Origin of the sequence: Microbulbifer sp. YPW16, assembly GCF_021290385.1 — a bacterium.
Taxonomy (GTDB): Bacteria; Pseudomonadota; Gammaproteobacteria; order Pseudomonadales; family Cellvibrionaceae; genus Microbulbifer; species Microbulbifer zhoushanensis.
The window spans coordinates 2,350,244-2,807,306 of sequence record NZ_CP089928.1; the positions used below are offsets into that span (position 1 = coordinate 2,350,244).

422 protein-coding genes, 2 tRNA genes and 1 riboswitch (2 of these 425 cut by a window edge) are annotated in these 457,063 nt (G+C 61.5%); of the genes, 233 read left to right on the forward strand and 191 right to left on the reverse strand.

Annotation, left to right across the window (positions count from 1 at the left end):
* The 3 genes from LVE68_RS10000 to LVE68_RS10010 all read left to right on the forward strand — a co-directional run.
* Positions 1-199, forward strand: the 3' portion of a protein-coding gene (locus tag LVE68_RS10000; RefSeq protein ID WP_232940129.1) for a hypothetical protein. It extends 26 nt beyond the left edge of the window; only the last 199 of its 225 coding nucleotides appear in the window; its start codon lies off the left edge, out of view; its stop codon occupies positions 197-199.
* 53 nt (positions 200-252) lie between these two features.
* Entirely contained in the window at positions 253-615 is a 363-nt protein-coding gene (locus LVE68_RS10005) for an Imm41 family immunity protein (protein ID WP_232940131.1), read from the forward strand.
* Positions 616-732: 117 nt separating this feature from the next.
* A complete protein-coding gene (locus LVE68_RS10010; protein WP_232940133.1) occupies positions 733-1,254 on the forward strand; it encodes a YcxB family protein in 522 nt (173 codons plus the stop codon).
* A 142-nt stretch (positions 1,255-1,396) separates the two neighbouring features.
* Here the strand turns inward: LVE68_RS10010 and LVE68_RS10015 are convergent, their stop codons facing one another.
* Positions 1,397-2,293 carry a LysR family transcriptional regulator gene (locus tag LVE68_RS10015; RefSeq protein ID WP_232940135.1) on the reverse strand — a complete coding sequence of 299 codons (897 nt, stop codon included), beginning with the start codon at positions 2,291-2,293 and terminating at the stop codon, positions 1,397-1,399.
* A gap of 164 nt (positions 2,294-2,457) precedes the next feature.
* Here LVE68_RS10015 and LVE68_RS10020 point away from each other — a divergent pair, with 164 nt between their 5' ends.
* A complete protein-coding gene (locus LVE68_RS10020; protein ID WP_232940137.1) occupies positions 2,458-2,949 on the forward strand; it encodes a DoxX family protein in 492 nt (163 codons plus the stop codon).
* Positions 2,950-3,042: 93 nt separating this feature from the next.
* Positions 3,043-3,885 carry a DODA-type extradiol aromatic ring-opening family dioxygenase gene (locus tag LVE68_RS10025; RefSeq protein ID WP_232940139.1) on the forward strand — a complete coding sequence of 281 codons (843 nt, stop codon included), beginning with the start codon at positions 3,043-3,045 and terminating at the stop codon, positions 3,883-3,885.
* Between the two features lie 227 nt (positions 3,886-4,112).
* Here LVE68_RS10025 and LVE68_RS10030 read toward each other — a convergent pair whose 3' ends face one another.
* Together LVE68_RS10030 and LVE68_RS10035 are read right to left on the reverse strand one after the other, a co-directional pair.
* A complete protein-coding gene (locus tag LVE68_RS10030) occupies positions 4,113-4,280 on the reverse strand; it encodes a hypothetical protein (protein ID WP_232940141.1) in 168 nt (55 codons plus the stop codon).
* Positions 4,281-4,613: 333 nt separating this feature from the next.
* Positions 4,614-5,108, reverse strand: coding sequence for a SixA phosphatase family protein (locus LVE68_RS10035; protein ID WP_232940143.1), 495 nt, complete (start codon positions 5,106-5,108; stop codon positions 4,614-4,616).
* A gap of 169 nt (positions 5,109-5,277) precedes the next feature.
* Between LVE68_RS10035 and dbpA the strand changes: the two genes are divergently transcribed.
* Complete coding sequence (gene dbpA / locus LVE68_RS10040; protein ID WP_232940145.1) at positions 5,278-6,681, forward strand: ATP-dependent RNA helicase DbpA; 1,404 nt, start codon at positions 5,278-5,280, stop codon at positions 6,679-6,681.
* Positions 6,682-6,736: 55 nt separating this feature from the next.
* Here dbpA and LVE68_RS10045 read toward each other — a convergent pair whose 3' ends face one another.
* Entirely contained in the window at positions 6,737-7,918 is a 1,182-nt protein-coding gene (locus tag LVE68_RS10045; RefSeq protein WP_255701179.1) for an acyltransferase family protein, read from the reverse strand.
* A gap of 376 nt (positions 7,919-8,294) precedes the next feature.
* Between LVE68_RS10045 and LVE68_RS10050 the strand changes: the two genes are divergently transcribed.
* A complete protein-coding gene (locus tag LVE68_RS10050) occupies positions 8,295-8,732 on the forward strand; it encodes a hypothetical protein (protein ID WP_232940149.1) in 438 nt (145 codons plus the stop codon).
* A 17-nt stretch (positions 8,733-8,749) separates the two neighbouring features.
* Here the strand turns inward: LVE68_RS10050 and LVE68_RS10055 are convergent, their stop codons facing one another.
* The 4 genes from LVE68_RS10055 to LVE68_RS10070 all read right to left on the reverse strand — a co-directional run bounded on the left by LVE68_RS10055 (position 8,750) and on the right by LVE68_RS10070 (position 12,855).
* On the reverse strand, positions 8,750-9,661 hold the full coding sequence (locus tag LVE68_RS10055) for a choline kinase family protein (RefSeq protein ID WP_232940151.1): 912 nt from the start codon (positions 9,659-9,661) through the stop codon (positions 8,750-8,752).
* A gap of 9 nt (positions 9,662-9,670) precedes the next feature.
* Positions 9,671-10,354 (reverse strand): nicotinamide riboside transporter PnuC, encoded by a 684-nt coding sequence (pnuC, locus tag LVE68_RS10060; RefSeq protein ID WP_232940152.1) that lies wholly within the window; start codon positions 10,352-10,354, stop codon positions 9,671-9,673.
* Complete coding sequence (locus LVE68_RS10065) at positions 10,347-10,622, reverse strand: hypothetical protein (protein ID WP_232940153.1); 276 nt, start codon at positions 10,620-10,622, stop codon at positions 10,347-10,349. The genes pnuC and LVE68_RS10065 overlap by 8 nt, the downstream gene beginning before the upstream one ends.
* Positions 10,623-10,698: 76 nt before the next feature.
* Complete coding sequence (locus LVE68_RS10070) at positions 10,699-12,855, reverse strand: TonB-dependent receptor (RefSeq protein WP_232940154.1); 2,157 nt, start codon at positions 12,853-12,855, stop codon at positions 10,699-10,701.
* A gap of 58 nt (positions 12,856-12,913) precedes the next feature.
* Positions 12,914-13,029: riboswitch (TPP riboswitch) on the reverse strand.
* Positions 13,030-13,156: 127 nt separating this feature from the next.
* On the opposite strand from LVE68_RS10070, the gene LVE68_RS10075 reads away from it, so the two are divergent.
* On the forward strand, positions 13,157-13,483 hold the full coding sequence (locus LVE68_RS10075) for a cupin domain-containing protein (protein WP_232940155.1): 327 nt from the start codon (positions 13,157-13,159) through the stop codon (positions 13,481-13,483).
* A 434-nt stretch (positions 13,484-13,917) separates the two neighbouring features.
* Here the strand turns inward: LVE68_RS10075 and LVE68_RS10080 are convergent, their stop codons facing one another.
* The 5 genes from LVE68_RS10080 to hslV form a co-directional block, all read right to left on the reverse strand.
* Positions 13,918-14,106, reverse strand: coding sequence for a hypothetical protein (locus LVE68_RS10080; protein WP_232940156.1), 189 nt, complete (start codon positions 14,104-14,106; stop codon positions 13,918-13,920).
* Between the two features lie 411 nt (positions 14,107-14,517).
* Positions 14,518-16,092 (reverse strand): alkaline phosphatase, encoded by a 1,575-nt coding sequence (locus tag LVE68_RS10085; RefSeq protein ID WP_232940157.1) that lies wholly within the window; start codon positions 16,090-16,092, stop codon positions 14,518-14,520.
* A 224-nt stretch (positions 16,093-16,316) separates the two neighbouring features.
* Positions 16,317-16,691, reverse strand: a complete 375-nt coding sequence (locus LVE68_RS10090) for a gamma-butyrobetaine hydroxylase-like domain-containing protein (protein WP_232940158.1) — start codon at positions 16,689-16,691, stop codon at positions 16,317-16,319.
* A gap of 1 nt (position 16,692) precedes the next feature.
* Positions 16,693-18,018, reverse strand: coding sequence for an ATP-dependent protease ATPase subunit HslU (gene hslU, locus LVE68_RS10095; RefSeq protein ID WP_232940161.1), 1,326 nt, complete (start codon positions 18,016-18,018; stop codon positions 16,693-16,695).
* A gap of 164 nt (positions 18,019-18,182) precedes the next feature.
* Positions 18,183-18,722, reverse strand: a complete 540-nt coding sequence (gene hslV, locus LVE68_RS10100) for an ATP-dependent protease subunit HslV (protein WP_232940163.1) — start codon at positions 18,720-18,722, stop codon at positions 18,183-18,185.
* Positions 18,723-19,079: 357 nt separating this feature from the next.
* On the opposite strand from hslV, the gene LVE68_RS10105 reads away from it, so the two are divergent.
* Complete coding sequence (locus LVE68_RS10105; protein ID WP_232940164.1) at positions 19,080-19,319, forward strand: DUF2798 domain-containing protein; 240 nt, start codon at positions 19,080-19,082, stop codon at positions 19,317-19,319.
* A gap of 72 nt (positions 19,320-19,391) precedes the next feature.
* On the opposite strand, the gene LVE68_RS10110 is transcribed toward LVE68_RS10105, so the two are convergent.
* A complete protein-coding gene (locus LVE68_RS10110; RefSeq protein WP_232940165.1) occupies positions 19,392-20,000 on the reverse strand; it encodes an SPOR domain-containing protein in 609 nt (202 codons plus the stop codon).
* 89 nt (positions 20,001-20,089) lie between these two features.
* Positions 20,090-22,303, reverse strand: coding sequence for a primosomal protein N' (locus tag LVE68_RS10115; protein WP_232940166.1), 2,214 nt, complete (start codon positions 22,301-22,303; stop codon positions 20,090-20,092).
* 283 nt (positions 22,304-22,586) lie between these two features.
* On the opposite strand from LVE68_RS10115, the gene rpmE reads away from it, so the two are divergent.
* The 10 genes from rpmE to rsd all read left to right on the forward strand — a co-directional run bounded on the left by rpmE (position 22,587) and on the right by rsd (position 30,191).
* Positions 22,587-22,799, forward strand: coding sequence for a 50S ribosomal protein L31 (gene rpmE / locus LVE68_RS10120; protein ID WP_232940167.1), 213 nt, complete (start codon positions 22,587-22,589; stop codon positions 22,797-22,799).
* A 23-nt stretch (positions 22,800-22,822) separates the two neighbouring features.
* Positions 22,823-23,638: a thermonuclease family protein gene (locus LVE68_RS10125; RefSeq protein ID WP_232940168.1), complete on the forward strand. Its 816-nt coding sequence runs from the start codon at positions 22,823-22,825 to the stop codon at positions 23,636-23,638.
* Positions 23,639-23,760: 122 nt separating this feature from the next.
* Positions 23,761-25,023, forward strand: coding sequence for a malic enzyme-like NAD(P)-binding protein (locus LVE68_RS10130; protein ID WP_232940169.1), 1,263 nt, complete (start codon positions 23,761-23,763; stop codon positions 25,021-25,023).
* 141 nt (positions 25,024-25,164) lie between these two features.
* The gene (locus LVE68_RS10135; RefSeq protein ID WP_232940170.1) at positions 25,165-25,575 is read left to right on the forward strand and encodes a hypothetical protein; all 411 of its coding nucleotides are present in this window, start codon (positions 25,165-25,167) and stop codon (positions 25,573-25,575) included.
* Positions 25,576-25,713: 138 nt separating this feature from the next.
* Complete coding sequence (gene gshA, locus LVE68_RS10140) at positions 25,714-27,294, forward strand: glutamate--cysteine ligase (protein ID WP_232940171.1); 1,581 nt, start codon at positions 25,714-25,716, stop codon at positions 27,292-27,294.
* A 94-nt stretch (positions 27,295-27,388) separates the two neighbouring features.
* Positions 27,389-27,991: an acyl carrier protein phosphodiesterase gene (locus LVE68_RS10145; RefSeq protein WP_232940173.1), complete on the forward strand. Its 603-nt coding sequence runs from the start codon at positions 27,389-27,391 to the stop codon at positions 27,989-27,991.
* The gene (locus LVE68_RS10150) at positions 27,988-28,479 is read left to right on the forward strand and encodes a disulfide bond formation protein B (protein WP_232940175.1); all 492 of its coding nucleotides are present in this window, start codon (positions 27,988-27,990) and stop codon (positions 28,477-28,479) included. The genes LVE68_RS10145 and LVE68_RS10150 overlap by 4 nt, the downstream gene beginning before the upstream one ends.
* A gap of 38 nt (positions 28,480-28,517) precedes the next feature.
* Complete coding sequence (locus LVE68_RS10155) at positions 28,518-28,907, forward strand: CidA/LrgA family protein (protein ID WP_232940177.1); 390 nt, start codon at positions 28,518-28,520, stop codon at positions 28,905-28,907.
* The gene (locus tag LVE68_RS10160; protein ID WP_232940179.1) at positions 28,900-29,598 is read left to right on the forward strand and encodes an LrgB family protein; all 699 of its coding nucleotides are present in this window, start codon (positions 28,900-28,902) and stop codon (positions 29,596-29,598) included. The genes LVE68_RS10155 and LVE68_RS10160 overlap by 8 nt, the downstream gene beginning before the upstream one ends.
* A 125-nt stretch (positions 29,599-29,723) precedes the next feature.
* The gene (gene rsd / locus LVE68_RS10165) at positions 29,724-30,191 is read left to right on the forward strand and encodes a sigma D regulator (protein WP_232940181.1); all 468 of its coding nucleotides are present in this window, start codon (positions 29,724-29,726) and stop codon (positions 30,189-30,191) included.
* 146 nt (positions 30,192-30,337) lie between these two features.
* On the opposite strand, the gene LVE68_RS10170 is transcribed toward rsd, so the two are convergent.
* Positions 30,338-31,174 carry an FKBP-type peptidyl-prolyl cis-trans isomerase gene (locus LVE68_RS10170; RefSeq protein WP_232940183.1) on the reverse strand — a complete coding sequence of 279 codons (837 nt, stop codon included), beginning with the start codon at positions 31,172-31,174 and terminating at the stop codon, positions 30,338-30,340.
* A 484-nt stretch (positions 31,175-31,658) separates the two neighbouring features.
* Between LVE68_RS10170 and LVE68_RS10175 the strand changes: the two genes are divergently transcribed.
* Positions 31,659-32,642 carry a histidine kinase gene (locus LVE68_RS10175; protein WP_232940185.1) on the forward strand — a complete coding sequence of 328 codons (984 nt, stop codon included), beginning with the start codon at positions 31,659-31,661 and terminating at the stop codon, positions 32,640-32,642.
* A 3-nt stretch (positions 32,643-32,645) separates the two neighbouring features.
* Here the strand turns inward: LVE68_RS10175 and LVE68_RS10180 are convergent, their stop codons facing one another.
* The gene (locus LVE68_RS10180) at positions 32,646-33,134 is read right to left on the reverse strand and encodes a TIGR02444 family protein (RefSeq protein WP_232940187.1); all 489 of its coding nucleotides are present in this window, start codon (positions 33,132-33,134) and stop codon (positions 32,646-32,648) included.
* A 97-nt stretch (positions 33,135-33,231) separates the two neighbouring features.
* On the opposite strand from LVE68_RS10180, the gene LVE68_RS10185 reads away from it, so the two are divergent.
* Positions 33,232-35,148 (forward strand): ATP-binding cassette domain-containing protein, encoded by a 1,917-nt coding sequence (locus LVE68_RS10185; protein ID WP_232940188.1) that lies wholly within the window; start codon positions 33,232-33,234, stop codon positions 35,146-35,148.
* Here the strand turns inward: LVE68_RS10185 and LVE68_RS10190 are convergent, their stop codons facing one another.
* From LVE68_RS10190 to ftsY, 7 genes are all read right to left on the reverse strand, one after another.
* A complete protein-coding gene (locus tag LVE68_RS10190; protein WP_232940189.1) occupies positions 35,149-36,021 on the reverse strand; it encodes a porin family protein in 873 nt (290 codons plus the stop codon).
* A gap of 98 nt (positions 36,022-36,119) precedes the next feature.
* On the reverse strand, positions 36,120-36,836 hold the full coding sequence (gene trmB / locus LVE68_RS10195; RefSeq protein WP_232940190.1) for a tRNA (guanosine(46)-N7)-methyltransferase TrmB: 717 nt from the start codon (positions 36,834-36,836) through the stop codon (positions 36,120-36,122).
* A 75-nt stretch (positions 36,837-36,911) separates the two neighbouring features.
* Complete coding sequence (locus tag LVE68_RS10200) at positions 36,912-37,289, reverse strand: DUF423 domain-containing protein (protein WP_232940191.1); 378 nt, start codon at positions 37,287-37,289, stop codon at positions 36,912-36,914.
* A 153-nt stretch (positions 37,290-37,442) separates the two neighbouring features.
* Positions 37,443-38,297 carry an RNA polymerase sigma factor RpoH gene (rpoH, locus tag LVE68_RS10205; protein ID WP_232940192.1) on the reverse strand — a complete coding sequence of 285 codons (855 nt, stop codon included), beginning with the start codon at positions 38,295-38,297 and terminating at the stop codon, positions 37,443-37,445.
* Between the two features lie 219 nt (positions 38,298-38,516).
* Positions 38,517-39,542 carry a permease-like cell division protein FtsX gene (gene ftsX, locus LVE68_RS10210; protein WP_232940193.1) on the reverse strand — a complete coding sequence of 342 codons (1,026 nt, stop codon included), beginning with the start codon at positions 39,540-39,542 and terminating at the stop codon, positions 38,517-38,519.
* Positions 39,523-40,209 carry a cell division ATP-binding protein FtsE gene (ftsE, locus tag LVE68_RS10215; RefSeq protein ID WP_232940194.1) on the reverse strand — a complete coding sequence of 229 codons (687 nt, stop codon included), beginning with the start codon at positions 40,207-40,209 and terminating at the stop codon, positions 39,523-39,525. The genes ftsX and ftsE overlap by 20 nt, the downstream gene beginning before the upstream one ends.
* A 114-nt stretch (positions 40,210-40,323) precedes the next feature.
* Complete coding sequence (ftsY, locus tag LVE68_RS10220; protein ID WP_232940195.1) at positions 40,324-41,538, reverse strand: signal recognition particle-docking protein FtsY; 1,215 nt, start codon at positions 41,536-41,538, stop codon at positions 40,324-40,326.
* 81 nt (positions 41,539-41,619) lie between these two features.
* Here ftsY and rsmD point away from each other — a divergent pair, with 81 nt between their 5' ends.
* From rsmD to sugE, 5 genes are all read left to right on the forward strand, one after another.
* Positions 41,620-42,198, forward strand: a complete 579-nt coding sequence (rsmD, locus tag LVE68_RS10225; protein ID WP_232940196.1) for a 16S rRNA (guanine(966)-N(2))-methyltransferase RsmD — start codon at positions 41,620-41,622, stop codon at positions 42,196-42,198.
* Positions 42,199-42,351: 153 nt separating this feature from the next.
* Positions 42,352-42,831 (forward strand): pantetheine-phosphate adenylyltransferase, encoded by a 480-nt coding sequence (gene coaD / locus LVE68_RS10230; RefSeq protein WP_255701105.1) that lies wholly within the window; start codon positions 42,352-42,354, stop codon positions 42,829-42,831.
* 160 nt (positions 42,832-42,991) lie between these two features.
* Positions 42,992-44,764: a gamma-glutamyltransferase gene (ggt, locus tag LVE68_RS10235; protein ID WP_232940197.1), complete on the forward strand. Its 1,773-nt coding sequence runs from the start codon at positions 42,992-42,994 to the stop codon at positions 44,762-44,764.
* Positions 44,765-44,816: 52 nt separating this feature from the next.
* Positions 44,817-45,218: a DoxX family membrane protein gene (locus LVE68_RS10240; RefSeq protein WP_232940199.1), complete on the forward strand. Its 402-nt coding sequence runs from the start codon at positions 44,817-44,819 to the stop codon at positions 45,216-45,218.
* Positions 45,219-45,240: 22 nt separating this feature from the next.
* On the forward strand, positions 45,241-45,567 hold the full coding sequence (gene sugE, locus LVE68_RS10245; RefSeq protein WP_232940201.1) for a quaternary ammonium compound efflux SMR transporter SugE: 327 nt from the start codon (positions 45,241-45,243) through the stop codon (positions 45,565-45,567).
* 21 nt (positions 45,568-45,588) lie between these two features.
* Here the strand turns inward: sugE and LVE68_RS10250 are convergent, their stop codons facing one another.
* From LVE68_RS10250 to radC, 7 genes are all read right to left on the reverse strand, one after another.
* Positions 45,589-47,367 (reverse strand): amidohydrolase, encoded by a 1,779-nt coding sequence (locus tag LVE68_RS10250; RefSeq protein WP_232940203.1) that lies wholly within the window; start codon positions 47,365-47,367, stop codon positions 45,589-45,591.
* A gap of 120 nt (positions 47,368-47,487) precedes the next feature.
* Positions 47,488-48,048 (reverse strand): disulfide bond formation protein B, encoded by a 561-nt coding sequence (locus tag LVE68_RS10255; protein WP_232940204.1) that lies wholly within the window; start codon positions 48,046-48,048, stop codon positions 47,488-47,490.
* Between the two features lie 7 nt (positions 48,049-48,055).
* Positions 48,056-48,214: a DUF5993 family protein gene (locus LVE68_RS10260; RefSeq protein WP_232940205.1), complete on the reverse strand. Its 159-nt coding sequence runs from the start codon at positions 48,212-48,214 to the stop codon at positions 48,056-48,058.
* A 70-nt stretch (positions 48,215-48,284) separates the two neighbouring features.
* Positions 48,285-49,100, reverse strand: a complete 816-nt coding sequence (mutM, locus tag LVE68_RS10265) for a bifunctional DNA-formamidopyrimidine glycosylase/DNA-(apurinic or apyrimidinic site) lyase (RefSeq protein ID WP_232940206.1) — start codon at positions 49,098-49,100, stop codon at positions 48,285-48,287.
* A gap of 154 nt (positions 49,101-49,254) precedes the next feature.
* Complete coding sequence (rpmG, locus tag LVE68_RS10270) at positions 49,255-49,410, reverse strand: 50S ribosomal protein L33 (RefSeq protein ID WP_020413983.1); 156 nt, start codon at positions 49,408-49,410, stop codon at positions 49,255-49,257.
* A gap of 34 nt (positions 49,411-49,444) precedes the next feature.
* A complete protein-coding gene (gene rpmB, locus LVE68_RS10275; protein ID WP_091513718.1) occupies positions 49,445-49,681 on the reverse strand; it encodes a 50S ribosomal protein L28 in 237 nt (78 codons plus the stop codon).
* 276 nt (positions 49,682-49,957) lie between these two features.
* Positions 49,958-50,632 (reverse strand): RadC family protein, encoded by a 675-nt coding sequence (gene radC, locus LVE68_RS10280; protein WP_232940207.1) that lies wholly within the window; start codon positions 50,630-50,632, stop codon positions 49,958-49,960.
* A gap of 120 nt (positions 50,633-50,752) precedes the next feature.
* Here radC and coaBC point away from each other — a divergent pair, with 120 nt between their 5' ends.
* The 4 genes from coaBC to slmA all read left to right on the forward strand — a co-directional run bounded on the left by coaBC (position 50,753) and on the right by slmA (position 56,010).
* The gene (gene coaBC, locus LVE68_RS10285) at positions 50,753-51,964 is read left to right on the forward strand and encodes a bifunctional phosphopantothenoylcysteine decarboxylase/phosphopantothenate--cysteine ligase CoaBC (protein WP_232940208.1); all 1,212 of its coding nucleotides are present in this window, start codon (positions 50,753-50,755) and stop codon (positions 51,962-51,964) included.
* Positions 51,965-52,004: 40 nt separating this feature from the next.
* Complete coding sequence (locus LVE68_RS10290) at positions 52,005-54,302, forward strand: phosphomannomutase/phosphoglucomutase (protein ID WP_232940209.1); 2,298 nt, start codon at positions 52,005-52,007, stop codon at positions 54,300-54,302.
* A gap of 45 nt (positions 54,303-54,347) precedes the next feature.
* Positions 54,348-55,256, forward strand: a complete 909-nt coding sequence (argB, locus tag LVE68_RS10295) for an acetylglutamate kinase (protein WP_232940210.1) — start codon at positions 54,348-54,350, stop codon at positions 55,254-55,256.
* 142 nt (positions 55,257-55,398) lie between these two features.
* Positions 55,399-56,010, forward strand: coding sequence for a nucleoid occlusion factor SlmA (gene slmA, locus LVE68_RS10300; RefSeq protein WP_232940211.1), 612 nt, complete (start codon positions 55,399-55,401; stop codon positions 56,008-56,010).
* A gap of 115 nt (positions 56,011-56,125) precedes the next feature.
* Here the strand turns inward: slmA and LVE68_RS10305 are convergent, their stop codons facing one another.
* Together LVE68_RS10305 and pyrE are read right to left on the reverse strand one after the other, a co-directional pair.
* Positions 56,126-56,716, reverse strand: a complete 591-nt coding sequence (locus LVE68_RS10305) for a hypothetical protein (RefSeq protein WP_232940213.1) — start codon at positions 56,714-56,716, stop codon at positions 56,126-56,128.
* A gap of 41 nt (positions 56,717-56,757) precedes the next feature.
* The gene (gene pyrE / locus LVE68_RS10310; RefSeq protein ID WP_232940215.1) at positions 56,758-57,408 is read right to left on the reverse strand and encodes an orotate phosphoribosyltransferase; all 651 of its coding nucleotides are present in this window, start codon (positions 57,406-57,408) and stop codon (positions 56,758-56,760) included.
* Between the two features lie 215 nt (positions 57,409-57,623).
* On the opposite strand from pyrE, the gene LVE68_RS10315 reads away from it, so the two are divergent.
* Positions 57,624-58,397, forward strand: coding sequence for an exodeoxyribonuclease III (locus tag LVE68_RS10315; protein WP_232940217.1), 774 nt, complete (start codon positions 57,624-57,626; stop codon positions 58,395-58,397).
* Between the two features lie 36 nt (positions 58,398-58,433).
* Here LVE68_RS10315 and rph read toward each other — a convergent pair whose 3' ends face one another.
* Complete coding sequence (gene rph, locus LVE68_RS10320) at positions 58,434-59,153, reverse strand: ribonuclease PH (protein ID WP_232940219.1); 720 nt, start codon at positions 59,151-59,153, stop codon at positions 58,434-58,436.
* Positions 59,154-59,280: 127 nt separating this feature from the next.
* Between rph and LVE68_RS10325 the strand changes: the two genes are divergently transcribed.
* The 4 genes from LVE68_RS10325 (at position 59,281) to LVE68_RS10340 (ending at position 67,227) form a co-directional block, all read left to right on the forward strand.
* Positions 59,281-60,156: a YicC/YloC family endoribonuclease gene (locus LVE68_RS10325; RefSeq protein ID WP_232940221.1), complete on the forward strand. Its 876-nt coding sequence runs from the start codon at positions 59,281-59,283 to the stop codon at positions 60,154-60,156.
* A 253-nt stretch (positions 60,157-60,409) separates the two neighbouring features.
* A complete protein-coding gene (locus LVE68_RS10330; RefSeq protein ID WP_232940223.1) occupies positions 60,410-61,909 on the forward strand; it encodes a PKD domain-containing protein in 1,500 nt (499 codons plus the stop codon).
* 455 nt (positions 61,910-62,364) lie between these two features.
* Positions 62,365-64,437, forward strand: a complete 2,073-nt coding sequence (locus LVE68_RS10335) for a S8 family peptidase (protein WP_305080374.1) — start codon at positions 62,365-62,367, stop codon at positions 64,435-64,437.
* A 615-nt stretch (positions 64,438-65,052) separates the two neighbouring features.
* Positions 65,053-67,227: a S8 family peptidase gene (locus LVE68_RS10340; protein ID WP_305080375.1), complete on the forward strand. Its 2,175-nt coding sequence runs from the start codon at positions 65,053-65,055 to the stop codon at positions 67,225-67,227.
* Between the two features lie 72 nt (positions 67,228-67,299).
* On the opposite strand, the gene ahr is transcribed toward LVE68_RS10340, so the two are convergent.
* Both ahr and LVE68_RS10350 read right to left on the reverse strand, forming a co-directional pair.
* The gene (gene ahr / locus LVE68_RS10345; protein WP_232940225.1) at positions 67,300-68,307 is read right to left on the reverse strand and encodes an NADPH-dependent aldehyde reductase Ahr; all 1,008 of its coding nucleotides are present in this window, start codon (positions 68,305-68,307) and stop codon (positions 67,300-67,302) included.
* A 120-nt stretch (positions 68,308-68,427) separates the two neighbouring features.
* Complete coding sequence (locus LVE68_RS10350) at positions 68,428-68,970, reverse strand: carboxymuconolactone decarboxylase family protein (protein WP_232940227.1); 543 nt, start codon at positions 68,968-68,970, stop codon at positions 68,428-68,430.
* Positions 68,971-69,126: 156 nt separating this feature from the next.
* Between LVE68_RS10350 and LVE68_RS10355 the strand changes: the two genes are divergently transcribed.
* The 6 genes from LVE68_RS10355 (at position 69,127) to LVE68_RS10380 (ending at position 75,117) form a co-directional block, all read left to right on the forward strand.
* Positions 69,127-69,717: a TetR/AcrR family transcriptional regulator gene (locus LVE68_RS10355; RefSeq protein WP_232940228.1), complete on the forward strand. Its 591-nt coding sequence runs from the start codon at positions 69,127-69,129 to the stop codon at positions 69,715-69,717.
* Positions 69,718-69,829: 112 nt separating this feature from the next.
* On the forward strand, positions 69,830-71,074 hold the full coding sequence (locus tag LVE68_RS10360) for a sterol desaturase family protein (RefSeq protein ID WP_232940230.1): 1,245 nt from the start codon (positions 69,830-69,832) through the stop codon (positions 71,072-71,074).
* 301 nt (positions 71,075-71,375) lie between these two features.
* The gene (gmk, locus tag LVE68_RS10365; RefSeq protein ID WP_232940232.1) at positions 71,376-71,996 is read left to right on the forward strand and encodes a guanylate kinase; all 621 of its coding nucleotides are present in this window, start codon (positions 71,376-71,378) and stop codon (positions 71,994-71,996) included.
* Between the two features lie 167 nt (positions 71,997-72,163).
* On the forward strand, positions 72,164-72,430 hold the full coding sequence (gene rpoZ, locus LVE68_RS10370; RefSeq protein ID WP_232940233.1) for a DNA-directed RNA polymerase subunit omega: 267 nt from the start codon (positions 72,164-72,166) through the stop codon (positions 72,428-72,430).
* Between the two features lie 40 nt (positions 72,431-72,470).
* A complete protein-coding gene (gene spoT, locus LVE68_RS10375) occupies positions 72,471-74,591 on the forward strand; it encodes a bifunctional GTP diphosphokinase/guanosine-3',5'-bis pyrophosphate 3'-pyrophosphohydrolase (RefSeq protein ID WP_232940234.1) in 2,121 nt (706 codons plus the stop codon).
* A 142-nt stretch (positions 74,592-74,733) separates the two neighbouring features.
* A complete protein-coding gene (locus LVE68_RS10380; protein WP_232940235.1) occupies positions 74,734-75,117 on the forward strand; it encodes a RidA family protein in 384 nt (127 codons plus the stop codon).
* Positions 75,118-75,171: 54 nt separating this feature from the next.
* On the opposite strand, the gene LVE68_RS10385 is transcribed toward LVE68_RS10380, so the two are convergent.
* Together LVE68_RS10385 and LVE68_RS10390 are read right to left on the reverse strand one after the other, a co-directional pair.
* Positions 75,172-76,050, reverse strand: coding sequence for an NAD-dependent epimerase/dehydratase family protein (locus LVE68_RS10385; RefSeq protein ID WP_232940236.1), 879 nt, complete (start codon positions 76,048-76,050; stop codon positions 75,172-75,174).
* Between the two features lie 226 nt (positions 76,051-76,276).
* Positions 76,277-76,537: a GlsB/YeaQ/YmgE family stress response membrane protein gene (locus LVE68_RS10390; protein WP_232940237.1), complete on the reverse strand. Its 261-nt coding sequence runs from the start codon at positions 76,535-76,537 to the stop codon at positions 76,277-76,279.
* Positions 76,538-76,725: 188 nt separating this feature from the next.
* On the opposite strand from LVE68_RS10390, the gene LVE68_RS10395 reads away from it, so the two are divergent.
* The 4 genes from LVE68_RS10395 (at position 76,726) to LVE68_RS10410 (ending at position 81,726) form a co-directional block, all read left to right on the forward strand.
* A complete protein-coding gene (locus tag LVE68_RS10395; protein WP_232940238.1) occupies positions 76,726-77,652 on the forward strand; it encodes a hydrogen peroxide-inducible genes activator in 927 nt (308 codons plus the stop codon).
* The gene (recG, locus tag LVE68_RS10400) at positions 77,645-79,729 is read left to right on the forward strand and encodes an ATP-dependent DNA helicase RecG (RefSeq protein WP_232940239.1); all 2,085 of its coding nucleotides are present in this window, start codon (positions 77,645-77,647) and stop codon (positions 79,727-79,729) included. Before LVE68_RS10395 ends, recG begins: the two co-directional genes overlap by 8 nt.
* Positions 79,730-79,952: 223 nt before the next feature.
* Positions 79,953-80,687, forward strand: coding sequence for a hypothetical protein (locus LVE68_RS10405; protein WP_232940240.1), 735 nt, complete (start codon positions 79,953-79,955; stop codon positions 80,685-80,687).
* Between the two features lie 352 nt (positions 80,688-81,039).
* Positions 81,040-81,726, forward strand: a complete 687-nt coding sequence (locus LVE68_RS10410; protein ID WP_232940241.1) for a hypothetical protein — start codon at positions 81,040-81,042, stop codon at positions 81,724-81,726.
* Positions 81,727-81,813: 87 nt separating this feature from the next.
* Here LVE68_RS10410 and LVE68_RS10415 read toward each other — a convergent pair whose 3' ends face one another.
* Positions 81,814-83,118, reverse strand: a complete 1,305-nt coding sequence (locus tag LVE68_RS10415; protein ID WP_232940242.1) for a dicarboxylate/amino acid:cation symporter — start codon at positions 83,116-83,118, stop codon at positions 81,814-81,816.
* Between the two features lie 231 nt (positions 83,119-83,349).
* Between LVE68_RS10415 and LVE68_RS10420 the strand changes: the two genes are divergently transcribed.
* The 4 genes from LVE68_RS10420 (at position 83,350) to phoR (ending at position 87,064) form a co-directional block, all read left to right on the forward strand.
* Positions 83,350-83,949 (forward strand): chorismate--pyruvate lyase family protein, encoded by a 600-nt coding sequence (locus tag LVE68_RS10420; protein WP_232940243.1) that lies wholly within the window; start codon positions 83,350-83,352, stop codon positions 83,947-83,949.
* The gene (gene ubiA, locus LVE68_RS10425; protein ID WP_232940244.1) at positions 83,946-84,827 is read left to right on the forward strand and encodes a 4-hydroxybenzoate octaprenyltransferase; all 882 of its coding nucleotides are present in this window, start codon (positions 83,946-83,948) and stop codon (positions 84,825-84,827) included. The genes LVE68_RS10420 and ubiA overlap by 4 nt, the downstream gene beginning before the upstream one ends.
* Before the next feature lie 90 nt (positions 84,828-84,917).
* Positions 84,918-85,622, forward strand: a complete 705-nt coding sequence (phoB, locus tag LVE68_RS10430; protein WP_232940245.1) for a phosphate regulon transcriptional regulator PhoB — start codon at positions 84,918-84,920, stop codon at positions 85,620-85,622.
* A 140-nt stretch (positions 85,623-85,762) separates the two neighbouring features.
* Positions 85,763-87,064, forward strand: a complete 1,302-nt coding sequence (gene phoR / locus LVE68_RS10435; protein ID WP_232940246.1) for a phosphate regulon sensor histidine kinase PhoR — start codon at positions 85,763-85,765, stop codon at positions 87,062-87,064.
* Positions 87,065-87,085: 21 nt separating this feature from the next.
* On the opposite strand, the gene LVE68_RS10440 is transcribed toward phoR, so the two are convergent.
* The 4 genes from LVE68_RS10440 to LVE68_RS10455 all read right to left on the reverse strand — a co-directional run bounded on the left by LVE68_RS10440 (position 87,086) and on the right by LVE68_RS10455 (position 89,423).
* Positions 87,086-87,448, reverse strand: coding sequence for a hypothetical protein (locus LVE68_RS10440; RefSeq protein WP_232940248.1), 363 nt, complete (start codon positions 87,446-87,448; stop codon positions 87,086-87,088).
* Positions 87,449-87,462: 14 nt separating this feature from the next.
* Positions 87,463-88,107, reverse strand: coding sequence for a DUF938 domain-containing protein (locus LVE68_RS10445; protein WP_232940250.1), 645 nt, complete (start codon positions 88,105-88,107; stop codon positions 87,463-87,465).
* On the reverse strand, positions 88,104-88,880 hold the full coding sequence (gene yaaA, locus LVE68_RS10450) for a peroxide stress protein YaaA (protein WP_232940252.1): 777 nt from the start codon (positions 88,878-88,880) through the stop codon (positions 88,104-88,106). Before yaaA ends, LVE68_RS10445 begins: the two co-directional genes overlap by 4 nt.
* Positions 88,881-88,943: 63 nt before the next feature.
* Positions 88,944-89,423 (reverse strand): DUF4265 domain-containing protein, encoded by a 480-nt coding sequence (locus LVE68_RS10455; RefSeq protein WP_232940253.1) that lies wholly within the window; start codon positions 89,421-89,423, stop codon positions 88,944-88,946.
* Between the two features lie 66 nt (positions 89,424-89,489).
* Between LVE68_RS10455 and LVE68_RS10460 the strand changes: the two genes are divergently transcribed.
* Positions 89,490-90,764 (forward strand): M48 family metalloprotease, encoded by a 1,275-nt coding sequence (locus LVE68_RS10460; RefSeq protein ID WP_232940254.1) that lies wholly within the window; start codon positions 89,490-89,492, stop codon positions 90,762-90,764.
* Positions 90,765-90,866: 102 nt separating this feature from the next.
* On the opposite strand, the gene LVE68_RS10465 is transcribed toward LVE68_RS10460, so the two are convergent.
* The 6 genes from LVE68_RS10465 to LVE68_RS10490 all read right to left on the reverse strand — a co-directional run bounded on the left by LVE68_RS10465 (position 90,867) and on the right by LVE68_RS10490 (position 96,867).
* Positions 90,867-91,181: an antibiotic biosynthesis monooxygenase family protein gene (locus LVE68_RS10465; RefSeq protein WP_232940255.1), complete on the reverse strand. Its 315-nt coding sequence runs from the start codon at positions 91,179-91,181 to the stop codon at positions 90,867-90,869.
* Between the two features lie 143 nt (positions 91,182-91,324).
* Positions 91,325-92,026, reverse strand: coding sequence for a phosphate signaling complex protein PhoU (phoU, locus tag LVE68_RS10470; RefSeq protein ID WP_232940256.1), 702 nt, complete (start codon positions 92,024-92,026; stop codon positions 91,325-91,327).
* Between the two features lie 41 nt (positions 92,027-92,067).
* Positions 92,068-92,808, reverse strand: a complete 741-nt coding sequence (pstB, locus tag LVE68_RS10475; RefSeq protein WP_255701180.1) for a phosphate ABC transporter ATP-binding protein PstB — start codon at positions 92,806-92,808, stop codon at positions 92,068-92,070.
* 161 nt (positions 92,809-92,969) lie between these two features.
* A complete protein-coding gene (gene pstA / locus LVE68_RS10480) occupies positions 92,970-94,256 on the reverse strand; it encodes a phosphate ABC transporter permease PstA (RefSeq protein ID WP_232940258.1) in 1,287 nt (428 codons plus the stop codon).
* The gene (gene pstC / locus LVE68_RS10485; protein ID WP_232940259.1) at positions 94,249-95,628 is read right to left on the reverse strand and encodes a phosphate ABC transporter permease subunit PstC; all 1,380 of its coding nucleotides are present in this window, start codon (positions 95,626-95,628) and stop codon (positions 94,249-94,251) included. The genes pstA and pstC overlap by 8 nt, the downstream gene beginning before the upstream one ends.
* 171 nt (positions 95,629-95,799) lie before the next feature.
* The gene (locus LVE68_RS10490; protein ID WP_232940260.1) at positions 95,800-96,867 is read right to left on the reverse strand and encodes a PstS family phosphate ABC transporter substrate-binding protein; all 1,068 of its coding nucleotides are present in this window, start codon (positions 96,865-96,867) and stop codon (positions 95,800-95,802) included.
* Positions 96,868-97,101: 234 nt separating this feature from the next.
* On the opposite strand from LVE68_RS10490, the gene LVE68_RS10495 reads away from it, so the two are divergent.
* Together LVE68_RS10495 and LVE68_RS10500 are read left to right on the forward strand one after the other, a co-directional pair.
* Positions 97,102-97,677 carry a TRAP transporter small permease subunit gene (locus LVE68_RS10495; RefSeq protein WP_232940261.1) on the forward strand — a complete coding sequence of 192 codons (576 nt, stop codon included), beginning with the start codon at positions 97,102-97,104 and terminating at the stop codon, positions 97,675-97,677.
* Positions 97,674-99,041 (forward strand): TRAP transporter large permease, encoded by a 1,368-nt coding sequence (locus LVE68_RS10500; RefSeq protein WP_232940263.1) that lies wholly within the window; start codon positions 97,674-97,676, stop codon positions 99,039-99,041. The genes LVE68_RS10495 and LVE68_RS10500 overlap by 4 nt, the downstream gene beginning before the upstream one ends.
* Positions 99,042-99,068: 27 nt before the next feature.
* Here the strand turns inward: LVE68_RS10500 and LVE68_RS10505 are convergent, their stop codons facing one another.
* The 4 genes from LVE68_RS10505 to LVE68_RS10520 form a co-directional block, all read right to left on the reverse strand.
* Positions 99,069-102,209, reverse strand: a complete 3,141-nt coding sequence (locus LVE68_RS10505) for an efflux RND transporter permease subunit (protein ID WP_232940265.1) — start codon at positions 102,207-102,209, stop codon at positions 99,069-99,071.
* A complete protein-coding gene (locus LVE68_RS10510) occupies positions 102,206-103,753 on the reverse strand; it encodes an efflux RND transporter periplasmic adaptor subunit (protein WP_232940267.1) in 1,548 nt (515 codons plus the stop codon). The genes LVE68_RS10505 and LVE68_RS10510 overlap by 4 nt, the downstream gene beginning before the upstream one ends.
* Positions 103,754-103,827: 74 nt before the next feature.
* The gene (locus tag LVE68_RS10515) at positions 103,828-105,135 is read right to left on the reverse strand and encodes a TolC family protein (RefSeq protein WP_232940269.1); all 1,308 of its coding nucleotides are present in this window, start codon (positions 105,133-105,135) and stop codon (positions 103,828-103,830) included.
* 57 nt (positions 105,136-105,192) lie between these two features.
* Positions 105,193-105,552, reverse strand: a complete 360-nt coding sequence (locus LVE68_RS10520) for a hypothetical protein (RefSeq protein ID WP_232940270.1) — start codon at positions 105,550-105,552, stop codon at positions 105,193-105,195.
* 187 nt (positions 105,553-105,739) lie between these two features.
* On the opposite strand from LVE68_RS10520, the gene LVE68_RS10525 reads away from it, so the two are divergent.
* On the forward strand, positions 105,740-106,132 hold the full coding sequence (locus LVE68_RS10525; protein ID WP_091513887.1) for an acyl-CoA thioesterase: 393 nt from the start codon (positions 105,740-105,742) through the stop codon (positions 106,130-106,132).
* Between the two features lie 22 nt (positions 106,133-106,154).
* On the opposite strand, the gene LVE68_RS10530 is transcribed toward LVE68_RS10525, so the two are convergent.
* Positions 106,155-106,751 (reverse strand): hypothetical protein, encoded by a 597-nt coding sequence (locus LVE68_RS10530; RefSeq protein ID WP_232940271.1) that lies wholly within the window; start codon positions 106,749-106,751, stop codon positions 106,155-106,157.
* A 233-nt stretch (positions 106,752-106,984) separates the two neighbouring features.
* Between LVE68_RS10530 and groES the strand changes: the two genes are divergently transcribed.
* Together groES and groL are read left to right on the forward strand one after the other, a co-directional pair.
* Positions 106,985-107,299 carry a co-chaperone GroES gene (groES, locus tag LVE68_RS10535; RefSeq protein ID WP_232940272.1) on the forward strand — a complete coding sequence of 105 codons (315 nt, stop codon included), beginning with the start codon at positions 106,985-106,987 and terminating at the stop codon, positions 107,297-107,299.
* Positions 107,296-108,924: a chaperonin GroEL gene (gene groL / locus LVE68_RS10540; protein ID WP_232940273.1), complete on the forward strand. Its 1,629-nt coding sequence runs from the start codon at positions 107,296-107,298 to the stop codon at positions 108,922-108,924. The genes groES and groL overlap by 4 nt, the downstream gene beginning before the upstream one ends.
* Before the next feature lie 44 nt (positions 108,925-108,968).
* On the opposite strand, the gene LVE68_RS10545 is transcribed toward groL, so the two are convergent.
* Positions 108,969-110,102 carry a TRAP transporter substrate-binding protein gene (locus tag LVE68_RS10545; RefSeq protein ID WP_232940274.1) on the reverse strand — a complete coding sequence of 378 codons (1,134 nt, stop codon included), beginning with the start codon at positions 110,100-110,102 and terminating at the stop codon, positions 108,969-108,971.
* Between the two features lie 122 nt (positions 110,103-110,224).
* Entirely contained in the window at positions 110,225-112,438 is a 2,214-nt protein-coding gene (uvrD, locus tag LVE68_RS10550; protein WP_232940275.1) for a DNA helicase II, read from the reverse strand.
* A 177-nt stretch (positions 112,439-112,615) separates the two neighbouring features.
* Here uvrD and hexR point away from each other — a divergent pair, with 177 nt between their 5' ends.
* Together hexR and LVE68_RS10560 are read left to right on the forward strand one after the other, a co-directional pair.
* On the forward strand, positions 112,616-113,470 hold the full coding sequence (gene hexR, locus LVE68_RS10555) for a transcriptional regulator HexR (RefSeq protein ID WP_232940276.1): 855 nt from the start codon (positions 112,616-112,618) through the stop codon (positions 113,468-113,470).
* A gap of 138 nt (positions 113,471-113,608) precedes the next feature.
* Complete coding sequence (locus LVE68_RS10560) at positions 113,609-114,868, forward strand: multidrug effflux MFS transporter (protein ID WP_232940277.1); 1,260 nt, start codon at positions 113,609-113,611, stop codon at positions 114,866-114,868.
* 14 nt (positions 114,869-114,882) lie between these two features.
* Here LVE68_RS10560 and gstA read toward each other — a convergent pair whose 3' ends face one another.
* Both gstA and LVE68_RS10570 read right to left on the reverse strand, forming a co-directional pair.
* Positions 114,883-115,488 (reverse strand): glutathione transferase GstA, encoded by a 606-nt coding sequence (gene gstA, locus LVE68_RS10565; RefSeq protein ID WP_232940278.1) that lies wholly within the window; start codon positions 115,486-115,488, stop codon positions 114,883-114,885.
* 62 nt (positions 115,489-115,550) lie between these two features.
* Positions 115,551-115,970, reverse strand: coding sequence for a secondary thiamine-phosphate synthase enzyme YjbQ (locus LVE68_RS10570; RefSeq protein ID WP_232940280.1), 420 nt, complete (start codon positions 115,968-115,970; stop codon positions 115,551-115,553).
* A gap of 87 nt (positions 115,971-116,057) precedes the next feature.
* On the opposite strand from LVE68_RS10570, the gene LVE68_RS10575 reads away from it, so the two are divergent.
* Positions 116,058-116,612 (forward strand): hypothetical protein, encoded by a 555-nt coding sequence (locus LVE68_RS10575; protein WP_232940282.1) that lies wholly within the window; start codon positions 116,058-116,060, stop codon positions 116,610-116,612.
* Between the two features lie 26 nt (positions 116,613-116,638).
* Here LVE68_RS10575 and LVE68_RS10580 read toward each other — a convergent pair whose 3' ends face one another.
* The 3 genes from LVE68_RS10580 to LVE68_RS10590 form a co-directional block, all read right to left on the reverse strand.
* The gene (locus tag LVE68_RS10580; protein ID WP_232940284.1) at positions 116,639-117,610 is read right to left on the reverse strand and encodes a glutathione S-transferase family protein; all 972 of its coding nucleotides are present in this window, start codon (positions 117,608-117,610) and stop codon (positions 116,639-116,641) included.
* A 114-nt stretch (positions 117,611-117,724) separates the two neighbouring features.
* Positions 117,725-118,126: a DoxX family protein gene (locus LVE68_RS10585; RefSeq protein WP_232940286.1), complete on the reverse strand. Its 402-nt coding sequence runs from the start codon at positions 118,124-118,126 to the stop codon at positions 117,725-117,727.
* 129 nt (positions 118,127-118,255) lie between these two features.
* A complete protein-coding gene (locus tag LVE68_RS10590) occupies positions 118,256-119,143 on the reverse strand; it encodes a LysR family transcriptional regulator (protein ID WP_232940288.1) in 888 nt (295 codons plus the stop codon).
* 218 nt (positions 119,144-119,361) lie between these two features.
* Here LVE68_RS10590 and LVE68_RS10595 point away from each other — a divergent pair, with 218 nt between their 5' ends.
* Genes LVE68_RS10595 through LVE68_RS10605 form a run of 3 tightly spaced genes read left to right on the forward strand, consistent with a single transcriptional unit; the run spans position 119,362 to position 123,533 of the window.
* On the forward strand, positions 119,362-120,240 hold the full coding sequence (locus LVE68_RS10595; RefSeq protein WP_232940289.1) for a pirin family protein: 879 nt from the start codon (positions 119,362-119,364) through the stop codon (positions 120,238-120,240).
* A gap of 47 nt (positions 120,241-120,287) precedes the next feature.
* Positions 120,288-121,631, forward strand: coding sequence for a cation:proton antiporter (locus LVE68_RS10600; RefSeq protein ID WP_232940290.1), 1,344 nt, complete (start codon positions 120,288-120,290; stop codon positions 121,629-121,631).
* Positions 121,632-121,667: 36 nt separating this feature from the next.
* Positions 121,668-123,533 (forward strand): monovalent cation:proton antiporter-2 (CPA2) family protein, encoded by a 1,866-nt coding sequence (locus tag LVE68_RS10605; protein ID WP_232940291.1) that lies wholly within the window; start codon positions 121,668-121,670, stop codon positions 123,531-123,533.
* A gap of 99 nt (positions 123,534-123,632) precedes the next feature.
* On the opposite strand, the gene LVE68_RS10610 is transcribed toward LVE68_RS10605, so the two are convergent.
* The 8 genes from LVE68_RS10610 to glmU form a co-directional block, all read right to left on the reverse strand.
* Entirely contained in the window at positions 123,633-123,860 is a 228-nt protein-coding gene (locus LVE68_RS10610; protein ID WP_232940292.1) for a hypothetical protein, read from the reverse strand.
* Positions 123,861-123,918: 58 nt separating this feature from the next.
* Positions 123,919-125,541: a Na+/H+ antiporter gene (locus LVE68_RS10615; RefSeq protein ID WP_232940293.1), complete on the reverse strand. Its 1,623-nt coding sequence runs from the start codon at positions 125,539-125,541 to the stop codon at positions 123,919-123,921.
* A 235-nt stretch (positions 125,542-125,776) separates the two neighbouring features.
* Positions 125,777-127,606 (reverse strand): glutamine--fructose-6-phosphate transaminase (isomerizing), encoded by a 1,830-nt coding sequence (gene glmS / locus LVE68_RS10620; RefSeq protein WP_232940294.1) that lies wholly within the window; start codon positions 127,604-127,606, stop codon positions 125,777-125,779.
* A gap of 72 nt (positions 127,607-127,678) precedes the next feature.
* Positions 127,679-128,449, reverse strand: a complete 771-nt coding sequence (locus LVE68_RS10625) for a DeoR/GlpR family DNA-binding transcription regulator (RefSeq protein ID WP_232940295.1) — start codon at positions 128,447-128,449, stop codon at positions 127,679-127,681.
* Between the two features lie 108 nt (positions 128,450-128,557).
* Positions 128,558-129,739, reverse strand: a complete 1,182-nt coding sequence (locus LVE68_RS10630; RefSeq protein ID WP_232940296.1) for a dihydrolipoamide acetyltransferase family protein — start codon at positions 129,737-129,739, stop codon at positions 128,558-128,560.
* Complete coding sequence (locus LVE68_RS10635) at positions 129,736-130,719, reverse strand: alpha-ketoacid dehydrogenase subunit beta (protein ID WP_232940298.1); 984 nt, start codon at positions 130,717-130,719, stop codon at positions 129,736-129,738. Before LVE68_RS10635 ends, LVE68_RS10630 begins: the two co-directional genes overlap by 4 nt.
* Entirely contained in the window at positions 130,719-131,828 is a 1,110-nt protein-coding gene (gene pdhA / locus LVE68_RS10640; RefSeq protein ID WP_232940300.1) for a pyruvate dehydrogenase (acetyl-transferring) E1 component subunit alpha, read from the reverse strand. The genes LVE68_RS10635 and pdhA overlap by 1 nt, the downstream gene beginning before the upstream one ends.
* 119 nt (positions 131,829-131,947) lie before the next feature.
* Positions 131,948-133,309 carry a bifunctional UDP-N-acetylglucosamine diphosphorylase/glucosamine-1-phosphate N-acetyltransferase GlmU gene (gene glmU / locus LVE68_RS10645; RefSeq protein WP_232940302.1) on the reverse strand — a complete coding sequence of 454 codons (1,362 nt, stop codon included), beginning with the start codon at positions 133,307-133,309 and terminating at the stop codon, positions 131,948-131,950.
* 136 nt (positions 133,310-133,445) lie between these two features.
* Between glmU and LVE68_RS10650 the strand changes: the two genes are divergently transcribed.
* A complete protein-coding gene (locus LVE68_RS10650) occupies positions 133,446-134,336 on the forward strand; it encodes a cation diffusion facilitator family transporter (RefSeq protein WP_232940304.1) in 891 nt (296 codons plus the stop codon).
* On the opposite strand, the gene LVE68_RS10655 is transcribed toward LVE68_RS10650, so the two are convergent.
* A complete protein-coding gene (locus LVE68_RS10655; protein ID WP_232940306.1) occupies positions 134,327-135,175 on the reverse strand; it encodes a formate/nitrite transporter family protein in 849 nt (282 codons plus the stop codon). The two genes, LVE68_RS10650 and LVE68_RS10655, sit on opposite strands and share 10 nt — an antisense overlap.
* 472 nt (positions 135,176-135,647) lie before the next feature.
* Between LVE68_RS10655 and LVE68_RS10660 the strand changes: the two genes are divergently transcribed.
* Complete coding sequence (locus tag LVE68_RS10660) at positions 135,648-136,952, forward strand: glycosyltransferase family 4 protein (RefSeq protein ID WP_232940308.1); 1,305 nt, start codon at positions 135,648-135,650, stop codon at positions 136,950-136,952.
* A gap of 10 nt (positions 136,953-136,962) precedes the next feature.
* On the opposite strand, the gene LVE68_RS10665 is transcribed toward LVE68_RS10660, so the two are convergent.
* Together LVE68_RS10665 and LVE68_RS10670 are read right to left on the reverse strand one after the other, a co-directional pair.
* Positions 136,963-137,592 (reverse strand): glutathione S-transferase family protein, encoded by a 630-nt coding sequence (locus LVE68_RS10665; protein ID WP_232940310.1) that lies wholly within the window; start codon positions 137,590-137,592, stop codon positions 136,963-136,965.
* A gap of 149 nt (positions 137,593-137,741) precedes the next feature.
* A complete protein-coding gene (locus LVE68_RS10670; RefSeq protein WP_232940312.1) occupies positions 137,742-138,794 on the reverse strand; it encodes a hypothetical protein in 1,053 nt (350 codons plus the stop codon).
* A gap of 281 nt (positions 138,795-139,075) precedes the next feature.
* On the opposite strand from LVE68_RS10670, the gene LVE68_RS10675 reads away from it, so the two are divergent.
* Positions 139,076-139,213, forward strand: a complete 138-nt coding sequence (locus LVE68_RS10675; protein WP_232940314.1) for a hypothetical protein — start codon at positions 139,076-139,078, stop codon at positions 139,211-139,213.
* A gap of 87 nt (positions 139,214-139,300) precedes the next feature.
* Here the strand turns inward: LVE68_RS10675 and rssA are convergent, their stop codons facing one another.
* From rssA to rpmH, 19 genes are all read right to left on the reverse strand, one after another.
* On the reverse strand, positions 139,301-140,296 hold the full coding sequence (gene rssA / locus LVE68_RS10680) for a patatin-like phospholipase RssA (RefSeq protein ID WP_232940316.1): 996 nt from the start codon (positions 140,294-140,296) through the stop codon (positions 139,301-139,303).
* A 186-nt stretch (positions 140,297-140,482) separates the two neighbouring features.
* Positions 140,483-140,902: a F0F1 ATP synthase subunit epsilon gene (locus LVE68_RS10685; RefSeq protein WP_232940318.1), complete on the reverse strand. Its 420-nt coding sequence runs from the start codon at positions 140,900-140,902 to the stop codon at positions 140,483-140,485.
* Between the two features lie 82 nt (positions 140,903-140,984).
* Complete coding sequence (gene atpD / locus LVE68_RS10690; RefSeq protein WP_232940320.1) at positions 140,985-142,397, reverse strand: F0F1 ATP synthase subunit beta; 1,413 nt, start codon at positions 142,395-142,397, stop codon at positions 140,985-140,987.
* A gap of 34 nt (positions 142,398-142,431) precedes the next feature.
* Positions 142,432-143,292: a F0F1 ATP synthase subunit gamma gene (atpG, locus tag LVE68_RS10695; RefSeq protein WP_232940322.1), complete on the reverse strand. Its 861-nt coding sequence runs from the start codon at positions 143,290-143,292 to the stop codon at positions 142,432-142,434.
* 84 nt (positions 143,293-143,376) lie between these two features.
* Positions 143,377-144,921 (reverse strand): F0F1 ATP synthase subunit alpha, encoded by a 1,545-nt coding sequence (gene atpA / locus LVE68_RS10700; RefSeq protein WP_232940324.1) that lies wholly within the window; start codon positions 144,919-144,921, stop codon positions 143,377-143,379.
* A gap of 52 nt (positions 144,922-144,973) precedes the next feature.
* Positions 144,974-145,510: a F0F1 ATP synthase subunit delta gene (locus LVE68_RS10705; RefSeq protein WP_232940326.1), complete on the reverse strand. Its 537-nt coding sequence runs from the start codon at positions 145,508-145,510 to the stop codon at positions 144,974-144,976.
* A 12-nt stretch (positions 145,511-145,522) separates the two neighbouring features.
* A complete protein-coding gene (locus LVE68_RS10710) occupies positions 145,523-145,993 on the reverse strand; it encodes a F0F1 ATP synthase subunit B (RefSeq protein WP_232940328.1) in 471 nt (156 codons plus the stop codon).
* Between the two features lie 69 nt (positions 145,994-146,062).
* Positions 146,063-146,311, reverse strand: coding sequence for a F0F1 ATP synthase subunit C (atpE, locus tag LVE68_RS10715; RefSeq protein ID WP_067084854.1), 249 nt, complete (start codon positions 146,309-146,311; stop codon positions 146,063-146,065).
* 71 nt (positions 146,312-146,382) lie between these two features.
* Positions 146,383-147,309: a F0F1 ATP synthase subunit A gene (atpB, locus tag LVE68_RS10720; RefSeq protein ID WP_232940330.1), complete on the reverse strand. Its 927-nt coding sequence runs from the start codon at positions 147,307-147,309 to the stop codon at positions 146,383-146,385.
* Positions 147,310-147,352: 43 nt separating this feature from the next.
* On the reverse strand, positions 147,353-147,715 hold the full coding sequence (locus tag LVE68_RS10725) for an ATP synthase subunit I (protein WP_232940332.1): 363 nt from the start codon (positions 147,713-147,715) through the stop codon (positions 147,353-147,355).
* A 214-nt stretch (positions 147,716-147,929) separates the two neighbouring features.
* On the reverse strand, positions 147,930-148,829 hold the full coding sequence (locus LVE68_RS10730; protein WP_232940334.1) for a ParB/RepB/Spo0J family partition protein: 900 nt from the start codon (positions 148,827-148,829) through the stop codon (positions 147,930-147,932).
* 18 nt (positions 148,830-148,847) lie between these two features.
* The gene (locus tag LVE68_RS10735; RefSeq protein ID WP_232940336.1) at positions 148,848-149,648 is read right to left on the reverse strand and encodes a ParA family protein; all 801 of its coding nucleotides are present in this window, start codon (positions 149,646-149,648) and stop codon (positions 148,848-148,850) included.
* A gap of 170 nt (positions 149,649-149,818) precedes the next feature.
* Positions 149,819-150,451: a 16S rRNA (guanine(527)-N(7))-methyltransferase RsmG gene (gene rsmG, locus LVE68_RS10740; RefSeq protein WP_232940338.1), complete on the reverse strand. Its 633-nt coding sequence runs from the start codon at positions 150,449-150,451 to the stop codon at positions 149,819-149,821.
* A gap of 86 nt (positions 150,452-150,537) precedes the next feature.
* A complete protein-coding gene (mnmG, locus tag LVE68_RS10745; protein WP_232940340.1) occupies positions 150,538-152,427 on the reverse strand; it encodes a tRNA uridine-5-carboxymethylaminomethyl(34) synthesis enzyme MnmG in 1,890 nt (629 codons plus the stop codon).
* 757 nt (positions 152,428-153,184) lie between these two features.
* Positions 153,185-154,567: a tRNA uridine-5-carboxymethylaminomethyl(34) synthesis GTPase MnmE gene (gene mnmE, locus LVE68_RS10750; RefSeq protein WP_232940341.1), complete on the reverse strand. Its 1,383-nt coding sequence runs from the start codon at positions 154,565-154,567 to the stop codon at positions 153,185-153,187.
* 97 nt (positions 154,568-154,664) lie between these two features.
* The gene (yidC, locus tag LVE68_RS10755) at positions 154,665-156,317 is read right to left on the reverse strand and encodes a membrane protein insertase YidC (RefSeq protein ID WP_232940342.1); all 1,653 of its coding nucleotides are present in this window, start codon (positions 156,315-156,317) and stop codon (positions 154,665-154,667) included.
* 31 nt (positions 156,318-156,348) lie between these two features.
* Positions 156,349-156,582, reverse strand: a complete 234-nt coding sequence (gene yidD / locus LVE68_RS10760; protein ID WP_232940343.1) for a membrane protein insertion efficiency factor YidD — start codon at positions 156,580-156,582, stop codon at positions 156,349-156,351.
* Positions 156,579-156,968, reverse strand: coding sequence for a ribonuclease P protein component (rnpA, locus tag LVE68_RS10765; protein ID WP_232940344.1), 390 nt, complete (start codon positions 156,966-156,968; stop codon positions 156,579-156,581). The genes yidD and rnpA overlap by 4 nt, the downstream gene beginning before the upstream one ends.
* Before the next feature lie 35 nt (positions 156,969-157,003).
* Positions 157,004-157,138: a 50S ribosomal protein L34 gene (gene rpmH / locus LVE68_RS10770; RefSeq protein ID WP_091514029.1), complete on the reverse strand. Its 135-nt coding sequence runs from the start codon at positions 157,136-157,138 to the stop codon at positions 157,004-157,006.
* Between the two features lie 505 nt (positions 157,139-157,643).
* Between rpmH and dnaA the strand changes: the two genes are divergently transcribed.
* The 4 genes from dnaA (at position 157,644) to gyrB (ending at position 164,027) form a co-directional block, all read left to right on the forward strand.
* Positions 157,644-159,206 carry a chromosomal replication initiator protein DnaA gene (gene dnaA / locus LVE68_RS10775; RefSeq protein ID WP_232940345.1) on the forward strand — a complete coding sequence of 521 codons (1,563 nt, stop codon included), beginning with the start codon at positions 157,644-157,646 and terminating at the stop codon, positions 159,204-159,206.
* A 33-nt stretch (positions 159,207-159,239) separates the two neighbouring features.
* Complete coding sequence (dnaN, locus tag LVE68_RS10780; RefSeq protein ID WP_232940346.1) at positions 159,240-160,346, forward strand: DNA polymerase III subunit beta; 1,107 nt, start codon at positions 159,240-159,242, stop codon at positions 160,344-160,346.
* Positions 160,347-160,480: 134 nt separating this feature from the next.
* A complete protein-coding gene (recF, locus tag LVE68_RS10785; protein ID WP_232940347.1) occupies positions 160,481-161,593 on the forward strand; it encodes a DNA replication/repair protein RecF in 1,113 nt (370 codons plus the stop codon).
* 13 nt (positions 161,594-161,606) lie between these two features.
* Positions 161,607-164,027, forward strand: a complete 2,421-nt coding sequence (gene gyrB / locus LVE68_RS10790; protein ID WP_232940348.1) for a DNA topoisomerase (ATP-hydrolyzing) subunit B — start codon at positions 161,607-161,609, stop codon at positions 164,025-164,027.
* Positions 164,028-164,157: 130 nt separating this feature from the next.
* Here gyrB and LVE68_RS10795 read toward each other — a convergent pair whose 3' ends face one another.
* The 4 genes from LVE68_RS10795 to LVE68_RS10810 all read right to left on the reverse strand — a co-directional run bounded on the left by LVE68_RS10795 (position 164,158) and on the right by LVE68_RS10810 (position 166,689).
* Positions 164,158-164,835, reverse strand: coding sequence for a hypothetical protein (locus tag LVE68_RS10795; protein WP_232940349.1), 678 nt, complete (start codon positions 164,833-164,835; stop codon positions 164,158-164,160).
* On the reverse strand, positions 164,832-165,104 hold the full coding sequence (locus tag LVE68_RS10800; RefSeq protein WP_232940351.1) for a hypothetical protein: 273 nt from the start codon (positions 165,102-165,104) through the stop codon (positions 164,832-164,834). The genes LVE68_RS10795 and LVE68_RS10800 overlap by 4 nt, the downstream gene beginning before the upstream one ends.
* Positions 165,105-165,416: 312 nt before the next feature.
* Positions 165,417-166,100 (reverse strand): phosphoadenosine phosphosulfate reductase domain-containing protein, encoded by a 684-nt coding sequence (locus LVE68_RS10805; RefSeq protein ID WP_232940352.1) that lies wholly within the window; start codon positions 166,098-166,100, stop codon positions 165,417-165,419.
* A gap of 139 nt (positions 166,101-166,239) precedes the next feature.
* Entirely contained in the window at positions 166,240-166,689 is a 450-nt protein-coding gene (locus tag LVE68_RS10810) for a GNAT family N-acetyltransferase (RefSeq protein ID WP_232940353.1), read from the reverse strand.
* Positions 166,690-166,886: 197 nt separating this feature from the next.
* Between LVE68_RS10810 and LVE68_RS10815 the strand changes: the two genes are divergently transcribed.
* Together LVE68_RS10815 and LVE68_RS10820 are read left to right on the forward strand one after the other, a co-directional pair.
* Positions 166,887-169,055, forward strand: a complete 2,169-nt coding sequence (locus tag LVE68_RS10815) for a TonB-dependent receptor family protein (protein ID WP_232940354.1) — start codon at positions 166,887-166,889, stop codon at positions 169,053-169,055.
* Between the two features lie 171 nt (positions 169,056-169,226).
* Positions 169,227-169,571: a hypothetical protein gene (locus tag LVE68_RS10820; RefSeq protein WP_232940355.1), complete on the forward strand. Its 345-nt coding sequence runs from the start codon at positions 169,227-169,229 to the stop codon at positions 169,569-169,571.
* Between the two features lie 168 nt (positions 169,572-169,739).
* On the opposite strand, the gene gmhB is transcribed toward LVE68_RS10820, so the two are convergent.
* The 3 genes from gmhB to glyQ form a co-directional block, all read right to left on the reverse strand.
* Positions 169,740-170,288, reverse strand: coding sequence for a D-glycero-beta-D-manno-heptose 1,7-bisphosphate 7-phosphatase (gene gmhB / locus LVE68_RS10825; protein ID WP_232940356.1), 549 nt, complete (start codon positions 170,286-170,288; stop codon positions 169,740-169,742).
* Between the two features lie 83 nt (positions 170,289-170,371).
* Positions 170,372-172,453, reverse strand: coding sequence for a glycine--tRNA ligase subunit beta (glyS, locus tag LVE68_RS10830; RefSeq protein WP_232940357.1), 2,082 nt, complete (start codon positions 172,451-172,453; stop codon positions 170,372-170,374).
* Positions 172,453-173,421, reverse strand: coding sequence for a glycine--tRNA ligase subunit alpha (gene glyQ / locus LVE68_RS10835; protein WP_232940358.1), 969 nt, complete (start codon positions 173,419-173,421; stop codon positions 172,453-172,455). Before glyQ ends, glyS begins: the two co-directional genes overlap by 1 nt.
* 225 nt (positions 173,422-173,646) lie before the next feature.
* On the opposite strand from glyQ, the gene LVE68_RS10840 reads away from it, so the two are divergent.
* Together LVE68_RS10840 and LVE68_RS10845 are read left to right on the forward strand one after the other, a co-directional pair.
* Positions 173,647-174,531 (forward strand): lysophospholipid acyltransferase family protein, encoded by an 885-nt coding sequence (locus tag LVE68_RS10840; RefSeq protein WP_232940359.1) that lies wholly within the window; start codon positions 173,647-173,649, stop codon positions 174,529-174,531.
* A gap of 71 nt (positions 174,532-174,602) precedes the next feature.
* The gene (locus LVE68_RS10845; protein ID WP_232940360.1) at positions 174,603-175,064 is read left to right on the forward strand and encodes a hypothetical protein; all 462 of its coding nucleotides are present in this window, start codon (positions 174,603-174,605) and stop codon (positions 175,062-175,064) included.
* On the opposite strand, the gene LVE68_RS10850 is transcribed toward LVE68_RS10845, so the two are convergent.
* Positions 175,050-176,285 carry a NupC/NupG family nucleoside CNT transporter gene (locus tag LVE68_RS10850; protein WP_232940361.1) on the reverse strand — a complete coding sequence of 412 codons (1,236 nt, stop codon included), beginning with the start codon at positions 176,283-176,285 and terminating at the stop codon, positions 175,050-175,052. The genes LVE68_RS10845 and LVE68_RS10850 overlap by 15 nt on opposite strands.
* A gap of 43 nt (positions 176,286-176,328) precedes the next feature.
* On the opposite strand from LVE68_RS10850, the gene LVE68_RS10855 reads away from it, so the two are divergent.
* On the forward strand, positions 176,329-176,940 hold the full coding sequence (locus tag LVE68_RS10855) for a CDP-alcohol phosphatidyltransferase family protein (RefSeq protein ID WP_232940362.1): 612 nt from the start codon (positions 176,329-176,331) through the stop codon (positions 176,938-176,940).
* A gap of 84 nt (positions 176,941-177,024) precedes the next feature.
* Here the strand turns inward: LVE68_RS10855 and LVE68_RS10860 are convergent, their stop codons facing one another.
* The 5 genes from LVE68_RS10860 to def all read right to left on the reverse strand — a co-directional run bounded on the left by LVE68_RS10860 (position 177,025) and on the right by def (position 182,962).
* Entirely contained in the window at positions 177,025-178,476 is a 1,452-nt protein-coding gene (locus tag LVE68_RS10860; protein WP_232940363.1) for a TrkH family potassium uptake protein, read from the reverse strand.
* A gap of 117 nt (positions 178,477-178,593) precedes the next feature.
* On the reverse strand, positions 178,594-179,979 hold the full coding sequence (gene trkA, locus LVE68_RS10865; RefSeq protein ID WP_232940364.1) for a Trk system potassium transporter TrkA: 1,386 nt from the start codon (positions 179,977-179,979) through the stop codon (positions 178,594-178,596).
* 75 nt (positions 179,980-180,054) lie between these two features.
* Complete coding sequence (gene rsmB, locus LVE68_RS10870; RefSeq protein ID WP_232940365.1) at positions 180,055-181,365, reverse strand: 16S rRNA (cytosine(967)-C(5))-methyltransferase RsmB; 1,311 nt, start codon at positions 181,363-181,365, stop codon at positions 180,055-180,057.
* Positions 181,355-182,329 (reverse strand): methionyl-tRNA formyltransferase, encoded by a 975-nt coding sequence (gene fmt / locus LVE68_RS10875; RefSeq protein WP_232940366.1) that lies wholly within the window; start codon positions 182,327-182,329, stop codon positions 181,355-181,357. Before fmt ends, rsmB begins: the two co-directional genes overlap by 11 nt.
* A gap of 126 nt (positions 182,330-182,455) precedes the next feature.
* Complete coding sequence (gene def / locus LVE68_RS10880; RefSeq protein ID WP_232940367.1) at positions 182,456-182,962, reverse strand: peptide deformylase; 507 nt, start codon at positions 182,960-182,962, stop codon at positions 182,456-182,458.
* Positions 182,963-183,146: 184 nt separating this feature from the next.
* On the opposite strand from def, the gene LVE68_RS10885 reads away from it, so the two are divergent.
* From LVE68_RS10885 to LVE68_RS10920, 8 genes are all read left to right on the forward strand, one after another.
* Positions 183,147-184,208: a LysM peptidoglycan-binding domain-containing protein gene (locus tag LVE68_RS10885; RefSeq protein WP_232940368.1), complete on the forward strand. Its 1,062-nt coding sequence runs from the start codon at positions 183,147-183,149 to the stop codon at positions 184,206-184,208.
* Between the two features lie 83 nt (positions 184,209-184,291).
* Positions 184,292-185,434, forward strand: coding sequence for a DNA-processing protein DprA (dprA, locus tag LVE68_RS10890; protein ID WP_232940369.1), 1,143 nt, complete (start codon positions 184,292-184,294; stop codon positions 185,432-185,434).
* A gap of 235 nt (positions 185,435-185,669) precedes the next feature.
* Positions 185,670-186,185 carry a 5-(carboxyamino)imidazole ribonucleotide mutase gene (gene purE / locus LVE68_RS10895; protein WP_232940370.1) on the forward strand — a complete coding sequence of 172 codons (516 nt, stop codon included), beginning with the start codon at positions 185,670-185,672 and terminating at the stop codon, positions 186,183-186,185.
* A gap of 12 nt (positions 186,186-186,197) precedes the next feature.
* Positions 186,198-186,764 (forward strand): L-threonylcarbamoyladenylate synthase, encoded by a 567-nt coding sequence (locus LVE68_RS10900; protein WP_232940371.1) that lies wholly within the window; start codon positions 186,198-186,200, stop codon positions 186,762-186,764.
* 29 nt (positions 186,765-186,793) lie between these two features.
* A complete protein-coding gene (gene hemF, locus LVE68_RS10905) occupies positions 186,794-187,714 on the forward strand; it encodes an oxygen-dependent coproporphyrinogen oxidase (protein WP_232940372.1) in 921 nt (306 codons plus the stop codon).
* Between the two features lie 34 nt (positions 187,715-187,748).
* Positions 187,749-188,180, forward strand: a complete 432-nt coding sequence (locus tag LVE68_RS10910; RefSeq protein ID WP_232940373.1) for a hypothetical protein — start codon at positions 187,749-187,751, stop codon at positions 188,178-188,180.
* 35 nt (positions 188,181-188,215) lie between these two features.
* Positions 188,216-189,028, forward strand: coding sequence for a shikimate dehydrogenase (gene aroE, locus LVE68_RS10915; protein WP_232940374.1), 813 nt, complete (start codon positions 188,216-188,218; stop codon positions 189,026-189,028).
* Between the two features lie 50 nt (positions 189,029-189,078).
* Positions 189,079-189,480 (forward strand): hypothetical protein, encoded by a 402-nt coding sequence (locus tag LVE68_RS10920; protein ID WP_232940375.1) that lies wholly within the window; start codon positions 189,079-189,081, stop codon positions 189,478-189,480.
* A gap of 69 nt (positions 189,481-189,549) precedes the next feature.
* On the opposite strand, the gene LVE68_RS10925 is transcribed toward LVE68_RS10920, so the two are convergent.
* Both LVE68_RS10925 and LVE68_RS10930 read right to left on the reverse strand, forming a co-directional pair.
* Positions 189,550-190,461, reverse strand: coding sequence for a dimethylarginine dimethylaminohydrolase family protein (locus tag LVE68_RS10925; protein WP_232940376.1), 912 nt, complete (start codon positions 190,459-190,461; stop codon positions 189,550-189,552).
* A 121-nt stretch (positions 190,462-190,582) separates the two neighbouring features.
* Entirely contained in the window at positions 190,583-191,824 is a 1,242-nt protein-coding gene (locus tag LVE68_RS10930; protein WP_232940377.1) for a Zn-dependent hydrolase, read from the reverse strand.
* A 175-nt stretch (positions 191,825-191,999) separates the two neighbouring features.
* On the opposite strand from LVE68_RS10930, the gene LVE68_RS10935 reads away from it, so the two are divergent.
* The 5 genes from LVE68_RS10935 (at position 192,000) to LVE68_RS10955 (ending at position 200,113) form a co-directional block, all read left to right on the forward strand.
* Positions 192,000-192,977 (forward strand): LysR substrate-binding domain-containing protein, encoded by a 978-nt coding sequence (locus tag LVE68_RS10935; RefSeq protein ID WP_232940378.1) that lies wholly within the window; start codon positions 192,000-192,002, stop codon positions 192,975-192,977.
* Positions 192,978-193,214: 237 nt separating this feature from the next.
* Positions 193,215-194,642 (forward strand): aldehyde dehydrogenase family protein, encoded by a 1,428-nt coding sequence (locus tag LVE68_RS10940; RefSeq protein WP_232940379.1) that lies wholly within the window; start codon positions 193,215-193,217, stop codon positions 194,640-194,642.
* Positions 194,643-194,698: 56 nt separating this feature from the next.
* Complete coding sequence (locus tag LVE68_RS10945; RefSeq protein WP_232940381.1) at positions 194,699-196,105, forward strand: APC family permease; 1,407 nt, start codon at positions 194,699-194,701, stop codon at positions 196,103-196,105.
* Between the two features lie 223 nt (positions 196,106-196,328).
* On the forward strand, positions 196,329-198,659 hold the full coding sequence (locus tag LVE68_RS10950) for a TonB-dependent receptor (protein WP_232940383.1): 2,331 nt from the start codon (positions 196,329-196,331) through the stop codon (positions 198,657-198,659).
* A gap of 38 nt (positions 198,660-198,697) precedes the next feature.
* The gene (locus tag LVE68_RS10955) at positions 198,698-200,113 is read left to right on the forward strand and encodes an NAD(P)/FAD-dependent oxidoreductase (RefSeq protein ID WP_232940385.1); all 1,416 of its coding nucleotides are present in this window, start codon (positions 198,698-198,700) and stop codon (positions 200,111-200,113) included.
* A gap of 126 nt (positions 200,114-200,239) precedes the next feature.
* Here LVE68_RS10955 and LVE68_RS10960 read toward each other — a convergent pair whose 3' ends face one another.
* Together LVE68_RS10960 and LVE68_RS10965 are read right to left on the reverse strand one after the other, a co-directional pair.
* Entirely contained in the window at positions 200,240-201,079 is an 840-nt protein-coding gene (locus LVE68_RS10960; RefSeq protein ID WP_232940386.1) for a helix-turn-helix transcriptional regulator, read from the reverse strand.
* A gap of 142 nt (positions 201,080-201,221) precedes the next feature.
* Positions 201,222-201,779, reverse strand: coding sequence for a gamma carbonic anhydrase family protein (locus LVE68_RS10965; protein ID WP_232940387.1), 558 nt, complete (start codon positions 201,777-201,779; stop codon positions 201,222-201,224).
* A gap of 124 nt (positions 201,780-201,903) precedes the next feature.
* Between LVE68_RS10965 and LVE68_RS10970 the strand changes: the two genes are divergently transcribed.
* From LVE68_RS10970 to LVE68_RS10980, 3 genes are read left to right on the forward strand one after another with little or no spacing between them, the layout of a single operon-like run.
* Positions 201,904-203,943, forward strand: a complete 2,040-nt coding sequence (locus tag LVE68_RS10970) for a M3 family metallopeptidase (RefSeq protein ID WP_232940388.1) — start codon at positions 201,904-201,906, stop codon at positions 203,941-203,943.
* A gap of 54 nt (positions 203,944-203,997) precedes the next feature.
* The gene (locus tag LVE68_RS10975) at positions 203,998-204,267 is read left to right on the forward strand and encodes a YheV family putative zinc ribbon protein (protein ID WP_232940389.1); all 270 of its coding nucleotides are present in this window, start codon (positions 203,998-204,000) and stop codon (positions 204,265-204,267) included.
* Positions 204,268-204,276: 9 nt separating this feature from the next.
* Positions 204,277-205,086 (forward strand): hypothetical protein, encoded by an 810-nt coding sequence (locus LVE68_RS10980; protein WP_232940390.1) that lies wholly within the window; start codon positions 204,277-204,279, stop codon positions 205,084-205,086.
* Positions 205,087-205,319: 233 nt separating this feature from the next.
* On the opposite strand, the gene LVE68_RS10985 is transcribed toward LVE68_RS10980, so the two are convergent.
* Positions 205,320-205,979 (reverse strand): hypothetical protein, encoded by a 660-nt coding sequence (locus tag LVE68_RS10985; protein ID WP_232940391.1) that lies wholly within the window; start codon positions 205,977-205,979, stop codon positions 205,320-205,322.
* An 85-nt stretch (positions 205,980-206,064) separates the two neighbouring features.
* Complete coding sequence (locus LVE68_RS10990; protein ID WP_232940392.1) at positions 206,065-207,423, reverse strand: MATE family efflux transporter; 1,359 nt, start codon at positions 207,421-207,423, stop codon at positions 206,065-206,067.
* A 456-nt stretch (positions 207,424-207,879) separates the two neighbouring features.
* On the opposite strand from LVE68_RS10990, the gene coxB reads away from it, so the two are divergent.
* From coxB to LVE68_RS11010, 4 genes are read left to right on the forward strand one after another with little or no spacing between them, the layout of a single operon-like run.
* Positions 207,880-209,025, forward strand: coding sequence for a cytochrome c oxidase subunit II (coxB, locus tag LVE68_RS10995; protein ID WP_232940393.1), 1,146 nt, complete (start codon positions 207,880-207,882; stop codon positions 209,023-209,025).
* A 24-nt stretch (positions 209,026-209,049) separates the two neighbouring features.
* Positions 209,050-210,600 carry a cytochrome c oxidase subunit I gene (ctaD, locus tag LVE68_RS11000; RefSeq protein ID WP_232940395.1) on the forward strand — a complete coding sequence of 517 codons (1,551 nt, stop codon included), beginning with the start codon at positions 209,050-209,052 and terminating at the stop codon, positions 210,598-210,600.
* Between the two features lie 19 nt (positions 210,601-210,619).
* Entirely contained in the window at positions 210,620-211,192 is a 573-nt protein-coding gene (locus LVE68_RS11005) for a cytochrome c oxidase assembly protein (protein ID WP_232940396.1), read from the forward strand.
* 5 nt (positions 211,193-211,197) lie between these two features.
* Positions 211,198-212,088, forward strand: a complete 891-nt coding sequence (locus tag LVE68_RS11010) for a cytochrome c oxidase subunit 3 (protein WP_232940398.1) — start codon at positions 211,198-211,200, stop codon at positions 212,086-212,088.
* Between the two features lie 42 nt (positions 212,089-212,130).
* Here LVE68_RS11010 and LVE68_RS11015 read toward each other — a convergent pair whose 3' ends face one another.
* Positions 212,131-212,355, reverse strand: coding sequence for a DUF2909 domain-containing protein (locus LVE68_RS11015; protein ID WP_232940400.1), 225 nt, complete (start codon positions 212,353-212,355; stop codon positions 212,131-212,133).
* Between the two features lie 126 nt (positions 212,356-212,481).
* Between LVE68_RS11015 and LVE68_RS11020 the strand changes: the two genes are divergently transcribed.
* The 8 genes from LVE68_RS11020 to LVE68_RS11055 all read left to right on the forward strand — a co-directional run bounded on the left by LVE68_RS11020 (position 212,482) and on the right by LVE68_RS11055 (position 219,168).
* Complete coding sequence (locus LVE68_RS11020; RefSeq protein ID WP_232940402.1) at positions 212,482-213,171, forward strand: SURF1 family protein; 690 nt, start codon at positions 212,482-212,484, stop codon at positions 213,169-213,171.
* A gap of 42 nt (positions 213,172-213,213) precedes the next feature.
* On the forward strand, positions 213,214-213,846 hold the full coding sequence (locus tag LVE68_RS11025; protein WP_232940404.1) for an SCO family protein: 633 nt from the start codon (positions 213,214-213,216) through the stop codon (positions 213,844-213,846).
* 13 nt (positions 213,847-213,859) lie between these two features.
* The gene (locus LVE68_RS11030) at positions 213,860-214,900 is read left to right on the forward strand and encodes a COX15/CtaA family protein (RefSeq protein ID WP_232940405.1); all 1,041 of its coding nucleotides are present in this window, start codon (positions 213,860-213,862) and stop codon (positions 214,898-214,900) included.
* Positions 214,901-214,925: 25 nt separating this feature from the next.
* Positions 214,926-215,819, forward strand: a complete 894-nt coding sequence (gene cyoE / locus LVE68_RS11035; RefSeq protein WP_232940406.1) for a heme o synthase — start codon at positions 214,926-214,928, stop codon at positions 215,817-215,819.
* A gap of 17 nt (positions 215,820-215,836) precedes the next feature.
* A complete protein-coding gene (locus LVE68_RS11040) occupies positions 215,837-216,532 on the forward strand; it encodes an SCO family protein (RefSeq protein WP_232940407.1) in 696 nt (231 codons plus the stop codon).
* A gap of 88 nt (positions 216,533-216,620) precedes the next feature.
* A complete protein-coding gene (locus LVE68_RS11045; RefSeq protein ID WP_232940408.1) occupies positions 216,621-217,397 on the forward strand; it encodes a CPBP family intramembrane glutamic endopeptidase in 777 nt (258 codons plus the stop codon).
* A 94-nt stretch (positions 217,398-217,491) separates the two neighbouring features.
* Positions 217,492-217,821, forward strand: coding sequence for a hypothetical protein (locus tag LVE68_RS11050; protein WP_232940409.1), 330 nt, complete (start codon positions 217,492-217,494; stop codon positions 217,819-217,821).
* 258 nt (positions 217,822-218,079) lie between these two features.
* Positions 218,080-219,168: a hypothetical protein gene (locus LVE68_RS11055; protein ID WP_232940410.1), complete on the forward strand. Its 1,089-nt coding sequence runs from the start codon at positions 218,080-218,082 to the stop codon at positions 219,166-219,168.
* 48 nt (positions 219,169-219,216) lie between these two features.
* Here LVE68_RS11055 and LVE68_RS11060 read toward each other — a convergent pair whose 3' ends face one another.
* Positions 219,217-220,494, reverse strand: coding sequence for a hypothetical protein (locus tag LVE68_RS11060; RefSeq protein WP_232940411.1), 1,278 nt, complete (start codon positions 220,492-220,494; stop codon positions 219,217-219,219).
* A gap of 402 nt (positions 220,495-220,896) precedes the next feature.
* Here LVE68_RS11060 and LVE68_RS11065 point away from each other — a divergent pair, with 402 nt between their 5' ends.
* The 5 genes from LVE68_RS11065 (at position 220,897) to LVE68_RS11085 (ending at position 223,439) form a co-directional block, all read left to right on the forward strand.
* Entirely contained in the window at positions 220,897-222,345 is a 1,449-nt protein-coding gene (locus LVE68_RS11065; RefSeq protein ID WP_232940412.1) for a UbiA family prenyltransferase, read from the forward strand.
* 9 nt (positions 222,346-222,354) lie between these two features.
* Entirely contained in the window at positions 222,355-222,714 is a 360-nt protein-coding gene (locus LVE68_RS11070) for an EamA family transporter (RefSeq protein ID WP_232940413.1), read from the forward strand.
* A 132-nt stretch (positions 222,715-222,846) separates the two neighbouring features.
* On the forward strand, positions 222,847-223,074 hold the full coding sequence (locus LVE68_RS11075; protein WP_232940415.1) for a hypothetical protein: 228 nt from the start codon (positions 222,847-222,849) through the stop codon (positions 223,072-223,074).
* 36 nt (positions 223,075-223,110) lie between these two features.
* Positions 223,111-223,290, forward strand: coding sequence for a hypothetical protein (locus tag LVE68_RS11080; protein ID WP_232940417.1), 180 nt, complete (start codon positions 223,111-223,113; stop codon positions 223,288-223,290).
* Between the two features lie 2 nt (positions 223,291-223,292).
* Positions 223,293-223,439 (forward strand): hypothetical protein, encoded by a 147-nt coding sequence (locus LVE68_RS11085; protein WP_232940418.1) that lies wholly within the window; start codon positions 223,293-223,295, stop codon positions 223,437-223,439.
* 20 nt (positions 223,440-223,459) lie between these two features.
* Here the strand turns inward: LVE68_RS11085 and LVE68_RS11090 are convergent, their stop codons facing one another.
* Both LVE68_RS11090 and LVE68_RS11095 read right to left on the reverse strand, forming a co-directional pair.
* Entirely contained in the window at positions 223,460-224,266 is an 807-nt protein-coding gene (locus LVE68_RS11090) for an iron chelate uptake ABC transporter family permease subunit (protein ID WP_232940419.1), read from the reverse strand.
* The gene (locus LVE68_RS11095) at positions 224,266-224,985 is read right to left on the reverse strand and encodes an ATP-binding cassette domain-containing protein (protein ID WP_232940420.1); all 720 of its coding nucleotides are present in this window, start codon (positions 224,983-224,985) and stop codon (positions 224,266-224,268) included. The genes LVE68_RS11090 and LVE68_RS11095 overlap by 1 nt, the downstream gene beginning before the upstream one ends.
* A 179-nt stretch (positions 224,986-225,164) precedes the next feature.
* Here LVE68_RS11095 and LVE68_RS11100 point away from each other — a divergent pair, with 179 nt between their 5' ends.
* Positions 225,165-226,127, forward strand: coding sequence for a metal ABC transporter solute-binding protein, Zn/Mn family (locus LVE68_RS11100; protein WP_232940421.1), 963 nt, complete (start codon positions 225,165-225,167; stop codon positions 226,125-226,127).
* Positions 226,128-226,137: 10 nt separating this feature from the next.
* Here LVE68_RS11100 and LVE68_RS11105 read toward each other — a convergent pair whose 3' ends face one another.
* Positions 226,138-226,545 (reverse strand): hypothetical protein, encoded by a 408-nt coding sequence (locus tag LVE68_RS11105; RefSeq protein WP_232940422.1) that lies wholly within the window; start codon positions 226,543-226,545, stop codon positions 226,138-226,140.
* 214 nt (positions 226,546-226,759) lie between these two features.
* On the opposite strand from LVE68_RS11105, the gene polA reads away from it, so the two are divergent.
* A complete protein-coding gene (gene polA, locus LVE68_RS11110) occupies positions 226,760-229,501 on the forward strand; it encodes a DNA polymerase I (protein ID WP_232940423.1) in 2,742 nt (913 codons plus the stop codon).
* A 63-nt stretch (positions 229,502-229,564) separates the two neighbouring features.
* On the forward strand, positions 229,565-229,795 hold the full coding sequence (locus LVE68_RS11115; RefSeq protein WP_232940424.1) for a hypothetical protein: 231 nt from the start codon (positions 229,565-229,567) through the stop codon (positions 229,793-229,795).
* Between the two features lie 176 nt (positions 229,796-229,971).
* Here LVE68_RS11115 and LVE68_RS11120 read toward each other — a convergent pair whose 3' ends face one another.
* On the reverse strand, positions 229,972-231,021 hold the full coding sequence (locus LVE68_RS11120; RefSeq protein ID WP_232940425.1) for a hypothetical protein: 1,050 nt from the start codon (positions 231,019-231,021) through the stop codon (positions 229,972-229,974).
* Between the two features lie 65 nt (positions 231,022-231,086).
* On the opposite strand from LVE68_RS11120, the gene LVE68_RS11125 reads away from it, so the two are divergent.
* The 6 genes from LVE68_RS11125 to LVE68_RS11150 all read left to right on the forward strand — a co-directional run bounded on the left by LVE68_RS11125 (position 231,087) and on the right by LVE68_RS11150 (position 236,409).
* Entirely contained in the window at positions 231,087-231,764 is a 678-nt protein-coding gene (locus LVE68_RS11125; protein WP_232940426.1) for a phosphoribosyltransferase, read from the forward strand.
* Complete coding sequence (locus tag LVE68_RS11130; protein ID WP_232940427.1) at positions 231,761-232,429, forward strand: dienelactone hydrolase family protein; 669 nt, start codon at positions 231,761-231,763, stop codon at positions 232,427-232,429. The genes LVE68_RS11125 and LVE68_RS11130 overlap by 4 nt, the downstream gene beginning before the upstream one ends.
* Positions 232,416-233,393: a ribose-phosphate diphosphokinase gene (locus LVE68_RS11135; RefSeq protein ID WP_232940429.1), complete on the forward strand. Its 978-nt coding sequence runs from the start codon at positions 232,416-232,418 to the stop codon at positions 233,391-233,393. The genes LVE68_RS11130 and LVE68_RS11135 overlap by 14 nt, the downstream gene beginning before the upstream one ends.
* Position 233,394: 1 nt before the next feature.
* Positions 233,395-235,248, forward strand: a complete 1,854-nt coding sequence (locus LVE68_RS11140) for an adenosylcobalamin-dependent ribonucleoside-diphosphate reductase (protein ID WP_232940430.1) — start codon at positions 233,395-233,397, stop codon at positions 235,246-235,248.
* Positions 235,249-235,820: 572 nt separating this feature from the next.
* Positions 235,821-236,231 carry a hypothetical protein gene (locus LVE68_RS11145; protein ID WP_232940432.1) on the forward strand — a complete coding sequence of 137 codons (411 nt, stop codon included), beginning with the start codon at positions 235,821-235,823 and terminating at the stop codon, positions 236,229-236,231.
* Positions 236,215-236,409: a hypothetical protein gene (locus tag LVE68_RS11150; RefSeq protein WP_232940433.1), complete on the forward strand. Its 195-nt coding sequence runs from the start codon at positions 236,215-236,217 to the stop codon at positions 236,407-236,409. The genes LVE68_RS11145 and LVE68_RS11150 overlap by 17 nt, the downstream gene beginning before the upstream one ends.
* Here the strand turns inward: LVE68_RS11150 and yihA are convergent.
* Entirely contained in the window at positions 236,406-237,053 is a 648-nt protein-coding gene (yihA, locus tag LVE68_RS11155; protein ID WP_232940434.1) for a ribosome biogenesis GTP-binding protein YihA/YsxC, read from the reverse strand. The genes LVE68_RS11150 and yihA overlap by 4 nt on opposite strands.
* 145 nt (positions 237,054-237,198) lie before the next feature.
* Between yihA and LVE68_RS11160 the strand changes: the two genes are divergently transcribed.
* From LVE68_RS11160 to LVE68_RS11190, 7 genes are all read left to right on the forward strand, one after another.
* Positions 237,199-237,855, forward strand: coding sequence for a c-type cytochrome (locus tag LVE68_RS11160; RefSeq protein ID WP_232940435.1), 657 nt, complete (start codon positions 237,199-237,201; stop codon positions 237,853-237,855).
* Between the two features lie 155 nt (positions 237,856-238,010).
* Complete coding sequence (locus LVE68_RS11165) at positions 238,011-238,697, forward strand: thiol:disulfide interchange protein DsbA/DsbL (protein ID WP_232940436.1); 687 nt, start codon at positions 238,011-238,013, stop codon at positions 238,695-238,697.
* 416 nt (positions 238,698-239,113) lie between these two features.
* Positions 239,114-239,536 carry a hypothetical protein gene (locus LVE68_RS11170; RefSeq protein ID WP_232940437.1) on the forward strand — a complete coding sequence of 141 codons (423 nt, stop codon included), beginning with the start codon at positions 239,114-239,116 and terminating at the stop codon, positions 239,534-239,536.
* An 84-nt stretch (positions 239,537-239,620) separates the two neighbouring features.
* Positions 239,621-240,322 carry a hypothetical protein gene (locus LVE68_RS11175; protein ID WP_232940438.1) on the forward strand — a complete coding sequence of 234 codons (702 nt, stop codon included), beginning with the start codon at positions 239,621-239,623 and terminating at the stop codon, positions 240,320-240,322.
* Positions 240,323-240,378: 56 nt separating this feature from the next.
* Positions 240,379-240,789, forward strand: a complete 411-nt coding sequence (locus LVE68_RS11180; protein ID WP_232940439.1) for an ACT domain-containing protein — start codon at positions 240,379-240,381, stop codon at positions 240,787-240,789.
* Between the two features lie 25 nt (positions 240,790-240,814).
* Positions 240,815-241,549 (forward strand): hypothetical protein, encoded by a 735-nt coding sequence (locus LVE68_RS11185; RefSeq protein ID WP_232940440.1) that lies wholly within the window; start codon positions 240,815-240,817, stop codon positions 241,547-241,549.
* 193 nt (positions 241,550-241,742) lie between these two features.
* Complete coding sequence (locus LVE68_RS11190) at positions 241,743-243,365, forward strand: M28 family metallopeptidase (protein ID WP_232940442.1); 1,623 nt, start codon at positions 241,743-241,745, stop codon at positions 243,363-243,365.
* 13 nt (positions 243,366-243,378) lie between these two features.
* Here LVE68_RS11190 and LVE68_RS11195 read toward each other — a convergent pair whose 3' ends face one another.
* Positions 243,379-244,491, reverse strand: coding sequence for a GNAT family N-acetyltransferase/peptidase C39 family protein (locus LVE68_RS11195; RefSeq protein ID WP_232940443.1), 1,113 nt, complete (start codon positions 244,489-244,491; stop codon positions 243,379-243,381).
* Positions 244,492-244,686: 195 nt separating this feature from the next.
* Between LVE68_RS11195 and LVE68_RS11200 the strand changes: the two genes are divergently transcribed.
* Together LVE68_RS11200 and LVE68_RS11205 are read left to right on the forward strand one after the other, a co-directional pair.
* The gene (locus LVE68_RS11200; protein WP_232940444.1) at positions 244,687-246,186 is read left to right on the forward strand and encodes a RimK family protein; all 1,500 of its coding nucleotides are present in this window, start codon (positions 244,687-244,689) and stop codon (positions 246,184-246,186) included.
* Between the two features lie 102 nt (positions 246,187-246,288).
* The gene (locus LVE68_RS11205) at positions 246,289-246,783 is read left to right on the forward strand and encodes a hypothetical protein (protein ID WP_232940445.1); all 495 of its coding nucleotides are present in this window, start codon (positions 246,289-246,291) and stop codon (positions 246,781-246,783) included.
* 70 nt (positions 246,784-246,853) lie between these two features.
* Here LVE68_RS11205 and LVE68_RS11210 read toward each other — a convergent pair whose 3' ends face one another.
* On the reverse strand, positions 246,854-247,735 hold the full coding sequence (locus tag LVE68_RS11210) for a LysR family transcriptional regulator (protein WP_232940446.1): 882 nt from the start codon (positions 247,733-247,735) through the stop codon (positions 246,854-246,856).
* A gap of 135 nt (positions 247,736-247,870) precedes the next feature.
* Here LVE68_RS11210 and LVE68_RS11215 point away from each other — a divergent pair, with 135 nt between their 5' ends.
* Positions 247,871-248,647: a ferredoxin--NADP reductase gene (locus LVE68_RS11215; protein WP_232940447.1), complete on the forward strand. Its 777-nt coding sequence runs from the start codon at positions 247,871-247,873 to the stop codon at positions 248,645-248,647.
* A 168-nt stretch (positions 248,648-248,815) separates the two neighbouring features.
* On the forward strand, positions 248,816-249,343 hold the full coding sequence (locus tag LVE68_RS11220; protein ID WP_232940448.1) for a lipocalin family protein: 528 nt from the start codon (positions 248,816-248,818) through the stop codon (positions 249,341-249,343).
* Positions 249,344-249,389: 46 nt separating this feature from the next.
* On the opposite strand, the gene LVE68_RS11225 is transcribed toward LVE68_RS11220, so the two are convergent.
* The 11 genes from LVE68_RS11225 to LVE68_RS11275 form a co-directional block, all read right to left on the reverse strand.
* A complete protein-coding gene (locus LVE68_RS11225) occupies positions 249,390-251,141 on the reverse strand; it encodes a hypothetical protein (protein WP_232940449.1) in 1,752 nt (583 codons plus the stop codon).
* Entirely contained in the window at positions 251,138-253,417 is a 2,280-nt protein-coding gene (locus LVE68_RS11230; RefSeq protein ID WP_232940450.1) for a DUF4175 domain-containing protein, read from the reverse strand. The genes LVE68_RS11225 and LVE68_RS11230 overlap by 4 nt, the downstream gene beginning before the upstream one ends.
* Complete coding sequence (locus LVE68_RS11235; RefSeq protein WP_232940451.1) at positions 253,410-254,567, reverse strand: BatA domain-containing protein; 1,158 nt, start codon at positions 254,565-254,567, stop codon at positions 253,410-253,412. The genes LVE68_RS11230 and LVE68_RS11235 overlap by 8 nt, the downstream gene beginning before the upstream one ends.
* Positions 254,568-254,585: 18 nt before the next feature.
* Entirely contained in the window at positions 254,586-255,488 is a 903-nt protein-coding gene (locus LVE68_RS11240; RefSeq protein WP_232940452.1) for a DUF58 domain-containing protein, read from the reverse strand.
* Positions 255,489-255,492: 4 nt separating this feature from the next.
* Positions 255,493-256,515: an AAA family ATPase gene (locus LVE68_RS11245; RefSeq protein ID WP_232940453.1), complete on the reverse strand. Its 1,023-nt coding sequence runs from the start codon at positions 256,513-256,515 to the stop codon at positions 255,493-255,495.
* A gap of 6 nt (positions 256,516-256,521) precedes the next feature.
* Positions 256,522-257,229 (reverse strand): DUF4159 domain-containing protein, encoded by a 708-nt coding sequence (locus tag LVE68_RS11250; RefSeq protein WP_232940455.1) that lies wholly within the window; start codon positions 257,227-257,229, stop codon positions 256,522-256,524.
* Between the two features lie 205 nt (positions 257,230-257,434).
* Complete coding sequence (locus LVE68_RS11255; protein WP_232940457.1) at positions 257,435-259,066, reverse strand: TldD/PmbA family protein; 1,632 nt, start codon at positions 259,064-259,066, stop codon at positions 257,435-257,437.
* A gap of 27 nt (positions 259,067-259,093) precedes the next feature.
* Positions 259,094-260,425: a TldD/PmbA family protein gene (locus LVE68_RS11260; RefSeq protein ID WP_232940459.1), complete on the reverse strand. Its 1,332-nt coding sequence runs from the start codon at positions 260,423-260,425 to the stop codon at positions 259,094-259,096.
* Positions 260,426-260,515: 90 nt separating this feature from the next.
* Complete coding sequence (locus LVE68_RS11265; RefSeq protein WP_232940461.1) at positions 260,516-262,147, reverse strand: TldD/PmbA family protein; 1,632 nt, start codon at positions 262,145-262,147, stop codon at positions 260,516-260,518.
* 324 nt (positions 262,148-262,471) lie between these two features.
* Complete coding sequence (locus tag LVE68_RS11270) at positions 262,472-263,854, reverse strand: nicotinate phosphoribosyltransferase (protein ID WP_232940462.1); 1,383 nt, start codon at positions 263,852-263,854, stop codon at positions 262,472-262,474.
* Between the two features lie 128 nt (positions 263,855-263,982).
* Positions 263,983-264,249, reverse strand: a complete 267-nt coding sequence (locus LVE68_RS11275; protein WP_232940464.1) for a hypothetical protein — start codon at positions 264,247-264,249, stop codon at positions 263,983-263,985.
* A gap of 313 nt (positions 264,250-264,562) precedes the next feature.
* Between LVE68_RS11275 and LVE68_RS11280 the strand changes: the two genes are divergently transcribed.
* The gene (locus LVE68_RS11280) at positions 264,563-265,516 is read left to right on the forward strand and encodes a DnaJ C-terminal domain-containing protein (RefSeq protein WP_232940465.1); all 954 of its coding nucleotides are present in this window, start codon (positions 264,563-264,565) and stop codon (positions 265,514-265,516) included.
* A gap of 13 nt (positions 265,517-265,529) precedes the next feature.
* Positions 265,530-265,856 (forward strand): chaperone modulator CbpM, encoded by a 327-nt coding sequence (locus tag LVE68_RS11285; protein WP_232940466.1) that lies wholly within the window; start codon positions 265,530-265,532, stop codon positions 265,854-265,856.
* 10 nt (positions 265,857-265,866) lie between these two features.
* Here the strand turns inward: LVE68_RS11285 and LVE68_RS11290 are convergent, their stop codons facing one another.
* Positions 265,867-266,853, reverse strand: coding sequence for a calcium/sodium antiporter (locus LVE68_RS11290; RefSeq protein ID WP_232940467.1), 987 nt, complete (start codon positions 266,851-266,853; stop codon positions 265,867-265,869).
* Positions 266,854-267,140: 287 nt separating this feature from the next.
* Between LVE68_RS11290 and LVE68_RS11295 the strand changes: the two genes are divergently transcribed.
* From LVE68_RS11295 to LVE68_RS11330, 8 genes are all read left to right on the forward strand, one after another.
* Positions 267,141-268,022 (forward strand): DUF533 domain-containing protein, encoded by an 882-nt coding sequence (locus LVE68_RS11295; protein ID WP_232940468.1) that lies wholly within the window; start codon positions 267,141-267,143, stop codon positions 268,020-268,022.
* A 93-nt stretch (positions 268,023-268,115) separates the two neighbouring features.
* The gene (locus LVE68_RS11300; protein ID WP_232940469.1) at positions 268,116-268,376 is read left to right on the forward strand and encodes a hypothetical protein; all 261 of its coding nucleotides are present in this window, start codon (positions 268,116-268,118) and stop codon (positions 268,374-268,376) included.
* An 888-nt stretch (positions 268,377-269,264) separates the two neighbouring features.
* Positions 269,265-270,092: a 2OG-Fe(II) oxygenase gene (locus LVE68_RS11305; protein WP_232940470.1), complete on the forward strand. Its 828-nt coding sequence runs from the start codon at positions 269,265-269,267 to the stop codon at positions 270,090-270,092.
* Positions 270,082-271,092 (forward strand): glycosyltransferase, encoded by a 1,011-nt coding sequence (locus LVE68_RS11310; RefSeq protein ID WP_232940471.1) that lies wholly within the window; start codon positions 270,082-270,084, stop codon positions 271,090-271,092. Before LVE68_RS11305 ends, LVE68_RS11310 begins: the two co-directional genes overlap by 11 nt.
* A 26-nt stretch (positions 271,093-271,118) precedes the next feature.
* Positions 271,119-271,895 (forward strand): WecB/TagA/CpsF family glycosyltransferase, encoded by a 777-nt coding sequence (locus LVE68_RS11315; RefSeq protein ID WP_232940473.1) that lies wholly within the window; start codon positions 271,119-271,121, stop codon positions 271,893-271,895.
* A gap of 11 nt (positions 271,896-271,906) precedes the next feature.
* The gene (locus tag LVE68_RS11320; protein WP_232940474.1) at positions 271,907-272,884 is read left to right on the forward strand and encodes a glycosyltransferase; all 978 of its coding nucleotides are present in this window, start codon (positions 271,907-271,909) and stop codon (positions 272,882-272,884) included.
* The gene (locus tag LVE68_RS11325) at positions 272,877-274,151 is read left to right on the forward strand and encodes a glycosyltransferase family 4 protein (RefSeq protein WP_232940475.1); all 1,275 of its coding nucleotides are present in this window, start codon (positions 272,877-272,879) and stop codon (positions 274,149-274,151) included. Before LVE68_RS11320 ends, LVE68_RS11325 begins: the two co-directional genes overlap by 8 nt.
* A complete protein-coding gene (locus LVE68_RS11330) occupies positions 274,151-275,548 on the forward strand; it encodes a hypothetical protein (protein ID WP_232940476.1) in 1,398 nt (465 codons plus the stop codon). The genes LVE68_RS11325 and LVE68_RS11330 overlap by 1 nt, the downstream gene beginning before the upstream one ends.
* A 62-nt stretch (positions 275,549-275,610) precedes the next feature.
* On the opposite strand, the gene LVE68_RS11335 is transcribed toward LVE68_RS11330, so the two are convergent.
* Entirely contained in the window at positions 275,611-277,848 is a 2,238-nt protein-coding gene (locus tag LVE68_RS11335) for a DUF5011 domain-containing protein (RefSeq protein ID WP_370636638.1), read from the reverse strand.
* A 1,173-nt stretch (positions 277,849-279,021) separates the two neighbouring features.
* On the opposite strand from LVE68_RS11335, the gene LVE68_RS11340 reads away from it, so the two are divergent.
* On the forward strand, positions 279,022-280,044 hold the full coding sequence (locus tag LVE68_RS11340) for a sulfotransferase family protein (RefSeq protein ID WP_232940478.1): 1,023 nt from the start codon (positions 279,022-279,024) through the stop codon (positions 280,042-280,044).
* 38 nt (positions 280,045-280,082) lie between these two features.
* Here LVE68_RS11340 and LVE68_RS11345 read toward each other — a convergent pair whose 3' ends face one another.
* The 4 genes from LVE68_RS11345 to LVE68_RS11360 all read right to left on the reverse strand — a co-directional run bounded on the left by LVE68_RS11345 (position 280,083) and on the right by LVE68_RS11360 (position 286,869).
* Positions 280,083-281,450 (reverse strand): oligosaccharide flippase family protein, encoded by a 1,368-nt coding sequence (locus tag LVE68_RS11345; protein WP_232940479.1) that lies wholly within the window; start codon positions 281,448-281,450, stop codon positions 280,083-280,085.
* Between the two features lie 17 nt (positions 281,451-281,467).
* Positions 281,468-282,661 carry an acyltransferase family protein gene (locus tag LVE68_RS11350; RefSeq protein WP_232940480.1) on the reverse strand — a complete coding sequence of 398 codons (1,194 nt, stop codon included), beginning with the start codon at positions 282,659-282,661 and terminating at the stop codon, positions 281,468-281,470.
* On the reverse strand, positions 282,658-285,840 hold the full coding sequence (locus tag LVE68_RS11355) for an AMP-binding protein (RefSeq protein WP_232940481.1): 3,183 nt from the start codon (positions 285,838-285,840) through the stop codon (positions 282,658-282,660). The genes LVE68_RS11350 and LVE68_RS11355 overlap by 4 nt, the downstream gene beginning before the upstream one ends.
* A gap of 339 nt (positions 285,841-286,179) precedes the next feature.
* On the reverse strand, positions 286,180-286,869 hold the full coding sequence (locus LVE68_RS11360; protein ID WP_232940482.1) for a hypothetical protein: 690 nt from the start codon (positions 286,867-286,869) through the stop codon (positions 286,180-286,182).
* 562 nt (positions 286,870-287,431) lie between these two features.
* On the opposite strand from LVE68_RS11360, the gene LVE68_RS11365 reads away from it, so the two are divergent.
* The 5 genes from LVE68_RS11365 (at position 287,432) to LVE68_RS11385 (ending at position 293,727) form a co-directional block, all read left to right on the forward strand.
* The gene (locus tag LVE68_RS11365) at positions 287,432-288,865 is read left to right on the forward strand and encodes an undecaprenyl-phosphate glucose phosphotransferase (protein ID WP_232940484.1); all 1,434 of its coding nucleotides are present in this window, start codon (positions 287,432-287,434) and stop codon (positions 288,863-288,865) included.
* A gap of 66 nt (positions 288,866-288,931) precedes the next feature.
* The gene (locus tag LVE68_RS11370; protein ID WP_232940486.1) at positions 288,932-290,131 is read left to right on the forward strand and encodes an outer membrane beta-barrel protein; all 1,200 of its coding nucleotides are present in this window, start codon (positions 288,932-288,934) and stop codon (positions 290,129-290,131) included.
* A 55-nt stretch (positions 290,132-290,186) separates the two neighbouring features.
* Positions 290,187-290,747 carry a polysaccharide biosynthesis/export family protein gene (locus LVE68_RS11375; protein WP_232940488.1) on the forward strand — a complete coding sequence of 187 codons (561 nt, stop codon included), beginning with the start codon at positions 290,187-290,189 and terminating at the stop codon, positions 290,745-290,747.
* A 2-nt stretch (positions 290,748-290,749) separates the two neighbouring features.
* Positions 290,750-292,936 carry a GumC family protein gene (locus tag LVE68_RS11380; RefSeq protein ID WP_232940490.1) on the forward strand — a complete coding sequence of 729 codons (2,187 nt, stop codon included), beginning with the start codon at positions 290,750-290,752 and terminating at the stop codon, positions 292,934-292,936.
* Positions 292,933-293,727, forward strand: a complete 795-nt coding sequence (locus LVE68_RS11385) for a tyrosine-protein phosphatase (protein ID WP_232940492.1) — start codon at positions 292,933-292,935, stop codon at positions 293,725-293,727. Before LVE68_RS11380 ends, LVE68_RS11385 begins: the two co-directional genes overlap by 4 nt.
* A 17-nt stretch (positions 293,728-293,744) precedes the next feature.
* Here the strand turns inward: LVE68_RS11385 and LVE68_RS11390 are convergent, their stop codons facing one another.
* Complete coding sequence (locus LVE68_RS11390; protein ID WP_232940494.1) at positions 293,745-295,103, reverse strand: serine hydrolase domain-containing protein; 1,359 nt, start codon at positions 295,101-295,103, stop codon at positions 293,745-293,747.
* 459 nt (positions 295,104-295,562) lie between these two features.
* On the opposite strand from LVE68_RS11390, the gene hppD reads away from it, so the two are divergent.
* The 3 genes from hppD to LVE68_RS11405 are packed head-to-tail and all read left to right on the forward strand — an operon-like array spanning position 295,563 to position 298,225.
* On the forward strand, positions 295,563-296,660 hold the full coding sequence (gene hppD, locus LVE68_RS11395; RefSeq protein WP_232940496.1) for a 4-hydroxyphenylpyruvate dioxygenase: 1,098 nt from the start codon (positions 295,563-295,565) through the stop codon (positions 296,658-296,660).
* Positions 296,661-297,221, forward strand: coding sequence for a VOC family protein (locus LVE68_RS11400; protein WP_232940498.1), 561 nt, complete (start codon positions 296,661-296,663; stop codon positions 297,219-297,221).
* Entirely contained in the window at positions 297,218-298,225 is a 1,008-nt protein-coding gene (locus tag LVE68_RS11405) for a fumarylacetoacetate hydrolase family protein (RefSeq protein ID WP_232940499.1), read from the forward strand. The genes LVE68_RS11400 and LVE68_RS11405 overlap by 4 nt, the downstream gene beginning before the upstream one ends.
* An 83-nt stretch (positions 298,226-298,308) precedes the next feature.
* Here the strand turns inward: LVE68_RS11405 and LVE68_RS11410 are convergent, their stop codons facing one another.
* On the reverse strand, positions 298,309-299,769 hold the full coding sequence (locus LVE68_RS11410) for a coniferyl aldehyde dehydrogenase (RefSeq protein ID WP_232940500.1): 1,461 nt from the start codon (positions 299,767-299,769) through the stop codon (positions 298,309-298,311).
* A 543-nt stretch (positions 299,770-300,312) separates the two neighbouring features.
* Here LVE68_RS11410 and LVE68_RS11415 point away from each other — a divergent pair.
* From LVE68_RS11415 to LVE68_RS11425, 3 genes are all read left to right on the forward strand, one after another.
* On the forward strand, positions 300,313-302,541 hold the full coding sequence (locus tag LVE68_RS11415; RefSeq protein ID WP_232940501.1) for a TonB-dependent receptor: 2,229 nt from the start codon (positions 300,313-300,315) through the stop codon (positions 302,539-302,541).
* Between the two features lie 118 nt (positions 302,542-302,659).
* Positions 302,660-304,138 (forward strand): adenosine deaminase family protein, encoded by a 1,479-nt coding sequence (locus tag LVE68_RS11420; protein WP_232940502.1) that lies wholly within the window; start codon positions 302,660-302,662, stop codon positions 304,136-304,138.
* Positions 304,139-304,202: 64 nt separating this feature from the next.
* Positions 304,203-305,375: a purine nucleoside permease gene (locus LVE68_RS11425; protein WP_232940503.1), complete on the forward strand. Its 1,173-nt coding sequence runs from the start codon at positions 304,203-304,205 to the stop codon at positions 305,373-305,375.
* A gap of 65 nt (positions 305,376-305,440) precedes the next feature.
* Here LVE68_RS11425 and LVE68_RS11430 read toward each other — a convergent pair whose 3' ends face one another.
* The 7 genes from LVE68_RS11430 to LVE68_RS11460 all read right to left on the reverse strand — a co-directional run bounded on the left by LVE68_RS11430 (position 305,441) and on the right by LVE68_RS11460 (position 315,620).
* Positions 305,441-306,325 (reverse strand): hypothetical protein, encoded by an 885-nt coding sequence (locus tag LVE68_RS11430; protein WP_232940504.1) that lies wholly within the window; start codon positions 306,323-306,325, stop codon positions 305,441-305,443.
* A 386-nt stretch (positions 306,326-306,711) separates the two neighbouring features.
* Positions 306,712-307,296 (reverse strand): hypothetical protein, encoded by a 585-nt coding sequence (locus LVE68_RS11435; RefSeq protein ID WP_232940505.1) that lies wholly within the window; start codon positions 307,294-307,296, stop codon positions 306,712-306,714.
* Positions 307,297-308,332: 1,036 nt separating this feature from the next.
* Positions 308,333-309,757, reverse strand: coding sequence for a class-II fumarase/aspartase family protein (locus LVE68_RS11440; RefSeq protein WP_232940506.1), 1,425 nt, complete (start codon positions 309,755-309,757; stop codon positions 308,333-308,335).
* An 83-nt stretch (positions 309,758-309,840) separates the two neighbouring features.
* Complete coding sequence (locus tag LVE68_RS11445) at positions 309,841-311,346, reverse strand: SLC13 family permease (protein WP_232940507.1); 1,506 nt, start codon at positions 311,344-311,346, stop codon at positions 309,841-309,843.
* A gap of 87 nt (positions 311,347-311,433) precedes the next feature.
* Positions 311,434-314,349 (reverse strand): TonB-dependent receptor domain-containing protein, encoded by a 2,916-nt coding sequence (locus LVE68_RS11450; protein WP_232940508.1) that lies wholly within the window; start codon positions 314,347-314,349, stop codon positions 311,434-311,436.
* 154 nt (positions 314,350-314,503) lie between these two features.
* Positions 314,504-314,992 (reverse strand): FecR/PupR family sigma factor regulator, encoded by a 489-nt coding sequence (locus LVE68_RS11455; RefSeq protein WP_232940509.1) that lies wholly within the window; start codon positions 314,990-314,992, stop codon positions 314,504-314,506.
* Positions 314,979-315,620 (reverse strand): RNA polymerase sigma factor, encoded by a 642-nt coding sequence (locus LVE68_RS11460; protein WP_232940511.1) that lies wholly within the window; start codon positions 315,618-315,620, stop codon positions 314,979-314,981. Before LVE68_RS11460 ends, LVE68_RS11455 begins: the two co-directional genes overlap by 14 nt.
* Before the next feature lie 144 nt (positions 315,621-315,764).
* Between LVE68_RS11460 and LVE68_RS11465 the strand changes: the two genes are divergently transcribed.
* Positions 315,765-316,571 (forward strand): hypothetical protein, encoded by an 807-nt coding sequence (locus LVE68_RS11465; RefSeq protein ID WP_232940513.1) that lies wholly within the window; start codon positions 315,765-315,767, stop codon positions 316,569-316,571.
* A gap of 24 nt (positions 316,572-316,595) precedes the next feature.
* On the opposite strand, the gene LVE68_RS11470 is transcribed toward LVE68_RS11465, so the two are convergent.
* Both LVE68_RS11470 and LVE68_RS11475 read right to left on the reverse strand, forming a co-directional pair.
* Positions 316,596-317,177 carry a TIGR00730 family Rossman fold protein gene (locus tag LVE68_RS11470; protein WP_232940515.1) on the reverse strand — a complete coding sequence of 194 codons (582 nt, stop codon included), beginning with the start codon at positions 317,175-317,177 and terminating at the stop codon, positions 316,596-316,598.
* A 56-nt stretch (positions 317,178-317,233) separates the two neighbouring features.
* Positions 317,234-318,190 carry a SphA family protein gene (locus LVE68_RS11475; RefSeq protein WP_232940517.1) on the reverse strand — a complete coding sequence of 319 codons (957 nt, stop codon included), beginning with the start codon at positions 318,188-318,190 and terminating at the stop codon, positions 317,234-317,236.
* 443 nt (positions 318,191-318,633) lie between these two features.
* Here LVE68_RS11475 and LVE68_RS11480 point away from each other — a divergent pair, with 443 nt between their 5' ends.
* From LVE68_RS11480 to LVE68_RS11510, 7 genes are all read left to right on the forward strand, one after another.
* The gene (locus tag LVE68_RS11480) at positions 318,634-320,424 is read left to right on the forward strand and encodes a DUF885 domain-containing protein (RefSeq protein WP_232940518.1); all 1,791 of its coding nucleotides are present in this window, start codon (positions 318,634-318,636) and stop codon (positions 320,422-320,424) included.
* Between the two features lie 101 nt (positions 320,425-320,525).
* Positions 320,526-322,187 (forward strand): dsDNA nuclease domain-containing protein, encoded by a 1,662-nt coding sequence (locus LVE68_RS11485; RefSeq protein WP_232940519.1) that lies wholly within the window; start codon positions 320,526-320,528, stop codon positions 322,185-322,187.
* The gene (locus LVE68_RS11490; RefSeq protein ID WP_232940520.1) at positions 322,184-324,343 is read left to right on the forward strand and encodes a DEAD/DEAH box helicase; all 2,160 of its coding nucleotides are present in this window, start codon (positions 322,184-322,186) and stop codon (positions 324,341-324,343) included. The genes LVE68_RS11485 and LVE68_RS11490 overlap by 4 nt, the downstream gene beginning before the upstream one ends.
* Before the next feature lie 147 nt (positions 324,344-324,490).
* Entirely contained in the window at positions 324,491-325,645 is a 1,155-nt protein-coding gene (locus LVE68_RS11495; RefSeq protein ID WP_232940521.1) for a hypothetical protein, read from the forward strand.
* A 355-nt stretch (positions 325,646-326,000) separates the two neighbouring features.
* Entirely contained in the window at positions 326,001-327,227 is a 1,227-nt protein-coding gene (locus tag LVE68_RS11500; protein ID WP_232940522.1) for a S41 family peptidase, read from the forward strand.
* A gap of 45 nt (positions 327,228-327,272) precedes the next feature.
* A complete protein-coding gene (locus LVE68_RS11505) occupies positions 327,273-327,848 on the forward strand; it encodes a DUF4124 domain-containing protein (protein WP_232940523.1) in 576 nt (191 codons plus the stop codon).
* Between the two features lie 279 nt (positions 327,849-328,127).
* Positions 328,128-328,679 carry a hypothetical protein gene (locus LVE68_RS11510; protein ID WP_232940524.1) on the forward strand — a complete coding sequence of 184 codons (552 nt, stop codon included), beginning with the start codon at positions 328,128-328,130 and terminating at the stop codon, positions 328,677-328,679.
* Positions 328,680-329,030: 351 nt separating this feature from the next.
* Here LVE68_RS11510 and LVE68_RS11515 read toward each other — a convergent pair whose 3' ends face one another.
* Positions 329,031-330,002 carry a hypothetical protein gene (locus tag LVE68_RS11515; protein WP_232940525.1) on the reverse strand — a complete coding sequence of 324 codons (972 nt, stop codon included), beginning with the start codon at positions 330,000-330,002 and terminating at the stop codon, positions 329,031-329,033.
* A gap of 649 nt (positions 330,003-330,651) precedes the next feature.
* Between LVE68_RS11515 and LVE68_RS11520 the strand changes: the two genes are divergently transcribed.
* Positions 330,652-331,068: a hypothetical protein gene (locus LVE68_RS11520; protein ID WP_232940526.1), complete on the forward strand. Its 417-nt coding sequence runs from the start codon at positions 330,652-330,654 to the stop codon at positions 331,066-331,068.
* Between the two features lie 397 nt (positions 331,069-331,465).
* The gene (locus LVE68_RS11525; RefSeq protein ID WP_232940527.1) at positions 331,466-331,966 is read left to right on the forward strand and encodes a hypothetical protein; all 501 of its coding nucleotides are present in this window, start codon (positions 331,466-331,468) and stop codon (positions 331,964-331,966) included.
* A gap of 288 nt (positions 331,967-332,254) precedes the next feature.
* Here the strand turns inward: LVE68_RS11525 and LVE68_RS11530 are convergent, their stop codons facing one another.
* Positions 332,255-332,764, reverse strand: a complete 510-nt coding sequence (locus LVE68_RS11530) for a hypothetical protein (protein ID WP_232940529.1) — start codon at positions 332,762-332,764, stop codon at positions 332,255-332,257.
* Between the two features lie 640 nt (positions 332,765-333,404).
* On the opposite strand from LVE68_RS11530, the gene LVE68_RS11535 reads away from it, so the two are divergent.
* Entirely contained in the window at positions 333,405-333,755 is a 351-nt protein-coding gene (locus tag LVE68_RS11535) for a hypothetical protein (RefSeq protein ID WP_232940531.1), read from the forward strand.
* 20 nt (positions 333,756-333,775) lie between these two features.
* The gene (locus LVE68_RS11540) at positions 333,776-335,485 is read left to right on the forward strand and encodes a hypothetical protein (protein ID WP_232940533.1); all 1,710 of its coding nucleotides are present in this window, start codon (positions 333,776-333,778) and stop codon (positions 335,483-335,485) included.
* Positions 335,486-335,749: 264 nt separating this feature from the next.
* On the opposite strand, the gene rtcR is transcribed toward LVE68_RS11540, so the two are convergent.
* The gene (gene rtcR, locus LVE68_RS11545; RefSeq protein WP_233006709.1) at positions 335,750-337,345 is read right to left on the reverse strand and encodes an RNA repair transcriptional activator RtcR; all 1,596 of its coding nucleotides are present in this window, start codon (positions 337,343-337,345) and stop codon (positions 335,750-335,752) included.
* 242 nt (positions 337,346-337,587) lie between these two features.
* Between rtcR and LVE68_RS11550 the strand changes: the two genes are divergently transcribed.
* The 7 genes from LVE68_RS11550 to LVE68_RS11580 all read left to right on the forward strand — a co-directional run bounded on the left by LVE68_RS11550 (position 337,588) and on the right by LVE68_RS11580 (position 344,746).
* Positions 337,588-338,814 (forward strand): RtcB family protein, encoded by a 1,227-nt coding sequence (locus tag LVE68_RS11550; RefSeq protein ID WP_232940534.1) that lies wholly within the window; start codon positions 337,588-337,590, stop codon positions 338,812-338,814.
* Positions 338,815-338,818: 4 nt separating this feature from the next.
* A complete protein-coding gene (gene rtcA / locus LVE68_RS11555) occupies positions 338,819-339,880 on the forward strand; it encodes an RNA 3'-terminal phosphate cyclase (RefSeq protein WP_232940535.1) in 1,062 nt (353 codons plus the stop codon).
* A gap of 170 nt (positions 339,881-340,050) precedes the next feature.
* Positions 340,051-340,120: transfer RNA gene (locus LVE68_RS11560), tRNA-Thr, on the forward strand.
* Positions 340,121-340,498: 378 nt separating this feature from the next.
* Complete coding sequence (locus LVE68_RS11565; protein WP_232940536.1) at positions 340,499-341,656, forward strand: slipin family protein; 1,158 nt, start codon at positions 340,499-340,501, stop codon at positions 341,654-341,656.
* 431 nt (positions 341,657-342,087) lie between these two features.
* Positions 342,088-342,747 (forward strand): hypothetical protein, encoded by a 660-nt coding sequence (locus LVE68_RS11570; protein ID WP_232940537.1) that lies wholly within the window; start codon positions 342,088-342,090, stop codon positions 342,745-342,747.
* Between the two features lie 390 nt (positions 342,748-343,137).
* Entirely contained in the window at positions 343,138-343,878 is a 741-nt protein-coding gene (locus LVE68_RS11575) for a hypothetical protein (protein WP_232940538.1), read from the forward strand.
* 211 nt (positions 343,879-344,089) lie between these two features.
* Positions 344,090-344,746 (forward strand): peroxiredoxin, encoded by a 657-nt coding sequence (locus LVE68_RS11580; RefSeq protein WP_232940539.1) that lies wholly within the window; start codon positions 344,090-344,092, stop codon positions 344,744-344,746.
* 9 nt (positions 344,747-344,755) lie between these two features.
* Here LVE68_RS11580 and LVE68_RS11585 read toward each other — a convergent pair whose 3' ends face one another.
* Positions 344,756-345,202, reverse strand: a complete 447-nt coding sequence (locus LVE68_RS11585) for a GNAT family N-acetyltransferase (protein ID WP_232940540.1) — start codon at positions 345,200-345,202, stop codon at positions 344,756-344,758.
* Between the two features lie 2 nt (positions 345,203-345,204).
* On the opposite strand from LVE68_RS11585, the gene LVE68_RS11590 reads away from it, so the two are divergent.
* The 5 genes from LVE68_RS11590 to LVE68_RS11610 all read left to right on the forward strand — a co-directional run bounded on the left by LVE68_RS11590 (position 345,205) and on the right by LVE68_RS11610 (position 349,741).
* Positions 345,205-345,807 (forward strand): tRNA-uridine aminocarboxypropyltransferase, encoded by a 603-nt coding sequence (locus LVE68_RS11590; RefSeq protein WP_232940541.1) that lies wholly within the window; start codon positions 345,205-345,207, stop codon positions 345,805-345,807.
* Entirely contained in the window at positions 345,804-346,163 is a 360-nt protein-coding gene (locus tag LVE68_RS11595) for a VOC family protein (RefSeq protein WP_232940542.1), read from the forward strand. The genes LVE68_RS11590 and LVE68_RS11595 overlap by 4 nt, the downstream gene beginning before the upstream one ends.
* 36 nt (positions 346,164-346,199) lie before the next feature.
* Positions 346,200-346,577 carry a hypothetical protein gene (locus LVE68_RS11600; RefSeq protein WP_232940544.1) on the forward strand — a complete coding sequence of 126 codons (378 nt, stop codon included), beginning with the start codon at positions 346,200-346,202 and terminating at the stop codon, positions 346,575-346,577.
* A 192-nt stretch (positions 346,578-346,769) separates the two neighbouring features.
* Positions 346,770-347,396 carry a hypothetical protein gene (locus tag LVE68_RS11605; protein ID WP_232940546.1) on the forward strand — a complete coding sequence of 209 codons (627 nt, stop codon included), beginning with the start codon at positions 346,770-346,772 and terminating at the stop codon, positions 347,394-347,396.
* Positions 347,397-347,533: 137 nt separating this feature from the next.
* Complete coding sequence (locus LVE68_RS11610; protein ID WP_232940548.1) at positions 347,534-349,741, forward strand: OsmC domain/YcaO domain-containing protein; 2,208 nt, start codon at positions 347,534-347,536, stop codon at positions 349,739-349,741.
* A gap of 70 nt (positions 349,742-349,811) precedes the next feature.
* Here the strand turns inward: LVE68_RS11610 and LVE68_RS11615 are convergent, their stop codons facing one another.
* From LVE68_RS11615 to LVE68_RS11635, 6 genes are all read right to left on the reverse strand, one after another.
* Positions 349,812-350,849 (reverse strand): DUF2235 domain-containing protein, encoded by a 1,038-nt coding sequence (locus tag LVE68_RS11615; protein ID WP_232940549.1) that lies wholly within the window; start codon positions 350,847-350,849, stop codon positions 349,812-349,814.
* A gap of 262 nt (positions 350,850-351,111) precedes the next feature.
* On the reverse strand, positions 351,112-351,318 hold the full coding sequence (locus LVE68_RS18215) for a DUF6445 family protein (RefSeq protein WP_369413290.1): 207 nt from the start codon (positions 351,316-351,318) through the stop codon (positions 351,112-351,114).
* Positions 351,296-351,478, reverse strand: a complete 183-nt coding sequence (locus LVE68_RS18220) for a DUF6445 family protein (protein WP_370636641.1) — start codon at positions 351,476-351,478, stop codon at positions 351,296-351,298. The genes LVE68_RS18215 and LVE68_RS18220 overlap by 23 nt, the downstream gene beginning before the upstream one ends.
* Before the next feature lie 258 nt (positions 351,479-351,736).
* The gene (locus tag LVE68_RS11625; RefSeq protein WP_232940553.1) at positions 351,737-352,558 is read right to left on the reverse strand and encodes an OmpW/AlkL family protein; all 822 of its coding nucleotides are present in this window, start codon (positions 352,556-352,558) and stop codon (positions 351,737-351,739) included.
* A gap of 496 nt (positions 352,559-353,054) precedes the next feature.
* A complete protein-coding gene (locus LVE68_RS11630) occupies positions 353,055-355,997 on the reverse strand; it encodes a M16 family metallopeptidase (protein WP_232940555.1) in 2,943 nt (980 codons plus the stop codon).
* A gap of 19 nt (positions 355,998-356,016) precedes the next feature.
* Positions 356,017-356,304 (reverse strand): hypothetical protein, encoded by a 288-nt coding sequence (locus tag LVE68_RS11635; protein WP_232940557.1) that lies wholly within the window; start codon positions 356,302-356,304, stop codon positions 356,017-356,019.
* Positions 356,305-356,347: 43 nt separating this feature from the next.
* Between LVE68_RS11635 and LVE68_RS11640 the strand changes: the two genes are divergently transcribed.
* From LVE68_RS11640 to LVE68_RS11655, 4 genes are all read left to right on the forward strand, one after another.
* Positions 356,348-356,818: a DUF3291 domain-containing protein gene (locus tag LVE68_RS11640; RefSeq protein ID WP_232940559.1), complete on the forward strand. Its 471-nt coding sequence runs from the start codon at positions 356,348-356,350 to the stop codon at positions 356,816-356,818.
* A 152-nt stretch (positions 356,819-356,970) separates the two neighbouring features.
* On the forward strand, positions 356,971-357,390 hold the full coding sequence (locus LVE68_RS11645; protein ID WP_232940561.1) for an archease: 420 nt from the start codon (positions 356,971-356,973) through the stop codon (positions 357,388-357,390).
* Positions 357,391-357,431: 41 nt separating this feature from the next.
* Positions 357,432-358,865 (forward strand): RtcB family protein, encoded by a 1,434-nt coding sequence (locus tag LVE68_RS11650; RefSeq protein WP_232940563.1) that lies wholly within the window; start codon positions 357,432-357,434, stop codon positions 358,863-358,865.
* A 77-nt stretch (positions 358,866-358,942) separates the two neighbouring features.
* A complete protein-coding gene (locus LVE68_RS11655; protein WP_232940564.1) occupies positions 358,943-359,422 on the forward strand; it encodes a hypothetical protein in 480 nt (159 codons plus the stop codon).
* Between the two features lie 77 nt (positions 359,423-359,499).
* On the opposite strand, the gene LVE68_RS11660 is transcribed toward LVE68_RS11655, so the two are convergent.
* The 3 genes from LVE68_RS11660 to LVE68_RS11670 are packed head-to-tail and all read right to left on the reverse strand — an operon-like array spanning position 359,500 to position 364,534.
* Positions 359,500-360,297, reverse strand: coding sequence for a CLCA_X family protein (locus LVE68_RS11660; RefSeq protein ID WP_232940565.1), 798 nt, complete (start codon positions 360,295-360,297; stop codon positions 359,500-359,502).
* Positions 360,298-360,317: 20 nt separating this feature from the next.
* Positions 360,318-362,876, reverse strand: a complete 2,559-nt coding sequence (locus LVE68_RS11665) for an ATP-dependent DNA helicase (protein WP_232940566.1) — start codon at positions 362,874-362,876, stop codon at positions 360,318-360,320.
* Positions 362,864-364,534 (reverse strand): VRR-NUC domain-containing protein, encoded by a 1,671-nt coding sequence (locus LVE68_RS11670; RefSeq protein WP_232940567.1) that lies wholly within the window; start codon positions 364,532-364,534, stop codon positions 362,864-362,866. Before LVE68_RS11670 ends, LVE68_RS11665 begins: the two co-directional genes overlap by 13 nt.
* Positions 364,535-364,911: 377 nt before the next feature.
* On the opposite strand from LVE68_RS11670, the gene LVE68_RS11675 reads away from it, so the two are divergent.
* From LVE68_RS11675 to LVE68_RS11685, 3 genes are all read left to right on the forward strand, one after another.
* A complete protein-coding gene (locus LVE68_RS11675; protein WP_232940568.1) occupies positions 364,912-365,697 on the forward strand; it encodes a hypothetical protein in 786 nt (261 codons plus the stop codon).
* Positions 365,698-365,894: 197 nt separating this feature from the next.
* Positions 365,895-366,926: a zinc-binding dehydrogenase gene (locus LVE68_RS11680; RefSeq protein WP_232940569.1), complete on the forward strand. Its 1,032-nt coding sequence runs from the start codon at positions 365,895-365,897 to the stop codon at positions 366,924-366,926.
* A gap of 67 nt (positions 366,927-366,993) precedes the next feature.
* Positions 366,994-367,275 carry a hypothetical protein gene (locus tag LVE68_RS11685; protein WP_232940570.1) on the forward strand — a complete coding sequence of 94 codons (282 nt, stop codon included), beginning with the start codon at positions 366,994-366,996 and terminating at the stop codon, positions 367,273-367,275.
* 100 nt (positions 367,276-367,375) lie between these two features.
* Here LVE68_RS11685 and mtgA read toward each other — a convergent pair whose 3' ends face one another.
* Positions 367,376-368,056 carry a monofunctional biosynthetic peptidoglycan transglycosylase gene (mtgA, locus tag LVE68_RS11690; RefSeq protein WP_232940571.1) on the reverse strand — a complete coding sequence of 227 codons (681 nt, stop codon included), beginning with the start codon at positions 368,054-368,056 and terminating at the stop codon, positions 367,376-367,378.
* A gap of 157 nt (positions 368,057-368,213) precedes the next feature.
* On the opposite strand from mtgA, the gene LVE68_RS11695 reads away from it, so the two are divergent.
* The gene (locus LVE68_RS11695) at positions 368,214-368,768 is read left to right on the forward strand and encodes a DUF4166 domain-containing protein (protein WP_232940572.1); all 555 of its coding nucleotides are present in this window, start codon (positions 368,214-368,216) and stop codon (positions 368,766-368,768) included.
* Positions 368,769-368,787: 19 nt separating this feature from the next.
* Here LVE68_RS11695 and LVE68_RS11700 read toward each other — a convergent pair whose 3' ends face one another.
* Positions 368,788-370,281 carry a C13 family peptidase gene (locus LVE68_RS11700; RefSeq protein WP_232940574.1) on the reverse strand — a complete coding sequence of 498 codons (1,494 nt, stop codon included), beginning with the start codon at positions 370,279-370,281 and terminating at the stop codon, positions 368,788-368,790.
* Positions 370,282-370,416: 135 nt separating this feature from the next.
* On the opposite strand from LVE68_RS11700, the gene LVE68_RS11705 reads away from it, so the two are divergent.
* The gene (locus LVE68_RS11705; protein ID WP_232940576.1) at positions 370,417-372,111 is read left to right on the forward strand and encodes an alkaline phosphatase D family protein; all 1,695 of its coding nucleotides are present in this window, start codon (positions 370,417-370,419) and stop codon (positions 372,109-372,111) included.
* A 209-nt stretch (positions 372,112-372,320) separates the two neighbouring features.
* Here the strand turns inward: LVE68_RS11705 and LVE68_RS11710 are convergent, their stop codons facing one another.
* Together LVE68_RS11710 and LVE68_RS11715 are read right to left on the reverse strand one after the other, a co-directional pair.
* A complete protein-coding gene (locus LVE68_RS11710) occupies positions 372,321-372,659 on the reverse strand; it encodes a GntR family transcriptional regulator (RefSeq protein ID WP_370636642.1) in 339 nt (112 codons plus the stop codon).
* Between the two features lie 387 nt (positions 372,660-373,046).
* Positions 373,047-373,123, reverse strand: a tRNA-Arg gene (locus LVE68_RS11715).
* 397 nt (positions 373,124-373,520) lie between these two features.
* Here LVE68_RS11715 and LVE68_RS11720 point away from each other — a divergent pair.
* On the forward strand, positions 373,521-373,940 hold the full coding sequence (locus LVE68_RS11720; protein WP_232940580.1) for a c-type cytochrome: 420 nt from the start codon (positions 373,521-373,523) through the stop codon (positions 373,938-373,940).
* 338 nt (positions 373,941-374,278) lie between these two features.
* Here LVE68_RS11720 and rep read toward each other — a convergent pair whose 3' ends face one another.
* Positions 374,279-376,312, reverse strand: coding sequence for a DNA helicase Rep (gene rep, locus LVE68_RS11725; RefSeq protein WP_232940582.1), 2,034 nt, complete (start codon positions 376,310-376,312; stop codon positions 374,279-374,281).
* 224 nt (positions 376,313-376,536) lie between these two features.
* Between rep and LVE68_RS11730 the strand changes: the two genes are divergently transcribed.
* The 4 genes from LVE68_RS11730 to LVE68_RS11745 are packed head-to-tail and all read left to right on the forward strand — an operon-like array spanning position 376,537 to position 378,356.
* Entirely contained in the window at positions 376,537-376,806 is a 270-nt protein-coding gene (locus tag LVE68_RS11730) for a DUF3565 domain-containing protein (RefSeq protein WP_232940584.1), read from the forward strand.
* Positions 376,806-377,273: a YaiI/YqxD family protein gene (locus LVE68_RS11735; protein ID WP_232940586.1), complete on the forward strand. Its 468-nt coding sequence runs from the start codon at positions 376,806-376,808 to the stop codon at positions 377,271-377,273. The genes LVE68_RS11730 and LVE68_RS11735 overlap by 1 nt, the downstream gene beginning before the upstream one ends.
* Complete coding sequence (locus LVE68_RS11740) at positions 377,273-377,794, forward strand: GNAT family N-acetyltransferase (RefSeq protein ID WP_232940587.1); 522 nt, start codon at positions 377,273-377,275, stop codon at positions 377,792-377,794. Before LVE68_RS11735 ends, LVE68_RS11740 begins: the two co-directional genes overlap by 1 nt.
* Entirely contained in the window at positions 377,787-378,356 is a 570-nt protein-coding gene (locus tag LVE68_RS11745) for a GNAT family N-acetyltransferase (protein WP_232940588.1), read from the forward strand. The genes LVE68_RS11740 and LVE68_RS11745 overlap by 8 nt, the downstream gene beginning before the upstream one ends.
* 18 nt (positions 378,357-378,374) lie before the next feature.
* Here LVE68_RS11745 and LVE68_RS11750 read toward each other — a convergent pair whose 3' ends face one another.
* From LVE68_RS11750 to LVE68_RS11760, 3 genes are read right to left on the reverse strand one after another with little or no spacing between them, the layout of a single operon-like run.
* Positions 378,375-378,857 carry a methyltransferase family protein gene (locus LVE68_RS11750; RefSeq protein ID WP_232940589.1) on the reverse strand — a complete coding sequence of 161 codons (483 nt, stop codon included), beginning with the start codon at positions 378,855-378,857 and terminating at the stop codon, positions 378,375-378,377.
* A gap of 51 nt (positions 378,858-378,908) precedes the next feature.
* Positions 378,909-380,405 carry a YifB family Mg chelatase-like AAA ATPase gene (locus LVE68_RS11755; RefSeq protein ID WP_232940590.1) on the reverse strand — a complete coding sequence of 499 codons (1,497 nt, stop codon included), beginning with the start codon at positions 380,403-380,405 and terminating at the stop codon, positions 378,909-378,911.
* Positions 380,406-380,459: 54 nt separating this feature from the next.
* On the reverse strand, positions 380,460-380,702 hold the full coding sequence (locus LVE68_RS11760; RefSeq protein WP_232940591.1) for an accessory factor UbiK family protein: 243 nt from the start codon (positions 380,700-380,702) through the stop codon (positions 380,460-380,462).
* 467 nt (positions 380,703-381,169) lie between these two features.
* Between LVE68_RS11760 and LVE68_RS11765 the strand changes: the two genes are divergently transcribed.
* The 6 genes from LVE68_RS11765 (at position 381,170) to LVE68_RS11790 (ending at position 386,720) form a co-directional block, all read left to right on the forward strand.
* Positions 381,170-381,883: a TorF family putative porin gene (locus LVE68_RS11765; protein WP_232940592.1), complete on the forward strand. Its 714-nt coding sequence runs from the start codon at positions 381,170-381,172 to the stop codon at positions 381,881-381,883.
* Between the two features lie 53 nt (positions 381,884-381,936).
* Entirely contained in the window at positions 381,937-382,275 is a 339-nt protein-coding gene (locus LVE68_RS11770) for a P-II family nitrogen regulator (protein ID WP_232940593.1), read from the forward strand.
* 80 nt (positions 382,276-382,355) lie between these two features.
* Positions 382,356-383,615 carry an ammonium transporter gene (locus tag LVE68_RS11775; protein WP_232940594.1) on the forward strand — a complete coding sequence of 420 codons (1,260 nt, stop codon included), beginning with the start codon at positions 382,356-382,358 and terminating at the stop codon, positions 383,613-383,615.
* A gap of 119 nt (positions 383,616-383,734) precedes the next feature.
* Positions 383,735-384,073, forward strand: coding sequence for a P-II family nitrogen regulator (locus LVE68_RS11780; RefSeq protein WP_067084464.1), 339 nt, complete (start codon positions 383,735-383,737; stop codon positions 384,071-384,073).
* 361 nt (positions 384,074-384,434) lie between these two features.
* Positions 384,435-384,662: a hypothetical protein gene (locus LVE68_RS11785; RefSeq protein ID WP_232940595.1), complete on the forward strand. Its 228-nt coding sequence runs from the start codon at positions 384,435-384,437 to the stop codon at positions 384,660-384,662.
* Between the two features lie 165 nt (positions 384,663-384,827).
* A complete protein-coding gene (locus LVE68_RS11790; protein ID WP_232940596.1) occupies positions 384,828-386,720 on the forward strand; it encodes a DUF3604 domain-containing protein in 1,893 nt (630 codons plus the stop codon).
* A 5-nt stretch (positions 386,721-386,725) separates the two neighbouring features.
* Here the strand turns inward: LVE68_RS11790 and xerC are convergent, their stop codons facing one another.
* The 5 genes from xerC to lptM are packed head-to-tail and all read right to left on the reverse strand — an operon-like array spanning position 386,726 to position 390,842.
* Positions 386,726-387,628 carry a tyrosine recombinase XerC gene (gene xerC, locus LVE68_RS11795; protein WP_232940598.1) on the reverse strand — a complete coding sequence of 301 codons (903 nt, stop codon included), beginning with the start codon at positions 387,626-387,628 and terminating at the stop codon, positions 386,726-386,728.
* A gap of 6 nt (positions 387,629-387,634) precedes the next feature.
* Positions 387,635-388,375, reverse strand: coding sequence for a DUF484 family protein (locus tag LVE68_RS11800; RefSeq protein ID WP_232940600.1), 741 nt, complete (start codon positions 388,373-388,375; stop codon positions 387,635-387,637).
* 46 nt (positions 388,376-388,421) lie between these two features.
* Complete coding sequence (dapF, locus tag LVE68_RS11805) at positions 388,422-389,252, reverse strand: diaminopimelate epimerase (RefSeq protein ID WP_232940602.1); 831 nt, start codon at positions 389,250-389,252, stop codon at positions 388,422-388,424.
* Positions 389,253-389,259: 7 nt separating this feature from the next.
* Positions 389,260-390,525, reverse strand: coding sequence for a diaminopimelate decarboxylase (lysA, locus tag LVE68_RS11810; RefSeq protein WP_232940604.1), 1,266 nt, complete (start codon positions 390,523-390,525; stop codon positions 389,260-389,262).
* Positions 390,522-390,842, reverse strand: a complete 321-nt coding sequence (gene lptM / locus LVE68_RS11815; RefSeq protein ID WP_232940606.1) for an LPS translocon maturation chaperone LptM — start codon at positions 390,840-390,842, stop codon at positions 390,522-390,524. The genes lysA and lptM overlap by 4 nt, the downstream gene beginning before the upstream one ends.
* 99 nt (positions 390,843-390,941) lie before the next feature.
* Between lptM and cyaY the strand changes: the two genes are divergently transcribed.
* Positions 390,942-391,280, forward strand: coding sequence for an iron donor protein CyaY (cyaY, locus tag LVE68_RS11820; RefSeq protein WP_232940607.1), 339 nt, complete (start codon positions 390,942-390,944; stop codon positions 391,278-391,280).
* A 316-nt stretch (positions 391,281-391,596) separates the two neighbouring features.
* On the opposite strand, the gene argH is transcribed toward cyaY, so the two are convergent.
* Entirely contained in the window at positions 391,597-393,009 is a 1,413-nt protein-coding gene (gene argH / locus LVE68_RS11825; protein ID WP_232940608.1) for an argininosuccinate lyase, read from the reverse strand.
* Between the two features lie 171 nt (positions 393,010-393,180).
* Here argH and LVE68_RS11830 point away from each other — a divergent pair, with 171 nt between their 5' ends.
* Positions 393,181-394,314 (forward strand): sensor histidine kinase, encoded by a 1,134-nt coding sequence (locus LVE68_RS11830; protein WP_232940609.1) that lies wholly within the window; start codon positions 393,181-393,183, stop codon positions 394,312-394,314.
* A complete protein-coding gene (locus tag LVE68_RS11835) occupies positions 394,311-395,060 on the forward strand; it encodes a LytR/AlgR family response regulator transcription factor (RefSeq protein WP_232940610.1) in 750 nt (249 codons plus the stop codon). The genes LVE68_RS11830 and LVE68_RS11835 overlap by 4 nt, the downstream gene beginning before the upstream one ends.
* 160 nt (positions 395,061-395,220) lie before the next feature.
* Here LVE68_RS11835 and LVE68_RS11840 read toward each other — a convergent pair whose 3' ends face one another.
* The 3 genes from LVE68_RS11840 to LVE68_RS11850 form a co-directional block, all read right to left on the reverse strand.
* Complete coding sequence (locus LVE68_RS11840; RefSeq protein ID WP_232940611.1) at positions 395,221-397,911, reverse strand: Kelch repeat-containing protein; 2,691 nt, start codon at positions 397,909-397,911, stop codon at positions 395,221-395,223.
* 232 nt (positions 397,912-398,143) lie between these two features.
* Positions 398,144-399,292, reverse strand: coding sequence for a PilT/PilU family type 4a pilus ATPase (locus tag LVE68_RS11845; protein ID WP_232940612.1), 1,149 nt, complete (start codon positions 399,290-399,292; stop codon positions 398,144-398,146).
* A gap of 92 nt (positions 399,293-399,384) precedes the next feature.
* Positions 399,385-400,419, reverse strand: coding sequence for a type IV pilus twitching motility protein PilT (locus tag LVE68_RS11850; RefSeq protein ID WP_232940613.1), 1,035 nt, complete (start codon positions 400,417-400,419; stop codon positions 399,385-399,387).
* Positions 400,420-400,544: 125 nt separating this feature from the next.
* On the opposite strand from LVE68_RS11850, the gene LVE68_RS11855 reads away from it, so the two are divergent.
* The 23 genes from LVE68_RS11855 (at position 400,545) to LVE68_RS11965 (ending at position 424,296) form a co-directional block, all read left to right on the forward strand.
* Positions 400,545-401,243, forward strand: a complete 699-nt coding sequence (locus LVE68_RS11855; protein ID WP_232940614.1) for a YggS family pyridoxal phosphate-dependent enzyme — start codon at positions 400,545-400,547, stop codon at positions 401,241-401,243.
* A 118-nt stretch (positions 401,244-401,361) separates the two neighbouring features.
* Complete coding sequence (proC, locus tag LVE68_RS11860; RefSeq protein ID WP_233006710.1) at positions 401,362-402,174, forward strand: pyrroline-5-carboxylate reductase; 813 nt, start codon at positions 401,362-401,364, stop codon at positions 402,172-402,174.
* 51 nt (positions 402,175-402,225) lie between these two features.
* Complete coding sequence (locus LVE68_RS11865) at positions 402,226-402,831, forward strand: YggT family protein (RefSeq protein ID WP_232940615.1); 606 nt, start codon at positions 402,226-402,228, stop codon at positions 402,829-402,831.
* A 230-nt stretch (positions 402,832-403,061) separates the two neighbouring features.
* Positions 403,062-405,029 carry a dynamin family protein gene (locus LVE68_RS11870; protein WP_232940616.1) on the forward strand — a complete coding sequence of 656 codons (1,968 nt, stop codon included), beginning with the start codon at positions 403,062-403,064 and terminating at the stop codon, positions 405,027-405,029.
* A gap of 224 nt (positions 405,030-405,253) precedes the next feature.
* Complete coding sequence (gene metX / locus LVE68_RS11875) at positions 405,254-406,387, forward strand: homoserine O-succinyltransferase MetX (RefSeq protein ID WP_233006711.1); 1,134 nt, start codon at positions 405,254-405,256, stop codon at positions 406,385-406,387.
* On the forward strand, positions 406,387-406,977 hold the full coding sequence (metW, locus tag LVE68_RS11880; RefSeq protein ID WP_232940618.1) for a methionine biosynthesis protein MetW: 591 nt from the start codon (positions 406,387-406,389) through the stop codon (positions 406,975-406,977). The genes metX and metW overlap by 1 nt, the downstream gene beginning before the upstream one ends.
* A 91-nt stretch (positions 406,978-407,068) precedes the next feature.
* Positions 407,069-407,521, forward strand: coding sequence for a DUF4426 domain-containing protein (locus tag LVE68_RS11885; protein ID WP_232940619.1), 453 nt, complete (start codon positions 407,069-407,071; stop codon positions 407,519-407,521).
* 137 nt (positions 407,522-407,658) lie between these two features.
* Positions 407,659-408,285: an RdgB/HAM1 family non-canonical purine NTP pyrophosphatase gene (gene rdgB / locus LVE68_RS11890; protein ID WP_232940621.1), complete on the forward strand. Its 627-nt coding sequence runs from the start codon at positions 407,659-407,661 to the stop codon at positions 408,283-408,285.
* Between the two features lie 2 nt (positions 408,286-408,287).
* Complete coding sequence (gene hemW, locus LVE68_RS11895) at positions 408,288-409,502, forward strand: radical SAM family heme chaperone HemW (protein WP_232940623.1); 1,215 nt, start codon at positions 408,288-408,290, stop codon at positions 409,500-409,502.
* A 240-nt stretch (positions 409,503-409,742) separates the two neighbouring features.
* Positions 409,743-410,072 carry a thioredoxin TrxA gene (gene trxA, locus LVE68_RS11900; RefSeq protein ID WP_232940624.1) on the forward strand — a complete coding sequence of 110 codons (330 nt, stop codon included), beginning with the start codon at positions 409,743-409,745 and terminating at the stop codon, positions 410,070-410,072.
* A gap of 406 nt (positions 410,073-410,478) precedes the next feature.
* Positions 410,479-411,738, forward strand: a complete 1,260-nt coding sequence (gene rho / locus LVE68_RS11905) for a transcription termination factor Rho (protein WP_232940625.1) — start codon at positions 410,479-410,481, stop codon at positions 411,736-411,738.
* 282 nt (positions 411,739-412,020) lie between these two features.
* Positions 412,021-412,290: an RNA recognition motif domain-containing protein gene (locus tag LVE68_RS11910; protein WP_232940626.1), complete on the forward strand. Its 270-nt coding sequence runs from the start codon at positions 412,021-412,023 to the stop codon at positions 412,288-412,290.
* 149 nt (positions 412,291-412,439) lie between these two features.
* The gene (gene ubiD, locus LVE68_RS11915) at positions 412,440-413,903 is read left to right on the forward strand and encodes a 4-hydroxy-3-polyprenylbenzoate decarboxylase (RefSeq protein ID WP_232940627.1); all 1,464 of its coding nucleotides are present in this window, start codon (positions 412,440-412,442) and stop codon (positions 413,901-413,903) included.
* Positions 413,904-413,942: 39 nt separating this feature from the next.
* Positions 413,943-414,344 (forward strand): hypothetical protein, encoded by a 402-nt coding sequence (locus LVE68_RS11920; RefSeq protein ID WP_232940628.1) that lies wholly within the window; start codon positions 413,943-413,945, stop codon positions 414,342-414,344.
* 514 nt (positions 414,345-414,858) lie between these two features.
* Entirely contained in the window at positions 414,859-415,152 is a 294-nt protein-coding gene (locus LVE68_RS11925) for a hypothetical protein (protein ID WP_232940629.1), read from the forward strand.
* Between the two features lie 97 nt (positions 415,153-415,249).
* Positions 415,250-415,714 (forward strand): hypothetical protein, encoded by a 465-nt coding sequence (locus LVE68_RS11930; protein ID WP_232940630.1) that lies wholly within the window; start codon positions 415,250-415,252, stop codon positions 415,712-415,714.
* Positions 415,715-416,195: 481 nt separating this feature from the next.
* A complete protein-coding gene (locus LVE68_RS11935) occupies positions 416,196-417,752 on the forward strand; it encodes a transposase (protein WP_232940126.1) in 1,557 nt (518 codons plus the stop codon).
* A 181-nt stretch (positions 417,753-417,933) separates the two neighbouring features.
* Complete coding sequence (locus LVE68_RS11940; RefSeq protein ID WP_232940631.1) at positions 417,934-418,272, forward strand: ribonuclease E inhibitor RraB; 339 nt, start codon at positions 417,934-417,936, stop codon at positions 418,270-418,272.
* Positions 418,273-418,371: 99 nt separating this feature from the next.
* Positions 418,372-418,848, forward strand: a complete 477-nt coding sequence (locus tag LVE68_RS11945) for a cupin domain-containing protein (RefSeq protein WP_232940632.1) — start codon at positions 418,372-418,374, stop codon at positions 418,846-418,848.
* A 72-nt stretch (positions 418,849-418,920) separates the two neighbouring features.
* Complete coding sequence (locus LVE68_RS11950; protein ID WP_232940633.1) at positions 418,921-419,193, forward strand: hypothetical protein; 273 nt, start codon at positions 418,921-418,923, stop codon at positions 419,191-419,193.
* 1,093 nt (positions 419,194-420,286) lie between these two features.
* A complete protein-coding gene (ycaC, locus tag LVE68_RS11955) occupies positions 420,287-420,913 on the forward strand; it encodes an isochorismate family cysteine hydrolase YcaC (RefSeq protein WP_232940634.1) in 627 nt (208 codons plus the stop codon).
* Positions 420,914-421,058: 145 nt separating this feature from the next.
* Complete coding sequence (locus LVE68_RS11960; protein WP_232940635.1) at positions 421,059-422,822, forward strand: amidohydrolase; 1,764 nt, start codon at positions 421,059-421,061, stop codon at positions 422,820-422,822.
* A gap of 61 nt (positions 422,823-422,883) precedes the next feature.
* Positions 422,884-424,296: an alginate export family protein gene (locus LVE68_RS11965; protein WP_232940636.1), complete on the forward strand. Its 1,413-nt coding sequence runs from the start codon at positions 422,884-422,886 to the stop codon at positions 424,294-424,296.
* A gap of 288 nt (positions 424,297-424,584) precedes the next feature.
* On the opposite strand, the gene LVE68_RS11970 is transcribed toward LVE68_RS11965, so the two are convergent.
* Positions 424,585-425,691, reverse strand: coding sequence for a MipA/OmpV family protein (locus LVE68_RS11970; protein WP_232940637.1), 1,107 nt, complete (start codon positions 425,689-425,691; stop codon positions 424,585-424,587).
* Between the two features lie 409 nt (positions 425,692-426,100).
* On the opposite strand from LVE68_RS11970, the gene LVE68_RS11975 reads away from it, so the two are divergent.
* From LVE68_RS11975 to LVE68_RS11995, 5 genes are all read left to right on the forward strand, one after another.
* Positions 426,101-427,174 (forward strand): efflux RND transporter periplasmic adaptor subunit, encoded by a 1,074-nt coding sequence (locus LVE68_RS11975; protein ID WP_232940638.1) that lies wholly within the window; start codon positions 426,101-426,103, stop codon positions 427,172-427,174.
* Positions 427,175-427,178: 4 nt separating this feature from the next.
* A complete protein-coding gene (locus LVE68_RS11980; RefSeq protein ID WP_232940639.1) occupies positions 427,179-430,325 on the forward strand; it encodes an efflux RND transporter permease subunit in 3,147 nt (1,048 codons plus the stop codon).
* Between the two features lie 115 nt (positions 430,326-430,440).
* Positions 430,441-430,878: a hypothetical protein gene (locus tag LVE68_RS11985; RefSeq protein WP_232940640.1), complete on the forward strand. Its 438-nt coding sequence runs from the start codon at positions 430,441-430,443 to the stop codon at positions 430,876-430,878.
* A gap of 52 nt (positions 430,879-430,930) precedes the next feature.
* Positions 430,931-431,872, forward strand: coding sequence for an aldo/keto reductase (locus LVE68_RS11990; RefSeq protein WP_232940641.1), 942 nt, complete (start codon positions 430,931-430,933; stop codon positions 431,870-431,872).
* A complete protein-coding gene (locus LVE68_RS11995; protein WP_232940642.1) occupies positions 431,869-432,567 on the forward strand; it encodes a DUF6064 family protein in 699 nt (232 codons plus the stop codon). Before LVE68_RS11990 ends, LVE68_RS11995 begins: the two co-directional genes overlap by 4 nt.
* A gap of 10 nt (positions 432,568-432,577) precedes the next feature.
* Here LVE68_RS11995 and LVE68_RS12000 read toward each other — a convergent pair whose 3' ends face one another.
* Positions 432,578-433,453: an alpha/beta hydrolase gene (locus LVE68_RS12000; protein ID WP_232940643.1), complete on the reverse strand. Its 876-nt coding sequence runs from the start codon at positions 433,451-433,453 to the stop codon at positions 432,578-432,580.
* Positions 433,454-433,612: 159 nt separating this feature from the next.
* Between LVE68_RS12000 and LVE68_RS12005 the strand changes: the two genes are divergently transcribed.
* The 4 genes from LVE68_RS12005 (at position 433,613) to LVE68_RS12020 (ending at position 435,172) form a co-directional block, all read left to right on the forward strand.
* On the forward strand, positions 433,613-433,897 hold the full coding sequence (locus LVE68_RS12005; protein ID WP_232940644.1) for a hypothetical protein: 285 nt from the start codon (positions 433,613-433,615) through the stop codon (positions 433,895-433,897).
* 139 nt (positions 433,898-434,036) lie between these two features.
* A complete protein-coding gene (locus tag LVE68_RS12010) occupies positions 434,037-434,210 on the forward strand; it encodes a hypothetical protein (protein ID WP_232940645.1) in 174 nt (57 codons plus the stop codon).
* Between the two features lie 90 nt (positions 434,211-434,300).
* Positions 434,301-434,471: a type II secretion system protein M gene (locus tag LVE68_RS12015; RefSeq protein WP_232940646.1), complete on the forward strand. Its 171-nt coding sequence runs from the start codon at positions 434,301-434,303 to the stop codon at positions 434,469-434,471.
* Between the two features lie 374 nt (positions 434,472-434,845).
* Positions 434,846-435,172 carry a hypothetical protein gene (locus LVE68_RS12020; protein WP_232940647.1) on the forward strand — a complete coding sequence of 109 codons (327 nt, stop codon included), beginning with the start codon at positions 434,846-434,848 and terminating at the stop codon, positions 435,170-435,172.
* Positions 435,173-435,183: 11 nt separating this feature from the next.
* Here the strand turns inward: LVE68_RS12020 and LVE68_RS12025 are convergent, their stop codons facing one another.
* Positions 435,184-437,253, reverse strand: a complete 2,070-nt coding sequence (locus LVE68_RS12025; protein ID WP_232940648.1) for a winged helix-turn-helix domain-containing protein — start codon at positions 437,251-437,253, stop codon at positions 435,184-435,186.
* A gap of 165 nt (positions 437,254-437,418) precedes the next feature.
* Here LVE68_RS12025 and LVE68_RS12030 point away from each other — a divergent pair, with 165 nt between their 5' ends.
* Complete coding sequence (locus LVE68_RS12030) at positions 437,419-439,290, forward strand: serine hydrolase domain-containing protein (RefSeq protein WP_232940649.1); 1,872 nt, start codon at positions 437,419-437,421, stop codon at positions 439,288-439,290.
* Between the two features lie 32 nt (positions 439,291-439,322).
* Here LVE68_RS12030 and LVE68_RS12035 read toward each other — a convergent pair whose 3' ends face one another.
* The 11 genes from LVE68_RS12035 to gshB form a co-directional block, all read right to left on the reverse strand.
* Positions 439,323-439,886, reverse strand: coding sequence for a DUF3833 domain-containing protein (locus LVE68_RS12035; protein WP_232940650.1), 564 nt, complete (start codon positions 439,884-439,886; stop codon positions 439,323-439,325).
* Positions 439,887-439,962: 76 nt separating this feature from the next.
* Positions 439,963-441,546 carry a tetratricopeptide repeat-containing sulfotransferase family protein gene (locus LVE68_RS12040; protein WP_232940651.1) on the reverse strand — a complete coding sequence of 528 codons (1,584 nt, stop codon included), beginning with the start codon at positions 441,544-441,546 and terminating at the stop codon, positions 439,963-439,965.
* A gap of 131 nt (positions 441,547-441,677) precedes the next feature.
* On the reverse strand, positions 441,678-443,951 hold the full coding sequence (locus LVE68_RS12045) for a TonB-dependent receptor (RefSeq protein ID WP_232940652.1): 2,274 nt from the start codon (positions 443,949-443,951) through the stop codon (positions 441,678-441,680).
* A gap of 565 nt (positions 443,952-444,516) precedes the next feature.
* Complete coding sequence (locus LVE68_RS12050) at positions 444,517-445,758, reverse strand: heme biosynthesis HemY N-terminal domain-containing protein (RefSeq protein ID WP_232940653.1); 1,242 nt, start codon at positions 445,756-445,758, stop codon at positions 444,517-444,519.
* Positions 445,755-447,122, reverse strand: a complete 1,368-nt coding sequence (locus LVE68_RS12055) for a uroporphyrinogen-III C-methyltransferase (RefSeq protein ID WP_232940654.1) — start codon at positions 447,120-447,122, stop codon at positions 445,755-445,757. The genes LVE68_RS12050 and LVE68_RS12055 overlap by 4 nt, the downstream gene beginning before the upstream one ends.
* Before the next feature lie 118 nt (positions 447,123-447,240).
* Positions 447,241-448,014 (reverse strand): uroporphyrinogen-III synthase, encoded by a 774-nt coding sequence (locus LVE68_RS12060; RefSeq protein WP_232940655.1) that lies wholly within the window; start codon positions 448,012-448,014, stop codon positions 447,241-447,243.
* Between the two features lie 4 nt (positions 448,015-448,018).
* Complete coding sequence (gene hemC, locus LVE68_RS12065) at positions 448,019-448,936, reverse strand: hydroxymethylbilane synthase (protein WP_232940656.1); 918 nt, start codon at positions 448,934-448,936, stop codon at positions 448,019-448,021.
* Positions 448,937-449,006: 70 nt separating this feature from the next.
* Positions 449,007-449,438: a Holliday junction resolvase RuvX gene (gene ruvX, locus LVE68_RS12070; protein WP_232940657.1), complete on the reverse strand. Its 432-nt coding sequence runs from the start codon at positions 449,436-449,438 to the stop codon at positions 449,007-449,009.
* A complete protein-coding gene (locus tag LVE68_RS12075; protein WP_232940658.1) occupies positions 449,438-450,022 on the reverse strand; it encodes a YqgE/AlgH family protein in 585 nt (194 codons plus the stop codon). Before LVE68_RS12075 ends, ruvX begins: the two co-directional genes overlap by 1 nt.
* A gap of 65 nt (positions 450,023-450,087) precedes the next feature.
* Positions 450,088-450,996 carry an energy transducer TonB gene (locus tag LVE68_RS12080; RefSeq protein WP_232940659.1) on the reverse strand — a complete coding sequence of 303 codons (909 nt, stop codon included), beginning with the start codon at positions 450,994-450,996 and terminating at the stop codon, positions 450,088-450,090.
* 167 nt (positions 450,997-451,163) lie between these two features.
* A complete protein-coding gene (gene gshB / locus LVE68_RS12085) occupies positions 451,164-452,120 on the reverse strand; it encodes a glutathione synthase (protein ID WP_232940660.1) in 957 nt (318 codons plus the stop codon).
* Between the two features lie 330 nt (positions 452,121-452,450).
* On the opposite strand from gshB, the gene pilG reads away from it, so the two are divergent.
* From pilG to LVE68_RS12110, 5 genes are all read left to right on the forward strand, one after another.
* Positions 452,451-452,846, forward strand: coding sequence for a twitching motility response regulator PilG (pilG, locus tag LVE68_RS12090; protein WP_091515145.1), 396 nt, complete (start codon positions 452,451-452,453; stop codon positions 452,844-452,846).
* Between the two features lie 244 nt (positions 452,847-453,090).
* A complete protein-coding gene (gene pilH / locus LVE68_RS12095) occupies positions 453,091-453,453 on the forward strand; it encodes a twitching motility response regulator PilH (protein ID WP_232940661.1) in 363 nt (120 codons plus the stop codon).
* Between the two features lie 15 nt (positions 453,454-453,468).
* Positions 453,469-454,011, forward strand: a complete 543-nt coding sequence (locus LVE68_RS12100; protein WP_232940662.1) for a chemotaxis protein CheW — start codon at positions 453,469-453,471, stop codon at positions 454,009-454,011.
* 159 nt (positions 454,012-454,170) lie between these two features.
* Positions 454,171-456,315, forward strand: a complete 2,145-nt coding sequence (locus LVE68_RS12105) for a methyl-accepting chemotaxis protein (RefSeq protein WP_232940663.1) — start codon at positions 454,171-454,173, stop codon at positions 456,313-456,315.
* Between the two features lie 69 nt (positions 456,316-456,384).
* Positions 456,385-457,063, forward strand: the 5' end (the start) of a protein-coding gene (locus LVE68_RS12110; protein WP_232940664.1) for a hybrid sensor histidine kinase/response regulator. 5,459 nt of this gene lie beyond the right edge of the window; only the first 679 of its 6,138 coding nucleotides appear in the window; its start codon is at positions 456,385-456,387; its stop codon lies off the right edge, out of view.

A 457,063-nucleotide genomic window follows, 5' to 3' on the forward strand; every position in this document is an offset into this window, starting at 1 on the left:
CGATAAATGGGAATTAAAAGAAAACGGATGTTTAGCTCAGTGGCACTATGTTGAACCTATGCCAGAGTTTGGTATTAACCATCCAGGCTACCAAGAAGAGTGGCTGCACGCTCTGTTCATCTCCGATGATGAATTTGTGACCTTCAACGGTGATGCGAGCCTGGTTATGAAATATAAGCGAAAAAATAAGAAAACCTGACAATGCCATGTATGCGGAGATTGCATGATGACGGACGTCTGCACTAGGAAAGTATGAACGAAATCAATAGAAACTTTTCCTGGAATAATGATTACTCTGAAGACTCCTTCGTAGCCATCTTTCACGAGAACCAGACGTGGGATGATGACGAGTACTATAAACTGGAAAATTACCTCTACAAGGAGTGTGAACTTCACTCAGGCCAAAGTGTTATTCCACGAGAGGTGGTCTGGCCTGCAATGCGGATTTATAGTTATTTGTCGCAGTCCATTGGCTGTCACTTTGATAAGGATGATGGATTTGAAATAAAGAACATTAACCGGGATCAGTTATATCAACGGCGCGAGCGCTTACAATTAATATTCGAGGGCTTTTTTAAGGGTCAAATGCCAAATAAAGAGCACCTTGGTTACTAGCTGTCCAGGCCACTACTAAAAAGTCAAAGCACTCCGACATGACAAAGTTGGCATTTTCCCCAAAAAGCCGCCAACTTCAACAACCCGGCATTCAAGCCGTTACATTTTAGAGGAAATATGGAGCAAGTTTTTAGGTATCAGAGAGAGGATTGGGAAAAGTTCCAATCGTTCCTGGAGAAAGACCTCTGCAGGTCGACAAAGATGTGGCACGAGAGGCCTTGGTTTAATGTCACCTTGTGGTTCATCATTGCGCTGGTTTTCTTGACATTTTTTCAGGATGGTAGTGAATTTAGCTGGCCTACCGCTGGAATCGTTGGCTTTTTCTTCATATTGATATTTACACAGGTCATTCTTGCGGGACTTAAGCTTAAAAAGCTATGTGCTCCCTCAGAGGAAGGTATGTTTATCGGTGAGCATCGATTTAAATTTGATGAGGAGGGAATTCATAGCCAGGGTAAAGGCTATAGTGCCACTCACAACTGGAGCGTGGTAAAACGAGCCGTAAAAACAGATGGGGCAATCTATTTATTCCTGGATAATGCCTATGCGTATATATTTCCACTTTCTCAACTTGAAGACCCTGGGAAATTCTATGACTACGTTGACTCCAAAATAAATGCAACAAGTTTATCCAGCTAACGTCCAAACCCACGTGCCTTTTGTGTATCAATATTGACCCCAAGTAAAGTTCTGGCACTTAACCCATTCGCAGAATAGAACCTCCAATAGCCGCACAGCTCCCGCTGGCAGTGCGGGTGCTGCCCAGGTCGCAGAGACCCGGTCATTCAAACCTATCCCAGTAAGGCGGATCGCCGAAATAGCCGTCCATGAACTCCACGAAGCTGCGGACCTTGCTTGCCAGCAGTTGCCGGTGGGCGTACACGGCATAGAGTGCCATTGGCTCCGGCTCGTGCTGCGGCAGGATGATGCGCAGCTTCCCCTCCTGAATCGCCGAGCCGGCAATGAACGTGGGCTGCAGGACGATGCCGGCACCGGCAATGGCGGCTTGCATCAGTACATCGCCGTTGTTGCTGACCAGGTGGCTTCCGGCACTGCGCAGCCCGCGATACACGGCCTCGTCGGCATCCGCCTCCATGTAGCTGTAGCGCAGGTAACGGTGGTCCCGGAGTGCCTCCGGTCGCGCAGGTGTGCCGTGCTGTTCCAGGTAGTCCGGAGAGGCGCACATGACCAGTCGAACCGGCGCAATCTGCCTGGCGATCAGGGAGGAGCTTTTCAGGTGGCCAATGCGTAGCGCGATATCAAAGCCTTCCTCGACGATATCCACCTTGCGGTCGTTCAGCTGCAGGTCGATGTCCACGGCGGGGTGGGCTGCCTGGAAATCGGTCAGCAGTGGCGCCAGGTGGCGGATGGCGAAGGAAACCGGGGCGCTGATACGCAGCAGGCCGCGCGCCTGGGTCTGCAGGTCACCCAGCTGGTTTTCCATCTCCTCGATGTCGTTGAGTATCTGCTGGGCACGCTGGTGGTAGCTGGCGCCCGCTTCGGTCAGGTGGATCCTGCGGGTGGTGCGGTTCAGCAGGCGCACGCCGAGGTGCTGCTCCAGCTGGGACACGTACTTGCTCACCAGCTGCGGGGACATCTCCAGCCGGTCGGCGGCGCGGGTGAAGGTGCCCTCGTTCACCACGGTGACGAAGGCCCGCATGGCATCGATACGGTCCATGGGTTTATCCCCTCTTGTGCGTTTTCATGATTATCAATATTGCATTGATAATAAAGCAACACTGGCCATCTTAGTCTGCTGTTATGGCGATAGTAGAGTGCACACATCAACCGGGGCAGGGGCTCCGGGACCAAGCAACCAGAGCAAGACTTGAGGTGACCATCATGAGCAATCAATTCGCACAGACCCTGTTTCAATCCAATGCCGGTTTCGCTGCCCTGGTGCTACGGGTGCCAGTGGGGCTGGTGCTGGCTGTTCACGGCGCACAGAAGCTGTTCGGCTGGTTTGGGGGCTACGGCCTTGAAGGCACCGGCCAGTGGATGGCGAGCATCGGCCTGGAGCCGGGCTACCTGATGGCGCTGATGGCCGGCGGTGCCGAATTCTTCGGCGGCCTGGCCCTGGCCCTGGGCCTGCTGACCCGGCCGGCCGCGCTGCTGAGCGCCATTACCATGCTGGTGGCAATCTTCGCGGTGCATATCGGCAATGGCCTGTTTATGTCCAACAATGGCTACGAGTACGCCCTTACCCTACTGGTGGTGAGTGTGGCACTGGCCATTCAGGGCGGCGGGCGCCTCTCCCTCGATAACCTGCTGCTGGACCGCCTCAGTGGCGCCGGGCACAACCAGCCGGCTACCGCACAGGCGACCGCGGCCTGATCACAGCATCACTCACAAGTTTGAGAGAGTGAGTTCGATAGGGCACTTCCCGGCTGTGGGGAGTGCCCCGCTCGATGAACATAGGTGCCCCGCATGCAGACGATTAACGGAGAGGCGACCATGACCACAGATAGTAATGTGCTGTTTATCTCCCATGGCGGTGGGCCGCTGCCGTTACTGGGAGACCCGGCGCACCGGGAGCTGGTGGAGCGGCTCACCGAAATTAGCGGCAGGCTGAGAAGGCCATCGGCAATCCTGGTGATCAGCGCCCATTGGGAGCAGTCGGTGCCGACAATCACCGCCGGGGCCAGGCCGCCACTGATCTACGACTACCATGGCTTTCCTGAGGAAGCCTACGATATCCAGTATCCCTGCCCGGGTGAGCCCGCGCTGGCCGGGCAGGTACACCAGGCGCTGAAACAGGCGGGCATCCCGACGCGGCTCGACCAGCAGCGCGGCTTCGACCACGGCCTGTTCGTGCCGCTGAAGCTGATGTACCCGGAAGCGGATATCCCGTGCGTGCAGTTGTCCCTGGTCAACAGCCTGGATGCTGGTGAGCACCTGGCCATCGGCCGCGCCCTGCGGGCGCTGGACTACGATAACCTGCTGGTGGTCGGCTCCGGTTTCTCGTTCCACAACATGCAGGCGTTCTTCGCGCCCGACAATCCGGAGATCCAGGTCCGCAACCTGGCTTTCGAGGACTGGCTGCATGAGACCTGCACCGATCCCACCATACCGGAATCCCGGCGTACCGAGCGCCTGCTCCACTGGGAGCGCGCGCCCCATGCCCGCTTCTGCCATCCCCGGGAAGAGCACCTGCTGCCGCTGCATGTGTGTTACGGACTTACGGGCAGGGCCAGTGACAGCTATCTCCCGGCAACAATCCTCGGCAAGAAGTCAGGCATGTTCCACTGGGGAAGCAGATTGTCCATTTAGTGAGTGGCGGTATCGGGTGACGATCTCACGCTGGGAGATGGGGGAGGTTCCAGGCGGCGAAATTCAGTTCGCAGTCCTGCCGGCCTCTGGGGCTGGAAGTGGTGATATCGGGTGGGGAAAGATCGTGGCGTTCGGGCTGGGCGTGCCGCACAAGCCGAGGTGGACCAATTCCGGGGTGAGCGGGGCAGGCGCTGGTCCCGCGCCTTACCCCGACCTGGCGAGCCGGCTTAGCAATTGCCTTTCTTGGCCTGGCCCGGCGGGCAGTGCTTCTGGTGTCCACCGACGACGCCGGGGATCCTTACCTTGGCGGGTTCCAGTTTCACGCCCGGGCCAATGATTTCACATCCATTGAGAAAGACTGCTGCGCAAAGAATAGCGGCGATTTTGAGTTTCATTGAAATACCCTGGTCAATAAGTTTGGCGGTTATTTTACTGGCCGGCGTCGCTGGCGGTCTAATCATCCCTCCTGTTTTTTATTAGATTTGAGGGCTGTTTCGCACTGCAGGTTTTTCGAACCTGGGGCTGATCACAGGAATGAACGCAGCTGCCATAAGCGGGTCAGAACAGGGTTTCGGGAAATATGGCCAGAATGGGTGCTCCGCAGTTTCTTCATGCTGCAAACCGGGTATTAAAAGCCCGGCGTCATCCTACTTTTTGGGAAAGAGCGGGGCGGATTTTTTGTGAACCTGCACAGGCTTTTATCAGTTCCCGGTGAAAACTTTAAGCATCTATCGATGCAGCTTCGGGTAGTCGAACAGCTCGACGCTGCCACAGGATCCAGTCAGTTCGCACCAGCGCGTAATGCCCAGGCGCATATGCAGCACAGCGGCAGTGGGAAACTTGGCCAGCCGTTCGCCGGTAAGATAGCACCCCAGGCTTTCGAGCCCCGGGTTGTGCGCGACTACCATCAGGTGATGCCAGCGGTCGCCCTGCCGCTGCAGCTGATGCAGCAGTGTCTGGTAGCTGCATGCGTATAGTGCCGGCCGCACCACAATCTGATCCGGGTCCAGCTCCAGCGCATCGGCGACAGCCCGGGCCGTGGTAAGTGCCCGGGCCGCGCCACTGGTTAGCAACAGGTCCGGCACCAGGCCGAAATCCCGCACTCGCTGTGCCATGGCCGGGAGGTCACGTTCACCGCGTGCGTTGAGGGGGCGGTCGAAATCGTCCAGGCGGGTATCGTCCCAGCTGGATTTGGCGTGCCGTATCAACGTCAGCTTTTTCATGGGCGGGCCCGGGTCGCGTACTGTCATCGCAGTATTGGCCGAACATCCGGGAAAGACCACTGCGTGAGAAACCACTGATGGCAGCGAGGGTGACTTTGTTTTGCTGCCGATAGGAACTTGGCCCCCGTTTACCTACAATGCCCGGCTATTCACCCATTGAGTGCCCGTCGTGACCACCCCAGATTCTGACCACCCCCGCGATTTCCAGTCCCTGTCGCTGCAGCCCGCCCTGCTAAAGAACCTCCAGGACCTGGGTTTTGCCCAGATGACCGAGATCCAGGCCGCCGCGCTGCCGGCGATCCTGGACGGCAAGGACGTCATCGGGCAGGCCAAGACCGGCTCCGGCAAGACCGTGGCGTTTGGCCTGGGCGTGCTACACAAGCTCCAGGCAGAGCGGTTCCGGGTGCAGGCGCTGGTCCTATGCCCCACCCGCGAGCTGGCCGACCAGGTGGCCCAGGAGCTGCGCAAGCTGGCGCGGGCCATTCACAACATCAAGATCCTGACGCTGTGCGGCGGCATGCCGTTCGGGCCGCAGATCGGCTCCCTCAAGCACGGGGCCCACATTGTGGTGGGCACGCCCGGTCGCATCGAGGACCACCTGCGCAAGGGCAACCTGGACCTGGGCGAGGTACAGACATTGGTGCTGGACGAGGCCGACCGGATGCTCGACATGGGCTTCCAGGCGGTGCTGGACCAGATAGTCGCGGAGCTGCCGGAGCAGCGGCAGACCCTGCTGTTTTCCGCCACCTACCCCCGGTCCATCGACCAGCTGGCCACCCGGGTCCTGCGCGACCCGGTGAAGGTGGAAGTGGCCACGGCCCACACCCAGGGGTCCATCGAGCAGAAGTACTACCGGGTGGAGAACAACGAGCAGCGGCCGGCGGCGCTGTACCAGCTACTGGCCAGCTTCGATGCTTCCTCCGCTGTGGTTTTCTGCAACACCAAGAAGGAAACCGACGAGGCCGCGCAGACCCTGAAGCGCGCCGGCTTCGCAGCGCTGGCGCTGCACGGGGATATGGAGCAGAAAGACCGCGACCGCACCCTGGCCCTGTTTGCCAACGGCAGTGCGTCGATCCTGGTGGCCACCGATGTGGCCGCCCGGGGACTGGATATCGAGGAGCTGCCGCTGGTGGTGAACTACCACCTCTCCCGCGACCCGGAGGTGCATGTGCACCGCATCGGCCGCACCGGCCGCGCGGGACAAAAGGGCGTGGCGCTGACACTGGTCAGCAAGAAGGAAATCTATAAGGTGGAGCGGCTGGAGGAGCTCATGGGGCAGCCGATCACCCTGCAGGAAGTCCCGGACCTGCCCCGGGGGTTCGCTCCTAACAGACCCGTCATGTCCACGCTGCAGATCGACGGCGGCAAGAAACAGAAGGTGCGCCCCGGTGACGTTGTCGGTGCCCTGACCGGCGACGGCGGCATCGATGGCTCACAGATCGGCAAAATCCGCGTTTTTGACTTCTCCACCTTTGTTGCCGTGGAGCGCAAAGTGGCCAAGAAAGCACTGGCCAAGCTTGCCGACGGCAAAATAAAAGGGCGCAAGTTCCGCGCCCGAATTGTGGGCGTCTGATTTTACTTCCTGCTATACGCTGGCGGCCGGCCGGGCCGCCTCCCATCGCGCAGGCTTATAGCCTGAGGAAAATTCCCTGCCGGTTTAGCGGCCATACCAACAGCGTGACTATGGCGAGTATGCCGAAGGCACAGAGTAATGACGCCGCCCACGGACTGCCGACCACAGACGATGCCACCTGGAATCCAAAGCTCTGCGGGCTGGTGCCGCCAATCGGGGTGCCCGAATAGGCCAGGAAAACCTGGGAGAGGATAAAAGCGAGAATAGCGTTGCTGCCGAGGACCAGCACAGGCTGCAGTATTTTCCGGCCCGCCGCGGCCTGCAGTGCGGGGAACAAAAAACAGTAAGCCATCGCCGCCCAGCCACTGGATACGATCGCGAAGCTGGAGGTCCAGATCCGCTTGTTGATGACAAAGAGCGGGTCCAGCAAGTGGCCGATGCAAACCAGCGCAAAACCTGCCGCTATGCCCAGTTTCAGCTGCCTGCCTGAGGGTGCCCGACCAAGCCAGTGCGCGAATGTCGCTCCGATCAGGACATTCGCGGTGGCGGGGAGACTCGACAGCAGCCCTTCCGGGTCATACACCACCTCACCGGCTGCGTTGGTGCCGTAGGGCCACAGGTGCGCCACCGTGAAGACCTGGCGATCCACCCATGCGGCCAATGTTCCTGCCGGGGTGACCGATCCCGCCGGGTAACCCGGTGCCGAGGTAAAGGACAGCACAAGGACCCAGCCAATCAGTAAGGCAAGGGTTGCCAGCACCAGGCCTTTGACATTCAGGATTCGAACGCTGTTCACCCGTTTCGCTGTCGACAGCATGATTATCGCTGCAATCGCGTAGCACAGGCCTATCCGCTGCAACACGCCGGGAATGCGCAGGCTGGCGAAATCGAAACTGGGCAACAGGTTCAGCAGAAGACCCAGCCCGATCAGCGACAGGGTGCGGCGGCCTACCCTTCCTGCGTGCTGGCCGATCGGCCGGTCACTGGGAAATCCCAGAGCCATAGCGGCACCCACGGCGAAGAGAAACGCCGGGAACACCAGGTCGGCCAGGGTGTAACCGTGCCAGGGCGCATGATCGAGCATGGGCAGGCGATGGCCCCAGGAGCCGGGGCTCACTACCAGGATCATCCCCATAACGGCAAGGCCGCGCAGAGCGTCTAGTGCGATAATCCTTTTCCCTTCACTTACCGGTGTGTCACCGAGCGTCGATATGGGAGTTGTCGTTGTTGTTTCCATACTGGGTCCGCAGTAACTTTCTGCTACAGAGCACTGGAGCAGGCCCGGCTGCTGGAGGCCGGCATTGTTGGCTATTAACTTCTTGTCGAATTTTCCATGCTCGGATATCTGCGCACTGGCGCGGATAAACTTCACTGAAGGTATCCTGTCGGTCAGGAGCGGGTCTATGTTATCGCGGCAGGAGGGGACTCAATCACGACCAGAGGGCGTGCATATCCGTTTACGCACTAAACCCTCGCTGGCCCCATAGGAGCTGGTGGTAATCCGGGCTTGCCCGGCAAGGAATCGCCAGCAAACCGAAGGGCAGTTACAATCATTGCATTATCTAGCTCGCCCTGCTCCAGTTATCTGCCAACAAAACTGATCGTAACTATCCATGAAGATTCATTTTCGTAATTTCACTCGCGGTGGAGATAATTACCCATGGGCCGGAATGCTGCCCATGCACCTTATTCGCAAGCCGAAATTACTGGCTGCCTGGGAATTCCTGCAGTTCCTGTTGGCAATCTTTGGCGGAGTACTGGCAGCTGCAAATACGGATTCATGGCTCGCTGCATCGCTTCTGGCAATTCCGGTGGGATTTATTATCGCCGCACTCTTACTCGCTTTCGATCACTACCTTTTCAGGGCAACTTCAAGCTTTACGGTTTTGGCAGCTGTCATATGGCTGATTTATTTTGGGAGCAGCAATGACATTCCGGGAGTAGCCGTGGCTGCAAGCTCCCTGTTGATCATTTTTGTGGGCAGCATGTATATCGGTACGGAATCCCGCGCTTACTATGCGTGGTGCAAGAACAGATCCCGGGAAGAATAGATAAACTGTGCCGGGCGTTATTGGTCACCTGGAATAGAGTTATTACTCCAGACAATATTGCTAAGGGCAGACAGTTTTCGGGCTCTACCGGCTACAGCCGAATTGGTGCCTGAATCAATCCCGCCTTCAGCACAGGCCTGGACCGCGTACCAGAGCACGGCAAGATAGCCGTAAATCACCCGCCAGTGCGCCAGTTTTTTCAAGTCCAGTGATTTCAGCGGCCGCTCAAGATAGGCTTCAATTAGTCGATGTTGCTGCGCATCGTCGAGGGAATGCTCATCGACAATCACAGCAAGATCGTAAAAGGGGTCACCCATTGCCGCGTATTCCCAGTCGATGGCATAGAGCCTGCCGCCGGGTTCGGTAATGAGATTCGCAGTGGACAGGTCGTTGTGGCAAAGGCGAAGGTCATCAGCCAATGGGCGCACCGCTTCAATGTGCCTGTGCATTTCAGCATCCAGCGTGCGCAAGTCTGGGTGGAAACCTGCCTGCTGGTCGATTGATTGCCAGTAGCTCGCTACTTTTTCTTCGATATCCAGGGTGGCGTCGATAGTGGGCAGCTGGTGAATGCCGCGCAGCAGGTCGGCCAGCTGTTGCAATGCGCCATTGCTGTCTCTCCGCCAGGGCTGCCCCTCGACAAAGCGGGTGACCATGTACCGGTGCCCCGGGTCGCAGTGGACCAGCGGGGCGCAGAGGCCGGCACGATCGGCATTGCCCATGGCCGCGGCCTCGGCCTGGCGATCCAGGTCGAGGGCGTCGCTGATGGGGGAGTTTTTCCGCAACACCAGCCTGTCATTGCCGGCCGCCAGCAGGTAACTGCGGTTTGTCAGGCCGCCCGCCAGCGGCCTGATCACCCTGGGCGGGACGCTGCTCCAGCGTGCCCAGTCAGCGGGGATAACGTCTGCCAATGGCCCGGTGCTTTCGGTCACGGAGGCGCCTTACCGTTCGGGCATTACAGGATTGAAGCCAGGCTGCGCGGCCTGCACCTGCTCTTTGCCGTGCCGGCCGGTAGTTTGTTCCCGCCGGTAAATCGCCAGCCACTGGAAGAAGCCGATCACCACCAGGATTACATACACCAGGAACAGCAACGCCGTGAGGTACAGCTCCCGGTCCAGGTACAGGTAGATGGAGGCCCCATCCACCACGATCCAGTAGAGCCAGTTTTCCAGCACCTTGCGGGTCACCATAAAGGTGGTGAGCACCGCACCCCAGGTGGTAAAGGAATCCAGGTAGGGCAGTGCGGCACTGGTGTTGGCCTGCAGGGTATAACCGAACACCAGAGTCAGGGCGCCCACTGCCGCGATGGCCAGCAGGTGGCGCCGCAGCGACCAGCGGTGGATGTGCAGGTCCTGCTGGCGATCGCGGTGGTGCTGCCACTGCCACCAGCCGTAGACAGCCATCACCAGGTAGAAGACCTGTAGCGCGGATTCCATCAACAGGCTGACATCCCAGAACAGGAACAGGTAAATCGCTGTGCTGGCAAAGGCGGCATACCAGCAGCTGATTTTTTCCCGCATGGCCAGCAGCAGGTAGGCCAGCGCCAGTATCACCGCGGCGATTTCCCACAGGGACATTGCCGCCAGTGAGGCAGCAATGGCGCTGCTGATATCGTGGTCAGGCATCCCGTTCACCCATTTTCTCAGTGGGAGCCAGGTCGCCGTCGATAAACTTGCATACAAAAATAGCGCGCCCGAATTTTTCGTAGGACGCGCGCATTTCCTGCTTCAGGGTATCCATCACCAGATCGTAGTCACCGAACACCTGGGTACTCATGGTGTTGGTGATAACCCGCAGGTCCGGGTGCTGGTTGAGCCGGTCGATAAAGTCCTGGATGGCGGGAATGTACTCGTCCTTCAACGGATACTTGCTGATCTCGACGGAAATGTTCATAGGTTGCCTCCGGGACCCCTGGTCCGGAATCATGGGCGGCAGAAGCCGCCCGTAAAGTTTTTTGGGTTTCGAAACTCTAAAAGGTATAGGTACCGGAAATGCCCGCAACCCGTGGCTCGCCATACTGGTAGTAGGCTTCCGGCGCATAGCCATTGGCCGGGTTGTTGCCGAACTGGTTGCTGAAGTAGAAGCCCCGGGTGTAATAGTCCTCGTCCGCCAGGTTGCGGCCCCACAGTGAGGCCTCCCAGCTATCGCCGCGATAGGTCAGGCGCGCGTTTACGAGTTCGTAGGCGATGGACTTCTCGTTGTGGCTGTTGGAGAAATAGAAGGCGTCTTTGCCCTCCAGCTCCAGCCGCAGCAGCAGGTTTTCGGTCAATGACAGTTCGGTTCCGGTGAAGAACTGGTAATTGGGCGCATGGGCCACATCCCGCCCGTCCAGGTTTACCGGCGCCAGTGCCAGGCCATTGTAGTCATCCCGGGCATCCACATGGGACGTGCTCTCGAAACCCTCGAACTCGGCGTTCAGCCAGCCCGCCGAGGCAAAGAAGCGCAGGGCTTCTGTAGCGCGGTAATCCAGTTCCACTTCGAGGCCGGTGGTTGCCCCGCCAGCAGCGTTGGTAAGAAAATCGTCGAAGGAGAAATCCGCGGGGTCGAACACCGACTGCTTGGCCTGTACGTCACTGCGATCCTGGTAGAAGGCGGCCAGTTGCGCCTGCAGGCGGTTGTCCAGCCAGGCGCCCCTGATCCCCAGTTCGTAGTTGAGTAGTTGCTCGGTGTCGAACTCGAAGGCATCGCGGCCGATATCCGGGTTGGTGGCGGAGGCCGAAATGATCCGGCCGTTGACGCCGCCGGCCTTATAGCCACGGGAGACAGTGCCGTAGACCAGGGTATCGGCAATACCGCGGTATTCCAGGGTGATATCCCCACCCCAGAGGTTTTCGTTATTGCCGGCATCAACCGCCAGTGAATCGGTGTAATCCGCCTCCCGCTGCTCGAGGCGCAGGCCGGTCACCAGGGCGAAGCTCTCGCCCAGGCTGGTGCGCAACTGCCCGTACAGGGCCTGGTTGGCGGTTTCAAACTGGCTGGTAAAGGCCTGGTTGCGCTGCAGGTCCTCGCTTTCATCGCGCAGGTAGATCCCGGCCACCCAGCTGCTGCGGCCATTGAACAGTGCTGTCTGTTCAGTGGACAGCAGGCGCAGGTCTGCACTCAGGTTGTTGCGGTCGCGCAGGTAATTGTCGGTGGAGCTGTATTCCCACGGGTGAAAGCCCACATAGGTCCAGTCTTCATCGTAGCCGTACTCGGTATCCGAGCTGGCCACGCTGACGGTGGACTCCAGGGTAAACAGGTCACTGCCGGACCAGCGGGCAACCAGTGAACCGGCCAGGGTCTCCTGGCGGTCCCAGCCGGGCTGGTCCGACAGGGTCTCGCGGGTGTTGTACAGCGAGAAGGCGTCGTAGCCGTTGTCCACGTCGATATAGAGCGCGGTGATATCCAGCTGCAGGTCGTCGCTGGCCTGGTAGCGGAGCTTGCTGCGCAGGATCGACTCATCGATATTGTTGGTGTCTTCCCGGCCCAGGTAGCCGTTATCGATGTAACCGTCCGACTGCTGGTTGCGGGCGGCCAGGCGATAGCTCAGCCTGTCGGTCAGTGCACCGCTGCCCACCGCAGACAGGGTGCGGCCATTGTATTCGGCCACCTCTGCGGAGACCTCTGCCATGGGCGTGTCTGTGGGCGCATTGCTGGTCATGGTGACCAGGCCGGCCAGGGCGTTGGCGCCGTAGACCGTGCCCTGCGGCCCGCGCAGGATCTCCACCTGGCCCATATCCAGGGTGCTGGCGGCCAGCCCCAGGCCGGTAAAATCGATGCCGTCGATGATCAGGCCCACGGACGGGTTCACCGGGTCGATAAACTGGCTGCGCTCGCCGATACCGCGAATCTGGATAAAGCGGCCCCGGGACGCACCGGCGGCAAAGTTGACGTTGGGAGCCAGGTTGAGCAGCTGGTCCAGGTTACCCGCGCCGCGGGCGCCGATGGTGGCACTGTCCAGCACACTGGCACTGGCCGCCAGGTCGAGCTGGCTGGTGTCGCGCAGCTGGCTGGTGACGATGACCTCTTCCAGGTCCCGGGTGCCGGATTCGGTCGCGGCCGCTGGCAGGGCGGACAGGCTGCCGGCCAGCGCGACTGGCATTGCGACTGAGAGGGCGATGGGTCTTATTCTGGATGGGCGATTCATGGTTCTCTCTCGGCAAAAGCTGAAGTGAAAGAGACCCGGGCTGCGACGTGAGGAGGCTATTCTTGGACTTACCTATTCCTACGCCGGTATTAACCGGATCAGGTTCAAGGGTTCGCGCTGTGGTGTCTTTCGATCACCGCGCATCTCAGGCCGAAGCCACCCCTAAGGTGTTGCGGGCGCGATCATAACAGAAGTCATGCTGGTTAGTAATTGGGCAGGGCGCCTGTAGCTTCCCTGCTGACCATTGCAGCCAGGCAGCTGGCACACGACGGAAAACCACATTGAAACCCTGGAGCCCCCCATGAAACCCGGCAATTTTTTCACGCAGCTACCGGATGCGCTCGACGCGGAGGTGTTTGAGGAGGTGCTGGCAAGCGGCCCGGTGCGAATCGAGCGGATTGTCTCCCGGGGCCAGGTTACCCCACCCGGGGAGTGGTACGACCAGGAAGAGGGCGAATGGGTAATGGTGCTGCGGGGCAGTGGCCGCATCGCCTTTGCCGACGGCCGCGAGGTGGTGCTGGGCGAGGGGGATTACCTGGATATCCCCGCCCGCGTGCGCCACCGGGTCAGCTGGACGAACCCGGATTGCCAGACGGTGTGGCTGGCGGTTTTTTACCCTGTGACTTAGGCCTTTAAATGCAGAACGGGTTCCCGGAATGGCTTTCGACTTCACAAACCAGATAGCCATATCCTGTCGATACTAAATTTTACTGATTGGCATAATCCGCGCATCGATTTTGTCCAGGAAAAAAACTCTGATAGCCAGGGCCAACAAGACTAAGAGTCCTGCAGCAACCTGGCCCTGGTTCATGCATATGGAGATAAGAAGGGCCATGCTGATACTCAGGGCAGATGAGTAGAATACGCTTGTTACAACAGCACAACCACAAGCTTCGCAGTAGGTACCATCCTCCAAGAGTCCAACATCAATACTGCATGTTTTACATTGAGGGCACTTTCGATATTTTTTCATTGTCAAACACAATAGGATTTTAAAGCCGGCCTGGATGGCTAAAGTTTTTTCTACCAAGCCGGCTCCAGCTCCTGTTAGTTTACTTTGGTTTAGCGAACCCTGGAATCCAAGCCCACTGCTGCCTGATAGGTTCCGTAGGACAGTGAAAAATTACCAATGAAATGCTTCGCTAACTTACTCGTCACAAACCTGGTTGCGAAACCAACAGCCACCGGTAGTAGAGCCTGATAAAAACCACCATTTACATTTTTCATTTCCTGAAGATTTAGCTCACGCATTATTTTCTCCCTGGGATGTCAACCATATGTGAGCCCGTAATGCGCTACTTCATTTGGTGCTCGCCCTTGATTAGTAGTTACAATTGAACTCAGCGCTAATTCATCAAGCGCCTGAAAACACTATCCTGCGTGCCGATGTAGAACAATAAAAAAATACGCCAGATTAAAATCAAATCAAAGATGACATTTACTATCGAGTGAATAATGCTTGGATGTGGTAAATATTTAAAATAAGATCTATTTCAGCCGGCTAATAATCAACTAATTTTATTTTTATAAATCTTCCCCGCAGAGATAGTTTCAATCCAGTCTACAGGCGGCGCTTACAACTTATTCTTACACCTGGAGCATTCATAGTAAGCCTCGCTAACAAAGTTATTAGCGAGGCCTCTACCTCTATAAGTTGCCGGATCAATCGGCCAGTAAACCACCCGACCGGGCCATTACATGGAAGATATAGCTCTGCTCACGGGTACCGGACAGCAGGTGCGCGCCGGGGCCGCGGGCCCAGATACCCACGTCCTCGCCACCGTGGGTCTCGGCTTCGGTGGGTACCAGTGCTTCCTGGTGGAAGCCCGGTGCGGTGGTGTCCACTTCGGCCAGGTCCTTGCGCCCGTTGCTGGCGGGCAGGCCGTAACGGACATCCGCATCGGTCTCATCCCCCAGCGCGGCAAAGCCGCGTCCATTGGCATAGCCCAGGGTGGTGTAGGGCTTGCCATCATCGGCCAGTTTCGGTTCCGACTCCGGTTCACCGCGGCTGTCATTGCCGACCACCTTGCCCAGGATGGGATTGCCGCGGGTAGGGTAGCCGGCCATGGTGAATACATGGCTGTGGTCGGCGGTTACGATTATCAGGGTGTCTTCCGGATCGGTATTGTCCATGGCCACCCGCACCGCCCGGGCGAATTCCACCGCATCGGTGAGTGCGTTGTGGGCGCTGCCGGCGTGGTGGCCGTGGTCGATTCGACCGCCCTCCACCATCAGGAAGTAACCGTCTTTGCCCCTCTCCAGCATCGCCAGCGCCTTGCCTGTCATCTCTGACAGGGAGGGTTCGCTCGCAGTGTCTTGCGGGCGGTTCGCCTCGTAGCGCATATGCGAGGGCTCAAACAGGCCCAGCAGTTTGCCGGTGGCCGCCGGGTCCACATCCACAAACGCCTTGCGGTCCTCCACGTACACGGCGGCGCTGGCTTTGCTATCCCGGTTACTTTTTCCCGCGTAGCGCTGCTGCCATTCCTGCACCAGGTTGCGGCCATCCTCGCGCCGGCCCGGCTCACTTTCCAGGTCGGTAACCTCTTTCGGCAGGAACGCGCGCCGCCCGCCGCCCAGCACCACATCGATACCGTCACCGTAGGGGAATTCCACCAGCTGCGCGGCGATATCGCGACAGCCTTCCGGTGCACTGTATTCCCAGCCGCGCTCGGCGGCCTTGGCGTAGGTGGCCGCCGGGGTGGCGTGGGTGATGCGCGCCGTGCTTACCACGCCAGTGCGCTTGCCCAGTCCCTCGGCCAGTTCCAGGGCGGTAACCAGCTCGCGACCGCGGCTGGCGGCGCAGTCGCCCCGGGGCACGTCGCCGGTCACACCGAACATGCCGGCACGGGTTTTCACGCCGGTCATGATGGCGCTCATGGTGCCGGCCGAATCCGGGGTCTGCTGGTTGGTGTTGTAGGTCTTGATCAGGCCGGAGAAGGGCATTTCCTCGAAACTGAGCCGGTATTCCTCACCGCTCATACCCTGCTGCTGGCCGGCCAGGATCCGTGCGGCGGTGACCGTGGAGATACCCATGCCGTCGCCCACGAAGAGGATGATATTTTTCGCTGCCCCGGGTTTGTTATTGATCGGCTGCGCGGCGGATTTCTCCAGGTTCGCCTGGCCCTCGGTAAACCAGCTGCTGTCGCGCTGCGCCTCGGGCAGGACGGGTTTGGCAAATGCGCTGCCAGACAGTATCAGGGTGCCGGCCAGTGCCAGGGGGGCCATTGGGTTTCGCATAGGTTGGACTGCTCTCTTTCCTTCGGGCTGTTTGTTATTCGCGGGGTGCTCTGTGCTATCGGAGTGTACTCCCCGGCCTGGTAGCAAATTGTGCCACAGGCGGGCCGGCACCGGGATGACAGTTCATTGAAAGGCAGTCCGGAACACCGGGGGCTGGCGGAAGAGGCGTGAGGGGCAGGATCAGCCTGGGAGAGCGCGGCGAGCAAAGCCCGCACAGGGCTGGCTCAGGGCATAAATTTTACCGCGCTTTCGTCCGGGTCGCGGCCCTTGCCCGCCGCCTGGAGGCGCTCGAGATAATCGCGCCAGTAGGTGTCGTGCTGTTCGCACAGCTCGCGCAGGTAATCCCAGGTGTAGATGCCACTGTCATGGCCATCGCTGAATACCAGCTTGAGGGCATAGCGTCCTGCGGCTTCCACGGTATCGATGCCCACATGGATTTTGCCGTGCACCAGCACGCCCTCACCGGGACCATGGCCACGCACTTCGGCACTGGGGGAGTAAACCCGCAGGTACTCGGCCGGCAGGGTGTACTCCCGGTCGGGGTACACCAGCTGCAGGCTGTTTTCGCCGCGGTTGAGGCGGATACGGGTGGGCTTCATGTCAGAGGATAAACCGCGACAGGTCTTCGTCCTGGCTCAGCTCACCCAGCTGGCTGTCGACGTAAGCGGCATCGATGGTGACCGTCTTGCCGGCATCGCCGGCGTCGAAGGAGATTTCCTCCAGCAGTCGCTCGAGCACCGTGTGCAGACGCCGCGCACCGATATTTTCCGTGGTCTCGTTGACCTGGAAGGCCACCTCGGCGATTCGCTGGATACCGTCTTCGGTAAATTCCAGGTCCAGGCCCTCGGTGGCCAGCAGTGCCTTCTGCTGCTCGGTGAGCGAAGCGGACGGCTCGGTGAGGATGCGCTGGAAATCGGCAGAGGTCAGCGAATCCAGTTCCACGCGAATCGGCAGGCGGCCCTGCAATTCCGGGATCAGGTCGGACGGCTTCGACAGGTGGAAGGCGCCCGAGGCGATAAACAGGATATGATCGGTGCGGATCATGCCGTGCTTGGTGGTGATGGTGCTGCCCTCGATCAGCGGCAGCAGGTCGCGCTGCACACCCTCGCGGGAAACATCCGCACCACCGCTCTCCTGGCGCTTGGCCACCTTGTCGATCTCGTCCAGGAACACGATGCCGTTCTGTTCCGCCGCCTCGATGGCGCGGTTCTTGATGTCCTCGTCGTTGACCAGGCGGGCGGCTTCCTCGTCGGTCAGCTGCTTCATCGCCTGCTTGACGGTCAGCTTGCGCTTCTTGGTCTTGCCCTGGGACATATTCGAGAACATGCCCTGCAGCTGGTTGGTCATTTCCTCCATGCCCGGGGGGGCCATGATCTCCACCCCCATGGGCGCAGCGGAAACCTCCACCTCGATCTCTTTCTCGTCCAGCTGGCCCTCGCGCAGTTTCTTGCGAAACATCTGGCGGGTACTGTTATCACCGCGCTCGGCGGGATCAGTACTGCGCGCCGGGGGCAGCAGGGCATCGAGGACACGGTCCTCGGCGGCATCCATGGCGCGCTGCTGTACAGCCTCCATGGCTTTCTCCCGCTCGAGCTTTACCGCCATTTCCACCAGGTCGCGGACAATGGATTCCACATCGCGGCCCACATAACCCACCTCGGTAAACTTGGTGGCCTCCACCTTGATAAACGGCGCGCCGGCCAGCCTGGCCAGGCGGCGGGCGATCTCGGTTTTGCCGACACCGGTGGGGCCGATCATGAGGATATTCTTCGGGGTGATCTCCGGCCGCAGCTCCTCACTCACCTGCATCCGGCGCCAGCGATTGCGCAGCGCGATGGCCACGGCGCGCTTGGCCTCTTTCTGGCCGACGATATGGCGGTCCAGTTCATGGACGATTTCACGGGGGGTCATCTGGGATTGGGACATTGGGGTTCCTGCAAATTCTGTAATGGTTCCGCTACTTGCCTTGCGGGCCATGGCCGGCCCGCATGCCGGCCTATAACACCCGTTATCGGCCTGGCGGGGGGCCCGGTGCGGACATGGGCCGCAGCAGGCGTTATCCGTGCCATCCGGGCGGAATGGCGCAGCGCTTAATAATCCAGCTCTTCGATGGTGTGATTCTGGTTGGTGTAGACACAGATATCACCGGCGATCTTCAGCCCCTGCTCGACGATGGTGCGGGCGTCCAGGTCGGTGTTGTCCAGCAGCGCGCGGGCGGCGGACTGGGCAAAGGGGCCGCCGGAACCGATGGCGATCAGGTCGTCTTCCGGCTGGATCACGTCGCCGTTGCCGGTCACGATCAGGCTGGCGGTCTCGTCTGCCACCGCCAGCAGGGCCTCGAGCCGGCGCAGGGCGCGATCGGTGCGCCAGTCCTTGGCCAGCTCCACCGCGGCGCGGGTCAGCTGGCCGCCGTGGGCTTCCAGCTTGGCCTCGAAGCGCTCGAACAGGGTGAAGGCGTCGGCGGTGCCGCCGGCAAAGCCCGCGATCACCTTGTCCTTGTACAGGCGGCGCACCTTGCGCGCATTGCCTTTCATGACGGTGTTGCCCATGGACACCTGGCCGTCGCCGCCGATAACGACCTTGCCATTGCGGCGAACGGAGAGAATGGTGGTTCCGCGATATTGTTCCAAGGGGGACCTCTTGAATCCGGGGTTCTGGTCGCAGGAGCGGCCGGCGGCCGCGACTACCGGGATTTCCCGGACCTGGTCGCGGCCATGGGCCGCTCCTACGGGGGATATTCATTGCTCAGTGGTAAGTGTGGTCATTGGTGGGATTTTTCAATACGGGGCGGTTAAAATGCGGCCACGCTGCCAGCGGCGCCCGGGAAGCGCTGGATGACCCCGCACCGGGTTTGCAGGGCTTTCAGGGCGTTCCACCAGCCGCGCTACAGCCGATTGAAAGATCTCGACATGGCCGCGAGATCCCGTCCTGGTTGCAATCCGCCCTGAAAGCCAGATTGGCCACGAAGTTATCCAGAGGTTCCCGCTGTGCCCAACCTGCCGCCACGTCTCTATACCCCGGTCTTTGCGCTCTTCATGTCGTGCATGATGTCGCTGCTGATGTCGGGGATCATCACTTTTATCAATACCGGGATGGATACTGGCTTCGTATTGCGCTGGCTGCGCGCCTTCCTGGTGGCGTGGGCGGTGGCTTTTCCGCTGGTGTCGTTTATCGCACCGCTGGCCCACTGGCTGACCCGCAAGCTGGTCAGGCACCGGGACCTGTAACAGGCCCCGGGCCGGGAAAGGCGTCAGAAGATAAAAGAAACAGCAGATGTCGCGGGACAGGGCCCGCCGCGATCAGCCTGACTTGGGCGCGCGTTTCAGGACCAGAGGCATCAGCTCGTGCTCGGCGAGAATCTCGCGCGCCTTGGCGACCCGCGAACGGCTCTGGTAGGGGCCGATGAGGACGCGGTGCCAGGTCCCGCGGCTGTCGGTGGCGGTTTCCACCTTCACATCCAGGTTGGAGAGGGCCAGCTGCGCGCGCAGCCTGTCAGCCTCGCTGGCATCGCGGAACGACGCGGCCTGCAGGATATACATCAGCTCCGGCTCCGCGGCAGGGCGCTCGTCCCGTACGGCGATCTCCCGCGGGGGCTCACTCTCGCTGTCATCGGCGCTGGGTGCACGGTCCGGGCGGATCAGCTTCTTGGTTTTCGGCGGCGGGACCGCCACCTCGTTTTCCTTCAGCAGCGTATAGAAATCGAACTTCGGTGAGCGGCCGTCATCTTCCGCCTGTTCCGATTGCGGCGCCTGCTGGCGCGCGGCACCGCTGCCGGCGCGGTCGTTATCGAGCCCGTTGAGGAAAATCAGGAACACCGCGAACCCGCCGACAAAGTTGCCCAGGACAAACCAGACCCAGGCGGGCTTGCTGGCGGGGCTGTTGCGACGGCTGGCGTTGCGGCGGCTCATCTCGGTTCAGTTCCTTTTTATCGGTGTGGCTTGCGTCAAATTGTAACGCCTAATGCATGGCGGGGGGACCGGGCGACGGCAGTATTCGGTCAGGACAATTCCTGCGCGTCCATATCGACCGCCCAGCGCAGGCGGCGGTTCCGGTTGCCCTCGGCCCACTGGCACAGCCGCGCCAGCAAGGGCTGCAGCCGGCCGCGCTGTTCCGCCGTCACCTGCAGGTAGAAGCGATAGCGCCCGGACTTGCGCTCCAGCAGTGCCGGCACCGGGCCCAGGTACTGGATTTCCGGTGACGACGGGGCCATCGCCTCCAGGTGGCCGCGCGCCTCCTCCAGGAAAGCCTCGGCCCAGCGCGGTTCCTCGCACTCTGCCCGCACCAGCGCCATGGCCCGCAATGGCGGCAGCTGCGCCGCGGTGCGCTCGCGCAGCAACTGCCGGGCGAAGGCGCTGTAGCCTTTCTCCAGCAGCAACTGCAGCAGCGGGTGCTCGGGGAAGCGGCTCTGTACCAGCACCCGGCCGGCCAGGTCGCCGCGCCCGGCGCGGCCCGCCACCTGCTCCAGCAACTGACCGGTGCGCTCCGGTGCCCGGAAGTCGGCACTGAACAGGCCGCCGTCAGCATCCTGGATGACCACCAGGGTGACCCGGGGTAGATGATGGCCCTTGGCCAGCATCTGTGTGCCCAGCAGCAGGCAGGGCTCGCCATCCCGCGCCGGCGCCAGCAGGCGATCGAGGGCCTGCTTGCTGGCGGTGGTGTCGCGGTCGACACGGATCACCGGGAAATCGGCAAAGCGCCCCGCCAGCAGTTCCTCGCTGCGCTCGGTGCCGCCGCCCAGGGCGCTGAGCGAGCGGCTGTGGCACTGCGGGCAGGCGTCCACCAGCGGCCGCCGGTAGTCACAGTGGTGGCAACGCAGCTGGCGCTGGCGCCGGTGCAGGGTGAGCTTGCTGGAACAGTGCGGGCAGTCCGCCAGCCAGCCACAGTCGTCGCAGGTCAGGGCGGGGGCAAACCCGCGCCGGTTGATAAATACCAGCGCCTGCTCACCGCGGGCCAGGGTATCCCCGATATGCCGCAGCACCTGCGGCGCGAAGCCCTCCTCCAGCTGCTGCCCCAGGGTCGGCACCACATGGATCTGCGGCGGTTTCGCATCGCCGGCGCGGCGGCGCAGGCGCAGGTGCTGGTAGCGCCCACTGAGGGCATTGTGCAGGCTCTCCAGCGAGGGGGTCGCCGAACCCAGCAGCACCGGCACGCCGGCGTTGCGGGCCAGCACCACCGACAGGTCGCGGGCGGAGTAGCGCACCCCGTCCTGCTGCTTGAAGGAACCGTCGTGCTCCTCATCCACCAGCACCACACCGGGGCGCGGCAGGGGCGTGAGGATCGCGGAGCGGGTGCCGATGACGATATCCGCCTGCCCGGAGGCGGCCGCCAGCCAGGCGCGGGCCCGTTCGCCGTCGGCGAGGCCGGAGTGCAGTGCAGCGATGCTGTGCCCGGGGAAGCGCGCGGCGATGCGGCGCAGGGTCTGGGGAGTGAGGCCGATCTCCGGCACCAGCAACAGGGCCTGCCGGCCCCGGTCCAGCGCGCGCTGCATCAGGCGCAGGTATACCTCGGTCTTGCCGCTGCCGGTGGTGCCCTCGAGCAGGGAGGCGGAAAAGCCCTCCGCAGCCACCGATTGCAGCACCTGTTGTTGTTCCTCATTGAGTTCTGGCGGCGCGGCCGGTTCGGCGTCGGGGATGGGCGGCGGTACTGTGGGCCCGGATTGCCACTCGGCCAGTCCCCGCTCCACCAGCGCCCGTGTGGCGGTCGCCGGGTGGCCCAGTTCCTTAAGGTGGGTACGGCTGTGGCGGCCGCGCTCCAACAGCAGTTGCAGCAGGGCCTGCTGCTTGGGCGCCCGTGCCAGCGCAGATTCCGGCAGGCCCTTGCCCTCGGTGGTGAGTTGCAGCCACTGCTCGGCCCAGTGGTCAGCTGGCTTGCCCTTGCGCAATGCCACCGGCAGGGCCGCCGCATAGAGCTCACCCACCGGCGCCTGGTAATAGTCCGCCGCCCATTGCAGGAAAGCGCGGCTGCGCTCATCGAACAGCGGCCGCTGGTCAATCAGCTCCAGCGCCGGCTTGAGCTCCGCCAGCGGCGACTCCCCCACGATATCCACCAGCACGGCCACCAGCTTGCGGCCACCGAAGGGGACCCAGATACGCTGGCCGGGCACCAGTTGTGCCGGGTCGGTGCCGGACGGCGGCAGGTAGTCGAACAGGCGCCGCAGGGGGACCGGGACTGCCAGCCGCAGGATGACCGCTTGTCCGCCGATTGTCGCCAAATTGCCCCCCGCTCACGTTACTGCCTGTGCAAGCGCGGCATGATAACGCACCTGGAGCGCCAGCTGCCTGCCCCTGTCACCGCCTGTCCCGCCGGTCACCCGGGGTATCCGACGGCATCGCCACCAGTGGCGGGGCCTGCGGCGCGATTGTGCTTGATCCGGCCGGCTAATCTGATTAGTATGCGCCGACTTTTTAAGCAGCCCGGAACTCTACCAGTTCCTACATCAACGACGACTCCGTGCTCGGCAACAGACCGGGTGGCGGATTCGAGCAGAGGCAATCATGAAAGCAGATATCCATCCGAACTACACCGATGTGACCGCAACCTGTTCCTGCGGCAACAGCATCAAGACCCGCTCCACCCTGGGCAAAGACATCCAGCTGGACGTGTGCTCCCAGTGCCACCCGTTCTACACCGGCAAGCAGCGCGAAGCGAGCACCGGTGGCCGCGTGGACCGCTTCAAGAAGCGTTTCGGCAGCCGCATCAGCAAGTAAGCGAGTCTCGCAGGGCCGTTGCCATGAACAACGGCGAACACTGCAGGAAAAAGGCACCCCGGTTTACCCGCGGTGCCTTTTTTTGTGCCCTCACACTGCTGTTCCCGCCTGCCTGGGCGGATTGCGTGCTGGGACAGGCCGACGAACTGGTGGCAGTCGAGCGGGTTCAGGATGGTGACACCCTGCTACTGGAGGACGGCCGGCGAGTGCGCTTGATCGGCGTCAATACGCCGGAGATGCCCCGCAAGGGGGAGCCGGGGGAGCCGCTGGCCCAGGCGGCAACCGACTTTACCGAGCGTTTTCTCGATGGAGGCGGGGTGGAGCTGGTGTACGACCGCGCCCGGCGCGATCGCTACGGCCGCGTGCTGGCCCACGTCTATAACCACCGGGGCGAGAGCCTGGAGGCCGCACTGCTGTCGGCGGGACTCGCATTCCATATCGCCATCGCCCCCAACCTGGCCCTGGCCGAGTGCCTGCATACCCGCGAGGAATGGGCGCGGCGTGCCGGTCGCGGGATCTGGGCAGCCGGTACCTGGCCGCGGCTGCGGGCAGGGGACGTCCGTCCCGGCGACGGTGGCTTTGTACTGCTGCGGGGCCGGGTGGAGAAGGTCGACCGCAACCACTTCCTGTGGCTGGAGCTGGACGGGCCGGTGGCGATCCGGCTGGATCCCACCCGCGATTATGGACAGGTGACGGGGCGCGATTGGCAAGATCGCGAAATAGAAGTGAAAGGCTGGCTGGTGGACCGGGGCACGAAATACCTGTCCCTTTATCCGCAAAATAAACGCTGGTTTATTGCGGCAGATTCCGAATTTACCATCGAAATTAGTAGGGATTAGCGTTCACGAACCCTCCTCGCCCTTGTAGCGGCAGACCTGCCTCGGTTATTCTCTGCGCCCCCGCAGTAAACCGGTCGCCACTTAGCGGGTTAGCGACCACTGACTCGAGAGAATTACCCAAGATGAAGGATGCGAAGGAAGCATTGCGCCAGGCAGCGCTGGATTACCATGCGCTGCCGACCCCGGGCAAGCTGTCGGTAGAGCTCACCACACCGGCGCAGACCCAGGAAGACCTGTCCCTGGCCTACAGTCCCGGCGTCGCCGAACCGGTGCGCGAGATCGCCCGCGACCCGGATGCCGCCTACCAGTACACCGGCAAGGGCAACCTGGTGGCAGTCATCTCCAATGGCAGTGCCATCCTCGGCCTCGGCAACCTGGGCCCGCTGGCATCCAAGCCGGTGATGGAAGGGAAGTCCCTGCTGTTCAAGCGTTTCGCCGGGATCAACTCGGTGGATATCGAGGTGGAGGCCAAGAGCCCGGAGCGCTTTATCGAGACGGTCAGCGCCATCGCCAACACCTTCGGCGGCATCAACCTGGAAGATATCAAGGCGCCGGAGTGTTTCCATATCGAGGAAGCGCTGATCGAGCGCTGCCCGGTACCGGTGTTCCACGACGACCAGCACGGCACCGCCATCGTGACCGTGGCGGGCATGCTCAACGCCCTGGAGATCCAGGGCAAGAAAATCGAGGACGTGCGCATGGTGTGCCTGGGTGCCGGCGCAGCCGCCACCGCCTGCTGCAAGCTGATGCTGGCCGCCGGGGCCAAGAAAGAACAGATCACCATGCTCGACAGCCGCGGCGTGATCCACTCGGGGCGCACCGACATCAACGCCTACAAGGGCGAGTGGGCACGGGATACCGAGATGCGCACCCTGGACGATGCCATCGAGGGCGCCGACGTATTCCTGGGCGTATCCGGCCCGGACCTGCTGTCCGCCGAGCAGCTCAAGCGCATGGCCCCGCGCCCGGTGGTTTTTGCCTGCTCCAACCCCAACCCGGAGATCTCGCCGGAACTGGCCCACAGCGTGCGCGACGACCTGATCATGGCCACCGGTCGTTCGGACTACCCGAACCAGGTCAACAATGTGCTCTGCTTCCCGTTCATCTTCCGCGGCGCCCTCGATGTACGCGCCGTGCGTGTCAACGAGGAGATGAAGCTGGCGGCCATCGAGGCCATCCGCAAGATCGCCCACCTGCCGGTGCCGGACGCGGTGCGCGAGGGCTACGGCGGTATCGAGCTGGGCCTGGGCCCGGCCTATATCCTGCCCAAGCCCACCGATCCCCGCCTGCTGCCGGAAGTGGCGGCGGCGGTGGCACGCGCAGCGGTGGACAGCGGCGCGGCCCGGCTGCCGTACCCGGAGCACTACCCCCTGGAGGCGATCTGAACCATCGCCACCGTTGGCGCCCCGCATCCATTTCCGCGCCGGCCCAGCCCGGCCGGGACGGGTGCGGGCCGCCGGGTTCTTGACCCCGTTCCCTCCATCGCTACACTGCCCGTCTGTACATAAGCAAAGTTGTCCTTCCGCATGAGCCATGTGTACGTGCTGACGAACCAGCACCAGCGATTCCTGAGCAAGAGTAACGAGTGGATCGACGGCCGCGACGCCGGCAAGCTGTTCCGCAGCGAGCACAAGGACGTCGCCATCAACCAGATGTTTGAGGCCAACACCCGCGATGTCAGCCTGCGCATCGAACTGCTGCAGTGCGACCTGAACCCCAAGGGACAGCCGCAGGTGCCCGAGGAGGCGCTGGGCGACCCGGAAATCGAGCCGGGCTCACCGCCGGAAACCCCGCCGGAGCAGAACCCGGAAATCATTCCCGAGCCCACCCCGGAGATTGAACCGGGCGAGCCGCCGGAGATCACGCCGGAAGAGCCACCCGAGATCGAACCGGACCAGCCCGGCGAAGACGCGCAGCGATCCGGTTCGGCCGTCTGATTCCGCGGCCGCCAATCCTATCCTTGAGAAAACCGGCGCCGGTCCCCATATCGGCCGGAGTGCCGGCGGCCGCCGTACCGGTCGGCGGTTTCCCAACGGCAGTCCAGAGGCACAGCCAGCCTCAGTAAGGAGATACGAGTGCCCCATTACCTGGCCGCCCTGGCCCAGCCGCAAACGCTGCAACTGCTGAAGGGCATTCGCCGCGGTGTCGAGAAAGAGAGCCTGCGGGTCAATCCCGATGGCACCCTGGCCCGCACCCCGCACCCGGCAGCACTGGGCTCGGCGCTGACCCACGACCTGATCACCACGGATTTCTCCGAGGCCCTGCTGGAGTTCATCACCCCGCCGGTGGCGACACCGGAAGAGGTCCTGGAGACCCTCGACCAGATCCATCGCTACACCTACGGCGAGATCGGTGACGAGCGGCTGTGGGTCAACAGCATGCCGTGCGTGCTGGGCGAGGACGAGGATATCCCGGTGGCGCTCTATGGCAGCTCCCACAGCGGTTCCATGAAAACCGTCTATCGCCTGGGGCTGGGCCTGCGCTACGGCCGCGCCATGCAGACCATCGCCGGTATCCACTACAACTTCTCCCTGCCGGAGTCTTTCTGGCAATGGCTGCACGAGCGTGAGGGCAGCAGCGAGGAGCTGGGCGAATTCAAGACCCGCCGCTACTTCGACCTGATCCGCAATTTCCGCCGCCATTACTGGCTGTTGATCCACCTGTTCGGTGCCGCACCGGCTGTGTGCGCCTCTTTTGTCGAGGGGCGCGATCACTCCCTGGAGCCATTCGACGGCAACCCCAGGAGCCTGCACACACCCTACGCTACCTCCCTGCGCATGGGCGACCTGGGTTACAACAGCGACGCCCAGCAGTCACTGATCGTCTGCTACAACGACCTGCCCAGCTACCTGTCCACCCTGTGTGCGGCAATCAGCAAACCCTATCCGCCGTATCACGAGCTGGGTGTGAAGGACGCCGGGGGCAATTACCAGCAGCTGTCCACCGGCCTGCTGCAGATCGAGAACGAATTTTACTCGCCGATCCGGCCGAAGAACCCGGCCCGCATGGGTGAGACCGCGCTGTCCGCACTGGACAACCGCGGGGTGGAATACATCGAGGTGCGCTGCCTGGACCTGAACCCGTTCGAGCCACTGGGCATGGACGCGCAGCAGATGCGCTTCCTCGACTGTTTCCTGCTGCACTGCCTGCTGGAAGACAGCCCCAAGACCGACGACGCGGATTACCGGGCCACGCAGGAAAACCAGAACCGCATTGTCTACCGCGGCCGCGACCCGCAACTGAAGCTGGTCCACAACGGCGGCGAGCGCCCGCTGGTGGACTGGGCGGAGGAGCTGCTGGGCCAGATGCAACCGCTGGCGGAACTGCTCGACCGCGCCTGGGAAGGTGACGACTTCGCCCGCGCGCTGGCAGCACAGCAGCAAAAAGTCCGTGGTGAAGTCGCCACTCCCGCGGCGAGAATGCTGGCGGAGATGCGTGAACGCGGCCAGAGCTTCTTCGAGTGGGCCCAGGACAAGGCCGAACAGCACCACCGGTACTTCCGCGAACGCCCCCTGGACGACAGCACCCGCGAGGAATTTGCCCGTGGCGCAAGGGAATCCCTGGAGCGCCAGCGCGAAGTGGAAGCCGCCGATACGGGCACTTTCGAGGATTTCCTCGGTCAGTACTATGCGCAGTATACGTTCTGCCAGCGATAGCGCTGGCCCAGCCCGAACCGGCTCCCGGCCCGCCTGAGCTCGCACCGGCGGGCCCGGGTTGTCCCCCACCAGTAATCGCCAGGCCCAAAGCCCCATGAACTATCTCGCCCACCTGCTGTTATCCGGCCCCGACCCGGACTGGCGCCTGGGCGGCCTGCTGGGGGATTTCGTCAAGGGCCCCCTGCGGGGTGAGTTCCCCCCCGCCATCGAGGCCGGCATCCGCCTGCACCGCCGCATCGACGCGCGCTCCGATGCCCACCCCGCCTATGTGGATGCCCTGCAACGGCTGGGCCCGGAGTGGCGACGCTACGGGGGTATCGTGCTGGATATCTGGTTCGACCACCTGCTCAGCCGTCAGTGGGACGACTGGCACCCGTATTCCCTCGACAATTTCTGTGACCAATGCTGGCGAGACTTCCACGCCCGCAGGCGGTATATTCCGCCCGGCGCCCGGCGCTTTATGCAGCGGGCCGAGCAATTTAGACTGCTGCAGAGCTATCCCGACCGCGATGTCATTGCCCGCACCCTGGAGCGCGTCGGCCAGCGCCTGCGACGCCCGGTGGCACTGCAGGCTGCACTGCCCGCAGTGACCGCCGCCGGGGAAGCCCTGGAGCGCGACTTCGATCTGTTGTTCAGTGACTTGATGCTCGATGCCCGGCGGTTTCGAGAGGATTTTTCAGGATTCGATAACAAATGAGCCTTCCCAACCCGCGTATTACGTTTTTGCTGGTTTTTCTCGCCGTCATTTTTCTGCTCGGCAGTGCCTTTTACCTCGAGTATGTCCGGGGACTGGAGCCCTGCCCGCTGTGCATTACCCAGCGCGTAATGCTGCTGGGCGTGGGGCTGGTGTCCCTGCTCGCATTTGTGCACAACCCGGGCGTTATCGGTCGACGTTTATACGGCATGCTGGTGTCACTGTGGGCACTGGGCGGCCTGTACTTCTCTGCCCGCCAGCTGTGGCTGCAGAGCCTGCCCGAGGACCAGGTCCCGGCCTGCGGTCCCGGCATCTCCTACATGATCGATGCCTTTCCTTTCCTGGATGTGGTCAAGGTACTGCTCACCGGTGACGGCAACTGCGCCGAGGTGCAGTGGACCATGCTGGGCCTGAGTATTCCCGCCTGGGCCGCCGTGGGCTTTGTGGGCCTGGTGGTATTCGGCCTCTGGCAGGCCTTCCGGCGCCAGTAAACACCCCCTGCCTGATGCCCGGCCACCCGAAAAGCAGCGTGCGGATCAGCGGCCGCGCTGGCGGCTGGCTGGCCGGTGCGGCCCTGCTGGTAGCGGCTAACCTGGCCGGTAACTGGTTACAGGCCAGCCTGGCGCTGCCGGTACCCGGTTCGGTTCTCGGCATGCTGCTGTTGCTGCTGGGCCTGCTGGTTTACGGCAGCGTACCGCAGGGCCTGGCGGAAGTGAGCGGAGCGTTGCTGCGCCTGCTGGCGCTGCTGTTCCTGCCCGCCGCCACTGGCCTGTTCTTTCTCCGCGACCTCTCCCCCGCAGACTGGCTGGGCCTGTTGGCAGCCACGGTGCTGGGCACCCTGGCCAGTATCGCGCTCTGTGCCCTGCTGCTGAAAAAACTGCTGCGACGTTACGGCAGCGGGGCCGGCCCCCATGCCTGATTCACTGCCGGCACTGCTGGGCCACCCGCTGTTTATCCTGCCACTCAATGTCGCCGGTTTCCTGGGCGGCCTGTGGCTGTACCGGCGCAGCGGCACCACGCTGCTGCACCCGATCGTCGGCGCCAGCCTGCTGGTGGCGGGCAGTCTCTATGCGCTGGGAATCGAGTACCGGGACTACCAAAGCGCCAGCGGCGCCCTGTATGCGCTGCTGGGGCCGGCAGTGGTGGCGCTGGCAGTGCCGCTGAGACAGAACCTGGCGATCATCCGCCGCGCCGCCATGCCGCTGACAGTGACCCTGTGTGTGGGCGCGGTACTGGCACCGCTGATTGGCGTCGGTCTGGCACTCTTGCTGGGCGCCTCCGGCCCGGTGCTGGCCGCACTTTCCGGCAAGGCGGTAACCACACCGATTGCGCTGGCCATTGCCGGCAAGGTAGGTGCCGCCGAGAGCCTGACCGTGGGGATCGTCGTGTTCAGCGGCGTTGTGGGCGCCGTCCTGGGGCCGTCGCTGATGCGGCGACTGGGTGCCGGCGACCCGCGCATTGTCGGCTTTGTGCTGGGCATCAACGCCCATGCCATCGGTACCGCGCGGGCCCTGGAAATCAGTGCCCTGTGCGGGGCCTTCGCGGCGCTGGCGATGGGGCTGTGCGGCGCCCTGACCGCGGTATTCCTGCCACTGCTGGCAGGTGCCTGACAGCGCCGGCTTCTGGCGCCGATTGCCGCCTTCGCCTTGCCCGCGATACCCGAATCTCCTATCTTGCATAAAAGCCCGCTGAGCATGATTGTGGTGGGGCAGAGCGAGATAAAAGGAAGCCTGAAATGCTGGAAAACTGTAAGTCGGCGCGTGAACGTTGGGGCGGGGTCAGCGACATAATCGATCGCTGGCTGCATGCCCGCCAGGCGCTCCTGGTGCGCTTCTGCAGCCTGTCGGAAAACCGGGAAGTGCGCGACGGCGATGCCCGCACTGAAGAAGCAGTGCGCGAGCTCTGCCAGCTGCTGATGGACTATGTGTCGGCGGGCCACTTCGAGGTGTACGAGCAGCTGATACTGGAAGGCAAGGCATTCAATGACGAAGCCGGGCTGGAAAAATCCCGCGAGCTCTACACCAAAATTGATGCCACCACGGATATCGCCGTGGACTTCAACGACAAGTACCTGGAAACCGACGATTTGGACAGCCTGCCGAAGGACCTGTCACTGCTGGGCGAGGCGCTGGAATCCCGCTTCCGTTCCGAGGACGAGATGATTTCGGTCCTGCACACGGCGCACAAGAACCAGCTTGCCTGACTCCCCGCCGCTGTTTCCCGTCGCCGGCCTGCAGGGCCACGAGCGGTTGCTGCAGGCAATGAGCGCCAGGGGGACAGGGACTTAAAAGGAGACAAAAAAAGGGCCGCTGGATAGCGGCCCTTTTTCTTGTCGGTGCAGGAAGTAGCTTACTCCTGCTCCTCCTGCGGCGCCTCTTCACTACCGCTCTCATCGGTCGCCTCGCCTTCACCGGCGGCAGGTTCTGCATCGCTACCCGCGCCTGCCTCTCCTTCAGCAACGTTCGCCTTGTGCAGTTCCACTTCGAAAATCAGGGTGGCATTGGGGCCGATCAGGCCGCCCGCACCGCCGGGACCGTAGGCCAGGTCGGAGGGGATATACAGTTCCCATTTAGCCCCTTCCTTCATCAGCTGCAGCGCCTCGGTCCAGCCCTTGATCACCCCGCCGACCGGGAACTGTACCGGCTCACCGCGGGCATAGGAGCTGTCGAACTCGGTACCATCAATCAGGGTACCCTTGTAATCCACCTCGACGGTGCTGTCGGCAGACGGGGTATCACCACTGCCTGCGCGAATCACTTTGTATTGCAGGCCGGAGTCAGTGGTAACCACGCCTTCCTTCTGGGCGTTTTCTTCCAGGAACGCCTTGCCTTCGGCCATGTTTGATTCTGCCTTGGCCTTGAATTCCTGCTCCTGCTTGGCCAGCATCTCCTGCTGCTTGGCCTGCATGTTTTCCTGGAAGACGGCGATTACCTGCTGCTTGTCCTCATCGCTGAGGCGCGACTCACGGCCGGCAGCGACATCTTCGAGAGCCATGACAACAACCTTGGAATCCAGTGCGACACCCTGCGAGTCGAGCCGGCGGGCCATGTCCTCGGCAATGATGTAGCTTACTTTCTGCTCCTGGGTTTCCAGTGCGATTTCTTCGGCCTGGCCGGAATCTTGCTTGTTACAGCCTGCCAGCATGACGCCCAGGGCAACCGCCGCAGCCAGTGGATATTTGTTCATATGGGTTGTCTCTTAAGTCTCTGGATGTATTTATTCGTAGGGTTCCTTCAGACCCGGCCGGGCTGGCCGGGTCCGGGATGCGGCCCAGTAGCCGTGACAACTCCGCCATCGGGTTGGCGATCCAGTTCACGACCGCCGCATGACGGCGTGTCAGCCGATGCCCAGCAAGTCTAACGCAAGGTGACTACCGGTGCACACCGATGCCGTTCACATGTTCGAACACTGCCACATTTGCGCAGTTCCCTCCGCCTGTGGAATTTTACCGGCACTTTCGGGCGCTTTTCCGTGGTTGCGGCATACAATTTTGAAAAAAACAGCGCTATTATCGTGGGCACCTGCGGTTGCTTTGGATTGCTAAAAGGTTTTGCTCCCTGGGCAACGCGCCAGTGCAAGTAACTGTGAATGCGGCACCATCCGCAAAAGTGCCGGGCACCCACACTGCCCGGATGCGTTGAATCGATAATAAACCTCAGGATATTGACTCATGGCTGCCAAAAAGAAAGCTGTCAATCCAGTCGCAGAGCTGGAAGCGCAAATTGCCAAGCTCACCACCAAACTCGACAAGGCACGTACCAAGCAGGTAACCGATGCCAGCAAGGCGGTGCAGAAATCCAACAAGGCCCTGGCCGCTGCCAAGGACAAGCTGGCCAAGGCCAAGTCCAAGCTGGCAGATGCCCGTACTGCCGCCAGCAAGCGCAAGACCGCTGCCACCAAGAAGCGGGTGGACACGGCGAAGGCCAACGTGGAAAAGCTGACCGCCGCAATGGCCGATGCCCGCGAAGCTGCCGCCGAGGCAAAACAGGCCGAAGCCGCAGCCAAATCCGAACTGAAGCTGGCGGAACAGGTAAGTAAGGTTGCCGCCAAGGCAGAGAAGGAAGTTGCCAAGGCAAAGAAAAAGAAAGGGGCCGCCAAGGCCAAGACGGCGCGCAAGGCTGCCAGCGGCAAATCCACAGCCAGGAAAGCGGCCACAGCCAAGAAGCCGGCGGCCAAGAAGGCTACCTCCACCAAGAAGCCCGCCGCCAAGAAGTCTGCAGCCAAAAAGGCAACAGCCGGCAAAACTGCGGCGAAAAAAGCCGCACCCAAGAAGGCTGCAGCCAAGAAAGTCCCGACCAAGAAAGCGACAACCAAGAAAGCCCCCGCCAAGAAGGCAGCTACAACTGCAGCTGCAGGGGCTAAATCAGCGGCGAAGAAACCCGCAGTGAAGAAAGCGCCGGTCAAGAAGGCACCCGCCAAGAAGGTTGAGGCCAGTGAGCCGGCCCCGCAGAAATCACCCGCCCCCAGTGCGGTAAAACCGACTCCGGCGGAGACCGCCAGGCCGGCAGAACCCAAGCCGGCGGAAGCGAAACCGGCTGAAAGCACACCGGCCCCCGCCAGCAAGCCGGCCGAGGCCCCCAAGCCGACACCGAGCATCACTCCGGTGACGCCCTTTAACAGCCTGTTTTCCAGCGAGCGCTCGGACGACCAGTAACGTTCAGGTGCCACCGCTACAGTAGCTGTCGATCAGGCCCGCCCAGCGGGCCTGTTCTTTTTGCGGCAGGCCATATTGCTGGCCCGCCAGTGCCAGCGCGCAGCGATCCTCCGGCCAGGTCTCCTGCTGCAGTTTCCACAGTACCGCCAGCTGTAGCTGTTCCAGTTTCAACTCATAGTTTTTGCAGCGCTTATACAGTGACTGGGTCCGCGGGCGCATACGCCCGAGCCAGCGTCGCAGGTTGCGCACGCTGGCGATCATACGCCGGCGCGGGGCAAGCCCGCGATCCGCCACCCGCCAGCTCTCCTCGCTCAGCTGCCGCCCGGAGGCCGACACATAGGACGCCCACAGCATCAGGCAGACATCCGCACCCCGGTCGTCCTGGCAGGCCAGCAGGAATGCCTGCACTTCTTCATGGCGATAGAAGTCGAGGCTGAACTCCCACAGGGGATTGTCCAGGGCGGAAGAGGATGGAGGGGAGCGTTTCGTCACGTTAGAATCCCGGCTTTCTTATCGGGTGTGCCGCGCGGCTGTAATGTCGTTAGCCTAGCACCATGGCGCGCCGGGGTAACTCCGGAAGAGGTTTTTCTTGATCAATCTGCAAGGCGTCTCGCTGCAACTGGGCGGGCGCGAACTGCTGCACAATGCTGACTGCCGCATTTTTCCCGGCCACAAGGTGGGGATTATCGGTGCCAATGGCTGCGGCAAATCCACCCTGTTCAAGCTGCTGCTGCGGAAGCTGGATACCGATAGCGGTAGTGTCGAGCTGCCTGCCGGCTGGCGCATCGCACACATGGCACAGGAGGTGGCAGCGGGCGACCAGACGGCCCTGGACTACGTGCTGGATGGCGACGCCGAGCTGCGCCGACTGCAGCGGGAGCTGGAAACACTCGAGGCCGCGGCCTCACCGGACGGGCGGCGACTGGGGGAACTCCATGAGCGCATGGCGGCGATCGACGGCTACAGCGGCCCGGCCCGCGCTGCCCAGCTGCTCGACGGCCTGGGGTTTTCCCACGCCCACCAGCAGCGGCCGGTAAAGAGTTTTTCCGGCGGCTGGCGTATCCGCCTGAACCTGGCACGCACGCTCATGTGCCCCGCCGACCTGATGCTGCTGGACGAACCCACCAACCACCTGGACCTGGATGCCACCCTGTGGCTGGAACAATGGCTGCAGAAGTTCCCCGGCACACTGCTGATCATCTCCCACGACCGGGATTTCCTCGACGCGGTGGTGGACAGTGTGGTCAGTTTCGAGCACCGCCAGCTAGTCCAGTACAGCGGCAACTACAGCGCCTTCGAACGCACCCGCGCCGAGCGCCTGGCCCAACAGCAGGCGCAATTTGAGAAGCAGCAGGCCCAGCGCGCGCATATGGAGGACTTTGTCCGCCGTTTTCGCGCCAAGGCCACCAAGGCCCGCCAGGCCCAGAGTCGCCTCAAGGCGCTCGACCGCATGGCGCAAATTGCGCCCGCGCACGTGGATTCCCCCTTTCGCTTTTCCCTGCCATCGGCGGACAAGGTCTCCAACCCGCTGATCGACCTGCGCGACGCGGAACTGGGCTATGGCGACAAGGCGGTGGTTCACAAGGTACAGCTGGGCATCCACCCGGGCCGGCGCATTGGCCTGCTGGGCCCCAATGGCGCGGGCAAGTCCACCCTGATCAAGACCCTGGCCGGCGAGCTGGCGCCTATCCATGGCGAGCGCCAGTGCGGTGAGCACCTGGCCATCGGCTACTTTGCCCAGCACCAGCTGGAGGCGCTCGACAGCGCCGCCTCGCCGATGCTGCACCTGCAGCGCCTGTCACCGGAAGCCAGCGAGCAGTCACTCAGGGATTTTCTCGGTGGATACGGCTTCACCGGCGACCGTGTGTTCGAACAGGTGGGCGGTTTTTCCGGCGGCGAGAAGGCGCGCCTGGCACTGGCGATCCTGGCCTGGCAGAAACCCAACCTGCTGCTTCTGGACGAGCCCACCAACCACCTGGACCTGGAGATGCGCCACGCGCTGGCGCTGGCGCTGGCGGAGTTTCCCGGCGCCGTGGTGCTGGTTTCTCACGATCGCTACCTGCTGGCCAATACCGCCGATGAATTCCTGCTGGTGGCCGACGGCAGGGTGCGGGCGTTCGACGGCGACCTGGAGGATTACCGCCAGTGGCTGCTGGAGTTCCGCCGCAACGAGCGCGCCGGGGAGAAGGCCGCCGTGCGCCAGGACGACCAGCCCACGGAAGGTAAAGAAGACAGGAAATCCCAGCGCAGGGCTGCCGCGGCATTGCGCGAGCAACTGAAACCCCTGACCAACCGGCTCAAGCGCGTGGAGCGGGACATGGCGCAGGTCGAGGAGCAACTGGCCGGGCTCGACGCCCGGCTCGCCGACGAGAGTCTCTACAGCGGCGGCCAGCAGGAGGAGATAGCCAGGCTCAACCGCGCCCAGGCCGAGGAGCGGGAAAAGCTCGAGTCGCTGGAGATGGAGTGGCTGGAAATCAGCGAGCAGCTCGACGCGGCGCGAGGCTGATCACTTGACCGGGAATTCGCCCTGCGGCGGGGTCTCCGGGCAACCCTCTTCGTCCACGGCCGTCGCGTAGGGCGTGCCGGGGCACAGGTCGAGGTAATCCGGCACACCGTCGGAGTCCGAGTCGATCGGGCAGCCGGTGTTATCCACCGCCACTCCGGGCGGGGTCTGCGGGCACATATCCACGTCGTCAATAAAGCCGTCGCCATCGGTATCCCGCACCACCGGCGGAAACTCCATCCACTGGTAGCCGATGGTAAAGCTCAGTGCCGTATCCATACCCCCGCGCTCGACTCCGTAAAAGGCACGCGCATCGGCGCGGGCCTGCCAGCGCGGTCCCAGCCGGTATTTCACCCCGACCCCGAAATTGGCCATGGTCTGGCGATCGTGGTCCTCCCTGCTGCGATCGAAGAACACCGGGCCGTCGTAGTCCGCCGGGATTACCGGCAATGGCTCGAGCAGGCGGTCATACTCGATCCGGACCTCGCCGACACCGAAGGCCAGGTAGGGTTGCCAGCAGAAGTCGCCACAGAACTGCCCGGCAAATTGCCAGAACAGGTCCATGTGGTAGTTGTACACGTCGACTTTTTCGTCCAGCCCATCGATGTCCGCCGAGAAAGCGTCCACCACACCCTCGAGTGCCCAGCGGTCGGTGATATTGAAGCCAAGGCCGACACCGCCGCCAGTACTGTCATCCAGCTCAAACTCCTCGAACGGGGTGCCGTCCAGCCGCTCGCTGTTAAACCACTGGCGGGTTCCCTTGAGGTAGAGGTTGAGGGTGCCCTCTTCGTCGGCGAGGGCGGGCATGCAGGGCAGGGCGAGAAACAGCAGCGCAACGGCGACGGTGCGCGCGGGCCGAAGACTCTTATCAGTCATTGTGGGCTCCGGAGTGTCCTTTTACCGGCGGGTCGTCTGACTTATGAAGATAGCAGACCCGCCGGCAGCCCGTAGGTACGTCTTTTACCCCGCTGCAATCAGGTGCGGCGGTAGAGCAGGTCCCAGACTCCGTGGCCCAGTCGCTGGCCGCGCTGCTCGAACTTGGTCTGCGGACGGAACTCCGGGCGCGGGGCATACTGTCCGGCGCCGGCGGTGTTCTCCAGTGCCGGCTCCGCCTCCAGGACCTCGAGCATATGGCCGGCGTAATTCTCCCAGTCGGTGGCCATGTGCATCAGCCCGCCGGGCCTGAGCTTGGTGCACAGCAGCCGCACGAATTCCGGCTGCACGATGCGCCGCTTGTGATGTTTTTTCTTGTGCCACGGATCCGGGAAATACAGCTGGAACCGGTCCAGCGAGGCGTCGGCGATGCAGTCATTGAGCACATCCACCGCGTCGGCCATATACACCCGCAGGTTTTTCACCCCGGCCTTGCCGGCGTTGTTGATCAGGCGGCCGACACCGGGCGGGTGCACCTCGATGCCAATAAAATCCTTGTCCGGCTCGGCCTCCGCCATCGCCAGCAGCGAGTCGCCCATGCCAAAGCCGATCTCCAGTACCAGCGGCGCCTGGCGACCGAACTCCTGTGCCGGGTCCAGCGGGCCGGCGAACAGCGACAGGCCGTACTGCCCCCAGTAGTTATCGAAAGCCCGGCGCTGCCCCTCGGTCATGCGACCGGCGCGGATGACATAACTGCGGATGGACTTTTTCTTGTACTCGGTGCGGTAGGGAAAATCTTCCGCGGACTCTTCTTGCATGCTTTGCGACCTCGGATGCAAATTCGTAATCAAGTCAATGTAGGAGCGGCCGCTCCCAGGGGAAACGACGGGCGCTCAGCGCGGCAGGTTCAGCGCCGCCACAAACAGGGCTATCCAGCCGGCAATCATCAGGCTGCCGCCCAGGGGGGTGACGGGCCCCAGCCAGCGTGGCCCGCCAAGGGCCAGCCCATAGAGACTGCCGCTGAACAGCAGCACGCCGACTGCGAACAGGGCGCCGCAGGTCACCAGTGCGGTGCGCGAGCCCCACTGCTGGATCATCAGCGCCACCAGTAACAACACCAGGGCATGCACCAGCTGGTAGTGCACACCGGTCTTGAAGGCTTCCAGCAGGTTTTCGGCCACTCGGCCGCGCAGGCCGTGGGCACCGAAGGCGCCAAGCATGACGCCGGTGGCGCCGAGAAAAGCGGCGATCAGCAGGTAGAGTTTGGTCATGGTGATTCCGGTCCAGGCCCCCGGGGCCGTGTTTCCCTTCGTTGTCCGTTTATGTTGGCAGGCAAGGCCCCTGGCCGCGGTTCGCCGCAGGTTTGTCACAGTGCAAAAAAAACCGCGCGGTTGCGCGGTTTTCTTCAGGGCCCGGTGGCGCGATCAGGCTTCCATCGCCACGCGTACCTTTTTCATCGCGTTCTTTTCCAGCTGGCGGATACGCTCGGCAGAGACGCCGTATTTATCAGCCAGCTCGTGCAGGGTCGCCTTGTTCTCGCTCAGCCAGCGTGCCCGGATGATATCGCGGCTGCGATCATCGAGCTGCTCCATGGCCGCGGCGAGACTGGTGAGGTTGGTCTCTTCCCAGTTATCGCGCTCCAGCTGGGCCGCCGGGTCGAAACTGCGGTCTTCCAGGTAGTGCGCCGGCGCCTGCCAGGCACTGTCGTCATCGTCATCCACGCCCGCATCGAATGCGGCGTCATGGGCAGAGAGGCGACCCTCCATCTCGTGCACGTGCGTCACGTCCACATTCAGGTCCTTCGCCACCGCCTTGGCCTCGTCATTGGTGAGCCAGGCGAGCTTCTTCTTCTGTCCGCGCAGGTTAAAGAACAGCTTGCGCTGCGCCTTGGTAGTGGCGATCTTCACGATGCGCCAGTTGCGCAGGATAAATTCGTGAATCTCGGCCTTGATCCAGTGCACCGCAAAGGAAACCAGGCGCACCCCCTTCTCGGGGTTGAAGCGCTTCACGGCTTTCATCAGGCCGACGTTGCCTTCCTGGATCAGGTCTCCCTGGTTCAGGCCATAGCCGGAGTAGGATTTGGCGATGTGCACCACAAAACGCAGGTGCGACATAACCAGCTGCCGTGCAGCATTCAGGTCCTCGCGATAATAGAGGTCCTCCGCCAGCCGCTTTTCTTCCTCAGCGGACAGCACATCGAAGCCGCTGACCGTCTGGATATAGGCCCCGAGGTTGGCTCCCGGGGACAGCGTTTGCACTGGCTGCAGGCTAGTTCCCATGCAGATCTCTCCTGTCAAAACTCTGGTGCCGGTTGAACTTGCGATCAAACGACCGCCGGGAGTTACCCGGCGAATTGGGCCAGTTTAGCACTAGCGCGGGCGAATAAGAAAGCCCGCCCACAGTGCCGGAGCCGTTGAAATCCGTGGCATTAGAGGGTTTATCCACAGGCGCGGTTCCCGTGTGCGCCACGGGTTCCGGAAATAATTGTGACCACCGGGTCAGGAGGGCTCTATGGCGCGGACATGTCGTGCCACAGCCACCCAGGCACCCGCCAGGCCCAGCAGGGCGGCGCCGCCAGCCAGAGCCAGCAGGTAGGCCAGCCCGGGCCCGTCGAGGCGGTAACCACTGCCGTAGGAAGAGGCCAGCCCCGCTACCGGGCCCGACAACAATGCCACCCCCAGGGTCACCAGCAGCCATGCCAGCAGGCCACCGAACAGGCCGTAGCATAGACCGCTGTACAGGAACGGGCGGCGCACAAAGGCATTGGTCCCCCCCACCAGCTTGACCACCAGGATCTCCTCCCGGCGACTCTCGATATGCAGGCGTATGGTGTTCACCACCACCAGAATCACACCCAGTGCCAGCAGCAGGCCCAGCCCCAGGGAGAGGCGCTGGCCCAGCTCGGTCAGCCGCGACAGCCGTTCCACCCAGGCCATATCCAGCACCACCGCATCGCTCAGAGCGCTTTCCCGCAGGGACTCGGCCAGAGCCTCCAGCTCCCCGGTCGCGCCGGCGGGACGCACCAGCAAGACCGCGGGCAGGGGATTACTGCCCAGCCCGGCCAGCGCATCGCCGAGCCCGGACGACTGCTGGAATTCCTCCAGCGCCTGTTCCGGTGAGATATACGTCACCGCGGCCACCCGCGGATCTTGCCGCAGGTCTTCCACGTAGGAGGTAATGGCAGACTCGCGGGCACTCTTGTTCAGGAACACGGAAATCTGCGGCTGGCCGTCCCAGCCCGCCACGGCGCGCTGGAAGTTCACCATGCCCAGCTGCAGGGAGGCCGGCAGCGCCAGGGCAATGGCGATTACCAGGGCGGTCATGAAGCTGGCCATGGGCGCCGCAAAGAAACGCCGCAAGGCCTCGGCGGCCATCTCGCGGTGGTGCCCGGCCCAGCCGCGCAGGCGATCGCCGAGGCGGGTACGGGCGGTTACGGCGCCGGTGGCGCGGGCGCGCTCTACCGCGGCCTGCTGGCGGGGAGCGGTGCGGACCGGGTTGCCGGGGTTACGGGTAGGCTGCTTCACGGCTCGGGATTCCATCGTAGATCAGCTGGCCCGCCTGCAGGGTCAGTACCCGGCGTTTCTGGCGGGCTATCAATTCCAGGTCGTGGCTGGCAATCATCACCGTCACCCCCACCGCATTGAAGTCGGCAAACAGCTGCATGATTTCCGCGGACAACTGCGGGTCCAGGTTACCGGTGGGCTCGTCCGCTACCAGGATCGCCGGCTTGTTGACCACTGCCCGGGCGATACCCACGCGCTGCTGCTCACCACCGGAAAGCACAATGGGGTTCTGCCGCTCCTTGTGCAGCAGGCCCACCTTGTCCAGTGCCGCCCGCACGCGCCGGCCCACCTCGCGCCGGTTACAGCCGGCCACGGACAGGGGCAGCGCCACATTGTCGAAGACACTGCGGTCGAACAGCAGCTGGTGGTTCTGGAACACAATGCCCACATTGCGGCGGTAGTAGGGAACCTGGCTGTTGCGCAGGCGGTTGAGGTTCTGGCCCGCCACCAGGATGCTGCCGCGGGTGGGGCGCTCAATCGCGGTAAGGAGTTTGAGCAGGGTACTTTTGCCGGCGCCGCTGTGCCCGGTGAGGAATACCAGTTCGCCCCGGTCCAGCTCCAGGCTGACCCGCACCAGCGCATCCTGCCCGGATTCGTAGCGCTTGTTGACGTTGTCGAAGGTGATCATGCAGGCGGCGTATTCTTGTTATTAATAGTAGGAGCGGCCCGTGGCCGCGAATGACCTGCCCAGGCACCTCGGGATCCAATCGCGGCCACGGGCCGCTCCTACAAAAACGGGAAATCAGGTTTCGTCGCGGCGAAACAGCGCGGCGACAAAGTCTTTCGCGCGGAATGGCTGCAGGTCTTCGGCCTGCTCGCCGACACCGATGAAGCGTACCGGAATACCGAAGCGCTGCGCCAGTGCAAAGATCACACCGCCTTTGGCGGTGCCGTCCAGTTTTGTCAGCACCATGCCGGTGACCCCGGCAGAATTGCGAAACTGCTCAGCCTGGCTGAGGGCGTTCTGGCCGGTACCGGCATCCAGTACCAGCAGCACCTCGTGGGGCGCGCTCTGGTCCAGCTTGCCCATCACCCGGCGGACCTTGCTCAGCTCTTCCATCAGGTTGGACTTGGTATGCAGGCGTCCGGCGGTATCGGCAATCACCACGTCCACGCCGCGGGACTGGGCCGACTGCACGGCGTCATAGATGACCGAGGCACTGTCGGCGCCGGTGTGCTGGGCCACCACGGGCACGCCGTGGCGCTCACCCCAGACCTGCAGCTGTTCAACCGCAGCGGCACGGAAGGTATCGCCGGCAGCCAGCATCACCGATTTGCCCTCGCCCAGGTATCGATGCGCCAGCTTGCCGATGGTGGTGGTCTTGCCCACACCGTTGACGCCCACCACCAGGATCACGAATGGCTGTTTGGCGGTGTCGATGGCCAGCGGCGCCTCGACGCTGTCCAGCAGCCCGGCCAGCTCTTCCTGCAGCGCCCGGTAGAGCGCCTCGCCGTCATTCAGCTCGCGCCGGGATACCCGGGCAGTGAGGCGGTCGACAATTTCGGTGGTCGCGTCCATCCCCACGTCGGCCATCAGCAGCTGGGTTTCCAGCTCTTCCAGCAGCTCGTCGTCGATTTCCTTGGCGCCCAGGAACAGGTTGCCCATGCCCTCGGCAAACTGGTTGCTGGTGCGACTGAGCCCGCGGCGGATACGGGCAAAAAAGCCCACTTTTTCCTCTTTTGGGCCGGACGGGGCCTGTGCCTCGTCGGGCGCGGGAGCCACTTCAGGAGCGGGGGTCGGCTCGGGGGAGGGCGGTTCTGTCACCTCCGGAGCCGGGGCTGCCTCAGCAGCCGGCTCCTCGCGAACCGGCTCAGCGGGGGAATCCGGTGCTGCGGGCGGAGTCTCCCCCTCGCGTGCCTCGTCTTCCCCGGAGGTTTCGCCGGGCTGCTCGGCGGGCTTCTCCTCCGGCTGTTCCTCGGGCTTCGGCTTTTTCTTGCGCAGGAAGTCAAAGATCATGCTCGTATCCGGCTGTACCACGGTGTTGGAAAGGCGCTAATCTTAGCACCGCTCGATGCCCCACACAGCCAGGAAACCACCTTGCCCAGAAATCGCCCGCGCAAAGCCTCCCCGCAACCCCTGTCGCAGCTCCGTATCATTGGCGGTGAGTGGCGCGGTCGCCGGCTGCAGTTCGCCCCGGTGGAGGGCCTGCGCCCCACCGGGGACCGCCTGCGCGAAACGCTGTTCAACTGGCTGCAGTTCCGGCTGCCGGGCGCCCGTTGCCTGGACCTGTTTGCGGGCTCCGGGGCGCTCGGGCTCGAGGCACTTTCCCGCGGTGCGGCGAGTGTGGAGTTTGTGGAGCTGAACCGACGGGCGGCGGACACCCTGCGCGCCCAGCTGCAGCTGCTCGGCACCGACCGGGGCCGGGTGCACCACCAGAGTGCGCTGGATTTCCTTGCCGGCGATGCCAGTGCCTACGATATCGTCTTCCTCGACCCGCCCTTCGCCGCCGACCTGTGGCAGCCCGCCCTGGCCGCGCTGCACGACCGGCTGGCGCCGCGCGCCCTGGTTTATGTGGAGACACCCCGGGACACACCGCTGCCGTTGACGGAGCAGTGGCAGGTGGAGAAGGAAAAGCGCGCGGGCCAGGTTTGCATGCGCCTGCTCAGCACCGCCTGAACCGTGTTTTTTGAGGGTCGAGCACAAATTGTTTAACATGCGCCTCCCCGCCGGGCCGCATCGCGCCCCCACCAGTCCCCTCCGGGACCGGGAGGGCAGGCATGACAGCGGCTACGGTATCGGCGTCCAGCGATAACCTGCGAAACCCTGCTCATGAAAAAAGTCGTCTACCCCGGAACGTTCGACCCCATCACCAATGGTCATATGGACCTGGTGGAACGCGCCTGCCGCCTGTTCGACCACGTGATCGTGGCCGTGGCTTCCAGCTCCCGCAAGAACCCACTGTTCACCCTGGATGAGCGGGTAGAGCTGGCCCAGCAGGTCCTGCGCCACCTGCCGAACGTGGAAGTCATCGGTTTCGATATCCTGCTCGCCGACCTCGTGCGGCAGGTGGACGCCTACGGCGTGCTGCGCGGACTGCGCGCGGTATCCGACTTCGAGTATGAATTCCAGCTGGCCAACATGAACCGGCAACTGGCGCCGAATATGGAAAGCCTGTTCCTGACGCCGGCGGAGCACCTCTCCTACATTTCCTCGTCACTGGTGCGGGAAATCGCCTCCCTGGGCGGCGACGTCACCAAGTTCGTGCCGCCGGCGGTCGAGGAAGCGCTGCAGGAAAAATTCAACCGCTGAGTTCCCGCCCCGGAGCCGCCCGCTACCCGGTGGCGGCACCGGGGTTCCGGCGCCTTCACGGCGCCCCTGCCGCATATTCCCGACCGCACCTCGCCCCCTTACTGTTGCGCACCCGGTTAGCTGTTAAACTCCGGCGAGTTTTCCCAGACCGGAGTCGAACGTGCGCAAACTGGTTCTCGCATCCCTGATCTCTGCCGGAGTCATCTCTGCCGGCCTGCTGCTTGCCGACCCTGAAAAGCCCGGCCCCGGCGCCGCCGAGCGCAGCGAGGAAATCCAGCCCGAGGTGGCCACCGGCCGCAGTGAGGTCAAGGCGGCCAGCGCATCGGAATTCATGGCGGTTACCGCCAACCCCCATGCCAGTGAGGCCGCCGCCGGCATCCTGGCCCGCGGCGGCACCGCGGTGGACGCGGCCATCGCCGCGCAGCTGGTGCTGGGCCTGGTAGAGCCCCAGTCCTCGGGTATCGGCGGCGGCGCCTTTATGCTGAGCTACCGCGCCGACGACAAATCCCTGCATTATTACGATGGCCGCGAAACCGCTCCGGCGGCGGTCGATGAACAGTATTTCATGCACGACGGCGAGCCGCGGGATTTTCTCAAGGCGGTCATCGGCGGCTACTCGGTGGGCGTACCCGGCGTGATGCGGATGCTGGAACTGGCTCACCAGCGCGACGGCAAACTGCCCTGGGCGGAACTGTTCGTCCCGGCCATCGAGCTGGCAGAGCAGGGCTTTGAGGTTTCACCGCGCCTGCACCAGCTGCTCGACCGCCTGCCGCAGGTGGATGCGCGCCCGGCCATCGCCAGCTATTTCTTTACCGATGACGGCAAGCCGCTGGCAGTGGGCACGCTGCTAAAAAACCCCGACTATGCCCGCACCCTCCGGCAGCTGGCGGAGCAGGGCGCCGATGCGTTTTACCGGGGGGATATCGCTGCGGCCATCGTCGATGCGGTGCGCAACGACCCGGTCAACCCGGGCGTGATGACCCGCGAGGATATGGCCGGCTACCAGGCGAAAGTGCGCGAACCGGTATGCAGCGAATTCCTGCTCTACCGCGTCTGCGGTGCCAGCGCACCGTCCTCCGGTGGCACCACCGTGGGCGCCATCCTGGGCATGGTCGGCCAGTTCCCGCTGACCGAGTTCGAACCCGGCAGCGCCGAACTGACCCACCTGTTTGCGGAGGCCTCGGAACTGGCATTTGCCGACCGCAATACCTATTCCGCCGATCCGGATTTTGTCGCCGTGCCCACGCGTGCGATGGTGGCCCCGGAGTACCTGGTGCGGCGGGCAAAACTGATCTCGGGCGAGGAGGCCACCACTGCCGTGCCGGGCAAGCCCAGGCCCTTCGATGCCAAGCGCCAGCCGGCAGATTCCCCGGAAAAACCCAATACCAGCCACCTGTCGATCGTGGACCGCTACGGCAATGGCGTAAGCATGACCACCAGTATCGAGACCGGCTTTGGCTCGCGCCTGCTGGTCCGCGGTTTCCTGCTCAACAACCAGCTGACCGACTTTTCCTTTACCCCCGAGCGCGCCGATGGCGAACTGGTGGCCAACCGCGTGCAGCCGGGCAAGCGACCGCGCTCCTCCATGTCACCGACCGTCGTATTCAACCGGGACGGCAGCCTGCGACTGCTGGTGGGCTCCCCGGGCGGCTCGCGCATTATTGACTACACTGCGCGGACCATTCTCTATCACCTGGGCCTGAGGATGCCCATTGCCGACGCCATAGCCGCGGGCAATATCGGCGCGATCGGGTACCGGGTGGAACTGGAGTCGGGCTTTTTCCCCGCGGAGACTGTAAGAAAACTGGAACAGCTGGGACACAAGGTGGTGGAGCGCAACCTGAACAGTGGTATCCACGGGATTGCACTGATCGACGGCAAGCTCCACGGTGGCGCCGACCCACGCCGCGAGGGTAGTGCGGTCGGCAAATAGCGCCGGCTGTCCAGTAGGGCGCCGGTCAACAACTTACCCAGGGGAACCTTCCATGCGCGCCTTTTCTTTACTACTCCTGCGAATCAGCCTCGGCCTGTTGCTGGTCATCTGGGGCGTCGACAAGCTGGTGAATGTGGAGCACGCGATCGCCGTGTCCGACCGTTTTTACCTGGGCGTGGTCAGCGCACCACTACTGTGGAAGATGTTCGGTGTGCTGCAACTACTGCTGGGCGCCGCGGTGATCACGGGCCTGTGGCAGCGCTATACCTATCCCGCCCAGGCCATCGTCAACGGCATCACCCTGTTGGGAGTCTGGCGCTCGGTGGTGGATCCGTGGGGCTGGTACCTGGAGGGCACCAATGTGCTCTTTTACCCATCGCTGATCGTGTTTGCCGGCTGCCTGGTGCTGTGGGCCTTCCGCGACGAGGACCGGCTGGCGCCCGGACGGCGCTGAGGCCAGAGGAGACAGGCTGGGCATGAACAGTCCGTGGATGTTGCTGCTGGTCGCCGGCCTGCTGGAAGTGGGCTGGGCGATCGGCCTCAAGTACAGTGACGGGTTCACCCGGCCACTGCCCAGTGTGTTGACCGTGGTGACGATGGTGGCGAGCTTTTATTTCCTCGCCCAGGCACTGAAGGTGATCCCGGTGGGTACCGGCTACGCCGTATGGACCGGCATCGGTGCGGTGGGCACCGCGATCCTGGGGATTGTGCTGTTTGCGGAATCCACCGCGCTGCCGCGGTTATTCTGTATCGGGCTGATTGTGGCGGGGATTGCCGGCCTCAGGCTGACATCCCCGGCCTGAAAGCCTTCCCCGCCCCCGGCTTCATTCCCCATCCCCGGCCTCGTACACCAGCCGCCCGCGATAATAGGTCTCCAGTACCCGGGCCGACCCGATCTCCGCCGGGGGAATCTGGAACAGGTTCCGGTCCAGCACGATCAGATCCGCCCACTTGCCGGTTTCCAGGCTCCCGGTCTGCTCCTCCAGGCGGTTGGCGATGGCACCGTTGATGGTGAACGACAGCAGCATGCGTTCCAGTGACACGCCCTGGTCCTCCGGCACCGGAGCCGCGGCATCCAGGTCCTGTGCCGCGGCATCGCTGTCGCCACCCGGATCCGGTCCCCGCATCACGCCCGCCTGGATGGCGGCCAGCGGACCACCCCGGGGGGTTGCCGGGTAGTCGCTGCCTGAGGCGACCGTGACCCCGGCATCGAACAGCTTTTTCACCGGGTACTGCGCGGCAGCCCGCGACTCACCGAGCCGGGGCAGGTCCAGTGACCGGTAATGGCCGCTGCGGTCAAAGCGCATCGGCAGCATTACCGCGATAGTCCCGGTTTCGGCAAAGCGGGGGATATCCACCGGGTCGACCAGCATCAGGCCTACCATACCGTTGCGCATATCCGCGGGACCATTGATTGCACGGGAGTGACCGAAGGCAGTGAGGCCCATTTCCACCGCCGCATCACCCACCGCCCTGATCATTACCTGCAGGCCCGCCGCATTGGCAAGCTTGGCCAGCTGGTTTAGGTTCTGCTGCCCCAGCCTGCTCTCTACTTCATAGTCCGGACGGTGGGCATAGGGTTTTTTCAGCAGCGCCCTTTCCCCGGCGATGGAGCCATCGGCGAACAGCTTGACCGAGTGCACCTGGAATTCCTCGTCCCGGTATTTCTCCGACAGTGTTTTCAGGAAGCGAACCTCCTTCTGGCCGGCACCGGGGCCCACCACGAAGGAGCCGCGCACGCGCACAGTGAGTTTCTTCAGCGCCGCCATTTTCTGGTAGGCATCCAGCTTGGAGGCATCCTCTGTGGGCCGGATATAGGCATCGTGCAGGGTGGTGATACCCCGGCGGGCGGCGGCGTCCTGGACCTCGCGGATCTCGGCGCGATAGTCGGCCTCGGTTTTCACCGGGATGATTTTCTCCACCAGCGCCATGGCGCTGCGCCCGCGCAGTATTCCGGTCACCAGGCCGGTCTCGTCCCGCTCGATCACCCCGCCCGCCGGATCCGGCGTGTCGTTGCCGATACCCGCGGCGGCCACCGCCTCGGAGTTCGCCCAGATACTGTGCAGATCGCTGGAGTAGAGAACGATGGGAATCAGGTCGTTGACGTGGTCGAGCTGCGCCTTGTGCGGGGGCCCGTCGGCGAACACCAGCCGGTCCCAGCCGCGACCGACGATCACCTGCTGTTCCGGGTTGGCCTCGATATAGTCCGCCACCGCCTGCTGGTAGTCGGCCACACTGCTGCCGTCGTACAGGCCCACCTGGCCGCCGCCGCTGACATGCATGTGCGCATCGACAAAGCCCGGCAGCACCAGCTTGCCGTCGAGGTTTTCTACCTGGGTGTGGGGACCGATAAACGGCTGCGCGCCGTCGTCACTGCCCACGAATACGATGCGGCCTTCGCGCACCGCCAGTGCCTGGGCAATGCGGCGATTGCTGTCGACGGTGTAGATATAACCGTTGCGGAAAACCAGCTCGGCGGCCGGCAGCACTTTCTGGTCGGGGATATCCCCGCGGGATTTGCCGCTGTCACCGGCTGGCGGCGCCTGGGGCCCGCACGCTGCCAGCGACAGTAGCATTGCGCCGACTATCCAGACCCATCTCATTCGCTGCGCTCCCTCGCCTGAACCGGTGGCCAGCCCGCCTGCAGCGACGCGTTACAGCGCGCCCGTCATCCGCGGGTTCCGGCTTGAGTATAGGAAATCACCTCCGGCCCGTGGCCGGCGCTAAAGCCACCGCAACCAGAGGTAATCGGTGGGATTGTCCGGGCAGGGCCCGAGTCCGCACTCCAGGGTGGTGGAAAGCGCATTCACCGCCAGGATCGCCAGGAAGGCCAGCACCGCCAGCCGCGCCAGGAATCCCAGGGGCCGGGGTTGTGGCCGGTCATCGACCCGGTCGGTGAGCAGCATCACGCCACAGTAGGCCAGCAAAGCAAAGAAGGTGATCAGCGCCCAGGTGTAGAAGTGCAGGCCCATAAAGGGCGAACCGAACCCCGGGTTTCCCGGGGCGATATGCAAGAGCACCTGGCGCCCCGATGCCACCAGCCCGGCCAGCGATGACAGGACCGCGATCCCGTAGTGCAGCGGCCGCACACCAAAGCGGAGATTCAGCAGCAGGCCGACACCGGCCATGGCAAAGGCGGCGCGCTGCAGCAGGCACAGGGGGCAGGGCAGTTCGTGCAGCAGCAGTTGCCAGGCAAAGGCAAACCAGAGCACCCCGGCCAGTGCCAGCAGCCCCAGCGCATCCAGACAGGTGGCACAGCGACCGAGGCGGGTGACCAATGGCATCACCGCCCTAGAGGCTGATATCGAGGTGGGAAGTCATATGGTAGAAGCACCAGGCGACAAAGATCGCCAGGGTCGCCAGCCACCAGCCGACTGCGCCCGCACGGCTTCCCCGCCAGGCAAACCAGGCCGACAACAGCACGGTGACAAACGGCAGCATCATGACCATAAGCGGACTCCCGCAGCGTATACGGGCGCAATTTTAGTCCCGCTTTATGCGGTTCCCCAGCGCCAGTGACTCAGCGCTGGCAGCGGCGACAGAAAAATGTGCTGCGCTGGCCCAGCACCATATCCCGTACCGGCCCGCCGCACTGGCGGCAGCGCTTGCCCGCACGGCCATAGACGTTGAGCTGCTGGGCAAAATAGCCGGGCTCGCCATCGCCGCCGATAAAGTCCCGCAGGGTGGTGCCGCCCTGCTGGATCGAGCGCGCCAGTACCCGCTTGATGGCATCCGCGAGCCGCTCATAGCGCGCGCGGGAAATGGTGCCGGCGGCGCGGTCCGGGCGGATACCGGCCATGAACAGGGACTCACTGGCGTAGATATTCCCCACACCCACCACCACGCGCCCGTCCATGATGAATGTCTTTACTGCCTGCCGGCGTCCGCGCGACATGCGGTAGAGATAATCACCACAGAACTCGTCCGCCAGCGGTTCCGGGCCCAGGTGGGAAAGCAGGTCGTGGGCGGCCGGGTCCGAATCTGTCCACAACAGGGCCCCGAAGCGGCGCGGGTCGTGAAAGCGCAGGCACAGGCCGGAGTCCAGCACCCAGTCCACGTGGTCGTGCTTGCGCACTTCGGCGCCCGGTTTTACCAGCCGCAGGCTGCCGGACATGCCCAGGTGCCAGATGGCACAGCCACGGTCGGTATGCACCAGCAGGTACTTGGCACGGCGCTCCAGGCGCAGGATCCGCGCGCCGGCAATGCGGCGCTCGAAATCCGGCTCCACCGGCCAGCGCAGGCTGCGCTGGCGCACGGTGGCCGAGCGCACGATATGTCCCTCGAGGTGGGGGGCAAGGCCGCGACGGGTGGTTTCGACTTCGGGAAGCTCGGGCACAGGTGTCGTCTTTCTGCTGGCAGGGGCTGGTTTGGAATTCTACACGCCTGGCGGCGCCGGGTGCTGCTGCGGGTTGCCACCCCGCGGGCTCCCGGGCTATCCGGCAGGCATAAAAAAACCCGGCAATGCCGGGTTTCTCGCAAGGCGGGACCAATTACTTGATCTTGCCTTCCTTATACATCACGTGCTTGCGGACAACGGGATCGTACTTTTTGATCTCCATTTTTTCCGGCATGTTGCGCTTGTTCTTGGTAGTGGTATAGAAGTGACCAGTACCGGCGCTGGAATTCAGGCGGATCTTCTCACGCATTGTTCTGTCTCCGATTTCTTGGCTGGGCCGTCAGTTACACTTTTTCGCCGCGGGCACGCAGCTCGCTCAGCACGGTATCGATACCTTTCTTGTCGATCACGCGCATGCCTTTGGAGGAGACACGCAGCTTCACGAAACGCTTCTCGGATTCAACCCAGAAACGGTGGCTGTGCAGGTTGGGCACAAAGCGACGCTTGGTGCGGTTTTTAGCGTGGGATACGTTGTTACCGGTGACCGGGCGCTTACCGGTTACCTGACATACCTTGGACATCTGTTGGCCTCTTCAAAACTCTCGTGCCCGCATGACAGGAGGTGCGGGGACTGTAATTCGGGATTCTAATCCGGTTCCTGGGCGGCGGCGGAAACTGTTCAGAATCTGGCCCGGCCGCAAAGAGCGGCGTTTTATACCAGAACAGCTGGGGGGAGACAAGTTTTAACCAGTTTTGACTGCGACCGGGCGGTTTTCTCCCGTCACTCTTTGCATCCCTTGCGCCAGGGCCGCCGCCCCCTTAATCCCGCGGGTCACTGCCCCGGGCTGCCGGCAGGGCTACAGCAGGCCACGCTCGGCGAAGGACAGTGCGTCGCCATCCCCCACGATCATATGGTCCAGTACCTTGATATCCACCAGCCCCAGCGCCTGCACCAGGCGCTCGGTGATCCAGATATCCGCCTGGCTGGGCTCAGTGATGCCCGAGGGGTGATTGTGTGCCAGGATCACCGCGGCCGCGCCGCGGTGCAGCGCCGCCTGCACCACCTCGCGCGGATAGACACTGGCCGCATTGAGGGTGCCGTGAAACAGCTCCTCGAAGCCGATCACCCGGTGCTGGGTGTCCAGGAACAGGCAGCAGAAGACCTCCCGGCGGCGGTGGCGCAGCTGCGCCGCGAGGTACTGGCGCACGGCCCCGGGACTGTCCATGACGTCGCGGCGCTGGAGGTCCTCCGCCAGGTGGCGGCGGGCCATCTCCAGCACCGCCTGCAGCTGGGTGTACTTGGCATCGCCCAGGCCGCGGCCGCGGCAGAACTCGGACTGCGGCGCCTCCAGCAGCGGGCGCAGGCCGCCGAAATCCACCAGCAGCTGCCGCGCCAGGTCCACCGCGGAAACGCCGGCGGCACCGGTGCGCAGGAATATTGCCAGCAGCTCCGCATCCGAGAGCGCCGCAGCCCCGCGCTGCAGCAGTTTTTCCCGCGGGCGCTCCGCCGCGGGCCAGTCACTGATCGCCATGTCGTCCCTCCCTGAGACCCGTTCATTGTCCCCGGCCGCCGCCGGGGAGCCCGCCACGCTTATCCCGCGCGGCGCATAAATGCTAATCTTACCCGCTCCTGCAATTTCGGGAACCGAACTATGTCCTCCCTGGCCGACAAACGCATCCTCCTGGGTGTAGGCGGCGGTATCGCCGCCTACAAGAGCGCCGACCTGGTACGCCGCCTGCTAGAACGGGGGGCCGACGTGCGCGTCGTGATGACCGCCGGGGCCCGTGAATTCGTGCAGCCACTGACCTTCCAGGCCCTGTCGGGTAACCCGGTCCATACCGACCTGCTCGACCCCGCGGCCGAGGCGGCCATGGGACATATCGAGCTGGCCAAGTGGGCCCAGCTGGTGCTGGTTGCCCCGGCCAGCGCCAATATCATGGCGCGCCTGGCCGCCGGCATGGCGGATGACCTGCTCACCACCCTGTGCCTGGCTACCGAGGCACCACTGGCGCTGGCGCCGGCCATGAACCAGGCCATGTGGCGCCACCCGGCCACCGCCGCCAATGCGGCCACCCTGAGCCAGCGCGGCGCAACGCTGCTGGGACCGGATGCCGGCAGCCAGGCCTGTGGTGATGTAGGCCCGGGACGCATGCTGGAGCCCCTCGCCCTGGCGGAGGAAGTGGAAAAACTGTTTGCCCCGGCCCAGTCCCTCTCCGGCAAGCGCGTGGCGATTACCGCCGGGCCCACCCGCGAGGCACTCGACCCGGTGCGCTTCCTCAGCAACCACAGCTCCGGCAAGATGGGCTTTGCCCTGGCCGCCGCGGCACAGCGGGCGGGGGCCCAGGTTACGCTGATTGCCGGCCCGGTATCCCAGCCCACCCCGGCCGGGGTGAAACGCATCGATGTGGTGAGCGCAGAGGAGATGCACGAGGCCGCCGAGCGCGCCGCCGACCTGTGCGACCTCTTTATCGGCGCGGCCGCAGTGGCGGACTTCCGCCCGGCGGAAGTGGCCGGCCAGAAAATCAAGAAAAAGGACAACAGCGACACCGACAGCCTGGCCCTGGTGAAGAATCCCGATATCGTCGCCGCTATTGCCGCACGCACCAGCCAGCGCCCGTTCACCGTCGGGTTTGCGGCAGAGACCGAGAAAGTTGAAGAACACGCGCGGGGCAAGCTACAGCGCAAGAAACTCGACCTGATCATTGCCAATGATGTCAGTGCAGCCGACAGCGGCTTCAACAGCGACCGCAATGCGGTAACCGTCATCGACAGCGACGGTGCCACCCGGCTGCCGTCCGCCCTCAAGACACAGCTGGCCGACCAGTTGATCGGGATTATCGCGGCCCGCGCCTTCCCGGCCTGAACGACACAACAACAGTAACAAGACAGGACGTATAACTACCGTGTCCCCAGAAACAAGCTCCTCCCCGGTATCGCGCATCCCGCGCGAGCTGGTGCTGCCGGCTTTGCTGGCCCTGGTCGCCTGGGCCGGCGGTGCCTACCTGCTGCACCAGCACGTGGTGTCCCCCCACAACCAGCGGGCAGTAGAAAGCGCTGCCACGGCCCATGCGGTCGTACTCGCGGGCCGGGTGGCTGAAGAAGTGGCTGAACGCGACCGCTACCTGGAAAGCGTCGCCCGCGATCCCGCAACCCGCCAGCCCGGCAGGTCGGTACAGGTATTCCGCGACGGGGAGGTCCGCGTCGGCGCCGGCGAGAACCCGCGCCTCAACTTTGCCCTGGTGGACCTACTGGAGCGCGGCGCCCGCAACGAGGCACAGGCGCTTGAGTTCCTGCGCACCGGCAGCGACAACAACTGGCAGCTGCACGGCGCCGCCGCCACCAATGGTGGCGTGGCACTGGTGTCCGAGCCGCTCGCGGCACTGGAGAAGGTCTTCTCCGGATTCGACACTGCGGCCGGCCAGATCCGTGTCATCCAGCAGTTCCCCGGCGGCCCGCCACAGCCTCTCTGGCAGGCGGGGCAGGGCACCGGCCAGACCGTAGCAGCAGGCGTTCCGGGCAGCTTCCTGAAAGTCGAGCTCCGGCCCTCGGCGCACTTTGCCCGGGAAAACAGCATCGCGCCGCTGTGGCTGCTGGTCGTTGCGAGCATCGGGCTGCTGGTCACGCTGTGGCTGCTGTGGCGATTTATCCCCCGCGATACACCCGCACCGTGGCAGAACGCGCAGCCACCGAAACGCCGCAGCGCAGATTATCCGGGTGTGCCGCCAACCCCGACAGCCCCCCGGGCAACCGCCGGCAACGAGGGCTCAGAAAAATCCCGGCAACCGGCGGAGGACCGGGACCAGTCCCCGGGCTCGGCCATGGGCGCCGTCAGGGATTTCCCGGCCCACGTATTCCGCGCCTACGATATCCGCGGGATTGCCGGCGAGGAGATCGACGAGCCGTTTGCCTACCAGCTGGGCCGCGCACTGGGCACACTCGCCCTGCATGCCGGCGAGGAACTGCTGATGGTGGGACGCGACGGCCGCAACTCCAGCGAGCTGCTTACCGGTTGCCTGATCGAGGGTATCCTCGACAGCGGCTGCGACTGCGTCGACCTGGGCCTGGTGCCGTCACCCATCCTCTACTTTGCCTGTGCCCGGGGCAGGAACGGCAGCAGCGGGGTGATGGTGACCGCCAGCCACAACCCGGCCGAATTCAACGGCTTCAAGATCCTCCTGCGCGGGCGCCCCCTGGCCGAGGAGAAACTGCAGCGACTGCGGCAGCTGATGATGCAGGGTCCCTTCCGCGAGGGCCGCGGCAGCAGCAGCCAGCAGGATGTACAGGACCTCTATGTCGACGAGATTTTCAACGACGTGGCCCTGGCGGGGGAACCGCGGCTGGTAGTGGATGCCGCCAACGGTGCCACCGCGCACCTGGCGCCGCGCCTGTTCGAGCACCTGGGCTGCAACGTAACCCGCCTGTTCTGCGAATTCGACGGCGACTTTCCCAATCACCCGCCGGACCCCTCGCGCCCGGAAAACCTGGCTGCCCTGGTGGAGAAGGTCACGGAGACCGGAGCCGACCTGGGCATTGCGCTCGACGGTGACGGCGACCGGGTGACGCTGGTTTCCCGCAGCGGCCGCATCGCCTGGGCCGACCAGCTGGTGATGTTGCTGGCCCGGGATATCCTGGCCCGCAACCCCGGCGCCAGCGTGGTGTTTGACGTCAAGAGCTCCCGCGCCCTGGGCGAGCTGGTCAGCCAGTACGGCGGGCTGCCCATTATGGGCAAGACCGGTCATGCACCGATGAAGGCCAAGATGCTGGAGAATGGTGCCATTCTCGGCGGGGAGCTGTCCGGGCACATTTTCATCAAGGACCGCTGGTTCGGTTTCGACGACGGCATCTATGCCGCAGCGCGTATCCTGGAAATCATGGCCCTGCGCGAACAGGGGCTGGACGAGCTGCTGGATTCATTGCCGCAGCTGGTCAGCACCCCGGAAATCCTGGTACCGGTGGCGGAGCAGGATAAATTCGCCCTGGTGGAGCGCTTCCGTGCGCAGGTGGATTTCGGCGAGGCCACCCTGGACACCACCGACGGCCTGCGCATCGAGTATGCCGCGGGCTGGGGGCTGGTGCGCGCGTCGAATACCGGTGCGGCGCTGACCCTGCGCTTCGAGGCGGAGTCGGAAGAGGCCCTGGAGGCAATCCGCGCGCGCGTGACGGCCCAGTTGAAGCAAGTGGAACCCTCGCTGGCGCTCTGAGACCGGCGATGGCTTAATCGATAGACGACAAGGAATTACCGCTTTATGTCCCTGGACAGTAAATCTGCCCTGCGTGTGGCGCAGGTGCTCAACGAAGCACTGCCCTATATCCAGCGCTTTACCGGCAAGACCATTGTGGTCAAGTTCGGCGGCAATGCCATGGTGGACGAGGCCCTGCAAAACAGCTTCGCCCGGGACGTCATCCTGATGAAGCTGGTGGGCATGAACCCGGTGGTGGTCCATGGCGGCGGGCCGCAGATCGGTGAGCTACTGAAGAAACTCAATATCGAGTCGCGCTTCGTCGATGGCATGCGGGTCACCGACAGCGAAACCATGGATGTGGTGGAAATGGTGCTGGGCGGCACCGTGAACAAGCAGATCGTCAACCTGATCAACAAAAACGGCGGTCGCGCCGTGGGCGTCACCGGCAAGGACGGGCTGCTGATTCGCGCCAAGAAACTGCTGATGGAAAGCGAGACCGCCGGGCTGCACGCCTCGGAGATCATCGATATCGGCCACGTGGGGGAAGTGGAAAGCGTCGATACCGATGTTATCGATATGCTGATCGGCGGCGACTTTATCCCGGTGATCGCGCCCATCGGGGTGGGTGAGGACGGAGCCTCGTACAATATCAATGCCGACCTGGTTGCCGGTAAGATTGCCGAGTACCTGCACGCCGAGAAACTGATGCTGCTGACCAATGTGGCGGGGCTGCAGGACAAAAACGGCGAGGTCCTGACCGGACTGTCCACCCTGCAGGTGGACGGCCTGATTGCCGACGGCACCATCCACGGCGGCATGTTGCCGAAAATCGCCTGCGCCCTGGACGCGGTCAAGGCCGGCGTCACCTCGGCCCATATCATCGACGGCCGCGTACCACACGCGGTGCTACTGGAAATTTTCACCGATACCGGTGTGGGCACCCTGATCACCGACGGCGAGGCCGCGGACTGAAATCCCGACGGCACCCCGCCCGACGGAGCGCCGATTGAAGCGCGTCCGCTGAATCGTTAGGATTCCACCGCCCGCCGCTCCGGTGCGGTGGGCAATAACAAGAATGGATAACCCCGGGCCGTCCCCGGGTCAAAGGCACTGAATGAGCAGCGAAAAAATCAACCGGCGACAACAGATCCTGCAGGCACTGGCACATATGCTCGAGGCCAGCCCCGGCGCCCGCATTACCACCGCGGCCCTGGCCAAGGAAGTGGGCTTCTCGGAAGCAGCGCTCTACCGGCACTTCCCCAGCAAGTCCAAGATGTTCGAGGGCCTGATCGAGTTTATCGAGGAGACGATTTTCAGCCGCGTCTCCATGATCCTGCAGGAAGAACCATCGGCACCCCTGCGCTGCCAGAAGATCCTCCACCTGCTGCTGGCCTTCTGCGAGCGCAACCCCGGCATTACCCGCCTGCTCACCGGCGATGCGCTGACCGGGGAGACCGAGCGCCTGCACGGACGCATCCTGCAGTTTTTCGACCGACTCGAGACCCAGCTCAAGCAGATTCTCCGCGACGCCGAGCTGCGCGAGCAGTTGCGCCCGGCGATCCCGCTGGGCGGTGCCGCCAACCTGTTGATGGCCAGCGCCGAAGGTCGCATCGTCCAGTATGTGCGCAGCGGTTTCCGCCGCCGGCCCACCGAGTACTGGGCCGAGCAGTGGCCCGTGCTCATTGCGGGATTCTTCCGCGAACCGGTACCTGTCGCGCACGCCTGAGCGCGGGCTCCTCATCCTGATAGACAGCCAGAACCGGCTGAAAGTTCGGGCCCGGCCGGGCCCGATGGGAAAACAGGGGGGGGACAGGCCACAGTGCGGACTGCGGCCGGGCCGGCTACTTGCCGGCAATCTCGGTATAGCGCCCCGCCGCGCGGTCAAACTCGGCGTTGATGCGCTTTTCCTCTTTGCGTCGCAGGGCCATCCGCTCCTCAAGCACCTCGATCTCGGTACGCAGGTCCTCAATGCGCTGCAGGCGCTCGGGACGCACTTCACCGCCATTGCGCTGGATCCGCGCCGCCTCGTCTTCCTCGCGCTCGATCTGCGAACCAAGACTGGCAATATTGGAGCGCATGATTGCCATATCCTGTTGCACGATTGCCAGCTTGCGATCGCGGGCGCTCTCGATATCCGCCACACTGCTGTAGCGCTTGAGCAATTCGCGATCGGTCTTTTCCCGCTCCAGGCGGCGCTTCTTCTCTGCCAGGGCGGCACCGGTCAGTTCCGGGGGCACCTCCTTCAGGACCCGGCCGGAGGGTGTAATTATCTCGTAGCCCCCCGCCACATAGCGCGGTGGCACCAGGTCGTCGATCACCTGTACCCCATTTTCATCGGTGTAGCGGTAAAGTACCTGGCCATCCTGCTTGGCGATGGCAAGTGCCGGCAGGGCCAACACCACCAGGAGTGGCCATACTGTGGAGATTTTCATCGAATCACTCTTTCCGTCCCGGCCTGCGGCGGCAACCGCAGTTATCCCGCCACGCCGTAGCGCTGCCGGTATTCGATTATTTTTTGTACGGTTTCGCTGTCCTGCGATTCCTCACTAAGGTAGCTGATTATATCGTCCAGTTGCACGATGCTGATCACAGGTACACTGTAATCACGCTCTACTTGCTGAATCGCCGACAGCTCCGTATCCTCCCCGGCCCGCTCCTGGCGGTTGAGGCCGATGACCACGCCGGCCGCCTCGGCGTTGTGCCCGTCGATGATATCCATCACTTCGCGCACGGCGGTGCCGGCGGTAATAACGTCATCGATAATGAGGACCTTGCCTTCCAGGGGCGCACCCACTAAGGTTCCGCCCTCGCCGTGGGCCTTGGCTTCCTTGCGGTTGTAACAGAAGGGCTTGTCCACGCCTTTCTGCGCCAGGGCGACAGCGGTTACCGCCCCCAGTGGTATACCCTTGTATGCCGGCCCGAAGATGACATCGAACTCCACTCCCGACGCCAGAATGGCCTCGGCATAGGCATGTCCCAGTGCGGCCAGGGCGGCACCGGAGTGGAATCGGCCGGCGTTGAAGAAGTAGGGACTGCGACGCCCGGACTTGAGGGTGAAGTCGCCAAAGCACAGCACCTGGTGGTCCAGGGCCAGTTGGATAAAGTCGCGCTGATACTGCTGCATGAAAAATTGCTAACTATTGGCTAAGGTGAAGGGAGATCTACCCGCAGCCCTGCGGGAGACATGTCAAATAATGCTAGTTAATACAGTGTACTGCCTCATACTGAAAGGCGCTATCCGGGCCGTGGCTGCCGCGCGCGGGGAGTGCTCGTATAATCATACGCCGCGATGCCTCTGTATGAATCCGAACACTAGTCCGCTGGTAAGGGGCTAAAACAATGCGAATAGTAAGTCTGTCGGTAGACGGCGTGCATCAGGCGGCACAGCGCGGCCTGTACGATTGGTTGGCGGACCAGGACGCAGACATCATCTGCCTGCAGGACCTCCGCTCCCTGGAACCGGAGCTGGATCACCCGATCTTCCATCCGGACGGCTATTACAGCTACTTCTTCGACTCCGGCACCCCGCATGAGAATGGCGTGGCGATTTACACCCGCAGCCAGCCCAAGGCGATCATCTTCGGCATGGGATTCGCCAATGGCGAGGATATGTACGGCCGCTACCTGCAGGCCGATTTCGAGCGACTCAGCGTCGGTTCACTGCTGGCGCCACAGGCGGCCGCCGGGGACGAGGCCTCGCTGGAAAAGAAGGTGCAGTTCTTCGACGACATGCAGGCCCACCTGACCAAGATCAGCCGCAAGCGCCGCGATTTCATCTTCTGCGGCAACTGGGGCATTGCCCACCGCCGCGCCGATGTACAGAACTGGCAGGACCACCAGGATACACCGGGGTTCATGCGCCACGAACAGCGCTGGCTGGACCAGCTGTTCAACGATATCGGCTATATCGACGCCTTCCGCAAGGTGGTGAAGGATGCCGATGAGTTCACCTGGTGGCCCAGCGGCACAGTGGGCGAGGGTGATGGCTGGCGCACCGATATGCAGGTGACTTCACATGGCCTGCGCAATCGCATCGAGTACGGTGCCATCAACAAGAACGTGGAATTTTCCAGTCACCTGCCGGTGATCATGGATTACGAGCTGGAAGTATGACGCAGCGGCGGCGGGCCGCGCCCGCCGCCATGATTGTCACTCGGCCAGGGCCTTCTTCTGCAGGCTCACCAGCTCGTCGATACCCGCCTTGCCCAGCGCCAGCATCTTCGCGAACTGTGCCTCGGTGAAGGGCGCACCCTCGGCAGTGCCCTGAACCTCGATCATGCCGCCGTCCTCGGCCATTACCAGGTTCATGTCGGTATCCGCCTGGCTGTCCTCCGGGTAGTCCAGGTCCAGCACCGGCTCACCCTCGTAGATGCCCACGGACACCGCCGCCACCATATTCTTCAGCGGGTCGACACTAATGATTTTCTCCCGCTGCATATAACGCAGCGCGTCCACCAGTGCCACGCAGGCACCGGTAATGGAGGCCGTGCGGGTGCCCCCATCGGCCTGGATTACGTCGCAGTCGACAGTGATCTGGTGTTCACCCAACAGGCCCAGGTCCACGGCTGCCCGCAGGGAGCGACCGATCAACCGCTGGATTTCCACGGTGCGGCCACTCTGCTTCCCGCGCGCGGCCTCGCGACCCATGCGGGAACCGGTGGAGCGGGGCAACATGCCGTATTCAGCAGTGATCCATCCACTGCCCTGGCCGCGCAGGAAGCGCGGCACATCGCTCTCCACGGAGGCATTGCACAGCACCTTGGTATCGCCGAACTCCACCATCACCGAGCCCTCGGCGTGGCGGGTGTAGTTGCGCGTTATCTTCACTGCGCGCATATGTTCCGGCTGGCGGCCGCTGGGACGTTGCATAAATTCACCTCGCGTTTGCATCCAAAGCTTTTCATTATACGCGCATTCAGCGGTGCCGCGGGGCCATCCGGTAGCGCCTGTCGCTATGCTATGATGCCGGACCATTTTTCTGTTTGCGGGAGAGACCATGGCCCAGAAACCAGTTCGCAGTATGACCGCCTTCGGACGCGCAGAGGCACCCTATGCCACCGGAACGGCCGTCTGGGAGCTGCGCTCGGTCAATCACCGCTATCTGGAGCCACACTTTCGCCTGCCCGAGGCCGGCAGGCCACTGGAACCCAAGCTGCGCGAGGCCCTGCGCAAGCAGCTGAGCCGCGGCAAGGTGGAGCTTTCCCTGACCCTCAAGCCCAGCGATCTCGCCAGCACCGGCCTGGAGATCAACCAGCCGTTGGTGGAAGCGCTGAAACAGGCTGCGCGCCAGGTGGCTCCCGGACTCGACACCATGCCCCTGGACCCCCTGCGCATCCTGCAGTGGCCCGGCGTGATTGCCGAGCAGGATATCGACCGGGAAGAGCAGGCAACGGCCGTGATGGCGGCATTCCGCGAGGCCATCGACCAGCTGATCGCCAATCGCGAGCGCGAGGGGACAGAACTGCGCAGTTTTATCGAAGCCCGGCTCGAGGGCATTGAACAGCAGGTGGAGTCGGTGCGCCAGCTGCTGCCACAGATTCTCGAATCCCAGCGGGAAAAACTGCGCACCCGCCTGGAAGAGCTGCTCAACGAACTGGACCAGGATCGCATCGAGCAGGAAATCGCGCTGCTGGCACAGAAAGCGGACGTGGATGAGGAGCTGGACCGGCTCGAGGCCCACGTCAAGGAAACCCGCCGGGTGCTCGCCGGCGGTGGCGCGATCGGCCGGCGACTGGACTTCCTGATGCAGGAGTTCAACCGCGAGGCCAACACACTCTCTTCAAAGTCTGTCGTCACCGATACTACCCAGGCTGCGGTGGAGCTCAAGGTGCTGATCGAACAGATGCGCGAGCAGGTGCAGAATATCGAATAACCCGCAGTTTTCGCCTGCCGGCCCTCACTGCGCCAGGCCAAGCGTGTCTTGGCTGTTATCCCCCTGAGGCGGCAGGACGCCGCCACAGACCTTCCGATTTAAACGATATTTTTTTGGTAGCGAGAACAAAACGGAAAAATATTGCGCACTGTTTCCCAAAAAGAAAAATTAACCTGCTTATAACTGTATCCAGCAAAAAAACCTGTCAGCATTGCTCCTCCCATTAAAGGAATAAATTGATTAAGGAGGATCGATGTTTCGATTAATGTTGCTGTCTGTCATGGCGCTGGTCACCGTCTCCAGCCGGGCTGACATGCCCGATTATCCCGATGACGGCGCCGGCGGCAGTAGCCCCACCTATCTCGGCTGCGGAGTATACGGCAGCAGTTCTTCCGCATTTCCCAAAATGATGTACGCCCAGCGTGTACGCTACTGTCGCTACGATGGGCCATTGTTTTGTAACGGCAAGACCCAGGGGGAGTTTGCCGAGTGGGAACACAATGGCGTCTCCACCGGCAAGCAAAAGCGCACCATCATCGCCACTTACAATGCGCCGCAGAAGTCATCGGTGGATACACTGATGTATTTTATTGGGGGACAGTATTTTGATGCTGAAACCCCGAAGGCGAGCGGCATTGGGCTCTGCGAGGACTGGGACAACCTGTTCGACCACAGCGACTTCAACCTGGCCAACAAGAACATCCCCATGCTGCCGGATTCGGTTCCCTACGAAATTGCCACCGATGGTTTTTTCGATATGGGACGTACGTTTATGGCAGTTGCCATGGACGCCCGCTTTAACTATGACTTTACCAGAGACAACCAGCACGAAATCCTGAACGCGCACTATCAGTGGCTGCGCAAGAAATTCTATCGTTCTGAAATGAAGTTCATCTACCTGGTCGGACACAGCCGCGGTGGCACCCTGGCGACCATGCTCGCCAGCAAGTTCAAGGACGAGATGCCCGAGGTACCTGTATTTGTACAGCTGTATGATCCGGTCGCGAATCCGGATTCTGCGCACCATGAACTCGGCACTGACAAATACAGTAAGATCACCAATCCAATTCCACGACAGATATCTTTACTGGGGCAGACGTACACAGTCCACGATTTCACTTATCGAACCGACCTTTTCAACGGTGTATTCAATACACCCCTGAAGCGTGATCGGTTGCTGATTCACAACCATGTCGCCGGACGACAGTTTATAAATGGGACGCTGGAGGACCTCAGCCACGAAGTGCGCGCGTTTGCCGAGCTGGACACGGGCACTGACAGCTCAGGCACGATCGGCAACTGGTATTACCAGAAATGGTATACGACCTCCCACAGCTGGATGGCCAACCTGCCCGACTACTATGGCAGCCGCTACCTGCAAGCGGCCAAGGATGCCTACGCAGCGATGGTACCGGAAAGGGTGGCCTCAATGGCGCCCGAGGCGCGCTGTAATATGTCACCGCGCTGGGCCGAGGGAACACAGGTCACTGTTTCCTTTGACGGCAACGGATCAGAGAGCCGTAGCGGCACTGCACTGGATTACCGCTGGCAGCTCCCGAATGGCACCACCCGCTCCGGTATCGGGCCCCACTCGGCAACCTTCTTCTCTGGTGGTGAGCAGCTCTCGTCCCATTCGGTTCGCCTTACCGTGACCGACGCTAACGGCAATACGGATACTGCCTCCTGTTCTGTCACACTCGAGGACCGTGACCAGAGCTGTGGCGACCCTTTCTGCAAACCCGCGATACAATAAACCGGCTGGACGGGAGCCCCAGGCTCCCGTCACCAGCGTGGACACTTTCAAAAATATTCGAACAGCGAATATCCATAATACTCCCACCCAATTCTTCTCCGATTTATTGATCAGGCTCGCAAGCCATCCAGGGTGAACCACGACCAATTCTCAACTCTGGAATAAGAATCATCTTTCCAGTTTTCTTTCTCTTTTTCTGGCGCCCCTATCCTCGACTTCCCAGCATTTTTATTGAGGGAAATATTACTGCAACGTCACTGCTTGGTGCTGGCATTAGAAAGGCCGGTGAACCCGGCAAGCCGTGACCGGTTAAGGTCTCCTGAGAGAAGGTTCAGCACAGATTTAAGCAAATTTATTCAGTCAAGGAAGTCTCTAGAAGCGGCTTTGCCGCTGAAATTGTGACCTGCCCCCCACAAGGGGAAAGGTCGATAATAATTATGGAGAACCGAGAAACAATGAAGCATCCGATAAAAAAACTGATCGGGACTGTGGCAGCCAGCAGTGTTATTGCGCTGGGTGCCTCCTTCTCCCTGCAGGCACTCGCGGTGGAAACGAACCAGCCCTCCGCCGCCCTGGCCAGTACCCCCATGGTCAGCGATCGCATCATCATCAAGTACAAGGACAATGCGCAGATAGGGGCCGCCAATGTCATGTCACAAACCGCCATTGAGCGTGCGTCCCAGGTGGCCGGTGCAAAAATGTCGCATATGCGGCGTCTTGCTACCGGCGCCCAGCTGATGCGACTGGAGAACCGCCGTGGCGGTGCTGACATGGCGGCCATCATCAGCCGCCTGCAGCAGGACCCGACCGTGGAATACGCCGAACCGGACCTGCTGTTGCAACCCATGGCCACCCCCAATGATCCCAGCTACAACCAGCAGTGGCACTATTTCGAAGCCACCGGCGGCCTGAACCTGCCCACTGCCTGGGACACCACCCAGGGTGAGGGCGTCAATGTCGCGGTACTGGATACCGGCTACCGTCCCCACGCCGACCTGGTGGATAACCTGCTGCCGGGTTACGACATGATTTCCGACGCTACCGTAGGGCAGGACGGAAATGGCCGGGACAGCGATGCCAGCGACCCGGGCGACTGGGCCCCGGCAGGTGCCTGCTACTCCGGTTCTCCGGCCAGCAACAGTAGCTGGCATGGCACCCATGTGGCCGGCACCATTGCCGCAGCCACCAACAATGGCACCGGTGTTGCCGGTGTTGCCTACAAAGCTAAAGTGGTACCGGTCCGGGTTCTGGGTCGCTGCGGTGGCTACACCTCGGATATTGCCGACGGCATGATCTGGGCCGCCGGCGGCAATGTCAGTGGCGTCCCCGCCAATGCCAACCCGGCCCAGGTACTGAACCTGTCCCTGGGTGGCAGCGGCTCCTGTGGCAGCACCACCCAGAATGCCATCAACACTGCCCGCAGCCTGGGTGCAACAGTGGTGGTTGCTGCCGGTAACTCCAATACCAATGCCAGCAATGCCACGCCGGCTAACTGCTCGGGCGTGGTGACGGTAGCCTCCGTCGACCGCTCAGGTGGCCGCGCCTGGTATTCCAACTACGGCAGCGTCGTGGACGTGGCCGCACCTGGTGGTGATACCTCGGTGTCCAGCAACGGCGTCCTGTCCACACTGAACAGTGGCAGCCAGGGCCCGGGCAGTGACAACTATGCCTTTTACCAGGGCACCAGCATGGCCACCCCGCACGTGGCGGGTGCCGCGGCACTGCTGTACGCGCTCGACGGTTCACTGACACCCACCGAGGTGGAATCCATCCTCAGCGATACCGCCCGCAGCTTCCCCTCCTCCTGTAGCCAGTGCGGTTCCGGGATTGTAGATGCGGCCGCTGCGGTGGCGGCAGTTTCCGGTGGTGGCGGCCCCGATCCTGATCCCGGTACCGGCGTGCTGGAAAATGGCGTGGCAGAGACCGGTTTGTCCGGCAACAGCGGCGACGAGCTCTTCTTCACCCTGGAAGTGCCGGCGGGAGCCTCGAACCTGCAGTTCGAGATTTCCGGTGGCAGCGGCGATGCTGACCTTTACGTCCGCTTTGGCTCGGCACCAACCACCTCGACCTATGATTGCCGTCCCTACCTGAACGGCAATAACGAGACCTGCTCCATCTCCAATGCCCAGGCCGGTACCTATCACGTGATGCTGCGGGGCTATACCAGCTTCTCCGGTGTGGACCTGGTGGGTAGTTTTGACGAGAGCGGCGGCGGCAGTGGTGGACCGACCGGGTGGACCGAGAGCAATCTCTCCGGCGCCACTGGCTCGTGGCAGCACTTCACCCTGCAGGTGAATGCCGGCATGACCTCACTGGATGTGAATATGTCTGGTGGCAGCGGTGACGCCGACCTGTATGTTCGGTTTGGTTCGCAGCCCACCACGAGCAGCTACGACTGCCGGCCCTATCGCTGGGGCAACAGTGAGACCTGCTCCATCAGCAACCCACAGGCCGGTACCTGGTATATCAGCCTGCGGGCCTATGACGCCTACTCTGGCGTCACTGTAGAGGCCCAGGCGAGCGAGTAATCCACCCAGGTCATACTGACTGTAAAAGCCGGCATCCCTGATGCCGGCTTTTTTTCAGGTGGCAAGCACGAGTCCGAAGCCTGTCCGGGTGAAAACCTGAAGGGCTTTTCCAGTTGCCCATTCATTACCGGTAAACGTTACCTGTCAGTGGTATTTCCGGCCTCTTTTGCCTCAACGCAGCACATTACCAGCCAATGAAAAGTGAGCACCAATATTAAAAATACCTTTTCTATTATCTAGTAAATAGAAGAAAACGTTTTAATTCTCGCTGCTCGAATAGCTCTTATATCTGGCAAAACCCATCTGTGAGGAAAGTTTTCATATGTTAATTTTTACCACTAAAAATCGACCAATTTGAATTAGAAACATTCTGGCGCGCAAAGCAACGTCAGCCTTCCAAACATGATGAGGAAGTAACGGCCTTTTCCGTTTACAGCCTTTATCTTCACCATTATCAGGACACGCAGAGATCCCCGGCCGCTGATTGCGGCTTTTTTATTGCGTGGGCCGCAGTATCGGATAGCAAATTTAAAAAATTTCACTACTCAATTCAGCAACAGAGGAGGGCCTGCAAGAAAAGATTCAATCGTCGCGATTTGCCAAAAGCAATTTGCAATGGAACGTATCATTCTGGAGAACCTGGAAGTAATGAGAACCAAAACAAAACAACGAAAACAGATAACAACCCTATCGAGAAATACCCGTGGTAATTTACCCGGCACCCTGTCGCGGGCCCTGGCCGGCTTGCTGACCATGGTGGCCGCCGGTAACAGCCTCGCTGTAGAAACCCGCTCACCGTCAGAGGTGCCGGCAACCAGTATGGCAACTGCGACAGCGGACACAGCCGCTGTTACCGACCGGCTGATTGTGAAATACAAGAATGTCCCCGGGGCTTCCGCATCGGCGATGGCTGCACAGCGCATGTCGGATACCGCGGTCAGCCGCCTGTCCCGCAACGCCGGGGCAAAACTCAAGCACATGCGTCGCCTGGCCACTGGTGCGCAGCTGCTTCGTCTGGAGAAGGGCGCAAACGCCCGTGACCTCGGCGCTATCATGCAGCGCCTGCGCCAGGACCCGGAGATCGAGTATGTGGAGCCGGACCTGCTGCTCAAGCCACAGACCGTGCCAACCGATCCCCGCTACAACGAGCAGTGGCACTATTTTGAGCCCACCGCAGGCCTCAACCTGCCAGATGCCTGGGACACCACCCAGGGCGAGGGCGTCGTGGTTGCGGTTATCGATACCGGCTATCGCCCGCACCCGGACCTGCTGGATAACCTGCTGCCGGGCTATGACATGATTTCCGACAGCACCATTGCCCAGGATGGCGACGGGCGCGACGGCGACGCACTGGATCCCGGCGACTGGGCTCCTGCCGGGGCCTGTGGTGAAGGCGAGCCCGAGAGCGGCAGCAGCTGGCACGGCACCCACGTCGCCGGCACCGTGGCGGCGGCGACCAACAATGGCGCCGGTATTGCCGGTGTAGCCTACAAGGCGAAAGTGGTGCCGATCCGCGTGCTGGGTCGCTGTGGCGGTTACACATCTGACATTGCCGACGCAATGATCTGGGGCGCCGGCGGTGCAGTGGCAGGCGTACCGGCCAATGCCAACCCGGCCCAGGTACTCAACCTCAGCCTTGGCGGTGGCGGCAGTTGCGGCAACACCACCCAGAACGCCATTAATACGGCGCGCAGCCTGGGGGCAACCGTGGTAGTGGCCGCAGGCAACTCCAACACCAATGCCAGTAATGCCAACCCGGCCAACTGTGACGGTGTGGTAACGGTTGCATCGGTGGACCGCTCCGGCGGACGCGCCTGGTACTCCAACTATGGCGATGTTGTCGACGTCGCGGCGCCGGGTGGTGATACCTCGGTTTCCTCGAACGGCGTGCTGTCGACCCTGAACAGCGGCAGCCAGGGACCGGAAAGCGACAACTACGCGTTTTACCAGGGGACCAGCATGGCAACCCCACATGTAGCCGGTGCCGCGGCTCTGCTTTACTCGCTGGACCCGGCGATTACGCCAGACGAGGTGGAATCGGTACTGGCCAGCACCGCGCGCAGCTTCCCGGCCACCTGTAACCAGTGTGGAACCGGCATTGTCGACGCCTCTGCGGCAGTGGCCGCCGTAAACGGGGGGGGAACTGACCCATTACCCGGCGATGACGCGCTCTATAACGGGGTAGCGGTGGACAATCTGCAGGCAGTCCAGGGCACCGAATTGCAGTTCACCATGGAAGTGCCCGCCGGCGCCTCCGACCTGCAGTTTGAAACCTATGGCGGCAGCGGCGATGCGGACCTGTATGTAAGATTTGGTTCGGCGCCCACCACCCAGGCTTACGACTGTCGTCCCTACCGCACCGGCAACAGTGAAACCTGTACTTTTGCCACGCCCCAGGCAGGCACCTACCACGTCATGCTGCGGGCCTATAACAGCTTTTCCGGTGTAAGCCTGGTGGGCAGCTTCCAGGAGAACAGCGGCAGCGGTGCCAGCAGCGTTGTGGAAAGCGACCTTTCCGGCGCGGCCGGTTCCTGGCAGCACTTTCCGCTGGAAGTAGCGGCTGGCAGCAGCACCCTGGACGTGCAGATGTCCGGTGGCAGCGGCGATGCGGACCTGTACGTCAATTTCGGCTCCCAGCCCACGACCCAGGACTACGTCTGCCGTCCATACCGCAACGGTAACAGCGAGACTTGCAGCATCGACAACCCGCAGGCGGGCACCTGGTATATCAGCGTGCAGGGATACTCGGATTATTCCGGTGTCTCACTTGACGCCCAGGCGACTCCCTGAGTAAAACCCGGGCACAAAAAAAGGCCGGCACCATGCCGGCCTTTCCCGTTTCAGGGACAGCTCCCGGCGATCCTATTTCCCCGCCTCGAGCACGATACGATAGCGGGCATCACCACTCTTGAGCCGCTCCAGCGCCTCGTTCACCTTGCTCATCGGAAACATTTCCACTTTGGGTTCGATCTTGTGGCGTGCGGCAAATTCCAGCATCTGCGCGATGGTTTCGGGACTACCCACCGGTGAACCGGATACCTGCCGCTGGCTGAGGATCAGCTGGAATACGTTGAGGTCCAGCGGGTCGGTGGTTGCGCCGACAAAGTGCAGGCGACCGCGGGCTTTCAGCGTGGACAGGTAGAGGTTCCAGTCGAGCTTGGCGTTGACCGTCGACAGGACGGCATCAAAGCGACCGGCAGCGCCCTCAACCGCACCCTCATCGCGCGAATCCAGCGTATGGTGCGCACCCAGCTCCAGGGCTTCGTCGCGCTTGGATGCGCTGGAAGTAAATGCCGTCACCTCACAGCCCCAGGCATTGAGGAACTGCAGGGCCAGGTGACCGAGGCCGCCAATGCCGATCACCCCGACGCGACTGTTGGGCTTGATATCGAACTGCACCAGCGGGTTGAAGACAGTAATGCCCGCACAGAAGAGGGGACCCGCCTTGGCCGGGTCGATATTGTCCGGGATGGGGACCACGCTGTTGGCATCGGCCCGCACCCTGTCGGCAAAGCCACCGTGGTGGCCGATGATGGTGTGCTGGGCCTCGGCACACAGGTTCTGGTCGCCAGAGTTGCAGGAGTGGCAGTGATTGCAATATCCGGAATGCCAGCCGAGCCCCACAAGCTGGCCCTGCTGCAGGTGTGTAACCTGTCCTCCCAGCTGGCCAACGCGGCCAACCACTTCATGGCCCGGCACCACCGGGTACTGGGACATTCCCCACTCGTCGTCGATGATGCTCAGGTCGCTGTGGCACAGGCCACAGTACATCACTTCGATCTCCACCTGCCCGGGCTGCAACTCACCCGGATCGTACTGGAACGGGGACAGCTCGCCACCGGCTTCGCGCGCCGCATAAGCGTTGATCATACGTTACTCCATTGTGTTATCTGGCAGGGTAGGGTTTGTGCGCAATCAAAACCCTGAAGCGTAGAACATGGCAAGGACCGCCCGCGCCGGGATCACCGGCACGGGCAGGTGTGCGCCTGTTCAGCGCACAAATGCCTGGAACTGCTTGTCTACGGGCGTATCGGCAAAGTGGTTGATGTAGTTGCTCATCACTTTCTGCGCCACGCCCACGATGATTTCCAGCAGATTCTGCTGAGTGTAGCCGGCGTCGTAGAAACGCTGCAGCACCTCGTCGGCGACTACGCCACGATCGCGCACCACCGCCAGGGTGGTATCCCGCAGGACTTCCAGTTTCTCGTCGGGCAACGGAGTCCTGTTGCGCAGGGCCTCGTTGATTTCATCGTCCACTTTCATGGATTTGGCAATGGCGCTGTGGGCCGGTACGCAGTAATGGCAGCCGTGCTCCACATTGATGGTCTGCCAGACTACCGTCTTTTCCTCGGCGGAAAACGAGGTGTTGAGGAACTGCTCGTGCAGCACCTGGTAAGACTCAAGCGCCGTGGGCGCGGCGGCCATCACACCATGCAGGTTGGGGATCGAGCCGAAGGCCTGGATGGATTTATCCAGCAGGGGCTTGCTGGCTTGCGGGGCGGTGTCCTTGTCATGGATCTGGAATGCTGTCATCGCTGTACCTCCAGCTTGCAACGGATTTCTACTTGAGCGATCGCTCAAGACGGAAGAAGCGTAACCCATATTTGAGCGACCGCTCAACCCCTTTGGATGTTTGCCGACCCACGCAGCCCCCGGTAGACTTTGAGCAGGTGTTCAAGCGGAGGGGTTATGGCCAATACCGCAAAATTCAACCGTCGTCAGGTGCTGGAGAAGGCCACCCGGCTGTTCTGGCAGAAGGGCTTCCATGCCACTTCGACACGGGATATCCAGCAGGCGATCGACATGCGTCCGGGCAGCATTTATGCAGCTTTTGGCAGCAAGTCGGGACTTTTCCGCGAAGTTTTACAGTTTTACGCCGCCAATATGACGGAGCAACTGGCCCGGAGCCTGGCGGCGGCGGACACCGTCGTAGGCGGCCTGCAGGTGTTTTTCCGGCGGGTCCTGCTGGAAGGGGGTGACGATGCCCCCAGCGAGCTCTGCCTGCTGGCAAAGTCCCTGTCGGAACTGGATGAAGAGGAAGGCGAACTGCTGCGGGAAACCCGCCAGCTACTGGCGGCGACGGAAGCGGAATTCCGCTCCCAAGTGGAACGCGCCGTGTCCCGTGGCGAACTGCCCACCCACACAGATGCCGCACTCCTGGCGCGCCAACTACAGGTCCAGCTGATCGGCCTGCGCAGCTACCTGCGCGCCACCGGCAACCGGGCAGCTGTCAATGAAATCGTCGGGCACCTGTTCGACACTCCGGAGATCAGTCAATAAGCCAGCGCGAGCTAACGGATTCCGAAATCCGCCTCCCGTAGCCGTTTGCGGCCCCCGGCGACTGTGGCAAAGTCGTGGGTCCGATACGGGATAAGAACTACAAGAGGTCGCCGTGAGTCTCGTCACCCTAGCCATTCCCTTTTTCCTGCTCGCCGTGCTGGTGGAGCTGGCCTTCGACCGCTGGAAAGGCTGGGGCCTGTACCGGCTCAATGACGCCATTGGCAGCCTGGGCGCGGGGGTGCTGAGCCGCCTCTCGGGCCTGGTGCGGGCTGGCCTGTTGCTGGTCATCTATATCCCCCTGCACGAGATGCTGCAGCCCTGGTACCAGCTGGCGGGGTTCAACTGGTCGATGGACAATCCCTGGCACCTGTTCCTGGCGGTAGTGGCATACGATTTCTGTTACTACTGGAAGCACCGGTTCGGCCACGAGATCAATATTTTCTGGGCGGATCACCTGGTGCACCACCAGAGCGAGGACTACAACCTCACCACCGCCCTGCGCCAGCCCTGCGGTGGCCTGCCCATCGGCTGGATCTTCTACATGCCGCTGCTACTGATCGGGTTGCCAGCGGAGATGCTGGTGACTGCCGGTGCCATCGACCTGATCTACCAGTTCTGGGTCCACACGCAGAAATTCCCCAAGGTACGCTGGATGGAGTGGATCCTGGTTACGCCGTCCAACCACCGGGTGCACCATGCGCAGAACCGGGTCTACGTCGACCGGAATTACGGCGGTGTGTTTATCTTCTGGGACCGCCTCTTCGGCACCTACCAGGAGGAGCTGGAAGACGAGCCGTGCATTTACGGCGTGCGCAAGCCGCTGAACAGTTTTGACCCGCTGGCGGCCAACCTGCAGCACTACAAGCGCATGGCCCTGGACGCCTGGCATACCCGCAGTTGGTGGGACAAGCTGACACTCTGGTTCCGTCGCACCGGCTACCGCCCGGCGGATGCCGAAGCGGCGATGCCCGTGCCCTCGTCTGACCTGGAGCAGTTCCAGCGCTTTGACCCCCGTATCGACCCCGGGCGGCGTATCTATGCCCTGGTCCAGCACCTGGCCTACTCGGCTGCCACCCTGCTGCTACTCTGGCAGGCTGCCGACATGAGCTACGCCGAGCTGTTGACCGCCGTACTGCTGGTGGCTGCCGGCCTGGTAGTCAATGGACGGATCCTCGATGGCCACCCCCGGAGCCACTACTGGGAGATCTCGCGACTGGCGTTACTGTTACTGGCGGCCCCCCTTGCGGGGCCGGCCGCCGGCCCCTGGGTGTTCGGCTATGCGCTGGCGAGCCTGGTGGCCTGGTGGTGGTTGGCTTTTGCCGGCAAAGAGGATACAGTCGCCCACGTTAGCGATTAGCAACAGGAAGCTGACGCCTACCACAGGGGGTTTGAGGTGGTTGGCAGGTTTCCGCTGGGCGATCCCGGCCGGGCTCAGCGACGCAGGTACCACGAAGTTTGTCAGTATGGTTTTCCGGCGTCGCTGAAAATCCCAACACTTCCCCCCCCCAACCCGGCCGGGGTGCAGCCTGGTTCACGTGCTCCTTCGAGTACCGTTCCGGCACCTATCCCGTCTCTCCCCAGGCCGGCCACAGTAAGGCCCTGCTGCCCGGGTCATTCGGTTATAATCTCCGCGCATTTGCCCCGAGACAGGAACAGTTGTGCAAGCAGGAACCCTATTTACCGTATCCGCACCTTCCGGCGCCGGTAAGACCAGCCTGGTGAAGGCCCTGGTCGACGGCGACCCCCAGGTGACCGTGTCCGTATCCCATACCACGCGCCCCATGCGACCGGGCGAGCAGGATGGGGTCAACTACCACTTCGTCGGGCGCGAGACGTTCCTGGAAATGCTGGATCGCGATGCCTTCCTGGAGCACGCGCAGGTGTTCGATAACTTTTACGGCACGTCGCAGGAATGGGTACAGGAGACCCTCGACAGCGGCCGCGACGTCATCCTGGAAATCGACTGGCAGGGGGCCGCCCAGGTCCGCCGGCTGCTGCCGGAAACAGTCGGCATCTTTATCCTGCCGCCTTCCCAGCAAGCACTGCGCGAGCGCCTGACCGGGCGCGGCCAGGATGACGAAAGCGTGATCGAGCGGCGAATGTCGCAGGCCATCGATGAGATGTCCCACTACGTCGAGGCCGATTACCTGGTGATCAATGATGACTTCCAGCAAGCACTGGAAGAGCTGCGGGCGGTGGTGACTTCCCAGCGCCAGCGCCTCGGCCGCCAGCAGGAGCGCCATGGCGACCTGCTGCAGGCGCTGCTCAATCGCAACTGACGCCACCGACAACACGTCACTGCTCGATTTACGTACACTGTACAGTACGGTAAACTCCCCGCTCCCGCGGATACCGGCGCCCGGCAAGGCAACAGGAAACCGCGAGCCCTGTACCGAATTCGCTCCCGGCCGCTGGGCCGGCAGCACTGCAATGGAATACTAGATCTATGGCACGTATTACCGTTGAAGACTGCCTCGAGCACGTCGACAACCGCTTCGAACTCGTCATCGTGGGCAGCAAGCGCGCCCGCCAGATTGCCACCGGTGGCCGCGATCCGCTGGTGGAGGAAGAGAACGACAAGCCCACCGTGATCGCCCTGCGTGAAATCGAGGAAGGGCTGGTGGACGCCAGCATCCTTGACGAGCCGGAAGAGGAAGAGGCCCCGGTGGCACGGGCGCCGGCGCCCGCGTACCTGCCGGAACAGGACCTGTAAGCGATCCTCAGATCTGTAGCAACGGGAGGCGAGCGCGGCTTTGCATACCATCGATAGTCTGGCCCATCGCCTCTCTTCTTACCTGCCCCCCGACCAGATCCAGATTGTCCGCCGCGCCTACTTTTACGCGGAGCAGGCCCACGAGGGCCAGCAGCGCCGTTCCGGCGAGCCCTATGTCACCCATCCGCTGGCGGTAGCGACCATCCTGGCCGGCATGCACATGGATCACGAGAGCCTGGCCGCGGCCATGCTGCACGACGTGATCGAGGATACCGGCATTCCCAAGGCCGCACTGCAGGAGCAGTTCGGTGACGAGGTGGCCGACCTGGTGGACGGGGTCTCCAAGCTGACCCAGTTCGAGACCGACAGCCCGGCGGAAAAACAGGCGGAGAACTTCCAGAAAATGGCCCTGGCCATGGCACGGGATATCCGCGTGATCCTGGTAAAGCTGGCTGACCGGCTGCACAACATGCGCACCCTTGGCGCGCTCAAGCCGCAGAAGCGGGTACGAATCGCCCGCGAGACCCTCGAGATCTATGCCCCCATCGCCCACCGCCTGGGCATGAACGATGTGCGTATCGAGTTTGAGGACCGCGCCTTCTTTGCCATCTACCCGCTGCGGGCCAGCCGGCTGCGCGCGGCACTGGTGGCGGCACGCGGCAACCGCAAGGAACTGCTGGAGAAGATCCAGAATGCCATCGAGGTGCGCCTGCAGCGGGAGAATATCGACGCGCTGGTAATCGGACGCGAGAAGCACCTGTTCAGCATCTACCAGAAGATGCGCGCGAAGAAGAAGTCGTTCAAGGAAATCATGGATGTCTACGCCTTCCGTATCATTGTCGACAGCGTGGACACCAGCTACCGGGTGCTCGGGGTTATCCACAACCTCTACAAGCCGGTGATCAGCGAATTCAAGGACTATATCGCCATCCCCAAATCGAATGGCTACCAGTCCCTGCACACGGTTCTGCTGGGCATGCACGGCGTGCCGATCGAAGTACAGATCCGCACCAAGGAAATGGACGAGATGGCCAACAGCGGTATCGCCGCGCACTGGCTGTACAAGGCCTCCGGCGACGAGGTGATCAATACCGGCGGCACCAGCCAGGTGCGCGCGCGCCGCTGGGTACAGGGACTGCTGGAAATGCAGCAGCGTGCCGGTGACTCGCTGGAATTTATCGAGAACGTGAAGATCGACCTGTTCCCGGACGAGGTCTACGTGTTCACCCCCAAGGGCGAGATCATCGACCTGCCAGCGGGCGCCACCGCAGTGGATTTTGCCTACTCGGTGCATACCGATGTCGGCAATTCCTGTGTGGCAGTACGCATCAACCAGCGGCTGGCACCGCTGTCGCAACCGCTGGAAAGCGGGCAGAAGGTGGAAATCCTCACCCGCAAGAATGCCCAGCCGAACCCCAACTGGCTCAACTTCGTGGTTACCGCCAAGGCGCGCAGTGCCATCCGCCACTATCTCAAGCACCAGCGCCACCACGACTCCATCGCCCTGGGCCGGCGACTGCTGGAAAAGGCCCTGCTCAAGTTCAACACCAGCCTCGACCAGCTGGGCGAAGAACAGCTCCAGCGCGGCCTGAAGGAAGCCAAGTGCGCGACCCTCGACAAGCTGCTGGAGGAAATCGGGCTGGGCAACAAGGTCGCCTTTTCGGCGGCCAAGCTACTGGTACCGGCCGGCAGCGCCGAGACCGAGGCCAGCAATATCTCCTCGCCGCTGAACATCGACGCCCAGGAGGGCATGCTGATCAGCTTTGCGCGCTGTTGCCGACCGATCCCGGGCGACACCATCATCGGCCATATCAGCTCCGGCAAGGGCGTGGTGGTGCACCGCGATACCTGCCGCAACACCAATGACTTCCGCGATCACCCGGAAAACATCATGCTGGTGAACTGGTCACCGGATGTGAAGGGTGAGTTCCTGGCCGACGTGCGGGTGGAAGTGGAATCGGAGCGGGGCATCATCGCGCGCCTGGCCACGCGTATCACGGAAGAGGGCGCCAGTATCGAGCAGATCCATGTGGACGAGAAAGACGCCCATAACAGTGTCATCGCGATGACTCTGGAGGTCGGCAACCGGGTCCACCTGGCGCGCGTCATGCGGCGCCTGCGCAACCTGCCCTCGGTGATCCGCATCGCGCGCCCGGGATGATTTTGGGATAAGTGGCGGATTTTTCACCGTCCGACGCAAAACTTCTGCTTTATCCGGGGGCCAATGGCCGACGCCCTCCCCAAAACCCACCAGTCGCGCTATATTGCCCCGCTTCGTTTTTCAGCAAACACTGGAGTTACCCATGCCTAATCGCGCGGTAATAAAAACCGATAAGGCACCGGCCGCTATTGGCAGTTATTCCCAGGCCGTCAAGGTGGACAACACGGTCTACATCTCGGGCCAGATCCCGCTGGACCCGGAAACCATGGAAATCGTACCGGGCGGCTTTGAGGCCCAGGCACGGCAGGTGTTCGCCAACCTGAGCGCGGTCTGCGAGGCAGCCAATGGTTCGCTGGGACATATCGTCAAGCTGAATCTCTACCTGACCGACCTGAGTGACTTTGCCACCGTAAACGCCGTCATGGCCGACTGCTTTGACGAGCCCTTCCCGGCGCGGGCGGCCGTTGGGGTTAAGGAATTGCCCAAAGGCGCGCTGTTTGAGGCGGAAGCGGTAATGGTGATCTGAGCCGATCGCCAGGGGATCCGGCGCGGTGGCATCACCGCCCGCGCGCGCCGGGCTTCAGTCTATGTCCAGCAGGGCGCTGTAGCCCTTCCGGTAATCCGGGTACTTCAGTTCATACCCGCTTTCCAGCATGCGCCGGTTGCTGAGCTTCTTCGAGCGGCGCTGGCTGGTCTGCACTTCCTCGCGCAAATGCGCTCCCGTATAGCCCATCACCCTTGCCAGCCAGTGCTGCAGCTCATGCATCGGTACCGGATGCGAGTCCGCACCGATGTAGAGGCGCTCGGGAGTCCATCCCTGGCGCTGCTTCTCCATCAGGTGAATCAGGAAACCGATACAATCGTCCACGTGGATACGATTACTGAACTGCGGCGGGTGCGGCGGTGCACACCGGCCGGCGCGCACCTGGGAGAGCAGCCGATCGCGCCCGGGACCGTATATACCGGCGAAACGCACCACGCAGGTATCCGGGACCGCCTTGCGGATGATTTCCTCCGCTGCCAGCAGCATGTCGCCCTGGAACCCTGTGGGTATCGGGGGCGTACGCTCGTCGATCCACTCGTCACCGCCCTGGCCATAGACCCGGGTGGACGATACCCAGATCAGCAGGCGCGGCGGGTTTGGCAGATTGCCAAGGGCCTCGGCCATGGCGGTCGCGGTATCGACGTAAGCCCGCTGGTAGCCCCCGGTGGTGTATTCATCGGGTGTGAAAGTGGCCATTACCACATCGGCGCCACCGGCCAACAACCGTTCGATGTTTTCCGGCTTGGTGGCATCACCGCGCCGCCAGCGCACCGCGTCGGCCCGGCGCTTGCGCGCCAGGGCCACCAACGGATTGCGGCGGACGCCGTACACCTCGTAGGCATTGCGATCGAGCTGCAGCGCCAGGCGGGCACCCAGGTCACCGCAGCCAAAAATCCAGAGCTTTTGTTTGTTCATCAGCAACTCCGCAGGCAACCGGCCATCCTGCCGTCACCATGCGGTACCCCCCAAGAAATACAGTCCGAGCCATTGTTATGCAGCGGAACCCGCGGCCCGATAAGTGTGTCACTGTTTACACCGGGGTTCCTCGACCTCCAGCACAGTTCGGGCGCCGCGTACGACACAAGCCGGGGCACTAGCGGGGGCAGGCCCGCCTGCGTTGCCCCCGGGGCGCCACGGCGGGTCAGCCGCCGCGGGTCTTCAGCTTGCGATAGATAAACAGGAAAATCAGTGCACCGATGGTGGCCGTCACAATATCGCCCAGGCCAAACCCGCTAACCGGACCGCCGATGCCCACCAGCGAACCAAGCCAGCCGCCGATAAACGCACCGATGATCCCGATGACCATAGTGACGATCCAGCCGCCCGGGTCGGGGCCGGGCATAATCCACTTGGCCAGCGCGCCGGCGATCAGGCCAAGAATAATCCACGAAAAAATACCCATGGTGGCTCTCCACTCAGTGTGTCCTTACACGTATAGCAAATTTGCGCGCCTTTTTCCTCTTAAAGGGGTTTTTTATAGCAATTTTTTCTAAGAGATCAAAAAAGTATCCTCGGTCACGCCAGGGGCTGGCAGAGGGCGGTTTTATATGAATAATCCCTATTAAAGCAGACCAACTGATTGCCTTAACCATGACACTGAATGAACTCCGCTATATCGTGACCCTGGCCCAGGAGCAGCATTTCGGCCGTGCCGCCGAGCGTTGCTTTGTCAGCCAGCCGACCCTGTCCATCGCGGTGAAAAAACTGGAGACCGAGCTGGGCGTCTCGCTGTTCGAGCGCTCCAAGACACGGGTGCAGGCCACGCCACTTGGAGAGCGTATCGTGGCACAGGCGCAGCTGGTACTCGAGCAGGCAGCGGCCATCCGCGATATCGCCAGCGCCGGTAAGGACCAGCTGTCGAGCCCACTCTCGGTGGGCGCCATTTTCACCATAGGGCCCTACCTGTTCCCGCATTTCATCCCACAGCTGCAGCAGCTGGCACCGGACATGCCCCTGATCGTGGAGGAGGGCTATACCGCCACCCTGCGCCAGCGCCTGCGCAAGGGCGAACTGGATGCCATCATCATCGCGTTGCCATTCAATGAACCGGATGTGGTGACCCAGCCCCTCTACGATGAGCCCTTCGTGGTGCTGATGCCGTCGGATCACCCGCTGGCAGAGCAGGAGCAGATCTCCGCCAACCAGCTGTCCCAGGACAACGTCCTGCTGCTGGGGGAAGGACACTGCTTCCGCGACCAGGTGCTGGAAGCCTGTCCGCAGCTGCAGCAGAGTATTGAGAAAGAGTCGGGCAACGGCCGTATCCGCACTGCGGCGGACGGCAGCTCCCTGGAAACCCTGCGCCACATGGTGGCGTCCGGCCTGGGTATCACGGTGCTGCCGATGTCGGCGGTGACCGCCTCGCAGTACGCCAGCGGCCTGCTCACCACACGCCCGTTCGAGGCCCCGGCACCGCAGCGCACCGTGGCCCTGGCCTGGCGCGCCAGCTTCCCGCGCCATCGCGCGATCGATATACTGCGCGACGCCATCAACCAGTGCCAGCTATCCACCAGTGACTAACCCAGCCGACCAGCCCGTCACGACTTTGCGGGGCGTGGGCGACAAGTTCGCCCAGGTGCTGGCCCGCCTGCATATCTCCTCGGTCCAGGACCTGCTGTTCCACCTGCCGCACCGCTACCAGGACCGCACCCGGGTAACGCCGATTGCGGCATTGATGCCCGGCGTGGATGCGGTGATCGAGGGCGAGGTGCGCGCCGCCGATATCGTCTTCGGCCGCCGGCGCAGCCTCGTGGTGCGACTGCAGGACGGCAGCGGCACCATGTCGCTGCGTTTTTTTCACTTCAGTGCAGCGCAGAAACAGCGCTTCAGCCCCGGCGTGCGCCTGCGTTGTTTCGGCGAGGCGCGCCGCGGCAGTGCCGGCATTGAGCTCTATCACCCTGAAACCGAAATCATTGGCGACTCCACCCCGGACCGGCCCGACACCCTCACCCCCGTATACCCGCTGACCGAGGGCGTCACCCAGGCGCGCCTGCGCGGCCTGGTGCAGCAGGCGCTCGAGCGCCTGGAGCAGTCCGGTGTTACCGAGCTGCTGCCACCGGCGATCCTGCCCCGGGAGATGCGCTACCCGCTCGCCGACGCGTTGCGCTTCCTGCACACCCCCCCGGCAGGCGCCGATCTGGAACAACTGTTGCAAGGGATGCACCCAGCGCAGCAACGCCTGGCCCTGGAGGAATTGCTGGCCCATCACCTGAGCCTGCTGGAACTGCGACGCAAGGGAAACATCGATGCGGCACAGCCGCTGCCGGCGGACAGTGCCCTGGAGCGGGACTTCCTCGCCCGCCTGCCGTTTCGCCTGACTGGCGCACAGGAGCGTGTCTGCGGGGAAATTGCCGCAGACCTGGCACGGCCCACCCCGATGATGCGGCTGCTGCAGGGGGATGTGGGTGCCGGCAAGACACTGGTGGCCGCCCTCGCAGCCCTGAAGGCGATCGGCAACGGGGCGCAGGTGGCGGTGATGGCACCCACCGAGATTCTCGCCGAGCAGCACCGGCGCAACTTCAGCGCCTGGCTGGAGCCGCTCGGCGTCGCGGTTGCCTGCCTGACCGGCAGCCTCAAGGCCGGCGAACGCCGGTTGCAGGCTGCGGCCATTGCGTCCGGTGAAGCGCGCGTGGTGGTGGGTACCCACGCGCTATTCCAGGCGGATGTGGAGTTCCACAACCTGGCGCTGGTGATTATTGATGAACAACACCGGTTCGGGGTGCGCCAGCGGCTGGAATTAAGGCAGAAGGGGAGTGTTGCCGGGGGCGGCAAGCCAGTGCACCCGCACCAGCTGATCATGACCGCCACACCGATTCCACGCACACTGGCGATGTCGGTGTTTGCCGACCTCGACTGCTCGGTAATCGACGAGCTGCCGCCGGGCCGGCAGCCCATCAATACCGTGGCGATCTCGGGCGAGCGGCGCGATGAAGTGATGGAGCGCGTACACAAGGCCGTCGCTGAGGGCCGCCAAGCCTACTGGGTCTGCACACTGATCGAGGAATCAGAGAGCCTGCAGGCCCAGGCTGCGGAGTCAACAGCATCGGAGCTGGCGGAAGCGCTCGACGGTGTCCGCATTGCGCTGGTGCACGGGCGCCTCAAGGCCGCACAGAAAGAGCACGTGATGAACGCGTTCAAGGCCGGGGAGGTGGACCTGCTGGTGGCCACGACGGTAATTGAGGTTGGTGTGGATGTGCCCAACGCCAGCCTGATGATTATCGAGAACCCGGAGCGGCTGGGCCTGGCGCAGTTACACCAGCTGCGCGGGCGCGTGGGCCGAGGCTCGGTGGCCAGCCACTGCGTACTGCTATACGGCAGCCCCCTGTCGAAAAATGGCCGGGCCCGCCTGCAGGCACTGCGCCAGCACAGTGATGGTTTTGCCATCGCCGAGGAGGACCTGCGGCTGCGCGGCCCCGGGGAAATCCTGGGCACGCGCCAGACTGGTGAAATCGGCCACCGTATCGCCGACTTGCAACGGGATGCCCCGCTGCTGCCACTGGTGCAGAAAATTGCCGCCTCTGCCGAGTTGCCCGAGGCGGCGCGCCGCATGCTGGTACAGCGCTGGCTGCAAACCAAGCCACGCTTTGCCGAGGCCTGAGCATCGGGCCCAAGGCGCGTTACAATGGCGCCACACAAATGAATTGCAGGGTTTTGCCCGCGTCGCCGCCCGGTTGTCCTTACCAGGGAAGTCCGGGCGGGGCGGGGCCGGTTATCAACCAACGCTCTATCCCGGGACCGCACACGAGCCCTCTGCCTCACCCGATCCGAGGATCGACAGAACGAAAACAGCATCAAGAGCACTCTGGGAGAGTCCCATGCAAATGAGTCGCATAAGTCGCATTCAAAGTCCCATCAACAGGAGCCCCGTAAAGGCCAGCCCAATCAGTACCTGCAAATCACTACTGCTGTCCGCACTGCTTGCCTGCCTCGCAGTACCGGCACAGGCCCAGTGGTTTGGCGGTGGCGAAGACACACCCAACCCGAGCCTGCTGCTCCGGCCCAGTGAAATCTCGCTGGATGGCCCAACCCCGATGGATGGCCAGAGCCTGCAACTATTGCTTTCACTGCCCAACGGCCTCGGCAAACTGAAACAGGACGCCGTGGAACGGTTCAGTGCCCACCTGCAAACTGAGCTCCAGGGCAGGATCTCTGAACTGCTCGCAGACGAAGACATTCCCGTGGTAGGGCAGAACGGTGACCTGGTCCTGGACAGCTCGGTAGATGTCGCCATCCGGCAGAAAATTCGCGACGTGATGAGGTCCAGCCGCCACGACACGGAGAAAGGCTCTCTCAGGGTCTATGGCAAATTCCGCTACACGCTGAAGAACCGGCAGGGACGCCTGTTGGACGAGCAGCTGATTGATCTTGGGCAACTGGAAGTGGAACGCCGCTACATCACGCGTACCCCCAAAGATGGCGGTGCCGTTGAGGACAGCACCGGTCCGGCAGTGGAGCGGGCCCTCACCGACCTGGCCGATGAAATCGTCGAACAACTGGAGGACCGATTCGAGTCCGACAGGCTGCAGCAGCTGGCTTTGAAGAGCCAGTCTCGCTGATACAGCACTACAATCTGACCCCTCCGGCGCGGCGCGCGACCCAGCGTGCCGCGCTTTATTTTTTCCCGGACCTACCTATCCGACTGGCGCGTAACATGCCAGGGAAATTCCCCGTCCTCCCGAGATAACACACTCTCTTTCACTTAGTGACTAATTTTAGAAATTTAGTCCCACAAATCACTCCAGTTGCGGACTGGCGTACTATAAAAATTTCTGTTATCTATTCCCCACATAACAACGGCGAATACAGCAGTCTCTCCCGGTAATCGCCCCTGTGGTTGCACTGCGTTGCGACCCATAAGAACGACGGTACACCGTCGCACAAATAAAAATAAATATGTCGGAGACAACAGTGATGATATTCCCCGCCCGCCGGTTTGCCATGACCGGCCTGCTGCTCGTGCTGTCTGTACCCACTTGGGCCCAGGGCAACTTCCTGGGTTTCAAGGATGATGCGGTCAATCCGCGGGTGCGGGTCGCACCGGCCGAGATTGCGCTGGATATTCCCATGCCGGTCAGCGGCGCAGGCCTTGCCGAACTCTTGGAAAAAGCCAATGCCGGCCTCAGCCTGACCGCCATCAAGGACGAAGCACTGCGTACCTACCACACCCATGTACACAATGAACTGTCGCGCCAACTGACCGAACGATTCACTGACAGCGAGGTCCCGCTGGTGGAGCGGGCAGCACACCTCACGCTGAAAAACACCCTGGACGTAAAGGTCATCAAGCGTTTCAGCGACCTGCGCACCGGCAGTGAATACAAGCTTGAGCGTGGCAAGGTGGAACTGGAGGGCGTCTATCGCTACCAGTGGCTCACCTCTGAAGGGCGCGTCATCCGCGCGGGGGAAATCGACATCGCCGGCCTGCGCATCAGCGAGTCCTACAAAACGAAAACGCCGCTCGGTGGCGGCGGCAACGGCGAGGATACCACCGAGGAATCAATCAAGCGGGCGCTCGCCGAAATGGTGGATGAGATGCTCGATGAGAGCGAAGACGACTTCGAGGCGGAGCAACTGCGCACGCTGGCCTCACTCTGAACCCCGGGCCAGCAACTTCTGTAAAGAGGGCGCGCCGGCAACAACTGGCTACCGGGCACCCCACTTCAGGCAAGATCCCGTATCCCGCTAGGTAGCCACGGCTTCCCGGTTGTTATCCGACACACTGTTGTAGTTACCATCGTAAAACACCTCCCGTGAGAGAGCGCCCTCGCTGTTGGCAACCACCGTGCTGACCACCGAATCACCGGTGATGTTAACCGCCGTGCGCACCATATCCAGCAGCCGGTCAACACCCATCACAATGGCGATGCCCTCCAGCGGCAGGCCCACCTGCTGCAGTACCATGGCCAGCATGATCAGGCCCACGCCGGGCACGCCCGCTGTGCCGATTGAGGCCAGGGTCGCGGTCAGGATCACCGTGAGGTAACCGGCGAGACCGATATCCACGCCGTACATCTGGGCAATAAAGACCGTGGCCACGCCCTGCATGATGGCAGTGCCGTCCATATTGATGGTGGCTCCCAGGGGTACGGTAAAGGCAGCCACCTTGTTATCCACACCCAGGCGCTTCTCAACCGTGGCCAGTGTGACGGGGATAGTGGCGGCCGAGGAGGCGGTACTGAAGGCAAAGGCCATCGCCGGGCGCATTTTCTTCAGCAGTTCCAGCGGGTTGAGCCCGGACAGCAGCTTGAGCACCAGGGAATAGACCCCCAGCCCGTGAAGCAGCAGCACACCCAGGACCACCAGGAAGTATTTGCCCAGGTCGAGCATGAAGCCCCAACCCAGCTCGGCGAAGGTCTTGGCGAGCAGGGCGAAGACACCGTAGGGCGCAAACACCATCAGCACGCCCACCATGCGCAGGATCACGTCGTTGAGGTCGCGGAAGAACGCCGACACGCGCCGGCCGGGCTCGCCGCAGTGCGCGATCGCGTAGCCCATCAGCAGGGCAAACACGATGATCTGCAGCATGTTCCCCTCGGCCATGGCCTGCACCGGGTTGGTGGGGAAGATATTCACCAGTACCTCGGACAGGGGCGGGGACTCCCTGGCCTCGAATGTCGCGGAGGCACTGGCCTCAACGCCGACACCGGGCTGCACCACCAGGGCCGCCAGCAGCGCCAGTGAAATGGCCACTGCGGTGGTGAGCAGGTACAGCAACAGGGTCTTGCCTGCCAGGGGGCCGATGCGGTGCCCCTCGGACAGGGCACAGGCACCACAGATCAGCGATACCAGCACCAGCGGCACCACCATCAGTTTGAGCGAGGCGATAAATACCCGGCCGATGATGTCGAACAGGCCACCGGCGAGGTATGTGTCGAGGAAGTGGGCCAGGCTGCTGCCCGGCATCAGGGTGTGGCCGACGGCATAGATGACGACCCCGACCACGATGCCGGCCAGCATCCCCAGGAGTATTCTTGTAGTGAGACCCATGTCTGTTGCAGTTCTCCACGATTGTTTGGCCCCGTGCCGCAGGCCCGCACGATACTTTCCGTGCAGGAACCGGTGCGCTGGTGCGGGTCGGGGGACCGGATAGGTTCCGCTTTGCGCAAACGGCCACTATATCGGCAGCCGCGGCCTTCGGCAAAAGTCGGGTGGCGGAATTGGTTACCGGGCCGCAGGCCGGGGTACAATAGCGCCTTTGGTTTTACTCCGGGGTTTGTGTTGTACCAGTCTCCTTACGCACCTGTGGGCCAGTGGTTCAGGCAGCCGCTGGAGTCCCTGCACTGCCGGCCGCCGGCTCCGCTGCTGGCGTGGCTGCTGCATCCCGGCTCATTGACGGCGGCGCTGCGGCAGCTGAGCGCCAACCGGTTCCGGGTACAGGTGCTGGACCAGCGCTGGGCGCAACCCAACCTCGAGGAGCGACGCGAACTCGGACTGCGCAACCGGCAACTGGCGCTGGTGCGCGAAGTGCTGCTGTACGGCAACGACACCCCCTGGGTCTATGCCCGCAGCGTTTTGCCGGAACAGACCCTGCGCGGGCCCGCGCGGCAATTGCGCCACCTGGACAGCCGCCCGCTGGGCGAGCTGTTGTTCAGTGAACCGGGCATCCGGCGAGACCCGATTGTGCTGAACCGCCAGCGGCGCAACCCGCAATGTGCCCTGCCGGAACTGGCGGGCGAGTCGGAACTGGCCTGGGGACGGCGCTCGACTTTCTGGCTGCATCGCCGGCCGCTGCTGGTGGCGGAGACATTCCTGCAGGCTTTTGATCCCGACTGCCCGCCCATGGCGGGACGGCAGCCGGGAAGGGGACAGAACACGTGATCAGTCAACAACTCTCCCAGCGCTGGCCCGCAGCGCTCCCTTACTGGCAGCTGGCGCGACTGGACCGCCCGATCGGCTCACTGTTGCTGCTGTGGCCCACCTGGTGGGCACTGTGGCTGGCGGCCGGCGGCTGGCCCGGCCTGCACCTGTTTGCGGTATTCACCCTGGGCGTGATCCTGATGCGTGCCGCCGGCTGCGCAATCAATGACTTCGCCGACCGGGGTATCGACGGCCATGTAAAGCGCACAGCGGGCCGCCCGCTGGCCACCGGTAAAATCACTCCGGCCTCCGCGGTGTGGCTGTTTGTCGGCCTGAGCCTGGTGGCCCTGCTGCTGGTGCTGACCACCAACAGGCTGACGATCCTGCTGTCACTGCCGGCGGTGGCCCTGGCATTCTGCTATCCCTTCGCCAAGCGCTATACCCACCTGCCGCAGGTGGTGCTGGGCGCGGCCTTCAGCATGGGCATTCCCATGTCATTCGCAGCGGTGCGGGGCGAGGTGCCAGCCGAGGCCTGGTTGCTGTATACCGCCAACCTGCTGTGGACAGTGGCCTACGACACCTTCTATGCCATGGTGGACCGGGATGACGACCTGAAGATCGGGGTCAAGTCCACCGCGGTACTGTTCGGCGAGCTGGACCGGCCCATGACCGCCGTCCTGCAGCTGCTGGTGGTAACGTCGCTGCTGCTGGTGGGCCCGCGCTTCGGGCTGGGAGCTGTCTATTATGCCGGCGTGCTGGTCGCCGCCGGGCTGTTCGCGTACCAGCAGTGGCTGGTGCGCGACCGGGAAAGAACACCCTGCTTTCAGGCCTTCCTGAACAACAACTGGGTAGGCGGTGTCGTTTTTGCGGGTATATTTTTCTCTTTCCTGTTCGGCTGAACAAACCTGTCACGGCCCAGGGTGACTGTCATATGGTTGTCACTAAAATGCCGTTAAATGACCCCACCGACAGTAGGGTGTGACAGTTACATGGACAGCAAAACGATTCTCATCGTCGACGATGAAGCTCCCGTGCGCGATATGCTACGGGTGGCACTGGAAATGGCGGATTACCGCTGTATCGAGGCTGAAAACGCGCAGGAAGCGCACGCACTGGTAATCGACGAGCGGCCGGACCTGATCCTGCTCGACTGGATGCTGCCCGATGTATCCGGGATCGAGCTGGCCCGGCGCCTGAAGCGGGACGAGCTCACCTCGACCCTGCCCATCATCATGCTGACCGCCAAGGGCGAAGAGGACCACAAGATCAAGGGCCTCGAAACCGGCGCCGACGATTACATCACCAAGCCGTTTTCCCCGCGCGAACTGGTTGCCCGCCTGAAAGCGGTGCTCCGTCGTGCCGGCCCCTCCACCCCGGAGGAACCGCTCACCGCCGGCGACCTGGTGCTGGACCCCATCAGTCACCGGGTAAGCATCAAGGGCCAGGCAGTGGATATGGGCCCCACCGAGTTCCGCCTGCTGACATTTTTCCTCTCCCACCAGGAGCGCGCCTACACCCGTACCCAGTTGCTGGACCATGTCTGGGGCGGCAATGTCTACGTGGAAGAGCGCACCGTCGATGTTCATATCCGGCGCCTGCGCAAGGCCCTCGCCGTCGACGGTCACGACCGCTTTATCCAGACGGTGCGCGGCACCGGGTATCGCTTTTCTGTGCAAACCGCCGAGAAAGTGTAAGAATTCGCCCTGCGCGACCTGCGGCACGGCCCGTCGCTGGAAGCCGTACCACCAGACAACGAGCAACCTGACCCGAGCCGGACCAGAGGCGGCGGCCACTCGCCGTACGCCCATCCGCAGACCGGAGACAGCCCACCACTATGCTGGAACGGAGTATCGGCGAGTTTTCCCGCTTCGCGGTGATCGCCCTCGGCACGGCAATATTCGGCTTTGCCACCACTGAATGGCGCTGGGCGCTTGTGTTGGGCCTGGGGGTCTACCTCTTCTGGATCCTCGCCCAGCAGCACCGCTTCAATCGCTGGCTGGCCAACGGCCGTCGCGGCCCTGCCCCCACCGTATTCGGCATCTGGGGCGAGATCTCGGACGATTTCTACCGCCTGCAGCGCCGCCACCGGCGCGAAAAGCAGAAACTCCACGCCATGCTGCGCCGGGTGCAGGAGAGCACCAGTGCCCTGCGCGAGGGTATCGTGGCGCTGGAAGACGACGGCAACCTGGCCTGGTGGAACCCCGCCGCCGGTGAGCTGTTGAAGCTGCGCCCGGAAGACGCCGGCCAGCCACTGGTCAACTTTGTCCGCGACCCCGGCTTCGTGCGCTATATCCACAATAACGAACCCGGCGCCCGCGGCCCGCTGACCATGCCCGCGCCGGGCAATGACGCCCGCATCCTGCAGCTGGAACTCACCCGCTACGGCCGCGACGAGGCGCTGGTGATCGTGCGGGACATCACCCGGCTGCACAACCTGGAGCAGATGCGCCGGGACTTCGTCGCCAATGTTTCCCATGAATTGCGCACACCGCTGACCGTGATTGCCGGCTACCTGGAGACCCTCGAGGGCAGCGGGATGGCGCCACAACCCTGGCAGCGGCCCATGGCGCAGATGCGCGAGCAGACCGCTCGCATGACGGCGCTGGTCAATGACCTGTTGCTGCTGGCGCGACTGGAAACCTCGGAGCGGGAAAGCGGGCGGGAAAAGATTACTGTCAGCGAGCTGATGGAACGGGTTGCTCAGGAGGCGCGAAGTTTCAGTGGCGGCCGCCACGAAATCACGGTGGACTGCCAGCAGGATTCAATCATCACCGGCGATGCCACCGAGCTGCACAGCGCTTTTGCCAACCTGGTGCTGAATGCGGTCAAGTACAGCCCGGAGGGCGGGCCGATCCAGCTGCGCTGGTGGGTCGATGGCCGGGGCGGCCACTTCGCCGTGCGCGACAGTGGCATCGGTATCGATCCCATCCATATCCCGCGGTTGACCGAGCGCTTTTACCGGGTGGACGCCGGGCGCTCCCGGGAGAGCGGCGGCACCGGCCTGGGGCTGGCCATCGTCAAGCATGTATTGCTGCGCCACGGGGCCGAGATGACCGTACACAGCAGTCCCGGGCGGGGCAGTACTTTCACCCTGCATTTCCCGGAACAGCGCCTGGCAACCAGCAGCGCCGCCTGATCCCGGGAACGGGCGGGGGCGTTACTGGTTCAGCTCCTCGAGCTCGACCTCTTTGCCATCCTTCGTATAGGTCACTTTCTCGCCTTCACCCACGGCATTGCACTGGCGCCGCAGGGTCAGGTGGTAGAGCTGCATATCTCCGTCGCGGACCAGCAGGTGTTCGCGGCCCTCATCGTCTATTGGCAGGCCGTTACTGCCCACCAGCGCATCGCGCAGGGCGCGCAGGGTGGTGGCATCCCGGTAGCGGGTCAGCTCGCTGGAGAGCCGCTTTTTCATCCGCTCACTCTCGTGCAGGGTGGCCGCGGTCTCGCGGTATTTCGCCAGGAAAAACACGGCGGCAATGGCAAACGCCATCACCACGGCAATCTCGAGCCACTGGGGCATATCAGCTCACCTCGTTATTGATAACTGCTTGTTGTCGACTGCCTGTAACCAGCCGGCGCCGCGCGATTGCGCCAGGCTACCAGCTGGTTATTGGCCGGCAGGAAATTCAGCTCGCGGCGCTCCAGGCCCGCGGCCGCCGCCAGGCCATCCAGCCACTCCAGGTCGCGAATCCCGCTGGCCGGATCCCGCTGGTGCAGCCACTGGTCGAAGTCGGCATTGCCCGGCCCAATATAATCGCCGGCAATTTTCATGGGACCGTACACTAGCAGCTGGCCACCGGGGCGCAATACCCGCGGCAGCTGCCGGAAAAGCGCCGCCACCGAGGATTCTGCCATGATATGCAGGCTGTTGGCGGTAAACACCGCATCTACCTGCAACTCCGGCCAGGCCCGGTCCACATCCAGCTCCAGGGGTGGTGGCAGGTTGGGTGAGGGACAGTGAGCCAGCCAGGCCCGGATACCGGGCAGGTTATCGGCCCGGTCCGACGACTGCCAGCACAGGTGCGGCAGCCGCGGGGCAAAATAGACCGCGTGCTGGCCGGTGCCGCTGCCGATTTCCAGCACCGAGCGGCTGTCGGCCAGCAGGCGGCGCAATTCACCGAGAATGGGCGCGCGGTTGCGCCCGCAGGCCGGCGCGTCGGGCAGTCCGGTTTCGCTCACAGGGCCTCGTCGCGGGTAAAGACCCAGTCGTTGCCGTTCGACAGTCCGGCGTTGTACGCGTAACCGGCCACATCGAAGTCTTTCAGCTCCGCCGCCTTCTTTACACGCTTGTCGATGGCCCAGCGGCTCATCATGCCGCGGGCCTTCTTGGCGAAGAAGCTGATCATCTTGTACTCGCCGTTTTTCAGGTCGCGGAAGTGCGGGGTAATGACCTCGGCTTCCAGTTGCTTTGGCTTCACCGCCTTGAAGTACTCGTTGGAAGCCAGGTTGACCAGTTCCCGGCTCTTGAGTCCCTGCAATTGTTCGTTCAGCGCTGCGGTAATCTTGCCATCCCAGAACTCGTACAGGTTCTTGCCCCGGGAGTTGGCAAACCTGGTGCCCATCTCCAGCCGGTAGGGCTGCATCAGGTCCAGCGGGCGCAGCAGGCCATAGAGGCCCGAGAGCATGCGCAGGTGCTTCTGCGCGTAGTTGAAATCCCGCTTGCCCATCGTCTCTGCCTCGAGGCCGGTATAGACATCGCCCTTGAAGGCGAGCAGGGCGGGGCGGGCGTTCCTGTCGGTGAAAGGCCGCTTCCACTGCTGGAAGCGGTCATAGTTGAGCACGCCCAGCTTGTCCGAGATTTTCATCAGGCTGGAGATATCCTGCGGGCCCAGCGCGCGCAGCTCCTTGACCAGTGTGGCGGAATCCCTGAGGAACTCGGGCTGGGTGGTGTCCAGCTCCGGTATTTCACTGTCGTAATCCAGGGTCTTGGCTGGGGAGATAACGATTAACATCGGTTTCCTTGGTTGGCTGGATTGTTGGTCGGTGCAAGTGGGCGGACGGTCCAAAAGCCGGGGTTACTCCGGCTTGAGAATTTCCGTCCACCAGTTGAGCGGTGTCTGGCCGTCCTGCGGGTCGTAGACGTTGCCATAGTTCCAGACACTGTTGGCACCGTCGCAGACGCTGTTGAGTATATGCTCGATATTGGCGAAGCCGCAGCTGACATGGATGCTGTAAACCAGCAGGCGCGGGGTCTCCATGTCCAGCTCGCCGCCGAGCTTTTCCAGCTGCGGGGTGAGCTGGTCGGACAGCTTCGCGCTGTCGCCGCGGCACAACACCCTGATCGCCAGGTTGCCCGAGCGCTTGACCAGCTCAAACTCCTGGGTGTCCTTCTTCACCTTGATGGTATCGCCGCTGGCGATCCCCTTGATAAACGCCGGGGAGCGCACCAGCTGGCAGCTGTCGTCCTCATTGACCCGCACCTGCAGCCGCTCCACCACCGGCTGGCCTTCGGGGTCCACGCCCGCGAACAGTTCAATAATCTGCAGTGCCGTCATAACCTCTCTCCCGGGACTGTGTAAAATAGGTCGCAACTAATCCAGGCATTATACAGGGAGGAGACAATGATCTCGCGTGCACTCACCGCGGCCGGCCTGGCCGTCACCCTGCTGTCCGGCTGCGCGGTCAATCCCGTCACCGGCAAACAGGAACTATCACTGATTTCCCAGGGGCAGGAAGTGGCCCTGGGGGAGAAGCAGTACCCCATCACCCAGCAGCAACAGGGCGGTGAATATGTGGTCGACAAGTCCCTGCAGGACTATGTCAGCCGGGTGGGCCAGAAGCTGGCGCGGGTTTCCGACCAGCCGCAGCTGCCCTACGAATTCGTGGTGCTGAACAACGGTACCCCCAATGCCTGGGCGCTGCCCGGCGGCAAGATCGCGGTCAATCGCGGGCTGCTGACACTGCTGGAGGACGAGGCGGAGCTGGCGGCGGTACTCGGCCATGAGATCGTCCACGCCGCGGCGCGCCATTCAGCCGCTGCCATGTCCCAGCAGCAGGTCCTCGGCGCGGGCCTGGCGGTACTGGGCGCCGCCACCCAGAGCACCGGTTACGGCGACCTGGTCTCGCTCGGTGGCCAGCTGGGCGGCTCCGCCTATATTGCCCGCCACGGCCGTGGCGACGAACTGGAGGCGGACAAGTACGGCATGCGGTATATGGCCGCCGCCGGCTACAACCCCCAGGGCGCAGTGGAACTGCAGCGCAAGTTTGTGAAATTGTCCGAGGGCAGCCAGTCCGGTGGCCTGGCAGCCCTGTTTGCCAGCCACCCACCGTCCCAGGCGCGGGTGGATGCCAATATCGCGCACGCCAAGAAGCTGTCCAGCGGTGGCGCCACCAACCGCGCCGCCTACCAGCAGGCCATTGCCCAGCTGAAGCGCGACGCGGATGCCTACGCGACCTATGACAAGGCCCTGGCCGCAGTGAAGGAGAAGCAGTATGACCGGGCCCTCAACCTGACCCGCCAGGCCCAGCGCCAGCAGCCGCGCGAGGCCGCCTTCTTCCAGCTCGAGGGCGACCTGCTGGCGCAGAAGGAACAGTACCAGGCCGCCCACGGGGCCTATGACAAGGCGGTGCAGAAAAACCCGGGGCTCTTCTCCCACTGGCTCAAGCGTGGCCTGATGAGCGCGCAGCTGAACAACTACACCGATGCCGAGCGCGACCTGACCCGCTCCATGCGCTACCTGGAAACGCCCCATGCACATTATTTCCTGGGCCAGGTGTACGAAAAGCAGGGCAATGTACAGACCGCCTACGGCCACTACCAGACGGCAGCCAAGGCCGGTGGCGAGATAGGCACCAAGGCGCAGGCGCGGATGCAGGCGTTGGGGAATAAAGGCTGAATAGCCCCTACCGGCAGAAGCACAAAGGCCGCTTACAGCGGCCTTTTTTATTCCTGGTGCAGCAGCGGGTCGCTGCCACAACCAGCCCCCGAACTTGACGGGTCACCGGCCCGTCGGGGTTACCACCCATTCGGGCTCTTCAAATTCGCCGATGGGCGTGATTTCAACATATGGCGCGGCGCTGCGGATAATTGCATCGATCTCCGGGCTGTGGTTTCTCTCCATGGCGTCTCGCTGTTCCTTGCTGTCCCAGCTGGCAATGGCAATCAGCCGGGTCGGGTCGCCGATCTTGCGATGCAGTTCGGTGCCGCGGGCACCGGGGGCCTGCTGGATCAGCTCCGAGGCGCGCACCCAGGCATCGGCATATTCCTCGGCCGTGTGGCCCTCCCGGATTTTCACTTCGAATAAGTACTTCATCGGTTAGTCTCCGCACTAAATCCACTGGTTTCGCCAAGGTTAGCTGTTTAACCGGCGGGCATAAAAAAAGGCCGCGGGAAGCGGCCTTTTCTATGGCTGGTCTGCCGGGCAACCTGGATAGTGATGCTGCCCGCAGGGCCGGATTACACCTTCTTCAGGTTATCCTCGTGGCCGTGGCGGATATCCGCGCCCTCCACCAGGTAAACCACCTGCTCGCAGATATTCTTGGCGTGGTCACCGATGCGTTCCAGTGAACGCAGGCTCCAGAGTACATTCATTACCCGGGAGATACTGCGCGGGTCTTCCATCATGAAAGTGATCATCTCGCGCAGGGCGGTGCGGTAATCCATATCCACCTGCTCGTCTTCCGCCAGGGTGTCCAGTGCCGCTTTTACATCGAAGCGGGTGAAGGCATCCAGGGAGTCGTTGAGCATCTTGCGCACCGCGTTGGCGATATGGCGAATCTCGGTATAACCGCGGGGGGCTGTGCCTTCCTCGGTAAGGGCGATGGCCATCTTGGCAATCTTGGCCGCCTCGTCGCCGACCCGCTCCAGGTCGCGGGCAATACGGATCACCGACATCACCATGCGCAGGTCCGATGCAGCCGGCTGGCGCTTGGCAATAATCAGGGTCGCGTGTTCGTCGAGATCCATCTCCCGCCGGTCGATTTCCTTTTCCACCCGCAGGACTTTCTCGGCCAGTTCGCTGTCGGCGTTGGCCAGGGACTCCACCGCTTCAGCCACCTGGCGGGTGACCATGCCACCCATTTCCAGCATCTCGCTCTTGAGGCTTTCCAGGTCTTCGTTGAATTGACGGGAGATATGTTGGTCGAAATGCATTTCCATAGTTTTGTCGCTTCTTTACAGCGCCATTGTAGACCAGCTTCTTAACCGAAGCGGCCGGTGATGTAGGCTTCAGTCAGTTCGTGCTGCGGATTGGTGAACACCGTCTCGGTATCGTTGACTTCCACCAGGTGACCCAGGTGGAAGTAAGCGGTGCGCTGGCTTACCCGCGCCGCCTGCTGCATGGAGTGGGTGACGATGGCGATGGTGTAGTTCTCGCGCAGCTCGTCGATCAGCTCCTCGATCCGGGCGGTGGCGATCGGGTCCAGGGCGGAGCAGGGCTCGTCCATCAGGATCACTTCCGGGCTCACGGCAATGGCGCGGGCGATACACAGGCGCTGCTGCTGGCCGCCGGACAGGCCGGTACCGGGCTTGTCCAGGCGGTCTTTCACCTCGTTCCACAGGCCGGCGCGACGCAGGCTGTTCTCGACAATCTCGTCCAGCTCGGCGCGACGGCTGGCAATGCCGTGGATCTTGGGACCGTAGGCCACATTCTCGTAAATGGTCTTGGGAAAGGGATTCGGCTTCTGGAACACCATGCCCACCCGCGCGCGCAGGGGCACCACATCCACCTTGGGGCCGTAGATCGGCTCGCCATCCAGGGTCAGGTCGCCATCGACCCGGCAGCCCTCGATGGTGTCGTTCATGCGGTTGATGCAGCGCAGGAAGGTGGACTTACCGCAACCGGACGGACCGATCATGGCCACCACCTCGTTGCGGCCGATATCCAGGCTGACATCGTGGATGGCCTGGGTTTCGCCGTAGAAGACATTGACGTTGCGCATGCTCAGCTTGGCATCGTCACACAACGGCTGGCCGACGGTCTCGCTTACCTTGGTATTGGTGTCCACAGTGTCCTGTTCCAGTTGTCCGGTTGCTGCCGGCGCAGCATTGCCGGCATCGAGGGTCATGGTATTCATGCAATCAGGTCCCAGTTTATCAGCCGCTACCAGCGGCGCTCGAGTTTCTTGCGCAGCCAGACGGCACTGGCGTTCATCACGATCAGGAAGCTCAGCAGAACCATGATCGCAGCGGAGGTTTTCTCCACGAAGGCGCGCTCGGGGCTGTCCGCCCACAGGAAAATCTGTACCGGCAGCACAGTGGCCGGGTCGGTGACACCACCGGGTACGTCGACGATAAAAGCCACCATACCGATCATCAGCAGCGGCGCCGTTTCACCCAGGGCCTGCGCCATGCCGATAATGGCGCCGGTGAGCATGCCGGGCATGGCCAGTGGCAGCACATGGTGCAATACCACCTGCATCCGGGAAGCGCCCATGCCCATTGCCGCCTCGCGGATCGACGGCGGTACCGCCTTGAGTGCCGCACGACTGGAAATAATGATGGTGGGCAGGGTCATCAGGGTCAGTACCAGGCCGCCCACCAGTGGCGCCGAACGCGGCAGCTCGAAGAAATTGATAAAGATCGCCAGGCCCAGCAGGCCGAACACGATGGACGGTACCGCCGCGAGGTTGTTGATATTCACCTCGATCAGGTCCGTCCAGCGATTCTTGGGCGCGAATTCCTCCAGGTAGATGGCCGCTGCCACACCGATGGGGAATGACAGCGCCAGGGTCACCATCAGGGTAAGCAGTGAGCCCACCAGCGCCGCGCGGATACCGGCCTGTTCCGGCTCGCGTGAATCGCCGTTGGTGAAGAAGGTGGTGTTGAAACGCTTCTTCAGCTCGCCACTGTCCGCCAGCTGCGCCACCCACGCGGCCATCTGGTCGGAGGTGCGGCCACGGAAACCCTCGGCCGAGTCGTCGAGGCTCTTGTAATAGGTGTCCACATCGTCGTCGGCGGCAAACCAGACCTTCTCGGTCTTCCCCAGCAGTTCCGGGTTGGCCTGCAGGCGGTTGCGCAGGGTAAAGGGCGCACCGGTGGAGACCAGCGTGTAGAGCTGGCGCTTCTCGCCGCGGCTACTGACATCCGGGAAACGCGCGCGCAGTGCCTCGCGCACCACACCGGTGAAGTTGGCCCAGGTGAGGCTCTCGTCATCGACCGTGTCGATGCCCAGCACCGCGGGGTCGTAGGTCACTTCCAGCTGCACCGCGGTCTGTACAAAGGCGCCGCTGCCCTTGCTGATGATATCGGTGAACAGCACCAGCACCGCCAGTATACCGAAGGCAATACTGGCAATACCGAGGCCACGAAACAGCTTTTCCTTGCGGTGGCGGCCGGCGAGGCTCTGCTCGATACGCTCGCGCACCTGGTCTTGGGTTAAATCAGTCATACTGTTCCCGGTATTTTTTCACGACGTGCAGGGCGATAAAGTTCAGCACCAGCGTGGACAAAAACAGCATCAGGCCCAGTGCAAACGCGGCCAGGGTCTTGGGGCTGTCAAATTCCTGGTCGCCCACCAGCAGGGTGACGATCTGCACCGTCACAGTGGTAACCGACTCCAGCGGGTTGGCGGTGAGGTTGGCGGCCAGGCCGGCGGCCATCACCACGATCATGGTCTCGCCAATGGCGCGCGAGACTGCCAGCAGCACACCACCGACGATGCCCGGCAACGCCGCCGGGATCACCACCTTGCGCACGGTCTCCGAGTGGGTGGAACCCAGCCCCAGGGCACCGTCGCGCAGGGACTGGGGCACTGCGTTGATCACGTCGTCGGACAGCGACGACACAAACGGGATAATCATCACCCCCATTACCAGTCCCGCCGCCAGCGCACTCTCGCTGGACGCCTCGAGGCCAATGGAGGTGGCCATCTCGCGCACGAACGGCGCCACGGTCAGCGCTGCGAAAAAGCCATAAACCACGGTGGGCACGCCGGCGAGGATCTCCAGTACCGGCTTGGCCAGGGAACGCACGCGCTTGCTGGCGTACTCAGCCAGGTAGATGGCCGACATCAGGCCCACCGGGACCGCAACGAACATGGCGATGGCGGAGACCATCAGGGTGCCGGTAAACAGCGGCACCGCACCGAAGGCACCACTGGAGCCCACCTGGTCGGCGCGCAGGGCCATCTGCGGGCTCCAGTGCAGGCCAAACAGGAACTCGGTCACCGGCACCGACTGGAAGAAGCGCAGGGACTCGAACAGCACCGACAGCAGGATGCCGACGGTGGTCAGGATCGCGGCGCTGGCACAGGTCACCAGCACCCCACGCAGGACTTTTTCCACCTTTTCCCGCGCGCGCAGTTCCGGCGAGAACCGCAGCAGGGTGAACGCAGCCAGCCCCGCCGACAGGATCAGCACGATCACCGTCTGCAGTACCGCCGCGGTTCCCTGCAGGCCCTGCAGCCGCTCCGCCGCAGCCTTGACCTGGGCGCTGGGCTCACCGAACAGGTTGCCCGCCGCCACATTCTGGATCTGCGCGTACAGCAGGTCGCGGCCGGCGATGGTATCCGGCTTGTCCTCGATGGTACCCATCACCAGCGAGCGGATGATCGGGTCGTCAAAGGCCAGCCACGCCCCCAGCAGCAACAGCGCCGGCAGGCCGCACCAGAGCGCGGTGTGGGTACCGTAATAGCTGGGCAGGGCTGCCAGGTTGCGCATGCCACCGCGACTGCGGGCCGCCGCCAGGGCGCGGCTGAAGCCGGTGCCGTAGGCCACCAGCACCAGCAGCAACAGCAGGGCGAATAAAGTTGGTGTCTGCATCGAATTTCCGTGCGTTCAGGTATTTGCGCCGGGCATTATCCGGACTTTTTACTGTGAATTCATTGCCCAGCAGGGCCTTTCCAATACGAGAAAGGCCAAGCCCTTGCGGGCTTGGCCGGTAAATCCGTTTACCTGCTTCTCTGATTGAGAAGTTATCCTGTTATCAAACTGTTATTGCTTCTTCGCCAGGTTGGTCAGGGCATTCAGCTTGCGTACGTTCTGGGCCACTTGCTGGCGCTTGGCCATCGGCAGCGGGATCATGCCCTTGTCGGCCAGGTAGCCGTCCTCGCCCCAGGCGCGCTCGCTGGTGAACTCGGCCAGGAACTGCTTCATGCCCGGGATCACATTGGCGTGCGCCTTCTTCACGTAAATGAACAGCGGGCGGGATACCGGATAGCTCTGCTCGGCGATACTGTCAAACGTGGGCTTCTCACCCTCGATGATGGAACCGTGCACCTTATCGGCGTTCTGGTCCAGGAAGCTGAAGCCGAAGATACCAAGGGCGTCCGGGTTGGCCACCAGCTTGTTGACGATCAGGTTGTCGTTCTCGCCGGCCTCGATATAGGCACCGTCTTCACGGATGTTATGGCAGATAGCCTTGTAGGCATTCTTGTCCTCTTTTTTCTTGGCGGCAATCCAGTCGAACTTCTTGCAGCCGCCCTCCATCGCCAGCTCGGCGAAGGCGTCGCGGGTACCGGAAGTGGGGGGCGGTCCCAGCACCTCGATATCGGTATCGGGCAGCGCCGGGTTCACTTCTTTCCAGGTCTTGTAGGGGTTGGCGACCAGGGTCTCGGAACCGTCCGGGTTGGGGACTTCCTTGGCCAGGGCCAGGAAGATGTCCTTGCGTGACAGCTCGAACTGCTCGGCACCCTTGGCATTGGCCAGGACGATGCCGTCGTAGCCCACCTGCACTTCCACCACGTCCACGCCGTTGCTGTTACACATCTCCAGCTCGGACTGCTTGATACGGCGCGAGGCGCCGGTGATGTCGGCAGTGCCCTCACCCACGCCCTGGCAGAACAGCTTCATGCCGCCGCCGGTACCGGTGGATTCAACCACCGGGGTCTTGAACTGGGTCGCGCGGCTGAAACGCTCGGCCACAGTGGTGGTAAACGGGTATACGGTTGAGGAACCGACGATGCTGATATGATCGCGGGCCGCCAGGGCCGCCTGGGAAGCTGCAATCGTCAGGACCGCCAGTGAGGAGGCCACGATCTTGCTGACAGGGCGCTTGTTCATGTTTAACTCCGGTGTGTTCTGAATTTGTTTCACGCGGCGATGCTAGGTAGAACGGGTGACGATTCTATGAACGGAATGTGACAAACAGGTTACATGCCGCCCTATTTGCCCAATCCGCCACCTGCGCGCACCACCGTACCTGCCCGGAGCCGGCGTGGCGCGACCTCTGGCGTGAAACTGGCGCCGGGGTTACTCTCTGCAACAGAACAATAAGATGAAGAGAGAGGCTTCCCCATGTCCCCCTTATTGGGTTGCGCACGCGGACTCGACCGGCTGGCCACAGCAACCGGCCGCCTGCTGGGCTGGTTTACCCTGGCAATGGTGCTGCTGCAGAGTGCCGTGGTGATACTGCGCTACGGTTTCAATGGCGGCTCGCTGGCGCTGCAGGACACCGTTGTCTACCTGCACGGTGCGGCATTCATGCTGGGCCTGGCCTATGCGCTGCAGACCGATTCCCACGTGCGGGTCGACGTCTTCTACCGCCGCATGGGCCCGCGGGGGAAAGCCTGGGTCAATGCGGTGGGTACCCTGGTGTTCCTGCTGCCCCTGTGCGCGTTCATCCTCGCTGGCAGCTGGCATTTCGTCACCAGCAGCTGGGCGGTACGCGAGGCCGGCGCCAGCGCCGACAGCCTGGGCGGTATCTTCCTGCTCAAGAGCCTGGTCCCGCTGGCCGCCTTCACCCTGGCACTGCAGGGCGTGGCGCAGCTGGCCCGTGCCCTGGCAACCCTGGTCCAGGTGGAGTCCGCGCCCCCAAAGCCGCAAGCGGTCAGCAAGTCCTCACCCCGCGTGGCTGAGGAGATGAGCGCATGATGGAACTGGTTCCCCTGTTGATGTTCCTCGCGGTCTGCGCCGCGCTGATGTTCGGCTACCCGGTGGCTTTCACCCTGGGCGGCACCGCGCTGCTGGCAGCGGGGCTGGGTATCGTTGCCGGCGCCTTCGACCCGGAGCTGCTACGCGCTTTCCCCGACCGCCTGTTTGGCATCATGCAGAATGGCACCCTGATGGCGGTGCCGCTGTTCGTATTGATGGGCGTGATGCTGGAGCGGGCACGGATTGCCGAGGAACTGCTGGTCAACCTGGCCCGGGTCTTCTCCCGCGTGCCGGCGGGCATGGCGGTATCCGTGGTAGTGGTAGGCGCGCTGCTGGCCGCCAGCACCGGCATCGTGGGCGCCACGGTTGTAACCATGGGCCTGATGTCCCTGCCCACCATGCTGAAGCGCGGCTATTCCCCCCGCCTGGCCACCGGCACCATCTGCGCAACCGGCACCCTGGGACAGATCATCCCGCCCTCGATTGCCCTGGTGCTGCTGGGGGATACCCTCTCCAACGCCTACCAGCAGGCACAGCTGTCGGCGGGCATCTTCAATCCCAAGCCGGTGAGCGTGGGTGACCTGTTCGTGGGCGCCATTGTGCCGGGCCTGCTGTTGGTGGGCGCTTACATCGTCTACCTGCTTTTTGTGGCGCGGCGGGAGCCGGACGTCGCGGCTGGCGACAGCCGCGAAAAGCGGGTGGAGCCGGTGGAAATCCTGAAGAGCCTGCTGCCACCCATCGCGCTGATGGTGCTGGTGCTGGGTTCCATTATCAGCGGCGCCGCCACCCCCACCGAGGCAGCGGCCGTGGGTGCACTGGGGGCGGGCCTGCTGGCCTTCGGCCGCGGCGCGCTCAACTGGGATCGTGCAGGGGAAGTGGGCCGCAGCACGCTGCAGGTGACGGCCATGGTGTTTGCGATCCTGATCGGCGCGTCGCTGTTCTCGCTGGTATTCCGCGGCTACGACGGCGAGGAGCTGGTAACCGGCTTCTTCAACAGCCTGCCGGGCGGGGTGGTGGGGGCCACCCTGCTGGTAATGGTGGTGATCTTCCTGCTGGGCTTTATCCTCGACTTTATCGAGATCACCTTCGTGGTGGTGCCGATTGTGGGGCCGGTTCTGCTGGCCATGGGCGTGGACCCGGTGTGGCTGGGCATCATGATTGCCATCAACCTGCAGACCTCCTTCCTCACCCCACCATTCGGCTTTGCGCTCTTCTACCTGCGCGGGGTCGCACCGGAGGCAGTGGCAACCGGGGCCATCTATCGCGGGGTGATGCCGTTTATCGCCATCCAGCTGCTGGTGCTGTGCCTGCTGGCCCTGTGGCCGTCACTGGCCACCTGGCTGCCGACCCAGCTCAGCAACTAGCCGGGGCTGCGGGGCGGCGAACAACAATCAGTCCCGCAAGCGACGCCCCTTCCACAGGCGAAAAATCGCCGGGATCACCAGCAGCGTCAGCAGCATGGCGCTGACCATACCACCCACCATCGGCGCCGCGATTCGCTGCATCACTTCCGACCCCACGCCGCTGCCAACCATCACCGGGACCAGGCCGATAAATACCGTCGCAGTGGTCATCAGCACCGGCCGCATACGCTGGCCAGCCCCCTCGCGGATCGCCTGCTCCAGGTCGGCGCGGCGCAATGCGGTACCATCGACCGTGCGTGCCTCGCGCACCCGCTGCCAGGCCTGGTTGAGGTACACCAGCATGATCACGCCGATCTCCACAGCGACGCCAGCGAGGGCGATAAAGCCCACGCCCACCGCCACCGACAGGTTGTAGCCCAGCCAGTAGAGCAGCCACAGGCCGCCGATCAGGGCCAGCGGCAGGCTGCCCATGATCACCAGCACCTCGCCCACATGGCGGAAGCTCAGGTACAGCAGCAGCACGATGATCCCCAGGGTCAGCGGCAGCAACACCGCCAGCCGCTCCCGCGCCCGCTCCATATACTCGTACTGGCCGGACCAGATCAGCGAATAACCCGGCGGCAGCTCCAGCTGCTCCGCTACCGTCTGCTGCGCCCGGTCGACCCAGGAGCCCAGGTCCACGTCGGTGATGTCCACGTAGATCCAGCCGTTGGGTCGCGCATTTTCGGTCTTGATCATCGGCGGGCCGTCGCGTACCTCGATGCGCGCCACATCCCCCAGGGCCAGGTGGCTGCCGTTGGGTGCCACCAGCGGCAGCTGGCGCATTTCCTCCGGGGAATCGCGCCACGCCTGTGGATAACGGAGGTTCACCGGGTAGCGCTCCAGGCCCTCCACGGTCTCACTGACATTGCGGCCGCCGATGGCGGTGTCCACCACTGACTGGACGTCGGCAATATTCAACCCGTAGCGGGCCGCGGCCCGGCGATCGATATCCACATCGATATAGCGGCCTCCGGCCACCCGTTCGGCATAAACCGAAGCCGTACCAGGCAGGCCGCCGAGGATCTTCTCCAGCCGAGTGCCGATGCGCTCGATCTCGCCCAGGTCTGGCCCGGCCACCTTGATCCCCACCGGGGTCTTGATGCCGGTAGCGAGCATGTCGATACGGGTCTTGATCGGCATCACCCAGGCATTGGTGACCCCGGGCAGCTGCACGGCGGCGTCGAGCTCCGCGCGGATCTTGTCCGGTGTCATCCCCGGGCGCCACTGGTCCCGCGGCTTGAAGCGGATGATGGTCTCGATCATGGTCAGCGGCGCCGGGTCGGTGGCGGTATCCGCGCGGCCGATCTTGCCCCACACCTGCGCCACTTCCGGTACCGACTTGATCAGCTTGTCGGTCTGCTGCAGCAGTTCGCGCGCCTTGCCGATGGAAATGCCCGGGTAGGTGCTGGGCATATACATCAGGTCGCCCTCATCCAGCGGTGGCATAAACTCACTGCCGGTGCGCGACAGTGGGTACAGGGCACTGGCAAGCAACAGCAACGCCACTGCCAGCACAGTACGCGGATACCGGATCGCCAGCGCCAGTGCCGGCCGGTAGGCGGCCGCCAGCCCCCGGTTGATGGGGTTGTCCTGCTCTGGCCGGATGCGGCCGCGGACAAAATAGCCCATCAGCACCGGTACCAGGGTAATGGCGAGTCCGGCAGCCACCGCCATGGCGTAGGTCTTGGTGTAGGCCAGCGGCGCGAACAACCGGCCCTCCTGGCCCTCCAGGGCAAACACCGGCAGGAAGCTCAGGGTGATGATCAGCAGGCTGAAGAACAGCGGCGGCCCCACCTCACTGGCCGACTCGGCCACGACCTGCCAGCGCTTGCGCTCAGACCAGTGCTCGCGTTCTGCGAGAGGTGTGCGCTCCAGGTGCTTGTGCAGGTTCTCGATCATCACAATGGCGCCGTCCACCATGGCGCCGATGGCGATGGCGATACCCCCCAGGCTCATGATGTTGGCGTTGATGCCCTGCAGGTGCATCACCACGAACGCACCCAGGATGCCCAGGGGCAGGCTGATGGCAATCACCAGCGACGAGCGCAGGTGGAACAGGAACAGGGCGCATACCAGTGCCACCACGATAAATTCCTGCACCAGCTTGTGGGCCAGGTTGTCCACCGCATCGTCGATCAGCTTGCTGCGATCGTAGGTGGGCACGATTTCCACGCCCTCCGGCAGGCCCTGCTGCAACTCGTCCAGGCGGGTGGTAACCCGCTCGATCACGGCGCGGGCATTGTCGCCGAAGCGCATCACCACCACACCGCCGACCACTTCGCCCTCACCATCGAGCTCGGAAATGCCGCGTCGCATCTGCGGCCCGGTGCGGATTTCGGCCACATCGCCGAGCAGCAGCGGCGTGCCGCTGTCATCCACTTTCAGGGGAATCTGGCGCAGGTCGTCGACGCCCTCGATATAGCCGCTGGCCCGCACCATGTATTCGGCCTCGGCCATCTCCACCACCGAGGCGCCGGTCTCGCGGTTGCCGCGCTCGATGGCGCTGCGCACCTGTGCCAGGGTCAGGTCATAGGCACGCAGGCGCAGGGGGTCCACCACCACCTGGTATTGCCGCACCATACCCCCGACGGTGGCCACCTCTGACACCCCGGCAATGGTCTGCAGCTCGTACTTCAGGAACCAGTCCTGCAGCGAGCGCAGCTGTGCCAGGTCGTGATTGCCACTGCGATCCACCAGCGCGTAACTGAAGATCCAGCCCACGCCGGTCGCATCCGGGCCCAACTCCGGCTGGGCCCCGGCGGGCAGCCGCGGCGCCACCTGGCTCAGGTACTCCAACACCCGCGAGCGGGCCCAGTAGAGGTCGACGTCGTCCTCGAACAGGACGTACACGTAGGAATCGCCGAAAAACGAGTAACCGCGCACGGTGACCGCACCGGGCACCGACAGCATCGCCGTGGTGAGCGGGTAGGTGACCTGGTCTTCCACTACCTGCGGGGCCTGCCCGGGGAAGGACGTCTTGACGATCACCTGCACGTCGGAAAGGTCGGGCAGCGCGTCCACCGGGGTGTTGCGCATGCTGTAGAGCCCGCCCAGGCACAGCGCCGCGGCGGCCAGCAATACGGCGACCCGATTGTGCAGGGACCAGTGGATAATCCGTGCGATCATTTCGGCTCGCCCCCGTGATCGTCGTGATCCATCTCACCGTGATCCATGTCTCCATGGTCCATTTCCCCGTGCTCCATCTGGCCGTGGTCCACGCCCGCCGGTTGCCGCACCGCCAGCACCTCGTACTTGCCGTCGGCGCGCTCGCGGATCTGCACCTCGATACGCTCGTCGCTCTCCATCGCCCGGCGCAGGTCGTCGCCCGCCTCCTCGGCCACGTAGAAACCCATCACCATTGCCGGCCAGTCCCAGGCCGGCACCGGCTCGTGGTCCAGCCGCGCATAGTGGTTGTCATCGGGCATGCTCAGGACCCGGGCACCGACCCAGGGCCGGTCCGAGGTATCCATGCGACCCAGGTCGGCGCTGACGCTGGATTCAGAGTCGATCAGGAACTGGGCCGAGGTAACGACCCGGTCTCCCGCCTGCAGTCCCTCGAGTATCTGCACCCGGTCGCCGAACTCGTGGCCGGAACGGACCCGCACCGAGCGGAAGCGGCCGTCGCCTTCCGCCAGCACCACACGCTCCATGCGACCGGTGCGGATCAATGCCTCGCGGGGAATAGTGAGGGCAGTGGCGGTGCGGCCGTCCAGTTCCAGGCGTACAAACATTCCCGGCCTCAGGGTCTGGTCCGGGTTTTTCACCTGCACCCGGAGCGTCAGGGTGCGCATGGGCTCGTCCACCTGCGGCAGTATCTTGCTGACCTGGCCCAGCCAGATGCGCCCCGGGGCAAAGTCCCCGCGCACGGTGACCTTGTCCCCGCGTTCGACGGCGTAGCCCTGGCGCGGGAAGACCTCGCCCTCGACCCAGACCGTATCCAGCGGACCGACACTCACCAGTGCCTTCTCCGGCGTGATATACATGCCGCTGCGCACGCCCAGTGTCTCCACATAACCACTGGCATCGGCATAGAGCGTGACCTTCTCGCTGGCGCGGCGGTCGCGTTCGACCCGTTGCACTTCCCGTGCGGGGATACCCAGGCTGTGCATCCGCTCGCGGGCCGCCTCGATCAGCGCCCGGTTGCCACTGCCCAGGGCGGCGAGGAACTCCCGCTGGACCTTGACCAGTTCCGGCGAATAGATCTCCACCAGCGGCTGGCCCTTTTCCACCCGGTCGCCCTCGGCCGTCACCCAGCTCTTCTGCACCCAGCCACTCAGCCGCGTGTGCTGGTGGCGGATGCGGTCCTGGTCCAGCCGCACGATCCCCACGGTGCGCAGGGGCGCGGATACCGGCCCGCGCTCGACAGTGGCGGTGCGCACACCCAGGTTGTTTTCCACGGCGGGGGAGATGGTTACGGTCCCCGGCGCATCACCGGGTTCCTCGCCCTCGTAGACCGGGATCAGGTCCATCCCCATGGGGGACTTGCCGGGTCCGTCGCGGCGGTAGTTGGGGTCCATGGGTGCGACCCAGTAGAGGATCTTGCGCTCACCGCTGGCCCCGTCATCCATACCGCTCCCATCGCCGTTGCCACTGAGCCACCAGCCCAGCATTACGCCGACGATTGCTGCGGTAGCGACCAATATCGATGCTTTTATCGGTGCTTTCTGCATTGTTCAGTTTCCCATCGGGCCCACCACCGGGGTGGGCGTCATCTGCTGCCTGTATCCGCGGTGTTGCACACCGCTCACTTGCTGTCCCGTGCCGGCGTCTCCACGCCGGGCGCCGCCGCGCGGTAGTAGCGAACGCGTGCCAGGGCGCGGTAATAGTCGTAATCCAGTTGCACGGCGTCGATCTGCGCCTCGATGGCCTCCACCCGGGCATCGATCACCGCATCCAGGTCTGCGGTGTTGCTGGCGTAGCCACTCAGCAGCGCCCCGGCGGTATCTTCCGCGGTAGGCAGCAGTTCGGTGTGGTAGAGGTGGCGCCGCGCCGCGAGGCTGTCGGCGGCGGCGGCGGCGCCATTGAGGCCGCTGTGCAGGGTTTGCAGGATGTCCTGGCGCTGCAGGATACCGGCGCTCTCCCGGGCGCGGGCGGCAGCCAGGCGCCGGTCCTGCCGCTTGCCGGTAAACAGCGGCAGGTCGAAGGACACCATCGCGCTGGCGAAGTCGGCACCGTCGCTGGTGGGCGTGGGTTCACGCTGGCCGTAGCTCAGTTCGAACTGCCACTGCGGCTTGTAGGCCTCGAGGGCGATATCCACATTGCGGCCCTCGGCCTCCACGCGGGCCGCGGCCGCCGCCAGGGCCGGGTGCCCGGCAACGGTTTCCGGCGCCACCGGCACCGGCCGGGACGCCAGCCAGGCACTGGTCTCCGCCCAGCCGGGCAGGCTGGTATCGATCGGTTCCCAGGCCGCAGTGCCTATCCACTGGCTGAGCTGGCCGCGACTGCGGTTGGCCTCGCCCTCCAGCGCCTGGATGCGGTCATCGAGACGCGCCAGGGCCAGCTGGGATTGCAGCAGCTGCTGGGACTGGGCCTCGCCGGTGGCCACCCGGGCACGGTCGTACTCCACCAGTTGCACCAGCCAGTGGCGGTTTTCCCGCATCAGTTCCAGGGACTCCAGTTGCGCGGACAGCCGCAGGAAAGCCTCGCTGACCTGCAGCGCCAGGCGCAGCTCCCGGTCGGCGGCATCGGCGTAGCCGGCCTGTGCCTGCAGCGACCCCCTCTCACCCGTGAGGCGGGCGCTGTCGCCGCGCGGCAGCTTCTGGCTCACGCCCACGAGTTTCTGCGTCATGGGCTGCTCGTCGAATGCGAAGCTGTCGGTGGGCAGGTTCACCGCGCCGAGCTTGATCATCGGATCAGCCCACTGGCTGTCGGCTACCGCATCCTGCTGTACCGCATCGGCCCGCTGGCGCACTGCGGCGACCTGTGGATCCAGCTCCTGGGCAAGCTGCAGGGCGCGCTGGTAATCGACCGCTGCCGGCGCCGGCACAGATGCCAGGGCAAACGCCAGCGCAAGCAGGCCGCACATCCGGCGGGCCCGTATTGGGGAAAACATGTGTCAATCCTGTCTGGTTGATGGCTCGCTGGTGCCGGGGCACCGGTTAACGGGTCATCAGCCGGCGATGGGGGGCCGGAACAGGCTTGCAGAGGGCGTCAGCGGGCGGTCCACACATTCGGTGCGGGCCGGCGGACGGTCGGGGGAGAAGTCCAGGGGATGGTCCGAGGACACGAGTGCCAGCGGCGCGGCGCAGGCACCGGCCTCGCAGCTCAGCTGGCATTGCCAGGCATCGGCGGCGGCTTCGGAGGCATCGTCTTCACAACAGGGCATATCGTGGTGCATGTCCATCGCCATGTCGGCCCCACCGGCGGGGTTGCCCATACCGTGCATCTCGCCACAGTCATGCCCCCCCGCGACGGCGAGGCTCTGGGCGCTGAACAACAGCAGCAGGAAAATCACGGCTAGACGATGCATGGGAACGGATTCTAGGTGCCCGCGGGGCGCCGGGCAAGCAGCGGCCACTGCGGCCACCGGTCAGGCAGGGCCGGCGAGGCGGGTTTTCCCGCCAGCGCGACTGGCTAAAATCTATGCACTGTGTGCTATAATGCGCCGCCGCGCCCATGGGCGGGGCCCAATAAATCTAACAATTCGCGAGTACCCGATGTCCGCACTTGATGAAGAGCCGCAACCCACCGGCACCCTGACCCTGCAGACCCTGGCCATGCCGCGGGACACCAACCCGCAGGGAGACGTTTTTGCCGGCTGGCTGATGTCACAGATGGACCTGGCCGGTGCCATCCTCGCCCAGAGTATCGCCCGCGGCCGCGTGACCACGGTGGCTACCGGCAATATGGTGTTCCTGCGCCCGGTGCCTGTCGGCTCCACCGTCAGCTGTTACGCCGAACCACTGGAAGTGGGTCGCTCCTCTATCCGCTGCATGGTGGAAGTCTGGCTGACGCGGGTGGATTCCGGGGAACAAGTGAAAGTCACCGAGGGCGAGTTCGTGTTCGTGGCGATCGATGACCGCGGTAATACCCGTCCGCTGCCCCTCTGACCTGTTTCCGGCGCGGCCGCCGTCAGTGGCGGCCCTCCGCTTCGGGCAGCACGACTCCCAGCCGGCCCAGTTCCCTGGCCAGCCGCGGGTCGCCGCTGCGCCGCCAGCGCTGATATAGCTCAAGCACATCGTGGGCGTCGTAGGGATGCTCCTTGGCGCATGCCCGCGCCACCAGTTCCAGCAAGCGGCCGAACATAGCGGCGAGTTCAGAGAACACGTGCCGGTTGTCGCGCGCATTGTCTGCCAGGTAGTCGTAAGCGCCACCGCCCATGCCGATGAAGTAGTCCTGCCGGATGCCGCGCCGGGCGTAGTTATCCGGGAAGAGCCCGCCGAGGAACAGCGCCAGGTCCCCCAACTGTCGCAGTATCTGGCAGCGCTCCCAGTCACTCGCCGCCTCGTGGGCGTCCTTGTAGAGAAGTGCCAGCGGGCGGATGCCCAGCTCCCCCCGGTCGTAGGTGAACAGCTCATCGCTGTCACCGAAACGGGCTAGCATGCTGCCCATATACCAGAGCGTGTCCTCCTGGGGCAGGGGCTCCAGTTCGCGGCCGCACTCTTCCAACCGGTTGCGGAAATAGTCCGCCAGCGTTCTCTCAAAGTCGGGCTGGTTCCGCAGCGACATGGTCCCACCTCCCGTGAATCCTATTGCCCTACTGAAAACTATAAGCCAGATTTCTGCGCTTTCAATTGTTAAAAGCCGTTTTTATATAATAAAAAATTATAGAAAATCCGCCGCGCGTCCCTCTTGAAAATGCCCCTCGCGCTCCTATTTTGCCGCTGTCGGGGGATGGTCAGCGTCCCAGGACTTCGAATCTTCAACCATTGAATTGCACATGCTTATTGGGAGGAAATCCGATGAGTATCAAACCGCTCTACGACCGGGTGGTTGTCAAACGCCTCGCCGCGGAAACCACGACCGCCAGCGGCATCATCATTCCAGACAAAGCCGCAGAAAAGCCCACCCAGGGCGAGGTTATTGCCATCGGCAATGGTGCGCCGCTGGATAACGGTGAATTGCGCGCGCTGGCCGTCAAGGTGGGTGACCGGGTGCTGTTTGGCCAGTACGCCGGCAGTGAAATCAAACACGACGGCGAGACCTACCTTATCGTCAAGGAGTCCGACATCCTCGCCATCGTTGAACCGACCCAACAGCAGGAGAAAGCCGCATGAGTGCGAAGGCCGTAAAGTTTTCCGATGACGCCCGCGAGCGCATGCTGACCGGCGTAAATATCCTGGCAAATGCCGTCAAAGCCACACTCGGCCCAAAAGGCCGCAACGTGGTACTGAGCAAAAGTTTTGGCGCGCCGCGAGTGACCAAAGACGGCGTTTCCGTGGCGAAGGAGATCGAACTCAAGGACAAGTTCCAGAACATGGGCGCACAGATGGTCAAAGAAGTTGCGTCCAAGACCGCAGATGTCGCCGGCGACGGCACCACCACCGCCACGGTACTGGCCCACGCGCTGCTGCGAGAGGGGCACAAGTCCATCGCCGCGGGTATGAATCCGATGGACCTGAAACGCGGCATCGATACGGCCGTGAAGGCTGCGGTAGAGGAACTCGCCAAACTCTCCAAACCCTGCGACGACACCAAGTCCATCGGCCAGGTGGGCACAGTGTCCGCCAACTGGAACGAGGACATCGGCAGGATTATTGCTGAGGCCATGGAGAAAGTGGGCCGCGACGGCGTAATCACCGTTGAGGAAGGCAAGTCGCTGCACAACGAGCTGGAAGTAGTGGAGGGCATGCAGTTTGATCGCGGCTACCTCTCCCCTTACTTCGTGACCAACCAGGAAAAGATGCAGGCGGAACTCGATAACCCCTTCATCCTGCTGTTCGACAAGAAAATCAGCAATATCCGCGACCTGCTACCGCTACTGGAATCCGTTGCCAAGGCCGGTCGACCACTGGTAGTGATCGCCGAGGATATCGAGGGCGAGGCGCTGGCCACACTGGTAGTCAACAGCCTGCGGGGCATCATCAAGGTGGCAGCGGTCAAGGCGCCCGGCTTTGGCGATCGCCGCAAAGCGATGCTGGAAGACATCGCCACCCTCACCGGCGCCAGGGTGATCTCCGAGGAGGTCGGGCTCACCCTGGAAAAAGCGCAGCTGGAACAGCTGGGAAGCGCCAAGCGCATCGTGATCAGCAAGGACAACACCGTGGTTGTGGATGGTGCCGGGGACAAAGCTGCCATCGATGGCCGGGTAAAACAGATCCGTGCTGAGATCGAGGCATCCACTTCCGATTACGACCGGGAAAAGCTGCAGGAGCGCGTAGCAAAGCTGGCCGGCGGCGTTGCCGTGATCAAGGTCGGTGCCGCTACCGAAGTGGAAATGAAAGAGAAGAAGGACCTGGTGGACGACGCCTTCCATGCAACCCGCGCGGCGGTGGAAGAGGGCATTGTACCCGGTGGTGGCCTGACGCTGGTGCGCGTTGCCGACAGCCTGCGTAAAAGCGGGATCAAAGGCGCCAACCACGACCAGCAAGTGGGGATCAATATCGCGCTGCGGGCGATGGAAGAACCTTTCCGTCAGATCGTTGCCAACGCAGGCGTGGACGGCAGCGTGGTGCTGAACAATGTGCGTGCGCACGATAACCCCAATTTCGGTTACAACGCCCAGACCGCAGACTACGGCGACATGCTGGAATTCGGCATCATCGACCCGGCCAAGGTCACCCGCTCAGCGCTGCAGAATGCGGGCTCCATCGCCGGCCTGATGTTGACTACCGAGGTAATGGTGGCCGATAGAGCAGAAGGCATAAAGCCTGAAACATCTGCAGGTGCTTATGATTACTGATTCATTACGGTAATCAAAAAACGGGGCCACAGGGCCCCGTTTTTTTAATCCGCGCTAATGGCTCTGGTCTGGTAATAAGCCTCTTCGCTGATGCGATGATAGGGGATCACATCGTCCCTGAATTCCTTGAAGGCCTCGTAGACCCGCGCGAACTGGGGGTCCTCGGCTGCGGTCTCCTCCAGGATTTGCCGGTTTACCTTCTTCAGGTGCGCCAGCACCTCGTCCGGCAGGCGCCGCAGTTGCACACCGTGCTCCTTCACCAGTTCCTGTAACGCGCGGTTGTTGCGCGCGGTGTACTCATCGAGCATATCCTGGTTGGCGTCGCGGGCGGCCACGCGCACGATTGCCTGCAGGTCTTTCGGCAGCTTCTGGAACGCGGTCTTGTTGACGATGATCTCGAGGATCGAGCCGGGCTCGTGCCAGCCGGGGTAGTAGTAGTACTCGGCGATCTGGTGGAAACCGAAGGCCAGGTCATTGTAGGGGCCGACCCATTCGGTGGCATCGATGACGCCGGTCTGCAGGGCTGTGTAAAGCTCGCCGCCGGGAATGGTGACGGCGGTACCACCGGCCCGGTTCAGTACCTCGCCCCCGAGGCCCGGGATACGCATCTTGAGGCCCTGCAGGTCCTCTACCGAGTTGATCTCCTTGTTGAACCAGCCCGCCATCTGCACGCCGGTGGAACCCCCGGCCATGGGGATCAGGTCAAACGGCGCATAGAGTTCTTCCCACAGTTCGCGGCCGCCGCCGTAGTGCAGCCAGCCGTTCATCTCCTGGGCATTGAGGCCGAAGGGCACGGCGGTAAAGAACTGTGCCGCCGGCACCTTGCCCTTCCAGTAATAGGCCGCGCCGTGGCCCACCTGGGCAGCGCCCTCGGACACCGCACCGAATACCCCCATCGCCGGCACCAGCTCCCCGGCACCGTATACCTTGATCTTCAGACGCCCGTCGGACATCGCCTCCACCGTGCGGGCAAAGCGCTCCGGCGCACTGCCGAGGCCGGGAAAGTTCTTCGGCCAGGTGGTGACAAGCTTCCACTCGAAAGTCTCGCGACTGCCGTCCTCGGTGAACTGCCGGGCCGGGCCCTGTTCCGAGCGGGAGACCACCAGCGCGCCGAAGGTAATGACCAGCAGGGCCAACAGGCCGAGGATGACGGGGGGATACCAGTTAATTTTTTTCATGTTTTTTATTGTCGGGTTTTCGATCTTCGCCAGTGGGGATACTGGCAAAGTTACGTGCAAGAGTCACCCGGTGCTGCTGTCAAATCCCGGCCCGCGCCGGGATAGCGGGCCGGCTCCCGAAACTACAACGGCTGCAGCTTGGCCATCGCTACCACCAGCCACTTGCTGCCGGCATCGTCAAAATTGACCTGCACCCGGGCCCGCGGGCCGCTGCCCTCGAACTGCACCACGGTGCCCTCACCGAACTTGGGATGCTCCACCCGGCCACCCAGGGCCAGCGGCGGCAGGTCGTCGTCGAAATCCGGCGCCGGGTCGGAGAAGCGTCCCACCTTGCCATAATCCGGGTTGAACAGGGGGCGCGAGATCTCGGTCTTGAGGCGCACCTCGTGCACCAGTTCCGGCGGTATCTCGCCGATAAAGCGCGACGGGCTGTTGAAGGTCTCGCTGCCGAACAGGCGCCGGTTCTCGGCGTAGGTGATATAGAGCTTCTGCATCGCGCGGGTAATGCCCACGTAACAGAGCCGCCGCTCCTCCTCCATGCGCCCCGGCTCCTGCGCCGACATCTTGTGCGGGAACAGGTTTTCCTCCACCCCGGCCATGAACACCAGCGGGAACTCCAGCCCCTTGGCCGAGTGCAGGGTCATCAGCTGCACCGCTTCCTCGAACTCGTCCGCCTGGCCCTCGCCGGCATCCAGCGCGGCGCTGTCGAGGAACTGGTCGAGCAGGGAGGGCTCCTCCACCTCGACCCCGGACTCGTCCGGCGGCACCTCGATGCCGTCGAAGCTCCGGCAGGCGCTGACCAGCTCCTTGAGGTTTTCCACCCGGGTCTGGCCCTTCTCGCCCTTTTCCTTGCCATGGAATTCCAGCAGGCCACTGGTCTCGATCACGTCCTCGGCGATGGCATCCAGCTCCCGGTCCACCGCATCGGCTGCCAGCCGGTTGACCAGCTCCAGGAAGCCCTGCAGGGCATTGGACGCGCGCGCCGCCAGCACCCGCTGGGCCACCATCTGCTGCGCCGCCGCCCACAGGGAGCAACCGTGCTCGCGAGCGAAACCGCGCACGGCGTCGACACTGCGCGCGCCGATGCCGCGGGTGGGGGTATTCACCACACGCTCGAAGGCGGTGTCATCGTGGGGGTTGCTGATCATGCGCATGTAAGACAGCGCGTTCTTGATCTCCAGGCGCTCGTAGAAGCGCTGGCCGCCGTAAATGCGGTAGGGCACCCCTTCCCGCAACAGGGCCTCTTCCAGTACCCGCGACTGGGCATTGGAACGGTACAGGATGGCGACGGAGTCGCGCGGGTTGCCATCGCGCACCCACTGCTCGATGCGCTCGACAATAAAGCGCGCCTCGTCCTGCTCGTTGTAGGCAGAGTAGAGGGAGATGGGCTCGCCTTCCTCGCCCCGGGTCCACAGCTCCTTGCCCAGGCGGCCGGCGTTGTGCTCGATCACCGCGTTGGCGGCCTTGAGGATGGTGCTGGTGGAGCGGTAGTTCTGCTCCAGGCGTACGGTCTGCACATCGCGCATGTCACTGGCGAAATGCTGGATATTCTCGATCTTGGCGCCGCGCCAGCCGTAGATCGACTGGTCGTCATCCCCCACCGCGGTAATGTGGCACTGGTCGCCGGCCAGCAGGCGCAGCCAGGCGTACTGGATGGTGTTGGTGTCCTGGAATTCGTCCACCAGGATATGGGGAAAGCGCTGGCGGTAATGGGCCAGTACGCCGTCGTTGTTCAGCCACAGTTCGTGGGCCCGCAACAGCAGTTCACCGAAATCCACCAGGCCGCCGCGCTGGCAGGCTTCCTCGTAGGCGAAGTAGATGCGCACCATGGTCTGCAGCCAGGGGTCGCCGCCGGCCTGGATGTACTGCGGGCGCAATCCCTCGTCCTTCTGGCCGCCTATCCACCACTGGGTCTCCCGCGGCGGCCACTTGGCCTCGTCCAGCCCCAGGTCGTTCTGCACCCGCTTGATCAGGCGCAGCTGGTCATCGGAATCCAGGATCTGGAAGTTCTGCGGCAGGTTGGCCTCTTTGTAGTGGGCCTTGAGCAGCCGGTGGGCCAGGCCGTGGAAGGTGCCCACCCACATGCCGAAGGTGTTGACCCCCAGCAGTTCCTCGATGCGCGCGCGCATTTCGCGGGCCGCCTTGTTGGTGAAGGTCACGGCGAGTATGGAGTAGGGCGAGGCCCCCTCCACCTGCATCAGCCAGGCGATGCGGTGCACCAGCACGCGGGTTTTGCCGGAGCCAGCGCCGGCCAGTACCAGCTGGTTGCAGGGCGGTGCCGCCACCGCCTCGCGCTGGGCGTCGTTCAGGGGGTCTAGAATCTGGGATACGTCCATGGAGCGGGATTGTACCAGAGCTGGCGCCGGAACCCTGTGTAAATAAACAGGTTTTTGGTCAGTCCCGAAGCCGGGACAGGGTGCCGGCGCTGAACGAAACAGCCCGGGCCCTGCAATCGCTCGCCACAGCCGTGGGCAACCGCTAAACTGCGCGTCTGTAATAAGGAAGGAAGTCCCGTGAAGCCGGCGGAAGTCACGCAGAAAATCAGCGAACAGCTGTCCTCCATGCGCAAGTCCGAGCGCAAGGTGGCGGAGTATATCCTCGCCAACCCGGATGAGATCATCCATATGCGCATCGTGGACCTGGCTACCGAGGCCCAGGTGAGCGAGCCTACCGTGGTGCGCTTCTGCCGCGCCGTGGGTTGCTCAGGTTTCCAGGAGTTCAAGCTCAACCTGGCGCAGCAACTGGCCTCCAGCCCCAGTTTCGGCCAGATCGCGGTCACCGAGACCGACACCATCGCCGAGTACAAGCGCAAGGTGTTCGACTCCACCGTGGACACCCTGCTCAACGTGCGCGACAAGATCGACGCACGGGCGCTGGAGGCGGCCGTCTCCGCCATCGCCGCCGCCAAGCGTGTGGAGTTCTTCGGTTTCGGCGCCTCGGGCGCCGTGGCCAGTGACGCCCAGCACAAGTTCTTCCGCCTGCAGCTGGCCACCGCGGCCCACTCCGACCACCACATGCAGAACATGTCGGCCATGTCGATGGAGCCCGGTGACGTGGTGGTGGCCATCTCCCAGAGCGGCCGTACCAAGGCGCTGCTGCACTCCATGGAAATGGTGAAAGAGCAGGGCGGCACCGTCATCGGTCTGGCGCCCAGTGGCTCGCCGGTAGCCCAGCGCTCCACCATCCCGCTGGAAGTGGACGTGGAGGAGGATATCGAGATCTATACCCCGCTGTCCTCGCGCATCGCCCACCTGGTGGTGATCGATGTGCTCGCCATCGGCGTGGCCCAGCGCAAGGGACCCCAGCTGCAGGAGCACCTGCTGAAGCTGAAAAAGGGGCTGTACACCCTGCGCGAGGACCAGCGCTGAGCCGCTGGCGACCACTGCGCTGGCCGTGACGCCCCCGCGCCGCTAACATGCGCCCGGCCCTGACGGCCCGGGGCGCCGCAAACCGCGACTGCCCTTCACCTGAACCGACTTCGACGCCACCGGCGTGCCGAGAACCTTATGCATCCAACTCCCGCCGGGGAGGAGTCGGCGCCGTCCCGTTCGCTCGCCCTGTGGCTGGCGGCGCTGGTGGCGCTGACACCGTTTTCCCTGGACACCTACCTGCCGGCAATCCCGGCCATGGCCGACTCCCTGGGCAGCGGGGTGGCACAGGTGCAACACTCCGTCTCCAGCTTCCTGCTGGGGTTCGCGCTGGGACAGCTGACCGGCGGGCCCCTTTCCGACCGCTGGGGGCGGCGCACGGTCGGCACCATCGGCCTCACCATCTACCTCGGCTGCACCCTGCTGATCCTGTTCGTCACCAACGTACAGCAGCTGATCGGCCTGCGGTTGCTGCAGGCCTTTGGCGGCGGCTTTGCCACGGTGATCTGTGCCGCAATCGTGCGCGACCTGTACAGCGGCCGGGCGGCAGCCAGGGTGATCTCGATGATCAGCACCATGATGCTGGTGGCGCCACTGATGGCACCTGTGATCGGTTCCGCCCTGCTGGAGGCCGGCGGCTGGCGCGGCATCTTCGTGTTCCTGCTGGCCTATGGCGGCGCGATGATGATCCTGGTGCGCCTGCTGCTGCCGGAAACCGTGTCACGCTTTACCCGCGCCCGCCGCAGCCTGGCGCCCAAGCGCATGCTGGCGCGCAACTACCTGGAGGTGTTGCGCAATCGCCGGGCGCTGGGCTTCCTGGGCGCCCAGGCCTTCGTCAGTGGCTCCATGTTTATCTACATCACCACCGCGCCGTTTGTGTTCATGGAGTATTTCGGCGTGCCTTCCAGCCGCTTCCCGCTGTTCTTTGGCAGCTGCGTGGTGGGGTTGATCGTGATGGTGCAGGTGAATATCCGCCTGCTGAATTTCTTCGAGCCACGGCGCATCCTGCTGGCGGGGATTGGCCTGCAGATCCTCGGCTGCGGCCTGCTGTTTCTGGGCACACTGACCGGTATCCGCGAGCTGTCCCTGTGGATGGTACCGCTGGTGCTGACCATGTCCTGTATCGGCATCACCGGGCCCAACGCAGCGGCCTGCTACCTGGAGTTCTTCCCCCGTATCAGCGGCAGTGCCAACGCCTTCTATGGCGCCAGCCTGTTTATCAGTGGCGGGGTGCTGGGCGGCATCGTCAACGGGCTCCACACCGGCACCCTGGTGCCGATTGCCGGCACCATGTTCGGCTGCGCAATCAGTGCAATGCTGCTGGCCCTGTTCGTGGCCCGGGCACGGCAGCCAATCGAGGTCCGGCAACCGCCCCCCAGGCGTTTCGCGGCCGGCTGACCCGGCAACACGGCTCAGTTGCCCAGCAGGCCCTCTTCACGCAGGGCCCGACGGACACCGGGACGGTTGCGCACCCGCTCCTGGTAGGCCTGCAGGCGCGGCCAGGATTCGGTGTCGATATGCTGGCGCTCGAGCCAGCTGGCGATGGTGAACAGGTAGGCGTCGGCGGCAGTAAAGCTTTCGCCCATCAGGTAGTCCGGCCCCAGCTTGTCCTCGATAAAGTCGAAGCGCTGGTGGATTTTCTCCCGCGCCGACTCTTTTTCCGCATCAGTGCCGTTCCAGAACAGCGGCACAAAGCTCTTGTGCACTTCAGTGGAAATAAAGTTGAGCCATTCCTGCATGTGGTAGCGCTCACGGCTGCCGGCGGGGGGCGCCAGCCCGGCGTCCGGCGCCTGGTCGGCCAGGTACTGCACCACGGCCGGGACCTCGGTCAGGACCTCACCATCATCGATGCGCAGGGCCGGCACATAGCCCTTGGGGTTGATATCGCGGAAGTCATCACCGTCCTCAGTCTTCTTCTTGCGCAGGTCCACCCGGCACAGGTCCAGGTCGATACCCGCCTCGCAAGCGACGATATGCGGCGCCAGCGAACAGGCGCCGGGTGAATAGTAAAGCTTCATGATCGCTCCTGGTTTCTCCTGATCATGGGCTGGAGTATAGGAAGCGGCGCGGCTGGCGAAGGCTACTTGCCGATGATCTTTACCAGCACCCGCTTGCGCCGGCGGCCGTCGAACTCGCCGTAGAAGATCTGTTCCCAGGGACCGAAGTCCAGCTCACCCCCGGTCACCGCCACCACCACTTCGCGGCCAAACAACTGGCGCTTGATATGGGAGTCGGCATTGTCCTCACCGGTGTCGTTGTGGCGGTACTGGTCGATGGGGCCGTAGGGCACCAGCTGATCCAGGAAGCGGGTAAAGTCCCGGTGCAGCCCGGGCTCGTCGTCGTTGATAAACACCGAGGCGCTGATGTGCATGGCATTGACCAGACACAGTCCCTCACGGATACCGCTCTCCTGCAGTGACTGCTCTACCTGCGGCGTGATGTTAATGAATTCCGTGCGTTTTTTTGTATCAAACCACAGTTCGCGGCGGTAACTGTTCAATTTATCTTCCTCCCGTTTGCAATATGCTGGCGTCTGCAGAGTCGCTGTATTTGAACCAATCAACAGTCAAAAGTCATGGAGGATGACATGTTGCCAAAGACCCTGAACCGCTGGCTCCTTGCCGCCGTTATTTCCTGCGCCACGGGAACCGCTGCCAGCCAGGCTACGGAAGAGAAATCACCACAGGAGGGCGGGGTGCCCCAGGCCCGGGTGGATGCCCAGCGGGCCCTGCTGGAAGAGCAGCGGCAACTGGAGGAAAAACTGGTCGCCGTGCTGGAGGATCCCTCGGGCGCTGCACGCGCCTTCGGGCAACTGCTGTCGGCCGGCGACCGACGGCAACTGCAGGCAGGTTGCTCATCCCTGGCCCGAGACCCGGACAACGCCCGCGCCCGCACACTGTTGCAGGACTTTATCGACCGCTACAGCGAACAGCCGCGCCGGGTGATCGCGCGCTACTGCTTCGGCCCCAGCCTCAACCAGCTGCACCAGGAAGTCCGCGCCACCCGGCGCGCCCTGCAACAGCGCCCCGCCGCCAGCCAGGTGGGTGAATTCGATTTTCGCTTCCAGCGACTGGAGGGCGAGGCGCAGGAGGCGCAGCAACGCTTCACGGCGATTCGCAGGATCATGCTCGCCCGGCAATAGGCGCCGGCCCGCCGGGGGTGCGCTGCCTAGCCGCGCCCGTGCGGCGCCGAATAATCCAGTTCCGGCCCCTTGGGCACGATACCCGTGGGGTTGATGGTGTCGTGGCTGGCGTAGTAGTGGGTCTTGATATGGTGAAAGTCCACCGTCCCCGCCACCCCGGGCCACTGGTAGAGCTCGCGCACGTAACCCCAGAGATTCGGATAATCCGCCAGGCGCTGCTTGTTGCACTTGAAATGCCCGTGGTAAACCGGGTCAAACCGCACCAGGGTGGTGAACAGGCGCCAGTCCGCCTCGGTGATGCGCTCGCCACACAGGTAGCGGTTATTGGCGAGCCGCTGCTCCAGCTGGTCGAGGGTACTGAAGAGGGGGTCGTAGGCTTTTTCGTAAGCTTCCTGCGTCGTGGCGAAGCCCGCACGATAGACGCCGTTGTTTACATTTTCGTAGACAATATCGTTGGTGGCGTCTATATCACCGCGCAGTTCCGCAGGGTAGAAATCGTCCCGGTTACCGGTGATTTCGTCGAATGCACTGTTGAACATGCGGATGATTTCCGCCGACTCATTGCTCACCACACACTCGCGCTGTTTGTCCCACAGCAGGGGCACGGTAACCCGGCCGCTGTAGTCGGCGCGGTTGCGCGTGTACAGCTGGTGCAGGTAGTCGGCACCGTAGAGCCTGTCGCCACTGCTGCCCTCGTCTTGCTTGAAGGTCCAGCCGTGCTCATGCATGTAAGGACTCACTACGGATACATCGATCAGGTCCTCGAGCCCCTTGAGTTTGCGGAAGATCAGGGTCCGGTGCGCCCAGGGGCAGGCGAGGGATACGTACAGGTGGTAGCGCCCCGGCTCCGCCTTGAAGCCCCCCTCGCCACTGGGGCCGGCACTGCCATCGACGGTGATCCAGTTGCGTAGCTGGGCCTGCTCGCGCACGAACTCGCCCTCGCTCTTGTCGGTGTCATACCAGCGGTCCTGCCACTGGCCGTTGACCAGCAATCCCATGGTCGCCTCCTGAAACGGGTCTTTATCGGTTAGCGTATGTTAAGGGCAAAGCCCTGCCGGGCCGGGCACAACAGCGCCCGGCCCGGTGGGGAAAGAACCCGGCAGCCGCCGGGCTCAGCTGCGGGTGCGGCTGAATATATGGTCCACGCTGAAGCGCCCGGCACCGGCGCAGGACAGGATGATGAAGCCGCCGGCGATGGTGATGTTCTTCATAAAGGAGATCATCTGTGCCTGGTCGCCCGGGACGTAGTGAAACAGCAGCGCACTGGCGAAACAGAACAGGGCCAGGCCCAGTGCGGCCCAGCGGGTCAGGAAGCCGAACAGGATGGCCAGGCCGCCGCCGAGCTCCGCCAGGATTACCAGGGGCAGGAGTGCTCCGGGCACACCGGCGGACTCCATATACGCCTGGGTCCCTTCATAGCCGCCGATCTTGCTCCAGCCGGCGACAATAAACATCCACGACATCAGCACCCGGCCCACCAGCTTGGCGCTGTCACAGAGAATCGGGTTGGTCATCGGTCTTCCTCTCTTTTCCTGGCAGTTATTACGGGCGTTGCAGGTTGCCCGTTACTGCCTTCAGTCTAGTTCCAAGAATCAAGAAGAAAACCGCAAAAAATCGCGGGAATCGTTCGAAATTTTAAGAAATCAGTCCAGCGGCGCCAGACCGTTACGCAGAGCCTGGATCAGGAACGCCGCCGCCGGGCCGGTTTTGTCACTGTCGGCGTAGACCAGGTAGACGGTGACCTCGCGCTCCCAGGGCTCCTCCATGGTGAGCGGCAGCATCCGGTCCGCCAGCAACGATTCACGCAGGCGGGTTTCCGGCAGCCAGGCAAAACCCAGGCCCCGCTCGATCAGCTCGATCGAGGTCTGCACGTTGCTGACGGTGATGCGCTGGTCGGAACCCAGCCAGCCGGAATCCTGCCGGTTGCGCACGGCGGAGTCGCGCAATACCACCTGGCGGGAGGCTTTCAGGTCCTTGCGCGCCACCGGCCGGCCCAGGTGGTGCAGGGGATGGTCCGGGTGGGCCACGGGAATAAACCGCACCCGTGAAACCGGCTCTCCCACGAAGCCCTGCGGCACCCGGCCCGAGAGAATAAAATCCGCCTCCTGTTGCAGCAGTAGCTCTTCGGCGCCGGACAACACCGTCTCGCGCAACTCCAGGCGGGTATGGGGAAAGCGACTGGCAGCCTGCTCGATGGCGCTGAACAGGCAGTCGTAATCAAAGATCACATCCACTGCGAGGGTCAGCACGGCTTCCTCGCCGCTGGCCAGGCTGCCGGCCACTGCCTCCAGCGCCTCGGCCTCGTTAAGGAGCCCGCCGGCGCGCGCCAGCAGGATGCGCCCGGCATCGGTGAGCTCGGCCTTGCGCCCGCGCACCTGCAGCAGGTCGACCCCGAGGCTCTCCTGCAGTTTGTGCACAGCGTGGTTGATGGATGACTGGCTCTTGTGGACGGCCTGGGCCGCCTGGGAAAAACCGCCGTGCTCCACCACGGCCTGGAACATGCGCCACTGTTCGAGGGTTACCTTGGCCATCTGCCACTTCTTCCTTGCCGGGGCGCGGCAGCCGGCGCCGCGCCCACACTTGATGATCGGGCCCGGGGCCTCGCGACCATCGGGTAGCGGCGCTGTTGGACCCGGGTTTCTGACGAATAATTCGAACACAACGCGCGATTATTTGCCATTTTTATCCGAATTCATCGGCTTATACTGCGACGATCATCACTGGCAACCAGATCCCACAGGAGGTGCCCATGAGCACATTCGAACTTCGCCCCGGAGCCCGGCCACTGGTCCGCGGCGTTGCCAGCCAGGCATCCGCAGATGGCGCGGGCGTGAAAATCCAGCGGGTGGCGGGCTTCGAGAGCCCCGATTTCAGCCCATTCCTGATGCTGGACGAAATACGCTCGGAGAACCAGGACGACTATATCGCCGGTTTCCCGCCCCACCCGCATCGTGGGATCGAGACCCTCACCTATATGCTGCACGGCGAGTTCGAGCACCAGGACCACCTGGGCAATCGCGGCGCGGTGTCCTCCGGCGGCGCCCAGTGGATGCGCGCCGGGCGCGGCATCATCCACTCGGAAATGCCCGCGCAACCGGAGGGTGGCGACACCGGCATGCACGGCTTCCAGCTGTGGATCAACATGGCCGCCGCCGACAAGATGGGTGCGCCCACCTGGCGCGATATCCAGGCGACGGAAATGCCGGAACTGGCACTGGACGACAGTGGCTCCTCCATCCGCCTGGTCGCCGGCCGCTGGACCATCAATGGCGAGGCTATGGAGGCGCCGCTGACCGAGGCCGCCGCCGACGCTGCCGTGGCGGATGCCCGCCTGGCGGCGGATGCGGAGGCCGACCTGCCGCTGCCACAGGACCACAGCGTGCTGGTTTTTGTCTACCGGGGTGCGCTGCTCACCGAGCGGGGCCGGGTCGGTCGCGGCAACTTGTTGTTGTACGGTGCCGGTGAGTCGCTACAATTGCGCGCCGATGGGCAGGGCGCCGGCCTGCTGTGCCTGCATGGCCGCCCGCTCGAGGAGCCCGTGGTGCATTACGGCCCGTTCGTGATGAACAGCCGCGAGGAAATCGAGCAGGCGCTGCGGGACTACAATAACGGCACCCTGGCTGGTTGATTCCCGGCCAGGCAACGCCCGGCCGCCGCGCGCTCTCGCGTGCGGCAATGCCCTTTTCCCGCAACCAGTACCTGCAGGCAGTGGAGAGCCCCGGCGGCATGGAAGTCTATTACACCTTTTGTTTCCTGGCCGCGGTGTCGGTATTCCTGGGGTTCCTCAACCAGTATGTGCTGCGCGCGCAGAGCACCATCGCGATCACTGCCGGTGCGCTGGCCCTGTCGCTGGCGGTGATCGGGCTGGGCAAACTGGGAGTGCTGGACCTGCGGGACTGGGCCGACCAGTTGCTGCCCCTGCTGAACCTGGAAGATCTGCTGCTCAAGGGCGTGCTGGGGTTCCTGCTGTTCGCCGGCAGCCTGCATATCGACCTGCTGGCGCTGCGCAACCAGCGCGTCGAGATCGCCATGCTGGCAATCGTGGGCACACTCATCTCCACTTTTGTGGTTGCGGGCCTCCTGTACTGGCTGTTGCCGATGCTGGGTATGCAGGTGGCCTTCGTCTACTGCCTGCTGTTCGGCGCCCTGATCTCACCCACCGATCCCATCGCGGTACTGGCGATCATCAAGAGCCTGCATGCCCCGGAGCAAGTCTCCATCCAGGTGGAAGGGGAGTCGCTGTTCAATGACGGCTTTGGCATCGTGCTGTTCACGGTGATCTTTGCCGTGGCATTCGAGGGTGGTGAGCCCACTGTTGCCGCCGTATCAGAACTGTTCGTGATGGAGGCGTTTGGCGGGATCGCCATGGGGCTCTTCATTGGCGGGCTGTTCCACTGGCTGATCTGCGCCACCAATGACCACAGCCTGGAACTGCTGCTGACCCTGTGTATCCCCACCGCCGGCTTTGCCTTCGCCAATATCGTCGGCGTCTCCGGTGCCCTGACCATGGTGGTGAGCGGTATCATCATCGGCAACTTCACCCGCGAGCGCGGGTTTTCCCGGGTGAGCCAGCACGAGCTGGACAACTTCTGGAACATCACCGAGGAATTCCTCAACGGTATTCTGTTCCTGCTGGTGGGGCTGTTCCTGATCACCATCGACCTGGGCCCGTTCGAATTCATGCTGATGGGGGCGGCGATTGTCATCGTGCTGCTGGCCCGGGTGGCGGCGGTCACTGTACCGTTCACGGTGCTGAAACGCTTCCGCCGTTACCACCCGTACAGCGAGCGCATTCTGATCTGGGGCGGCCTGCGGGGCGGGCTGGCGCTGGCCCTGGCGATGTCCATCCCCGCCGGCCACCTGCTGGTGCAGGGAGAGGACCTGCGCCACCTGTGGGTGGTGATGACCTACGGCGTGGTAGTCTTTTCCATTGTGGTGCAGGGTTCCACCATTGCGCCGCTGATCCGGCGCAGCCGCGGTATCCGCGAACCCGAGGCGATGGCGGCCGCGGATACCTGACCCGACTCCCGATAACGACAATACAGAATCATTTCCATGGAACACGGCGGATTTCTCGTACAGGCAGTCATCTACCTGGCAGCTGCAGTGGTCGCGGTGCCGCTGGCCACGCGGCTGGGGCTGGGCTCGGTGCTCGGTTACCTGCTGGCCGGTGTCGCCATCGGTCCCCATGCCCTGGGCCTGGTGGGCGATACCACCGAGGAGCTGCATATCGCCGAGTTCGGTGTGGCGCTGATGCTATTCCTGATCGGCCTGGAACTGCAGCCGCGCAAGCTGTGGCAGATGCGCGGGGCCATCTTCGGCACCGGCAGCGCCCAGCTGGCACTGACCGCCGTGGCGGTGGCCCTGATCGCAATGCTGATGTACGAGGAGAGCTGGCGCGCGGCGCTGGCCATCGGCCTGATCCTGGGCCTGTCCTCCACCGCCATCGTGCTGCAGTCGCTGACCGAGAAAAAACTGCTGCGCACCGAGGGTGGGCGCGGCGCCTTCGCGGTACTGCTGCTGCAGGACCTGGCGGTGATCCCGATCCTGGCACTGCTGCCGCTGCTGTCGGGCAGCCCCCCGGAGCCGGACCAGGACGGCCTGTCGGGCTGGCGTTACGGCGCCGCGGTAATCGGCACCATGGTGGCCTTCGGCCTGGTGGGCCGCTATGTGCTGGGGCCGCTGCTGCGACTGGTCGCCGGCAGCCAGCTGCGGGAAATGTTTACCGTTACCTCGCTGCTGATTGTCATGGCCTCGGCGGCGGTGATGAGCTGGCTGGAACTGTCACCGGCACTGGGCACTTTCCTGGCCGGGGTGATCCTGGCGGAGAGTGAGTTCCGCCACGAACTGGAGGCGGATATCGAGCCCTTCAAGGGCCTGTTACTGGGGCTGTTCTTTATCGCCGTGGGCGCCAACCTGAATTTCAACCTGGTGGCGGAGTACCCGCTGCTGCTGCTGGGCCTGCTGGCCCTGCTGGTAGCGGTCAAGTTCGCGGTGCTGTTTCTGCTGGCCAGGGTGACCGGCATGTCCCGCGGCGAGGACTGGCTGTTTGCCCTGTCGCTGGCGCAGGCGGGGGAATTCGGCTTTGTGCTGGTGTCCTTCGCGGCCCAGAACCGTGTGCTCGACAGTGTGACCGGCAACCTGCTGATTGCCCTGATCGCCCTGTCCATGGCTATGACGCCGGTGCTGCTGCTGATTTATGAAAAGTGGATACAGCCACGCTATAGCGGGGGCAGCGACAGTGGGCGCGAGTCGGAAGAGGCGGCCCCACAGGATGAGGGCTCCCCGGTGATCATCGTCGGCTATGGCCGCTTCGGCCAGATCGCCGGGCGACTGCTGAATGCCTGCGGTTTTGAAACCACGCTGCTGGAGCGCAATGCCGCGCAACTGGACATGGTACGCCGCTATGGCATCAAGGCCTATTACGGCGATGCCTCGCGCGAGGACCTGCTGCGTGCGGCCGGCGCCAAAAACGCGCGGGTAGTAATCCTGACGCTCAGCGACCAGGCCGCGTCACTGGAGATCGTCACCCAGCTGCAGAAGCATTTCCCGCACCTGACCATCCTGGCGCGGGCGCGCAACCGCATGCATCACTATGCACTGATGGAAGCCGGGGTTAAGTATATTTTCCGCGAAACCGTGGACTCGGCCCTGTCGATTGGCGAAAAAGCCCTGGAGTTGCTGGGCCTGAGCCCGCTGCAGGCACGGCGCGCGGCACGCAAGTTCAAGCAGCACGACCAGCGTATGCTGGAGTCGCTGTTCCCCTACTGGCGCGACGAATCGCAGCATATTGCGCAGACCAAAATCTACCGCGAACAGCTGCTGCAGGCCCTGCGCGAGGACCGCCGCGACCGCGACCTGCACCTGGACCACCACTGGGACCGCGACGAAACTGCTTCCAAGCCGAAGGCCGGTATGTGATCCCTCAGTTGCCGCCACGCAGGCGGTAGTGCACAAAGATATTGCTGAATCTCTCTCTCGAGCGGCAGGGGGCGCCCCGCGGGACAGTCGCGCCCCCTCTTAGAACAGTATCTCCCCAAGTGCCAGCAGCAGGTGGTACCTGCGGCAATTGTGGTCCTCGATCAGTAGTGGCCACGGCTGGTCCACCTCCTGGTCGACATTGATGATCACACTGGCCACCTGGGTCCTGCCGCGGTCCCGGTGTGGCTTGAGCACCGCACCGGGGTTGTAACGCCGGATCCCGAACACATGGGTCGACGCCAGTCGCAAGTCACAGTTGGGACCCACCGGGCGACATCCTCAGCTGACTTCGCCCGGCTACACATTGCCGGGGTGGCAGGTGTTGTTACTTGCTGATGGTGAGGCTCGCCTCCAGCAGGTCCACTTCCAGTACCAGCTGGCGATGGAGATCATCGTCGATCTTTCCTTCAATACGCAGGCGATACAGCTGTTCCCGTTCCGCCGACAGTGCTGCCAGGTGGTACTCGCGCTTGTGATTGGCCAGTGCACGGTCCCGCCTGTTTCCGGCCCGGCCTCCCGCTTGCAACCGGCGCCGGTAGTGTTCGAGCAACTTGTCCACTGCTTGCAGGGCGGTGCCTTCCCCGTCTGCACCCAGGGATGCGCGCACTGATTCCAGGCTGGCAATGGCCGCCCGGGTCGCTGCCACGCGCGCCATCCGCTCATCGCCAGTCGTCGGCTGCTCGCGCACCCGCGGTAACCGCCGTACCAGTGGGGGCAGGGCGACACTTGCCAGCAGCAGGGAAAGCAGGATCACTCCCATGGCCAGCACAATCGCCAGCTGCCTGCCCGGAAACGGAGCACCGTCCGGCAACAGCAGTGGCAGCGACAACACCCCCGCCAGCGTCACAGCACCACGTACACCCGCAACCGCGGTAATCGCTACCAGTAACAGGCGCTCGCGCGCATTACGGATCTCGCGGTGAATGCGCGACAGGTAGATAGAGGCCCAGACCCAGGTGAAACGCAATAGCAGAAGCATGGTGGCGATGGCCGCGACATAGCCCAGCAGGACCCAGTTATCGACGATGGCACTGTGGCGTGCCCCGTCCAGGTCATCGGTCACCACTCGCACCAGCTGTTCACCCAGCAGGATAAAGATTATCCCGTTGAGTATGGCCTGCAGCGTATCCCACACCGCGCCGCGCGCCATACGCGTGGCGGCCAGCTCCGGGCCGTACAGGCTCACGTAATGGGTCGCGATACCGGCGCTCGCCGCAGCCAGGATCCCTGAACCGCCAAGTTGTTCCGATGCCAGGTAGGCGGCAAAAGGCACGAGCAGGCTCACCAGGATCTGCACGCCGGTATCCTCGCCACCCAGGCGGCCCAGCCAGCGCAGTGCATAGCCACAGGCGAATGCAATTCCGGCACCCGTGGCGACACCGGCCACCACCATGCCAATAAAGCCCACCGCGGTCCCGGTCAACGAAAAACTGCCGGTGACCACCGCCGCCACGGCAAAGCGGAAAACATCCAGTCCGGAGGCGTCATTGAGTAAAGCCTCACCTTCGAGGATATGCCTCAGGCGCGGCGGCAGGGGGGTACTTCCCCGTACCGCGACCAGCGCCACCGCGTCGGTGGGCGCGAGAATGGCGGCTACGGCAAAAGCCACCGCCAGGGGTATTGACGGAATCAACCAGTGGATAAACAGGCCTACGCCCACCACTGTGAACAGCACCAGCCCCACTGCAAGCGTCAGTATCGGCCGCAGTTCACCGAAGAAGGTACCCTTGGGGATGCGCCAGCCGTCCAGGAACAGTAGCGGGGGGATAAACAGGAGGAAGAAGATTTCCGGGTCCAGGGGAATCCGCACGCCGGCGACACCGGCAAGCAGCACACCGATGGCAATCTGTACCAGCGGCAGCGGCACGCGCACGGGGCTCAGGCGGACGATGATTCCGCTCAGCGCCACGGCAGCCAGCAACACCAGGGACAGGACAACGTAATGCATACGGTTGGTCTTGGGACCTGCAGGGGAAGTGGTGATAGCCTGTTTTCGCCGGGCAGAACGCCCCGCACGGGCACATAAGCCGGCGTCAATGCACTGCAGACCGGCGACGGCGCCACAAGTTACCGGAGAGGTGAAAGTATAGAAGGGCGGCGGGAATGGCGGGGGCTCGACGGGATCGCCACTGCCCCCGGAACCCGCCATGCAGGTCCCGGGGACAATATTATCGGGCGGCCGGTTACTCCACCGTCACAGACTTGGCCAGGTTGCGCGGCTGGTCCACATCGGTGCCCTTGAGCAGGGCCACGTGGTAGGAGAGCAACTGCAATGGCACCGTGTACAGGATCGGCGCCAGGCTGTCCGGGGCATCGGGTACTTCCACCACAGTGACACCCGGTTCGCTGGTAAAGCCCGCATTGGGGCTGGCAAACACAAAAAGCTCGCCGCCGCGGGCGCGCACTTCCTGCAGGTTGGACTTGAGTTTTTCCAGCAGCTCGTCGTTGGGTGCCACCACCACTACCGGCATGTCGCCATCCACCAGCGCCAGCGGCCCGTGCTTCAGCTCACCGGCGGGGTAGGCCTCGGCGTGGATATAGGAAATTTCCTTGAGCTTCAGCGCGCCCTCGAGGGCGATCGGGTATTCGACCCCGCGGCCCAGGAACAGGGTGTGGTGTTTTTCCGCGAAGGCCTCGCTGGTGGCCTGCACCAGCTTGTCGAGGCCGGTGAATTCCTCCATCAGGCCCGGCAGCTGGTGCAGGGCCTGCACCAGTTCGGCCTCGCGCCCGGCAGACAGGCCGTTGACCTTGGCCAGCGCGATACAGAACAGCTGCAGGGCCACCAGCTGGGTGGTGAACGCCTTGGTAGAGGCCACGCCGATCTCCGGCCCTGCCTCGGTCATCAGCGACAGCTCCGATTCCCGTACCAGCGAACTGTTGGGCACATTGCAGATGGTCATCGAGGCCAGGTAACCCAGCTCCTTCGCCTGGCGCAGTGCCGCCAGGGTGTCGGCGGTCTCACCGGACTGGGAAATGGTGACAAACAGGGTGCCGGGACGCACCGCGGTGCGGCGGTAACGGATCTCGCTGGCCACCTCCACCGCGCAGGGAATACCGGCCCAGTCTTCCAGCCAGTAGCGCGCCACCAGCCCGGCGTGGTAGCTGGTGCCACAGGCGACAATCTGCACCTGTTTTACCTCCGGCAGGATTTCGTTGGCGCGGGTCCCCAGTGCCTCGGCCAGCACCGACTCGCTGCCGATGCGGCCGGCGAGGGTGGCCCGCACGACTTCCGGCTGCTCGAAGATTTCCTTCTGCATAAAGTGGCGATAGCGCCCCTTGTCCGCCACATCGTGGCCACCGTCGAGTTTCTGCACCGGGCGGCTCACTTCCTGGCCGGCGCGATCGAAAATGGCAATACCATCGAGTGTCACCTGGGCCACATCGCCTTCCTCCAGGAATACGAAGCGGTCGGTGACCTGGCGCAGGGCCATGGGATCGGAGGCGATAAAGTTTTCCTCGATGCCCACACCGATCACCAGGGGACTTCCGGCACGCGCGCAGACCAGGGTCTGTGGTTCCCGGGCACTGATCACCCCCAGGGCATAGGCACCCTCGAGCTCACGGGTGGCGGCGGTCACAGCCTCCAGCAGGCCCAGGCCCTCGCTGGCCAGGGAGTGGACCAGGTGCACCACCACCTCGGTATCGGTATCGGAGGCAAACTCATAGCCCAGGCCCTGCAGGCGGGCCCGCAGGTCGCGGTAGTTCTCGATGATGCCGTTGTGGACCAGGGCGATATCACCAGACACGTGCGGATGGGAGTTGAGGTCTGAGGGCACTCCGTGGGTGGCCCAGCGGGTATGGGCAATGCCCAGCCGACCCGTCGCCGGCTGTGCCGCCAGCCGCGCCTCGAGTTCCGCAACCTTGCCCTCGCTCTTGCGCAGCTGCAGTTGCTGCCCGCCATCCACCAGGCAGACACCGGCGGAGTCGTAGCCCCGGTACTCCAGCCGCCGCAGCCCCTCCAGCAGGATTTCGTTCACATTGCGCTGGGCCAGCGCGCCGACAATGCCACACATAGGAAAACCTCAGTTTCGATTCTTTACCGACCCATCTACCCCAGGTAAACCGGCCACAAACTCTCACTTGCCTCAGGCGTGAGTGCCCACTTCGGCACACACCACCCGCACCCCGAGCCGTTCCAGCGCGGTGCGCGCCCCATCACCCAGCCCGGCATCAGTCACCAGGGTATTCACCTGGTCCCAGGGCAGTTCCTGGTTGGGAATCCGTCGCCCCACCTTGCTGGACTCGGCCAGGACCACCACCTCGCGGGCCACCTCCGCCATTACCCGGGAGAGGCCGATCTGCTCATTGAATGTGCAGGTACCACGCTCCAGGTCTATGCCGTCGGCGCCGATAAAGGCCTGGTCGAAGTCGTAGCCGCGCAGGACCTGTTCCGCCACGCGCCCCTGGAACGCCTCGAAATGCGGGTCCCAGGTCCCCCCGGTCATCAGCAGGGTGGGCTCGTTCTCCAGCTCCCGCAGCGCGTTGGCCACATGCAGGGAGTTGGTCATGACTACCAGGCCGCGCCGGTGGTCGAGCTCGGGAATCATCGCCGCGGTAGTGCGGCCGTAATCAATCACGATACGGTGGTGATCCGGTATCAATCCGGCCGCGGCGCGGCCGATGGCCCGCTTGACCTCGGAGGGGGCCTCTTCCACCACCAGCTCCCGTGGCACCGGGATGGCGCCGCCATGGCGGCGCAGCAACAGGCCGTGGCCCTCCATGGTGGTGAGGTCCTTGCGAATCGTAACCTCGGAAGTTTCGAATTTCCGTGCAAGCTGTTCCACGCTGGCCTCTCCCGCTTCGTTCAGGAGGGCCATGATCTGGTGCCGGCGTTGCTGGGTGTTGCGCTTTGACATGGTGCATCAAGTTTCACTTCGAAACTTAAAGATAGCAAATCGAAAGGAAAGTTCCCAAGGAAAATTTTCACATCGCTGGAAGCAGGGACTGCAATAGAGCCTGCGAGGCTAGCTGGACAGGGCGTTCACCAGGGCCTGTAAAAAACGCGCCAGCTCGCCGCCGGTCACTGCCCGGTGATCGGCACTGACCGACAGGGGCAGGAGCGGACGGGCCGCGGGCTTGCCCCCCACGGCGACCACCCCGTCGTAGGTACGGCCGGCCCCGACAATCGCCACAGTGGGTGGCATCACTACCGGGGTGGCATAGCGCCCGCCCAGGGCACCGAAGTTCGACAGCAGGATGGTTCCCCCCTGCAGGTCCTCGCGGGCGATACCGGTTTCGCGGGCCTGGTCCTTGTACTCACCTATCTGCTGCAGCAGGTCAGCATCGCTGCAACTCGCCACGTCCCGCAGCACCGGCACGAACAGGCCGCGGGGAGAGTCCACCGCCAGGCCGATATTGATCGCCGCTGATGGCTGCAGCTGCCCGTCCTCGTAGAGCGCATTGAGGTGCGGCTCTTCCACACACGCCTGCTGTATCGCGCGGACCAGTCGTACCGTGGCGTTCTGTTCGCCCCACCAGCTGGAGATATCCACCTCGTCGCACAGGGTCATCGGTGCCACCTGGTCCCTGGACCGGCTCATGGCCAGTGCCATTGCCCGCCGCGCCGGGGAATCCGCCGGGCCAGCCACGCCCTGTTTGCGCTCGCCTGTTTCCCGCTGTGCCGCCGTGGCGGCAGGCCCTTTCTCGCGATCCCCGGCCAGCCGGCGCACTTCGGCCTCGGTAAACCGTGCTTCCCGCGGTTGGTGCCGCTCCAGGTCGACCCCCAGCCGACGCGCCAGGGCACGCACACCCGGGGTCGCCCGGCGTGCCTCCCGCTCTCCCGGCGCCTGTTCACTGCCCAGCATCTCGCTGCCGCCCTGGATACGGCCAACCACGGTGCCGGCATCGGCCGCCGCTGTTTCCTCCGCCGGTGGCGCAGTTTTTTCGCCGGTTTCCCGCCCGGTTTCGGCCCCGCTGTCGGCAAAGCCCACCAGTGGCTCGCCTACCTCGACCGTGTCACCTTCAGCGGCGTAGAGCTTTTCCACGATACCGCCACGGGGGGCGGGCACCTCCACCAGGGCCTTGGCCGTTTCCACCGTAACCAGGCTGTCGTGGGCGCCGATGGAGTCCCCCTCGGCCACATGCCATTCGCGGATCACCGCATCCGGCAATCCCTCCCCCAGGTCCGGCAGCTTGAACACCTTCATGCCGGGTACTCCAGGGTGCGGCGAACACCGGCCAGGATTCGGTCCACGTCAGGCAGGTAGTGGTTCTCCAGCCGGTAGTAGGGCATCACCGTGTCATAACCGGTAACCCGGCATACCGGCGCGTCGAGCAGGTCGAAGGCGTACTCATTGACCTGGGCAATGATCTCCGCTCCCAGGCCTCCAAACCGTGCCGCCTCATGGATAACAACGCAACGGCGGGTTTTCTCCAGTGAGTCGATGATGGTGTGGATATCCAGGGGCTTGAGGGTGGCCGGGTCGATCACCTCTGCCTCCACACCCTCACTGGCGAGCGCCTCGGCCGCCGCGAGGGTCTCCTTCAGTGCGGCACCCCAGGCCACCAGGGTGATATCGGAACCCTCGCGCAGGCGGAAACAATGATCCAGCGGCAACGCCTCGCCATCATCCGGCACTTCCTGGCGGGCGGCGCGATAGATCCGTTTGGGCTCGAGAAATACCACCGGGTCTGGGTCGCGGATGGCGGCCAGCAGCAGGCCGTAGGCGCGTGCAGGTGAAGACGGCACCACCACCCGGAGTCCGGGAATATGGGCGAAGAGTGCCTCGGTACTCTCGGAGTGATGCTCCGGGGCGTGAATCCCGCCGCCGTAGGGGGCGCGATAGACTATGGGGCAGGACAGGCGGCCACGGGTGCGGTTGCGCAACCGGGCGGCATGGTTGAGTACCTGGTCGAACCCGGGATAGATAAAGCCCATAAACTGGAATTCCGCCACCGGCCGCAAGCCCTGGGCCGCCATGCCGATGGCGATGCCGGCAATCATATTCTCTGCCAGCGGTGTATCCAGTACCCGGTCAGTGCCAAATTCGGCCTGCAGCCCGTCGGTGGCGCGGAAGACACCGCCGTTGACGCCCACATCCTGGCCGAACACCACCACCCGCTTGTCCTGGCGCAGTTCGTGGGCCAGGGCGAGTGTCACCGCCTCAACCAGGGTGATGGCGGCCATCAGGTTTCGTCCCCCGCCGGCCGCGCGGTCCCGACCTCGGCGCACTGCTCCAGCAGCGCCTCGGGCAACCCGGCGTATAGATGGTCGAACATGGCGGTAGGAGCATCCGGTTCCCGCTGCCGGTATTCCCGCAGTTCCCGCTCGAGGATTTCCGCCAGTTCACGCTGCAGCTCCTCCTCGCGCCCGTCATCCCAGAGACCCGCGTGCTCCAGGTAACGCCGCAGCCGCTGCAGTGGTTCGCGAGCACGCGCCTGCTCCAGCTCCTCCGCCGGGCAATAGCGCGATGCATCATCGGCGGTGGTGTGGTCGCTGAGGCGGTAGCTTACTGCCTCGATCAGCATCGGCCCAGCCCCCTTGCGCGCGCGCTCGATCGCATCGGCCACCGCGGCGCGCACGGCAATCACGTCGTTGCCGTCCACCTGCAGGCAGTTGATGCCGGCGGCCACCGCCTTCTGGGCAATGGTGCAGGCCGCCGTCTGGGCCCGGCGGGAGACCGAGATGGCCCACTGGTTGTTGTTGATCACGAACACCACCGGCAGTTTCCATACCCCGGCCAGGTTGATTGCCTCGTAGAAATCCCCCTTGGAGGTGGCCCCGTCACCGGCGCTGGATACCGCCACCCTGGGTTTTGCCCCCATCTCGCGCTGCTGGTAGGCGAGTGCGAACGCCACCCCGGCGGCGTGCAGTAGCTGCGTGGCGATAGGCACGCACAGGGGGAAATCCTCCCGGGCATGGGCAAAATCCTGGCCGCGCTCATCGCCGCCCCAGATCGCCAGGATCTCGGCAATAGTGACGCCGCGCTCCAGCAGGGCGCCGGTTTCCCGGTAGTAGGGGCAGTAGATGTCGTCCTGGCGCAGGGCGCTGCCGGTGCCGACGCCGATGGCCTCCTGGCCCAGGCTGGAGGGGTAGGTGCCCAGCTGGCCGGTGCGCTGCAGCTTCACGGCACGATCATCCACCAGCCGTGCCAGCGCCATCTGGCGGTAAAGCGCGAGCAGCGTATCCGGGGTAGCGAAGTCGGGCAGTGCCTGGGTCGCGCGTCCCTCCTCGTCGAGATACTGCAGGTGGGCAATATCGAACGAGGCTATCAGGTGCAAGCGGGGTTTGTGCATCGGGTAATTCCCTTTATTCCCGATGCGCAAGTGTAATGGATCAGCCGGTGGATGCCGGCAGGCGGGGAGGGGATAGCCGCCGGTTTTTCAGCCGCTGCGGCCATCCCCCGCTGTTGGAATCAGGATTTCCTGGTGGGGCGCTGCCAGCCGCTGACGTTGCGCTGCTTGCCGCGGGCCACCGCCAGGTCCTCATCCGGCACCTCCCGGGTGATGGTGGAACCGGCGCCCACGGTTGCCCCCGCACCCACCCGGACTGGAGCCACAAGGGCGGTATTGGAGCCGATAAAGGCGCCGTCACCGATTTCAGTCAGTGACTTGTTAACGCCATCGTAATTACAGGTAATGGTGCCGGCGCCGATATTTACCTGCTCGCCCACCCGGGCATCGCCCACATAGGACAGGTGATTGACCTTGCTGCCGCGGCCGATGTGGGCCTTCTTGGTCTCGACAAAATTGCCCACCTTGGCCCCGTCCGCCAGCTCGGTACCGGGGCGCAGGCGCGCAAACGGGCCGATGGCGCAGGCTTCGCCGACCTGTGCATCCTCGATTATGGAATTCGCCTCGACCCTTGTGCCTGCAGCCAGCCGGCAGTTTTTCAGCAGGCAGTTGGGGCCCACCTGCACGCCATCGCCCAGGACCACCTCGCCTTCGAAGACACAATTGATATCGATCGAAACATCCGTGCCGCACTCGAGCCTACCCCGCAGGTCAAAGCGGGCCGGGTCCAGTAAAGTAACCCCCGCATTCATCAGCGCCAGCGCGCGACCGTGCTGCAGGGCACGCTCCATCTGTGCCTGCTGGGCGCGGCTGTTGACGCCGGCGACTTCCAACGGGTCGCTGGCGCGCACGCCGGTTACCCCAATATTCTCGCTGACAGAGCGCGCGATAACGTCGGTGAGGTAATACTCACCCTGGGCATTGTCGCTGGAGAGCTCCGGCAGCCACTGCTTCAGCAGGTCCGCCGGTGCCGCCAGGATACCGGTGTTCACCTCGCGGATCGCCAGGGTATCGGCGTCGGCATCCTTTTCCTCGACGATGGCCTGTACCCGGCCGCTGTCGTCCCGCACGATACGGCCATAGCCGGCCGGGTTCGCCATTTCCACCGACAGCAACGCCGGCCCCCGGTCGGAGGAGGAGAGCAGCGATTGCAGGGTGCCCGCCTTGACCAGCGGCACGTCACCGTAGAGGACCAGTACGGTGGCACCGGCACGGAAGTTGGGAATCGCCTGGGCCACTGCGTGGCCGGTGCCCAGTTGTTCCGCCTGCTCGACGAACTTCACTCCGCTGCCGGCATACTGCTCCCGCACCAACTCGGCGCCGTGACCCACCACCACGGTAATTTCCACATCCCCCAGCTGCTGCGCGGTTTCAATCACCCGACCCAGCATGGGTACGCCACCGATCGGGTGCAGGACCTTGGGCAGGTCAGAGCGCATCCGGGTGCCTTTGCCCGCAGCGAGAATAACGATATCAGTGGCCATGGAACCTCTTTCTGACTCAACGGTAAGACTAGGGCGGCAATTGTGGCCAGTTCCACCAGCGATCACAAGCGCAGGGCCATCTTGCGGCACCTAGACTATTGCACACGTGCAAAAGCGCGCGGGCAGGAGAGGGGACGTGGAACGGAAGGGCTTGTGGCTATCCATACTCGGTTGCCTGGCGATGGCGGCACTGGCGTTCCTTTTTACTTCCCTTTCCGGGTCGGCTGCGATTTTCCTGGATGGTGTCTTTTCACTGGTGAACTTTGTCATGTCGCTGGTAATGCTGCGGGTATCACAGCTGCTGCACCGCGCACCGGACCGGCGTTTCCACTTCGGCTATGCCAGTTTCGAACCCGCATTCAATGTCCTGCAAAGCCTGGTGAACCTGGGCGTCATGCTGATGGCCCTGTCATCCGCGGTGTTTGCGCTGTACCGGGGCGGCCGCGCTGTGGAAAGCGGTCCGGCGGTGCTTTATGCGGCGGTGGCAATGCTCGGTTGCCTGGTAATCTACATAGTGCTTCGCCGGATTGGGCGGATCTCCGGCTCCACCCTGATCCAGGTGGACGCCTTCAGCTGGTTGATTGACTGCTTCCTCAGCGGTGTTGTGCTGGTGGCATTTTCGGTGGTATGGATCTGGGGCGCGCGGCTGGGTCCGTGGTTACCCTATGTGGATTCCTGGCTGGTGATCGCAATGGTGGTGGTGATGCTGCCGATTCCGGCCCGCATCCTGTACCGGAACCTGATGGAAGTGCTGTTGGCGGCCCCGTCGGCGGAGCTGCAACTGGATATACACCGCGCCTTTACCCGGGCCATCCGGGATATCCCGGCCCGGGACTGGTCTCTCAGTATCAACAAGGCCGGGCGCAGCATTTACCTCCACGCCCGTATCCTGGTGGAGGAAAACCAGGAGCAGTGCCCGATCTCCCAAGCCGATACCTGGCGGGAGGTTCTGGTGGAGCGAATGGCTGACCTGGTAGAAGAACAGGAATTCGACGTGGTGTTTACCTCCGACGCCGATTACCTCTGAGATCGCCGGGGCCAGGGCTTTTCAGACTTTTCTTCTTGTGCTGCCTTGTCGCTGCTGACATAGCCATACTTCAGCATCCCCACGAATACGCTGCCACCGACGGTATTACCAATGGTGGCCCAGGCGATATAACCCAGCATTTCGCTGGTATCGATCGCACCGGCATTGCCCAGCCAACCGCTGAACATGGCGACGGATCCCGCCACACAGTGGGCCAGGCCGCCAACCCCGATCACAAAGGTGATCAGGATAATCAGCACCACACGGCCGATCGTATCCTGCGATGAAGTGGCGACCCAGCCCAACAGGCCCATCAGCCAGCCTGCCAGCACGGCCCCCAGGAATATCCCGGAGCCGGACTGCTCAAGGCTTTTTACGCCATAGTGTGAAAGTGCCTGCGGATCAATATAGGGGCTCACTTCCTCATACTGGGCCAGCAGCAGGCCGAACATCAGGGCACCAAGCAGGTTTCCGCTGTAGATCACCCCCCAGACACGGCCCAGAGCCCAGACACTTCTGCGACGATCGAGGACCGGAAGTATCGCCAGGGTAGTGTGCTCGGTGAACAGGTCGGTCCGGCCGATAATTACCATTACGAAACCGATGGGATAGCTGGCGGCCAGCAACAGGTGCAGCTGGCTCTTCCCCAGGTCTTCATTGAACAGGGTGTAGAGCACTGCCATAAGGAAGAAACTGAAGCCAATTTCCAGGCCCGCAGCGGTTGCGGACATAAACAGCGAGGAGGAATTGCGACGGTACTCATGCAGGCTGGCGGCCATCTGCTCCTGCAGTATTTCGCGGTCGCTTTTGGGTTTGTCAGAATCACCGTTGGTTGCCATGCACCGGCCCTGGTTTCCAGCAGCTACCACGAAGTGTGGCGCACTTGTGCAGGCTTTTAGCTTAGACCATCCGGGATTATGGGCCTGCGCAAAGCCGCTGGCCGGCACCACCAGGCGGAAGGCACGGGATATTTCGACTCGAGCTGACGCAAGTTTCCGGAACCACCATTTCAGCCTTGGCGACTATGGCAAAATTGAACACTGGTGTGACCATCTGGCCCAATAAGCAGGGAGGGCTTACCGTCGATGCACGGTGGGTGTGTTCTCAGTTTTCCTGGTTTATGATCACGCATATGCAGGGACGCATATTCAGTTTTCAGGTGAGGACCGTCACCAAAGTGGATGGACCACATCCCAATCCCCTGCCTGTTTCCGGTTAACCGATAAACCCGGGTTCAAACCTGCGTAGCCCTGCAATTGGGTTACCGGCACTGTTTTGCCGCTGACATTCCGACAAGCCATGAAAAGCACTGTGAAAAAGGTTCTCCTGATTACCCCGCAAGCTTCCGAGGCCTTTGGTGGTGAGGCAATGCTCCCTGTGCAATATTTCCGCCATTTGCCCGCTGCCGGGATAGAAGTTGCCATGATTGTGCATGAACGGGCCCGGCGTGAACTGGAAGGGCTGTTCCCCGGGCGCCAGGACCAGATCCACTTTGTGAAGGATTCATGGCTACACCGGTTGCTCTATCGTTGCGGGCGCCTGCTACCCCAGCGAATCGCCAGCTTCACCACCGTCTTCGCTGTCGACCTCCTGACCGAAAGGGCACAGAAGCGGATTGCCCTTCAGCTCATCCGCAAGGAGCGTATAGACCTGGTACATGTCCCGATCCGGGTTTCACCCAGACTCCCATCCAGTATCCACAACCTGGGACGGCCTGTGGTATTTGGTCCGCTCAACGGTGGCATGACCTTTCCCGATGGCTTTGTCCACCAGCAGGCCTGGCTGGAAAAGGCATTTATGGATGCGGGACGCACATTGTCATACCTGGCCAACCGATTCATACCGGGCAAGCCTCGGGCCACCACAGTGGTCGTCGCGAATGCCCGGACGAGAAAGGCGCTTCCTGTGACGACAGGAATGAAGATCGTGGAGCTGGTGGAGAATGGGGTAGACCTCTCACTCTTCCAGGCAAGGCCGGCGCGAAAGAGGCAAGCCTCCGATTCCTGCCGTTTCGTATTCCTGGGTCGGTTGGTGGACTGGAAATGTGTCGACATGTTGCTCGAGGCCATGGCCCGCCTGAATTCAGCTGGTCTTGCTCCGGAACTGGAGATCATCGGTGACGGTCCAGAAAGGCCTGCACTTGAGCGTCTTTCCAATTCTCTCGGCCTCAGCCAGCAGGTACGCTTTCGTGGCTTTGTCCCGCAGCGGGACTGCCCGGCACAGCTGGCCCAATGTGATTGCCTGGTGTTACCCAGCATGTATGAATGCGGCGGTGCTGTGGTACTGGAAGCCATGGCTATGGGTCGGCCGGTGATAGCCACCAATTGGGGGGGGCCGGCGGACTACCTGGACGCCGCATGCGGCATGCTTGTCGATCCCGGTAATGGCCGCCGGGATTTTATCGTGCGGCTGGCAGAGGCGATGCGCGCAATCATTGCCGACCCCGCCGGGGCTGAAGCCATGGGGGCAGCGGGGCGCGCCAAGGTGACGCGCCAGTTTGACTGGTCGAAAAAGGCCGGGAAAATGGTCGAGGTTTACGCCGCCACACTAAAGGCAGGCCAGTCCCCGCGTTGCAAGGTGCCGCTGCCGGAAAAAGCCATAACGCGGTGTGGTTAAGCAGTGCCCCTCAGGCGTCGCTGGTTTCCGCCGCCAGGGCCTCATCCAGTTCGGTAGCCCGGCGGAAAGCCTTGCGGTCACTCACCCGGGCAAAATAATCGATAAATTCCTGTCGTTTTTCGATAGTCCCGAACTGTAGTCCCCAGCCAACCTGGGCACCGACATACACATCCGCAGCGGTGAATCGCTTGCCGGCGATATAGGGGTTGTCCGTTACCCCACGGGAGAGGGCATCCAGTGCCAGCCCATAATTGCCGTAGCCAGCCATGCGCTGCTTTTCGGGTGCGGGATCACCACCAAAAATGCTCCGGTTGGTCAGAGCCGCCTCAATGGGCCCCGCGGTAAAGAACAGCCAGCGATAGTAAGCGGCCCGTTCCTCCCGGGTAGGTGCGAGACCTGCTTCCGGATATGCCTCTGCCAGATATGCACAGATGGCAGCGGTCTCAGTCACCACCTGGCCATTGTGAACAACAACGGGTACTTTGCCCATCGGGTTGATGGCATGGAACGTCGCGGATTTCATCCCTGCGCCGTACTCGACCACCTCCACCTTATACGGCTGGCCGATTTCCTCGAGCATCCAGCGGACAATGCGTCCGCGAGACTGGGGGTTGGTATAGAAAACCAGTTGATCAGTCATTTGGCTAAGTCCTCTGTGGAAAACACTGGAGAGTCTATTCCGGTTGCTGCAGTCCAGACGAGTGATACGCGCGACAGCGCCGGGAAATCACAAATAATTCACAAACGCCCAGCAGGTACAGATGTACCGCTCCGGGATAAAGTCGGTATTCAGGATCCAGCGGTTACTGAAGGGGAGGCGGGGATTCCGCGCTGCTGTGCCCACATTACCGCCGCCTCGATGGCATCACCCCATTCATTCACGAGCTCACGGGCGAACTGTATTTCCCTGTCCAGGGAAAATTCCTGGCCCTGCGGATCCTTGGCGTGTTTGGGGGCGATGCTTTCCCATGCCTGGGCCAGCTCCAGCGTCGATAACCCGAGTTCCAGTTGCCGGTTGGCCCGGGACAGGCTTTCGACGGGATCCGCGCGCAATGATTCCAGCGTTAACGGTGCGGTCTCGGTCGCCCCCGTTCCGCCCGCCACGGACGACATGGCGGTGGCCTGGGCTGCATAGGCACAGGCAAGCAGGCAACAGATGCTGGTCATGGAACCGGGATAAGATTGTGCCTCGCTCACTAGACTGGCGGGAACTGAACCCACCTGGCGAAGCCTTTCAAGTAGTTCGAGGGTTTGCCTGATCCTGGGCTTGCCGCCACGGAATATTGCAACGATATAGGCGCGGAGATCACAGGTCATCGACAGTATCCGGTAATTTCCGTTTTCTGCACCGCCGGTCGCCAGCAGGATATTGTCCCAGTTGGACAGCTTGATCGCAGGCCTGGCATAAGGCGCCATTGAGAAGCACAGTCGCGCCACAGTGCGATCAAATAACTTCTGTGTCTCGCTAAGGTGGGCCGGATCAACCAGTCCCGGCAAGCAGGCGTTGGATAACCGGGTAATTGCCCGCGGCTCCCGCAGTACAAAGGATTTGCCCGGAACTGACAGTACGCGGCTCAACAGGGTGGAACCACAGAAACCAGAATGGATAATCAAGGTGCCGGTCACTTCCCCGGGCGCGGGGTCGCTACGCCATCCGCGCAGCCTCTCTGCCGTTATTGCAACCAGGTCATTGGTGGCAGCCAGCGGGTGCCGGCCATCATGGAAGGGCATTGTCTCGATATGATCTATCGACACCTGTGCGAAATGGAATTCATCTGTCTCTGCATCGTAGTCAACCGGTAACCAGCTGGAATCGTCAAGAATCTCAGTGGTGCTCTCCATGGATAACGCCCGTCCGGGACGGCAAATTCCAGTTGCACTCATGACTACTTACTCTCCCGAGTCCACACCAGCAGTGATGCGATTTTTGTTCATTTTTCTTGTGCTGGCATCACGTGATCGATATACCGACGGGTATATCTGCAGGTATCCGCCGTACACACAAAGTGACGGATGGTGAGTCATGGGTCAATTCGTCTGGTCGCTGTGGGGACTGGACCCGTCGCAAACGCACTGCGTCCTGTCGCAGCAACGCACGCGGGCAAGTCCTGTGATATGGAAAGGTGCTGCTTACAGTAGCGGAAAAATTCTACTGCCTGCTGCTCGAGCAGGCCGGTGAATACGACGGCAGGGAAAAAGAGGCTGGCGAGGCGCGGGAGTTTATCCGCAAACAGCAGCGACTGACGGAGCCTGCAATCTGAACCAGGTGTTGGCTCCGATAGTGATGTCACCAGATTACCGTTACCACGCCCCGATTCCCCGAACGACGGGATTTCCCGGTTTGGGCACTACGGCTCCAGGTTTGCCGGCACCACGTCCTCAATCCAGGTTTTTACCCGTTCGACCTCGGCCCTGCCTGCCGCCACCGCCTCGGCGGCCCGGGAAAATTCCATGCCTCCAATGCCACCGACCTTGGGGATGATCATGATGTCCGGGGGGGAGCCTGCGAGCCGGGAGCGCTTGTGACGTCGCTCAAGAATCTCCATGGAGGTCGACATGGTTTCCAGCATTCCGGGAGCATACGGCGTGGTCCTGGTGAATCGGTCTCCTATCTGCGCCAGCTGTTGCCGGCCCTGCGTCAGTAGCTTCTCCAGGGACACCCCCGCGGAAACTTCCTTATTCACGCGCTGCAGGGGGGCAGGCGTCTCGGGTGCTTCACTGTTGTCGCCATCGCTGGCCAGGGTTTCCACTTCCCCCTGCCGATGTTCCCACATTGAGACCCCGTCCTCGGTAACATCGACCGCAATTACGCAGGTAGCGCCCATCGCGCGACAGACATCAATCGGCACAGGGTTTACGACCGCCCCATCTACAAGCCAACGCCCCGCAACCTGCTTCGGGGACAGCAACCCGGGAATGGAGCAGGAGGCACTCACCGCGTCGCTGAGGTTGCCTTCCTGCAGCCAGATTTCCTGGCCGCTGTTCAGGTCAGTTGCCACCGCGGTAAATGGGACAGGCAACTCCTCGATATTCTCGTAGGCAAAGCCTTCAAAAAAGGCCTGGAACGGTTTCTTGCCGCCAATCAGTCCGCCACTGAATGTCCAGTTGATATCCAGCAGGGAGAACACCCGCCAGTTATCCAGCATGTTCACCCATTCTTCGAGTTTATCCAGGCAGCCGGCAGCATAGGCGGAACCAACGAATGCCCCCATGGAAGAGCCCGCGATCACCTGGGGGCGAATGCCCATTTCATCCAGCGCACTCAGCACGCCGATGTGGGCAAAGCCTTTCGCAGCGCCACTGCCAAGGGCAATACCGATACAAGGCTTCGATGAGGATGCCATGGGAATCTCCTGGAACTTTTAGCTGATCCTATTCACACCTGATGGAACATTCGGTGATTTTCCCGCGATTCATACCCGGGCCGGTATGGATCGCGACACGGCGGGCAAGCGGGCATAAAAAAAGCAGCCGAAGCTGCTTTTTTAATCGCCTGCAAACAGGTTCCTACCGGGAGTAGGAGGGGCTGCTTACTTGCCGGCGGCCTTGCGGATGGCCTGCATGGTGCGCAGGCGCGCCTCGGCCTCGGCCAGCTGGGCGGAAATGCGGGCGTAGTCGACCTCGGAAGGAGCCTGGTGCAGGGCGTGGGCCGCTTCTTCGCGGGCCTTCTGCGCAGCTTCTTCGTCGATCTCGCGCTCGGCGACATCGGCCAGGATGGTGACCATGTTGGGCTGTACCTCGGCGTAACCGCCGCTCACATACAGCACTTCCTCTTCACCACCCTGCTTGATGATACGTACCGGGCCCGGCTTGAGCGCTGTCAGCAGCTGGGCATGGCCATAGGAGATACCCAGTTCACCCTCGACACCGGTGACGATAACCATCTCCACCAGTCCGGAGAACAGGGATTCCTCAGCGCTCACGATATCGCAATGTACAGTCATAGCCATAAGGCTACCTCATTCTCTGCAGTTTGCCTTGCGAATTCCCGCCACCGTGCCCGGACGGGCAGGGCGGCGGGGAGTTCCGCGCTTACTTGGCCTTGTTGGCTTTCTCGACCGCTTCGTCGATGGTGCCGACCATGTAGAAGGCCTGTTCCGGCAGGTTGTCGTACTCGCCGTCGAGGATGCCCTGGAAGCCACGGATGGTTTCCTTCAGGGACACGTATTTGCCCGGTGCACCGGTAAATACCTCGGCCACGTGGAACGGCTGGGACAGGAAGCGCTCGATCTTACGGGCACGGGCCACGATCTGCTTGTCTTCCTCGGACAGCTCGTCCATACCCAGGATGGCGATGATGTCCTTCAGCTCCTTGTAACGCTGCAGTACGGACTGCACGCCGCGGGCCACTTCATAGTGCTCCTGGCCGATTACCAGCGGGTCCAGCTGGCGGGAGGTGGAGTCCAGCGGATCCACGGCCGGGTAGATACCCTTGGCAGCGATGTCGCGGCTCAGTACCACGGTGGAGTCCAGGTGGGCGAAGGTGGTGGCCGGGGACGGGTCGGTAAGGTCGTCCGCCGGTACGTATACCGCCTGGATGGAGGTAATGGAACCGGTCTTGGTGGAGGTAATGCGCTCCTGCAGGACGCCCATCTCTTCCGCCAGGGTCGGCTGGTAACCTACCGCGGACGGCATACGGCCGAGCAGGGCGGATACTTCGGTACCGGCCAGGGTGTAACGGTAGATGTTGTCGACGAACAGCAGTACGTCGCGACCTTCGTCACGGAACTTCTCGGCCATGGTCAGGCCGGTCAGGGCCACACGCAGGCGGTTCCCGGGCGGCTCATTCATCTGGCCGTAAACCATCGCTACCTTGGACTCGGAGAAGTTCTCGACGTTTACAACGCCGGCTTCCTGCATCTCGTAGTAGAAGTCGTTACCTTCACGGGTACGCTCACCCACACCGGCGAATACGGACAGGCCGCTGTGCTCGGTGGCGATGTTGTTGATGAGCTCCATCATGTTTACGGTCTTGCCCACGCCGGCGCCGCCGAACAGGCCAACCTTACCGCCCTTGGCGAAGGGGCATACCAGGTCGATTACCTTGATGCCGGTTTCCAGCAGCTCGGTGGAGCTGGACTGCTCTTCGTAGGTGGGGGCAGCGCGGTGGATGGAAGCGCGCTCTACTTCAGCGCCCTCGCCACCGATGGGGCCACACTCATCGATCGGGTTGCCCAGCACGTCCATGATACGGCCCAGGGTGTCTGTGCCCACCGGCACGGAAACCGGCGCACCGGTGTTCTTCACTGCCAGGCCGCGGGAGATACCCTCGGATGAACCCATGGCAATGGCGCGTACCACGCCGTCACCCAGCTGCTGCTGCACTTCCATGGTGAGGTTCTTGTCCTCAACCAGCAGTGCGTCGTATACCTTCGGCACGGAGTCACGCGGGAATTCCACGTCGATTACCGCCCCGATAACTTGCACAATTTGCCCGTTACTCATTTCCGGATCCTCAAATCAAAATTCGTTCAGCCGCTTAAACCGCTGCGGCGCCGCCCACGATCTCGGACAGCTCCTGGGTAATCGCTGCCTGGCGCGCCTTGTTGTAAACAAGCTGCAGCGCATCGATCAGCTCGCCGGCGTTGTCGGTGGCGCTCTTCATGGCAATCATGCGCGCCGCCTGTTCGCAGGCCTTGTTCTCTACCACGGCCTGGTACACCTGAGACTCGATGTAGCGGGCCAGCAGCCCGTCCAGCAGGTCCACCGGCTCCGGCTCGTACAGGTAGTCCCAGTCGTGCTTGAGCTGGTCGTTGTCTTCTTTCGGCAGCGGCAGCAACTGCTCCACACGCGGCTTCTGCGACATGGTGTTGACGAACTCGTTGGACACGAGGAACAGGCGGTCGATTTCGCCCTCCGCAAAACGGTCCATCATGACCTTCACCGAACCGATCAGCTTGTTCGCCTGCGGGTTGTCACCCACATCGCGCAGGGCCGCCACCACCTTGCCACCAATGGTGTTGAAGAAGCTGGCCGCCTTGTTGCCCACAGCGCAGATCTCGACATCGACGCCGCGCTCGGACCAGGCCTGCATATCGCGAATAGCCGCCTTGAACATATTGATGTTCAGGCCACCACAGAGACCGCGGTCAGTGGATACCAGGATAAAACCGACCCGCTTGGCTTCGCGCTCCTGCAGGTAGATATGCTGGTATTCGGCCGATGCGTTGGCGACGTGGCCGATCACTGCGCGTATGCGCTGGGCGTAGGGACGCCCCAGTGCCATGCGATCCTGAGCCTTGCGCATCTTACTCGCCGCGACCATTTCCATCGCGGAGGTAATTTTCTGCGTGCTCTTGATGCTGGCAATTTTTGTGCGTACTTCTTTTCCGCCTGCCATAGTGATTTACCTTGTTCGCTGGATTTCTCAGAACCGCAGGAGCTCGCCCGAAACCGGACAGGCCCCTGCAGGCCTCCAGGGTGCTTACCAGCTACCGGTAGCGACAAACTTCTCGATGCCGGCCTTGAAGGCGGCGTCAATCTCGTCGTCGTACTTGCCGGTGCTGTTCACTTTCTCCATCAGCTCTGCATGTTCGCTGTTCATGTAAGCGAGCAGGGCGGATTCGAAGTCCAGCACTTTGTTGACTTCAACGTCGTTCAGGTAACCCTTGTCGGCAGCGTAAACAGACACAGCCATTTCCGCGATGGACAGCGGGCTGTACTGCTTCTGCTTCATCAGCTCGGTAACACGCTCACCGTGGTCCAGCTGCGCCTTGGTGGCCTCGTCCAGGTCGGAAGCGAACTGGGAGAAGGCCGCCAGTTCACGGTACTGGGCCAGCGCGGTACGGATACCACCGGAGAGTTTCTTGATCACCTTGGTCTGCGCGGAACCACCAACGCGGGATACGGAGATACCCGGGTTGATGGCAGGGCGGATACCGGCGTTGAACAGATCGGTCTCGAGGAAGATCTGGCCGTCGGTAATGGAGATCACGTTGGTCGGTACGAACGCGGAAACGTCACCGGCCTGAGTCTCGATGATCGGCAGGGCGGTCAGGGAGCCGGTCTTGCCTTTCACTTCGCCGTTGGTGAACTTCTCCACGTAGTCGGCGTTTACACGCGCGGCGCGCTCCAGCAGGCGGGAGTGCAGGTAGAAAACGTCACCGGGGTAAGCTTCACGGCCCGGGGGACGCTTCAGCAGCAGGGAGATCTGGCGGTAGGCCCAGGCCTGCTTGGTGAGGTCATCATAAATGATCAGGGCGTCTTCACCGCGGTCGCGGAAGTACTCGCCCATGGTGCAGCCCACGTAGGGAGCCAGGAACTGCATGGAGGCCGGGTCGGCCGCGCCGGCAGCGACCACGATGGTGTGGTCCATGGCGCCATGCTCTTCCAGCTTGCGCACCACGTTGGCAATAGAGGACTGCTTCTGGCCCACGGCAACGTAGATACACTTAATGCCGGTGCCTTTCTGGTTGATGATCGTATCGATCGCAACGGCAGACTTACCGATCTGGCGGTCACCAATGATCAGCTCCCGCTGGCCGCGGCCGATCGGGATCATGGTGTCGATCGCCTTCAGGCCGGTCTGGACCGGCTGGTCTACGGACTGGCGGTCGATAACGCCGGGCGCTACCTTCTCCACGGCGTCGGTCAGGCTGGTATTCAGCGGACCCTTGCCGTCGATCGGGTTACCCAGGGCGTCAACCACGCGACCCAGGAGCTCCGGACCCACCGGGGTTTCCAGGATGCGGCCGGTGCAACGACACTTCTGGCCTTCGGCCAGGGATTTGTAGTCGCCCAGGATTACGGCACCGACGGAGTCGCGCTCCAGGTTCAGCGCCATACCGAAGATGCCGCCATCGAACTCGATCATCTCACCGAACATTACGTCGGCAAGGCCGTGGATACGGACAATACCGTCGGACACGGAAACGATGGTGCCCTCGGTACGGGCCTGTGTGTCCACATCGAGACTCTCGATGCGGCTCTTGATAATTTCACTGATCTCAGAGGGATTCAGTTGCTGCATGCTCTGTTCCTCAAGTTCCCAAGATGCCAGAGATGACATCCGGGAAAGTTGTTTAGGAGTTCATCGCCTCGGCGAGTTTGGCCAACCGGCCGCGCACTGTGCCATCGATGACCGTATCGCCGGCGCGAATGATCGCGCCGCCCAGGAGACTCTCGTCGACGGAGCCGTGCAGGTGCACCTCGCGCTCGAACTTCTTGCTGAGTGCCTGGGTCAGTTGCTGCGCCTGCGCTTCGCTGAGCGGGCGCGCTGAGACGACTTCCACCTCCAGGGAGGCTTCGGCCTGTGCCTTGAGCTCTTCAAACAGCTCGTAGATTTCCGGCAACAGCGGCAGGCGGTGGTTCTCCGCCAGCAGCCGGATAAAGTTCTTGCCGGATTCACTGAGGTCATCTGAACAGATGGACAGGAATTTGTCTGCGCGTTCATCGCTGGTGAGCTGCGGGTTCTCCAGCATCTCACCAACTTTCTCGCTTTGGCTGACCGCGGCCGCCGTTGCCAGCGCAGTACTCCAGCCGCCGAGATCGGAGGCTTCCTGCGCGTAGGCAAACGCCGCTTTGGCGTAGGGCCGGGCCAGTGTGCTGAGTTCCGCCATGGGGTTCCTCGCTTACAGCTCGGCTGCCAGTTTGTCGATCAGATCATCGTGCGCCTTGGCATCGATATTAACCGAGAGGATCTTCTCAGCGCCGGCCACGGACAGGGCGGCAACGCGGCTGCGCAGCTGCTCCTTGGCACGGTTCACTTCCTGCTCGATCTCGGCCTTGGCCGCGGCTTTCAGCCGATCACCTTCCTCGACTGCGGCCTGCTTGGCCTCGTCGAGAATCTGGTTGGCGCGCTTGTTGGCACCATCGATGATATCCGCAGCCTGCGCTTTGGCTTCCTTCAGCTGATCAGCGGCCTTGCGCTGGGCCAGCTCCAGATCCTTACCAGCACGCTCGGCCTCTTCGAGACCAGTGGCGATCTTCTGCTCACGTTCCTGCATGACACCCAGCAGGGCGGGCCATACATACTTCCAGCAGAACCATACGAAGACCAGGAATGTAATCGACTGGCCTATTAGAGTCAGGTTGATATTCACACCGACACCTCTTGCTCTTTGCTCTTTATAAAAAGAACGGGGGGGTTAAGGGCAATTGGAACGATGGAATTAACCAGCCAGACCAGGAGCGACAGCGAAGATCAGGTACATGGCGATACCAACACCGATCATCGGTACGGCGTCGAGCAGACCTGCCATCAGGAACATTTTGCCCTGCAGAGCCGGAGCCTGTTCCGGCTGACGCGCAGAACCTTCCAGCAGCTTGCCGCCCAGGGTGCCGAAACCGATAGCAGTACCCAGTGCGCCCAGACCAATCAGCAGTGCGCTCGCGATGTAAACCAGACCAAGTGCTTCCATTGTATTCTCCATCAAAGTTGAGAGTTTAAGAGTTGTGGAAATAAGTTCTCTGGGGCCGCGCCCCAATCCAATCAGTGATCAGTTGTGTGCTCATCCTCACGGTCATGGGCCATGGACATGTAAACCGTGGTCAGGACCATGAACACGAAGGCCTGCAGGGTGATCACCAGGATGTGGAAGATAGCCCAGCCCAGCTGCAGGAACGCTGCACCGATAAAGCCCAGTACGCCGACGCCGAAGACGATGGCAATCAGGATAAAGATCATCTCGCCGGCGTACAGGTTACCGAAGAGACGCAGGCCGAGAGAGACCGGCTTCGCAATCAGGGAAACCAGTTCCAGCAGCAGGTTGAACGGAATCAGGAAAATGTCCACGTACCACTTGCCGGAGTGGAACGGGTGCAGGGTCAGCTCCTTGATAAAGCCAAGGGCACCTTTTTCGCGGATGCTGAAGAAGATCATCAGGGCAAATACTGCCAGAGCCATACCCAGGGTGACGTTCAGGTCGGTGGTGGGTACGACCTTGAAGAACAGGTGATCATTGCCCGCGGCCGTCGCCGCAGCCATGGGCAGCCAGTCCACCGGAACCAGGTCCATCAGGTTCATCAGGAAGACCCAGACGAAAATCGTCAGCGCCATCGGCGCCACCATGCTGTTGCGGTGCTGGAAGGTATCTTTCACCAGCTTGTCGACGAAATCGACGGTCAGCTCGACGAAGCTCTGGAAACCACTCGGCACACCGGCGGTAGCCTTCTTGGCGGCGCGGGCAAACAGGAAGCAGAACAGCAGGCCCAGGCCGATGGCCCAGCCGAGGCTGTCCAGGTGAATTGCCCAGAAGCCCATGTCCGCAGCTTCCCGGGAGGAGTGGGCCATGGTCCAGGTGCTCTCACTCAGAACAGTGCCGTCAGCGCGGGTGTAACCCGCCGGCAGCTTGCCGTAGGCCATGTTCTGCAGGTGGTGTTGGATATAATCCGTCGCGGTTTGAGCTTCGCCTGCCATAGTTCCTCAGCACTCGATCAATAGAATTAGTCTTCTGCGCCGGTCAGCGGACCATGCGCGCCACCATCAGCCACTGCAGGACAACGCAGCAGCCGTAGCTGATAAACAGCGCGGCCGCATCGAGCGGCCTTACCACGGCAAACACTGCCGCGAACCCCGTCAGGGTCAGGATGAACTTGCCCGTCTCCGCGCGGTAGAAAGATGCCACCACCCGGTCGGCGGACCGCGCGCCGCGATGGCGGAAAGCGCGGAAGCCAAAATAGGCATTGGGCAGCGCACACAGCGCACCACCGATAAAAACCGACAGCGCCGTCACCGGCCGGCCGTAAAAATGCAATACCGCTCCCGCCAGCGATACCAGCACCAGCTGTACCGCGGCGACCAACAACACCGGGGGTCTGTACATAGGCGGGACTTGGCCGACCAGGTTAGCGCTTTCCGCCCAAAATTTGGGCGAGCGAATTATAGGAGTAACCGCATTCCCGGTTCAACTGCAAAATCTGGCCAAGTTATTTAATTTTCAGTGTTTTTTCGTTGCAAATTGCCAGAGCGGTGAGTATTCACTAACCAGGCTCTCCGAAAGTACCGTGCGCCATTTTGGGGCGCGCGATTCTACCGGGTTATTCCTCGCGGTACCCCAGGTGGGCAAGGATACCGTCCAGCTCATCGAGGCTGTTGTACTTCAGCACCAGCTTGCCGACACCGCGGTCGTTGTGATCGATATTGACCGGCACCCCGACTTTCTCCGACAACCTCTCACTGAGGCGGCGGATATTCGGGTCCTGCTTCGGCTTGGCCGGCGCCGGGTTCTGCGCCTGCTGCACAATACGGCGCACCAGCGCCTCGGTCTGGCGGACCGTCAGGCCCTTGTCCACCACCTGGCGCGCAGCGGCGCGCTGGGCTTCGCCGGCCAGGCCCAGCAGGGCCTTGGCATGCCCCAGCTCCAGGTCGCCGCGCTCGAGGAAGGTACGCACATCCTCGGTGAGGCTCAGCAGTCGCAACAGGTTGGTCACCGCGGTACGGGACTTGCCCACCGCCTCGGCCACCTGCTGCTGGGTCAGCTCGAATTCGTCCTGCAGGCGCTTCAGCGCCAGCGCTTCCTCCACCGGGTTGAGGTCTTCCCGCTGGATATTCTCGATCAGCGCCATGGCGATGGCGGCTTCATCCGGCACGTCGCGCACCAGCGCCGGGACCCGGTCCAGCTCGGCCAGCTGGGCAGCACGCCAGCGCCGCTCACCGGCGATGATCTCGAAGGACTGCTCGCCCACGGGCCGCACAACGATGGGTTGCATGATGCCCTGGGCGCGGATGGAATCCGCCAGTTCCTGCATGGACTCCTGCGGGAAATCGCGGCGCGGCTGGTAGCGCCCCCGCTGCAGGAATTCGATCGGCAGCTCGCGCAGCTCGCCGTCGACGGCGTCCTTACTGTCGCTGCCGGTCGCCATGGCGATGGCCTGGCTGGCCTCACCACTGATCAAATGGGACAGGTTCTTGCCCAGCCCCTTGCGCCTGGTGGCCATATGTTTCTTACCTCTGGATTAAACGGCTTCCGCCACCGGGCGGCTCGGGTTCTGGTGGGACGCGTGGCGGCGGGTCATCTCGCCAGCCAGCGCCAGGTAGGCAATGGCGCCCTTGGAATGCTTGTCGTAGTCCAGCGCCGGCTTGCCGTAGCTGGGGGCTTCGGCCAGGCGTACATTGCGCGGGATACAGGTGCGGTAGAGGCGCTCACCGAAGTATTCGGAAAGCTGCTCGGAAACATCGCTGGTGAGGCTGTTGCGCGGGTCGTACATGGTGCGCAGGATGCCCTCGATCTTCAGCTCCGGGTTGGCGGCACGCTGGATCTGGGTAATGGTATCGATCAGTGCCGACAGGCCCTCGAGTGCATAGTACTCGCACTGCATCGGGATCAGCACGCCGTTGGCCGCACAGAGGGCGTTGACCGTGAGCATGTTCAGCGACGGCGGGCAGTCCACCACGATGTAGTCGTAATCTTCCGCGATCGGGCGCAGCGCCCGGCGCAGGCGCGACTCGCGCCCGTCCATATCCAGCAATTCAACTTCCGCTGCCGACAGGTCACCGTTGGCGGGCAGCAGGGCGAACCCGCTCTCGGTGGACACTACCGCGTCACGCGCTGCCGCTTCCCCGGCCAGCACATCGTAGGAGGAGAGAGCCAGCTGGCTCTTGTCCACACCGCTGCCCATGGTGGCATTGCCCTGGGGATCCAGGTCGATCAGCAGGACCCGGCGGCGGCTGGCGACGAGGGAGGCGGCCAGGTTGACGCAGGTGGTGGTCTTGCCCACACCGCCTTTCTGGTTGGCTACGGCGAATATCTTGCTCAAGGTTCTTGTCCTTTGTTCTCCCCGGGGACGCCCTCCCTGAAGTCGCCCGGGTCGCACGGCAGCAGCCGGCGTCAGCAGTCGCGGCCCGTTGTCCGGGCGCGCGCAGGTCTCGGAAATCTGTTATTAAAACTGGTTCTTTTCAGCGCGGGATAGTCGCCAGGCCGCCGCTTTCAAGCGCGGCGGAGGACGATGAGGTGGCGATCCGCATCGCAACCCGGTACCGACAGGGGGTGCACCTGCTCGACCTTAATCCCTTTTGCAAGTGTGCTCAACTCATCTTCCGGCCACTTGCCCTTCATAGCGTAAAACCTGCCGTCATCGGTTAGCAAGTGCTCACACCAGGCCGCCATGTCGGACACGGAGGCAAACGCCCGCGAAACCACTCCGGCAAAGCGCTGGGCGGGGCGATAGGCCTCGACCCGCTCATTGACTACCGTGACATTGGGCAATGGCAACTGGGTGGCGACCTGGAACAGGAAGCGGGTTTTCTTGCCGTTGCTGTCGAGCAGGGTGATCGGCCGGTCGGGGAACATGATCGCCAGCGGGATGCCGGGCAGCCCACCGCCACTACCCACATCGATCAATGGCTCATCCGCCCCGCCACAGAGCTTCACCACGCTCAGGCTGTCGATGACATGGCGCTCGAGCATCTGGGCCGGGTCCCGCACGGCGGACAGGTTGTATGCCGAATTCCAGCGCGCGAACAGCTCCAGGTACTGCAACAGCTTGTCCTGCTGTGCCGATGTGAGCTCGAGCCCCATGGACGCAGCGGCCTCGGTCAGGCGCGGGCGGTACTCTTCCATCTGCAGAGAAATGGTCGGATCTCCCCTGTTAACCCCGAGGGGCACAATCTCATGCGCGGGCGTCGCCCGTCGCGGCACACTGCCGGTCAACCGGCCTTTTTGCGGGTCAGCAGCCCGCGCTTTTTCAACTGGATCAGCAGCAGTGACACCGCCGCCGGCGTTACGCCGGGAATGCGCGACGCACGTGCCAGGGTGTCCGGCCGGGTCTCCTCGAGCTTCTGCTTCACCTCACTGGAGAGGCCGGACACCGAACCGTAATCAAAATCCGCCGGCAGCGGCGTGTCCTCGTAGGCCTGCAGGCGCTCGATCTCCTCCCGCTGGCGGTCGATATAGCCGGCGTACTTGGCTGAGATTTCCACCTGCTCGGCGACACGCTCGTCCCCGACAGGCTCGCCCTTGAGGTGAGCCACCTCGCCATAACCGAGCTCCGGGCGACGCAGCAGCTCGATCAGGCTGTATTCACGGGCCAGCGGCTGCGGCAGGCGCGATTCGACGGCGGCAGCCTGGGGGGTCTTCGGGTGAATCCAGGTCTCGCGCAGCCGCTGGGTTTCCCGCTCGATGGCCTCGCGCTTGTCGCTGAAGGCCTGCCAGCGCACATCGTCCACCAGTCCCAGCTCCCGGCCGGTTTCGGTCAGGCGCAGGTCGGCGTTGTCCTCGCGCAGCATCAGCCGGTACTCGGCGCGGCTGGTGAACATGCGGTAGGGCTCCTTGGTGCCGCTGGTGATCAGGTCATCCACCAGTACGCCCAGGTAAGCCTCGTCCCGGCGCGGGCACCAGGCGTCGCGGTCGCCCGCACGCAGGGCGGCATTGGCCCCGGCCAGAAGCCCCTGGGCGGCGGCTTCCTCGTAGCCGGTGGTGCCGTTGATCTGCCCGGCAAAGAACAGGCCCTGGATAAACTTGGTCTCCAGGGACGGTTTCAGGTCGCGTGGATCGAAGAAATCGTACTCGATGGCATAGCCGGGGCGGGTGATATGGGCCCGCTCGAAGCCGCGGATGGACTGCACCAGCTCCAGCTGTACATCGAATGGCAGGCTGGTGGAGATGCCATTGGGGTAGAGCTCGTTGGTGGTCAGCCCCTCGGGTTCGACAAAGATCTGGTGGCTGTCCTTGTCCGCAAAGCGGTGCACCTTGTCCTCGATCGACGGACAGTAGCGCGGCCCGACGCCCTCAATCACCCCGGAGAACATCGGTGAGCGGTCGAGACCGCCGCGGATGACATCGTGGGTACGGGTGTTGGTGTGGGTAATCCAGCAGCAGGCCTGGCGGGGATGTTGCGCGCGACTGCCCAGGTAGGACATCACTGGCGTGGGGGTATCTCCCCACTGCTCCTCCATCACCGAGAAATCCACCGAGCGTGCATCGATGCGCGGCGGGGTCCCGGTCTTGAGGCGCTCGACCCGGAAAGGGAGCTCGCGCAAACGTTCAGCCAGGGCGATGGAGGGCGGGTCACCGGCACGGCCGCCGGAGAGCGAGTCCATACCGATATGGATGCGGCCGCCCAGGAAGGTGCCGGCGGTGATGACCACATTCTGCGCCCGGAACCGCAGTCCGGCATTGGTTACCACGCCAGCGACCCGGTCCCCCTCGACGATCAGGTCATCGGCGGCCTGCTGGAATATCTCCAGGTGCGGCTGGGATTCCAGCACTTCACGGATTGCACTCCGGTACAGGGCGCGGTCGGCCTGGGCGCGTGTGGCGCGCACTGCGGGTCCCTTGCGGGCATTGAGCACGCGGAACTGGATGCCTGCGCGGTCAGTGGCGTGCGCCATGGCGCCTCCCAGGGCGTCCACTTCCTTGACCAGGTGGCTCTTGCCGATACCGCCGATTGCCGGGTTACAGGACATCTGGCCCAGGGTCTCGATGTTGTGGGTCAGCAGCAGGGTGGAGGCACCCATGCGTGCGGCCGCGAGGGCTGCCTCGGTACCGGCATGGCCACCGCCGATCACAATCACGTCGAAGCGTTTGGGAAATTCCATAACCTCTGCCAGGGGGAGTTAAAAAGGGCGCACATTTTATAGCCAGTACCCGTTGACAGCAAATGCCGATTTCAAGGGAAGCGGCGTCTGCTGAAAGCATTGTAGGGTCGCCACGCCAAAGGTAATCCCCAAGTGGACGACAGGCTCTCCTGATCGGCAGGCAGAGATATTGAATTATTAAACTTATACATATGTATGTAGAAAGATTGTTTTGTATTTGTTGTAACTATTGGGGACGCCTTTTTCCGGTATAACCAAGAAAAATACATATAAATCAATGGCTTGGGAGAAGTGCAACCATGCCAACAACCCCTTGGCCGGGGCAGGGGCAAGCGCGGTACATGGTTGTGGACAGACGGGATAACTTTGGTGTCTATCGCCGGACGCTGAACTTATGCCCGGGTTCCTCCGCAGGTTGCGGCGGTTTTATCCTCCTTTTTATGCACAGGCTTGTGGTGGCGGGAGCTTCCTGTTGATAACTGGCGGCATAAGCTGTCCCGCTCCTGTGTGTGGTCCGCGTCTTCTGGATAACCCTGTGGTCAGATGTGCGCAACTGTTGTGGTCAAGGCGTTGATTTCCGCTGCATAGTCCCGGCGGCCGGGCGACAGGCATTTGTACGGGTAGTTATACAGGCACAGGTGCGGCCAATGCGCCCGGGGCGGTATTGCCCGTTTTTGCGGTGCGGCGACAACCGGGAGGAGCGGGTCAAGAGCGACGGGGGGAGGAAAGGGGCAGGGCGGGTAGCCCTGCGCGGGGGTTATTTGCCGATACAGAAGCTGCCAAAGATCTTGCCCAGCAGCTCATCGGCGGTCATGGTGCCGGTGATTTCCCCCAGTGCCTGCTGGGCCTGCCGCAGGTCCTCGGCCAGCAGCTCACCGGCACCGCTGTCATGCAGCTGGCTGGCGCCCTGCTCGATAAAGGCCCGCGCCCGGGCGAGGGCATCCAGGTGGCGCCGCCGGGCGCTGAAGTTCCCCTCGGCAGCGCCGCTGAAGCCCATGCATTGCTTGAGGTGCTGTTTCAGGGCGTCGAGCCCGGCCCCCGTCCTGGCGCTGATGGCGATCACCGGCACACCGTCGGTGTGCGCCTGGAGGCCGGCACCATACTCGGTCAGGTCGATCTTGTTCAGTACCAGGGTGAGCCTGTCCGGGTCCGGCAGGCGGGCGGTGAACTCCGGCCACACCTGTTCCGGGTCGAGTGAGTGTGCCTGGTCCGCGTCGACCACCAGCAATACACGATCCGCGTGGTGGATTTCATCCCAGGCCCGCTGGATACCGATCTGCTCCACCTGGTCCGGTGAATCGCGCAGGCCGGCAGTGTCGGCGAACTGCAGGGGCATGCCATCGATGTCCACGTACTCGCGCAGGATGTCCCGCGTGGTGCCGGCGATATCGGTGACGATCGCCGCCTCGTGACCTGCCAGTGCGTTCAGCAGGCTGGACTTGCCGGCGTTGGGGCGGCCGGCAATCGCCACCTGCATGCCCTCGCGCATGATGCTGCCCTGGCGTGCCTGGGTCTCGACCGCCGCCAGTTGCGTCAGGAGCTGTTCCAGGTCGGCTGCCACCTTGCCGTCGGCAAGAAAATCGATTTCCTCTTCCGGAAAATCGATCGAAGCTTCGACATATATACGCAGATGGGTCAGTGAGTCGCTTAATTCTTCGATTTTTTCGGAAAATGCGCCCTGCAGGGAGCGCATGGCATTCCGGGCGGCCTGGGCGCTGCCGGCCTCAATCAGGTCCGCGATGGCCTCAGCCTGCGCCAGGTCGATCTTGTCGTTGAGGAACGCGCGCTCGGAAAACTCCCCGGGGCGGGCCTGGCGGGCGCCCTCGTGGATACAGGCCTGCAACAGCTGGTCGAGAATCACAGGTCCGCCGTGCCCCTGCAGCTCCACGACGTCCTCGCCGGTGAAGGAGTTGGGGCCGGGAAAGAATAGGGCGATGCCCTGGTCGAGTAATTCTCCCCGGTGGCTGAAGTCCCGGTAGTGGGCACGGCGCGGCTGCAGGGGGGATTCCCCGGCGATGGCAGCGGCGATTTGTGCGGCGCGGGGACCGGACAGGCGAATCACGCCGATACCGCCGCGCCCAGGTGCTGTGGCGACGGCGGCGATGGTGTCCCGCTGCCGGTTGGGATTTTGCTCTGACATGGGAAAAGTTTATCCGACTGGGAGATTTCTGCGCTATGACGAAACAGGGCCGCATAAAGCGGCCCTGTTTCGTTGGACGGTAAGCAGTGACCGGCGGTTACTTGCCCTCGGTCTCGATCTGCTTGTTGAGGTACCAGGTCTGGGCGATGGTGATCAGGTTGTTGGCAATCCAGTAGATCACCAGCCCGGCCGGGAACCAAAGGAAGAAGAAGGTCATCATCACCGGCATCAGCTGCATGATCCGCGCCTGGGTGGGGTCCGTGGGCTGCGGCTGAAGTTTCTGCATCAGCCACATGCTGGCGCCCATGATCACCGGCAGGATGAAGTAGGGATCCTTCACTGACAGGTCGTGGATCCACAGGATCCATGGCGCATGGCGCAGTTCCACGGTTTCCATCAGCATCCAGTAGAGTCCGATAAACACCGGCATCTGCAGCAGGATGGGGAAACAGCCCCCCATGGGATTGATCTTCTCCCGCCGGTAGAGCTTCATGGTCTCCTCGGCGAGTTTCTGGCGGTTGTCCTTGTATTGCTCCTGCAGTTTCTTCATTTGCGGGGCAAACTTGCGCATGCGCGCCATGGACTTGATCCCCGCCGCGCTGAGCGGGTAGAGCAGGGCCTTGATAAATACCGTCAGCAGGATAATCGCCCAGCCCCAGTTGTCGACGATATGCTCGTGGATAAAGTTCAGCACCCGGAACAGCGGCTTGGCGATCCACCACAGCCAGCCGTAGTCGACGGTCAGGTCCAGGTAGGGCGAGATCTCTTCCAGGCGGTAGACGTCCTTGGGACCAGCATAGAAGGAAGCGCGCAATTCACCCCCGGTGCCCGGTTCCACCTGCACCGGCGGCGATACGAAGCGCATTACGTAAAGGCCACCCTTGAGCTGGCGCATCTCGAAGGTGTTGCGCACGTCCTGTTCCGGGATCCAGGCACCCAGGAAGTAGTGCTGCACCATGGCGATCCAGCCGCCCTCGATGGTGGCGGTGGTGGGCTTCTCGGCCATCTCCTCGAAGTCCTGCTTGAAATAGTTTTCCTCCGGGGTGCGCATGGCACCGCCGAGGAAGGGCGACATGCCGATGCCGGCGTCGCTCGGCGGTACGTGGGCATCGCGCTTGAGCTGGCCGTAGAGGGCGGCGGACCAGGGCGCGGAGCCGCTGTTCTGCACCTGGTAGGTCACGTCCACCAGGTAGTCGCCGCGGCGGAAAGTAAAGCGCTTGGTGATTTCCGCATCGCGCTGTTTCAGTGTCAGGTCGACGGTAAGGGTGTCCTGCCCCTCGGCCAGGGCGAAGGAGGTATCTCCGGCGCGGAACAGGGGACGGCCCTTGGCGCTGTCGGTACCGTTCGGGCCGATCAACCCGCTCTGGGAAATATAAGTGCTATCCCGTGTCTGCTTGAGCAGCAGCAGGGGCTCATCCGGGGTTTCCCGCTCCTGGGCGTGCTGGCGCAGGGCCACCTTGACGATATCTCCGCCGCGGGGATTGATCAGCAGCTCGAACACGTCAGTGGTCACGCTGATCAGCTTGCCATCGGTGGCGGGAGCCGGCGCTTCAGTGCCCGGTTGTTGTAGCTGGGGAACATCGCCGGTATCGGTATCCGTCTGGGTGGGGACGGTGCCGGCCTGCCCGGTGTTGACGATCTCGCGGTCGATTTCCGGGGCGCGCCGCTCCTGGAATGCGTTCCACTGGAAAATAAGGGCCAGTAAAACTGCGGCGATTCCGCCCAGCAGCGCGTAACGTTGCCAATCCATCTTATATCCTGGGGTGTCTTCTAGAGGGTTGCTAATGGTCTTGTTCGTCGGAAGCGGGTGGAACCGGATCCAGGCCGCCGGGGTGCCAAGGGTGGCATTTTATAAGGCGACGTCCGGTTAAATAACCCCCCTTTAGGAATCCGTGTGCTTTTAATGCCTCCTCCGCATAATGGGAGCAGGTGGGATAGAAGCGGCACTGGTTGCCCACCCAGGGACTGAGCAGGTAGCGATAGACGTGAATCAGCCTGATCGCCAGCCAGGTCATCGTTTCTTCTCTTCGGATTCCTGTACCCGGCGGGCCAGCTTGCGCCACTGTTTGTCGAACAGTTTTGCCAGTGCGGGCCGGTCGAGGTCGCCGATTCCCGGGCGCGCGATTACCACGACGTCCACGGCCGGCAGGCGGTGCTGGCGCAGGCGGAAGCTCTCGCGGGCAATTCGCTTGATTCGATTGCGGTCAGTGGCGTTGCGGACGTGTTTTTTGGCCACCACGAGGCCCAGGCGCGGGTGCCCGAGATCATTGGGGACAGCGAGGATCAGGAGGTTGGGGTGCGCGGCGCGTACCTGGGTGCCGGAAAATACGGCGCGGTACTGTGCCGCGTTAAGCAGGCGCAGCGGCTTGGCAAATCCGAAGTCGCTGCGTTCCTGTTGCATATATAAGGAAGGACGTCCCGCGGGGCGGGGCGAACTTATGCAGACAGGACCTTGCGACCCTTGGCGCGGCGACGGGCCAGTACCTTGCGACCGTTTTTGGTGGCCATACGGGCACGGAAGCCGTGGTTGCGCTTGCGCTTCAAGTTGCTGGGCTGGAATGTACGTTTCATGGTCTTGCTACCTGAGACTTTGTATTCGGATATTCATGGGGCGAACCCCGGCCGCTGGCTCTGCTACCGGCCCCTTGTGGGCGGAACTGTGCGCTGCGAAGGCGGCGGATTGTATAGAAAGGCAGCAGTGAAAGCAACGCAGGGGAGGGTGAATTCATTGGAAATTGCCCTTCGCCCGTTTAATTCTAGACCCACCGCGGGGGTGACCGATCGGACGCTCCTGGCGGGGCCATGTGCCCACCGGTTGATACCAAGATATTCACAGGTTGCTGTGGATAAAATTCCATCTCCTTTTGTTCGGGGTGGTTATATATTGTTCAAACCCTTGAAAGTAGGGCATTTTTTTGCCGATGTTTTTTAATAAAAAGCTTTCCTGTTGTGGATAACCAGCGCCGCGGGGGGGTATAATCTCTGCTCTTTTGCGCGGCCCCACAGGCTCTTTCCCGGGCTACCGGCTCTGCCGCGACATTCATATACAGTTTTTCTGGGGTTTTTGGGGGGTTCCTTGTCTGAGTCCGTTTGGAAGCAGTGCGCGGCCTGTTTGCAGGATGAATTGCCGTCACAGCAGTTCAACACCTGGATCCGGCCGCTGCGGGTAACTTCCGCCCATGCCGCTGAGCTTCGCCTGCAGGCCCCTAACCGATTCGTCCTTGATTGGGTCAACGGGAAATTCCTCAACCGTATCCGGGAACTGGTGGCCCATTACAGTGGTGGGCAGGCCCCGGAGATTGTCCTGGAGTCCGCCGCCCGTGGGACTGCGCCGCGCTTTACGCGCGGTCGCCGGGGAGACGCGGCAGCATCAACGGATCGGCCCGAGGCCCGTGCGCCAGCAACCCTGGCCGAGGAGGCTGGGGCTCCCCAGGCGGTAGCGGCTGAAGAGGCCACTGCAGACCAGGTGAGCAGCGGTGAGTTGGCGCTTACTGACCCGCGCCCAGCCGTTGCCTCAGCGCCGCCATCACCTCCGCCGACGCCGGTAGGGGGCAACCCCACTGGGCGGGTGTCCAGCGATGGCGGGCGCAACGTCGAGGTGGAGGGTGCCATCAAGCACGGTAGCTCCCTCAACAGGAACTTTACCTTTACCTCCTTTGTAGAGGGTAAGTCCAACCAGCTTGGCCTGGCTGCGGCACAACAGATCGCCGATAACCCTGGTGGGGCCTATAACCCTCTGTTTATTTACGGTGGTGTGGGCCTGGGCAAGACCCACCTGATGCACGCAGTGGGCAACGCGCTTCTGGACCGCAATCCGAATGCCAAGGTGGTCTACCTGCATTCCGAGCGGTTTGTGGCGGATATGGTGAAAGCCCTGCAGCTGAACGCGATCAGCGATTTCAAGCGCTACTATCGCTCGGTGGACGCGCTGTTGATTGACGATATCCAGTTCTTTGCCGGCAAGGAGCGCTCCCAGGAAGAGTTCTTCCACACCTTCAATGCCCTGCTGGAAGGTGGGCAGCAAATCATCCTGACCTGCGATCGTTACCCGAAAGAGATCGATGGGCTGGAGGAGCGCCTCAAGTCCCGTTTTGGCTGGGGCCTGACTGTGGCGGTGGAGCCGCCGGAGCTGGAGACGCGGGTCGCGATCCTGATGAAGAAGGCGGACCAGGTGGGCGTGGACCTGCCCCACGACTCGGCTTTCTTCATCGCCCAGCGGATCCGCAGCAATGTGCGCGAGCTTGAGGGCGCGCTGCGACGCGTTGTCGCCAACGCGCAGTTTACCGGCAGGCCGATCGATGACGTGCTCGTGCGCGAGGCACTGAAGGACCTGCTGGCACTGCAGGACCGGCTGGTGAGTATCGACAATATCCAGCGGGTGGTCGCGGAATACTACAAGATCAAGGTGGCAGACCTGCTCTCCAAGCGCCGCAGCCGCTCGGTGGCACGGCCCAGGCAGGTGGCCATGTCCCTGGCGAAGGAGCTTACCAACCACAGTCTGCCGGAGATAGGTGACGCATTTGGTGGCAGGGATCACACGACGGTGCTGCACGCCTGCCGTAAAATCCGTGAGTTACAGGAATCCGACGCAGATATTCGCGAGGATGTGAAACTGCTGACTCGCTCCCTGACGACCTGACCCAATAAACGACAACACAAGGCGATAAGACCCATGAAATTCAATGTGAGCCGGGACGCCCTGCTGAAACCGCTGCAACTGGTGGCTGGCGTGGTAGAGAAGCGCCAGACTTTGCCGGTACTGGCAAATGTCCTGATGCAGCTGCGCGGGCAGGAGTTGTCCCTCACCGGTACTGACCTGGAGGTGGAAATTGTTGGCCGCCTGCCGGTAGACGCCGTTGAACTGGAGGGTGAGGTGACGGTTCCGGCGCGCAAACTGCTGGATATCTGTCGTTCCCTGCCCGATGGTGCCGAACTGAAGTTCGAGCGCGATGGTGAGCGCCTGATCCTGCGCAGTGGCCGCAGCCGCTTCCAGCTCTCCACGCTGCCGGCCACGGATTTCCCCAACCAGGAGGAAACCAGTGCGCAGACCCGCTTCTCAATTTCCCAGCGCGAAATCCGCCGCCTGATCGAGGCCACCGGTTTTGCCATGGCGCAGCAGGACGTCCGCTATTACCTCAATGGCCTGTTGCTCGAGTGTCGCCCGCAGCAGCTGCGTGCGGTGGCCACCGATGGGCACCGCCTGGCCCTGTGTGACCGCGATGCGCCGGGCCTCAATGTGGAAGGCCCGCTGCAGGCAATCCTGCCGCGCAAGGGTGTGCTGGAGCTGGGTAGGCTGCTGGAAGATACCGACGCTACTGCCGAGGTAGTGCTGGGTAACAACCATATCCGGGTGATCAGCGGCCAGTTCACTTTTACCTCCAAGCTGGTGGATGGCAAGTTCCCGGACTACGAGCGGGTGTTGCCGCGTGCTACCGGTAATGAGATTTACGCCGACCGCCAGGCGCTGCGCCAGGCGTTTTCCCGTGCGGCAATCCTCTCCAACGAGAAATACCGCGGTGTGCGCCTGCAGATCTCCGAAGGGCTCCTGCAGATCGTGGCCAACAACCCCGAGCAGGAGGAGGCCGAGGAGCAGGTGGTCGTGGACTACGTTGGTGAGCCGCTGGAAATTGGTTTTAACGTCAGTTACCTGCTGGATGTGACTGCTGCGATCCACAGTGACCAGATTCGTATCGGCCTTGCTGACGCAAACAGCAGCGCGCTGCTCCAGCAGCCGGAAGAGGGCGATGCGCTGTACGTCATTATGCCGATGCGGCTGTAAGCGATCTTAGTGACTGCCTGCCGTATCCCACTCCCACTCTTCTGCGCCGGGGTCTTCCGGAGCCCGGCGTACCCCCTTCCGTCCCCTTTGCCAGCGCCTGTTGATTCCGTGTCGCTGGGCCCGGAGTCGCTGCGGTGACCCTGCGCCGCCTTGCCCTGACTAATTTCCGCAATATCCCCCATGCAGACCTTGTGCTTGGGCCGGGGGTTAACCTGTTCTGTGGCATGAACGGCTCGGGCAAGACCTCCCTGCTGGAGGCAGTGCATATGCTGGCCAGTGGGCGGTCTTTCCGCACGCGGCAGCACCAGTCCGTGATCCGTGAGGGGGCTGACCAGTTGACCGTGTTCGGGCAGCTGGAGCGGGGTGACTCGCTCGGGATCGAGCGGTTGCGTGCCGGGGGAGGGCGTATCCGTGTAAACCAGGAGAATGCAGGGTCGAGCTCTCAGCTCGCCGCATTGTTGCCCCTGCAGGTGATCAATAGTGAGAGTTTTTCGGCACTGGATGGTGGCCCGGGGGTGCGCAGGCGCCTGCTGGACTGGACGGTGTTCCACGTGGAACATTCCTTTATCGAGGCCTGGAAAAGCTACCAAATCGCGCTGAGACAGCGAAATGCACTGCTCCGTCGTGGTAAAATCGGGAGTGATGATATCGGCATCTGGGAGCAGAGGCTGGCGGTTACCGGCGATACGGTAGACCGCCTCCGGCGCGAAGCGTTTGTCGCCCTGGAGGCCGCATTCTTCCAGTTCCTGGATGATATTCCTGATTCCCCCGTGCGGCGGGTGGAGTTCTCCTATCGCCGGGGCTGGCGAAAGGATGCCGATCTACTCGAGGCGCTGGCGGCGTCCAGGGAGGCGGACCTTGCGCAGGGGTATACCCGGATTGGTCCGCAGCGAGCAGACCTGCGGTTCAGCGTAGCCGGCGAGCCGGCACACCAGATCCTGTCCCGGGGCCAGCAGAAGATGCTGGTGTGCGCGCTCAGGGCCGCCATGGCAGAGGTGGTCATGCGGCGCGGAGAGCGCCCGGTCTTTCTTGTGGATGACCTGCCTTCGGAGCTGGACCCGGAAAATCAGTTGCAGTTCGCCCGCTGGGTGAGCAGGGTGGCCGGCCTGGTGCTGGTAACCGGTATTGATCCAGAGATTACGAGCCGGCCCTGGCGGAAGCTGGGCCAGCCATGGAATACCCCGACCATGTTCCACGTGGAACATGGAACAATCAGAGCTGTCCCGCTGACAGCCGATAATAGTTGAATGGAGTAATTCAATGTCAGAGCAGAACAGCTATGACTCCAGTAGTATCAAGGTGCTGAAAGGCCTGGATGCGGTGCGCAAGCGTCCGGGGATGTATATCGGCGATACGGATGATGGTACCGGTCTCCACCATATGGTTTTTGAGGTGGTGGACAACTCCATCGACGAGGCTCTGGCGGGACACTGTGATGAGATCCGGGTTGTCATTCACCCGGATGAGTCTGTATCCATTTCCGATAACGGCCGTGGTATCCCCACTGAAATGCACGAGGAGGAGGGGGTTTCTGCCGCCGAGGTCATTATGACCGTGCTGCATGCCGGCGGTAAGTTCGATGACAACACCTACAAGGTGTCCGGTGGCCTGCATGGAGTGGGTGTATCGGTGGTAAATGCGCTTTCAGCAGAGCTGAAGCTCACCATTCGCCGCGGTGGCAAGATCCACGAGCAGGTCTACCATCATGGCGTGCCCCAGGGGCCGCTGGCCGTTGTCGGTGAGACGGATACCTCCGGTACCGCAGTGCATTTCAAGCCGTCTGACGAGACCTTCAGCAATATCCAGTTCCACTTCGACCAGCTGGCCAAGCGCCTGCGGGAACTGTCTTTCCTCAACTCCGGCGTGCGCATCGTGCTGAAGGATGAGCGTTCCGGCAAGGAAGAGGTATACGAATACGAGGGCGGCCTGCGGGCTTTCGTGGAGTTCCTGAACCACGCCAAGACCCCGATCAACAAGGTCCTGCATTTCCAGAGCCAGCGGGAAGACGGCATCGGTGTGGAAGTGGCCCTGCAGTGGAACGACAGCTTCCAGGAAAACCTCTTCTGTTACACCAATAATATTCCCCAGCGGGACGGCGGCACCCACCTGGCGGGTTTCCGTGCCGCGCTGACCCGCGGGCTGAACAATTACATTGAAAAAGAAGGACTGGGCAAGAAGGACAAGGTCCACACCACCGGCGATGATGCCCGTGAGGGCCTGACCGCCATCATCTCGGTCAAGGTGCCGGACCCCAAGTTCTCGTCCCAGACCAAGGACAAGCTGGTGTCCTCTGAGGTGAAGCCGGCTGTCGAGCAGGAAATGGCCCAGTATTTCAGTGAATACCTGCTGGAGAACCCACAGGAGGCCAAGTCTGTTGTCACCAAGATGATCGACGCGGCCAAGGCCCGAGAGGCCGCCCGCAAGGCGCGGGAGATGACTCGCCGCAAGGGCGCGCTGGATATCGCCGGCCTGCCCGGCAAGCTGGCGGATTGCCAGCAGAAGGATCCGGCGCTGTCAGAGATCTACTTGGTGGAGGGTGATTCTGCCGGCGGCTCCGCCAAGCAGGGTAGGGACCGTCGCACCCAGGCGATCCTGCCGCTCAAGGGCAAGATCCTCAATGTGGAGAAGGCACGCTTCGACAAGATGCTTTCCAGTGCCGAGGTCGGCACCCTGATTACCGCCCTGGGTTGCGGTATCGGCAAGAGCGAGTTTGACCCGGACAAGCTGCGTTACCACTCCATCATCATCATGACGGATGCTGACGTGGATGGCGCGCACATCCGAACCCTGCTTCTGACCTTCTTCTTCCGCCAGATGCCGGAGCTGATCGAGCGGGGCCATATCTTTATCGCCCAGCCACCGCTGTACAAGATCGCCAAGGGCAAGCAGGAGCAGTACCTGAAGGATGAGGGTGCCCTGACCCAGTTCCTCACCAATGCCGCCCTGGACAGCGCCACCCTGTATGTAAATCCCGAGGCTCCGGGCCTATCCGGCGAGTCCCTGGAAAACCTGGTGGGCGAGTACCGAGCAGTGCTGAATACGATCGACCGGCTTTCCCGGGTTTACCCGGAAGAAGTGCTGCGCAGTATGATCTACCAGCCCAGCCTGACACCCGAGGACCTGCAGTCCCGGGAAAAGATGGAAGCCTGGTGCGAGAAGCTGCAGGAGCAGCTGCTGGAGGAAGCCAATGGCGGCGGCCGTCGCCACGAACTGACGGTCCAGGAGAACACCGAGCGGGGTCTCTTCCTGCCGCATGTACACATTGTTGCCCATGGTGTCAGCAGCGATTACCTGATCAACCACGAGTTCTTCGAATCGGCGGAATACCGCTCGATACGTACTCTCGGGGAAAAGATGGTGGGCCTGATGGAAGAGGGCGCCTTTGTACAGCGCGGTGACAAGCAGCAGCCGGTCAGCAGCTTCCCGGAAGCCCTGGAGTGGCTGATGAATGAGAGCCGCCGCGGCTATAGCATCCAGCGTTACAAGGGCCTGGGCGAGATGAACCCGGACCAGTTGTGGGACACCACCATGAACCCGGAAACCCGTCGTATGCTGCAGGTAACCGTGGAGGATGCCATTGCCGCGGACCAGATCTTCACCACCCTGATGGGCGACCAGGTGGAGCCGCGCCGGGACTTTATCGAGAGCAATGCGCTGGCGGTAGAGAACCTGGACGTCTGATGTGCGGGCGGATTGTGTGATGAAAACATGCGGCCGAAGAGTCGGCCGCAACATATCCCGTAGCTAAAACCGTAATTTGCAAATAGCTCATGAGACAATGTGAGTTGAGTTTCAGGTCAATTACGAGTTCTCAATGGAGAGCTTGTGCCAGCGCGTTTAGTTTGTCGAACTTTTCATGATCTCTCGTGATGGTGTCGAATACGTGGATGCTGAAAAGTTTTGTATCCGTATAGAACCTTACAGTAGTCGCGCCTCCACCCGCCTTTTTATATTTAACTGGCGCAAGCGTTGCAGGCTTGCCATTTACCAATATATTTCCAGAGGCCTCTCTTACTCGTAGACGAGTCACGTCTGGATCAGTAAGAAAGCTATACTCAGTTAAGAACACGATACCCAAAATCGGATGCTGAAACTGGTATGTGAGAGAATGTATGGCTCCATCAGAAGACGGGTCTCCCCCAAGTCTCACTAACTCAGCCCGATCAAACTCGCTTCCTTCGAGATTAATTGGTGAGAAGCCAAGTTGCCCAAGCTGTTGAAAATTACTCACCTTTGTACGAGCCGTTAAGCGCGCACGTAAATCACGCCCTTCAGGTCGGTCAACGGTAATGTAACCATTGGCATTGAGCTCGCTATCCCACTGCTTCGCTTGTTCCGACATAATCTTAAGTTCCTCGTCAGCAGCAGTAACTGAACGGGGGTCAGAAGATTTATCTATCAAAATGTGCATCTTGAACTGATCTTGAGATGCGCCGGCAAGTGCCAAACTAGGGATAAGAGTGAGAATAAAGAGGATTAAATATTTCATACCTCACACTCCTTTCTGGCGCTGGATCCTTCAGCTTTCTCAATAATGGCACCACCTTGCTCAGGGTCACAAAATAGGTAGGTGTGAGTGGCCTGTATATTGAATTCATTAAGGGTATAGCCAGCTACTTCGGGCTCATCATGATTGCCGGTGGCAAAGGAAGACTGATTGCTTGTCGAAAATGGCGCAGGAGCATAGTGCTGATTGGCTACATAGCCTCCAGGTAGTAACTTGGTGAAGTGCTGGGCGTGAATGATTAGTTTATGCATTGTTGCCGAGGCAACGGATGTGGAGCTTACATCCCCCCCCCGGATGAATCACATAAAACATTGTTAGAAGAGCTAGTTGTTGGAAAGGCTGAATAACTATCTGCTGAGCAAAAAAGGCCAAAAACACAAAAGAGAAATCTATTCTTCATAATCAGGTCTCCAGCTAGAAAAATCCCGATTACGCTAAGAGCTACATCCAATCAGATCCAATGGTTATTTTGAATACAAATAAGAGCCACTATCGCAAAGTGTAATTAAGTAAAGTTCTGCAGGGGCAGTGTCCGGCCAGAATCCCGCACACTAATCCCTCGCCTATTTTTCCAGTAACAGCCCACACTCCCGGTGTTCCTCGCCCTTGGTGGGATCGAAGTAGACATCATTGTCCGGGAGCTCGTTTTCGTACACGTACTCTTCCACGTCCAGTTCGGTCAGGTGGAACATGGGCGCCACCCGGATGGTGCCGTGGTTACCCTTGGTGAAGATATCCAGGTTCTTGCGATGCGCGTTCTGGTCGTGGCGGATGCCATTCAGCCACACATCCGGCTTCAACTCCTGCATCGCCCGATTGAACGGCTCGAGCTTGACCGTGCGGGAGAAGAAGTCGTGCTCCGGCGTGTCCAGTGGTGGGATACCGCCGTAGACCGCGTTGTAATGCGCCGCGGACATCTTCGGGGAATAGGTGTATAGGTTCAGGTCGAGTTCCTTGATCAGGCGCTCGATATGCCGGTAGGTCTCAGGCGTGTTGTAGCCGTGGTCGACCCAGATCACGGGAATGTCCGGCTTGGCGCGGGTGACCAGGTGCAGGAACGCGACTGCCAGCGGCCTGAAATTGGTGAAAACCACCGGGTTCTCCGCGTGCTCCATGGTAAAGCCCATGATCTCGCTGGGCTTGGCTGCCCGGAACTGTTCGTTCATGGCCTGCAGGTCGGCACCATGTTGAAAAGTACGGTGTACAGAGAGAGGCTGGGCGATGGCGCTGGTCGTTCTGCTTTCCACGTCAGGATTTCCCGGTCGGACTTCTGGATTGGAGTCCGCATGCTACTGTGTCCAGGGTTGACTGAAAAATACTAAAAAAGAGTCAATATAGACTGATCAGTTATATAGGACATCGGTGGCCGAGACCCGTCTTGCCTGCTCAGGCGCTGCGTCGCTGCTGCTGCCGACGTTCCATCAGTAGCTCCTGTTGTCCGGCCACCGGGTTGCTATTGCGGTCGACTTCAACAAAGCCGTGCCGTTGCAGGAAAAAGCGACCACCCAGGTTTTCCTCCAGGATCCTGGCCCGGCTCACGTGACCTTCCTCCAACAGGTGTTCCAACAGCAGGCTGCCGGCACCGCTGCCCTGCGCGGCGCGGGCCACAAACAGGCAGCAGAGCTCGCCATCCCGATTTACCGCGATCAGCCCATCGGCCCGCTCCAGGCCCCGCATTGAGAATACATGTACCGCATCGGCACCCAGTGAATCACGGAAAACCACCAGTCGGGCCTCCCAGAACCGCCGGGGCAGGGACGGGTGTGCCTGGCTGAAGGTATCGATCCAGAGGCGCTCGAGGCGTTGTCGATCGGCAGGTACCAGAGGTCGAATCATTGATACACCGTAAGTAAGTACTCGCCGACGAATCTTAATCCGGCATCCCCGCGCTTCCTAACAGGCAGTAGACGGATAAGTACCACGGGGCAATCTCTCACTAATAAGTGTGGCGCACTCGTAAAACTGATAGTAAAATGGAATCATTCTCATTAACAAATTCAATTCAATAACGCGTTACCGTCCATGGAGGATGCATGACCCGCTTTGTCCTGTCGCCACTGGCATTGGCCCTGGCTACTTCTCTCTCTGTACCTGCCCTTGCTGAGGAGGGCGCACCCACTCTGGAAACCCTGTCAGTGATTGGCGACAGCGAGTCGGCCAAGACCCTGCCCGGTTCCGCCCACCTGGTGGACGCAGAAGAACTGGCGAAGTTTGAGTTTGTGGATATCAACCGCATCGTGCGCGGCGTGCCCGGTGTCTACCTGCGCGAGGAAGACGGCTACGGCCTGCGCCCCAACCTGGGTATCCGCGGTTCCGGCAGTGGCCGCTCGGGCAAGATCTCGCTGATGGAAGACGGTGTACTGGCGGCCCCGGCCCCCTACGCGGCGCCTTCCGCCTATTACTTTCCCACCGCCGGCCGACTCAACGGCATTGAGGTCCTGAAGGGCCCGGGCACCCTCAAGTACGGTCCCTTCACCGTGGGTGGCGCGGTGAATATGCTCAGCACCCCGATTCCCGAGGCCACCACCGGCGTCGTGAAAGTTGAAGCCGGTGAGAACGGCGAAAACCGCCTGCATACCTATTACGGAAGCAGCACCGAAACCACCGGTTTCCTGGTGGAGACCCACCAGCAATACGCCGATGGCTTCCGCGAAATCGATCGCGCCGGTTCCGCGGATATCCAGAAAGAGGATTACCTGGTGAAGGGCCGTATCAAGTCCGACGCCAGCGCCGCCTACCAGCAGCAGCTGGATATCAAGCTGCAGTACTCGGAAGAACTGTCGGGCATGAGTTACGTGGGCCTGACCGACGCAGATTTTGCCGCGGACCCCAACCGCCGCTACGGCCTCACCGCCCTGGATGAGATGCAGAACCGCCACAGCACGGTACAGCTGAATCACAGCATCGCGCTGAACGAGAGCTTCACTGTCCACACGCAGGCTTACTACAACAAGTTCAAGCGCGACTGGTTCAAGGCCGACAACGCCGGTGACCTGATCGACGCTGCCAACGGTGGTGATACCCTGGCGCAGGCCATCCTGGATGGCGACGCCGATTTCGATGGACTGGAGGTCAAGCACAACAACCGCAAGTATGACTCCCGCGGGTTGCAAGTAAGTGCTAACTGGCAGCTGACCACAGGCGCCATCGCCCACGACCTGGACTTCGGGGTGCGCCGTCACTGGGACGAGGTGGACCGTTTCCAGCCCGTGGAGCTCTACAACCAGGTGAATGGCAACCTGTCCTTTGTGGAGAAAGAACTCCCCACAGGCGGTAATAACCGGGTGGAAGAAGCCGACGCGACCTCTCTCTTTATTTATGACGACATCGCCCTGGCGGAAGACCTGACCCTCACCGCGGCCCTGCGTTACGAGGACATCAGCACCGAACAGCAGCGCTACGATGATGTCGAGCGCAACCTCGAGGGCGGCTATCGCTCCAACGAGGTGGACGAGTGGCTGCCGGGCGTGGGCCTGGTTTACGACGTCAATCAGCAGTGGAGCCTGCTGGCCGGTGTCCATCGCGGTTTCGCCCCTCCCGGTGCCGGTTCGAAGGACGGCGTGGGTGCCGAGCTGTCTACTAACTACGAGTGGGGCGCGCGTTTCGATAACGGCAACCTGAACGGTGAGCTGATTGCCTTCTACAGCGATTATGAGAACACCGTGCAGAACTGCTCCGTGGCGGTACCCTGCCCGGATGGCGCCGACAGCGGTACCTTCAGCCTGGGCGAAGCGGAGATTCAGGGCCTCGAGGCCGCCATTGGCAGTGAGTGGGCACTTGCAAACGGCTGGATTGTCCCGCTGCGCGCGACCTATACCTACACCGATGCCGAGACTACCGAGGACAGCGACGATGGCGCCATCCTCGCCGGAGACAACCTGGCCTACCTGCCGGAAAATGTCTTTGCCCTCAGTACCGGTATCGACAGTGGCGCCAACTGGCGGGTGAACCTGACCGCGGCATTCCAGGATGAGATGTGCGTGAACAGCGACTGCAACCGTGGTGGTACCAATCAATACGATTACACTGGTTCCCTCTGGGTGCTGGACGCGGCGGCACATTACGACTTCAGCCAGGACCTGAGCGGCTACCTGAAAGTCGATAACCTGCTGGACGAGCAGGAGATCATCAGCCGCAGCCCGGATGGTGCCCGCGCCAACAAACCGCGCACCGCGATCGTGGGTGTGAAGTACGTGTTCTGATCCAAGAGAGCAGGACATGATTCAGGAAAGGCCGCGACATTGTCGCGGCCTTTTTTATGCCCGGTAAAAATACCCCCGCGTCAGCCGCAATCGGGTTGAACAATCCGCTGGCGCTACCAGATCCCTCCAGGGGAACCTACATTGTAAACACCGATCCCGGAGGAAATGCGCATGCGATCCACACTCGCCATTGCCGGCCTGGCTGTGTTCCTGCTGCAAGTGGCCATTGCCCGCGCCGAACAGCCATCCGCACCCGCTGACGAAGCCGGCCAGCGGGCGATCGCCATCGCGGCCGATCACCTGGATATCCGTGCTGACCGCCTTGCGGTTCTTTCCGTCGAGGCACGGACCTGGACCGATTCCAGCCTCGGCTGCCCCAAACCCGGGCGCCGCTACCTGCCCGGTACCTTCGATGGCTTTGTCGTTACGGTGGCCCATGGCAGTGAACGTTATAGGGTTCACCTGGGTGACGATCGCGGGCTGGTCTGTGAGGGTGTGCTGCGGGAAGGGCCCTGATAAATACTCAGATACCTGGTATCGGGTCGGCTACGCAGTATCGAAACGGCCAAAAATATCCATAACCATTTCGATACTTGCAGATAAAGGCGAGCGGGAAAGGTTTCTGATCGATGTGCCGTGTCCAGCTCGTGGGCAAGGCGCAGCAGAGTGCACGGCCAGGAAATACTATTGCAGCAAGAAATCGGCAAATTGTGCCAGGTTCTCGAACAGGATGGTTTCCACCAGTCCTTCATCGGGATTGCTCACCAGTTGCTGCAGTGTTTCCTCACCACAGCCGGTGCGCACCAGGACCGGTTTGCATCCTTTGCCCACGGCGGCCTGCAGGTCACGTAGCCGGTCCCCGACGAAGTAGCAGTCGTGCAGGCTGGTATCGAACTCCGCCTCGATCACATCCAGCAGGCCAGTGGCGGGCTTGCGACAGCGGCAGCTGTCGGCATCGTCATGGGGGCAGTAAAAGATAGCCGCCACCTCGCCGCCGGCATCCTCCACCAGTGCGCGCATTTTGGCGTGCATGGCCTCCAGGTCATCCAGGTCAAACCAGCCGCGGGCCAGGCCGGGCTGGTTGGTGGCGATGGCGAGCTGGTAACCGGCCCGGGAGAGTTCGGCCATTGCTTCGATGCTGCCGGGCAGGGGTGTCCAGTCGTGGGCACTGCGGCAGCCACCTTCCACTTCCCGGTTAATCACCCCGTCCCGGTCGAGTACGATGATGGTCATAGTCCAGATCCGGTTGCGCCACCGGGGGCGCCTGCCTACTGGCGGGCGCCCCTGGTTTGCGGGCCAGAGTTATTTGGCCTGGGTTATTTGGCCGGTGCCAGCAGGGAAATATCGGCAACTTCCAGGAACAGCGCGCGCAACTGCGCCAGCAGTGCCAGTCGGTTGTCCCGCAGCTGCTCGTCTTCCGCCATTACCATGACGTTGTCGAAGAAGCTGTCGACCGTTTCCCGCAGGCCGGACAGTCCGGCCAGGCCATCGGTAAACATGGCTGCAGCGTACAGCGGTTGCACCTGTTCCTGGGCGTCCCGGACCGCTGCGTAGAGGGCTTTTTCCGCATCTTCCTGCAGCAGCTCCTCGTTCACGGAGGCGGGCACCGGGCCATCCAGCTTGGCGAGTATATTGGATACCCGCTTGTTGGCCGCGGCGAGAGCAGCGGCTTCCGGCAACTGGCTGAAGGTGTGCACCGCGTGCACCCGGTTGTCGATATCGAGCGGACGGGACAGTTTGCGCGCGGCTACCGCCATAAAGACCTCGGCGGGAATCCCCTGGTCCTCATAGCGGGCGCGGAAGCGCTCGAGCATATAGGCGAGGGCCTGTTCCACCACCGTGTTGTATTCGCCCAGGGCAGTGCGCGGATAATTGTCGCGGGCCAGCTCCAGCAGGGTACGCAGGTCCAGGTCCAGTTTCTTCTCCACCAGCAGGCGAATCACCCCGAGGCTGGCACGGCGCAGGGCGAAGGGATCGCGGGAACCACTGGGCGGTTGGCCAATGCCGAAAATACCCACCAGGGTATCCAGGCGGTCTGCCAGGGCCAGCACAGTCCCGGTTTCACTCTTGGGCAGCTCGTCGCCGGCGAACTTGGGCATGTACTGTTCATACATGGACTTGGCCACGTCCAGTGGCTCGCCATCGTTCTCGGCATAGTAGTAGCCCGCCACACCCTGCAGGTCGGCAAACTCGAATACCATCTCGGTGACCAGGTCCGACTTGCACAACTTGGCGGCGCGCTCGGCCTGGCTCTCGTCGGCGCCGATGGCGGCGGCGATTTTCGGCGCGAGTACGGCAAGTCGCTCGGTCTTGTCATAGATGGTGCCCAGCTTCTGCTGGAAGATCACCTGCTTGAGTTTTTCGCGGCGGGCCTCGAGGCTGGTCTTCTTGTCGGTATCGAAGAAGAAGGCGGCATCGGACAGGCGCGGGCGGATCACCCGCTCGTTACCCTCGATGACCTGCTTCGGGTCCTGGCTCTCGATATTGGCCACGGTGACGAAGAACGGCAGCAACTGGCCATCACCGTCCACCACGTGGAAGTATTTCTGGTGTTCCTTCATGGAGGAAATCAGGGCTTCCGCCGGGACGTCCAGGAAGCGTTCCTCGAAGCGGCCAGTGAGCGCCACCGGCCATTCCACCAGCGCGGTGACTTCATCCAGCAGGTCGTCGTCGATCACCGCCTCACCGTTGACGTTATGGGCCTCGGCGGTGACCTGGTCGCGGATCATCTCGCGGCGCTCGGCGAAATCCACCACTACGTGCCCGGGGTCGCGCAACTGCTGGACATAATCCTGCGGGGAGTGCACTTCCAGCTCGCGATCGCAGTGGAAACGGTGGCCTCGGCTGGTATTGCCGGCCCTGAGGCCGAGCACTTCGCCTTCAACCACGGCGTTGCCGAACAGCATCAGCAGCCAGTGAACCGGGCGCACAAACTCCTCGCGGCGGGCACCCCAGCGCATCCGCTTGGGAATCGGCAGCTGGGCCAGCGATTTCTCGACGATGCCGGGCAGCAGGCTCACGGTGTCGGCCCCTTTCTGTTCGCTGACAAAGGCCAGGCGCTCGCCCTTGTCGGTGTCCTTGCGGGACAGCTGGTCCACGGTGACGCCATTGCTGCGGGCGAAGCCCTCGGCGGCCTTGCTGGGCTTGCCATCCTTGTCGAAGGCGGCTTTCACTGCCGGGCCCAGCTTCTCGATCTGCTTGTCCCGCTGGCGCCCGGCCAGGCCGGTGACGGACACGGCCAGCCGGCGCGGTGCGGCGTAGGCCTTCACTTCGCCGAACTCCAATTCGGCACCCTCAAGGCCCTGTTTAATCCCTGCGGCAAAAGCCTCCATCAGGGTGTGCAGTGCGGTCGGCGGCAGTTCCTCGGTGCCCAGCTCTACCAGAAAATCCTGCGCCATTACTGCTTCTCCTCTTGTTCGGACTGCTGTTCCGGCTGCTCCGCCAGAATCTCTTTGCGAATGGCTTCCGCGGCCAGCGGAAAGCCCAGTGCGCGGCGCGCATCGTAATACGCCTGCGCCACGGCGCGGGCCAGGGTGCGCACGCGCAGGATGTAGCGCTGGCGCTCGGTTACCGAGATGGCGTGACGCGCATCCAGCAGGTTGAAGGCGTGGGATGCCTTCATCACCTGTTCATAGGCAGGCAGCGGCAGGCCCAGCTCGATCATGCGTTGGCTCTCGCGCTCGCAGTGATCGAAGGTGTTGAACAGGAACTCCACATCCGCGTGCTCGAAGTTGTAGTGGGACATCTCCACTTCGTTCTGGTGGAACACATCGCCATAGGTCACCGGGCTGCCGTCCGGGTTGCGGGTCCACACCAGGTCGTAGATGGACTCGACGTTCTGCAGGTACATGGCGATGCGCTCGAGGCCATAGGTGATCTCGCCAGTTACCGGGTAGCACTCCAGGCCGCCCACCTGCTGGAAATAGGTGAACTGGGTCACTTCCATACCGTTCAGCCACACCTCCCAGCCCAGGCCCCAGGCACCCAGGGTGGGGGATTCCCAGTTATCCTCGACAAAGCGGATATCGTGGATGGCCGGGTCCACACCCATGGCGCGCAGGCTGTCCAGGTACAGCTCCTGGATATTGTCCGGGGACGGCTTCATCACCACCTGGTACTGGTAGTAGTGTTGCAGGCGGTTGGGGTTGTCCCCATAGCGACCGTCGGTGGGGCGGCGGCAGGGCTGCACGTAGGCGGCATTCCAGGTTTCAGGGCCGATAGCGCGCAGGAAAGTGGCCGGGTGGAAGGTGCCCGCACCCACTTCCATATCCAGAGGCTGTAGAATGACGCACCCCTGGCGCGCCCAGTAATCCTGCAGGGCAAAGATCAGCCCCTGGAAAGTGCTTAGGTCGTATTGCTTGGACACCGCTATCTCCGGATATGTGTTATGTGCGGCCCGCGTGGCGGCCCCGCACTGGGGCCCGGCCGCGAGCGCGGGCAAAGGGTCGCAATTATAGCGGTAGCGGGGAGCGCACTAAACCCGTGGGGCAGGGTGCGCGGCCCCGGCACCGCAATCAATCACCATAATGGAGGGACAGGGCCGCGGGCCCGCGGTTCCATGTTCGTGTAACTGGCAGAGGAAGTTGTTGTCTTGGATATCAAGGGCCGGTTGGCGCTATTCACCCTGAAGCTGGTTGGCCGTCTGCCGTTGCGCTGGTCGCGCCGGCTCGGCCGTGTGGTGGGCTGGCTCGCGGTTTTGACCCGCGGCGAGACACTGCGCCTGACCCGTATCAACCTGGAGCGCTGTTACCCGGCCATGGACGCCCGTGAGCGCGAGCGGCTGGCGCGGCAGAGCGTGGTACACACCGCCATGACCGGTTTCGAGGTGGCCACGGTCTGGCAGCAGCCCTGGAGCCGCAGCGAGGACCAGATTATCCGGGTGCGCAACCAGCAGCTCCTTACCGACGAGGTGGATGAGGAACGCGGCGTACTGGTGCTGATCCCGCATATCGGCAACTGGGAGATCTTCGGCATGTACCTGGCAACCCTGGGGCCGGCCACCGCCCTGTATGCCCCGCCCAAGCTGGCTGCCCTGGACCCGGTGATTCGCGGCGCCCGCGAGGCCACCGGTGCGAGGCTGATGCCGACGGATATCCGCGGCGTGCGGGCGCTGCTCAAGGCCTTGAAGGCCGGTGAAATTGTGATGGTGCTGCCGGACCAGGAGCCCGACAGTGGCGGCGACTTCGCCCCCTTCTTTGGACGCCCGGCCCTCACCATGACCCTGGCCCACAACCTGCTGCAGCGCACCGGTTGCCGCTGTGTGTTCGGTTTCGGCAAGCGGGTGGATGACGGCTTTGAGCTGGTATTGCTGCCCGCAGAGCAGGCCATTTACAGCGACGAACAGAAGGTCTCACTGGCGGCAATGAATCGTGGTGTGGAGGCCTGTATTGGCGAGGCACCCGAGCAGTACCAGTGGGAGTACAAGCGCTTTCGCCGCCAGCCCGAGGGAAAGAGCGCCATCTATCGCAAGCCCTGAGGCCCACTGCGCCCGACTGGCTGCATAACCCGCTATGCTGGTGCTCTCGACTGACAAGAGTGCCGCCAGCCATGACTGAAGACTCCTCCCGCAAACTGCTTCTGGCGCAGATGGCCCTGCTGTCGGCGCTGGGGCTGGTGGTCGCCACTGTGGCCGCCCTTGTCTGGGGCCTGCTGCCCGGTATCAACCCCCTGTTCCAGTGGATGCTCGCCGACCTGGCCGGCACTGCCTGGTTCTATCCCCTGGTCGGGTTGCAGGACCTGGTGATCAATATGCTGCTCTGGTCGCCGGTGGCACTATTGATAGTGCGTATGCCTGCGGGCAATACCCCCCTGTTGCTGGGGGCGGCGCTGGTCCCGGCACTGCTGGGGATGAGCTGGCCGCTGTGGCACCTGGCCGGGGCAACCGGGCTGGGGCTGCGCGAGGTGTTGGCACTGCTGGTGCAGCTGGCGGCCCTGCCGCTGGTGTGGTTGCTGCTTTCACGCCGGCGCGCGGGCAAGCCGGCATCCAGCGCCCCGTCAGCCGCCGTGTAGCAGTCCCACCACCGTACCCGTCATGCAGGTGGCCAGCAGGCCGGCGAACAGAGCCCGGGTGGCCAGGTAGGCCACCTCCGCGGTACGCCCGGGCACGATGGTGGAAATGGTACCCACCACCAGGCCCAGGCTGGCAAAATTGGCAAAACCGCAGATGGCGTATACCAGCACCAGGTAGCTGTGTGGCGACAGGGCGCCGGGACCCAGCTCGGCGATGCGCTGGTAGGCAACAAACTCATTGAAGATCAGTTTGATGCTCATCAGCTCCGCTGCCTGGCCCAGGTCGGCACTGTCCACACCCATCAGCCACACGATCGGGTGGAAGAGGAAGGAAGCCAGGTACTCGAGCGTGACCCCCTCACCGAACAGCGCACCCAGCAGCGCATTGACCAGGTAGATCAGCGCAAACAGCACCATAATCATACCGATGATATTCAGCAGCAGCCTGACGCCGTCCTCGGTGCCGCGCACCAGCGCGTCGAGGGTGCTCTGGGCCTCGCTGCGCACCGGGGGGATATGGTGCTGCTCGCGGTCGGCGGGTGGGACCCACAGCTGCGCGAACAGTACAGCCGCGGGCATGCTGACCAGCGATGCCACCAGGATATGCCCGGCCGGGTTGGCGATGATCCCATCCAGCTGGCTGGCGTATAACACCATGACGGTCCCCGCGACCGTGGACATGGCGGCGGTAATCAGCAGGAACAGGGTAGAGCGGGACATGGATTCGAAATAGGGGCGTACCAGCAGAGGCGCCTCGACAATACCGAAGAAGACACTGGCGGCGACGCTGAAGGTCTGCAGGCCATCCAGGCGCAGGGCCTTCTGCAGCAGGAAGCCGAGCCCGCCGATGATTTTCTGTAGAATGCCCCAGTAGAACAGGATGGCGGAAAGGGCACTCATCAACAGTACGATGGGCAATACCTGGAAGGCGATAATAAACGAGGTGCCGGGGCCGTCGGCCTCGAACGGCAGCTCCGCACCGCCCAGGTAACCGAACATGTAACTGCTGCCGGCCAGTGCCGCCTGCTCCAGTACCTTGACTGCACTGTTGAGGCCCAGCAGCAGGTCCTGTACCCAGGTGACCCGCAGCATCACCCAGGCGATGGCGAACTGCAGCGCCAGGCAGGCGACAATCATGCGCGGCGATATCGCACGGCGATTTTCACTCAGTAAAATCGGGATCGCGGTAAATACCAGGATCCCCAGCAAACCTTGCCACATAAACAACATTTCCCCCCGCGCAAGGCGGCGCGATTACTAAACCATGACAGAGACACCAGCAACGACTCCCTGGCGCCATGTGCCCAATCTTCTCTCCGCCCTGCGCATCCTGTTGATTCCGGTCATTATCTGGTTGTCACTGAACCAATATGCCGAGGCTGCACTGGCGGCCTTTATGGTTGGTGCCCTGACGGATTTACTGGACGGCCAGTTAGCCCGGCGCTGTGGCTGGCATTCCCATCTTGGGGCAATGCTGGACCCGGTAGCGGACAAACTTTTTGTGCTCTGCCTGATGCCACTGATCTGGCAACTGAGTTCCGTGCTGGCCCTGTTCGTGTGGCTGGTGATTATCCGTTACACCCTTCAACTCAGTGTTTTCCCGGTATTGATGGGCTGGCTAAAGCGGCCGTTCAAGGTTGCCCCCAGGCTGGTACCCAAGGTGGCAACCCTGGTTGCCTTCCTGGTACTCGGCCTGGGCTTCGCCCAGCCGGTGGCACTGGAGTGGACGCCGCACTATACCCACACCGGAAACTTCTTTGGCCGCTCTATCCAGGCTGCGAGTGCCTTCGGTTGCCTGCTGGAAGCCTGGGTGCTGGTCACCTTCCTGCCCCGTTACGCACAGATTATCGTCGGTACCCACGATACTTTCGAATAGCGACGGTAACCGAATCACGGCCACGGGCCTGGTAATTGTCGCGGCCGCAGCGGAACTATTACCCGGGCCGGGCGCAACGTTGTGTCAGTGACGCCAGAAAGCCGGGGTCAGTAATACCAGCAGGGTAAAGATTTCCAGCCGGCCCATCAGCATTGCCAGGATCAGGAACCACTTGGCCACCTCATTGACCGACCCATAGTGCGCGGCTGCATCCCCCAGTGCCGGGCCGATATTGCTGAGGCAGGAGGCCACGGTTGAAAAAGAGGTGACAAAATTCTCACCGGTGGCCATCACGATAATTGTCAGCACAAAAAACGACAGGATATAAACCGCAAAAAATCCCCACACGGCATCGGTCACCCGGTCCGGTACGATCTTGCCGTTGACCTTGATCGGCACCACCGCGTTGGCGTGTACCAGCCGGTTCAGTTCGCGCATACCCGATTTCATGATCAGCATACCGCGTACCGCCTTGATGCCCCCGCAGGTGGAGCCGGCACAGGCGCCGAGAATCCCCAGCATCAATAACACATAGGGCAGGAAGGCCGGCCAGGCGGAGAAGTTTTCCGAGGCGAAACCGGCCGTGGTACCAATGGAAACCACCTGGAAGAAACCGTGCAGGAAGCTGCTGCCGGGAGAAAAAATCCCCAGCCAATAGAGGTAAAGGCTGATCAACACCGCGGAGCAGAGGGTCAGGGTCACCCAGAAGCGAAACTCGGAATCCCGCCAGTAATGGCCCAGGGTGCGATTGCGGAAGGCGAAGAAGTGTAGGCCGAAGTTGATTGCCGCGGTGAACATGAAAAAGATACAGATCGCCATGATGGCATGGTTGTTGGCGTAGAAGCCCATGCTGGCGTCGTGGGTGGAGAAACCGCCGTTGGCCACGGTGGAAAACGCATGGCCCACCGCATCAAACACCGTCATGCCGGCCCACCAGTAGCCGAGGCCGCAGAGCACGGTGAGGATAATGTAAATCACAAACAACGCCCGTGCCGTCTCGGCGATCCGTGGCGTCAGCTTGGTATCCTTGACCGGTCCGGGTGTCTCCGCCTTATACAGCTGCATGCCGCCGATACCCAGCATCGGCAGGATCGCCAGTGCGATCACGATCACCCCGATACCGCCAAACCACTGCAGTTGTTGCCGGTAGTAGAGGATCGCTGGCGGCAGGCTGTCCAGCCCGGTGATCACCGTGGCGCCGGTGGTGGTGAGCCCGGACAGCGACTCGAAAATTGAGTCGGTGATACCCAGGTTGGGTTGCGGGCTGATAATCAGGGGCAGGGAACCGAAGCTGCCCAGTACCAGCCAGAAAAGCGAGGTCACCACAAAGCCGTCACGGGTGCGCATCTCCTGGCGCAGGTCGTGTACCGGCAGCCACATGAACAGGCCGGTAATCAGCGTGATGGCGAAGGCGATGCTGAAGGCGGTATGGGTGCCGTCTTCATACCACAGGGACACGCCGATGGGCGGCAACAGCGTCAGGCTGAATACCGTCAGCAGGATCCCGAAAACTCGCGCAATTACTGCAATTCGCATCGGCGCCTATCAGCCTGTTATTGAATATGTTTTGGTAGGAGCGGCCCATGGCCGCGAAAAGCGCAGGGCGATGGCGCCCCTGATCGCGGCCATGGGCCGCTCCTACAAAATAAAAACCTAGAAAAAACTGAATCCCACCTGGAACAACTGCTCCACATGGCGCGTGTGGCGACGGTCCACCAGGAAAACGATGACGTGGTCATCGGTCTCCACCACCACGTCGTCATGGGCAATCAGCACCTCGCTGCCGTGATCCCGCTCACGCACGATGGCGCCGATGGCGGCCCCCTCCGGCAGGTCGATGTCCTCGATCTTGCGGCCCACCACCTTGGAGGTGCGCTTGTCGCCGTGGGCGATCACCTCGATGGCCTCGGCGGCGCCACGGCGCAGAGAATGCACGTTGACCATATCGCCCCGGCGCACATGGGTCAGCAGGCTGCCGATGGTGTTCTGCTGCGGCGAGATGGCGATATCGATCTCACCGCCCTGCACCAGCTCGACATAGGCGCGGTTGTTGATCAGGGTCATTACCTTGCGCGCCCCCAGTCGCTTGGCCAGCAGCGACGACATGATATTGGCCTCGTCATCGTTGGTGAGCGCGAGGAAAACATCCGTGTCCTCGATATTTTCCTCCAGCAACAGGTCCTGGTCCGAGGCGCTGCCGTGCAGGATGATGCTGTTGGAGAGCTCTTCCGACAGGTAGATGCAGCGCTCGTGGCTCTGCTCGATGATCTTGACCGTGTACCGGTTCTCCAGCTTGTGCGCCAGGCGCAGGCCGATATTGCCGCCGCCGGCAATGGTTACGCGCTTGTAACCGTGCTCGAGGCGCCGCAGCTCACTCATCACCGCGCGAATGTCGGCGCGGGCGGCAATAAAGAACACCTCGTCACCGGCCTCGATGACGGTGTCACCCTGGGGAATGATGGGGCTGTTGCGGCGGTAGATGGCCGCCACGCGGGTATCCACCTTGGGCATATGCTGGCGCAGGTAGCGCAGCTGGTGGCCCACCAGCGGCCCGCCCTGGATCGCCCGTACCGCCACCAGCTGTACGCGGCCACCGGCGAAATCCAGCACCTGCAGCGCACCGGGGTGCTCCATCAGCCGGGCAATATACTCGGATACCAGTTGCTCGGGGCTGATCAGCACGTCGATGGGAATCGACTGGGGGTCGAACAGTTGCGGGTACTGCAGGTAGGCGGCGGCGCGCACCCGGGCAATCTTGGTGGGCACGCGGAACAGCGAGTGGGCAATCTGGCACGCGGCCATATTGGTTTCGTCGTTGTTGGTGACCGCCACCAGGATGTCGGCATCCTCGATTCCGGCTTCCTGCAGGATATCGGGATGCGAGGCGTGGCCGGCGACAATGCCGATATCGATGCGGTCGCGTAACTCGCGCAGGGTTTTCTCGTCGCTGTCCACCAGCACAATATCGTTGCGTTCGGAAGCCAGGCTTTCCGCCAGTGAGCCTCCCACCTGGCCGGCGCCGAGAATGACAATTTTCATATTATTGAGTTTGGCTCGCGGCCGCGGCCGCCCTGACTGTTATTGTCCGGCCCCGCGCCGGTTATGCCGCGGGTATCACTGCGGGGCCTTGCGGAGGAGGGCATAGAAAAATCCGTCGCCACCACCGGCGTCGGGAAAGACCTGCATCCCCGCTGCCTGCGGCTCGCCCCATGGCACCCCGCCAAGCATCTGTGGTGTATTGTCGCTCGCATCCCCTGTCTCCGCAATGAAGCGGGCGACTACCGCGCTGTTTTCCTCCGGCAGGATCGAGCAGGTGGCGTACAGCAGGCTGCCACCGGGGCGCAGCAGTTGCCACTGGGCCCGCAGAATGCGCGCCTGCAGTTCCGCCAGGGCGTCAATATCCTCTTCGCGCCGCACCAGCTTGATGTCCGGGTTGCGGCGGATCACGCCGGTGGCAGAGCAGGGGGCGTCCAGCAGGATGCGGTCGTAGGGCTCGCCATCCCACCAGTCGCGGGTCTCCGCGGCGTCGGCACACAGCAGCTCGGCGCTGGCACCCATGCGCTCGAGGTTCTCCGCCACGCGGTCGAGTCGCTCTTCATCGATGTCCAGGCATGCCAGCTGGATAGTGGGCTGCAGTTCCAGCAGGTGACAGCTCTTGCCACCGGGGGCGGCGCAGGCATCCAGTACCCGCTCACCCGCGGCCGGCGCCAGCAGCAGCGCCGCCAGCTGGGCCGATTCATCCTGCACGCTGACATCCCCATCGGCGAAGCCCGGCAGGTCGCTCACCGCCTGCGCCTCCTCCAGCACCACGCCCACCGGTGAAACGGCGGTGGCGCGGGCGGCGATGCCGGCGCCGGCCAGCTGCTCCAGGTAGGCCTCGCGGGAGACCCGGGCCGTATTGACGCGCAGGATCATGGGCGGGGCGGTATTGTTGGCGCGGAAGATTTCTGCCGCACGGACGTCCCAGGCGGCCTTGATGCGCCGCTGCAACCAGGCCGGGTGCATGGAACTGAATTGCGGGTTGCCGGACAGCTTGCGCTGCAACTGCTCGCGGTTGCGCTGGGCATTGCGCAGCACGCCGTTGATCAGCCCGGTGGAGCGCTCCAGCTTGAGCGCGCGCGCCGCCTCCACGGTGGCAGAAATTGCGGCGTGATCGGGGATGCGGGTGTACTCCAGCTGGTACAGGCCAAGCAGCAGCAGTGCCTGCACGCGTGTGTCGCCCGGGACACGGCGCACCAGCTTGTCCGCCAGCAGTTGCAGTCGCGGGGCAGTGCGGGCACAGCCGTAACAGAGTTCGCGCAGCAGGCTGCGATCGCGCTCCGCCACGGATTGCTCGGCCCGTGGCAACAGGCGCGCCAGGGAGCCCTGGCCCTCGAGCAGGGTGGCGACCACCCCGGCCGCCGCGGCGCGGGTATCAGTGGTCATTGTCTGTGACTCCGCCGAGCCGCTGGCCCGGTGTAAAGAGGTCCGGGTAGCCCCGGAGGATTTCCTCCGCGGCCAGTGCCTTCTTGCCCGGCAGTTGCAGTAATTGCAGGCGCAGCGCCTCGCGGCCGCAGGCCACCAGGATGCCCTCGTCATCGGCGCCGAGGATAGTGCCCGGCGCATCACTGTGGCAGCCCCGCTCCAGCTGGGCGCGGTAGATCCGCAGCCGCTGTTCGCCGCGGGCATCGGAATAGGTGGTCCAGCACACCGGGAACGGGTTGAAGGCGCGGATCTGGCGCTCGATTTCCGCCGCCGGGCGCTGCCAGTCGATACGCGCCTCTTCCTTGCTGATCTTGGCGGCGTAGTTGGCCTGGCTGTCGTCCTGGGGCCGGGGCCGTGCCGTGCCGTCCGCCAGCTGTGCCAGCGCCTCGAGCAGGGCCGGGCCACCGATTTCGGCGAGCTTGTCGTGCAGGCTGCCGCCGGTATCCACCGCGGTAACCGGGCAGCGGCTTTCCACCAGCACGGGGCCGGTATCCAGGCCGGCCTCCATCTGCATGATGGCGACGCCGCTTTCCGGGTCACCGGCCTCAATGGCGCGCTGGATCGGCGCCGCGCCGCGCCAGCGCGGCAGCAGGGATGCATGTACGTTGACACAGCCCAGGCGCGGTGTATCCAGCACCACCTGCGGCAGGATCAGGCCGTAGGCCACCACCACCATTACATCGGCACCGAGCGCCGCCAGTTCCGCCTGGGCGGTTGCATCGCGCAGGCTCAGGGGCTGGTAGACGGGGATTTCGTGGCTCTGCGCCAGCTGTTTGACCGGGCTGGCGAGCAGCTTCTTGCCGCGCCCCGCGGGGCGGTCGGGCTGGGTGTAGGCGGCGACTACGCTGTGCTCGCTGTCGAGCAGCGCCTGCAGGTGCACGGCGGCAAAGTCCGGAGTGCCGGCAAAAACAATCTTCAGGCTCATAACATCAATGTTCTGGAATGGCGGGAATCGGGTTGGCCAGCGGCAATTGCCAATAGTGTAGCGAGCCGCTGGCTGGAGGCGTGCGCCGGAGCACGGGCGCCGGCACTGTGACTGTGAGGCAGCCGGTCAGGCGCGCTTGCGCTGGGCTTTTTCCAGCTTGGAGCGGATGCGGTTGCGCTTCAGGGGCGAGATGTAGTCAACGAACAGCTTGCCGTCCAGGTGGTCCAGCTCGTGCTGGATACACACCGCCAGCAGGCCCTCGGCCTCCATGGCGAAGGCCTCGCCGTCGCGGTCCAGGGCCTTCACGCGCACGCGGCGCGGCCGCTCCACCGTCTCATAGAAGCCGGGCACCGACAGGCAGCCCTCGTCGTACTGGTGGATCTCCGGGTCCAGCACTTCCACTTCGGGGTTGATAAAGACCAGCGGCTCGCTCTGGTCTTCGGATACATCCATCACCACGATGCGCTGGTGCACATTTACCTGGGTGGCGGCCAGGCCCACCCCGGGGGCCTCGTACATGGTTTCGAACATGTCGTCCAGCAGGGTGCGCAGCTCGTCGGTAACGGTTTCGACGGGCTTGGCGACCTGACGGAGGCGGGGATCGGGGAATTCTAGGATCTCGAGCTTGGCCATATCACCTGTGACAAACTTCTAGTAAACATGGAACTTGCGCTGATAACATAATGATCGCGCTCGATATTTGCCGCAAGGAGCTGCTGCAGGCCGTGCCTGCCGGATGCTGTTAACAATGCTCCCGCCACCTCGGCTGTGGCCCGGCGCTGAGAATTATAGCGATAAAGAGCATAGGAATGCTTCCATGAAAAAAATTATTCTGGCCGCCGGCCTCCTGCTGGCCGCCGCGTTCGGCATCCAGGCGGCCGACGTGCGCCTCAATCCGGACCACCCGGACGAGTATGTGGTCCAGAAGGGCGACACCCTCTGGGACATCTCCGGCACTTTCCTTTCCCAGCCATGGTACTGGCCGGAAATATGGCAGGTGAACCCCCAGGTCGAAAACCCCCACCTGATCTACCCCGGTGACCGCCTGCGCCTGGTGTATGTCGAGGGCCAGCCGCGCCTGCAACTGGAGCGCGGGCCGCGCCCGTACCGCCTGTCTCCGGGCGCCGACCGGCTCGAGCCGCAGGTGCGCCGCGAGGCGGTGGGCGAGGCCATCCCCGCCATCCCGCTGGACGCGATCAACGCCTTCCTGTCCCGCACCCGCATCGTCGAGCCCAATGCCTTCGAGGGTACTCCGTACGTGATTTCCGGTGAGGACCAGCGGATCCTGATGGGTGCCGGCGAGCGCATCTATGCCCGCGGCGACTTCCGCGCGCCGCTGGCCTCCTACGGTATCTACCGCCCGGGCGAGCTCTACACCGACCCCTACACCGGTGAAGTCCTGGGGATGCAGGCGCTGGACGTGGGCGATGTGGACCTTTACCAGCTGGATCCGGACCAGCGCCGCGATTTCTCCGTGGCCACCATGGAAGTGACCCGCACTTCCCGCGAGATCCGCCTCGAGGACCGCCTGCTGCCGGTGGAGGAGCGCTCCATTGCCGCACTGTTCCAGCCGGGCGCGCCGGCCACCCCGGTGGAGGGCGTGATCCTGGGCGTGGAAGAAGGCGTCACCCAGATCGGTAAGTACGACGTGGTTGCCATCAACCAGGGCGAGCGCGAGGGCCTGCAGCCGGGCCACGTACTGGCGATCTACAAGCGCGGTGCCGTGGTGCGCGACCGCATCGAGCGCGAAAATGTGAAGCTGCCCGACGAGCGCGCCGGCCTGTTGATGGTTTTCCGCACTTTCGACAAGATGAGCCTGGGCCTGGTGCTCGAGGCCGACCGGGCCCTGGAAGTCCTGGACCTGGTCCGCAACCCCTGATCGATCGCGGGGCGCCGGTCGCCCCGGTCCCGCTGGCCGCCCAGCCAAACGGGCGCGCCACCTGACAAAACTCCGGAAGACGCATGGATGCGCTGACTCCCACCATGGCCCTGCTGCGCCTGGAGGGCCTGGGCCCCGCCCGTTACTGGCAACTGCTGGACCGTTACGGCTCCGCTGCCGCGGCCCTTGATTCCCTGCCCCAGTCACTGCTCGACAGGCTCCCCCCGCGGGCGCGCCAGCAATGGCGTGAATATCGCCAGCGCGGTAGTGACTGTGCACTGCTGCAATGGGTGCGGGAGGAGCAGGCGCGCTGTCGTGACCGCGGCATACAACCCCTGGAACACTCCCACGAGGACTACCCGGCCCTGCTGCGGGAGATTTCCCGGCCACCACCTGTCCTCTACCTCAAGGGCAATGTTGCCGCCCTGCACCTGCCGCAGGTGGCGGTGGTGGGTGCCCGCCGCGCCTCGCGCGCCGGGCTGGACAATGCCCACGCCTTTGCCCGGGAACTGGCCGCGGGGGGTTTTGCCATTACCTCGGGACTTGCGCTGGGCGTGGATGCCGCTGCGCACCGCGGTGCGCTCGATGCCGGCGGTGCCACGCTGGCAGTGCTCGGCAGCGGCATCGACCGGATCTACCCCCGTCGCCACGATGCGCTGGCCGCAGAAATCATCGATCGCGGCGGTGCGGTGCTGAGTGAGCAGCCGCTCGGCAGCGCCGCCGAGGCCGCCAACTTCCCGCGCCGCAACCGTATCATCAGTGGCCTCGCCCGGGGGGTATTGTTGGTGGAGGCGGCGGTCCGCTCGGGTTCCCTGATCACCGCGCGCCTGGCGCTGGAGCAGAACCGCGAGGTATTCGCCATCCCCGGTTCCATCCACAACCCGCTGGCCCGCGGCTGCCATGAAATGATCAAACAGGGCGCGGCGCTGGTGGAGACCGCGTCGGATATCGTTACCCAGCTGGGGGGGATACATGTACCGGCGACGGCACCGCCGGCCACCCTCGAGGCGCTGCCGGTGGAAGAGGGACGGCTGGTGGTAGCGCTGGGCGGGGACCCGCGCAGCCTGGAGCAACTGGCGGCCGATACCGGCGCCGCGGCAGGCGAATTGATGGCGATACTGCTGCGCATGGAACTGGCCGGGCTGGTGGAGCAGGTGCCCGGTGGCTTCCAGCTGACGGCGCGGGGCGCCACCCACCTGCAGGCGCAGCTGACTGCTGCAGACTGATATGGCAGTGAAAGCGGCGCCGACCCGGCACATCCTTGGTGTGGTGGCGCCGGAAACACCCCACGCCGCCGCGATTTGCGCTTTATTGTTGGAAGCTCCCCCCGCGCGCGGCCGGCCCGAAACAAGGGGCGGTGACCACAGCCCAGGCGAGACCCCGGGGCGGAACTTGTTTTGCGCAGGCCAATCCGCTAGATTGCCGCGTCTTTACCGCATCGACTGTGTTGAGAGAGCTGAAATGAGCAAGCCTTTTGTCGCCATCCTGATGGGTTCTGATTCCGACCTTCCAGTAATGGAAGCCGCCTTTGGCGTGCTGGAGAAGTTCGACATTCCCTTTGAAGTGAAAGTCACTTCCGCCCACCGCACCCCGGAAAACACCCACAAGTACGTTACCGATGCCGACCAGCGCGGCTGTGCGGCCTTTATCTGTGCCGCCGGCATGGCCGCCCACCTGGCCGGTGCGGTATCCGCTACTACCCTGAAGCCGGTGATCGGTGTACCGATCAATGCTTCCCTGGACGGCCTGGACGCCCTGCTGTCCACCGTGCAGATGCCCGGTGGTATCCCGGTGGCGACCGTGGCGATCGGCAAGGCCGGTGCCAAGAACGCCGCCTACCTGGCCGCGCAGATCATCGGCTCCTCCGACAAGGAGATGCACCAGAAGCTGGTGGATGAGCGTCGTGCCAACGCCGAGGCGATCATCGCCAAGGACGAGCAGCTGCAGAAAAACCTCGAGCAGCGCAAGTCCAAGTAAGCGGATCCGATCATGGCGGTATCGCCACTGGATGTCCGCTTCGCCGCCCGCGTCCTCGCCGCGGGCGGCGTGATTGCGCATCCCACCGAATCGGTGTGGGGGCTCGCCTGCGACCCGCATAACCGGGACGCGGTCGAGCGCCTGCTGCGCCTGAAGAATCGCCCGCTGGCCAAGGGCCTGATCCTGGTCTCCGGTGACGAGGACGATTTCTCCCCCCTGCTGGACAACCTCACCGGCAACCAGCTGCAGCAGCTACACCGCACCTGGCCCGGGCCTGTCACCTGGCTGGTACCCCACTTCGGCCGCGTGCCTCCCTGGATCAGCGGCGCCCATCACTCCGTGGCCCTGCGCTGCACAGCGCATCCATTCACGGCGGCTTTATGCCGGGAGTTTGGCGGTGCTATCGTGTCCACCTCCGCCAACCCGGGGGGCGCGCAACCGCCGCGCCACAAGTACCAGGTATTGCGTTACTTCGGCGGTGCGCTGGATTTTGTCGGCGGCGGTGCCACCGGCGGACGGGCAACCCCCAGCGAGATCCGCGACCTGATCAGCGGCGATGTCCTGCGACCGGGCCGCTGAACCATTCCCCAGAAAGCGAACTTCTGACCATGAGCGATGCAAATTCCACCGCACTGGATATCGCGGCGGTGAAAAATTACCTGCTCGAACTGCAGGACCAGATCTGCCAGGCCCTGGCGGCCGAGGATGGCAGCACTTTCCGCGAAGACAGCTGGGAACGCCCCGGCGGTGGCGGCGGCCGCTCCCGTGTGTTGGAGGGCGGCAGCGTGATCGAAAAAGGCGGGGTGAATTTCTCCCATGTGTTCGGCGATGGCCTGCCGCCCTCGGCCACGGCCAACCGGCCGGAGCTGGCAGGCCGTTCCTTCGAGGCCATGGGCGTGTCGCTGGTGATCCACCCGCGCAACCCCCATGTGCCCACCAGCCATGCCAATGTGCGCCTGTTCGTGGCGCAGAAGCCCGGTGCCGAGCCGGTCTGGTGGTTCGGCGGCGGCTATGACCTGACGCCCTATTACGGGGTGGAAGAGGATGTGGTGCACTGGCACCAGACGGCAAAGAAAGCCTGCCAGCCTTTCGGGGAGGAGGTCTACCCGCGCTTCAAGCAGTGGTGCGACGATTATTTCTACCTCAGGCACCGGGATGAGGCCCGGGGTGTCGGCGGGCTGTTTTTCGACGACTTCAACGACGGCGGCTTCGACAACGCCTTCGCCCTGATGCGCGCGGTGGGGGACAGCTACCTGGACGCCTACCTGCCGATTGTGCAGCGGCGCAAGGACACCGCCTACGGCGAGCGCGAGCGGGACTTCCAGCTCTACCGGCGCGGTCGCTATGTGGAATTCAACCTGGTCTACGACCGGGGGACGCTGTTTGGCCTGCAGAGTGGTGGCCGTACGGAGTCCATCCTTATGTCGCTGCCGCCACTGGTGCGCTGGGAGTACGACTGGCATCCCGAGCCCGGTTCTGCCGAGGCGCGGCTGTATTCCGACTTCCTGCCGGCCCGTGACTGGGTCTGATACAGCGGCTCGATTTACTCAGGGGGACAGGACATTGGACCAGGCGCGCGAACAGGCCATCAACCGATTGTTTGTGGAGTACCGACGCACCTTCGAGAGCGGGGATGCCGAGCAGGTCGCGGATTTCTACCGCTTCCCGCTGCACTATTACAGTGAGCGTGGCGGCAAGGCCGCGGTGAACCGGAACGACTTTGTCGTCCTGGTGGCGCGGCTGCTGGCGATATACCGGCGCCTCGGCGTCGACCAGATTGTCGGCGCTGTCTCCGATATCACCGAGTTGAATGAAAACAGTGCCCAGGTGTCACTGAACTGGGTGTTGCTGCGCCGGGAAAACAACAGCAGCGCGGAAGTCTACAGCGCCACCACCCGCTACCTGGTTAGTGATTTCGAGGGCACACTGAAGATCGATGGCCTGGTCGCCGTGGATGAAACCCGCCGGATTCGCGAAGCGCTGCGCCGGCGTTGATACGCCGGCCAACCTGCCAGCGGACGGAAACACAGATGACAGATCAATATGCCGTGGTCGGCAACCCGATCGCGCACTCCAGGTCACCGCAGATTCATCGCGCCTTTGCCGAGCAGACCGGTGAGCAGTTGGACTACGGCCGTGAACTGGTGGAGCGGGACGATTTTGCCCGCTTCGCGCGGGAATTCTTTACCGGGGGCGGTTGCGGCCTCAATGTCACCGTACCCTTCAAGCTCGATGCCTGCGCCTTTGCCGATACCCTGACGCCCCGGGCGCAGGCGGCCGGGGCGGTCAATACGCTCAAGCGCGAGGAAGATGGCTCTATCCTCGGGGACAATACCGACGGTGCCGGGCTGGTGGCCGACCTGGTGCGGCTGGGCTGGACCCCCCGCGGCCAGCGGATCCTGTTGCTGGGGGCCGGCGGCGCGGCGCGGGGCGCGCTGCTGCCACTGTTGCAGGAAAAACCGGCCGCACTGCATATTGCCAACCGCACCGCGGCCAGGGCCCTGCAGCTGGCCGAGACCTTTGCCGGTATTGGCCCGCTGAGCGGCGGCGGCCTGGAGGATATCCCCGGTGAGTACGACCTGGTGATCAACGCCAGCTCTGCCAGCCTCAGTGACCAGGCGCCACCGATCGCGGACAGCGTGCTGGCCCCGGGTTGCCGCGCCTACGACATGGTCTATGGTGCGGAGCCAACCGCCTTTATGCGCTGGGCCGCCGATCAGGGCGCGGAGTCCGCTGACGGCCTGGGAATGCTGGTGGGGCAGGCGGCGGAGTCCTTCTACCTCTGGCGCGGTGTCTATCCCGAAGTAGAGCCGGTGTTGCAACGCCTGCGCGCCGCGCTCTAGCGTCTTCGCTGTCTGGAAAAACAATAAACGACGTTGATTTGAGGTAAAACGTGCGCGAATTCCTGAGAAACCTTTCCTTCTGTTTTGCTGCCGGTGCATTCGGTGGGCTGTGCTACGCCCTGGGGCTGTGGGCCATGGGGTACCACGGATTCACCCGCTGGGTCGGTGTCGATATCGCCCCCTACCTGTCCAATGCCTACCTCTACCAGCGAATTGTCTGGGGCGGTATCTGCGGGTTGATTTTCCTGTTGCCCTGGCAGCGGTCGTGGGTGGAGCGGGGCTTTTTCCTGTCGCTGATTCCCGCCGGCATCATGCTGTTCCTGCTGTTGCCCATGCGTGGTTATGGCTTCGGTGCCATGCACCTGGGGGCGCTGACGCCGCTGGTGATTGTCATGGCCTGTGCGGCCGGCGGGATCGGGGCGTCCGGCCTGATGCGGGCCCAGGGCAAGTAAGCGGAAGGGAAAAAACAAGTAAAAAAGGCGGCCAATGGCCGCCTTTTTTGTTGTGGATCCTGGGCGCTGTTATCCCGGCTTGCGCGCCAGCGGCTGGCACATGCAGTGAACGCCGCCACCGCCGGCGGTGATCATGGAGATATCCGGATCGATCACTTCCAGGCCGCGGGCGCGACACTTTTCCTTCAGCTCGGTGTTGTCGGCCGGCAGCATCACCCGGTCGTTGCCCAGTGCGACGACATTGACGCCCAGCTCCATCACCTGCGGGTAGGAGATATCGATGATCTCGAAGTTGCGCGACCTGAACCACTGCACCAGTTCCGGCTCCACGGCGTCGACGCACACCGCCACCAGCTTCTCCGCCAATGCCGCCACCAGTACATCGATATGCAGGAAGTAGGGGTCGAATTCATAGCCCCTGACCTCCCAGCCCTCTTTTTCGATCCAGTTTTTCATCTGCTGGAAGCCCTGGGGTGAAGTGCGCTCGCCACTGTAGCCGCACAGGATCACGCCCGGTTCCAGCACCATGAAATCGCCACCCTCGAGACTGCCGGCGGTGATGATGTCGTAAATGGGGATATCGAGCTTTTCGTAAGTCTTTACCACGTCGACCCACTCGCCGCGGCGCCAGGGGCTGTACATCTGCGTCACGATCGGGCCCCAGGGGGTCATTACGGAGGAGTCGCGGGCGTACAGCTGGTAGGGGAGGTTCTCATCCGCCGGCAGCAGGTGAGTGTTCACTCCGGCATGTCTGTAGGCGTCGAGCATCTCCTGGTACTGGCGCTTTGCCACGGCGGCATCGAACTGGCGTCCCAGGCGCAGCGAGCGGCGCGAGGCGGCGTTGCCGGTCTGCCAGGTGTAGTGGTCGATAGGGCCGACGAGCAGGTCGGTGAGCACGCCGTGCTCGGAATCGATGCCCCAGCGACCCAGGGCCGCAGTGTTGCCGTTGTCGTTGCGGTGTTTGTAGGTGAATTCGGTCATTGCTGCCTCGGGTTCTTGAAAATCTTTCGGGCACCGGGGCCCGGTGGTCTTGATTCCCCTCCAGGGCGACCCCGACACCGGGGTCTTCATTTCAGGTGAAGGGGTTTGTTTTTACCGCTGCTCAGTCGTTCGCCATCTTCAGCATGGCGTGCAGCAGTACGTTGGCGCCGGCTTCCAGGTCTACCGGCTCCGCGTTCTCGGCCTCGTTGTGGGACAGGCCCTTTTCGCAGGGCACGAAGATCATGCCGGTGGGGGCCACGCGGGAGACATAGACGGAGTCGTGGCCGGCACCGGAGACCATTTCCTTGTTGCTGTAGCCGAGCTCGGCTACGGCGGCGCGCACGGCCTCCACGCAGGGTGGCGCGAAGGCCACCGCCGGAGAGCGCCATTCATCACGAATTTCGGCCTCTACACCGGTATCGGCCGCAATCTCCGCAGTAATTTCGCGGAAGCGACGGTCGATTTCGTCCAGCACTTCCTGCTCCGGGTGGCGCAGGTCCACCGCCAGCACCAGTTTCTCCGGCACGGTGTTGCGGCTGCCGGGCTCGGCGCGGATATCGCCGAAAGTGACACGGGCCCAGGGGGCGAACTCTTCCGCCAGCCGGTAAAGGCGGTCGAGCACGCGGTGCAGGGCCATAAACGGGTCGCGGCGTCCCTCCATCGGGCTGGGTCCCGCGTGGCATGGCTGGCCGGTGAGGGTCAGGTCGTACCAGTACATGCCCTGCACACCGGACAGCACACCGATCTGCTTTTCCTCGGCCTCGAGGATCGGGCCCTGCTCGATATGCACCTCGAAGGCGGCGGTGAGCGGGCGCGCCCTTGCCGGTGTGGGTCCCCGGTAGCCGATACGTTGCAGCTCGTCGCCGAAGGCCTTGCCTTCCTTGTCGGTGCGGGCGTAGGCGTAGTCCTGCTCGAAGTTGCCGCTCCAGACCCCGGAGCCGATCATGGCCGGGGAGAAGCGCGCGCCCTCCTCGTTGGTCCACACCGCCACTTCCAGCGGCGCCGCGGTTTCGATGCCGGCGTCGTTCAGGGCGCGCATCACCTCAAGTCCCGCCAGCACGCCGTAAACCCCGTCGAACTTGCCCCCGGTAGGCTGGGTGTCCAGGTGAGAGCCGGTAAGCACCGGCGGCAGGTCCGGGTTGCTGCCGGGCCGGCGGGCGAAGATATTGCCCATGCTGTCGATGTCGACGCTGCAGCCGGCGTCGCGGCACCACTGTACGAAGAGGTCGCGGCCCTGTTTGTCCAGGTCGGTGAGCGCCTGGCGGTTGCAGCCGCCCTTATCTGTGGCACCGATGGCCGCCATTGCCATCAGCGAATCCCACAGGCGCTGGCCGTCCACGCGGATCTTGCTGTTATCGGTCATAAGGGGGAATCCCGGTCGTTAAACTTATTCTGTCGGCGCCCGGGGATGTCCAGGGAGGCGTGCGGGAGCCGTGCACACCAGTCTATGGTTTGCATTTATCGACACAATTAACTTTTAATTGCCGTTATGGTGTCTTTAAGGCACCAGAAGTGACAGTCCAACTCCGGATAACCCGATGCCCACCGCGCTCAGGAACCTCTCCCTCACCTCCCTGCGAAGCTTCCACGCCGTGGGGCGCCACTGCCATATGCGCCGCGCCGCGGACGAACTGCATGTTTCCCACCCGGCACTCAGCCGCCAGATCCGGGATCTCGAGGACCGGCTCGGCACGCCGCTGTTCCTGCGCACCGGCAACCGGCTGGAACTCACCGCAGCCGGGCGGCGGTTGCACCGGGTGGTCAGCGACGCCTTCGGGCGGCTGGAGAAGGGACTGCTGTACCTGGACCCGGACAGCCTCAGCGGGGAAGTGGTTATTGCCTCGACAGCCACGATTGCGGTGCGCTGGCTGATGCGGATTCTGCGCGAGGTGCAGGCCCGCTACCCGGAAATCCGGCTGCGCCTGGTCACCATCGAGCCGCGCGCGACACGCCTTGCCAGTGAAGTGGACATCGCTATCTGCCTCGGGGAACCGCAGGCGCCGGGGCGGGAAGTGTGCCCGCTGTACCAGGAACACTACCTGCCGGTGGCGAGCCCCCAGTTGCTGCAGGCGGCGGGTGGGGCCGGCAAGCTGGCCCGGCCCCGCGACCTCCTGGCCCTGCCACTGCTGCACGATCGCCAGCAGCAGTGGCCCGGCTGGTTCACCGCCCAGGGAGTCGAGTATGCGCCGCTCGCCAATGCCGTATCCGTGGACTATGCCTACCAGGCGATAGAGGCCGCGCGGCTGGGAATGGGGGTGGCCCTTGCGGACCGCCTGGAGGTCAGCGAGGACCTGAAGAGCGGACGCCTGGCCACGGTAATCGAGCGCCCGTTTACCATCGGCCAGTCGCTCTACCTGGTCAGCGACCGCAGCGATCGGTTGAACAGCCGCACCAGCCTGGTACTGGGGCTGGTATTCCAGTGGCTGGAAAGCCGCGGCGCGCCGCTGGCGCCCCCGGCCCGCGTCCTGCAACAGACCCTTGCCCAGCCCGCGGAGGGCCCGCGCCCCGGGGCATAAGCCACGCCGCGCACCAGCTTCCATCCTGCCAATCCCGCCGCTATCACCTGAACAGGTGATAGTGGCCGCCCTGTTGATCACGCATACTGAATAATAATTCGAAAAAGATTAACGATTGCGCAGATTGTTTGTTTGGTAGACGATAGCTCCGGTTCCCGGACAGTCGAAAATGGCGCCAATTGCCGGCAGCGTGCCCGGATCGCCACTCCACGCACAGCAGTAGAAAAGCCGAAGAAGATGCAAAACCATAACAAGATCTATATCGATGGCCGGTGGGTGGAGTCCGCTTCCCCCGACTGGCTGGAAGTCACCAATCCCGCCACCGGCGCGCTGGTTAGCCGCGTGCCCGCCGGTACCCCGGCGGATGTGGACCGTGCCGTGCAGGCCGCTGTCCGTGCCTTCGACGGCTGGGCCATCACTCCCGCCGATCAGCGACGCGCACTGTTGCTGCGGGTCGCCGACCTGATGGAGGCCCGGAAGGAAGCTCTTGTCGACGCTGTTTCCACCAGCATGGGTTGTCCCCACCATATCAGCGGCTGGCTGCACGTGGAGGGCCCGATCGAGGCCATACGGCTGTTTGCCGACCACGCCGCCATAACCGGGGAAACCGCCGAACACGGTCACTCGCTGGTATGGCGCGAACCAGTAGGAGTGTGCGGTTTTATCAACCCGTGGAATTATCCCCTGCACCAGTTTGTCGGCAAGGTGGGCGCTGCGCTGGCGGCAGGCTGCACCATGGTGACCAAGCCCTCGGAGCAGACGCCACTGCAGGATTACCTGATGGCGGAAATCCTTCATCAGGCCGGCCTGCCCGCCGGTGTATTTAACCTGGTGCCGGGTCGCGGCCCCGAGGTGGGCCAGGCCCTCTGCGAGCACACGCAGGTGGACATGCTCTCGTTTACTGGCTCGACCCGCGCCGGCATCGAGATTGCCCGGGCCTGTGCGCCCACGGTAAAGCGGGTGACCCAGGAACTGGGTGGCAAGTCCCCGTTCATCATCACCGACGACTGTGATTTCACCGCCGCAGTCCGCTATGGCGTGGACGATGTGATGCTCAACAGCGGCCAGACCTGCACCGCACTCACCCGCATGCTGGTGCCTGCCAGTCGCCACGACGAGGCCCTGGAGATTATTCGCACACGGGTGGCCGAGATCGAGGTGGGGACGGGGCCGAATGCCTTTATGGGGCCGCTCTCGTCAGAGCGCCAGTGGCAGCAGGTGCAGGACTACATCCAGGTCGGCCTCGATGAGGGTGCCAGCCTGGTCTGCGGCGGCCCGGGTAAACCGGATGGCCTGCCCCAGGGCTTCTTTGCCCGGCCCACGGTTTTTGCCGGGGTCAGCAACGACATGCGCATCGCCCGCGAGGAAATCTTTGGACCGGTGCTGTGCGTGATTGCCTACGACGACCTCGACCAGGCCGTAAGTATTGCCAACGATACACCCTATGGCCTGTCCTCCGGTGTATACGCCCGGAACCACGAGGAAGCCCTGGCGATTGCGCGCCGGATTCGCGCCGGCCTGTGTTTTGTCAATGGCGGCGAGTTCAATTACCGCGCTCCGTTTGGCGGTTACAAACAGAGTGGTAATGGTCGCGAGTTTTCCCACCACGGCGTGGAGGAGTTTACCGAGCTCAAATCGGCACAGCTGGGTGCCCCCGCGGCATAAACCGCATGGCCACCGGCTGATAATAATAATCACTGAAATAACGCGGGAGTCTTACCGTGACGGACGTTGTAGTTAAAAAGAACCTTGGCAAGCGGGATATGATCCTGTTTACCGTCTCTGCCATCCTGCTGGTGGATACGCTGGCCGCCACCGCGGCCATCGGTACTTCCAGTATTTTCTGGTGGTTGTTCCTGGGGCTGTTTTTCTTTGTGCCCTTTGCGCTGGTATCGGCAGAGCTGGGCTGTGCCTACCCGGAAAAAGGCGGCATTTATGCCTGGGTACGAGATGCCTTCGGCGGTCGCTGGGGATCGCGTATCAGCTGGAGTTACTGGGTTAATGTAGCCATCTGGATGCCGGCCATTTTCATTCTCTTTGCCGGTGTCGCCAAACAGCTGTTCTGGCCGCAGATGGGGGTGGCGGGGCAGATCGGCCTCGGCATTGTGCTGACCTGGGTCGCGGTGGCTGCCAACGTGGTTACACTGAATGTCGGCAAGTGGGTGCCAAACATCGGCGCTATCCTCAAGATCATAATTTTCGGTGCGATTATTGTCGGTGCGATTTTCCATGCCGCGGACAACGGACTTGCCAACCCGATTACTTTTGACAGTATTAAGCCGAACCTGGGCGACAGCCTGCAGTATATCCCCGCTATTATCTACGGCATGCTCGGCTTCGAATTGATCAGTGCCAGCAGCGAGGAAATGCGCAACCCGCAGCGGGATGTCCCGCGTTCAATCCTGGTCTCGGGTGTCATTATCCTCGCGCTCTACACACTGGGCACAACCGCAATCCTGGCAGCAATCCCGGCACAGGACATCGACCTGGTCGAGGGCCTGGTGGATACCCTGGAAATGTTTTTTGCCCAGCTGCCATATGGTGGCCTGCTGGTGATGGCCCTGGGCCTGGCCGCGCTTTATACCTTCTTCTCCAACGGTGTGACCTGGGCCATCGGCGGTAACCGCGCTGCCGCCGAGGCGGCGGAGGAAGGTGAGCTGCCTCAGGTTTTTGCGATCAAGAGCCGCAGCCGCAATACCCCGGTGGGCGCGGCCGTACTGATGGGCATACTGAGTACCTTTATCCTGGTCCTGTACGGCTTTCTGGTGAATTCCAATGAAGACCTGTTCTGGTCCCTGTTTGCCTTCAGCGGGGTGATTTTCCTGCTCCCCTACGTGGGCATGTTCCTGGCATTCCTGAAAATGCGCCGCACTGACGCATCGCGTTCGCGTCCCTTCCGTGTGCCCGGCGGTAATCTCGGGGCACTGGTACTGACATCGCTGTGTGTCCTGGTACTGGTGGGCAGTATCTTCCTGTTTGTGTATACCCCGGGCGAGGGCATCCAGTGGCCGGTGCTGGTGGGCTCGATAATTACCCTGTTGCTGGGCGAGATGGCAATTCTCTGGGCGGAGAAGCAGGGTAGGGGAAAAATTACCGAGGCCAGTGGAATGCCTGTTACTGCTACATGACCTGACTAGCTACCGGGCAGTGTAATCCGGCCCGGTTCCGGCCGGCAGCGCCGCAGGCGCTGCAGCGCCATCCTGTTTGACCCGCACCCGCGGGTTTTTTTGTTCCCCGGAAAAATAAAGCGAAACCCGCCTTACTCACCCATTGGGGTGATACCCGAATTTCTATTCGGTTTTTATAGTGGATCCCACGATAAAACAGATAACTGTGTCCAGAGGGATCTCTATGCTTTCACCTGTCAGTGCCACCAGCGGTGGCTACCCGAAAAACTCACTTGCCTTCGCCATTGCCGGTGTTCTGGTTTCCGGTATCGCCCTGTCCTCCACCGCTGCCGCCCGGCAGATCGAGGAAGTCAGTGTTACGGCGCAGAAGCGCGAACAGTCCGTCAACGATATTGGCGTGTCTGCCAGTGCCCTCAGCGGTGAAATGATGGAAAGCATGGGCGTCGACAGTGCTGTCGACCTGGGTGCACACACGCCGGGCCTGGTTACCGTGAACTCCACCTCGGGTGGCACCCCGGTGTTCGCCATCCGCGGTATCGGCCTGGATGATTTCAGTCCCAATAACAGCAGCGGGGTAGGTATTTACACCGACGAGGTGTTTGCCAGCAACCCGGCATTCCTCGGTGGCCAGCTGTTCGACATCGAGCGGGTGGAAGTGCTCAAGGGGCCGCAGGGAACCCTCTACGGAAAAAATACCACCGGTGGTGCGATCAATTTTATCAGTCGCAAGCCCACCAGTGAGTTTGAGTCCTTTGTCGAGGCGGGCCTGGGTAACTACAACGCGACGGAACTGACCGGCGTTGTCAGCGGTGAGATCAGCGGCGAGGTGCTGGGCCGCCTGAGCCTGAATGTGTCAAGGGCCGACGGCTGGCAGGAGGACGCCATTACCGGCCGGGAATATGGCAGCGTCGATCGTGCCGCAGGTCGCGGCCAGGTCCTGTTCCCCTTTGCCGGTAATGGCGAGGCACTGGCAAAGGTTTACTTCAGCTCAGACAGGTCCACGCCGGTTTCGCCCCAGGTGAGCGGCCTCGGAGAAGCCTTCGGTGACCTGTCCTTCGATATGCTGAACAGCATTGCCGACCCGACCCGGGTCAATGTCGGCAACCTGGACGTCAGCCGCGATGAATCCGGCTACGGCGCGTCCCTGAACCTGAATTACGGCTTTGAGTTTTTTGACCTGGTTTCCATCAGTGCTTTGGATAACTACGAGCGCGCCGTCGTCGACAATTATGGAGGTGCGTCGGCGGCGATCCTCGATCTGTTCCAGGACAACGAGATCAGCCAGTGGTCGCAGGAATTCCGCCTGGTGAGCAACGGTGCCGGGGCCGTCTCCTGGGTGGCCGGTGTCAACATTTCCGAAGATACCGTGACGGTGACAGATACCTTCGATGATTCATTCTTCGTCACCGATTCCGTCGCCAGCACCTTTGTGCTGGACCCGGCGGATGTCCCGGTCCAGGGCTGGGACCTGCTGACGGCAAGCTATGAGCAGGTGACAGGCTCGTGGGGGGCCTACCTGCACACGGAAACCGCGCTCAATGACACCCTCAACCTGGTCGCCGGTATTCGCTACAGCGCGGATGATCGCAGCTTCGACGGTATCTCCAATAACCACGACGATATTTATTCTTTCAATGACGTGATCACTGCGCTGGATGACAGCGCCAGCGAGAGCGCGGTTACGGGTAAGCTCGGACTGGACTGGCAGCTGACCGACGACCTGCTGCTGTACGGCAATGTGGCCAACAGCTACAAGGCCGGCGCTTACTACGGTGCCGCGATCCTCGATGATATCAGCTGGGCCTACGTGGAACCCGAAGAGGTGATTTCTTACGAGGCCGGCTTCAAGGCGACGCTGTTCGATGCCGCGCTTCAGCTGAACGGTGCGATCTTTAGTCTTGATTACACGGATCGCCAGTCCCTGGTCACCATTATCGTTGACGATTTCAGTAATTTCCTCGAATTCCCCGTGGCCGATACCACCCTCGTCAACGTCCCCGAGTCCACCACCAACGGTTTTGAGATGGACCTGCACTGGTTGCCAACTGACAACCTCACATTGATGGCGGGCGTTGCCTATCTCGACAGCGAAGTTACGCGTGCACCGGGCACCGCCGAGATGCGCGGTATCGAGGCGAATGCGGCGGTCAATGGCGCGGCCGATGGTGTGAACCAGCTGTTTGTCGATGCCCTGGCGGCACCACTGCCGGAAGGCGCCGCGCTGTCACAGTCCCCGGAGTGGAGTTACAACAGCCTGGTGGCCTACGACCTGCCGGTGGCCGACTACAACCTGCGGCTGCAGACCAGTTACACCTACAGCGGCGAAATGACCGCCCAGCTTGCGGATGCCAATGCGCTCTCCGGTCCCGTGCATTCCTGGGATGCAGAAGCAACCCTGTCCGATTTTGACGGTCGTTGGGAGCTCGGCGCCTGGGTCAAGAACATCGAGGACAGCAGCGCCGAAACTTACGCCTTTTCCAGTTTTGCAGGCCGTTCCTACTATCGCCAGGCACCCACCACCTTCGGGATGTCGGTTCGCTACAACCTCTATTAATCCTGCGCTGGCGATACCGCGATGATGAGAGACCAACAATGACAGATGAACAGACCCGGGCGGATGCCCTGGCTGCGCTACAGCACACTACCTTCTTTCCCTACTGGCTGGACAACTCCCAGCGTCCACGGGAGGAGCCGGCCCTGCAGGAAAACCTTTCCTGTGACCTGCTGATTGTGGGCGGGGGCTTCACCGGCCTGTGGGCAGCGGTGCAGGCCAAGGAGGCCAACCCGGCCCGGGAAGTGATCCTGATCGAGGCCAGCAGCATTGCCATTGGCGCTTCCGGGCGCCCGGCGGCGATCCTCTCAACTTCGGTAATGCACGGACTCCAGAATGCCCAGCGACTGTACCCGGATGATATGGAGGAGCTGGAGCGACTGGGCAAGGAAAACCTCGACGGGTTCCGCGAGACGATCGAGCGCTATGGAATCGACTGCGACCTGGAGTGGGGCGGTGAGCTGACCGTAGCCATCGGCGACGAAGGACTGGCTGATATCGCAAAGGAGCATGAACTCTATTGCCACTACGGCCACGATGCCCACCTGCTGGATGCCGAAAGCGTACGGCGCGAAGTCCGGTCGCCGCTGTTCAGTGGCGGCCTCTGGTCGAAGAAGCGCAGTGGTACCGTGCACCCGGCAAAACTGGCCTGGGGCCTCAAGCGGGTAGCGCTGGAACTGGGAGTGCAGATTTACGAAAACACACCCATGGTCAGCAACCGGAAAAAAAGCGGCGGCGTTGAAGTGACAACTCCCTGTGGCCGTGTGCTGGCCAACCGCGTGCTGCTGGCTACCAACGCCTTTGCTGCAGGCAACCGCAAAATTCGCAAACGGGTTGCCGCCATTCGCGATCGCATCGTCGTCACCGAGCCGTTGAGCGAGGAGCAGATGGCAGCCATTGGCTGGCACAACCGCCAGGGTATCTACGATACCCGCACCCAGCTTAACTATATGCGACTGACGGCGGATAACCGGATCCTGTTTGGCGGCCGCCTGGATTATTTCTTTGGCAACAATACCGACCCTGCAGAGGACAGGACGCCGGATCCCTATCTGCGACTGATCGACAATTTTTACCGCACCTTTCCCATGCTGCGGGGTGTGCGCTTCACCCATGCATGGAGCGGCCCCATTGCCCTGACAACCCGCATGGCGGTGCACTACCAGCATTACCATGGCGGCCGGATGTTGTATGCGGGCGGCTATTCCGGTTTCGGCGTTACCGCAACACGCTTCGGGGCCCGGGTGGCACTGGCAATTCTGGATGACAGGAAGGTACCGGAGCGTGCGTTGAAATTTGCGCGCTCGCAGCCGGCATATATTCCCCCGGAACCCTTCCGCTGGATCGGCGCCAAGATCACCATGTACGCACTGGATACGCTGGATGAAAAGGGAGGGTGGCGAGTGCCCTGGGTGCGGATGGTAGAGCGCATGGGCTTTCCGGTAACGCAGAAATAGCGACTCAGTAACGTTTGTAAGCGAGTGGTTCCAGGTACCGGGAACCGTTGCCCGCGCGTCGCCCCCCTATTGGTTAGCGGGGCTGGCGGTGCGGGCGTTTTTATTTCCGCAACAGATATTCCGGGATTACTTATCCAGGCTTGAGAGCGGGTCTGGGTCCGCCTCGCTGTGGTGACGCAGGGCGCTGATAAAGAGGTAGAACAGTTCCGACTGCGAGGTGACATCCAGCTTGGTATAGATGTGCTTGCGGTGGGTCTTGATCGTGTCGACGCTGGCATCGAGCTTTTCCGCCATGGACTTGATCGAATGGCCGCGCATGGTCATGTGCAGTACCTCGCACTCCCGTGGGGTGAGTGTTGAGCTGCCAAAGTTGCGCAGGGCATTGTCGAGTCGTTTGCCGAAGCTCTCCCCGGTGCCCCGGGGACGGACGCGATTATTGATCCATTTCCTCAGTACACTTTCCACCAGCGGCCACAGGGCGTGCAGTAGATCCACTTCCTGCCGTGAAAACCGCCCGCCACCGAGATCCGCAGCGCGGCCGATCGACAGGCTGGCGATAATGCCACTGTCCCCGACTACCAGGTAACAGGCCTCGTCGGTCAGGTTGGCCTCGCGATAGTACATGCGGAAATATTCTGTCTCCCCGAACGCATCGGGGGCCACTTCGCGCAGCAGGAACAGTCCCTGGCGATTATCGTCCACCGCGGCACGATAAAAAGGGTCGAGCAGGTAGGCTCCATCGACATAGCGGTCTACCTGGGTGCTGGGCTTCTCGTTGGCAAGCAGGCGATGGTGGGTGATTTCGGGGGCGCTGTCGGAAGGGTAAATGATTGCCATGCTGCTGTTGCCCTGGACCAGGGCCTCGGCGCCTTTCAGCAGTTCGTAGATGCGCTGTGAATCTGACTCACAGTCGAGCAGGGTGGCAATACACTGGTGCCACTGGCTGAGGTCTGGTGCAGTCGTCATAAAACATCCCCGTTCCAGCGGATATTACCAAAGAACGGGACCCCGCGGCGCCTGCGCGGGGCTCATGAAGGCGTGTTTTTGCGACCCGGGCCGGTGTGCCGTCCACACTGTGCCCGGCCACCGCTGGTGGCCATGCTGCGAATCAGAACTGCTCGTGCTCGGTCAGGTACTGGTTCTTCAGTTTGACGTAATTGGCGGCCGAATAGCGGAAAAACTCCTTTTCCTTTTCTGTCAGTGGCCGCGCCTGCTTGCAGGGGGCGCCGACATAGAGGTAGCCGCTCTCGAGCTTCTTTCCCGGCGGTACCAGGGCCCCGGCGGCCAGTACCACCTCGTCGCCGATCACGGCGCCGTCCAGCACAATTGCACCGATCCCGATCAGTACACGGCTGCCTACGGTGCAGCCGTGCAGGCAGGCCTTGTGGCCGATGGTGACATCCTCGCCGATCTCCAGTGGCCAGCCCGCTTCATTGAAAGGCCCGGCATGGGTGATATGCAGAACCGCGCCGTCCTGCACACTGGTGCGGGCGCCAATCCGGATCCGGTGCATATCGCCGCGGACCACCGCCATGGGCCAGACGGAGCAGTCATCCCCGAATGTGACATCGCCGATCACCGCCGATTGCGGGTCGATATAAACACCGTTCCCGAGCTGTGGTGACTTTTCCGCCTCGCCGTCACCGTGGGGGCGCAATGGGGACATACCTCTCCTCCTGTACAATGGGTCCGCTATCATAGCAGGCTGGGGCTACCGCGAACCTGCCGGCGCCGCAGCCGTGGCCTCGCCCAACCAATTGTTGCACCGATGTAAGAGAACAGGGTCCCACATGTCCAATCCGCTGTCAGAAAACGCCCTCCTGCCGCCCTTTGACCGTCTTCACCCGGAGCACGCTGAGCCCGCAATAGGGGAGCTGATAGATGCGTGCCGGGAAGTGCTGCGGGAGGGCCTGCGCCAGCCGGGCTGGGACACGACCCTGGCCCCCCTGGAGGAGGCCGAGGATCGCCTGAGCCGGGCATTTTCCCCGGTCAGCCACCTGAACAGCGTGCTCAGCGGTGACTGGCGCGCCCCCTACGAAGCGGCCCTGGCGGAAGTGACCGCTTACTCCACTGAGCAGGGCCAGAACCGCGAGCTGTTCGAGGTCTACCGGGATATCGCCGGCAGCGACGAATTTGCCCAATGGCCCCAGGCCCGTCGCCAGATGATCGAGCTGGGCCTGCGGGACTTTCGCCTCGGCGGTGTCGCCCTGGACGGCGAGGAGCGCGAGCGATTTGCCGCCAACAAGCGGCGGCTGGCGGAGCTGTCCAGCCGCTTCGCCAATAACGTACTCGATGCCACCAACGCCTGGACCCACCACACCCGCGATGTGGAAGAACTCGCCGGCCTGCCCGCCACCGCGCTGGCCGCGGCGGAAGAGGCCGCCCGCAACCGCGACCAGGAGGGCTGGACCATCACCCTCGATGGACCCTGTTACCTGGCGGTGATGACCCACGCCGACAACCGCGACCTGCGCGAAATGGTCTATCGCGCCTTCGTCAGTCGCGCCTCTGACGTGGGCCCCCAGGCCGGCGCCTTCGATAATTCCGCGGTAATGGAAGAGATCCTCACACTGCGGGCGGAGCAGGCGCAGCTGCTGGGTTTCGGCAGTTACGCCGAGCTGTCCGTGGCCCGCAAGATGGCGACGGATGCCGCCACCGTAACCCGCTTCCTCGAGGACCTGGCGGCCCGCGCCCGGCCCGCCGCCGAGCGTGAGTTCGCCGAACTGCAGGCGTTCGCGCGGGAAACACTGGACCTGGACCACCTGCATCCGTGGGACATCCCCTGGGCCGCGGAAAAACTCAAGCAGGCTCGCTACGCCGTCAGCCAGGAAGCGCTGCGGCCCTATTTCCCGTTTCCTCGGGTGCTGGAAGGGTTGTTCGCGGTAGTGGAAAAACTGTTCGCGGTCACCGTGGAGGAAGACACTTCCGTGCCGGTCTGGCACGAGGACGTGCAGTTCTTCTGGCTGTCGCGGGACGGTGAGCGCATCGCCGGCTTCTACCTGGACCCGTTTGCCCGCGAGCGCAAGCGCGGCGGAGCCTGGATGGATACGGTCACCACTCGCCGGCAGGGGGCAGGCGGCCTGCAGCTGCCGGTGGCCTACCTGGTGTGTAACTTCAGCGCCGCGACCGGCGATACGCCCTCCCTGCTGACCCACAATGAGGTCACCACCCTGTTTCACGAGTTCGGGCACGGCTTGCACCATATGCTGACCCGCGTGGATGTGGCCGCGGTTTCAGGGATCAACGGTGTGGCCTGGGATGCAGTCGAACTGCCCAGCCAGTTCCTGGAGAACTGGTGCTGGGAACCCGAGGCCATCGCCATGATTTCCGGGCACTACAAAACCGGCGCGGCGTTGCCGCAGGCGCTGCAGGAAAAAATGCTGGCGGCGCGCAATTTCCAGTCAGCCATGTTTACCGTGCGCCAGCTGGAGTTCGCTCTGTTCGACTTCCTGCTGCACAGCCGCCCTGGCGGCGCCACGGCACAGGAGATCCAGCAATTGCTGGACGAAGTGCGGGCGCGGGTCGCGGTGGTGCCGGTGATTGCCGACAACCGTTTCCAGCACAGCTTCAGCCATATTTTTGCCGGCGGCTATGCAGCGGGTTATTACAGCTACAAGTGGGCCGAGGTTCTGTCGGCGGACGCCTTCTCCCTGTTCGAGGAGCAGGGTATCTTCGATCGTGACACTGGCCAGCATTTCCTCCACTGTATCCTCGAGCAGGGCGGGAGTCGCGATGCACTGGACCTGTTCACTGAATTCCGCGGCCGCGAGCCTAAAATAGATGCGCTGCTGCGCCATTCGGGCATTGACTCCACCGCCGAAACCGCGTGACGCCACCACCAGTAAACATCCAACCGAAGCAAAGGCAGTATCGGGAAAATTGATATGAATACAGAAGATGGCGGCAAGCAGACTGGCAAGAAGCGTTTTATTGCCGGGGCGGTCTGCCCGCGCTGTAGCGCGATGGACCGAATCGTCAACTTTCGCGAGGGGGATCGCAATTACCGCGAGTGTGTAGAGTGCGGTTTCAAGGACGAAATTCGCCTGCAGTCCACGCCCCGCATCCCGGACACGCGGGTACAGCGGACGCCGGATGCAGAGCATGAGGCACCGGTGAAAATCATCCAGCCACCTAAAAAGAATAACCAGGACTGATAACAACCTGTGAAGAAAATCCTTGCCTGCGGCGGGCTGCTGCTCGCCGGCATCATTGCTTTTACCTTTATTGGCCACTACCGGGAAGTACGCGAAGAGCAGCGCGAACAGACGGCACAGCTACTGGCGCGCTGTGTCAATGAGAGCCTGCTGTCACTGTTCCGGCTGCAGGCAAATGAGTGGCGTGATCGGCCGGACTTATACCGGGACGAGGCAGCGCGGCTGAGTAAAAATGTCGCCGCGCTGCCGCAGCGACTGTCGTCCGGAGAAGACTACCCGGAATGGCGGGAAGCGGTGCTTATCTGTGAACAGTTTACGGAGCATACCAACGCACAGCACCGCACGATATTCCGTCCGCTGGCTGCCTTTGCCGAATTGCCGGTGGGAGACAACCGCCTGTTAGGTGACCGGCGCGAATTGCGGCAGCTCCGTCGCCGCCTGGCATCAGTAGAGGTGTCGGCGCGTGCGGCGGACCGATACCTGCAGGATATGCAGCGGGATATCGCCCAACTGGTCAATGATTCAGGTCTCTCTGCGGCGACCCGGCAAGCAGCCGAACAACAGATCAACAGCGAGGTCCTGGACCGCTACCGGCGCGGAGCCTTCTCCCTGAAGCAGGTGCTGGCGCATACGGGACGAGTGCACCACTATTATAAATTGCTTGCCGGGAATCCGCGCGGCTGGACGCTGCGTGCCGGGGGATTGTACTTCCATGATCGTGCACTGCGCAGTGAAGTTGACCAGTTGAACAGTGCGGTATTCCAGGGTGAGGGGCAGTTCTATGCCAACTGGAAACAGGTTCTACAGCGCCAGCAATAACCGGGCCGGCCGGGGGATAATCCGCTTGGAAAAGCGGGATGTATGCGGACTGTGAAGTGGGTGTAAAAAATAATGAGCAGGCACAGCCATTATTATTCGACCTGCTCCATGCTTCCATCCTGGAAAGATATTTTTATTGGGAATCCTCTATAACTGGCAAAACAGCCAGTAAACAAACCTGTAATCAATTCGAAAAATAACCCTTCAGACCGATATACGACAGGTTGCCCTGGCTAGTGCACCGTATCATTGCTGATTACCGCACCCGGGGTCAGCAACCCGAACTCCAGGCTGTGGGCCAGGTCCGGCCACTCGCCGGGATCGTGGCTAAAACGCTGGCGACAGAGAATCAGGGCCACCGTCATCTCGCTGTCGAGCTTCAGGTCCATGAAAGCCCGCCCCAGGCGGGCACTTTCGGAATCCATCTCCTCACAGTGCTTTTCATTCAGTAGCCCGCGAATGACCAGGTTCGCGCGCATGGGGTCCATGGGCAGTAGCGGTGCGCCGCAAAGGGGTTGCAGCCGGTCGTTGATTTCTTCCATTACCCGGTGCGACAGGTAGGCTTCCGGGACCAGGGTGTGCAGCTGTGGACGCTCTCCAGCAATGCCGGACATCCGCTCCAGGCACTGGTCAATCATCACCTGCACCGGGTTAAAGTCGATGTCGGCCGCCGCCAGCTGGTGGTGCAGCTGGTGTAACCAGGGCGGCACACTCCGTACATAGCGTATCGCAAAGCAGGTCAGGTGCAGTGCACTGTCGCCCTCGGGTAACTGGATGCTGCGGTGCAGCGCAGGTAATTGCCGGTGGACGTGCCGGCGAAAATCGCCCTGCTCGCGCTCTCGCATAACAGCGAGATCGATCGTCCGCTGCATCTGGCGGTATTGGTTGTACATCGGAACCCGCTTTGCTGTGTAGTTAAATATTTTTTAATTTGTCTGATATATAGCAACGGAGATCGGATAGTGCAAAAAAGATCTGCTATTGATTGCTGTCGGGGATCCACGAGTTGCTTTGAGTGTAGTAGTGGTAATAAAGCAGTAGACTGAAAGATCGTGCACTGATCCACAAAAACAGGCTGAACCAAACGCCATGGTTGTCCCACGGACGTGTCAGCCACCATGCGGGAAAGAAAACCAGCACGGTTGCAATAAACATGGTGTCCCGCATTTCCCGGCTGCGTCCCGCACCGATAAATACCCCATCGAGCAGAAAGCACCACACTGCCAGCAGTGGCAGGGCGCACAGCCAGGGGTAGACCGACCGCGCTTCCACCAACACTGATTCCAGGTCGGTAAACAGCGGCAGTATCCATTCCCTGCCCGGTACCAGGATGGCAGTGACCAGCAGCGCGCTGCCCAGTGCCCAGCGGCCCGCGCTGCGGACAGTTGCGCGGAACGCGGGTTGTGAGCGCCGTGCTATCGCGTCACCCACCAGGGACTCGGTGGCATGGGCGAACCCATCCAGTGCATAAGAGGTCATCATCAGTAATTGCAGCAGGATAGCGTTGGCTGCGAGTACTGCGTCGCCCTGCGCAGCACCCTGGGCCGTAAAAAAAGTGAGCGTTAAGAGCAGCAGGCAGGTGCGCACAAACAGGTCGCTGTTGATGCGCAACAGCTCCCGCCATGGACTGCTATCCGCCCAGGGATACAGGCGCGGGTCCCGGAGCCGCCGGGCAATTTGCCGGTAAATATCGCTACCGATCCCCCGCAGCAGGAAAATACCGCAGCCGAATGCGCAGATATCGGCGCATACCGTTGCCAGCGCTGCCCCGCGGGCACCCCATCCCAGGCCAATGATAAAGACCACATCCAGCAGGATATTGAGCAGGTTGGCAGCGAGCAGTATCAGCAGTGGCGCGCGGCTGTCCTGGCGGCCGATAAAGAACCCCAGCAGTGCGAAGTTGGCCAGTACCAGGGGGGCGCTGAAGAGCCGGATCTGCAGGTACGCCTCAGCCTGGGGCGCGGCCGCGGCACTCGCATTCATCCATTGCACAATGGTGCCGAGTAAGGGGGACGCGATCGCCAGCAGTGCCAGCCCCAGCACCGCGGCGAGGCACAGCGCCCGCAGCAGCCAGCCGATACCGCCATCGGAACTGCCGGCGGCCCGGGCCACCAGCCCGGTGGTGCCCATGCGGAGGAAGCCGAAGGCCCACAACAGCATCGACATCACGCTTGCACCCACGGCCACCCCGGACAGGTAGGTGGGGGAGGGCAGGTGGCCGAGGATTGCGGTATCCACCGCGCCCAGTAGCGGCACGGAGATATTGCTGAGGATCATCGGCCAGGCCAGCTTCCAGACGCGCTGGCCGGGATCTTCCAGGAGTTGTGACTGCTTCATTCACCCGAGACTTAAGTTGGCGGATTCATTGACTTTTTGCCAGCGATGTGTTCCTTTTGTTGTCGTGCTGCCCCTCTGTGAAGAGGCCGCACCGGCTCTTCCCGGGGGCGGTCCACAGGGCCACACCGGCAGGCCGGAAAAAAGATGTACTGAGACAGTAATTGCAACAAAAAGAGACGCAGGTTGTTGGTTGTACCTTCCGGACGACGACATCTGAAGTAAAAAATCTTTGGGAAAAGAATAACAAGTTGCACTGAAGCAGTATCGCGGAGCAGGTTTTTCCCCTGCTGCGCCCAGTGTAAGTAGTCTTGTGTTACTACGCGATGTCCACAATTTTTGTGTGGAATTACCCGGAAACCGTGCCCGGCGAGCGCCCGGCCGGCAATGGGGAATCCAGTTATCCGTGAATGCAGCCGATGGCTGATATAAAAACAAACACACGGAGATCTGTAGGCGATGTTGAAAGGCTTCGATCGGCTGTTCGCCTTGCTGGCAACTTCGCTGCCGGCCTACTCCGCTTTTGCGGAAGTCGAGGGGGCGGAGCGCTGGGGGGTCAATATGACCCAGGGCGTTACCGAAGTTTCCCGTACCACTTACGACCTGCACATGCTGATCTTCTGGATCTGTGTGGCAATCGGCGTGGTCGTCTTCGGGGTGATGTTCTACAGCATGTGGCGTCACCGCAAAAGCAAGGGCTACCGGGCAGCACAGTTCCATGAGAGCACCGCAGTGGAGCTGGTGTGGACCATTATCCCCACCCTCATCCTGGTGCTGATGGCAATACCCGCCACCAAGACCCTCTACGATATTTACGATACCGGCGAAGCCGACCTCGATATCATGGTCACCGGTTACCAGTGGAAGTGGAAATACGACTACCTGGGTACCGATGTTTCCTTCTTCTCCAACCTCTCCACACCGCGTTCCCAGGTCGACAACCAGTTGCCCAAGGGTGAAAACTACCTGCTCGAGGTAGACGAGCCTGTAGTGGTGCCGGTGGGCAAGAAAATCCGTTTCCTGTTTACTGCCAATGACGTGATTCACGCCTGGTGGGTACCGGACCTGGCGGTGAAGAAGGATGCAATCCCCGGCTTTATCAACGATGCCTGGACCCGCATCGACGAACCCGGTATCTATCGGGGCCAGTGCGCTGAACTCTGCGGCAAGGACCACGGCTTTATGCCGATTGTGGTCAAGGCGGTACCCGAGCAGGAATACGACGCCTGGCTGAACGAACGGGCGGCCCAGGCAGCCAAGATGCGCGAACTGACGGAAAAGACTTTCGATTTCGATGAGCTCTTCGCCATGGGTGAGAAGGTCTACAACCGCAACTGCGCCGCCTGCCACCAGCCCAACGGCCAGGGCGTTCCCGGCACCTTCCCTGCCATCGCTGGTTCGCAGGTTGCCACCGGGCCGCTGGACAAGCATCTGAACATGGTCGTTAACGGGTCGTCGAAAAACCCGGCCATGCAGGCCTTCGGCCCGCAGCTTTCCGAGGTGGACATCGCCGCGGTCATCACCTATCAGCGCAATGCCTTTGGCAACGAAATGGGCGATACCGTGCAGCCCGTCGACATCCTCAATTTTAAGAATAAACAGTAAGCGGGAGCCGAAAGGAGCATTAGTATGGCACACGGTCCTAAACCCGGATTCTCCCGGTGGCTCTACACCACCAACCACAAAGACATCGGCAGCATGTACCTCTGGTTCAGCTTCGCCATGTTCCTGCTGGGCGGCTGCATGGCGCTGGTCATCCGCGCCGAGCTGTTCGAGCCCGGCCTGCAAATCGTGCAGCCGGAATTCTTCAACCAGATGACCACCATGCACGGCCTGATCATGGTCTTCGGTGCGGTGATGCCGGCCTTCGTGGGGCTGGCCAACTGGATGATACCGATGATGATCGGGGCACCGGACATGGCCCTGCCGCGCATGAACAACTGGAGCTTCTGGATCCTGCCGTTCGCGTTCGCGATGCTGGCTTCCACGCTGTTCATGGATGGTGGCGCACCCAACTTCGGCTGGACTTTCTACGCCCCACTGTCCACCGAGTACGCACCGCCGAGTACCACCTTCTTTATTTTCTCGATCCATATCATGGGTGCGTCTTCGATCATGGGGGCAATCAATATCATCGCCACCATCCTCAATATGCGCGCACCGGGTATGACCCTGATGAAGATGCCGCTGTTCGTGTGGACCTGGTTGATTACCGCCTACCTGCTGATCGCGGTAATGCCGGTACTGGCGGGCGTGGTCACCATGATGCTGATGGATATTCACTTCGGTACCAGCTTCTTTAGCGCAGCCGGCGGTGGCGATCCGGTGCTGTTCCAGCATGTGTTCTGGTTCTTCGGCCATCCCGAGGTGTACATCATGATCCTGCCGGCTTTCGGTATCGTGTCGGCGATCATCCCCACCTTCGCGCGCAAGCCACTGTTCGGTTACAGCTCCATGGTGTACGCCACCGCATCAATTGCCTTCCTGAGCTTTATCGTGTGGGCGCACCACATGTTTACCGTGGGAATGCCGATTGCCGGTGAGTTGTTCTTCATGTACGCCACCATGCTGATCGCGGTGCCCACCGGGGTGAAGGTGTTCAACTGGGTGACCACCATGTTCCGTGGCTCCATGACCTTCGAAACGCCGATGCTGTTCGCGATTGCCTTCGTGATCCTGTTTACCATCGGTGGCTTCTCCGGCCTGATGCTGGCGATCGCACCGGCGGACTTCCAGTATCACGATACCTACTTTGTGGTGGCCCACTTCCACTATGTGCTGGTGCCCGGTGCGATCTTCTCGATCACCGCCGGCGTCTACTACTGGCTGCCAAAGTGGACCGGCAACATGTACAACGAAACCATGGGCAAGGTGCATTTCTGGCTCGCTTTCGTCGGCCTGAACGTGACCTTCTTCCCCATGCACTTCGTCGGCCTGGCCGGCATGCCGCGGCGGATTCCTGACTACGCGCTACAGTTTGCCGATTTCAACCAGATTGCCAGCGTGGGTGCCTTCCTGTTCGGTGCGGCGCAGATCGTGTTCCTGTTCAACGTGGTACGCACGGTAATGGGTGGCAAGAAGGCGACCGACGAGGTGTGGGACGATCCGGAAGGCCTGGAGTGGACCGTGGCCTCCCCGGCGCCCTACCACACCTTCAGCACGCCGCCGGCGGTGCGCTGAAACACGGAGTGGCGCGGCGATGCAACTGAGTGAAAACGCAAAACTCACAGCCAAGCTGCTGGCCCTGGCCGGCAGCATGCTGGTGTTTGCCATCTTTATCATGCCGCCGCTCTACGACGCCTTCTGTGAAATCACCGGGTTGAATGGCAAGACTGGCAGCCGTTACGAGGCGGTTCCGGCTGCAGTACAGACCGACCGCAAGGTAAAGGTACAGTTTGTCGCCAGCCACAACGAGAGCATGCCCTGGGATTTCCGCCCGTCTGTGGTCTCCATGACAGTGCATCCGGGCGAGGCAGTGGACACGGTTTTCCTGGCCCGCAATCCCACCGGCCGCGATATGGTGGGGCAGGCGATACCGAGCCTGGTGCCATTCAAGGCGGCCGAATATTTTCACAAGACGGAATGCTTCTGTTTTAACCAGCAGACCCTGAAGGCGGGGGAGAGCGCAGAACTGCCGTTGCGCTTTATTGTCGACCCGGACCTGCCAGCAGGGGTCAACACCATTACACTTTCCTACACGCTGTTCGATGTCACGGAAAAATTTACCCGGAACCTGGATAACAAAAATGCCGACTCCGAGCGAGAGGGATAAAAATTATGGCCAGTGAAAGCAGCTACTATGTGCCCGAGCAGTCCCGGCTGCCAATTTTTGCGACCATCGGTCTGTTCCTGACCGCGTTTGGAGCCGCCAACTGGATCAACGGCGGCTCCTCCTATATTTTCTTTATCGGTGCTCTGGCGATGGCCGGCGTACTGTGGTTCTGGTTTGCCGCAGTGATCCGCGAGAACATGGCTGGGCTGAACAGTGACCAGCTGAAGCGCTCCTACGTCTGGGGCATGGGCTGGTTCATCTTTTCCGAGGTGATGTTCTTTGCCGCCTTCTTCGGTGCGCTCTATTACATCCGCACCTTTGCGCTGCCCTGGCTGGGCGGGGAAGGTGACCGGGGCGAGTCCAATATGCTGTGGCAGGGTTTCGAGAACACCTGGCCGCTGATGGTAACCCCGGATGCCGCGGTGCATGGCGATGCCGCCAAGGTGGTCGGGCCCAATGACATCATCGACCCCTGGCACCTGCCGCTACTGAACACCGTGATCCTGCTCACTTCCAGTGTCACCGTGCATATCGCCCATGTATTCCTGAAGAAGGGCAAGCGCAACGCCTTTAACCTGTGGCTGGGACTGACCGTGTTGCTGGGGGCACTGTTCCTGTTCTTCCAGGTGGAGGAATACTATGAGGCCTATGTCCACCTGGGGCTGACACTCGAGTCCGGTATTTACGGCACGACCTTCTTTATGCTGACAGGCTTCCACGGTGCGCACGTGACCCTGGGCACCATCATGCTGTTGATCATGTTGCTGCGCTCGGTCATCGCCCATCACTTCAAGCCGGACGATCACTTTGGCTTCGAGGCTTCCAGCTGGTACTGGCACTTCGTGGATGTAGTCTGGGTAGGCCTGTTTATTTTTGTATACGTACTCGGCTCCTGAGGACTAATGGCGGCCCGCAATGCGGGCCCCGAAAGAGCGGTATCAGTATTTATTGGCCCAGGGAGCAGTATTGGAGAGCATGCCGCTGTCAAAGCCATACCAGATGGCAAGCAGCAGCAGGGCAGCCAGGGAAATACGGATACCCAGGGCGTAAAGGGTGCGCTTCGATTCTGGGGCGCCCATATCGCGCAAGAGGAAAAACAGCGCGCTGGACAGGCTGGCCAGCACAGCTAAAAACAGAAAGACAATAACGATCTTCAGCCACATTTGTATTCGCCATTTGTTGTAGGGGCCTGTTCGCAGGCTGGAATCGGCATGACAGTAGAGACCCATCCAGTGCGACCCCGGAAACCTTCCGAGAGGGCCAGTGTAGCACTGATTTCCAATTGGCCCGTGACGGTGTTCAGCGCACTGTTGCTGCCGGTCCTGGTGGGCCTGGGGCTTTGGCAGCTGGATCGGGCAGCGGAAAAGCGGGCCCTGGTTACTGCCGTTGACAGTCGCCTCGCCGCCCAGCCGCAGGACCCCAGCCAACTCGCGGACCTGCAGCGCTATATCCCGGTTCGCCTGCTGGGTTACTTCACCGACGAGTACTTTTACCTGGACAATCGCACGCGTAGCGGTCACGTGGGTTACGAAATCCTCCAGGTTTTTGTGTCCGGTGACCGACGCTGGCTGGTCAACCGGGGCTGGTTACCGGCGGAACGCAAGCGCTCAGCGCTACCGGAAGTGACCTGGCCCCGGGCGGCGAAAGTGATCACCGGCTTTCTCTATCCGGTAGCGCTGGCCGAGGATGAGGCTGCTGCGTCGGCTGTCGCCGGCACAGCGCGAATCCAGGCGGTGGATTCCCGGCTGGCCGACACACTTGACCTGGCGCAGCCGCAATGGACGATCAGGCTGAGTGCGGACTCGGATACCGCACTGGTCACTGACTGGCACCTGGTCAGCAGCTCGCCGGCACGCCACCTGGCCTATGCGTGGCAGTGGTTTGCGATGGCGATGGCACTGGTGATTCTGTGGCTGCTGGCGGCCACACGGCTCCCGGCCAGGCTCCGTGGAATTGATCGCCGGCGGCAAAGAGATTAACCGGCTCGAGAATAATGAAAACAGACAAGAGGTAACCTAGCCGTGACCCAGAGCAACGATACCCACCGTGAAATCAGCGAAGATGCCCCGCCCCGGTCCCGCCGGTTGCAGGCCCTGTCCGTGGTAGCCTCGGTAGTGCTGCCTATTGCGGCCGCCTACATCGTCTTCTACACCGGCGTGGGTATGCCCGATGCCACCGTGAACGAGGGCAGCCTGCTGGAGCCGCCGCGCAATATCCAGTCACTGCCGCTGATGGAGCAGGGCCGGGCCCCGCTGCAACTGGAGGCGGAAGAGCCCAAGTGGCGCTACCTGATTGTGCCGGGGCAGGATTGCGATAACGCCTGTGAGGAGCTGCTGTACACCAGCCGCCAGGTTCACGTCCGGCTCGGGGAGAAGGCCCGCCGGGTCGAGCGCCTGCTGGTCAACACTGCACCGCTCAGCCCGGAGCGCCGCGAGCAGCTGGCAGAAAAGCACCCGCGCCTGCGATTCGTGACCCTGCCTGCGGCGCAGCTGGACAGCCTGCTGCAGGGTACCAGTCACAGCACCATCGATTATCCCAGTGCGCTGCTGGTGGACCAGCAGGGTTACGCAATGATGGTTTACAACAATGAACACAGCGGCAACCAGCTGCTGAAAGATATCAAGCGACTGCTGAAGTACTCCTACGAGCAGTAAGCCGGAGAATTGCATGCGCCAATACCAACCCGACCCGGACTATAACCCACGCAATGACTGGCGACTGCGGGTCGCCATGGCCGGTACCCTGCTGGCAGTGGTGGTGGTGGTCCTGGGTGCATTCACGCGGCTGGTGGATGCCGGTCTGGGCTGTCCTGACTGGCCTGGCTGTTACGGCCACCTGACCTGGCCGGACGAAGTGCACGAGATCGAGAGTGCCAATGCCGCCTTCCCGGATAGCCCGGTGGCCACGGACAAGACCTGGCCGGAAATGGTGCACCGCTATTTTGCCGGGGCACTACTGCTGCTGGTTGCAGGGCTGACCGTGATGGCCTGGCGCCGGCGGGGGCAGCGGGGTTTCCTGCATACCCATTTCCTGCTTGGCCTGATCATCCTGCAGGCCGCGTTCGGTATGTGGACAGTGACGCTCAAGCTCTGGCCCCAGGTGGTCACCGCCCACTTGCTCGGGGGTATGGCGACCCTGTCCTTGCTGTGGCTGTTGGTTGAACGCCTGCGTTACCGCAAGCGACTGATTCCGGTACATGAGTTCCGGCGGTTGCAGAAAATCCGGCCGCTGGCGATTGTCGCCGTGGTGGCAGTTTCATTGCAGATTGCGCTCGGGGGCTGGACCAGCTCCAACTATGCCGCGCTGGCGTGTGCCGACTTCCCCACCTGCCATGGCGAGTGGTGGCCGGCGATGGATTTCAGCCAGGGTTTTAACGTGGCGCAGCACATCGGTCCCAATTACCTGGGGGGTGCCCTGGAGAGCGATGCCCGCACCGCAATCCATATTACCCACCGCCTGGGTGCGCTGGTTGTCAGCGCGATAGTCCTGTTGCTGGCGGCACTGGCATGGCGGGCAGGTTCGCGGCGCTGGGCTGTAGGCCTGGCCGGGGTGCTGCTGCTGCAGGTATCACTGGGTATAGCCAATGTGGTGATGTCACTGCCACTGCCGGTGGCCGTGGCGCACAATGCCGGTGCCGCGTTACTGCTACTCGGGCTGCTCACCTTCTGTTACCGTATCCAGACGGCCCAGCCGCGAATGAAAAAATAATAACGAAGTACAAAGAGGTGAAACCATGAGCACCCAAGCCGCCGCCCTGACGCACGCCACCTGGCGCGACTACTACGAGTTGACCAAGCCGCGGGTGGTCATGCTGATGATCCTCACCTCGGTGATTGGCATGCTGCTGGCAGTGCCGGGGATGGTGCCTCTCGACGTGCTGGTGCTGGGGAACCTGGGTATTGCGTTGTGTGCCGGCAGTGCCGCAGCGGTCAATCACCTGGTGGATCGCCATATCGATATCAAGATGGCCCGCACCAGCAATCGTCCTATTGCGCGTGGTCGGGTGGAGCCCCGCCGGGCGCTGGCATTCGCCCTGGCCCTGGGTGTGGCGGGCATGGCCGTGCTCCTCGCATTCGTCAATGCGCTCACGGCATGGCTGACCCTTTTCTCACTGCTGGGCTATGCGGTGGTCTACACCATGTTCCTGAAGCGCGCCACGCCGCAGAATATTGTAATCGGCGGGATCGCCGGGGCCGCACCACCACTGCTTGGCTGGACCGCGGTAACCGGGGAACTGCACGGACATGCGCTGCTGCTGGTGCTGATTATCTTTGCCTGGACTCCCCCGCATTTCTGGGCCCTGGCGGTTCACCGCCGCGAGGATTACGCCAAGGCCGACATCCCCATGCTGCCGGTGACCCACGGCGTGGCTTACACCAGGCTGCATATCCTGCTTTACACCTTTATCCTCTTCGCTGTCAGCCTGCTGCCGTTTGCAACCGCCATGCTGGGCTGGCTGTACCTGCTTGGCGCTGTGGTGCTGGGTCTGGGTTTTGTCTACTGGGCAGTGGAAATGCTGCGTGACCGGAACCCGAATGCGGGCATGGAAACCTTCAAGTATTCCATTATTTACCTGATGGCACTGTTCTGCATCATGCTGATTGATCACTACCTGGTAGCAGTGTGATAAATGGGTGAGGAAAAATGAGCAAAAATACTGCTGGTGATCCAGGCCTGAACAGCCAGGACAAGAGCCCGGAACAGCAGCGCGGCGTGCTGATTACAGTTGCCGTCTGTGTCTTTTTTATGTTGGCAGTGCTGGCCGGTTTCCTGAATAAAATGGGCCAGCCGAGGGTGCTGACCGAGGCTGAAATGCGGGCCAATGGGACCGTGGAGCTGGAACGCCCGCGGATACTGGATAATTTTACGCTGGTAGCGGACAGCGGCGACAACTGGGAAACCGGAGAGCTGGCCGGTCGCTGGACGCTGGTGTTCTTTGGGTTTACCCACTGCCCGGATATATGCCCCACCACCATGTCGACCCTGAACAGCTTCTACCAGATGCTGGATCCGGAAACCCGTGCAGATACGGATATCCTGCTGGTCTCCGTGGATCCCAAGCGAGATACCGCTGATAAGCTGCGCCAGTACGTGGACTATTTCAATCCGGAATTTGCCGGTGTCACCGGTGAGTTTCTCAACCTCAAGCGCTTTGCCAACCAGCTCAATGTGCCCTTTAACAAGGTACCGCTGGAAGACGGCGAGTACACGGTGGACCATGGGTCGCAGGTGGTCTTGATCAACCCCCGCGGACATTACCACGCCTTTTTCAAGGCGCCACTGGATCCGGCGAAAATGAAACTGACCTACCGCTCCCTACGCGCAACCTACAACGGCTGAATGCCGACGGGCCGGTAATACAGGGTAGGCCTGTGGGCCCGCCACCTTACGAAAGGCCGGCCAGTTAACCTGGACTGATATCCCCGATATGGACATCGAACAGCGCAGTGCCAGCCCGGTACTGCCATTGCAAACCAGAGCGCTTTATATTCCGCTGGCGCTGGCTTTATGTGTGCTGCCGTTTGGCTGGGTCGGTTTGGCGGCGCCCCTGATCTGGCTGGCCCTGAATGGAATAGAGCGCAGCTCGGGCTGGTCCCGTGGACTGCTATTTGTTGTCGCGGCGATCGCCATGCTCGCCGCGGCGCTGGGTTTGCTGCCGGCGGTCCCCCGGATCGAGTTGCTGCCGCCATACGCAGACAATGCCGGAAACATGATCGTTAGCAGTTTCAACCCGGGCAAGGCCACCATTGCGGTTGCAGTGATTGCCTTTATGTTCGGGCGCAACCAGTGGCCCGCAAGGCGGGACTTGCCGTTGCTGATCTTCGCCGCAGTACTGCCGGTGGCACTTGCACTGCCGCTCACCGGCCTCTCAGCCAAGTTTTCCGTAACCATTCTGCTCGCACTGGTGATCAACCTGGTTGTCGTATGCGTGAGCGAAGAGGCGTTTTTCCGCTGGATCCTGCAGCGTGGCAGCGAGCAGCTGCTGAGGCGGTGGCGCTGGCTGGCGGTGCCCCTGGTGGTGGCGATATTCACCCTGTTGCATACCGGCTGGGCGGCGAGTCCACAGGTTGTCACGCTGGTGGCACTGGCGGGGTTTGGCTATGCACAACTCTGGTACCTGCGGGAAAAATTCTGGCTTTGCGTCCTGGCGCACTGGGGTGTGAATAGCCTGCATATGCTTCTGTTACCCTATCCACTGCAATAACCATGAAAACATATGCCGCGACGTCGGTGCAGTAATAGCTAATTACCACCGTCCAGCGTGCACACTCCCCTGGCTCACCGGAATACAGTAAACAATGGGCATTAGTACTGAAGTCATACTCTCACTGGTCATATACAAAGTCGTTTCGCTGCTGGTGGGTAGCCTGTTCGGCTATCTGGGCTACAGGCTTTTCATATCCGGCGTCTGGGGTGGCGCCGGTGAGCTGCAAGCCGCATTTCGTGATAACCGCCTGGTCCTGAAAGAGGCCGCACCGGGTACCTTTTTTGCCATCTGTGGCGTGGTTATTATTGCCGTTACCTTATATAAAGGCCTGGAGTTTGAGGACTACCACAGGGGCAATACGAATTACGTGGAAATCGCGGAAGAAGGGGGCGATGACCTGGCGGCCCAGCCGAAAGAGTGAAGGACAGTCCGGTGGCCCAACCGGAGAGACCTATATCATCTTTCCCTCTCAAGGGAACAATAAGGTCATTGCGCATCCAGCGTGCCCAATCCTTCTCAGTAATTGGGGCAGTTCCCCACTGGGGTTATCCTGTCGGCCGGCACAGCGTCGCGGGGGATCACATGGAATACGCAACCGCTGGTTGATGGACAGCACCGGATGCTGTTCAGATAATGCGGAATAAAGTTTGCAGAATTGCATTGCAAGGGAAGCGCCGTCATGGAAAGAGCCGTCGTCGTTCATGAGGACCGGCCGGAAAATACTGAGGGTCTGGTGCTGGCAGTAGAAAGTATTCTCCGGCACACGAATTCCACCGAAATTATTGTCAGTCACCGATTTCCTGACCCCGTTTTTCGTGCCTGGCTCAAAGCGCAGCCGGTGCGTGAGGCCCAGCTGGATACTACAGGTTTTAGTGGTTGGAATATCAAGGCGCGAATTATCCAGCAACTACTGCAACAGGGGTATCCCGAGGTGATCTGGATCGATGCGGATATCCTTGTCTGCGGAAACTTCCTGGAAAAGTTTACGGACTTTTCACCCTCAACAGTGATTGCCACAGAAGAGACGGCTTTTGGGCAGCGCCAGGGTGGCAGCCACCGGACAGTAAGCTGGGGATTGAAGCCCGGCCGTCGCCTGGCCCGCACCATTAACACGGGCGTGTTGCGTGTGACGTGTGAACACACCGAGCTCATCGACACCTGGTGCAACATGCTCTCCCATCCGGTTTATCGTCAATCCCAGAGGTTGCGCTGGTTCGAGCGGCCGCTGCATATGGTGGGGGATCAGGAGGCATTCACTGCCTTGGTGTGTGCGGATGAGTTTGCCCACATTCCTCTATACCAGTTACGCAGCGGTGTGGAAATTGCCCAGTGCTTTGGCCCTGCCGGCTTTACACCCGCTGAGCGCGTGAAGGCCTGGTTGCGCAGTCGCCGGCCGCTCTTCGTGCATGCCATGGGTACCAAACCCTGGGCGCGCGGGCCACTGGAGAAGGTGCGTGGGCTACGCGCCCTGTATAACTACATTCACCTTGAGACTTGCCCCTATACCCTGATCGCATCGATCGATTACGGAAGTCGCCGGTACCCACTGGACTGGACGCGACCCCGACACCGGGTATCGCGGTTGTTTCGCCGCCTGTCCGGCGATCATTACCTCTTTTGCCAGTTACCCCTCGCGCTGTTTGACAGTGCTACGCGGCTATTGCGCAGGGTGCTTGGGATCGGCCGCTACCAGGCCAACGCCCGCTTTACTCTCGAAGCGCAGGACTTTCGTCGTAGCACCGTGACCACCTCAACACCGGGATCCTGACCGTGGCCTGAGGGCCAGCTTTTCAGGGCTGGCGGGTCCATTGTGGGCTCACCCGGCCTGTGATGCGCGGCGGGGGTAGGCAGTGCTGTCGGTATGGCCCCGGAGCAGCCTGTCACTGACAGCCACCAGGGCCAGCGCCGCGAATGCTGCGATGAAAGGCACAGTGGGAAGGTGATAGCGATCCTGGGAGGCTATCAATGCATGAATACCCGCATTGGCTCCCCAGCTCAGGATGAATGGGTGGGTCAGTGCCCTGGCAAGCCCGGCCTGGTACAGGGTTAGCGCGAGGCCGCCGAGGCCTGCTGCCAGCAAAAGGAGCCAGTATCCCTGGGCCAGGATTTTCAGCGGTAGTAGCGCGCCTTCACCAAAGCGCGTCCTGATCCCCTCTGCGTTCCAGGTTATCCCAATGGTTTCATAACTGTGAAAGCGAAACAGTTTTATGAAAGTGCGCTGTACAAATGCTACCGGTTCTTCCGCAATATACTCCAGGGCGCGGGCCCTTAGAACCCGGCTCATTTCGTAAGTAGAATTCGTATTTGCAATCACGTCGGGCGGGATTTCGGCATAACCTCCATTGGTACCCGGTGAATTCCCCATCCAGAATACGGCTCCGCCGTTAGAGGACATGGGCACAAAATCATCGTATAGCTGGTAATTCCGGTAAGCCCAGGGCGCGACCATCAGTGCGAGTATCAGGAAGCAGCAGCCGGTGCGAAGAACCACTGCCAGAGGGCGTTGCCGCAAATACGCGAAGCAGGCAATCGCAAAAATGATTATCGAAACGGTAATCAGTGGCCGCACATAATACGCAGCGCCCAGCAACAGGCCCGCAAAGACCACTCGGCCCTTTGCCCCCTTGTCAGCGGTCACAAAACAATAAAGCCCGGCGACTGAAAAAAACATAAACAACAGTTCGCTCGCGAGTACGGTCACGTAAAAAATACCGGTCGGCCAGAGTGCAAGCAGTAAAAGGCTGAGCCTGGCAACCCGCGGATCGCTGAAAAAGATCTGGCACAGACGTCCAGTAAAGAAAAGGATTCCCACAGACAGGCAGATGTTTAGCGCTACGATCGGCCAGTATGCATGGCCAAACAGCAGGTACAGGGCTGCGTAGATCGCCGAGGTGCCCACTGCCCAGTAGCTGCCGGGCTCATCGGGTTGCCAGCCGTAAGTCCCGTGCTGCCAGATATTCACGGCAAAGGTATCGTAGGCGGCACTGTCGGAAACCGGCATCACCGGCACCAGCAGGGCCCATAGCAGGCGCAGGCCAATGGCGAGCAGGTAGATTCCGGGCGTCGCCACCAGCAGGCGCATCAATCGATCCATGATTATCGCTCCATAAGCTTTTGCAAAGCGGCAAGGATTATACGGATAGCGCCCGGGCGGCGACAGCTGTTGTGATTCGTTGTAACACCCTCTTCCGGATTCCGGTTTTTACCGCCTGGACGGGATGGTGCGAACCTTGCAAGCACTATGCCTGCCCGGCCTGTGTATTACTGTAATCGCGCCGGGGTTGCATTTGTGCCGAAATAACGAAAAGATCCCGTGCTCGTCCCGCACTGGAAGCGGGCGCGGGTTTTAGCTCGCCTGGTACATTTGTTCAAGAAGGTAGGTGCCGGGAATTGACTGGAACGAGTCACGGATAATGAGAGCACTTGCCTGTAAAGGGTAAATGCCAATGAACGCCCCATGGAACCGGGGAGCAGAATCGCTTAAGGAGAGAGCGCAGTGTCCCATCACGAGTCCCCGTTGATTGTCGACCTGGATGGCAGCCTGATCCGTACCGACTTACTCTATGAGTCATTCGTGCGTACCCTGTTTACCCGCCCCTGGGCACTGGCTTTCCTGCCCCTATGGCTGTTCCGCGGTATTGCCTACCTGAAATATCGCCTGGCCCAGGCCATCGATATCGACGTCAGTGCATTGCCTTATAACAGCAGCCTGCTGGAGTTCCTGCGGGAGCAGAAGGCACAGGGCCGCAGCCTGGTTTTATGCACCGGTGCCAATGAAGGCCTCGCACGGGAGGTAATGGATCACCTGGGTATTTTTGATGAAATCTACGCCACCGGAATTACCCACAACCTGACCGGCGAGAGGAAAGCGCAGTTCCTGCGCGAGCGTTACGGCGAGCGTGGCTTCTCCTATGTGGGTAATGAGAACCGGGACCTGCGCGTCTGGCGCTTTGCCAGGTCTGCCGTGGTGGTTGGGTCAAGCCGGGCCCTGGCGGAAAACGCAGCACAGGTCTGCCAGCTGGAAAACAGCTTTCCAACAGCGGCACCGACTTTGTCAATTTATCTGCGGCAGGTCCGTATCCACCAGTGGGTCAAAAACCTGCTGTTGTTTGTGCCGCTGGTGACGTCACATCAATTCCTCGACGCGGAAGCTGTAACGGCAGCATTGCTGGCGTTCGTCTGCTTTGGCCTGTGTGCCTCGGCCACCTATATCATCAATGATATTGCGGACCTGGATTCTGACCGGGCGCACCAGAAAAAGCGCTGGCGACCATTGGCCTCGGGGATGTTGTCCATCCGCGCGGGCCTGCTGCTGTGTTGCCTCCTGCTGCTCGCCTCGGGTGTGCTGGTTACTTTCCTGCCACCGTGGTTTGGTGCCGTGCTGTTCCTGTACCTGGTTACCACGCTCGGTTACAGCTTCCTGCTCAAGCGGCTGCAGACCGTTGATACAGTGGTTCTGGCGGGGCTGTACACCACCCGTATCCTGGCGGGGGCTGCCGCCATTGGCGTCTATCCCTCCTACTGGCTGCTGGCATTCTCGATGTTTGTGTTCCTGTGCCTGGCGCTGGTCAAGCGAATTTCAGAAATCTACCGCAAGCAGGGGGCAGACGAGACGTCCCTGCAGATCCGTGGTCGCGGTTATTTCACCTCCGACCTGCCGGTTCTCACCAGCCTGGCGTCAGCCGCGGGTATGGTTTCGATCCTGGTGTTTGCCATGTACGTAAACAGTGCGGAGGTGATGGGCATGTACCGTTCACCGATGATCCTGTGGCTGGCCTGCCCGCTGTTTGCCTACTGGATTATCCGCATGCTGGTTATGGCTTCCCGCGGTGAAATTGATGAGGACCCGATTGCGTTTGCGATCAAGGACAAGCGCAGCTGGATAACCGGCCTGGTTCTCGGCCTGGTCCTGGCAGCTGCCTCCACCATGACGATTCAGGGATAAGAAATGAATGTGCTCAACCTCTCCGTCATATTGTTGACGGTGTTCCTGTCCGCCTGCGCGCAACTATTGCTGAAGCTGGGTATGCAAAGGGCCGGTGAGGATTACCTGGCTGACGGCGTTGGCGGTATGGTGCGTGTACTCTTCAGTCCCCACGTCTTTTCCGGGATATTCGTATACGCAGTCAGCGTACTGGTATGGCTCTGGGTGCTGTCGCGGGTGGACCTCAGTATCGCCTATCCGTTTGTTGGGCTGAGTTTCATTTTTACGCTGTTGTTTGGCTATGCGTTTCTCGGTGAGCCGGTCAATGCCATGCGCGTTGGCGGATCCATGCTGATTGCCGCCGGCTGTATCTTCGTGGCGCGCTCCTGATCCTTCCATTAACGAACCCTAGTGCTGTGTATCCGCTGGTGGCAGCCGGCTTGCTTGCACAGTGCAATTCATCGTGTACGCTCAGGGTAAGATTGGCGCTGCCGAGAGGCCCCAGGCGACAGGGTTCGTGCATTGAAAAACCTGTTCGATAAGTTTTCGCACTCGCGCAGGGTCTGCCGTGCCCTGGGTTGGCTGGGGCTTTGCCTGGTAGTACCCGTTGTGCTGTGGGCGGCGCTCGGCGGGCTGGGCCTGGTCCCCTCCCTGGTGGAGGTGTTCACTGTGCCGGGCCTCAGGATTCCGGCATCAATCGCCATTACCGGGCTGTTGATGGCCGCTGTTGGTTTCTGGGATTACGACTGATCTTCCGGGCACAGCCCGGTATTGCTGGAGGCAGCCATGTTCAAGCTATCGGACCTGTTCATCATGATCGCAGTGGGGATCTCTTTTGTGCTGTCGGGATACCTGTGGTTCAACGGGTATCGGGAGCAGGGGATCTTCACAGCGCTGTGGGTGCCGAGCATTCTCGCTTTCGGCATTTACTTCAAGGTTTCCGCGCTGCTGGCACGGAGGCAATAACCATGTCGGATACGATGCTCCTGGTCATTGCCATCGGCGTATTCGTCATGCTGGTGATCGGTATTGCGCTGACCATTTACGAGTTCCGCCAGGCCGGTGAGGAACCGGCAGAAAACTCGCATTCCAAGGGCGACCATCCGGGGCGCTAAGCCGCGCGGACGGGGATGCCTCAGGTTGCGGGCCCGGTTCGCAACTGGGCCAGCAGGAATAACAGCGCTGCCGCCAATACAATCGAGGGCCCGGCCGGGGTATCCCAGAGGATGGATGCCAGCAGCCCAAGGATGACCGCCACTGCGCCGATCAGGGAGGCGAGCAGTGCCATGCGTTCGGGCGTGTCGGCCAGGCGCCGCGCTCCGGCCGCCGGAATGATCAGCAGGGCGGTAATCAGCAGGATGCCCACCACTTTCATGGCAATGGCGATCAGCAGTGCCAGCATCAGCATCAGGGCGAGCCTGACCCGTTCCACCGGCACTCCCTCCGCGGCGGCCAGTTCCTCATTCAGGGTGAATGCCAGCAACCTGTCCCACAGGAAAAACAGCAGGCCGCCGATAGCCGCAACTGCCGCCGCCATCAGCACCACATCCTGGCCACTGACGGCCAGCAGGTCGCCGAGCAGCAGCGCCAGCAGGTCGACGCGGATCCCGAACAGGCTCACCGTGACAATACCCAGCGCCAGCATGGAGTGCGACAGGATCCCAAGCAGGGTGTCTACCGACAGGGTCTGTCGGCGCTGCAGGTAAACCAGCAATACTGCCAGCACGCAACAGGTGGCGCCCACAGCGAGGGTTGGTTGTAACTGCAGGAGGAAACCCAGGGTCACACCGAGCAGGGCGGAGTGCGCCAGGGTATCGCCGAAATACGCCATGCGCCGCCAGACGGCAAAGCAGCCCAGTGGACCGCTGACCGATGCCACCAGCAGGCCCGCGGCCAGGGCGAACCACAGGAACTGGCTGCTGAACAATGCACTGACATCCATTACGCGGTCTCACTCCCGTTACCGTTGTCCCGGTGGCTGCAGCCTTGGTCGTGCACGATGTCGCCCCCCAGGTCGTGTTCATGGTTATGCTGGTGGGTATAGGGTGCCACCTTGTCGCCGAATAATTCGATAAAGGCCGGGTCGCGACTCACCTGCTCGGGATGGCCGTGACAGCAGATATGCTGGTTGATGCACAGCACCCGGTCGGTAGCCGCCATCACCACGTGCAGGTCGTGGGAAACCAGCAACACACCGCAGCTCAGTTCGTCCCGCAGGCTGGCGATCAACTGGTAGACCTCGCCCTGGCCCCCCACGTCCACTCCCTGGGTGGGTTCGTCCAGCACCAGCAGCTGTGGCCGGCGGGCGGCTGCCCGTGCCAGCAGCACCCGCTGCATCTCTCCCCCGGACAGGTCTGCCAGGCTGGCCCGCGCCAGGCGCGCCGCGCCGACCCGGGCCAGTGCTTCGTGCGCCGCGGGCGCATCGACGCGCTCGTTACCCAGTTGCAGGAAGCGCAAGACCGACATGGGCATGGACGGGTCAACCTGCATACGCTGCGGCATGTACCCGAGGCGCAGTCCCGGCTGGCGCCATACATTGCCGTGGGTAGGGCGGGTGAGTCCCAATAACAGGCGCAGCAGGGTGGTCTTGCCGGCGCCGTTGGGACCGATGACGGTGACGATCTCATCGCGCCGCAGTTCCAGCGTGATGTCGTGCAGCAACTGGCGGCCGGCCACCTCGAGGCCCAGCCCGTTTGCTGTGATGAGAGGGTCAGTTTGGCTCAGGGTGAAGTCTCCGCGACCGCGTGGGGATGCCAGGGGCTCTGTCGGCGCCGATGCTGTGTGTCGGCCCGGCAGGCGTTTGAAAGTGGCGCGCCCGGACTGGCGGGCTGGCGCCGGCTGTGATTATATCGCAGTTTACGCCCGACCCGATGGCCCGCGAATCCCGGATCCTGATGAATTTCCCGCAGTACCCAGTAAAGTATCTCCTGCTGTTCCCCCTGTTCCTGATGCTCGCCGCCTGTGCCCGGGAAGCGTCGGAACCGGCGCCGGACAATAAGGCGCTGGTCGTCAGTGTGCGCCCACTGGCGCTGATCGTGCGGGAAGTTGCGGAGCCAGATACGCCGGTGCAGGTACTCGCGGCAAACGGCGACCCCCATCACTATGCTCCCGGGGTATCCGACCGGGCTGCGCTGGAATCGGCGCGGTTGGTGATCTGGCTGGGGCCGCAGGTGGAAAGCGCCCTGGCGCGGCAGCTGTCACTGTTGCCGCAGGGACGCCAGCTGCAATTGCTGGAGCAGGACGGGTACGAATTCGGCGGGGCCTCGGCGGAGGATTTTCACCTGTGGCTGCGCCCTCGCAATGCCGCCGTGATGGCCGCCCATATTGCCGCGCGCCTGGCAGAGATGGATCCCCGGCGGGCCGACGCATACCGGCAGCGGGCACGGGACTTTTCCCGCCGCATGGCAAACCTGCAGAAAGTGCTAGACCGGGCCCTGTGGGCATACCGGGATGTGCCCATTGTGGTTACCCACGATGCCTACGGGCATTTTTTCGGTCCCGCCGGTGTCGAGACGCAGGCTCTGGCCGATTCGGCCCATGGCGGGCATGGGGCCCGGGCAATGCTGGAGTTGCGTGACGGACTGGGGGAGTCGGCCGACGGCAGCGGCTGCCTGTTTGGTGAGGTGCCGGAAAATGCCCGCGACCGGCAGACGGCGGAGAACCTTGGCCTCCGCTACGCGACGCTCGACCCGCTGGGGACACAGTTGCCGGCCGGTGCTGATTACGAGAGCCTGGTGCAGGCGTGGCTGGCCCAGGCTCGCAGTTGCCTGGCCGAGGTGCCCGATCGCAGCGACCGCGGTTGATCCCGCCCGCTCAGGAAGCCTCCTCCCCCGGTTCGTCCGCCTGGAGAGCCTCGCGTTCCCTCTGTAGCCTTTCCTGTTGTTGCTGGCGGGCCGCCTCTTGCTGCTCGGATTCACCGCGCTGTTGCACCTGCAGTTGCTGCAGGCGCTGACGGAATGATTCCATCTGTTGCCGATGTCGCACGAGCAGCGAGCCCAGTTGCTCACGCTTGCCCTGGTGTTCCAGTGCCCGTTCCTGAGCCTCGCGCTGGCGCGCTGCCTCCCTCTCTGCCCCGGTAACATCCAGTTCGTCGGTCACTTCCAGGTACTCCATCGGCCCGGGCTTCTGCGCCGGCCGCCCCACCGAGTCAGCGGATACGGCCCCGGTCGCCAGTACAGCGGCCAGGAACACACTGGAAATAAACTCTCGCCTCATGGTCATATCCCTCTCTCGAGCATCTCGCCGATAGCGGCAGGCCGGCGGCAGAATGGGCACTGCCGTTCAACTAAAGCCTAGAAGCCCGGGAGAAAACTGGCGGTGACACTGCGATGACCGCCACGGATGCGGCGCCGGGGCGAGCGAAAAAAAACGATCGCGGTTATCCTGTCGCGCAATCCCAGACATCCACGATGAAATTCCAGCTTTCCGGATACTTATGAGTAACAACAAGCCCAGTGCCGCTCCCCTGATCCTGGTGGACGGTTCTTCCTACCTCTACCGCGCCTTCCACGCGCTGCCGCCGCTCGTGACCAGTGAAGGGCAGCCCACCGGGGCCGTGCGCGGTGTGATCAGCATGCTGCGCCGCCACCTGAAGGAACATCCGGACAGCACGGTTGCAGTTGTATTCGATGCCAAGGGCAAGACCTTTCGCGACGAACTGTTCGCCGACTACAAGTCCCACCGGCCGCCCATGCCCGACGACCTGCGGGAGCAGATCCAGCCCATCCACGACATCATCGACGCCATGGGTCTGCCGCGGCTGGTAATCGACGGGGTCGAGGCCGATGACGTGATCGGCACGCTCGCCCTGCAGGCGCAGGAACAGGGCCAGGAAGTGATCATCTCCACCGGCGACAAGGACATGGCCCAGCTGGTGCGCCCGGGTATCACCCTGGTGAACACCATGAGCAACACGGAAATGGATACCGACGGTGTGCGCGAGAAGTTCGGTGTCGGGCCCGAGCTGATCATCGATTTTCTCGCCCTGATGGGCGACAAGTCCGACAATATCCCCGGAGTTCCCGGCGTGGGCCAGAAAACCGCCCTGGCCCTGCTGCAGAACCTGGGCAGCCTGGAGGACATCTACGCCGACCTGGATGCCATCGCGCCCCTGGGTTTTCGCGGCAGCAAGACCCTGGGCAAGAAAATGGCCGAGCACCGCGAGGCGGCCGATCTCTCTTACCAGCTGGCCACCATCAAGACCGATGTGGACATGCCTTATAAGCCCGCCGACCTCCACCACGGTGAACCGGATAAGGCGAAACTGGCGGAGCTGTTCAGCGCACTCGAATTCCGCAGCTGGCTGGAGGAGCTGAGCGGTGATGACGAGGCCCAGGCAGCGATGGCCGAGGCCATCGAGCGGGATTACCGCGTAGTTACCGAGCGCGGCGAGTTCGACGCCTGGCTGGAAAAGCTGAAAGCCGCCGAAATTTTCGCCTTTGATACCGAGACCACCAGCCTCAATTACATGCAGGCGAAGCTGGTGGGGGTGTCCTTTGCCGTGGAACCCGGGGAGGCGGCCTATGTGCCGCTGGCCCATGACTATATGGGGGCGCCGGAACAGCTGCCCTACGACGAGGTGATGGCCGCCCTCAAGCCGCTGCTGGAGGATCCGGAGCAGAAGAAAGTGGGCCAGAACCTGAAATACGACAGCCATATCCTCGCCAACTGCGGCATCGAGCTGCGCGGCATCGCCCGCGACACCATGCTCGAGTCCTATGTGCTGGACAGCACCGCCAGCCGCCACGACATGGACAGCCTGGCGCAGAAATACCTGGGTGAGCAGACCGTCCACTACGAGGATATTGCCGGCAAGGGTGCCAAGCAGCTCACCTTCAACCAGATCGAGCTGGAGCAGGCCGGCCCCTATGCCGCCGAGGATGCGGACATCACCCTGCGCCTGCACCGCGAGCTGGGCGGGCGCCTGGCGGAAATCCCGCCGCTGGAGAAGGTGCTGGACGAGATCGAGATGCCGCTGTTGCCGGTACTGGTGCATATGGAGCGCAATGGTGCCTACATCGACGCCGAGATGCTGGCAAAGCAGGGCGCCGAGCTGGAAAAGAAAATGCGCGACACCGAGCAGCAGGCATTCGAGGTGGCTGGCGAGGAGTTCAACCTGGGTTCCACCAAGCAGCTGGGCGCTATCCTGTTTGAGAAGCTGGAGATCCCGGTAATCAAGAAAACCCCCAAGGGGGCACCCTCCACCGCCGAGCCGGTGCTGCAGGAGCTGGCCCACAGCCACGAACTGCCGGCACTGATCATGCAGTACCGCGGCCTGGCCAAGCTCAAGAACACCTACACCGACAAGCTGCCGCAGATGATCGACCCGGGCACCGGCCGGGTGCACACCTCCTACCACCAGGCTGTGGCCGCCACCGGGCGCCTGTCGTCCAGCGATCCCAACCTGCAGAACATCCCCATCCGCAGCGAGGAAGGGCGCCGCATCCGCAAGGCGTTTGTGGCTGACCCGCGCATCGACGGCGGCAGCGTGATCATTGCTGCCGACTACTCACAGATCGAGCTGCGCATCATGGCCCACCTGTCCGGCGACGAGGGCCTGGTAAAGGCTTTTGCCAATGGTGAGGACATTCACCGCGCCACCGCCGCGGAGGTGTTCGAGGTGAGCCCGGAAGAGGTGGACGACGAGCAGCGCCGCCGCGCCAAGGCGATCAACTTCGGCCTGATTTACGGTATGTCGGCCTTCGGCCTGGCGCGCCAGCTGGGGATTCCGCGGGGCGATGCGCAGACCTATATCGATCGCTATTTCGAGCGCTACCCGGGGGTACTCGCCTACATGGAGAACACCCGCAAGCATGCCGCCGAGAAGGGCTACGTGGAGACCCTGTTCGGCCGCCGCCTGTACCTGCCGGAGATCAACTCCCGCAATGGCGCGCGCCGCCAGGCCGCCGAGCGCACCGCGATCAATGCGCCCATGCAGGGGACTGCGGCGGATATCATCAAGCGCGCCATGGTAGAGGTGGATGCCTGGCTGGGACGGGAAAAAATGGCCAGCCGCCTGATCATGCAGGTACACGATGAGCTGATCCTCGAGGTGCCGGCGGCGGAGGTGGAGCAAGTACGGGACAACCTGACCCGGCTGATGCAGGATGCCGCCGAGCTGGATGTGCCGCTGATCGTCGATGTGGGGCAGGGCGCCAGCTGGGAAGAGGCCCACTGAGCCGGGCAGTATGGCCATGAGAACGACATGACCGGGGAGACAGGGCAAGTGAAGGGAATTGCGGTGAAAGATTGGCTGCTCCGGTTCGCGCGGATGTTCGCCATCGTGCTGGCAGTACTACTGCCGGTGGAACTGTTCAAGGGGGCGACACTGGCCGGCGCCCTCCGCTACGGCCTGTTCTGGGCCGGGGCCAGCAGCCTGGTTTATTGCCTGGTGCTGGCCTACCGGCTGCGGCGCGAGCGCGCCTACGTGGAGGAGGTGACGCGGGCGGCATCACAGGAGCGGCAAGACTGAGGGAAAGCGGCGCCAATGATTAACACTTTTTAACCTGCCTGCGGGAACCGTCGCAAAAATGGCGGCTCTAAACAGGCAAGATCGTTGGAATGCGTCATCCCCCCCAAGGAAGTCAGATGTTGCTCGCCCCGGTGCTCCCCCAGCCCGGGGATTTTTTTTGCCTGCGGGAAAAGTGATCAGGCGGCATGGGCCCCGGCGCGCCGGCCGTAGTGGCGCGCTGCGTCCAGGTAGCGGCTGGTCTTGTCGCGCCATTTCTGTGGCTCGGCCACCACACCATCCTGCAGGTGCGCCGCCGCCAGTTGTGCCCTGACCAGCGCCCGGTAAGCCTTGTAAAAGTATTCCAGCAGGGCCGGGGCGGGGTCGGCGCAGGCACGCCGATAGCTGGCGAGGATACCGTCCCCCAGGTCCCGCCGGCCCAGCAGTTCGCACTCCAGTGCCAGGTAGCCCAGTTCGTCCAGGGGGTCGATGCTGCGCAGGTCGCGATTGAACTCCAGGCAGTCGATAATCTGTGGCGGCTCGGTCAGGAAGCAGTGTTCGGGCCGCAGGTCACCGTGGCCCTCGACGATGCGGCCGTCCACCGCCCGCTGCGCCAGCAGTGGGGCCTCGCGCCGGGTGAAAGTGACGAGGAAGTCGGCCAGCGCGTGAATACCGGCCGCCGGCAGCCCCAGTTCCGGCGCCAGCAGGGCCGTCCGTCGCAGCTCCACATGCTCACGCAGGTCGGTGACGTAGGCCACCGGGTCCACCGCCAATGGCGGCGCGGACCGGTAAAAATCGCACAGGCGCCGCACCAGTGGCGCCAGTTCCTCCCCCGTGACTTCCCGGCCCCGCGCCGCCAGGTTCTGCGCCTCCGACAGGCGCCGCATTTTCACCAGCCATTCCACCACCTCGCCGTGGCCGCCACTATCGGCCAGTTGCAATTGGCCATCAGGCCGCTGGCACAGCGGCACCACCGCCAGATAGACCCCGGTGGTCAGGCGCCGGTTGAGCCGCAGCTCCTCCCGGCAGTCGGCCTCGCGCAGGGCCAGGGTGCTGAAGTCCAGGAACGCCGTCTGTACCGGCTTTTTCATCTTGTAGGCATGGCGATCGGTCAGGAACACCCGCGCCATATGGGTTTCCACCAGTTCCACCGCTGTCGTGTCCCCGGCATAGCTGCCCGGCGCCAGCAGGAAGCGGGTCTTGGTATCCAGGTCAGGGGGTGCCGGTTTGGGATCGCGCTGGTCACTCATATTCAGATTGCCGGGAGGGTCTGTTTGCTAGTCTAGTTTTATCGGCATTACCTGCGGAGATCCCAGTGGTAACCCCCTTCAAGGACCGTGTAGCGGCAGGCCGTGAGCTGGCCGCCAGCCTGCGGGATTACGTCGATCAGCGGCGCCGCTCGGGCCGCGATGACATCATCATCCTCGCGCTGCCCCGAGGCGGCGTACCGGTGGGCCTGGAGCTGGCGCGCGCCCTGCATGCACCGCTGGACCTGATGCTGGTGCGCAAGCTGGGCGTGCCCGGTCACGAGGAACTGGCGATGGGCGCCATCACCGCGCAGGCGCGGGTCCTGAACCAGGATGTGATTCTCGGGGCCGGCATCACCGATGAAATGCTCGAGCGCGAGACGGAAGCCGAGCGGCGCGAGCTGGAGCGCCGGGCACAGCGTTATCGTGGCGACCGGCCCTGGCCGGAACTGCGGGATCACTGCGTGATCCTGGTGGACGACGGGATCGCCACGGGGGCCACCATGGAGGCGGCGGCCCGTGCGGTGCGCGCCCAGCACCCGGCCGAGATCGTGCTGGCGGTGCCGGTGGCGCCGACGGATGCACCGCGGCGCTTCGAACCGCTGGTGGACCGCTTCGAGTGCCTGGCGATGCCGGCGGCCTTCTGGGCCATCGGCGCCTGGTACGAGGACTTCTCCCAGCTCTCCGACGACCAGGTGATCGACATGATGCGCGAGGCGGACCGCCTCCGGGAAAGCGGGCAATGAGCGGTGGCGATGTACTGATCGATGCGGCGGGAGCGCGGCTGGAGGGCATCCTGCAACTGCCGGAGGATCCCTGCGGCCTGGTCCTGTTTGCCCACGGCAGCGGTAGCAGCCGCTTCAGCCCCCGCAACCAGATGGTGGCCGGCCAGCTCAACCGCGCCGGCATCGGCACGCTGCTGTTTGACCTGCTCACGGCAGAGGAGCACCGCGAGGACGAGATTACCCGCGAGTACCGCTTTGATATCGCCCTGCTGTCCGATCGCCTGATCGCGGCGCTCGACTGGGCGCACGGTATGGAAGAGACCCGCGACCTGAAGCTGGGCCTGTTCGGTTCCAGCACCGGCGCGGCGGCGGCCCTGATTGCCGCCGCCGAGCGCCCGGCACTGGCGGCGGCGGTGGTCTCCCGCGGCGGCCGGCCGGACCTGGCCGGTGAGATGCTGCCGCTGGTACGCGCACCCACTCTGCTGATCATCGGCGGGGAGGACGATGTGGTCATCGAACTCAACCGCGAGGCGGCGGCCCGCATGAGCAATGACCCGGCGATGGAAATCGTCCCCGGTGCCACCCACCTGTTCGAGGAGCCGGGCACACTCGAGGCAGTGATCCAGCTGGCGATTGACTGGTTCCGGCGCCACCTGGCGGGCACGGGCGGCCATGGGCCGGATTAAGCTGTTCAGCCTTGAGGCCGGCGCCGACCTGGCGCAGCGGGTCGCGGGCTTGCTGGGCGAGCCGCTGGCGGCCCACGAGGAGCGCGACTTTACCGACGGCGAGCACAAGCTGCGCCCGCTTGACGATGTGGAGGCGGCGGACGTCTACCTGCTGCAGTCGCTCTACACCGACCGGCCCGGGGGCACCGGCGGCAGCGTGGATGACAAACTGGTGCGCCTGCTGTTTTTCCTCGCTGCGCTCAGGGATGCTGGCGCCGCCCGCGTCACTGCGGTGATCCCCTACCTCTGCTACGCACGCAAGGACCGCCGCACCAAGCTCCACGACCCCCTGTCGAGCCGCTACCTGGCCAGCCTGCTGGAGGCCATGGGCTGTGACTGCGTGGTGACCGTGGATGTCCACAATCTGGCCGCATTTGAGAACGCCTTCCGCTGCCGGACCCTGCACCTCCCGGCACGGCCGTTGTTTGTCGACTTCGCTGCCCGGCTGCTGGCGGGGGAATCCCGCCAGCTGGTGGTGGTGTCACCGGATGTGGGTGGGGTGAAGCGGGCCGAGGCGTTTCGCGCGGACCTGGCGCAGCGGCTGGGGCGGGACGTGGGGCAGGCGTTTGTGGAGAAATATCGCAGCGGCGGCGAGCTCAGTGGCGGCACCCTGGTGGGGCGGGTCGAGGATTGCTGCGCGCTGGTCATTGACGACCTGATCGCCGGGGGTGGCACCACCGGGCGCGCGGCGGCGGCACTGGATCGTGCCGGCGCCGCGCGAATCCTCGCCCTGGCCAGCCATGGGCAGTTTGCCGGCGACGCCCTCGAGCAGCTGGGGCGGGCGCCACTGGAACTGGTTGCGGTAACCGATACCCTCCCGCAGCTTGATGCTGACCGCCTGCACGTGATCGAGTGCGCGCCGCTGCTGGCAGAAGCGATCCGGCGGCTCCACGAGGGCGGGCCGGCAACCGAGCTGGGCCTCTGACATGCCTGCCGGTGATGCAACGGGCCGGGACCCGTTCACGGCCGATATTTCCCGTTTTGTCTGGCAAACCAAATACCGGCAGCAGGCTCGCGGCCGGCCTGTGGATAACTCTATCGAGGATACCTGGCGCCGGGTGGCCGGTGCACTGGCCAGTGTCGAGCCCGGCGGCCAGCACCGCTGGGCGGCACGCTTCTACCGCAACCTGGAGGGCTTCCGCTTCTTGCCCGGCGGTCGCATTCTCGCGGGCGCCGGCACTGCCCGCGACGTCACCCTGTTCAACTGCTTTGTGATGGGGTCCATCGAGGACTCCATCGAGGCCATCTTCGAGCGGCTCAAGGAATCTGCCCTGACCATGCAGCAGGGCGGCGGGATCGGCTGCGACTTCTCCACCCTGCGGCCCGCGGGAACTATTGCCCGGCATACCGGCACCATTGCCTCGGGACCGGTTTCCTTTATGCGTATCTGGGACAGTATGTGCGCGACCCTGCTTTCCACCGGCAGCCGCCGGGGCGCAATGATGGCCACCCTGCGCTGCGACCACCCGGATATCGAGCAGTTCGTGGACGCCAAGCGCGATCCACGGGAATTGCGGCACTTCAATGTATCGGTGCTGGCCAGCGATGAATTCATGCAGGCGGTGGAGAACGACAGCGACTGGCCACTGGTATTCCCCCGGGCACAGCTGGATGACGGCGCGGGCGAGACGGTCATGCGCCAGTGGAGCGGCACCGCCGGCCCGGTTCCTTGCCGGGTCCTCAGGTCCGTGAACGCACGAGGGCTGTGGCAACGGATCATGCGCGCCACCTACGACTGTGCCGAGCCGGGGGTATTGTTCGTCGACAGGATCAATGGCGACAACAACCTGTATTACCGCGAACAGATCAACGCCACCAACCCCTGTGGGGAAATTCCGTTACCGGCTTTCGGCGCCTGCGACCTGGGCTCGGTAAACCTGCTGGCGTTCGTGCAGAACCCCCTGACACCCAATGCCCAACTGGACTGGCAGGGCATTGCCGATTGCGCAACCGTGGGGGTGCGGATGCTGGATAACGTAATAGACCTCTCCCGCTACCCGCTGCCGGCGCTGGAGCAGCAGGCCAGGGGCAGCCGGCGTATCGGCCTGGGTATTACCGGGCTGGCCGATGCCCTGATCGCGCTGGGCCTGCACTACGACAGCGATGACGCCCGCGAACTGGCGGGAAGGGTGATGTGCCTGTTGCGGGACAGCGCCTACAGGGCCTCGGTGGCCCTGGCGGAGGATAAGGGCCAGTTCCCGTTTTTCGATGCCGCAGCCTATAGCCGGGCCAAGTTTGTGCGCGGGTTGCCTGTGGGACTGCAGGAAGAGATTGGTGAGCGTTATATCCGCAACAGCCACCTGCTGGCGATTGCACCGACGGGAACAATCAGCCTGCTGGCCAACGGCGTCTCCAGCGGGGTGGAGCCGGTGTTCGATTTCCGCCACCGGCGCAAGGTACTGACGGCGAGCGGCGATTACCGCGAATTTGAGATCTGTGACCCGGTCTACCGCCTGTGGCTCGACCGCCATGGTGGGCACGGGGAGTCGGCTGCGCTGCCGCCGGAGTTTGTTCCTGCCCACAAGCTCTCGCCGGCCGCCCACCTGGCGATGGAGGCGGTGCTGCAGCCTTATGTGGACAACGCCATTTCCAAGACGGTGAATGTCCCGGCCAGCTATCCCTTTGCCCGGTTCGAATCCCTCTACCGGGAGGCGTTCCGGCTGGGGCTGAAGGGCTGCACCACCTACCGCCCCAACGAAATTACCGGCGGCGTCCTGAGCACAACTACTGGCGACGGCGGCGGACCCCATTGCTGCAGCATCGAGCGGGAAGGTGAGTAGTCGGAAAGGTAAAATTTCTCTGTTTTAAGGGAACCTACAGCAGTCAGGTGCGTCTCAAGAGACAGTATTGTTCCCACCCCGTGAGGTTGAACAATCTTCCCTATGCCCCGATACCTCCCCCAAGGTCGGGGCTTTTTTTCACCGGCAGTATGCATTTGCCCGCACAGAGGCACCGGAGGAGAACGATTTCCCGGTATTCAGGGAACAGGGAAACAGGATATGCAGGGGGCGCAGCGGATTGTGCTGGCACCAATATGGTGTGGGAAATCCGTTGTTGCGAGCTTACCGTACCTATAGAGGTCAGTGAGTAGCTGACGGCGTCGAGACCCCCAAGCGACGCCGGGTGAGAACCCATAGGCGTACCCGTCCCCCTGGGTGCGTCTAGTAAGATGCCCATCCCCAAGGGCATCGACCCCTGGCCGGCAGTCCCCATCTGCCGGCTTTTTTTTGCCTGCCGAACCGGTTTTCCCCACAGGCCTCTTCAGTTTAGCGGATTCTCCGCCACTGCATTGCAAATGATAATTATTATCGTTAACGTTGGGCGTGGTTTTTTGCGAATACAGGGAGGCTCCGTGAAGTATCGTTTTCTATGTGCCGGCCACCGCGCCTGGCTGATGTCGGATTGCCAGCGCGCCGAAAGGTCCATGCTGGGTTGGCTGGAGGAGGGGCAGGGACTGCTGGCCCAGGGAAGCCCGGAGCGGGCTTTGGCGTATTTTGGCTGTGCGTTCGAGCTGGCTGGTTTCCTGCTGCGCGGGGAGCGGCACGGGAGCGTGCGGCACTTCAGTGAATGTGCCCGTTGCCTGCTGGCCGCCGGCTGGCAGCTGGGCGAGCGGGAACTCTGCGGCTGGGTTACCACTGTTACCCGCATGCGGCTGTTGCGGGGCCTTCCCACAGGAGGTGGCAGCCAGGCAGCAGTATCAGGGAGGGACACTGCCGCCAGTGGCGGCGACAGCGGGGGAACGCCAGATGGACTCCTGCACTAGCCCCGCGGACGCGCCGGGATTCCTGGAACTCCAGGTACGTGAAAAGACCCTGCTGGAGCTGCTGGCCGGGCGCCGGCTGGTAGCGGAAGACCTGCGGGCCCAGACGCCGGGCGCCCGTCGCCAGTTGCGCCGCCTGCTGCTGCAATCGCTGCGCCGCGGACCCGCCGGCAATCCCTAGGCGCCTGCCGGCGGGACCTCTTCTTCCAGTGCCAGCCACTCGGCGAGCTTGCGCTCGAGCTTGTCCAGCCCGGTCTTCTTGGTGCTGGAAAAGATCTGTACCGACACCCCGGTATCCAGGCCCTGTTCCCGCAGGGCCTTCTCCACGGCAAAACGGGTGTTGTTGGCCGGCCCGTTCTTCAGTTTGTCGGCCTTGGTGAGCAGGATGTGGGCTGGCAGGCCGCCGCTTACCGCCCAGGTGAGCATCTGCTGGTCGAACTCTTTCAGCGGCTGGCGGATATCCATCAGCAATACCAGCCCGCGCAGGCACTCCCGGTGCTCGAGGTAAAACGCCAGGTGCCGCTGCCACTCGTCTTTCATCGAGCGGGCGACTTTGGCATAGCCATAACCCGGCAGGTCCACCAGGCGCTGCTGGTCACTGATGCGGAAGAAGTTGATCAGCTGGGTGCGGCCGGGGGTCTTGGAGGTGCGGGCCAGCTTTTTGTTGCCGGTCAGGGCATTGATGGCGCTGGACTTGCCGGCATTGGAGCGCCCGGCAAAGGCGACCTCGGCACCACTGTCCTCGGGACACTCGTCGAGGGTCGGGGCGCTGGTTAAAAATTGAACGTTGCGAAAGTTGATTCGCTCGGGATTGCTGTCAGACATGATTGATCTACCAGATTCGGTACACTCGCTTGGCGCGCAAGTATATAATGCCGCGGTTTACGCGTCGCAGGATTGACTGGGGGCGGCGCGGGGTTCGGTGAAAGCCGGGCCAAATGGCATATTTCAGCGCGCAATGGGACGACGTATGAACAGCATTGTAAAGAACTCCGCCCTGGCCCTGGGGCTTATTCTCGCCGCACCGTTCGTCGCGGCCGAAGGTGACCCGGCCGCGGGCAAGACCAAGGCCGCGCAGTGCGCCGCCTGCCACGGCCCCGACGGCAACAGCCCGGCGTCGGCTTTTCCCAAGATCGCCGGCCTGGGAGAGAAGTACATCCTCAAGCAGCTGATGGACGTGAAGAGCGGTGAGCGCGAGATTCCGCAGATGATCGGCCAGCTGGACAACTTCGACCAGCAGGACCTCGAGGACCTGGCGGCCTACTTCGCCTCCCAGCAGATGCAGCTGTCCGGCGCCGAGCCGGTCTCCGTGATGCTGAACAATGGTGAGAATGTCGACGGCCTGATGCTGGGACGCAAGATTTTCCGCGCCGGCAACCCGCAGACTGGTGTGCCGGCCTGCATGGGCTGTCACTCCCCCACCGGCCAGGGCAACGCGCCGGCGGGATACCCGCGACTGTCCGGTCAGTGGTCTGACTATATCGAGACCCAGCTCAAGGCCTTCCGTTCCGGCGAGCGCGCCAACGATGGCGAGACCCGGGTCATGCGCTCCGTGGCGAGCCAGCTGTCCGATGCCGAGATCACGGCGGTGGCCCACTACCTGGCGGGCCTGACCGACGGCAACTGATCTGTCGCAACAATCATCCAAAAAGGCCGGGTTTATCCCGGCCTTTTTGCGTTTGGTCCCGTGGATCTTGCACCGGCGCGCCGGAACTTCAATAATCGGGGCTGATCAAAGTTTTACCACCGGCGCTTGCCGGGAGAATAATGATGGAGAACGCCATGCGAGCAGTTGCCGCCCCCTTTACCCTGATCCTGACACTGTTGCTCAGCCTGTCGGCTTGTGCCCAGGACAACGGCCAGTTCAAGGCCGGCCAGCACTACCAGGTACTGCCCCAGGCGGTGCCGCAGAGCGATGAAGACAAGATCCAGGTGACCGAGCTGTTCTGGTATGGCTGCGGCCACTGCTACCACTTCGAGCCGATCCTCAACAAGTGGAAGTCGGACATGCCGGCAGACGTGGCGCTGGACAAGATCCCGGCCATCTGGCAACCGGTGATGGAGGTGCATGCGCGCCTGTACTATGTGGCTGACGCCATGGGTGTGCTGGACAAGATGCACCAGCCGATTTTCAATGCCATCAACAACCAGCGCCAGATGTTCGCCAACCGCGATGGCCGCGAGTGGAATCCCGACATGGACGCCATCGAGGAGCTGTTCAATGAGCACGGCGCCGACGGTGCCAAGGCGGTCAAGCTGATGAACTCCTTCGCCATCAACAGCAAGGTCAAGCAGGGCATGGCCAACCAGCGGGCCTACCAGCTGAGCGGCACCCCGGAAGTTGTGGTCGCGGGCAAGTACCGCATCAGCTCCTCCCTGCCGGGTTTCAAGGGCAAGAGCAATGGCCAGCAGCTGATGCTGGAAGTAGCGGATTACCTGATCGAGAAAGAGCGCGCCAATCGCGGCTGATCGAAGACAATCGCTGAAAAACCCCGCCAAGTGCGGGGTTTTTTTTATGGGTTCCCCCCCGTCCACTCCCTGTCGCCTCCCGCGCCACTCCCCCCAGTTGCCCCACACCCGACCTGTCGGGTGGACTACAGCGAGCACCGCTGGTGGCGGTGAAATGAATATTTTTGATGCTTCCCCTGCCACTGTTGGTTTTTACGTCTAGCCTTGAGTGAAAGGGACGTGAAAAAGCGCGCAGATGCACTTTTTCATGCCGGCGGAACCAACACCAGCGCCGGCCAGGAAAACCGGCAGCTGGCGGACCCGATTGCCCCACTGCCAGACATTGGTCAGCAGTAGTCGAGTTGCGCATGAAGTTGTTGCGTCACCTTTTGCCCGCGAATCCTCTTTCCCACTTCCTTCCAGCCTGCGCGATGACAATGGCGCTGGCGTTCCTCCTGTCCTTCCCGGCCGTCTCATCCGCGGAGGTCTCCCAGCGCGAGTGGGCCGGTAACTGGCTGGTGGTCGGCGAGGGCGATGCCCAGCTGGTCTGGCAGCTGCACGCCGACGGCTCCGGTTATGCCTACGGTTTCCAGCCCGGCGGGGAGCTCTCCCATGGCTTCGCCATCAGCTGGACACTCCAGGGCGACCGGGTGCGGGTGCGAACCGGTGCGGCGGTACGCTGCAGTGGCGGTGTGGTGGATGTGGCCTTTACCGGCTGGAGCCCCGTGACCCTAGACTTCGCAGTACTGGATGGACGCCATTGGCGCCAGCATGGCGGCGGGTTGCTGAGCTTCCAGCGCCGCCTGCAGGACTGGGAGACCCCCACGGCCGGCAACGAGTGCCCCAGGCTGAATAGCTAGGGGCATCCAGCAGGACCGGTGCGGCAGAGCCCGCCGGTCCCCTCCTCAGGGATGAGTAAAGCGACTGACTGGAGAACAGCTGTAATGCAGCGGCGCTTTATTCCCGCAGTAGCCCTGGCTCTCTTGGCCGGGTGGACCGTGTCCGGGGTCGCCCGGGCACAGCCGGAATCAGATGAAGCCCCCGACGGGGACGGCTGGGGCTGGGACGTAGAATCCCGGCTCGAGGCGGACCAGTGGGTGGGCGACTGGCTGATTTCCCGCGACGGCGAGGCGCGCCATGTATGGAGCCTGCAAGCCGATGGCACGGGTCGCTCCTACGCCTTTGTCCAGCGCAGCAACGGCGATATGCGGTTCGCCTACGGCTACGACATCCAGTGGTATTTCGACCCGTTCACGCAGATGGCCAACATTCGCACCGAGCGGCGTATCGTCTGCCGTGGTGGCAAGCTGTATCCCTACTTCCTCACCCTCAAATCCTACGAAAGCGATTACGCGGTGCGCGGCAAGTACGCGTGGCAGACCACCTGGACCGAGGCCAGTATCGGCGAAAACAACCTGCACAAATCCCTCATCGTGTTTGTTACCCCGCTGTCGGGCTGGCACAACCCGCGGAAGGACGCGCCCTGCCCGGACTTTCCCAGCATCGAGCTGGAACAGGATATCGACCGGGCACTGGACCGCTGGGCCAGGGATGCGGAGCGGGCCCGGGTGAGTGCCGAGAGCGCAGAGGATGTCACGCCATCCGCGGACGAGCCGGATATAGAGGGGGAATCATTCAGCAACTGATGGCCGCCCCAACGATGGCGGCCGCCATACCAACCAGACCGGGAGTGACTCGATGTATGAACGCCACCATAGGGCTGGAAAAGCTGCTGCGCAGCTGTGAACCGCAGTTGCACGGCAGCGACTGTGTCTTCTGTACCCTGAGCGCGGAGCAGCTGCCCCTGCTGGCCGGCCAGTGCCTGTTACTGGTCAGTGAGCGGGACGGCTACAGCGCGATACTGCCGCGGGAACTCGCCGAGCGCGAGGGTATCCCGGTGGACGCACCCCTGTGCCAGATCACCCTGCGCCAGCGAGGCGGGCCGGTGTTGCCGGGACTGCTGGCTGCCCTTGCCGGTGAGCTGGACGGTGCGCGCATCAGCGCCCGTATCACCTCGACACCGCGGGGCCATCACCTGTTTGTCCCGCAGGCGCAGGCCCAGGACACACTCATGCTGTTGCGGGGAATCGGCAACCGGGCACACTACTGTTAGCGCTTGCCCGGTTCGCCGGCCGGCTATGCAGATTGACTATCCGCTGGTGCAACCCCACGGCGAAATCCGCCGGCTGTTACCGGATATTTTTTATATTCCCGGGACGGCCCAGCTGGCGCCCGCCACTGCCGTGAATCGCAACATGGCCATTGTCCGTTGCGGCGATGAGCTGGTGCTGGTCAACCCGGTGCGCCTGCGCCCCGCGCAGGAGGAAAAACTCGAGGACCTGGGCCATATCCGCCATGCGGTGCGCCTGGGCTATTTCCACGGCTGTGACGACCTCTACTATCGCGACCGTTTCAACCTGACCTTCTGGTGCCAGCCGCACTCGGACTACTATCCCGCACCCGCCGCAGACGCGCTGGTGGAGGAGGGTGGCGAGTGCCCGGTGCCGGGTGGGCAGTTCTTCGAGTTTACCCGCGGCCGCCATCCCGAGGCGGCGTTGCTGGTACCGGGCTGTGGCGGCCTGTTGCTGACCTGCGATGCGCTGCAGTACTGGACATCCTGGTGTGGTTGCAACTGGTGCGGCCGCAACCTGCTTCGACTGGCCGGCTTCCGCCAGGGCATGCAGGTGGCGCCCACCTGGTGCCGCCGCATGGCGCCCGAGGGCATGGATCCGGTGCGCTGGTTGCGGGCGGATTTCGAACGCCTGCTGGAGCTGCCATTCCTCCACTTTATTGCCGCCCACGGCGATTTCTGTCCCGATAATGCCCACGAGGAGGTGGCCGCTGCAGTGGACAGGCGGTTTGCCCGGCACTGACCCCGGCGACGAGTCGCCGAATTATTTTCCCGGTATGTGCGTCAATACGCTGCGATGACCCGGAACCGGTTGGCAATACCGCCGGAATGGATCGTGGTAACCTTGCTGGCGTATAAGAACTCATTCCGCCGGTGCCCGGTGCGCCATGGTTACTGCTGGCGGGCACCTTTCAACGCTGGACAAGAACCTGACGATGAGACTCACCAACCTGCTCGGTGCCCTGGCTGTGGGCGCCCTTGCTGCCTGCGCCACCACCCCACCACCGCTGCCGCAGGCGGATGTGGAGCATATCCGCCAACAACTGGAATACCTGGCTGCGGATGAGCTGGCCGGGCGCGAGACCGGCACGCCGGGCTATCGCCAGTCGGCGGAATATGTCGCCGGTCAATTCCGCGCCCTCGGGCTGCAGCCGGCCGGGGGAGAGGACTTCCTGCAGGAGGTGCCGTTCCGCCGGGCCAGCTGGGACGGCCGCGAGCCGACCCTGGTACTGCAGGGCCGCGACGGCGACATCACTTTCAGGTTCGGTGAGGATTTTGTGGCCTCGCCGCCCACGACCGCCGAGAGAACCGCCATCGCTGCCGGGCTGGTGTTCGTGGGCTTTGGTATCGACGCACCGGAGTACGGTATCGATGATTACGCCGGCCTGGATGTGAGCGGCAAGATCGTGGTGATCCTGTCCGGCCGCCCCTCCAGCCTGCCCAGCGAAGTGGGTGCCCACTACGCGTCTTCCCGCACCAAGCGCCAGACCGCCGCGCGCCACGGCGCCGTGGGTTACATGACCCTCAATACGCCACAGCGGGAAAAGCGCTCACCCTTCGCCCGTGCGGTAGAGCACCGGGAGGATGCCAGCTTTGACTGGATCGGCGCCGATGATATGCCCGGCAATGCCATTCCCGGCCTGCACCCCGGCGTCTACCTGGATATGCCCGCTGGCCGCCAGCTGTTTATGGGCGCCGAGCGCAGCCTGGATACCGTATTTACTGAGGTTGCCAATGGCCTGGCGCCGCGTGGCTTCCCATTGCCCTACCGCGCCTCCCTGACCAGTGGCGCGCGCCACGAGCAGGTTCTCAGTCCCAATGTGGTGGCGGTGCTGCCGGGCAGCGATCCCGAGCTGAAGGACGAGTATGTGGTGTTTTCCGCGCACCTGGATCACTTGGGCAAAGACGCGGAGGGTCGCGTGGTCAACGGCGCACAGGACAATGCCGCCGGCATCGCCATCATGCTGGAGACGGCGCGACTGTTTGTCGAATCCGGCCGTGCGCCGCGGCGTTCGCTGATGTTTGTGGCGGTGACCGCCGAGGAAAAAGGCCTGCTGGGTTCCGACTACTTTGCCCAGCACCCGCCGGTGCCGCCGCGCGCCATGGTGGCGAATATCAACCTTGATATGCCGATGCTGCTGTACCCGTTCCGGGACATCATCGCCTTCGGCGCCGAGCATTCCTCACTGGGCCAGACCACTGCGCGCGCCGCGGCCCGCGCGGGCCTCAGGCTGAGCCCGGACCCGATGCCGGAACAGGTGATTTTCGTGCGCAGCGATCATTACAGTTTCGTGCGCCAGGGGGTTCCCGCCATCTACCTGATCACCGGGCGCGAGGCACAGGATCCGGCAGCCGACGGCACTGCAATGCAGAACCGGTTCCTGCGCGAGCGTTACCACAAGCACACCGATGAGGCCGACGCCCAGGTGGATTACGTGGCCGCGCAGCAGTTCGCCCGGGTCAATTACGCCATTGCCCGCGAGGTGGCCGACGCGGACCGCAAACCGCGCTGGTACGAGGGGGATTTCTTCGGCGAGTTGTTCGCCCCCGGGGGTTGAACCACGCTGCAGATCAACTGCGCACTACCACCGCGGTGCGCAGTCGCTCCCTTCCAAACACGGACATGCGGGCAAAATCCTCGCGGGCAATGGGCAGGTAACTGCTATCCAGCTGGTCCCAGAGCTCATCACAGTCGGGATCGTGCACGTACAGGCACTGTTCATCCATACCCACCAGCGTTACCCAGTGGGGCACCTTTTTGCCGTCGAGCCGATAGGTGCTGACCAGCATTAACACCAGTGCACCTGCTTCCAGCCACTGCTGCAGCTGGTCCTGGGTGAATTCCTCCGGTACCACCTGCATGCCGGCGGCAGTCGCTGCCGCGCGGAAATCCGCATCCACCTGGCTGATCACTTTCTTTTTCCCGGGCGCTCGCACACTGTCGATAAACAGCGGACCCTCCCGATTCAGGTACACAGAGGCGTCGAAGCCCCGCGCGCGCAGTGCCAGCCCCAGGCCCACCGGGTGGCAGCCACCGTGGCCGGAGGTCATGAAAATGGTGGTGGCCTCCCGCCACAGGGCCAGTTCCTCGCTGACAGAGGGGTCATAGCTGCTGTCCAGGGCTGCCATGGCCATCATGGCGGCAGCCGGGCCACAGGTGAAATCCGTCGTCTGCCGGTACCAGGGCACTGCCAGCCGATGCAGGTTTTCCGGATGGTAGTGGATGCGTTTCTGCATGCGCAGGGCATGGCTGTCATCCTGGTAATAGTTGCGGTAGCGGCCGAAGGCGCGGTAACCCAGTGCCTGGTACAGCGCGATCGCGGCCTGGTTATGTTCGGCAACTTCCAGGCGCATGAAAAAGCGACCACTGTCACTGGCAGCCTTTTCCACCGCTGATACCAGGTGGCTGCCAATACCCTGGCCGCGGGCGCTACTGGCTACTGCCAGCGAATAGAGCCGTGCCAGCCGGGTACCGCGACGCAAAATGACCAGCGCGTAGCCGAGCAGAGACGTGTCCCGTTCCGCCAGCAGGAACACACAATTGTCGGCCATTACCCAGTGACGCAGGCGTCGCCGGCTGAGTCGGTCGCGGGCAAAGGCGGCCTGCTCGAGGTCGTGCAGGGCCGCCACGTCGGCGGGCATCGCGGGCCGGATGACAAGGCCGGTTTTTTCCGGGGCGGGCATAGGGGGGCCTGTCGGCAAGAAGCCGTCAATACCGCGACATTGCGGCTGCGCAACAGTAGCAGAAGCGTCCCGGAAGGGAAGATTCCCCGGTGAAAAAACGCATAAAAAAACCTGTAGGCCGAACTCCGGTTTTCCTCTATCTTTCGCCTGCTGTCCGGCGTCCGCCGGACCCGATCCTGCGAGGCTTTCCTGCCGATGTCCCGGGTACTTATTGTTATCGACCAGCCCAGTGACTGGGCCCCCTATTATCCCAGCGAGCGCGTCATCACTTTTGCCGATTACCTGGCACTAGCTTCCCCCCAGCAGCGGGTTCGGGTGATTAACCTGTGTGGTGACTACCAATACCGCAGTGAGGGCTATTACTGCTCCCTGCTGGCGGAGGCGCGCAGCCACCACGTGCTGCCCAGCGTGCGCAGTCTCAATGACCTGGCGCTGCCGCAACTCTACAAGCTCCAGCTGGGTAGCATCCTGCCGGCGCTGGGCAAGTTGCCGGCACCGGCCGACGGCAGCAGCGAACTGCGGGTCAAGTCGTATTTCGGGCGCTGCCCCGAGCCGGTGTTGCAGCCGCTGGCACGGTTGCTGTTCGATCGTTTTCCCTGTCCGGTGCTGGAAATCCACCTGGTCCGCAACCAGTCCTGGGAAATTGCCGACCTGCACGTCTGTTCCCACCGCGACCTGGACGATGCAGAGGAGACGCTTTTTGCCGAGGCACTGGACGGTTTCAGCAACCAGGTGTGGCGGCCGCGGAAAAAGAGTGAAAGCAGCCGTTACGACCTCGCCATCCTGGTCAACCCGGAGGAATCACTGCCGCCGTCGGATAGCGTTGCCCTGAAGAAATTTGCCAGCGCCGGTCGCGAGCTGGGTTTTGCCGTGGAGATGATTACACCGGCGGACTACATGCGCCTGCCGGAATTCGATGCGCTATTTATCCGCGAGACCACGGCCATCGACCATCACACCTACCGCTTCGCCAAGCGGGCCGAAGCTGAGGGCCTGGTGGTACTCGACGATCCCACCAGCATCCTGCGCTGCACCAACAAAATCTACCTGGCGGACCTGTTCCGCACCCACAGGGTGCCGGCTCCCCGCACCGCTATCCTGCGCCGGGGCGACGAGGCCGGGTTAATGGCGGCAGTGCAGGAGCTGGGCCTGCCGATGGTGATCAAGATCCCGGATGGTTCTTTTTCCCGCGGCGTGGTCAAGGTAAAGAGCGAGGAGGAGCTGCGCGACCGGCTGGGTGAGTTGTTTGCCGAGTCCAGCCTGCTGCTGGCACAGGAGTTCCTGTACACGGAGTTTGACTGGCGTATCGGCGTTCTCAATAACCGGCCGCTGTATGCGTGTCGCTACTATATGGCCAAGAACCACTGGCAGATCTACAACCACGGCGACAAGAAAAACAGCAGTGGCGGCTTCGCCACCCTGCCGACCTTCGAGGTCCCGAAAGCGGTGCTGCAGGCCGCGCTCCGGGCCACCCGCCCGATCGGTAATGGTTTTTACGGCGTCGATGTAAAGGAGTCCGCAGGCAAGGGCTATGTGATCGAGGTCAATGACAATCCCTCGATCGACAGTGGCGTGGAGGACAAGTACCTGGGCAGGGAGTTGTATCGCCAGATCCTGTCGGAGTTTATCCGGCGACTGGAGGCGCGCCGCGTCGGCAGACAGGAAGCCCGGGCCGGACAGGGGATGCCGCTGTAATAAGCTGTAATCCTGTACCAATGAAGCCCATGTTAATCTCCGTGCCGGCTGGCGCTTGTATCAACCAGCCGACCGATAAAAAAATACGCTAAAGGACGAAACATGATTAAGAAAATTGCCTTGGGGGCCTCAATCGCTGCACTGACCCTGGCTACTGGCTGTGCCAGCATTCTCAGCGACAGCAAATACCCGGTAACCATCAGCAGCACGCCCACCGGTGCCAACTTCTCTGTGATCAATGAGGCGGGCCTCGATGTGCATTCCGGTGTAACCCCGGACACCATCACGCTGGACGCTTCTGACGGTTTCTTCTCGTCCGCCAACTACACCGTCAGGTACCAGATGGCCGGTTACAATGAGCAGACCTTCCAGATCAAGGCTGGCATGGACGGCTGGTATATCGGCAACATCCTGCTGGGCGGCCTGATCGGCATGCTGATCGTGGATCCGGCCACCGGTGCCATGTGGAAGCTGCCGGAAACGGCCAATGCCACCCTGCAGCCGCAGACTGCCGCTGCCTCCTCCGAGGACCTGACCATTGCCTCTATCGACCAGGTGCCGGAAGAACTGAAATCCCAGCTGGTACGGGTGAAGTAATCCCGTTACTGCCCGCAGGGGTGGGAACAGTTAGCGAAGCCACCCTCCGGGTGGCTTTTTTATTGGCGGGTTACGCGGCCTGCCGGCACAGCTCCAGCCAGCGCTCGATCCCCGTGCTGCGGTATTTCTGCCGGTGCAGGGCGAAATAGAACTCGCGGCGGAAATCCCGCTGGGGTACCGGCAGCTCAACCAGCGAGCCGCGTTTCAGGGCATCGGTAAGGGATACCCGGGACAGGCAGCTAATCCCCAGTCCCGCTTCAACCGCACGCTTGATGGCTTCGGTGTGCTGTAATTCCAGCAGGATATGCAGCTGGGGAAGCAGCCCCGCCAGCGCACGCTCGAAAGTCTGCCGGGTGCCGGAACCCGGCTCGCGCAGTATCCAGGTGGCGCTGCACAGGTCGGCGTCGCCGAGGGCCTGATGGCCTGCCAGTGGATGGTCCGGCGCGCAGAAGACCACCAGCTCGTCGTCGCGCCAGGGCATCATTTCCAGGTCCGGGTGGTTGAGTTCCCCCTCGATCAGCCCCAGGTCCAGTTCAAAGTTCAGCACGCGCTCGGCGATGGCGGCGGTGTTGGCCACGTCCAGCTCCACCCGGGTACCCGGCTGCTCGGCCATGTAGCGCGCCATGATGCCCGCCGCCAGGTAGTTGCCGATGGTGAGGGTGGCGCCGATCTTGAGCCGCCCAAGGTCGCCGTGGGCGGCCAGCGACTGTTCCAGTTCCCGCGCCCGCTCCAGCAGCTCTTCGGCCCGCGGCCACAGCTGGCGTCCCAGCTCGTTGAGGCGTAGCCGCTTGCCGGTGCGCTCGAACAGGCGCAGCTCGAACTGCTGTTCGAGTTCCTTCAGCGCCGTGGAGGCGGCGGACTGGGACATATTCAGGCTGGCGGCGGCGCGGCTGACATTCTCGTGGTGGGCGCAGGCGAGGAAGACTTCCAGCTGGCGCAGGGAGTAGCGCAAGGCATACCTCCGGGTCGGGATTTCAGTTATCTATTAAATAGATAAGGATTATCGAAATATCCCATTTTGCCAATAGGTATTCCGCAGCTAGAATTCAGGCATTAAGAGAATTGAGGAATAACTGGTTCTAATCTTATGTCAAATTTGAATATTGAAAAGGTGCTGGATGTCCATCACTGGAACGACACCCTGTTCAGCTTCAAGACCAGTCGCGACCCGTCATTCCGCTTCGAGAACGGCCACTTTACCATGATCGGCCTGCAGCAGGAGAACGGCCGCCCGCTGCTGCGCGCCTATTCCATCGCCAGTGCCAACTATGAGGATGAGCTGGAGTTCTTCAGCATCAAGGTGCCGGACGGCCCCCTTACCTCCAAGCTGCAGAAGATCCAGCCGGGTGACGAGATCTATGTCAGCCGCAAGCCCACCGGCACCCTGGTGGCGGATCACCTGCTGCCGGGCAAGCGCCTGTGGCTGCTGTCCACCGGCACCGGCCTGGCGCCGTTCCTCAGCATCATCAAGGACCCGGATGTCTACGAGCGCTTCGACCAGGTGATCCTGACCCACGGTGTGCGCTACAAGTCGGAACTCGCCTACCAGGACTTTATCCAGCGGGAACTGCCGGAGCACGAGTACTTCGGTGAGATGATCCGCGAGCAGCTGCTCTACTACCCCACAGTGACCCGCGAGCCCTACGAGAACAATGGCCGCCTGACTGACCTGATGCTGTCCGGCAAGCTGTTCGACGACCTGGGCACGCCGAAACCCAACGTGGAAGAGGACCGCTTTATGCTCTGCGGCAGCCCGGGGATGCTCAAGGACCTGACCAGCATCCTGGATGACTGGGGTTTCCGCGAGACCCGCGCCGGTGTCCCGCACGAATACGTCATTGAACGCGCCTTTGTGGAAAAGTAATTACCACCCGCTTCGACTGTCTGGCCACCCTCGGGTGGCTTTTTTATTTCCGGAACCGGCATTAATGTAATCCCGGCGGCTGCGTCAGGCGTATTGGGCAGTGACATCCGGCTACCCTATAAATAGCCGGTGATGGATTTCCGCTAATGGCTGCTGAGAGGCGCTACCTTGCGAAAACTTTTGCTGCTGTGTTTTGCATTCCTCTGGGGTTGTACCGGGGTGCCGGAGAATGTGCAGCCGGTTACCGGCTTCGATCTCGACCGCTACCTGGGCCGGTGGTACGAGGTGGCCCGCCTGGACCACTCCTTCGAGCGCGGGCTGAGCCATGTCACCGCCGAGTACAGCCTCAACGACGACGGTACCGTGAAAGTGGTGAATCGCGGTTATTCCCGTGAGAAAGGTGAGTGGCAGGAAGCCGTGGGCCGCGCCAGGTTTGCCGGTGACCCGGATACCGGCCACCTGGAGGTTTCTTTCTTCGGGCCCTTCTACGCCTCCTACGTGGTGGTGGCACTGGACGCGGACTACCGCCACGCGATGGTGACCGGCTACAACCGGGAATACCTGTGGCTGCTGTCCCGTGAACCGGAAATTCCCAAAGCCGAACTGGAGCAGCTGCTGCAGCAGGCGCGGGACCTGGGCTACAACACCGACAACCTGATCTTCGTCGACCACAGCGGTGAGCCCCCCGGCCAGTAGGCCCTGGCGCAGCTCCGGCTGGTTTGCGCCAGGGCTGGAAGTGCCTTCAGCGTTTCAGTTTCCGCTCTCCCCACCAGCTGATTGCCAGCAGGCCCAGTAGCAGCAACGCCAGCCAGTGTCGCGGTAGGGGCCGGTGCGGCGCCGGGGCTTCCCTACCGGGGCCCAGCCTGGCGGTGGCCATCTGCCCGGTGGACTGTGCTTTTAACGTGCGTTGCCAGGCGGGCCAGGCATCGGCGGCGAACACATACAGGCTGAACGGAGCCACCGCCGCTTCCGCCGTGGCTTCCAGTTCATACCAGCCGTGCTCGCGGGGCCAGAAGGTATAACAGCCGTCAGTGGACTGCGTTCCCGCCAGGCGCTGCTCGCCGGCAACGGCCGACAGTAGCGGTGCCGCACCGGTGAAGCCGCCGCTGCACAGGGTTACCCGGTGGCCCGCCCGCGGCAGCGCCTGGCGCACCGCCACCGGTGCGCCACTGCCCCGGTAGGCCAGTTGCGGTTCCAGCACCGCCTGCCACAACCGCGCGTACGCCTGGCCATAGCCGGCGGTGATCCAGCGGTAGCTGTTGCGAAAAAACACAAACCCCAGTGCCCCGTCCGCAGTCGCGCGACCCCAGTAGAGCGCGATATCCCTGCCGTCGACTGGACCCGCGGGAGCCCCCCGCAGCACCCGGTCGCCGGCCTGCATCGCCGCGGGCCGGAACCCGGTCGTGCCCAGGGCCGGGGTTTCGCGGTCGCCGAAGGGCGCCTGCAGTTCAGCGGACCTGTCGCGCTCCAGGCCCATGCCGTTGGCACGGGCGTAGTCGATAAAGCCCGCCGGCGCCTCGTCACCCACCAGCCACAGCACCGATGCCTGTCGCCGCAGCTGCTGTCGCTGGCGCCGGTCCAGCTGCGGCCACAGCTGGCTGTCGAGGATCAGCAGGTCGAAGCCATTGGCGGGGTCCAGCGGTGCGCGATTGCCGCCGTCAAAACCGTTCAGGTTGCGGCTGCGCTCGATACCCGGTGCCAGCCGGGTAACGACCCTGGTCGGTACGCCGGACTCCCGCAGCCAGCGGGACAGCGCGGCGGACTCGAAGCCCGGCTGCGCCAGCCACAGCAATACCTGTGGGCGTTCGCCCCGGTTTACCTGTACCGGCACGGCTTCGCGCCTCGCCGATGGTCCCTCGCCAATCTGCAACTGGTATTCCCAGCGCCCGGCCAGCCGCGGTGTATCCGCCAGGGTCACCTTGCCGGGGGGGGTGGAGGCGGGGATGGTTGTTTCCGCAACCGCCGTACCGAAGGGATCCAGCAGTTTCACCGGCGTTTCTGCGGGCAGTGTCGCGGGCAACTGCAGCTGCAGGGCAAGCTCCTGCCCCAGGCCCAGCTGGCGCGGCCAGCGCGGCTGCCAGCCATCCGCTGCTGCCGTAGCGGGGGCAGCGTGTTCGTGGCTGGCGCCTGTCACCCGCAGCCGTACCGGCGGCAGGGCGAGCAGGTCCTCCCGGTACAGGCCGGGGCCGCTGACCGCGAGAGCCGGCAGCGCGTCCAGTTCACGGCTTGTAAGCGCCGGTGTTATTGCCTGGCGCGGCCCCGTCGCTGTATGGGCCAGGCCATCGCCGTCTTGCAGGCGTTCGCTATCCAGCAGCGCAGCATCGGGGGCGGGCAGCAGTTGCGGCGGCTGGGACAGGAGCCACGCGGCCAGCCAGATTGCCAGCTGCAGCACTCCGGCAGTGACGCGTCGCTGCGCCGGGGCATGGCGCCGGGCCACCAGTAACAGTGACACCAGCGCACCGGCGATACAGGTCGCCGTTATCCACAGGCTCATGGCATTCCCCCGCTCGGCACCGTCTGTTTACCGTGGGGATTGGCGGCGCGGATCCAGTCGGCGTAGCTGCCCTGGTTAGCACCACTGGCCGGCAGTGCGGGTGCCGCCTGCGGCGGCGCCAGCAGCTGATACAGCTGTGCCTGCAGTTCCCGCCGACACTGGCTGCACGCCGTGTCCTGGCGGAAACGGCGCAGGGCCTTGCTGACTTCCAGTCGTTTCCCCTGTTGAAGCCCGGATTGCCCGCTGGCAGACATAAGCCCCGGCAGCGCGGCGAGCTCGTCTTCCGTTGGTGTTTCCCCGCTGAGCAGGCTGCGCAGGATGGACTCCAGCCTGGCGCGATCGGGGTCATCGAAGGCGGTGGTAACTTCCGGTGGGGCCACTTCGTCGCGCTCGCCGGTCAGGCGGCGCTCCTCGTCGATGGGCGGGGGCTCGAAGCCCACCCGCTGCAGGTAAATGCGCGAGGCCTGTTGTACCTCCTTGATATAACGCAGTGCGCGATGCTGGTGTGGGAGCGACGCCTGCGGTTCCACGACCGACAGCTCGCGCCAGGAGCTCCACATGGCATTGAGGGCGCTGCGCAGTAGTTCTTTCGTCTGCGGGTCGAACAGGGTCGCGTGCTCGGAGTTGTCGTGCTGGTGGCCCACTGCGGCGACGATGCCGGCGGCGTTGCCAAATTGCGTGGTTTCCCGCTGAACCTCGCCGGCACTTCCGGCCTGTTCCCCCGCGCTTTCCCCGCCATGTTCCCCGGCATGTTCGTCCCGGTGCTGGCCGCCATCGCCATGTTCCCCGCTGTGTCCGGGTCCATCATCGTGCTGTTCCATGGCCGAGTCCTCCTCGCCCAGGAATTTGCCGTAGCGCATGCGCAGCAGGTTCTGTTCGTAGGCCAGGGATTCGGCGCGGCGGCGGAATTCGCCGGGGGGAATTTCCGGTTGGTCCGCCAGTAACGCCTCGGTATCGATAATCAGCTGCCGCTGGCTGCGGAAATATTCCGGCATCACCTTGATCGCCATGCCCTCGGCATCGCTCAGGCCAAAGATCTCCTCCTGCTGCCAGCGCAGGATAAAGTGCTGGCTGCTGGCCACATTGGGCGCGGGCGCACGGTTGTCGCGGGCCTCCAGGAACCAGTAGAGCTCGTCGCCGGGTTCGATGGTGAACCGGTCCACCGGCACCTGGAACTCAAAGCGCTGGCGCTGCCCGTCGGCGGCAGCCGGTTGCAGGGGAATGCGCTCGTTGCGAAAGCGCACATTCTCACCATTGCCGCTGGCCAGGGTCACCACCAGGGCGGTGTCCTCGATACGGAAGTCGTCTTCCACCGTCACCAGTACCCGCAGTGCCGCGTCGCCGGAGGCCAGCGCGGCACCGACCACCATAAGGCTGTCGCGGGGCAGGCTGAACTGGAATTGCGGTGCCCGGTCCGGGATCACCTCGATATTGTGGATTTCCGGCAACAGGGTCTCACGGCCGTCGCGGGTCAGTGCCAGCTGGTAGAAGTCACTCTCCGCCAGCCGGCGCTGCAGGGTCCAGCGGCTGGCCGGCAATTCCCCCCGGGGCTGGAATTCGAAATCGGCCTCCGCCGCTTGCATCCGCAGCCTCTCCACCGGGGCAGACAAGCTCACAGACCACTCGGCGCGGGCATTTTCCGGCGCACGGACCTGCAGCGCCTGTTGTTGCTCCGGGAGTCCGGTATAGGCCGGCGGCATGACCCGGACCTGTGCGCTGTCGACCTGGATCATTCCCGGCCCGTCAGCTTCCGCCGACCCGAAAGAATTGGCCGCGATGCCGTGTGCAGGCTCCGGGCTGCCGGGCCACAGGGTGGTCACCGGGGCCAGCAGTGCTGCCAGGCATAACACCAGGGTAACGCCAATGGCGGGCCGCCAGCGGCGTGGCCTGAAGTGCAGCAGTGCCCCGCCGGCTACCAGTTGCTCCAGCGCGCTGCGCGTGCGCTGTTGCTGCAGGCGCACCAGCGGCGGCAGGGTTTCCGGCGCCTCCAGCAGCAGGGCACTGCTGTCCTGCAGTGCCGGGAAGCGGTGGTCCAGCAATTGGCACAGGTCCCGGTGGCCGGGGCGCCAGCGCTTATCCAGTAATGCGCCCAGCCCGGCGACTAACGTGGCGGCGATACCGCTCCACAGCGGCCAGCCCAGCAGGCCGTGGCTCACCTGGCCCAGCAACAGTGAAAGCAGTGCCAGCGCGATATACGGCGCGAGGCCCCATGCGCGCCAGTGGCGCCGGGCGATCCGCAGCGGAGAAGAGAGGCGGTGAGGCCGGTGCTTATCCATGGACCTGCCTCCGTGACAGAGTGAGTGCCCGCTCCGCCAGCAACACCAGTAACAATGCCAGCAGCAGCGGCTGCTGCAACGGTTCCCGGGCCGCGGCTGCCACCTCGCTGTCCGCTACCGGGATGCCCGGTGGTTTGCCCGCCGGCCAGTGTGGCTGCAATTGTGCCTGCAGCGGCCAGTCCTGTTGTGACCACTGCTGCCACAGCAGCACCGGCAGGTCGGTACGGTGATAGAAAGCCTCGTCCTGCCAGTTGCCCCGGTAGCGCAGCCAGCTGCCGCGCTCCAGCGCGGCCGCTTCGCGAGCGGGCCCGCCGTCACCCCCCAGCGGCACAAAATCCAGTGTCCCGGCAGGGGTGACTGAACTGTCGCTGACCAGCAGCCCGCCGGCGCGCACGAATGCCTGCACCGCTTCCGGCAGGGGGCCGGGACGGTTATAGAGCAGCCACTGGAATTGCTGCGGGTCCAGTTGGCCCGGATCCGCCAGTGCCTGTGGCTCCAGCTGTGCGGTACCGGTTTCCGCCAGCTCCTGCAGGGCAGGGCCCAGCCAGGGTGGGGCTTCGCCCATGATGGCCATGGGTGGCGCCGGCGGGGCCGCTGGTGTGTTCTCGCCGGTGTGGTGCCACTGCCAGTGTGGGCTGTAGCGCAGCGCCCGGTAACCGGCAGCGTTGGCACCGGTGTCGAGCAGGATATGGGCATGGCGGTAGCGGGGCTCTGCCGCCAGTGCTAACAGGCTGTTCCAGCTGTCGCGACTCTCGGGGGAGCTGCTGGCCACCGGCTGTGGTCGCGGCTGCAGCCACAGGACCCGGGCGAATGGTCCCTGTGCCTCGCTAAAAGCGGCAAGCTCAGCGGGTTCCACCGCCGGGTCCACCAGCAGCAGCGCACCCGTGTTTTCCCGTTGCTGCAGCAAAGGTATCGCCAGCAGGGCCGCCAGCAGGGCCAGCAGCAGGAGCCGCAGGCACAGCAACCCGGTGTCGCGCAGCTGCAGGCGTTTCCAGCTCTGTGGCTGGCGCTGTTGCAGCCAGTGGGCCGCGGCGAAGGTAATTTCCCGCGGCGCGCTGCGCTGCAACAGGTGGATCAGCAGCGGGATCAGTAAAGCCAGCAGCAGCCACAGCCACTGCGGGGATTGCCAGCTCCAGGGTAACCACGACATCTCAGCTGTCCCCCCGCATCAGGCAATCCGCGAATGCAGTTGGACGAAACGCTGTACCGCATCCGCCAGCGGCCGCTCGATCTTGACGCTGGTCAGCGGGCTCTCGCGGCCGGCGAAGCCTGCGGCCAGGGACTGCTGTGCGCGGGCAAATGCCTCCAAGTACTGCGCCCGCTGGCTGCGTGCGTCCATTTCCCGCACGGGTGAACTGCCGAAACCGGCCTCCGGGTCGCGCACGCGCAGTTCGCCCTTGAACGGGAAAGTCTCTTCCGCCTCCACCAGCAGTTGCAGGGGCAGGCAGGGACGGCCGGCGGCATGCAGCCGCGCGGCAAAATCACTGATTTCCTGCCCACGCTCGAAAAAGTCGCTGACCAGCACTACCTGGCAGTTGCTGTCGAACTGCGACCAGAGCGGCTGCAGCTGGGTGCCATCCGGCCAGTGACCGGTGGCACGGCTGCGCTGCAGTTCCAGTGCAATGCGGTGGTGGTGGGCTTCGCCCTGGCCGGCGGGGACGCGGCGCAGGTCCGCGTCGTTCAGCACCAGCAGGGAGCAGCGGTCGCCCTGTGCCTGCAGCAGCCAGCACAGGGCGGCGATCCAGCATTTGCCGAACTGCAGCTTGGTGAGTTCCGGCACGGCAAAGCTGGGCTGGGCCATGGAGGCGCTGGCATCGAGCACAAAGCAGACGTGCATCTGGCTCTCCTGTTCCGCCTCGCGCACGTAGTAGCGGTCGGAGCGGGCGAAGAGTTTCCAGTCGATATGGTTGATGGCGTCGCCCGGCTGGTAGCTGCGGTACTGCTGGAATTCCAGCCCGGCACCGCGGCGCCGGCTGTGTTGCGCGCCCAGCATTACGCCCGCGGCAATATGCCGCGACAACCATGCCAGGTCGCGGGTGCGGGCCAGTGTCAGCGGGTCCAGCAAGTCCACCGGGTCAGTCCTGCCCCGGCTCCGGGCAGGCCCGCAGCAGTTCATCGATCACGCGCGCGATACCGACCCCGTCGGCCTGGGCGTGGAAGCTCAGCAGGATGCGGTGACGGAGTACCGGCAGCAGCAGGGCGCGGATGTCCGCGCGGGTGACCGCCAGTCGCCGGTTCAGCAGCGCGCGTGCCTTGGCCGCCAGTACCAGTGCCTGGCCGGCGCGGGGCCCGGCGCCCCACTGGATCCACTGGGCCAGGGGTGAGTCCTCACTCCCGTTCGCTTCCCCGGTGGGGCGGGTGGCGCGCACCAGCCGGGCGATATAACCGTACAGGTCATCGCTGATGTGTACCTCGCGCACCAGCCGCTGCATCTCGATGATGGTGTCGCCGTCGAGGCAGGGTGAGGGTGGCGCGGTATCGCCGCCGGTGGTGCCGCGCAGGATGGCGATTTCGTCTTCCTCGCCCGGGTAGTCGATATGGATATTGAGCAGGAAGCGGTCCAGCTGTGCTTCCGGCAGCGGGTAGGTGCCGGCCTGCTCAATCGGGTTCTGGGTGGCCAGCACGAAATAGGGCCGCGGCAGGGCCATGGTCTCGCCGGCCATGGTGACGGCGTATTCCTGCATCGACTCCAGCAGCGCTGCCTGGGTCTTGGGCGGGGTGCGGTTGATCTCGTCCGCCAGCAGGATATTGGTAAAGATCGGGCCGCGCTGGAACTTGAAGAAACGCTTGCCGGTGCTGTGGTCCTCCTCCAGGATCTCGGTGCCGAGGATATCCCCCGGCATCAGGTCCGGGGTGAATTGCACCCGCTTGAAATCCAGCTCGGTGGCCTCCGCCAGGGTTTTTACCAGCAGCGTCTTGCCCAGGCCGGGCACCCCCTCCAGTAGGGCGTGGCCGCGGGCCAGCAGGCAGATCAGCAGCTGGTCCACCACCTCGCGCTGGCCGACAATCACGCGGCCGATCTCAGCGCGCAGTTGTTCCAGCGCCGACAGGGTTTGCTCGATGCCGCTCTCGGTGGCGGTGCGGGTTTCAGTTTCCATGTTGTTTCACGTGGTTAATGCGTAGATAACGATATTGACGGCGAACTTTGTATTGTCGATCGCCAGCCAGCGTTTGTTGCGGTAGTCGTAATCCCACTCGCAACCGAAATCCTTGTTGCTGTAGAGCACCGCGATACGGCCGTCCACGACGATGGCCTTGAGGTAATCGTGTACCAGGTCATCGCCCCAGCCATTCAGCTCAAAGCTGGTCACCGGGAGCTCGTCGAACTGGAAGAAGCACCGGTAGATTTCGTGATCGGCTGGCAGCTTCTGCAGGCAGTCCTCGCCGAAGAGCTCCACCATCTGCGCCTCGAAGGATTTGGCGAACAGGCCGTCGATATCGTGGTTGCAGTCATCCACGAATACGAAGCCGCCGCGATTGACATAGTCGCGGAAATTGCGCTTCTCGGCCGGGGTAAACTCCACCAGCTTGTGCCCGGCCAGGTAGCAGAAGGGCGCCAGCAGCATGGCCGGGTCCGCCAGCGGCACAATGCGTTCCTTCGGGTCGACCTTGAGATTCGTATATTCGACCAGGGAATTCAGCACATTCGATGGCATGCGCTGGTCCACGTCCCAGTCGCCGGATTCGTACATCAGGCGGGTAAAGTAGAAATCGTAATACTCCCCGGGTTGCGCACGCAGGCCTGCCGGCAGCGCGAGAGCGCCGCTGGTGAGCAACAGGTGGCTTAGGAAATGCCTGCGGGAGAGGGACACGGTTACTGCTCTGTGATCGACTGAAAATCGTGCTTGTAGTTACGCAGTGCCGGTAATGCACTACTGCCCTGCCATCCATGGCGCAACCAAAGGCGTTTATCCAAGCTTCAGCCCCGCCATCCATGGCGCAACCAAAGGCGTTTATCCAAGCTTCAGCCCCGCCATCCATGGCGGGGCTGAAGCCGGGCGCAAAGCATCGCCCGGCTTAGCCCAACTTGCGCTTGGTGTTGATCACATTGACCCCGTCGAAGCGCGCCGTGGAGCTGCCGTGGGACACGGTGCTGATCTGGCTCGGTTGGCCCTTGCCGTCGAAGAAGGAGCCGCCCAGGCGGTAGTCGCGCTTGTCGCAGATCTGCGAGCAGGAATTCCAGAATTCCTGGGTGTTGGACTGGTAGGCCACATCCTCCACCATGCCGGTGATCTTGCCGTCCTCGATCTCGTAAAACAGCTGGCCACCGAACTGGAAGTTATAGCGCTGCTGGTCGATGGAGAAAGAGCCGGCACCGACGATGTAGATGCCCTTTTCCACGTCCTTGATCATGTCGTCCAGGCCCAGTTCATCCTGGCCTGGCAGCAGTGACACGTTCGGCATGCGCTGGAACTGCACGCTGGACCAGTCGTCGGCGTAGGAACAGCCGTGGGACTTCTCCTGGCCGAGCATGTGCACCTGGTCGCGGGTGGCCTGGTAGTTCACCAGGATGCCATCCTTCACCAGGTCCCACTTGCCGGTCTCCACGCCCTCATCGTCATAGCCCACCGCGCCCAGCGAGCCGGGCTGTACCTTGTCGGCGAACAGGTTCACCTTGTCACTGCCGTACTGGAATTTGCCGCTGCGCCACTTGTCGAGGGTGGCAAAGGAAGTACCGGCGTAGTTGGCCTCGTAACCCAGTACGCGGTCCAGTTCCAGCGGGTGGCCGACCGACTCGTGGATGGTGAGCCACAGGTGGCTGGGGTCGAGCACCAGGTCGTACTTGCCGGGCTTGACGGACTTCGCCGTGAGTTTCTCTTTTGCCTGCTGCGCCGCCAGCCGGGCGTCCTCGACCATGTCGTAGGAATCGCGATACAGAACGGTCTGCGACTGCACCTTGTCCTCGGCGCGGCCATCCAGGTACTCGAAGCCGCGCCCTACCGGCTGGCTCAGGCCGTTGCGGGTGCGAAAGCCGCCGGTCTTCTTGTCTACGGCGGTCACCTGCATCGGCGCCCACAGGCGATGTACGTCCTGGTCGATATAGGAGCCATCGGTAGAGGCAAAGTACTTCTGCTCGTTCACCACGTAGAGGCTGGAGTTGATAAAGCTGGCCCCGGCGCCGAGGGCGGCCTCGTTGACTGCCATCAACAGGTCGACTTTTTCCGCCAGCGGGATCTGCATGGCGTTTTTCTGGATCGGTGTCTTCCAGCTTACCTCGCCGTAGCCTTTCTGCTCGGCCAGCTGCACCGGCTCGCTCTGGTACCTGGAGTTGGCCTTGGCGGTGGCCACGGCCTTGCGGGTAGCCCTGGCGATCCCGTCGCTGGTCATATCGTTGGTGGCGGCGAAGCCCCAGGTGCCGTTGGCGATCACGCGCACGCCCATACCGATGGACTCGGTATTGACTACGTTCTGCAGCTGCATTTCACGGGTGATCACATACTGGTTCAGGTAGCGGCCGATGCGCACGTCGGCATAGGTGGCCCCCAGCTTGGTGGCGGTATTCAGGGCGGCGTCGGCCAGCTCCTTCTTGACGGAGAGGTCGATACCGCTGGTGGTCAGCTTGCTCTCGGCCACCAGGTTGCCGGACAGCGGCAACATGGAAACGCCCATGCCGGCGCCGGTCAGCTGTAAAAATTTTCTTCTGTCCATGTCAGGTCCTCGTTTTGGCTGCCGGGCTTAAACCGCGTCGGAAAGGCTGCTGAAGGTGAAGTCGCGCACTTTCAGTGCGGGGACCATAGCGGGGAAGCCCATCATGTTGACGCGCTTGGCCTGTCCCATTTCCTCGATGTTGTTCAGCATGATCACCGGGCTCTCGTTGAAGCGGAAGTTCTTTACCGGGTACTTGATCTTGCCGTTCTCGATATAGAAAGTGCCGTCGCGGGTCAGGCCGGTCAGCAGCAGTGACTGCGGGTCCACCATGCGGATGTACCAGGTGCGGGTCACCAGGATGCCGCGGCGGGTGTTCTTGATCAGTTCCTCGGTGGACTTGTCGCCGCCGATCATGATCAGGTTGCCCGGTGTCGGTACCGCTTCCTCTTCAGTCTTTTCGGCCCAGTAGCGGCTGCGGAACATATTCTGTGCGACACCGCCCTTGACCCAGTCGATGCGCTGCAGGGGCATGTGGTCGTCCTCGGCCCAGGGAGTCGCAGGTACCTGCGGGTCGGTGGGGTCGGAGTAGATGTGCACGCGCTTGTCGAACATCTTCTCGCCCAGGCGGTTGCCGCCGCCCTTCTTGCTCATGAAGCTGCGGCCTTCGTCGGCGTTGCGCGCATCGTAGCTGTACATCATGTAGCCCAGCAGGCCGGAGACGGCATTGGGCTCGAGGATCACGGTGTACTTGCCCGGCTCCAGCGCGCGGGCCTCCTGGGACTGTACCGCCTTGTCGATGGCAATGCCCGAGGTGGCGGCTGTGCTCATGTTGTCAAAGTCGGTCACGTCGCTCTCGGCCCAGCCCGAGCCCAGGCCATTTTCGGTGCGCATGGTCACGGTGAAATTGGCCGAGGTGGAGACGTGGTAGCCGAACAGTCCCCTGGTGTTGGCCACGGCGGCGAAGGAGCGCGCGTCCTCCAGGTAGCCGGCAGCCACGACCTTGTTTTTCTTGGCTGCCATGATGGAGTCTGCGGCGGCCTTGGCGCGCTGCTCCGGGGTGATGTTGGCGGTGGCCTTGGCGAAACCGTTTACGTCCAGGTATTTCTGCGGGCCCAGCAGCGGCATGGCCTCGGGATTGTCCGGGGAGAGTTTTGCCAGCTCCTCGGCGCGGCGCATGACTTTCTCCAGCGCCGCGTCGCTGAACTCATTGATGGTGGCCACGCCGGACTTCTTGCCGAAACGTGCCTCGACCGCCAGCGAGATATCGTCGACGATACCGCTGGTGGAAACACTGTTGCGCGCGTAGCGGATGTTGCCGGTCTCGGCACCGGTCAGCTGTGCGCTGGCTCCATCGGCACGGCTGTATTCCAGCACCTTGTCGAGAATGCGCTTTGCTTCACTTCTGGTCAGGATTGCCATTATTTTTTCTCCGGTTACTTATTCTTGTGTCGGCACCGCCCTGGGGGCGGTGCCGCGCTGTCAGTACGGGGCAGTTGCCCCAGCAGTGTCTTACGAAATCTTGCGCTTGGTATTGATTACATTGATCTTGTCGAAGCGGGTGGTGGAACAACCGTGGGACACCGCGCTCACCTGGCTGGGCTGGCCCTTGCCATCGAAGAAGGTGCCGCCCAGGCGGTAATCGCTCTCGTCACAGATGGCCGAGCAGGAATTCCAGAATTCCTGGGTGTTCGACTGGTAGGCGACATCTTCGACCTGGCCGACAATCTCGCCGTCCCTGATTTCGTAGAACAGCTGGCCGCCAAACTGGAAGTTGTAGCGCTGCTGGTCGATGGAATAGGAGCCGCGGCCGAGGATATAGATACCCTTCTCCACGTCCCGGATCATGTCCTTCACGGAGTACTTTTCCTTGCCCGGCGCCAGTGACACGTTCGGCATGCGCTGGAATTGCACACTGTCCCAGCTGTCGGCATAGGAGCAGCCGTGCGATTCGTCCTGGTCGATCATGTGCACCTGGTCGCGGGTGGCCTGGTAGTTCACCAGGATGCCGTCCTTTACCAGGTCCCAGCGCCTGGCCTTCACGCCTTCGTCGTCATAGCCGACGGCGCCGAGGGAGCCGGGCTGGGTGCGGTCGGCAAAGAAGTTGACCTTGTCGCTGCCGTACTGGAATTTCCCGCTGCGCCACTTGTCCAGCGTGGCAAAGGAGGTGCCGGCGTAGTTGGCCTCGTATCCCAGCACGCGGTCCAGTTCCAGCGGGTGGCCGACGGACTCGTGGATGGTCAGGCGCAGGTGCAGGGGCTCCAGCACCAGGTCGTACTTGCCCGGGTCGATGGACTTGGCCGACAGCTTGGCCTTCGCCTGCTCGGTAGCGAGGATCGCGTCCTCGGCCATATCGTAGGAATCCCCGTAGAGGGTGGTGTGGCCGTGGATCTTGTCCTCCTCGCGGCCGTCCAGGTACTCGTAGCCGAGCCCCACCGGGGTGCTGAGGCCGTCGCGGGTCTTGAACACACCGGTGTCCTTGTCCACGGCGGTCACCTGCATGGGCGCCCACAGGCGGTGGATGTCCTGGTCGATATAGGAGCCGTCGCTGGAGGCGAAGTACTTCTGCTCGTTGACCAGGTAGAGGGAGGAGTTGATGAAGCTGGCCCCGGCCTTCAGTGCGCTGTTATTGACCTCCATCAGGTAGTCCACCTTCTCGCTGATGGGCACCTCGAAGGCATTCTTCTGGATGGGGGTCTGCCAGGACACCTCGCCCACGCCCTTGACCGGCGCCAGCTGTACCGGCTCGACCTGGTACCTGGAATTCGCCCTGGCGATGGCCACCGCACGGCGCGCGGCATTCGCGATGCCGTCGTCGGTCAGGTCATTGGTGGCGGCGAAGCCCCAGGTGCCGTTGGCGATCACGCGGATGCCGGCACCGAAGGACTCGGTGTTGATGATGTTCTCGACGCGGGTCTCGCGGGTGACCAGGAACTGGTTCAGGTAGCGGCCGATGCGCACATCGGTATAGCTGGCGCCGGCCTTGCGGGTGGTGTTCAGCACTATGTCCGCCAGCGCTTTCTTGCGCCGCACGTCCATACCATTTTGGGTCAGTTCCGCGGCGCTGACGCGGGTGCCGTAGACCGGCAGCAGGATACCGCCAGCCCCGACACCGGCCATCTTCAGGAATTCTCGTCTCTGCATGGTCCTCCCCAGCCCGGTACACCGCAGGGCGGTAGCGCCGGGAGTATTGGTTATTGTTCTCTGGTCGCAGGGCCCGGTGTCCCGGCTGACCGGTGTATCCAACCTATCACAATGGTGATGGCCGGTCAGGACATCCCGCGGCAGGTGCCCGGAATGCAAAAAAATTGACCAATGATCAGGATCTTCCGGTCGCGGGGGGCTTGTAAAGCGGCGGTCGTTAAACGGAAGGCAGGGGCGGATGAATTGAAGCGGGCTCGGGGAGGTGGTGCGCCCCGGGGCGCCCAGCGGATCGACAGTGAACCGTTCGCCGGTTGTGGGCGATAGTCAGATCTCGGCCCGGCGGCGCACCTCCGCGAAGGTAGTCTCGCGCAGCAGCCGGCCATCGCGGAACACCGGTCGCAGCAGGTTGGTGCGCTCGCCCAGTTCCTCCAGGCGCACTGTCTGCATTTCCCCGGCATCGTCCCGCACCAGCGCCAGCCGGCCGCGCATGGACTTCTTCTCGGGGCCCGTGACCGGGTCCTTCCAGACATCCTGCCACTCGCCGTCGATACAGATGGCACTGGCCTTCATGGCAAAGCTCATCAGGTCGCGGTCGAGTTTCTGCAGCAGGGCGCCGCCCATGCCGAAGGTCAGGTTATCGGCGGACAGGCCCCGGTCCTGCATCGCCTGCAGTATCTCGGGGATGGAGTGGCGGTCGACGCCATCCCCCTGGATCACGCGGATGAAATCCGGCAGGACCCGGTAGCCCTTGCTGTTGGTGGTGGAACCGAAGATGCGCATCAGGCGCTCCAGGCTCTCGCACACGATCTCCACCGGGTCGCCGGAATCCGGCCGCACAACTAAAGTGCCGCCACTGTTGATTACCCGCTCCTTCAGCTCCCCGCCCCAGATATTCTCGATCGCGTGCCAGAGGTCCCAGCTGTCGCTGACCACGGCCACGATCTTGCCGGGGCCGGCGAACTGGTCGAGCATATTGGCGTAGGCATCCGCCTCGCGCTCACGGCCCCAGGCGGTCATGGTGCTGTGCTCGGCGGCGGGAATGGATACCCCGGCCATGGGCTCGTCATAGTAGCGCCGGGCCCCCACCAGCCCGGACACGGTATCGGTGCCGTGGAAGTTCACCAGGTGCGACATGCCGCCCAGCATGGCGCTCTCCAGGCTGCTGGCGCCGCGGCCGCCGAAGTCGTGCAGCTTGAGCGGCAGCCCGTCCAGGGAATCCGCCGTCTCGCGCAGGTAGCCGGCGATGATTTTCTTGATCAGGCGGCTCTGGGTGGACACGGTCACCGGGTACCAGATGGCGCGCACCAGCCCGGTCTCGATATAGCTGGTGAGCCAGAAACAGGCCGGGCAGGTATTGACCACCTGCAGCATCACATTGTGCAGCGGCACCAGCGTGCCCTCCGGTACCGCCGAGATCTCCAGTGGCAGCAGCCCGCCGTGCTCCTCCAGGATGTGCTCCCAGCCGGCGCGGTGGAACGGCAGGCCATGGCTGTGGAGCATTTCCTCGGCCTCATCGATATCGCCCATATGAATGGGGGTGAGCAGGTACTCGCGGATGTACGCCTGCAGGCCGAAGAACACCGCCTCGGGGAAGTCGCCGCCACGGCACTCGATGTAACTGCTCACATACTCCGCCCCCGGCGGGTACTGCAGGTAGTGGCTGGCCTTGTAGCTGTCGACGTTGAGGATCAGGTTATGTGCAGTCATAGGTGGCTGGGCAGCGCGCAATCAGGGTTTTATTTCAATAACGTGCCATGGAACTTTACCTATCTCCATCGCTGTAAAGCCGATGTATTGATTTGGGGGCAGTGTAATTAAAGCAGGCAGGGCCCAGGCTACAGATTGCTCATCAGTTCTTTGAGGGACAGGGTCGGTTGTATCCGGATTTCTGCATCGAGGGCCGCAAAAAGTACCTCATTGTATTCCATGAGTTTGGCCTGGTTTGTTTCCTCGAAAACAAAAACCGCGTCACGCTTGCCTTCCCATAGGTGGAAATAGGCCGCTTCCGGGTTGGCAGACTCAATGAAGGCTTTTAATACCTCAGCCATCGACCCATCCGCTTTACTGTCGTTGCCCTTCTCCACAGGAATACGCACTTCCATGAATAGCCGCACAGCTACCTCCTGATCACTAAAGTTATGTAACGGGATTGTCCGTCTCCGATTAACAATAGAGTGACCATGAGCGTCCATGAGGCAACAGGGGCCAAATACGGCGCACGGCCGGGATTTCTTTCTATGATTGCTAGCGAGGCGACTCGTATCGGACGCAAACGATACTCGGCGGGACGTAGTGCTGGCTAAAGGTGTTTGTTGCCTGATAAGGGAAGCCTGATCGCAGTCGCCCACCGCTCAATAGCGCAATTGTTCGCGCATGATTGCCAGGGTTTCCCGGGCTCGGAGTAAATGAAGCGACATGGAGTACAGGGACTACTACCAGATCCTGGGCCTGGAGCGGGATGCCAGCCAGGACGAGATCAAGCGTGCCTATCGCAAACTGGCACGCAAATACCATCCGGATATCAGCAAGGAGGCCGATGCCGAGGACCGCTTCAAGGAGGTGGGCGAGGCCTATGAAGTACTGAAAGACCCGGAAAAGCGCGCAGCCTATGACCAGGTCGGCAGTGGTTATCACGCGGGCCAGGACTTCCGCCCGCCGCCCAACTGGGATGAGGGTTTTGAGTTCCACGGCGGCGGTTACACCGAAGCGGATGCGGGCGCCTTCAGTGACTTCTTCGAGAGCCTGTTCGGGCGCGGTGGCTTCAGCCACGGCTATGGCGGGGCGCGCCAGCAGCAGTTTCACGCCCGGGGCGAAAATACCTATGCCAAGATCGCCATCGACCTGGAGGACAGCTATCAGGGCGGTAGTCGGCAGATAGCGCTCAAGCACTCCGAGCTGGGGCCCGACGGGCGGCCGCACCTCAAGGAGCGCAAGCTCAACGTCAAGATCCCCAGGGGAGTGACCGAGGGGCAACAGATCCGCCTCGCCGGACAGGGCGAGCCCGGCTTCGGCGAGGGCAAGCCCGGTGATCTTTACCTGGAAATCAGCTTCAACCCCCATCCCCTGTACTCGGTGGAGGGCAAGACCGTGTACCTGGACCTGCCGGTGGCGCCCTGGGAGGCGGCTCTGGGCGCGAAGGTGAAGGTACCGACCCCGGCGGGGGAGATCCAGCTGACCGTCCCCCCCAACAGTCGCGGCGGTAGCAAACTGCGGCTCAAGGGGCGCGGTATACCGGCCGCTGAACCCGGTGACCTGTATGTGGTGCTGCAGGTAGTGACCCCACCGGCCAGCAGTGAGGCAGAGAAGGAGGCGTACAGCGAGTTCAGTCGCGCCTTCAGTTTCGACCCGCGCAGTAACCTGGGCAGCTGAAAGGAGAGGGCCAATGCAAGGTGATAATCACAGGGAAATCAGCGGCGCGCTGCTCGATGAAGAGAGTGAGCTGACCCTGGGTGAGCTGTGCCGAGCCTGCGGTATTCCCGCGGAGGCAGTGCTGGCGCTGGTGGAGGAGGGGGTAATCGAGCCCCGCGGACGCGGGCGCACCCGCTGGCGCTTCAGTGGGATCTGTGTCCGTCGCGTGCGCCGGGTTTATAGTATTGAGCGCGACCTGGGGGTGAACCTGGCCGGGGCCGCGCTGGCGATCGACTTGCTGGAGGAGATCGAGCGGCTGCAGGCGCGGCTGGCGCGCCTGGAACACGGAAAGAATAAGTAGTGGGAGTTGTTTAAGCTCCCGCAACCCGGGTAATGGTCATTACCAGGTAGGCGTTATAGACCACATAGGCCAGCAGCAGGGCAGCACCCTCGAAGCGGTTGATGCGGCCCTGGCGACCACGGAAACCGTAGCCGAACACGAACAGCGCAACGGTCAGGCCCACCACCATCGGCCAGTCCCGGGACAGCACCTCCGCCGGAACGCTCGACATGGGCGCAATGACGCCGGCGATCCCCACCACCGCCAGCAGGTTGAACATATTGGAGCCCACCACGTTACCGATGGCGATATCGTGTTCGCCCTTGCGGGCGGCGACCACGGTGGCGGCCAGTTCCGGCAGCGAGGTGCCCAGGGCAACAATGGTAAGGCCGATGATCAGGTCGCTGACACCCAGTGACTCGGCGATGGTGACCGCGCCCCAGACCAGGATGCGGGAACTGATGATCAGCAGTGCCAGGCCGGCCACCACCCAGAAAATCGCCCGGCCCAGTGGCATGGCGTGTTCCTCCAGCTCCTGCGCGATCTCACCCTCGACCGCATCTCCCTTGCCAGTCAATGCGGTGAAGATGGACCAGCCGATCAGGCCGAAGAATCCCGCCAGCAGTACACCGGCCTCCCAGCGCTCCAGGTTGCCGTTCCACAGGAAGGCGCCGGTCAGGCAGCTGATGGCCAGCAGCAGCGGCAATTCCTTGCGCACGATCTTGGAGTGCACCGCCAGGGGGATCATGATCGCGGTCAGGCCCAGGATCAGGCCCGTATTGGCGATGTTGGAGCCATAGGCATTACCCAGGGCCAGGCCCGGGCTGCCATCCAGCGCCGCCATGGCGGATACCACCATTTCCGGGGCCGAGGTGCCGAAGCCGACGATGACCATACCGATCAGCAGGGGCGGCATACCGGCGTGCTGGGCGGTCGCGGCGGCGCCCTCGACAAAGCGATCGGCACTCCAGACCAGCAGGGCAAAACCGGCAATGATGGCGAGGGCGGCGAGAATCATAGGTCGTCCTTCGTGAATAGTTTCAGGCTAGCAGTCCGTCCGGCGCGGTGGAATCGGTTTAACCGGTAACGATGTTGCCAGTAGGGGCTGTGCCCGGGGCCGGGGTACCAGGCGCCGGCCCGGCGGGGGGCCGATTGTACCGGCTCCGCAGAATTGGGAAAGGGCAGGCTGGAATCAAGGCCTTGCTATTGCCCTGGACTCGATGGTCACGGGCGCTCTGCAGATGGGGGTTCCTGTCGGTTCTCATTAAAGTGCTGTTGTACTGGACAGACTTAGCGGGGGCTTCCATGAACAGGAAACTCTTACTGGGCGCCCTGGTGGGTGCCGGCATCTCGATGTTGAACAAGAAACGACGCCAGGCGCCCCAGACCCGGGCGCCAAACATCCCCCCGCCCGACTTCTCCCGGGTACCCCCGCCCACCGGCGGCAGCCTGAACAGGCCCCAGGACAGCGGCCTGGATGACATCTTTGGCCGCCACACCGGCCGGGGCAGTGAGGGCACGGTGCCAGGTGGGGCCCGACGCGGCGGCGACGTATTTGGTGGCTCCACAGCCGGGGCAGGTGCGGCCGGGGCCGGCGGGGCCACGGTATTAATGGATATCGCCCGCCGCATTTTCCAGGAGATGCAGCAGCGCGGGGGCAGCCAGGCAGCGCCCCGCGGCGGCAACCTGACCGATCTGCTGGGGCAGATCTTCGGGCGTACGAATGGCAAGTTCGGCCAGCAGGGCCCACTGGGTCCTGCGGGTGATTCCCGTGCCTGGCAGGGCGCCGGCCAGGGCGAGCTGTTTGGTTTTGCCGCGAATGACAGTGGCGCCGAGGGTGAGGAACAGGCCGAGCTGATGCTGCATGCCATGGTGGCAGCGGCCCAGGCCGATGGGCGTATCGACGAACATGAACAGCGCAATATCCTCAGTTCCCTGGAAGGTCAGCTGGATCAGGATGACCTGACGGAGTTGCGAGAGTTAATGACCACACCGGTGAATATTGATCGCCTGGTAGACAGGGTCAATGACCCCGCCACGGCATTTGATATGTACCTTGTTTCCGCGATGACCATCAACGAGGACAACCCGCGCGAACATGAATACATGGATCGACTGGCAGAAAAGCTCGGTATTTCTGAGCAGGCTGCGCAGATGATTGAGCAACAGGTGCCGAAGGCTGCCTGAATCCGCTCCAGGCTCGATAAACCGATTCAACCCGAGTCGCGGCAGGTTGCCGCGACGACATTTTGCTGGGACGAAATTGTGGGAGGTGTGCCGATGCAGTCTTTGCAAATGATGGTAAGGGTGCTGCTATTGTCGCTGTTGGCGCTCGCGCTCGCCGGGTGCGGCCCGAAACGCGACGGGCAGGAGAATCCCGGGGACGGGGTGAGCGGCCAGGTGGGCTGCTGCCAGGAGGGCCCGGATGCCTGTTCGGCCCCGGCAACAGAGTCGGCATGCCTCGAGACAGATGGCACTTTCCACCGGGGCAAAGCGTGCGATATTGATAGCGGTAAATGCGAGGACGGCCCCGGGCCCTGATCGACTACCCACACTGTTCACCTCGCCACGTTACGGATGCCGGACAACAGCACAGTGGCGCCCCGTCGGAGGGGTAGGGTTTTGCCGGCCAGTTCAGGTGCACCATTACAGTGCTGGTGGCCAGCGGGCTCATCCAGCATGACGGCGGCACGTGCTTCATCATGTTGTGGGCAGAGTGATGAGACTACTGAAATCGCCTTTCCGTGATCGCGCATTCCCAACCTGTGTCCCGGGAAGAAACGCTCTGGCCAACGATGCCTAAATTCCGGGGAGGCACTTAATACCTAAGAACTAATTGACTCCACTTATTGGCTGTTTTGTACCACTTGAAGCCCTGTATTTATACGTAAGCTAAAAACTCGAGCGCACCATTTACACTGAAAAAAAATTTATCAATAATCTGTCCCTACTATTTTCGCAGTAACCCGCTGTCGCGGTCACAGGCAGCTGAAGGGGAGCGTGGCTGAGCGATATCCTGGCCAGGATAGAGCCTTTACGTATTCCCTGGTCGCCCCGGCGGCGCATGGAAACTGCTTCGTCGGCAGGGCCGGCGAAAAATTAAGGGATGCGGCTTACCTACCAGGGTCGCGATATATGCGCAGGGAGCGCGACAAGATGATTACCTCTCAAATTGCCGATGGGCCACGGTCGTGGCCCAGCGCTGGCTGTTTTCCTTTTGTGCCCGGCTGTGCGGGTCGAGAAGAAGCTTCCCTCCTGAATACTCTGTCATCGCGATCGGGCACGTGCTGTCAAAAGGCTGCGTAATCACCAGTCGGTATAGATATTGCGTGGCTTGAATACGGTCAAGCATAACCATGAGCCCGGACACCCGGGCGCTTAACTGAATCATATGGCCCGCCTGGCCAGTAATTAAGCTGAAACAGAAAAATGAAAGAGTTTACTTACCAGGACTACCTTCCCAATGAGCAGCTGAAGACGCTGGTGCGGGAGAGCGCAGAGGACTATCGTAGTGCGCTGCCGTTTGCCCATGGGGTATACGATGATGTGTTTTCACCCGAGGTCCTGAATGCGGTACTGGAAGAATTCGAGCGTGGTCAGAAATACTGGCGTGAATTCAATTCAAAGTATGAGAAAAAATTCCAGATGAGTTCGGACCTGAGCATGGGCCCGGTAACCCGGACTTTTATCCATACGCTAAATTCGGCGCCATTCCTTGAATTTCTCGAGCAGCTGACAGGCATCCAGGGACTGATTCCCGATCCCTACCTCCATGGCGCCGGCCTGCACAAAATACCGGCCGGTGGAAAGTTGGGGGTGCATGTGGACTTCAACGGGCATCGCCGTATGAATGTCTACCGCCGTATCAACGTGCTGATTTACCTGAACAAGGACTGGCTGGAAGAGTGGGGGGGAAACTTTGAGCTGTGGTGCGCACGGGAGAAGGTTTGCAAGAAATCCATAGCCCCGATCTTCAACCGTATGGCGATTTTCTCCACCACCGCCAAGAGCTTTCATGGCCATCCACACCCGCTGAGCTGCCCGGAGGATCGCCACCGTGTTTCCCTGGCGCTGTATTACTACACTGCCGGTGAACGGGGCGAGCAGAAAAAGGACCTTCACAGCACAATTTTCCTGCGCGCCGATGGCAAGCAGGAGGAATTATCACGACAGCCAAAGGGCCTGGTCGCGAGGATCCGACGGGCATTGGTGAACAGGCTGGTCAGTAACAACGAGCAGGCCAAGCATGCCGGCTGAGAGGGCACCGGGAAAACTCGGCATTGTGGTTATCGGCCGCAATGAGGGGGAGCGCCTGAAGGCCTGCCTCGACTCCCTGGCGGCGAGTGCATACCCCATTGTCTATGTGGACTCGGGCTCGACCGATGGCAGTGCCGCGCAGGCCGCCGACATGGTCGAATCCGTCGTGCGGCTCGATCCCGCCCGGCCATTTACCGCGGCAAGGGCCCGTAACGAGGGTGCGGCACGCCTGCTCGAACGCTTTCCCGGGCTCACCCTGATCCAGTTTGTGGATGGTGACTGTGTGTTGGACCCGACCTGGCTTGGCCGCGGGATCATGGTGCTCGAGCAGAGTCCGGGCACAGCTGTGGTCTGCGGCCGCCGCCGGGAGCTCCATCCCGATGCTTCCATCTACAACCGACTCTGTGACATGGAGTGGGATACCCCCACTGGTGAGGCCGACTCCAGCGGCGGCGACTTTTTAGTGAGAGTGGCGGCATTCCGGGCAGTAGATGGGTTCAACAGCGACATGATCGCGGGAGAGGAGCCGGAGCTGTGTTACCGGCTTCGTAGTGCGGGCTGGAGGATCCAGCGAATCCCACATGAAATGACCCTGCATGACGCTGATATCAGCCGCTTCTCCCAGTTCTGGCTCCGCGCCAAGCGGGCGGGGCACGCATATGCACAGGGCGCCTACCTGCATTCCGGTGACGGACGCGGTTTTCGCTGGCGGGAAGTCCGCAGCATTATCTTTTACAGTGCATTGCTACCGCTTGCACTACTGTTTTTGAGCCTGTTGCTGGGCCCGTTGTTACTGGCATTACTACCAGTCACTTACCTGGCCCTGGCTGTGCGTGTCTATCTTGGGCGGCGGGTGCGCAAGGAAAGCGAGACCAGGGCTTCAGCAGCTATCTATGCGACCTCCGTAGTCGTGGGGAAGTTTGCACAACTGCTCGGCGTGCTGGAATTTTTCACCAGCCAGTGGGTGAAGAAACCACGTGAATTGATCGAATATAAATAGCGTATCGCGGGAAAGGAGTTCCCTGCATGATCCATCACCAGCGCACAATCGGTGCCTGTCATATCGACCGGATGACCATGGCGTCGGCGCTCGAGAAAATCGTGTCAATGAGTCGGCAGGATACCAATCAATTTGTAGTAACGCCGAATATCGATCACATGCAGCGCCTGGTGACCGGGGAGAAATGCGACCGGCTCCAGGCTGCCTATGATAGCGCCGGGCTTTCACTCTGTGACAGCCGTATCCTCGCCCATATGCTGCGCTTGAAGGGCATCGTGGTGCCCGAGGTAGTCCCCGGCAGCACGCTGACCAAAGCACTGTTTAAGGGAAAGCTAACATCCCGGGATCGTGTCCTGCTGATCGGCGGGGATGAATCAGTCTTTTCCAGAATCAGGTCTCGTTTTCCACACCTCAATCTGGCGCACTACAACCCGAGCATGGGTTTTATCCACAGGGAAGAGGAGGTGAAAACCCTGGTGCAGTTTATCCTGCGACAAAAAGCAGATTATATCTTCCTTGCGTTGGGATCCCCGCAACAGGAATTACTGGCTTACCTGTTCGCACAGGAGCCGGAATCACGAGGAGTGACTCTCTGCGTGGGCGCGTCCCTGCTTTTCCTGTCCGGCCAGCAGCAACGGGCGCCTCGCTGGCTGCAGAAACTGTCACTGGAATGGGTGCACAGGATGCTATCGAATCCGCGTCGGCTTGCGCCCCGCTACTTCAGGAATTTACTTGCGCTCCCGGCAATCTACCGCAGCATCAGGCGAGATCAACGCCAGCCTGTGGTAACGACGGAAAACTAGGCTTGTTACCCATGTTGGCAATCAAAGAAAAACCGTATGTCATCATCTCTCCCTGTCGGGATGAAGAGGAGTATCTCGAGAACACCCTACACAGCGTAATAAACCAGACTGTTCCACCTACGCTGTGGCTGATCGTCGATGATGGTTCGACAGATAGAACACCAGAAATTCTTGAGCGCTACCGGGAGAAATACGACTTTATCCGTGTCCTCCGCCGTGATAACCGGGGCTTTCGTAACGTTGGCCCCGGAGTAGTCGATGCATTTTATGCCGGCCTGGAAGAAGTGCAGTTGGATCGATTTGATTTCATATGCAAGCTGGACCTGGATGTTGAGTTGCCAAGCCGCTATTTCGAAACACTATTGCAGAAAATGACAGCCGACCCGCGACTCGGCTGTGCCAGTGGTAAGCCCTATAATATGCGCGATGGCCGGCTGGTAAGTGAGCGGCGTGGCGATGAAATGTCAGTCGGGATGACCAAGTTTTACCGAACCCAGTGCTTCAGGGAAATTGGCGGGATTGTCCGCGAGGTAATGTGGGATGCCATTGACTGCCATCGTGCGAGGATGCTTGGCTGGCGCGCCCGCAGCTGGGATGAGCCGGATCTCCGTTTTATTCACTTGCGGATCATGGGGTCGAGCCAGCGGGGGATACTTACCGGCAAGATGCGCCACGGTTACGGCCAGTATTTTATGGGCACTGGGTTCCTGTACCTCGCCGCTACGGCTGTCTTCAGAATCGCTGACTACCCCTTTATGGTTGGCAGCATGGCCGTACTCTGGGGTTACCTGCGGAGCTGGCTGTCGCGTAAACCCCGGTTCCCCGACCGTGAATTTATTAATTACCTGCGTGCATTCCAGCTTTATTCACTGGTGGCTGGTAAGCGGCGGGCGATCGAAAAGTATGAGGCTGCAGGGCTTGAGCGCTGGAAGTCGGCGCGACGGGATAATAACGTCCAGGTTTCCGGCGGGGCACCTGCCAATGCCTGATCCTGTACTTGCCTACATCGCACCGGAAATTCCCGGCTTTTCCAGTACTTTTGTTTACAAGGAAATCTATATCCTTGAAGACCTTGGATTGAAAGTCGAACCATTTTCCATTCATGCCCCGATGGCGACTACGGGAGATAGCCGGCAGGAGGCGTTGGCGAGACGTACAACCAGGGTCTATGGCCAGGGAAAAGCGAAGCTTTTCCGTAGCCACCTGCATTTTTGTTTCAGGAATCCGCTCAGGTACTGGCGTCTGGCTACGACTGTGGTCACAGATGCAATATCGGTGTTGCCTGACCTGAAAACAGCTATCGGCCTTTGTTACAGGGGAGTCATCGCCCCCTGCCTTGCGCGAGAGCTGTCAAGGCGAAAGGTCGATCACTGTCACGTACATTTTGCACACGTGAGCACCGATGTTGCGATGTACTCAAGCCTACTGTCCGGTATCCCATTCTCTGTAACCGCCCATGCCAATGACCTGTTCCAGCGTGGCTACCTGCTGCCCCGGAAGGCCAGGCGTGCTGCGTTCATAAGTACCATTTCCCGGTTTAACATTGGCTGGCTACAGGACAAAGGAATACCCGCTGATAAGCTACGGCTGGTTCGTTGTGGCGTGGACAGCCGGGAGTTCAGCGCACGGCAGTACCGGCGTCAGCACGAAGTATTCCGCTTCGGTTTTCTTGCTCGCCTGGTGGAGAAGAAGGGTCTCAATATATTACTGGACGCCTGCCTGTTGCTTAAGCAGCGTGGGATAAAGTTCAAGCTGGAAGTGGCGGGCGATGGGCCACTGTGGGACAAACTGCAGAGCCAGGTATCTACGTTGGGTCTGCAAGCGGAAGTCAGCTTCCTGGGGGCAATCGCCAACACAGAGGTCAGGGCATGGTTGGAGCAGATTGATTGTTTCGTGCTGCCATGCTGTCGCGACAGTGCCGGGGATATGGATGGCATCCCGGTGGCACTGATGGAAGCCATGCTCACTGGTATACCGGTGATATCCACGTCTGTATCGGGAATCCCCGAGTTGGTCATCGACGGTGAGACAGGCCAGGTGGCGGATCCAACCCCGGACTCTATGGCCAAATGTATGCATTCGTTGATTGGGGTGGAGCCGGAAGAACTCGTGGCGCGGGTAGCCAGGGCCCAAAAGCTGGTGGCCGGCGAATTTGATATCCACCGAAATACCCTGCACCTGCTTGAAGAAATCAAACAATGCCTGGCAGATAAGGCCTCTGGCAACACCGCGCGAGCCGGCCTGAAGGCAACCTGATGATGCCCAACGCAATAGCACAACTGGCATTACTGTTGTGGCCGGCATTGGCGGCGGTGCTTTATGCGCGCCTCAGTGCGCTGACCGCTACTTTTATCACGATCATTGGTGGTTACCTGTTCCTGCCGGTTAAAGTCGAGTTTGACCTGCCGCTGCTTCCACCCCTGGACCAGGAAAGCATCCCGGTAATCTGCGCAGCAATCGGTTGTCTTGTCGCCCGGGGGACCGGCTTTATCGGTATACCGGTGCGGGGACTGGAACGCATCATTGTAATCGTGCTACTCCTTTCGCCGGTCGCCACGGTAATGACCAATGGGGAACCTTATTTTGACGGGGAGATCTTCATTCGGGGGCTGGCTATCAAAGATAGCCTGACGGCGATTGCCGAGACCTACCTGATGCTGTTGCCGTTTGTCCTGGGCCTGGCATTGGTAAAAACAGACGAAGACCTGATAAAGGTATTCCGTCTGCTGGTTTTCTTTGGATTGGCCTATACACCATTGGTGCTTTATGAAGCCCGTATGAGTCCGCAATTGCATACCATGGTTTATGGGTTTTTCCCCCACAGTTTTGCCCAGCAGGTACGCTTTGGCGGCTTCAGGCCAGTCGTTTTTGTCGGTCACGGCCTGTTGTTGGCTCTCTTTTTTACTGTGCCTTTTCTTGCATCGGCAGTCTTGTCCCGGGCCCGCCAGCGGATTACGGCACTGCCCAACGTGCTGGTGACTCTTTACCTTGCATTGATCCTGGTTGTCTGCAAGTCGGTTGCCGCATGGTTGATCGGTTTTATCGGATTCTGCTCCATAATGTTGATGCCGCAGTTCCTGACCAGGCTGCTGATCCGATTGATCTGTGTCACTGTCATCGCCTATCCCCTGCTTTGTATTATGGACCTCTTCCCCCATCAGGAATTCGTCGAGTTCGCCGCACTATTTGGCGAGGGCAGGGCGCAATCGCTTGATTTCCGCTTTTATCACGAGGAGCGGTTGCTGGAGCATGCGCGGGAAAAGATATTGCTGGGATGGGGCGCTTGGGGACGCAACCGGCTTTCGGACTCCGTTACCGATGGCTTCTGGATTATCCAGCTGGGTTGCTACGGCTTAATCATGTTCGCCGGGCTTTTTGGCCTGATGTCATGTAGTGTTTTTCGCGCGCTGGGAATAGCCGGAAAGAGCTCGGAGAATGATCGTCGTGCTTTATACACCGGTGCTGCGCTGGTGGCGGCACTTATGATGATGAACCAGTTGCCCAATAGCTCATTGTACTCCTGGCTCTGGTTCCTGTTCGGTTGTATCGGGGGGGTATCTTACAACCGGGTATGGGTGGTTGGTCACCGCGAGCGACAGGTGCCGGGAACTGCGCCTGCTGGCCGTAGCCAGCAGGGAGCCCTCCAGTTGTAGGGGGGCAGGATGTTTACCCGGGCTGGCAGTTGCTGCCAGCCCGGATGGGAGATCTATCCAGTTCAGTCGGTGCCGGGAGCCAGGGGAATGGGATAGTCTTGCTGGATCGGTGTCCCGCAGTCAGTAATATCAGTGAAGATGCTGTCATCGTCCTGCAGCGGCGACCCATCCGGGGGGGTGCTATTGAGGCGGCACTCGGCGTTCACCGGGTTGAATTCGTTGCCGATTGCGACGATGTTGACACCACCGAGGCGTAACTGGGCCTGGTTCTGGTCGACCTGGTCCAGAAGGTACTCGTTATTGAAATAGCCTGAATAGAAATGACCGCCACTGAACTCCGTAAAGGAAGCTGAATCATGCTCAGGGTCCATTTCGGTATCATTGAAAATGCTGTCAAAGACAAAGTTGAAGTGCGGCGTGAAGTGATTGGAAAATGACTTGGGCCGAATATAGTTGGCCGGGTCACTGAAGTCTTCGGGGTTCTTGTTGATATCAACCTCATTGCCTGCGGCAGACTGGCGCAGTGTGAGTCGATGCTTGCCGCCCACGCCACCTATGTGGTTTCCGCGGAACCACACGTTCGATACCACCAGGCCCCAGGCACCCTGGAACCGCGCATTGTGCTCGATGGCTGTGCGGTTATCCACACCGGCTATACCACCATTGATCATCAGGCAGTTGTTCATACAGCCAATATTCACGTTGGGCAGGTTGTCCGGGTGCGCACGCTGGATGGAATCGGTGAAGAAGATTCCATAGGAAAGCGGCACCAGGTCGCAATCGAGTTCATCGGGGTTATTAATGCAGTAATTGGTTGAATCACCGAAAGCAAACAGGCCGGGAAATTCACCACTGCCAGACCAGTCCAGGTCCAGGTCGTGCATGGTCACCAGCGTGGCAGACGTGCCGGTGATCGCGCTGCCAACCTTAAGCCCGGTGACGGTGTTGCCATAGGCCCACCCCTGGGTAATATGACCCTGGTCGTTCCTGGTGAGCATTGGGTATTCGCGGGCCTGGGTTGTACGCGGCACATCCAGGCAGCGATTGACCACACCGACTTGCACCACAGGTACAACAGGGCGTGAACCCTCCCCGTAGCGATCGATAGTGACATCGCGCTCCTGGTAACCGATGCAGATGTCCCCGAAACGTTCACCGGCGTGTAGCAGCACCCGCTTGCCGCTGTATTCACCCGCCAGCGGCACAGAAGTCTTCCGTTCAGCGCCCTGTGGACAGCCCGCGAAATCATTCGAGGGTGATACGCAAATCACATCACTGGTCGCGTAGAAGTTTTCCTGCGCGTGAATCTGGATAGTGACGAAATCGTCTGAGTAGACTCCGTCAGGTGTCTGGACCCTGACTCCCACCCGATACTCGCAGACTCCATCCTGGTATTTGCTGCTCTCTGGTGTGCAGGCAAATGTATGCAGCGCCCGGGGTGACGGACCGACCTGGCTGTTGCGGCTATTGCCCGTTGTCGCAAAGTTGCCCGAGTCGGGGTCGTCGAAGCTGAAGTGATATCGAAACCACTGGCCACTGGCACAGGCATCTGCATCGCTTCCACCGCTGAGGTCAGTACAGGCGGTGTCGGTGGAGTCCTGTGCAGAAAAATAAACTGTTTCCGGGGATATACCCACTGTCCGGGTCAGGGAGCGAAGGCGCGCGGTTACATCATCTGACTGGAGACCACCGTCACCTACCAGGACCGTGCGTTGGCGGGTAGTCTCGATCCCTGCGGAATCCTTGACCGAGTAGCGGACCCAGTATTCACCTGAAGTACTGGTATCGACATTTGAAGTCTGCGAAAGCAGGTTGGTAAGATCCCCGTCCTCTTTATCCTCCGCCATGGCACCTTCATCCTGGTAATCGGTGCCTACCGGAACCACGACCCTCTTGCTGCCCTTGAGTGTTATTGTCGGCGCAGTATTGTCCTCTACCACTACGTCGCGATTTGCCCTGGCAGTGGCGCCGGCGGAGTCCACCACGGTGTAGACCACGGTATAGGTGCCGGGTGCATACTCATCGATATCGTCGCCTTCGGTGGCGACCTGGTCACTGATGTCTCCGTCTTCTTCATCGACGGCAGAGAACCCCGGCTCCTCATAAGGGGTCCCATATGCCAGCGTCACCCGTGAACCTCCGGCAAGCGAAATAGTCGGCGGGGAATTACCACTGACGGAATCGGGTGGCGGTGCCACAGTTGTTGGTTTTTCGGAAGAATCATCCCCGCCCGATCCCCCGCCACCACAAGCACTGATAGAAGTGATCAACAGCAAGAGAATCGAACGCCTGAACATCATGAATACCTGGAGTTTTATGAAATGAAAATTACAGGAGGCCGTTCCGTGGTGTCACCCATCCAGAACATCTCACTGAAAAAGAATCTTAATAAGCACGGGCAGTTTCAACCGAACTTTTGACCCTGCACCAAACAAGTTCAAAAACAGCAGCACAGGCCAGATTGAAACATCGTTTTGGGTGTCATTCTGACTTGAAGCTCTCTACTAGTCGCGGGTTCAAAGTCACCCGGGGAGAACCTATTGAGCCCCAGCCTTGAACAAAGTTTCCTGAGCCAGCCAGTTAGAACCGGCCACTGCTGGATCACCTTAAGGCCCTGGAACAACGCCAGCAGAAATGAGGGAAATATTATACCCGCCAGGAAAACAATGGTGCGCCCAGAAACCTGACCAAATTCACGAAACGGAAATCCAAGCCTGTACAAATGATTTAACTTGGTACTAAAGGATCGTCTTGAAGCCAAATGTGGTACGACAGTTCTTTCCATAAAAGTAGATCAAAAATTTATTTTATGGGCACAGGAAAGAATTCAATTCTTGGCCTGTCCGCCGATGTTAAGCATGCCGGTTTACAGCGGAGCCTGACGTGCTGCCGTTGGGAGGCCGGCCATTTGCGCTGGCGGATACAGTCGCGCGGTCACAACGCGTCTCTGGTGTGCGGCTGCGCAGGAATTGTCCTGGATTTGCGCGGTACAGCAGGGACACAGATGCTCCCGGTGACCAATTACAGTGCGCTGCCAGGCAAGTTGTAATATCATGCATGCTGCGATCTGGGCGTCTCCTGGTTCGTCTGTTCAGTCGCATTTTCGTCTGTCAGGGAGGCTGCTTGGCAGCTTATATTCTGCCCTGGTGAGCCGCCTGGGATATCGAAGCTGACGGGGATGGGCATGGCAGGGACTGTTCTGTTGCTGCCCGGTGGATCGGGACGGCCTGTTAAAATTCCCGGGGGGGAGAGCCAGGCGATGGCCGGATTGACACTGGTCATAAACGATTAAGATGGCATGAGTATTGTATGCTATCTATGCCCTCCGGCCGCTCCGGTTCCTGCAGAAGCGAACAATACTCAAAGGTTGGATCATAAGTTCTTATAGTTAAGAAAATAGGGAGCTGTACCGCGCTCCCGTGATAATAGCGAATACCCGTCAATTGGATGACGTAATAAGCAAAGGGATCATCATGTACGCAAAGGGAGCTGCTGTAGAGACCGCCCAGGGAACGGATAATTGCAATCTCAAAAAACCTGTCCGCGAAAGACTGCCAGATTTTTTTGTAATCGGTGCCATGAAGTCAGCTTCGACTTCTCTGTATTTCTACCTTGAGCAGCATCCGGACGTTTTCCTGCCGGCCCGGAAAGAGCCAGAGTATTTTTCCTTTCGCTACGGATCCAGCACTGATTACGCCTGGTACCTTTCGTTGTATGAGGGGGCAAAGCCAGGGCAGGTTTGTGGTGATTGTTCGACCGGATACTCCAGGGGGCTGGATGAACACCATGTCCCCGCTCGCATAGCCCGGCAAGTTCCCCATGCGAAAATAATTTACCTGCTAAGGAATCCGGTAAAACGGGCCTGGTCCCATTACGTCCATCGTATGAATGAGCGTGTTTCAAGCGGACAGCCAGTACTGGAATTTGCGGAAGCTGTCCGTGAATACCCGGATATTATCGATGCAGGTCGCTATGCGAAGTGCCTGAGGAAGTACCTTGAATACTTCCCGCTGCGCCAGATAAAGGTTTTTATCCTCGATGAATTATTGGCCGATCCAGCCGCACATGGCAGGGAATTGGATGAATTCCTAGAGGTTGAACATGTACCTGAACGGCAGTTTTCCCGCAGTAATGTCGCAGGACAGTGGAACAAGGAAAAAAAGCTGGCTGCCTGGATGGAGCGGCTTGAGGGCAGTACCTTGGGAAAGGTCATGAAAAAGATCCTGCCCCGGTTTATCCGGTCAAGGATCCGTGGTGGCCTTCGTTCCAGTAAATGGGTCAGGGCTATTGCCGAGAAACGGACAAAGACTGTCGAGTTGCCCAAAGAGCCGCCGCTGGAGTTGCAGGACTGGCTCCGGGGTGCCTACAGGGACGAAATGCGGGCATTGGAGCAGTTACTTGGCAGGCCAATACCATCCAGCTGGCTGGGTGACAGCGAGCATGAGCAGCCAAGCGGGGGCGTCAACCCCGGGGAACCATTCTTGCGGGCCAGCTGACAGGAGGCCCGGATTCCCCTGTCGAAAACAGGTTCGCTTTATCCGGACGCGGCCAGTGATAACGATAGCTGGCCGATATAGCCCGGAAGCAGCGTTGCCAGGGGCGTGGTAAAAAGCAGGCCGTCGATCAACAGGACCTTGCGCGTAAAGTAAGGCATTGCCACTAGTATGGTAAGGATGCCTGCCAGGAGTTGGGCGGCTGCGGTAGCGCCTACAACATGAGCACTGTCACCGTACCGGAATGCAAGTAGCATTCCCGCAGCCAGGGTGCCGAACTGTATTAGCCTGACGAGGAAAACTCGCCGAGAATCAGCGTTACCTTTCAATACTGGAAGGTAGAGTGCGGTGACAATGAGCCCACCTGAACCCAACGCAATAACAGAGAGGAAATCCGCAACGGTTTTAAACTCTGGCGTGTAAAGTATTTCCACCAGTATTTCAGAACAGTACACCAGCCCAGTGATTACGACGATCGATATCGCAAGGATAGCGGCGCGTATCCTGGCGGACTGGAGCTCGCTGTCATGGTTGCCCTTGTTTCTGCAGTATACCGGGAACAACCATTTCTCACTGAACTCACGTAAAACCATTGCCAGGACAAGGCCTATATTCGAGGCAATGGCAAAAAAACCGAGAGCAGTTGGCAGAAGGAAAAAGCTGAGAGCGAGCTTGTAACCATCCCTGATCGCCCAGGTTACGATTGTCGCAGGGAGCATCCACTTGCCATAATCCAGGATTGTCTTTATTGCGCTTCGCTCAAGGCAAATACGATTAGAGATGCCGGGCAGTACCTGGTGTGTAAGGAGTACAGTCAGGCACATGGCGATCGCATTCGCCCATAACACTGAGCCCGCATTGGGCCAGAAATAGCACAGCAGGATTGCCACAAGCAATGCGAAGAGTCTCTCCACGAGCACGATGGCCGCAGGACCCGCGGGTCTTACCAACTTTTCCTGCTGAAACACTTTTGTGGACGTAAACCCGGTCAGGAGCGCGGTCAGTGCACATATCCTCAGGTAATTATCGATATTCGCAATTCCCGGGTACAGCCGGTGCACGAAAAAAGAAGCTACGAGCAGGGCCATAGCGACCAGCAGGTACTGCGCGATACGTAGTGTCCAGGCCGTATTGACATACTTTGGATCTGCCATGCCGCGATCATTATTAATGATGCTGCCGCGAAGGCCAATTTCGGAGCAGAGCGTAATCAGGCCGGTAATGGTGGATACGACCAGTATCTCACCAAAAGCCTCTGGAGCCAGGAGGCGGGTAAATATAATAGTAGAAACCAGGCGCAGGAGTATCGACGCTCCCTGGGACGCAAGCACTATGCCGGCGCTGCCTGTGAGCAGGGGGATCGACGCCTGGAGATAGGCAATCCGTCCACGAATCGGTTCTGTCAGCATAAGGACCTGGTAATTCTTTATTGCGGGCCGGTGGCCTGGGTGGTTCCCTTGCCGGGAGGCACTGATTTCGAGGTCATCAGTCGGGATACGACGTAGGGCTTGAAAGCAAGTAACGGTCTCTCGATCAAGTGCCAGGAAACGTAAGCAAGGCTGAAGGCCATTAGATACAGGAGGCCGGTATAGAGCATTGTTTCCCGCTGTAGCTCCATGTTTACTTGCAGCAGAAGCCAGGACAATATGTGAGTAGCAAATGCATGATAGATATACAGTCCATAGCTGATTCGTCCTATCAGCCTCAGGTTTCTTGCGCGTAAAAAGTGACTGCCCCTGCTCGCCCCTGGCAAATTCACCAGCAATATAACCACAGTGGCGCAAATGAGAGCGAGTACACTATCGAACAGTGCCAGATAGAGCCGCACAGCGGTATCCTGCCAATACAGGACAAGCAAACCCGATGCCACGATCGCACAGCAAGTGCATGCGGTCCTGATATATTTTTTCATTGGCTGGCGAACCGGCAGCGAGCCTCGCTGGTAGAGTGCTGCCAATGCGCCAAGGCACAGCGAATCCATCACACCGGGAAGAAGCATCAGGCCGGTATGTGGGTAACTGGGATCCAGGATAAAGATACAAAATATGCGCCATGCCGGTGCAGCAGCCACCGCGGCGCATAGAACCCAGAAAAGTGTATGCCGGGTCAAAAGTACAGCGAGCAATGGATAGAGCAGGTAAAACTGCTCTTCAATTGCCAGCGACCAGAAATGAGCAGTGGATGGATGGCGTAGTATTGTGCCGGCATCCGTTGTGATATAGCGAACGCCATCCAGGTTGGAAAGATATGCGAAGTGCCAGCCGGAAACATCCCGGAATCCCTGAAAATCGATCAGGTAGAGAAGTATGATTGTCAGGTAGTAAATAGGAAAGATGCGCAGGGTGCGGCTGGCGTAGAATTTATAGAATACCTTTGAGGGAGAGATCCCCCAGGTACTGGCTTTATCCAGATCCAGCAGTAACACGCTGGTGATCAGGAAACCGCTAAGGACAAAAAACAGCCTGACACCAATATGCCCCAGGCCCAGGTGGCTGACAAAATCGAGAGAAGCCGGTCCCAGGCCAAAATGGCTTACAAGCACAAGCAGTATGGCAACACCGCGGAGGCCTTCCAGCTCCGGCACGAACCCATGGGAATTTGCGGCGGTTGGGTTGTTCATGGGGAAAGGTTGTTCGCTTGTGCGGCTACCTGCCGCGGCGGCGTACCAGACGTAATAGTGGCAGAGTGTCCACGAGCTGGCTCACTTTGAATTACCCTGGCGATATGCTCCACATTTCCCGCCCGCAGGATGCCAATATGGTTCCCGGGAACGTCATACACACTCACACTCCGGGTGCGGCCGCTCCAGCCCAGGAAGGTGTCCCCGTGGTAGCCATAAAGTGATTCCCTGTCTGTCGCTTTGAACAGCAGGATATCCAGGTCGAAGTATTCGTCGTGAAAGTGATCCAGTGCACGCCGGCGAGCCTGCTCACGGGGATCGCTTGTCGCCGGGTCTTTCCGTCGCAGGACATACTTGCGTAAGGCTTGCTTGAATTTCCTGGGCAGGCTTGCGGAATCCATGCTTGAGTCAACGCTTCGCGGATACCAGCTATCGAACAATGCAAGCAGGCGTACCTCTTCACCAGCCGCTTGCAGGCGGCGGCCGACCTCAGCGGCTATCAGCCCACCGAAAGATGCACCGCAGAGATAATAGGGGCCCACAGGCTGGTCCGCAGTGATTTCCTCTATGTACCGTTCGACAATCATGCCGAAATCGGTGATTGAAGTATTCTCATCTTCCGTGATGCCGGCAGTGATTATGTTGGCTTCCTCTGGCAGGGCGACTCCGCAGACACGCCAGTCGCCACCCAGTGCATTGGCAAGGTCACGGTACTGCAGGATGCCGTTACAGCAATACAGAGTCCTTGTTGCCTGGCTATTTCGGGTGAGCTCATTGACTGCACGCCGGTCGTCTGCGGTTGCGCCACTGTCAATGACGGCGGCCAGCTGCGCAATACTGGGTGACGTCAGCAGGGTGCGCAGTGGCGGGGCGAAGCCATAGGTGCGCGCCACTTCGCTAAGCATGCGGACAGCTTTCAACGAGTTTCCGCCGAGGTCAAAAAAGCTGTCATTAATACTGAAATCCAGCTCGGGAAAGTAGGTGCACCAGATCCGGTAAAGGCACTCTTCAGTCGACGAGGTCGGGAGCGCGGCAACAGTGCCCGTATGTAAAGAGTTCGCCCTGGATGGTGAAGGGAGCCTCTTTCTGTCAACCTTGCCATTAAAGTTGGTGGGCAAGTAATCGAGCGCTACAAAATGTGCCGGAACCATGTAGGCCGGTAGCTGCTTGGCCAATGCCGTTGCCAGCTCTGTCCGGGAAAGGGATATGCCATCTGCCATAACCAGGTATGCAACCAGCTGCGTGGATTTGTTGTCCCCTGGAGACCAACCCGAGACTACAGCCTGCTGAATACCCTCGAAAGACTTCAGGAGCAGCTCAACTTCCTGCAGTTCCACTCGATTCCCATCAATCTGGACCTGGAAATCATTACGGCCAAGTAATTCAATATTTCCGTCAGCGTCAAACCGCCCGATGTCACCGATAGCAAAGAACCTTGCCCCATCGATCATGCGGAATTTATCGCGATCTGTTTCAGGGCGATTGATATATCCGGGTACTACGCCGGGACCGGAGAAATGCAGTTCGCCGGGAGCGCCCAGAGGTACCGGGTTACCATAGGAATCCAGGATCTTTACACGGGTATTGGGGAATGGCTTGCCGACCCGTGTCCGTTGCAGTTTTCGGTCCCTGCGCACCTCGTAGGTGCAGCCCAAGCAGCTGATTTCACTGGAGCCGTAACACACGTAAACCTGCGCCATCGGGAATACAGATTTGGCTCGCTCCAGAAGTTCTGGTGGCACCATATCCCCGCCGCTGATAACAGTCGTTACTCCACGGGTGATTGCTTCGCCATCCCCGTTGTCTTCCAGCGAGTCCATTATCCTCGCGAGCAATGACGGGACGGCATGAATTGCGCTCGCGCCTCCAATCGAAAGGCATAGTTGCTCGCTGTCGAGGAAAGCTTCCTTTGAGAGAATCGCTACGCTGCCACCGGCACGGAGGGCGGTTAGCATTTCAAACATGCTGATGCTGAAGGTGCTTCTGGCCATGGAGACGAAGTGGTCATCCGCAGAAAAGCCGTAGCGCTCGATTGCTGCTGAGAGGCAATGGTCCAGGTTGCGATGTGTAGCCAGTATCCCCTTGGGTATGCCGGTAGTCCCGGACGTAAAGAATACGTGGGAATAATCGTTGTAGCTGGCAACAGTTTCCGGGGCCGGGACAGCCTGGCGGGTAGCGAGGTCCTCGATATCGCGGGTGAGAACCGTATGCCTGACCAGCGAATGTATGCCCGCATCACTTTCATGGCTGGTGATGGCAAACCCCAGGTCCAGCTGATCACATACTGCCTGTAGGCGCGCAGCGGGGAATTCTGTATCCAGTGGTACATAAATGGCACCCGCCTTGTGGATCCCGAGCAGGCAGGCAACGTTCAGGTGTGAGCGTTCAATATAAACACCAACGTAATCCCCCCTGCCTACACCGGCCTGCGTTAGTACCGATGCAACCGCATTGGCCAGGTTGTCCAGCTCAGCATAGGAAATCTCCCTCGTCCCATTCAGAATTGCGGTACTGCAGGGATTGGCTTGGGCATGGTCAGCGACAGCCTCAAAGAGCAACGCGCTATTGTGAGATAAACAACAGGGGCTACCGAAATCCGCCTGGATCAGGCGCTCATCCTCACCAACAATGTCCAGCGACTCGTGCAGGAACGAGTCGCCTGAACGATGCCGACGCGCGAATGCCGCCACATACGTGTCGAGCCGGGTGACTTCCTCGATCTGCCTGTTTCCGCTCTGTACAAGCCAGCAGGCGTCTGGTGCGCGGTCTGATAACCACAGGACCGGTTGGCCCCCCGCGACAGAGATGAGCTGGCGCAGTGCCGGGGTTTCTGTGCCATAAGGCATCTCCGGGGCGATTATTACGTGTAGCGGCAGCGTTGTTGCTTCACCGGCTGGTGTAACCGGGCGGCGATCCGTTGCGTGCTGTAACTCGTAGTGAATAAGCTCACAGAGCTTGCGGAAATCCTTGCCTTCGATGTCATCGATAACAATCGAGTGGAGCTGGCGCTCAGGTAATAAAGAGCAATGGATAGCCAGCCGGGTGGACCTGTTGAGCCTGAATCCGGCAGCAGCCACAGCTGCCAGTACCATGGCGATGCGCTGGGTGGTAGAGTCATATTCACGCAGGAAACTGGCAAAGCTTGCCTCGAGCAGGGTGATGGGATCCGGTATTTCCATGGGCCCCGTCTGCGGCCGGGAACCGGACCGGGTAGCCGAACCGGCCCCGGACCCTTCTCCGGAAACTGTTTCCGGGAGGTCACCGGTAATTTCAATCGGGTAAGCCATAAGCCACATTCCTGTGAAAATATCCTGGACGTCGTCCCTGTCCATCCAGCGCCCCGGGCTGTGCAGGGTGCTGGAAAAGCCCTGGCCGCAGCCAGTTATTCTAAGCCCCTGTTCCACGGATGTGGGACGGAGCTGATTACATTTTATTACGGAAAGCCGCCCCCCCGGACCTTATGCCGGGCTGCAACGGGAACCGGCTCAGCCGGGGAGCTCACGGGGTAGGGGAACCGGTCAGGCAGTGGCGAGTGCGTCGGTAGCTGAAGCTTTGGCAGATGTTTTCTGCTCCGCAACTTCCGGCTGCTCGGTGCGTTTCACCACAGTGGGCTGCCACTGGTCCGGCATCGCGGCAAAATCGGTCAGCGAAGAAACGTCACCGCGGTTGCGGGCATCCTCAATACGCTGGTAAAAATTTTTGCCGGTATTCTGGGGGACATCCGTATTCAGTTCGGCACCTTCCTTCCCTCCACGCGGCCGCTCTACATATTCCGGGAACGACATCTGTGATGCCTTCAGGGGGGCATAGCCCTTGCCGAACAGTTGCTTCAACTTGCCGAAGCCATCGTCGTTGACCAGTTGCCGGCCACGGAAATTAACTCCCTTGGACATGGCGTGACCGACAAACCCCTCAAGACTGTCGGTATCAAAGGCAATATGCTGGACGCTGTGGTCACCGTGCAGGTCGACAAATTCCGTAACCTGGCTCTTCTTCTTGCGATCAATGCCTTCAACCAGGACGACCCCAAAACTGTCGAAGTCAATGCACCAGAGTTTCATGCTGCTTTCGGGGTCATCGGGTCGTACATCCGGGACGATCTTGGATACGGTCCCGCCCTCGATTTCGGTGTGGTACCAGCCCCATTTCTCAATCATGCCGGTTGATACGGCATAGGTGATGTGGTCTACGCGGTTGACCTTGGACATTCCTTGTCCCCCAAATTGTGTAAATTTTTAATATGAAAATTCCGGCAGACCTGCCGGGAGACGAATTAATATCATGAGAACTACCGATTAACAATCGATGCTTTCAAAAATTTTAAATCTTGAAAGTGCGATGTAATGGCATAAGGAAAACCATGCCAGCGTGGGTACCGATGTTCCAGATAGTGATAGCCCGTAATGAAAAAATTGTTTAGCAGTCACAGTTATCTGGCACACTTCCTGCTCGAAAATTACCGTGCATCCCGCCGTTGAAGAGTACCAATTTGGCGCAATTAAAAGCACTGGCATAGAGCGGTTGGGGTAATTGGTACGAAAGGTAGAGTTCCGCAGATCCGTGCATGATCGTTGGTACCCAAGCTTCATAAAAAGCCGGGTGAATTTCCACTAATTAAATATTTTTGGCGACTAAATCGTGATTTGCACCAGTTTGTGGATTGAATTGGTACGCAGTTTTGAAGGACGATAGGCGCCCCCAGGAAATGCAGGCATTGACGCCAGGCTCCCGGGGGGCAAGAAAAACCGGCGCACACAGGAAAGTGCCCGGTTGACCAATCCTCAGGGGGATAACGTGAACCAGGGATGGATCAGGACGCACCGGCGTGGAATCACCACGCTGTACCGCTTATTCGACCTCTTGCTGGTCCAGGCAAGCCTGCTGCTTGCCTTACAGGTGCTTGGCATCGCACCCAGCAAGGACTGGCTGATCGTCGCGCTTTTTGCGGTGGTCTGCTTCGCCTTTATCGCCGAGTCGGTGGATCTCTACCGGTCCTGGCGCTCGGAGAGTTACTTCAAGATCGTCGGCACCACGGCGGCGGCATGGCTGTCAGTCTGTGTGATCCTGTTGTTTGCCGGTTACCTCAGCGGCTATTACGCAGATTTTCCACCGCGTGCCGTTATTCTCTGGTTTGGCTTCGGCTTTACCGCCCTCACCCTGTGGCGATACGCATTGCGTCGGGTGCTGTTCCTGCTCCGGGCCCACGACAGGAATACGCGTTCAGCGGTGATTATCGGGCTATCAGAAGCAGGCCTGCGCCTGTGGCGGGAAATGGACGAAAACCCGCAGCTGGGTATTCGCTGCCAGGGTATCTACCGGGTTCCCGGTTCCACGGAGAGTGGGTTCGGGGCGGAGGGTTTTGATGGCCGCGCGATCCTTGGCGATGTGAACGACGCAATTGCAAGGGCGCGGGCCAACCGTTGCGACCTGGTTTTTATCGCCCTGCCCATGCACGAAGAGAAGAGGATCGCCGATATCCTGGCCGCGCTGGCTGATACCACCGCGACGGTGCATATGATTCCCAACTTCTTTGTCGCCAACATGCTGCATTCGCGGCTGCACAGTATTGGTGACACCAGCCTGCTCAGTATTTACGACACGCCTATCCAGGGTATCAATGGCTGGATCAAGCGTCTTGAGGACCTGTTGTTGGCCTCTGCCATCCTGGTGCTGGTTTCCCCGGTTTTGCTGGCTGTGGCCATTGCCGTAAAGCTCACATCACCGGGTCCGGTAATATTCAGGCAACGCCGCTATGGGCTGGATGGCAGGACAATAATTGTCTGGAAGTTTCGCACCATGACAGTCCAGGATGATGGCGCCAGGGTAGTCCAGGCTACCCAGAATGACAGCCGTGTGACACCGGTCGGTCGCTTCCTGCGTCGTACCTCCCTCGATGAACTGCCCCAGTTCTTCAACGTGCTGCAGGGGCAGATGTCAATTGTCGGCCCGAGACCCCACGCGGTTGCGCACAACGAGCAATATCGTGGCCTGGTCAGCGGTTACATGTTGCGGCACAAGGTGAAGCCGGGGATTACCGGTTGGGCCCAGGTCAACGGGTGGCGCGGTGAGACCGATACGGTGGACAAGATGAGCAAGCGTATCGAGCACGACCTGGATTACATCCGCAGGTGGTCGCTGCTGCTGGACCTGCGCATCGTCCTGATGACGATATTCAAGGGCTTCGGCGGCAAGAACGCCTACTAGGAATGCACCGGCAAGCTTCCCGGCATCGAATGGAATCACAATGGGCTTGAAAGGAAGACTGTAAATATGAGCTCGGTGAAAGGAAAAATGGCGCTGGCACCATTAGCGGTGGCTGTGGCATTGGCAAGTGAGACGGGCTTTGCGGCCATCAACCTGGGTGGCGGCACAACCCTGACTGCCGGTATGCGTGGACAGGTGATCTATGACGATAACCAGTTTGGCCTGGCAGAGGACCCGGTGGAAAGTATCCGCACCGTAGGCGCTCCGTACGCACAACTCTCAAGAGAGTCGTCGGCGCTGGGTTATGGGCTTTTCTATGAAGCGCGTGCGGGTGAGTACGCGACGCCAGATACTGAAGGCTACCTGGACCATGTGGCCTCTGGCGACCTGCAGTGGCAGCCGGCTTCGATATTCCGTACCTCGATCAGGTTCGATTACAGCGACCTGCACGAGGATCTCGGAATCGATGCCCTGTTCTCGGATGATTTAGAGCCCGGGGCGGTACCGCTGCTGGAGCCGGGACGCAACCAGCGTGAATCCGTCAGGGGAAGGCTGGAGCTGGGTGGCAATGACCACCGCCTCGGCGCGGCGCTGGCCCTGGGGGTTGTGGATGAGGATTTTTCCCAGGACCTGAGGGATAGAAAAGGAAAGCGTGCCGGCCTCGAGCTGGGGCTCGCTATTTCAACATCGGCGCGCCTGGTGGTCGGTGCCGCGCGGACCGAGCAGGAATACGACCTGGTGCCCGAGGCAATTCCCCTGCAAAGCAATCACCAGGACGAGCATGTGGTGGGTTTGGTTTTCCGGTCCAGCAGGACCTCCCTGGATGTGCGTGTCGGTGAGGTTGAGAAAGACTTCGACGATGTACGGCGCTCTGACTATAGCGGTGACCTCTGGCGTGCGGGCCTGACCTGGCGGCCCCGGTCCTACAGCACCTTCTCCTACACCACTGCACAGGTGCCGCAGGAAACCCAGGATTTTGCCCGCGCAGATTTTCTTGAAGTGCGCTCCCATACCCTGTCGTGGGGGCACCAGTGGTCAGATCGATTGAGCAGCTCGCTCGCCTACGGCACCTCTTCACAGGCGCCCCGGGGCGGCACCGGCAGCGACACGGTGGACAGTCGTCGCTACGGGCTCAGGCTGGACCTGGATGTGAATCGCCATCTGGTTGTCGGCATCGCTGCCAGCAGCGTCCGGCGACAGCCGGGTAATGGCCTCGAGGGCATCGACAGGAACCAGCTGGCACTCACCTGCACAGTGGAAATCTGATCCCGGTAACAGGAAATGCGGCCTCCGGGTTTCAAGCGAAAATATGGAAGTGATGATGAGTAGACGTTTGCGGCCATTGGTCGTCGTACTGTGGCTGGCGCTGCTGGCCGGGTGCGCATTGGCCAGTCAAGCACTGGCGCAGCCCGGGACGGATCCGGACAAGTATCGGCTGGGTCCGGGCGACCGTATCCAGGTTTCCGTTTACGGGGAAAACGACCTGAGTATGGAGATTCTCCTGAATGACAGCGGGGTAGTGAACTACCCGTTCCTGGGTGAAATCCTTATCGGCGGCCGTTCGGTCAAGGAAGTGGAGAAGATCCTGCTGGACGGCCTCAAGGGCGACTACCTGATCAACCCCAGCATCAGCGTCGCCATTGTGGAGTACCGCCCCTTCTATATTTATGGGGAGGTCCAGGTACCCGGCGGCTACCCCTACCAGCCGGGCCTTACGGTGGGCAAGGCGGCAGCCCTGGCCCAGGGGCTCACCGAGCGCGCCTCGGAACGGAGAATTTATATCGTGCGGGAAAGCGCGGGCAGTGATCAGCGGATCGAGGCCAGCCTGAACACGCAGTTACGGCCCGGCGATGTGGTTACCGTCGAGCAGGGATTGTTCTGAATATGACAGCAGTCAATATGAACCCGGAATCCGGACAGTCGGGATCAATCGACATCCTCTATTACGTCCTGTTGCTCCTGCGCAGCTGGTGGAAAATTGCCCTGGTGGTGATTCCGGTGACCGCGGTGGCCTTCTATTTTGCATGGAAGATGCCGGTGCGCTATGAGGCGACAGCGCGACTCATGTTCGACCCCAACCAGGCTAACCTGGTCTCAATCCGGGATATTTACGATTTCGGTACCCAGCGCCGGGAGTTTTTCCTGACCCAGGCGGAAATCCTGCGCTCCCGGGGCATCGCCGAGCGGGTTGTGGAGGATCTCGACCTGGTCAATTACCGGGCATTTACTGACGAGGAAAAGAAGCCGGGTCCACTGCAGCGGCTGCTGCCCGGTTTGTTTGGTGATGAATCGGCTGATGAGGAGGAGCTGGACCCGGCTGAGCAGCGCAGCAGGCTGGTCCGGGTAGTACAGGCGGGCCTGACCGTTCGCCCGATTCGCAACACCCAGCTGGTTGAGCTCGGTTACCAGGCGGTTTCACCGCAGCTGGCGGCCGCAGTGCCCAATGCGGTGGCCAATGCCTACGTGGAGCGGCAGATGGAAGCGAAACTGGATGTCACCCAGCGTGCTACCAGCTGGCTCAACGAGCGCCTTGCGGGGCTACGGGAAAAACTCGAGGAATCGGAACGCCGGCTGCAGGCATTCCAGCGCCAGGAAGGCCTGGTAGACGTGCAGGGTGTGCGTGGCCTGGCCGAACAGGAACTCAATGACAACCTGAACCAGCTGCTGGAGGCGCGCCGTGAGGCCAAGCGCCTGGGCGGTATCTATCGCAATATCCGTGCACACAGCGGGGATTTCGAGGCGCTGAAAAACCTGCCGGAAGTCATGAATCACCCGCTGATCCAGAATGTAAAAAGCGTGGAGATCTCCGCGGCCCTGGGCGTTTCCGAACTGGCGCAGCGCTATGGCCCCAAGCACCCCCGCATGATCGCCGCGCGGGATGAGCTGGACTCCGCCCGGGCGCAACTGCGCCAGGAAGTGGCCAACCTGGTGCAGAGCATCGAGGGTGATTACCGCGTGGCGCAGCGCAAGGTGGCAGAACTCGAGAGCGCACTGTCTGCAAACAAGGTGGATATCCAGAGTGTTGCCGATAAGGAGATCAAGTACGACGAGCTAAAGCGCGATGTCGAGGTCAACCGGCAGCTTTACAACACCTTCCTTACCCGTTTCCGCGAGGCCAGTGAGGCCACCGGCTTCGAATCACCGGCAGCGCAGCTGGTGGAACCGGCGATACCGCCGGAGTACCCGGTAAAATCCAAGAAGCGCCTGATCGTGCTGGCGGCGTTTGTCCTGAGTGGCGGTTTTGCTGCCGTCGCGATCCTGGCACTGGACTTCTTCCGCGCGGGAATCCGTTCCGCGGACGACGTGGAACAGAAACTGGGGCAGACCCTGATCGGCCAGCTGCCGCTGGTAAAACCGCAGGGCAAGGGAGGCCTGCCGCCGAAACTGTTTTTCGATCCGCAGCAGAGAGAGTACACCGAGGCAGTCCGCACCCTGCGTACGGGCTTGCTGTTGGGGCGGGAATCGCTACCGGCGAAAATTGTCAGTATTACCTCTTCCGCCCCGGCCGAGGGCAAGAGCACAGTGGCCGAAAACCTGGCCTTTGCCCTGAGCCAGGTGGAGCGCGTGGTGCTGATCGACACCGACCTCCGCTGCGCATCCCTGTCGGCGCATCTCGGCCTGCCCCCGAGCAAGCCCGGCCTGGCAGACATCCTCAGCGGCAGTTTTTCCCTGGAGGAATGTATCTCCCACGATGCGGATACCGGCCTGGATATCATCGGTGCCGGCAAGCTTCCCGGCGACCCACTGCGCATACTGGGTTCCCGCCAGTTCAGTGCCATGCTGGCGGAACTGGCCAATCGCTATGACCGGGTTATCCTGGATACCCCGCCAGTGATGGCGGTGAGCGACCCGCTGGTGGTTTCAAAGCTCGCGGATTCGCTGCTGTACGTGGTCAAGGCAGACGCGACCCACGCGCGGGTAGTGCGTCGGGGCCTGGACAAAATGCGCTCACTGGGATTGGTGGTCGACGGTGTAGTGCTCAACCAGGTGGATACCCGCAAGCTGGCCGGTTACGACGAGGGATATTACGGCGGCTATTATGGTGCCGCGCAGGGGGCTGCGGCCACATGAATGCGGCGCTGATCGACCTGCACTGCCACTTCCTGCCCGGTGTGGATGACGGGGCCAGGACCATGCTCGAGGGGCTCGCGCTGGCCCGGGACGCCGTGGACGACGGTATCGGTTTTGCGATGCTGACCCCCCATATTCACCCCGGCCGCTACGACTCTGACATCCACGCACTTACCGCCGTGTTTCGCCGGTTCAGCGCCGCCGTGCGCCATGCCGGCATCCCGCTGCGGCTGGGCCTGGCGGCGGAGGTACGCCTGACCGATGAACTGCCGGCACAGGTGCGTGCTCGTCAGGTGCCCTACCTGGGCCGCTGGGATGGCGAACGGGTACTGCTGCTGGAGATGCCCCACAGCCATATTCCCCCGGGAACCACCGCCCTGGTGTATTGGTTGCGCAGCCGCGGCATACGCCCGTTGATTGCGCACCCGGAGCGGAATCGGGATATTCTCCGCAGCCTGGACAAGCTGGACCCGCTACTCGAGGCCGGATGCCTGCTGCAGGTGACCGCCGGCGCACTGTGTGGGCGTTTCGGCGATCGCCCCGAGCGCCGCGCCCGCCAGCTGGTAAAGCGGGGGCTGGTCACCGTGCTGGCAACCGATGCGCATCACCGCGTGCGCCGACCGCCGCTGCTGCAGGAGGGCAGGGCGGCCGCGGAGAAACTGGTGGGTGCGGAACATGCACGCATGCTGGTGCGCGACAACCCGGCCAGGATCCTCTCCGGCGGCCTGTCCCAGTCACGGCCCGTACCGCCGGGGCCACTCCCCGGCCAGCCACATCTTGTGACCGCCTGAGATTCCCGGGCGGGAAATCAGCTGCCCGGCAGCAAGCGGGCGAAATTCTCGCCGGTGGGATAGCGGCTCGCCGACCAGCCCAGCCGCACCACCACCGTATCGGTGGACGGGGAGATCATCACCCGCTGCCGGCGGTTGCCCTGCATCAGGAACACGTCTTCCGGCAGTTGCGGGTAGCGCGGTGAGGCGCCGCCGCGGTTGAGCCAGAATTGGTAACCGTAGCGCGGTTCGTTGTCACTGCCGTTCGGGGTTGCCGCGCGCGCGACCCAATCCTCGCTGAGCAGCCGCTGGCCGTTCAGCTCGCCCCGATTCAGCATCAGCTGGCCCAGGCGCGCCCAGTCCCTTGCCGAGGCGTAGATATAGGAGCTGCCCACAAACACGCCGCTCGGATCCATTTCGAACACCGTATGTGCCATGCCCAGCGGCTGCAGGATTTCATTGCGGAAAAAGTCGAGGTTCGCCTGCGCACCGCCGAGCCGGTCGTGCATCCAGCGGGCAATCAGGTTGGTGGTGCCGGAGGAGTAGGAAAAGTGGCTGCCGGGGTCGAGCGCCGCCGGGCTGGCCAGGGGCAGGTCAGAGGCGCTGTGCGCATTGAACAGCATCTCGGTGGCATCGCTGCCCGGTGCGTAGGTCTCGTCGAAAGCCAGGCCCGAGCTCATCTGCAACAGATCCTCCATTGTAATCCCGGCCCGTTCGTCGTCCTGCCACTGGCTGAATACCGGCGTCGCAGTGGTATCCGCCAGCCCCAGGTGCTCCAGCCGGCCCAGCATGATCGCGGTGAGGCTCTTGCCCATGGACCAGCCCAGCAGCGGCGTCTGTGCATCGATGCCCGGGCCGTAGGCCTCCGCCACCAGCCTGCCGCCCTGGACCACCAGCAATGCGCGCGTCTGCAGCCCGGCCCGGTTGTCCGCTGCCAGCATGGCCTCCACCCGCTCCTGCAGGACCGGATCGATGGAGGAGACCGAAGAGCCCAGCGGCCATTCCTCGCCATTGGTTTCCACCGGCGTTACCCGCACGCGATCGAGCGGCCCCGTGTCACCGATATCCAGCGTGCAGCCCAGCCCCTCGCGATAGATGGCGCTGGTGCGTCCCATGCCCAGCAGGGTGGCGCTCACGCGGTCGTCGCCGTATTCCAGCTCCAGCAGGCGGTTGGCCGGGGAGTAGGAGGCCAGGTCCTCGACAATCCGCGAGGGCTCGAAACCGGAGATAAACCGGCCCGAGCAGGCCAGCTTGGCCCCCATGCCCGTGGCGACGCGCACGGCGTCATCCAGCTGCGCGACCGAGAAACCCAGCAGGCGTGGCGCCAGCAGTGCGGCCACCAGCAGCAGGGCCGCAACACCCCCCAGCAGGATCAGGCTGATTTTTTTCACGTTCATTATTGTTGTGCTCTCCCGGTCACCACCCGCAGCGGATGGTGGGTTATGACTGATTGGGGCGATTCTAGCCGCAACTGCCAACGGGCGCTGGTCAGTTTGGGTCGCGCCGCGCAGGTCGGGCCGCGCAGGTCGCGCCGCGCAGGTCCGGGCCCCCAGTTCGGGGCAGGCTGTCCCGTACGTCCTGCCGGTGCGCGCCCGGCGACACTAGAAATAGGGCAGCCCGGCAGGAGCGTACGATTGGGCTGCGCGCCCCATTTTCTCCGAAAATGTGGGCATAAACGGTGAAGATGCAGGCTATAGCGGGCAATTTGACTGAAGTTCAAGCCCGCGTCGCGACGGCGCAGGGGGCGCCGCTTGACATTAGTTACACATGCAACTAAGTTCGTTGCACCTGAAACTAATCAGTCCGCCGCCACACCCGCATGGCGGCACATAAAGTGAGAGATAACGGAGGAACACATGGCCGATTTGTTTGAAAACCCGATGGGCCTCGACGGCTTTGAGTTTGTCGAATTTACCGCGCCGGAGAAAGGCATCCTCGAAACCGTATTTACGGCCATGGGCTTCTCCAAGGTGGCCCGCCACCGCACCAAGGACGTCGAGCTGTGGCGCCAGGGTGACATCAACTTTATTACCAACTACGAGCCGGGCAGCCACGCCGACTACTACGCCCGCGAGCACGGCCCGTCCGCCTGTGGCCTGGCCTTCCGCGTGAAGGACGCCACCTTCGCCTACAACGAGGCGATCAAGAAGGGCGCCCAGCCGGTGGAAGTGGAAACCGGCCCGATGGAACTGCGCCTGCCGGCCATCAAGGGTATCGGTGGCGCCACCCTGTACCTGATCGACCGTTACAAGGAAGGCGAGTCCATTTACGACATCGACTTCCACTGGCTGGAAGGCGTCGACAAGCATCCGGAAGGCTGCGGCTTCCATACCCTGGACCACCTGACCCACAACGTCTATCGCGGCCGCATGGACTACTGGGCCAAGTACTACGAAGACCTGTTCAACTTCCGCGAGATCCGCTACTTCGACATCAAGGGCGAGTACACCGGCCTGCTGTCCAAGGCCATGACTGCGCCGGACGGCAAGATCCGCATCCCGCTGAACGAAGAGGCAGCCGGTGGCGGCGGCCAGATCGAAGAGTTCCTGATGAAGTACAACGGCGAGGGCATCCAGCATATCGCCTTTGCCTGTGACGACCTGATCAAGTGCTGGGACCGCCTGAAAGAGCAGGGCATGGAATTCATGACCCCGCCCCCGGAAACCTACTACGACATGCTGGAAGAGCGCCTGCCGGGCCACGGCGAGCCGACCGAAGAGCTGAAGGCCCGCGGCCTGCTGCTGGACGGTACCACCGAGGGCGGCCAGCCGCGCCTGCTACTGCAGATCTTCTCCGCCAATATGCTCGGCCCGGTGTTCTTCGAGTTTATCCAGCGCAAGGAAGACGAAGGCTTCGGCGAGGGCAACTTCAAGGCACTGTTCGAGTCCATCGAGCGCGACCAGCTCAAGCGCGGCGTGATCGGTGACAAGAAAGAAGACAAGCCGGAGGCCTAAATGGGCATCAAGCGTATTCACCACGTGGCCTACCGCTGTCGCGACGCCAAGGAGACCGTGGAGTTTTACCGCGATCTCCTGGGCATGGACTTCCAGCTGGCCATCGCCGAAGACAAGGTTCCCTCCACCGGGGAACCTGACCCGTACATGCACATCTTCATGGATGCGGGGCAGGGCAACGTCCTGGCGTTCTTTGAGCTGCCCAACTCCCCGGATATGGGCCGCGACCAGAACACCCCTATGTGGGTGCAGCATATTGCGCTGGAAGTGGAGAGCATGGACGAGCTGCTGGCCATGAAGCAGAAGCTCGAGGATGCGGGAATCGATGTGCTCGGGCCCACCGACCACACCATCTTCAAGTCCATTTACTTCTTCGACCCGAACGGGCACCGTATCGAGCTCGCCGCCAACACCGCCGAGCCGGGCATGCACGAGGAGCTGAAGCGGGTAGCGGAAGACATGCTCGAAGAGTGGTCCCGCACCAAGAAGGCACCGCGGCACGCCGCCTGGATGCACGGTGAGGGCGAATTCAATCCGAATACAAAAGGGGAGGCACAGTGAAGTTAGCCAGCCTTAAATCCGGCCGCGACGGCAAGTTGGTCGTGGTCTCCGAAGACCTGTCCCGCATGGCGCCGGCCGGTGATATTGCACCGACCCTGCAGGCCGCACTGGACAACTGGGAGCAGGTTTCCGGCAAGCTGGAAAAACTGCACGCGCAACTGGAAAGCGGCGAAGTGGCCGGCGAGGCCTTCGACCAGGCCCAGTGCCACTCACCGCTGCCGCGCGCCTACCACTGGGCCGATGGCAGCGCCTACGTCAATCACGTGGAGCTGGTACGCAAGGCCCGCGGTGCGGAAATGCCCGAGAGCTTCTGGACCGACCCGCTGATGTACCAGGGCGGTTCCGACACTTTCCTGGCTCCCCGTGAGCCGGTGAAAATGCCGCAGAGCGAGGGCTTCGGCATCGACTTCGAGGCCGAGATCGCCGTCATCACCGACGACGTGCCCATGGGTGTTTCCCCCGAGGATGCACTCAAGCACATCAAGCTGGTAATGCTGGTGAACGACGTTTCCCTGCGCGGCCTGATCCCGAACGAACTGGGCAAGGGTTTCGGCTTCTACCAGTCCAAGCCGTCCAGCGCCTTCTCGCCGGTGTGCGTCACCCCGGACCAGCTGGGTGACAGCTGGAAAGAGGGCAAGCTGCACCTGCCGCTGGTATCCGAACTGAACGGCAGCAAGTTTGGTGAGCCGAATGCCGGCGTGGACATGACCTTCCACTTCGGCCAGCTGATCGCCCACGCCGCCAAGACCCGCCCGCTGGGCGCCGGCACCATCATCGGTTCCGGTACCGTGTCCAACAAGCTGGACGGCGGCCCCGGCAAGCCGGTCAAAGAGGGTGGTGTTGGCTACAGCTGTATCGCCGAGATCCGCATGATCGAGACGATCCAGGACGGCAAGCCCAGCACCTCCTTTATGGGCTTCGGGGACAGGATTGCCATCGAGATGCTGGACGACAAGGGCCAGTCCATCTTCGGTCGCATCGAGCAGACGGTGGAGCAGGTGTAACAGCCTCGCTTCACCGGATAAAAAAGGCCACCCCGCGGGGTGGCCTTTTTTGTTTGGCGACGGCTCTATTCTTTGGGGGTAGGCTACCGCGTCATTTTGATCATCACATCAAGAATCTTCCGGGCCGTCTTGCCGTAGGGCGGCATCAGCATCTTCAGCGGATCCAGCGGCCCCTGGTAAAACACCGGGCGCAGTTTGGAGAAGGCGATAAAGCCCTCGTAGCCGTGGTAGTGCCCCATGCCGCTGTCGCCGACGCCGCCGAACGGGATATCGTGCTGGGCCACATGCAGGATGCAATTATTCACCGTGACGCCGCCGGAAATCACCCGCTCGACATAGTAGTCTGTCAGCGACCTGTCGTCGGTGAAGGGGTACAGGGCCAGCGGCCGCGGCCGCGCGTTGATGTAGCGCGCCACCTCCTCGCGGTCCCGGTAAGTCTTGATCGGCAGCAGTGGGCCGAAGATCTCACGCTGCATCACTTCCATATCGTCGGTGACATCCAGCAGCAGGTGCGGCGGAAACTTGCGCAGTGGATCATCGCGGCGGCCCTGCCCGTTGGAAAGGTCGATGGCCGTTGCCCCTTTTTGCACGGCGTCATCCAGCGTTGCCCAGAGACGGCGGTAGGCGTTGTCGTCGATGACCGAAGTGTAATCCTCGCTCTGCAGGTCCGGGTACCGTTTCTGCACCAGCAGCCTGGCCTTGTTTACAAAACTGTCGCGCGAATTTTCGGGTACAAACAGGTAATCAACCGTGGTGCAGATCTGGCCGGCGTTCAGCAGCTTCCAGAACATGATCCGCTCGGCGGCGGTATTCAGGGAAAAGTCCGGGCCGATGATCGCCGGCGACTTGCCGCCCAGTTCCAGGGTTACCGGCGTCAGGTTGTCAGCGGCCGAGCGCATGACCGCGCGACCAGTGGCCGTGGAGCCGGTAAACAACAGGTGGTCGAATTTCAGGGTGGAGAAAATAGGGCCCAGGCTGCCGTCATCATCGGCAATGAACGTGAGTTTTTCCGGCGGGAAGTAATCACCGCTGATCCGCTCCAACAGCGCCGCCAGTTTGCAGGAGTTGTAAGACATCTTCACCATGGCACGGTTACCCGCGGCAAAGATACTGGTGAGCGGGGCGAAGGCCAGGTTCACCGGGAAGTTCCACGGCACAATGACACCCACCACGCCCAGCGGCTGCGGGATCACCCGGTTTTTCGACAGCGGGTAATTGAGCATGGGGGTGTGGCGGCGCTGGGGCTTCATCCACTTCTTCAGGTTCTTGATGGCGTCCTTGATGCCGTCGAGGGCCACGTAAACCTCACAGAAGAGGCTTTCCACACCGGAGCGATTGCCATAGTCGTCGCTGATGGCCTGCACGATTGCGTCCTGGTGGTCCCGCAGCATCCGCGCCAGGGTCTTCAGGTCGCTGACACGAGAGTCGTAATCCGGCGCCGGCTCCTGCAGGTAGGCGTTGCGCTGCTGCTCCAGGAGGGCCTGCAGCATCTCCCGCTGCCGGGTTTCATCTACCTCGGGTAAAGTCAGAGTGTCCGTATTCATGGAAGCTTCCCGGAAAAGGGCCGGCAAACCGGCCTGGTGGAATTTCGCGTGTCCAGTCCCCGTCATCGAATAGCCACAGGGGCAGTGAGGGATTGTAGGCGCTGTGCATGCGGGAGCCAATGTGGTTCGGCGCGCCATGCCCTGTAAAGGTGCAGTTTTATCACCGTGCCCAGCGCGATGAGCTTTTATGGTGCATAGTGGCCGGGCGTGATCAGCCTGCTTTGCCGGAACGATAAGAGTGAAGCCTGATAACAGGCATACTGATCTGGTCACCATCGACTTGCAGGCAGTTCCCTTGCGATTTTCCAGCCAGTTGGCACGCCGGTTGCTCATTGCACGTCGGTATAAAAATTATGTGAATTCAATCGTGTTTCCTATTTGTGGCCGGTCACCCTGTGGGGCCCGGCAGCGCGGCTCCCGGCCCGCGCCCACAGCCAGGCTGCCGCAAGAGCAGCGCGGGACACGCTACCCCAACCACGAGAACCCATGGCCAGCGGCCGTCCCTACGGGAACGGCCGCTGGCTGCTTCAAGGAAAAAGATAAATGAGCAGAGTAATTACCCCGACCCTACTCGCGAGTGCCATTGCGGCCACGGTTCCGGCAGCGTTCGCCCAGGACACTGAAGGCAAGCGCCTGGAAGAGGTCACGGTGACTGCGCAGAAGCGCGCGGAGAGCCTGCAGGACGTGCCCATCTCCGTGGCGGCGCTGTCCGGGGAGCGTTTCGACAGCATCTTCTCCGCCGGCGACGATATCCTCGCGCTGGCGGCGCGGGTGCCCAACCTGTACGCGGAATCCTCCAACGGCCGCGCCGCACCGCGCTTCTATATCCGCGGCCTGGGTAACTCCGACTTCGACCTGGCCGCCTCGCAGCCGGTATCCATCATCTTCGACGAGGTGGTGCAGGAAAACGTGGTGCTGAAGAGCTTCCCCATCTTCGACGTGGAGCAGGTGGAAGTGGTGCGCGGCCCGCAGGGCACCCTGTTCGGGCGCAACACCACCGCCGGTATCGTCAAGTTCGACAGCCGCAAGCCCACCTGGGAGACCGGGGGATATACGAAGGTAGCCGCCGGTGGGCTGGGTACTGCGAATATAGAAGGCGCCGTGGGTGGCAGCCTGGTGGACGACAAGCTGGCGGCACGGGTGTCGTTCCTGCGCCAGGAGCGCGGCGACTGGATCGACAATACCTATTCAGGTGGCCCCAGCGGCACCGGCGAGGAGGAGGCCATGGGCGGCTTCACCGAGCTGGCCGGCCGCGCCCAGCTGCTGTGGACCCCCACCGATGATTTCTCCGCGCTGCTGAATGTGCACCAGCGTGACCTGGACGGCACCGCCAGCATCTTCCGCGCCAATATCCTCGAGCCGGGTGCCGAAGGCAAGCTGAGCGATAACTTCGACCGCGATTCCGTCTACTACAACCAGGGCGACAACAACCCGCAGCAATACGAGAGCGCCGGCTCCTCCCTGAAACTGGAGTGGGACCTGGGCGACGTGATCCTCACCAGTATCTCCGCCTACGAGGGCGCCGACGGCCTCAGCAAGGGCGATATCGACGGCGGTGTGGCCGGCGACGGCCCCGGCTTTATTCCCTTCGATGCGGTCACCGAGGACCAGGCCGATGTCTCCCAGCTGACCCAGGAAGTGCGCCTGGCCAGCAATACCGCCAGCCCGCTGCAGTGGCAGGCCGGTGGCTTCTATTTTGATTCCGAGCTGGACGTCACCAGTATCGATGGTTTCTTCGGGGCCACCACCGTCAGCCACGGCAACGAGTCCTGGTCGCTGTTCGGCCAGACCTCCTACGACTTCACCCCGGCACTCACCGGTACCCTGGGCCTGCGCTACACCTACGACGAGAAGACCCTGGTGGTTGGGCAGCAGAACGTGGACGGCTTCGCCCTGCTGATCGGCGCCGCCGCCGTGCAGGACTACGAGCCTGTCAGTATCGATGACAACCAGCTGAGCTGGGAGAGCAGCCTCAACTACCAGCTGGATGACTTCTCCAGCCTGTATGTGCGCCTGGCGGAAGGTTTCCGCGCGCAGTCGATCCAGGCCCGCGACGTGGCCTTCGAGGGCAGCCCCTCGGTGGCGGACTCCGAGACCATCACCTCCTTCGAGGTGGGCTACAAGGCCGACCTTCTGGAAAACACCCTGCGCCTGAACAGCTCGGTGTTCTACTACCAGATCGACGACATCCAGCTGACCGCCGTCGGTGGTGGTGGCAACTTCAACCGCCTGCTGAACGCCGACAAAGGTGTGGGCCAGGGCTTTGAGGTGGACCTGGAGTGGGTGGCCACCGACAACCTGCTGGTCACCGCCGGTGCCGGTTTCGCCGATACCGAAATCCAGGATGCCGGGCTTACCACCGCGCCCTGCGGTTCCGGCCAGTGCACTGTCACCGACCCGCTGACCGCCGACGGCCTGGCGCTGATCGACGGCAACCCGTTCCAGTCCGCGCCGGAAACCATCTACAACTTCACCCTGCGCTACAGCCAGCCCGTGGGCACCACCGGCGAAGTGTTCTTTTACACCGACTGGGCCTACCAGGGGGAGACCAGCCTGGCGCTGTACGAGGCGAAGGAATACACCATCGACGGCCAGTTCGAGGGCGGCCTGCGCGTTGGCTACACCAGCTTTGCCGGCGACTATGAAGTGGCCTTCTTCGGCCGCAACATCACCGACGAGGAGAACATCAAGGGACAGATCGACTTCAATAACCTGACCGGCTTCGTCAACGACCCGCGTATCCTGGGCGTGGAGTTTAATAAAAACTTCTAACCCGGATATTGCGCCAGGGGCCACAATGACCGTGCCTGTGCAGTCATCGTGGCCCCTATGAAAGCGGGTAGCGGACCTGTAACTTGCGCGCCTACATAGGCAGATAAGAGAGATACCCATGACCAGCCTGAAGAGCAGCCGCAGTCACACCCTCTGTTCGCGGGTGGCGGGCCTGTTACTGGCACTAGTCGCAACGGCGGCCAGCGCCAGCGATGGCCAGTGGTTCGAGGAGTTCAAGGCAGAAGCCAGCGACGCCGATCTTTATCGCTTCCTGTATGCGCTGCCCAAGGGCGGCGACCTGCACAACCACCTCACCGGTTCCAACTTCAGTGAGTGGTGGTATGACCTGGCCACCGACCAGAAGCTGAACGGTGGCTACCAGTACTACACCCGGGTGCGCATCGATAACTGCGCCGGCTACGGCAGCAACATGTTCGGCATGGCGCCCTACCTGCTGTACTTCCGCAACCTGCAGGAATCCAGCTACCAGCAGCTGTCCGAGTGCGAAAAGGGCGAGTACAAGAAACTCGAGGCACTGGATCCGAAAGAGAAGGCCGCCTGGCTGGACAGCATCCGCCTGGACAAGGCGCACGAGGGCCGCGAGGAATTCTTCCAGACCCACTGGCAGCGCCTCAATGAGCTGGGCCGCAACCCGCATATCAACGCCGAGATGCTGGTGCGCAACATGCAGGCCTTCGCCCGCGAGGGGCTCAGCTACCTGGAGACCATGGAAGGCACGCGCTACTACCTGAAGCCCGATGGCAGCGACTATGCCCCCGACGCCGTGGCGGATATCTTCCGCGCGCGCCTGGCTGAGCCGGATGCCCGCGCCACGGACGTCACGGTACGCATGCAGTACTACCTGCTGCGCTTTACCGACAACGCCGAGCAGGACCTGGAGTGGATCTACAAATTCGTCGACCGCCACCGCGACCTGTTCGTGGGCATCAACTTTGTCGGCCGCGAGGACAACGACAAGGGGCACCCGCTGCGCTTCCTGCCCACCCTGCGCAAGATGCGCCGCGAGATTCCCGCAATCCCGCTGGCCATCCATGCCGGCGAGGTGGACGAGCCCAACCAGCATGTGCGCGATACCCTGTTGCTGGGCGCCAGCCGCATCGGTCATGGCGTCAACCTCATCAGCGACCCGGACACCATGCTGCTGATGCGCAACAGTGACCACCTGGTGGAAATCAACCTGATCAGTAACCTGCTGCTGGAGTACGTGGACGATTACAGCCAGCACCCGTTTCCCGAGTACCTGCGCACCGGTATCCCGGTCGCCCTGTCCACCGATGACCGCGGCATGTGGGATTCCAACATGACCGATGAATACTTTGTCGCGGTCAAGGAGTTCAACCTGTCCTGGGAAGAGCTGGTGTCACTGGGGCGCAACTCGCTCAAGCATGCCTTTGTCGACAAAGAGACCCGGCAGCAGCTGCTGCGCGACTACGAGCTGCGCGTCGATGCCTTCCGCAAGCGCCTCGAGCATCGTGGTACCGCAGTGCTCGGTGACGTGGTGCCCCGCAGCCACGGCTTTACCTGCGAACATTATGGCCTGTGCGAGTTCACCACACCGGTCACCGCCGCCAACTGAACTGCTGAACCGAGAGCCCCATATGCATCCTGACGATGGACTGCAACAACGAGAAGAGAAAAAGATGTTGAAAAACTTTTCCCCGGCCCGCCTTGCCCACGCGGCGATCCGCTCCCCCCTGGTACTGATCCCGCTGCTGCTGGGCCTGCTGTTCCTGGCCGCCTGCGAACAGCGCGATGCCGGGGCCGTCGCCGGCGCGCAGGAACCCATCCCGGTCAAGGTGGTGGTGATCAATATGTTCGAGATCGGCGAGGACCAGGGCGATACCGCCGGTGAATTCCAGCTGTGGAAAGAGCGCCAGCAACTGACCCAGCGCTTCCCCTTCCCGCAGTCGCACCACGACCTGTACCTGAACCCGGAAACCGGCGTGCTGGGCATGGTGACCGGCATGGGCACCAACAAGTCCGCGTCGGCGGTAATGGCGCTGGGCCTGGACCCGCGCTTCGACCTCAGCAAGGCCTACTGGCTGGTGGCCGGCATTTCCGGCTTCGACCCGGCCGACGGTTCCATCGGCTCCGCCGCCTGGGCCGAGTGGCTGGTGGACGGCGACCTGATGCACGAGATCGACAGCCGCGAAATCCCCGAAGACTGGAGCACCGGCATCTTCCCGCTGTTCAGCAAGGGCCCCTACCCGGAAAAGCGCCCGCCCAACCAGGGCGAGGTATTCCAGATCAACGGTGATCTCACCGAGTGGGCCTACCAGCTGACCAGGGACACGGAGCTGAGCGACGATCCCACCATCGCCGAGAACCGCGAGCACCTGGAAGGGTACCCCAATGCCCAGCGCAAGCCGTTCGTCATGAAAGGGGACAACCTGGCCGGCATGACCTTCTGGCACGGCGAGCACCTGAACCAGTGGGCAAACAAGTGGGTGGACTACTGGACCGAGGGGCAGGGCAGTTTCGTCTCCTCCGCCATGGAAGACACCGGCACCGCCCAGAGCCTGTTCTACCTGGACCGCGCCGGCAAGGCCGACTACGACCGCCTGATGGTCCTGCGCACCGCCAGCAACTTCACCGTACCGCACCCGGGCATGACCGCCGCCGAGAGCCTGCTGAGCGAGGGCGAAGACTACGCCGGCCTGGCCATCGCACTGGAAAGCGCCTACCGCGTGGGCAGCCGCGTGGTGAACACCCTGGTGGATAACTGGGATGTCTATGCGGAGCAGATGCCGTATGAATCGGCAACTGATAGCGATAGAAACGACAGTAAAATGAAAGCTGAAAAAGCTGAATAAAAAATACTGTTAACTAAACAGAGAGCACGAAAAGCTTTCTGTGAATAGGTTTCCTGGCCAGAAAACTACTCCCCCGGATTGGTGATTACCATCCGGGGGGCCTCATTTATATAGTCAGATGCCCACTGATTCGGATTTGGAATCGGGTAAGCCATAAAGCTAAACTGAAGCTCAACAAAAGGATGGGTATGATTATCAAATGGCGGTAGGCCAATCGCTTCTCTCTGCTTGGTGAGACTGTCGTAAATTTCTTTCGCAGAAGAGGAAATATTCATTTTCTCTGACTCACTGAGCGAAACTCCGCTTCTATGGAGTTCATGCAGACTCACTAGAATCCCCTCCGGATCCCCTCGCATAGCGGCAACTTCAGCGTAGACAAGCATTGACTTGAGATTGACCAATCTATCAACTTCTTCCAAGTCTCCGGACCAGAGATTTGTACGGAAGATAGAGACCATTTCGGTCAGTGGTTCAGTCGGCCCATAAGCAGCAGATATGAGTCGGGCTTGTATCGCTTCTTCTTCGTAACCTTCCCTGTCAAGGGTGTCCGCCCAAAGATCCATTGCGATCAAATCTCCCTGATTCGCGAGCTTCCAGAGAGTGTCTCGGTCATAACTCAAGTAGAGGCCCAGCTCTTCTTCGCTGAAATAGCCCCTTTTTCTCTTCCACTTCTGAGAGTCAGCTTCGAGCGATGATAACTCCTGAGAGCCAAGAATTTGGAAAGAAGGAGATCTCCTTTCCCCAGTATTCTTGTTACCCGGAGAAGGTGTGATTTCAGAAGAGGAGTTGATGTCGTCGGCTGCGGCTACTCTTTCAGGGTGACTATGCAGGTTGAATCGCTTTAAATAAGCAACGCTAATAGTGAATAGCAGCGCCAAAAGAAAAGCTAAAGTTGATAAATAGAGTACGTAATGATGTTTCCTGAGTAATTTGATTCTGTTTAAGAACATGGCCTTCCTGGCTCGTCTCTATCTAGCATAATTAGAAAGGGTTTATATATGCGACTACTAAATCGACCCGAGTTTCGATCTCCCTGACATTGGGTGTATTAATCCAGGCTTGATAGCTGAGCACGCAAATTAAACCCAAGTGTTATAAGATGTATTACCGCATTAAAATAGCGGAAGAAGTTGTCCTCAGACTTGAAAACTGCACTATTTGCTATGTAGTGGTCAATTATTGCCCAGCTGATCACCGTTACTATCCATAGGGTAATAAATAGGTGATATCTCTTTTTTCTGCCAGTTTGAGTTTTACTTGATTCGTTCTCGGCTTTGCCTGTGGAAAAGTTTTCGAAATCAATTCTCTGATCGCTCAATTTACTATCCCTCAGTGATTACTTGCATCTTTCAGAGGCAAGTTTAGCTTGTTGTTTGCACCAGCCAGCAGCTTTTTCATATAGTGCCGTGCAGAATGCTGCAGCTCCGACTCCTGATGTTGTCTCTGCGCTACCAACAAAGGCTTTTGGTAGTCTCCCGGATGCACCGACACCAAATTGGATGAAAGGGTAAAGGCACAAACCAGTACCATATACCTTATACGTCCTTTTACAATTACTTTCAGCCTTTCTATATTTGTTTATACACTCCTCCTTGCTGTCTTTCTTATTGTTTTGTTTATCCTTGTTCCCAGGATACGCTGGTCGTGACGGTGGCCTGGGGAAGGGAGCTGTCGGCCCGGCGGGAGGGGAGTAGATTGGCGGTGCATAGTCAGGTAACGGACGACCGGTAACATCGATACACTCCAAAATCTTCGGCGGAGCACATTTATGATTATTGGCCATTGATTCAGAAGGTAAGACGCTAATTGATAAAAGAATACAGGCGGCTGGTAGCAATCGGTATTTTTCGATAGATGTGGATGAGCTGTATATTATGAAATTCTTTAATTTACAAATAGAAAATATTTTGAAGTAAGACATGTAGCATCCTTGCTTAAGTTATTACTAGTAGATACCTCCGTTGTCAGTTGGAAATTATCAATCGGAATTTGTGTCGACAATGCTTGCAAACCGTTTTAGTTAAAACTTGGCGCGAAAAATTTGAGCTTTTACCTTACTAGAAAATTCTTTTCTTCGTTTAAGATAATTATAAATTTATATTGGAGATAACTTTAATTTTTCAGGTTATTGGTGGGATATTATCGGTGGACGCCAAGAGGATTCTATGAAAGTTAATCTTGAACTTTTAACTAGGGGCTGTTCCGGATGTATGCGCTGCGGCTTTTGCCATTTCTTTGCCCAGCAGATCCCGAACAGGTTTCTAGATTAATATTGCTCGCTTATCGAGAGAATTATTTGGCCTGTAGTTCCCTAGCAGATCAATAATTTATCAAAGCTACTCTAGGGCACACGTATGAGTGGCTATTGGTATTCAGCATACAGCTCGTAGTACTCAGCAAAGAACCCGGGTACGCGCCTTCAATCAGTTACTTCCACACAATATAACTACGCTCGACTTTGTCCCCTGGTCAAATTTTGGGCGGTGGAAAATGTTGATAGCAGAGCGGTGAGGTCTTTTTTTGTTCATTCGCTCGTGTAGCCATGCAGGTGTACTTTTCGTGGGGCACACGCAAATCGTTGTTTTTTCACACGTTTTTTTCGGGGCCAGTAACCATGCGGTTCCGGCGGGATACTCAAAACTTATTCACAGATCTATCCCAAGAATGTGTTAGTAACCGGAATTTAATCATTGCCCTGTCGAGGAGTTGGTCCAAAAACAGTGCAGTGAGTACTTGCTGACCCTGCTTGCGGCAGCAAGGCTCGAATCGCCGGGTGTGAATAAATTGGCAAGGCGTGCATCGCAGTGCAAGTTGGCGGGGCCGAAACCGGGTTGGCAGGTTGTTCGACGGGGCGGGCCAGGCTTTTTAAACACAAGCCGGCGCCGGCTGTGGGAAAGTCGCCGGCCTGTGGCCGGCGGGGGTGAAGAGTATCTGTCGGTGGCAGCCGCAGGCCAGGGCTAGGGGGCCAGCATATGGTCCTGCTTGCGTGCCTCGCGGCAGTAGGCAATCACCGCCTCCACCTGCTGCGCCGCCAGGCCGGTATAGGTGGTGGCATCGAACAGTGCGTCCAGTTGTTCGCCGCTGAACAGCGGGCCCAGGTCGTCGCTGCGCTCGATTGCCTGGCGCAGGGTGATGCCCTCGTCCATGGCGTCGGTGGCCAGCTCGTGCAGGCGGGCATTGGCGGTGGTCTTGCCAATCTTGTCCGCCAGGGCAAAGGCCACCCGCTGGGACAGGATCATGCCGCCGGTCTTGTCCAGGTTGGCCCGCATGGCCTCCGGGTTCACCTGCAGGTTGGACAGCAGGCCCCTGGCGTCCGCCAGCATCTCTTCCGCATCCAGCGAGATCTCTGCCAGCAGGCGGTTGGTGCGCGAGGTATTGTCCCGCTCGAACACATTGATCATGTCATCGGCAATGGTCTCCGCGGTGCGCGGGATGCGGCGGGCGTAGAACACCAGCGCCTCTGACTTGCTGGGGTTTTTCTTGTGCGGCATGGTGCTGCTGCCCACGGCAGTCTTGCGGCGAACCTCCAGGGTTTCGCCGATATCCGTCATCTGCAGCAGGAACAGCTCGTTGCCCACGCGCCCCAGCGAGCGGCTGATCATGGCCAGGGTACCGGCGTATTCGGCAATCACATCGCGCGCGCCGTGCCAGTCGTCCGCATAGGGTTCCTGCAATCCCAGGTGGCGGGCGAAGGCGCGTTCCACCTCGATACCCTTTTCACCCAGGCCCACGTAGCTGCCTACCGCACCCTTGAGGATGCCGGAGCGCAACAGGCGGCCATGCAGTTCCTTGAGCCGCTCGATGTTGCGGCGGTTTTCCCCCAGCCAGGTGCTCACCTTCTTGCCGAAGGTGATTGGCAGGGCGTGCTGGCCCAGGGTACGCCCGACCATCACGGTATTTTTGTGCTCATCCGCCAGGCGGATCATGATTGCTTCCAGTGCCCGCAGATCTTGCACCAGGGTGCGGGTGGCTTGCTCGAGCTGCAGCACCAGCGCGGTATCGTAGATATCCACCGTGGTTGCGCCGAAGTGCATATACTCGGCGGCCTTCGGGTCCATGGCCCGCTGCCAGACGTTCAGCAGTGCCACCATCCGGTGGCGCACCACGGCGTATTCACTGGCCAGGTCTTCCTGGGAGACATACTTCGTGCTGCCCTTCGCGGCCATCTCGGCCGCGGCCCAGTCGGGGATGATGTCCAGCTCGGCCTGGGCCGAGGCCAGCGCCACTTCGATATCCAGCACCTTCTGGGTCTTGTTTTCCGGCGAGAAAATTTCCTCGATGGATAGGGGCGGACTGTCCGGGGCGGCAGTTGCGGCCAGGGCGGGGCAGGTGGCCAGCAGGCCAAGGGCGCTGGCGGCGAGGAATTGCTTGATGGATGCCATGGGTAGGGCTCCTCTTTTGTCTCCGGCTTTTTTGTCCAGCCGGGGGCGGGCACCGGGGAACAACACCCCGGCGCCCGCAACGCTTACAGGCCCAGGACGCGCGGCGCCCACTGGGTGGCGACAATGGCCAGCAGTACCAGGCTGAGCAGGTTCAGTGTCACACCGGCGCGCACCATCTGCGGAATCGTCAGCATGCCCGAGGCATAGACGATGGCGTTCGGCGGCGTGGCCACCGGCAGCATGAATGCACAGCTGGCGGCCAGCGTGATCGGCACGCACAGCAGCAGCGGGGAAATATCGGCCTGCACCGCGATGGCGGCCACCGCCGGCAGGAAGGTGGCGGTGGTGGCCAGGTTACTGGTGAGCTCGGTGAGGAAAATCACCAGCCCGGTGGCTGCCACCACCAGCGCAATCACACCGATCGCCGACACCAGCGACAGGCTCTCGCCCAGCCAGGCCGCCAGGCCGGAGGCGGACACCTGTGAGGCCAGGGCCAGGCCGCCACCAAACAGCACCAGCACGCCCCAGGGCAGCCGGCTGACGTCCTGCCAGGTCATCAGTTGCTCCTGCCTGGAGTCACCGCTCGGCACCAGGAACAGCAGCATGGCCGCGGCCATGGCGATGCCGGCGTCCGAGAGCCCCTCGAGGCCGAAAGCCGATGACAGCGGGCGGCGCAGCATCCACGCCAGTACCACCAGCGCAAAGATGATGGCGACCCTTGCCTCGGGTTTGGAGATCGGGCCCAGCTCGGCTTTCAGTTCCTGCAGGTGCGCCTTTACCTCGGCGTTTTCCGGGATCTCCACCCGGTAGACCCAGCGGGTCAGCAGCAGCCAGCCCAGCGGCAGCAGCACGGCGGCCACCGGTACGCCGATCAGCATCCAGCGGGCAAAGCCGATCTCGATACCGTAGTTATCGGCCAGGAACGCGGCCAGCAGCGCGTTGGGCGGGGTGCCCACCAGGGTTGCCAGCCCGCCGATGGTGGCGGCGTAGGCCAGCGCCAGCAGCATGGCGGTCTGGAAGTGCGAGCGGGCGCGCTCAGACAGCCCCTCCACATTTTCCACAATGATCGCCGTCACCGAGATGGCGATGGGGAACAGCATCATGGTGGTGGAGGTGTTGGTCATCCACATGGACAGCAGGGCCGCCACCAGCATGAAACCGCCGATCATGCGCCGGCCGTCGGTGCCGGTGCGGCTCAGGATCATCAGCGCGATGCGCTTGTGCAGGTTCCAGCGCTCCACCGCCAGGGCCAGCACAAAGGCACCCATAAACAGGTAGATGATCGGGTTGGCGTAGGGGGCCGTGGCCTCCTTCATGGTGCTGATGCCCACCAGCTGGAAAGTGGCAATGGGCAGCAGCGCGGTCACGGGCACGGGGACCGCCTCGGTGGCCCACCAGGCCGCCATCCACAGGCCGATGGCCGCCACCTTCCAGGCCACCGGGTTCATGGTGGTCTGCACGTCGGCGAACAGCATCATCAGCACAAACAGTGCCGGCCCCAGCAGCAGCCCGATGCCCTGGTAGCCGGGGCGCTGGATGCCGGCGCCACTGCCGGGCTGGGAATGGGCAAGGTCGGGAGTATTGCTCATCGAATTTACCTCGGGAATATGCGCGAATTGGCGGGGCCGGTTTCCCGCAATAGTGCACTGCGGGAAACCGGCTTGCCAGTGCCTGGCTTAGAAGCTGGACTTCAGGCTCAGGTAGTAATAGCGGCCGTAGTCGCTGTGGGCATCGGAGAAGTAACCGAAGTAGCGGTCGGCCAGCGGCGCGCGCTCGTCGGTCAGGTTCTTGACCCCGAAGCGCACACGGTTGCTCGCGCCGGCGTAGTCGAAGCGATAGTCGACGGTGGCATCGTAGGTGGTCATCGACGGGATGACGTAGCGGGTACCGTCTTCCAGGGTCAGGGAATCCTGGTAGAAGTCGCCGATCCGGAAGCCGCTCAGGGACGCACCGAACTGGTCGTAACGCCAGTTCAGCTGCACCGAGTGGCGCTCTTCCTGGTTGCCGTTCTTGCCGATCAGGTCGGCAAAGCCGGCGACCGGGTAGTTGACCGGGATATCGCCGTTCTGCTGCGCCTGCACCAGTACTGCCGCATCGCCACCGGCATCCTGCTCGAACTGGGTGGTGAACGAGCCGTTGTACTTCAGGCCGAACTCACCGATATCGGTGTACAGGTCGTAGTAGATGCCCACGTCGTAGCCGGCCAGGGTGCGGGTGTCCAGGTTGGCATAGCGGTCGTTCACCGAGTCGATGCTGCCCGCGGCACAGATACCGGCGGCCTCGTAGAAGCCCGCCTCGTCGGGATCCACCTCACCGCGGCTCACCGCCGTGTTGCCCACCGAGCCGCAGTTGGCGGTGCCGTTCTGCAGGCGGTAGTACAGGTCCAGCAGGGTGTGGTTTTCCTCACCGAACAGGCCGATGGTGTCTTCCTTCTCGATGGACCAGTAATCCACGGTCACGGTCAGGCTGTCCAGCGGGGTGAACACCAGGCCCAGCGAGGTGTTGGTGGACTGCTCGGCTTCCAGTTCATCGCTGCCCTGGGCAATACGCTGGATCGAGTAGCTGCAGTCGAGCACATCCTGGTCCGGGTCGCCGCCGTTCTCGGCCGCATAGACGCAGGCCCAGTCGGTGGTGGAGCTGTTGCGGGCGATGATCTCCTCGTTGATGGTGACCAGGTTCGGTGCGCGGAACGCCTCGGACCAGGAACCGCGCAGCAGCAGCTGCTCAACCGGGCGGTAGCCGAAGGCCACCTTGCCCACGGTGGCATCGCCGAAATCGGAGAAGTCCTCGTGGCGCAGCGCCAGCTGCATGTCGAAGTTATCGAATACCGGCACCTGCAGCTCGCCGAACAGGGAGGTGACAGTGCGCTCGCCGCTGTTGTCCGGGGTCGGGCTGGAGTTCACCACGTCGGAGACAAACGGATAGGTATCGCCGTCCTGGTCGGTGAACTGGATGGTGCCGTCGAGGCGGTCATCGCGGTCGTCGACGAAGGATTCCTCGCGGATCTCGAAGCCCGCCAGCGCCGCCACCGGACCGGCCGGCAGGCTGAACAGGCCATTGTTGGAGAACTTCACGTCGAAGCTCTTCAGTTCGCTCTCGCTGTCGCGGCGCACATCGATCAGCGCGCGCTCGATATTGCTGTCCACGCCACCGCTCAGCGGGTTGTAGGCTGCCTCGGTGGTATCGTTGAGGGCTTCCTGCATCAGGGTGTTGGACACGCGGTTGCGGGTCACGTCAGTTTTCTCGTCGCGGTTCCACAGTACCGCGGTTTCCCATTCCCAGTCCCCCAGGTCGCCGCGCAGGCCCTGCAGCAGGCGGAAGTTGTCGCCGTCGTTCTCGACGATGCGCGGCAGCTCCGCAAAGCGGTAGTTGTCGAGGATGAAGTCCTCGCCGAACGGGTTGTAGGGGTTTTCCGCCGGGAACAGCAGCTCCGAGGTGGAGAAGGAAGCGGTCGGGTGGCGGGACATGGTGGTGGCAGAGCGGTACAGGCCGAACTCCGAGAAGCTCTCCATGCCGTTGCCCAGGTCGTGGTTCAGGAATACGAACAGGTTGCTGCGCTCCAGCTCCGAGCTCACATCGCGGAACTCGTTCAGGTTGTAGCGCTCGGTGCCCTGGCCGTCGACCGCGCCGCACACATACTGGTTGATGGCGTATTCGCAGCGCTCGTCACCCACCGGGTAGGTCTCCAGCTCGCCGCGGCTGTCGGTAATGCCGTCGATGCTGCCGCTGGGCATATCCAGCTGCGGGTACAGCGAGTTGGCGCTGTTGTTGCGGAACGCGGTGTCGTCGAACCAGGGGGAGTTTTCCGGGATACGCTCGCGCAGGTCGGCGTCGGCCCAGCGCGGGTCCTCGGAAGCGGCGATGCGGTCGCGCTGGTAGTGGCTGAAGAAGGCGCTCACATTGGTGCGGCCCTCGTTGAAGGTTTCGCCCCACTCGATGCTCAGCTTCTGCGTATCGCGCTCGAAGTTGTCGAACTCGGAATGCTTGACCGACACGCTGAAACCGTCGAAGTCGCTCTTCAGCACACTGTTGACCACACCCGCCACCGCATCGGCACCGTAAATCGCCGAGGCGCCGTCGCGCAGTACTTCCACACGCTGCAGGCCGGCGGTGGGCAGGATATTGGAGTTCACGGTGGTGACCGGCACAAAGCTGCCGCCCACTTCCTCGGTCTGGTAGGCCGCGGAATTCACCACCCGGCGGCCGTTCAGCAGCACCAGGGTATTGCCGGTGCCCAGGTTGCGCAGGTTGAAAGCGCCAATGTCGCCGCGCGCGGAGTTCACGCCACCGCTGATGTTCTCGGCTTCGTTGAAGTAGTTCTGCCCGTTTTCCGGGATCAGGGCCAGCAACTCATCGCCGGAGTCGACCCCCAGTGTCTCGATATCCTCGGCATTGATCACGGATACCGCCAGGGCATCATTGATCTGGGCACCCTTGATCTGGGTACCCACCACCGTTACCTCTTCCAGTGACTGGTTTTCGGTTGCCGCTGTGGTGTCGTCACTCGCCTGGCCCTGGATGGCCAGTGCCAGCGGGCTCATCAGCATGCCGGACAGCAGCGCCAGTGATCTTTTGCTGCGGAGTTCTCTCATCGCTTTTCTGCTCATGGTTGGCATTCCCTTATTGTTTGAATTGGGATCTTGTTAGAGTCGCGTGCAGGCCGGGACTGGCCCGGCAGAATTACCTCTAACTGGCTCAACGCATGGGCAGGCAAAATCCCCTAACGGGATAATGAAAAAAAGTTGGTCAATCGGCGCTGATCAGGTTTTGCTCAATTGACGGCGGCTGGGCGTAGTGGGCCGGTGCCGGTTCGGCGGACTGCCGGGGCTGGGAGGCGGGAGACTGGCCCAGGGAGAGGACCAGGCCGATGGCGATCAATGCCATGGCCACCACCGGTTGCCATTGCTGGCGGAATGATGGCGCGCTGGCGGCAGCGGCAGTGTCTGCTGGCGGTGCCGAAGGGGAGGGGGCCCGGGGTGTCGCGGGCTGCGGGAACAGCAGTACCCGGGGTGCATCGATCCGGGCGCGCACTGTGGACAGGGTGGCGGCGCGGGCGTACAGCTGCGACAGCTCATCGAAGGCCCAGCGGTGCGTCGGGTCCGCGTCCAGCCACCTGGACAGGCGCTGGCGCTCGTCGAGCGAGACATGGTCGGCGTCCAGGCGCGCGAGCCAGGCCGATGCCTGCTCCTGCACCTCGTCGGGGATGCCGATACAGAGCCACTCATCCAGCTGCAACTTTTCCCTCCCTGGCCGGTACCTGTTGGGTATTGATGGTTTCACCAGTAGCCTGATGCAAACCGCCTGCCACAATATGGTTGCGGCACAGGCGCATGCCCCGCGCCAGGTGATTTTCCACCGTCTTGGTGGAAATGCCCAGCACCTCGGCGATCTGCCCGTGGCTGAGGCCATCGATCTTGCGCATCACGAACACCTGCCGGCATTTCAGGGGCAGGGCATTGATGGCCGCCAGCAGCGCCCCCTGTTCCTGTTCCCGGCTGATGCGGCTCTCCACCGCCTCGTGGTGCGCCGGCATGGCCAGCTGCACCTGCGCACCCCGCTCCTCCACCACCTTCTGGTGCCGCAGGCGGCTGATGGCCTCGTTGCGGGCCACCCGGTAAAGGAAGGCGCGCGGTTCCGGCGCCCGGTCTTCCCGCAGTGCCAGCAGCAGTTTCAGGTAGGCCTCCTGTAGTACCTCCTCCGCCTGGGCGGGTTCCAGCATGCGGCGCAGGCTGGTCAGCAGCGGCTCGCGGGTTTCCGCGTGAATACCATTGAACAATTGCTCGACGTCCGGCGCCTGCCGGGACGCGGGCTTGCCGCCGGAAAACGGATTGAGCAGGAACCTGGACAGGAAACTTTTCGACATGGGCGCCTTTTCATTTTTATAGTATCGGAGCGCGCACCAGCGCTGGTATCGCCGGATAGTAGCATGCTGGCTGGCGGGGATTGTAGATATCCACAAGCCGATCTGTGGACAGAAACTGGTCACCGGTCGAAAGGGAACCACAAGATGAAGTATGTACTTACACTCCTGCTGGCCCTGTCACTGTGGGGGTGTGGTTCCCCGGCAACGGCACCGGCCGCGCCCGATCGGGCCGCCGCCCCGGCTATGGCCGCGCCGCTGCAGCGCGCCATGGTGGCGCCGTCGCTGGTGTACCGCGCCATCGAGGTGCAGCAACAGCTGGACGCCCGCGAGGGCCAGCCGCACGCGGCGGGCGAACCCTGGTTCCGGGTGGTGCCCGGGCGCATCCCGGTGGTGATCACCGCTCCCCACGCCACCCGGCCGCTGCGCAACGGCAAGCGGCGCTTCTCCGATGGCGGCGGCACCGCCGCACTGGCGCTGGCGCTGGCCGAGCTCACCGGCGCCCATGTGGTCTACACCACCGAAGAGGGGCCGTCCGACCCCAATTACCACGACGACAACGCCTTCAAGCGCGAGCTGGCAGGCCTGGTGCGCGAACTACAGCCGCGCTATGTGCTGGATATCCACGGCAGCCACGCCTTCCGCCCCTACGATATCGACCTGGGCACCATGCACGGCGAATCCCTGTTGGGGCAGGACCACCTGCAACAGGGCCTGGTCACCAGCCTGCGCAGCGAGGGTATCCTGAATATTTCCGGCAATTATTTTGCCGCGGCAAAAAACCAGACCATCACCAAGTTTGTCGCCGCCCTGGGGGTGCCCGCCATCCAGGTGGAGGTGAACACCACCTACCTGTCGCCGTCCGCCGGCAAGATCGAGGCGCAGCGCTTCAGCCAGCTGGCCCAGGCCATGGCCAGGTTTATCGAGTCGGGTTGGAAGCGGCCGCGGGGGTAACCGGACAGGGCGCCCGGGCTGCGGTTACAGTTCGTCCCGGGTCAGGCGCTGGTCCATCGCCGGCGGCTTATAGTCGTTCATCCTCGCCAGCAGGCCGGCGGGGGTGTCCGCCTCCAGCAGCATATTGCGGTACTGCGGCTGCAGCAGCTGTTCATTGACGCAGTGATCCAGGAAGCTGGCCAGGTGGCGGAAGTAGCCGGCCACGTCCAGCAGGCCGCAGGGTTTGCGGTGGAAGCCCAGTTGCGCCCAGGTGAGGATCTCGAACAGTTCTTCCAAGGTGCCCAGGCCGCCGGGCAGGGCGATAAAGCCATCGGAGAGCTGCTCCATCATCGCCTTGCGCTCGTGCATGGAGCCCACCACATGCATCTGGGTGACACTGGGGTGGGGCACCTCGCGCACCGCCAGGGCCTCGGGGATCACGCCGGTCACGCGGCCGCCGCCGGCCAGCACCGCATCGGCCACCGCGCCCATCACGCCGATACTGGCCCCGCCGTACACCAGCCCGATATCCCGCGCCACCAGCTCCGCCGCCAGCGCCTCGGCCGCCTGGCGGTACTCGGGCAGGCGCCCGGGGCTGGAACCGCAGTACACACAGATATTCTTCATGCTTTTATTCATTCCCCGTTGGTGGATTGGGCACTGCGCCTATTGTGCCCGCATCCTCAACGGTTTGCCCCCGGCTGGAACTGGTACACCACCTTCAGCCACACGTAATCGCCCTCCGGCGTATTCTCGGTATCCAGCTCCGGCAGCCAGCTGAGTTCCACCAGGAAGTTCTCGCTGCCCTTGGGCACCATGTAGCCGATTACCGGGCCGATGCCCGCCGTGCGCTGCTTGAAGTCCCCCTGGATAATGATGCCCGGCTTGCGGTCGTCGCTGATCTGGTCGGCCCAGAAACCGTTCAGGCCCAGGGTCAGGAAACCGCTACCGGCCTTGATCATCTGCTGGATGCTGGCGTCCAGGTGGAACAGCCGGCCGCTGCGGTAATTGGTATCGTCGTTCTCCTCGTTGAACATCACCCCGGCGAACGCCGAGAAATTAAAGCCCGCGGTGGGGTTGGTGTAGGCGGCGCCGCCCACCAGGTCCAGCGCCCAGTAGTTCAGCCCCTCGTTCGCCAGCCGGCCGGCCTCGTAATCGCCGGTGGGCGCGTGGGCAAAGGCGGCAAAATTGTATTGCCAGCAGTCGTCCTCCCAGGCCATCAACGCCGGCACCAGGGTGGTATCCCCCAGCCCGGACACGGAATCCCGCCGGCTGAAATTGCCCAGCGGGGTCTCCACCGTACCGGTGACGGTGACATCCACCCAGGAGGGGAAGGCGCCCAGGGTGTAGTCGGCACCCAGCACTTTCTTCTCGAAGGTATACAGCAGGCCCGGCACAAAGGCATCGAGTTCCACATCCAGCCCCAGCGCCACCAGGCCGGCGATGGGGGTTTCCGCCCCGGCACCGAAATCGCCGCTGTAGTGCATGTACTGCGGCTTGATCACCCAGCCCTCCTGCACCGGCGCCCGGTCGATCAGCGTGGCCATGGAGCCGGGCACGTAGTAACCGATACCGCCCTCGGTGGCGTGGCCGGCGCCGGACGCCACCAGCAATGCCAGCGCCGCCCACAGACGCCACAAAACCGCGCCCCGGCGGGTGCCGGCAACCAACGCACAAGCTTTACCGCTAATTCCCTGCATACCACTTTCCCCGACTTCCTTGCCCGTCGTTTCTTTCACTGCCGGTATGTGGGTGCTGACCCACATACCGTGGCGAGATACTCAGGAAAGTCTAGTTCGTACCCATGTACCAACCGCGAACTGCGGCATTGCCGGCGCGGGGTTGCTCGCAAATAGTGAGTTACGCGCCAACGGCCCCGCCGGCGTTGCCGCCCAATGGCGCGTCATTAAACCGGCACGCCGGTGCAATGTCGTGTAATCGAAAACTGCCGACCAACGGTTCACTCCTGCGACACACGTGGTAGAGTTTCGTGGCTTGCGTCACAAAGCTGCATTTAAAAGCAGCATCACAATAAAGGGCGCCGGCTCGATAACAACAATGCATAAAAATCGCGGAGCGTATTATGGCGAGCATCCTGGGGGCGCGTCTGAAGCACTTCCTGCCCATCCTGCTGGCATCCACCTTCTTCCTGGCCACAGCCACCAGCGCCCGCGCCGCCGACGCCGGCGAGCAGCTGCAGGCGATCATCGACGAGCACTGGCAGTACAGCCTGCGGGAAGACCCCATCATGGCCGGGCGCATGGGCGTGCCGGATTACAACGACCGCCTGCCCGACGTCACCGCAAAGGACCGCGCCCGCCGCCTGAAGGCCGAGCAGGACTTCCTCAAGCGCCTGCAGCAGATTGAAGGCGACGAACTCAGCCAGGACCAGCGCATCAACCGCGACCTGCTGGCCTGGGTGCTGGAAAACTCCATCGAGGGCAACCGGCTGTTTCTCGACCGCATCCCCTTCAACACCTTTTACGGTTTCTACAACTCCGCCGTGGAGGCCAACGATGGCCTGGCCATGAACGATGTCAAAGCTTACGAGGATTACATCGCCCGCATCCGTGACTTCGGCCGCTACTTTGACGAGAACATCGCCAATATGCGCCAGGGCATCGAGGACGGCTTCGTACAGCCGAAGATCGTGGTGCAGGGCATTGCCCCCACCGTGCGCGCCCAGGTGTACGACGACCCCACCGAGAGCCGCCTGTACAAACCCTTCGAGAAAATGCCGGACTCCATACCGGCCACAGAACAAAAGCGCCTGCGCACCGAGGGCAAGAAAGCCATCGACGAGGTGGCCACCCCGGCCTTCGCCCGCGTGGCCGAGCTGCTGGAGGGCGACTACATGCAGGCCGCCACCGACAGCATCGGCGCCGAGCAGCTGCCCGGCGGCAAGGACTACTACCGCCACGGCATCAAGACCTACGTCACTCTGGATATGGACCCGGCCGAAATCCACAAGATCGGCCTGGCGGAAGTAAAGCGCATCCGCACGGAAATGGACGAATTGATCGAGCAGAGTGGCTTCGACGGCAGCTTTGAGGAGTTCACCGAATTCCTGCGCACCGACAAGCAGTTCTATGCCCAGACCCCGGAAGAGCTGCTGAAGGAAGCGGCGTATATCTCCAAGAAGATCGACTACCGCCTGCCGGCCCTGTTCGGCAAGCTGCCGCGCCTGCCCTACGGCGTGGTGCCGGTGCCGGACGCCATCGCCCCCAACTACACCACCGCTTCCTACAACCCGGCGGCCATCGGCGGCACCCGCGGCGGTGCCTACTGGGTCAACACCTACGCCCTGGACCAGCGCCCGCTGTACGAACTGCCGGCCCTGACCCTGCACGAGGCCGTCCCCGGCCACCACCTGCAGGGCGCACTCAGCCAGGAACTGGAAAACGTGCCGGAATTCCGCAAGGGCCTGTACCTGAGCGCCTTCGGCGAGGGCTGGGCACTCTACTCCGAGCGCCTGGGCAAGGAGATGGACGGCATCTACACCACCCCCTACGAACACTTCGGCCGCCTCAGCTACGAAATGTGGCGCGCCGCCCGCCTGGTAATCGACACCGGCATCCACTCCCAGGGCTGGACCCGCCAGCAGGCGCTGGACTTCCTCGCCGACAACACCTCCCTGTCAAAAGCCAACGTGCGCGCCGAGGTAGACCGCTACATCTCCTGGCCGGGCCAGGCGCTGTCTTACAAGATGGGGGAGATCAAGATTCGGGAGTTAAGGGCGAAGGCTGAAAAAGAGCTTGGGGACAAGTTTGACCTCCGGGAATTCCATGATGCGGTTTTGGTTAATGGGGCTTTGCCGATGGGGATGTTGGAACACGAGCTAAAGAAAAATTTCACCCAAGCCGAGAAGAATTAGCCGCAGCCTGACATAGTTTGTCTAGATCTGGGCGCTTCATCAGTTCAAAGATAATAATTAATTAAGAACGGCTTTTAACACATTGATGGGCTATAGCAGAAATGGCTAAATCTGATAGCGGTGGTATTGGCGCTAAAAAAGGGTTTCTATATCAGGACTATGTTGCGGCACTCAACGCACTTTATATGCTGTTGAATAAGAGCATAAAAGAAATTCGATGCGAAGTTTCCGATGACATAGATGTCGTATACGATGATTACGTCGAGTATGTTCAAGTAAAAACGACTAAAGCGGAAAAAGCCTGGCAGATTGGCGAATTCACAAAAACTTCGTATAAAGAGAAGCAAACTAAAACCGGAAAGAAAAAGAAAGAATACGGTAGTGACTCTATTTTACACAAATCATTAGATTGCGATAAAGAATCTTTGCCGGCTCGCTTCCGCATCGTAACCCCCCGTGACATTTGTGCGAACCTCTCTTACTTAAAGGTGCCGCTTAAAGAGCGAAAAAGCATAGATGGCCGATGTAAAATACTAAAATCATTACGTAACAGGTTGAAGAATTACAGATCGCCGAATAATAACGATGTAGAGTACTGGCTCGATAATGCTGTCTGGGAGGTGATCCCATCAATCGAGCAAATGTGCTTGGAGGCCAATAAGATAATAATGACCGTAGCCTATGAGCATTTCGGCATACATGTCAACCCTACCCGCGATCCTCAAAGAATTCTAAATGATCTTCTCGTAAATATTATTGAGAAAAGTGCAACGTCGATAGTATTGCGTAGCGAAGAGAACAAAATTTATAACAGAACAGATTTCATAGATTGGTTTAGGCGAGAGGTTATGCATTGCGCCGAATCGGCTAGGCAGCACTTAAAGGTATATACGACTGACCGATCAAAGCTCGAAGCCATTCTAGATGAGTTTCTTATAGATGATGAGATTTTTTCTTTTTCTGGTGAAAAATCCTGTCGCGGGCTAAAAGGGAGCTATCATAGAAAGAAATATAACTACATAAATATTTCAAAGGGAATTCGTAGGTGGTTGCCCGAGGTTCTATTACGGCCAAATGAGCTTGCTGACCAATCTCCAGAAAATTTAGAAGCCATAATTAAACGTTATGCTAAGGCTAAAGCGCAGAGTCTCTCCGAAATAGATAGTCTCATTGCGAACGTTCTACTTCACTCAACTATCCGCACCAGTTATGGATCGCAACCAGTTGCTGCAAGCCTATATGTCGATGATGGAAAAGCTACATGCTTCGATAATATACACATTATCGTTCATGATCATGCCCCTGATATATTGCTCATGGGCTTCAGTCATCTGATTATTGATAATGTAAAGACCACGTTAGAAAAAATAACAGATGAGTTTGATCATTTACTTGAATCTGACGCGTTCAGCAACAGGAACGAGAAAATTTTAGAAGACAAGGAGGATGGTTATCTACTGAAGCATGATGTCGATGATATATTGAAAGCCAATACTTCACTAGATGAAAACTTAGACCGATTTCTATTTGCATTTTTTCTTGGTTATGAAACTAACATTTTGAAATGTTCTGAATCAGATATGGTGGGTGACTATCTGATAGATCTCAAGGATGAAGTGAGATTTCATTTCCAGAGATTGATAGAGAAGCTAATTAAAAAAGATAGTTATTTTGAAGATTTACATCTTCATGTATACATATATCCAATACCGTCGGTTAGTGCATTAAAGCAGACGGTTAGAGGGGAGATGGAGGGGCCATGATCGCTGATTCAAACCCTAAAGAATGCCTTGAAGGTGTTCGAAATGATTCATTAACTCCATTTATGTATTTAAAGCAGGCAAATAAGTGTCTTTCCTCGCCCGCAGAACAACCAATTGGTCGAGAATATATAATTAGAGCATTGAATGAGTTTGATAGATTTCATAATCATAAAAGTCTGCTAAAAAACCTAGTCCGTAAGGCCGGTCTTTACCCATACTTGCAGAAATATTTTTCGTCTAGTGAAGCTCTCGATGTCGAACTTGTGAGCTCTTTATATCAGAGCAGCTTGGACCGTGAATTCATTTTTCATGCCCAGCAGGCTAGAGTTTTCAATCTACTTATGTCGGGAAGGAATGTCATCCTCAGTGCCCCTACCAGTATGGGGAAGAGCGCGATCGTAGATTCGCTAATTGCCACTAGTAGATTTAATAAAGTAGTAATTGTTGTTCCAACAATAGCTTTGATTGACGAAACGAGAAGGCGTATACAAAGTAGATTTGGTAGGGAATATCAAATTATTCATCATGGTTCCCAAGCGATAAGAAAAGATAGAGTCGTGTATGTTTTGACTCAGGAGCGAGTTAATGAGCGAGAAGATATAAAAAATATAGACTTATTCATTATTGACGAATTTTACAAGCTCGGCTTCAACAAGGAAGATAAGGCGCGAGCTATAGCTCTCAACATAGCATTAAGCAAATTGTTAACAGTTTCTAAGCAGTTTTACATGATTGGCCCTTATATTGATGGGGTTCGAGGCTTGGAAGCAGTAAAGCAAGAGTATGTGTTCATCCCAACTGAATTCAACACCGTTGCGCTTAACTATTTTGAATATAACTTGAAACCTAATGATGTAACATCCAAGAATAGATCGCTAAAAACCATAATTAAAAATCATGAAGGACAAACAATCATATATTGCCGATCACAAAATTCTATTGAACAAGTGGTATCTTCACTAAGCTGGATGAATACTGAAGGCTTATCAAATGAGATGGACAACTACTACAAGTGGCTAAAGAATTTTTACGGAAGAAATTGGTGCTACACCAGGGCACTTAAAAGGGGCGTGGCCGTCCACCACGGAGCGCTACCGCGGGCTTTGCAGCAGAAAGCTGTTGATATGTTTAATAGCGGGGCGGTTAAATATTTAATCTGCACGTCGACTCTAATTGAAGGTGTGAATACTGTAGCAGAGAATGTGGTAATTTATGATCACAGGCGCTCCAATACCTCAATAGATGAGTTCACGCGTCGGAATATTTCTGGTCGAGCAGGACGGATGAACCATCATTTGGTTGGAAACGTCTTTTTTCTAGAGTCTCTACCAAAAAGCTGTACTGAATCAAACGTTGTAGATATGCCGTTAGGCCAGCAAGATGCAAATACACCGCTGAATTTATTGGCTGGCTTGGAAAGAGAGCATCTTTCAGACGCGGGAACTCAGCATCTAAATCGATTCAAAGAGGTATCTTCTTTACCTTTAGAATTTTTAAAGGAACACGCGTCCTATGAAGTCGAAAGCCTTGGTGAAGGATATGGTTACATTTCAGAGCTTACTAATAATGAGATAATCAAGCTGAAATCGAAGAAATCACCAGGTCGAATCCAATTAGACCTTATAGTTAATTTTATAAAAATCGTTGAGTACCGTGCTTTACAAAGGTTGAGCCTCCATTTTCAAGATAATGATGATCTTAAAAATAGAATCGGATGGTATATTTACGCGAACAGCCATTCTGAATACATTTGCGATAGGCTGAAATACATTTACGAAAGATATGAGAGTGTAAGCGAGCAATCAGCAGCGACGGATAGAGAATTAAAGATTGCACGCAATATTTTCAAGCACGCAGTTCCTAGAGCATTAATTCTGCTGCAAGACCTCGTTAATTTTGAACTTAAAATACGCAAAATTGAAGCTGAGTGCGACTTGGGGCACTTGGTTCATGTTTTTGAGAATTCACATTTGCCGTCCAATTTCTCTGCTTTGGAAGAAATGGGAATTTCTATAGAGACTTTAGAAAAGATCGTAAACGAGCGCCTGGCAGTTAGAAGGTTAGAAACGTTAGCAAGGTATGTAAGACAGAATTATAAAAAGTGTCAGCAGCTTGATGTGATCGATAGAATGTTTATTAATTTGGCATTGCGCTAGGCCACCGGAAGAATCAACGTAAAAAACAGCTCTACATTCGGCATCGCTGCAGCAATTCTTTCTGGGATTGGAGAGGACAATTCCCAGATAAAGGCTGCTGCGCAAAAACAAACTATAATTATTTGGTTAATGAGCTTGAAGAGTCTGATGAAAAAAACAGTTTACATACTAGGTGCAGGCTTCTCACGGCAAGCAGGTGCGCCAACACAAGCAGAAATAATTGACTATGCGTTCAAGCTGTATGAAGAGTGTCCAAATAATTACAATAAAGAATATTTTTTTAAATTTAAAAATTTCATTGAAGAGCAACTTAATATACCCTCGAATGAATTCTCTAATATAGACTTGGAAGATATATTTACTCCATTAGATCGTTGCACTGCAGAAAGGTCCCAGTTTAGGGGGGTCAATCTCAGCCACATCATGGAAGTACGTGAAGCGGTCGTCTATGTGATTGGAATGACGATCCAGCTTTTGTTGAACGGTTCTTATGATTCAAAAGATTATATCGATAGATTTGCTAGCTACATAACTAGTAAGTGTTCAGTTAGGGCCGGTTTAAATTATAGGTTGCAAGATCCCGTAAGTATTGTTAGTACTAATTGGGATATTCTCCTTGATAATTCAATTTATGAAACGTTAAGAAATAATCAAGGATACAACGGAGTAGTGGATTACTGCTGCTATATTAGCGCAAAGAATGAGAGTGATGAGTCTGTTAAGTCTGTTAAGTCAGGTCTAGAAAAGCTCGGACAGGGAGGATTTAATGTTAAGCTGTTAAAATTGCATGGATCATTAAATTGGCTTCAGTGCCCAAGATGTTCAAGGTTGTACGCAAATTTTGGGTATAAAGAGGCAATAAATAATTATAAGAACCCTACTTCATGCCGCCATTGTGATGATAATTTTCCCGAGCATTCTGGTAAGCATACACTGATGGCGAACTTAATCATGCCTACCTATTTGAAGGATTTGTCTAATCCACAGTATCGAATTATTTGGCAAAATGCAGGAATAGAAATATCAGAGGCTAGTGAAATAGTTTTTATCGGATATTCACTCCCGCATGCTGACTTCGAACTGCGCCAGCTATTGTCGAGAATGACTAGGAAATCTGCACGAATTACAGTTGTTGACTCTCGTAAAGTCGACGAACAAGATATGGTGAAAGCACATTGGAGGAAGTTCTTTGGTAGTAGAGAAATAGAATTTGATTTTTCTGGAGCAAGCGCATTCGTAGCAAGGCTAATTCGTGAAGCCAATGATTCCATAGCAGACGCTGCTGAACCAACAGCACTCTAAGCGTAAAAAGTTATTAGTAGAATAAAAAAGGACACCCACCAATCGAGTGCCGAATAACCGGCCAACGCCCACCGATCGAGTGATTCCCGGTAGGTGCCTCCGGATTAGGTTGCTTAGTATTAAATGGCGGACGATAGGCCTCGTCGCAGAAAAGAATTGTAATAATTGGGGTAAGAGTAAAATATTGACGCATTATTACACATGTAACTCTGCTCGAACCGAAAGCTCTATGAGCTCGAAAGGATAGCCAAAAATACTAACTCTGCAAATTGATCAAGGAAGAAGAATGTTTAAAGGATTACATCTAGCCATCCTCGCCGGATTGGCCTTAGTTGGCAGTTCTGTTGCATTAGCATTGGCCCCTGCTGAGGCAGAGAAGTGGCAAGAAGATATCGAGGTATACCGCTACACGCTCGAAGAACGGCACATCAACCTCTACCACACCGTTGACAAGCCGGACTTCCACGAAGAACTAACTTCCCTCAAGGCTAATCTGCCTTCACTCACCGAAGACCAGCTAATGATCGAGCTGATGCGCATCAGCCGTCTGATCGGGGACGGTCATACCCGCGTGCCATTCTGGGGTTCAGAGCACCAGCATTATCCATTGCTGTTCCAGTTTATGGATGGCGAGCTACGCCTGCTGCGCACCGGGCCGGAGCAGCGCCGGTTGCTGGGGCGCAAACTGGTGGCGGTGGGGGATATGGCCACGGCCGAGGTGGTGAAAAAGCTGGAACCCGTGGTGCAGACGGTGGAGAACGAATACTCCCTGCGCCGCCACCTGCCTTATCACCTGAATGTCGCGGACATACTGGCGGGCCTAGGCATTGTCGATGATCCTGCCTCCGCCACCTTCATCCTGGAAGACGAGCGCGGCCAGCGGGAAGCGGTCACGCTGGAGGCCATTTCCTGCCCGGACTACCGGGAGCGCGTCACCGTCCGCTATGCGGAGCAGATAGTGCCCTTCGGCGAAAAGCGGGTGACCGAGTCCGACTACCTGTGGCTGAGTGCCGACGAGGACCGGCGCGTGGCCTACGTCTACTTTGCCCGCTACCCGTCCTTCTCAGACATGGAATCCTTTGCCGAGGATGTCCGCGAGTACCTGGATGAGCACCGCATCCGCAACCTGGTAGTGGACCTGCGGGACAACACCGGCGGCGACTTCTTTGTCGGCCTGCGCTTCGCCCACCAGATGATCCTGGTGGATGGGCTGGACTGGGACGGCGGTATCTATACACTGATCGGCAACGCCACCTTCTCCGCCGGCATGAGTAACGCCGCCCACTTCCGCGAAATGTTCAACGCCACCCTGGTAGGCGAACCCACCGGCGGCAACCCGGTCGGCTACCAGGACATGGACAGCTTCACGCTGCCCAGCTCCGGAATCGAGGTCAACTACTCCAAGCGCCTCTACCGCTTCCAGGACAAGCCCACCCAGGGCATCCAGCCGGACGTGCTGATACCGACTCGCTGGGCCGATTACCGGGTGGGCAGGGATGCGGTACTGGATTGGGTATTGGATGACATCAGCAAGCGCTATGCAGGGCAGGATGCAGATGCTGCCCGGGTCTCCGGCCTATGATCCCCGAGATGACTTGAGAGCCCCTGAATAGCTAGAAATTAAGTTATGTCTACTATTGCGATAAGAATCGTTAGCCTACTACTACTGGTGTCTGCGGCGGCACTAACGCGAGCAGAGATATACCAGTGCGTGGACAGCGAAGGCAGGACAGTTTTCAGCGACCATAAATGCTCCGAAGACGACAGCAACGTTAAGGTCGTCGAACCCAGGGTCAATGTGGCCCCGTTTAAAGATGTGCTTGAAGGGCAGGAAAAAAGCTCGCGCGTGATATACCGGGGAAGCAGGGTTGGACGGAAAAGCCGGTTCCTGGATGTATCGATCTACGAGGAAACAGAGTCCTACATCATCTTTGAGGTAGAGGTTTACTACCGCGGCCCAGCCCATGGCCGGGGCGAGTACCGGGTTATGCCGAATATCCACTGGCGCGCTCGCTCTTTCAGCACTTCAGACGTAGGTGTAAGCAGCGGATTTGCCCGTGTTGAGCTGGGCTCCAGGGCAAAGGACGGAGATGTCTCAGATGTCATCACCCTCCAGCTTTGGCAATACATCCCGGGTGAGAGCCCGAGCGTTCTTGAGACCAGGGTAATTCCCTATAAAAAGAAATGGAGTAAGAGAGTGTAGGTCTCTCGGCCAAAAGAAATGGCCTGGGCGCTTCCTCAATACTTGCCTCAGTTACAGCAATCAGGAAGCGGCAAAGAGCTTTCCCATTAACCAGGCGCAGTATGAAGCTAAAAATACGTCTCTCAAGATCAGTTCCGAAGATTGGAATTTGAATTGAAAAAAATAAGATATTCAAGGTTGCTTATAACGTCATTGATTTTCTTGATCTGCGGCTGCACTGAAATCCTATGGCACTCAACTCGGCCGGACTCATATCACGAAGACGTGTCTTCCTTGCTTATGACGCAAGACGAAAGAAAGATGGTAGTTGTAGGGGAACAGTACCACTACATATTCCAGGTACCGGAGACCATGCAGGCATTGCTCCGTTCGCCGGTGAAAGATAGTTTGTATGTGTCTTTTAAACCATTCTTAATGGACGGTGAAGAGATAGCTGGCAGTGTTTCTTTTGTCCTAAAGAAAGAGAAGCTAGTTGAAAAAGACGGAAAATCAGTTTTTGTCGAGGTTGACAGCCTGGATAGCTTGAAGGCGGAAGCAGTAGAAATCGGATTTAATAAGCCCGCTTACAGGCTAAACGTCGATCTGAAGGGCCGTCGGTATCAGGCAACGGATTTATCCTCTGCGGACCTTAAAAAGGAGGAGCTGACGAAAGAGTATAGAATCGAGGTAGAGGACAACCTTTCTGTTGGCAAAAAAGCCGCACGTACCATACTTAGCCCAGTAACCGTGACGGTAGACGGTGCTTTAGCAATCGGTGCGCTTCCTCTTGTTGCTGTCGGTTGGGGGTCTGTTGGGGTGGCATGCTCTTTATCAGATGATAAATGCCGGTGAGTTTTGAAAATATCCGAAATGATTTTGGTAAGAGCAGAGTTACAAGGCGAATAAAAAAGACACCCATAAACTGAATGGTTCTAAAAGGGCGAGTGTAAGCTAACTCTTGTGACAATATTTGAGAATGAAAACGCTGCGGAGCATGGGTTTGAAGTAGCTCTCGAAATTGCGGTTGAGGCCGGGATCTTCTTTCTGGCCTTTCTATCCCCAGTTGGTGCCGAGCTGAGAGCGCAATCTGGATAACTACGCAGCGCCTCGGGAGGCGTGGTAACAGGGTAAGAAATTAGTGCGCCGCTATAGAGCAAACGGCGATAAGGTCCCACCCTGCACCAATACTTCACGTTGACGATGCTAGGCGATTAAAGCTGCATCTTCGGCCGCAGACGACGCCCCGGAATCACCACTGGCGCTGCTGCCACTATCACCGGAGCCCCCGGCATCGATGGAACCCCCTGCCTTGGCGCCGACAGACCAGCCCGAACTGGTTGTTTTGGTATAGCTACCGGTGGTTTCCTGGTCTTCCACCGGCGCAAAACCATTTTGCTCGGGTACAAGAACGCTGGGGTCGTTGCCGGTATTTAGCGTTTTGGTGATGTCGTCATTCCATGAGAAGGGCTTTCCCTTTGAGGCTTGCGTGAACAGCTCCAGCTGGCTCTGGTCTCCCGGCAGAATACCGAAGCGTACAAACTGTTGTTCCTCATTGGAATCGAAGCCGATGCTGCTCTGGGTGAAGTTTATCCGTAGGTAAGAGCAGCCATTATCAGCCTTCACCAGGAAGAGATCGTAAGTCATGGAGCCATCAACAAGGTCGGCTCCATCAGCGGAGTCGAGGTTTACCCTGAACCAGCGGGTCTTCTGCTGCACTTCCTGCTTTATTTCCGAGTTAGTGCCCGCATCTTCGATTTCTGAAACGATGGTGCTCGACTGATTGGGTATCCAGGGGAGGTTCCCGGTCAGTTCCTGCGGCTTGTTCTGGAAATTACCGACGAACTCGATATTCGGCGTGGCCCAGTCAATCTTGATAACACCTTTCGCATCTGTGCCACGGTAGGTGTCGTGGTGCCGATGGTGGGCACCTGAACCCCAGTAAAGGGTATAAGTGGTCGGGCTATGGTCGTTGGGCGCATATAGAATCAGCGATGCCTCTGCAGGCATGCCATTCGTTCCCATGAAGGTATTGTCTTTGTCCTTATTCAGGAATACCCAGTTGGGGATACTGCCGATCATGAAGTTCTCGACGTAAAAATTCTTGGTGGTCCACGTCTTGGCGGTGGTGACATTGTGGTTGTAGGTGAAATTGAGCTCGCCTGATCCTGATGGCATGGTATTCCTCGACCAATTGTTGATTATGGAGCGGCAAGTTTAGACGGCCCCCGCGATTTTGCAGGGAACCGGAAAATTATGGCGTGATCGGGATTAAACGAATTCGGCGACAAGTCGTATGCTGCATACATTGGCGAGAGCAGCGTGCAGCCCAATGCGTTCTGGTTGTGGATATGCGACGTGTGATAAACGGGGTACGAGCAGCGTTTTGACGCGAAAATCCCCGAGTATAACGGCGCCATAATGTTATCCTGTTTCCGCCGGAATACCCGGTAACTGTGCAACTTACCGTGGTGGGGAGCCTGCCGGCGAAAAATTGCCGGCAACCAGGATATGGACAGCTACACGCTGCCCAGTGCCGGTATCGAGGTTAACTACTGCGGGCGCCGCCACCGCTTCCAGGACTAGGCCAGCCAGGGCACTAAGCCGAACGTGCTGATAGAAGCCCACTGGGCCGATCACCGGGTGGGCAGGGCTGCGGTGCGGGGACCACAATGCGGAACACGATAACAAGCCCGCCGGTGATCAGTCTGATTTGCCCCGCTTGTGCGGCTAGAGATAGGTTGGTAGCAGGTGAATAGTCAGTGGCAGGCGTTGCATTGCAGGATGAGCATACTTTGTGAGTTAAAGACAGTATGGAAGTAAACGGATGAAGTTTTTGGTTTCAAATATAGGTGGTAGAGCTCACCAGGATATATTCTCGGTTATCTCAGAGGGTGCATTTTTTGATCTTGCCCCTGGCCAGCACGGTTGGAATGATTACGTGCAGATTCGTCCTGGTGACGTCGTCTACGTCATTAATCAAGCGCGTCGAGTTGAGACCGGATTTTGCGTGTTGGGTATCGTGGATGGCGTAACGCTGAAAAAAGATGAAGTGTGGGGGGAGAAGGTGAAATCCATGATAGGAGGGAACCTCCGAGTGCTATTTGGGGAGCCTGTAGAGGATGTGGGGCAAGATTACTCAGATTTTGTCGATGCAAATAATATTCGGAGCCCGAAGATTAACCCCTCAACAGGTAAGATGTATCCTGGATTCAACTGTACAAAGTTTTCTGAAGATTTATGAGGTGCTGTCGGAATAAAGCCACTCTAAGCTAGGCCTTCCGCGCGGAACTTCAGTAACCCGACAGGCAAACCTCTATTCATGTTGTGCTTTGAAGGGCTTATTTCCTAGGAGCAGCGCTTTATTCAGAGAAATAAAAAGGAAACCCACCAATTGGGTACTCTCGCACTCCTAAAAACCAGGCATGAGACTGAATAGAAACGAGCCAGTCAGATAGATTTGGATGAATGACGCTAATGAGAGCACCGACGTCACCAAGACGTGCTAGTCTGAGCAATCGACAGTGCTAGTTATTAATAGTCTAAAGAATAATGGACAATTTTGAAAAACAATAATCATCGAAATTCACGGCTAGCCCTTTTCCTCTACATTTCTATCGAAGGTTAGCAAGGGTACATTTATGTCTATCCAAGAGTTGTTGAGCCCGAAAAATGGGCGAATTCTATCGATCTCATTAGCTATATACCTTATGGGTAGATCGATTTACTATTTGGTTGCGGGCACTCCTGAGTATTACGGGTCTTTTATACAAGGGAACATGTTTACGGATGTGGTTTTTCAGGTCAGCGTCCCAATGGCTATCATGACGATAATGTGGCCAATTATATTTGTAGCGCTCAACCTATTTCATAAGGAATTTCGATTAAACGCCTTGATCTTCTACCTAACCATATTCTTGCATGCCTTTGGTGGCTTATTAGCTGCTGTGATATTGGCGTTCGATCAAGATGTGGTTCTTATAGAAAGCGGCAGAATCACAAATTTATCTAGAATATACGTGATTACTGGAATATCCGTCGTTACATGTATAGTGGCTGGCATCGCTTATCAAAAAAATATGTCACTGTTTAGCGCAAGCGCCCAAGAGCCTAAAGGAAATAAAAGGGCGCCCATAAACTGAAAGCGTGAAGCTAGAACTCCCCTTACGTACCTGAGCGGCATGAGCATGAGAACCTGTAATGCATTTCGCATGCGAACAACTTATTAAGCATGCCAAATTACACATTCCAGATATGAGGATACAAACCAGTCCGGCTGGATAGCTGGTACGTAAAAGGAATGCTGGTTAAACCGTGGGTGGAGTGAGGAATGTCTCCCAGTCGCGGATGCCCTGCGCCCATCACTTGCCGAGCTGTTCACACGCGCTGCGGACAGACTGAGCACTACCCATCAGGGACTTGAAGCGGCTTTAAAAGTTTCGGTTGAGATACAGCCTGTGATGAGGATCAATTTGGAGCCGCTCGAGGATCGCTGGTAGCCTGCTTGCAATGGCCCCGCACTCGTCTTCGCGCAGAATCCGCCCGCCCCAGTGCACAAGCTCGATATGGTCCTGCATCCGGAACGGCATATCCTCAGGCATGGGTGCCCGGGAATTGCCGGCAAAGGGCAGCAGCTCATCAGGCTGTCGGCCATCGCTGGCAGCCGTTATGTTACGGTGGATTGAGCTGTGATCAGAATTCTCCGGTGTCTCCGCCATTTTGGCTGGGATCGGGTTCAGGTCCACGTAGGCCATACATGCCGCTAGCGCCGGCTCGTCGAGAAGGGCCTGGGACTTGAAGCGGCCATCCCAGAACCGGCCAGTACAGCGATCTTCGCGGTTTGCCTCTCGGCCAATGGAATCGTTCAGCATCCGGATAAACCAGCTGATATCCTGCAGCCGTGCTCGCCATACCTCGGCCACCTCGGTCAGTCGGGCCATCTCCGCAGCCCCAACTCTCATTGGGACGTGGCGGAGGGAAAGCACGGAGTCATCGCACAACTGGTGCCAGCGCTCTACCACTTACTGCTGCCCCTATTTGGCCATCTGCGCCTGGTTTATATGCAGTACCACATGCTAACGGTTTGCTCATCACGCCGTAGGCGCAGACATCCAGCGCGAATATCTGCACTAGAGACAACAGTTTGTCTTCAACCCACAGGCGGCGGTGCATACAGCACTGTCCGGTACGACCGTCCCGCTCACACAGCAAAGCTCGCCGCAACAGCTTGCCATGCAATGTTCTTTGTGCTGAAAAGAGTCTTACCCGGTCTCGTCATCGATAGATATTGAATAAACGGTGCTTTTCATGAGTAATTGTCAGGTAAAAGAGAAGTGGCATAGGATCCTCTGTATTTAGTGGCTGTCTCATTTTACTATTAGAGCGCATACTCATAGATACTCGTTGGCTACTGGATAATCTTTATGTTCTCTTAAAAGGTATGCACTAGAAAGTTAACGGCAGAAGAAAAACTATAGAACTGGCAGCGCCAAATCACTTAACCTCTTCTAGTTCGTTAATAATATATTCCGAAATAGTAAGGCACATATAACTCTGATTACAATTATGAGGATGGATAAAGTGCAAGAAGTCAAAATATCATTGGCTGGATTGAATGAGTTGGATGCAGAGGAGTTATCGGAAGCTTTCGAATCAGACTCAGTTGAATTAACACGTCCGGAAGTTAAAGAGGGCGAACTGGCAGAGCCAGCCACTATTATTGCGACAGTAAAAATTACAACTGCATTATTAGCAGTTTTTGCATTATGGCTTTCTAAAAAAAGGAGAAGTTATATTTTAAAGAAAAAAATAAAGATTACATATCCTGATGGTAGGGAAGAGGAGTCCTATATAGAAGTAAATGCCCGCTCGGAGTCGGAAGCTAAGATACAGATTACAAATTATCTGAAAGAACTATTTACAGATGCATAGCTAAAATAGAGTGTAGCCACGTGAATGGTACTAAGAAAGATCGCGGATCTACCAATACATTTACCGGTGCAACAAGCTTACTAGATATTCCCGCCAATGAACTATTTGGCTATGCTATTAAAGATAGTCTACCTAAACAATTTCTTCCTTCATTTGTCCACGAGTCATCCCATTTTTGGTGCCTTGCTACTGAACTAGGTAATGCGCTAGCACTATTGGAATTGCGTGCCCATCGAAAAATTATTTTCGAAAAGGCTAGTCTAAATGAGGTGTATAGAGACACAGCAGTAATCGATGCGCTTCAACTTTTCTTTGTGCCAATTTACGAGGGTATGGCACTATTTCATGAGTTTGACGTATTGCCTGGAAATTCTCGTGTCATTAGTAAGCCTAGTTTATGGGCGGCTAGGATTTTCCAGTCTCTTGTTGTTGATAAAAATGTAAACAAAGCAAAATCTAAAAAAGGTCCAGACTATCTTGATGGCATATTAGAGTCATTGATGTTTGCATATCGTAATAGTGATACTGCACTAAGCAGAAAGATTAATGTTTTAATGCAGCCATTACAGGATGATCCACATTTTTATCTATCTGGTTATCTAACAGTAAAAGCTATTTGGAGGCTTGCTTCTCAGAAGACTGAATTGTTTTGGGATAAAGAATTATTCATTTCTTATTTGCATTCATGGCTATTTTACGACAGGGTCTTAATTGAATTTATATGTGACGAGGATATTCCGCCTGAGGTACTTATAAGTCATATCTCTCGACGCCTTCAGCGACGGTTAGCTGTGCTAGTAAATGAGGATTTAACAGAGGAAGTTCGTAGCTTCGAGGATATAGCAGATGGTGGGAGTGGCTCTGGAAGACCAATTTTTAGCAACATTAGATTGAGTGAGGCGGACGCTGATATTGGCTATCAAGCCTTTATGCGATTAATGCGCCAAACACTAGAAGGTGTTGGGGATAGGGAGTCGAAAAAAAATATTCTATTTGGTGATCTTGCGACACTTGAACACAGGTCCAAGTTTATGCGTCTTGCGATTGAGCCAGTATTTATAGAAGTTAATGAAAATAAGAGAGTAAATATTTATAAGGATAAATCCCTGGATTCACTTTACATGAGTGGTCCTGCACCCAAGGGGGCAATCGTAGGTGTTACAAGAGGTTGGGTGGCAGTCTACTTTTCATCCGAAGATATGAAGATCTATACTCTGGCATGTCGTAAAGGTCGGGCAATGTTGTGGATGCCACCCTCAGGTGAAGTTTTAAATGATCAAAATGAGGAATGGCCAGTTATCCTCACAAAATTTATTGGGATAGAAGAAGCCAGGCAGAAAACCTCACAAGCAATAAGAAAAAGTCTTTTGGCTTCCAAGGACTGTGAGTATAAGTCGCTATTAGCCAGGGTTAAGCAGCATACTTCTGAGGTATTTTCAAACCTTTCACTGCAGACTATTTTAGAGCCGAGTGATGTATCAAGAGTAAGCCATCTGATTCAGCGTAGAGGATTCTATGACCTTTTGCATAAGGATGGTGATCTGCTTTCGTGCTTGGCCCAGCTCAGTGTATTGCCAATAAGTGGGCGTGATAATTTAAAACGTCTCGAAGATAACTATGAAGAGCCTTTATTTACTGACAGTAAAATAGAAAAGTTGAAAGAAATATCTTCGATGTATAATTTTCCATTTGTTGTCGAGAATTCGAAGTATCTATATTACTTAGTATGATCCGTATCAAGTTCACTTTGAAGAATTTTTCATAGATGTGAGCGAGACAGGGACTAATTGATAGTCAAATGCTGTTGATTGCATTGAGAAAGTTTCCGTGAGAATGATAGGCCGTAAATTATTTTAGCCATCTATTAGTTGGCCCACTTGACGGAGTTAACTAATGGATGACCACACAATTTCACATTCTGCGATAATGAACACCTTCAAAGGAATATAGAATTGAGCTGGAAGGTGATAGCCATAGGATCAAAGTGGCGTACGCTAAGCCTTCATGTCTTCAAACCTTAACCCGTGCTTACCAAGCAACTGCTTCACCCGGTGCGAATCGTTGTTCGACTTCTTCGCCTGCCGGCTCACATTAAACAGCTTGCGCCCGGCCTCCGCCATAGAGCTGGAGCGCCGGCACACATCAATCAGCGCGGCCAGCTTGAGCTGGTCGTAGTAATCCATCTCGGCGCTGCTGCCGCTGCCCAGTACGCTCTCCACTGCACTGCGGGCATGTTCGCCGCTGTGCTCGGGCGTGTGCCACTTGTGCTTCAGGCGGCGGACCTCTTCATCCACCACTTCCACCGTAATGCGCCCGCCATCGGCCAGGGTGGCCATGCGGGTGATGCTGGCGTTCAGGTCGCGGAAGTTGGCCGCCCAGGTGGCGTCGGCTGAGCGGCCGAAGGCCAGGTACTTTTCCCGCGCTGCCCTGTTGAAGCTCACCAGGTGCCCGGCCTTGTTGGAGAAGGACTCCAGTTCGTAGTCGACATTGGGCTCCAGGTCCTCGATGCGGTCGCGCAGGGATGGCAGCTCATAGGTCCACAGGTCGATCCGTGCCAGCAGGTCGGCGCGGAAGCTGCCCTCCCTGGCTTTCCGGGCCAGGTCCCTGTTGGTGCCGGCAATCAGCTGGAAGTCGCTGCTGGCCTCGCGGTCGGAGCCGAAGGGGATAAAGCGCTTGTCCTCGATCGCCCGCAGCAGCATGGCCTGTTCGTCCAGCCCCAGCTCACCGATCTCGTCGAGGAACAGCAGGCCCTTGTGGGCTTCCTTCAGCAGGCCGGCGCGATCGGCGGTGGCGCCGGTGAAGGCACCTTTCTTGTGGCCGAACAGGGCGGACATGGTGTTCTCGCCTTTCAGGGTGGCGCAGTTGATGGCCACCAGCCGTCCCTCCAGCTTGCCGCGCTGCTTGCGCAGTTCGTACACCCGCTGGGCCAGCTGGGTCTTGCCGGCGCCGGTGGGGCCGGTGATCAGGATCGGCGCATTGGAGCGGATGGAGACCTTCTCCAGCTGCTCAATCATGCGGTTGAACGGTGCGTTGTTGGTCTGGATACCGCCCTTCAGGTAGACGGTGCCTTCCTGGTGTTCCTTCTGGAAGCGCGAGGCAATCTGGTCGTAGCGGGACAGGTCCAGGTCAATTACCTGGTACTGGCCGGGCGCGTCGCTGTCGCGCCGGGCGGGGGAGGTCTGCAGCAGCTTGCCGGGCAGGTAGCCCGCCTCGGTCAGCAGGTACAGGCAGATCTGCGCCACGTGGGAGCCGGTGGTGATATGGGTCAGGTAGCGCTCGCGGTTGGGGCGGAACTGGTAGCCACGGGCGAAATCCAGCAGCTGGCTGTAGACCGTCTCGAAATCCCACGGGTCAGGGAAGTTCACCTTGTGGTGGACCACCTCGGTCTCGGGGGATACCAGTGCGATGTCCTCGGTGACCTGGTTGGCCAGGCCCTGGGAGTGGTTGTCGAACAGCAGTTCCAGCCGGTCGATCAACAGGTCTTCGTGCTGGCACATGGAAACGGTCGGCCGCCACTTGTCCCAGCGCTTATCGCCCTTGCCGCGCCGGTCCATGGTGGTGCCGAGAATACTGATGGCAACTGTTTTCATGGTTATCAAAGATATTATCCCGCTATCAAAAAAGATAGATCTGTGTCGCTTCGATGATGGTGGCCGCTGGCGGGAAATCGCTTTATGAAGAAAAATTCTTTATTTAAATCAACGGGTTAAAAGTTTTTTCAGCACGCTGGCAAAAGTTGGCACTGTCCTCGCTATACAGGGGCTACACATAAGCAAGCACGAACCCGGCAGCCGAACAGAAAAGCCGGGATGGAAGAAGAAGGAAAGGAACAATGACTCAGCAAGCCTATGAAGTAATGCAGGACGGTGGTGTGCCGATCAAGTCGTGGACTGTCGGCGTGCCCTTCGAAGCTGAGGCCAGGGAGCAGCTGAAGAACATCTCCCGCATGCCGTTTATCCACCAGTGGGTGGCGGCCATGCCGGACGTGCACCTGGGTAAGGGTGCCACCATCGGCAGCGTGGTGCCGACACTCGGCGCGGTGATCCCGGCGGCGGTGGGTGTGGATATCGGCTGCGGCATGATGGCGGTGCGCACCAGCCTCAAGGCGTCGCAACTGCCGGACAACCTGGCGGGTGTGCGTTCCGCCATCGAGCGGGCGGTTCCCCACGGGCGTTCCTCGCGGGCGCGCGGAAGCCGGGACAAGGGCGCCTGGGGGAGCCTGCCGGACGATGTGATGCAGGCCTGGGCGCCGCTGGCGGCGCAGTTCGATGTGCTGCAGGAAAAGCACCCGGTGCTGAAGAACACCAACAACATCAACCACCTGGGTACGCTGGGGACCGGTAACCACTTTATCGAGATGTGCCTGGATGAGCACGACAGCGTCTGGCTGATGCTGCATAGCGGTTCCCGCGGTGTGGGTAACCGCATCGGTACGCACTTTATCGAGATGGCGAAGAAGGACATGGAGCGCTGGCATATCCACCTGCCGGATACCGACCTGAGCTACCTGCCGGAAGGCACCGAACACTTCGACCAGTATGTGGAAGCGGTGGAGTGGGCGCAGGACTTTGCCCGCATCAACCGCGAGGTAATGATGGCCCGCACCATCGACGCGGTGAAGGCGGCGCTGGGGATGGAGTTCGAGGCTCGTATGGAGGCGGTGAACTGCCACCATAACTATGTGTCCCGCGAGCACCACTTCGGCAAGAACGTGCTGGTTACCCGCAAGGGCGCAGTGCGTGCCCGCGAGGGCGAGATGGGAATTATCCCCGGGAGTATGGGGGCGCGTTCCTTCATCGTCCGCGGGCTGGGTAATGCGGACAGCTTCTGCAGCTGCAGCCACGGTGCGGGCCGCGTGATGTCCCGCACCAAAGCCAAGAAGCTGGTGTCGCTGGAAGAGCACCTGCAGGCGACCGCCGATGTGGAATGCCGTAAGGATGCCGGCGTGATTGATGAAACCCCGGCGGCCTACAAGCCGATCGAGAAGGTGATGGCCGCCCAGAAAGACCTGGTGGAAGTGGTGTACACCCTGAAGCAGGTCGTCTGCGTGAAAGGATAGGACCATGCATACCATTGATGGATCACAGGGCGAGGGCGGTGGACAGATTTTCCGCTCCGCGCTGACTTTGTCCATCTGCCTGGGGGAGCCGGTGCGGATAAGGAATATCCGCGCTGGCCGCCGCAAGCCGGGCCTGATGCGCCAGCACCTGGTGTGCCTGCATGCGGCCCAGGCGATTTCCGGCGCGCAGGTGACGGGGGACGAGCTGGGCTCCACAGAGGTGACGTTCAAGCCGGGCAAGGTGAACGCTGGCGAATACCGTTTTGCCATTGGCACCGCCGGCAGCACCAGCCTGGTGTTCCAGACCATCCTGTTGCCGCTGCTGCTGGCGGACGGGGTGAGCGAGGTCTGCCTGGAGGGCGGCACCCACAACAAACAGGCGCCCAGCTTCGATTTTATCCAGGCCGGTTTCCTGCCGGTGATGGCGCAGATGGGTTACCGGGCCGAGGTTCAGCTGGAGAGGTTCGGCTTTTACCCGGCCGGCGGCGGCCGGTGGCGGGCACGGATATACCCGGTGGGTGAACTGAAGCCGCTGGCTCTGCTGGAGCGGGGCGCCGTGCTAAGCAAGGAGGCGCTGGTGACCTCGGCACAGATTCCGGGCCACGTGGCAGACAGGGAATTGCGGCATATCGCCAGCAAGGGCGACTGGGCGGCGGACGAGCTCCAGCGCCGGCAGGTGGATTCATTCGGGCCGGGCAATATCGTGTCGCTGCGGGTGTACGCCGAGCACGTTACCGAAGTGATTGAGGTGGTGGGCGAGAAGCAGCTGTCGTCGGAGCGGGTTGCGGGCCGCGCGGTGAAGGAGTTCAACCGGTATATGGAAGCCGGGGTGCCGGTGGGCGAACACCTGGCGGACCAGCTGCTGCTGCCGATGGTGTTGGGCAGGGGCGGCCGTTTCAGGACGCTGGCGCCGAGCCAGCACCTGCTAACGAATATCGAGGTGATCCGGCAGCTCACCGGGATGGAAATCAGCGTGCACAGGGAAGGCGGGCACGCCTGGATCGTCAGCGTGCCGGGCAGCACGCAAGCGCGTGAGGCGCCGGCAGCAGGATATGCCCAGGGATGAAAAATGGCACAGGGGATGTGCCCGCGTGAGAACACTGGCCACCTGCAATGCGCAGGTGGCAGTAAAAGAGTTTGGGCCAATGGCCCGGCATGCGGAGCTGGTTCACAACGCCAGCCCGGCACAGGAGCCCCTGGCTTGCTGTGTACCTGCCGGGGCAATTACCTGAACACTACTTTGTAGCTCAGAGGTAGAGCAGCCGATAGTTTCGGCCGGTCGCAGGTTCGACTCCTGCCAGAGTAACGTCGTCCACTACACGACTTATCCGGTAAAGGCGAAGGCCTGGGGTTCGACTCCCCACAGGGTTAACGCCCTTGTTGACTACCAGAGGCCCATGGCCACTGGGCGCTGGCGACTTGCACTCCCCCGGGAAGGCAGCCGCCGGTACCCGGAGGCGCCGGAAGTCCGGGCGCCGGTGGTGGGCAACCTGGCACGTGGCATTGCCACGCCGGGCTCGCCTGCAGCGCGGGCAATGCGCATTGGCGCACCCCCGCTGCAGGCAGGCCGGCCGATGACATTGTCACCTGCCCGGTTCAAGCCGCCGGCCCCCGGGCTTCCGGGTGGGCCTCACCCCTGGTTACGCAGGTAATGCGCCGGGGAACAGAAGTAAGGAGAAGTAAAATGATGATATGGAAAAGCGTCGATATTGCCGATCACGAGCGGGCGCTGCTGTTCCGCCGTAACCGTTTTATCCGCGTGCTCGAGCCGGGCCGGCACCGACTGCTGCAACTGGCGGACAAGGTGACGGTCGAGGTCCACGATATCAGCGATGTACTGTTCGAGCGCCCGAACGCCAGGTTCTTCCTGAACACCCATGCGGAAAAGCTGGCGCCCTACACCGAGACCCACGAGCTGGGTGACAGCCAGGTTGGCCTGCTGTACCGCGACGGACACCTGGTGAATGTCCTCAGCCCGGGTACCTTCCTGCCGGTCTGGAAAGGGGTGGAGAATGTGCGTGTCGATATTATTGATATCAGCGCGCAGTACACCGTGGATGAGCGGCTTGTCGGCCTGCTTGGCCGGGGCTCCGGCGCGGTGCCGAAGGCGTCGGTGGCATCCGCTATCCACTACGTCGAGGTGCCGGATGAGCACGTGGGCCTGCTGACCGTCAATGGCACGCTGGTACGCAAGCTCGAGCCCGGCAGCTACGGCTTCTGGAAATACAACCGGACCATCGCCGTACGGCTGGTGGATCTCAGGCTGCAGACCGTAGAGGTCAGCGGCCAGGAAATCCTCACCAGGGACCGGGTGAGCCTGCGCATCAACCTGAGCGCGAGCTACCGGGTGCTGGATGCCGAGCGGGCTGCACTCAAGCTGGGTAATTTCGCGGAATACATCTACCGCGAGCTCCAGCTGCGGCTGCGTGAGGCGGTAGGGGGCAACACCCTGGATGCGCTGCTGGAGGACAAGGACAGCCTCAACCTGGGCATCGCCACCGCCGCGCGGGAAAAGCTGGCGCACTACGGTATCGAGCTGGCGACGGTCGGGGTGAAGGACATCATCCTGCCCGGTGATATGAAGCAGATCCTCAACCAGGTGGTGGAGGCCCAGAAGGACTCCGAGGCCAACCTGATCAAGCGCCGGGAGGAAACCCAGGCGATGCGGTCGCTGCATAACACCGCGAAGATGATGGACAACAACCCGGTACTGATGCGCCTGAAGGAGCTCGAGGCCCTGGAGCGGGTAACCGCGCGTATCGACAAGATATCCGTTTACGGCGGGCTCGAAGGCGTCCTCAACAACCTGGTGAACCTGAAACCCACCGCCACAACCCAGTAGGTAGCCCGCCCGATAGGGCGGGTTACTCTCTCCGCTACTGCCGGCAGCTAAGAAGGCGATCCACCGTTGGGCTGGTCTGCCTGCCAAAATCCTACCCAGTTCGGCAAGTATGTGTTTTTCCCGAAGTCATGGGGAAAGTGGCGTTTCTTCCGCAGCACCTGTGGTGAGCCAAACTCTGGCCCCATTGATTCACTAACCCCCCGCTCCACAGCTTTTTTTGCGGTAAGGCATCACTCCAGGATACGCGCAAGGTGTAATTTGGTGTAATAAAGCAGAGCAATTTGTTCGAAATCATTGCTGATCTGTGGCACATAGTTCCTTATAATGATGATAGGGAAGAATATATAGAGCAAGGTAGCTGTTCGTGTTCCTGCCGATTTGGCCGTGCGGGATGCTTTAAATAAACAACGAATGACTTGGGGTAAATACAGATGATAAAGAAACTGATGGTGCTGACCCTTGCGGTTGTTGCTACAGGCTGTGCGGGCGTGAAAAATATGCCCTTATCTGCAGATGCTGGGCCGATGATCGAAGGTCGGCAATTGAGTGGCGTCAGCCGCGAGAAGCCAGACTTTATTGCCACTACACCCGGTAATAGCATGTTCGGCGCCGTTGGTGTTATTGCCATGGTCAAAACTGGCAACAAGCTGGTAAAAGAAAACAATATTGAAGATCCGGCAGGTCGCATCTACGACATTCTTGCAGATGCCATGGCCCAGGAGCATAAGCTTGTACTGCTGGATGACAATACTGTCACCGCTGAAGGCAATGACGTAGAGGAACTCACTGCCCAGGTGAATGACTCCCGGCTGCTTCTGGATGTGCAAACCCTGGGGTGGAAATTCCTCAATTTCCCTCTGAATTTTAGCAAGTACCAGGTTGGTTACGGTGTAAGGATGAAGCTGGTGGATACTTCCACTAACGAAATCCTGGCTGAAGCGCAATGTGGCCAAGCGAGCCCGGAAGAGGTCGAGCAGGCTCCGACGCATGACGAGCTACTGGCCAACAATGCATCGCTTCTAAAGCAGAAGCTACGCGAAGCCGCAGATCACTGCGCGAACGAATTTAAAGTCAATACATTGATGCTTTAACGGTCCGGGTAACCGAATCTACCTGGAAACCTCCGGGGAAGCCCAGTCGATAACCCGCCCAAAAGGCGGGTTACTTTCCCGGGATGTCATCGGGAATGCTGTAGTTCTCCGCCTATGGCTGGCGGCAATATAGACAGCAGCAGCGCTGTCCGAGAGCGTCGGGAGTGGACGGCGAAAATAATAATCAGGAATGAGACTTTGACGTCTGAAAACAACAGGAAATCTCCTACCAGAACACAACTCCAGCCGGAATATTGAGATCCAGATATAACACGACTGAATCCGACGTGTTCCATCGATTTTTGTGCCTACTGCTTGCACCATATGCTGCTAAGTTAACATCGGCAGAGTTTACCCCCTTGGTGTCGCTAAAGTCCCTCTAGAGCACATATGAGCATCTATGTTTCGTTCCTGGCGGTCCTGGCATTGTCCCTGATCGGGCTGACGGTGCCGCACTGGCCCGTTTTCCAACGGAAAGCGCATCCGCCCATATTGAGTGTCTCTGCGGGTGTGGGGATTACATATGTTTTCCTTGTGCTGCTCCCAAAGTTGGCCGAGGTGCAGGCATCACTTCAGGTGAGTGAGGATGAGGCTGCAATATTGCCTGTAGACCTGCATGCATACCTGAGTGCACTGGCTGGCTTTATTGTTTTCCTGTTGATAGCGAACAAGGGTTTTTCTGACAGGGCTGATAGAACGCCGTCGAGGCTTTCATTCAGTGAAACACTGGTTCTTGTTGTTTTCGGCATCTATTACGCGCAAATTGGCTTCCTGTTGCGCTCCTGGCCCAGCGCAATATGGTTTGGATACCTGGGGTTGGTCGGTGCCTTTGCGATGCATCTGGTAGGGATTAATTACCACCTGTGGAAGCGCTATCCCAACCGGTTTCCCAGGGTTTTTCGCTGGGTGCTATTCCTCTGCCTGTTGATTGGCTGGATGGCGGCCGTTATATATGAGCAACTTTCTGGCGTGGTGAAGTTCTCGACGATGTTTGTCGCTGGCGGAATTATCATTACCGCGATCCGGGAAGAAATACCGGCACAGAAAGACGCAAATATTCCTTACTTCCTCGCGACGGTGTTAGTCACGACGATCTTTGTCCTGTTTATTGAAATTATCCTGCTTGATTGAGTGATGCCGATTCTGTCGATCGCTTTCCGAACCTGTCGCCTGGTTAGCACAGGTGTCGCTATTGGCGATGTCCGCAGAGATGCCCGCCACAATGGCCTGTGTCGTTGACATTTCACTTGGGCCCAACATACTCACAGCGCGATGAGGGATCCTTGATTTCAGGATCAATGCGTGTGAGCGTGTCTTGGGCTTCAACAAAGGATAAGTACTTATGTCTCTTCGAATAAACGATACCGCGCCAGATTTCACGGCAGATTCCACCGCCGGCAAGCTGAAGTTCCATGAATGGATTGGCGACAATTACGCCATACTGTTTTCGCACCCGAAGGATTTCACGCCAGTCTGTACCACCGAGTTCGGCGCCGTTGCGCAGCTCGCCGATGAATTCACCAGGCGGAATACCAAGGTGATTGGTGTATCCGTTGACAGCGTTGAAGAGCATGAGAAGTGGAAGCGGGATATTGAGGAATTTGGCGGTGCCCCGGCGGACTTCCCCATCATTGATGACGGCTCGCTGGAGGTATCCAAGCTCTATGATATGTTGCCGGCCGATGCCTACCTGCCCGATGGCCGCACACCCGCGGATACTGCAACCGTGCGCACTGTATTCATCATAGGTCCGGACAAGAAGGTCCGGCTCACCATGTCCTACCCCATGTCTGTGGGTCGTAACTTCGACGAGATCCTGCGTGCCCTGGATGCGATCCAGGCCACCGACGGCCAGCCGATTGCAACACCGGCAAACTGGAAGGCGGGGCAGAATGTCATTGTGGCGTTAAGCCTTAATGACGATGAGGCAAGGGAAAAGTTCGGCACATTTCACGCCAAGATTCCTTACCTGCGCTTTACGGAAGCACCGAACAGGTAGGCATACCAGTCAGGAATCGGCAGGGTCGTGATAGCGCATCACCAGGATATCGCGCCCCTGCTTCTGGTAGGTCAGGAACCGATCGACGATGGAACTGGGCTGCCCCTGCGGCTCTTCTTCTGCAAATCCCAGGGACTGGTAAAAAGGCACCAGGTGCCGGTAGGGGAAGGTAAACGTCAGATCGTCAAAAGCCTCGCCCATGCTGCGGAGCAGAAAGCGGGCCACTCCCTGCCCCTGGTATTCCGGCGCCACTGCAACCCCCGCCAGTAACCGGGCACCGGTCAGCTGTCGCAGGCAGCCGCAGGCAATAATCTGGTTCTGCCTATCCCTGATCACCATACACGGGTCATGGCGTCGGGCTTTGCCGCGGAATTTGTGCGTGCGGTAGAATTTGTTGGCCAGCGGGATCTCTGCGTCCGAGAGCCAGTGCGCTGAAAAGTCGTTATCAGAAGTCATCTATGCCGCGCCAAACCTGCCCCACTTGCCAGCGCCCCTTGAACGTCTGCTACTGCAGCGCGCTGGTCCATATAGCCAATCACATCAAGGTGCTCATCATACAGCACCCGCTGGAAGTGAAGCATCCGTTCAACACCGGCCGTATGGCACACCTGTGCCTGGAGAACAGCGAGCTGGTGGTGGCGGAGACGCTGGACGATACCGAACTGGCCCGCCTGCTAGCGCCCCGTTCGGCCTTGCTCTACCCGAACCTGGACTGGTTGCCGGCGGTGGAGCAGGTGGGTGAGGGCGGCCAGCTGGCCCGTGGCCCGCTGGAGCAGCTGGTGGTGATCGATGCCTCCTGGCGCAAGTCGAAGAAGATGCTGCACCTGCACCCGACGTTGCAGCAATTGCCCCGGGTCAGCCTGGAGGGCGAATTGCAATCCAATTACCAGGTGCGCCGCTCCTCACTCGCCAACAGCCTGTCAACCATCGAGAGCGTCGCCATGGCGATGGATCGCCTTGAGCCGGCCGGGCGTTTTGAATTGATGTTGAAACCGTTTGAGCAGATGATTGCGTTACAGCAATCCAGCTCTCATACGATAGAGCCCGGGGACAAGCCATGAGTGAACACGAAAAAATCAATTACGTGGAATTTCCATCCAGCGACCTTGGGGATACCAGGGCATTCTTCGAGAAAGCGTTCGGCTGGTCATTCGTTGACTATGGGCCTGAATATTCAGCGTTCTCCGGTGCCGGGCTCGACGGGGGCTTTTACCAGGCCGATGCCTGTTCCAAAGCGGACAGCGGTGCCGCACTGGTCGTGCTTTACAGTAACGACCTGGAGGGCAGCCAGCGCAAGGTGGAAGAGGCCGGTGGCACCGTGGTCAAGCCTACCTTTACTTTCCCCGGTGGCAGGCGCTTTCACTTTACCGAACCGTGCGGCAATGAATTTGCCGTATGGTCGGACCTGGGCGCCTAGGCGCGCGGCAAGTTCCGGGGATAGGTAACTGTTTCTATGTGGTACAAGCGCTACGGCTATAAGCACCCTGCAAGCAACAGTGAGATCGGCTTTTTCTCCGGGCTGGCAGTGACACTGGCCGCCAGTGGGTTCGCCTGCGCCCTGGTGGCGATATTCGACAGTTACTGGTTTTTGCTGGTGGCGGTGCCGGTGGCCGTTGCCGGCTTCGAGCTGCTGGCGCGCCGGACCGCGAAGGATCGCAATGCGATGCGGGACGAACGGCACCGGTACCACATTGACCAGGCATACGCGTATATCGAGGCTGGGCATAAGGAGGCGGCACTGGAGGCCATCAGGCGCGCCAGAATCTACGGCGAGCTTCCCGCCGGGCTACAGGCCTTTGAAAAGGAGCGCCGCGCGCACCAACGGGCATGAGGGGCAAACCGACTGCCAGCTGTTCCTACGAATAGCACATCAGCCCGGCCAATTCCCCCCCGCACGCAAGAGCCTGCCGGTCGCTGGCCTATAGTCTGCGGTATAGAGCAAAAACTCGTATTGGTAGTTCGTTGGTCAGGTCAGCGATCTCTAATGGGCAAGGGTGAGTACATGGCGCGGTTGGCTTCTGGAATGTTCCGCCTCCTGCTGGTGCAACTGCTATGGGCTACAGGAGTCCAGGCGTCACAGACGGCAACCGAAACACTGATCGTAGTGGTGCGCCATGCGGAGAAGCCGGCCCAGGGGCTTGGGTTGCTGACCTGCCAGGGCCTGAACAGGGCCATACGCCTGCCGGGGTATTTCCGTGAACATTTCCCTCGCCCTGACTACATCTTTGCTCCCGATCCCTCCGTAAAGGCCACGGAAATCCACGGGGACGGCCAGCGCCACGACTATGTGCGGCCACTGCTGACCATCGGCCCCACGGCGGTTGATATGCAGGTGCCCATTAATACCCAGATTCCCTACAACGATCCCGGGTTGCTGGCGGATACCCTGCTGAGCGAGCCCTACCTGGGTTCCACGGTGTATGTGGCCTGGGAGCATATGAACATCGACCTGCTGGCAAAAATACTGTTGCGCCGCTTCGACTCCAGCTCGGAGGTGCCAGAGTGGCCCAACTCTGACTACGATACGGTATTTGTCTTCCGGCTCTCCGGCGTGCCGGGCAGCGGCAAGATCAAGCTGGAAGTGGACCAGCAGGGGCTCGATGGCATGGATAAGCGGTGTCCGGCTGGGAGCAGCGAAGCCAGCCGCTGACGCGTCGGCTGTCGCCTTGGAGAGACACCGGCCAGTCGCACTTTCCGGCAATGGGTCGAGACGCAGTGCAGCAAAAACTGGATAATGCGCGCCGCTGGCCTATGGCCCACCAAATCCCGCAGACCTGGTAGTCCCCCATGGAAATCAACGTCAACTTCCTCGATAACCTCCGCCTGGAAGCCAAGTTCGATGACTTCACCGTCATCACCGACCAGCCCATCCGCTACAAGGGCGATGGCTCGGCGCCCAGCCCGTTTGACTACTTCCTGGCGTCCTCTGCCCTGTGTGCGGCCTACTTTGTGCGGGTCTACTGCAACGCGCGCGATATCCCCACCCACAATATCCGCCTGTCGCAGAACAATATCGTCGACCCGGAAAACCGCTACAACCAGATCTTCAAGATCCAGGTGGAGCTGCCGGAGGACATCTCCGAGAAGGACCGGCAGGGCATCCTGCGTTCCATCGACCGCTGCACGGTGAAGAAGGTGGTGCAGACCGGCCCGGACTTCCAGATCGAGACGGTGGAGAACCTGGCCGAGGACGCCCAGGCCCTGCTGATGGTGGAGCCCGACAGCGAGCACACCACCTTTATCGAGGGCAAGGACCTGCCGCTGGAGCAGACTATCGCTAACATGACGAAGATCCTGGCGGACCTGGGCATGAAGATCGAGATCGCCTCGTGGCGAAATATCGTGCCCCACGTGTGGTCGCTGCATATCCGCGATGCGGCTAGCCCCATGTGCTTTACCAACGGCAAGGGTGCCACCAAGGAGGCGGCCCTGTGCTCGGCGCTGGGGGAGTTCATCGAGCGGCTGAACTGCAACTTCTTCTACAACGACCAGTACTTCGGCGAGGAGATCGCCAACAGCGATTTCGTCCACTACCCGGACGAGCAGTGGTTCCAGCCCGGCCCGGGCGATGAGCTGCCGGCGGAGATCCTCGACGAGCACTGCCTGGCCATCTACAACCCGGAGGGCGAGCTGGGCGGCTCCAACCTGGTGGACACCAACTCCGGCCGCATGGACCGGGGCATCTGTTCGCTGCCGTTCGTGCGCCAGTCGGACGGCGAGGTGGTGTACTTCCCCTCCAACCTGATCGAGAACCTGTTCCTCAGCAACGGCATGAGCGCCGGCAACACCCTGGCCGAGGCGCAGGTGCAGTGCCTGTCGGAAATCTTCGAGCGGGCGGTGAAGAAGCAGATCATCGAAGAGGAGATCGCGCTGCCGGATGTGCCCGCCGAGGTGCTGGCCAAGTACCCGGATATCGTCGAGGCGGTGGAGGCGCTGGAGCAGCAGGGCTTCCCGATCCTGGTCAAGGATGCCTCCCTGGGCGGGCGCTTCCCGGTAATGTGCGTGACCCTGATGAACCCGCGCACCGGTGGCGTGTTCGCTTCCTTCGGCGCCCACCCCAGCTTCCACGTGGCGCTGGAGCGCAGCCTCACCGAGCTGATGCAGGGCCGCAGCTTCGAGGGCCTGAACGACGTGCCGCCGCCCACCTTCAGCACCGAGGCGGTGACCGAGCCCAACAACTTTGTGGAGCACTTTATCGACTCCACCGGCGTGGTGTCCTGGCGCTTCTTCAGCGCCACGTCGGAATACGAGTTCGTGGAGTGGGATTTCTCCGGCGACCACCACGATACCAACCAGACCGAGGCCGGCCGCCTGTTCGGTATCCTCGAGGACATGGGCAAGGAAGTGTACATGGCCGTGTACGAGGACCTGGGCGCGCCCACCTGCCGCATCCTGGTGCCGGGCTACTCCGAGGTCTACCCGGTGGAGGACCTGGTATGGGACAACACCAACAAGGCCCTGGACTACCGTGAGGAAATCCTCAACCTGCACTCACTTGGCGACGCTGAACTGGAAGACCTGGTGGAGCGGCTGGAAGAGAGCCAGATCGATAACTACGAGACCATCATCACCCTGATCGGTATCGAGTTCGATGAGAACACCGTGTGGGGCCAGCTGACCGTGCTGGAACTGAAACTCCTGGTCTACCTGGCCCTGCAGCGCCATGAAGAGGCGCTGGAGCACGTGGAAATTTTCCTGCAGTACAACGACAACACCGTCGAGCGCGGCCTGTTCTACCAGGCAGTAAACGCGGTGCTGGAAATCGTGCTGGACGACGAGCTGGAGCTGGACGATTACCTGCACAACCTCAAGCGCATGTTTGGTGAAGAAACAATGGCAGCCGTGGTCGGTTTAGTAAACGGCACCGTGCGCTTCCACGGCCTGACACCCACCAATATGCAGCTGGAGGGGCTGGACAAGCACCTGCGGTTGATCGAGAGCTACAAGAAGCTGCATGCGGCGCGGGCGGCGAAGCACCCGGCTGTGACCGGGTAAGCACAGAACCCTGGTAAAAGGCAGGGAAAGGCCGGGCGTGCACGGGCGCCCGGCTATCTGCGTTGCGTACCTACCGGCCGATATTAATCCCATCCCACCCGATTTCCTCCACCAGCGCCTTGAGCATCGGCGGGCGGTAGTTCTTGTCGTGCAGGTAGCGGCTCTTCACCGTCGGGTGAATCAAGGTGGGCTTTCCGTCGACGATGAGCGCGCGGTCCAGCGGGCGCTTGAAGCGGTAGACGTGCTTGCGCGACTGGTGAATCGACGCATGGGTGCCATCGGTGAGGCTTTTCTTCAGGTCGGGCGCTATCTTCAGGCCGGCGAAGTGGGCCTCATGGATCATCCAGGTCAGCGGCACATCGGAAGCCAGCTTCCTGGTATTTTTATCCGGTGGGTAAGAACCGCCCACATCTGAATGCACGCCGGCAAACCAGACCTGCTTCAGGTCCACACCTGGCCGCGGTGTCCATACGGTGGGCATGAAATCCTCGCGCTTTTCATCGATGGCCAGGGCATGGCGGGCGATCTGCACGTTGGAACCCATCTTGGTGTCATAGAACTCGTCGTGGGACTCGAACAGGCCCATCAGGCTGAATGGAATACCCAGCGCCCCGACTGTATCCCACACACCGATAAAGTGGATCCTGTTGGAACGGTGGGAGTAGTCCCGGCGGAATTTCACCGCCGCATTGCCATCGGGGTGGTTCTTCCTGCTGGGGCTTTTGTAGATTTTCCAGGCCTCGGCAATCAGGCGGGCGTTGGCCTGCCTGACGATGCCACAGTTATTGATCAGGCCGCAGAGTGACCTGGCGGTATAGGCCCCGCGACTAAAGCCGAACAGGTAGATCCGGTCGCCCGGGGCATAGTTGTGGACAATGTAGCGGTAGCCATCGAGGACGTTCTTGTGCAGCCCGGCACCGGTAATACCACCGCTGAACCTGTCGTAGTAAGAGCCCACGCCCCAGTCGTAGAACACACTCTGCTTTACATCACCGCTGGATGGGCTGACCGCGCGGGCCAGCCGCAGCACATTGGTGGGGAAATCCTTTTCCAGGTCCTCTTCCGGGCGGTTCCAGGTGCCATCGGAACAAACAACCAGGTTAGCCATACGTAATCCCTCACTGGTCTTCAGCACTTCCTGTTGTCGGCACCAAGGCTGCGGAGCAAAAGCAGCGAAATTAAATCCTGGCTAGGTCATTTACAGCCCGGGCCTCTTTTATCGTCAGACTGAAATTAGCGCAAAAGCGACCGGTAATGGGCGCTAGAATCCTCAAGGGGTAATAAACGGCTGGTAACGACCGGGGAATAAAAACCCGCGCACACTTTTACCGGAAGAGCAGTTGGTACATTACGCGAAATTACTGCAGGGGTTACCAGGAAAGCGGCGCGGCCAGGTTGATAAAGCCGGTAATGGTCAGCCTGCCGTTGCTGATATGGTCAGGCAGCTGCTGCCCCGGCTCCACAACTCCGGAATGCAACAGACTGGCCGGGTAAAAGGCCACGCGGTTGAATGTCGCTGCCACTTCGCCAACCGTCTCGTACCATTCGTCGCATTCACTCGCGTAACCCGGCCGCACCAGCTCCAGCAGCGGGCCGGCCAGGCCGTTGCGGGTATCCAGCCCGCAGCCATGGCGTGTTGCGGGCGGCCTCCACCAGTTGTTCGGGCCGCGGGTATGCCCCATCAATAATGACCACCGGGGTCTGCTCGGCACCGACTTTCTTGATAGTGACCTGCATCTGCTGACCCGGCTGCGTTGAAGCCTGCGCCCATTACGCCCGAGCCGGATGGGCTTGGTAAGGAAGCCGGGCGGCCTCTCGCGCGCTGCCCTCTCGTGCAGGTCGGGGGCACCTGTCACATCACCCGCTTGCCCGGGGAATTCATCCTGCCGCTATTACGGGCGATGATAGTTGCGATTATGACAGGCCTGTTCCGCCCGGGTTTATGTAATAAAAAAGGGCGCCGAAGCGCCCTGGCAAATTGATTGGGTCGAGCCGTCAAAATGCGAACTTGTATCCCACGGACAGGTTGAACATCCACGGGTCATAGATGTAGTCACCGGAGTAGGATTCGAAGAAGAATTCCTCATCCTCGGCCAGCGGCTCCCGGCTGAAAACCTGGAACTGCATATCAGTTACAGCGCGTACATACATGGCAGAGGCATTCACCAGCCAGGCGCTGTCATGACCGAAATTGAAGTCCACGCCGGCCTGCCAGGTATAGCCCCAGGAATATCCCAGGTTGACTCTCCCTCTCAGGTTGGCCGCATCAAGGTCCGCCCGTGCGGGGCCGCGGAAATTCTCGCTACCGAAGTCGGTATAGCTGATACCACCACCGATATAGGGTTGCACCAGGCAGGATGGATCCAGTGGATACCACTTCAGGCTTGCGGTACCGATTTCCGGCTCGAACTCGCCGATGTCGCGGAGCCCGAGGTCATCAAACCCGAAATCATTGATGTCACTGATGATGGAGAAATACCCGTCTGCGTCACCACCGACATGGTCGTCACCCTGGGCATAGGTAAGCTCGATGCCCCAGTGATGCATTGGTCTCCACTCGCCGTTGATATACCAGCCCCATTCGGCGTCCGGATCTACGGTCGCCCGGAACGAGTCAAAGAATTGGAAAGTATCATCGGTAAAGGTGACATCATCCTGTATCGGGTCGATATAGGTGGCACCGAGGCGAACAACAAACTCCTGTGCCGGCGGGGGTGGCGGTGCCGGCGTATAGCCGGACGGGCCGGCCGACGCCACGCTGGATACCGCCAGAGTCAGTGCTGCCACAGCGGGGATAAAAACGTCCTTCGTCTTCATTTGGTCAACTCCCTTGAGATAAAGCAGATTAAACAGCAATCAGCTCACTATCAGTGTAAAAGCGCGAAAGAGAGCTGTAGAAAAAATGACCAACTTCTGGCGGGTAAATAGCACATCGGCACAAATCGGGCGCGTCGTATCTTTTTTTTGCGGCACTGCGCGCCGCCGGTGGCCTGGAGGCAAGCCGGGATATGCGCGACTTTCCTCGGGAAATTGACGCGAAAAGTGCAAGAAAGAATTTGCAGGCGCCACATAATGGGGGGCCTGCCAGCAGGGTGTGAGTGGGAGTCCCTGTCGGTTATCTGTTTGCGATGGTGGTGCTTATCCTGTCATCGCTGCCGACGCTATTGGCTCCCCGGGCATGGCAGTCGCGGGTTCCCAGAGGAAATTACCCGTGGGGTGTATTGGGCGCTGCGAAATGCACCCTTCGCCGGAAATGGCCCAATAAAAAAGCCCGCCGGTTGGCGGGCTTTCTTTTTGCGGGAAGGACGGTTCCTCAGAGGCTGGCAGATTCTGCGGATTCCACCGGTTCTTCAGTTTCCTTCACATAACCGTCCTCATCCAGCTCCACGATGGGCATGCCCAGGGCCTGGATGTCCTCGGTGATGCTGGCCTTGTCACCCACCACCACGATGGCCATGTTGGCCGGCTGCAGGACATCGGTGATTACCTTGTTCAGGGTCTTGCGATCAATCTCCTGCAGGATGGCGTTTTGCTGTGAGCGATAGTCCAGCGGCAGGTCGTAGCGCAGGATACGGCTGAGCAGGCCCAGCTTGTCGCCGGGGGTTTCGTAGCTCAGGGCTTCCTGCTGGCCGATGGCCGAGCGCATGTAGTTGAACTCGGTCTCGGTCATGCCTTCCTTGTCGTAGGCCTCCAGTTCGGTGAGAACCTCGTTCAGGGCATCCGCGGTTGCATCCTTCTTCACCTCGGAGCTGAACAGGTACAGGCCATCGCGGGGCTCGCCGACCAGGTAGGTGCGGGCACCGTAGGTGTAGCCCTTGTCTTCCCGCAGGTTCAGGTTGATGCGGCTGTTGAAGTTGCCACCCAGGGGGAAGTTGCCCAGGTAGGCGCGGTAGTAGTCACCCAGCGCATCGTAGGCCAGTGCGTACTGGCTGGCGCGCAGGCTTGACTGGGCTGCCCCTTCCTTGTTCACCAGGTACACGGTGCGGCCCTTGAGCTCCGGCTTCTGGAAGGCGATGGCCGGGCGCATGGCCTGCTTCACTTCCAGCTTGGCCAGGCCGTCCAGTGCCTTGAGGGTGGTTTCCTTCGGCAGGCTGGTGCTTACCGTAATACCGCCCAGGTGGGTGGGGAAGTGGGCCTTGTAGTAGCCCTTGACGTCCTCAAGGGTGATCTCGGCCACGGTGCTCGGCAGGCCGCCACCGGGGTAGCTGAGCGGGTGCTCGGGGCCGCGCATCACGGCGCCCAGGGCACGGCTCGCCAGCCCCTGCGGGGTCTTGCGGGCCTGCTGCAGGCCCTCGATGGTCTGCTGCTTGATACGGGCGAAGTCTTCCCCGGTGAAGGCCGGCTTGGTGATGCGTTCCATCATCAGCGGCATGGCCTGGTCCAGGTTCTTGGCCAGTACGTTGAGGGTTACGGTGGTCTCGAACTTACCGGCGTTGACGCTGATGGAGGCGCCCAGGCGCTTCATTGCCTCGGCAAACTCGGCGGCGCTGCGCTCGGTGGTGGCCTCGCCCATCAGGTTTGCCATCAACGAGGTGAGGCCCGCCTTGCCGCGGGGCTCGTCGCGCTGGCCCACGTCAAACACCGCCTGCACGGTGACAGTGGGAGTTTCGCTGTTCTCCACCGCCAGCAGGCGTACGCCGTTGTCGAGCTTGCTGTCCCAGATGCTGGGCAGCTCCACCTGCGGGTTGACGCCCGGGGTGGGTTGCACGCTGCGGTCGAAGGTGTCTTTCACCGGCCGCAGGGCCAGCTCTGCGTCATCGTCGCCGTAGCTCTCGGGGATGGTGCGATCCCACTCATGGTTCTGCGGGGCTGCCGCCAGTTCGGGTTTGCCGTTGGGCACAATGCTCAGCAGCACGGACGGCTTGTCGGCAATGTACTCCTCGAATACGCGGGTGACGTCCGGGGTCTCGACGCCCAGGTAGGCCTGGATCTCGTCATCGATGCCCTTGGGGCTACCGGTGAAGGTCTCGTAGTCCGCCAGGGCGGATACCTTGCCGGACACGGACTGCAGGCCGAACACGCGGCTGGACTCATAGCCGGCCTTGAACTTCACCAGATCGTCCTCGGTGACGCCGCGCTCGGCGAACTCGGTGAGGGTCTCGCGCACCGCCTGTTCCATCTCCGCCAGGGACTCGCCGGAGGCGGGATTCTGGATCACGATAAACCACATCTCGCAGGCCAGCTCCTTGCAGGAGTGGGACACGCTCGCCTGTACCGCACGGCCGGTCTGCACCAGGCGCTGGTAGAGCATGGAGTCCTGGCCCTGGCCGAGGATGGCCGCCGCCGCATCCAGCGCCGGCTCGTCGGCGTGGCCGCGGTGCACGGTGGGGATCATCATCGCCAGTGCGGGCAGGTGGATGTTGTCCTCGAGGGTGACATAGCGGTCGGACTCGAGGGTGGCGGGCTGCTCGGGCAGGTCCTCGACCTCGGGGCCGGCGGGAATGGGACCGAAATACTTGTTTACCCACTTCAGCGTCTGCGCCTTGTCGATGTCACCACCGATGGTCAGCACCGCATTGTTGGGGCCGTACCAGCGCAGGAAGAAGCGCTTCAGGTCGTTCAGGTCGGCCCGGTCCAGGTCTTCCATCCAGCCGATCACCGGCCAGGAGTAGGGGTGGCCGTCCGGGTAGGTGGCGGCGTACATGGTCTCCAGTGCCCGGCCGTAGGGGCGGTTGTCCACCCGCTGGCCGCGCTCGTTCTTGACCGTCTCGCGCTGTACCTCGAACTTCTCTTCGGTGACCGCGTCCAGGAATACGCCCATACGGTCGGATTCCAGCCACAGCACGGTTTCCAGCTGGTTGGCCGGCACCGTCTCGTAGTAGTTGGTGCGGTCGGTGTTGGTGGTGCCGTTCAGGGTGCCGCCGGCTTCCTGGATGATACGGAAGTGCTCTTCATCCGCCACGTTGACGGAGCCCTGGAACATCATGTGCTCGAAGAAGTGGGCAAAGCCGGAGCGGCCCGGGTCTTCCCGGTTGGAGCCCACGTGATAGGTCACGTCCACGTGCACCAGCGGGTCCGAGTCGTCCTCGTGCAGGACCACGGTCAGGCCATTGGCCAGTTTGTACTTGCTGTAGGGGATGGCGATTTCAGAACCCTCGCCATCGAAGGTCTCTACAAGGGTGACGCCGTCGGGCAGCGCGCTGGTGGCCTCGGCGGCCGCATCTGGTGATGCCTGCGAGGCCGGTTCCTCCGGCCCCTTGCCGCAGGCTGCAAGCAGCGCGGCCGTCAGGATCAGTGCAATTCTGGTGCGATGCATGGTGGTTTCAAGCTCCGTCTTACTTTACGCAGTTATTAGAAGTTCTCAGCGAGAGAAGTTTCCCGATGCTATCACAGCCCGGATTCAGGAAGATCAAACCGGCGCCACCGGCTAATCGATGTCTTTCGACCAGGGGTTGAGGCGCCGCGAATTCCTGTTCCAGGATTTGCGAGGAACCTGTTGCCGCCTGCGTGACATTCTGGAAATATAATTCCAGTTCCGCTTTTTGGGGGCGTCGGGGCGGCACCCGTTGTTTGCGCTCCGTGCCGGCCACCGCCGGTGCAGTATCAATATCGATGGAAATCATGCTTCCCGCGAGGAACGCACACGTCACTTCCAGGGAGGAAGCCTTGAGCCGTTATCACCTTGCCCAGTTAAATCTCGCCCGGCTTTCCGCGCCGATTGATTCCCCGCAGCTGGCCGATTTTGTTGCGAACCTGGATCGAATCAACGGGTTGGCTGACGACTCGCCGGGATTTGTCTGGCGCCTGCAGACGGAAGAGGGGGACGCGACCGGGATCGATTTCTTCGGTGCCGACTACATCGCCAACCTGTCAGTATGGGAGTCGCTGGAATCACTGCACGACTACGTCTACCGCAGTGGCCACCTCGAATTTTTGCGGCGCAAGAAAGAGTGGTTCGAAAAAATGCCGGGGCCGTATATTGTCCTGTGGTGGGTGCCGGAAGGACACCTGCCGTCGATAGAGGAGGCGGCGCAAAAACTGGCCTTGTTGCAGGAGGAGGGCCCGGGCGAGCGCGCCTTTACTTTCCGCAAGCCATTCCCCGCCCCGGATTCTACCGTGACGGCACTCGCCGATTAATTGCAGCGCGATAGGGCTTTCTCATTGCGGTAAATGCGCGCCGGTCTTTCCTGCAGGGAGAAGCCTGTCGCCCTGCCTCTCCCCGGCCTGCCCCGACTTCCACCTGTTGCCGTTGCTATGCTGCCGGTAACCTCAGCCAGGAATCTTGCAAAGTGCCGGCACACTGGGAGCATTTCAGCCACGAGGCGGATATGGGCGTCCGCGGCGTCGGCGCCACAATCGCGCAGGCGTTTGAGCAGGCGGCACTGGCCATGACGGGGATTATCGCCGACCCCGGCGTTGTCAATGCATCGCAGCGGGTGCCGATCCATTGCGAGTGCCCGGATACGGAGCTGTTGCTGGCGGACTGGCTCAACGCGCTGGTGTTCGAGATGGCATGTCGCAATATGTTGTTTTCCCGCTTCGAAGTTGCTATCGAAAACGGCCGGCTGGACGGTTGCGCCTGGGGCGAGCCAGTGGACCGCGAGCGCCACCAGCCCACCGTTGAGGTGAAGGGCGCCACCTATACTGCCCTGCATGTGGGGCAACAACCCGACGGCACCTGGCTGGCCCAGTGTGTCGTGGATGTGTAAGCCCCGGAAACCTTTCCAGACCGGCAGCGGCGTACAAATCCATGACCACTCACTACCCCCTGAAGCAGCAATCGGAATTCAGCTGGCGCATCGAGCCATTCGGCAAGATGCGTGTGCCCGGCATCATATACGCCGATGAGCCGCTGGTGCGCGCCATGGACGACAAGGTGTTCGAGCAGCTGTGCAATGTAGCGACCCTGCCCGGCATCGTGCAGGCGGCCTACGCCATGCCCGACGCGCACTGGGGCTACGGTTTCCCCATTGGCGGCGTGGCGGCATTCGACGCCGATGCCGGCGGGGTGGTCTCCGCCGGTGGCGTGGGGTTCGATATTTCCTGTGGTGTGCGGGCCCTGCGCACCGGCCTCACCATCGATGAAGTGGAGGCCCGCAAGACAGAGCTGGCCAATGCCCTGTTCCGCCATATCCCCGCCGGTGTCGGCAGCACGGGGCGCATCCACCTGGATGAGCACGGCATGAATGCCATGTTGCGCGGCGGAGCGCGCTGGGCGGTGGAGCAGGGCTATGGCGAATCGTCCGACCTGGAACGCATCGAAGAGCAGGGCTGCATGCGCGGCGCCGAGCCGGATGAAATTTCCGCGCGGGCGCGCAAGCGCCAGCAGGACGAGATGGGCACGCTCGGTTCCGGCAACCACTACCTGGAAGTGCAGCGGGTGGCAGATATTTACGATGTGAATATTGCCAACACCTTCGGGCTCAGGGAGAACGACGCCGTGGTGTTTATCCACTGCGGCTCTCGCGGGCTGGGCCACCAGATCGGCACCGAATACCTGAAGTACATGGTGCTGGCGGCCAGCAGCCACAATATCGAGTTACCGGACCGGGAACTCGCCTGTGCGCCCATCCAGTCGGAACTCGGGCAGTCCTACCTGGGGGCCATGCGCGCCGCCATCAATTGCGCGCTGGCCAACCGCCAGATCATTACCCACCTTACCCGCGAGGTGTTTGGCGAGGTGCTGCCGCGCTCGGACCTGACGCTGCTGTTCGATGTTTCCCACAACACCTGCAAGCTCGAAACCCACACGGTGGATGGGCAGAAGCGCCAGCTGTACGTGCATCGCAAGGGTGCCACCCGCGCCTTCGGCCCCGGCCACCCGGATATCCCGTCGGCGTTGCGCAGCGTGGGCCAGCCGGTTCTGATTGGCGGCTCCATGGGCACCGAGTCCCATATTCTCGCGGGTGCGAAAAGCGGCGAGTCACTGTCGTTCAGCTCCGCCTGCCACGGTGCCGGCCGCGCCATGAGCCGCCGCCAGGCGACAAAGCGCTGGAAGGGGCGCTCACTGGTGGACGACCTGGCGGCGCGCGGCATCGTCATCCGCAGCCCCTCCATGCGCGGCGTGGCCGAGGAGGCCCCGGGGGCCTACAAGGATGTGCGCGAAGTGGTCGACGCAGCCGAGCGGGCGGGGCTGGTACACAAGGTGGCCCGGGTGGAGCCGGTGGTTTGCATCAAGGGGTGAAGGATAAGCTTATTGTTTCCGGTCTGCGGCAGATTCATACTGTCCGTATGGGTACGGAGAGCCTGCCCGGTTAACACATGCTTACTGCTACACCAGGTGGGAATGATTTGACGGAAAAGACGCTTTTTTACATCTGTAATCAAGTCGAATGTGGATCGATGCTGCGCTTGCCGGAAGCAGAGGCGCAAAAGCATCATTTCCGTTGCAATTCATGTGGCATGAAGATGGCCAGTGAACTGGTTCCTTATACGCAATACCGGGTTGCAGCCTGGTTTTCCGGGCGCAAGGTGTCACTCTCTATCGGTCTCGCCCTGCTGTGTACATTCTATTTTCATTTTTACTTCCTGGAAAATCCCGCTGAACCCATTTCCTTCATCAAGAGTTTTATCTTTGCCTTTTGCTGGTGGGGTTTTAATGCACTGGTGTACATGGGAACGATCAAAAGATTCCGGGCATGGAGAAGTCGTCTTCCCCGCTCAGAAACAAATCTCTGGCCGCTCTGGGCCGCGATGCTGGTTGTCAGTGTCAACCTGCTGGTCTTTTTCACGACCTATTGATTTTAGGGGTAGGTGGGGAACCCGGCAGTTGGCCTGGAGAGTAAAAAAGCCAAATATTGCTGTGAATAGTCTGAAGCTCAGGACATTTCTGCCTCACGCTCCATGTTCGCCCGCAGCGCTCCGCCCAGGTAGCGGAAATATTCACTGAACGCCCTGTTGATCCGCTGCCGGTGCTCGCCGGTGGGATACAGCCCGAGTTTTGCCTCGTCCGTGGCCTTGGTGCCCGCCACGAGGAAGTTATTGCTGATGCTGGCGTCCTGCACAAATGCCTCGAAAGCGCGCGCACACATTTCTGCCGGGTCGGCGTAATAGACACAGCCATTGGCCTTGTCCACGGTTTTCGATACCCGGAACATCTCGCTGGGGTTTTCCCCGGACTCGTCGAGCATGATGGTGCGGAAGCAGGCAAACAGCTGGTCGTTGAGCGGGTGGACCACTGGCGTGGCGTCGCGCAGCCAGGCCTCCGAGGCGAACATGCGGGCGGGGGCATCGCTGAATGCCTTGTCGGTCAGGTAGTGGTCGAGGGCGTGGAACCATTCGTGGGCGATGGAGCCGGGCCCGGCGTTCTTGGCCAGCGCGAAAGTGCGCGACGCCGGCTCGTAATGGGCGGAGATGCCCGGACGGCCGCCGGTGCCGTACTGGAAAGAGAGCGAGCCACGCAGCGACACCAGGATTTCGGGTCCCTGCAATATTGCCATCAGGTCCACCAGCGCGTCGTAGAACAGGCCGGCGGCGCGATCCCGCTCGGCCTGGGTCACCCAGCGACCGATACTGATGGAGCGGAAACCGAAGCGCCGGCGCACGTCGGTAAAGCTGACGGTGTCCTGCTCCCGGCGGACGGGGCTGCGGCGGTAGAACTGTCGGTTGAGTACCATCGGTCCCGTTATCTCTCCAGTCAAGTTTTCGCCGGCGCGGGCCTGTCGTCGGCAGTATCCCAGAAGGCCCCGAGCCCCTGCGACAGTGCCTCGCCATTGTTGCAGGCCTGCAGCTGCCAGTGTTCCGGGTACAGGTTGCGGTAGAAGGGATCGGTAAAGCGGGTATCCGCCAGGATCACTACCCCCCGGTCCGACTCGGTGCGGATTACCCGCCCGGCGGTCTGCAGTACCCGGGTCAGGCCCGGGTAGCGGTAGGCGATATCGAAGCCGTTGCCGGCGGAATCACTTTCATCGCAGGCCCGGCGCAGCAGTTCCTGCTCCTGGTTCATTTGCGGCAGGCCCACGCCCACCACGATGGTGCCCACCAGCTGCTCGCCCACGTAATCCACACCCTCACCGAACACGCCGCCCATGATGGCAAAACCCAGGCTCTGGCGGCCATCGGCAAAGTGCGCCAGGAAGGCGCCGCGTTCCTGCTCCCCGGCCCCGGGCTGCTGCTGTACCAGTGCGATCCCGGGGTAACGTTCGCCGAAGCGTTCCGCCACCTGCTGCATAAAGCGATAGGACGGGAAAAACACCAGGTAATTCCCCGGGCGGCTGTGGTAGACCCGCGCCACCATGTCCACCAGCGCGTCGGTGGACCGGTCGCGGGCCCGGTAGCGGGTGTCCACGTAGGGACACAGGAACACGCCCAGCTGGTCGGGGTTGAATGGCGACGGCAGGGCCAGGTAGGGGGCGTCCGCCTGCAGACCCAGCTGCCGGTAGATATAGCCGGGGGGACGCAGGGTCGCGGAAAAGGCCAGCACCGCGTGGAATTGCCGGTAGGCCTGCGCCAGGTAATCGGCGGCATTCAGGCACAAGAATTTCAGTTCCTGCTCCTGCCATCGGGCGCCCCGCTTTTCCGCGTGGGTGAGGCAGCGGTGCTGGTCGCCCACCAGTTGCTCGATGGCCAGGAAACGGAACAGCGCCTTCAGCCAGTCGGCGATGTCCTCTGGCGGTGCCTTGGACTGCTCCCACAGCTGGCTCACCACCGTCAGTACCTTGTGGGCCGCGCGGCTGACCGCGGCGGGGTAGGGCTCGATATTGCCTGTGTCGTTTTCCACAAGTGGGGTTATCCACAGTTCGCTGTTGCGGCTATCTGGTGTGGTGGCCTGGGTATGGTGGGGATTGCCCGCTTCCCGGCACTCGATGACCCATTGATCCAGTGCCCGCACCAGCGACTGGATCGCCCGACGCAGGGCCGGGTGCGTGCCCTTGCAGGCGGCCGCGGCGTGGCGACTGTCGCCGCGGGTCAGTCTGGTGCTGTACATGGCGCGCGCCCGGTCAATCAGGTTGTGGGCCTCGTCCACCAATAGTGCGCGGCGCCGGGACTGGTCCTGCAGGATGTTCATGCGCACCAGCGGGTCGAATACATAATTGAAGTCGCATACCACCAGGTCGGCCCAGGGCAGCATCTGTAGTGACAGCTCGAACGGGCAAAGCTGCAGGCGGTTGGCGGTTGCCGCCACGGTTTCCGGGGTCAGCAGTGGCTGGCCCAGCAGCTCCCGCCGGGCTTCCGGCAGGCGATCGTAAAAACCGCGGGTACGCGGGCAGATGCCGTCTTCGTCGCGGCTGCACAGGCCCAGGCTGCAGGCACAGGTTTTGTCCCGCGCCTGGATTTCCAGTACAGAAAGCCGCAGGCCTTTCTCATGCAAGCGCGCCGCAGTTTCCCGCACCACCCGGCGGCCGGAATTCTTTGCGGTGAGGTACACCAGCTGGTCCACCTGCTGTTCGCCCACGGCCTTGATGGCCGGGAACAGGGTGCTGACGGTTTTGCCGATGCCGGTGGGCGCTTCCACCACCAGCTCACCGCCGTCGCGCAGGCAGCGGTAGGCGGCCACCGCCAGCTCGCGCTGGCCGGGACGAAAGGCGGGGAAGGGGAACGCCAGTGCTTTTGATGTTGCCCGCACTTTCCCGCGGTGTGCCTGCCAGTCGCGGTGCCACTGCAGGTACTGCCCGAGGGCGGCCAGGGCAAAAGCCTCCAGTTCGGGCCAGCTGAATTCCTGCCGTTCCGGGTAGGTTTTGCGGTCCTTGAGGTTGTGCCACAGCATCTGCAGGGCCACACGTTCGCCATCGCCGGTTCCCGGGCCGGTCTCTTTCACTGTGGCGGCCTGTTGCTGCAGCAGGTAGCAGTAGCCGTAGATTTTCAGTTGCGCCCAGTGCAGTGCCCGGGCGGAGTCCGGCAGTTGTTCCGGTGTTACGTAGGTGGTCTTGATCTCATCCAGCTGCACAGGCGTGTGCAGGTCTGCCGGTGGGTGCAGGATATCCACGCGCCCGCCCAGTACCACAGCCTGGCCGTCGACCTGCAGTGGAACCTGTAACCGGTATTCGGCCTCGCTGCCTTGCGGGCGTTTCTTCTGCAGTTTCTGGTGGGCGCGGATGCCCTCCTCGGCGGTGGGGCCGCCGGGCCCGTCGCTGGCCAGGTCGCCGCTGCGGCAGGCGAACGCCACCAGTTCCTTGACCGACAGTTGTAGTGTGTTGTCGCTCTCCGAGGTTGGTGACTCCTCGCTCACGGCTGTTGATTCGCTCAAGGCTGCCACTCCACATGCAGTACCCGGTGCGGGATCCGGTGGCGGGCGAAAAAGGCCAGCCAGCGCTGCTGGTTCTGCTGCAGGCGGTCGCCGGGGCCCTTTACTTCCACCAGCTCGTAACCGCCCCCGGCCGGGAACAGCACCAGGTCCGGCAGGCCGTTGCGGTGGTGGGCGATATCCCCCAGCAGCCGGCGGAACAGCGCTCGCCAGTGGTCGGCGGGGATACGTTCCAGCGCCAGTGCCAGCAGCTCTTCCGGCAGGCCCTCCCAGGCCACCAGGGGGTTGGCGATACCCTGTTTCTGCCGGTAGTGGAGCCATACCCGCTCCGCCAGGGTGCCAGCGTCCAGCTCCGCCAGGCGCTGCTCGAACGCCGCGCGGCGTTGTGGATAAAAGTCGGGGGTGCGGAAGTCGCTGGGCGCTACCTGGAATGGGTTGAAAAAGGCCCCGGGCACCGGGCTGAAGAGGATGTCCCACACGTACAGCCCCAGCACGCCCTTGAACAGGGTGTTCTCCACCCAGTAACACTGGTTTTCCTCGTGGCCCTGTTCCAGGTGCGCCGCCGCCAGCAATTCCACTCGTTCGGCTAGCCGGGGCAGGGCGACGGTCTCCGTGGGCGGCTGGTGCCGGGCCGGTGCTTCCCAGCCATCCAGGCGCCCGGCCTTCTTTGCGGTGCGGTAGCCGAAGCTCTCGGCAAATACCTGTTCGGCCTCGTTGTGGGGCGCGTCGAGGATTTCCCGGCACAGCGCCAGGCCGGTGTCGACAGCGTCGCGCTTGACCGCGATGCGTGCGCGCCGCTCCCGCGCCGGTGGCCGGGTGCAGTGTTGGTAGAGCTGGTCGGCGGCCTCCAGGGCGTCGATGCGCTCCAGCTGCCGGGCCAGTGTCAGGCGCAGGCGGTCGAGCCGCCGGTGCAGGGTGGCATCGCCATCGATGCCGTCGGGCAGCTGCTCCGCCAGTGCGAGGATGTCTTCGGCTTCGCCCTCCAGGGCCTCCTCCAGCTGGGCCAGGCAATCGTAATAGCGCAGGTGCCGGTCGATCTGCTTCCGGTCCCGGAACGGCAGGTGTTCCCGGTCCAGCGGGTAGGCCTCGTAGCGGAACAACCCCAGGTCGCGCAGCACATAGTCGGTCAGGTCCTGGTTCAGGTTGCCGAAGAAGCACAGCTTGAAGGTCTCGAAGTGCTCCGCCGCCTGCACCGCCAGCAGGGTTTCCCCTTCCAGCAGTGCCTTCATTAAGGCAGGCGTTGCGGCCTCCTGCTCGAGCAGGGCCTGTTCCAGCTCCGGGCGCTTCAGCGCTTTTGGCGGGGGAACGGGGCTGTTGCCCAGCAGCTCTGCCTTGGTGAACAGGGGCAGAATTTCTTCCAGCGGTAGTGCCGGGTCGCGCAATAACAGGCCGGCTTCCACCAGCTGGTCGGCGGCGCGGGGCAGGTCGGTGATCTCGGCATAGGCCAGTTTTTCCTGCCGGAACAGCGCGCCACAGGAGGACGGCACACCCTTGCGCGACAGCAGCCGCACATAAAGCCGCTGGCTGTCCGGCTGCAGCGCGCAGAAGTCCCGGTAAAAGCGCTGCTCCCCCGCCGACAGCAGGCCCTCATACCGCGCCATCACAAAATCCACCAGGGCGCGGAAGTTGCTCAGGTAATAGTCCGGTGCCAGTTCGACGGGTTCGCTCATGGGCCTGCAGGTTGTTCCGGGATGGTTTCCAGCGGTGGTGTTGCGGAAGCGGGTGAGGGCCGGCTGGGGACAGCGGGCCGGTTGCCGCACGGGAGCTGTATGGTTATACAGCATGGGGCCTGCGACGACAAACCCTGCAGCCGACCCGCTGGACAGGGGTGCCGGCCCGGCTGGATGGAATACCACTGTGACCGTGATCCCAACCCGGGTCTGTCGTTTGCGGTTAGCATGGATGCGCGCGAAGCCGGTATGATGCAATGACCGGACAGCAGGATGGAGACCCTTCTTGCTGGCCGTGCCTTTTCTGGCTGCCGTCGCCGGTATGCGGTCGCGCGTGAAAAGATCAATAATAAACCGCAATCCTGGAGAACCCTGTGATGCTCAGGAAATCCTTCCTCCTGTTCTGCACTGCGGCCATTGCCGCCTGTGCCTCCGTCGACTCGCACCAGCCTGCCAGGCCCGCGGATGCCACCGATTACACGGCCATAGAGGTCGCACCGGCCGAGACCGAGCATTTTGTCCAGACCGACAGCAAAATTTTTGATGAGCCCATGCTCGGCGTGCTCTACGACTACGCCAACAAGCAGTATCCATCTGACAACCTGGACCTGTTTGTATACCCGATCAATCACTTCGACTGGGGCGACACTGAGTCCCTGCTGGAGCAGGAGATGCAGAGGGTACTTGCCGAGATTGATCGGGCGACGGAACTTGGCTACTACCGCTCGCGGGGAGCCGAACAGGTGGAGCCGCATACGGTAGCTTCCGCCGACGGACAGCTGGAGGGACTCAAGGCCTCATTTGAGTTTGAGACCAATAATGGTGGCCGGTATTTTTCCAATGTGTACCTGTTTGTCGAGGGTGACAAATTTATCAAGGTCAGGAGCAGCTTTGACAGCGAGGCGACGGTGCCCTGGGATGGCGATGAGTTTGTCCGCGAAGTCCTGCCGAAGCTACAGGTTCCCGGTGAATCCGCACACCTGAAAAAACTCCGTGCCGCCCATCGACAGCAACTCAAGGACAACCTGATGCGGGTGTTCCTGCAGGCGGCCATGGAACAACAGGGAAGCACGGACGGAATCGAAGCGGCGGATGAGGCTGGCGAAGCTGCGCAAGCCCCGGAATCCGCAACTGGTGCAGGGATGGAAAGCACTGAAGAATAGCGGCCTCGCTTAATAGTCCTCCTGTTATTCCCTTCGCCCTGCAGCTGGCTCGCCTAACGATCACGACCGGGAAGCGGCCGGCTGCTGCAGCGGCCGTCCATTGATGGCCTCAATCCCGCCGGCTGTCCAGGCTGGCCGCACGATCTCCATACCGTTACCCTGACTTCTTTCACCGCGTAAATGAAAGGTTGTTATTCATGAACCAGTCCCGGCGTGCCTGGCGCACGCGCAAGGCCGGAGCCATCAGTAACCTGCAGCTGGTGGAGGAACCACTGCAGCCACTGGCCGCCGATAAAATCCGGGTGGAGGTGAAGGCCGTGGGCCTGAACTTCGCCGATATCTTCGCGCTTACCGGCCTCTACTCGGCCACACCAGAGGGGAGTTTTGTCCCCGGGCTGGAATTCAGTGGGATAGTCAGCGAGTTGGGTGCCGCGGCTGAGACCGACCTTGCCGTGGGAGACCGTGTCTACGGCTGCATCCGCTTCGGCGGCTACGCCACCAGTGTGGATGTACCGCCGCAGCACTGCCGCCGGATGCCCGAGGGCTGGTCATTCGCCGAGGGAGCGGCCTTCCCGGTGCAGAGCCTTACTGCCTACTACGCGCTGACTGACCTGGGTGCGGTGCGGCCGGGCCAGCTGGTGCTGGTGCAGAGCGCCGCCGGCGGCGTGGGGCTGCAGGCCATGCGCATGCTGCAGCAAATGGGTGCCGTGCCCATCGGTACGGTCAGCTCGGACAGCAAGCGCACATTCCTGGCGGGGCTGGGTTTCGATGAGGTGATCGTGCGCGGTAACGACTTCGGGGCACAGCTGCGGGAACAGCTGGCCGGCCGACCGTTGCACGCAGTGCTGGACGGCATCGGCGGCGAGATACAGAAACAGTCCTTCGCGGCGCTGGCACCCACCGGGCGGCTGGTGGTGTTCGGGGCTGCAGAGTTTACCCCGGGTGATAAACCCAACTGGCTGAAGGCCGCCTGGCTGTACCTGAAGCGGCCGCGCTACGACGTGATGGATATGATCAGCAGCAACCGCTCGGTGATGGCCTTCAACCTGATCTGGCTGTGGCAGGAACAGGCGCTATTTGATCGCCTGCTGGAGGGCAGTGCCAACCTGGGATTACCGGCGCCCCACGTGGGTCACGAGTTTGGTTTCGAGGAGGCACATGAGGCGATTGGATGCCTGCGCAGTGGCAAGTCGGTGGGCAAGGTGGTACTCACTACGGAGGGCAGTTAGCTCTTCTGTTACCTGAAATAATTTAATCCCCGCTCCCCTGCGGGCTAGTGGATCGAGAGGGAAGGGGATGAGTACTTTATTCTTAGCTGTCCTGGCCGTTTCAACCTTGCAGTTCCTGAAAGGCTTTTTCTCTGCAAGGGGCTTTTCGAGAAGGAAAATGGCGGCTCTTGGTTTCTGCTTGTCCACAACAGCACTACTCCTGGTGGGGCTTGTCGTTGCGCTTACGGAAGGACCTGATGGCCTCATCCGGCGCCTGGACTTCACCGGTGTTACCCTGTCCGCTGCGATGGTTCTGGTATTCACCCTAACCTACGCTCTGGACGGCGGGGGAGACAGTGCGCATAGGTGACTGCAATGAAACCGTGCCGTACAAGGGTTCAGTTTGTAGTTGGGTATGGTATTACCGTGTAAAAGCCTGGAGCCTGGCCGCGGGCGAAGCGTCAACGTCTTTACAGCTGTCCCAGGTAACCGGTCCCACCCAGCTGGCGCACCTGCCGGTCGATGGTGTAGGCGCGGTTGCGCACATAGCTTGACGGGTTGCGTGCCGACATCCGCTTCGGGCTTGGCAGTACCGCTGCCAGCCGCCCGGCCTGCCAGCGGTTGAGGTGCTGGGCGGAGGTGCCGAAGAAGTTGCTGGCCGCCGCCTGTGCGCCGTAGACCCCTTCCCCGAATTCGGCGATATTCAGGTAAACCTCGAGGATACGCTCCTTGGGCCAGAGGACTTCCATCAACACGGTGAACCAGGCCTCCAGCGCCTTGCGCACATAGCTGCGCCCGTTCCACAGGAACAGGTTCTTGGCGGTCTGCTGCGTGATGGTGCTGGCGCCACGGATGCGCCCCCGGTCCTCGTTCAGGGCTTTCTTCAGCGCGGCAAAGTCAAAGCCAAAGTGGTGGGGGAACTTCTGGTCTTCCGACGCGATTACGGCCACCTGCAGGTTGGGGGAGATCTGCTCCAGCGGCCGCCACTGGTGCACCGCCTCGCGCCCGCTCTCCCGCTCCCACGCGGAGATCACCGCAGAGGAGGCCGGGTCGACCCAGCGCAGGGCCAGGACCATCAGTGCGGTCACCACGACAAATCCGCTGCCGAGCCAGAATGTGTACTTGGCGGTGCGTTGCAGGTATCGGGTCATAATGCTTCGGTTTCAGGTTTTCTCGGTCGATTCACTGGGACCGCATGGCAGGCCGTGGGTTCCGGCGATCAAGTTTACTCAGCTGACAGCATCGAACAGAATCATGCAATCGATCATATACAGGCACATGACCGCAGCGAGTCTCCCGGAGCCCCCCATGCCCAGCACCATTGTGAAAGACTGGTTTGGATGCCAGTTTACCGACCTGCACCCGATGCTCCAGCAGCTACATATCCGGGGTGGCAGGCTGGTTGGTGAGGTAACCCTGGCCAGGGGTAGTGGGCTTGCCGGCCTGGTTGGGCGGCGCCTTGCGAGAAAAATGAATCTACCGGAACCGGGTGCCCACAGGTTGGCCGTCGACATTTCACACGATGCTGATGGACTGCACTGGCGCCGCAGTTTCAACGGAACGAACCGGGTCGATTCCCTTTTCCGGTCGGTAGGGAATATCGGGCAGGGTTACTGGATTGAGGAAACCGGGCCGCTGTCCATGCAGTTGACGGTGGATATTATCGATGGCGGCTGGTTCTGGCGTTGTCTCGGAGTGAAGTTCCTGGGGGTGCCGGTGCCGCGCTGGCTAATTCCGGACTCCCGGGCTTACAAAGTCATAGAGGCAGGGAAGTACCGCTTTCACGTGGAGTTTTCCCTGCCGATACTTGGCTCCCTGGTTTCCTACAGTGGCCTGTTGACCGCTGGGCACGCTGCGCCGTGATTGGGCGAGCCCGCAGGTTTTAGTTTTGCCACCACTGCAGGAACTGCTTGCCGACTGAATGCTGTGGCATTGAGTGTTCATCCGCCGCGATATCCTGCTCTTTTTCCATTTCCGTAACCCTCTGGTTGGCGGCCGTGAACCAGGCGGAGGGATCACTGGTTCCCATTTCCAGCGCATCCCCGTACAGGGCAGCGCTGAACCAGGTGCGCTCGGAGTCGTCGCTGCAGCCAAACGAGGTGCGGTCGGCTGCGGCGGAAGCAAAGACTGCGCGATAGGGGTTCGCCAGCGCCTGTTGCCACTGGCCGGAGTAGCAGGCGGAAATGATGATCCACTGGTAGCGGGTTTCCAGGTCGTCCAGCCACTGTGTGCCCTCGGTAACGGAGAGATCATTGAGGGCCAGGTTCTTCTCTGCCAGCTTCAGGTCGCCGTTCTTGTCGCCGTGGCTGACAAAGTGGACCAGCAGCAGGTCTTCCTGCGGGTCGAGTATCGAGTCGAGCTGTTCCAGGCTCCGGCGGATGCTGGTGCGGGTTGCCATCGGCAGCTCGCCGCTGCCGCCGTTGGTAAGGCGCAGTTGGCGGCCCTCAATATCGAACACGGTGCCCAGGCGCTGCGCCACCCAGTCCACCTCGCGGGCGAACACGCCCTCGGTGCCGTCGCCGCCCACAATCAGTGTGTACACATCGCGCACGCCCGGCCGTTGCGGCGCCAGCCCGGAAAATGCGGATTCCAGCCGCTGGGCCTCGCTGTACAGGCGGGATTCCATTTCCGCCCGCTGCCGGGTATCACTTTCCCGCCAGGCCTGTTCGCTGGGGTAGTAGCGGCCGGAGACAAAATAGCCCTGCTCCTCCACCCGCTCGCCGTTGTCGCCCTCGCGAATACGCACACCCTCTCCGCTGGCCTCGCCGTACTGGAAGTTGGCCCGGATAATGGTGCCGTCCGGCCGGGTCAGTTCGCCCTCGCCGTTGTAGTAGGTGTATTCAAACTCGCCCTGGTACTGGTAGCCCTCGTCGTCCCGGTAGCTGCCTTCCACCAGGTAGCCGTATTCAAAGGTGCCCTCGTAATCGGTGCCATCGGCGGTGGTGCGGTGGCCCTGGCCATGGGGGGCATATTCCTGGAATTCGCCCCGGTAGGTATCGCCGCCGGCGGAGGTCACCGTGCCTTGTACCAGTTCCCCCTGCCGGAATTCGCCATCCCATACCGCATCACCGCAGGCGTAGTGGCCCTGGCCGTGGAAATCGCCCCTCTGGAATTCCCCGGCATAGGTGCAGCCATCGGCAAACACCATCCGCCCCTCGCCGCTCATCTGGCCCTGGTTGAATTCACCCTCGTAGTGGCGGCCGTCCGGCCAGTTGAGTTCGCCCTCGCCGTGGAACAGGCCGTTTTCCAGCTCGCCGGTGTAAACCGAGCCGTCCGGCAGGGCCGTGCCGCCGCCGAACTGCTCCGGCCCGCAGCCGGCCAGGGCCAGCAGCAGCGCGGATAGCGACAGGGAAGTGAGCGGTGAGAGGGGTTTCATGGACTGTTCCAGGTTACGGACATCTGCCCCCAGACTAACAAAAAGGCATTCCCCGTGCTTCACCATACTTTAGCCGGGCTGTCATACTGAGCGGGTAAATTGCCTACGATAATCAATAAACAGAAGAGGGCAGCCGTGAGCAGACTGACTCGACGCAATTTCATCAAAGCCGCGCTGGCCGCCAGCGGCGGTGTGCTGGTATCCACCCCACTGCAGGCCATGACCCGGCCCGAGCTGCCCTCCGAGGTCGGCTTTCCCCACGGTATCGCCAGCGGCGACCCGCTGCAGGATGCGGTGATCCTGTGGACCCGCGCCGTACCGGCGAAAACCGCCAGCGGCGGGGATCCGGTGAGGGTTACCTGGGAACTGGCGCGGGACCGGGATTTCACCGATGTCCTGCGCCGGGGCAGCGCGGAAACCGGTGCGGGCCGTGATTACACCGTCAAAATCGATGTGCAGGGACTGGAGCCGGAAACCCGCTACTACTACCGCTTTGTGGGTGCCAGCGAACAGAGCCCGGTGGGGCGCACCAGGACCCTGCCCGCCGGCGGTGTGGAACAGGTAAAACTGGCCGTGTTCTCCTGCTCCAACTACCCCGCAGGTTATTTCAATGCCTATGCCCTGGCGGCGCAGCGGGATGACTGGGATGCGGTACTGCACCTAGGCGACTACATCTACGAGTATCCGGCCGACGGCTACGCCACCGAGCGTTCAGCGGAAATTGGCCGCGCATTGCCGGCCGACAACGCCGGCGAGATCCTGACCCTGGCGGATTATCGCAAGCGTTACGCCCTTTACCGCACCGATGCGGGCCTGCAGGCACTGCACGCGGCCGCACCGTTTATCGCTGTGTGGGACGACCACGAGATCACCAACGATACCTGGAAGGGCGGGGCGGAAAACCACAGTCCGGAAGAGGGCGACTTTTACCAGCGCCGCGCCGCGGCCATCCAGGCCTATTACGAGTGGCTGCCAATCCGCCCGCCCAAGGGCGAAACCAGGCCGCAGATTTATCGCAGCTTCCAGTTCGGCGACCTGCTGGACCTGCATATGCTGGATACCCGCGTGATTGGCCGCGACCAGCAGCTGGATTTCGCCGGCTACCTGGGTGAGGACGGCAGTTTTGACGGCCGCGCCTTCGGCGCTGCGCTGGCAAGCCCGGACCGTACGCTGCTCGGCCCCACCCAGCGCAACTGGTTGGCGCAGTCGCTGGAGCAGTCCCCCGGCCACTGGCAGCTGCTGGGCCAGCAGGTGTTGATGGGCAAGATGCACCTGCCGGCGGAAGTGATGATGAGTTTCTACAGCCGGGGCAAAAAGGAAGACCCGACGCCGGAGCTGGTCCAGCTGAAAGCCGCCAGCCTGAAAGGCGAGCCCCTGTCCGATGCCCAGCGGGCGCGGCTGGCACAGGTGGTGCCCTATAACCTGGACGCCTGGGATGGCTACGCGGTGGAGCGCGAGGCGCTTTACCGCCATGTGGCGGCGCAGGGCAAGAACCTGGTGGTGGTGGCGGGGGATACCCACAACGCCTGGTGCAATCACCTGACCGATGACAGCGGCAAGCTGGTGGGGGTGGAATTTGCCACGCCCAGTGTCACCTCACCGGGTATGGAGAGCTACCTGAAGCTGGACGAGCAATCCGCGGCGGAGATGGCCCGCGGCATGTCGGTGCTGGTGGACGACCTGCAGTACTGCAACCTGCACCAGCGCGGCTTTATGGCACTGACCTTCAACCGCGAACAGGTAAAAGCGGACTGGCACTTTATCGATAACATCGACAGTACCGAGTTCGCCGAAGCCGGCAGCCACACTGTGGTGCATCGCCCGGCCTGAAGCAGGGGTGGTTGACGTCACCCCGGCGCAGGCCGGGATCCAGTGGTGGAAAAGTGGTGGCAAGTCGCCGGCCGGCTAACTCTCAAGTGGTGCCGTGGAATGATCGCCACGATGGGGCCTGGCTGCAATCGCGTCAGCAAACCACTGGGTAACCACCTCGGTGCGGGTAATCGCGGTACCCCCGGGTGTGTTGAAGCGGCCCTCGGCCATTACTCGTACACCGAGGCCAGCCGGGTGCCGTTGCGCTGCACCATCAGGTTAAAGCGATAGCGATCGGCGCGATACAGGCCCCTGGCCAGCTCGATAATCCGTCCCTGCTCGTCGTAAACAGTGCGCTGCGCCAGCAGGGCGGGGCTGAACGCGGGGATCTGCAGCAGGTCTGCCTTCTCTTCATCCACCACGGTGGCACTGATCTCCTGGCTGGCATGGTCCACGACAATTTCGTACTGGTCGTGCAACAGCCCGTAGAGGGAGCCGGTGTTCAATTGCTGGATTGCCAGGTCGGGTAGAACTGGGCTTTTGGATTGGAGGTGCGGGGAGTTCAACAAGTCCGCTTTGCGGACTTTCCCCAGAGGATGCGCTCCCCCCGGTCGCGAATCTGGGCCCTGGGACTAGCCATATACAAGAAAGGCCACCCGTTGGGTGGAGCTGGGCTTTTGGATTGGAGGTGCGGGGAGTTCAACAAGTCTGCTTTGCGGGCTTGTCCCAGAGGATTAGCTCCCCCCGGTCGCGCATCTGGTCGCTGGGGCAACCCATATACAAGAAAGGCCACCCTGGTTGGGTAGAGCTGGGCTTTTGGATTGGAGGTGCGGGGAGTTCAACAAGTCCGCTTTGCGGACTTGCCCCAGAGGATGCGCTCCCTCCGGTCGCGCATCTGATCGCTGGAGCAACCCATATACAAGAAAGGCCACCCGTTGGGTGGCCTTTCTTGTATATGGCCCGCCCCAGAGGATTCGAACCTCTGACCTTCGCCTCCGGAGGGCGACGCTCTATCCAGCTGAGCTAGGGGCGGGAAAACTGGTTTTTCAAAGTCGTACAGTGCTTGCCTTGGCCCGGGAAGCCTTCGGCTTCCTGCGACGCTCCCCTCGCGGGGCTCGGGCCCGGCCACCAATCGCAGATTGGTGGCGTTCGGCGGCGCGCAACGCGGTGCGTTGCACTCGCTTGCCTCACCCAGCTGAGCTAGGGGCGGTTTTCGCTCTGGGTGACCGATACGGCTCAACCCGGCGAGGACGCGGATTATACAGAAGGGGTGGGGGCGGGTGAAGCTTGGATTTGGCTTTTCGCCTGCCGGCCCTTCGCAGCGGGCGGCACAATGACTATAATGCCGGGCTGGTATATATACGCGGCAATGTGCCGAAGCGAGTACCGGAAGTCACCGGACGGCGGTGGCTGCCTCTAGGGGGAACCGAATGAAAGCGATTTTGAGTATTGTAGCGGCCCTGGCCGTGGGAACTGCCGCGGCTGTGGCACAGTCCGTGGACGACCAGATTGCCGAGCGCATCGCGCCGGTGGGCGAGATTTGCATGAAGGGCGACGAGTGCGCCGCAGCGGCTCCGGCCGGTGGCGCTGCCGCCGCTGGTGGCGGTCCGCGCACTGGTGAGCAGGTTTACAACGGCGCCTGCCAGACCTGCCACGCGGCCGGTGTGGCCGGGGCGCCCAAGTTTGGCGACGCCGATGCCTGGGCCCCGCGTATTGCCCAGGGCATGGAGACCCTGTACTCCAACGCCATCAACGGCATCAGGGCGATGCCCGCCAAGGGCCTGTGTGCGGACTGCTCCGACGAGGAGATCCAGAACGCCGTGGACTACATGGCGGAGAACAGCCAGTAAGCGATTGCTTACCCCGGTTGCAGAAAGGCCGCTCATTGAGCGGCCTTTTTTGTGCCCGGCTTTTCCGTCCTCACAGCATGGGGTCCGTAGGGGCGGACCTTGTGTCCGCCCGGCCCCCGCGCCGCGACCGACACCGGGCGGATACAAGATCCGCCCCTACGGGGAAAGTCCTGTGCCGGGGGATACATAATCGATCCGTTGGGTGGGCGATACGGGCAACTGTAGGGGCGAACCTTGTGTTCGCCCTTGCCCAGGGGCAGGCACCGACCCCGGGCGGACACAAGATCCGCCCCTACACCGGTGGTGCAGGCCACCGAACACCCGTCGGGCCGCCCGGGTCAGTCGAACATGCTCAGCAGGGACCCCAGCGTTTCCTCTCCGCGGGCCTGGTTCTGTTCCGGGGTGGCCTGGCCGAAGCCCTCGAGCTCCACGTCTTCCTCCGGCAGCTCGTCCAGGAAGCGGCTGGGGGTGGTGTCCTGGTTCTCGCCAAACATCTTGCGCTTGCCTGCCAGCGTCATGGTGAGGGTACGCTGGGCGCGGGTGATACCCACATAGGTCAGGCGACGCTCCTCCTCGATGTTGTCGTCCTCGATGCTGTTGCGATGCGGCAGCAGGTTTTCTTCCATGCCGATCATGAACACATGCGGGAATTCCAGGCCCTTGGCGGCGTGCAGGGTCATCAGGCTCACCTTGTCGGTGGCCTCTTCCTCTTCCTGGCGATCCAGCATGTCGCGCAGGATCAGCTTGGAAATGGCCTGTTCCAGGCGCACGTCCTGCTCCAGCTCGTCGTCGGTGCCCTCCATGGTCTTGTTGAGGCTCTCCAGCAGCCAGTAGACGTTCTCCATGCGCTTCTCGGCCACCTTGTCACTGCTGGCGTTCTGGCGCAGCCAGCCGGCGTAGTCGATATCGTCGAGCATCTCGCGCAGCGCGGCGTCCGGGCTGCGCTCGCGGCAGTCACGCTGCACCTTTTCCAGCCACAGGGCGAAGCGGTTGAGGCGCTCGTAGCCCTGCTCGTTGATGTGCTCGCGGAAACCCATTTCCGAGCAGGCCCGCAGCATGGAGATCTCGCGGCCCCTGGCATAGTTGCCCAGCGCCTCCAGGGTGCTGGTGCCGATCTGCCGGCGCGGGGTATTGATGATGCGCAGGAAGGCGTTGTCGTCGTCCGGGTTTACCAGCAGGCGCAGGTAGGCCATCAGGTCCTTGATCTCCGCGCGGGCGAAAAACGAGGTGCCGCCGGACATCTGGTAGGGGATCTGGTTTTCCTGCAGCTTCATCTCGATCAACCGCGCCTGGTGGTTGCCCCGGTAGAGCACGGCGAAGTCCTTGAAGCCGCAGCCGCGGCGGGACTTCTGCAGGAAGATCTCGTTGGCGACCCGCTCGGCTTCCTCGTTCTCGTTGTTTACCTTGACCACCCGGATCTCCTCGCCCAGGCCGCGGTCGGACCACAGGGCCTTGTCGAATTCGTGCGGGTTGTGGGCGATCAGGTGGTTGGCCACCTTGAGGATGCGACTGGTGGAGCGGTAGTTCTGCTCCAGCTTGATCAGGCGCAGGTTGGGGAAATCTATCTTCAGCTGGCTCATGTTTTCCGGCCGCGCGCCGCGCCAGGCGTAGATCGACTGGTCGTCGTCGCCCACCACGGTGAGGCCGCCGCGACCGCCCACCAGCAGTTTCACCAGCAGGTACTGGGAATTGTTGGTGTCCTGGTACTCGTCCACCAGCAGGTAGCGGATCTTGCGGCGCCAGCGCTGCAGCAGCTCCGGGTCGGAATCGAACAGTTGCACCGGCAGCAGGATCAGGTCGTCGAAGTCCACCGAGTTGTAGGCCTTGAGGGCGTCGCAATAGCGGCCGTAGGCCACGGCGATGGCCTGTTCGCCCGGGCTCTGGGCCTGCTCCACCGCCTGGCGCGGCGTGAGCATGTCGTTTTTCCAGTTGGAGATCTGGTTCTGCACCCGGTCCAGCAGGTCGGTGTCCAGGTCGCCATCGCGCAGCATCAGTTCCTTGATCAGGCCGCGGGCATCCTCGGCATCGAAGATGGAGAAGCCGGGGCTGAGCCCGGCCGCGCGGTACTCCTTGCGCAGGATATTCAGGCCCAGGTTGTGGAAGGTGGACACGGTCAGGCCGTGGGCGGCCCGGGATTTCTTGCCATCGGGGCCGGTCACCAGCTTGCCCACGCGCTCCTTCATTTCCCGCGCTGCCTTGTTGGTAAAGGTCAGCGCGGCGATATTGCGCGCGGCAAAACCGCACTCCTCGATCAGGTAGGCGATCTTGCGGGTGATTACGCTGGTCTTGCCGGAGCCGGCCCCGGCCAGGACCAGGCAGGGGCCGTCCACATATTTCACGGCCTCTGCCTGGCGAGGATTAAGCTTGGTCATGGAAAAACATCTGGTCCGCGTCGAGGTGGGCATTCTAACAGCCGGGATCGCCCCTGCGTGGTACTGAATTGGCAGTCGCACGGGCCTCTGTGACTGCACTACGCTGGGGCGTTCGTATACACAGCAGCCCCGATTGGCTATAACTGCTGCCGTCGCCCAGCCGGGCGCGGGCCCGGCTGGGCAGTTGGGGGTTAAAGTGTCAGCGCGACCCGGGGAGAGCAGTAATGGAACAGCCAATTGTGGGTTACCACCGGGATGAGGAAGACCACTGGGTGGCGGAGCTCCGCTGCGGCCACAACCAGCATGTGCGCCACGACCCACCCTGGACCAGTCGCCCGTGGGTCATCACGCCGGAAGGCCGCCTGTCGATGCTGGGCTACCGGCTGAATTGCAAAAAATGTGACGCGGGCGCACCGCCGGACCACGATAACGGCACTCCGCCGCAACACAACGGACACGCGCAACAGGGTCGCGATAGAGGGGAATCACAGTAATGGCCAGAATCTGGGTGGACGCGGATGCGTGTCCGGTGGTGATCAAGGAGATCCTGTTCCGTGCCGCCGAGCGCACCGGTACAGAGATGACACTGGTGGCCAACCAGCCGGTGCGGGTGCCACCCTCACGCTATATCAAGTCGATGCAGGTCACCGCCGGCTACGACGTGGCCGACAACGAGATCGTGCAGCGCTGTGGAGCCGGCGACCTGGTGATTACCAGCGATATCCCGCTGGCGGCGGAGGTAATCGACAAGGACGCCACCGCCCTCAGTCCCCGCGGCGAGCGCCATACCAAAGCCAATATCCGCGCGCGCCTGAATATGCGCGATTTTATGGACACCATGCGCGCCAGCGGAATGCATACCGGTGGGCCGCCGGCCCTGAACCAGCAGGACCGCAAGGCCTTCGCCGACCAGCTGGACAAGTGGCTGGCCCGGCAGAAGCCGGCGCAGGGAGCGCGCTGATGGATAAGTCCCTGCGGCTGGTGGAACCCGTCCCGCAACAGCTGGAAGAGTTGATGTCCTGGGTAACTGACGCGGACAGCTGCCGTCTCTGGGGCGGGCCCTGGTTCCGCTTCCCGTTCGATGCCATCTCGTTTCGCGAGGACTGTCGCTGGGACGAGGCGGGCGGCCGCGTGCTGGCGGGGCCCGACGGCGGGATGCTGGCGTTCGGTCGCTACTACCTGCGCGAGCAGCGTTGCCACCTGGGCCACCTGATCGTGTCACCGGCAGAGCGGGGCAGGGGACTGGGATCGGCGCTGGTGCAACGCCTGTGTGCCGAGGGCTGTCGCCAGCTGCGGGCTGCGGAATGCTCCCTGTTCGTACTGAAAGACAATGCCCGGGCCCGGTCGGTTTACCAGCGGCTCGGGTTCCGGCAGGCGTCCTATCCGGGCAAGGCCGAGTGGCTGGAGTTGTGTGACTATCTGGTGGCCCCCGGCGATATCATCGCGGCGGCTTCCCCACTGGACCTGCAGGATCATGGCTAAACCGATGGAGCTGCGCACCGACCGCCTGCTGTTGCGCCAGTGGCGCGAGGCGGATCGCGGGCCGTTTGCGGCGCTGAACGCCGACCCGCGCGTGATGGAGCATTTTCCCTCGACCCGTAGCCGGGCGGAAAGCGATGCGACCCAGGACCGGCTGGCGGACCATATCGCCAGGCACGGCTGGGGATTCTGGGCCGTGGAGACCCTGGCCCGGGAAGAGTTTATCGGTTTCGTGGGGATCCAGTCGCTCGGAAGTGATGTCATGTTGGCGTCCGGCGTGGACTCGCCGGGCGTGGAAATCGGCTGGCGGCTGGCATTTGCGCACTGGGGCCGGGGCTATGCCAGCGAGGCGGCCCGGGCGGCGCTGGCCTGCGGTTTCGGGGATTTGCAGCTGGACGAGATTGTCTCCCTCACCACCCTGGACAACCACCGCTCGCAGGATGTCATGCAGCGGTTGCTGATGCGCCCGGCCGGGGAGTTCGATCACCCTGGCCTGCCGGCAGGGCATCCTCTCCAGCGGCACTGCCTGTACCGCCTGGCCCGGACAGACTGGTCGCCGCAATAGCAAAGGGCTTCGTTGGCCCTAAATGTACCGCCGCACGCGTTTGCGGTAACTGCGGTATTCGTGCCCGAATTTTTCCAGCAGGTACCGCTCCTCCGGCTTGACCACACCAAAGTGCAGCGCAGCGGCCAGCGGCAGCAGCAACAGCGGGCCCCACCAGCTGTTGAACAGCAGGGTGACACCCAGGTAGATCATCAGCAGGGCCAGGTAGATGGGATTGCGGGAGAAGCGGAAGGGGCCGTCGCAGACGATGCTGGTGGTGGGCCGGCGCGGGTGCACATGGGTGCCCGCGCGCACCAGCGCCCGCGCGGCCCAGACCGCGAGCGCCACACCGGCCAGGGCCAGGAACAGGCCCGGGCGCCAGAGGTACCGGTGCGTGCCGGAAACCGGCAGGGGCCAGAGCCACTGCAGCGCCAGTGCCGCGCCCAGGAAAAGCGCCAGCACCAGGGGCGGCAGCGCGACGATATCCGGGCGATCGGGTTTACTGTCACCGGCTCTGGTCATCCCCACCTCAAAACTGCTTTTACTCGACGCTTTTGCCTTCTATCGGCCTGTTCAGGCCCCGGCGCCAATGGGCTGCCGGCGGTCCAGGTTGCGATAAGCCAGTGCCTCGGCGATATGCCCGCTGCCGATGGATGCTGCGCCTGCAAGATCGGCAATGGTTCGCGCTACCCGCAACACCCGGTGGTAGCTGCGGGCCGAAAGGCCCAGCTGGTCCACCGACCGGCGCAGCAGCTCCTGCTCAGGGCCGCCAAGACTGCACTGCTGTTCCAGGGCGTTGCCCCGGAGCTCCGCGTTGATTGTAGCCTGTCGTTGCTGTTGCCGGATACGGGCATCGACGACCCGCTCCTGCACCACCGCCGAGGCCTCCCCGGTGGGCGCATCCTGCAGCTGGCCGGCAGTCATCGCGGCGACCTCCACGTGCATATCAATCCGGTCCAGCAATGGTCCGGACAGCTTGGCGCGGTAGCGCTGTACCTGGTCGGGGGTGCAGCGGCAGCGCGGCTCGCCCAGGTAGCCGCAGGGGCACGGGTTCATTGCCGCAACCAGCTGGAAGCCGGCGGGGAAGGCGACGCTGGCGCGGGCGCGGGCAATGCGCACCTCGCCGCTTTCCAGCGGTTCGCGCAGGATCTCCAGGGCGTGACGGGGAAACTCCGGCAATTCATCGAGAAACAGGATCCCGCGGTGGGCCAGTGAGATTTCCCCGGGGCGGGGATTGCTGCCGCCACCCACCAGTGCTGTCGGCGAGGCACTGTGGTGGGGCGCACGGAAGGGCCGCTGGCCGGGGAAGTCCAGGCCGGCGCTGGAGTAAACCGCGGCCACCTCCAGCTGCTCCCGCTGGCCCAGCGCCGGCAGTATCCCCGGCAGCCGGCTGGCCAGCATGGTCTTGCCGGTCCCCGGGGGGCCGTAAAACAGCAGGTTGTGACCGCCGGCGGCGGCGATCTCCAGGGCCCGGCGGGCGCGCAGCTGGCCGCGCACGTCCGCCAGGTCCGCTACCTGCGGCCTGGCCGGCGCCGGCGGGGGTTGCGCTGCCGGCAGTGACTCGCGCCGGTGCAGGTGGGCGCAGACCTGCAGCAGGTTCTCCGCCACCAGTATCTCCCCGTCTGCCAGCGCGGCCGCGGGGCCGGATGCCCGTGGCACCACCAGGCGGTGCCCGGCATCGGCACAGGCAATGGCTGCCGGCAGGGCGCCGGGCACTTCCCGCAGGTCACCGGTGAGCGCCAGCTCGCCGATAAACTCGGCCCCGGCCAGGGATTCCACCGGTACCTGCCCGGAGGCGGCGAGGATGCCCAGTGCAATCGCCAGGTCGTAGCGCCCGCCCTCCTTGGGCAGGTCGGCGGGGGCCAGGTTGACGGTAATGCGCCGCTGGGGGAATTCGAAATGGCTGTTCACCAGGGCACTGCGCACCCGGTCGCGGCTCTCGCGCACGGCGGCCTCGGGCAGGCCGACAATATTGAAGGCGGGCAGGCCGTTGGCCAGGTGGGTCTCGACTGTGACCAGGGGGGCAGAGACCCCCAGCTGGGCGCGGGTGTGGGTAACGGATAGGCTCACGGATTCATCCTTGAAGTGCGAGTTCCCGGGGTGGGCTGAAGCCCTGCAGGCTATCTACTTGTCCCCGGTGTTGTCCTGTTCCTGCACGGCTTGCTCCAGCTCCTGCAGCTGTGCCTCGAGCCGGGCCACCTTTTCCCGGGTGCGCTCCAGGATCGCGGCCTGGGTGTCGAACTCGGCCTGGCTCACCAGCGGCAGCCGGTTCAGCGCCACGCCAAGTGCGTCCCGCAGGTCACCGGTGATGACTGCCCCCTGTTGTTGCAGCTCGTGCAGTAACTGTTGCAATTTATCTGGGGCCACACGCAATTCCTCGCTAAAAAACACCGGTATATAGTGCTGGAATTGTAACCCAGTGCCCATGGGGGCAAAAGTTATGTGACCGATACACGATTTCTGTCGATAAGTGCGCTGTCATGGTTCGCTGGTGATTTCCCGCTCACCATTTGGGTGCGACCTCCCTTGGCCGGCTTCATTCTGGTGCATCTCCCCTCCCGCTTTTCCCCCGCTCATCTCCCGCCACGATTCTGGATCAGTTTTAAGTGGTTGATTTTCCAGCGTTTTGCCAACTTGGCATCAAGCCTGCAGATGCACCACTGCAGATCATTTCAGCCGGCGGGCATAAAAAGGCTCACAAGGCATAAAAAGATCGAGGGCCACACACCACCCCTCCATAACGAAAAAAGTCGCCCGATGCTGACAGCAGACTGCACAGAATAATTTCGACGAGAAAATCACAGAGTCCAAGGAGAATTAAGGTGGGAACGACTATGAATAAAATCGCTGCCGCAATAACGGCCGGGGCCATCGCCCTGGGCACCACTGCCACTGCCACTGCCGCCGAGGGTGGCGTTTCAGCCAGCGCCAACGTGGGTGTGGTGACTGACTACAAATTCCGTGGTATTTCGCAGACCGACGGCAGCCCGGCCGTGCAGGGCGGCGTCGACCTGGACTTCGGTAACGGCCTGTACGCAGGCACCTGGGCCTCCCAGGTGGATTTCGCCTACGGCGAGGACGAAACCGATTTCGAGCAGGATTTCTACGCAGGCTACGCCGGCGAAATCAGTGAGACCACCAGCTACGACGTTGGCTACATCTACTACGCCTACCACGGTGGCGACAATGACGAGGATTACCAGGAAATCTACGGCAGCGTCAGCATTTCTGCCCTGACCCTGGGCCTGGCCTATTCCGATGACTACTGGGCCGGCACCGGTACTTTCTATTACCCGTACGCAGAGTACAGCTTTGCGCTGCCGTCCGATGTGAGCCTCGACTTCCACGTCGGCGCCAACATGTTCAGTGATGAGGGCTTCCTGTTCGAGTCGGATTCCTACATCGACTACTCGGTTACCGTCGGCAAGGAATTTGGCGGCCTGAGCCTGAGTGCCTCGCTGGTCGGCACCGACATCAGTGATGCCGAGTGCTTTGACCTGGACTGGTGTGAACCATCGGTACTGGCTGGAGCCTCTTACACCTGGTAACGCGCGGGCCCTGCCGATCCCGGCAGGGCCACATTACGATGGGGGATCGCACCATGAAACTGGTTACCGCAATTATCAAGCCTTTCAAGCTGGACGCCGTGCGTGACGCACTGGCCGAGGCGGGCGTTAACGGCATTACCGTTAGCGAAGTGAAGGGTTTCGGTCGGCAGAAAGGGCACACGGAACTCTACCGCGGGGCAGAGTACGTGGTGGACTTCCTGCCCAAGACCATGCTGCAGATCGCTGTTGGCGACGAGCAGCTCGACGCCGTACTGGAAGCGGTCGGTTCCAGCGCCCAGAGCGGCAAGATTGGCGACGGCAAGATCTTTGTCGCCGACCTGGAGCAGGTAGTACGAATCCGCACCGGTGAAACCGGCGCGGAAGCCATTTAACCGGCCGCACCCGCGAGGGGAAACCGGTCGATAAAAACTAAATCAATTTCCACCAATTTCGGGATTGAACGGAGCGAAAGATGGAAAACCAAATTTTTCAGTTGCAGTACGCAATTGATACGTTTTACTTCCTGGTGTGTGGCGCACTGGTAATGTGGATGGCCGCCGGCTTCTCCATGCTGGAAGCTGGCCTGGTGCGTTCCAAGAACACCACAGAAATTCTCACCAAGAACGTGGCACTGTTTGCCATTGCCTGCATCATGTACCTGCTGACAGGTTACGCCATCATGTACGACGGCGGCTGGGCCCTGTCCGGTATCGAGGCGTTCAGCCTGGAGAGCGTGCTGTCTGACTCGGCCGACGCCGGCTTCGACGGCGGATCGGTTTACTCCGGCGCTTCCGACTTCTTCTTCCAGGTGGTGTTCGTGGCGACAGCCATGTCCATCGTCTCCGGTGCCGTGGCCGAGCGCATGAAGCTGTGGAGCTTCCTGGTGTTCGCGGTCATCCTGACCGGCTTCATCTACCCGATGGAAGGTTCCTGGACCTGGGGCAGCGCTTCCGTGTTCGGTATGTACACCCTGGGCGACCTGGGCTTTTCCGACTTCGCCGGTTCCGGCATCGTACACATGGCCGGTGCGGCCGCGGCACTGGCCGGTGTCCTGCTGCTGGGCGCACGTAAAGGCAAGTACGGCCCCAACGGCGAGGTCTACGCTATCCCCGGTGCCAACCTGCCGCTGGCGACCCTGGGTACCTTCATCCTGTGGATGGGCTGGTTCGGCTTCAACGGCGGTTCCGTACTGAAGCTGGGCGACGCCGCCAGCGCACACTCTGTGGCCATGGTGTTCCTGAACACCAATACCGCCGCTGCCGGTGGTGCCGTAGCCGCCCTGATCACCGCTCGGGTACTGTTCGGCAAGGCCGACCTCACCATGCTGCTGAATGGCGCGCTGGCGGGCCTGGTGGCAATTACTGCCGAGCCCTCCACCCCGACTCCGCTGCAGGCAACCCTGTTCGGCGCCCTGGGTGGTGTACTGGTGGTCTTCTCCATCGTTTCCCTGGACAAGCTGAAGATCGATGACCCGGTGGGTGCCATTTCCGTGCACGGTGTGGTTGGCCTGCTGGGCCTGCTGCTGGTGCCGCTCACCAACGACGGTTCCACCTTCAGCGGCCAGCTGATTGGCGCGGCAACCATCTTCATCTGGGTATTCGCCACCTCCTTCGCGGTGTGGTTCCTGCTCAAGGTCATCACCGGTATTCGCGTGAGCGAGGACGAGGAACAAGAAGGTGTTGACTTGGTAGAATGCGGAATGGAAGCTTATCCCGAATTCATGGGCAAATAAGCGCCCCGCAACGGGCTGCCGGCGGCACCGCCGCCGGCATTTCCGGGTCCGCATTGCGACGGTCCCCAGAATAAAGCAACCAGGTCAGATCCCGGCCTCAAACCAGGGGAATACACAAAATGAAATTGATTACGGCTGTAGTTAAGCCCTTCAAGCTGGACGACGTGCGCACCGCGCTCTCGGAAGTTGGTGTACAGGGCATGACGGTGACGGAAGTAAAAGGCTTCGGTCGCCAGAAAGGGCACACGGAACTCTACCGTGGCGCCGAATATGTGGTGGATTTCCTGCCCAAGGTCAAACTGGAGCTGGCGGTGGATGACAGCATGGTGGATGGCGCTGTAGAGGCCATCACCAAGGCAGCACAGACCGGCAAGATTGGCGACGGCAAAATCTTCATCACCGCACTTGAGGAAGTGATCCGCATCCGTACCGGTGAGACCGGCAGCGAAGCGGTTTAAATTCCTCCCTTCCCGAAAGCGGTGCGCGGAATTGTGCGCCAATGCTTGAAAAGGCCCCAGTGGGGCCTTTTTTCGTTTCCAGCCGGCATCGGCGGTATCCGGGCGGCTAAAAATTGTACAGTCGCTGGCAGGATTACTGCCCCAAAATTGGCGCAATTTGTTCCATAACCAGGGGCAATATCTGTGTGTCCCTGATGCTACAAAAAACTCTACCCCGGCCGCGGTCCCCGGCTGGCAGGGCCCGCCGCGAGTGCCTATATATTATTCGCCGTCGCGTATCGCGCAGCCGCGGTTTTAATGACCCGGTGCGGCACAGGGGTACTTCCTCTGTAACAGGAGTAGTAGTTACAGGGTTTCTACGATGAAAGCTAATGGTTACGAAGATCAGAGCAACAGCGCCCGTAGCAAAGACCAAGAGGATTTTGCCGAGGAGCGTTCAATTACGTCGAGAGAGCGGGCCAGAAGCCAGCTGAACAACGAAATCGAGGAGTTTCTCGCCCGTGGGGGCGCCATTAGTGAGATCGATCCGGAGGTGACGGCGGACCCGCCGCGCAAACCGCAGCCCAAGTACGGCAGCCGGCCGATCTGAGGGCTGGCCTGGCCCGGAACTTTCACCTGGCCATAACGATCGCTCCAGCCCGGGTGGCTTGCCCGGGCTGGGCGTTTGTGTCGATGGACCTCCCTCTGATCCGGTCATGAGGCCAGCCTGGAGGTTGCCGAGTTCCCGGGAGATATTGTGTAAGGGAGTATCAGAATGATGGCCCCAAACTGGTTGGGCACCTGCTTCATCGCGATGACGATAGCAGCCTGGAGCCATGCCCAGGACGCGCCCCCCGCCTCGCCCAACCCCGATACAAAGTACTCTCCTTATCCCGAGCAGAACTTCCCCAATCGGGTGTTCTTCGGCGACACCCACTTGCACACCAGTTATTCCACGGATGCCGGTATGTTCGGCAATACGCTGGGACCGGATGCCGCCTACCGGTTCGCAAAGGGAGAAACGGTTACCTCAAGCACCGGGGTGCCCGCGCGCCTGCATCGCCCGCTCGATTTTCTGGTGGTTGCCGACCACGCAGAGAACCTCGGCCTGGCGCCACTGATCGAGGAGTCCGATAAGCGCCTGCTCGCCAGCGAGTGGGGCAAGCAGGTGCATGACCTCGTCAAGGCGGGCAAGCCCGATGAAGCCTATGCGATGTGGGGGAGCGCGGTCTCTGAGCGCAAGGACCCGTTGACCGATATCGATGGCCTGGTGGAGTCCATGTGGCACCGGATCACCAAAGCGGCGGAAGCGCATAATAATCCGGGGCTGTTCACTGCACTGATCGGTTTCGAGTGGACCTCCAGCCCCGATGGCAGCAACCTGCATCGCAATGTTGTTTTCCGTGACGACAAGGCCAGGGCCGATCAGGTAATTCCCCTGTCTGCCTACGACTCCGAGGACCCCGAGGACCTCTGGCGCTGGATGGCCAACTACGAGGAAAAGGTTGGCGGTCGGGTTCTCGCCATTCCGCACAATGGCAACCTGTCCAACGGCCTGATGTTTGACAGTGTCACCCTGACCGGCAAGCAACCCCTCGACCGGGATTACGCTGAACGCCGTCGCAGGTGGGAACCACTCTACGAGGTCACCCAGATCAAGGGCGATGGCGAGACGCATCCGCTGCTGTCACCGAACGATGAGTTCGCCGATTTTGAAACCTGGGACAAGGGCAGCTTTGGCGCCGCAAAAGAGAGAGACATGCTGCCGCGGGAGTATGCCCGTGAAGCCCTGAAGCAGGGGCTCGCGTACCAGGAAAAACTGGGAGCGAACCCTTACCGGTTTGGGATGATCGGCAGCACCGACTCCCATACCTCGCTGGCCACGACCGGGGAGGACAATTTTTTTGGCAAGGCCACTGCGATGGAACCGAGCAGTGACGAGATCCGGTTCGAGGAAAGGATTACCGGTTATCTGCCCGACCCCCAGGGGCGGGACTATGCCATCCGCCATTACCAGGCCAGTGCCTCGGGCCTCGCTGCGGTGTGGGCACGGGAAAACACCCGGGAGGCACTCTGGGACGCCATGGCCCGCAGGGAAGTGTATGCCACTACCGGAACGCGCCCGATAGTGCGGGTGTTCGGTGGCTTTGAGTTCACGAAGGACGACCTGGTGCGCTCAGACTTCGCCAGGCACGGCTATGAAAAAGGCGTGCCCATGGGCGGGGAACTCGAGGGGTCCGACAAGGCCCCAACCTTCCTGGTGCGGGCGATGCGCGACCCGGACGGTGCCAACCTCGATCGTATCCAGGTCGTCAAGGGCTGGCTCGATGCCGGGGGCAAGACCCACGAACGGATCTACGATATTGCGGTTTCCGACGGCCGCAAGATTGGCGCTGACGGCCGGGCGAAAAAAAAGGTGGGCAACACTGTGGATGTGGGCAATGCCACCTACACCAATGCGATCGGCGCGCCCTTCCTGCAGGCCTGGTGGAAAGACCCCGATTTCGATGGCACACAGAACGCTTTCTATTATGTGCGCGTTCTTGAGATCCCCACCCCGCGCTGGACTACTTATGACGCCAGGTTCTTCGGCCTGAAGAGGCCGGAGGATGTTCCGGGCAGTATCCAGGAGCGAGCCTACACCTCCCCCATCTGGTACACGCCCTAGCTCACCTACGACTTTTTGCCTTTTGCCCGCGGGTGCGCCTGGTCGTAAACACGCGCCAGGTGCTGGAAGTCCAGGTGGGTGTAGATCTGGGTGGTGCTGATGTCGGCGTGGCCGAGCAGCTCCTGCACTGCGCGCAGGTCGCTGCTGGATTCCAGCATATGGCTGGCGAAAGAGTGTCGCAGCATATGGGGGTGTACCCGCTGCTCGGCACCGCTGGCCCGGGACCAGTGCGCCAGGCGTGCCTGCACCGCACGGTTGCCCAGTCGCCGGCCCTTGAGGCTGGTAAATACCGCATCGCCTTCGGCTGCCGGGGCAATACTGCGCCAGGCCCGCAGGGCTTCGCGTGCCTGCTGGCCGACCGGCAGCACACGGGTTTTGGCCCCCTTGCCGGTAACCCGCACTTCGCCGCCGGCCAGGTCCAGGTCGGCCCAGTTGAGCCCGGTAAGCTCTGACAGCCGCAACCCGCTGCTGTAAAACAATTCCAGCAGTGCGCGGTCGCGCACCTGCAGGCGTTCATCCCCGTCGCCAGCACCGGGGCTCTCCACGAACTCGCCGGCGGCATCTGCGTCCAGCACCCGGGGCAGTTTCTTGTCGGCTTTCGGCGCCCGCAGGCCGGCGGCGGGATTGGCGCGCAGCCAGCCCTGGCGCAGGGCGTGGTCGCCCAGGCTGCGCACTGCCGACAGCCAGCGCTGCAGGCTGCGGGGGGACAATCCCTGCCGGTGCAGCCGCGCCAGCCAGCTGCGCAGGGTCATTTCCCGGATCTCGCTGATTTCAGCCAGGCCGTCCACCTCGGCCTGGCGCAGCAATTGCGCCAGGTCGCGACGGTAGGCGGAGAGGGTGTGGGGGGAGAGCTGGCGCACGCTTTCCAGGTGGGCCAGGAAGCGCTCGATGGCATCGGCCAGCGGCATCGGCAATCAGTCCCGGTCCAGCAGTCGCGGCAACAGGCGCTCGAGCACTTCACCGATATAGGACAGGAACAGGGTGCCGAGGCTGGAACTGTAGTGCTGGGGGTCGGAGGAACCCACGGCCAGAATACCGAGCTGGTTTGCCAGCGGTACCACGGCGGCCGAGGCCACCCGGTCGGCGGACTCCTTGCCGAACAGGTATTCGCGTTCCGCCGGACGCAGTACGCCGCAAACCGTGCGGCCATTGCGCAGGATTGATCCCACAGATGCCTCGGCAGTGGTGCGGTTGCTGGCCCGCACCCGGCCCAGTTCGCGCTTGCCCTGGGGCAGGGGTTCGAACAGGGTCAGGGCCGTGGTTTCCACACCGAAATCCTCGCGGAAGCTTTGCAGCAGGGACTCGCCGGCCTCGGCCACGGTCTGCGCGTCGAGTAGCGCCAGCACCAGCCGGCGGCTGTGCATAAACAGCTGGTCATTGTCCCGCGCCGCCTGCAGCAGCTGGTCGAGGCGCTGGCGCATCTCGATATTGCGCTCGCGCAGCAGGTTGGTCTGGTGGGTCATCAGCGACACGGTCTTGCCGCTCTGGCTGGGCAGCTGGATGGTTTCCAGCAGCTCCATGTGGTCGGCGAAAAAGTCCGGGTTCTGGATCAGGTAACGGGCAACCTGGCGCGACAGGACTTTCTTGTCCCGTTGGCTTTCCTGTTGGTCCGCGTCGGCGGCCGGGGCCTGGATTGCATCGCTTGTGTCGGTCATGCTTTCTCTTATTACCTGTTCCTGTTGCCGGCATTCCTGGGGGCGGTTAAAGGAGAATCTGCCCCTGGTACACGGTGGTTGCGGGCCCGGTCATGGTAACCGGCTCGCCGGGCCCGCTCCAGTGGATCGTCAGCTCGCCGCCGGGCAGGGCGACCGTGACTTTCTCATCCACCAGGTCGCGCAGCCGCGCCGCCACCACGGCCGCGCAGGCGCCGGTGCCACAGGCCCGGGTCTCGCCCACACCCCGCTCGAACACCCGCAGGCGCGCCCGGTCGCGGGACTCTACCTGCAGGAAGCCCACATTAACCCGGTTGGGAAAACGCGGGTGACTCTCAATTTTCGGGCCCAGTGCTTCCACGGGCGCCCGGTCGGTATCCTCGACCAGCAGTACTGCGTGGGGGTTACCCATGGACACCGCGCCGATGATAAAGGTCTCGCCATCGACTTCCAGTGGATAGGTCTCGGCGCGGCGATCGGCGTCAAAGGGGATTTCTGCGGGTTCCAGCACCGGCGCGCCCATGTCCACACTTACCCGGTCGCGCTCGGCCAGTTCCAGCTGCAGCAGCCCGCCGGTGGTTTCCACCAGCAACCGGTGCTTGCCGGTCAGGCGCCGCTCGCGCACAAAGCGGGCAAAACAACGGGCGCCGTTGCCGCAGTTTTCCACTTCGCTGCCATCGGCATTGAATATGCGGTAGCGGAAGTCGGCGTCCGGGTTGCGGGGTGCCTCGACCAGCAGTACCTGGTCACAGCCCACGCCCAGGTGGCGATCGGCCAGGCGGCGGATCTTGTCCGGGGACAGTTTGATGCGCTGGCTGATGCCGTCGAGCATCACGAAGTCGTTGCCGAGCCCGTGCATCTTGGTGAATTTCAGGCGCATGGCGTGCTTACCCCTCGCCGCCGCGGGCGGGGGGCACGGTGCTCTCTCCGCGCAGCAGGTCCGCCAGGTTTTCCCGCGCCCGCACCAGGTGGGTGCGATCGCCATCGACGATCACCTCGGCGGCCCGCGGGCGTGTATTGTAGTTGGAGCTCATGGTGAAACCGTAGGCGCCGGCGGACAGCAGCGCCAGCAGCTGGCCCGGCTGCAGCGCCAGTTCGCGTCGCTTGCCGAGGAAATCGCCGGTCTCACATACCGGGCCGACGATATCCCAGATTTCCACGTCGCCGTTGCTGGGCTTCACCGGGACGATATCCTGCCAGGCCTGGTAGAGCGCCGGGCGCAGGTTGTCGTTCATGGCCGCATCGACGATGGCGAAGTTGTGCTCCTCGGTACGCTTCAGGTATTCGACCCGGGTCAGCAGCAGTCCGCCGTTGGCGGCAATAGAGCGGCCCGGTTCCATCACCAGTTCCAGGTCGCGGCCCTGCAGCCGCTCCTTGACTGCTCCCAGGTAATCACTCACCGGCGGCGGCATCTCGCCGCGATAGCGCACGCCCAGGCCACCGCCCAGGTCCAGGTGCTTGAGCCGGATGCCTTCTTCCGCCAGCTGGTCGATCAGTAGCAGCAGCCTTTCCAGGGCGTCGAGGAAGGGGGAGATTTCCGTCAGCTGTGAGCCGATATGGCAGTCGACGCCCACCACTTCCAGGTGCTCGGACTGCGCCGCGCGCCGGTAAGTGTCGAGGGCGTCGTCGATGGCGATGCCGAATTTGTTTTCCTTGAGCCCGGTGGAAATGTACGGGTGCGTTTTCGCATCCACGTCCGGGTTCACCCGCAGGGATACCGGCGCGTTGACGCCCATGTCTGCCGCCACTGCCTCCAGCCGTTCCAGCTCGCCGTCGGACTCGACGTTAAAGCAGTGCACGCCCACCTCGAGCGCGCGGCGCATTTCCGCGGCGGTCTTGCCCACACCGGAAAACACTACCCGCGACGGATCGCCACCGGCCTGCAGCACCCGCTCCAGCTCACCACCGGAGACGATATCGAAGCCGGCCCCGAGCTGCGCCAGCAGTGACAGGATGCCCAGGTTACTGTTGGCCTTTACCGCATAGCAGATCATACCCGGGTGGTCGCCCAGGGCATCGGCATAGTCGCGGTACTGCTGTTCAAAGTGCGCGCGGCTGTACACGTAAGTGGGGGTGCCGAATTGCTCGGCGATGTGTTCCAGCGAGACGTCTTCAGCCCACAGGCTGCCCTCGCGGTAATTGAAATCGCTCATTTTTCTACTTCTTGCTGCTCGGGTTCTTGCTGCTCCGGCTGTTCCGCCTGCCCGGTATCGGTTTCCATACTGTCCACCGGGGTGTCGACCGGCCCTGGCTGGGGCGCAGCCTGCTGTGCTTCTGCCGCCGGCAGGCCAGTGGCGGGAGAAGAGGGCTGCCCGGACGCTGGTGCTGCCGGAGCGCCGGCCACCGGGGCGCCGGGCATCGGTGCCGCGGGCTGTGCGGGATCCTGCGGCAGGTACAGCGGTCCCTTCTGGCCGCAGCCGCCCAGCGCGACGGCAGTAAGAATGGTGGCGAGGAAAAATCTCTGGCGCATGCGCGGCTTCCTGCAGCTGTCTGGCGGAGTTCGGGTGAAAGCCTGCTAGTATAGCGACCTCAGATCCATATCGTACACGGTAACAGAAGTAACCATTTTATGAGCCAAGCGGAATTCGATGCGGCCATCGAGCGTACCCTGATTGCCATCGAGGATGCCCTGGATGAATGCGAGTGGGACATCGATTACGAGCGCGCGGATGCGGTGCTGACCCTGACCCTGGAAGATAACGGCAGCCAGGTGATCCTCTCCCGCCAGACCGCCAACCAGGAGCTGTGGGTGGCGGCGCGCTCCGGCGGCTTTCACCTGTCCTTCGACAATGCCGGCACCGGGCCGGTCTGGAAGTGCACCACCACCGGCGAGGACCTGCCGACGCTGCTGGACCGCGTGCTGACCGAGCAGCAGGGCGAGCCGGTGTCCCTCAGCCTGGACCTCTGACCACATACCGCCCATGTAGGCGCGGCCCATGGCCGTGACCAGCGCCGGGTAACCGTTGCAGCCAGTCGCCGTCGCGGCCAGCGGCCGCTCCTACAGCGTTACTTCGGTGGTGCCGTTCAACTGGGCGTTGTCCGGTAGCGGCGGGGCGAGTCTGCCTTTCATCATATTTTCCCGGCTTACCCCCCCCCACACTCCTGTAGGAGCGGCCGCTGGCCGCGATCGCCCGGTGCGTCGTCATGCAGCCACAGATATCGCGGCCATGGGCCGCGCCTACAGGTGTTCTTCGTCATGCCGGCGAGGGCCGGCATGCAGTGATTCAGCGCGCGGCGATCAGCTTTTTCGCCCGCGCGCACGCCGCGCGCACCTGCGCCGGCGCGGTGCCGCCGATATGGTCACGGGCGGCCACGGAACCTTCCAGCGTGAGCACCTCAAAGACATCCTCGCCGATGTCGGCGGAGAACTGCTGCAGCTGTTGCAGGCTCAGTTCCGCCAGGTCTGCCCCCTGCTCGATGGCGAAGGACACGGACTGGCCGACAATCTCATGGGCATCGCGGAAGGCCACGCCCTTGCGCACCAGGTAATCGGCCAGGTCGGTGGCGGTGGAGAAGCCCTGGGCGGCCGCGGCCAGCATATTCTCTTTCTTGGCCTCCAGCGCCGGCACCATGTCGGCGAAGGCACGCAGGCAGTCGAGCGCGGTATCGGCGGCGTCGAACAGCGGTTCCTTGTCCTCCTGGTTGTCCTTGTTGTAGGCCAGCGGCTGGCTCTTCATCAGGGTCAGCAGGGATACCAGGTGGCCGTTGACGCGGCCGGTCTTGCCGCGCACCAGTTCCGGCACATCCGGGTTCTTCTTCTGCGGCATGATGGACGAGCCGGTACAGAAGCGGTCCGGCAGGTCGATGAAATCGAACTGGCTCGAGGTCCACAGCACCAGTTCCTCGCTGGCGCGGGACAGGTGGGTCAGCAGCAGCGCGGCAAAGGCACAGAACTCGATGGCGAAGTCCCGGTCGCTGACCGAGTCCAGCGAGTTCTCCGTGGGGGCATCGAAGCCCAGCAGCTCGGCAGTCCGCGCCCGGTCGATGGGGTAGCTGGTGCCGGCCAGCGCCGCGGCACCCAGCGGCGAGCGATTGACCCGCTTGCGGCAGTCCATCAGGCGCTCGTAGTCCCGGGTCAGCATTTCGTTCCAGGCCAGCAGGTGGTGGCCGAAGGTGACCGGCTGGGCCGACTGCAGGTGGGTAAAGCCGGGCATGATGGTGTCCGCCTCCCGCTCGGCCAGGTCCACCAGGCCGGTCTGCAGGCGGGTCAGCTCGGCGCCGATCAGGTCGATGCGACCCCGCAGCCACAGGCGTATGTCAGTAGCCACCTGGTCGTTGCGTGAACGGCCCGTGTGCAGCTTCTTGCCGGTGGCACCGATGCGCTGGGTGAGGCGCGCCTCTATGTTCATATGCACATCTTCCAGCGCGACCTCCCAGGGAAACTGGCCGGCCTCGATCTCGCCGGCAATATCCTGCAGGCCACCGGCGATCTGTTCGTACTCCTCCGCGGTGAGTACGCCCACCTCGGACAGCATCTGGGCATGCGCCAGCGAGCCCTGGATATCCTCCATCGCCATGCGCTGGTCGAAACTTACCGAGGCGGTGAATCGTTCCACGAAGGCATCGGTGGCCTCGCTGAAGCGGCCGCCCCAGAGCTTGGCGGCGGGGTTGGCGGAAGCGTTGGTGTCTTTGCTCATAGTGCCTCTGTATTCATGCCTGGGTATCGGTGGCCCTGCCCGGTTGCAGGGCGGTGGAACTGCGCGGGTGATGGCGGTATCTTGCTTGTTTCCCGGTCGCCCTCGCAGCGACAGCTGCCGGGGCGGTTACGGCCCAAGAATAGATAACAAATCCAGAAGAAAGAACGTGGTATGACTTCCCCACAGCCCGCTCGGCCGGCGGGCATTATAGCGCAGCAAATTCGCGAAACAGCCCCCGAAGGCAAAGAATCTGCACCTGCCCACTTCCTGCCGGACCTGTGCAGCGTATCCGCCGTTGCCGTGCTGGTGATGATGGGCGAGCTGCTGGCGGTGGTGCTGGTGCTGGCGGTGGACGGCCTGCGGGAGTTCAGCTGGCAGAGGCTGGGCCTGTTCTCCCTGACTACCCAGTGGGTGATCCTGCCGGCGGCGGCGCTGTTGTGCCGCCTGCGGCCGCGGCTGGCCCGGCTGTCACCACGCCGGGCCGGCGCGCTCAGTTTTGCCGTGGTGCTGGCGGTGCTGGGCGCGGTGATGCTGGCCCAGCAATGGTGGCTGGCGAACCTCTCCGGGCAGCCGCTGGATCTCTGGGCACTGGGCGGTAACCTGCTGCTGGGTGCCATCTGTGCCGGGGTGGTGTTGCGCTACGCGTTTGTCCAGCAGCAGCTCCACAACCAGCAGCGCGCCGAGCTGGGCGCCCGTATCGAGGCGCTGCAGTCGCGCATCCGCCCGCATTTCCTGTTCAACAGCCTCAACAGCCTGGCCAGCCTGATCGCGGTGGACCCGGATCGAGCCGAGCGGCTGGTGGAGGAATTGTCAGCCCTGTTCCGTGCCAGCCTGGCGGAACCGAAAATGGTATCGCTGGCGCAGGAGCTGGCGCTGGCGCGGCGCTATATGGAAATCGAGGCCCTGCGCCTGGGGGAGCGTCTCCAGCAGGACTGGCAGGTGAACGATGACCTGGCCGACGTGCAGGTACCGTCCATGCTGCTGCAGCCACTGCTGGAAAATGCCGTACTCCACGGTGTGGCACGGATTCGCGGCGGTGGCTGTATCCGGGTACAGGTGTCACAGGAAGCCGACCGGCTGGCAGTGTGGATCGACAACCCGCTGCCCGCGGAGAGCCCGCAAGAGCATGCTGCGGGCAATGGTATGGCGCTGGAAAATATCCGCCAGCGCCTCGCCGCGCACTATCCGCGGGGATTCGAATTCCGTGCCGGCAGGGAGGGCAACCGCTACCAGGTCAACCTGCACTTGCCGATTTCGCCCACGTCGCGGCCACTGGTGCAGCAGGCACAGGAGGAGCCGGCATGACGGAACTGGGAGTGCTGATCGTTGACGATGAACCCCTGGCCCGCACGCGGCTGGCGCGCCAGCTCCAGGGCCTGGCGCAATGTGAATTGCTGGGCGAGGCGGCCGATGCGGTCGAGGCCCTGCGGCAGGTACAGCGGCTCGATCCGGACCTGGTGCTGCTGGATATCGAGATGCCGGGTGACAACGGCCTGGAGCTGGCCCGGCAACTGTCGGCACTGGAGTACCCGCCCGCGTTGATTTTCTGCACTGCCCACGATGAATTCGCGTTGCCGGCCTTTGCCACGGCGGCGGTGGGGTACCTGCTGAAGCCGGTGACGGCAGCGGACCTGTCGGCGGCGGTGGACAAGGCGGTGCAATTGAACCGGTCACAGCGCAAGGTGGCCGGAATATCCGCGCAGCCGGCAATGGCGGCCGGCCGCAAGCGCCTCAGGTCTGCCAGCCGCCGTGGTGTGGAACTGGTGGATGTTGCGGGAATCCGCTGCTTTGTCGCCGACAACAAATATGTGGTGGCGCATTACCCGGGCGGTGAGGCAATCCTGGAGGAATCCCTGAAGGAGCTTGAGGCGGAATTTGCCGGCCGGTTTGTGCGGGTGCACCGCAATGCGCTGGTGGCAGTGGAATCCATTACCGGCCTCGAGCGCGAGGGTGGAAACTACCGTGTATTGCTGGACGGCGTCGACGAGCGGCCGCAGGTAAGCCGGCGATTACTGCCTGCGGTAAGATCCCTGATTGAAGAAATGGCCTGAAGCCAGCCACTCGCCCGTGGGTTACCGAATGGCCAGGTTGGGTTACCCGGGGCGGCCATCCCCATACCCCTGGTCATGCGCCCGCTGAGCCGCGTCAAAAAACGGCTCGGCAGGCTGGGCCCGCTCTGCGGCCCAGCCTCACTTACGTTCACGCCGGGGTTCAATTGGCAATAAACCCGCGGCTGTAGCCCTTGCGCCAGCCATCAGGCGAGGTGAATCGCCACGGTTGCCGGTACTCTTCAAAGTTGTGGCCCACACCGCCAAGCATCCATAGCTCACCATTAAAGGGCAGTAGCTGGTGGTGGTAGCGGGGCGCGAATGGTGCATCACCGGCTGCCTGAATCCAGGTGATCCCGTCTTCGGATGTCCAGATATCACCCAGGGCATTGATGCTGCTGTCGTAGCCGCCAGTCAGCCACAGCTTGCCCTCGTAGTTCGTTACCTGGTGATAGACCCGCGCGGGGAATGCTGGAACCGGTATTACCTGCTGCCAGCTTTTCCCGTCCCCGGAATACCAGACGTCGCGCTTGAGAGTGTTGTCTACCGGATCAGAGCCGCCACTGACCCACAGCTTGCCGTTGAAGCTGGATACTTCATATCTTTCCAGTGGCGAAAACTGGGGCAGTGAAGAGACCAGGTCCCAGTTGATGCCATCTGCCGAAGACCAGACCTCATTCGTGGGGACCCCGCTGACCTCGGCCTGGGCAAATACCCACAACCTGTTGTCATGCACAACCACGCGGTGGCCTGTCTCGGCAGGAAAGCCGGCGTCGCTGGTTTCCTGCGACCAGGAAATACCATCGGGTGACGACCAGACGTCGTTTTTGGCTGCCGTGCCCGAGCCCAGGTCGTAACCGCCAATCAGCCAGAACCGGTTGTCAAAATAGGCGAGCCGGTGACCGCTCCGGCGAAGCAAGCCGCCAGTCGTTGTTCGCCTGGACCATTCGAGGCCATCCGCTGATTGCCAGATGACGGCATCGGACGGGTTGCTCTGATCGACCGGGTCAAGAAGGATAAACTGCTCATCTGAAGCCACGACGGGGATATCGCCATAGTAGATGTTTTCCGGCAATGCCTGCGCCGGCGACTCCCGGATCCAGGAAGAGCCAGAGCCTGTTGACCATACCCAGTTCCTGCGCTTGCTCCCGCTGGAGTTTTCCCCGAGGGATACTGTGTAGCTCCCGCCGACAATCCACAGGCGGTCCCGGAAAGAGACGGCCTGGTGCTCCCTGATATGGCTGTCAGCCAGCGCCTGTGCATCGATATCCAGCTGCTCCCAGTTGATACCGTCGCCAGACCGCCATGCCGTGGTTTCAATGGGGTTGAAGTCCAGGTAAGCGGAAGTCCCGATTATCCAGAGTTTGCCCTGGTGGGTCAGCATCTGGTGGTTGCGAAGGTTGGCAAACTGCTCCAGGTCGGCTGCCCTGTTCCAGTTTTTGCCGTCAGGAGAGGACCAGACAGTCTCGTTCTCCCCATTTGCTTCCCCACCGGTCAGCCAGAGCCTGTTGTCGTACACGGCGACACGGTGCCCGAAGCGTCCACCGAAAGGCGCGGTTGCAACTTCCCGAGTCCAGGTGATGCCATCGGGAGAGGACCAGACATCTGAAAATATGCTGCTGCTGTCGCTCCAGCTGGAACCACCGATCACCCATAATTTCCCGTTGAAGCTCACTGCCTGGTGGTCGGCCCTGGGCGGGAATCCGGCATCGCCGGTGAGCTGCGTCCACTCGGTGCCATTGGTCGATGTCCAGACATCACTCTTCTCGCCATCACTATTGCCTGCAATCAGGAACAGCTTTCCCCCGTGCTCGACGATCTGGTGATCGAGCCTGCGACCCGGCAGGTTGGAATCCGCCTGTTGCCAAACCCGGCCATCGCTGGAGACCCAGGGGTCAAACGGTGTCCTGCCGCTGCTGGTACCGCCGTAAAGCCACAGTTTGCCATTGAACTCGATCACCTGGTGTTGCGTGCGGCGACTGAACTGGTGTGGCCAGGCGGTGACCTCACTCGTTCCGGCAAGTTTCAGGTAGGCGGGAGTGCCCAGCGTTGCATTATTGTCGACAAGTGAGCCATCAATAGCCTGCACACTGCCGTTCGCACAGCCAGCGAAGTTACCAATATCGCATTCCGGCTCGCTAGAGCTGTAAAGGCTCATACCGTAGGTTGCCTCAGGGAGTTCAAGCAAGGTGTCCGAGGCTCCGCTCCAGGCGTGCATTATGGCGCTGGTGCGGATTTCAAAAGATGCAGACGCAGCAGAAAAAACACTGTCGGCTTCCTGGTGCGCTGAAATTATTGACCTGCCCAGTCCATGCGCTGTCACCACGCCATCGGGGGCGACTGTCGCAACATTGGTATTGCTCGAGCTGTAGGTGATGTCGGTGGAGGCGAGTCCGCTTGCCGGGTTGGACAGGCTTTTTCCTGTCGCGAGTGGTTGTACCTCAGCTGAGGAAAAGGAGAGCGCGTTTTCCCTGGTTGATACGTTGACATCATAGGCAGCGGAGGCTCCGCTGTACTCGGAGTCCTCTGCGATATTGGCCGTAATCCTGGTGCTGCCCGCACCCATGGCTGTAACCTGGCCGCTACCGTCGACCATCGCTACCTGTTCATTGCCGGAACTATAAGTAATAGCGCCACTGCCGGGCGCAGTCGCGGGATTGTCCAGGCTTTCCCCGACTGTCAGGGCGACTGGCCCCTCCTGCGAAAACGTCAGGTCCTGTTCTGACAGTTGCGTCTCCGGGGGTGAAGTTGAACCAGGTGATGGATCACTGTTGCCACCACTACCGCCGCCACCGCAGTTTATCAGGGCGAGAGCCCCCCAAAGGACTAAAAATAGCCTTGCCCCCTTGAGCATGAAACCTCCGAATTTATTGTTATCAGGATATGGTGAGAACTTAATTCTCAATGATAACAGTTGTAAGGGATAAAATTGCCTGGCATATGGCAGTGAGGGGGGCGTGGCGGGAGTGTCAGGTGCTTCTCGGTGTTTAGCGCCTGCTGTGGCTGGAAAGGTGTGTCAGCGAACCGCCTTGCGCCTCACTGACACACCTTTCAATCATGGATGTTGAATGGGTAGACGCCGCAAATCAGAAAATCTGCGGTCCCTTGTAGTCGTCAGTCTCGCCTTCAAGGCTCAGCTCGCCCGCTGCCTCGTTCAGGTACTCGGCGTCGGATTCTGACTTGAGCTTGATCATCAGGCGCAGGTCGTTGGCGGAGTCGGCGTGGGCGAGGGCGTCCTCGTAGGTGATCTCGCCGCGGTCGTACAGTTCGTACAGGGCCTGGTCGAAAGTCTGCATCCCCTGCTCGTTGGAGCGCTTCATCAACTCTTTCAGCTTGTGCACCTCGCCCTTGCGGATCAGGTCCGAGGCCAGCGGGGTGTTGATCATGATTTCCAGGCACGCGCGGCGGCCGTCGCCATCCGGGGTGGGTACCAGCTGCTGGGCCACCATGGCCCTCAGGTTCAGGGACAGGTCCATCCACAGTTGCTGGTGCCGGTCGGCGGGGAAGAAGTGGATGATCCGGTCCAGCGCCTGGTTGGCATTGTTGGCGTGCAGGGTACACAGGCACAGGTGGCCGGTTTCGGCGAAGGCGATGGCGTGGTCCATGGTTTCGCGGGAGCGCACCTCACCAATCAGGATCACGTCCGGCGCCTGGCGCAGGGTGTTCTTCAGGGCCACTTCGAAGGATTCGGTATCCAGGCCCACCTCGCGCTGGGTCACGATACAGCCGCGGTGCTGGTGGACGAATTCGATCGGGTCCTCGATCGAGATGATGTGTCCCTTGGAGTTCTCATTGCGGTGGCCGATCATCGAGGCCAGTGACGTGGACTTACCGGTACCGGTGGCACCCACGAAGATGATCAGGCCGCGCTTGGTCATCGCCAGTTCCTTGACCACTTCCGGCAGCCCCAGGCCATCGATGGTGGGGATCTTGGTCTCGATCCGCCGCAGCACCATGCCCACCAGGTTGCGCTGGAAGAACGCCGAGACCCGGAAGCGGCCCACATTGCGCACCGCGATGGCAAAGTTGAGCTCTTTCTTTTCCGCGAACTCGCGCCGCTGTTTCTCGTTCATTACCCCGACGACCATCTCGCGGGCCTTTTCCGGGGTCAGAGCCGTGCTGCTGGCGGGCACCACCTTGCCGTGCACCTTGATTGAGGGCGGCACCCCGGCAGTGATAAACAGGTCGGATGCGCCTTTCTCGACGACAAGCTGGAGGAGTCTTTCGATTTCCATTGTGGTTACCGCTTTTTATCGATTGTTGTGGCGGGCTTGCGGCCCGCTGGCAGGGCCGTGGCCCCGCACTGGCTGACACCGGTTTGCCGGTGTTAGAAATTTTCCGGCATCTTGGCTTTTTCGCGCGCCGTCTCGCGGCTGATGATGCGCTTCTCGACCAGGTCCTGGAGGCACTGGTCCATGGTCTGCATGCCCACATTGGCGCCGGTCTGGATGGCGGAGTACATCTGCGCGATCTTGTCCTCACGGATCAGGTTACGGATCGCCGGGGTGCCGCGCATGATTTCATGTGCCGCCACGCGGCCGCCACCGACGCGCTTCATCAGCGTCTGGGAGATCACCGCCTGCAGGGATTCCGACAGCATTGAGCGCACCATGGCCTTTTCCGCGGCCGGGAACACGTCAACCACCCGGTCGATGGTCTTGGCGGCGGAGGTGGTGTGCAGGGTGCCGAATACCAGGTGGCCAGTCTCCGCGGCGGTGAGCGCCAGACGAATGGTCTCCAGGTCACGCATCTCGCCCACGAGGATGATGTCCGGGTCTTCCCGCAGGGCGGAGCGCAGTGCCTCGGCGAAGCCGTGGGTGTCGCGGTGCACCTCGCGCTGGTTCACCAGGCACTTCTTGGATTCGTGCACGAATTCGATCGGGTCCTCGACGGTGAGGATGTGCTCGTACTTGTTGTCATTGATGTAGTCCACCATGGCCGCCAGGCTGGTGGACTTACCGGAACCGGTGGGGCCGGTGACCAGCACCAGGCCGCGCGGCATGTCGGAGATCTGCTTGAACACCTGGCCCATGCCCAGGTCCTCCATGGTCAGTACCTTGGAGGGAATGGTCCGGAACACGGCGCCGGCACCGCGGTTGTGGTTGAAGGCGTTGACCCGGAAGCGGGCGACGCCCGGGACTTCGAAGGAGAAGTCCGTTTCCAGGAACTCCTCGAAATCCTTGCGCTGCTTGTCGTTCATGATCTCATAGATCAGCGCGTGGACCTCCTTGTGCTCCATCGGGGGCAGGTTGATGCGGCGCACATCGCCATCCACCCGGATCATCGGCGGCAGCCCGGCGGAGAGGTGCAAGTCGGAAGCGTTCTGCTTGGCGCTGAAGGCGAGGAGTTCTGTGATGTCCATACTGCTACCTTATTGTTCTCGGCGGACCTGTTCTGGTGATTATTTAACCTGTGCGAGGCGGCAGCATATGCCTTCCCCGGACTCTGTTAGTACAATCCGCCCATTTCTGGTACCGGACCTAGTATATGCGCAAAGCGGATATCACCGAAAACCTCAATCGCGTGCGTGAGCGGATTGTCACATGTTGCCGTAGCTGCGGTCGCGACAGTGACAGCGTGACACTGCTGGCGGTTTCCAAGACCAAGCCGGCTGAAGACCTGCGCGCAGCCTTTGCTGCGGGGCAGCGCGATTTTGGCGAAAACTACCTGCAGGAGGCTCTGGACAAGCAGGCTGAACTGTCAGGCCTGTCGATCTGCTGGCATTTCATCGGCCCGCTGCAGTCGAACAAGACCCGCGCCGTGGCGGAGCATTTCCAGTGGCTGCATACCGTGGACCGGCTGAAAATTGCCCGGCGGCTGTCGGAACAGCGACCGGCGGGGATGGCACCGCTGAATATCTGCCTGCAGGTGAATATCGATGCCGAGGAGAGCAAGTCCGGAGTGGCGCCGGCAGAGCTGCCGGCGCTGGCGCGGGCCGTCGCCGGATTGCCCGGCCTGCGGCTGCGGGGCCTGATGGCGATTCCCGCCCCGCGGGCAGATGCGGCGGCGCAGCGTGAGCCGTTTGCGGCGCTGGCGGCGCTGCTGCAGCAGTTGCGTGAGGAACTGCCCGGGGCGCCGCTGGACACCCTGTCGATGGGGATGTCCGGGGACCTGGAGGCGGCAATCGAGGCAGGCAGCACGATGGTACGGGTGGGCACGGATATCTTCGGGCGGCGCGACCAGTAAGTTGCAGTGGCGGGCGCCATTCCCACAGGCCCGCCCCGGCGGCCATAATTAGCCCACGCCCGCGCGGCACAGGCACAACAGGATCCAACGACGAGAGGTAACAGTGGACACACCCAGAATGGTATTTATCGGTGGCGCCGGCAACATGGCCGGTGCGGTAATCGGCGGGCTGGTGGCGGATGGCTACCCCGCGGACAGGATCCTGGCGACCGGTCGCGACCGGCAGAAGCTGGATGCCTTTGCCGCCCGCACCGGGGTGCCGGTGGGCACGGACAACGCGGCGGCCATCGCCGATACCGATATCCTGGTGCTCTCGGTCAAGCCGCAGGTGATGAAGGACCTGTGTGAATCCATCCGCGACGTGGTGCAGGAGCGCCGGCCGCTGGTGGTAACCCTGGCGGCGGGTATTCCCCTCGCTGCCTACCAGCGCTGGCTGGGTGAAGGGGTGCCGGTTGTACGGGCCATGCCCAACACGCCGGCGCTGGTGGGCACTGGCGTCACCGGTCTGTTTGCGGCGGACGATGTCAGTGAGGAGCAGCGCGGCCAGGCGCAGCGCATTGCCGAGGCGGTGGGGCTGGCCCACTGGGTCGATGAGGAATCCGGCATCGACCAGGTGATTGCGGTGTCAGGCTCCGGGCCGGCTTACTACTTTCTCTTTATGGAGTCGATGATCGATGCGGCGGAGAAGGCCGGCATGGCCCGTGCAGACGCCGAGCGGCTCACCTTGCAAACCGCTCTGGGTGCGGCGAAACTGGCCACGGCCAGCGACGTCGATGTGGCCCAGCTGCGCCGCAACGTGATGTCTCCCGGTGGCACCACGGAGCGCGCCATCCGCTGCTTCGAGCAGGGTGGCCTGAAGTCGCTGGTGGAACAGGCCATGGGCGACTGTGCGGAACGCGCTGCGCAGATGGCGCGCGAGCTTGACCAGTAGCCGGGCACCTTTACGGCAACGACCCCATAACAGAGCTAACAGGGACAATTCATGGGCAATACGTTTTCCAATATCGGCGTTTTTCTGGTCGCTACACTGGGGATTCTCTTCCTGTTCGCGGTACTGCTGCGCTTCCTGCTGCAGCTGGCGCGGGCCGATTTTTACAATCCCATCTCCCAGGGCGTGGTGAAAGTCACCAATCCGCTGCTGCTGCCGCTGCGCAAGGTGGTGCCCGGGATGTTCGGCGTCGACATGGCGTCGCTGGTGCTGGCGCTGCTGGTGGGCACCGTGATGATTATCGTGTGCGGTTTTATGATCGGGGCCGGACTGGTGAACCCATTGAGCGCGCTGTTGTGGTCGTTGATCGGCTGTATCAGCACCACTATCGCCATCGTGTTCGTGGGAATGCTGATTTCAATCGTGTTCAGCTGGATTGCACCGCAGAGCAGCCATCCGGCGCTGCTGTTGTTGCACCAGCTGCTGGAGCCCTTCATGGGCCCGATACGCAAAGTCATCCCGCCGCTGGGAATGATCGACATCAGCCCGATCTTCCTGTTTATCCTGCTGACAGTGGCGGACAAGCTGCTGGTAGGGTTTGCCCAGGCCGCCAGCATGCCGGCATTTGTCTACAGCCTGTTCTGGCATATTCCTTTCTGATCCACCGCTGTCCCGCCGGGCGCCGTGCGCCCGGCGATTCCTGCCCGCCCCCGGCCTGCGCCGCCTGGGCGTTAAACGCCGCATGAATTCCCGGCTTGTGTGTGTATTCCGCGCACTGGGTCGCATTTTGCTTGCGCGCCAGCTTTTATAAATGTCCCTGTTAGCGGACAATGCCCCGCTCCCCGGGAAATTCGCAAAATAAAGCAGCAGTAGAAGAACAACAGGAATACATGGAAGACGCCATCTTGCGACAGCACATTGCCGAGTACGACCGCTGGAAGAAAGCGCTCGACCACCAGTTTGACGAGTTCAATAACTGGCTGGAGCAGCACTTCCCCAACTCCGCCGGCGCCCGCCAGGTAGTGCGGCAGGCCCGCGCGCTGCTGGCGGAGGACCAGTTCACGCTGGCGCTGGTGGGCGAGTTCTCCCGGGGCAAGACCGAACTGATCAACGCGCTGCTGTCCCATACTTATGGCAAGCGCCTGCTGCCGTCCAAGCCGGGGCGCACCACCATGTGCCCCACCGAGATCTACAGCGACGGCAGCGACAAGGCCAGCCTGCGCCTGTTGCCCATCGAAACCCTGTCCACCAATACCAGCCTGGAAAGCTTCCGGCGCATCCCGCAGAAATGGGTCTCGCACCAGTTCAATGCCGATGACCCGGAGGCGACCCGCGCGGCGCTGCAGAAAGTGGCCGCGAGCAAAACGGTTACCCCGGAGGAGGCCGCGCGCTATGGCTTCGATCGTCGCCACCTGGACAGCCACGGCAACCTGGTGGAGATCCCGGCCTGGCGCTATGCCCTGATCTGCCTGCCGCACCCGCTGCTGTCACAGGGACTGCGCATCCTCGATACACCGGGGCTCAATGCCCTGGGCAACGAGCCGGAACTGACCCTGAGCACGCTGCCCAGTGCCCAGGCGGTGGCCTTCCTGCTGTCCGCCGATGCGGGCGTAAGCGGTACTGACCTGAATATGTGGGAGACCCACCTGGTGCCGTTGAAGGAACACCGCGGCACCGCGGTAATGGCGCTGCTGAACAAGATCGATGTGCTCTGGGGAGACCCGGACGAGGATCACGAGCAGATGCTGCGCGGTATGCGCGCGCAGGTTGCCAAGCTGCTGGAGCTGCCGATGGAGAGCGTGGTGGGGGTGTCCGCCAAGCAGGCCCTGGTGGCACGGCACCAGCGCGACCCGCAGCTGCTGCGGGACAGCCATTTCCAGGACTTCGAGCGCATGCTGGTGGAGCGCCTGCTGGAGCACCGCCAGAAAGTTTCCGAGCACCGCTCCCTGCACCAGGCACTGACGCTGATGGCGGATACCCGCGACCTGCTCAAGCGCCGGCTCAACAGCGGTCGCGCGGCACTGTCCCACCTGGAGCAGAACAGCGGCACCACCAAGGAGCAACTGGAAGAGCTGGTGGCCCTGCACAAGACCGCCCGCGAGCAACACAAGCTCTGCCACCAGGAGCTGCTGACCCTGAAATCCAGCCAGCGCATGCTGGCCCGCCAGCGTGCGGCCCTGCTGGAGCCGGTGTCCAGCCAGCAGCTGCAGACCCTGATCGAGGAAACCAGTCGCGCGCTCTACGAGCGCTGGACGCCGCTGGGACTGGCCAAGGCCATCGACGATTTCATGCACGGTGTGGATCACCAGCTGGGCAGCCTGGAACGCGAGGCGGAACAGGCTAACCGGGTGGTGGATGCGATCTTCGAGCGCTCCTCGCTGAGTCACCTGGATGCCAGTGAACAGCATCTCGACATGGGCAGCTTCCGCGCTGCCCTGCGCGGCCTGCACCGCCAGGCGGCCCAGCTGCGCCGCTCGCCGCAGCTATTGCTGGCGCGCCGCAACCGCCTGACGGAGCGCTTCCTGGCCACCCTCGCCAGCGAGGTGGGCCGGCTCTACAGCCAGCTGATTTCCGCTGCCGATGGCTGGCTCGACCAGGCGCTGGAACCCCTCAAACAGCACGCGCAGTACCAGAAGCACCTGCTGAACCGGCACCTGATCAAGCTTACCGAGCTGAAGCAGAAGACCCAGAGCAAGCGCACCGACCTGCGTGCGCTGGAGAGCGAAGTGGTGCGCAACGACAGCGCGCTGGCATCCCTGGAAGAGCTGCTGCGCCGCAGCGCGCCATCACCGCGTCCGGTGGCCCCGCCGCCCCGGGCCAGCAATGTGACCCCGCTGAAGGCCCCGGCCAGCAACTGACGCTGGCCATCATTTGTAATTTTCCGGCGCGCTCCCGTAAACTTGCCGCACGCCCCGATCGCCGCACTGGCGTGCAGCAGTGTGCCCGGGGGCCCCGATTCTGATCACCAAGCGAAGCCGCCTTGTCCACGGAAAAAGTCTCCCCCTCAGCAGACGCGCGCCCGCAGCCTGCCGGTGCCGCGCCCTCCGGATCCGGCCCGGCCAGTGCGGCGGGCTCAGTCGGTATTGTGGTACCGCAGCGGCATACATTCAGTGAGCCACTGGAACTGGCCTGTGGGCGCACGCTGCGTGACTACACGCTCGTTTACGAAACCTATGGCGAGCTCAATGCCGAGCGCAGCAATGCGGTGCTGATCTGCCACGCGTTGTCCGGCCATCACCACGCCGCCGGGCGCCACCATCCCGACGACAAGCGCCCCGGCTGGTGGGACAACTATATTGGGCCCGGCAAGCCGATCGATACCGACCGCTTTTTCGTGGTGTCGCTGAATAACCTGGGGGGCTGCCACGGTTCCACCGGCCCGGCGGACACCAACCCGGAAACGGGCCGGCCCTGGGGGCCGGATTTCCCCATGCTGCGCGTGCGCGACTGGGTGCACAGCCAGGCGCGGCTGGCCGATGTCCTCGGCATCGATCAGTGGGCCGCAGTGATTGGCGGCAGCCTGGGTGGCATGCAGGCAATGCGCTGGGCACTCGAGTACCCGGAGCGGTTACGCCACTGCGTGGTGATCGCCTCGGCAATGAAGCTCTCGGCGCAGAACATTGCCTTCAACGAGACGGCACGGCAGGCGATTACCTCGGACCCGGACTTCTGCGAGGGCCGCTACCTGGAACAGGGTCAGCTGCCCCGCCGGGGCCTGGCCGTGGCGCGCATGATTGGCCACATCACCTACCTGTCCGATGATGGCCTGGGACGCAAGTTCGGGCGCGAACTGCGCTCCGGCAGCTTCCGCCTGGGGGCGGAGGAAGAAGTGGAATTCCAGGTGCAGAGTTACCTGCGTTACCAGGGCGATACCTTCTCCAGCAGCTTCGACCCCAACACCTATATCCTGATGACCCGTGCACTGGATTATTTTGACCTGGCGCGGGAATACGGCGACGACCCGGTGGCGGCTTTCTCCCATGCCCGCTGCCGTTTCCTGTTGCTGTCGTTCACGTCCGACTGGCGCTTTGCGCCCGAGCGGTCGCGGGAAATTGCCGACGCATTGATGCACGCCAATATTCCTGTCAGCTACGCCGAGATTGAGTCCGCCATGGGACATGACGCCTTCCTGTTGCCCAATGATCGCTATCGACGGGTGTTCGGCACCTATATGGCAGGCGTTGCCGCGGAATGCAGTGAAGAGGTGAACGGCTGATGCGTATCGATCTGGACATCATCCAGGAGTGGATCGCGCCGCATACCCGCGTACTGGACCTGGGCTGTGGCGATGGCCTGTTGCTGGAGCAGCTCGGCCGCCACAAGCAGGTGAGTGGCTACGGCCTGGAAATCGACCACGGACAGATCGAGCGCTGCCTGGCGCGCGGGGTCAATGTGGTGGAGCAGAACCTGGACCAGGGCCTGGGCAATTTTGCCGACGGCAGTTTTGATACGGTGGTGATGACCCAGGCCCTGCAGACCCTGCGCCAGCCACACCTGGTAGTGCGGGAGATGCTGCGGGTGGGGCGTGAGTGCATCATTACCTTCCCCAACTTCGGCCAGTGGAGCGCACGCTGGCACCTGGCCTTTTCCGGGCGTATGCCCGTGTCGGATTTATTACCATTTGAGTGGTACGACACGCCCAATATTCATTTTTGTACTTTCCGGGACTTTGACCTGCTCTGTCGGGAGAACGACTGGACTATCCTGCACCGGCAGGTAGTATCAGAGTCATTGCCAGGCAGGGCGTTCAAGGATTTCCTGCCCAATCTGTTCGGCGAGACGGCAATTTACCATCTCACTCGCTAAACTGAATCTAGTAAAAGTAAAAGCGCGCCATGCGGCCCCGCTGTAACCGGGCCACGCAGACCGCGCACCGCAGGTGACAGAGGAGGTGAACGTGAAACGCATCTTAGCCGCAGTGGGCGCCGCCGTGCTGCTGTTCTGGGCTGCCAGCGCCGCGGCGCAGGAAGCCAAGATCATCAAGAGCCATGAGGATTTCGGTGACTACCGGGTGATCTATTCGGTATTCAACAGCGATTTCATCAAACCGGAGATTGCGCAGAACTACCAGTTGGTGCGCGCCGGTGACCGCGCCTTCGTCAATGTGTCGGTGGTGAAAAAAGACGGCGGCACCAAGGGGCTGGCCTCCGAGATGTCGGGAACCGCCAGCAACCTGATGCAACAGTCGCGCAACCTGGAATTCACCGAGATTCGCGACGGGGATGCAGTTTATTACCTGGCACCCCTGCGTTTCGAGGATGAAGAGGTGCTGACGTTCAATGTGAATGTCAAACTGCCCGATGGCCGCACCGAGACCATTACTTTCCGGCGCAAGCTGGAGCGCGGCTGAAGGCCGGCCATTCCCGACGGCGTTACCTGGAAAGCAAGCAAAGCGAGCGCCTGGCGCTCGCTTTTACGTTGCGCTACCGCATCGACGGTGGCGGTAGCCGCATACCGGCAATAAAAGACAAATCCTGGAATTCCTGAATGTTTGACAAGATCGTGCTGGCCAGTGGCAATGCCGGCAAGTTACGCGAATTTTCCCAGCTTTTCTCAAGCTGGGACATCGAGGTGGCACCGCAGTCCGATTTCGATGTGCCGGAGGCCGATGAAACCGGCCTCAGCTTTATCGAGAACGCCCTGATCAAGGCGCGCCATGCCAGCCGCATCAGCGGGTTACCGGCGCTTGCCGATGACTCAGGCCTGGCGGTGGACGCACTTGGCGGTGCACCGGGCATCTATTCGGCCCGCTACGCAGGCAGTGACGCCAGTGACGCGGACAACAACCGCAAGCTCCTGGAGGCGCTGGCGGATGTGCCCGACGAGCGCCGGGGAGCGAGCTTCCATTGTGCCCTGGCGTTCGTGCGTTCCCATGACGACCCGGTACCGCTGGTGTGCAGTGCGCGCTGGAGCGGGCGTATCCTGCGGGAGCCGGCCGGGGAGCAGGGCTTTGGTTACGACCCGCTGTTCTATGTGGAAGAGCAGGGCTGCAGTTCCGCGGAGCTGCCGCGCGAGGTGAAAAACCGCATCAGTCACCGCGCCCGGGCGGTGCAGCAGTTCGGGCAACTCTGGCAGGAATTGATGGGGCGTGAACAGATAAAGGGTGGGAACTGAAGTTGGCGGAAGAGCGTGACAAGCTGCTGGCGCTGCCGCCGCTGAGCCTCTATGTGCATATTCCCTGGTGTGTGCGCAAATGCCCCTACTGCGACTTCAATTCCCACGCCGCCGGCGAAACGCTGCCTGAGACGGAATACGTGGCGCAGCTGGAGCGTGACCTGCGCAGCCAGCGGCTGTGGGCGCAGGGGCGCCGGTTGCAGAGCATCTTCTTCGGCGGTGGCACCCCGAGCCTGTTCTCGCCGCAGGCCATCGGTGCCATTCTCGCCGCTGCGGAGCGGGAAGTAGGCTTTGCGGATGATATCGAGATCACCCTGGAGGCAAACCCGGGCACCTTCGAGCAGGCCAAGTTCGCCGGCTACCGCGCCGCCGGGGTCAACCGGCTGTCGATCGGGGTGCAGAGCTTCGATACGCAACAGCTGGATAACCTGGGCCGGATCCACTCCGGCAGCGAGGCCGAGGGCGCGCTGGAAATGGCACGCCGGGCGGGCTTCGACAATATCAACCTGGACCTGATGCACGGCCTGCCGCAGCAGTCCGAGGAAGAGGCGCTGGCGGACCTGCGCCGGGCGGTGTCACTGGCGCCGGAGCATATCTCCTGGTATCAGCTGACCATCGAGCCCAATACTGCCTTTTACAGTGCGCCGCCGGTGGTGCCGGGTCCCGCCCATATTGTCTCCATGCAGGGTTCCGGCCGCGAGTACCTGGCGCTGCAGGGCTACGGCCGCTACGAGGTGTCCGCCTACTGCCAGGCGGGGCTGGAGTCCCGCCACAACCTCAATTACTGGTCCTTTGGCGACTACCTGGGCATCGGCGCCGGTGCCCACGGCAAGGTCACGCTGCCCGGGGAGGGGCGGATACTGCGTAGCCGCCGCACCCGTGCCCCCCGGCACTATTTAGCGCTTCCGCGGGCCGCAGGCGCTGAAGCGCTACCGCTGGCTAACGGCGAGGATGCGCTGGAGTTGCCGCTGGTGGAGGCCGTGGCCACCGAGGAGTTGCCGCTGGAGTTCCTGATGAATGCGTTGCGACTGGTCCGAGGCGTGCCGGTGGGGAGCTTCGCCCCCTATACCGGGCTGCCGCTGGCGGTGCTGGAGCGCCAGTGGCCATCGCTTGAGCAACTGCAGCTGGTACAGCCACTGGGGCCGCGCATCGCCGCCAGCACCTTCGGCTTCGACTACCTTGACGAGATCCTGCAGCGGTTCCTGGAACAGCCCTGAGCGAACCTGCAACCAGCCCTGAGCCAACCGGGAACCCGCCCCGGGGACCAGGGGCCATAATTGAACCAGTGGGCAGGCCTGCAGTTGACGGGCTTGAAACCGGCACCTGTGCCCCCATCTAGGGGGGAAACGGTGCCCCGGGGCCATCCCTTGCGGGTGGGGCCGGGCAGTCCTTATCATGTGCCGGCACCCCGCCGCGGGGTCGACCGCACCGAGTAACCCAGAGAACAGGAAAGCAATATGAGCGATAACGCTATTGTCAATGTCACCGACGCCGAATTCGAAGCCGAGGTTCTGAAGGCCGAGGGCCCGGTACTGGTAGATTTCTGGGCGCAATGGTGCGGCCCCTGCAAGATGATCGCTCCGGTACTGGAAGACCTGGCCGGTCACTACGGCGACAAGCTGAAGATCGTCAAGGTCGACGTGGATGCCAACAAGGAATCCCCGGCCAAGTACAATGTCCGCGGTATCCCGACCTTGCTGCTGTTCAAGGGCGGCAATGTGGAAGGCACCAAGGTCGGCGCCCTGTCCCGCGCCCAGCTGACCGAGTTTATCGACAGCCAGCTGTAAGGCTGGCCCCCTGGCCGGGATTGCCCGGCCGCCCCGTCCTGCGGGGGGCAAATACCCCTTGCAGGATGGCATTCTGCCGTTATACTGGCTATCATTCTTGAAACCGCTCCGACGAGCCAACTAACTGATCTGGACCGAGCTGAACCAAGTCGCCCCTCCGCAAGGTTACAGACCCCCCGGCGCACAAACTCCTCGAGTTGAACTTTTCTGAAGCTGAGCTGCCCGATTAGCTGGCTTGAGAGCGGTATGATTTCCCCTGATGTTGTCGCGTTCGCGGCAAACCTGATTTCGGCCATAACCTGGGCATCCAAGCGTGGGCAAGATAGAACAGATTTCTCAAACCCCTCCTAAAAAATCAGGCGCGTCCGCGCCAATTGAAAACAGAAACGTTAATAAAGCAATTGGTATGAATCTTTCCGAATTAAAAACCAAACCCATTGAAGAGCTGATTGAAATTGCCAAGGGCATGGGCCTCGAAAACCTGGCCCGCTCGCGCAAGCAGGACATTATCTTCAACATCCTCAAGCGTCACGCGAAGAGCGGTGAAGATATCTACGGCGACGGTGTCCTGGAAATCCTGCAGGATGGTTTTGGTTTTTTGCGCTCTGCCGACTCTTCCTACCTGGCGGGCCCCGACGACATCTATGTGTCCCCCAGCCAGATCCGGCGCTTTAACCTGCGTACCGGTGACTCCATTGCCGGCAAGATCCGGCCGCCGAAAGAGGGCGAGCGCTACTTCGCGCTGCTGAAAGTCAGCGAGATCAACTTCGACAAGCCGGAAAACGCCCGCAGCAAGATCCTCTTCGAAAACCTCACCCCGCTGTTCCCCAACAACCGCCTGACCCTCGAGTGTGGCAACGGTTCCTCCGAGGACCTGATTGGCCGCATCATCGACCTGGTGGCGCCGATCGGCAAGGGCCAGCGCGGGCTGATCGTGGCACCGCCCAAGGCCGGTAAGACCATCATGTTGCAGAACATGGCCCAGGCCATCACCCGCAACAACCCGGAGTGCCACCTGATCGTCCTGCTGATCGACGAGCGCCCGGAAGAAGTCACCGAGATGCAGCGCTCCGTCCGCGGTGAGGTCGTGGCCTCCACCTTCGACGAGCCGCCGGCGCGCCACGTCCAGGTGGCCGAGATGGTGATCGAGAAGGCCAAGCGCCTGGTGGAGCACAAGAAGGACGTGGTGATCCTGCTGGACTCCATCACCCGCCTGGCGCGCGCGTACAACACTACCGTACCGAGTTCCGGCAAGGTCCTGACCGGCGGTGTGGACGCCCACGCACTGGAGCGCCCCAAGCGCTTCTTCGGTGCCGCGCGTAACATCGAAGAGGGCGGCAGCCTGTCGATCATCGCCACCGCGCTGGTGGATACCGGCTCCAAGATGGACGAAGTGATCTTCGAGGAGTTCAAGGGTACCGGTAACATGGAACTGCAGCTGGACCGCAAGATCGCCGAGAAGCGCGTCTACCCGGCCATCAATGTGCGCCGCTCCGGCACCCGCCGTGAGGAGCTGCTGATGCCGGAAGGCGAGCTGCAGCGGGTCTGGATCCTGCGCAAGCTGCTGCACGATATGGAAGATATGGCGGCCACCGAGTTCCTGATCGACAAGCTGAAGGACTTCAAGACCAACGATGAATTCTTCCTGTCCATGAAACGGAAATAATAGCGATTCACAATCGGGCACCTGAGCGGGTGCCCGCTTTGAATACGCGACGAAATTGGCGATTATTTACGCCGATTTGTATTGAAAAGGCGAGCCGTTAGGCATATAAAGTCCCACATTGTGGCGCTGGATGTGTATTGAACGAACGACGCCCGACCGAATTGGCCCAAGCCAGTCATTTTGTGGCAGGCGACAGGGGTCAATCTCAGATGGATGATCTGGTGGAGCTGGTTATCCATTTGTGACTTGCACGACAGCCCACATACTCAGTGAGAACTTTTTGTGAATATCTATATTGGAAATCTGGCCTACGCGGTAACCTCCGAAGACCTGCAGGACGCTTTTGGCGCTTTCGGGGAAATCTCTCGCGCGACTGTAATCACCGACCGGGAGACTGGCCGCTCTAAAGGTTTCGGTTTCGTTGAAATGCCGAACGACGACGAAGCTCGTAAGGCGATCGAGGAAATGAATGATCAACCGCTGTCTGGCCGTAACATCCGTGTTAACGAAGCCAAGCCGCGCGAAGATCGTCCGCGTCGTCCCCGCTTCTAAGCTGATTCTGGCTTAAGAATTTTACGGCCCGCCCCCCGGCGGGTCGTTTCCCCCTCTCTCCCCAGCACCCGTTTCCACCGGGCTGCCATTCCCCATTTTGTGCCGAGTCCTTTACACTGGCGTGGTTTGAAACCGATGTCAGGACCTGCATGAAATACAAAGACCTGCGCGACTTTATCAAGCGGCTGGAAAAACGCGGCCTGCTCAAGCGCATCAAGCACCCGGTAGACCCGAACCTGGAAATGACCGAAATTGCCGACCGTGTCCTGCGGGCCGGCGGACCGGCACTCCTGTTCGAGAACCCGGTTGGTTTCGATACGCCGGTACTGGCCAACCTGTTCGGCACCCCCGAGCGGGTTGCCCTGGGTATGGGCCGCGAGAGCGTGCGCGAGCTGCGCGAGGTGGGCGAATTGCTGGCTTTCCTCAAGGAGCCGCAGCCCCCGGAAAGCCTGCGCGATGCCTGGGAAAAGCTGCCGGTGTTCAAGCAGGTGCTCAATATGGGCCCCCGGGTGGTGAAGAACGCACCCTGCCAGCAGGTGGCGCTGACCGGCGAGGATGTCGACCTGTACCGGCTGCCGATCCAGACCTGCTGGCCCGGCGACGCCGCTCCCCTGGTGACCTGGCCCCTGGTCATTACCCGCGGCCCGGAGAAGAAGCGCCAGAACCTGGGCATCTACCGCATGCAGCTGATTGGCAAAAAGCGGCTGATCATGCGCTGGCTGTCCCACCGTGGCGGCGCGCTGGATTTCCGTGACTGGTGCCAGCGCAACCCCGGCAAGCCCTACCCGGTGGCTGTGGCCCTGGGGGCCGATCCCGCCACCATCCTCGGTGCCGTGACCCCGGTGCCCGACACCCTGTCGGAATACGCCTTCGCCGGCCTGCTGCGCGGCGACAAGACCGAGGTGGCGGATGCCGGCCTGAGCGACCTGCAGGTACCCGCCAGTGCCGAGTATGTGCTGGAGGGCTTCATCTACCCGGACGACATGGCCGACGAGGGCCCCTACGGCGACCATACCGGTTACTACAACGAGGTGGATCGTTTCCCCGTGTTCACGGTGGAGAAAATCACCCACCGCAAGGACCCCATCTACCACAGCACCTATACCGGTCGCCCGCCGGACGAGCCCGCCGTGCTGGGCGAGGCCCTGAACGAGGTGTTCGTGCCCATCCTGAAGAAGCAGTTCCCCGAGATCGAAGACTTCTACCTGCCCCCGGAGGGCTGTTCCTACCGGCTGGCGGTGGTCAGCATGAAGAAGCAGTATCCCGGCCACGCCAAGCGGGTGATGATGGGCGTGTGGTCCTTCCTGCGCCAGTTTATGTACACCAAGTTTGTGATCGTCACCGACGACGACGTAAACACCCGCGACTGGAACGACGTGATCTGGGCCATGACCACCCGCATGGACCCGGCACGGGACACGGTGATGGTGGAGAACACACCCATCGATTACCTGGACTTCGCCTCGCCGGTATCCGGCCTGGGCTCCAAGATCGGCTTTGATGCCACCAACAAGTGGCCCGGCGAGACCGACCGCGAGTGGGGCCGGCCCATCGAGCGTGACCCGGACGTGGTCCAGAAGGTAGACCAGATGTGGGACAAGCTCGGGCTCTGATCCCCCGCACTCACCATAGGCATTCCCAGGGAGGGGAACATGCAAGTCATCAAGACCATCCGCCCGGGCCAGCCGGGCGCCCGCCGATTCGAGCACCGCTTTGGCAAGCGACTCTGCGCCGTTCGCTACCGCGAGTCCACCTGTGGCGAGAAAATCCTCACTACCGTCGAACTTGTGATCGATGAACGGGCAAAGCCTGCACCCGGGGTGTCGCTGGCCGCTGTGCAAGCACACGACCGTGCCGAGCCGGTCGCCCTGTCAGTCGGCCGCGAAGAACTCGCCATGCGCAGGCTGGTCAAGCAGGCCGGGGCCCGCTGGAGTGCCAGAGGCAAAGCCTGGATCCTGAAACGGGAGATGGCCGTAACACTGGGACTATCACACCGGATGGTCGAGGGGCTGGCGGACGAATGTACCGATATAGATACCAGCGTTGAACTGTAGCATGGCCATATCTGCCCATTTATGGCTACATATAGGCATACATGGTCATATGTACCCATATGCCCAGATATGACCATGCCTAAGAATTAACTGTTAGATTTTGTCGGCCTCGGAGTGATTGGCTTTTGGACTTTACCAGAATCTAACACCTGTATAGAAATACAGTAACGAAATATAAATTAACTGGGCCAGTGGAATTACTTCTAAAAGGAAGATGACGAGCAAAAATTTTCTATGTTACCGTGAAGCGTTGCTTCCGCTCGCAAGCACGAGTGGTTGCGGACGTAAGCCTCACTTCACGGCAAGGCATTTTGCTGCATCTACTATCCCTTCCAGTAGTAACTTCACTTCCACACAGTTCGATAGGCCTTGCTTAAGCAGTGGCAATTTTACCCAGAGGTGAACCACAATGCTTTACAGTTCTATCTGGCTTAAATCTAACAAGACGCCGAACGAGTTCCTGCAAAAAGCGCAGGACTCGTTGGCTGTTCGTTAATGTGATCAACCTGTACCAATGAAAAAGTACGTAACTATTACACTTGGGTTACTTTTATCCTTATCCGTAGCTTTGAATATCATACAAGCTCGATCTCAGATGAAAGCGTATGACATTAGCTATGGTGATTTAGCCAAATCGCAAACTCTGAATAACAGGATTCTTTCTCTGTTGGAAAGCGGGGAGATTGAAATGGCAAAAATTGCGCTGGAGAGAAAAATTGGGATGAACGAGAAAATACTCTCCATTTGTATGTCAGAAAACTGTTCATCCAGAGCGAGAGAAATATTGAGTGCCAACCCATCACAATAACAAGCGCAGGAACAATCGGCCACTTCGTGGCCTGGACCTCCAAACCGCTACGCGGTTTTCCGGCCTGTGCTGCGAGCGTTATGCAAAAGGAAAGATAATGAAAAATTTACTTGCCGTGGTGTTAGTTTTTGTGTCGCTAATTAGTTCTTCAGCTTATTCTGAGGAATTACACATAAAATCGAACAAAGTTGACGTAAAGCTTTTGAGTGATCCAGATAGTTGGACCTATGAGATTTTGGTGAATGGTGAATCTGCGCTAAAGGACGATGGGCAAATCTTGAGTTTTATGTTTAACGAAAGTAACGATTCATACTTTTGGGGAAATAAAGAGTATCTGATTGTTCAGGTAACTACTGGCGGCAGCGGCTGTCCAGCATTTTTTAGAATTTTAGACCCGAGTAAGGATAAGAATAGTCTTACAGAAGAGTTTGGCACGTGCAGTGATACTCCAAAAATTTCGGAAAGCGAGAATGGTCTAATGTTCTCATTCCCTACCCGTGAACCAAATGTCAGTCGGGTATGGAAGTACGAAAATGGAGTGTTGAGTGAAAAACCTGCATAACAATCGCAGGCAATATGCTCCAGCCCTACGGGCTTCCGCGGGACGGCCTACGCTACGCTCCGGCCGCCCTTGCTGCGGGCGTTATATTTCTTAAGAGATGACTGAGCTAATAGAGATACACGGAGAGCAATGGAAAATTGCCGACATTCAAGACAATGTTGAGTGGGCTAGGCAGCAAGAGTGGCTCTTAAAAAAATATGACATCACAGACGATCATGAGCATTGTCTTATTTGCTACTGGACTATCTTCGCCTCTGATAATGAGGAGGAGTCAACGGGGTATTTTTATGGGGGTAGCACTTGGCTGTGTACCGAGTGCTATACAAAGTTTGTGCAAAAAATATAACAAGCAAAGGCAGCATCGCCCTTCGGGCTGGACGCGCTAACGCGCGCCGCTGCTGTGGGCGTTCTGGCTGTAGAAAAACTCTTAAAATATAGTGTTTTTTGATAGAATTGGCAGGTCGAAAAGGGGAATCCCGCCATGCCAAACTTCAAGCGGTACAATTACAACCAGGACGCGATGGTTGTGATCAATTTCGAAGAGCAATTGCAGCCGAATACCTTCGAATTTACCCTCCACCACCTGATCGATGACCATATCGACCTGTCTGCCTTCTACGAAAAGTACCAGAATGACGCCGGTGGTCGATCGGCTTACGATCCCGCCATTCTGTTAAAGATCATCCTGTTCGCATACTCCAAGGGCATCACCTCCAGCCGCGAGATCCAGTGGCAATGTGAGCACAATATCATCTTCAAGGCGCTTTCCTGCGATTCAGTGCCGCACTTCACCAGTATCGCCAGCTTTGTCAGCAGTTACCCGGATGCGATCGAGTCGATCTTTGAGCAGGTACTGATGGTATGTGACCAGGAGGGACTGCTGGGCAACGAGCTGTTTGCGATTGATGGTTGCAAGATGCCGTCGAATGCCAGTAAGGAGCACTCCGGTACATTCAAGGAACTCGAGCAAAAGCAGGCCAAGATCCGCAAGAAGATCCGGCACTGCATCAAGGAACACAAGAAGCTGGATGGCCGCAAGCCCGCCGAGCGGGAGCGCAAGCAGCGACTGGCGCAGGCGACGGATACGCTCAAGCAGCACTTCGAGAAGATAGACAAGTTCCTAAAGACGCAAGCCCCAAGGATGGGGCAAGGCAAGACCCCGAAAGAAGTCAAAAGTAATATCACCGACAATGAGTCGGCCAAGATGACCACCAGCAAGGGCACCATCCAGGGGTACAACGGTGTCGCCGCAGTGGACAAGAAACACCAGATCATTGTCGAGGCGCAGGCTTTCGGCGAGGGCCAGGAATACCATACGCTCAAGCCCATGCTGGATGGTCTCACCGCACACTACCGGAAAGCCGGCATCCATCCGGACATCCTCGCCGATGGCACCATCGTGACCGCCGATACTGGTTTCTCCAACGAGGGCAATAATGCCTATCTGAAAGAGGAAGGCATCAACGCCTATATCCCCGACAACCAGTTCCGCTCGCGGGACAAGGCGTTCGCCAAACAAAAAGAAAAGTATGGCAAGCGTCATCGCGATACCCTGGTGGGCGTCAAGCAGGTGATTCCTGCCAGGGAATTCACCTTCGATAAGCGCCGCAAGACCTGTATCTGCCCAGCCGGTAAAGAACTGCTTCTCTACAGGGAGGAGCAAGTCAGTGAGGGCAAGCGCAAGCTGTTCTTTGAGGGCCGCCTGACTGACTGCCGCCACTGTCACCTCAAACACCAGTGCATGCGCAACCCCGGTTCTGCCGATACCCGCGACGGCCACGGCCGGCAGGTGTCCACCACCTGGACCAATGGCCGCACGGCGACCGACTGGATGAAAAAGCGCGTCGACAGTATCGCGGGAAAGACGATCTATAGTCACCGGATGTCGGTGGTAGAGCCGGTGTTCGGTAATATTGGTACCAATAAACGGCTAGGCCGTTTCTCTTTACGTGGTCGTGAGAAGGTCCAGGGGCAATGGCGTATGTTCTGCCTGGTGCATAACATTGAGAAGTTGATGAGATACGGGGCGATCCACTGATTCACAGGGATATCCACACTCGTCTGCGCAAAAGAGGCCCTTAATACGTGCAATGAGTGATTATGTAAAACGGATGTGTTTAAATCGTGATCATTAAACTTATAAGAAAGAGAGCCGATGGGATATCAGGTTGTCATCCTGTTTTTCTACAGGCTCGTTATGCATCAATAAGGAGAAAATAATGAGTTGGCCAAATGATGTACATGGAGATGTTTTTAGATCGATAGAAAAAGAAGGTTTTGATTTCAGCCAAGAGGTGGAAATAGACTTTCAGCTCGAATTTGAGCATTGGCCACTAAGCAAAGACGAAAAGAACTTTATTTCTGAAAGCTTTGCGGGTGTAGTATTTATCGATCCAGATGAAGAGGATATTGAACTTGGAGAGGGAATTGGTTACGCCCAATTCCAGTTGACGAATAAATTGACCTATGAGTTCGTTATCTCGACCTTAGAAGAATCAACTAAGAAAGCCGCACATATTGGAGGTCGTTGTGAGTATTGGGGCGTCATGTTTGAATAATGCATAACAAGCGGTTGTGGGCGCCGCGAAAAGCGCGGCTGGGACAGCTTACACTACGCTCCAGCCGCCCCTAAACCGGACGTTATGCCCAAGGGAGATATGGAAATCATGTACCTATCGGCGAGAGAAATTGAACAGCTTGAGGGTGTCGAGAAACAGCACTTTTTGTATCCCGAGGGTGTCAGAATCAATAAATCTCTGGGTGATGCGGTCGGACTCCAGAAGATGGGCGTGCACCAAGTCTCTGTTCCCGCTGGCCACTACTCGACGGAGTACCATGTTCATCATTATGAAGAAGAGTGCATTTTCATTTTGTCTGGTAGTGGTGTGGCGACTTTGGGGTATGAGCGGCAACGAGGGAACGCTGGTGATTTCATCGGCTGCCCCATCAATGGTAAGGCACACGATATGTTCAACGATGGTGTCGAGCCCCTCGTTTGTTTGGTTATTGGGCAACGTCTCGATCAGGATGTGACTGATTATTCGAGGCTCGGTAAAAGATTGTTCCGGAATAGCGGTGAGTGGACGGTAGTGGAGCACTCCGACATCCAAACAATCAAAAGTATAAAGGCATAACAAGTCATGGCACTCGGACGGCCGCAAAGCGGCCGCCGGTGCTTCAGCGTTAAAAGCTAAAGGGAACCTTCGGTGAACAAGGAAGACCTTTCCCCAGAAGACCAAGCCTACTACAAGCGTTTTGAGTTCAAGCCGTTACGAGTATTGCTTTATCTGCTGGCGGTAATTTACTTGGTGTTTGTTTATGCAGTCGGTGGTTCCCAATTCAGCGGAGGCTTTTTCAGCGGCGCGGTCGGAACCTTTGTTCTGATTCAGGGTATCGATCTCTCTCAAAGACGACTGATCTTCATTGGCGGATTCCTGACAGTTGTGAGCGTCTTCCAGACAATATCGTCGCTGTTGTAGTGACTACCGAGTGCTTTGTTCAAAAGCCTTTAACAAATAGTTGTAGTACATTTCGGGCCTGGGGCCCTACACCGGACGCCCATTTCGCTGCGCTACACGGGGCTGCTAAACACGGGCGTTATGCGCTTGAGTAACTGAAATATTGAGAGCGTATAAATTGAAGTTGTGGAGATGGGAAAAAGGTAGGCAGAATACCGGCTATGAAAAGCTTTTCGTGCTCGGTTCGAAATGGCCAATGCCTTTTGATTGTTATCTTCTGAGATTCAGAGAAGGTGCAGAAATTCCACCCCATAAGGATAGGGTTAGTTCAGGTAGCCACTACCGATTGAATGTAGTTATAAAAAAGGCAAATTCTGGTGGTGAGTTTCTGTGTGATTCGCCAATTTTTGAGAATTCGAGGGTAAAGTACTTCCGTCCAGACCTGTCAGAGCATTCAGTATCAAGGGTGGTTTCAGGTACACGTTATGTGCTCAGCCTCGGTTGGGTGCGGCACGCATAACAAGGCGCAGCATTCGCCCGCAAAAAAGCGTGGCCTGCGATGTCCTGCACTCCGCTTCACTTCACTCTCGGTTGTCGATCACCATCAGAGTATGAAAGCTGACAGACATAAAGTGTCTCCGAAAGTGGTAGCAGATTACCAGCCTATACTGGGCGTTAATAACCCAGGCTCCGAGGGGATGGCGCCGAACACGGCTTAAAGAAAGTAGGTCCAGTATTAAGTGCGTCATGCCCCAAACTTTTTCGGTTAGTCTCCGGGGCAGTTTCCCACCTAAGATTAACTATCTGCTCGACCGAGAGCTCATCCTTGCCGTTATGACAAGAGTCGATCTGTTGGCGTTGGATATGCACTTGCGTAGGTCCCGATACATTCAAAGAAGCTCAGTGGCACCGTTTTCTCTCAAAGAGCGCGCTGTTGGGATTGCCAGTCGATACCGAATGGCGTGCCGATTAACCGGAATAGGAGGCGAAATAATCGCTGCCAGACTGAGTGAATTAAAGCTATCCCTAGTGCTGAAAACTGTGCCGGCTAAAGCACTGTTCGAAAGAACCTCGGCTAGTATGTGAGCATCACGAAAGCCAGTGGAATTCGAACATGAACAAGCCTTACGTAAAGCTCGATAAGAATGATGCAGCTGTTCTCCTTGTAGATCACCAGTCCGGCCTGATGTCACTGGTGCGTGACATCGAACCTGACATGTTCAAGAACAATGTGCTGGCCCTTGCCGACCTGACAGAATACTTCAAACTGCCGGCAATTTTGACGACAAGCTTTGAGGATGGGCCGAATGGTCCCCTGGTCCCAGAACTGAAAGAGAAATTTCCCGGCGCGCCATTTATTGCCAGGCCGGGCCAGATCAATGCCTGGGACAATGAGGACTTCGTCAAGGCTGTAAAAGCCACGGGCAAGAAGCAGCTGATCATTGCGGGAATTGTCACCGAAGTCTGTGTGGCGTTTCCGGCATTGTCCGCGATTGAGGAGGGATTCGAGGTGTTTGTTGTGACAGATGCGTCGGGGACCTTTAACGAGCTGACTCGCCACTCGGCGTGGAACCGGATGACGCAGGCCGGTGCGCAACTGATGACATGGTTCGGCCTCGCCTGTGAATTACACCGGGACTGGCGCAACGATGTAGAAGGTCTTGCCACACTGTTTAGCAACCATATCCCGGATTATCGCAACCTGATGACCAGCTATGACAGGGCGGGTTCAGGAAAGTAGAGGATCCTTGTGGCGAGGTGAATTTATCCTGCTTGCCTCGAGCCCCCGAAATAGCGGGCTTTGGAGTGGTGTAACCGGGGCATGGTTGGCACCGCTTGTGGCAATGGCCTGGTAACGCTGTCCTGGCGCGACGGAGACAAATATCGTGAAATCGGTAGCTTACTTTCTGCTGGCAATTTGCGCGGGCTATGCGGGTACGACGCTGGGTGCGCCCGACCTGATTGTCACCAACGCGAAGGTGACAAGCTTCAGTGGTGGCGACAACCTCACCGCCTTTGCTGTCAAGGATGGTGTCTTCACTGAAGTCAGTGAAAATGCCGACGAACTGCTGGCAAAGAAGGGCAAGGACACAAAGGTCATTGATGCCGGTGGGCGCCGCGTAATCCCGGGACTCAACGACTCCCATGTGCACGCCGTCAGGGGTGGGCGTTTTTACAACACCGAGACCCGCTGGGAGGGCGTGGAAAGCCTGGAAGAAGGGCTGGAGATGATCAGCGAACAGGCCAGGCGTACCCCGGAAGGCCAGTGGGTGCGGGTGATCGGCGGCTGGTCCCCCTACCAGTTCAGGGAAAAGCGCATGCCCACAGTGGCGGAGATTAACCAGGCTGCGCCTGATACCCCGGTATTTGTGCTTTTCCTGTACTCCGGTGGGATTCTCAACAAGGCGGGTATGAAAGCCCTGGGCGTCAACCGCGACAGTGTGGCCCCCGAGGGAAGCCGCTATGAGCGGGACGACCAGGGTAACCCCACCGGGAGACTCATCGCTGATCCCAACCCGATGATCCTCTACCGGACCATTGGTGCACTGCCAGCACTGAATGCGGAGCAGCAATACAATTCCTCGGTCCAGTTTTATCGCCACCTGCTCAGCCTGGGCGAGACAAGCTCGGTGGATGCAGGGGGAGGCGGCCACCAGTTCCCGGATGACTATAAAGCCTCCACCAAAATGGCAAAAGATGGGGAGCTACCCGTGCGGATCTCTGCTTACCTGTTCCCCCAGGAGCCCGGCAAGGAACTGGCGCAGTTCAAAAAGTGGATGGCCAATTACGATCACGACCAGAACCTTCACAGCGGCCACGAAAATGGCTATGTGGTAGAGGGTGGCGGTGAGTTCCTGGTCTGGTCCGCGGCTGACTATGAGAACTTCACCTCGGCGCGGCCGGACCTGAAGGAGAACGCGGAAGAGGAGCTGGAGGCGGTGGTGCGTCTGCACGTAAAGCAGGGTTGGCCATTCAGGCTCCACGCTACCTACGACGAATCCATTGGCCATATTCTCAACGTGCTGGAGAAGGTGAACAAGACCCAGCCACTCAACAAGGTCCGCTGGGCCATCGACCATGCGGAGACCGTCTCGGACAAGAACCTCGAGCGGATCAAGGCCCTTGGTGGCGGGGTCGCGGTACAGGGCCGTATGGCCTTTGCCGGGGAGTACTTCATTGACCGCTACGGCAAAGAAGCCGCAGGTCGCGCGCCGCCGATCCGCAAGATGCTGGAGATGGGTATCCCGGTGGGGCTTGGCACCGACGGCACCCGTGTGGCCAGCTTCAACCCCTGGGTGACCTACTACTGGGTTGTTTCCGGCCGAACTGTTGGCGGAACCGAGTTATACGGTAAGGACAATCGCCTGGACCGCAAGACGGCACTGAAGCTGTTTACCAGAGGGTCCGCCTGGTTCTCCGGTGAGGAGGACAGCAAGGGGGATATCGCGCCGGGAATGGTGGCCGATTTTGCCATCCTCGATCAGGATATATTCGAGGTGGACGAGCGCAAGCTGCTGGATACCCGGGCCGACCTGACCGCAGTCAATGGTGAAGTTCGGTACGCCTCCGAGGCGTTCCCGGAATACCACCAGCCGCCGACAAAAGCCCTGCCCGAGTGGTCACCGGTGAACAGCATGGAGAGGCGCTAGCTGATAGTCCAGCGCCGCCGACGAACATTCGCTTTGCACCCATCCTACAGAGCTGGCGCGGATGCGTAGTTCCGGGAAGATGCACTTTCTATCCACCGGATTCGCTACCATTTCCCTGCTGTTGAGCGTGGGGGGAATGGCGGATTCCAGTGGCCTGCCCCCGATAGAAAAATTACGCTACCAGGAGGACTATTCCGAACTGGCGAATAGGCCGCCCGCATCCTGCTGGCCGGACTGCTGGAAGTATATCCCGCTTGGAAATCGCTCCGGCCGCTACCTGACCATCGGCGGCGAGGTGCGACAGCGCTACGAGTACACCGACAACCCCACCTTCGGTGAGGACGAGCAGGACAAGCATGGCGTCTGGCTCCAGCGCTATTCACTGCTCGGCGACCTGCACTGGAATCGACACCTGCGCTTCTTCGGCCAGCTCACCAGCGCGCTGGAAGCCGGTCGCGCCGCCGGCCCGAGCCCCGTGGATGAAGACGAGCTGGAGTGGCAGAACGCATTCCTGGAACTGGGGCGGGAGACCCGCGCCGGCCGTGAAGCCACACTGCGCCTCGGCCGGCAGGAGATGGTATTGGGCTCTGGTCGGCTTGTTGATGTCCGCGAGGGACCGAACGTCCGGCGAACCTTCGACGGTGGCAGGGGGTTCGTCATCGACAGCCGCTGGCGTATCGACCTGCTGGCTGCTCGACCCCGCCGGGACCTGCGGGGTGTTTTTGATGACGATAGCAATAACAACCAGGCGCTGTGGGGCATCTACAGCGTATTACAGCAGCCGTTGCCCTTCCCGGGTGACCTGGATCTCTACTACCTGGGGTACGAAAATGAGGGCTCCACCTACGTGCAGGGGACTGCGCATGAGGATCGCCATTCCCTTGGCGCCCGTTACTGGGGCGAGGCAGGCAACTGGCGCTGGAACTGGGAGGCGCTCTACCAGTTTGGGCACTTTGGTCAGGGAGATATCAGCGCCTGGACCCTGGCGACCGAAACGACACGCCGATGGCAAGCCGTTCACCTGCAGCCGGCACTGAAGCTGAGCATTAATGTTGCCAGTGGTGACAGCGACCCGGACGACGATGACCTGGGCACCTTCAATCCGCTCTATCCCCGGGGGAACTACTTTTCCGAAGCTGCGGTTTTTGGTCCGCGCAACTTTTATAACTTTCACGTGTTTCTCTACCTACAGCCTTCAGAGAAACTGGCGTTTACAACTGACCTGAACCTTTTCTGGCGCCTGGAGAAGGAAGACGGGCTCTACAGCCCCAGCGGGCAGATAGTCCGGGGGCCCAACGGCAGTGACAACCATTTTGCGTTCACCGCGCTGTCACTGACTGCCGAATACACGTTCCGCCGCGGGCTGGCATTTACCGCGATTTACACCCATGGCAATCCGGAAAAGTTCCTGCGTGAAGCCGGGCCGTCCGAGGATATCGGGTTTACCGAAATTACATTGCAGTATCGGTTCTGATACTGGTCCGGGTGAACCCCTGCTTCGGGAAGCGCTTCGCTGTTCGGGGTGATCGGGCATTCCAGGCGGTGCCTGGTCTTATTGTTGTGGACGCGAAATTAGTATTAATCGCCCGGTCGCTGCCAGGCGCAACTTGCCCGGGATCGGGCAAAGGCCGAGGAGAGCGACTGTTATGCCCCTCATCGTTGGCTGCGCAGGCGAGGATAAAAGCGGGAGAGGGAAAACCTGCAAGCATGCCCCGGGTTCCCCGGGGCATGCTGAAGCTACTGTGGGCCCGTGTTCCCGGCGTTAAAAAGCGTAAGTGACGGCACCAAAGCCCTTGATCACACGGTCATCGTCGACAATCGGGCTGTCGGTGATGTCACTGCCCAGGTCTTCCACGCCGACACTGAGTATCACCCGCCAGTTTTCGGTAATCTCATACAGGCCGCCAAGGCCAACCTCGACGGTGACGGTGTCGCCCACGTTGTAAGCCGGGCGGGCCGGCGTAGCCGCGGAAACGGGAACACCAAAGTCATAGTCGGCCAGGTCGCTGCTCAGCCAGTTGACGCCCAGTTCCGGTGACAGGCGCAGCTTGCCGAACTGGAAACCGCGGGATACCCGCGCCACTGCACTGCCACCGCCGATCTGGTCCAGCACATCGTGCTCATAACCCAGGTCGAACTCGAAACCGTTGGGGCCCTCGTAAACCAGGCCCAGGCCCGCCATCAGCGTGCTGTCGCGATCGCCCAGGCCCTCCAGGAAGTCGGAGTCGTCCTCTTCGTAGGCACCGACACGATAAGTCGCCGTGATTGCCAGGCGCAGGGTGTCGCTGCCCAGGATGCCGTAACGCAGCGCCGGGCCTATCCACTGTAACCGGTCACCGAAATAGGTGATGGCGGGAATCGGCTGCACCACAGTGGTGTCGGAACCCACATACGGGCTGCTGCGGGTGATCACGCCCAGGCCCACGCCCCACTGGCCTGACTCGCCGAGAATCTCGTATAGCTCGATTTTGACTTCGTTGGGCCGGTCCTGCGCTACGTAGAAACTTGCCTGCTGGAAGCTGGGGGGGCCCTTGGGCTGGTAGTTGTTGGACAGGCCGATGCGCTCCCGGGGGATGCCGATAAAGTTGCGGTCAAGCGCCCGGTTATTGTTCGAGTCGAGGTACACGAGCACCGCGACCTCGCCGGCAGGGGCATCGGGAATCACGTAATTCTGCCCGGGCTGGATGTCATAGCGCACCTCGCGCGCGGGACGCCGGAAATCACCAAAAGCATCCGGGTCATCGTAAACCTGCAGTACGACCACTCCCTCTGGCGGCAGGTTTTGCATGCGAACATTAATATCGGCTGCGCTGGCAGTCGCGGATGCGAGCAACGAGAACAGCAGTGAAAGTACGGCTGGTTGTTTCATAAGCAGAGGTGGTCCCGGGAATTCCAACTTCTATGTACGCAGAGGCTGAAGAAGCAGATGACTGTTAATGCGGACCGCGCTCGCAGTGAATCACAGCCCGCAATCCGTTTGTCATTGCCTTCCTGCGGTGTGTCGCCCGTTGGCGCTTCAACATGCACCATGTAACAGTGTAGGAGTTTCACAATACCCCCAATGCAGAGTCTTCCATCGGCTTTGCTCCGGTGACCGGTTCGCATTGGGGGTTGCGCACGCGCAGGTAAGGGGACTTAACCCATCCGGGCGCGTTCAGCGTAGGGAAGGGAGAGGGCAGCTGCATGGCCGGGGCGGCCGAATTAGTGAAATCGGGAATATTTCGCAGTAGTCTGGACTTCTCATTGACTGATAATCAAAAAACTTCTGTGGAGCTAACTTGAAAACTGTCCAACGAGGACGCTTCTGCCGCCAGCGGGGCGTTGCCACCGGTGTTGCATTACTGGCTATCACCCTGCTGACCGGGTGCGAACCGGCTGCCGAGTCTCCCGGGGAGCGGGAGCAGCCCCGGGCCCAGCCGGTGGTGACGGAAACCGTGGCATGGCAGCCGCGGCTGGTCCGGGTCGAGGCCGTTGGTACCTCCCGTGCGGACAAGAGTGTCACCCTGTACCCGGAAGTGAGTGGTGAGGTGGTGGAGGTGAGCCTCAAGGCCGGCGACCGGGTCGCGGCGGGCCAGACCATCGTGCAGCTGGACCAGCGCGACCAGCGCCTGGCGGTGCAGCTCGCGCGGGTGGCACTGGAAGATGCCAAACGGCTGTACAGCCGCTACCAGCGCACCCGGGACTCCGGCGCGGTGACCGAGAACGCCGTGGACGATGCCCGCAGTGCAGTCGAGCGCGCCCGGCTGAACCTGGACCGGGCCGAAGTGGCGCTGGACCATCGCTCGATCGAGGCGCCCTTCGACGGCTATATCGGCATTAGCAACATCGACCCCGGTGCGCGGGTCGATCCCTCCACAGAGATCACCACCATCGATGACCGCAGCACGCTGCTGGTGACTTTCCAGGTGCCCGAGTTGTTTCACGGCCAGATCGACGAGGGGCAGCCGATCTCGGTATCCGCCTGGTCCAACGGCGACCCCGGCCACCAGGGTGAGGTGATCGATATCGACAGCCGGGTGAGCCCGCAGACCCGCACCTTCACGGTGCGGGCGCGGGTTGATAACGGCGACGACCGGCTGCGCCCGGGCATGAGCTTCCGGGTAACCCTGAAGCTGGCGGCGGGCCGTTACCCGGTGGTACCGGAAGTGGCGCTGCAGTGGGGCAATGATGGCGCCTTTGTCTGGGCCGTGGACGGCAGTGGCAAGGTGCGCCGCGTGCCGGCCACGGTGGTGCAGCGGCTGCAGGGTGCCATCCTGGTGGATTCCGACCTGCCCGAGGGGATGTCGGTTGTGACCGAGGGCACCCAGCGAATGCGCGAGGGCATGCCGGTGGCCAATATGGCGAGGTTGTAATCCCATGAGCAATGATTCCACTCGCGACAGGGATTCCGCAGTGAACCAGGACGCCGGGCCACACCGGGGTGACCTGGCCTCCCTGGCGATCCGCCGCCCGGTACTGGTGCTGGTGCTCAACCTGTTGATTGCCATTGCCGGTATCGCCGCATTCAGTGCGGTGGAAGTGCGCGAGCTGCCGGATGTGGATGTACCGGTGGTATCGATCCGCGGTGAGATGCCCGGCGCTTCCCCGGAGACCATGGATTCCGAGGTCACCAGCATTGTCGAGGGGGCGGTGGCGCGGGTCTCCGGCATCAGGAATATCCAGTCCTCCAGCGAGGAGAACAATTTCCGTATCCATGTCGAGTTCAACACCAATGTGGACCTGGATACCGCCGCCGCCGATGTGCGCGAAGCGGTGAACCAGGCCCAGCGGGACCTGCCCCAGGACGTGGAGCGGCTGGTGGTGGTCAAGGCCGCCGACCAGCCGGAGCCGGTGATCAACCTGGCGGTAACCAGCGAGCGCCTGCGTGATGAGGCGCTCACCTACATCATCGAGAAAGACATCGTTCCGGAGCTGATCTCGATTCCCGGCGTTGCCGATGTGCCCATCTCCGGCCAGCGCCAGCGCGTCCTGCGGGTGGTGCTGGACCCGCTGCGCCTCACCAGTTTTGGCCTGTCAGTGAGTGACGTGGCGGCGGTACTGGAGCAGGCACCGCTGGATGTACCCTCCGGCAGTTTCCGCTCGGAGGACCAGCAACTGCTGGTGCGCACCGACGCGTCGACGGTGACCGAGGAACAGGTGCGCGATATCGTGATCAGCGGCACTACCCGCATTGGCGATGTGGCGCACGTGGCGTTCGGGCCCGAGGATGTGCAGTCGCTGGTGTACCTGAACAACCGGCCGGTAATCGGCCTGGGTATCGTGCGCCAGGCGCAGAGCAATACCATCGATATCAGCGAGGACGTGCGGCGGGTAATCGACAGCCTGAACCTGCGCTTCGACAATCTCGAAATCACCGTGACCGAGGACCGGGCGGTATTTATCCAGGGTTCGGTGCGGGAGGTGGTTACCAGCCTGTGCTTCACCATCGCCATCGTGATTGCCGCCATCTGGCTGTTCTTTGGCAATATCCGCACCACCCTGGTCCCCAGCACCGCCATTCCCATCGCCCTGGTGGGCACCCTGGCGGGTATCTGGTTGATGGGCTTTTCCATCAACATCCTGACCCTGCTGGCGATTGTGCTGGCCACCGGCCTGGTGGTGGATGACGCGATTGTGGTGCTCGAGAATATCCAGCGGCGCCGCGCCCAGGGCCTCGGGGCCCGGGCGGCCGCGGTGCTGGGTACACGCCAGGTGATCTTTGCCGTACTGGCCACCACGGCGGTGCTGGTCAGTGTGTTTATCCCCATTTCGCTGCTGCCCAGTACCGCCGGGCGCATGTTCCGCGAGTTCGGGCTGGTGCTGGCCACGGCGGTGGCGCTGTCCTCGGTGGTGGCGCTGACTCTGGTGCCGATGCTCACCGCGCGTATTACCCGGGATGAGCGGCAACAGCGTCCGCACCCGGTCTACGAGCGCCTGGTGGGTATTGGTGGGCGTATCGCGAACGCTTACCAGCGCAGCCTGGTCGCCTGCCTGCGCCATGCCCGGTTGAGCTTCGCGGTGGCGCTGATGCTCGCAGTGGGCGCGGGCGGGCTCTACCTGGTGCTGGGCAAGGAATTGCTGCCATCGGAAGATCGCGGGCTGATCCGCGTCGATGCCACCGGCCCGGATGGCGTGGGGCAGAATTACATTGCCCGCCAGGCGGAACATATCGAGGATGTGGTGCGACCGCTGGTGGAGCGCGGCGATGCCACCGATATCATTACGTTGATCGGGCGCTACGACCCCAACCGGGCCCGGGTGACCCTGCCCCTGGCGGACTGGGAGGAGCGGGAGATCTCCCAGCAGGCACTGGCCGGGGAAATTGCCGGGCCGCTGGCACAGATACCCGGCGCCCGAATTCGCGTCAGCAGCCCCAACAGCCTGTCCCTGCGCGGCGGTGGCGGCGGGATCGAGATTGCCCTGGTGGGCAATGACTACAACCGCATCTACCAGGCCGCCCGGGAGATGGCCCGCGCCATTGAGGACCGGCTGCCCCACCTGAGCCAGCCGGATATCAGTTACCGGCCCACCCAGCCGCAGCTGTCGATCGAGATCGATCGTCGCCGTGCGGCGGACCTGGGGGTGCCGCTGGAAAATATTGCCGTAACCCTGCGGGCAGTGGTCGATGGGCTGGATGTGGTGGACCTGAATGTGGGCGACCAGGCCGTACCGATCATGCTGGAGGCCGCCAACACCACCGTCTCGTCACCGGAGGACCTGGTAAACCTCTATGTGAAGAGCAGCAGCGGCGAGCTGCTGCCGCTGTCGAGTATGGTCAGCCTGCGCGAGGAGAGCGTGGCCGCGGAGCTGGACCGGCACGGCCAGCGTCGCGCGATCGAGATCGATATGGGGCTGGCTCCGGGCTACCCGCTGGCAAGCGCGGTGGAGGAATTGCGTGCCCTGGGAAGCGAGATCCTGCCGCAGGATGTCGGCATCCTGTTCCAGGGCGAGGCCGATACCCTGGAAGAGAGCTCCCGCGAGGTGGCGATGACCTATGCCATCGCCGCCCTGGTGGTATTCCTGGTGCTGTGCGCCCAGTTTGAGGGCATCAGCAGTGCCGTGATCGTCATGACCACGGTACCGTTCGGGCTGGCCGCGGCGGTCTACGCGCTGTTCCTCACCGGTACCACGGTGAACATCTTCTCCCAGATCGGGCTGGTGATGCTGATTGGCCTGATGGCCAAGAACGGCATCCTGCTGGTGGAGTTCGCGGACCAGCTGCGCGACCGTGGCCACAGTGTGTACGAGGCGATTACCGAGGCGGCACAGGTGCGCCTGCGCCCCATCGCCATGACCATGCTCTCTACGGTGCTGGGCGGGCTGCCGCTGATCCTGAGTAGCGGTCCCGGCGCCGAGGCGCGCGGTGCGATCGGCTGGGTGATGTTCGGTGGCCTGGGGCTGGCGGCGCTGTTTACCCTCTACCTGACCCCGGTGGTTTACCTGGGGCTGGGGCGCTTCCACAAGCCGCGCTCGGTGGAGAGCAGCAGGCTGGAGGAAGAGCTGCAGGCGGCTACCGGCAATTAAGTCGGGCCTGGAATTTTGCCCTGGTGCCGGCGGTGGTTTTCCTGTCGCCGGTAGTTTTCTCTACCTGGACCTTTCCCCGGGACAGGAACAGGCTGGTTGATAGCGGGAGGTGGCCATGGCCAGTAAAAATCCGGGCGGGCTGAACGCAAACGGCTGGGTGACTTTTCTCGCCCATTTCCTGTTTATCCTCGCGGCCTGGACCGTTTTCATCAAGTATCTCTTTCCCATCGGTTACGCGCTGGCGAACGGCGAGCCATGGATGCGCTACATATACTGGGATTTCTGGCCGGTGATCCATGTGTGGCTGGGTTGGGCGTTGCTGGTGCGGCCCACTTACCTCTACCGTCTTGCGCTGGTGGTGTCGCTGGTGGAGATACTGATTATTGGCACCAAGTTCGCCCAGTTTCTCGTGCAACCCGAATGGTCTATCTGGCGCACCAACTGGTTTGTAAACAAGGTGTTCGTACTGGCCTGTTTTATCCTGTTGCTGGCCACGGCGTTACTGAAACCAGCCTCCCTTGAAACCCGAGCCCTTAAAACCAGAGTCCCTTAAAACCTGAGTCCCTTAAACCCGCTACGCCACTCAATTCCGGGAGGCAGCAAGCATGACGACAAACACTCACGCGAAGACTGGCCGCCGGCAATTCCTCAAGCTGGTGTCTACGGGTCTGGCTGCCATGGCAATGTCCCCGGTACTGCGAGCCGCACCCGATGGCCTGTTGCGCAAGGCGATCCCCGCCACCGGCGAGCAACTGCCGGTGATCGGGCTGGGTACCTGGCAGACGTTCAACGTGGGCAGCGACCCGGAATTGCTGGATGCCCGTACCGAGGTGCTGCGGGCATTTTTCGATCATGGTGGCGGGCTGGTGGATTCCTCCCCGATGTACGGCTCGGCACCGGATGTGATGGGCTATGCCCTGAAAAAACTGGGTGTGCCCGAGTCACTGTTTTCCGCCGAGAAAGTCTGGAGCCCGGCGGGCGGATCCGCCCGGGAACAGTTCCAGCAGCTCGCGGCGCGCTGGGGCCTGCCGGAATTCAACCTGCTGCAGGTGCACAACCTGGTGGACTGGCGACAGCAGCTTGAAACCCTGCGCGAGCTGAAGGCGGAGGGCAGGATCCAGTATATCGGTATCACCACTTCGCACGGCCGCCGCCACCGGGAGTTCGAGCGGGTAATGGCATCTGAAGACATCGATTTCGCCCAGCTGACCTATAACATCACCCACCGGGAAGTGGAGGCCCGGCTGCTGCCGCTGGCACGGGAGCGGGGTATTGCGGTAATCGCCAACCGGCCCTACGACGGTGGTCGCCTGATCAAGGGCCTGAAACGCAGCGAAAATGTCCCCGCCTGGGCCAGGGAGGAGTGCGGCTGCCAGACCTGGGCCGACTTCCTGCTGAAGTTTATTGTCAGCCACCCGGCGGTGAACTGCGCCATTCCCGCCACCACCCGGGTCGAGCACCTGAACGAGAATATGCGGGCTGGCAATAAACCGCTGCCATCCCCCGACTGCCGCCGGAAAATGATCCGGCATATCGAGTCGCTATGAGCGAATGGTCCAGCTACCGCCTGGAGGATTTCATTCCCTTTACCGCGGATGTCTATTATCGCCTGCTGGAACGGATGGGCGAGGATTTCTGGCCGCTGCACCTGCTCACCCTTTTGCTGGGAGGCGTAATTATTGTACTTGTCCTGCGTGGGCGTGCGCGTCTCGCCTGCCTGCTACTCGCCCCGGCGTGGGTCTTTGTGGGGGTGGGGTATTTCATGCTGCGCTACGGTGAGCTCAACTGGGCCGGGCAGGATATCGGCTGGGGGTTTGTGCTTGAGGGGATCATGCTCGCCGCAGTCGGTGCCAGCGGGCTCGGTATCGATCACGCGCCACGATTCAAAACCCTACCGGTGATGCTTGGTGCGCTGCTGGGAGTGCTGGGATTGTTCGGCTTGCCAGTGATTGCCCCGCTGCTGGGCTACGGCTGGTTCCAGGCGGAGACCTTCGCCATCCACCCGGCGCCCACCGCAATAATGACGCTGGGTGTGGTACTGGTGGCGCTCCGTGGCATCGGCCTGTGGGTGGCCGCGGTTATACCCCTGGCCTGGATTGCAATTTCGGGGATGACGTTACTGGTGCTCGAGGCACCCTGGGCACCGCTAACCTTTACCGTCCTGGCAGCGGGGCTGCTCGGCCTGGTGTGGAAAACTGTGGCCGGGCTCAGGCGGTTGCGCGGAGGCGGGGCTCCCGCCTGAGTTGGCAGGTTTAGTTCGGCGTACCGATGGCCTGCAGCTGCTGCACCAGAGTTGCGAACGCCGGCGTGCCCGGGTGGATCCAGTCGAAGTGGCCCGCGCCCGGTTCCAGCACTCGGTTTACTTCGGGTCCGCCCAGCCGCTCGAACTGTGCCCTCGGCACGATCGGGTCCAGCTCTCCCTGAAGCAGTGTGACCGGGGCAGTAATCTTCCGTTCCGCCGGATTGGCTTCGGTGTAGGCATTGCCGTTTACCTCCGGCATGCTGCCCATAAACTGCGGTGTCGCCTGCTGGCAACTGTTGTCTCCGGCCGCGTACAGCTTGATATCCGTGATCGCGGCCAGGCCCACGGCAGAAACCGGGGGTGCTTTCCCCGGAAACATTTGCTCCCAGTCCGACGCCGCCAGCAGCGCCAGGTGGCCGCCGGCGGAATGTCCTATCAGGATAACCTGGTCGGGCGAGACCCCAAACGCCCCGAGTGCCGGCAGTGCACGGATCCCGCGCTGGATATCGTCATAGCTGGTGGGCCAGCCTCCTCCGGTCTCGCCGCTGCGGCGGTATTCGAGGTTCCATACCGGGTAGCCATGGCGCGCCAGCGCCGTCGCGAGTGGAAAGGTGTGGGTAATATCGTAGGCGCTTAACCAGCAACCGCCGTGGATCAATATGATCAGCGATCCGCTGGATTCTGTGTTTTTCTGTGGCAGCCACAAGAGGCCGTACTGGCTTGGGTCATCGCCGTAGGCAATTTTGTGTTGGTGTGGCCGGTGGGGCAGGGCGGTGGTGTCGGAGTAGGCCGGATTTGCCGATACAGGTGCATAGCCATCGATGGTGTTATGAGCATCACCGGGAAAAAGCATGGCCGTAGCCAGTAACAAGCTGAGATGGCCCATAAAAGCCTCCTGGTTATTAGTTGGAACTGCTGTGCTACCTCCGCGAACTGTTCCCGGCTGACCTGGCTCCTGCAATTGCTTCAGCCCGGGGCTCCAGTGATAGTATCGCTTTAATGGTTTGTAAGGGACTTTCAATCAGGCTTAATCAAGGATTTTAGAATGGGGGTAGGGGATAACTCGGCGAATGACACCGAGGGACGGGCTGCTGAAAAGCTGGGAGGACAGTCCGGGCGCGAGTTTTTTATTGTGGTTCTGCTCGCAATCATCGGGTCAGAGATGATCTTTGCCAGGTTGGGCTTTGACTACAACATGTTCTCCGATCCTTTCAACTTATCCAGTTTGTTGTTTGATCTCGGCATATATGCACTGCTTTGTCTTGTGGTGACGAGACTGTATCGCCTGCTGTCGATTGCCTGGCGAGCGTTTATAAATTGGTTTTATTGAGTGCCATGGCAGAGTGCAAGGCGCATGGTGATCCCGGGACCGAGAGCTCCGTTTTTCCGAGCGCAGGCCGGGTGTGCTGTTACGATACATATTCATGTATTGTTGGAAGTTTTCGGTGTAAATAAAAATAGGGATGATAATGACCAGATATTTGATGGGGATGGTTTCCGGGATGTTATTGGCACTGGTTGGTTACCTGGCCCAGGCGGCCAGCCTGCCGCCCCGGGATACTTTCTGGCTGTCCGCAATGTTGCTGTTGATGATAGGCCTGATCACCTTTGCCACATTCAGGGTCAAGGCTTTTCGCGATTAACCCGGCGTGCTGTCGGGTGAGGCTGTTTACAGTTTCGAAGTATTTCGGGTATCGGTAATTGTGTGCCTGGATAACAAGGAGGGACAACTGATGCAAAATGAGCAATCCGCCAGGGAGGCATTCAAACAATGGTGGCAGAGTGCCTCCAGCATCGAGCAGCGCGCCCTGATCACCCTGGGGGTGATTCTCAGCGGGGTCCTGGTTTTTTGTGCTGGGGTGCAGGCAGGCAAGATCGCTGCGATGCTGTTATCGGCAAATTAGCAGAGAACCCGGTTAGCGGATTCAATATTTTCTGTCGTTGTCGGGGGGTGCTCTCTTCCCGGGGATCCCGGCTCCGGGATGTCCCGGGTAGATTACACGCCAACCGTCGTTAGCTATCAGTCCACGGCGGCGGCATGACCGCAGGATGCCCGTTCATCTATCACCGCGCGGACTTCCCCGATGCGGACTATGATGGCGTGGTAGTGTCGGGAAGGGTGGTCGGTGTCGGTTTATATCGGCGCCGATGGCGGTGAAGAGGGCGTCAAGCTGGAAGGCGGGCCCTGGCAGCCGGGGCGCTCTTAAAAAAATCCTGGCACCTGGATTGACGCTGGCGCCTTTTCCCGGGAGCGGCGCAGGTACTGTGGAGGAATAAAATGGAATTCCTGATTTTATTGATCGTGCTGGTCGCCCTGCTGGTGCTGCCGCTCAAGATGGCGGCGGCCATGTTGGGGGCCCGCAATACCGGCGCCTTCTATTGCCTGTTTGCGTTACTGCTGGCGGTAATCATCCAGCGTTTTGTCGGCGGCATGATTCCCGGGGTGACTGCGGAATGGGGCATGCTGATCACCATTCCGCTCGCGGCCATTGCCTACATGCTGGTGCTGGGTACCGGATTCCTCAAGGCGATCCTGATTGCCATCGTGCAGGGGCTGATCATGGTCGGTGCAGTCATCCTGTTTGGCGGGCTCCTTGCGGCATAAGCCCGCTTTCGTCAGTCGCTGACCGGGGCCAGTGACAGTTTTACCAGGTCGCTCTCTGCCAGCATCGACCTGACCCCGATCATGCGGTCCGCCCGTGGATGCAGGTCAAAGTGCAGCCGGAAGCGGTTGTGGGCCAGCAGCCGCTCCATCCGCCTGCCATCGTCCAGTCTGATACGCACTACGAAGGCATCGTTGCCGCGATGCTCGGTGTAATACAGCCAGTCTCCCCGGACCTGCCAGCGATTGGGCTGGGCTGAGGCCACTTTGCCCAGTTCCCGCCTCGCAGCGGCCTGGTCCACGCTCACGAGCAGCCATGCCCGATTTTGTTCGTCGATGGCAACCGCGCGGCCATCTGCGAGGATGCGCAGGGCGGCGTATCCGTGCAGTAACGGGGCGTGCCGGCCGGTTCCGGGCTGGAAGCGATAGATTACTGACGCACCTTTTTCGCGCCTGGCGTAGAAGAGGGCACTGCTGTCCGCTGACCAGGTGGGGGCGCTGGCGAGATCCAGGTCGCTGGTAAGGTAGTGCAGCTCCCCGCCTTCACCGGAAACCGTGAACAGGCGGCGCCCGGCGATACCCGCCACCATGGTGCCATCGGGACTGGCCTGCAGGGCCTGTATCCGAGTCTCCACCGGCAGTGATACCAGTGTTTTCCGCCGTTGTTGCGGGTCCTGGCGCTGAATGTAGAGCCGGTCGCGAGCCAGTGACGCGTAGAAGAGACGTTCGCCGCCGCGGGAGTAATGAGGGAAATCCTCCGCGCCGGGCAGGTCAAAGCGATCTGCAGCCATTAATGATTTGGCGGCGAAGGGATCCGGCTGCTCCTCCAGGTCGAGGAAGTTGCCGTTATGGCGGCGCATCAGGAAGCAGTCATTGCCACACTGGAAAAACAGGTCGTTGATAAAGCGGTCCGGTGTGGGCCGGGGCACAAAGCGGTCTTCATCCAACCGGTATTCCATTAGTTCGCCATTGAATCCCGACAGCCCGATGCGCAGTCCATCCGGGTGCCATGCCAGCCGGTCAACAGGAGTGGTGAGCAGGCGGGTATGCAGGAGTGTGCCTGTGGCCAGGTCCAGCACCAGCAGCTCCCGCTTGTTGTCCTCAAGCCCCCGCAGCAGGGCAAGCCGGCGGCCGTCATGGGATTCCCGCGCAAAGTAATCGCCCACACCGTTGACGCTCGGTGCCGTTAGCTGGTGCAGGGATTGCCGGGTGAGTTCCAGCCGCCAGATTCCCTGGGGCTGGCCGGCATCTTTCAGGTAGATGGCCTCGCCGGAGCGGGACCAGCCCTGCAGGTAGCGGCGCTGGCCATCTCCCTGTGGCAGCGGGCGCGGGTCGACAATACCGGTTTCCGGATCGTAGCCCGCCAGGTAGTGCTGTAGCTGTTCTCCCTGGCTGCGGGTATAGACCAGCCGGGTGCCGTCGGGGGACCAGTGGGCATTGGCGTAGTTGGCGCTGTCCCAGGTAAGCCGCTGCACGCGGCCGGAGGGCAGCTCCTTGGCGTAAAGCTGCAGGGTGTCGTCTTTACTGGCGCGGTGGGAAAACACCAGTCGCTCGGCAGCCGGGCTGTAGTCGGGACTTACCTCGGAGCCCGGGAGACCGGTCAGTTGCTCGATCACCGCTTCCGGTTCGCCGGCCCCATGACCATCAATGGCCGTCATCGCGATGGCGGCTACCAGGACCGCTGTGATACCGCTAGCGGCGATCGCGATGGCCATTCTGGACGTGCGCCTGCCTGTCGTGACTGGCCCCGTCCTGGCAATCAGTGCATAGCCTTTCAGGGGCAGGGTGCGGAGATAGCGGGGGTCCCGGGCATTGTCTCCCAGGGCCTCGCGCAGTTTCTTCACCATGGCCCGCACGGCATCGTCGCTCACCACCCGGTCCGGCCAGATCTGCCGGTTGATGGTATCGCGGCTCACCGTTTCACCGGCATGCTTTACCAGCAGTGCCAGGAAGGTACTGACCTGCGGCTCCAGCCGGTAGGTTTCTCCCCCGCGCGAGAGCTTGCCGTTGCGTGGGTCGAAATGGAACTCGCCAACCCGCCAGCTATCTGCGACGGGCTCGCCGGATTGTTTTTCTTTTTTCAAATCAGCCACTTACACCTTGTGACCGGCTGTGACCAGTGTCCCGCGCCGGCCTTCACAGGTGTTCACATTCCTTCCTTTGCGGACCGCAGTGGGCACGCCGATATTCCCCTCATTAAATCACAGCCATGCCCCTGCGGGCATGCCGACAAACCAGGGGGATCCCACATGAAAACACTGTTGTACTGCACCGTGGTATTGCTGATATACGCGACCGGCACTGTCGCCCAACCGGAAGCAGGTCCGCCGCGAAACCTCCACGAACTGGAGCAGGCGATTGAGGCTATCGGGGCCAGGGCCCGAACGCCGGGCCTTGCCGTCGCCCTGGTAGGTCACGGTGGGTTGCTGTGGCAGCACACCGCCGGCATGGCAGACCTGGCGGCAGGACGGCAGGTAACCGCCGACACACAGTTTCGGCTGGGGTCCATCTCCAAGATGTTTGTCAGCCTGGCGGTGATGAAACTGGTAGAGGAGGGCCGTGTCAGTCTCTCGGATCCCCTCGCCCGGCTGGCGCCGGAGATCGAGTTCCACAACCCCTGGGAAGGGAAGCACCCGGTACGACTGGTGCACCTGCTCAACCACAGCAGTGGCTGGGACGCGCCGCATTTCCCGGAACTGGTGTCCGCCGGGGGTGAGCCCATCAGTATCCGCGCAGCCCTGGCACTGCACCCGCATTCACGCACGTCACGCTGGGTGCCGGGATCCCGCTCGGCCTATAACAATACGGGCCCGTTAGTGGCCGCCTACATCGTGGAGAAGTTAGCGGGCATACCTTACGAGGAGTTCGTGCGGCGCCAGTTCTTTGTGCCGCTGGCTATGAACGACAGCGGTTACTTCTATTCGGACAACTATCGCTCACACGCTGCCACCCCCTACCGCAGGGGGCGGCCGCAAGGTTACTGGCACCTAAACAACCGCGCTGCCGGTGGGCTCAACAGTAGCCTTACGGACATGGTGAAATTCGTGCGTTTCCTGCTGCAGCGGGGTCGCGCCGGCGAAGACAGGTTGTTGTCCCCGGCATCACTGGTACAAATGGAAAGTCCCCGCGCAACGCTTGCCGCGGATGCCGGGCTGGAACTCGCCTGGGGGCTGGGCAACACTGTATTCCGGCACGATGACACGGTGTTTTTCGGCCATGAGGGAAGCCTGCCCGGTGCCCGTAGCCTGCTTGCCTACCAGCCGGAGCTGCAGAAGGGCTATGTGATCCTGGCCAACGGTGAAGGCCCGGCGGTGGCGGAAATTCACCGGCTGCTGTCGGCCTATATCGCCCGCACCAGCCAGCCGGCTGAAGTCCAGCCGGCACGTGCGCTGGCACAGGCAGACCTGGCCATGTCGGGCCTGTACCGCTCGATCAGCCCGGTCTCCGGTCGCTTTGGTTTTGTTGCCAGCCTGTTGCCCTGGAAGCTGCAGGTTCACGACGGTGTTATCACCGTCGGGCCGGTGCTGGGTGGCCCGGTGCGAGAACTGGTGGCGGGTTCCGGAAATACCTACCTGCAGCCGGACAGCGGGCGGGTGGCCCTGGTACGGGCTGAAGATCCCGTGGCGGGAGACGTGCTGCACTACGGGCCGCAGACACTGGTGAAGACCGGTGTGCTCGTCGCCTATGCGCCATTGCTGCTGTTGGTTCTCTGGCTCGTCTGTACCCTGGCCGGCCTGCTGATGGCACTGGTATGGCTGCCGCGGTTGCTACTGGGCCGCGGCTCCCGCGGCGCGAAGGTGGCGTTGCGGGCCTGGCCGATGCTTACCGTACTGGCGCTGGGAATGGCAATAGCGGGCGTGTTGCTGGCATTCGGTGGGCCGAGCCCCTACGCCGAGGCCGGTCGTGTCTCTGTGCCAACGCTGCTGGTATTCAGCGGTACCGTCCTGTTTCCGCTAATGGCACTGTGGAGCCTGCGGGTCTGGTTCCGCCACCGGGATGCGGGTATTGGTCAGGTGGGGCGTTTCACTTTCTGGCATGCCACTGCCATGGTGATGCTGAACCTGGCACTGGCTGCCTATATGTTCGGCTGGGGCCTGATGGGAATCCGGTTGTGGGCCTAGTGCCTGCAGCCAGCCGGGGCAGTGGCAGCAGCTCAGGGCTGCTGTCCCCGGATGATGGTCAGCACGATCTCGCCCACATTGAAGCCCCACTTGCTCAGGCTGGACTCGTTGATCAGCACCCTGTCGGACACCAGGTACATACGATCGTCGACATCCACCTCGATGGTGTCTCCCTTCCAGGGCACCTGCAGGGTATAGCGGATAAACATGGCGTTGCCGCTGACGCGGACCTTGGCCGGGCCGATCACGTCGCCGGCAGTGCCGGAGAAGGTACGCACGCCGGCACTGTCGGCTCCGGTGGGTACAAGGCGCCAGTCGCGGAACTGCACCTCGCCGTCGTCGAACACGAATCGTTCCTCCAGCAGGCCCTCGCCATTGTTCCAGCTGCCCTTAAGCTGCGCATTGAACGTGCGCGTCACGCGGCCGGAGCGATCCTTGAGGATGCCGTGCGCAGTCAGCGGGCCGCGGAAAAATTCTTCCGGCACAAACTGTGGTTGCCGGTCGCGATACGCGGAAACATCGGTACTGGAGCAGGCGGTCAGCAGCAGGCTGGCCGCGACAAGCAGGACTACACGGCGTATTGCAGTTCCGGGCATCGGGATATTCCTCTCGGAGGTTCGCAAAAGGACTCTACGCCGGCCAGCAATATCCGGATCAGGCAGTGGCGCGAACTCAGTCCACGGCAAGCCCTGCCTGCTCGAGCTTCTGGCGCAGTGGCGCCAGCTGCCCGGCAAACTCCCGCCAGCGTCCCACGGAGCGGGCGTGCAGGGGCTGGCGTACCTGGGAGGCACTGGCGGTGGCAGCGGCGGCCCCGGAGCGGTGGAACTCCAGGCAGGCCTCCTCGAACGGCAGGCCCAGGTAGTCCAGCAGCCGTTCCGTCTGCGTGCGCTGTTCCGCCACCAGCACATCGTAATTCACGCTGTACAGGCGGTCGCCAAGAAGTGCCTGCCAGTGATCCATCAGGGCCCGGTACTCCACGTAGTAGTCCGCCAGCTCGTCGAGCCGGTAAGAGTAGGGATAGGCATCGGCGAACAGCTGCTTGTAGATGGCGAAGCAGCTGTCCATCGGGTTGCGGTGAACGTGGACGAAGCGCGCCCGGGGAAAGGCTTTGGCCAGCAGCCCCAGGTAGAGGAAGTTGCCCGGTAACTTGTCGGTGAAACAGGGCACATCACCACGCAGGTGGCGGATGCTTCCCAGGTAAGTTTCGGCAGCTTCAGCCGGATTGATACTGGCCGCGGCCGCGGCGATCTCGGCATTGACCAGCCCGGGGACTGTGAGACCGGTGCTCCTTTTCACCGCCAGTGGCCACTGGTGGAGCTCTCCCAGCGGTTGCACCCGGGAGTGGCTGCCGAGGACCTGCTCCACGAGGGTGCTGCCGGAGCGTGGCAGGCCCAGGATAAATATCGGGGCAGCATCGCTGTCTGCGGTTTTTCCCGTGGCCGTGGACTCGAGCCAGTCCCGGTCGAACCCCTGCCGCAGGGTTTTGAACAGCGCCCGGTCCGCAGCCGGGGTGTAATCGGTACGGCGGCGCTGGGCCTCGGCGCCGGCATGGTAGTGGGTCCAGGCGCTGTCCCAGTCCTGCAGGTCCTCGTATTCCTTGCCGATGGCATAGTGCAGGAACGGGCGGCCGGGGTGGTTGGTGCCGAGCCCCGATACCAGTTTCTCCATCGCCTCGATATGCCCACGGTCCCCGGCCCGGTGGATCTTCGACAGCTGCCAGTGGCTGCGGTAGTGGCCGGGGTCCTGCTGCAGGGCCTGTTCGAGGTAGGTGCGTGCGCGTTCCTTTTCACCCAGGAAAACCTCTACCGAGGCGGCGTTGGAGAGGATGGCCATATCCGCCGGAGCCAGCGCGGCGGCGCGGCGGAACAGCGGGGCGGCCTTGTGCTGCTTGCCAATATGGCTGTACACCGTTGCCACCAGGTCCAGTAGCTTGGCGTTGTCGGCCAGCTGCGGAACACAGCGGTCGGCCTCCTGCTCTGCCTCCACATGCATACCGGCCTGCACCAGGCAACGGGCGCGCTGGGCGCGGGCATCAAAGCGCCCGGGGTCCAGTTGCAGAACCCGGTCGAAGGCCTTGAGTGCCATACCGGGTTTGCCACCCTCGGCTGCGGCAAGGCCCAGCACCAGGTGCGCATCCGGCTGGTCCGGGTCGCGCTGCAGTACCTCGATACTCAATCGGGTGGCGGTGCGCCAGTCCCGCCTCTGCATGGCGTCACGTACCTGCTGCAGGCGTCGGGCGATATCGGTGTCGGGCATGGCGTCAGTACCTCTGGGTTTGCATCTCGAGACGGCTGCCCGTTGATGTTAGCGGTTTTTCCGGGGACGGGAAAAGCGGGCACAAAAAAGCGGGGCCGGGCCCCGCTCAAGCATCCTGTGAGAGGTGGTTGTTAGAATTCGTAAGTAAAATTCAGGCCCATGGTGCGGGGCTGGCCGACGTAATAGAACTGGCCCCGTTCACCGTAGCGCTTGGCACTGCGCACACCCGAGAAGTAGTACTCGTCGGTGACATTGTCGAGGAACAGGGAAGCGCGCCACTGGTCGAGGCGGTAATCCGCTGACAGGTTGTAGACAACGTAGCTGTCCAGCACCTCATTGTCCGAGTTGTCGAACTCGTACAGCTCATCCTCGTAAGTAATATCATTCAGGCGGCTCTGGACCTCGTCCTTGTAATACGCGTTGCCGCGCAGGGTCAGCTCACCCACAGGAACCGGGATAAAGTAATCGAAGGCCGCGTTGAACTGCAGGTTGGGAACGCCGGGGAAGGCATCGCCGTCATAGCCACCAATCGCCAGCGCGTCACCATCCAGGCGATGGTCGTAATAGGTGACCCAGCCGCTGAGGGTCAGGTTATCGCTGACGGCCGCCTGGGTGGACAGTTCAATACCGTCGATCTGGCCCTGGTTGGCATTGCCGGTGATGTTGATGGCGGCAAGCTCGGACTTGGTGGGGACCTGCAGGTCTTTCCAGTCCACCCGGAACAGCGCGCCGTTGAAAATCATGGCACCGTCGGCGATGGTGGTGTGCCAGCCGAGTTCATAGTTGACCGCGGTATCGGAATCGTAGGCTTTCTCGCTGTCCAGCAGCTGGGCGCCGGCGTTGGTGCCGCCGCGACGGAACCCCTCGGCCACCGTGGCATAGAACATTACGTCAGCAGTGAAGTCATAAGCGGCATTGAACTTGAATACCGTGTCATCGATCGAACCGTCACGGACATCACATTCCGGCTCGACGGTGTCGCGGGTCCAGTACCAGTAGACGGGCAGGAGTGTGCAGTCGTAGGCGTAATTCTCTTCCTGCTCAAAGTATCGTGCACCCAGGGTGAACTGCAGCTGGTCATTGGCGTGGAAGGTTGCTTCACCGTATACCGCCTGTTCCTTGAAGGTGCTGTCGGCGAAGCGCCAGTACTCAAGCTCACCATACCCGGTATCGATGCCGGCCCAGTCCTGGTAGCCCGGGGTGTATTCACGGGCATCCAGCAGGGTGTCAGTCTCCTCGTAATAAACCCCGGCGATCCAGTCCAGCCAGTCCGGCGAATTGGACTCGGTGGAGAGGATACGGGTCTCGTGCACCAGGGATTCCGAGTTGTTGTCGTCCACCGTGAAGCCGGAGAACTCGGGGAAGTCACAGTAGCCAGGCCAGATGTCCACGCACAGCAGGTCGGTCTGGTCGCGGTTGCCGGTGCCTTCGTATTCAGCGATGGAGGTGGTCGAGAAGATTTCCACCAGGTCGGTATTGAGGCCAAGTTCCACATTGAACAGGTCGTCGCGGTTCTCGCGTACTTCCTCGTAGCGCAGTGCGGAACTGAAATCACCGCCAGTGAACTCCGGGTTCACTGCCTGGCGGCCGCCGGCGGTCTGGTCCTGCACGTAGTAGCTGGCCTGGGCGAAGAAAGTGTCGTTGGGCTCCCACCGCAGGGCAGCGCGGACGGAATTGGTTTCCTCGGTGTTGGCATCCTTGATGGTGCGCTCAGCATTGCTTACGCCCGGCTCAACCAGCACATTTTCATAGTCCACGAAGCCGGCGTCATCGACACGAGTGCCAGAGACGCGCAGGGCCAGCGTATCGGAAAGCGGCAGGTTGAAGACGCCGCTGACCTCACTTGAAATCCCGTCACTCTCGCTATTCTGCGAGATCTCTGTGCTGACAGAACCTTCCACTGCCTCGGTGTTGGGGTTGTTGAGGATATAGCGCAGGGTGCCGCCCATGGCGCCGCGCCCGTAGAGGGTGCCCTGGGGGCCGCGCAGGACTTCCACGCGATCGATATCCACCAGTTTGAAGTCGATCAGCAGCGGCGTGTCGTTGACGTAACGGGAGATGATGTCCTTACCACCCTGGTTCTCGGACGCCTGCAGGCCGCCGACGTTCATGCCGCGCAGTGTCACCAGGCCGGTGCTGCGGGCGCCCGCGTCGATCATCTGCATACCGGGGATAAACTGGGACATCTTGGTCAGGTCGTCGGCACCGACGTTCTGCAGGTCCTCACCGGTGACCGCGGTGATGTTGTAGGGGATCTCCTGGATAGATTCGGAACGACGGCTTGCGGTAACCGTGATTTCCTCGAGCTGGGTGGCATTGCTGCCGGCCTCCTGGGCCTGCAGCACCGCGGGTGTCGCGTTGGCAGCGATGGCCAGGGCAATCAGTTTCTTACTGTATCTCTTCATGGGAGCACCTTGGGTTTTCGTGTAGTTATGAATTTTTTGTCGCCCCTGTGGCTCCCCGCACAGGTGGCGCAATACACCTGTGACTTCCCTGCAAGGGGGGAGTTGAGAGGGCTCTGGGGGGATTGATCCCGCCGGGTTAAAAAACCAGATACAACTCGATGATTTTTCGTGGGCAGGTCAAGAGAGGGAAAAAGGGGGTTCCGCTACCGTGCCCGATAGCGTCAACTCAATTATCGAACCATTCGCTGAGGTAGAAGTCGCTGGAGCGAGCGCGGAGCGGGTCGCCCACAACGTGGGTGTATTTCAGCATAGCCATGTGTTCTTGTTAGCGATGTAAACCGTTGTACAAAAATGCGGGCATGCTGGCAAGCAGGCAGGCCCCCCAATTTGGCGAGCTGTCTGCAATATGCAAATTCCGCTGCGGAAAGTCAGGAATGACAGAAAGCCTGTTTCCTGAGAGCGCTCAGGCGGCGGTGCATGCGGAAACCCATTCGGTCCTGTTGCGCTACCTGCTGCGATTGGCTGGCTGGAACCAGGGTTGCATGAGCCGGCCCGGTACCTGGCATCAGTGGCTGCCGTGGGTGAAGGAGGCCGCCTCTCCCGGTAGTGGTAACTGCGGCAGGCTGGAAACAGCCTGGACCAGGCCTTCCTTGTAGAGCTCCGCCGCGTGCTCTTTTTCCCCCAGCGCGTGCAGCAATCGCGCCAGCTCCGCCGAGGTGGCGGGGTCCGAGCGCAGGGTCAGGCTCTTCTCGAAATGCTGCCGCGCCTTGCCCCAGAGCTCGTTGCGCAGGCACAGGCGGCCCAGGCAGGTGTACAGGTCCGCGTTCTCGCCGTATTCCTTCAGCCAGCCGTCGGCGACAGTCAGCTGCGCCGCGGCATCAGCGCCGGTCAGGCAGCCGTAGAGGCGACCCAGCTTCGCACGCCACTCATGGTTGAGGATCCAGCGCAGGTGCTTTTCCGCTTCCTCGTCACGCCCGACCAGGTGCAGTTGCTCGGCATAAAGCCCGCGCAGGTCCATATTGCGCTGCCAGCGGCCACTGAAACTCTGCCAGATATCGAACAGCTTCTCTGCATCCTGGCGGGCGCCGGCCTCCAGCAGCTGGTGCTGGTACACCTCCTGCTCCAGCTGCTGCATTTCCTCCTCGGGCATATTGGCGTGCTTTTCCAGGTCCGGCAGCAGTGCGCGCAGGTGATTCCAGTCTTCCAGCTGGTAGTAGGCCTGCTTCAGCATCTGCAGCACCGCCGGGTGTTTCGGTTCCACCTGCTTGGCCCGCTCGAGGCTGGCGATGCACTGCTCGTAATGCCTGTCCAGCAGCTGCATGCGCGCCTGGCTGAGTGCCACCGCCAGGCGGGTGTCATCGCCGCTCGCCTCCGCCTTGGCCAGCAGTTCGTTGGCCTCGTCCCGATAGCCCAGTTCGAAGGCACTGCGTGCCGCGGCGAGGTAGTTGATCAGCGGGGCGTCGGACCGGGGGGCGGATTTCAGCAGCTGGCGCCGGGCGCGGGCCCAGTTGCCCTCCATAAATTCCACCAGGCCGTTGGTAAGGCGGCGGCGTGCCACGCGGGTACGGCCGAAACGAATGCGGCTGACCCCGCCCTCGACACCGCGCAGCAGGCTGCGCAATAGCCAGAAGACCAGGAATAGCAGCAGCACCGCCAGGGCCACTGCGCCCACCGCCACCCACAGGTTCATTTCAATGCGCTTGCCGCCAACTGCCAGCAGCATATAGCCGGGATAACTGCGAATCATTTCGGTGAGGAACGCCCCGAACAGCAGGAACGCGAGCGCGGAGAACAGGAAGCGCTTCACGATGTCGCCCCCCCGTCTTCGGCCGGCCCGGGACTGGTGTTGTGCAGTCTCTCGATATAGTCGTGCAGGGCTTTCTGCGAGGCATTCAGGTCGGGCAATTCCGCTTCAATGGGCTCTTTTGCCATCGACTCGAGCTCGCGCACCAGGGCATCGCGGCGCTGGTTGGCAATACCGTAATCCAGCAGCAGCTGTCGCGCGCTTTTCAGGGAATCGCGATAGACGGTGCTGTCACCGCGCAGTACCGCCAGCTGCGCCTGCTCCATATTCAGCCGCAGGCTCTGGCGGAAACGTGCCTCGCTCTGGGGGGAGAGCAGTACCGGGTCGATATCGCCGTCGCGGATACGCACGGAATCCTTGAGAAAGCTGGTGAAGTTCTCCCAGCTGCGCTCCCAGGCCGGCTGTGTCGAATCCGCTGTATCATCTGGCGCCTCCTCTCCGGAAGCGCCCATTGCCAGGTCGAACTCCGGCTGGATACTGGCCTTCAGCATCTGTTCCTGCAGGGCGCCCAGGCGCAGGTACAGCCCCTGCTGGTCGATATCCTCGGCCATCTTCAGGTCGGTAATATCTCGCGCCAGTTGCTGGCGAACACCGTAGAGGTCGGGTCGGTCCACGCGGCGCAGGATGCGGTCCACTTCTTCCAGCAGGCCCAGGGCGGCGCGGCTGTCGCGTTCGAGCAGCAGGCGCTGGTTGGCCAGCCGCAGCAGGTAATCGGCCTCCGCCAGCTGCCAGTCGGTGCGGCTGACGTTACCCAGCTCGCCGAGGCGGCTGGACTGCGCCGCCAGCTCCCGTTGAAGTTGGGCCAGCTGCTGGCGCAGTTGGGCCACCGTGGTGCGCTGCTGGTTGAGTTCGCGCAGCATGTCTGCCATGGCCTGGGCCTGTTGTGCGGCCTGTTGGGCGCCGGGCTGGTGGGGTGGAGTGGAAACTCGGGCGCCGCTGTCCGGCGCTACCGGCTGCGGTATTGCCGAATCCCGCGAGCCTGCTTCAGCGGGCGAGGGCGTTGCGGGTTCGGGGGAAGCTGCGCTCTCACCTGTTCCGGTGGGGGTGTCATCCGCTGGCGCTGCGACGGTCGCGGTCGATTCGCGCTTGTCGCTGTCGGGTAGCAGTTCAATGGCCTGTTGCACACCCGCCTGGAATTGCGGCCAGTTGTACCAGGCCCATGCGCCACCGCCGCCCACCAGGGCGGCGGCCAGGAGCAGCCACAGCCAGCCGGAGCCGCTGCGCGACTTGTCCGCTTTCTTGCCGCCTTTGTCACCGTTTTTTTTGTCCGCGGCTGCCCGGGCAAAGTTGCTTTTGGGCTCCGCCTGGTCCGTGACCACAGGCACATCCATGTGATCCCCGGATTTTTTCGAGTTGTCGTCAGTCATGAGCTGGCAGGCACTGCAGTGGAAAATGTCGTCAAATTATAGCGACTCGCGGCATCCTTTATACGATCTCTGGCGCGGATTTGAAATTTTTTACCGCGATCGGGGCGGCCGGGACCGCTCAGCGGGAAAAGAACGCACGCAGGGCGGCAAGCATGGCGCGGTCACCGGCGTTGGCGGCGGCGGTTGCATGCTGGAAGCCCAGCGCCCGCGCCTGTTCAGCCACCCGCTCACTGGGACAGACCAGGGCGGCACGATAGAGCGCATCGCGGCCGCTGGTGCGAATACAGTGGGCCAGGTTGTCCAGCGTTTCACCGCTGTGGACGGTGATGGCGTCGGGTTGGACGCTGTAGCCTGCCAGCTCCCCCGCGGCGGCTCCCGGCAGGGTTCGATGGTAGAGCTCGCAGTAATCGACGCGCGCACCCCGCTCGCGCAGGGTCTCGCCGATCAGCGTGCGGCCGCCGGCACCGCGAAACACCAGTACGCGCTCGCCTTCCACCCGCTGCAGGGCCGGCAGCGCCAGCAGGGCTTCGGAATCCATACCGCCGCCGGCGCTGCTGCAGGTCACGTCGTGGCTTTCCAGGTCCCGTGCGGTGGCGGCGCCGATGGCATAGTAGCGGGGCCCGGCCGGCAGTTGTGGCCAGTAGCTGTCCAGCCAGTCGAATGCCAGCCGTACTGCGTTACGCGACACAAAGATGGCATGTTCCACCTGGTCGAAATCCAGTACCTGGTCCCTGATGCGCTGGCAGGCGGGGCCGGTATCAATGGGTTCGATCGCCAGCATGGGGATACTGTCCACGGTGGCGCCCGCGGCGGCGAGTTCCGCACACCAGTCAGTGGACTGGTGTGCGGGCCGGGTAGTGAGTACGCGCACACCGCGCAGTTCACTGGTCATGGGGTCAGAGGGCGGCCAGGATCTTGTCAGCGCCGCGGGCCAGCAGTTCCTCGGCCAAGGCGGTGCCGAGTGCGGCCGCCCCGGAGCGCGGACCGCGGGTTTCTGCACTGACAATTTCGCGGCCATCCGGGTCACCCACCAGGCCGCGCAACCACAGCTGGTCTCCCTCGAGTTCGGCGTAACAGCCGATGGGGATCTGGCAGCTGCCATTGAGGCGCGCCACCAGCGCCCGCTCGGCCGCCAGGCGATCTGCGGTGTCGCCATGGTGCAGCGGGGCAAGCAGGCGGTCGAGCTCGGCATCGCGGCGGGACTCGATGCCCACGGCACCCTGGCCGCCCGCCGGCAGCATGATCTCGGGGGCGATAAAGTCACGGATGCGCTCGCGCATCTCCAGGCGCAGCAGGCCGGCAGAGGCGAGGATAATGGCATCGAACTCGCCCGCATCCAGCTTGGCCAGTCGTGTATTGACGTTGCCGCGCAGGAACTTCACCTGCAGGTCGGGCCGGCGCGCGAGCACCTGGCACTGGCGGCGGAGGCTGGAGGTACCCACCACGGCGCCCTCCGGCAGTTCGTCGATGTGAGCGAAGTGATTGCTCACATAGGCGTCGCGGGGATCCTCTCGCTCACAAATCACCGGCAGGTGCAGGCCTTCCGGAAACTCCATGGGCACGTCCTTCATGGAGTGCACGGCGATATCGGCCCGGTCGTCGAGCATCGCTTTTTCCAGCTCTTTCACGAACAGGCCCTTGCCGCCCACCTTGGCCAGCGGGATATCCAGCAGCTGGTCGCCGCGGCTGGTCAGCGGCAGCAGTTCCACCGCGAGGCCGGGGTGGTGGAGCTCCAGCTGGTCCTTGACGAAATTGGCCTGCCACAGGGCAAGGGCGCTCTGCCGGGTGGCGATGCGGATGCGGTCTATAGCCATACTGCCTGGTTCGGTTGGGAAATGGGCCGCCAATTCTACCAGACCATAATGGCGCGGTGGGCGTGCGGGGTCAGTCGGTGGCGGCCCTGGCGCGCAGCCAGTCCTCCAGGAAGATACGGGCGGCGATGGAGTCCACCGGGTCCTCGGCGTAGTTGCCGCGATGGCCGCGCGCGGACGCCTCTTCTTTAGCGGCGCGGGTACTGAGTCGCTCATCCACCAGTTCCACCGGCAGGCCGGTACGGCCGTGGAGGCGTTGGGAGAACTTTCGAGCCCGGGCGCAGAACTCGCTCTCGCTGCCGTCCATGTTCAGCGGCAGTCCCACCAGCAGGTAGTGCGGCTGCCACTCGGCGACCAGGGCCTGCACCCGGTTCCAGTCGGGCTTGCCGTCCTTTGCCGGCAGTGGTGCCAGCTCCCGGGCGCTGCCGGTGAGGCTCTGGCCAAAGGCCAGGCCAATGGAGCGGGTGCCGAAATCAAAGGCCAGCGCGGTGACAGGTTTGGCCATCAGGCGTGACCCGCCTGCGAGCCCATGCCGGAAAGGTCAATGCCGTGGCGCGCCGCGGCGGTTTGCCAGCGTTTCTCGATGGGCGTGGCGAACAGGATCTCCGGCTCTGCCGGCAGGGTCAGCCAGGCGTTCTCCACCAGTTCCTGTTCCAGCTGTCCGGCGCCCCAGCCGGCGTAGCCGAGGGCCACCAGCACATCGTCCGGGCCGCGACCGGTGGCCAGGGACTCGAGGATGTCCCGCGAGGCAGTGAGACTGATATCGGGACTGACCTCGACAGTGGAATCGAACTGGGCCCCGGTACCGTGCAGGACAAACCCCTGTTCCGGGGACACCGGGCCACCCAGCAATACGACCTCGTCACCTCGGAGGCTGGCATCCTGCAGGGATAACTGCTCGAAAACCTCCTTCCAGTGCACCTTGCTTGGCACATTGATGACGATCGCCATGCTGCCGTCCGGGTTGTGCTCGCAGACGAAGGCGATGGTGTGGTGGAAGCGCGGATCCTGCATGCCGGGCATGGCGAGCAGGAATTGCCCCTTCAGGCTGGAGTGGGTCAGGTCGCTGTCGATATTGTCTCGGTGCATAAACTCAGTCTAGTCGGGGAGGCCGGGGGTGCCGGCGAGAACGCCCGGGCTCCGTGGTCCGGGGATTACCCCCGGGAGGGCATCTTGCCGGCGGCGGTGGAGAAGCCGGTCATTTCGAAGCGCCAGGTGCGGATGATTTCCAGTCGGTCGGCCTCCTTGCGGATCTCCGCCGGGAAGGGGGCGAATGGCGCCGCGAGGCGTACGATCTGCTGGGCGGCGTCGTCGAGCACGCGCTCGCCAGAGGACTCCAGGATAACAACTTCCTCCACTGCGCCCGTGGGCAGGAGTCGCACCATCATCCGCAGGCTGCCAGTGATCTGCTGTTGCAGGGCCTCCTCCGGGAAATTGTCATTGCCGACAGATTCCACTTTTTCCCGCCAGCCGTGCAGGTAGGCGGCGTCGGCTGAAGCCTTGGTAGCCACCGAAGTAAGCCGGCGGACCCGTGGGCGCTGGGCGATTGTCTGGCGGATCTTGTCCAGGCGGGCCTGCAGGCTGGCGATCTCCGGATTCACCTGCGGCAGGTCGGTGGGTGCATCACCGCGCTTCTCGTCGGAGCGCTTGTCCTCGGCCGGGAGCTCCGGCGCTTCGCGCGGGCTGTCGCCGATGGTTGTGACCAGTTGGCGTCGCTGGTCCGCCGGCCGGGCGGCCTGCTGCTGTGGCAGCGGGTTTACTTCCTGGATGCGGGTATCGGCGATTTCGGCGCGGCGGTTGCTCGACAGTTCCCTTGGTGTCTCGGCGGTACCACTGGCCTGCTGGTTGTGCTGTGCGAGGTAATCCGCATCTTCCGGCGCCTGCGTGGTGTGGTGTTGTGCCAGGGTCACTTCCAGGGTCGGCGGCGCCTGGCGACCTTCCGGCGCGGCAAAGGCCACGCCGAATATTACTATGGCGTGAAATGCACAGGCCAGGAACAGTGCGAAGACAAAGCGCTCGCCCTGGGCTGCCTGTGGATGGTTATTACTGGCGGTCGAGTTCATTCCGGTGATTGTGTACTGCTTATTATTTGCCCGCTGTGCTCGTCAGGTATCCCGGTGACTGCAATCACTGGTTTGCAGTGATGGTGCGGGATGACGCGGCACGGGATGCCCCGGTTACCTTGCCGGGGATTGATCCCCGGGGCCGCATCTACCGGCCGTTGGCCAGTCTATCCCTTTTTCCCCAGCAGGTCTGTGATCGCGTCCATGAGCAGCCCGCCGATATCGGTGCCGTAGGCCGCATCGATTTCGCGCACGCAGGTGGGGCTGGTGACATTGATCTCGGTGAGGTAATCACCGATCACGTCCAGGCCCACGAACAGCAGTCCCCTTTCCTTAAGGCTGGGAGCCACCTGCTCTACGATCCAGCGGTCGCGGTCGGTCAGCGGTCGTGCTTCCCCCCGTCCGCCTGCGGCGAGGTTGCCGCGGGTCTCGCCGGCTTCCGGGATCCGGGCGAGGCAGTAGGGTACCGCCTCGCCATTGACCACCAGGATGCGTTTGTCGCCGTCCTTGATTTCGGGGATGTAGCGCTGCCCCATAATCTGGCGGCGGCCGTTATCGGTTAGTGTTTCCAGTATCGCGCCCAGGTTGCTGCCGTCCGGCTTGCAGTGAAAGATGCCGGTACCGCCCATGCCGTCGAGCGGTTTGAAAATAACGTCCCGGTGGCTGGCATGGAAATCCCGCAGGCGCTGGATATTGCGGCTGACGATCAGGGGCGGGCAGCACTGGGGAAAGCTGGTGGCAAAAATCTTTTCATTGCAATCGCGCAGGGACTGGGGCCGGTTGACCACCAGGCAGCCCTCACGCGCGGCACCCTCCAGGATGTAAGTAGAGTAGAGGAATTCATTATCGAAGGGCGGGTCGACCCGCATCAGCAGGGTGTCGAGGTCGCCCAGCGGCATGTCCTGTACATCGCCGAGTGTGAACCAGTTCCCGGGGTCGTCGAACACTTCCAGGGGGCGCCCGCGTCCCATGGACCGGCCGTCCTCCAGGTAGAGGTCGCCCTGTTCGAAATACCAGAGCCGGAAGCCGCTGCGCTGTGCTGCCAAAAGCAGGGCCAGGGTGGTGTCTTTCTTGAACTGGATTTTGGCGATGGGGTCCATCACCACGCCGAGGGTCTGGCTCATAGGTAGGGGGTTCCGTTGCTGGTCGTCTTTGCCCGTGGCTAAAGTAAGGTCTGATCAATGGGGAGGCAACCGTTTCGGGCGACAATATACGCGAAAGTGCTCCGGGGTGGGGTGACGATAAATTGTGCATGCCGTCGAACAGGATTGGGACCGGTGGATTGTGCGATAGTTCTATGTTAAAAGTTCCCCTTGGCGTGCGACCCCGGCGAGTGCCCTGGAAAAGTGGCGCGGGGCGCCCAGACCCTGCTAGTGGTTCAAAGAAACGGCGCGGCAGCAAATAAGAACGGTTACCAGTGCCGAAAATAAATATTCAGGGGATACAACAACACTATGGAGCTGAACTGGGAAAGCCTGACGGTAATGGTGATCGACGACAGCAAGACGATCCGCCGCACCGCAGAAACTCTACTGCAAAAAGCGGGTTGTACCGTCGTCACGGCCACCGATGGCTTCGATGCATTGGCAAAAATTGCCGATTCCCGCCCCGATATCATCTTTGTCGATATCATGATGCCGCGCCTCGACGGCTACCAGACCTGCGCACTGATCAAAAACAACAGCGAATTCCGCGCAACCCCGGTAGTAATGCTCTCCAGTAAGGATGGCCTGTTCGATCGGGCAAAAGGGCGTGTTGTCGGCTGTGATCAATATTTAACCAAGCCGTTCAGCAAGAGTGAGCTGATGGGGGCGATTTCCGCTCACGCGAAGCCCCATCATGCGGCATAGGGCTGGTTGCGGATTGTGACTTTGCGCTCCCAGGTAGCGTAAGATAGGCGGCTTGTCCGCTGTCCGGCGGGGCCCGATCACGGTTCCAGCCGGGATAAAAAAGCAACAATAAAAAACTTAACAGGGTGTGCGGGTACCGGTTTCCGGTTTCCAGCCCGCCCAGCAAGACCAAAACAGTCACGCAGGCACTAGGCACTTTGGGGAATAAGTGGCCTGTGTGGCCAGAGAATGTCACGGGGAAGAAATGGCTAAGGTATTGATTGTTGACGACTCTCCGACAGAGACGCACAAGCTGACTACCATTCTGGAAAAGAACGGGCACTCGGTGCTTACCGCCACCAGTGGCGAAACCGGTGTGGATGTGGCACGCGAGCAGCGTCCGGATGTCATCCTGATGGACATCGTTATGCCGGGCCTCAATGGTTTCCAGGCTACGCGCCAGCTCAGCAAGGACAACCACACTACCGGTATCCCGATCATCATGGTCACTACCAAGGACCAGGATACCGATCGCGTCTGGGGCATGCGCCAGGGTGCGCGCGCCTACCTGACCAAGCCGGTGGCTGAGAGCAAGCTGTTGGGTGTGATCGAGGAGGTGTTGGCTTAAGCCAGCGGCAATCCGGTGCAGTCTGAACAGTCCCCCTATCTCGCGCTGGTTGATATTGCCAACCGCGCCAAGGCGCAGGCCGCAGGCCTGCCTGGCCGCCAGGAAGTAAAACCCTATTGGAGTGGTATTGGCTTTTCCCTGTTGGGGCATCGCTTTGTCGCTCCCATGGATGAAGTGGTGGAGCTGCTGGAAGTGCCGCCGCATACCTTTATCCCTGGTGTCCAGCCGTGGGTGCGGGGGGTGGCCAATGTCCGCGGGCGGTTGCTGCCCCTGTTCGACCTGGCAATGTTTTTCGGCGGTAGCCTGAGCAGTGGCCGCCACCAGCGCCGGGTGCTGGTGGTGGAGCATGAAAAGGTCTATGCCGGGCTGATCGTCGATGAGCTGCACGGTATGCAGCACCTGGCCCTGGAATATGCCCGCCGTGCGCCGGGAGATTTGCTGGAGCCTTTCGCGCCCATGATCAGCGGGCAGTTCCTGCGGCAGCAGGATCGCTGGCTCGTGTTCGATATGCTCGCCTTGATCAATGATTATCAGTTTATGGATGCCGCGGCTCACTGAGTACGCGGCATTCCTGTTTGTCCCGCGGGGGATGAACGCACAACAGGTGTCGCCGGCAGGCTGGTATTGTGTATTGCCGGGGCATCTATCGATCTTCGGTTCAACAGTGGTGAAAATAAGACGGCCTCAACAATAAACGGGGCCCGCCAGGAGTAAACTATGAAAACAGGCTCCCAGAGTTCCTTTTCCGCGCTACGCCGCAACCCGGCCGCGCTGTTCTTGGGTCTACTGGTGCTCGCCGCATTGGCGGGCCTGATCGTCAGTATCTTCCTGGTGCAGTCCCGGGGAGACCAGGACAAGCAATACCTCCAGCAGGTTGCCGAGCTGCGGGCCCTGGCCTACCAGGTGGTGACATACGCCCCCGCTGCCACCGCCGGTGACGAGCAGGCATTTGTCGAGCTGGAGAGTGTTATCGACGACATGACCAGTACCTGGAACCAGCTGCAGGGGGCCGATGAGTCCACCCGCGAGGTGCTGCGGAGTGAGCTGGCTGAGTATGGTGAGATCTGGCGCCAGGTGAGGGCCCAGGCGGACACCATCATTGACAACCGCGACACCATTATCTTCCTGAATGACGTTGCCAGTACCCTGAACGACTCGCTGCCGGAACTGCAGGCAGAGCACAACAACATTGTGGAAATCCTGCTGGCCAACAACGCCCCCGCGAACCAGGTGGAGCAGGCCCAGCTGCAGGTCTGGCGCGCCGAGCGTATCGGCCGGAACATCGACAAGATGCTGCAGGGTGGTGAGGATGCCGAGTCTGCTGCCGACCAGTTCAATACCGATGCCAGCCTGTTTGGTAAGGTGGTAGAGGGCATGAAAGGCGGTGACGTGGTGATGGGAATCTCCCGCGTAACCGACGAGGAGGCCCGCGAGTCGCTGGACGAAATCACCGAACTGTTTGAATTTGTGAGCTCCTCTGTACGGGAGATCTTCGAGGCCACCCCGGCACTGTTCGCGGCTCGCCAGGCGGCAGACGGTATCCTCGCCTCTTCCCCGCAGCTGCTCGAGTCCCTCAACACCCTTAACGACCGTATCGTTAACCTTTCCGCAGAGCGCCAGCCGAATAACCAGACCATCGCTATTCTTGCCGGTGTGTTCGTGCTGCTGATCTTCGGCATGATGGTTACCGCCTTCTCCGGCACCCGTCGCAGCCTGCGTGAAGAGTCCGAGACCAACGAGCGTAACCAGCAGGCCATTATGCAGCTGCTGGATGAGCTCGCCGACCTGGCCGATGGTGACCTTACCACCAGTGCCACGGTAACCGAGGCCTTTACCGGTGCGATTGCCGACTCCATCAACTACACGATTGACCAGCTGCGCGTACTGGTATCGCGAATCAACGGTACCGCCCAGGAAGTATCCGGCCTGTCCGAGGAGACGCAGCAGACTGCCCTCCACCTTGCGGAGGCCTCTGAGCACCAGGCCCAGGAAATTGCCGGTGCCTCTGCGGCCGTTAACGAAATGGCGGTAACGATTGACCAGGTATCCGCCAACGCCGCCGAGTCTGCCCAGGTAGCCGAGCGCTCGGTACAGATCGCCAGCAATGGTGCCAAGGTGGTACAGAACACCATCAAGGGCATGGACAATATCCGTGAGCAGATCCAGGACACCTCCAAGCGGATCAAGCGCCTGGGTGAATCCTCCCAGGAAATTGGCGATATCGTGAGCCTGATTAACGACATTGCCGACCAGACCAACATCCTCGCACTTAACGCCGCGATCCAGGCCTCTATGGCCGGCGACGCGGGTCGGGGCTTCGCGGTGGTAGCGGACGAAGTACAGCGTCTCGCCGAGCGCTCCGCCGGCGCCACCAAGCAGATTGAAGGCCTGGTAAAGGCGATTCAGTCCGACACCAACGAGGCGGTGACCTCGATGGAGCAGACCACCACCGAGGTGGTGCGCGGTGCGCGCCTGGCCCAGGACGCCGGTGTTGCCCTGGAGGAAATTGAGGGCGTATCCACCAACCTGGCGGCCCTGATCCAGAACATTTCCAACGCGGCACGACAGCAGGCCTCCTCTGCCGGCCATATCTCCAACACGATGAACGTGATTCAGGAGATTACCTCGCAGACTTCCGCGGGTACCCAGGCGACAGCCCAGTCCATTGGTAACCTGGCCAAAACCGCTACCGCCCTGCGTGAGTCCGTTGCCGGCTTCAAGCTGCCCGCCGAGGATACCGGTGTGGAGACCGGTGACGACCTCTACGATGTCGATCTGCCGGATGTGGGCGAGGATGATTTCCCGATGCTCGACGGCGAGGAAGACGACGCGACTGCCCGCGAGGATCGCGCCCTGGCCTGAAGCCCGGACGGGTAGCCCGTGCGCAAGCCGCGGGTACCCGGCGAAATACAGAATTATTGAGGACTTGGCGTGAGTCACGACAATCCGAATTTCCAGGCCCTTGACTGGCTGACCGGAGAGATCAACGAGACGCTGGCCCAGGCACGTCACGCCCTGGAGAGCTATGCGGCCGACAGCACGGAGCCCTCGCTCCTGCAGAATTGTCTCGAGCTGATCCACCAGGTCCACGGCAGCCTGCATATGGCAGAGCTGACCGGCGCTGCCATGCTGGCCGAGGAAATGGAACAGCTGATCCAGGCACTGGCGTCTGACGAGGTGGAGAATAGCGAGGAGACACGCGAATTCCTGATGCGTGCCCTGCTGGAGCTGCCGCTGTATCTGGACAAGGTCGCCTACCAGCGCCGCGATAATGCGGTGCTGTTACTCCCCCTGCTCAATGACCTGCGCGCGGTCCGCCGCGAGCGCCTGATTACCGAGGGCGGACTCTTTTCGCCCGAGCTGTCAGCGCTCGAGCGTGCCGCCGGTGCCCGCCAACCCCTGCTCTCAGACAAGGCCCGGCTGCAGGAGTTGGTGACCAAGTTACGCAAGATGTATCACGTTGCGGCGGCCGGTTTGATCCGGGACGTCAACAGTGGCGATAACCTGGCCTACCTGCAGAAAGTCACTGACAAAATGCTGCTGCTCTACAGCGGCAGTGTGCGCCAGCCACTCTGGCAGATCCTCGAGGGCCTGCTGGAGGCCATCGGTG

What these genes read in the sequence shown, in the direction of transcription:
- LVE68_RS11440 (WP_232940506.1), bottom strand. Translation starts at nt 309,757, where the DNA reads ATGGCATCCATCAAGCAATTCCTCGCCGCCAGCGCCCTTGGCCTGCTG.
- LVE68_RS11425 (WP_232940503.1), top strand. Translation starts at nt 304,203, where the DNA reads ATGTTGAAAAACTTTTCCCCGGCCCGCCTTGCCCACGCGGCGATCCGC.
- trmB (WP_232940190.1), bottom strand. Translation starts at nt 36,836, where the DNA reads ATGCAAGAAGAGTCCGCGGAAGATTTTCCCTACCGCACCGAGTACAAG.
- LVE68_RS10520 (WP_232940270.1), bottom strand. Translation starts at nt 105,552, where the DNA reads ATGCATCGTCTAGCCGTGATTTTCCTGCTGCTGTTGTTCAGCGCCCAG.
- trxA (WP_232940624.1), top strand. Translation starts at nt 409,743, where the DNA reads ATGAGCGATAACGCTATTGTCAATGTCACCGACGCCGAATTCGAAGCC.
- mnmE (WP_232940341.1), bottom strand. Translation starts at nt 154,567, where the DNA reads ATGTCAGAGCAAAATCCCAACCGGCAGCGGGACACCATCGCCGCCGTC.
- groES (WP_232940272.1), top strand. Translation starts at nt 106,985, where the DNA reads ATGAGTATCAAACCGCTCTACGACCGGGTGGTTGTCAAACGCCTCGCC.
- LVE68_RS12080 (WP_232940659.1), bottom strand. Translation starts at nt 450,996, where the DNA reads ATGAACTCGACCGCCAGTAATAACCATCCACAGGCAGCCCAGGGCGAG.
- phoU (WP_232940256.1), bottom strand. Translation starts at nt 92,026, where the DNA reads ATGGAAATGCATTTCGACCAACATATCTCCCGTCAATTCAACGAAGAC.
- LVE68_RS11030 (WP_232940405.1), top strand. Translation starts at nt 213,860, where the DNA reads ATGCGCCAATACCAACCCGACCCGGACTATAACCCACGCAATGACTGG.
- LVE68_RS11445 (WP_232940507.1), bottom strand. Translation starts at nt 311,346, where the DNA reads ATGAGCAATACTCCCGACCTTGCCCATTCCCAGCCCGGCAGTGGCGCC.
- LVE68_RS10200 (WP_232940191.1), bottom strand. Translation starts at nt 37,289, where the DNA reads ATGACCAAACTCTACCTGCTGATCGCCGCTTTTCTCGGCGCCACCGGC.
- LVE68_RS10505 (WP_232940265.1), bottom strand. Translation starts at nt 102,209, where the DNA reads ATGATCGCACGGATTATCCACTGGTCCCTGCACAATCGGGTCGCCGTA.
- LVE68_RS11400 (WP_232940498.1), top strand. Translation starts at nt 296,661, where the DNA reads ATGGGCATCAAGCGTATTCACCACGTGGCCTACCGCTGTCGCGACGCC.
- LVE68_RS10605 (WP_232940291.1), top strand. Translation starts at nt 121,668, where the DNA reads ATGGAACACGGCGGATTTCTCGTACAGGCAGTCATCTACCTGGCAGCT.
- LVE68_RS10325 (WP_232940221.1), top strand. Translation starts at nt 59,281, where the DNA reads ATGGCCCAGAAACCAGTTCGCAGTATGACCGCCTTCGGACGCGCAGAG.
- pilG (WP_091515145.1), top strand. Translation starts at nt 452,451, where the DNA reads ATGGAGCTGAACTGGGAAAGCCTGACGGTAATGGTGATCGACGACAGC.
- LVE68_RS10305 (WP_232940213.1), bottom strand. Translation starts at nt 56,716, where the DNA reads ATGAAAATCTCCACAGTATGGCCACTCCTGGTGGTGTTGGCCCTGCCG.
- LVE68_RS10525 (WP_091513887.1), top strand. Translation starts at nt 105,740, where the DNA reads ATGTCCGCACTTGATGAAGAGCCGCAACCCACCGGCACCCTGACCCTG.
- rtcR (WP_233006709.1), bottom strand. Translation starts at nt 337,345, where the DNA reads ATGAAAACAGTTGCCATCAGTATTCTCGGCACCACCATGGACCGGCGC.
- LVE68_RS11700 (WP_232940574.1), bottom strand. Translation starts at nt 370,281, where the DNA reads ATGAAACCCCTCTCACCGCTCACTTCCCTGTCGCTATCCGCGCTGCTG.
- LVE68_RS11415 (WP_232940501.1), top strand. Translation starts at nt 300,313, where the DNA reads ATGAGCAGAGTAATTACCCCGACCCTACTCGCGAGTGCCATTGCGGCC.
- phoB (WP_232940245.1), top strand. Translation starts at nt 84,918, where the DNA reads ATGGACAGCAAAACGATTCTCATCGTCGACGATGAAGCTCCCGTGCGC.
- LVE68_RS12060 (WP_232940655.1), bottom strand. Translation starts at nt 448,014, where the DNA reads ATGACCAGTGAACTGCGCGGTGTGCGCGTACTCACTACCCGGCCCGCA.
- LVE68_RS10595 (WP_232940289.1), top strand. Translation starts at nt 119,362, where the DNA reads ATGAGCACATTCGAACTTCGCCCCGGAGCCCGGCCACTGGTCCGCGGC.
- rho (WP_232940625.1), top strand. Translation starts at nt 410,479, where the DNA reads ATGAATCTTTCCGAATTAAAAACCAAACCCATTGAAGAGCTGATTGAA.
- LVE68_RS11685 (WP_232940570.1), top strand. Translation starts at nt 366,994, where the DNA reads ATGAGTACTTTATTCTTAGCTGTCCTGGCCGTTTCAACCTTGCAGTTC.
- lysA (WP_232940604.1), bottom strand. Translation starts at nt 390,525, where the DNA reads ATGAGCGATTTCAATTACCGCGAGGGCAGCCTGTGGGCTGAAGACGTC.
- LVE68_RS10010 (WP_232940133.1), top strand. Translation starts at nt 733, where the DNA reads ATGGAGCAAGTTTTTAGGTATCAGAGAGAGGATTGGGAAAAGTTCCAA.
- LVE68_RS10240 (WP_232940199.1), top strand. Translation starts at nt 44,817, where the DNA reads ATGCGCGCCTTTTCTTTACTACTCCTGCGAATCAGCCTCGGCCTGTTG.
- glmU (WP_232940302.1), bottom strand. Translation starts at nt 133,309, where the DNA reads ATGGCCACTGATATCGTTATTCTCGCTGCGGGCAAAGGCACCCGGATG.
- coaD (WP_255701105.1), top strand. Translation starts at nt 42,352, where the DNA reads ATGAAAAAAGTCGTCTACCCCGGAACGTTCGACCCCATCACCAATGGT.
- groL (WP_232940273.1), top strand. Translation starts at nt 107,296, where the DNA reads ATGAGTGCGAAGGCCGTAAAGTTTTCCGATGACGCCCGCGAGCGCATG.
- LVE68_RS10355 (WP_232940228.1), top strand. Translation starts at nt 69,127, where the DNA reads ATGGCCAATACCGCAAAATTCAACCGTCGTCAGGTGCTGGAGAAGGCC.
- LVE68_RS11055 (WP_232940410.1), top strand. Translation starts at nt 218,080, where the DNA reads ATGGAAAGAGCCGTCGTCGTTCATGAGGACCGGCCGGAAAATACTGAG.
- LVE68_RS11510 (WP_232940524.1), top strand. Translation starts at nt 328,128, where the DNA reads ATGACGCAAGACGAAAGAAAGATGGTAGTTGTAGGGGAACAGTACCAC.
- LVE68_RS11435 (WP_232940505.1), bottom strand. Translation starts at nt 307,296, where the DNA reads ATGTCTTACTTCAAAATATTTTCTATTTGTAAATTAAAGAATTTCATA.
- pstC (WP_232940259.1), bottom strand. Translation starts at nt 95,628, where the DNA reads ATGCAGACACCAACTTTATTCGCCCTGCTGTTGCTGCTGGTGCTGGTG.
- LVE68_RS12075 (WP_232940658.1), bottom strand. Translation starts at nt 450,022, where the DNA reads ATGCACCGAGACAATATCGACAGCGACCTGACCCACTCCAGCCTGAAG.
- LVE68_RS11015 (WP_232940400.1), bottom strand. Translation starts at nt 212,355, where the DNA reads ATGTGGCTGAAGATCGTTATTGTCTTTCTGTTTTTAGCTGTGCTGGCC.
- LVE68_RS11495 (WP_232940521.1), top strand. Translation starts at nt 324,491, where the DNA reads ATGAAAAAAACAGTTTACATACTAGGTGCAGGCTTCTCACGGCAAGCA.
- LVE68_RS11320 (WP_232940474.1), top strand. Translation starts at nt 271,907, where the DNA reads ATGTTGGCAATCAAAGAAAAACCGTATGTCATCATCTCTCCCTGTCGG.
- LVE68_RS10820 (WP_232940355.1), top strand. Translation starts at nt 169,227, where the DNA reads ATGCGATCCACACTCGCCATTGCCGGCCTGGCTGTGTTCCTGCTGCAA.
- LVE68_RS10145 (WP_232940173.1), top strand. Translation starts at nt 27,389, where the DNA reads ATGAACTATCTCGCCCACCTGCTGTTATCCGGCCCCGACCCGGACTGG.
- LVE68_RS11670 (WP_232940567.1), bottom strand. Translation starts at nt 364,534, where the DNA reads ATGAGCGAACCCGTCGAACTGGCACCGGACTATTACCTGAGCAACTTC.
- LVE68_RS10330 (WP_232940223.1), top strand. Translation starts at nt 60,410, where the DNA reads ATGTTTCGATTAATGTTGCTGTCTGTCATGGCGCTGGTCACCGTCTCC.
- LVE68_RS11780 (WP_067084464.1), top strand. Translation starts at nt 383,735, where the DNA reads ATGAAATTGATTACGGCTGTAGTTAAGCCCTTCAAGCTGGACGACGTG.
- LVE68_RS10950 (WP_232940383.1), top strand. Translation starts at nt 196,329, where the DNA reads ATGCTTTCACCTGTCAGTGCCACCAGCGGTGGCTACCCGAAAAACTCA.
- LVE68_RS11135 (WP_232940429.1), top strand. Translation starts at nt 232,416, where the DNA reads ATGGGCCGGATTAAGCTGTTCAGCCTTGAGGCCGGCGCCGACCTGGCG.
- pstB (WP_255701180.1), bottom strand. Translation starts at nt 92,808, where the DNA reads ATGCGCAACGTCAATGTCTTCTACGGCGAAACCCAGGCCATCCACGAT.
- LVE68_RS11770 (WP_232940593.1), top strand. Translation starts at nt 381,937, where the DNA reads ATGAAACTGGTTACCGCAATTATCAAGCCTTTCAAGCTGGACGCCGTG.
- slmA (WP_232940211.1), top strand. Translation starts at nt 55,399, where the DNA reads ATGAGCAGCGAAAAAATCAACCGGCGACAACAGATCCTGCAGGCACTG.
- LVE68_RS10250 (WP_232940203.1), bottom strand. Translation starts at nt 47,367, where the DNA reads ATGAGATGGGTCTGGATAGTCGGCGCAATGCTACTGTCGCTGGCAGCG.
- hslU (WP_232940161.1), bottom strand. Translation starts at nt 18,018, where the DNA reads ATGTCCCAATCCCAGATGACCCCCCGTGAAATCGTCCATGAACTGGAC.
- LVE68_RS10130 (WP_232940169.1), top strand. Translation starts at nt 23,761, where the DNA reads ATGAAGGATGCGAAGGAAGCATTGCGCCAGGCAGCGCTGGATTACCAT.
- rsmB (WP_232940365.1), bottom strand. Translation starts at nt 181,365, where the DNA reads ATGACCACTGATACCCGCGCCGCGGCGGCCGGGGTGGTCGCCACCCTG.
- LVE68_RS11800 (WP_232940600.1), bottom strand. Translation starts at nt 388,375, where the DNA reads ATGACCGACACAAGCGATGCAATCCAGGCCCCGGCCGCCGACGCGGAC.
- LVE68_RS11085 (WP_232940418.1), top strand. Translation starts at nt 223,293, where the DNA reads ATGTCGGATACGATGCTCCTGGTCATTGCCATCGGCGTATTCGTCATG.
- LVE68_RS10630 (WP_232940296.1), bottom strand. Translation starts at nt 129,739, where the DNA reads ATGAAGGTGTTCAAGCTGCCGGACCTGGGGGAGGGATTGCCGGATGCG.
- LVE68_RS10845 (WP_232940360.1), top strand. Translation starts at nt 174,603, where the DNA reads ATGACTGAAGACTCCTCCCGCAAACTGCTTCTGGCGCAGATGGCCCTG.
- LVE68_RS11980 (WP_232940639.1), top strand. Translation starts at nt 427,179, where the DNA reads ATGAGCAATGATTCCACTCGCGACAGGGATTCCGCAGTGAACCAGGAC.
- LVE68_RS11285 (WP_232940466.1), top strand. Translation starts at nt 265,530, where the DNA reads ATGCAAGGTGATAATCACAGGGAAATCAGCGGCGCGCTGCTCGATGAA.
- LVE68_RS11305 (WP_232940470.1), top strand. Translation starts at nt 269,265, where the DNA reads ATGAAAGAGTTTACTTACCAGGACTACCTTCCCAATGAGCAGCTGAAG.
- LVE68_RS11340 (WP_232940478.1), top strand. Translation starts at nt 279,022, where the DNA reads ATGTACGCAAAGGGAGCTGCTGTAGAGACCGCCCAGGGAACGGATAAT.
- LVE68_RS10705 (WP_232940326.1), bottom strand. Translation starts at nt 145,510, where the DNA reads ATGGCGGAACTCAGCACACTGGCCCGGCCCTACGCCAAAGCGGCGTTT.
- LVE68_RS10495 (WP_232940261.1), top strand. Translation starts at nt 97,102, where the DNA reads ATGTCCCCCTTATTGGGTTGCGCACGCGGACTCGACCGGCTGGCCACA.
- uvrD (WP_232940275.1), bottom strand. Translation starts at nt 112,438, where the DNA reads ATGGACGTATCCCAGATTCTAGACCCCCTGAACGACGCCCAGCGCGAG.
- LVE68_RS11985 (WP_232940640.1), top strand. Translation starts at nt 430,441, where the DNA reads ATGGCCAGTAAAAATCCGGGCGGGCTGAACGCAAACGGCTGGGTGACT.
- LVE68_RS11170 (WP_232940437.1), top strand. Translation starts at nt 239,114, where the DNA reads ATGGCGCTGGCGTTCCTCCTGTCCTTCCCGGCCGTCTCATCCGCGGAG.
- LVE68_RS12015 (WP_232940646.1), top strand. Translation starts at nt 434,301, where the DNA reads ATGCAAAATGAGCAATCCGCCAGGGAGGCATTCAAACAATGGTGGCAG.
- ycaC (WP_232940634.1), top strand. Translation starts at nt 420,287, where the DNA reads ATGAACAAGCCTTACGTAAAGCTCGATAAGAATGATGCAGCTGTTCTC.
- LVE68_RS11970 (WP_232940637.1), bottom strand. Translation starts at nt 425,691, where the DNA reads ATGAAACAACCAGCCGTACTTTCACTGCTGTTCTCGTTGCTCGCATCC.
- atpE (WP_067084854.1), bottom strand. Translation starts at nt 146,311, where the DNA reads ATGGAAGCACTTGGTCTGGTTTACATCGCGAGCGCACTGCTGATTGGT.
- LVE68_RS11165 (WP_232940436.1), top strand. Translation starts at nt 238,011, where the DNA reads ATGCGAGCAGTTGCCGCCCCCTTTACCCTGATCCTGACACTGTTGCTC.
- LVE68_RS11995 (WP_232940642.1), top strand. Translation starts at nt 431,869, where the DNA reads ATGAGCGAATGGTCCAGCTACCGCCTGGAGGATTTCATTCCCTTTACC.
- LVE68_RS11485 (WP_232940519.1), top strand. Translation starts at nt 320,526, where the DNA reads ATGGCTAAATCTGATAGCGGTGGTATTGGCGCTAAAAAAGGGTTTCTA.
- LVE68_RS11330 (WP_232940476.1), top strand. Translation starts at nt 274,151, where the DNA reads ATGATGCCCAACGCAATAGCACAACTGGCATTACTGTTGTGGCCGGCA.
- LVE68_RS10080 (WP_232940156.1), bottom strand. Translation starts at nt 14,106, where the DNA reads ATGCGTGAGCTAAATCTTCAGGAAATGAAAAATGTAAATGGTGGTTTT.
- LVE68_RS10955 (WP_232940385.1), top strand. Translation starts at nt 198,698, where the DNA reads ATGACAGATGAACAGACCCGGGCGGATGCCCTGGCTGCGCTACAGCAC.
- LVE68_RS11255 (WP_232940457.1), bottom strand. Translation starts at nt 259,066, where the DNA reads ATGGACAGAAGAAAATTTTTACAGCTGACCGGCGCCGGCATGGGCGTT.
- rsmG (WP_232940338.1), bottom strand. Translation starts at nt 150,451, where the DNA reads ATGGAAGAGTACCGCCCGCGCCTGACCGAGGCCGCTGCGTCCATGGGG.
- LVE68_RS12055 (WP_232940654.1), bottom strand. Translation starts at nt 447,122, where the DNA reads ATGACTGACGACAACTCGAAAAAATCCGGGGATCACATGGATGTGCCT.
- LVE68_RS11605 (WP_232940546.1), top strand. Translation starts at nt 346,770, where the DNA reads ATGTTCCGCCTCCTGCTGGTGCAACTGCTATGGGCTACAGGAGTCCAG.
- LVE68_RS11190 (WP_232940442.1), top strand. Translation starts at nt 241,743, where the DNA reads ATGAGACTCACCAACCTGCTCGGTGCCCTGGCTGTGGGCGCCCTTGCT.
- LVE68_RS11195 (WP_232940443.1), bottom strand. Translation starts at nt 244,491, where the DNA reads ATGCCCGCCCCGGAAAAAACCGGCCTTGTCATCCGGCCCGCGATGCCC.
- metW (WP_232940618.1), top strand. Translation starts at nt 406,387, where the DNA reads ATGCGTATCGATCTGGACATCATCCAGGAGTGGATCGCGCCGCATACC.
- LVE68_RS11050 (WP_232940409.1), top strand. Translation starts at nt 217,492, where the DNA reads ATGGGCATTAGTACTGAAGTCATACTCTCACTGGTCATATACAAAGTC.
- LVE68_RS11380 (WP_232940490.1), top strand. Translation starts at nt 290,750, where the DNA reads ATGACAGCAGTCAATATGAACCCGGAATCCGGACAGTCGGGATCAATC.
- atpG (WP_232940322.1), bottom strand. Translation starts at nt 143,292, where the DNA reads ATGGCAGGCGGAAAAGAAGTACGCACAAAAATTGCCAGCATCAAGAGC.
- LVE68_RS12020 (WP_232940647.1), top strand. Translation starts at nt 434,846, where the DNA reads ATGGAATTCCTGATTTTATTGATCGTGCTGGTCGCCCTGCTGGTGCTG.
- LVE68_RS11930 (WP_232940630.1), top strand. Translation starts at nt 415,250, where the DNA reads ATGAAAAATTTACTTGCCGTGGTGTTAGTTTTTGTGTCGCTAATTAGT.
- LVE68_RS10255 (WP_232940204.1), bottom strand. Translation starts at nt 48,048, where the DNA reads ATGCCATTGGTCACCCGCCTCGGTCGCTGTGCCACCTGTCTGGATGCG.
- coxB (WP_232940393.1), top strand. Translation starts at nt 207,880, where the DNA reads ATGTTGAAAGGCTTCGATCGGCTGTTCGCCTTGCTGGCAACTTCGCTG.
- LVE68_RS10175 (WP_232940185.1), top strand. Translation starts at nt 31,659, where the DNA reads ATGGCTGCCAAAAAGAAAGCTGTCAATCCAGTCGCAGAGCTGGAAGCG.
- hppD (WP_232940496.1), top strand. Translation starts at nt 295,563, where the DNA reads ATGGCCGATTTGTTTGAAAACCCGATGGGCCTCGACGGCTTTGAGTTT.
- LVE68_RS11480 (WP_232940518.1), top strand. Translation starts at nt 318,634, where the DNA reads ATGGCGAGCATCCTGGGGGCGCGTCTGAAGCACTTCCTGCCCATCCTG.
- LVE68_RS12000 (WP_232940643.1), bottom strand. Translation starts at nt 433,453, where the DNA reads ATGGGCCATCTCAGCTTGTTACTGGCTACGGCCATGCTTTTTCCCGGT.
- lptM (WP_232940606.1), bottom strand. Translation starts at nt 390,842, where the DNA reads ATGCGCCAGAGATTTTTCCTCGCCACCATTCTTACTGCCGTCGCGCTG.
- LVE68_RS10685 (WP_232940318.1), bottom strand. Translation starts at nt 140,902, where the DNA reads ATGGCTATGACTGTACATTGCGATATCGTGAGCGCTGAGGAATCCCTG.
- LVE68_RS11740 (WP_232940587.1), top strand. Translation starts at nt 377,273, where the DNA reads ATGGATAAGTCCCTGCGGCTGGTGGAACCCGTCCCGCAACAGCTGGAA.
- LVE68_RS11635 (WP_232940557.1), bottom strand. Translation starts at nt 356,304, where the DNA reads ATGATTTCCATCGATATTGATACTGCACCGGCGGTGGCCGGCACGGAG.
- LVE68_RS10960 (WP_232940386.1), bottom strand. Translation starts at nt 201,079, where the DNA reads ATGACGACTGCACCAGACCTCAGCCAGTGGCACCAGTGTATTGCCACC.
- gstA (WP_232940278.1), bottom strand. Translation starts at nt 115,488, where the DNA reads ATGAAGCTTTACTATTCACCCGGCGCCTGTTCGCTGGCGCCGCATATC.
- LVE68_RS12040 (WP_232940651.1), bottom strand. Translation starts at nt 441,546, where the DNA reads ATGCCCGACACCGATATCGCCCGACGCCTGCAGCAGGTACGTGACGCC.
- LVE68_RS10415 (WP_232940242.1), bottom strand. Translation starts at nt 83,118, where the DNA reads ATGGGTCTCACTACAAGAATACTCCTGGGGATGCTGGCCGGCATCGTG.
- LVE68_RS10455 (WP_232940253.1), bottom strand. Translation starts at nt 89,423, where the DNA reads ATGACGGCACTGCAGATTATTGAACTGTTCGCGGGCGTGGACCCCGAA.
- rsd (WP_232940181.1), top strand. Translation starts at nt 29,724, where the DNA reads ATGCTGGAAAACTGTAAGTCGGCGCGTGAACGTTGGGGCGGGGTCAGC.
- radC (WP_232940207.1), bottom strand. Translation starts at nt 50,632, where the DNA reads ATGGCGATCAGTGACTGGCCCGCGGCGGAGCGCCCGCGGGAAAAACTG.
- LVE68_RS10385 (WP_232940236.1), bottom strand. Translation starts at nt 76,050, where the DNA reads ATGAACAAACAAAAGCTCTGGATTTTTGGCTGCGGTGACCTGGGTGCC.
- LVE68_RS10990 (WP_232940392.1), bottom strand. Translation starts at nt 207,423, where the DNA reads ATGAAGCAGTCACAACTCCTGGAAGATCCCGGCCAGCGCGTCTGGAAG.
- cyoE (WP_232940406.1), top strand. Translation starts at nt 214,926, where the DNA reads ATGAGCACCCAAGCCGCCGCCCTGACGCACGCCACCTGGCGCGACTAC.
- LVE68_RS12010 (WP_232940645.1), top strand. Translation starts at nt 434,037, where the DNA reads ATGACCAGATATTTGATGGGGATGGTTTCCGGGATGTTATTGGCACTG.
- LVE68_RS10985 (WP_232940391.1), bottom strand. Translation starts at nt 205,979, where the DNA reads ATGTACAACCAATACCGCCAGATGCAGCGGACGATCGATCTCGCTGTT.
- dnaN (WP_232940346.1), top strand. Translation starts at nt 159,240, where the DNA reads ATGAAATTCAATGTGAGCCGGGACGCCCTGCTGAAACCGCTGCAACTG.
- LVE68_RS11325 (WP_232940475.1), top strand. Translation starts at nt 272,877, where the DNA reads ATGCCTGATCCTGTACTTGCCTACATCGCACCGGAAATTCCCGGCTTT.
- LVE68_RS12045 (WP_232940652.1), bottom strand. Translation starts at nt 443,951, where the DNA reads ATGAAGAGATACAGTAAGAAACTGATTGCCCTGGCCATCGCTGCCAAC.
- LVE68_RS10815 (WP_232940354.1), top strand. Translation starts at nt 166,887, where the DNA reads ATGACCCGCTTTGTCCTGTCGCCACTGGCATTGGCCCTGGCTACTTCT.
- LVE68_RS11005 (WP_232940396.1), top strand. Translation starts at nt 210,620, where the DNA reads ATGCAACTGAGTGAAAACGCAAAACTCACAGCCAAGCTGCTGGCCCTG.
- LVE68_RS11275 (WP_232940464.1), bottom strand. Translation starts at nt 264,249, where the DNA reads ATGGAAGTGCGTATTCCTGTGGAGAAGGGCAACGACAGTAAAGCGGAT.
- LVE68_RS11865 (WP_232940615.1), top strand. Translation starts at nt 402,226, where the DNA reads ATGGGCAATACGTTTTCCAATATCGGCGTTTTTCTGGTCGCTACACTG.
- LVE68_RS10075 (WP_232940155.1), top strand. Translation starts at nt 13,157, where the DNA reads ATGAAACCCGGCAATTTTTTCACGCAGCTACCGGATGCGCTCGACGCG.
- ruvX (WP_232940657.1), bottom strand. Translation starts at nt 449,438, where the DNA reads ATGGCCAAACCTGTCACCGCGCTGGCCTTTGATTTCGGCACCCGCTCC.
- LVE68_RS11655 (WP_232940564.1), top strand. Translation starts at nt 358,943, where the DNA reads ATGCTTACTGCTACACCAGGTGGGAATGATTTGACGGAAAAGACGCTT.
- LVE68_RS10860 (WP_232940363.1), bottom strand. Translation starts at nt 178,476, where the DNA reads ATGCGAATTGCAGTAATTGCGCGAGTTTTCGGGATCCTGCTGACGGTA.
- atpB (WP_232940330.1), bottom strand. Translation starts at nt 147,309, where the DNA reads ATGGCAGGCGAAGCTCAAACCGCGACGGATTATATCCAACACCACCTG.
- LVE68_RS11185 (WP_232940440.1), top strand. Translation starts at nt 240,815, where the DNA reads ATGCAGATTGACTATCCGCTGGTGCAACCCCACGGCGAAATCCGCCGG.
- LVE68_RS10810 (WP_232940353.1), bottom strand. Translation starts at nt 166,689, where the DNA reads ATGATTCGACCTCTGGTACCTGCCGATCGACAACGCCTCGAGCGCCTC.
- LVE68_RS10125 (WP_232940168.1), top strand. Translation starts at nt 22,823, where the DNA reads ATGAACAACGGCGAACACTGCAGGAAAAAGGCACCCCGGTTTACCCGC.
- LVE68_RS11465 (WP_232940513.1), top strand. Translation starts at nt 315,765, where the DNA reads ATGAAGTATGTACTTACACTCCTGCTGGCCCTGTCACTGTGGGGGTGT.
- rpmB (WP_091513718.1), bottom strand. Translation starts at nt 49,681, where the DNA reads ATGTCCAAGGTATGTCAGGTAACCGGTAAGCGCCCGGTCACCGGTAAC.
- LVE68_RS11940 (WP_232940631.1), top strand. Translation starts at nt 417,934, where the DNA reads ATGAGTTGGCCAAATGATGTACATGGAGATGTTTTTAGATCGATAGAA.
- LVE68_RS10530 (WP_232940271.1), bottom strand. Translation starts at nt 106,751, where the DNA reads ATGTCGCTGCGGAACCAGCCCGACTTTGAGAGAACGCTGGCGGACTAT.
- LVE68_RS11375 (WP_232940488.1), top strand. Translation starts at nt 290,187, where the DNA reads ATGAGTAGACGTTTGCGGCCATTGGTCGTCGTACTGTGGCTGGCGCTG.
- LVE68_RS11525 (WP_232940527.1), top strand. Translation starts at nt 331,466, where the DNA reads ATGTCTATCCAAGAGTTGTTGAGCCCGAAAAATGGGCGAATTCTATCG.
- LVE68_RS10725 (WP_232940332.1), bottom strand. Translation starts at nt 147,715, where the DNA reads ATGTACAGACCCCCGGTGTTGTTGGTCGCCGCGGTACAGCTGGTGCTG.
- LVE68_RS10260 (WP_232940205.1), bottom strand. Translation starts at nt 48,214, where the DNA reads ATGGTCATGATGCTGCCGTTTGTCACCGTGCTGTTGTCGGCCTGGTTT.
- mtgA (WP_232940571.1), bottom strand. Translation starts at nt 368,056, where the DNA reads ATGACCCGATACCTGCAACGCACCGCCAAGTACACATTCTGGCTCGGC.
- LVE68_RS12035 (WP_232940650.1), bottom strand. Translation starts at nt 439,886, where the DNA reads ATGCCCGGAACTGCAATACGCCGTGTAGTCCTGCTTGTCGCGGCCAGC.
- LVE68_RS11180 (WP_232940439.1), top strand. Translation starts at nt 240,379, where the DNA reads ATGAACGCCACCATAGGGCTGGAAAAGCTGCTGCGCAGCTGTGAACCG.
- LVE68_RS11310 (WP_232940471.1), top strand. Translation starts at nt 270,082, where the DNA reads ATGCCGGCTGAGAGGGCACCGGGAAAACTCGGCATTGTGGTTATCGGC.
- yihA (WP_232940434.1), bottom strand. Translation starts at nt 237,053, where the DNA reads ATGTCTGACAGCAATCCCGAGCGAATCAACTTTCGCAACGTTCAATTT.
- LVE68_RS10050 (WP_232940149.1), top strand. Translation starts at nt 8,295, where the DNA reads ATGAAGATTCATTTTCGTAATTTCACTCGCGGTGGAGATAATTACCCA.
- LVE68_RS11355 (WP_232940481.1), bottom strand. Translation starts at nt 285,840, where the DNA reads ATGGAAATACCGGATCCCATCACCCTGCTCGAGGCAAGCTTTGCCAGT.
- purE (WP_232940370.1), top strand. Translation starts at nt 185,670, where the DNA reads ATGAGCAAGCCTTTTGTCGCCATCCTGATGGGTTCTGATTCCGACCTT.
- LVE68_RS10800 (WP_232940351.1), bottom strand. Translation starts at nt 165,104, where the DNA reads ATGCATAAACTAATCATTCACGCCCAGCACTTCACCAAGTTACTACCT.
- LVE68_RS11515 (WP_232940525.1), bottom strand. Translation starts at nt 330,002, where the DNA reads ATGCCATCAGGATCAGGCGAGCTCAATTTCACCTACAACCACAATGTC.
- LVE68_RS11450 (WP_232940508.1), bottom strand. Translation starts at nt 314,349, where the DNA reads ATGAGAGAACTCCGCAGCAAAAGATCACTGGCGCTGCTGTCCGGCATG.
- mnmG (WP_232940340.1), bottom strand. Translation starts at nt 152,427, where the DNA reads ATGGAATTTCCCAAACGCTTCGACGTGATTGTGATCGGCGGTGGCCAT.
- LVE68_RS11840 (WP_232940611.1), bottom strand. Translation starts at nt 397,911, where the DNA reads ATGCTCAAGGGGGCAAGGCTATTTTTAGTCCTTTGGGGGGCTCTCGCC.
- rpmG (WP_020413983.1), bottom strand. Translation starts at nt 49,410, where the DNA reads ATGCGTGAGAAGATCCGCCTGAATTCCAGCGCCGGTACTGGTCACTTC.
- LVE68_RS11730 (WP_232940584.1), top strand. Translation starts at nt 376,537, where the DNA reads ATGGAACAGCCAATTGTGGGTTACCACCGGGATGAGGAAGACCACTGG.
- LVE68_RS11160 (WP_232940435.1), top strand. Translation starts at nt 237,199, where the DNA reads ATGAACAGCATTGTAAAGAACTCCGCCCTGGCCCTGGGGCTTATTCTC.
- LVE68_RS10020 (WP_232940137.1), top strand. Translation starts at nt 2,458, where the DNA reads ATGAGCAATCAATTCGCACAGACCCTGTTTCAATCCAATGCCGGTTTC.
- LVE68_RS10135 (WP_232940170.1), top strand. Translation starts at nt 25,165, where the DNA reads ATGAGCCATGTGTACGTGCTGACGAACCAGCACCAGCGATTCCTGAGC.
- LVE68_RS10965 (WP_232940387.1), bottom strand. Translation starts at nt 201,779, where the DNA reads ATGTCCCCATTGCGCCCCCACGGTGACGGCGAGGCGGAAAAGTCACCA.
- LVE68_RS10005 (WP_232940131.1), top strand. Translation starts at nt 253, where the DNA reads ATGAACGAAATCAATAGAAACTTTTCCTGGAATAATGATTACTCTGAA.
- LVE68_RS11675 (WP_232940568.1), top strand. Translation starts at nt 364,912, where the DNA reads ATGCTCAGGAAATCCTTCCTCCTGTTCTGCACTGCGGCCATTGCCGCC.
- LVE68_RS10855 (WP_232940362.1), top strand. Translation starts at nt 176,329, where the DNA reads ATGACAGAGACACCAGCAACGACTCCCTGGCGCCATGTGCCCAATCTT.
- proC (WP_233006710.1), top strand. Translation starts at nt 401,362, where the DNA reads ATGGTATTTATCGGTGGCGCCGGCAACATGGCCGGTGCGGTAATCGGC.
- LVE68_RS11470 (WP_232940515.1), bottom strand. Translation starts at nt 317,177, where the DNA reads ATGAAGAATATCTGTGTGTACTGCGGTTCCAGCCCCGGGCGCCTGCCC.
- rtcA (WP_232940535.1), top strand. Translation starts at nt 338,819, where the DNA reads ATGCATACCATTGATGGATCACAGGGCGAGGGCGGTGGACAGATTTTC.
- LVE68_RS11010 (WP_232940398.1), top strand. Translation starts at nt 211,198, where the DNA reads ATGGCCAGTGAAAGCAGCTACTATGTGCCCGAGCAGTCCCGGCTGCCA.
- LVE68_RS10085 (WP_232940157.1), bottom strand. Translation starts at nt 16,092, where the DNA reads ATGCGAAACCCAATGGCCCCCCTGGCACTGGCCGGCACCCTGATACTG.
- LVE68_RS11390 (WP_232940494.1), bottom strand. Translation starts at nt 295,103, where the DNA reads ATGAACGTGAAAAAAATCAGCCTGATCCTGCTGGGGGGTGTTGCGGCC.
- LVE68_RS10615 (WP_232940293.1), bottom strand. Translation starts at nt 125,541, where the DNA reads ATGCATTACGTTGTCCTGTCCCTGGTGTTGCTGGCTGCCGTGGCGCTG.
- LVE68_RS10940 (WP_232940379.1), top strand. Translation starts at nt 193,215, where the DNA reads ATGCAAAACCATAACAAGATCTATATCGATGGCCGGTGGGTGGAGTCC.
- xerC (WP_232940598.1), bottom strand. Translation starts at nt 387,628, where the DNA reads ATGCCGCTGGCCGATGCCATCGAGCGCTTCCTGGCCCACCTGGAAAGC.
- LVE68_RS11295 (WP_232940468.1), top strand. Translation starts at nt 267,141, where the DNA reads ATGAACAGGAAACTCTTACTGGGCGCCCTGGTGGGTGCCGGCATCTCG.
- trkA (WP_232940364.1), bottom strand. Translation starts at nt 179,979, where the DNA reads ATGAAAATTGTCATTCTCGGCGCCGGCCAGGTGGGAGGCTCACTGGCG.
- LVE68_RS10025 (WP_232940139.1), top strand. Translation starts at nt 3,043, where the DNA reads ATGCAGACGATTAACGGAGAGGCGACCATGACCACAGATAGTAATGTG.
- rnpA (WP_232940344.1), bottom strand. Translation starts at nt 156,968, where the DNA reads ATGCAACAGGAACGCAGCGACTTCGGATTTGCCAAGCCGCTGCGCCTG.
- LVE68_RS11630 (WP_232940555.1), bottom strand. Translation starts at nt 355,997, where the DNA reads ATGCATCGCACCAGAATTGCACTGATCCTGACGGCCGCGCTGCTTGCA.
- gyrB (WP_232940348.1), top strand. Translation starts at nt 161,607, where the DNA reads ATGTCAGAGCAGAACAGCTATGACTCCAGTAGTATCAAGGTGCTGAAA.
- LVE68_RS10150 (WP_232940175.1), top strand. Translation starts at nt 27,988, where the DNA reads ATGAGCCTTCCCAACCCGCGTATTACGTTTTTGCTGGTTTTTCTCGCC.
- rph (WP_232940219.1), bottom strand. Translation starts at nt 59,153, where the DNA reads ATGCAACGTCCCAGCGGCCGCCAGCCGGAACATATGCGCGCAGTGAAG.
- LVE68_RS11935 (WP_232940126.1), top strand. Translation starts at nt 416,196, where the DNA reads ATGCCAAACTTCAAGCGGTACAATTACAACCAGGACGCGATGGTTGTG.
- LVE68_RS11045 (WP_232940408.1), top strand. Translation starts at nt 216,621, where the DNA reads ATGGACATCGAACAGCGCAGTGCCAGCCCGGTACTGCCATTGCAAACC.
- LVE68_RS11260 (WP_232940459.1), bottom strand. Translation starts at nt 260,425, where the DNA reads ATGGCAATCCTGACCAGAAGTGAAGCAAAGCGCATTCTCGACAAGGTG.
- LVE68_RS11965 (WP_232940636.1), top strand. Translation starts at nt 422,884, where the DNA reads ATGCGTAGTTCCGGGAAGATGCACTTTCTATCCACCGGATTCGCTACC.
- LVE68_RS10350 (WP_232940227.1), bottom strand. Translation starts at nt 68,970, where the DNA reads ATGACAGCATTCCAGATCCATGACAAGGACACCGCCCCGCAAGCCAGC.
- LVE68_RS11430 (WP_232940504.1), bottom strand. Translation starts at nt 306,325, where the DNA reads ATGTTCTTAAACAGAATCAAATTACTCAGGAAACATCATTACGTACTC.
- LVE68_RS12005 (WP_232940644.1), top strand. Translation starts at nt 433,613, where the DNA reads ATGGGGGTAGGGGATAACTCGGCGAATGACACCGAGGGACGGGCTGCT.
- sugE (WP_232940201.1), top strand. Translation starts at nt 45,241, where the DNA reads ATGAACAGTCCGTGGATGTTGCTGCTGGTCGCCGGCCTGCTGGAAGTG.
- LVE68_RS10900 (WP_232940371.1), top strand. Translation starts at nt 186,198, where the DNA reads ATGGCGGTATCGCCACTGGATGTCCGCTTCGCCGCCCGCGTCCTCGCC.
- LVE68_RS11150 (WP_232940433.1), top strand. Translation starts at nt 236,215, where the DNA reads ATGGACTCCTGCACTAGCCCCGCGGACGCGCCGGGATTCCTGGAACTC.
- LVE68_RS11830 (WP_232940609.1), top strand. Translation starts at nt 393,181, where the DNA reads ATGACTTCCCCACAGCCCGCTCGGCCGGCGGGCATTATAGCGCAGCAA.
- yidC (WP_232940342.1), bottom strand. Translation starts at nt 156,317, where the DNA reads ATGGATTGGCAACGTTACGCGCTGCTGGGCGGAATCGCCGCAGTTTTA.
- cyaY (WP_232940607.1), top strand. Translation starts at nt 390,942, where the DNA reads ATGAGCCAAGCGGAATTCGATGCGGCCATCGAGCGTACCCTGATTGCC.
- yidD (WP_232940343.1), bottom strand. Translation starts at nt 156,582, where the DNA reads ATGACCTGGCTGGCGATCAGGCTGATTCACGTCTATCGCTACCTGCTC.
- LVE68_RS11215 (WP_232940447.1), top strand. Translation starts at nt 247,871, where the DNA reads ATGTCAAATTTGAATATTGAAAAGGTGCTGGATGTCCATCACTGGAAC.
- LVE68_RS11785 (WP_232940595.1), top strand. Translation starts at nt 384,435, where the DNA reads ATGAAAGCTAATGGTTACGAAGATCAGAGCAACAGCGCCCGTAGCAAA.
- rpoH (WP_232940192.1), bottom strand. Translation starts at nt 38,297, where the DNA reads ATGGGAACTAGCCTGCAGCCAGTGCAAACGCTGTCCCCGGGAGCCAAC.
- yaaA (WP_232940252.1), bottom strand. Translation starts at nt 88,880, where the DNA reads ATGTTAATCGTTATCTCCCCAGCCAAGACCCTGGATTACGACAGTGAA.
- phoR (WP_232940246.1), top strand. Translation starts at nt 85,763, where the DNA reads ATGCTGGAACGGAGTATCGGCGAGTTTTCCCGCTTCGCGGTGATCGCC.
- ftsE (WP_232940194.1), bottom strand. Translation starts at nt 40,209, where the DNA reads ATGATCACCTTCGACAACGTCAACAAGCGCTACGAATCCGGGCAGGAT.
- argH (WP_232940608.1), bottom strand. Translation starts at nt 393,009, where the DNA reads ATGAGCAAAGACACCAACGCTTCCGCCAACCCCGCCGCCAAGCTCTGG.
- LVE68_RS11265 (WP_232940461.1), bottom strand. Translation starts at nt 262,147, where the DNA reads ATGCAGAGACGAGAATTCCTGAAGATGGCCGGTGTCGGGGCTGGCGGT.
- LVE68_RS11610 (WP_232940548.1), top strand. Translation starts at nt 347,534, where the DNA reads ATGGAAATCAACGTCAACTTCCTCGATAACCTCCGCCTGGAAGCCAAG.
- LVE68_RS11245 (WP_232940453.1), bottom strand. Translation starts at nt 256,515, where the DNA reads ATGGAAACTGAAACCCGCACCGCCACCGAGAGCGGCATCGAGCAAACC.
- hemF (WP_232940372.1), top strand. Translation starts at nt 186,794, where the DNA reads ATGAGCGATGCAAATTCCACCGCACTGGATATCGCGGCGGTGAAAAAT.
- LVE68_RS11945 (WP_232940632.1), top strand. Translation starts at nt 418,372, where the DNA reads ATGGAAATCATGTACCTATCGGCGAGAGAAATTGAACAGCTTGAGGGT.
- LVE68_RS10190 (WP_232940189.1), bottom strand. Translation starts at nt 36,021, where the DNA reads ATGACTGATAAGAGTCTTCGGCCCGCGCGCACCGTCGCCGTTGCGCTG.
- LVE68_RS10975 (WP_232940389.1), top strand. Translation starts at nt 203,998, where the DNA reads ATGAATACAGAAGATGGCGGCAAGCAGACTGGCAAGAAGCGTTTTATT.
- pyrE (WP_232940215.1), bottom strand. Translation starts at nt 57,408, where the DNA reads ATGCAGCAGTATCAGCGCGACTTTATCCAACTGGCCCTGGACCACCAG.
- LVE68_RS11350 (WP_232940480.1), bottom strand. Translation starts at nt 282,661, where the DNA reads ATGAACAACCCAACCGCCGCAAATTCCCATGGGTTCGTGCCGGAGCTG.
- LVE68_RS10600 (WP_232940290.1), top strand. Translation starts at nt 120,288, where the DNA reads ATGCCCTTTTCCCGCAACCAGTACCTGCAGGCAGTGGAGAGCCCCGGC.
- LVE68_RS10635 (WP_232940298.1), bottom strand. Translation starts at nt 130,719, where the DNA reads ATGGCCGCCATCACCCTGGTTGAGGCGGTGACACTCGCCCTGGCCCAC.
- LVE68_RS10575 (WP_232940282.1), top strand. Translation starts at nt 116,058, where the DNA reads ATGTTGCCAAAGACCCTGAACCGCTGGCTCCTTGCCGCCGTTATTTCC.
- LVE68_RS10560 (WP_232940277.1), top strand. Translation starts at nt 113,609, where the DNA reads ATGCATCCAACTCCCGCCGGGGAGGAGTCGGCGCCGTCCCGTTCGCTC.
- LVE68_RS10015 (WP_232940135.1), bottom strand. Translation starts at nt 2,293, where the DNA reads ATGGACCGTATCGATGCCATGCGGGCCTTCGTCACCGTGGTGAACGAG.
- LVE68_RS10490 (WP_232940260.1), bottom strand. Translation starts at nt 96,867, where the DNA reads ATGAACAAGCGCCCTGTCAGCAAGATCGTGGCCTCCTCACTGGCGGTC.
- LVE68_RS11775 (WP_232940594.1), top strand. Translation starts at nt 382,356, where the DNA reads ATGGAAAACCAAATTTTTCAGTTGCAGTACGCAATTGATACGTTTTAC.
- LVE68_RS10935 (WP_232940378.1), top strand. Translation starts at nt 192,000, where the DNA reads ATGCCCACCGCGCTCAGGAACCTCTCCCTCACCTCCCTGCGAAGCTTC.
- gmhB (WP_232940356.1), bottom strand. Translation starts at nt 170,288, where the DNA reads ATGACCATCATCGTACTCGACCGGGACGGGGTGATTAACCGGGAAGTG.
- LVE68_RS11570 (WP_232940537.1), top strand. Translation starts at nt 342,088, where the DNA reads ATGATAAAGAAACTGATGGTGCTGACCCTTGCGGTTGTTGCTACAGGC.
- LVE68_RS11280 (WP_232940465.1), top strand. Translation starts at nt 264,563, where the DNA reads ATGGAGTACAGGGACTACTACCAGATCCTGGGCCTGGAGCGGGATGCC.
- LVE68_RS11200 (WP_232940444.1), top strand. Translation starts at nt 244,687, where the DNA reads ATGTCCCGGGTACTTATTGTTATCGACCAGCCCAGTGACTGGGCCCCC.
- LVE68_RS11765 (WP_232940592.1), top strand. Translation starts at nt 381,170, where the DNA reads ATGAATAAAATCGCTGCCGCAATAACGGCCGGGGCCATCGCCCTGGGC.
- LVE68_RS11585 (WP_232940540.1), bottom strand. Translation starts at nt 345,202, where the DNA reads ATGACTTCTGATAACGACTTTTCAGCGCACTGGCTCTCGGACGCAGAG.
- def (WP_232940367.1), bottom strand. Translation starts at nt 182,962, where the DNA reads ATGGCCAAGCTCGAGATCCTAGAATTCCCCGATCCCCGCCTCCGTCAG.
- LVE68_RS11745 (WP_232940588.1), top strand. Translation starts at nt 377,787, where the DNA reads ATGGCTAAACCGATGGAGCTGCGCACCGACCGCCTGCTGTTGCGCCAG.
- LVE68_RS10545 (WP_232940274.1), bottom strand. Translation starts at nt 110,102, where the DNA reads ATGAAAAAAATTAACTGGTATCCCCCCGTCATCCTCGGCCTGTTGGCC.
- LVE68_RS10970 (WP_232940388.1), top strand. Translation starts at nt 201,904, where the DNA reads ATGTCCAATCCGCTGTCAGAAAACGCCCTCCTGCCGCCCTTTGACCGT.
- LVE68_RS10380 (WP_232940235.1), top strand. Translation starts at nt 74,734, where the DNA reads ATGCCTAATCGCGCGGTAATAAAAACCGATAAGGCACCGGCCGCTATT.
- pnuC (WP_232940152.1), bottom strand. Translation starts at nt 10,354, where the DNA reads ATGCCTGACCACGATATCAGCAGCGCCATTGCTGCCTCACTGGCGGCA.
- LVE68_RS11235 (WP_232940451.1), bottom strand. Translation starts at nt 254,567, where the DNA reads ATGTCGTGGTTACCCTGGAGCTGGCAATCCCCGCAGTGGCTGTGGCTG.
- ahr (WP_232940225.1), bottom strand. Translation starts at nt 68,307, where the DNA reads ATGATCAACGCTTATGCGGCGCGCGAAGCCGGTGGCGAGCTGTCCCCG.
- LVE68_RS10335 (WP_305080374.1), top strand. Translation starts at nt 62,365, where the DNA reads ATGAAGCATCCGATAAAAAAACTGATCGGGACTGTGGCAGCCAGCAGT.
- LVE68_RS10665 (WP_232940310.1), bottom strand. Translation starts at nt 137,592, where the DNA reads ATGACTGATCAACTGGTTTTCTATACCAACCCCCAGTCTCGCGGACGC.
- LVE68_RS11140 (WP_232940430.1), top strand. Translation starts at nt 233,395, where the DNA reads ATGCCTGCCGGTGATGCAACGGGCCGGGACCCGTTCACGGCCGATATT.
- polA (WP_232940423.1), top strand. Translation starts at nt 226,760, where the DNA reads ATGAGTAACAACAAGCCCAGTGCCGCTCCCCTGATCCTGGTGGACGGT.
- LVE68_RS11420 (WP_232940502.1), top strand. Translation starts at nt 302,660, where the DNA reads ATGACCAGCCTGAAGAGCAGCCGCAGTCACACCCTCTGTTCGCGGGTG.
- LVE68_RS10090 (WP_232940158.1), bottom strand. Translation starts at nt 16,691, where the DNA reads ATGAAGCCCACCCGTATCCGCCTCAACCGCGGCGAAAACAGCCTGCAG.
- LVE68_RS11335 (WP_370636638.1), bottom strand. Translation starts at nt 277,848, where the DNA reads ATGATGTTCAGGCGTTCGATTCTCTTGCTGTTGATCACTTCTATCAGT.
- LVE68_RS11385 (WP_232940492.1), top strand. Translation starts at nt 292,933, where the DNA reads ATGAATGCGGCGCTGATCGACCTGCACTGCCACTTCCTGCCCGGTGTG.
- LVE68_RS10585 (WP_232940286.1), bottom strand. Translation starts at nt 118,126, where the DNA reads ATGACCAACCCGATTCTCTGTGACAGCGCCAAGCTGGTGGGCCGGGTG.
- LVE68_RS10510 (WP_232940267.1), bottom strand. Translation starts at nt 103,753, where the DNA reads ATGCAGAAAGCACCGATAAAAGCATCGATATTGGTCGCTACCGCAGCA.
- atpD (WP_232940320.1), bottom strand. Translation starts at nt 142,397, where the DNA reads ATGAGTAACGGGCAAATTGTGCAAGTTATCGGGGCGGTAATCGACGTG.
- LVE68_RS11205 (WP_232940445.1), top strand. Translation starts at nt 246,289, where the DNA reads ATGATTAAGAAAATTGCCTTGGGGGCCTCAATCGCTGCACTGACCCTG.
- LVE68_RS10590 (WP_232940288.1), bottom strand. Translation starts at nt 119,143, where the DNA reads ATGGCCAAGGTAACCCTCGAACAGTGGCGCATGTTCCAGGCCGTGGTG.
- LVE68_RS10440 (WP_232940248.1), bottom strand. Translation starts at nt 87,448, where the DNA reads ATGCCCCAGTGGCTCGAGATTGCCGTGGTGATGGCGTTTGCCATTGCC.
- argB (WP_232940210.1), top strand. Translation starts at nt 54,348, where the DNA reads ATGTCCCTGGACAGTAAATCTGCCCTGCGTGTGGCGCAGGTGCTCAAC.
- LVE68_RS11040 (WP_232940407.1), top strand. Translation starts at nt 215,837, where the DNA reads ATGAGCAAAAATACTGCTGGTGATCCAGGCCTGAACAGCCAGGACAAG.
- LVE68_RS11680 (WP_232940569.1), top strand. Translation starts at nt 365,895, where the DNA reads ATGAACCAGTCCCGGCGTGCCTGGCGCACGCGCAAGGCCGGAGCCATC.
- dapF (WP_232940602.1), bottom strand. Translation starts at nt 389,252, where the DNA reads ATGCGCCTGAAATTCACCAAGATGCACGGGCTCGGCAACGACTTCGTG.
- LVE68_RS10930 (WP_232940377.1), bottom strand. Translation starts at nt 191,824, where the DNA reads ATGACCGATAACAGCAAGATCCGCGTGGACGGCCAGCGCCTGTGGGAT.
- LVE68_RS11520 (WP_232940526.1), top strand. Translation starts at nt 330,652, where the DNA reads ATGAAGTTTTTGGTTTCAAATATAGGTGGTAGAGCTCACCAGGATATA.
- LVE68_RS11600 (WP_232940544.1), top strand. Translation starts at nt 346,200, where the DNA reads ATGTGGTACAAGCGCTACGGCTATAAGCACCCTGCAAGCAACAGTGAG.
- LVE68_RS11845 (WP_232940612.1), bottom strand. Translation starts at nt 399,292, where the DNA reads ATGGAAATCGAAAGACTCCTCCAGCTTGTCGTCGAGAAAGGCGCATCC.
- rpoZ (WP_232940233.1), top strand. Translation starts at nt 72,164, where the DNA reads ATGGCACGTATTACCGTTGAAGACTGCCTCGAGCACGTCGACAACCGC.
- LVE68_RS11920 (WP_232940628.1), top strand. Translation starts at nt 413,943, where the DNA reads ATGCAAGTCATCAAGACCATCCGCCCGGGCCAGCCGGGCGCCCGCCGA.
- atpA (WP_232940324.1), bottom strand. Translation starts at nt 144,921, where the DNA reads ATGCAGCAACTGAATCCCTCTGAGATCAGTGAAATTATCAAGAGCCGC.
- LVE68_RS10580 (WP_232940284.1), bottom strand. Translation starts at nt 117,610, where the DNA reads ATGGGATTGCTGGTCAACGGCCAGTGGCAGGACCGCTGGTATGACACC.
- LVE68_RS10170 (WP_232940183.1), bottom strand. Translation starts at nt 31,174, where the DNA reads ATGAACAAATATCCACTGGCTGCGGCGGTTGCCCTGGGCGTCATGCTG.
- LVE68_RS11345 (WP_232940479.1), bottom strand. Translation starts at nt 281,450, where the DNA reads ATGCTGACAGAACCGATTCGTGGACGGATTGCCTATCTCCAGGCGTCG.
- LVE68_RS11460 (WP_232940511.1), bottom strand. Translation starts at nt 315,620, where the DNA reads ATGTCGAAAAGTTTCCTGTCCAGGTTCCTGCTCAATCCGTTTTCCGGC.
- LVE68_RS11270 (WP_232940462.1), bottom strand. Translation starts at nt 263,854, where the DNA reads ATGACTGCACATAACCTGATCCTCAACGTCGACAGCTACAAGGCCAGC.
- LVE68_RS11625 (WP_232940553.1), bottom strand. Translation starts at nt 352,558, where the DNA reads ATGAAGACGAAGGACGTTTTTATCCCCGCTGTGGCAGCACTGACTCTG.
- LVE68_RS11580 (WP_232940539.1), top strand. Translation starts at nt 344,090, where the DNA reads ATGTCTCTTCGAATAAACGATACCGCGCCAGATTTCACGGCAGATTCC.
- LVE68_RS11990 (WP_232940641.1), top strand. Translation starts at nt 430,931, where the DNA reads ATGACGACAAACACTCACGCGAAGACTGGCCGCCGGCAATTCCTCAAG.
- LVE68_RS10515 (WP_232940269.1), bottom strand. Translation starts at nt 105,135, where the DNA reads ATGTTTTCCCCAATACGGGCCCGCCGGATGTGCGGCCTGCTTGCGCTG.
- LVE68_RS12105 (WP_232940663.1), top strand. Translation starts at nt 454,171, where the DNA reads ATGAAAACAGGCTCCCAGAGTTCCTTTTCCGCGCTACGCCGCAACCCG.
- LVE68_RS11490 (WP_232940520.1), top strand. Translation starts at nt 322,184, where the DNA reads ATGATCGCTGATTCAAACCCTAAAGAATGCCTTGAAGGTGTTCGAAAT.
- pstA (WP_232940258.1), bottom strand. Translation starts at nt 94,256, where the DNA reads ATGACTGATTTAACCCAAGACCAGGTGCGCGAGCGTATCGAGCAGAGC.
- LVE68_RS11615 (WP_232940549.1), bottom strand. Translation starts at nt 350,849, where the DNA reads ATGGCTAACCTGGTTGTTTGTTCCGATGGCACCTGGAACCGCCCGGAA.
- LVE68_RS11080 (WP_232940417.1), top strand. Translation starts at nt 223,111, where the DNA reads ATGTTCAAGCTATCGGACCTGTTCATCATGATCGCAGTGGGGATCTCT.
- LVE68_RS11735 (WP_232940586.1), top strand. Translation starts at nt 376,806, where the DNA reads ATGGCCAGAATCTGGGTGGACGCGGATGCGTGTCCGGTGGTGATCAAG.
- LVE68_RS11550 (WP_232940534.1), top strand. Translation starts at nt 337,588, where the DNA reads ATGACTCAGCAAGCCTATGAAGTAATGCAGGACGGTGGTGTGCCGATC.
- LVE68_RS10795 (WP_232940349.1), bottom strand. Translation starts at nt 164,835, where the DNA reads ATGAAATATTTAATCCTCTTTATTCTCACTCTTATCCCTAGTTTGGCA.
- LVE68_RS11230 (WP_232940450.1), bottom strand. Translation starts at nt 253,417, where the DNA reads ATGGATAAGCACCGGCCTCACCGCCTCTCTTCTCCGCTGCGGATCGCC.
- LVE68_RS11750 (WP_232940589.1), bottom strand. Translation starts at nt 378,857, where the DNA reads ATGACCAGAGCCGGTGACAGTAAACCCGATCGCCCGGATATCGTCGCG.
- LVE68_RS11410 (WP_232940500.1), bottom strand. Translation starts at nt 299,769, where the DNA reads ATGAATACGGACACTCTGACTTTACCCGAGGTAGATGAAACCCGGCAG.
- LVE68_RS11790 (WP_232940596.1), top strand. Translation starts at nt 384,828, where the DNA reads ATGATGGCCCCAAACTGGTTGGGCACCTGCTTCATCGCGATGACGATA.
- LVE68_RS10110 (WP_232940165.1), bottom strand. Translation starts at nt 20,000, where the DNA reads ATGAGCCGCCGCAACGCCAGCCGTCGCAACAGCCCCGCCAGCAAGCCC.
- LVE68_RS12030 (WP_232940649.1), top strand. Translation starts at nt 437,419, where the DNA reads ATGAAAACACTGTTGTACTGCACCGTGGTATTGCTGATATACGCGACC.
- LVE68_RS11870 (WP_232940616.1), top strand. Translation starts at nt 403,062, where the DNA reads ATGGAAGACGCCATCTTGCGACAGCACATTGCCGAGTACGACCGCTGG.
- LVE68_RS10315 (WP_232940217.1), top strand. Translation starts at nt 57,624, where the DNA reads ATGCGAATAGTAAGTCTGTCGGTAGACGGCGTGCATCAGGCGGCACAG.
- glyS (WP_232940357.1), bottom strand. Translation starts at nt 172,453, where the DNA reads ATGGCGCAGGATTTTCTGGTAGAGCTGGGCACCGAGGAACTGCCGCCG.
- LVE68_RS10460 (WP_232940254.1), top strand. Translation starts at nt 89,490, where the DNA reads ATGATCTCGCGTGCACTCACCGCGGCCGGCCTGGCCGTCACCCTGCTG.
- LVE68_RS10465 (WP_232940255.1), bottom strand. Translation starts at nt 91,181, where the DNA reads ATGAAGTACTTATTCGAAGTGAAAATCCGGGAGGGCCACACGGCCGAG.
- glmS (WP_232940294.1), bottom strand. Translation starts at nt 127,606, where the DNA reads ATGTGTGGCATTGTCGGCGCGCTGGCCCAGCGCAATGTGAACGAAATC.
- LVE68_RS10655 (WP_232940306.1), bottom strand. Translation starts at nt 135,175, where the DNA reads ATGGCAACCAACGGTGATTCTGACAAACCCAAAAGCGACCGCGAAATA.
- LVE68_RS11695 (WP_232940572.1), top strand. Translation starts at nt 368,214, where the DNA reads ATGCCCAGCACCATTGTGAAAGACTGGTTTGGATGCCAGTTTACCGAC.
- hemC (WP_232940656.1), bottom strand. Translation starts at nt 448,936, where the DNA reads ATGGCTATAGACCGCATCCGCATCGCCACCCGGCAGAGCGCCCTTGCC.
- pdhA (WP_232940300.1), bottom strand. Translation starts at nt 131,828, where the DNA reads ATGCACAAACCCCGCTTGCACCTGATAGCCTCGTTCGATATTGCCCAC.
- LVE68_RS11590 (WP_232940541.1), top strand. Translation starts at nt 345,205, where the DNA reads ATGCCGCGCCAAACCTGCCCCACTTGCCAGCGCCCCTTGAACGTCTGC.
- dprA (WP_232940369.1), top strand. Translation starts at nt 184,292, where the DNA reads ATGGATGCGCTGACTCCCACCATGGCCCTGCTGCGCCTGGAGGGCCTG.
- LVE68_RS11650 (WP_232940563.1), top strand. Translation starts at nt 357,432, where the DNA reads ATGACCACTCACTACCCCCTGAAGCAGCAATCGGAATTCAGCTGGCGC.
- LVE68_RS10045 (WP_255701179.1), bottom strand. Translation starts at nt 7,918, where the DNA reads ATGGAAACAACAACGACAACTCCCATATCGACGCTCGGTGACACACCG.
- LVE68_RS10625 (WP_232940295.1), bottom strand. Translation starts at nt 128,449, where the DNA reads ATGTCAAAGCGCAACACCCAGCAACGCCGGCACCAGATCATGGCCCTC.
- LVE68_RS11505 (WP_232940523.1), top strand. Translation starts at nt 327,273, where the DNA reads ATGTCTACTATTGCGATAAGAATCGTTAGCCTACTACTACTGGTGTCT.
- ubiD (WP_232940627.1), top strand. Translation starts at nt 412,440, where the DNA reads ATGAAATACAAAGACCTGCGCGACTTTATCAAGCGGCTGGAAAAACGC.
- rep (WP_232940582.1), bottom strand. Translation starts at nt 376,312, where the DNA reads ATGACCAAGCTTAATCCTCGCCAGGCAGAGGCCGTGAAATATGTGGAC.
- LVE68_RS11850 (WP_232940613.1), bottom strand. Translation starts at nt 400,419, where the DNA reads ATGGACATCACAGAACTCCTCGCCTTCAGCGCCAAGCAGAACGCTTCC.
- pilH (WP_232940661.1), top strand. Translation starts at nt 453,091, where the DNA reads ATGGCTAAGGTATTGATTGTTGACGACTCTCCGACAGAGACGCACAAG.
- LVE68_RS10035 (WP_232940143.1), bottom strand. Translation starts at nt 5,108, where the DNA reads ATGAAAAAGCTGACGTTGATACGGCACGCCAAATCCAGCTGGGACGAT.
- LVE68_RS10885 (WP_232940368.1), top strand. Translation starts at nt 183,147, where the DNA reads ATGAAAAAAATTATTCTGGCCGCCGGCCTCCTGCTGGCCGCCGCGTTC.
- LVE68_RS11575 (WP_232940538.1), top strand. Translation starts at nt 343,138, where the DNA reads ATGAGCATCTATGTTTCGTTCCTGGCGGTCCTGGCATTGTCCCTGATC.
- LVE68_RS10925 (WP_232940376.1), bottom strand. Translation starts at nt 190,461, where the DNA reads ATGACCGAATTCACCTACAAACACCGCAACGACAACGGCAACACTGCG.
- LVE68_RS11370 (WP_232940486.1), top strand. Translation starts at nt 288,932, where the DNA reads ATGAGCTCGGTGAAAGGAAAAATGGCGCTGGCACCATTAGCGGTGGCT.
- LVE68_RS11595 (WP_232940542.1), top strand. Translation starts at nt 345,804, where the DNA reads ATGAGTGAACACGAAAAAATCAATTACGTGGAATTTCCATCCAGCGAC.
- LVE68_RS11660 (WP_232940565.1), bottom strand. Translation starts at nt 360,297, where the DNA reads ATGGTACTCAACCGACAGTTCTACCGCCGCAGCCCCGTCCGCCGGGAG.
- LVE68_RS11290 (WP_232940467.1), bottom strand. Translation starts at nt 266,853, where the DNA reads ATGATTCTCGCCGCCCTCGCCATCATTGCCGGTTTTGCCCTGCTGGTC.
- LVE68_RS11105 (WP_232940422.1), bottom strand. Translation starts at nt 226,545, where the DNA reads ATGACCATGAGGCGAGAGTTTATTTCCAGTGTGTTCCTGGCCGCTGTA.
- LVE68_RS10340 (WP_305080375.1), top strand. Translation starts at nt 65,053, where the DNA reads ATGGAACGTATCATTCTGGAGAACCTGGAAGTAATGAGAACCAAAACA.
- LVE68_RS11360 (WP_232940482.1), bottom strand. Translation starts at nt 286,869, where the DNA reads ATGTCCAAGGTCAACCGCGTAGACCACATCACCTATGCCGTATCAACC.
- coaBC (WP_232940208.1), top strand. Translation starts at nt 50,753, where the DNA reads ATGTCCTCCCTGGCCGACAAACGCATCCTCCTGGGTGTAGGCGGCGGT.
- LVE68_RS11720 (WP_232940580.1), top strand. Translation starts at nt 373,521, where the DNA reads ATGAAAGCGATTTTGAGTATTGTAGCGGCCCTGGCCGTGGGAACTGCC.
- rpmH (WP_091514029.1), bottom strand. Translation starts at nt 157,138, where the DNA reads ATGAAACGTACATTCCAGCCCAGCAACTTGAAGCGCAAGCGCAACCAC.
- fmt (WP_232940366.1), bottom strand. Translation starts at nt 182,329, where the DNA reads ATGAGCCTGAAGATTGTTTTTGCCGGCACTCCGGACTTTGCCGCCGTG.
- rdgB (WP_232940621.1), top strand. Translation starts at nt 407,659, where the DNA reads ATGTTTGACAAGATCGTGCTGGCCAGTGGCAATGCCGGCAAGTTACGC.
- LVE68_RS11225 (WP_232940449.1), bottom strand. Translation starts at nt 251,141, where the DNA reads ATGAGCCTGTGGATAACGGCGACCTGTATCGCCGGTGCGCTGGTGTCA.
- LVE68_RS11120 (WP_232940425.1), bottom strand. Translation starts at nt 231,021, where the DNA reads ATGAGTGACCAGCGCGATCCCAAACCGGCACCCCCTGACCTGGATACC.
- LVE68_RS10395 (WP_232940238.1), top strand. Translation starts at nt 76,726, where the DNA reads ATGACACTGAATGAACTCCGCTATATCGTGACCCTGGCCCAGGAGCAG.
- rpmE (WP_232940167.1), top strand. Translation starts at nt 22,587, where the DNA reads ATGAAAGCAGATATCCATCCGAACTACACCGATGTGACCGCAACCTGT.
- LVE68_RS10030 (WP_232940141.1), bottom strand. Translation starts at nt 4,280, where the DNA reads ATGAAACTCAAAATCGCCGCTATTCTTTGCGCAGCAGTCTTTCTCAAT.
- LVE68_RS11855 (WP_232940614.1), top strand. Translation starts at nt 400,545, where the DNA reads ATGCGCAAAGCGGATATCACCGAAAACCTCAATCGCGTGCGTGAGCGG.
- gshB (WP_232940660.1), bottom strand. Translation starts at nt 452,120, where the DNA reads ATGAGCCAGACCCTCGGCGTGGTGATGGACCCCATCGCCAAAATCCAG.
- LVE68_RS11130 (WP_232940427.1), top strand. Translation starts at nt 231,761, where the DNA reads ATGAGCGGTGGCGATGTACTGATCGATGCGGCGGGAGCGCGGCTGGAG.
- LVE68_RS11530 (WP_232940529.1), bottom strand. Translation starts at nt 332,764, where the DNA reads ATGGCCCGACTGACCGAGGTGGCCGAGGTATGGCGAGCACGGCTGCAG.
- LVE68_RS10390 (WP_232940237.1), bottom strand. Translation starts at nt 76,537, where the DNA reads ATGGGTATTTTTTCGTGGATTATTCTTGGCCTGATCGCCGGCGCGCTG.
- LVE68_RS18220 (WP_370636641.1), bottom strand. Translation starts at nt 351,478, where the DNA reads ATGCAGGTCACTATCAAGAAAGTCGGTGCCGAGCAGACCCCGGTGGTC.
- LVE68_RS11175 (WP_232940438.1), top strand. Translation starts at nt 239,621, where the DNA reads ATGCAGCGGCGCTTTATTCCCGCAGTAGCCCTGGCTCTCTTGGCCGGG.
- LVE68_RS11315 (WP_232940473.1), top strand. Translation starts at nt 271,119, where the DNA reads ATGATCCATCACCAGCGCACAATCGGTGCCTGTCATATCGACCGGATG.
- LVE68_RS11835 (WP_232940610.1), top strand. Translation starts at nt 394,311, where the DNA reads ATGACGGAACTGGGAGTGCTGATCGTTGACGATGAACCCCTGGCCCGC.
- LVE68_RS11300 (WP_232940469.1), top strand. Translation starts at nt 268,116, where the DNA reads ATGCAGTCTTTGCAAATGATGGTAAGGGTGCTGCTATTGTCGCTGTTG.
- LVE68_RS10730 (WP_232940334.1), bottom strand. Translation starts at nt 148,829, where the DNA reads ATGGCCACCAGGCGCAAGGGGCTGGGCAAGAACCTGTCCCATTTGATC.
- rssA (WP_232940316.1), bottom strand. Translation starts at nt 140,296, where the DNA reads ATGGCATCCTCATCGAAGCCTTGTATCGGTATTGCCCTTGGCAGTGGC.
- LVE68_RS10500 (WP_232940263.1), top strand. Translation starts at nt 97,674, where the DNA reads ATGATGGAACTGGTTCCCCTGTTGATGTTCCTCGCGGTCTGCGCCGCG.
- ctaD (WP_232940395.1), top strand. Translation starts at nt 209,050, where the DNA reads ATGGCACACGGTCCTAAACCCGGATTCTCCCGGTGGCTCTACACCACC.
- LVE68_RS11060 (WP_232940411.1), bottom strand. Translation starts at nt 220,494, where the DNA reads ATGGATCGATTGATGCGCCTGCTGGTGGCGACGCCCGGAATCTACCTG.
- LVE68_RS10670 (WP_232940312.1), bottom strand. Translation starts at nt 138,794, where the DNA reads ATGGAGAGCACCACTGAGATTCTTGACGATTCCAGCTGGTTACCGGTT.
- LVE68_RS11925 (WP_232940629.1), top strand. Translation starts at nt 414,859, where the DNA reads ATGAAAAAGTACGTAACTATTACACTTGGGTTACTTTTATCCTTATCC.
- LVE68_RS10065 (WP_232940153.1), bottom strand. Translation starts at nt 10,622, where the DNA reads ATGAACATTTCCGTCGAGATCAGCAAGTATCCGTTGAAGGACGAGTAC.
- LVE68_RS10070 (WP_232940154.1), bottom strand. Translation starts at nt 12,855, where the DNA reads ATGAATCGCCCATCCAGAATAAGACCCATCGCCCTCTCAGTCGCAATG.
- LVE68_RS10850 (WP_232940361.1), bottom strand. Translation starts at nt 176,285, where the DNA reads ATGTGGCAAGGTTTGCTGGGGATCCTGGTATTTACCGCGATCCCGATT.
- LVE68_RS10160 (WP_232940179.1), top strand. Translation starts at nt 28,900, where the DNA reads ATGCCTGATTCACTGCCGGCACTGCTGGGCCACCCGCTGTTTATCCTG.
- LVE68_RS11565 (WP_232940536.1), top strand. Translation starts at nt 340,499, where the DNA reads ATGATGATATGGAAAAGCGTCGATATTGCCGATCACGAGCGGGCGCTG.
- aroE (WP_232940374.1), top strand. Translation starts at nt 188,216, where the DNA reads ATGACAGATCAATATGCCGTGGTCGGCAACCCGATCGCGCACTCCAGG.
- ftsY (WP_232940195.1), bottom strand. Translation starts at nt 41,538, where the DNA reads ATGATCTTTGACTTCCTGCGCAAGAAAAAGCCGAAGCCCGAGGAACAG.
- LVE68_RS11090 (WP_232940419.1), bottom strand. Translation starts at nt 224,266, where the DNA reads ATGGATGTCAGTGCATTGTTCAGCAGCCAGTTCCTGTGGTTCGCCCTG.
- LVE68_RS10405 (WP_232940240.1), top strand. Translation starts at nt 79,953, where the DNA reads ATGAGTCGCATAAGTCGCATTCAAAGTCCCATCAACAGGAGCCCCGTA.